Source organism: Hyphococcus sp., assembly GCF_041986965.1.
Classification (GTDB): domain Bacteria; phylum Pseudomonadota; class Alphaproteobacteria; order Caulobacterales; family Parvularculaceae; genus Hyphococcus.
On record NZ_JBHIXB010000002.1, the window covers coordinates 452903 to 914275 of the forward strand.

Here is a 461373-nt window from a genome sequence, read left to right on the forward strand (position 1 = left end):
AATCAGAACCGGGTCAGGGCTGCCACTTCCGCTTGCGCTTGCCGCTGGCGAACCAGCAGGCGAAAATCGCGTCTTAAAGGCCTCAATTCCCGCCATGCTTGCCCCTCTTGGGCTTTGACGCCTAGCGCCCTATAAACAGCTCCATGCAGGACAAGGAACAAATCCGCGAATCCTTCAAGCGCGCATTATTGCACGCGACGCGTGCATTATCGGCCCAGCGCGACGTCGAAGTCGCCTTTGGCGGGGAACATGCCGCCGTTCAGGGGAAATCTGCGCGAATCCCACTCCCGGCGCGTGTGCTTGACCCTGCATCGGCCGCCATCGCCCGCGGCGAAAGCGACGCCGCCGCCCTGCGCCTCGCCCACCATGACAGCGCCGCACATGCCCGCCTTGCACCCAAGGGCGCTGAGGCGCGCGCCGTTTTCGCCGCTCTCGAAAACGCGCGCTGCGAAGCTATTGGCGCTATGGCGCTGAAAGGCGTCGGGGACAATCTTGCCGCATCTTTAGAAAAGATCATCACCGATAAAGGCTATGACCGCCAGTCCGCAACCGACGCCATGCCCATGGCGGATGTGGCGGCGCTTCTCTTACGTGAGCGGCTCACAGGACGGCCTGCGCCAGCCGCCGCGCAAGGGATCATGAACACCTGGCGCGAGGAGCTGGAAAACAAGGCTGGCGCCTCTCTCGACGCCCTTGCCAAGGCAGGCGCCGTTGACGATCAGGAAGCTTTCGCTGCCCTCGCCCGCGAGTTCATCCGCGATCTTGATCTTGACGATGAAGACCAGGGCGATGAGCAAAGCGACGATGAGCAAAGCGGCGACGAGTCCGAAAGCGACTCCGACGACGACAGCAATGATGGCGACGACGAAACCGGCGCTGATGAAATGCCAGACGATCCTGGCAGTGGCGAAGCTGATCCTTCTGATTCTGAAATGTCCGAGCAGGACATGGAAACCTCTATGGAGGAAGATGACGGCGCGACCGAGAACGCGAAAGTCTCTTCCCTTAGAACCCAGTTTGAAGGCGACACCGGCGCCGCCTACACCGCCTATACAACTGAATTCGACGAAATCGCTGACGCCGTCGAACTTTGCGATCCGGAAGAATTGCAGCGCCTGCGCAGATCGCTCGACCGCCAGCTTGAGAATCTTCACGCGGTTGTGGCCCGCCTCGCCAACAAGCTTCAACGAAAACTGATGGCGCAACAAAACCGCAGCTGGATGTTCGATCTCGATGAAGGGGTGCTCGACGCTGCCCGCCTCGCGCGGATCATTGTCGACCCCATGCAGCCGCTTTCTTATAAAATGGAACAGGAGCAGGATTTCAGGGACACTGTCGTCACGCTCCTCATCGACAATTCCGGCTCCATGCGCGGACGGCCTATCACCATTGCCGCTATCTGCGCGGACATTCTCGCGCGCACGCTTGAACGCTGCGGCGTCAAAGTGGAGATCCTCGGCTTTACAACTCGCGCATGGAAAGGCGGACAGTCCCGCGAGAAATGGGTCGCTGACGGAAGACCGCCGAAACCCGGACGGCTGAATGATCTCCGCCATGTTATCTACAAATCGGCGGACGCTCCCTGGCGGCGCGCGCGCACGTCGCTCGGCCTGATGATGAAAGAAGGGCTTCTCAAAGAGAATATCGACGGCGAAGCGCTGATGTGGGCGCATCAACGTCTGCTTGGAAGGCCTGAGTCCCGGCGTATTCTCATGGTGATTTCAGACGGGGCGCCCGTTGATGACACGACGTCGTCGGCCAATGGCGGCGCCTATCTTGAACGCCATCTGCGCGAGGTCATCGGCTATATCGAAAACCGCTCACCGGTTGAGCTTCTCGCTATCGGCATCGGCCATGACGTAACACGCTATTACCGGCGGGCGCTTACGATTGTCGATGTTGACCAGCTCGGCGGCGCGATCATCGATAAGCTCGCTGAACTTTTTGACGAGGACGCGCCCGAACGGAAAAAACGCGGACGCGCAGCCTAATCTTTGCGTACGGCATGGATATCAAATTCGACACGCACACTGACGGCCACCCCTTCATCATCGAGCCATGAAGCGTTTTCACCGAGACTGAAGTCGGTGCGCATAAGATCGGCATGGCCGCGGGCGAGCGCGTTATCTTCCTCAATATCGAGTTCAAACTGAAGCGTTACAGGCCGCTCAATATCCTTGATGATTAGTGTTCCGTCAGCGGTATAGTTCCCGCCCCCAAGCGCTTTTACCTCTGAGGTTTCAAACGTCGCTTGAGGATGGTTTTTGACATCGAACCATTCCGAACCGGGAAGATTGGAGTCGCGCAGAGAATCGCCCGTGGACGCCGACGCCGTTGACACAACAACGCGGATCTCAGCGTTCTCCAGATCGTCTGGATTAAACTCGATGTCCGCCTGAAAATTCTCGAACGCGCCTCTGAACTCTTTGCCGTTTTCAGATCCCACGAACGACAGCTCGCTCTGGCCGTAGTCAACAATCCAATTGCCCCCTCTAGCATTTGAGCTATGGGAACGCGCTCCGCTCGTCGGCGTCTTCGTCGGCGCAGGCCCGGAGGATAGATAGAGCAGAGAAGCTGCGCCAAGCATCGCGAAGACGCTGGCGATCCCCAGCCAGGGGCCCTTGCCCGCCGGGACCATACTCGTAAACACGCCGTCCTTGTCGACAAAGGCGTGTTTCAATGCAGCGCCCACATGCAGGACCAACAGCCCAAGGATAAGATAGGCGAGCAGTTCATGGCGTTCTTCCATAATGTGCTCGGCCGCTTCGCGGTCTGTGACGCCGTTAAAGAAAGGCAAATGCGGAACGGGGAAAAGGCCAAACCACTTGGTGGGAATATCCGTAGGCGAGACCGAAACAATCGCCCAACCTGCAAGCGGCGTCAAAATCATCAACGCATAGAACGCCCAGTGGGTTCCGCGCGCCAAAAGCTTTTGCCAATTCGGCATGGCGGCCGGGAGCGCCGGTGTTTGGTGGGTTAGCCGCCAGCCCAGCCGAACAAGCGACAGCAAAAGGATCGTCAGTCCAAAGGATTTATGAAGTTGATAAAGATCGAATTTTAGCGGCGAGGCGTTCGGCAGGCCATGCATGTATTTGCCGCCGATAATCTGCCCGATGATGAGCGCCGCAATCGTCCAGTGGAAGATTGCGGCGACCGGATTATAGCGCGCGCCGCCCAAAGGCCTACTCGCTCGCAGGAGCAGGCATCACCCACTCAGTTTCAATGACAATCTCAACTTCATCACTGACAATCGGAACGGCGAAATCAAGGCCGAATTCGGAGCGATTCACCGTCGTTTTGCCGGAGAATCCGAGCTTGTAAACATTACCCCGCTCATCATAAGCGCCCTTATGGAATACGACCTCAAGCGTCGCCGGTTTCGTCACGCCCTTGATGGTGAGATCGCCAGTAATGGTCCCGGTATTGGCGCCGGTTTTCTCCACAGAGGTGCTGGCGAAGGTGATTTCCGGATTATTCGCCGTATCGAAGAAACGCTCACCGTTCAAATGCCCGTCAAATTCATCGACGCCGCTATTTATCGATGTGGCGTCAATGGTGACTGAAACTGACGAATTCTCTGGCGCGTCAGCATCCCAGTTCAGTGTGCCGGTCCAATCGTCCCAGCGCAGCCAGGGACGTGAATATCCCTGATGGAAATACGAAAAAGTTATGTAGCGATGCTTATAGTCCGGTTCATAGGCGCCGGAGGGGGCTTCGAATTCCATTACATCAGCAGTCTGCTGCGCGCTGGCTGCTTCGCCGACGGAGGCGCCATTCGCGCTCTGACCGTCAGCGGATTGCCCACAAGCCGCCAGGGTCAGGGCGGCGGCGCCTGCTAATGCAAAATCTCTCAACGTCATGAAGTCTGTCCTTCTCATTTCACAGTCGTTCCGAAGATTGATTATAGTGTGTTCACTCATTTTCCGCAGGGCGCTCACTCAAGCGTGAACATATTCACATCATTTCTTTTCGCCCCAGTGGCTGATGATCGCCGGCATATCGGGGCGGCCTCGTTCCTTAGGGCCTTCCTTCGCTGTACCGATATAAACGTACCCCGCAACCTTTTCTCCAGGCTCAAGGCCGAGCGACGCCAGCGCCTTGTCGTCATAAGCGTACCATTCGGTCAGCCATTGGGCGGCAAAGCCGTAAGCCGATGCGGCAAGCAGCATATTCTGACAGACGGCGCCGGAGGTGAGCACCTGTTCCCATTCCGGGGTGCGATGATCTGGATTGGTCTTCGAAATGACCGCAACGACAACCGGCGCACGCAGGAACCGGTTTGCTTCACACGTCGCTCTGGCCTCGCCAGCCTCCGGCTCATTCGCCAGATAAGCCTCTTTCAACACGGCGCCGAAACGGGCCCGCGCATCGCCTTCGAAGACGATAAATCGAAACGGGACCACCCGCCGGTGATCGGGCACACGGGCGGCGATTGTCAAAATATCCTGAAGCTGCGCCGCATCAGGCCCCGGCCCGGTCAGCAAATCAGCCGGCGTTGACCGGCGCATCCGCAGCATTTGCCGTGTCGCCTCGCTTGGATAGGCCGAGGGCACAACTCTCCCCAATTCCGGATATTTTGGGCTGTCAGCCATGACGCAGCTTCTCTCCTACTTGGCAAAATCAATGCGCCTGATAAGGAGTAGACGCATCCCCCGCCGCACCACAAGGGACCAATGGAAGCGGGGGCGAAGTGACTGATATTTAAGGCGGGAAACGGCATTCATGGCAGGGGCGATCGCCGCATCGGCGGACGGATTTTTAACGCGGCTTCAGGCCGGGCGGCTCCCGGCGGCGCTGACGGAGACAACGCTGGCGGATGCGCGGATGACCGTCCGCGATCTCGCCGCCCTGTTCGAAAGTCAGCTCACGAGCCGCCGTCTCGACCTTGAGGCGCGCCGTCTCGGCGCAGAAAAGCGGGGCTTTTATTCAATCGGCTCTTCCGGCCATGAAGGAAACGCCGCCGTTGCGCGCGCCTTCCGCATCGATGACCTGGCCTTTCTCCATTATCGTTCCGGCGCGTTTTACGTGGAACGGGCTTCAAAGCTTCCGGGCGAGACTCCGATCTGGAACATGGCGCTTTCCTTCGTTGCGGCTGCGGAAGATCCGATCTCCGGCGGCCGGCACAAGGTCATTGGATCCAAGTCGCTCTTTATCCCACCCCAGACCTCGACCATCGCCTCGCACCTGCCCAAGGCGATGGGCGCGGCGTTTTCTATCGCCTTATCGCGCACGCATAAACGGCCAAATCCCGAACTGCCTCGCGACAGCGTTGTTCTCTGCTCCTTCGGCGACGCCTCGGCCAACCACTCGACAGCGGTCGGCGCGATCAACGCCGCCGCACATACTGGCTATCGCGGTCTACCGCTTCCACTCGTTTTTGTTTGCGAGGATAACGGCATCGGCATTTCGGTAAGGACGCCGGAAGGCTGGATCGCCGCCAATTACGGCGCGCGGGCAGGACTACGCTACATTTCCGGCGATGGGCGCGACGCAGTCGACGCCATGCGCGCTGCAAGGGCGGCTGAACGCTGCGCCCGCGGCGCAAGAGCGCCTGTCTTTTTACATTTGCGCACTGTGCGTCTAATGGGGCATGCCGGTTCCGACGTTGAGAGCACCTATCGCGAACGCGCCGAGATCGAAAAAGAAGCGGATCAGGACCCACTGCTGCATACGGCGCGACGCCTTATCGAAGAAGGCGCCATGTCGATTGAGGACATAGAAGCTCTTTATGCAGATATTGGCGCCCGGGTTTTCCGCGCGATGGAGCAGGCGACGACCCGTCCCAAATTGACAAGCGCTTCAGAAGTGACCGCCTCACTCCTTCCACCGTCACGTCCGCGCCGCGCCATGCGGCCTGGGAGATTAACGGCAAATGCTCCGGACGACGCCCGCGCCAAGTCGGAACCGCAGCATATGTCGCGGCTCATTTCTCTCGCCCTCGCGGAACAATTGGAGCGTGATCAGAATGTGGTTGTTTTTGGCGAGGACGTCGCCAAGAAAGGGGGCGTCTATGGCGCCACCACGCGGCTACAGCCGAAATTCGGGCCGTCCCGGGTTTTCGATACAATTCTTGATGAACAATCCATTCTCGGTATGGCGATTGGCCTTGGCCATAATGGTTACATCCCCGTCCCTGAAATCCAGTTCCTCGCTTATGTCCATAACGCCGAGGATCAGTTGCGCGGCGAAGCGGCCTCTCTCGCTTTCTTCTCCAAAGGGCAATATGCCAACCCCATGGTCGTGCGTATTGCAGGCCTCGCTTATCAGAAAGGCTTCGGCGGCCACTTCCACAACGACAATTCAGTCGCGATTTTCCGCGACATTCCCGGCGTCATTCTCGCTTGCCCGTCTTCGGGCTCAGAGGCGGTGAAAATGATGCGCGAAGCCTTTCGCCTCGCTCGCGAAGAAGGACGCGTTGTTATCTTCCTCGAACCGATTGCGCTTTACCCCATCAAGGACCTTCACACCGAGGGAGACGGGCTGATGACGGCGGTCTTCAACGAAATTGACGGTAAAGCGGATTTTGAAACCGTCAATCAGATTGGCGAAGGAAAAGACCTCGCCATTATCACCTATGGCAATGGCGCTTATCTTTCGCAGCGGGCGGCACAGGCGCTTAAGGAACAAGGCGTATCAACACGCATCATTGACTTGCGCTGGCTTACTCCGCTGCCCATAGACGCCATGATAGACGCCATTGGCCAGTGCAAGAATGTGCTGATTGTGGATGAGTGCCGTAAATCAGGCTCGTTGAGCGAAGAAATCATCGCCCAGATCATTGATCGCGGCGTTTCCTACAATCTCTCACGAGTCACCGGCGTCGATACCTACATTCCTTTGGGACCTGCCGCCGATACAGTGCTTGTTAGTGAAACAGACATTATAGATGCGGCGCTGACCTTGATGGGAAAAACAAAAAAGCGGGCAGCGGAATGAAAAAGTCAGCCGTTGTTATCTTCCCGGGCCGCGGCACATACGGCAAGGACGAGCTCGGATATCTCGCCCGCCATCATGGTGACAAGGCGGCCTTTATCAAAGGCGTCGATGACTGGCGCGAAGGCCAGGGCCGCGACACAGTTTCCGCGCTCGATAACGCCAAAAGCTATTCGGCCGCGAAACACGCTTCGTCCATCAACGCCTCGGCGCTGATCTATGCCTGCGCCCTTGCCGATTTCGCATCGATCAATCGCAATGAATTCGATATCGTCGCGGTCTGCGGCAACTCGCTCGGCTGGTATCTGACGCTTGCGGGCGCGGGCGCGGTCAACGAAGCAAACGCCATCCGCCTCGTCGACACCATGGGGGCTCTCATGGAGGCCGAGGGCAAGGGCGGTCAGCTCATCTATCCGTTTGTCGGCGAAGACTGGCGCGACAGCAAAGCCAACCTCAAAGCCATCAGCGACGCACTGCACGCTGGACGCACCGAAGGTGAGGCCTATCTGTCAATCCGGCTCGGCGGCATGGCGGTGCTTGCGGGGGATGAGCCCGGCATGGCAGCCATGGAGCGGGTGCTTCCCAAGGCGGAAGGCCGCTATCCATTCCGGCTGGCGCGTCACGCAGCCTTCCACACGCCTTTGCTCAATCATGTCTCAGATGCGGCGTTCAATGAGCTTCCAGCCGACATTTTTCAGGCGCCGAAGTTGCCCATGATTGATGGGCGGGGCGCCGTCTGGTCGCCTTATGCGACAGATCTGGCGGCGCTTTACGATTACACCTTCGGCCATCAAATCGTTGAGACCTACGACTTTTCAAAATCCGTTGAAGTCGCCATCAAGGAATTCGCGCCGGACAAACTGATCCTAGCAGGCCCCGGCGCAACGCTTGGCGCACCAATCGCGCAGGAGCTTATTCGCTGGAACTGGCTCGGGCTTTCGTCAAAGGCGGATTTCTCGGCGATGCAAAAAGAAGAACCATTCCTCATCGCCATGGGACGTGACGACCAACGCAAGCTGGCGGTTTAGCAAACCCTTTACAATCATGCTTATTGCGGCGCCGGCGCTTCCATGCTGTCCGGATCGACGCCAATCGCCTCCATGCGTTCCCGCCACTTTTGATAGGCGAAGGCCCGCATGTCCTCCACCTTATCATGTTCGTCGGTAATTTCGAGGCCGATCAGGGTTTCAACGACGTCTTCAAGCGTAACCAGGCCCTGCACCGATCCATATTCGTCAACCAGCACAGCGATGTGACTTTTGTCATGCATTAACTTGTCAAAAACTTCAGACGCGGACAGAAGATCAAGGAGAATGAGAACATCCCTCCTAAAGTCGGAGAGCTGTGCGTCAAAGTCGTCATTCGCCTGAGCGACCAGAAGGTCTGACTTCAACACGAAACCGATTACCGAATCTGTATTTCCATCATAAAGCGGAATGCGGGAAAACGGCTTGTCGGCGTGCCTTGAAAAGAATTCTCCGACAGTCATCTTTGCAGGTGCTGAAAAGATGACGGAGCGGGGCGTCATGATGTCTCGCACAGACAGAAGCTTGAGCCGCATCAGATTCTGGACAATCTTGAGCTCTTTCCTCTCGAGCTGCCCCTCCTTTTCCCCGATCTCCGCCATCGCCTCCATTTCATCCCGGCTGAACGACGAAACGCCTGCTTTTCCCTGTGAAAGAAGCCGCGTCAGCTTTTCCGAAAGCCAGACGAACGGAAATAATGCGATCGTCAGCCATGAAATCAGCCGCCCGAAAACCGGCGCCAGCGATTGCCAATAAGTCGCGCCAAGGGTTTTTGGAATAATTTCGGAAAAGACGAGAATCAGTAATGTCAGCACACCAGACGTAACGCCAAGATAGGCGCTGCCAAAGACTTTCGTCGCCTGCGCGCCAACCCCGGCGGCGCCAACCGTATGGGCGATGGTGTTCGCTGTCAGAATCGCCGCCAGCGGTCGGTCGAGATTATTTTTCAGGCGCTGAAGAGCTTTGGCGCCGCTTGCGCCGCGACGCTCCAGCATTTTGATATAAGAAGGCCGCACAGACAGAAGCACCGCTTCTGCGATGGAACAAAAAAACGACACAAGGATCGCAAGAAGAAGATAGAAGATAAGCAGTGTCATTCGAACAGTTCACCGATGCTTCGCGTGCAAAAGATTCCAGGCGGGTCAAGTTTTTTAACGAACACGCGCTGCGCCTATTCCTCGCCAATTTTTGCGAAAGCTTCCGGATCGATGATGACGATGACGCCGCCTTCCTGGCGCACTAGGCCTTCAGCCTCCCAGAGCTTCAACTGGCGATTGACGTTTTCGCGCATGAGCCCCGCATGAGCGCCGAGATTGCCCTGCGAGAGCTTCATGTCGATATGAAGCGCATCGTCATCATCGTGATGGCCATAATGCTCGCCAATGCGCATGAGCGCACGGGCCAGCCGCGGCCCCGCCGGTAACGTGGCGATGTCTTCAAGCAGGAAATTGGTGTGCCGCAATCTCAGACACAGGGCGGAAATGATCTGTAACGCGACGCCGGGATTGCGGTCGAGAAAATCAAGCACATCGCGCCGGTACAACCGAAGCGCTCTTGTTTCCTGAAGCGCCGTCGCCGTCGCCGACCGCTGGCCGCCGTCAAACACCCCAAGCTCACCCAACACTTCGTTTTCGCCCATAAAGGCGAGCACGGTTTCTTTACCAGCGTCAGAATAGGAAGAGATTTTAACCCGGCCCGACAGGATGATGTACATGCAGTCGCTGTCATCGCCTTGAGCGAAAATCTGCTTGCGCGCGCCGAAGACGACAGGCTGCGCATGGTCGAGCAGCCCTTTCAGCTTGTCCTCTGAAATGGCTTCGAAAAAGGGATGCCTCTTCAGCTCCCAGATCAATCCTGTAGCGGCGCCGCGCATAACACTCGCGCTTGTCTAGTTCCCGTCGCCGTTAGTCTAGTGAAAATTTGGAGAAATGTCGCGCCAATGCTTTTCTCGAGCAGGGAAAGCTGGCGCGCCCTCTCCCCCAGGCGAGGGCGCGCCGCTCTCAGGTAGAGCCGGTGCGGGGCAAGCGCCGGCTCTTGGGGCTCCGTCTTAGCGGTTCGCCGTAAAAAGGCTGGAAAGCCCAAGCGCCGCATTCGTGCCGATAAAGCCGATCAGGATGATTTCAACGACGCCCATGATGTTCTCCTGCTTCCTTCCGGCCGCTTCCTTGCCGCCGATGATTGAAAGGTAGAACCGTCCTTGCCTGGGCGCTGTGATGGCCGTCACAGCTTGTATTCCTTTTTCCTATCCCATTGAATTTCTTATACTTTGGAGAGTTTCGGCGCGCCCTCTCCCCCGATCGGGCGCGCCGCTCTCTCCCTGCTGCGTGGTGCAGGATTAGCGGCCAACCGTAACAAGGCTCGACAGGCCGAGCGTCGCGTTGATGCCGATGAAACCGATCAGGATGATTTCCACGATACCCATGATGCTCTCTCCTATTTCCCTCATTCCGGCCTCTCCCGGCCGCCGATGAGGAAAAGATATGAGAAGCCCCGGTTTGCCGCTGTGATGGCCGTCACAGCTTGAACCGTTTCCCGGAAAATTTATTTTTTGCCGAAATTACAGCAGGTTAGCTGGAAACCTGACCCGCACGGGCGAGAAAGACCTCAATGGCGCCCGAAAGACCATAACTCTCGCCCTGCTTCAGCGCGCCGAAATAACGCCGCGCCGCCGCCCCGTCGCCAGCTTCAAGCGCCGCCAGTCCTGCACTGAAGGTCTCTGCAAAGGTCTGGAACGCCGGGCGGCGGGCGAGCTCCTCATCGCCAGCGAGGGCGAATATTTCCGTCGCCTCGCTGCGCCCGGCGGCGGTGAACCGGCCCAAGGGCACAACAGCAAAGGCTGGAATGCGCGCCTGCATCGCTCCCGAAATGATAATCGGTGCAGCATATTCCTTGTTCAGCGCCTCAATTCGGGAGGTGAGATTCACCATGTCGCCAAGCATGGAATATTCGAGATGGTCCTCGGAACCGAAATTCCCGACCTGCGCTTCATCTGTATGAAGACCAATGCCAATGCGAATTTCCGGCAGGCCCTGTTTCACATCCGAGCGCCATTCAGCGTTAAGCTTGTCTACGGCTTTCAACATCGCAAGGGATGCGCGCGCCGCCTGCGCCGGATGATCGGCGACATCAATCGGCGCGTTCCACATGGCCGCCATGCCGTCGCCCATATATTTATCCACAAGGCCATTATGGTCCGTGACGATTTTCGTCATCTCGGTGAAATACTGGTTGAGCAGCGACGTCACCTGCGTCGCTGACAAGCTATGAGAAATTGTCGTGAAACCGCGTATATCGGAGAAGAAAGCCGTGATTTCCCGCGTTTCACCTTCGAGCTTCAACAATCCCGGATCGCGCTCAAGCCGCTCCAGAATAAGCGGCGACAAAAACTTGCCGAAAGCGCCGCGAATGAAGCGCCGCGCAATCTGTTCCTGCTGGAAAAGAACAACAAAAGCGCCCAGGAATGAGAGCGTCAAAACCAGTCCCGGCGCCACCGGATCAATCAACAGGCGAGATGTTTTAAAGGCGGCGAAAGCCCCGCCGAACAGCGCCGCGGCAAGCGCCAGCCACACGGCGAATCCCGCGGCTGCTGTCATGCGCGGCAAGAACAAGAGCAACAGCAAAACGGCGAGACCGGCCACTGCAAGCTCAACAGGTCGCATGAGGTCCCAGGCGCGGAACAATGTCTTGCCGCCCAGAACCTGTTCGATGATCTCGGCATGGACATGAACGCCGGGGCGTTCATCGCCCAGGGGCGTGACCATCACATCGCGCAGCCCCTCCGCGGAGGCGCCGATCAGGACGATGCGCCCTTTTACAGCCTCTTCAATCGCACGCTCGTCGCCTTCAATAATATCGACGACCGAGATGCGCCGCGCCGCCATGGCGTCCGGGGCGGCGTAATGCACCCAGATTTCACCATCTTCCGTCGTCGGGATATGAAGACCGCAGAGTGAGACTTCCGACACGGACTGCCCGGCGATCCCCTTCACATGGGCGCGGCAGGGACGGTTTGCGTCAACTTTGAATCCCGGCGGCGCAAATTGCGGGTCAAGACGCGGCGCCGATACGCGCAACGCTTCAAGCGCAAGGCTCGGATAGATTTCCTTACCTTCACAAGCCAATGCAATGAGCGGAGCGCTACGGACAACGGCGTCATTTGAAAGACCAGTTCGCGCAAAGCCCTCGCCGCTCGCCGCCGCCCGGAAGACGGGGAGCGACGGCACCACGCTGCGAAAACTCGGGGCGATGCGCGCCAGACCGCCGGCGGTCATGCCGCCGATCCTGGCCCCGTCAAGCGGCGCCGGACACACACCTCCCGTTTCACCGGCGCGCGCCGTCAGATGAAGGACGGACGGCGCCGCGGCAATCGCCGCCGCAAGCCTGGCATCATGATCGACAGCAGAAAGATCGCTTGACGCAAGCTCAGCCGCCACCGGGGCAAGAACCGGCGCCGTGAGCCAGTTCGCGGTGACATTGGCCGGACTTGTCCGGTCCGGTTCGGCAAGAATGATATCAAGCACCACAGAAGCAGCGCCCGCTGCGTTGAGGCGATCAACGATTGTTGCAAGACGATGCCGCGGCCAAGGCCACTGCCCGTATGTCTCCAGAGCGGCATCGTCTATTTCTACGACGCGCACAGGCGCGGAGTCATACGAACGCGGCCCAATACGTTGATACTGATCGAAAAGGCGGTCGCGAGCAGAATCAATAAGCGCAGGTTCAAAAAAAATCGTCACCAGTGCGAGACCGGCGCCGACAATCCCGGCAAGACGCGGTCCGAAAATCCGCCGCTTCATCGCTGTCCGCCTTCCAGCCTATGTCTAGTAATCGGTCGCGCCCGGTTGTCTCGTCATTTGTTCAATGGCGCCGACACCCTCGCCGCCCATTCCATCCTGGAAATTGAAATAGAGATCAGCCGTTTCGCCTGCGGCGCCGCTGTCGTCACGAATTAGGAACAAGGCGTTCTGAATATTCGAGCCGGAAAACTCGTCTGCGCCGAAACCGAAAACGCCCGCGCCATTCGCCGCATCATCAAAGCTGACCGCACTGATGAATTCGACACTGTTAAAGGCATAGCTGTTTGCGGAGTCATTGATGTTGATTTCAAGGAATGAATCACCGCCGCCAACGGTCCGGCTTCCGAAATCAATATCAATGCCTGCAAAGGCGTCGCCGAATGAAAAGCCGCCATCGGCGCGTTGCACCTCTGCGAAATCAAACCCGCCGTCAAAATTAAAGACGCCGCCGCCCAGGGTTACGCCAACCGCATCGATATCCGCGATTGTGGATATCTGCTCCACATTAAATGACGTCTGGTATAGCGGCGTCTCCGTATAGAGATGATTGCCCGCCCCATCTGCGAGAATGGCGGCGATATTTCCAAGAAAATTGTCGCCTGGTCCCACCATCGCTTCACCCGCAACGACCGACGAGTCACTGCTAAGCGACGCCAGAGTATAAAAGGCCAGGCCAAACAAGCCGGAGTCGAATGGCGCCGCCTGATCCAGCGCCACATATTGCGCAGTATTGTCACCGCCGATCGCCGGATCGGCTGCCGCCGAAATGGCTATAAAAGAGGACCCGCCGCCGATCGTGCGATTAGCAAAGTTAACCTCCAATTGTGCGACGGACCATCCTGTCAATCGCGCAGGATCGCCAAGCGTGGATATAATATTCGTGGACTCGTTAGCGAGCATGACCGGCGCACGCGTTCCCACATTTTCCAGCTCCGTTTGGGAATAAACATCGGCCAGATCAGCCGTAAAAAAGGCAAGCTCGCCATTACCCGGCGACAGCAGCAGATCATTGGCGCCGCCGGCGAGAATGTAGTTGTTATTGTTCGGATCGCTTGCGGAAAATTCCGAGCTGACATCCACCGTCACTGTGCCGCCTTCGCCTTGACGCACTGTCAGCGTGTAGCCGGGCGTATTAAAAAGCGAGACGCCGCCCTCGCCCGTCGTGAACGGAACGCCGGAACTTGCCAATTGCGCTTCAAGAAACGCCTCTATCACCTCGGGCGCGGGCTCAATGCCTGTCCCGCTGCGTTGCGTAAGATCGTCCGGATCAGTCACGGTGAAATCGAACTTCACGAATGACGCCAGCGCTTCAGGAGCAATTGTGCGGTTCGCCCAGTCGATGGCGATCTGGAACATCACGATCCCGTCCTGCGTGATCGGCGTCCCCCCGTTTTCGATGCTCAACTCCGCCGGGGCGATAACAAAAAGATGACCGTTGGGACTCATTTGAGTCGCCGCAAAATCGTCCAGCACATCGAGCGGCAGTATTTCGCCCACGGGCACGCCGAAACCGCTATAGGGGTCTTCCGGCAGATATTCAGTGTTCCAGTTGTCCTGCCCGCCTTTGTTGCCGGCATATTGCTGACCATCGTCGCCTTCCTGTGCGCCCTGACCCGAGCGGTTCAGAGGATCGCCAGCATAATCCTGTTCCTCGCCATCGCCCTCGGGAATAACAGGCAAGAAGGCGTCATAAATTTTCTTCAGGAGTTCTTCGTCTGCGCGATAAGGTTCTGAAATTCCGTCAGGACCAATCCGCACAACCCAGCCGGGCCGCTTCAGCCTTGCGGCGATATCGTCCTCATTATCGGTCCAGAATTCGACGAGCCCCTTGGGCGTCAGGCCGCTATTATCGCGCAACGGCCCTTCGAGCAGCGCATACACATAGCCGTCAATCTCAACGATAATGACATTGGTGCCGCGCACGCCCATGGTGACGCCGCTATCCTGGATTTCGACTTCCGTATCACCGGGCTCTGTATCGCGGCCAGACGAATAACGGACGCCGCCCCGTACAAAATTGACTACGCGCCGTCTCCCGGCGCCGCTCGCATCGTAAAATTCATTGATCGCCGATTCCGAATTCGGCGAGAAAGTGTAGGTGCTCCAGTCACAAAGCTTTAGCTGCAACAGGGACTCATCGCCTGTGCGCACATAATCTTCGGAAAACATATCGTCGCCGGATTCCGGCCGGAAAATCTGGCTTGCCGTACTGCGCGAGACATCGACTTCCGGACCGACAACCGCTGTTGCGTTACCCGCCTTCGGATCATTCGTGTCCTCATCGAAGCATTCGGCAGCCATCACAGGCGCGGCGAAAATCGACAGCGCCGCAGCGGCGGCAGTTGCTTTGAGCATGGAGGCGATGTGAGTCTGTTTCATGCCGTCCCCCTAAAACGCAATACGCTTCGAAATCAGGAACGCCGCTTTGTGCGTCTTGTAATCGAAGTTCAAAATGTTGGAGTCCACCGTCTCATATTCATATTGCGCAATAAGATTGATGTCCTTCACCGCCTCCGGCAGGCCCGGCGCAAAGAACGAGATTGGCGCGCCAATCGTGAAACGGCCGCGATAGAGCCATTCATCACGCGTTATCAGCGGCGTGATGAAATTATCGGGACCGTCATAAGACGAGTTTTCCGCCCAGACGCCAATCAGCGAGAATGCGCCGCGGCCAAGCAGCCAGCTGTGCTGGGCGTATGCGCCATACCGATTATAAGATTCATAGTCCGTTTCGCCATTTTTATCGGCGTAAAGCCCTTCCACCGTCAGCTTCTGGTTGGTCGTAAGGCGCCATACGGCACCCAACCGACCGCTCATGCGCCGGCCCGTGCGTTCGTCCGCAGCGGCGAAATTGCTGGTTCCGCGGAAGTCTTCATGTTCGCCCCGCACATTCCCATAGGTCGTGAAGCGCGGGTTCCAGCGATAGGCGACCTCAACCTCGCCGCCATAGGTCGCAAGGTAATCTTCACCGTCGAGCCAGTAAAACCCTCCGCGCGCGCGCGGCGTCACCGACCAGTTTCCAGAAAACCATGTGCCGCCAAGCGCCAGTGTCGCGGCGTCGAGATCGAGCGTGTCGACCTCCATCTTGTCTGAATGATAATAGCCGACATCAGCATGAAGGAGGCTTCCTTCCTGTGTTCCGAGATCATGCTGTAAGCGTCCCTGCGCCGACAAGACAAAAGCAAAGTCATCGACCTTCGGATTGGCGTTCAGGTTTGTCGTGACGAACTGTCCTGGAACGAACGGATTGGGCAAGGTGAAAAGAACCTGACCGCTTGACGGCGACTGGTTGCGGTTAGTTTCATAATCAACACCCGTCGTAATGGTCAGCGCGCCGCGGGTCGGCCGCTGTTCGTAACGGATGCGTTTGAGATATGTTTCCGCCTCCGCCGCGAGAGGCCCCGGCAGCTCTCCGCTTTCAAGCGCCAGCTCAAGCTCATAACGCGCACGGTCATAAAGCCCCAAACGGTAAAGGACGAGCCCGTATAAAACACGCACGTCGTAAAGCGTCGGATTGAGAAGCAGGATCCGCTCCAGCGTCGCCCCGGCTTCTTTGAGATCGCCGCCCGCAATCTGCTGGCGCGCATAGTCGATATTCAACTGGATATCATCCGGCGCTGACAGAATTTGTCCGAAAGGAATGCGAGCATCTCGGTAACGCTCACCAGTCGTTTCCCGCTGCACATTATAGAGATCGCGGTCAACGGCTTCACGCGCCGCTTCTTCCGGCTCCTGCGCCATCACAGCGCCGGACACAGCAAACGCCGTCAGCACAAGCACTGCGCGTTCGAATGATCGTCTTCGGGATTTCTCTCCCATAAACTCCCCCTTGCCCGGTGCGGCGAGCCTGCTCGCGCCGGGAAAGTCGCCATACCCGCAACAGCGCCGGCGCGTATTCAGCGCGCCTGGCGATGTCTCTCACATCAGACTATGCGATGCGGCAAATCCCCCCGCAACCGTTTTCTCGCCGCCATTAACCATGAAACTGCGGCGAAAACAGGGCTTTTTCAGCATCTTACCGGTTCGTCACCAGCTGCCAGATGATAAAATAATGAGTTAGATGGTGAACCATCTGATCAAAGCCGAACGAAATCCAGAAGGATTGTTTCTGGGGATTTCCAAACCGGCCAAGCAGAGAACGCGCCGACTTGATCCGGTCCATGGTGAAATGCGCTGCGAAATCGACCAGCGCCAGCCACCACAAAGATGGATTAACGACCAGCACAATCGTCAGGGTCAGGAGCGCGTGGATAAGCACATGCAATGTCAGCGGATACAAAAACCCCCAGCCCGGCTTCATCTTGCCGTTCGCCATCCAGGTCGTTTGCAGAAGATAATCGCTGATGAAATGCTTGGCCTGATAGGTAAGTAGCAGCGCAAACACGAATGCGACGTCGTTCATTCCAATAATCCTGCCCTAATCCCCTCTTGCGCGCCGGGACAATCAGCGCGACAGGAAACCCTAAGCCGGGTCGCCGCGGCGAAGCAAGGCAAGGAAAGGCCTTTCCAGCCTCCTGGGTGACGCACATCACACTTATTGCAGCGCAACGATAACCAGGGCCATCAGAGTGCGTTGATCATCTCGACAATGCGAGCGCGTTCCGGGGCGTCTTCAGGCATCATGGCCACCAATCGTGACCAGTAATCGCGCGCAGCATCCGCGTCACCACGCTGACTGGCCGCCACTCCCTGAAAATAGAGGGCGAAAGGGTGATCCTGATCCAGCGCCGCCAGCATCGCAATGGCTTCTTCCGTTTGCTGATCAAACGGTTCGCCCTTCACGACATTTGCAGAGACCAGCGCCTGCACTCTGCCCATATGAAGGGCCGGGTCTTCCGGAGACAGCATGATTGCGCGCGCATACGCATCAGCGCTTTTCTCGTAGTCTTCCATGACGGTGTAAGACCGCGCCAGCATGGTCCAGCCTTCAAGATCATCCGGATTTTCTTCAAGGCGCGCGGCGAGCCCCTGCACCATTCCCGAAATCATCTGAGCGCGATCATCTGTCGACATGTCGGCCGCCATCTGCGCACGGGCGCGTACCGCGAGTTCCTGTCCCGCCGCCGTCTCTTCACGAGCAGGATTGCCAAGCACACCGTAAAGAACAAACGCCGCCAAGGGCGCCAGCGCGGTGAGCGCCATCGCCGCATAGAGCGCAGGTTTACCGCCCGTTTTTGTTGTCGCCTTTTCCGCCGCCCGATGAGCGGCGAGAAGACGCCGCCGCGCTTCTTTTTCCGCGGTCGCCGCCTCATCCGCACTGATTAGCCCAGCCTCACGGTCGCAGGCGATATCGGCGATCTGGGCGGCGAGATAGTCTTCTTCGTCCAGCGGCTCCGCCACATGCCGGGCGCGCAGAAACGGCTCTATCAAGAGGCCGAGCGACGCAACAGCCAAAACAAACATCAAAACCCAAATCATCATCCGCGCTCTTCCAGAAGACGGTCGATTTCCTTTTCGTCTTCATCGCTTATGGGCGCGGCGGGCGCAGCCTTCGGGCGGCGCAGGAAGACATAGGCGCCAATCCCGCCCGCCGCCAGCGCCAATGCCGGAAACGCCCACAAGAACAACGTATTGCCCTGCACCGGCGGCTTCAGGAGAACGTAATCGCCGTAACGCTCGACAACATAGGCGATGACTTCCTTGTCCGTATCGCCGGCGACAAGCCGTTCGCGCACAAGCAAACGCAAATCCTTCGCCAGAGGCGCATTCGATTCTGCGATCGACTGGCTTTGACAGACGACGCAGCGCAATTGCGCGTCGATCTTTTCGGCGCGTTCTTCCAGCACCGGGTCGTCGAGCAACTCGTCCGGCTCCGCGGCGAAAACATTGCCAGCCAGCAAAAGGGTAAAAATCAAAAGCAGATATTTCATTGGCGACGCAAATCCTCAATCAAGGGGCCAAGCGTCGTATTCCAGTACTGCTCGGTAATCGGCATAGCGACGCGGAATCTTACGTCGCCGTTTTTGTCGATGACGAATGTCTCCGGCGCGCCGGTAACGCCGAGATCAAGCGCTACGCGGCCTGAATAATCATCGCCCACCTTGGCGTAGGGATTGCCGAGCCGGTCGAGCCATTCCTTGCCTTTGCCGGGCTCATCTTTCCAGTTAAGGCCATAGATTTCGATGACGTCATTTTGCGCAAGCTGCATCAGGAATGGGTGTTCAATATGGCAACTCACGCACCACGAGGCGAATACGTTAAGAAGAACGACGTCCCCGTTTTTTAATTCATCGGATGAAAAGCCTTCATCCATTCCCTCAATGGCGGCCATGTCAAAATCCGGCAGCGGTTTGTCGATGAGCTGCGACGGTATCGCGGTCGGGTCGCGCGTCAGCCCCCAGGCGAAAAAAGCGCCGACAACGACAAACAGAAGAACAGGGACGATCAGGAGAAGCCGGTTCATGCGGTCGCCGCCTCCATTGCTGCGGAAGACGACGTCGCTTTCCGGAGTTTCGCCGGTTTGCGCCCGCGGTCGCCAAAGGCGACAAGCCCGCCAACAGCAGTGACGGCGGCGCCAAGCCAGAGAAAGCCGACAAGAGGATTGAAGAATAACCGCACCGGCCAGCCATTGCCTGAACTATTGGCGCCGAATGAAATGTAAAGGTCGTTGAACCCGCGCGCGCGTATCGCCGCCTCACTCGTTTCCATGCCGCGCACCGGATAGAACCTGCGTTCGCCCGCCAACGTGACACTCTCGCCGTTTTTAGTGGCGACAAAGGTCGCGCGTTCCGCTTCATAGTTCGGCCCGCTTATGCGCTCCACAGATTTTAACGTAACGGCGTAACCGGCGATCTCCGCTGCATCTCCTTCCGCCATCAATTGCACTACTTCGGTCTTCCAAAGGCTCATGCTGGCTGCGCCCAGTGCAAAAAGCGCAATGCCGCCATGCGCGATAGCCGCGCCCCAGGCGGCGCCGGGAAGGCCTTTGGCGCGGCTGAGGCTTTGCGAGAAAGGCGCGCGGAAAAGCTTGATCCGTTCAGCGATATCCGTGATCGCGCCGCCAGCCAGCCAGACCACCAGCGCCATGCCAAAAGCGCCGCTGATGCGCGCCCGATCGGCGATGACGGCGACAATGACAGCGACAACCACCGCAGCGGCTGCGGCGGGCCAGAGTCTGTTGAGCGTGGCGCCGAGGTCACCCTTCTTCCAGGCCAGCAAGGTTCCGATGGCGGCAAGCATCAGCGTGAGTGACGCCAGCGGCGCGAAGATGAAATTGAAATAGGGCGCCCCGACTGAAATTTTCTCTCCGGACAGCACATCAATAAACAGCGGATAAAAAGTGCCTACAAAAACGACAGCGCAGGCGACAAGCATCAGCACATTGTTGACCACAAGCGCCCCCTCCCGGCTGACCGCAGCAAAGGCGCCCGTCGCCGAGAGTGAATTCGCCCGCATGGCGAATAAAGTCAGCGCCCCGCCAATCGCCGCCATCAGGATCATGAGAATGAAAACGCCTCGCGTCGGGTCAACAGCGAAAGCGTGAACCGATGTAATCACGCCCGACCGGACAAGGAACGTGCCCACAAGGCTCAGGGAGAAGGCCGTAATCGCGAGCAGCACAGCCCATCCCTTCATGGCGTCGCGACGCTCGACAACGCGAATGGAATGGATCAGCGCCGTGCCGGCGAGCCAAGGCATGAAGGACGCGTTCTCCACCGGGTCCCACGCCCACCAGCCGCCCCAACCAAGCTCGTAATAGGCCCACCAGCTGCCAAGCGCGATGCCGATCGTCAGGAACACCCAGGCGATCAGCGCCCATGGCCGCACCAGCCGCGCCCAGACCGTATCCGCTTTGCCTCTGATCAAGGCAGCGACCGCAAAGGAAAACGGGATCGAAAAACCCACATAGCCGAGATAAAGAAACGGCGGATGAATCGCGAGGCCGGGGTCCTGCAACAACGGGTTCAATCCTGTTCCGTCCGCCGGCGCCGGAAAAAGCCGCAAAAACGGATTGGAAGTAAACAGAATAAAAGCCAGGAACGCGGAGACGATCAGCGCCTGAACGCCCAGCGTCAGCAACAAAAGATCGCGCGGCGCCGCGCGTCCCTGCATCGCCAGCACCGCGCTGAACAAAGTGAGGATCAGCGCCCATAGCAGCATGGAGCCTTCATGGTTCCCCCATGTGCCCGTCAGCTTATAGATGAACGGCTTCGCCGAGTGCGAGTTCTGGAACACATTTTCGACGGAAAAATCCGACACCGCATAGGCGTGCATCAGGCTAAAAAAAGACAGGGCCACCAGCGCGAAAATCAGGATCGCCGCGCGCTGGCCGAAGACCGCGAAGCGCGCATCCTTTCCTCTTGCTCTCATAAACAGGGCCGGCCCCTGAGCCAGCGCCAGCATGAAGGCGAGGATAAGCGCAAAATGTCCGATTTCAGGGGTCATGATTCCTCTGGTTTGCCGCTCTACATAATGAATTCGCCCTCCCGGCGCGAGGGTGAGACCCCGCGATATATGGGCGCTGGACCCGGCCGCCCGGAATCCATGGCCCCTATCCGCATGAAGCGCCAAGCCGGTCTATTCGCGTCCCCCGATATGCGCGGCGGCATTCCTTGCTGCAACGCGTCCGGGATGACGGACAAGAGGGAGTATAAGGCGGCGGCGAACCCGGGGGATAACTATTCACCAACACTAAGCAAAAGTGCTGTTTTTCAACAGAAGTGATGAATTTTCGACGCAGCGGCTCGTCCTATGCGGGCGGAACCGTCAGCGCAGCAAATCCACAATTTCCGTCATGACCGTGAGATGCTCCCGAGCGAAATTGCGGCAGCGCTCCGGCGACCAGCCGTGAACCTTGTCCGGGTTCACATTCGCGTCCTTGAAAGGCATTTCGAGGGTCATGGAAAGACAGTTCCAGGTCTCGGCCACATAGGAATTGGCGATGTCGAGATTAGCCTTGCCGGGCGCGGCCGGCGGATAGCCTTGCTTGGTCTGGAAATCTTTCGAGATGTCCAGCAAACGGGACGAATAGCGGGTGAACAGCTTCTCATGACGCTCATCCCATGACGGAATGCCAAAAGTGTTATCGAGGAAGTTGTTGGGAATCGCTTCGTCCCCATGGACATCGAGAAAGAAATCGACCCCTGTCTCGCGCATTTTTTCACGCGTGAGAAAGACTTCCGGGCTTTCCTCCATGGTCGTATTCCGCCAGGCGCGATTGAGGTCTTTTCCCGCGGCGTTGGTGCGCAAATGTCCGCGCTTGGCGCCGTCGAGATTCATGCAAGGCACGATATGAAGCGTCGCCTTTTCGAGGAGGGTCTTTGCTCCGGCATCGTCTTCATCCGTAAGACGCTCCAGAAAGCCTTCCATCCACCAGGAGCCCATGGTCTCGCCCGGATGCTGGCGCGCGATCACCCAGAGGTGCCGCGGCCCCTCACCGGCCTTGAAATAGTGAATCTCCTGACCGTCCAGCGTCTCGCCGAGGACTTCATGTGAAAGCGCCGGCGATTCCTTGATGTTCTCGATATAGGTGCGATAGCGGCTCGTCGGATAGGGCGCAAAATAGGCGTACCAGATCTTGTCCGCTTCCGGCGCGTGGCGGATCGCCAGCTCGCGCCCGTCAAAAGACGTATTCACCCGGAACCATTCATCCTGATCATAGGACGCGACGGCGCGATAGTCTTTCCAGCCGCCCTGATAGGATGCGCCATGAGCGTTGGTGAGGCGCATGACAAGGTTTTCCCCCTCGCCGCCTTCAACGCAATAATAAAACCACTGAAAGAAATTGGCTTTGCCGTCGGGGCGGATCTCAAGCTCTATGTTCGACGGATTTTCGGCGTTCTTGCAGATGATATTGCCGCTGTCGAAATCGCTTGAGATCTTGACCATTTCTTCCCTTCAGGGCAGCGCCCGTTAGTCTTTCTTTTCCGTGATCGGCATGACCACGCGGATGTGGACATCTTTCAACTGCTGATCCGTCGCCTCGATCGGCGCATGCAACAAGAGGTCTTCCGCCTGCTGCGTCATGGGGAACATCGTGACTTCGCGGATGTTCGCCTGATCGCAGAGCAGCATGACAATCCGTTCGATGCCCATGGCGCAACCGCCGTGAGGGGGGGCGCCATATTTGAACGCGTTCAACATGCCGCCGAACTTGTCTTCAACCACTTCCTTGCCGTAACCGGCGATGTCGAAGGCTTTATACATGATATCGGGGCGATGGTTCCGGATCGCGCCGGAGCCAAGCTCATAGCCGTTGCAGACAAGGTCATACTGATAGGCTTTGATGGCGAGCTTTTCTTCATCACTCGCCGCCGCTTCCAGCACCTGAAGCCCGCCCTGGGGCATCGAGAACGGGTTGTGACCGAACTCGACCTTCTGGTTCTCCTCATCCCATTCATACATGGGGAAATCGACAATCCAGGCGAGTTCGAACCGGTCTTTGTTTGTAAGCTCAAGTTCTTCGCCGATAACAACGCGTGCTTTCGCCGCGACCGGGAGGAAGTCCTCCGGCTTGCCCGCAAGAAAGAACGCCGCGTCGCCGGCTTTCATGCCAAGCTGCGCGCGCACGGCTTCAGCGCGCTCAGGCCCGATATTTTTTGCGAGCGGGCCTTTCACTTCGTTTTCGTCGAAGATCATGTAGCCCATGCCCGGCAGGCCTTCCTTTTGCGCAAAGGAATTCATGCGGTCACAGAACGCGCGGCTGCCGCCGCCCGGCGCCGGGATGGCCCGGATTTCGTTTTTCGGATCGGCGTCGAGGATTTGGGCGAAAATCTTGAAGCCCGATCCGCGGAAATGATCGGACACAACATGCATTTCGATGGGACATCTGAGGTCCGGCTTGTCCGTGCCGTATTTCAGCATCGCCACATCGAATGGGATCAGCGGGAACGGATATTTCGTCACGCTGCGCTCGCCGGCGAAGGCTTTGAACGTGTTCTCCATCACCGGTCCGACCGCATCGAAGACGTCTTCACGCTCGACGAAGCTCATTTCGAGGTCGAGCTGATAGAACTCGCCTGCCGACCGGTCAGCGCGCGCATCCTCATCGCGGAAACAGGGCGCGATCTGGAAGTAGCGATCGAAGCCCGAGACCATGATGAGCTGTTTGAAAATCTGCGGCGCCTGGGGCAGCGCGTAAAACTTGCCGGGATGAAGACGCGATGGCACGAGGAAATCGCGCGCGCCTTCCGGTGACGACGCTGTCAGGATCGGGGTCTGGAACTCGGTAAAGCCCGCCTTCTCCATGCCGCCGCGGATTTCACTAATGATCTGTGACCTGACCATGATGTTCCGGTGCAGGGTCTCGCGGCGCAGATCGAGATAACGGTGGGTCATCCGGATGTCTTCCGGATAGTCCGGCTCGCCAAAGACCGGCAGCGGCAGCTCATCCGCACTGGACAGCACCTCAAACGAGTCAAGGCGGACTTCGACCTCCCCCGTGGGCAGGTTCGGATTCACCACTTCGGCGTCCCGGGCGACCACCCGGCCGTCGATCATGATGACGCTTTCCTGGCGGACGCGCTCCACTTCAGCGAAGAAAGACGCCTCAGGCTCCACAACAAGCTGGGTCAGCCCGTAATGGTCGCGCAGATCGATAAAGAGGAGCCCCCCATGGTCGCGCTTGCGATGGACCCACCCCGAGAGGCGAACCGTCTCGCCGACTTCGGTTTTGCGCAATTGTCCACAGGTGTGGCTACGATAGGCGTGCATTCTATTCCCCACTGAATTTGGTCGCGCCGGAGTGGCGAACGCGTCATGCAATGTCAAGGCCGCTCGGGGCCCGAACTGGACAGCCACGGGGCGTCGGCGGGTCTCAGGGCCGGGGCAACGGAGATGCGTCAAGCACACTGGACATTATGCACTTGAGATACCAAAGGGCATTAATTTAATCGGAGGACCTACGGTTGACGAATCGTTAAAACTCGGCCAAAGAGCGAAATGAGCGGGAATAATTCCCTTATTCGTTGAAAGGCCGAGTCTCGGAAATGTCTGGCGCCGACCAAAATCGAGATCCAAGGGAGATTGCGGCGGCAGTTTTGAGGACTGACCGCGAAAAGCTCCTTGAGGATATGGCCGTCTCGCCCTCCGAGGAAACGCGCAAGGAGCTATTGGCAAGCGTACGCGCATATGACCGCGTGATTTCCTACACGACTAGCGGCACTGTTTCAGTTGTTCTCCCGCCATCCTCGAACACTCCATCGATACCGCCTGTGCGCTATGGCGGCGGCGTCGAAGAAGAAAATCCAACCGATGCGGAAGTGATAGCCTCCCTTCCACTTCAAGATGCCTGCGTTCAGGTTCTCGAAAAGGAGCAGGAGAAAGCGAAATACGCCGTGAGGCGCACGACCAAGGAGGTTTTGGCCTACCTTCGGGCGCTAGACTACGAATTTACACAGAAAAACGAACTCAATGCGGTTCAACACGCCCTTACCCGTGTTGAAAAGCGCACCGGCGAAGTTGTCAAAGTAAGCTCCGCCAAGTGGACGCTGGCGCGCATGTATAGCGCCGAGGAACTGGAAAAAATTCGGCGCAATTCCAGCGGTTACTATCCACACGACAAAAAAAAACACAGTGACGCTGTGAAAGCGAGCATTGAACGCATGCGTTCGGAGGGGCGCTTGGTTGGCGGGCGGCCCGTGATTTCTCCAGAAGTTTGGGCTTATGTCGCAGACCTTTGGAAGGAACAACCTAAACTCTCGCCGACTAAGATCGCCAAAGAGGTCGAAAAGAAATTCGGTCAGTCAATTTCGTACGGTACGTTCTACAAATGGCGCGATGGCCTCAAGGCCGGAAAACCCTATCCGCCAGAATGGGCGCAGCACTTCGGAGTCGAGGTTGAAACGGCGCCTCCGGATCAGCCCGAAGAGCGTCTGCGGCTGGTGAAGTCGTGACAGGTATTGTTTCAACAGTTTCCGCCAGCGGTCCTCCGCTGAACGGAAAAGGGGCCCCATCGGGGACCCCTTCCACCGGCGAGGGTGCCACCTCGCCAGATATTCACACCAACCAGGGCCTGCGCGCCTAGAAAGTGAGAAACCCTATGTGGCAAGCGATCAGATTAAATAAACAGGGCCAAGGCTCTGCATAGCATCCGAAGCTCGATTGCCCGTGGCGGAATTTATCCGCCACGGCTTTCCTGCTTGGAATCGCCGAAAATGTCAAGGAATCCGCGCCTTATGCCCCGGAAGGCTAAGAAAAAGAGCCAAAGACAAGACGATGAGGTCGCCTTAAGACGCGATGCTGTCATTAAGCGGATGTTGAATACGCCTCCAAAAGAACAACCAAAGCCCAAGCCCGGCAGGAAGCCGGGGCGCCCCGTTGCGGGCTCCCCTTCCAATAACGGAGAGAGCAATGCCTGATTTTGTGCAGTGGAAGAAAGATATTGAAGACTTGCGAGATGCCATCAAAGTTGAATGGGCGCGCGTCGATGAACCAATGTCCACAGCAGAGCGGGCCGATTACAAAAAGGCCCTACTCGATGACATGAGCAAACTTGGCAACATGATGCGCGAGTATAACGACGCAAAACAAATAGCCAGCAAGTAAACTTTATTTTGTCCGCCACCGGGCCTTTTTGTTTGACCCCTTAAGCTTGCGCGGCTTCCCGTCCAGAAGTTGCTTCATATAAAAGACGCTTGCCGACTGTGGCCTTGATGGCCTTCTCCGTGCGCTGCGTGTCATCAATGCCGAGCGCCGCGCGATTGGAATAGCGGAAATCAAATTCCGAAAGATAGCGATGAAGGTGCTTTTTATCGCAGTGCTGATAAACGCCACGCATTCCGCGTTTGAAAATTCCGAAATAACCTTCGATGGTCTGCGTATGAATGGTGTTGTCCTCGCGGTTTACATATTCGTCTTGCGCGTGACGAACGGATGAATGCTTGGCGTAGCCTTTGCCGAGCGGCATGTAGTGGCGCGCCTCGTCCGTCATAAGATGGGCTTCGCGCGCAAGGTTTTCTTCTAGGATCGGCTTAATGGTCTTTGCGCTGATGTTATCGACAACGTAGCTGCGGGCACGGCCTGAATTGCGGTCAACCAGAGCAACGATCTTGCACATGTTGTGCATCGGCGTCCGGCTCTTTGGCGCATCGGGATCGCGCCCCAGAAACGTTTCGTCCGCCTCGACCATGCCGCCGCCGGAGCCCATGGAAGGCTCGAAGTCTTCCGGGCGCATGGCCTCGCGAATACGGTGCGCCATGAACCATGCCGTCCGGTAGGAGCCAAAGCCAAGGTTGCGGTGAAGCTGGGCGGCGCTGATGCCTTTTTTCGAGGAGCACATCAGGTGCGTGGCCAGTAACCACTTATGGAGCGGGATATGGGACCGCTCGTAGATCGTGCCGATGGTCACGGAAAAGGGCTTCCGGCATTCCTTGACCTTGCACTTGTAGAGGCCGGGGCGCGTGGATTTGCCTTTCAGAAGGGTCGAAAATTCATCGCCTACCACGCCACAATGGGGGCAGACCCGGCCATCCGGCCAGCGCAGCGCCTCATAGTGAGCCCGGGCGGCTTCTTCATCGTGGAAAATCGCGTCTGTGAGTTTCTTGGCCATTGTTTCTCTCCAATGACCAAAATATGGGGTTTCAGGTGTGGTATGTCAAGTGAATAATGTCCAGCACACTTGACATTAAAGGTTAACAATCCTGGCCGGATCGGCTCATTTTCCACAGACGGCCCCGCTCGCCGCAATCAACGCCAGCCGCGCCTTTTTGCAGCGCCGAAGGGCGCTTGCAGGGGCCCTCGCGCGCCGATAGAAGCGCCCTTCATGCAAGTTATCTCCACCACAGACGAATTGGCCCGGTTTTCTAAAGCGCTGCGCGAGCGGCCCTTTGTGGCGGTCGACACCGAATTCATGCGGGAAAAGACCTATTGGCCGATCCTGTGTCTTATTCAGGCGGCGGCCGAAGGCGAAGAGGCGATTATCGACCCCCTCGCCGACAAGCTCGACCTGTCGCCTTTTCTTGAATTGATGACCGACAAAAAGGTGGTGAAGGTCTTTCACGCCGCTCGCCAGGATCTCGAGATCTTTTACCGGCTCATCGGCGATGTGCCGGCGCCCCTTTTTGATACGCAGATCGCCGCCATGGCCTGCGGCTTTGGTGATCAGATTGGTTACGAGCCGCTGATGCGCACGCTTTTGAAAGCAAAGATCGACAAGGGCTCGCGCTTTACCGACTGGGCGCGCCGTCCCCTGACCGACGCGCAGCTCGCCTATGCGCTCTCTGACGTCACCCATCTGCGCGACGCTTTCCCGCTTCTGACTGAAACTCTTGAGAAGCGGGAGCGCCGGCACTGGGTTGAAGAAGAAATGAAGGCGCTCAATGACGGGAACCTTTATCATGTACAGCCCGAGAACGCCTGGAAACGGCTGAAGTTGAGAGGCGTGCGCCCCAAGGAAATCGGCGCCGTCATGAAACTCGCTGAATGGCGTGAGCGCGAAGCGCAAACCAAAGACACACCGCGCAGCCGCGTGCTGAAAGATGAATCCATTTTCGAACTCGCCCGTCTTCAGCCGAAGGACCCAAAATCCCTCGCCCGCGCGCGGTCAATTCCCTCCGGCTTTGAGCGTTCAAGGTCTGGCGCGGCCATCGTCAAAGCGATCACGGAAGGGGTGGAGATACCGCGCGACAACTTGCCTGCGATCGAAAAAGTGGAAAAGGAAAAAGCGCCGGCCGATGTGGTGGAGCTGTTGAAAGTGCTCCTCAAACGCCAATGCGAGGCGTTTCATGTCGCGCCGAAGCTGATCGCATCGAGCGCTGATATTGAGGCTATAGCCCTTGACGATGACGCCGACGTGCCCGCGCTGCACGGCTGGCGCCGTGACGTCTATGGCGAAGCAGCGCTGCGTCTCAAGCGCGGCGAAATCGCCTTGAAACTCAAAAAAGGCGCGGTGGAAATTATCGAGTCTCAGGGCTGATGCGTCACCCTCGCTCTTGCGCGTCTTCAAAACACACGCATGAATAGGACCATGAGCAATTTTGAATTAGCCCATCTTGAAAAATTCGGCGCGGCGCCGATTTTCGTCTTCTGCGACCATGCCTCAAACGCCATGCCGGCCGCGCTCAATTGTCTGGGCTTGCCGGAGGACATCCTCAAAACGCATATCGCGTGGGATATCGGCGCCGGCGCCCTCGCCGCCGGCCTCGCCCAAAGGCTTCAGGGAACGCTCTTTCGCTGCGAATTCTCACGCCTCATCATCGATCCCAACCGCGCCATTGGCACACAAGACATTATTCCATCCACAAGCGATCAGATTCCGATTCCCGGCAATCAGATGTTGAGCGACGAGGACTGCAAGGCCCGCATCGATACATTTCATATTCCGTATCATGACCTTCTGGACGCTGCGCTTGATGACATCATAGCCTCTTCCGGCGAGCCTTTTGTCATATCGGTTCACAGTTTCACCAATCGCCTGATGGGCGCCGCCGAAGACCGTCCGTGGTCCGTAGGGCTTCTCTGGCGGGAAGACGAACCATCCGCTCGGCAAATGATTAACCATCTGGAACGGGAAACCGACTGGCGTATCGGGGACAATGAGCCATATGACGCGCGCCAGTTTAATTATTCCGTTGACCGCCATATCGGACCCCGGTCACTATCCCATATCACTCTGGAGGCGCGCCAGGATTTGATCTCGGACAATGAGGGCGTCGCCGAGATGGCGGATCTTCTCGCCGCAGGAGTGCGCAAGATCGTCTCTTAGGCTGAGACGACAGGAATAAACGGGAGGCCGGCTCATGCTGCCTGCGCTGACGTTAGGGGTTGAGGAGGAATATCTTCTCATCGATCCAAAGACCCGCGACCTTGTCCCGGAGCCTTCTCCCGATTTCATGAAAGACTGTCACGACCGTCTGGGCGAGCGGGTGACACCGGAATTCCTGAAATGCCAGGTCGAGATCGGCACGCCTGTCTGCGCCGATATTTCCGAAGCGCGTCACCACCTGACCGCGCTGCGTTCCGCGATCATCAACACCGCCGAAAAACACGGAATGAAACTGATGGCGGCCTCAACCCACCCCTTTGCGCAATGGGGGCGGCAGAAACACACATCGGCGCCGCGTTATGACCTTCTCGATGCGGATATGGGCGGCGCCATCCGGCGTATGCTGATCTGCGGCATGCATGTGCATGCCGGCGTCGAAGACAAGGAACTGCGCATCGATCTCCTCAATCAGACGCGCTATTTCCTGCCGCATCTTCTCGCGCTGTCCACGTCCTCGCCGTTCTGGGGCGGCCATGACATGCAAATGCGCTGCTCACGCCTCGGCATCTTCGACTCCATGCCGCGCACGGGCATTCCCGACCGCTATGAAAGCTGGTCGGAATATGAACGCATGATCGAGCGTCTGGTGCATGCCGGCGTCATGGAGGATTCGACAAAACTCTGGTGGGACATGCGCCCAAGCGCGCGCTTCCCGACGCTGGAAATGCGCATCACCGATGTCTGCACGCGCCTTGAAGACGCCCTTTGCATCGCGGCGTTTTATCAGTCGATCCTGCGCATGCTGGCGCGCATCAAACAGAAAAACATGCGCTGGCGCATTTACCCGCGCATCATGCTGGAGGAAAACCGCTGGCGCGCCCAGCGCTATGGCTGCAGCAAAAGCATGATCGATCTCGGGCGCGGGGAATGCCTGCCTTTCGGATCGCTGATCGAAGAGATTATCGAAATCATCACCGAAGACGCCGTTGCGCTCGGCTGTCTTAAAGAGATTCAACATGCGCGAACGATCCTGAAGCGGGGCACCAGCGCCTGTCGTCAGGTCGAGTTATTCGCCAAGGCGCGGGCGCATGGCGCAGACGACGCCGAAGCCTTGATCAAGGTCGTGGATATGCTCGTCGAGGAAACCGCGGCGGATCTGCCGGAAGCCACCTGAAACGCTCGAAAACCTCAAAAAAACTGAAGAAAAATAATCGGGTGGCGGCCCTTGCGGGGCCCGCCCGGCTTCGCTATACCCCGCTTTCCCGTTCGCGGGGCGCGCCGGACGCGCCCATCCAAACGCAGCGGGCCCGTCAGATCATCCTATCCGGAGCCGATCTGCGAAGTTGGCGCGGGGTGGAGCAGCCCGCCCGTCCGCGAAGGCGGACAAGTCAAAATCTGCTCCTCGGTGATTGTCGTTTTGGCGATGGTCGCAACAGTTGGCGCGGGGTGGAGCAGCCCGGTAGCTCGTCAGGCTCATAACCTGAAGGTCAGAGGTTCAAATCCTCTCCCCGCACCCAATTTTTTTTATCATCGCCTTCGTGACGACTTCGCTTGCCTGGCGAGATCGGCGAAGAAGCACGCAGTCTTTGGTCTGCAACATGCACCCTATGGGTTTGCTGTCTAATTTGGCTAAGCATCTACTTGTCTTCATTGTTCCGCTTGTTGAGAACTGCAAACATTGAGATAATTATAGTTAGCCCTGTTAATACAAATCCACCAACGATTGCAGTGAACCAAGTCACGCCTTCTAGAATACGACCGATGAAAGCCACAACCGGCCACCCAACTAGAAAATGAACTATCAATCGGACAGCCAAGGCAGAATCAAAGTTCTTGAACACTGAGTCTATCTCCTCCGCATGTACATATGCGAGAGCTTATATCATCAAATCCGTTCCCGCTTCGGGAATACCGGATTGAGCGTTGATCGAATTTTCGATCGTTGGCTCCTAACCTCATTTTACCGCACCCAATTACATTCACCTTTTTCCAGATTTGCGCGCCTGCCTGGCTAGATCGGCAAGAACGCCTTCGCGCAAACCTCGATCAGCGACACGGATGCGGCGCGCCGGCCATTCGGCCTGCAACGCTTCAAGAATGGCGCAACCTGAAACGACAAGATCAGCGCGTTCTTCGCCGATACAAGGCTCGGCTGCACGCTCCGGGAAACTCATGGCGCATAATTTCGACGTCACCGCTTTTGCGTCATCGATGGTCAACCAGAGCCCATCAACCCTGTCACGGCGATAGCGTGCGAGCTCCAGATGCACGCCAGCGATAGACGTGACGGTGCCTGATGTGCCCAAAAGATGCGCTTTGTCATTTTCAAAAACATCTTTCAGACTGGCGGGATCGCCGATTTCCGCCACAGACTTGCGCACATCCTCAACCACCGCAGCATAGGTTTCGGCGCTCATCTCATGGCCGCCCCATTTTTCGGCGATAGAGACGACGCCGAATGGCAGCGATGTCCAGGCGGTGATCTCCGTTCCGCCAGCTCTGCGCCGCACCCAGGAAAGCTCTGTCGAGCCGCCGCCAATATCGAAAACAAGGCCCGCTTCAACATCCTCATCGAGCAGGTCAGCGCAGCCGGCGACGGCGAGCCGCGCCTCTTCTTCCGTCGTGATGATGTCGAATTTCAGCCCGGTTTCCTGCGTCACTCTGTTGAGAAATTCAGCCCCGTTATCGGCGCCGCGGCAAGCTTGTGTGGCGATGCAGCGCATATGCGTCACGCCGCGCCGATCTATTTTATCCGCACAGACCTTAAGAGCCGCGATCGTTCGATCCATCGCCGCATCGGAGAGGACGCCGCTTTGCGACAGCCCTTCTCCGAGGCGGACAATCCGTGAAAAAGCGTCGACGATCCGGAATCCGCGACGGTGCGGCGAGGCAATCAGCAAACGGCAATTATTCGTGCCAAGATCAAGCGCTGCGAGCCGCACCGAATGTCGACGCCGGCCGCGATGCGATCCAGAATTCTTTTCCCTGGATTTGGAAGACGGCTTGTGATTAGGCCTTTTTTCTTCACGCTTTTGACGGTCTTCACCGCCAGCGCTTCCCCCGCGCTTACCGTCACTCATCATTCGCGTCCTCGCTGGAGCCGTCATCCGGCTCTGATGTTGACGGGAATGTTAGTCGGCGCCGGTCGCTGCGGCAAGTATCAGGCCGGCGCAGGCTTTTAGCCTCGCAACCGGCTGGCGACGCTACAGAATCATGAACAGGCAGGCAGGCGCCGGTTTCGTCTCACACTGCGCCGCCGATTTCGCCGCCGCCGGCTCATAGCCAATGGCGATGGCGAGCGCGATAAACGCCGCCGCCGCTAACGCAATCATTACGATCCCTTTCGCCATCATCGCAAACATCGTCATGTCTCTCTCCTTGTCCGTGCAATGAAGATGCACGTTCCCCGTCTCCGCCCGCATGACGGGCATCCCTCTTTAAAGTCGTTCAGGTTGCTTTTTTGGTTCAGGCGCCGCGTTCGAGGTCGTTGAACGCTTTTCTTAATCCGTATTCGCTTGAGGTCACCGCATATTCGAGATCTGCGATGCGCGCATCAAGCGCCCGGAACCGGTGCTTCAATTCCGAAAACGTCGCCTTTGGACGTTCTGAAAAGGTGCGCCAGAACCGTTCCGTTTCTTCATCGCGAAAGTCCGTTTGCGGCGGCAGGTCTGTGTCCGCTTTCATGAACACCGCCGCAGCGAGATAGGCGATCGCCGGCATCGGAAAGAACATGATGGTTGCGAGGATCGAAATGATCCGGACCCATTTCAGGTTCCAGCCGAAATACTCCGCAAAGCCTGCGCACACGCCCGCAATCTTGCCCCGCCTCGTATTGCGGCGCAGCCGATGAAAATTCGGCCCCGGTCCAGGCTGGCCCGCGCGATACGCATAGCTGTCGCGATCACGCCAATGATGATGGTGATGGTGGTGATGCTCAGGCATGGGGGCGCTCCGGATAGTCTTTGCGCCAGTCCGGCGCTTCCTTGTCGAGAATGGTCTCCAGGGCGTCCACACGGCGTTCCAGGCGCTGCGCGGTTTTCCAGAGATCGTCCACCAGCCGCTCATCATCTGTTGAGATGGACTTGGTCTTCCTCAGCTCGGTCCGGTAGTGCAGGAACACCGCCGGACAGGCCACGAAGATGATCGCAACAATGGCGACTGGCCCCAGTAATTCCTCCATGGCGTAAGCCCCTTCCTGTTCTCTTAGTTTTGCCCACCGCTAGAGGTGCGGTTCGCAACGCGTTGTTTCAAGGCTTCAAGTTCCGCGTTAACCGCATCTTCCGCCTCAAGCTCGGCGAATTCGTGCTCGAGCGTGCGGGGGCGGCCCAACGCCCAGCTTTCCGCTTCGGCCTCCAGCTCGTCAATCCGGCGCTCATAGCGGTCGAACTTGGCAAGCGCCTCTTCAATACGGCCGTCATTGACCTGCCGGTTGATGCGAACGCTGTCCGATGCGGCGTGGCGGCGGATTTCGAGAGAGCGCTGTTTGGCGCGCGCCTCTTTCAGTTTCGCCTGGAGCCGCGAAAGATCATCATTGGTCTTGTCGACGGTGCCGTCGATGGCTTTCAGCTCGCCCTCAAGCAGACCGATCATCTCTTCGGCCTTGCGCTTGGCGGCCACTGCGCCGCGAGCAAGATCGTCACGGCCTTTGGCGATGGCCAATTCCGCCTTTGATTCCCACTCTTTGGCGCGGCGGTCGAATTCATCCTTCTTGCGGGTGACTTCCTTGCGATCCGCCAGCGCCCGGGCCGCGTTGGAGCGGACCTCGACAAGGGTGTCTTCCATCTCCTGAATGATCAGGCGTACGACCTTCTCCGGATCTTCCGCCTTGTCGAGCATGGAATTGATGTTGGAATTGATGATGTCGCTCAGTCGGGAAAAAACGCCCATGGGTCGAACTCCTAAAAAATGATGCCGCCGAGAATGAAACCGAGGAAGAACGCGCCCCAGGCAAAGCCGGCGCGGCCGCGAAGCGCTGTATGCATGCGCTGCTCCCAATCGCGGTCTTCATATCTTTAATATCGGCTCATCGTCTCAGTCTCCTCAGCGTTTGGGTTGTTGATTAACCCCGTCTGCTTCACCTATTGCGAAAGCCGTGCCAACTTTGGACAACATCTATAACTAATTGTTTTTACTGTAATAATTATTTTACCGACAAGACTGCGCTTGCATTTTAAGGCAATAATTACCAGTATTTTGGTATTATTTCCCCTTACATAGTGGTAATTTTCACCTATGAATTTGCAACCAAGCCCCCCTGAACTGATCGGCCAGTCCCGCGCCTTTCTGGACGCCCTGGACCATGCCTCACGCATCGCAGGCGTCGAACGCCCTGTTCTGGTGATCGGCGAGCGCGGCTCCGGCAAGGAACTCCTGGCCGCGCGCATTCACTTCCTCTCCGGGCGCTGGGGCGGACCGCTGGTGAAGGTGAATTGCGCCGCCATGAATGAAACGCTGCTCGAGAGCGAGCTGTTCGGTCATGAGGCCGGCGCCTTCACCGGGGCAACCAAACGTCATCAAGGGCGTTTCGAACGGGCGGAAGGCGGCACGCTGTTTCTCGACGAGATCGCCTCAGCCTCTTTGCGTGTTCAGGAAAAGCTGCTTCGCGTCATCGAATATGGCGAATATGAACGCATCGGCGGCGAAGAAACGCGCACCACCGATGTTCGGGTCATCGCCGCCGCCAATACGGATCTGCGGGTGAAAGCCGAACATGGCGAGTTCCGCGCTGACCTGCTCGACCGCCTCGCTTTCGATGTTGTCGCTGCGCCGCCTTTGCGCAAGCGTCAGGACGACATCATGCTTCTGGCCGCGCATTTCGCCAGTGCGGCGGCCGGCGAGTTAGACATCGCCTTCCCCGGCTTTTCGCCCGAAGCCGCATCCGCCCTGAAAAACCACGCTTGGCCGGGGAATGTCCGTGAGCTGAAGAATGCGGTGGAGCGCGCCGTCTTTCACTGGGCCGACCTTGACGGCGAAGGTCCCGTTGAAAATGTCGTGCTCGATCCGTTCGAGGCCGCCTTCGGACCGCTGGCGGAAGCGGTGCCCGAGACGCCGGCGCCGGAACCGCCGGTAGCCGCATCAGCGCCCGGCGCCCGCTACGATTTGCGCGCGCATCTGAACGGGATCGAAAAAATGCTGGTTTCTGAAGCACTGGCCGCTCATGGCGAAAGCCAGAAACGCGCCGCCGATGCGCTCTCCCTCACCTATGACCAGATGCGCGGCCTCGTGCGCAAACACGATCTGACCTGAAGCCGGGCGGACTTAGCCTTTCACCGGCGGGTCATCCCGGAACCATCCGGTCACGGCGCGGCGCACGCCGCCGGCGAAACTCGACACCTGCGTAACCGTATGCAGATATTTGATGTCGAAAATGGTGAGCACATTATAACGCGGCAGATATCCTTCAGTGATGTCCTGCTTTTCATTCAGGAACAACAACAGCCCGCCCCAGTCAGGCTGCCAGTCTTTCGTCATCCCGAGAACATAAGCCGCGCGTCGTTCGCGATCGTCGCCAAGATCAAGGTGACGCGTCAAAAAATGCGACGGGCTATAGGCGGTCGCATGCGCATCCGCCTTGGTGATCCGTTCAACGCCGGTGACGCGCCGACCGAGACCGAGCCAGTCCGGACTATTCACAAACTCTGTAATTGTATGGATCGGATGGCCCGGATCCCAGCCATTGAGATAGGCCTCAATCAGCGGATAGGTATGATAGAAAAAGCCGCGATTTTTCCGTGCACGCAACATGATATCCTGAAACATGGCGTCACGCTGCTGCTTCGGCATCGCGGAAAGCTGGGCTTGCGTAAAATGCACCGGCTTGTCATTGGCGTCCGTCGCCAGAACACGCCAGGGCAAATTGCCGGAAAGAATTGAGTTGAGCGTTTCCGCTGACGGAGGCGTCAGTACGTCCGGAATTTGAACGATGCCGCGCCTGGCGTAGATCTCGGCATATTTCGCCAGATCGAGCGCCGGATTAAGCCGCCATGTATCGACTGTGATCGCCATAGGCGATGCCTATCTGAAAAATGGATTGTCGCCTAGCCGCCCTGGCGCCGCAATTTATCGCGGCGGCGGTTAGAACTGCCCTTTGGTGATGACCGTATCGGTCGCCAACAGCGTTTCCGGATTGATCGGCGCCTTGCCGGCGGCGCGCTGGTAGTATGGAGTGAAATCGCAGTCGCAAATCTCGAAAAGCTGCTCGAAACTATCGATCACAAAATAGGTCTTCTGAAAATCATCGACCATGTAAGCCGTATTCAAAACGCGCTCGAGATCGAAAGCGACGCGGTTCGGCTTTGAACTTTGCACTGAATAAATAGTCTCGTCCTTCGATGACAGCATGCCAGCGCCAAAGGCGCGCAAGCCGTCTTTTGTTTTGATCAGGCCGAATTCGACAATATACCAATAAAGCCGCGCCAGCATTTTCTGCGCGCCGTGTTCAATCGCCTTGGGCCCGCCGAGGCCGTATTTGCGCATATATTCCGCAAAAACCGGATTTGACAAAAGCGGCACATGTCCGAAGAAATCGTGGAAAATGTCAGGCTCGACCAGATAATCGAGTTCATGCTCTTCGCGCATCCACCAAGCGACAGGGAAACGGCGATTAGCCAGATGATTGAAGAAGACATCGTCGGGAATAAGGCCCGGCACGGCGATCAACTGCCAGCCCGTAGCGTCGCCCAAAACCTTGTTGGCGTCTTCCAGCCGCGGGATCGCGTCGCCGGCGTTCAGCTTTTCAAGACCGTCAAAATATTCCTGCGCCGCAAAACCCGGCAGCAGCTTTTTCTGGCGGTCATAGAGGAAACGCCAACGCGCCTGCTCCGCCTCCGTGTAGCGCTCATAAGGCTGCTCCACGGTGTAATCCGCGCGCATATGCTCGTAATCGCCGCGCAGCGCGTGGCTGGTGTTCGCGGCGAAAGGATTCTTCGGGGCTGTGGCGGTGGAATTGGTCATTTCGTTCATAGGTTGTAATTTAGGCATTAAGATCGGGATTTCTTGCCAGATTTATTGAAAAATAAGAGAATTTTGATATATTTTCCTGTAATTACTGAATAAACAGGAATTTTTCCCGTGATTGACGATATCGACAAGAAAATCCTCGCTCTGCTTCAACGTGACGGCCGCCTGACCAACGCCGAGATCGCGGAAAAGGTTGGCCTTTCCGTCTCCGCCGCCCACCGCCGGGTGAAACAGCTTGAGGCCTCAGGCGTTATCAAGGGCTATGGCGCCAAGGTCGACCGTTCAGCCGCGGGGCTCTCCCTTCTCGCCTATGTTTTTGTAAAGCTCGACTCGCATGCGGAGGATCATCTCGCTGCATTCGAAAAACAGGTGAACCTGATGGACGAGGTGGTGTCCTGCTCCGCCGTTTCCGGCGGCGGCGATTACATCCTGCAGGTCGTGGCGAAAGACATGGATAGTTTCGCGGAGGTGGCGCTTAAAAAACTGGTGCGCCTGCCCGGCGTGAAGGACTCCTCGTCCCACTTTGTTTTGTCGAACATGAAGGAAGCCGCCGGCTGGCCGCTATCCGTCTAGGGCGAAACGGACAGCGGCCGCCGGAAACATCAGGCTTTGGGGCGTAAAAAAGCCTGACGCTGTGCAAAAAGCGACAGTTCGGCGCTTGTCAGCGCACCATTCGCATTGAGGTCTGAAGACGCGAAAATCGCGTTCTGCAAACCCAAATACTCCCCCTGCTGCATTTTGCCGTCTTCGCCTGCGAAGGCGTAGAAGGTGTGGCGGGCGACGGCGTCAATGCGCGTCTGCTCTGCATCGCCGAGCGCCAGCGGCGCCGAGATCGGCAGGGCGACGGTTTTAACGCTTTCACCGTCCTCCACCGAAATAAACCCATTGAGATTGGCGAGCTCCGCCGTGACAACGGTCATCGCCGCAAATTCGTTTACGTCGAGGACGTCATCGCCATTGCGGTCTGCGCGAGCGAACACAGCTTGTGCATGAGCTGCCGCTTCAGACCGTGACAGGGCGGTCAGCGCGCCATCGTCATAAGCGCCGCCCGGCTTCAACCCTGCATAAGAAGCAGCGGCGACAGCGACGGTCGCAAAAGCGGCGGTGACGGCGTTCATCAAGATGGTGGCGGGCATAGCGTCCTCTCCTCGTCTCTCGCATGCTAGGAGTAAGCGCCGATCTGGACCGATTGACGGTTTAAAGATGATTTCTCTGTGGTCGCGCCGCCTTAATCCGGCCTTGTGTTAAGCTTTTGGCCGTAATTGCGCCCCAAAGATCGCTTTCGCCTTGTAACGACAGCCGTTCCCGCAACCAAAGGATGAAACCCGCTTTGATGGTCCCGTCTTTCCTCAAAATGACTTACGGCAGGGATGGCGGCGCGGTCTTTCTTACAGCCCGCGCAGGGAGAACGACGATCAACGGGATTCGCTGTCTCGATAAACGCGGCGTTATAGGAGTGATCGATTATCCGCGCTTCGTCATCAGTTCCGTGTTCCGCGCGTCGGCGGTCATCATTTGCGATGTCGAGCGCATGACGCCCGACTATGAGGCTCGCGTCATCAAGGCCCTCAGAGGGTGGCGCAGCATGGCTCAGCCGCCCGTCATCCTCAATGCGCCGCCGAAGCCGTTGCGGCGCTACGAGCTTTTGAAAAGGCTCTGCAAGCTGGGCTTAAACCGGAAGGATGTTCACCGGCTTGACGATCCGTACACAATCGAAAAAGCACGCTTCCCCTGCTTCATTCGCGACGAGACCGGACATCACCTGACGCCGGATTCGCCCCGTCTTTTGCATTCGCGTGACGAACTCGCCGATGAAATCTCCAAATTGGAGCAAAACGGCGTCCCGGCTTATGGAAAAATCGTGGTCGAATTCGAAGACACCCGCGACGACACCGGCATGTATTGCAAGATGGCGTATTACAGGGTTGCTGATGCGCTAATCCCTGCGCACCTGTTCTGGAATCCGGAATGGTTCGTGAAATATCCAAAGCCCGGCCTCGTAGCCGAGCGTCCCGACCTGGTTGAACGCGAGCGCAATTTTGTCCAGTCGAGCCCGCATGAAGCCGACATCGCCAAGCTGTTCGACATCGCGGGAATTGAATATGGACGCATCGACTACGGGGTCCGCAAGGATGGCGGGATCCATGTATTTGAAGTCAATACGAATCCCAACAGCGCCGTTCCAAGCCTCGTCGCGCCGGAGAGACAACCCTATATCAATCCCGTTCAGCAGCGAATTGTCAGCGCGCTTGAACGGCTTGCAGACGAAAACCCTTGCATGCGCCTTGCATGGCCACGCGACGAGTTACTCTACCGGCTAAAACGTCAATTATGATCGAGAAAACCATGGCTGCACGAAACAGCGGTGAAAAACGCGTGATTGAATGGTTGAAGGCGTGGGCGAAGGCGATCCGAGACAATGATTTGGCCTCGGGCCGCGCGCTGTTCGCCGAGGACGCCTCCGGTTTCGGCACGATTACGTTGAGGACAGACGGCCTGGACGATCTGGTCGAAGGCCAATGGTCCCGCGTGTGGGCAAACACGACGGGTTTCGATTTCGATTGGAAGGGGCTTTCCATCCGCCTCTCGCCAGACGGATTGCAGGCGGGCGTTCAGACCTTGTGGACATCGACGGGAAAAGAGAAAACCGGCGAAGACAGAGATCGCGAGGGACGCGCGACTATTATTCTCACGCGTAATTCGAAAGAGGCCGACTGGAAATGCGTCCACACGCATTTTTCCATGTGGCCGAACTGCGCCGATCACGAATTGCTGAAGTAAAGCGCCGCAACGTTTACTCGGCGGGCTGGGCGGCGGTATCCGGCCGAGGCTCCGATGCAGACGGCGCCGCCTCGCCATGCACCCGCGCCCACCGCTCCTTGATCATTTTTGACGTCAGGCGCGAGCCGTCAGGCGACCATCCCGGCGGCCCGAATGTATAGCCGGCGACTTCCTTCAGCGACGTCGCCTTCGAGATATCCTTGGCGATGCCGATCCACTCATGGAACGAGATCACCAGCGGATTATAGGTGCCGAGATTCTTGATGATGCCGTAGCGGGGCTTTTCCGCGTCGTCTTCGGGAATGAAGGTTCCGAACATCCGGTCCCAGATGATCAGGATGCCCGCATAATTGGCGTCGAGATATTTCGGATTGGTGGCGTGATGCACACGATGATGGCTGGGCGTGTTGAAGATCCATTCGAAAGGACCCATCCGCCCGATCAGCTCCGTATGAATCCAGAACTGATAGAGCAGGCTAATGGCGCCCACAAAGGCGACCATTGCCGGGTGGAACCCCATAAACACCAGCGGCGTCTTGAACAGCAGCGAACCGAGGATATTGCCGGTCCAGGTCTGCCGCAGCGCCGTTGTCAGATTGTAGTGCTGGGAGGAGTGATGAATCACATGGCTCGCCCAGAACCATCGCCGTTCGTGACTGATGCGATGCCACCAGTAATAGCGCAGATCGTCCAGCGTGAGGCAGAGCAGCACCGCCCACCATGTGTTGGGAATTTTGAACGGGGTCAGTTCATAAGCGGCGACAAAAACCACGCCGATGACAAAGATGCCGCCAAAAAGAGGGGCAATCTGGCTGCCGAACCCCATAAGGAGGCTCGCCGCTGAATCCTTCGCCTCATAGCGCCCGCGCCCCGTCAGGCGCGCCGCCACGATCTCAATCAGCACAAGGACGAGAAACGCGGGAACCGCGTAGCCGACGATATCCGGAAACTCAAACTCCATGGCCCTTATGTACCCTCGTCCGGGCCCAGTTTGCGAGCCCATTCTGCAGCGCCCTCCGCCGCAATCACGAGCGTTCTGGAGCCCGGATCGTTAGGCCGGATCACCAGCGCATCCTCTTCGGCTTTGGCTCTTAAGGCGACGGCAGGCAACCGCCGGGTGACAAGATCCAGCCCCAGACGGGACACGAGGGCGATGTCCCCGCCCGCCCCTTCAGCGATCGCAGCGCGCCCTTCCCGGTCTATGAGCCAGCGTTGCGGACGGAAATCCGGCTCATCGAAGGCGAGCCGCTCGGATGCGGATTCTCGCGTCACCGCCGCCGGCGGCGATCTGAAAACAATCCAGGCTACAGCCACCATGAACGCAATGGCGCCAAGCGAGATCAAAGAGTCGATGAGGAGATTTCCCGTCATATGCCGATTTAATCGCTCTGGCTTTCAAGCTGCGCCGTCCCGGTTTCGTGAGCCGCGTGATCGGCAAAATGCACTCCAAAGAAATAAGGCCAGATGAACAGCGCCAAAAGCCCCTTCCAGAAGCCCATTTTCAAAAACCCGACGGAAAAGAGCCAGCCGATAAACCACAACACGCCCAGACCGCCATGTTGCTCGATTTTCACCGGTTTGTTCATCAGCCCGCCTCCAGTTTTCGGAATGTAGAATACGCTCTCAAAACAGGTCCAATTTGATTTCAATCAACCGCTGTATCAATAGCGCGCCAGCCCTATTGCGTTGCAGCAAGCAGTTCCTCGAGATACGGCGCCCAGATTTTCGCAATTGTGTGCGTGCCGTGACCGCGCGTTTCGTCCGTAATCGGTAGAACCACCGCCTTGCCATTCGGGACTTTCGCGGTCTCGGTTTCGAGGATGTTCAGTTCCGGCGGATTGACTTGGTCGTCTGCCGAATTGATCGCAAGAAGCGTTGTCGTGATCTCGCGTAGATGCGGCGCCGGATTGTAATTGCGCGAGGCGTCGAAAGCATAAATCGTATCGTTGGGGTCAAGCGCGCTCGTGTAGCGTTCCACGAGCTGGTCCAGAAACGCCTCGGCGTCTTCGCGCGTCGGCGCATCTTTCTGATATTGCAGCGGGCTCGACACCATGAAGATCAGCGGATACATCGCCGCTTTCATGCCTCTCATGGGTTTCTTCTTGTAGTTTCCGCCCTTCCATTCGGGATCGTCCATGATCGCGTCGATGACCATCTTGCGCTGCATCCGGTTGCGCCCTGCGATCTCCACCGGCAGGCTTGCAAGCGGCATCGCGGCGTCCATGAAATCCGGATACATATAAGCCCAAACCCATGAGTGCATACCGCCCATGGAGGTTCCCATGACGAGGCGCAGATGATCGACTTCAAGCCCATCCGTCAGAAGCGCATGCTGGGCGCGCACCATGTCGTCATAATCATATTTCGGGAACTGCATCCGCATGCCGTCTGACGGCTTGGATGAATCCCCGTGGCCAATCCCGTCCGGCAGGATGATAAAATATTCCTCCGCATCGAGAAGCCCACCTTTTTTGAAAAGATAGTCCGCAAACACCGGCCGCAGCAGTGAACCGCCCGATCCTGTCGTGCCGTGCATGATGAGAATGGCGTTCGACGCGCGGCCCGATTCATCCCGGCGTAAGGTTCCGATGGTGCGATAATGGATGCTAAGGTCCATCGTCTCGCCGGTTCCGAACTCGAAATCGTCGATGACGAAATCACCCTCACGCGGCTGCGGATAGACATCCTGCGCCTGCGCGGATGAGAGTGGCCAGAACAGAACGGCGAACACGACGGCGAACAGGCCGAAAATAAAAGAACGATGCCGCATAAGACCTCCATATCTGGAAGAAATCTTACCGCACTCCGCCCGGAGCGTCACGACGAGAGCTGCATAAAGAAAAACGGCGCGCCCGGTGGGCGCGCCGTTCAATTCAATAATCGTAGCGCAGCTTAGCCGACGATTTCGTCTTTGGAGAAGAAGAACTCGATTTCCTGCGCCGCGGTGTCCGGGCCATCAGAACCGTGGACGGAGTTTTCGCCGATGGAAAGCGCGAATTCCTTGCGGATCGTGCCTTCGGCAGCTTCCGCCGGATTGGTCGCGCCCATGATCTCGCGATTGCGCGCGATGGCGTTTTCACCTTCAAGAACCTGAACGACGACGGGCTCCGACATCATGAACTCGACCAGCTCACCGAAGAACGGCCGCTCTTTGTGGACGCCGTAAAAGCCTTCCGCCTGATCCTTCGACATGCGGATCCGCTTGGAGGCGACGACGCGAAGGCCGCCTTCTTCAAGCTTGGCGATGATTTTGCCAGTGATGTTCCGGCGCGTCGCGTCCGGCTTGATGATGGAGAAGGTGCGTTCGAGCGCCATGGGTCAGTCCTCAACTTGTTGTGGAAAATCCGATTTGGCGGGTTCCTAGCAATGCTTTTGCATTGCGGCAAGCCTTAAACGAAAAGGGCGGCCTTGGGGCCGCCCTTCCCGTGAAATTAAAGGTTTTATGACGGATTACGCCGCCTTGCCGTAGAGCTTGTCGCCGGCTTTCGCCATGTCGCGGAATTTCTCCGGCGGATTGAAGCGTGCGCCGTATTTCTGGGCGAGGCTTTCCGCCTTGCGGACAAAAGCGTCGACGCCGATGGTGTCGATATGGCTCATGGGCCCGCCGGTCCAGGGCGCAAAGCCCCAGCCGAAAATCGCGCCAAGATCGGCCGATTGCGGATCGTGAACGATCCCTTCAGCGTAACATTGCGACGCCGGGATCAGCTGGGCGTAGAGAAGGCGCTCTTTGGCCTCTTCCAGTGAAGGCTGGTCCTTGGAAACAGGGAAATATTCGGACAGCCCCTGCCAAAGATGTTTTTTGCCGCCTTCCGGATATTCATAGAAACCGCCGCCGGATTTGCGGCCTTTGCGGCCCAGATCCTCAACCATTTTAACGAGCAGGTCTTCAACGCCTGACGGCTTGTAGTCCTTGCCCAACTCTTTCTTGGTGGAGTTCATAATGCGCAGGCCTAGCTCAAGCGAGGTTTCGTCTGTGAGCGCCAGCGGCCCCACAGGCATACCCAGAGACTTCGCTGCATTTTCAATGAGCGCCGGTTTGATCCCTTCCGCGACCATCAGCATCGCTTCATTGAGGTAAGGCGGCACGACCCGGTTGGTGTAAAAGCCGCGCGTATCTTTGACGACAATCGGCGTTTTCTTGATGAGCCGCACATAATCGAGCGCCGTCGCCAGCGCCTTGTCGCCGGATTTTTCGCCCGGAATGATTTCGACGAGCGGCATCTTGTCCACCGGCGAGAAGAAGTGAATGCCGATGAACTGGTCCGGGCGCTCCGAATGTATCGCAAGGCCCGTAATCGGCAAAGTCGACGTGTTGGACGCAAAAATAACATCCTTGCCGATCACGGCTTCGGTGCGTTTGATAACATCGGCCTTCACGTCCGGGTCTTCAAACACGGCTTCGATAATCAGGTCGACATCTTTGAGGTCATCGTAATCGGTCGTTGGCGTGATGCGGGCGAGCAGCTCGTCGCCTTTTTCTTTCGTCACCTTGCCGCGGGAGACGCCTTTTTCGACGATCTTTTCTGAATAGCCTTTACCTTTTTGGGCGTATTCAAGATCGCGGTCGAGCAGCACGACTTCGGCGCCGCCTTTCGCCGTGACGTAAGCAATGCCGGCGCCCATCATCCCGGCGCCGAGAACGCCGACCTTTTTCAGTTCAGAAGCAGGCACGTCTTTCGGCCGCTGTTCGCCTTTTTCCGCCGCCTGTTTGTTGATGAACAGCGTGCGGATCATATTGCGGGTTTGCGCAGAGGACAGGAGCTTCAGGAAATATTTGGACTCAATCCGGATCGCCGTATCCATGGGCACGATCGAGCCTTCATAGAGGCATGACAGAATGTACTGGATCGCGGGGTAATTGTGGTTTGTCTCTTTTTGCGCCATCGCATTGGCGCCGATGAAGAACTGAACCGCGCGCGGATCCATGGCCCCGCCGCCGCCCGGAAATTTGAAGCCTTTCTTGTCCCAGGGCTGCACTGCTTTCGGGTTGGCCTTCACCCATTCCTTGGCTTTCGCGACAACCTGATCGGCGGGAACGACGTCCTGAACAATACCTTGCGCCTTCGCCGTCGCCGGATCGATCGGCTTGCCTTGCGTCGCCAGCATCGCCGCATTTTGAAGCCCTGCAAGACGCGGCAAGCGCTGTGTGCCGCCGGCGCCGGGAAGAAGCCCGACCTGCACTTCCGGCACACCGAGCTGGATCTTCGGGTTGTCGGCGACGACGCGATGATGACAGGCGAGAACGATCTCAAGGCCGCCGCCAAGCGCCAAGCCGTTTACCGCCGCAGCCACCGGCTTGGCGAAAGCCTCGCCCTTTTGCAGCGCCTTGACCGGCTGACCGCCGGTTTCAAGCTTGCGGAAGACACTATTCAGCGTGAACGCGCTTTCGAATTGTTCCTTTTTTGATGTTGGCGCGCCGCCCGCGCCGCCGCTGCCGAGCATGTTGAGATCAGCGCCGGCGAGGAAGCCAGACGCTTTTCCTGACGTGATGACGGCGCCTTTGACATTCTCATCCGCCAGAAATGCATCGACCCAGTTTGCAAAATCCTGCATCAGGTCGGCGTCCCATACATTCATGGACTTGCCGGGGACATCAATCGTAACGAGCGCAATGCCGTCGCTGTCGACGTCAACATTCAGTGTTTTGTAAGTCATGTTTTTCTACCCGTCCGAATTGTTTAATTTACGCGCTCAATAATCGTCGCGGTGCCCATGCCGGCGCCGATGCAAAGTGTAATCAGCGCTGTTTCCTTCCCTGAGCGTTCAAGCTCGTCGACCATGGTGCCCATAATCATGGCGCCGGTGGCGCCGAGCGGGTGGCCCATGGCGATCGCGCCGCCATTCACATTGATATCGGCATGATCGATGTCGAGCGCTTGCATGAAACGCAGAACGACAGACGCAAAAGCTTCGTTGAGCTCCCAGAGATCAATGTCTTTCTTGTCCATGCCAGCGCGTTTCAAAGCCTTCGCCGCGGCGAATTCCGGCCCGGTGAGCATGATGGTCGGTTCAGAGCCGATAGACGCCATGGACCTGATCCGGGCGCGCGGCTTGATGCCGAGTTTCTTGCCAATTTCTTCATTGCCGATCAGCACCGCCGCAGCGCCGTCAACGATCCCTGAGGAATTGCCGGCGTGATGGACGTGATTGATCTTTTCAAACTCGGCGTATTTCTGAAGCGCCACGGCGTCGAAGCCGGGGAATTCACCGAGCATGGCGAAGGACGGGTTGAGCGCGCCGAGGGACTGCATGTCGGTATTCGCCCGAACGGTTTCGTCATGGTCAAGGAGGACGTCGCCGATGACATCTTTCACCGGCATGATGGATTTTGAGAACCGGTTTTCTTTCCAGCTTTGCGCCGCGCGTTTCTGGCTCTCCACCGCATAGGCATCCACATCGTCGCGGGAAAGACCGTATTTGGTGGCGATGAGGTCCGCGGAAATGCCCTGCGGCACGAAATAGGTTTTGAAGGCCGTGGTCGGGTCCGTCGGCCAGGCGCCGCCATCCGAGCCCATGGGCACGCGCGACATGGATTCGACGCCGCCGCCAATGGTGAGATCCGCCTCGCCCGCCTTCACCTTGGCCGCCGCGATATTGATCGCTTCGAGCCCTGAAGCGCAGAACCGGTTCACCTGAATGCCCGACGTTGTTTCCGGATAGCCGGCATTGAGGATCGCCGTGCGGGTGACGACCGCGCCCTGCTCTCCCACGGGAGAGACGCAGCCAAAAGCCACATCCTCGATTTCGCCGGCGTCGATCTCGCTGCGGTCGCGAATGGCTTCCAGAACCTGCGTCGCGAGGCCGACTGGCGTCACCTCGTGGAGGGAGCCGTCCGGCTTGCCTTTGCCGCGCGGGGTGCGGACTGCGTCATAAATATAGGCTTCCGTCATGGGAGCGTCCTTTCGACCTGAGGGTCTTCGCAAAATGAAACTCTTCTTGAGCGCTGGGGGTGCGCTCCAGTTCTTCCAGGCCAGTAGTTAGAACCCGAGCGGGCGGGAGGCAATGGCGCGATGCAGCAAGACAAAAGCCCGAACTCACATTTTCAACGGCCCCGGCATCGGCTAAGGCGGACGTGAAAAGCCCTTGGAGCCGCCCGGAACCGCTATGCCTCACACCGCCCCGCTCGACGCCCTCCGCAGCAGCATCAGAGAGCATTATCTCGCGCCGGAAGATGTGATCGGCCCCGAGCTCATCACCATGGCGGGCCTAGATCAAACAACGCGGGACGCCGCTCAGCGCCGCGCCGCGGATTTTGTCAGGACCGCCCGGGCCCATGCAGAGCGCTCCGGCCTCATTGATAAATTTTTACAGGAATATGGCCTGTCGACGGCCGAGGGCGTCACCCTCATGCGCCTCGCCGAAGCGCTCCTCAGAACGCCGGACGCAACAACCGCCGACGCCCTGATCGAAGACAAGATCGAGGCCGGCGACTGGTCCGCCCATAAGGGTAAAAGCCCCTTCCCCCTGGTCAATTTCTCAACCCGCGCGCTGATGCTGACCGCCGCCTGGCTGGACGATGTCGAAGCCCAGGACCCGCTCCGCCGGATGGTGCGCGCCACCAAGGAAACGCTCGACCGGCTGGGCGAGCCGGTGATCCGCGCGTCGGTGGGCCAGGCCATGCGCATCATGGGGGAACATTTCGTTCTCGGCGAAACCATCGCCGCCGCCATGAAGCGCGCCCGCAAATTCGAAGACAAGGGCTATGTCTTTTCCTTCGATATGCTCGGCGAGGCGGCGCATACAGAACAGGACGCGCAGCGATATTTCGACGAATACAAAGCCGCCATCGCTGCAATTTCAAAACATTCACGACATGAGTATGCGCCGGTAAATCCGGGAATCTCCGTAAAGCTTTCGGCGCTTCACCCGCGCTATGAATACGCCAAGAAGGCGCGCGTGCTCGCAGAACTTGGCGGGCGTGTCTGCGAGCTCGCCATTCAGGCGAAAGCCGCCAATATGGGCTTTAATATCGACGCGGAAGAGGCGGATCGCCTCGACCTTTCCCTGGACATCATCGAAATGCTGATGCGCGACCCGGCCCTTGCCGGATGGGACGGGTTTGGCGTCGTAGTGCAGGCTTACCAGCGCCGGGCGCCGCATGTGCTCGACTGGCTGGCGGCGCTTTCCCGCGAGACCGGGCGGCGGATCATGGTGCGCCTCGTGAAGGGCGCCTATTGGGATTCTGAAATCAAACGCGCCCAGGTGATGGGGCTCGAAAGCTATCCCGTCTTCACCCGCAAGGTGCTGACCGATGTGAGTTATCTCGCCTGCGCGCGGAAGCTTTTCGACAATATCGACGTCTTCTTCCCACAATTCGCCACCCACAACGCCCTCTCCGCCGCCATGGTTCAGGCGATGGCCGGCGACCACAAGGATTACGAGCTCCAACGCCTCCACGGCATGGGCGAGGCGCTCCATGACAGCCTTTTGGAAACTGGCGCGCGCTCACGCATTTACGCCCCGGTCGGCGGCCACAAGGAACTCTTGCCTTATCTCGTGCGGCGTCTTTTGGAAAACGGCGCCAACTCCTCTTTCGTCAACCAGCTGATCGATCCGGATTTATCGGTCGATGACGTGGTCGCCGATCCGCTCGACGAGATCGCGGACATTACATCCTACCCAAATCCGCATATCCCGGCGCCGCGCGATTGCCTGAACGGTGAACGCCTTTCCGCAAAAGGGTGGGACGAGACTCACCCGCCAACTGCGGCAAAGATGTCGCCTGCGGTTCGCAGCGCTCTCGTTCCTGTCGATGCCCGTCCGATCGTCAACGGCAAGTTGCTTTCCGGCGCAAAAGAACCCGTCATCAACCCGGCCTTCACCAACGATCCGGTGGGTTCAGCGCAACCCGCAAATGAAGACGCCGTCGACAAGGCGTGCGCCGCCGCATCCGCCTTCGCGGGTGAATGGGCTGGGACGCCAGCCAAACAGCGCGCCGATGCCTTGCGCCGCGCTGCAGACATGCTGGAGAACCGCGGGGAGCAGTTCATGGCGCTCGCGGTTTACGAGGCTGGCAAGACCTGGCCTGACGCTATCGCCGAACTGCGCGAGGCCGTGGACTTCCTGCGCTATTACGCTGACCGCAGCGAAGAGCTGCAAACACCTCCCCTGGGCGTGATCGCCTGTATTTCCCCCTGGAATTTCCCTCTCGCGATTTTCCTCGGACAGGTCAGCGCGGGGCTTGCCGCCGGTAATTGCGTCATCGCCAAACCCGCTGAACAGACCCCGCTGATCGCGTTCGAGGCGGTCAAGCTTCTCCTTGAAGCCGGCGTTCCCCCGGCGGCGCTTCACTATCTGCCCGGTGACGGCCCAACCGTCGGCGCGCCCTTAACGGCGCATCCCGCTATAGGCGGCGTTGTTTTCACCGGCTCCACAGAAGTCGCACAGATCATCAAGAAAAGCCTTGTCGCCGCGGGCAAGCATGATGCGGCGCTTATCGCCGAAACCGGCGGTATCAACGCCATGATCATCGATTCCACCGCGCTGCTGGAGCAGGCGGTGAAAGACGTTGTCGATTCAGCATTCCAGAGCGCTGGCCAGCGCTGCTCCGCGTGCCGGCTTGTTTGCATTCAGGAAGACGTCGCTGACCGGTTTAATGAAATGCTCGCCGGCGCCATGAGAGAGCTCGCTGTCGGCGATCCTTCGGAATTATACACCGATGTGGGACCCGTCATCGACGAGGAAGCGCGATCCAATATTCAAAACTATGCGGATCACATCAAATTCGAAGCAAAGCTGATCGCGACAGCGCCGGAAACAGAACATGGCGTCAACGGAACATTCATCAGCCCGGCCGCCTTCGAAATTCATAAACTGTCCGAACTGAAACGAGAAATCTTCGGCCCCGTCCTCCATGTATTGCGCTACAGCGCCGACAAACTCGACATGCTCGTTAACGAGATCAACGGCCTTGGCTACGGTCTCACCATGGGCATCCACACACGCATCGACGAAACCATGGAGCGTATCGCCCGGCGTGCGCGCATCGGCAATATCTATGTGAACCGGAACCAGATCGGCGCGGTTGTCGGTGTCCAGCCCTTTGGCGGCGAAGGCCTGTCCGGCACCGGCCCCAAAGCGGGCGGACCGCACTATCTCACGGCGCTGACCCAGCGGCCGCGCCCCGAGGGCGCCGCGCTGGCGCCCGTCATGGATAGCGATGAGATGTCTTTAGAAAAAGCCGCTTTCGAAAACGCAATCGACGCTTTGCGGCCATGGGCCAATTGTGACCGCAAGCCGATCCTTGACAAAGCCATGAGCGCGCTGAGCGGTCTCAACGCCAATATCAAACAGGCCGTCGATGAAGCGCTTGCTCAATTTACATCGACTACGGAACTTCCCGGTCCTACAGGCGAGTCGAACACGTTAAGGCTTAGACCGCGGGGCATCGCCCTCTGTCTTGGCGGAGATAATCCGGACGGCGGCGACGTCGTGAAACAGATACTTCTTTGCCTCGCTGCAGGCGGCCCCGTGATCACCCTCCAAAGCGATATCGCAAAAACAGTAGCAGCGGCCATGAACGCCGCCGGGGCGCCGAAAGGCGTTATCAGCTTTATCGGCCCCCATGCTTCCCACGCCCTATTGCGAGACCGGCGCCTGCGTCTCGTCGTCTTCGATGGCGGTCCCGCCGCTCGCGCCGACATCGAAACAGTGCTCGCCGAACGGCAGGGGGCGATTATTCCGCTCCTCTCGAGCCTCGACGCGCCCTGGCGCTTTGCCGCAGAACGCACTTTAACCATAAACACCACGGCGGCCGGCGGCGACGTTCGATTGTTGTCACTGGGCGAATAAGGCTACACTGCCGGGGTAAAACGCCATTTGACCGCCTGGACTGCTACACTCATCGCAGCAGAAGGGCGCTTCGCCGCAGCGCGCTTGGCCCGCGCCGAAGGACACGCCATTTTTTCATGAACAAACCCGAGACCATAAAAATGAGCACTATTCCAGTTGACGCGCCGAAGACGGGGCCGTTCATCGCCGCGCCGGGAAGCTCGCGCGAGTGGATGAACTGGATCTTCGCCGACAAGGCGCGCATGTTCTGGATTCTCCAGATTGCGGGCTGGCTCGGCTTTTTTGCGCTTCACATCCTCAGCGTCTCGACCTTCGTCGCAGGCCGGTCTTCGGACTCGCTGCTCTATTCCGTCGCCTCTTCGCTGATCGGCTTTTTGACGACGAGCATTCTCGCACGGCCGATTTACCGTTTTGCGCGCCGTCAAGGACCCGCGCTGCTCCTTACCATTGTGCTGACCTCCACAATATTGATGGCGGTCGCCATGTCGGCCATGAAGGCGCAAACCTTTGGCTTTCTTTTTGGCAATGGCTGGATGGATTTGCGCGGGGCAAGCCTTGGCACCACCAATTATCTTCTACTCATTGTGCCGGACCTGCCCGTGAACCTTTTCCTTCTCGGCTCCTGGGCGGGCTTTTATTTCGGCATCAATTATTATCTGAAACTTCGCAGCGAAATGGAGCGCGCAATCTTTTCTGCGAGACTGGCTGACCAGGCGCAGCTCAAAATGCTGCGCTATCAGCTTAACCCGCATTTTCTTTTCAACACCCTCAATGCGATTTCAACGCTTGTCCTTGAGCAAGACGGCAAGCAAGCGAATTCCATGCTGACGCAATTGTCGGCGTTTCTGCGCTATTCCCTCGACAATGATCCATTGCAGAAAACAACGCTCGCAGAGGAAGTACGCGCGCTGGAGCTTTATCTTACCATTGAAAAAACCCGTTTCGCCGACCGGCTGACCGTCAAATTCGATGTCGATGAAGACACGCTCGGGGCTTATGTGCCCTCCCTCATCCTTCAGCCGGCGATTGAAAACGCCATCAAATACGCCATCGCCCAGATGGAATCGGGCGGTGAAATCCGCATCACCGCCAAACGCGAAGGTGGCATGCTCGCCATGACCGTCTGTGACAATGGGCCAAACGCGCCGGAAGATCCGAATGCGCTTCTCGATAATGTCAAAACCGGGGTTGGCCTCGTTAATATGCGTGACCGCCTAGGCTATCTTTATCAGGAAAGAGCGCAGTTCCAACTGCGCCATGTGGAGCCGCAGGGGATGTGCGTATCCTTGCGCATTCCATTTGAAACACGGGGATAAGAACAAATGAGCGACGAAAAAATCCGCGTCATTCTGGTTGATGACGAACCACTGGCCCTGAGGGGATTGAAACTTCGCCTGCAAGCTTTTCCGGAAATCGAAATTGTAGGTGAATGCGCCAATGGCCGCGAGGCTGTAAAAGAGATCAAGGCGCTGACGCCTGATCTTGTTTTTCTGGATATACAGATGCCGGGCCTTGACGGATTCGGAGTCGTTCGCGCCATGATTGGCGCGCCGGCGCCGCTCTTTATTTTCGTCACCGCCTACGACAAATACGCCATTGACGCCTTCGAGGCGAACGCGCTCGATTACATCGTCAAACCGGTGGAGGAAGAACGCCTCAGCGACGCCCTGCACCGCGCGCGCGAAGCGCTGAAAAGCAAAGCGGCGGCGAGCCGTGAATCAAAGCTCATTGAAATGCTCGCCTCCCTTTCCGACGATGACCGTGACCGAATTAAAGAGCTCATCGCCGATCCCGAATGGACCGACAAACAGCGTTATCCGGAACGCCTTTCCTTCAAGGACGGCTCAAAAGTCGTCATGCTCGACGCCGATGAAATCGAATGGATCGACGCCGCCGGCGACTATATGTGCATCCATGCCGGCGGAAAGACCCATATCATCCGCGAAACCATGAAAGCGCTGCAAACACGCCTCGATCCGGAGCGGTTTCAACGCGTTCACCGGTCGGCCATCGTCAATGTGAAACGGGTCAAGGAACTGCACCCGCATTCCAATGGCGAGTATTTTCTTATTCTCGATAATGGCGCCGAACTGAAACTCTCACGTTCCTATAAGGATGTGGTCGCCCGCTTTCTCTAGCCGAGCAGGATCTTTTCGGCGCGCGCGAGGTCTTCCGGCGAATTGATGTTGAGAAACGCATTCTCTTCCTCAAACATCACTTGTTCGGCGTGAACACTGTCAGCAAGCTCCTTTAGGGGAAAACCGTAAGCGTCCGGCGCCGTTGAAAGCGCAGCATGCAAAGCATCGCAGCGCCAGTAAGCAAAGGTCGGATGAACGCCCGCCGCATCGCAAGCAATGGCCGAACCAATGCCGCCGGACAAGCGCTCATAGAGGTCGGCGGGAAGGAACGGCCCGTCTATAGGCACGGACAAAAATCCTTCCGCCTCCGGCGCATGGTCTGCGATCCACGACAGCGCCGCCCAAAGGCCTGCGGCGGGGCCGAGCGGTCCATCGGCCCGATCAGAAACAACAGTCACGCCGGCGCCGTAATCATGGGCTCCGGACATCAATATGCGGTCTGACTGCGGCGCCAGCCGCGCCAGCACATGATCGGCAAGCCGCCGCCCGGCGAGCATGAGCGCGCCTTTATCGGCGCCGCCCATGCGCCGCCCTCCACCTCCTGCAAGGATGACGGCAATCCTCTCCGTGTTCTTGTCGGGCGTTCCATTTACTTGTGGCATCGTCTACAACACGCGTCGAAAAAGCTTCAAAATCATGCCCTTATATCTGATTTTCTTATTCTTTGTCACAGCTGTGCTTTACGCCTCGGTCGGGTTCGGCGGCGGCTCCACCTATAACGCGCTGCTGGTCCTGTCCGGCGCCGATTACCGCATCCTTCCTGCGATCGCGCTGAGCTGCAACATCATTGTCGTCGCCGGGGGAACCTTCGCCTTCGCCCGCAGAGGCAATCTGCAGTTTCGCCGGATCGCGCCTTTTCTGATCACTTCCATCCCGGCCGCCTGGGCGGGCGGTCGCATCCCTGTTTCGGAAACGCTGTTTATCGGCGTCCTGGGCTTTTCGTTACTGGCCGCCGGGTTGCATCTGGCGCTCGACCGCAAACGCGATGCGGATGCGGATGTGCAGCCTGCTTCTTCGATGCTTGCCTGGATCGTCGGCGGCCTGATCGGATTTCTTTCCGGCCTTGTCGGCATTGGCGGCGGCATTTTCCTGGCGCCGGTGCTCTATCTCATTCGCTGGGGCAAGCCGAAGGAAATCGCCGGCGCCTGTAGCGTCTTCATTCTCATGAATTCGCTTTCAGGGCTGACCGGCCAACTCATGAAACTTGGCGACATGGGCGCGCTCTCCATGATCGGGGATTACTGGATGCTGTTTCCGGCGGTGCTGATTGGCGGGCAAGTCGGCTCACGCCTCGCGAATGTGGGCCTATCGAGCCTGGCCATCAAACGCCTGACCGCTGTGCTCATTCTTTATGTCAGCGTGCGTCTCCTGCTGCGCTGGTATGGCATGGTCTTTTAACGCAGGCGCACGAACTCGACTTTATCGCCGGCTTCAAGCGCCGGCGCATGCGCCAAACGGCGAAGGAGCGCGTTGGCTGTCCCAAAAGGAAAGAGCAGCGAGCTATCCTGGTTCGGCGCCAGCGTAATGACCCCGTCTTTTTCCTGCGCCCGCATATAAGCCTCACGACCGCCATTCGCGCTAACCGGGGCCGCCAGAGCCGCCGTCCAAAACGGCGCCGACCAATCCTCTCCAGCCAGACGGCGCACCAGCGGCTGAACGAATAACGCCGCCGTAACAATCGCCGATGCGGGATTTCCGGGAAGGCCGATAACCCGCGTTTCACCAATCCTTCCACACCAGACAGGCTTGCCCGGCCGCACGGCGACTTTTGAAAATTTCGTTTCGCCGCCTTCTTTGGCGAAAGCCGATTTCACAAAATCATAATCACCGACGGAGGCGCCGCCCACCGGAATAATAATGTCGGTCTCGGCCCCGCGCTTGAAATAGTCGCGAATGGCGTCTTCGCTGTCGCTCGCACAGCCAAGATAGATCGCCTCCCCGCCCCACTTCCGGATCATGGCGCAAAGCGCATAGTGATTTGAATTGATGATCTCGCCAGGCTTCAACTCGGACCCCGGCTCCTTCAGTTCATCGCCATTGGAAAAGACCGCGACCTTTGGGCGGCGATAAACGCAAATCTCCGCTATATTCGCCGCCGCAAAAAGCGCGCTATGGATTTCATGAAGGCGCGCGCCTTTTTCGGCCAACATGTCGCCTTTTTTGAAATCGATTCCCGCAGCACGAATATTGCGCGGCTGTTCCTGATCCTCATTGACGGTGATGCGCTCGCCCTCGCGGGTCACATCTTCCTGTATCACAACATGATCGGCGCCCGCCGGAACTGCGCCGCCGGTGAAAATCCGCACCGCCTCGCCTTCGCCGACTTTGCCGTCAAAGGGCGCGCCGGCCGGAGCTTCGCCAATGACCGTGAGAACGGCCGTTTCTTTCATGTCAACGAAACGCACCGCATACCCATCCATCGCAGACGCCGGGAAAGGCGGCTGGGTCATGCGCGCCTTGACGTCTTCCGCAGCGATGCGATCAACGATCTCGCTCAGGCCTGTTTTTTCAGCGCCAAGTGGCGCAGCGCCATCCATTATGGCGGCGATAGCTTCATCAACGCTCAACATCAGCTAAGCACCGCGCCTGAAATCGCCGGACGCGCCGCCGGATTTTTCGACCAGCTTCACGTCTTCAATGATCATGGATTTATCGACGGCCTTCGCCATGTCGTAGATTGTCAGACATGCAGTCATGACCGCCGTAAGCGCCTCCATCTCGACACCGGTCTTGCCGGCGGTCTTGACCTCCGCCGTCACGATAAAAGCATGCGCGGCGTCATCGGGCTCAATCCGCACATTCAGTCCCGTAAGCGGCAAAGGGTGGCAAAGCGGAATAAGATCGCTGGTGCGTTTAGCCCCCATGATTCCGGCGAGTTCAGCGACGCTCGCCACATCGCCCTTTTTGACGCCGCCCGACCGCACGGTCTTATAGCTCTCAGCGGTAAAGACAACGCGGCCTTGCGCGACCGCGCGGCGCTCAGTCTCGGCCTTGGCCGAAACATCGACCATGCGCGCCCGGCCTTTTTCGTCAAAATGGGTAAGGTCCTTGGTCACTTACTTTTCCATCAGCTATTTTTCAGTAAGTCGGGGCATTAGCTCTACAAGATTACAGGGCTTGTGCCGGGAATCGAGCTGAAACGAGATCACCTTGTCCCAGCCGTCTTTGACGGCGCCGTTAGAACCAGGCAGGCAGAAAATGAATTTTCCCCTCACCACGCCCCCGCACGCCCGTGATTGCAGGGTCGAAAGACCTACGCTTTGAAAACTCACCTGATGAAAAATCACCGAAAAGCCTTCAATCTCTTTTTCGAATAGCGGACGAACGGCTTCTACGGTTACGTCCCTGCCCGTCAGCCCGGTTCCGCCGGTGGAAATGATGACGTCCACTTCCGGATCGTCGATCCATCTGGTCACGACATTCTGAATTGTTTCGATATCGTCGCGGACGAGATCACGCGCGGCAAGCTGATGCCCGGCCGCCTCAATCCTCTGAGCGAGAATATCGCCGGAGGTGTCATTGGCGCTTGTGCGCGTATCGCTGACCGTCAGCACCGCCACGCGCACAGGCCTGAACTCAAGCTCTTCATTGATGCCGTGCATTATTCTTCCTCGTCATTCCGCGCAGGCTGTCTCCAGCGGGCGGCGTCCTTATAGTCTTCTTTACGGGGTTCGATCCACGCCTCACCGCTTTTACGGATTTCCTTTTTCCAGAACATGGCCTCTGTCTTGAGGTAATCCATGAGAAAATCCGCCGCTTCAAAGGCTTCACGGCGATGCGCGCTGGCGACGCAGACCATGACGATCGGCTCGCCAGGCTCTAACGCGCCCACGCGGTGAATGATGAGCGCATCCTCAATTTCCCAGCGCTGGCGCGCTTTTGCTTCGATCTCTCCAATGGAGCGCTCGGTCACGCCAGGATAATGTTCGAGATAAAGCGCCTTGACGGGATCCCCGCCAGCGATGGCTCGCACCTTGCCAACAAAACTGACGACGGCGCCGGCGCCAGACGCTTTTTTCTCGAAGGCGGAAAGCTCCGCCCCCGGGTCGAAAGGCTCTGAGGCGACATTGATCATGGCTAGCCGCCGCTGACAGGCGGCAGGAAGGCGATTTCGTCTTCATCGCTGATCGCGGCGTCGCGGGGCGCAATCATTTCATTGATGATGAACCGCACGGACTTTTCGCCAAGCGCAGAAGCGAGAGCATCTTCTTTTGCGCAGAGGGCGGACACAAGGTCGTCAATCGTCTTCGTCGCTTCGCCGAGGGGCCAGTCGCGCGATCGTCCGCCGGCGGCGTCTGCAAGCTTTCCGAAAAAAAGGATGCGCGCCATCTCTACCCTCCCGTTACCGACATATGCCGGGAGACTGCCGGCGCGGCGCCGCGTTCAGAAATGTCGAATGTATGGCGCTCCGGTTTTTTCAGCATGGCCCGGTCGAGCGCAGCATCAAGCGCCTCTTGCGGGTTGTCTCCCCGCATGGCCGCGCGCAGGTCGACTTTTTCACCAGACCCCAGACACATATAGATCTCGCCGGTGCACGTAACGCGCACCCGGTTGCAGCCCGCGCAGAAATTATTGGTCAGCGGCGTGATCAGGCCAAGCACGCCGCCTGTCTCCTCAACCTTCAGATAACGCGCAGGTCCGCCGGTTTTCATCTCCAGCGGCGTCAGGGTCCATTGCGTCTGTAATTTATCCTGCATGACCGTGAGCGGCAGATATTGGTCAGTGCGGTCTTCCTCAATCTCGCCCAGCGGCATCACCTCGATTAGCGTCAGGTCCATGTCGCGGCCATGAGCCCATTCAATCATCGCCGGAATTTCATCCTCGTTGACGCCCTTCAGCGCCACCGTATTGATCTTGACCTTGAGACCGGCGGCTTGCGCAGCGTCAAGGCCGCGCAACACGTCCGACAAACGATCGCGCCGGGTAAGCGTCGCGAATTTGACGTCGTCAAGCGTATCAAGCGACACGTTGATACGTTTGACGCCGAGCGAGGCCAGCACATCGGCATGATGGAAAAGCTGCGTGCCGTTGGTGGTCAGCGTGAGTTCGTCAAGATCGCCCTTGTCGAGCCGCCGCCCAAGCCGCGCCATCAAGGTCATGATGTCCCGCCGGACCAATGGCTCGCCGCCCGTGATGCGGATTTTTCTGACGCCACGATCGATAAAGGCGCCGGCAAGCTGCTCCAGCTCTTCAAGCGACAACACATCGCGCTTGGGGAGGAACTTCATCTCCTCCGCCATGCAATAGGTGCAGCGCAGATCGCATCTGTCTGTCACGGAAAGGCGCAGATAGGTAATCTGGCGGCCGAATGTATCGCGAAGCGCTGTCATGGGTACTGATCTACCATGTGGGGCGCTTCGCGAGCAATTCCAGTCCTGAAAGCTAGGCCAGCCCGACGATCTGGCCGTCTTTATCGAGGCCAATTTCGAGCGCCGCCGGTTTTTTCGGCAGGCCCGGCATCGTCATGATATCGCCGCAGACCGCCACGACGAACCCTGCGCCGGCGGAAAGCCGCGCCTCACGCACCTCCAGCGTATGGCCCGACGGGGCGCCCAGATTGGTCGGGTCCGTCGAGAAGCTGTATTGCGTCTTGGCGATGCACACGGGAACGTGACCGAAGCCGAGCTTTTCAAACTCTTTCAGGCTGTTCGCCGCCGCGGAAGAAAGGGAGATCCCTTCTGCGCCGTAAATCTCCTTCGCCACCGTTTCGATCTTTTTGGCCAGCGGCGTGTCATCCGGGTACAGCAACTTGCCTTCAGACTTGCCCTTGTCGAGTTCTTCTTTGACCGCCGTTGCAAGCTCAACAGCGCCTTTGCCGCCTTCGGCCCAATGTTTGGACAGCGCGACTTTAACACCGAGCTCTTCACCAAGCTTCTTGATGACCGCAACTTCCTCATCCGTGTCATGAATGAAATGGTTGATGGCGACGACTGGATTGAGACCGTATTTCTTGAGATTGGTGATGTGGCGCTTGAGATTGACAGCGCCTTTTTCAACGGCGCCGGCGTTGGGCGCGCCAAGATCGCCTTTGGCGACGCCGCCCTGCATTTTAAGCGCGCGCACCGTCGCAACCAGAACAACCGCATCCGGCCACAAGCCCGACTGACGGCATTTGATGTCGAGAAACTTCTCCGCGCCAAGATCGGCGCCGAAGCCGGCCTCGGTGACGACAACGTCAGCGAGTTTCATCGCCGTCTTGGTCGCCATCACCGAGTTACAGCCATGAGCGATGTTCGCAAACGGGCCGCCATGAATGAACGCCGGATTGTGCTCAATCGTCTGCACCAGGTTCGGCTGTAACGCATCCTTCAAGAGCACCGCCATGGCGCCGTCGGCGCCGATATCACCAGCCGTCACCGGCGACTTGTCGCGGCGGCGCGCAACGATGATCCTGCTCAGGCGCTCGCGCAAATCTTCAATGTCATTGGCAAGACACAGGATCGCCATGACTTCCGAGGCAACCGTAATGTCGAACCCGTTCTCGCGCGGCACGCCATTGGCGGGCCCGCCAAGACCGATGACGATATTGCGCAGGGCGCGGTCATTCATGTCGACGACACGGCGGAAGACGACGCGGCGCGGATCGATCTCCTGTTCGTTGCCCCAATAAATATGATTGTCGATCATGGCGGCGAGCAACGAGTGCGCGGACGTGATCGCATGGAAGTCGCCGTTAAAGTGAAGGTTGATATCCTCCATGGGAATGACTTGCGCACGCCCGCCGCCGGCGGCGCCGCCTTTCATGCCGAAGCAAGGACCGAGCGATGGCTCACGGAGACAGACCATGGCGTTGACGCCGATCTGGTTCAGACCATCCGTCACGCCCACGCTGGTCGTCGTCTTGCCCTCGCCCGCCGGTGTCGGGGTAATGGCGGTGACAAGAACCAGCTTGGCGTCTTTACGGTCTTTCACGGAATTGATGTAGTCGAGAGAAACCTTCGCCTTGTGATGCCCGAATGGCACCAGCGCTTCCGGCGGCACGCCGAGGCGCTTTTCCGCGAGCGGCAGGATAGGGTCCATTTTCGCCGCGCGGGCGATTTCAATGTCAGGAGCGCCCGGCGCGGGCAAATTATCTTGCGTCATGCGATCTTAGCCGGTCGTGCCGGCCCTCCCTTTTTTTGAGATTGTATGTATAGCATACATTTATGGGGCCGCGCGAACAAAAGTCTTTCCATCACGGCAATACAAACTCACATTCGCCTCCCGCGCTTTTGCAATTGCGAAAGAAGTCGGGCCGGATACGCTGGCGACGGCCTGAACGCCAACTCTCGCGCATTTTTCAATGATTTCATAGGAACAACGGCTCGACATCAACACAAAGCCGGCAGTCAAATCGGCGCCTTCACGGGCCAGAGCGCCAATCAGCTTGTCGAGCGCGTTATGGCGGCCGACATCCTCACGCACGGTCAGGATCGCCCCATCCCGCATCGCCCATGCCGCGCCATGAACGGTCCTTGTCGCCTCATTCAAAGGTTGATGTGCGCGCAAATCTTCGAGCGCCCGCTCCAGCGCCTCTCTGGCGATTTCAACGGGCGCATCTGCAACTTTGGGAAGCGTTTCAAAAAACGTCTCGGCGTTTTCAAGACCGCAGACACCGCAGCCTGCGCGCCCAACGAGATTGCGCCGCTGCTGACGAATATCGAGCCGCTCAAGCTTTTCCGGCGCAATCGACAAATGAAGCTCAATCCCCCGCGCACTCTGATGAATGTCGACCGAGGCGATGTCATCCAGCTTGTCGACGACCCGTTCCGTCAGAGAAAAGCCGACGGCGAAATCCTCCATGTCAGCGGGCGTCGCCAGCATGACCGCATAATTGCGCTTGTTGTAAACAAACGCGACCGGCGTTTCCGTCGGAACGCGCCACGCGCCGCCGGTCACCGGCGTTACCCGTTCAAGGGGCGGCGCGTCGCCGAACCTTTTGAAGGTCGTCACGCTATTCCGCAGGCTCTACGACACCGTCGGTCAGGATACGGCGAAGCTCCGGCGTCGTCGCTTGATATTCTTCCTGCCACTGCGATTTATGGTTCGCCGGCGCAACCTCCACGGCTGTCACCTTGTATTCGGGGCAGCTTGTCGCCCAGTCGGAATTTTCCGTCGTCACGACATTGGCGCCCGTCTCCGGATGGTGGAAGGTTGTGTAGACAACTCCCGGCGCCATGCGGTCGGAAACCAGCGCCTTCAGCGTGATCTCACCCTTGCGGCTGCGGATGGAGACCCAATGTCCATCACGGATGCCGCGCGCCTGTGCGTCAGAAGGATGGATTTCAAGCACATCTTCGGCGTGCCAGTCGCTATTATGGGTGCGCCGGGTTTGCGCGCCAACATTATATTGCGACAGGATCCGGCCCGTGGTGAGGATCAGCGGGAATTTACGGTTCGTTTTTTCCGTCGTGGGCACATATTCGGTAACGACAAACAACCCCTTGCCGCGCACGAAGCCGTCCACATGCATGATCGGCGTGCCGTCCGGCGCATCGTCATTGCACGGCCATTGCACGCTGCCGCGCTCATCCAGCATTTTGTGCGAGACATGAGCGAAGGTTGGCGTCAACTCAGCGATTTCATCCATGATTTCGGCCGAGCTTTCGTAATTCATCTCAGCATAGCCGAGGGCGTTGCAAAGCATCTGCGTTGCTTCCCATTCCTGAATGCCGGTCTGGGTGCGCAAGGCCGGGCGCACGCGATTGATGCGCCGTTCGGCGTTGATGAAACAGCCGTCTTTTTCGAGGAAGGATGTGCCCGGGAAGAAGACATGGGCGAAGCGCGCCGTCTCGTTCAGGAAAAGATCCTGCACGATGATGCACTCCATGGACCTCAGCGCCGCCTCGACATGCAGTGTGTTCGGATCGGACTGGGCGATGTCCTCGCCCTGGACATAAAGCCCCTTGAACGTGCCGTTACAGGCTTCATCGAACATGTTGGGAATACGATATCCCGGCTCAGCGTCCTGTTCGCGGCCCCATGCCTTCGAAAACAGCTCTCGCGCCGCATCGTTCTTCACCGAACGATAGGCTGAGAACTCATGGGGGAACGACCCCATATCGCAAGAGCCCTGCACATTATTCTGGCCGCGCAGCGGGTTCACGCCAACGCCGCGGCGGCCGATATTCCCTGTCGCCATGGCGAGGTTCGCCATGCCCATGACCATGGTCGAGCCCTGGCTATGCTCCGTGACGCCAAGACCGTAATAGATCGCCGCATTGCCGCCGGTCGCATAAAGTCTTGCCGCGGCGCGAATGTCTTCGGCGGGAACGCCGGTGGATTTGGACACTTCCTCCGGTGAATTTTCCTCGCCCTTCACGAAGTCGAGCCACTCCTTGAATGACGGCAGATCGCACCGTTCCTTGATGAACCCTTCATCAAGAAGGCCTTCCGTCGCCGCCACATGGGCGAAGGCGTTGACCATGGCGACATTGGTGCCCGGCTGTAACGGAAGGTGATGCGCCGCTGCGATATGCGGTGTTTTGACAAGGTCAATGGCGCGCGGATCGATGATGATCAGTTTGGCGCCGTCGCGCAGGCGGCGCTTCATCTGCGAAGCGAACACAGGATGCGCATCCGTCGGGTTCGCGCCGATGATCAAAACAACATCCGCTTCCTCGACGCTGTCAAAATCCTGCGTGCCGGCCGACGTGCCAAAGGTTTGATTCAGACCGTATCCTGTGGGGGAATGGCAGACCCGCGCGCAGGTGTCGATATTGTTGTTGCCAAAGGCGGTGCGCACCATTTTGACGACCGCCCAGACTTCCTCGATCGTGCAGCGCGAAGATGAGATCGCGCCGATGGATTTCCGGCCGTATTTCTCCTGCGTCGCTTTCAGTTTGGCCGCGGCGAAATCGACCGCTTCCTGCCAACTGACTTCGCGCCAGGGGTCGGTGATCTTGTCGCGGACCATGGGGCTCGTGATGCGGTCCTTGTGGGTCGCATACCCCCAGGCGAAGCGCCCCTTGACGCAGGAATGGCCATGATTGGCCTTGCCGTCTTTATGAGGCGTCATGCGGATCACCTGATCGCCTTTGAGCTCGGCCTTGAAGGAACAGCCGACGCCGCAATAAGCGCAGGTCGTCAATACCGTGCGATCCGGCACGCCATGCTCGACGACAGATTTTTCCTGCAAGGTCGCCGTCGGACATGCTTCAACGCAGGCGCCGCAGGAAACGCATTCAGAATCGAAGAAATTGGCGCCGCCCACAGCAACGCGGGAGTTGAAGCCGCGCCCTTCAATGGTCAGCGCCAGCGTGCCCTGCACCTCGTCGCAGGCGCGTACGCAGCGCGAGCAAACAATGCATTTTGAAGGATCATATTCGAAATAAGGGTTTGACACGTCCTTAGCGAGCTTGGTGTGGTTTTCGCCTTCATAACCATACCGCACTTCGCGAAGCCCGACGGCGCCGGCCATATCCTGAAGCTCGCAATCGCCATTATCCGAACAGGTGAGGCAATCGAGCGGGTGATCGGAGATATACAGCTCCATCACGCCGCGGCGCAGCTTTGCAAGCCTATCCGTCTGGGTGCGGATTTTCATGCCTTCGCGCACGGGCGTCGTGCAGGACGCCGGCGTTCCTTTCGCGCCCTCAATCTCGACAAGACAAAGCCGGCAGGATCCGAACGACTTCACCATATCCGTCGCGCACAGCTTTGGAATGGAAATCCCGATCTCCTGGGCGGCGCGCATGACGCTGGCGCCCTCTTCCACCTCGACGTTAAAGCCGTCGATTTCGACGGTGACCTTTTTGCCGGCGCCGTTCTTTGGCTTCGGTTTCGGGGTGCCGTAATCAGTTTCTTTCAAGAGGGCCATGATCGCCTTCTCCATTCTGCCGCTTGTCGCGGCGGGGTCCTACTCAGCCGCCTTGACGGCGGGCTTGATCCCGAAATCCTCCGGGAAATATTTTACCGCGCTTTGCACGGGGATCGGCGTCATGCCGCCCATGGCGCAAAGCGAGCCATCCACCATCAACTCACAAAGATCGTTGAGGACTGTTAAATTCTTGTCGCGGTCAACGCCCGCCTTGATGCGGTCCACTGTTTCAACGCCGCGCACCGAGCCTACGCGGCATGGCGTGCACTTGCCGCAGGATTCCTCAACGCAGAATTCAAACGCGTATCGCGCCTGATCCGCCAGGTTGATGCTGTCATCATACACCACAAGGCCGCCATGACCAACGCCGGCGCCATGCTCAATCATGGTTTCGTAATCCATTTTGAGATCGAAAAGACGCGGCGGCAGATAGGCCCCGAGCGGCCCGCCGATCTGAACCGTGCGGATGGGACGACCGGAAAACGTTCCGCCGCCGACCTCTTCCACAAGTTCGCGCAGCGTCACACCGAATGCAGTCTCATAAAGACCGCCATGCTTAACATTACCGGCGATCTGGAAAGGCATCGTTCCCGTCGACTTGCCCATGCCGTAATCGCGATAGAAGGCGGCGCCCTTTTCGAAAATCGCCGGAACCGAGCAAAGGGAAATGACATTGTGAACCAATGTCGGCTTGCCGAACAAACCCTCCAGCGCCGGCAGCGGCGGCTTGGCGCGCACTTCGCCCCGCTTTCCTTCAAGGCTGTTCAAGAGCGATGTCTCTTCGCCGCAAATATAAGCGCCGGCGCCCATGAAGACTTCGATATCAAACGCCTTGCCGGAGCCGCGCACATCAGCGCCGAGCAGACCGGCCTGACGTGCATTGGCGATCGCTTCATTGAGGACCCGCGCGGCGATCGGATATTCCGAACGCAGATAGATATAGCCCTGCGTCGCGCCGACACCGACGCCCGCAATGGTCATTCCCTCAATCAGCGTGAAGGGATCGCCCTCCATAATCATACGGTCGGCGAAGGTGCCGCTGTCGCCCTCATCGGCGTTGACAACGATGTATTTCTGATCTGCTTCTGCGCCCGCAACGGTTTTCCATTTAATGCCCGCAGGAAAGCCGGCGCCGCCGCGCCCGCGTAAGCCTGACTGCATGACTTCTTCGCAGAGGGCGGCGCTATCCATTTTGAGCGCCTTGTCGAGGCCTGCATAACCGCCATGCGCTTCATAATCGGAAACAGACACCGGATCGACAACGCCGCAACGGGCGAAGATCAGGCGCGTCTGGTTTTTGAAAAATGGAATGTCTTCAACCGGGCCGACGCATTTTTCATGATCGCCGCCGCCTGTCGCCGCATCGAGGATCGCAGCTGCATCATCTTCGCCAACAGGACCGTAACCGATGCGCTTGCCGTCTTTTTCAATTTCGACAAGCGGCTCCAGCCAGTGCATGCCGCGCGACCCCGTGCGAACAAGCGTCAACGCGATCTTGCGCTTCGCCGCCTCTGCGGAGAGCGCATCGGCGACATCATCGGCGCCCATGGCGGCGGCGGCGGAATCGAGGGGCAGGTAAATCGTCAGTCCGCTCATGACGCCGATTCCTTTTTGGCGCGCTCAAAAGCTTTCTCAATCTTGTCCGCATCCGCCATGCCCACGAGACGATCCGCCACCATCGCCGCTGGCGCTGTTGAGCAAAGACCGAGACAATAAACAGGCTCAAGCGTCACGTCTTTTGACGCGCTCGTCTCACCCATTTTTACAGCCAGTTTTTTTTCTACCGCCGCGATGAAATCGCGTCCGCCCGCCGCCTGACAAGCCTCCGCCGCACAAACCCGCACAACTGTTTTGCCTTGCGGCGCGCGTTTGAAGTCATGATAAAAACTGATGACCCCTTTCACCTCCGCCCGCGTCAGATTAAAGGCCTGCGCGGCTTCGGCTTCGGTCTCTTCCGGCAAAAAACCGTGCACGCGTTGCACTTCATGCAACGCCGAAATCAAGCCGCCTGTGCGGCCAACAAAAGGTTCAATCAGGCTTGAAAGGGTCACGCGCAGTTTCGTCTCTTAGCTACGGGTTTGAGATGTAACATAAAATCCCAAAACCCCCATATCAATTCGGGCACAAGGGATGTCTGATTTGCGAAGCCTCAGACTGCCTTCAGTTCAGCCTGCCGTTTGATCTCCGCCAGCAAAGCAGCCTGGGCCGCCGTCGGCCGCCAATTGCGCCGCATGGTTAACCCGATGCTGCGCGAGACTTCCCTGACAGGGTGCGGCCGCGAGATAAGCATATTCGCAGCTTTTTCATATCGAATCTGTTCGTCGGAAAGCAGCATCAGCCGATCGGAATTCATCAACAGCACGCGCGCAGCGCCAAGGGAGTTACATTCAATAACATCTTCCGGCGCAGGCAGATTGAGCGCTTCAAACAATGCATCGAAATGCCGGCGCAGCGGCGATGTTGCACGCGGCGCGACCCAGGAAAAAGAAGAAAGCGTTTCACGATCGAGTTGCGCATTTGCGGCAGGATGCCCCGCCCGCATGACGATCGACAGCGGGTCGTTGAATAATGGCTCTTCCACGACGTCTTTGAGCGCCGCATTTTCACGCAGTGCGCCTACCAGGATGTCCGCTTCCCCCCGCCGTAACGCGATTAGCAAATCTTCATAGGCGCCTTCGACAATGGAAACCTTGTGATCGGGCAGCGCTGCCGAAAAGGCGGCGACGGCCGCCGGCGCCAGATGCGCGCGCGCCAACGGCATGGCGCCGATGACCGTGCCGCCCGCTTCATGTCCCGTTGCTTCAGCGATCTCGGCGGCGGCCTGTTTCAGCTCCGCAAAGGCAAGCCCCGCTTTCAACGCCAGAATGTGCGCCTGTTTTGTCGGTCTCACGCCGTGGCTTGTGCTTTCGAACAACGTAACGCCAAGCGCTTTTTCAAGATCTTTTGCAGCGCGGTGCACCGTCGGGGCGGCGTATCCTTCCGCCCGGGCGGCGCCCGAAAAACCCCCATGGCGCACGATGCTAACGAGGGTTTCAAGCCGTCGCGCCGACATGGCGCGCAACATCTGCGCCGGATTGGCTTTCGGGCCCGCCGCCTCCCTCACGCCCTCGGCCAGCAGGTTAAGCGCGGCCGCGGCCCGAGCCAAAAGGATCTCGCCTTCTTTGGTCGCCGCTATGCGATCTTTGCGGCGCGCCGTTAGCGCCGTAGAATAATGATCATTAAGCCCTTTCAGCGCCTGGCTCGCCGCTGGCTGAGTCAGACCCAGCGCCGCCGCGGCCCCGGTCACAGAGCCGCGCTGAATAATTTCGCGAAAGACATGAAGGTGCCAGAGATTGGGCGGATGGGTCATTGCGAAGAGCTTGATCCTTGTTCATTAGCATTTTCTTATAATACGGCCTGATTTTCAATTGGATTTCAGCGGCTTCAGGGCGCATCTCAAAAACCATAAGGAATCAAGCTTTTAGGGAGCCGTCCATGAGCGTCGTGGTCACCAATATTGAGCGTGCGGACAAGGCGGTCGTGGAAGCCTTCGCCAGTGAACGGATCGGCGTCGCCACAGTGCATGAGGCGCAAGGGCGCAAAGGGCTGCTCGCACCGGACATCAACCCTATCTATAAAGGCGCCCATGTGGCGGGAACCGCGGTCACAATTTCCGCCCCGCCCTGTGACAACTGGATGATCCATGTCGCTGTCGAGCAATGCGAGCCGGGCGATGTGCTGGTGCTGGCGCCGACCTCTTATTCAGACGCCGGTTATTTCGGCGACCTTCTCGCCACTTCGCTGAAGGCGCGCGGCGTCAAGGCGTTGATTATCAACGCCGGCGTACGCGACACCAAAGACCTCCAGGAAATGGGCTTTCCGGTCTGGTCGAAATGCGTTTTCAGCCAGGGCACGGTGAAAGAGACATTAGGCGACGTAAACATACCCGTTGTCTGCGCCGGCGCTCATGTAAATCCGGGCGACATCATCATCGCCGATGATGACGGCGTCGTTGTTGTCGCAAAAGAAGAGGCGGCCGAAGTTTTGAAAAAATCCCAGGAGCGCGAGGCGAACGAGGAATCGAAACGCCAGCGTCTCGCCGCGGGCGAACTCGGTCTCGACATCTACAAGATGCGCGAGCGTCTCGCTGAACGCGGTCTTAAATATATCGACCAGAAAGACTGGCTTAAATCATGATGACGGCCATCCCTTCGACTCTCATGCGTGGGGGAACGTCAAAGGGACTTTATTTTAACGCGAAAGACTTGCCTGCAGACGAGGCGCTGCGGGACAGCGTGTTGCTCGCCGCCATGGGGTCGCCGGATGTGCGCCAGATCGACGGCGTCGGCGGCGCCCACCCCTTGACCAGCAAGGTCGCGGTCATGTCGCCGCCATCGCGCGACGATGCGGATATCGATTATCTTTTCCTTCAGGTCGTCGTGGACAAAGCGGAAGTCTCCACCAGCCAGAATTGCGGCAACATTCTCGCCGCCGTAGGGCCCTGGGCCATCGAAAACGGTTTCGTGCAGGCGCAGGACGGCGTCACGCCGGTTCGCATTCGAATGGTGAATTCTGACTCAATCGCCGTCGCGCATGTGCCGACGCCAGGAAAGCAAGTCGAATATGAAGGCGGCGCCCGTATTGACGGCGTTCCCGGAACCGCCGCCGCAATTCCTATCGACTTCCTCGATGTCGCCGGCTCCAACTGCGGCGCGCTTTTGCCGACCGGAAACATTATCGACGAAGTCGACGGCGTTGAGATGACCTGCATCGACAACGGCATGCCTGTTGTCGTGATGCGCGCCTCCGATTTCGGACTTTCCGGCGCCGAAAGCCCGGCCGAGCTCGAAGCCAATGAAGACCTCAAGAAACGGATCGAAAGCACCCGCCTTCAAATTGGCCCCAAGATGAATCTAGGCGATGTCGAGAAAAAGACAGTTCCGAAAATGACGCTCATATCGCCGCCGCAATCAGGCGGCGTCGTCAATACGCGTAGTTTTATCCCCCATCGCGTTCATGAAGCGATTGGCGTTCTTGGCGCCGTCAGCGTCGCGACAGCCTGTATGCTGCCGGGATCGGTTGCAGAGGGCGTCGCGAAGGTTTCCGCCGGCGATGGCGAGCAGCGCCTCGAAATCGAACATCCGACCGGCTTTTTCACCGTCGATATGGATGTAGAAGTCAACAACGGCGAGGTCAGCGTTCAGCGCTCGGCGCTGCTGCGGACCGCGCGCAAGCTCATGCGCGGAGACGTCTATATTCCCTCCAAAGTCTGGGATGGAACATGAGCGGCGCGCCGAACATATGCCTGATCGGCTTCGGCGAAGTGGGGCAAATCCTCGCCGAGGATCTTTCAGCGAAAAGCGGCGCGCTCTCAGCATGGGACAGCCTGTTCTGCGAAACAGACAGCGCCCCTTCGCGGGCAGCCGGCGCAGTGCGCAAGGGCGATACCGCCGAGGACGCAGCGCGCGACGCCGATATCATCATCTCCGCCGTGACCGCCGCCCAGACCTTGCACGCCGCCGAAGACGTCGTGACGGCGATCAAGAAAAACGCGGTCTATCTCGATCTCAATTCTGCATCGCCAAACGTTAAATCCAAAGCCGCCGACCTCATCAACAAGGCCGGCGGCAAATATGTCGAAGCGTCGGTCATGTCGCCTATCGGGCCGAAACGCATCGCCTGCCCCATGCTCTTTGGCGGCCCCTATGCAAAAGACTTTCTGCCTGCCGCCTACAGTCTCGGATTTAACGGCGCGCAGTTTTTCTCCAGTGATTACGGCAAAGCCGCCGCCGCCAAGATGTGTCGCAGCATCGTCGTCAAAGGCGTCGAAGCGCTGTTAACGGAATCGCTTCTATCCGCCCGCCATTACGGCGTTGACGAAACCGTCGTCGCCTCGCTTTCCGATCTCTTCCCTGGGCCTGACTGGGAAAAGCTTTCGGCTTACATGATTTCCCGCGCCCTGGAGCATGGGGGCCGGCGCGCCGAAGAAATGCGTGAAGTTGCAAAAACCGTAAAAGAAGCGGGGCTTTCGCCTCTCATGAGTTCAGCCTGCGCAGAGCGGCAAGACCTTTCCGCCGCTCATCGCTATGCTTTGGATAACAAAGACCTCCCCGACATGTTGGATGCAATATTGAACGGACGAGGCCCGGAGAGACCCTTATGATTATCGATTGTCACGGCCACCAGACCATTGTTCCGAAAGCGCATACGGATTTTCGCGCTGCGCAGAAGGCGCGACTCAAAGACCCGTCCCTTCCAAAACCCATGCAACCCGAAATGAGCGACGATGAAATCGCCGAGGGCATCGAGCAGAATCAATTGCGGCTTTTGAAAGAACGCGGCGGCGACATGACGATCTTTTCGCCGCGCGCCTCCGCGATGGAGCCGCATGTGGGCGACGCCGACACCGCACTTGAATGGTCCATCGCCTGCAACAACATGATCCACCGGGTCACGCAAATCTTTCCGGAAAATTTCATCGGCGTATGCATGTTGCCGCAAACACCCGGCGGGACGCTCGACAATTCCATCGCCGAGGTGGAGCGCTGCGTTAAAGAGCTTGGCTTCATCGGCTGCAATCTCAATCCCGACCCGTCAGGCGGTCACTGGAATGCGCCGCCGCTGACGGACAAATACTGGTATCCGATCTATGAAAAACTGGTCGAGCTTGAAGTCCCCGCGATGATCCACGTCTCCGGGTCGTGCAATCCGACCTTTCATGCGACCGGCTCCTACTATATCGCGGCGGACACCAACGCCTTCATGCAGTTCATTCAGGGTGATCTCTTCAAGGACTTCCCGGATTTGAAACTCGTCATCCCCCATGGCGGCGGCGCGGTTCCCTATCACTGGGGGCGCTATCGCGGGCTCGCTGACATGTTGAAACAGCCCCCTGTCGAAACTCATGTGATGAAGAATGTCTATTTCGACACCTGCGTCTATCACCAACCGGGGATCGATCTGTTGTTCGAAGTGATCGAGATCGAAAATATTCTCTTCGGCTCGGAAATGGTCGGCGCCGTGCGCGGCATTGACCCGCAAACGGGTCAGTATTTTGACGACACCAAACGTTATGTAGACAATTTGGGTTTGTCGGCAGACGACCTATATAAAGTTTATGAAGGCAATGCGCGGCGCGTTTATCCGCGCCTCGACAAATTCCTGAAAGCAAAAGGCAAGTAACGCTTCATGAGTGCGGCGAGCGAAACATTTGAGAAAACGCCTGGCTGGCTCGACTGGTTTGACGGCCCGTCAAAGCCAAAATTCACACCGCCGCCAGGCGCGGTCGACGCTCATTGCCATGTCTTCGGGCCGGGTCATAAATTCCCCTTCGCGCCGGAGCGCAAATACACCCCATGCGACGCTTCGAAACACCAGCTTTACGCCCTGCGCGATCATCTCGGCTTTTCCCGCAATGTGCTTGTGCAGGCGACCTGTCACGGCGCCGACAATCGCGCCACGATGGACGCGGTGATGAGCGCCAAAGGCAAAGCGAAAGGCATCGCCTCCGTCAAGCCGTCGGTGACGGATGAAGAGCTCGAACTCCTGAACGCCAACGGCATTAAAGGCGTTCGCTTCAACTTCGTGAAGCGCCTTGTCGATCCGCTGCCGCCCGCAGTGCTCGCAAAACTCGTTGAGCGCATCAACAAATTCGGCTGGCACATTGTCATCTATTTTGAAGCGCCAGACCTGCCCGAACTTTACGACTTCATCTCGGATATTTCGACGACCGTTGTCATCGATCACATGGGCCGCCCGGATGTGACCAAGGATGTAGACGGTGCGGAGTTTTCCCTCTTCCAGAAATTGATGGAAGAAAATGAACATATCTGGTCGAAAGTCACTTGCCCCGAACGGCTTTCTAAATCGGGTCCGCCGGCTTATGACGACTTTGTTCCTTTTGGCCGCCGGATTGTCGAACGCTTTCCCGATCGGGTGTTGTGGGGCACCGACTGGCCGCACCCGAATTTGAAATCCCACATGCCTGATGACGCCTGGCTTGTGGACATGATCCCGCGCATCGCGCCTACCGAAGCGCTTCAGCAAAAATTACTCGTAGACAATCCCATGCGGCTCTACTGGCCGGAGGAAGGTAAGTAATGAAACAGAACATCCACGAATATCTGGCCGAGTTTGACGATATTCCCGGCACACGCGTTTATACGACGGCCCGCGCGCGCAAAGGCTATTGGGTGAACCAGTTCGCCATGAGCCTGATGAAAGATGAGAATCGCAAGCGCTGGCTCGCCGACGAGAAGGCCTATCTCGATGAATGGCCAAAAATGACCCAGGAGCAGAAAGACGCCCTGCTCGCCCGCGATTACGACAAACTGCTCGATCTCGGCGGGAACATTTATTTTCTGGCGAAAGTGTTTTCGACCGACGGAAAATCCTACCTCCAGGCGGTGTCGACGATGACCGGCATGAGCGTTGACGAATACAGAGACATGATGCTGTCCGGCGGACGTTCACCCGAAGGCCTGCGTTCAAAGAAGAAAGGTTATTAAGTTCATGGCCCATATTACTGCAGGCATAACATCAAGCCATGTGCCGGCCATCGGCGCGGCCGTGGATCTCGGCAAGACAGAAGAAGATTACTGGAAGCCCGCCTTCGCCGGTTTTGACTGGACCAAAGAATGGATCATGAAACCGGAAAACAAGCCGGATGTCGTCATTCTCGTCTATAATTATCACGCCAGCGCTTTCGACATGAATCTCATTCCGACATTCGCGATTGGCTGCGCGGATGAGTTCCAGCCCGCTGACGAAGGCTGGGGGCCGCGCCCGGTGCCCGTCGTGAAAAACCACGCGGATCTCGCCTGGCACATCGCACAGAGCTGCATACTCGATGAATTCGATATGACCATCATCAACAAGATGGATGTCGACCACGGGCTTACGGTGCCGTTGTCCCTTATGTTCGGACAGCCCGAGGCGTGGCCCTGCAAAATCATTCCGCTCGCGGTGAATGTCGTCACCTATCCGCCCCCGTCGGGCAATCGCTGCTACAATCTCGGAAAGGCGATCCGTGACGCGGTTGAAAGTTTCCCCGAGGATCTTAAAGTTCAGGTCTGGGGCACAGGCGGCATGAGCCACCAGCTTCAAGGCACGCGCGCGGGCCTCATCAACGCCGAATGGGATAAAAAATTCCTCGATGACCTGACCGCCAACCCAGAGCGCCTTCGCAAGATGCCCCACATCGAATATCTGCGCGAAGCGGGATCGGAAGGCATTGAACTCGTGATGTGGCTGATCATGCGCGGCGCACTTGGCGATAAGGTCAAGGAACTACATCGCCATTACCATGTTGCTGCATCGAACACTGCGCTTGGGCACATTGTTCTCGAGCCCGCAGAATAAAGTGAAAGAAAGGACCGTAACGATGAAAGTTGTGCTCGCCGGCGCCGGCGCCTTCGGCCTTAAACATCTCGACGGCATCAAGAAGATCGATGGCGTGGAGGTTGTCTCCGTTGTCGGCCGAAGACTTGAGCCCACACAGAAAGTCGCCGATGAATACGGCATCCCTCATGCGACGACAGAACTCGCCGAGGCGCTCGCCCAACCGGGGGTCGACGCGGCCATCCTGTGCACGCCGACACAGATGCACGCCGAACAGGCGATCCAGTGCATGGACGCCGGAAGGCATGTTCAAGTTGAGATCCCGCTCGCCGACACCTGGGCCGACGCCGAAGCCGTAATGAAAAAACAGCAGGAAACCGGCCTTGTCTGCATGGTCGGCCACACGCGGCGATTTAATCCTTCACATCAATGGGTCCACAACAAGATTACGGCAGGCGATCTTGCGATCCAGCAGATGGACGTTCAGACCTATTTTTTCCGTCGCAAGAACATGAACGCCAAAGGCGAACCGCGGTCCTGGACGGATCACCTCTTATGGCACCATGCGGCCCACACGGTTGACCTCTTCCAGTATCAAACTGGAGAGAAGGTTGTGGTCGCTAACGCCATTCAAGGTCCTATCCATCCCGAGCTTGGCATCGCCATGGATATGTCGATCCAGCTAAAAACGGAAAAAGGGAAAATCCTGACGCTCTCGCTGTCCTTCAACAATGACGGTCCGCTGGGCACATTCTTCCGTTACATCTGCGACAACGGCACTTACATCGCTCGTTACGACGACCTCGTGAACGGCAAGGAAGAGCCCATCGACGTTTCCAAGGTCGATGTTTCCATGAACGGCATCGAATTGCAGGATCGTGAATTCTTTGCAGCAATCAAGGAAGGCCGCGAGCCAAATTCAAGCGTCGGCAAGGTCCTTCCCTGTTACAAAACGCTTTACGATCTGGAAGAGAAACTGAAAGCGCAGGGCTGATCGTGACAACCAGAAAACGCCGGCTAGCAGGTCGCGCAGTCAATCCTGTCGGACTTGGCTGTATGAATTTGAGCCATGCCTATGGCCACCCCCCCTCGCCTGAGGAGGGCGTGAAGCTTTTGCACAAAGCTGTCGATCTGGGTGTAGACCACTTTGATTCTGCAGCGCTTTACGGCTTCGGGCGCAATGAAGAGCTCGTCGGCCCCGCGCTCAAACATGTGCGCGACGATATTCTTCTGGTCAGCAAATGCGGCATGCAAGGCGTTGACGGCAAACGCGTCATCGATGGCCGCCCGGAAGCAATCCGTAAAACGCTCGATGACTCGCTGCAGCGTCTTCAGACTGACAGGATCGATCTGTGGTATCTACATCGCTACGACAAGCTGAATAATATTCCCATCGAAGACAGCGTAGGTGAAATGGCGCGGCTCGTCGAAACTGGAAAAGTCGGCGCCATCGGCCTCTCGGAAGTCTCCGCAGAGACTTTGCGCAAGGCTCACCAAGTTCACCCGATCGCAGCTGTTCAGTCTGAGTATTCTTTGTGGTCGCGTAACGCGGAAATCGCTGTTATCGACGCCTGCGCTGACCTTGGCGCCGCCTTTGTGGCGTTTTCGCCGGTCGCTCGCGGCTTTCTGACGGACGCAGATCTCGATCCTGACAACTTTGCGGAAAAGGATATCCGCCGGGGGATGCCGCGCTTTCAACCGCCGCATTTTGAAGCCAACGCAAAACTCCTCCCCGCGTTCCGCCAGATCGCTAAAGAAGCCGACTGCACGCCGGCGCAATTGGCCATCGCGTGGACACTTCACAAAGCGCCCCATATTCACGCAATCCCCGGGACGACCTCCATTGACCACCTTGAAGATAATATGGCCGCTGGCGCGATTGCACTCACGCCCGAAACCATCGCCAAAGTGGAAACCCTGATCAATCAGAATACGGTTGCCGGCCCACGCTATCCTGCGGGAACGCAAGCTGAAATCGATACTGAGGAATTCGATCAAGTCGCCTGAACATAGGCGAGAACTCAGCCGGTTTTTTTTCAAACCAAAGATTTCGGCTCCTGCCGCGAGCCCCTTCCCTGCCAGTGGCGCGGAAAAGCAGCGCATTGACGTTTGCTGATCCGGAGTTGAATGGCCGGGCATAGCCACAACATGACATCCAGAACCGGGCGCTGACGATATTGCCAGGAGAAGGACGACGATGCGCAACTACATGAAGTTCTATATTGGCGGCGAGTGGATTGAGCCTAAAGGGGCAAAGGCTCTCGACGTTATCAACCCGGCGACCGAAAAAGTCGTGGGCAAGATTAGCCTCGGCTCGGCCGCAGACGTGGACGCCGCCGTCAAGGCGGCGCGCACGGCGTTTGACAGCTGGAGCCAGACCAGTGTTGACGTGCGCATCGCGATGACCCTGAAAATCGCGGAGATCTATCAAAAACGGGCCGGCGAAATCGGCGAGGCGATCTCCGAAGAAATGGGAGCTCCCGCATGGCTTGCGGGCGGCCCGCAGGCCATGTCCGCTGTCGGTCACCTGATGACCGCAGTAGAAGCCATGAAAAACTTCAAGTTCGAAGAAGACAAAGGCGGCAGCCACATTGTCAAAGAACCGATTGGTGTTTGCGGATTCATTACGCCATGGAACTGGCCCATGAACCAACTCGCCGCGAAATTCGCGCCAGCGATTTTGACGGGATGCACCATCGTTCATAAACCGTCGGAGATTGCGCCGTTCTCTGCTTATCTCTTCGCTGAAATTCTCGACGAAGCGGGCCTTCCCGCCGGCGTCTACAATCTCGTCAATGGCGACGGCCCGACTGTGGGCGCGGCTATCTCGTCACATTCTGATATTGATATGGTCTCGTTCACCGGCTCAACCCGCGCCGGCGTCGAGGTCGCCAAAGCCGCGGCGCCGAGCGTCAAGCGCGTCCATCAGGAACTTGGCGGCAAATCTCCGAACATCATTCTGGAAGACGCCGATCTCGGTCCGGCCGTCGCCGGCTCCCTCGCCACCCTGATGATGAATTCGGGCCAGTCCTGCCTCGCGCCGACCCGCATGATCGCGCCGAACTCTAAAATGAAGGAAATTCTGGAGATCGCCAAAAAAGCAGTTGAAGACTGGACGCCAGGTGATCCGGCGACGGCGAAAATGGGACCGGTTGTGTCAGAAGCGCAATGGAACAAAATCCAGGGGCTCATAGAAAAAGGCGTCGCCGAAGGCGCAACAGTTGTCGCCGGCGGCCCGGGCAAACCCGAAGGCCTTGAAACCGGTTATTATGTTAAGCCGACGATCTTCGCCGATGTCACCAACGATATGACAATCGCCCGTGAGGAAATCTTCGGCCCGGTGCTCGTCATCATTGGTTACGATACGGAAGAAGAAGCGATCAAAATCGCTAATGACACTGAATATGGTCTGGCCGGATATGTGCAGAGCGGTGACATCGACCATGCCCGTCATGTCGCCTCAAAGATCCGCGCCGGATACATCAATATCAATAACTCGCAGATGGATTTCTCGGTACCCTTTGGCGGCTACAAGCGCTCCGGCAATGGCCGCGAGTTCGGCGAACATGCGTTTGAGGAATTCCTCGAATTGAAATCCGTCCTCGGCTACAACCCGGCCGCCGCGGCATAAATTGAATTCACTCTCCAGGGCGCGCAAAAGTCCGCTCCGATAATACTACAGGATAAAAAAATGGACGGGGCGCCGACACCAAAAGTTAAGGAGCGGGCGCCGCTCTCCAAAATCGAATTGATCGGCCTTGTCGCTTCCGTCATGGCGATGACAGCGCTGAGCATAGACATGATGCTTGCAGCGCTCGGCGATATCGGCGCCGATTTCAACCTCACGAATGAAAATGACCGTCAACTCGTCATTGCGGTTTTCATGTTCGCCTCAGGCGCCTCGCAGCTATTCTATGGCCCTCTTTCCGATCGCTTTGGACGGCGCGCTGTCTTTATCTGGTCGCTTTTGGGCTTCATCGCCGCGACGCTCCTCTGCGTCGTCGCGACCGCCTATTCCCTCTTCATCGCCGGACGCATTCTTCAGGGCGTTGCTGCGGCCGCAGGCCGGGTCGTCGCCATCGCGCTTGTACGCGATCTTTTCAGGGGCCGCGAAATGGCGAGCATCATGTCCATGGCCATGACCGTCTCGATCGTGTCGCCGATTATAGCGCCCAGTATCGGGCAGCTCATTTTATTTGTCGCGCCATGGCGTTTTGTTTTTGTTGTACTGCTCATTTTCGCAGGGCTCATGCTGGCATGGGTGTTCTGGCGTTTGCCTGAAACCCTAAAAGCCGAAGACCGCCGGCCGCTTCGCTTCAGCGCAATTGCAAACATGCTGAGCCACTACGCGTCCTATCGCACCGCAATCGGCTACACCATCGGCACCATGTGCATCATGGCTTCGCTGATGGCGTATCTGACATCCTCGCAGCAAATTTACGTCGACACTTACGGGCTTGGAGCCAAATTTCCGTTGGCGCTTGGCAGCGTCGCGTTCTCCGTCGGCATCGCCGCTATTGCCAACGCAAATCTTGTCCGCCGCTTCGGCACGCGCCGCCTTTCCCATAGCGCCATTATCGCTTTTGCTTTGATCAACACAGGGAATGCGATTTACCTGTCGCTGACCGATGGCGGCACCTTGGCAGGGTATCTGGCTTTTCTGATCGCCGCCTATTTCATGATGGGGCTCATCAACTCCAATTTCAGCGCAATCGTGATGGAGCCGATGGGCAAGATGGCGGGAACGGCGTCGGCCGTTTACGGCTTCGCCACCATGACAGGGTCAGCGCTGCTGGGCGGACTTGCGGGACGGCTCTATGACGGAACGGCGATTCCGATCGTCACGTCGTTCGCCGTTTTTGGCTTTATCGGCGTGTTTTCTGTTTTGGTGACAGAGCGCGGGCGGCTGTTTACCGAGCCGCCCGGTGAGCCTGCGCACGAGGCCGCCTAAAAATCACCCCAGACATCTTGCACCACATCGATAATGAAGCGCATTTTCGCCGCCTGATGTTCAACCATGATGTCATTGCCGTGCTCCGTCGAGGAGAAACCGCATTGCGGCGACAAGGCCATCTGGTCGAGCGGCATGAACTCGGCCGCTTCATTGATCCGGCGCTTGATGTCGTCTTTCGACTCAAGCTCTCCGAGCTTTGAGGAAACAAGACCGAGCACGACCGTCTTGTCTTTCGGCACGAAACGCAATGGACGGAAATCGCCGGACCGGTCGTCATCATATTCGAGGAAGTAACCGTCCACGTCGAGCTCATTGAAGAGCACCTCAGCGACCGGTTCATAGCCGCCTTCCGCCGCCCAGGAGCTTTTGAAGTTGCCGCGGCACAGATGGATCGCCACCCGCATATTGTCCGGCCGGGTCTTGATGCTTTCATTGATCCAGCGTGCATACATGCGCGGCAGCTCGTCAGGGTCTTCACCTCGCTCTTGTGCAGCCGCGCGGTGTTGCGGATCGCAAAGATAGGCGAGATTTGTATCGTCAAGCTGAAGATAGGTGCATCCCGCCTCGCCAAGCGCCTCGATTTCCTGCTGATAAGCTTTCGCGACATCCCCATAAAATTCATCCATATCCGGATAGGCTTTTTCATCCACAGCGTTCCTGCCGCCGCGGAAATGCAGCATGGTCGGAGACGGGATCGTGACCTTTGGCGTCTCACTCGTCACGGACCGCAGGAATTTGAAATTTTCCAGCTCTATCGGGCGCGCGTGCCGAATCTTGTCGTTGATCTTCATAGCCGGCGGCGCGAAGTCGAGCTCGCCTTTGGCGCTCTTGAATTTCTTCGACATGCCGCCTTCTTCAACAACGCCGTCGAGTTGTACGAGGAAATCCACATGGAAATAACGGCGGCGGAACTCACCGTCCGTGATGCCTTTCAGACCGAGATCTTCCTGAAACTTCGCAACGCCCTTGATCGCCTCATCCTCAACCGCGCGCAGCTCAGCCGCCGATATGTCGCCATCCCGGAATTTAGTCCGCGCTTCCATAAGCTCCTTCGGCCGTAGGAAGCTGCCCACATGATCGGCGCGAAATGGCGGTGTCTTCATAACAAGGCGTCCTTTCAAATCTCTTTTAAATCAACGGATTATGCCAAGGCACAGAACCCGCGGAGAATGGGCTCAAATATGAGATCAGGTGAATCCCACTTTTTTCCCACTGCGGGGGTTTCAACGCAGATCGCAGACGAACACAAGGGGTAGCAAAACTACCACTCACATTTCTTTATATGTTTATATTGTGAGAAACGTGCTCTGGCGCGGCGCTTCGACGAGCAACTGCATCGTATTCACGAATCCGCCTGGAGCCGCTCGGCGTGCCAGCGCAGATGGTCTTCAATAAAGCTTGCTATGAAATAATAGGAGTGGTCATAGCCTTCCTGCATACGCAAAGCATAAGGCTGGCCTGACTCCGCCGCAGCATTGGCGAAAAGCTCCGGCTTTAATTGCTCGGCGAGAAAATTATCCGCGGTCCCCTGATCGATAAGAATTTCCGCCTTGCTGGGCTGTCTGGCGACCAACGCCGTCGCGTCATAGTCAGACCATGTTGTTTCATCCGGACCAAGATAATTTGAAAATGCTTTCTTACCCCACGGGACCTGCGAAGGCGCGACAATCGGCGAAAAAGCCGAACAGGTTTTGAACTTGTCGGGATTCTTCAAATGGATCGTTATGGCGCCGTGCCCGCCCATGGAATGGCCGAAGATGCCTGTACGGGGTCCATCGACCGGAAACTCCATGTCGACCAGCAACACAGGCAATTCCTTGGTGATGTAGTCATACATCTTGTAATGCTTGGACCACGGCTCCTGCGTTGCATTGAGATAAAACCCGGCGCCGAGACCGAAGTCGTAAGCGCCCTCCGGATCGTCCGGCACGCCCTCCCCGCGCGGCGACGTGTCCGGCGCAACAATGATAAGCCCAAGCTCCGCCGCAACCCGTTGCGCGCCGGCCTTGGTGATGAAGTTTTCTTCTGTGCAGGTGAGGCCGGACAGCCAATAAAGAACCGGAAACGGGCCATTCCCTTCGGGCGTATAGACGGCGAATTTCATCTCGCAGGAAAGAACGTCGGACTTATGGCTGTAAACGCCTTGCGTCCCGCCAAAGGACTTCACTGCCGAAATTTTTTCCATCACACGCCTCTTTCATGAAAACGCCGCACATCCTGGCACGGATGAGCGGCGCCGATGTAAAGATTATACTATTCCGCCGTCATGCTATAGGCGCAAAGCTTGTTGCCATCGGGATCGCGCAAATAAGCTCCATAGGCGTTGGGCATAACATCGCGCGGACCGGGCTCTCCCTCGCATGTGCCGCCATTGGCGAGACCCGCTTCATGAAAACCGTCAACTGCTTTGCGCGACGACGCCATAAAACCAATCGTGCCGCCATTGGCGTGCGTCGCGGCTTTACCGTCTCTCGGTTTCAGCACAAGAAACTCAGGCATCTGGTCGCCGTAAGCAACAGCGCTGTCGCTGAATGCGCCAAGGTTTTTAAGACCAAGGGCGCCAAAGACTGCGTCATAGAATTTTGTCGACTTCTCAAGATCGTTTGCGCCGACCGTCACATGCGTAAATATCGCCATCTTTCATTCTCCAATATGCTTGCGAGCGGAAACCCTCGCAAATCTTCCTTTGTTATTGGCGCCTCTGTGCGTCATCAGAAAATAACAACAGAACTGCCAAAACTATTGTCGTTGCTAGTCCTTTTAGGTTTCATACCCCCTCACAGCTTGAGAGAACGCATCCGCGGACGCAGTTGAAAGCCTATAGATTCCTTGAAATGGCAAGGACATCTTGATCTTCCCATCTTCGACACCTTTAGGCTTTCTCATGCTACGCCTATTTTGAAACGTCAATTTATCAGTGGCTTGTTCGCTTAGATATAGCGCGTCAAAAGGACCATCGTGAGTTAAGGCCAATAGCGCTTCGTCAACGCATGTCACACAAAGAACTTTATAAAAAAACTCTTCTGGCCACCCTGAATCTAAAATCCACTGCTCATTGTTATTTTGCACATGCAATCCAAACTGGCTCGGCATAACATCAGCAGCATCCACTATAGTGTTCACGCTGACCATACCAAGGATTTGCAGTCGGCCGTGCGAGATACTTATTGGATAGACTAAATCACCTGCCTTAACACCAGCTCTGCGAAAACTTGGCTGCGACTGATGAGGCCCGCCATATAGCACCTTAGACATGCCCGCAGTTTTAGGCAGGCTTTTCAGAGCCTCTGCGCGATCACGCGCCCAATAAATCGTAAAGCTGTCAGCCATTGCAAACTAATTAAGATCGCCTCTTAGAAAATCACCACGCTCCTGATCGATTTGCCCTCATGCATCAAATCGAAAGCCTTGTTGATGTCTTCGAGCGGCATGGTGTGCGTAATCAGGGGATCGATTTCGATCTTCTTGTCCATATACCAGTCGACGATTTTCGGCGTATCGGTGCGCCCGCGCGCGCCGCCAAAGGCCGTGCCTTTCCAGACGCGGCCCGTAACGAGCTGGAACGGACGGGTCGAGATTTCCTTGCCCGCCTCGGCGACGCCGATGATGATCGACTCGCCCCAGCCGCGATGACAGGATTCAAGCGCCTGGCGCATCACATCAGTGTTGCCGGTGCAATCGAAGGTGTAATCTGCGCCGCCGTCAGTGAGTTCGACCACCTTGTCGACAACATTCCCGGCGCCGATTTCCTTGACGTTGACGAAATCGGTCATCCCGAATTCGCGGGCGATCCCTTCACGCGACGGATTGATATCCACGCCGATGATCTTGTTGGCGCCGACAAGCTGCGCGCCTTGAATGACATTGAGGCCGATGCCGCCAAGACCGAACACCGCCACATTGGCGCCGGGCTCAACGCCTGCGGTCCAGACAACGGCGCCGACGCCGGTCGTCACGCCGCAGCCGATGTAACAGGCCTTGTCAAAAGGCGCGTCCTTGCGGATTTTTGCGACGGAATATTCAGAAAGCACTGTGAAGTTCGAAAAAGTCGAGCAACCCATATAGTGAAAAAGCGGCTTGCCCTTCCATGAGAAGCGGCTCGTGCCGTCAGGCATGACGCCTTTGCCTTGCGTTGCGCGCACCGACGTGCAGAGGTTCGACTTCTGGGACAAACAGGTTTTGCACTGGCGGCATTCAGCGGTGTAGAGCGGAATCACATGATCGCCCGGCTCAACCGACGTGACGCCCGCCCCCACTTCGCGCACGATCCCGGCGCCTTCATGTCCGAGAATGGAAGGGAAGATGCCTTCTGAGTCCTTGCCTTCCAGCGTATAAGCGTCGGTGTGGCAAATGCCGGTCGCCATGATCTCCACGAGAACTTCGCCGGCTTTCGGCCCTTCAAGATCGACTTCCTCGATCACCAGCGGTTTGTTGGGTTCAACGGCGATGGCGGCTCTGGTCTTCATCTCTTCCCTCTTTCGGTTTCCGCGTGTGGCGGCTCAGATGCCCGCCTCATAGCATATTTCCCCAGCTTTTCGCGCTTTTTACGGAAAAAACAAAGAGCCTATTGCCTGAAGCGCTCCGGTGAGTTTTCCACAAGTTGAGGCCGCCGTTCTTTCTCAAGACGGCGCGCAGATCTCGTCCCAGATAAGTTATATTAGAGCGCAGCAGCGATGTCCGCGCCCTCGCGCAGGACTTTGAGCTTCTTCCAGGTAACATCCGGGTCGATCTTGCCGTAGCCGGCGAAGGTGCCGAAGCCGCAATCGGTGGATGCGATGACGCGATCCTTGCCGACAATATCGATGAAATGTTCAAGGCGCTGGGCGACAAGTTTCGGGTGCTCAACATAGTTCGAGCAGGTGTCGATCAACCCCGGGGCCAACACCTTATCCTCGGGCAGTTTCGCATCGCGCCAGACCGTCCACTCATGTTCGTGGCGCGGATTGGCCGCCTCAAACAGGATGGTGGCCGGACGCGCCTTCAAGATCACGTCGATGACCTTTTCAAGATCGATGTCGCAATCATGGGGCCCTTCATAATTGCCCCAGCAAACATGCATGCGCATGCGGTCGGCGGGAATGCCTTCCGTGGCGGCGTTTAACCCTCTACATTCGCCTCAGCGATTTTCAGAAACTCTTCATCGCTGGCGTTTTGAAAGCCCGTATGGCGCGACATGGCGAGATCAGGACAGTCAAACTGAATGTCAAAGCCGGCCTCAATGATCGCGTCATATTCAGGGCGCATTGCGGCGCCAAGATCGGCCAGATACGCCTCATGCGTCGGATAATAACGGTTCGTCTGAAACGCCGAGATAAGCCCCGGTGACGCAGAGTTCATGAAGGCTTTTACGCCCTTGCCGTTTTTCTCAAGCGCTTTTTTGAACCGGCGAATATCTTCATGGGCGGGCTCGAGGTTCACCAGCTTGACCGGTCCAATGCAGGACGCGCGCGTAAACTCCTGCGAGCCCATGATCGCGGAAAGTTTTTTAACAAGGTCCGGATGCGCCGCAAGGTCTTTCGCAGGCAGCCGGTCTACGTGACCGCCAAAACCTTCGAGGCGCTCAGTCATATAAGTAGAATAGCCGACCTTGCCGAGCTCGCCGTCGCTGACGATAGTAACGCCCGCCTCGACCTGCTTCGCAACGGCGTCGTCTATCGCCGCCTGCACAAGCCGGTCGAATTCCTCAACATCATACTCCTCGCCGTGATCGCGGGCGAGCAACGGTTTTACGAGTTCGGGCCCACGGGGCAGACTCCCCACATGGGTCGTATCAATATGGTTCACGAAGTTTTCTCTTTCTTCTGGAAATAAGCAACGCCGCGCACTTCGTAACTGATGCGAGTAATGGGGTCCACCTGACTTGAGTCATGAAACGCCGTATGCGGCGTGCGCCAGGCGCGGGAATGATCGGAATCGTGGAATTTGATAAAGACCACTTCGTCGCGCGTCATATCCGGAAAATACCACCAGCGATGATCGGGATTATGGAAAAAGATCGTGGCGGCGACCATTTCCTCCTCCCCCGGGATCGGATCGAACCGTCGCTCATAGGGCGGGATTTCATCCACATCCACCTTGGTGTTTGACACGCCTTCCTCGTCATTGACGCTTGACGCCTCGCATAAAGCCAGCGGCCAGTCCTGGGGTGGATCGCTCAAGACTCGCCACAAACTGAAAATGATAAAACGGTCATAGCCAGGGCCATCCGGCGCTGACTTTTCATAAAGCATTTCCGCAATTCTTTTCGACGTGAAATTATTGAAGTCGACATGAGCTTCAGCGGCGGGTGGTTGTACGATCTCGCTTGTCTGACCGCTGGTGCGTAATTGTCCGCCCATCAGCGTTACATGATCGGCGCCCGTCATCTCCATAACCGCGCGTTTGACCTCATCGTCATAGATCGCCGCGATCTTCGCCTTGTCTTCGAAGTCATCAAGCTTCGTCGGATAGGATGCGATGGCGAATCCATGCTCATCGAGCGTGAATGGCTTTGTTGCTTCGCGCGCATTCCTGATGACAACCGGATAAGGTTCGTATTCACCGGTGTTCACCTCTTCCCCCGGCGCCCAGAACCGCCGGTTAATGAGAGAAGTAGGCTTCAAATAAGAAATCTGCGCATCAACGCTTTCACTCATGACGATCTCCTGCCAATTAGTCCTTGTAGCCTTCCCGGGCGCGGCTGTTGTCAATCTCAACCGGCTTTCCGGTGACGGGATGCGGATAATGGAACGGCACGATATCTGTCGCCGGCCAGAGCCGCGGCGCAGGATCAATCAAGGCGTCAGGGCCGAGCGAGTCTTCAGGATAGGTAACCGTCGCCATGGGAATAAAATCGATAGGCGTCTTGCCCCAGCCATCCTGAAACGTCCCATGCCAGTGCGGGAAATAGGCGAGCCGCGAGATTTTCCAGACGCCGTCTTCGCGGACATACTGGTTTTCATAAACGCCGCCTTCCCACCATTGGCGCTGGTCGCCGCTGGCGCTTTCATGAGTGCCCGCCTGCATCATGGAGCGGCCGCGCACTTTTGCGGTTTTGCGATCCGGGGCCACATCTACAATCATTTGTAACTGCGGATGATCAAGCAGCCAGCCATAGCGCGGACCGTTATGGTCATCAGTAAATTGCTTGCGGAAACGTTCGATATAAAGCCGGCGAACGCCTTCTTTGCCTTTATAGATGCCGCCAAGAAACCAAACCTCGCCGTCATCTGCGAACAGATCGACGACTTCATTATATTGCGACTTGTCGATGAAATAACCATAAGCGTATTGCAGCTTGCGGACATCGTGAATGTCCTGCTGCACACCAAGCTCATACTCCAGCGTTTCAATTCGTTTTTCCAGCTTCGCCAACTTGTCGCTATCCGTCATTCGATCCTCCCAAACGCGATCCCGGAATTATAGGACCATCCCTATCCAATTCCAGTTCCTGAACCGTCATCCAACAGCTCGCAGCAAAGCCGGAACGCCTTTAAGCGCAGCATCATGCGCCATTCCGCGAAGCGTCCCGAACAGGGTGGTGAGATCGCTTCGCTGATGCTTATGATTGCGCAAATTTTACGAATTTGATCTCAAGACAGGGAGTATGACGCAATGCGGGATTTCAAGGGCAAGACGGCTTTCATCACCGGCGGCGCTTCGGGCGCAGGCTTCGGCCAAGCCTGCGTCTTCGGCGATGCAGGCTGCAAGATCGTCATCGCTGATATTCGTCGCCCAGCAATAGACGAGGCGCTCGGCAAGCTGAAGGCGCGCGATATTGAAGCCTATGGCGTCGAACTCGATATCACGGATCGCGCCGCTTACGCCGAAGCCGCCGACGAAGCCGAAAAGGCGATGGGGCCTGTCGAGCTTCTCTTCAACACAGCGGGGGTGTCAATTTTCGGGCCGCTCGAGAAAGCCACCTATGATGACTATGACTGGATCATGAATGTTAATTTCAACGGCGTCGTCAACGGCATGCAGACCTTCGTTCCGCGCATGATTGAACGCGGCAATGGCGGCTATATCACCAACACCGCATCGCTCGGTTGCTTTGTCGCCGCAAGCGTCGCCGGCATTTATTCAGCTTCAAAATTCGCCGTGCATGGCATCACCATGGCCATGCGCGACGCGCTTACGCCTTACGGCATCGGCGTTTCAGTCCTGTGCCCCGCCAATATCAAATCCAATATTGCGGAGTCTGTGGATACGAGACCGGCAAGCCTGTCGAATTCCGGTTACGAGGTCGATGAAGACGAGCTGCAGGCGCTGCGCCAGATTTATGCTGAAGGGATGGAGCCTGAAGAACTTGCTCAACATACCAAAGCGGCGATGGAGAAAGACCAGTTCTATATCATTCCTTATCCTGAATCCCGCCCAATGCTGGAAATGGTTTTCAAGCAGGTTATCGACGCCCTGCCGCCTATAGACAGCGATAAAGAGGGACAGGAAAAACGTTACAAGGCGATGATGCGCTATCAGCAAGCGCGCGCCGACATGGACGCAAAACGCTACGGCAAAAAATAAACTCTACAATCCGGGCGTGGGCGCAGGTGTCTGGGCCTGCGCCCGTTTGATCGGCGCCGTCTCCGTCAGTCCCATGGCGCATATCCCGGCTGCGATTGCGAAGCCGAAAATGATCCAGAGCGGCGCCGAAAGGCCCCACGCATCCGCAGCTATGCCGGCGAAGAATGGCGACAGAACGCCGCCGAAAACTTCGCCTGTCGCCATCACAAGGGCGAGCGCAGTGGCGATATGAGTGGACTGAATAGTTTCCGACGGCACTGTCGCCATGAAGAGCGGAAAACATCCGTTCAGCGCCCAGCCGAAGAAAAAGATGACGGCGAGCACCCAGGGCGAACCGTCGAAGAACATGGCGCCGAGCGGCAGGATGATTCCGAGAAAGGGAATCGTCACGAGCACCGGCTTGCGCCCGATGCGATCAGAAAGGCCCGCCACCACGAAACTACCGATGGTCGCTGAGATGCCCAGCGTCCCCATGAGCCAGCTCATCACGCCGGGATCAACGCCTTTCACCTGAGTGAGATAGAGCGGCATGAACGCCCAGGTGATGACGAGATAGGAGACAAGCAGCACTGAAACGACCGAACAGACAACGATGTTCTTGTAGGAAAACGCCTCCTTCAAGGTCAGCCGATCCGAGACGCCTTCGGGCTTTGGCTCCTCCGGGGGTTCGTCAATAAATTTCCAGATCAGGAGCGCCGTAATGATGCCCGGAATGCCGGCGAGGAAAAAGGCGTTGCGCCAGCCCCATGCGGCGGCGATCGCAACCAGCGCAACCGGCGCGACGAAAGACCCGAAAAAGTTCGAGCCGAAATTCTGCATCACGCCCATAGCGAGACCGCGATGGCGCGGATCCACTTCCCGCACAACTAGTGTTTGCGAAATCGGATTGATCGGGCCTTCCGCGGCGCCCATCAAAAGCCGCGCGCCGAAGAGCAAAAGAAAGGATGTGGCGAGGCCCGACAACACAGAGCACAAGGAAAACACGACAATCGCGACCAGAAGAAAACCCTTGCGGTTCGCAGCCTTGTCAGACGCCGAACTGATCAGGAAGCCGCCGATCGCCCAGGTCAGCGATAACGCCGAAGCCAGGATGCCCACATGCGTATTGGTGAGATTAAGATCCGGCTGCACATAGGGCATGAGGAAGTTGAGCGCATTTCGGTCAAAAAAGACGATGCCGAAATTGAGGCTTAAGAGCGCCACCAGAACGACCTGATAGGCCGCGCCTCGCTTTACCGTCCGAAGCGGCGCAGTCCCCGCTTCTTCCGGCGCTGTTTGTTCTGTCGTCACTTGTTCCTCGCCCATCATTAGTATTGAGAATGTCTTTTTCAGACACGCTAGCGGCGCTCACAAGACTTGGCAATCAAGGCTGTAGAGCGCCCAAACCCGGTTATTCCTTGTTGGGATAAACTGAGTTCACAAATTATTCAGCTTGGAGATTAACCGGTCCAGGCATCACGCAGTTTGTGCTTTTGCACCTTGCCTGACGGCGTGCGCGGAAGGTCATCGACAAACCGCACATGCTTCGGCGCCTTAAAGCTCGCAAGACGCGTCTTGACAAAATCGATTACGGCATCCGAGGTCATGCTGTCATTGCCTTCTTTCAGCAAAATAATGGCGGCGCCGACCTCTCCCCATTTTTCATCGGGAACGCCAATAACAGCACAGTCTAGAATTTCCGGCATTTCGGCCAGCACCGCTTCGATTTCGACCGGGTAGACATTTTCACCACCGGAAATGAACATGTCTTTGGTGCGATCGACAATGTAGTAAAAGCCGTCCTCATCCTTGCGCGCAGAATCTCCTGACTTCAGCCACTCACCGTGAAAAGTCGCCGCAGTTTCCACTGGCTTGTTCCAGTAGCCGGGCGTCACATTCGGCCCGCGCACCCAAAGCTCGCCAATTTCATTGGGCCCGGCTTCCCTGCCTTCCGGCGTCATGATTTTGCCTTCTGTAAAAGGCGACGGCATCCCGACCGATCCCGCCTTTTCTTTAATGATGGAAACATCATGGGGCGGCATGCTGAACGCAGAACCGATCTCGGTCATGCCGAAGCCGTCGACCTGGGCGACCCCATCTTCGGCCCAGGCGCGCACCGACGCAGGGGGATTCGGCGCGCCGCCGGTCTGCAATACATCGAGATGCGCGAGCCTTTTCATGGCGCCGGCGGGATTTTTCTCGCGCATCAGCGTCGCCATCTGTGTCACACAGAAATAATAGGTAATGCCAAGTTTCGGGTCTGTCAGATTTTCAAAGGTTTTGATCGGATCGAATTTCTGCGAAACCACAACCGAGCCGCCAAAGAAAAGCGGCGTACGCGCAACAGCGAGAAGCCCCGCAACGTGAAAGAGCGGCATGTCGCAAAGCGAAACAGAATTCTGGTTTACGCCAGCGGACAATGCGAAGTTCAGCGTGGAATACAAAAGCGACTTGCGTGTGAACATCACTCCTTTTGATTTTCCAGATGTTCCAGACGTGTACAGCAACAATGATGTCTCATTCTCGTCGATGCCGACCGGCGCCTTAAAATTGGTGACCTCGTCCACGGCCAAGTCTTCGCCGGCGCCATTCAAGCAAATACGGCAATTCTCTTTTGCATAGGCAAAAGCGGGTTCAGCATGGGCTTCAAATTCTTTCTGCCAGATCACAATCGATGGCTGCGCATCCTCAATCAGGGCGGCGACTTCCGGCGTGGCGAGGCGCCAGTTCAGCGGAACAAAGATCAGCCCCGCCCGCTCACAGGCATGGTGCAGCAACAGCATCAGCGCGCTATTGCGCGAGATGACGACAACCCGTTCACCGCGTTTTCCCGCAACCGCCTTGGACAACAAGGACGCTATCTGCGAGATGCGACGATCCGCATGCGCATAGTCGTAAGATTCACCGGTGTGAAGATCGATGATCGCTTTGTTCTTCGGCGTCGCCAAAGCGTGAAAGTGAACCAAGTCATACATCGACGGCGTCTCCAATTATCGCAATTGCTCTGGCGCTTAGCATAAATCACCCCCTATTTCAGCGTGTATTTTCTCTAATAGCTTCCCGGCTTGCGCCTCACCGATAGGAATGAATAGCAGCCGCTCACGGAAATGGCGCAAAGGCCGGCTCGGCCAAGCTTGAAGCCAGGCGCAGGCCTGCATTACTCTTCGCAAAAAGCTGATGAAGGGCGGGAATCCCATGAGCACAGTCCGGGACAGTGTAATCGATTTTCTCAGACGGACCAGGATGACCGTGATGTTCGGCAATCCCGGGTCGACGGAGCTGCCGCTCTACCGCGACTGGCCAGAGGATTTCCGCTACATCCTCGGACTGCAGGAATCGGCCGTTCTTTCCATGGCGGACGGTTACGCCCAGGCGACAGGCAAGGCCGCGATTGTAAATTTGCACTCCGCCGCCGGTCTCGGGCACGCCATGGGCTCGCTTGTCTCAGCCTTTAAAAATCAGACCCCAATCATTGTCACCGCCGGACAACAGGCCCGCAGCCTCCTCCTCTCCGAGCCTTTTCTGGGCGCTATAGATCCAACGACGATGCCGAAACCTTACGTGAAATGGGCTTGTGAGCCGGCTAGCGCCGCCGAAACGCCGCAAGCGATCGCCCGCGCTTACGCGATCGCCATGACCCCGCCGCGGGGACCAGTCTTCGTCTCCATTCCCGTCGACGACTGGGACCAGCCGGCCAGCCCGACGCCGCCGCTCGAGTTCCTTGGAGATCCGTCTCCTTCAAGAGACTCTATCGAGGCCGCGGTTCAGCGAATCTCACAAAGCAAGTCGCCTGTCATGGTTGCCGGTCCCGAAATTGACCGAGCTGGCGGCTGGAACGCCGCCATAGCCCTTACGGAAAAGCTCGGCTGTCCGGTCTGGGCGAGCGCCATGTCGAGCCGCTGCTCCTTTCCGGAAACCCATCCGCAATTCGCCGGTTTTTTGCGCTCCAATGAAGCGGATGTTTACGAAACGCTGTCGCCCCATGACCTTGTTCTCGTGTTTGGGGCGCCAGCCTTTACCTTTCACTTCGAAAACCCCGCTTCTCAACCAGAGGCGATGGACGTTTTGCAATTCATCAACGACGCCAACATCGCGTCCTATACGAAACAGGGCGCGGTCGTTCTGGGAGATGTCGCCAGCGCCATGAAAGCACTGTTGCCTGACATTGACCAAAGGCCGCAATTTGAAGGCGCAGCCCGCGCGGCCCCTGAACCCGCGCCGACATCAACGTTTTCCACGAACGCCATTATGGATTTATTGCAGGCGCTCCGCCCCAAAGATGCGCTGATTGTGGAAGAAGCGCCGAGCGCACGGCCCGCAATTCAACAACGCCTGCGCATCGATGCGCCGGGCAGTTTTTTTGCCACCGCTTCAGGAGGGTTAGGTTTTTCGGGAAGCGCTGCTGTCGGGATCGCCCTGGCCCATCCGGACAAACGCACAATCGCCCTCTTGGGAGACGGGTCCGCGCTTTACACCATTCAGGCGCTTTGGACCGCTGCGAAGGAAAACCTGCCGGTCACTTACATTATCCTCAATAATGGCGGCTATGAAGCGCTGATCGGCATTGCGCGGCTTTGGCAAACACCTTCCGTCGGCACCGATCTTTCAGGGCTGGACTTCGTCAGCCTCGCGAATGGATTCGGCATGACGGCGCAACGCGTAACGACCATTGCCGAAATGGAAAAGGCCCTTGGAGCGGCGTTCGCTACCCAAGGGCCTTCCTTAATCGACGCCGTCGTCGAGGACTAAATCCGAGGCGTTTGGCTAGTGCAATGCTTGCGGCTCTCTGTCGGCGATGCTGGCGTTGCGGTATTCGCGCGGAGAAACGCCATAACGCTCGCGGAAAACGCGCGCAAAATGCGTCGTATTGTTAAAGCCCCATGCATAGGCAAGTTCCGTAATGGAACGATGGCGCCACATAGGATCAGCAAGACGCTTCTTGCATTCTTCAAGGCGGCGGCGGCGGATAAAGCCGGAGATGGTTTCATCCTCTTCCGCAAATAGCATGTGCAGATAACGCGGAGAGATGCGGAACGCCGCAGCTATGGAGGCGACGGTCAGTTCAGGATCTTTCAGATTGGACTCAATGTAACACCGGATATGACTGCGGCGCGCAGAGGCGACGGCTGAATCAGCGATGCGCGATCCGAATGCTTCCATACAGGAGGTCGCGAACATATCGAGCATGTTGTTGCCGACGCGCTCGCCAATCTCGGCGTCCATGCCATTTTTTACATGGTGCCAGATCCCCGACAGCATGCCGGACAATGTCGCGGAAAGCCCTTCCGATCCGCTAAGGCGTTGGCCGAGCGCAATCTCCGGCGCCGGCAAACGGCGTTTGATATCGTTCGGCGTGGCAATCATCACCAGCGTCGACGCGTTGGTTTCATATTCCAGCGTATAGGGAAGCGCGCTATCGCAAAGAACCATGTCCCCGCGTTTCAGGAAAGCCTCGCGTCCGTCCTGCGCAACACGCATGTCCCCTTCGAGCTGAAGATGGAAAAAGTAATGACGCTCGCGGCTGGAGGCGGCGTGACTGGCGGTGCGCGACACCACCGCCGGGCTCGCCATCACATTGGCGAGGTATATATCGCCAAGCTCGACGCTATCCACGGCGCCTTCAAATTCTTCAGGACAAAACGGTCTTGTTTCAAGCGGGGTGAAAACCTCGGCAACAATATCATTCCACCGCGTGACTTTCGAAGCGCCGGCGAAATCCTTGGTCGACAGGTGCAGCATCCTCCAACTCCTCCCGAATGATCTTGTTATTTTGTTATGTCCTATCACAAATTTTTATGACGGGCAATTTTGTATGCAAGACAAACATAATTTTGAGCGCCGCGCGAGCGAAATCGTTGCTGCAACGCAACGTGATGTTGCAGCGCAACATCCTCGCAGAAGGCAGGTTTCTTCGGCCTAGGTGGCGCTTGCAAACAGCGGTGAAGGCGATATCCCTCAGGTCGCACCGCCTTCCCTGTTAAGGAGCTTTCACAATGTTTCAGTGTGTCTTTCCGCCTTCGGCGCGGAGGTTTTCCCTCGCCCTTACGGCCCTGACCGCCGGCCTCAGTCTGGCCGGGTGCGGCGCGCCGCAAGAGACGGACACAACGACAACACCGGCCGCAGATGTAGCGACGACACATTCAGCTCAACAGCCGCCGGCCGAACACGCAAATGTTACCGCGACGCGCCTTCTGGCGGCGGACGCTGAGCCGGGCCAGTGGATGTCCCATGGGCGCACTTACAGCGAGCAGCGTTTCAGCCCTCTGAACGACATCAACCGCGACACCGTCGGCCGCCTTTCCCTGGCCTGGTATCAGGACCTGGACACCAACCGCGGGCAGGAAGCGACGCCCCTCATCATCGATGGCGCGATCTACATCACGACCGCCTGGTCCAAGGTGAAGGCCTATGACGCACAGTCCGGCGAAGAATTGTGGGCCTATGACCCGCAAGTTCCCGGTGAAGCGGCGGTGAACGCCTGCTGCGATGTCGTCAACCGCGGCCTCGCCGCCTGGAACGGCAAACTTTTTCTCGGCACGCTCGACGGCCGGCTGATCGCTTTGGACGCCGGCACTGGCGAAGAAGTCTGGAGCAAAGTCACCGTCGACCAATCCAAGCCCTATACGATCACCGGCGCGCCGCGCATCGTCAAAGGCAAGGTCATCATCGGCAATGGCGGCGCCGAATTTGGCGTCCGCGGTTATGTGACCGCTTATGACGCTGAAACCGGCGATATCGACTGGCGGTTTTACACGGTGCCCGGCGATCCGGCCAAAGGGTTTGAAAATGACGCCATGGCGATGGCCGCCAACACCTGGAACGGCGAATGGTGGAAGCTGGGCGGCGGCGGCACGGTCTGGGATTCCATGGCCTACGACCCGGAACTCGACCTCCTCTATATCGGCGTCGGCAATGGCTCGCCCTGGAACCAGGCCTACAGAAGCCCCGGCGGCGGCGACAATCTGTTCCTGTCGTCCATTGTCGCGCTCAATCCCGACAACGGCGAATATGTCTGGCACTATCAGACAACGCCTGGCGAAACCTGGGACTTCACGGCAACCCAACAGATCATCGTCGCCACGCTCGACATTGACGGCGCGCCGCGCAAGGTCGTCATGCAGGCGCCGAAAAACGGCTTCTTCTACGTGATCGACGCCGAAACCGGAGAATTCATATCCGCGAATAATTTTGCCCACGTCAACTGGGCCACGGGCATCGATCCGGAAACCGGACGGCCGATCGAAAACCCGCAAGCACGCTTCGACAAGACCGGCGAGCCCTTCGTCGTCAGTCCGGGCCCCGGCGGCGCCCATAGCTGGCACCCCATGAGCTATAACCCGGAAACGGGTCTTGTTTACATTCCCGTCAATATCAGCGGCTTCCCTTACGCGCCTGATCCCAACTACGAGCCAGAGCCGCGCGGCTTCAATAACGGCATCGACTTCTCTGCCGCCGAGTTGCCGTCGGACCCCGCGATCAAGGCGGCGGTGAAGGCGACGGTAGGAGGACGTCTCGTCGCCTGGGATCCGGTTGCACAAAAAGAAGTCTGGGGCGTTCCCTATCCAGGCGCCGGCAATGGCGGCACGGTGACCACCGCAGGCGGTCTTGTTTTTCAGGGCACGAAATACGGCGAATTCGCCGCCTATGACGCCGCAACCGGCGACAAATTATGGTCCATGGACGCGCAGACCGGCATCATGGCGGCGCCGGTGACATATGAAATCGACGGCGAACAATATGTGGCGGTGCTCGCAGGATGGGGCGGCGTTGAAGCACTGGCGCCCGGCGAACTCGCTTCTATCGGCGCGGTCATGCCGAATTACAGCCGCATTCTCGTTTTCAAGATAGACGGCGCGGACAGCCTGCCGCCCAAGCCGCAGATCGCGGAAAGGCATCTCGCCCCGCCGCCGCTCACCGCCTCCGCAGAAGCGGTCGAGGAAGGCAAATATCTCTATGGGCGCTACTGCGGGGTCTGTCATGGGGACGCTGTCCATAGCGCTGGCGTGCTGCCGGATCTTCGCTATTCGACCATTCCTCATGATGAGGAGCAGTTCGCAGATGTCGTTCTTGGCGGCGCGCTCACGGAAAACGGCATGGTCTCCTTCGCCAGCGTGCTCGATGAAGAAAGCCTTGCGACACTGCGCGCTTACATCATCGCACGGGCGAATGAAGACCTGGAGATTTACGGAGAATAACGCTTTTTATGTGCATAGCTGGCGCGCCTCGTTAAAAGACTGGCTGCAATGAGGCCGCCCATCTATGCGTCATTGATCTCATCAAAAATCGGATTTCGCAGGAGAAAGGCGATGGCCTTCGCGCGCTCCTCGTTGATGGGCTCGTCGGGGAAGGACTTCAAGATCGCGTTGAACTTCTCTTCAGCGCCCTTTTTGAACTCCGGATGCGTAAGAATATAAAGATCATTGTTGAGAACGCCCTTTAGAACGCGCTCCCCGCACTCTTCCGCGCTCATCCACAGATCCGAAACCGGACGTTCGGAAAGTTGCTGTTCTGTTTCCAGAAGGCCTGTGTTCTTTTTAAATTTTTCCGGCCGGATTTTTCCCGTTTCGCCGATATTTGACTGAACGGGTCCCGGACAAAAGGCTGACACGCCGATATTGTCGGGCGCCAGCTCACCCCGAATGGACTCAGAAAGGCCCAGCATGGCGGCTTTGGCCGTGCCGTATATCGAAAAAGCGGTCACCGGCACCAGCGCCGCCTTGGAGGCGGTGTTGACGATATGGCCGCCTTCGCCATGCTTGCGAATATAAGGCAGCACGATCTGAAGTCCGTTGATGACCCCGCCGATCATGACGCCAAGCCCCCAGTCCCAGTCGTCAAAGCCGAGCTTTGCGAGCGGGCCGCCAACCCCCATGCCGGCGTTGTTAAAGAGCATGTGGATCTTACCGAATTTCTCTTCGGCCTGGCTTGCCGCCGCGGCATAGGCTTCACGGTCAGTGACGTCGAGCTTCAGACATAACACGCGATCGGGATCATCGAAAAACGCCGCAGCGCTCTTCAAATGATCGTCGCGAATATCGGCGAGAACCAGATTGGCGCCGGCTTCATAAAACGCCTTTGCGATGCCAAGTCCGATGCCGCTGGCGCCGCCGGTGATGAACGCCGTCTTTCCCTCTACATCTTTCATGAACGTCCCTGTCCTTTTAGGTCTTACTACTGTGAAGCATTTGCAATTATTGCGATGTCGCGTCGCTTTTTTACGCCAGCGAAAGTACGGTTGTTGGCGTTTGGACCTGACTGTCATTTGAGCCAAACAGCCAATCGCCACCCATGGCGAAACGCGTCCCAACGAACGGTGAAAACGCGGGGCTGACGGCGTTTCGCCCCCTTTTCAATCGCCGCCGGTAAAGTCAGACTATCCCAATGAGCAACAATGTGCGGGCCGAGATAAACTATGCTGCGCCGATGGCGGGGAAGCCGCGGTTTCACGCCAACGATCAGTCTCGCGATGTTCTAAATCTCGACCCGCAGACGGTGGAGTTCGTGGATGGTCGTGCGTCGCCGCCGGCGCTTGATCGTGAAGGATTTGCGCTTGTTTCGCATCGCAGCAAAGTGAAGGATTTTCGCGACCCGGCTTTTCACGATCTGCACAAAAAAGAGATTGAAGAACTGATCGTCGAACTGACGGGCGCAGACATGGCGATTGTCAATTCACCGGGCGTCCTGCGGTTTGGCGAAAAATCCGCCGACAGCGGAAGGCTCAACAATTCCCGGCCGGCGCGTTTTATTCATATCGACATCAATGACGAGACTGCGGCGCAGTTTGCAAAAGCCTCCGCGCCGGAAGGCGCAAAAATAAAACGCACCGCACAGTACAATGTCTGGCGCGTACTCACCCCGCCGCCGCAGGATGTGCCGCTCGCTGTTTGCGATGCGCGCACCTTGTCGGCTGAAGACCTGATCGAAGCGGATGCCATTTTCGATCAGGAAGGGCAGCCCGACTGGACATTCACAGCGCTCCTGATCAAAGCGTCGCCACGCCATCGCTGGATCTGGTTCCCGGAGATGACGCCGGATGAGGCGCTGGTTTTTATTACCAATGACAGCGATCCGGCGCAGCCTCATCACGCCCCGCACAGCGCCTTCAACAATCCTCTTTGCCCGCCGGATGCGCCGCCCCGCGCCAGCATCGAGATGCGCGCCATCGCCTACTGGTTCGAGTAGTCATCGCACGAAGGAGCTTCGACATGGGAGAGTTTCCCAAAACCGTGGACTTCATGTTCCTCAACACGCCGATCGGCGAGGAATATTCTCTCAAAGGGCTCGAGGTGGAGGGCGATATTCCCGATGATATTCGGGGGGCGTTCTTTCGCGCCGTCCCCGACCCTGCTTTCCCGCCTCTCTTCATTGACGACACGGCGATCTCCGGTGACGGTATGGTCTCCCGCCTATGGTTCAAAGAGGACGGCTCGGTTGATTTCGACATTCGCTATGTGCAAACCGCCCGCCACAAAGCTGAAATTGAGGCAGGCAAGGCGCTGTTCGGACGCTACAGAAATCCCTATACCGACGATCCCTCCGTAAAAGGCGTCGACCGCACGGTCTCCAACACAACGCCGATCTGGCATGGCGGAAAACTGTTGATGGCGAAGGAAGACGGCCGCGCCTATCGCGTCGATCCGATCACGCTTGAGACAGTCGGGTCTTATGATTTCGGCGGCAAGCTGAAATCGGAAACCATGACCGCTCATGCCCGTGTCGACCCGGAGACTGGCGAGCTTTTCTTTTTTGGATATGAAGCCGACGGCCTCGCCTCCACCAAAGTCGCCTACTGCATCGCCGATAAAAATGGTGAGCTAATTAAAGAACAGTGGTTTGACGCGCCCTATTGCGGCTTGATGCACGATTTCGTCATCACCAAAAACTATGCGGTCTTTCCTGTCTTTCCGACGACAGCTGATCTCGCCCGGTTAAAGGACGGCGGCGTTCACTGGGTTCATGAGCAGGACCGGGAAAGCTGGATAGGCATCATGCCGCGCTATGGCGACGTCAAGGAAATGCACTGGATCAAAGGACCGAAAGGCGTTTCCGTCTTCCACTTCATGAACTGCTTCGAGGACGACGATGGCCGCATTCACCTCGATCAGCATCTGACGGAAACAAACGCGTTTGAATTTATCCGCCGCCCGTCGGGGATTGACATCCCGCAATCTGAAATCAAGGGCGGTCTGGTGCGCTGGTCGTTCGATCCCAAAGGCGATGAAATCACCGAAACGCCGCTCGGGCCTCCGGGCGATCTCTGCCGTATTCGCGACGCCGATCAGGGCCGCCCTTACACAGTCGGCTGGTATCTCAGCATGGACCCTGAAATGAAGGGCCCGCCCATGCTTGGCGGCCCGGTCGGCGTCGCCTTCAACGCTCTCATTGCCATCAATCCGCAAAGCGGGGCGATGAAAATGCTCGGACTGCCGCCGGGACACGCGATCAGCGAACCGGCGCATATCGTATCATCACAAGCGGATCATCCCGGCTGGCTTTTGTTCATTATCGACCGGCAAACCGGCGAAGATCAGTTCGAACACGAAGCATGGATCGTGAATGCGGGCGAAATTCAAGAAGCGCCCGTCGCGAAAGTCAAAATCCCGCATCGCTTGCGCCCGCAGGTGCATGGCTGGTGGGCGTCCCAAGAAACGCTCGACAAGGCCGCCGCCTAAGTTAGAACATCACGTCAGATCATCGAGGCTGATCTTGCGGCCCGCCGCTGCAGCCTTGTTGCCTTCGCGTCTCAGGCGCTCAATCTCCAGACGGCCTTCCGGCGCTTGTTCCTGTGGCAGCGCCGCCATGGTCGTTTCGTAGATTTCCTGAATGTCAGGCCCATGTTCCGGATGCGTAAGGATCAGCCCGTGATTTTCCGTCATGCCCTTGAGGATCTTCTCACCGACTTCCAGCGGATCCATGCCCAAGTCGAACGCGCCGCCGAATTTTTCAAGCTCCGCCTTGTCCACCTCGCCAAGCCCGCTGTCCTTGAAATTGTCCGGACGTTTGAGGGCGGAATCCCAGGCGTTCGTTTTCGTCAGGCCGGGACAGCAGAGCGACACGCCAATATTGTAAGGCGCCAGATTGTAGCGCAGGCATTCGGTGAGGCCGCGAACGGCAAACTTGCTCGCCGTATAAATGCCCGCCTGCGGCCCCGCAATAAACGCCGCCATGCTCGCCACATTGACGATATGCCCGCCCTCGCCATGGGACTTGATCTTCGGAATGAAGCTGACGATCCCGTTGACGTTGCCGCCGAAATTGACGCCCATGATCCAGTCAAAGTCATCATAGGTCGCCTCGTCCGTGGGGCCGAACACGCTGACGCCGGCATTGTTGACGAGCACATGCACCCTGCCGAAATGCGCCTCAACTTCATCCGCTGCCTCGGCGAAGCGCGCGCGGTCCTGCACATCTAGCTTTACAAATAGCGGCGCCTCCCGGCCCTGGCTTTCAAACCACTTCGCAGCCTCAGCCTTATAGGCTTCGTTGCGATAGCTGAGCGCCAGACGCATCCCCGCATTGGAGAAGGCCCGCGCGACGCCGAACCCAATGCCGGAGACTCCGCCGGTGATGAACGCCGTTTTTCCCTGCCAGTCCATGAATGCCTCCCGCCGATAGTGGTTTGCCGCCCCCCTCATGCTATCCATCGGGGGTAGCGGGAATGATAACCGGGAGGACGCCGTGAGTGAACTTGATGATATGAAGTCAGAGCTTGCTGAACTGAAAAATCGCGTCGGCAAGATCGAGGATCTGCACGCCATCCGGAAGCTTCATTATGCTTACGGTTACTATATCGACTTCTGCCAGTATGACGAAGTCGTCCAGCTCTTCGCCAAGGATGGCGAAGTCATTTTCCTTTCCGGCATCTATAAAGGCCATGAGGGCGTCGCGCGTCTTTACAAAACCTGGTTCCAGAATTTCTTCACGCAAGGCAAGCCGGGACCGGAATATGGCTTTCTGCTCGATCACTTCCAGATGCAGGACATCATCACCGTCGCAGACGACCGCAAGACGGCGAAAGGCCGGTTTCGCGCCGTCCTCATGGGCGGCAACCATGAAACCCGTGACTACAAGCCCGAAGGCCTGCCGGAACAGTTCTATGAAGCCGGCATCTATGAAAATGACTATGTGCAAGAAGACGGCGTTTGGAAAATCAAACGTCTTGATTACATGGTCCAATGGCAAGCGGAATATGAAAAGGGCTGGGCGCATACGGAAGCCCATTTGCAGCCTGCTGTCGAAACCTATCCGAAAAACCCGCTTGGTCCTGACGAGCTTCTGCCGACACCGCGCCAGACATGGCCGCACCGTCACGACGTCCCCTATCACTACGCCCACCCGGTGATGGGAGCGAAGCTCAATGGCAAATGAGCTTTTGCCCGACGGCAGCGAAAAAGGCCTGCGCGGTTATATGGTCGAACGCGGCGTCAGGCGCCGCATCGGCATGGCGCCGCCCGCTGGCGAGATAGACCGCAACGCGCCGTATAAGCGCATCGCCACGGAAGAAGCCTGGACATTTCCGGAACTGGTCGAGGCTCAGGTTAAATTTCTAAAAAGCGCTAATGCGCCAAACGATCCTGCGCTACGCATGGGCGGCATGTTCGCCTCCATGCCGGAATTACAGAAAATGCTGTGTGATCTCGGCGATCTCAGGATCGCGCATATGGATGAATACGGCATCGACCGCCAACTGCTGTTGCTAACTGCGCCAGGTCCGCAAGTGCTGGAGCCCGAAGAGGGAACACGCCTCGCCGCAAAATCGAACGATATCGCGGCAGAGGCTTGCGCGAAACGGCCCGACCGCTTCTCCGCCCTCGCCGCTTTTCAGCCGCAGGACCCGGACAAAGCCGCGCGGGAAATCGAACGCGCCATGAAAGAGCTGAAGCTCAACGGCGCTGTGTTGAATTCACATTTTCGGGGACATTTTCTCGACGAGCCGCAATGCGATCCCATTCTGGCCGCGCTCGAGGAAAATGACGCGGCCCTTTATATTCACCCAACGGCGCCATTTGACGACCGGGTTTATTCAGCCCGCGCAACGACGGGCGCTCTTGGCGGTTTCCCGCACGATGTGTGGAATCACACTATGGGGCTGATCCTTTCGGGCGCCTTCGACAAATACCCGAAGCTCCGGCTTGTGATCGGCCATCTCGGCGAATGTATGCCGTTGCATCTTTATCGCTTCGACTGGATGCAATCGAACGCCGACGGCGTGCCCGGACTTCGCGGCGGCCAGCCCGCGGTGACGTTGAAACATCCCATGAGCCATTACTTCCACAACAATATCTGGATCACCACAAGCGGCGTCGGCTGGGAGCCGGGAATCAAATTTTGCATGGACGTGATGGGGCCGGAGCGCGTCCTCTACGCCATGGACTATCCCTATCAGCAGTCATCGGACGAAGTCGCCGCTTATGACCGGATGGATATTCCGCCGGCTCACAAGAAAATGTTGATGCAGGAAAACGCCGAGCACGTCTTCCGGCTGCCCAAAGATTAAGCCTTCGCGGTCACGATCCAGGCGGCGGCGTCGAGGCGGATTGAACCGTTTTTGTGAAACGGCGTTAACGCCTCGATGACGTCGGCGCGCGCCTTGTCCTTGACGCCTGGCCCGGCTTCTTCAAGCGGCTCACCAATGGCGAGCGCATCCATGACAAAATCCGCTGCGCTTTCCGGTGTCGCCCCCTCGCCGCCAAGCAATTGCTCACCCTGCCAGAGCTTGCATTCGACATCCTTCCAGCCCGCGCGTTCAAGCAAGGCCTTGGTGGCGTCCGGATCCGCCATCCGGAACGGTCCCGGTCCATCCGGTTCACGCTCCGGCATCTCCACATATTTACCGGCGATGGCGCCGACCATTCCGATCCAGGGATTTTTCTCTGGCGGGCCCCAACAGGAGAAGGTGAAATCGCCGCCGGGCTTCACCCAGCTTCTGATATTGGCGAAAGCCTTGTCGGGGTCTTCGAAGAACATAATCCCGAAGCTGGAAAAGGCGCGATCGCGCAGTGCATCAAGGCTCGCCGTCTGAGCGTCGGCGCATTTGAAATCGACATTGTCAACGCCCGCATCCGCCGCCCGCTTTTTCGAATGCTCGATCAGGATTTCCGCAATATCAACGCCAAGAACGCCCCCCGAAGGTGCAACCGCCCGCGCGATCTCGATGACGTTTTTGCCGCCGCCAGAACCGATCTCCACCACCTGCTCACCCGGCTTGAACGCCGCAGCCTTCATAAGCGAGGCATTGATCGGCGAAATCATGGATTCAAATGGAACGAGATATTTGAGCCAGCGTTCGCCGACTTCGCCATTCCAGTCTTCAACGGCCTGATCCGTCATATTCTTCTTCTCCCTTTCACATCACCGCATTGTTGCTCAGGAACTATGCTTTTGCGACGCCAAATGGGAAGGCGCAATCGCAGGAAATGCGAGAGCGGTTAAGGTGCAGCGCACAATGTGAACAGCGCTTCACCGAACGAGTTCTGGGTCTGATTTTGTTTCCTTTTGCGGCATCCGGCGCCTGACGGCGTCGGCTACGATCAAAATTAAAGGCCGGACCGGTTGCTCGCGCCGGTCATGAGGATAACGATGAGAAGCGCAATATGAGCAATGTCACGCTTTATCACTGGGAGCCGAACGCCAATTCCGGCAAACCGATGCTGGCGTTGATGGAAAAAGGCGTTGAGTTCGAAAGTCACTATCTCGACCTGTTGAATTTCGACCAGCACCAGCCCGATTATCTCGCGATCAATCCCCAGGGGACAATCCCCGCCATGACGCATGGCGATCGGGTGCTGACAGAATCGACAGCGATCATGGAATATGTGGACGCCGCTTTTCCGGGTCCGAACTTGATGCCCGAAGATCCAAGGGATCAGTGGCGCGTCAGATGGTGGATGAAGTTCATGGATCAATGGCTGGCGCCCTCCTTCTCCATGATCGGCTGGAGCGTCTTTGTGGGACCTATGGTGCGCAGCAAAGACCCGGAAGAATTGAAAGCCGCTATTGACCGTATTCCTCTGCCGGAACGCCGTGTCGCCTGGCGTAAGGCGATTTACGGAACCTTCGGCGAGGAAGAAATGAAAGAATCGCAGCGACGCGTGGCGCTCGGCATTCGCATGCTTGAAGAGGAGCTTTCCAAACGGGAATGGCTCGCCAGCGACCAATACAGTCTCGCCGACGTAAACGGTTTCAACATCGCTTACGCTCTGCCCCTGTCGCAGCCGGATCTGTCCAACGACGAAAAGACGCCGCATATTCTCGAATGGCTGCGCAAAATCTACGAACGCCCGGCGGCTAAAAAGACCTGGGCCATGGGAAAAACCGATATGGTCAAACGCGTGCAAATTCTGGAGCGTTCATAATGGCTTTGACGCTCTATCACGGCGACCCTAACGGCCCTTCATTTACCGTCCTGGCGGCGCTTTTTGAAACCGGTCATGACGCGGCGCTGCATCCCATAGACCTGACCATGGGCGAACGTCACAGCGATAAGGTTCCACGCAGTGTGGAAGTTGAAATGAGCATTGAAGGCGAAGGGCCGGTCCTTGTGGCCGATGGTGAGCCGATGGCGGATTCGGTGTTTCTCGCCTGCTACCTCAACGATTTGGCGGCTGACTCTCCCATCGCACCCACCGATCCTTTCGCCCGTTGGGAGATGATGACCTGGTGTCGCCAGATTATCGAACGCGCGGCGCCGGCAGCCGCCTATCTCGGCGTAAAAACCCATCTGGCTGACAAACTGTCAGCGCTGAACGATGCGGCGTTCGAAAAGCTGACGGCGCCAATCAAAAGCGAGGATTTAAAAGCGCGCTGGCGTGATACTCGCGCCAACTCCTTCCCTGAAGATAAAATCGAGGACTCCAGGGCTAAAATCGCAACAGCCGTCCAAAAAGTTGAAACTCAACTCAGTGACGGGCGCGACTGGCTGCTTGGCGACTTTTCTATCGCCGATCTCGAAACCTATGCCTGGCTTTCAGGAATGCGTGACCTCGAACCTGCGGCGTTTGAAGGCGCAAAACAAACAAGCGCGTGGATCGATCGCATAGAGGCCCGCCCCTCCGTTATCCGCACGCTTTCGCTGGCGAAAACACCTACGCCACACCAGGTCTGGGCGCCGGGCCCGGAAATCAATCGCTGGGGCTGATTTCCTGCGTTTGCTTATTTTCCACGGGCGGCGGCGCGAGCCTTGCGATAATTCTCGCGCCGTCCCCGCTCAAAAGCGAGCCGTTCCACCGGGGCGTCTCCTTTCGGATAATCCGCAATGATTTCGTCAAAGACTTCGCGAAGCTCGTCCCTGAATTCCGGATGCGGAAAGATATAAAACTTGTTCTCGCGAATCGCCTCGATCGTCTTCGCCGCTACTTCTTCAGGCTCCATGCCTGCTTCATGCACTTTCGCCAATTGCGCGTTAAAGGCCGCGTCTACAGGTTTGCCGCGCGACGCCAGGGCTTCCGGCCGGACATCGTCGCTCGCGTAGATATGGCTCTTTACAAGGCCGGGACATAGCGCTGAAACGCCGATCCGGTGCGGTGCCAGGGAATAACGCAAGGATTCCGACAAGCCCCGAACGGCGAATTTCGAACAATTATAGATACCCGGCACGGGGCCCGCGAGAAAGCTCGCCATCGAGGCGGTGTTCACAACATGCCCGCCCTTGCCGCGCTCCTTCATCCGGGGAACGAAGGTCTGAACGCCGTTAATGACGCCATGAAGATTGACGCCCAGCACCCAGTCCCAGTCGTCATAGCTGCTCTCATCTATAGTCTGGAACAGATTGATGCCGGCATTGTTGAAGACAAGGGAAACGGGCCCCAGACGGCGCTCAGCCTCGTCCGCCGCCTCTGCAAACTCCGTTCTGGAGGAGACATCCATGCAAAGGCCTGTCGCCTCATGACTGTCAAGCGCGTCCAGCGCGGCGTCGATAGCATCCTGACGGATGTCGGCGATCGCGACCTTGACGCCCTCAGCGAGCAAGGCCCGCGCAAGCCCCAGCCCAATGCCATTGGCGCCGCCCGTGATAAACGCGGTTCGCCCGGCGAAATCCTTCATTGTTCCTCCCAGACCCGTGAAGGCAGGTTCTTTTCATCCCGGCGCGCGTTATCCTGCATAGGCATCTTTTCGCAACGCTTCTCGATTGATGTTATATTCACTACCATATCAGCGCGAATTGCCTATCGGCATTCGGCTACATTTCGCCTGCGGAAACGATTTACCGCCCACTAGCAATAGAGAGTTCCGGAGGACGAATGACCGACGCCGACCGCATTGCACAACTTGAAGCGCAAGTCGCTGCGCTGACCGACCGCATAACGCGCACCGAGGATGAACAGGCGGTCCGCAAGCTTCACCATCTATACGGCTATTTTATCGATAAATGTTTATATAGAGAGGTCGTTGATCTGTTCACCGACGATTGCGAAGTGCATTTCTTCGGCGGCATCTTCAAAGGAAAGGCCGGGGCGGCGCGACTCTATATTGAACGTTTTCAAAAACAGTTCGTGCATGGCAATAATGGCCCGGTGGACGGCTTTCTGCTCGACCACCCCCAGCATCAGGATGTAGTTGATATCCTCGATGACGGCGTCACCGGGCTCGCCCGCTTCCGGTGCACCATGCAGGCCGGGCGGCACAAATCCTTTGGCGAGATCCGGCAATGGTGGGAAGGCGGCCTATACGAGAACACCTACAAGAAAGTGGACGGCGTATGGCGCATTCACATTCTGAACTATGTGCCCCAATGGCATGCTGATTTTGAAACCGGTTGGGGGCATACGCGTCCCAATTATGTACCGTTTTTGAATACACCATATCCGGAAGACCCGGTGGGCCCAGACGAAATCAATGAAGATGTATGGCTCTGGCCGACCCACAAGGTTGTGCCGTTTCACAACAAGCACCCGGTCACCGGCAAGGACATCAAGCCAGAGCGCTGGCAGGGCGACATCGACCGTGAAAAGGAAGCGAAACAGAAATGACAGCTTATCCTGAACTTTACATGATCATTGATGGCGAGCGCATCCACAAAGGAAGCCGCCGCACCCATCGTGTCGTCAATCCAGCGACGGAGGAAACGCTGGGCGAGTTGCCGCTTGCCGACGCGGCGGATCTCGACCGGGCGCTGGAGACAGCTGAGAAAGGCTTCAAAATCTGGCGCAATTCAACGCCACAGGAGCGCGCCGCCGTCTTGCAGGGCGCGGCGCGACTAATGATGGAGCGCGCTGACGACATGGCGCGCATCGCCACCATGGAAGAAGGAAAGCCCTTTCCCGAAGCCCGCATCGAAGTGATGATGAATGTGGGGCTTTTCAATTTCTACGCCGGCGAATGCCAACGTCTTTATGGCCGCACACTGGTGCGGCCGGCGGGCATGCGCTCAACCGTAACCAAAGAACCTGTCGGCCCCGTCGCCGCTTTTTCGCCCTGGAACTTCCCGATCGGCAATCCCGGCCGCAAACTCGGCGCGCCCATCGCCGCCGGCTGTTCCGTCATCATGAAATCGGCGGAGGAAACGCCCGCTTCGGCGCTCGCTGTTCTGCAGGCGCTGCTTGATGCAGGACTTCCCAAAGAAGTGGCGCAAGCCGTGTTCGGCGTGCCCGATGAGGTCTCGCGCCACCTCCTCGCCTCGCCGATTATCCGCAAGCTCTCCTTTACCGGGTCCACCGTCGTCGGCAAGCATCTGGCGAAACTCGCCGCCGAAGATATGAAACGCACAACGATGGAGCTTGGCGGGCACGGACCGGTGCTGGTCTTCAAGGATGTCGACCTCGACAAGGTGCTCGACACCGTCGTGCCGCAGAAATTCCGCAATGCCGGACAGGTCTGCGTCTCGCCGACCCGCTTCATGATTCAGGAAGAGATCTATGACGATTTCGTCGCCGGTTACACGAAACGCGCCAAGACCTTGAAAGTCGGCAATGGCCTCGACGATGGCGTACAGATGGGGCCCATGGCCAATCCGCGCCGCCCCGACGCCATGGAACAGCTTATTGGCGACGCTGTGTCGAAAGGCGCGAAGCTTCATACCGGCGGCGAACGCATCGGCAATCAGGGCTTCTATTACGCCCCGACCGTTCTCTCCGACGTCCCGCAAGCCAGCGAGATCATGAATACTGAACCTTTCGGGCCTGTAGCCTTGTGCAATCCGTTCAAGTTAGAGGAAGACGCCATCGTCGAAGCGAACCGCCTGCCCTATGGCCTCGCCGCTTATGCCTGGACGCAGGATGCGGCACGTCAGAAGCGCCTCGCCCATGAAGTCGAAACCGGCATGCTGGGCATCAACACGGTGATGATCGGCGGCGCGGACTCGCCTTTCGGCGGCGTCAAATGGTCAGGACACGGCGCTGAAGACGGGCCGGAAGGCGTCGAAGCCTGCCTCGTCACCAAAGTCGTTCACGAAGGATAATCCATGACCCATGAGTTAAAGATCGGCGGCGATCGCGGATATTTGCGCATCGCGACCGAAGAAGCCTTCGCCACGCAGGAGCAGATCGACGCCTATCTGAGCATGGTGAAGGACGGAACCGCCGACAAGGGTATGGTTTCGCTCTGGGGTTTTTACGCGACCTCGCCTTCTGAGCGCGCGACCCACATTATGGAGTGTCTTCTCGATCTCGATGATCTGCGTCTGAAACACATGAATGAGACGGGGATCGACATCGCAATCCTGTCGCTCACTTCGCCCGGCGTGCAACCGCTGCCGACGGAAGAAGCCAAAGGCATGGTCTCCCGCGCCAATGATTATCTGGAAGCCGCCGTCGCGCGCCATCCGACACGGTTTGTCGGCATGACCTCGATCGCGCCCCAGGACCCCGAATGGAGCGCAAAAGAAATCCATCGCGGCGCAGAAATGGGGTTCAAGGGCGTGATGGTGAACAGCCACACGCAAGGCGAATATCTCGACGATCCTAAATACGATCCCATCTTCAAAGCGCTCGAGGCGACCGGACAGCCGCTCTACATCCACCCGCAGACGCCGCCGGATGCGATGATCGACCCCATGCTGGAAGCGGGCCTCGACGGCGCCATTTTCGGCTTCGGCGTCGAGACGGGGATGCATCTCTTACGTCTCCTCACCATCGGCATCTTCGACCGATACCCGAACTTGCAGATCATTGTCGGCCATATGGGCGAAGCTCTTCCCTATTGGCTTTATCGTCTCGACTACATGCACCAGGCCGGCGTGCGCGCGAAGCGTTACGAGCGCATGAAGCCGCTGAAAAAGACGATCACCGACTATATGCGCTCAAACGTCTATATCACATCGAGCGGCATGGCCTGGGAGCCGGCGATCAAGTTCGCGCAATCCGTTCTCGGCGAGGATCGCGTCATGTATGCGATGGACTATCCTTATCAGTTTGTCGCTGACGAGGTGCGCACCCATGACCTTCTCGACATATCGCCCGAAACCAAGAAAAAACTAATGCAAACAAACGCCGAACGAGCGTTCAAGCTAATATAACCGGGACGAGGAACAGCACATCATGGCCGCCAAAGATGTAGAGAACGCCGGCGCGACAAAGCTTGGCGGCCGCGCCGCCTGGTATGCGCTATTTCTGGTGACGCTGACGACCGCCATGTCCATGGTGGACCGGCAAATTCTTGCTATTCTGGCCCCGCAGATCAAAGCCGATCTCAATATTGGCGACGCCGAGATGGGCGTTCTTTACGGCGCCGTATTCGGATTATTTTACTCTGTTTTCTCTCTTCCCCTGGGACGCCTCGCTGACGGCTGGGTGCGCACCAGACTTTTGAGCATTTCCATTTTCGGCTGGTCGATCATGACCGGTCTCGCCGGGTTTGCGAATGGCTTCGGCATGCTTGCCCTCTCGCGACTGGGCGTTGGCATTGGCGAGGCGAGTTCTCAACCCGCGGGCATGTCGCTATTGTCCGATCTCTTCCCAAAGAGCCAGCGCGGCACTATCACGGCGGCCATGTCGATCGCCGTTGCGCTCGGCGTCGGCGGCGCCCTGATGCTTGGCGGGGCGGTCGCCGACGGATGGGATGGCGCCTACGCCAATGGCGGGGCGCCGCTCGGGCTCAAGGGCTGGCAAGCGGCTTTCCTTGTCGCCGCCGCGCCCGGAATTGTTTTAAGCCTGCTGCTGTTGCGCCTGCCAGAGCCTGTACGCGGCGCAGCTGACGGCGTGCTCGCCAAGCCCGACCCGGCGCCGTTCCGTGCGAGTTTCGATACATTGATCGGCATGCTTCCAGGCTTTGCCTGGCTTGAATTCGTGCGACGCAAAGCAACGCCGAAATTATGGGCTATCAACATCACAGCCGCGGTCGTAATCATCACCCTCAGCATCTTCATGACGCAGTGGACAAACGGCCTGCGCCCCGTAAATCCCGTCGCACTGAGACTCGGCGCCCTGGAGCTGACCGGCAACGCCTTACAATGGGCGATAACCGGCGTCGGCGCCTATATTGTCATCTGCTGGATGCAGTCGCTTTATTTACGCGACAAACCTGCCTTCGCCGTTATCGTCAAACAGCCGTCGCTGGCGCTCCTCATCGGCATCGCTTCGCTCCAGTCCGTGTTGAATTATGGCGTCATGTCATGGGCGGCCGTTTACGGCATCCAGCACTTCAATCGTTCCGCAGCGGAGATCGGCGCCACTTTTGGCCCCATCATCACGGTTTTAGGCATTATCGGCCCCCTGATCGCCGGCCCTGTGTCCGACTGGGCGCATCAACGCATCAAGGGCGGACGCATTTATGTCACACTTCTCGCTCTCGGCGTTTCGCCATTCCTCGCCATCGGGGTTTTCAATGCGCAAACCCTTGGCGGTTACTATGCCTGGTTTGTCATCTATTCACTCGTATTGACCATGTGGCTGCCGCCTGTCTACGCCTCGCTGATCGATCTCGTCTTACCGCGCATGCGCGGCATGGTGATGAGTTATTATATTCTGATGATGACGATCACCGGGATGGGGCTTGGCCCCTATGCCGTCGGGATGATGAGCGACATCAATGGCGGCAATCTTGGCGAGGCGATCCTGACCCTTTACTGGGTGGCGCCAATCATTGTGGTGCTGATTGTGCTTCTCATCCGTCGCATGCCGAAGGATGAAGTTATTCTGTTAGAACGCGCAAAGGCCGCCGGCGAACCGGTTTAAACGACCCGCCAGACCCAAAGCTTGATGCCGAGCTTGTAGCGCGCCCCAGCGCACACAAAGACCGATTTGTTGAGCCAGTCATACTTTCCGGTCGGTGCGATAAATTCGGGGATCGTGCGGAAGTAATATTCTGCAGGATCGACGTCATCACCCGCCATCAGGCGCTTCATCACGTCCGGCGGCCCATGGCGCAAACCGCGATTGCGGATTTGAATAACAACCCCGTCATCAGTGCGCATGGCGTAAATCGCATCGGCAACCGTGACGCCGTCATGACGGGTCAACTGCCAGTCGGCAGCATTGCCCAAAAGCTCGCCTTTGATTTTTGGTCCTTCGACGGGCCCGGAGAAAATGGGAATGATCCGGCGCGTTCCATCCGGCGTATCACCGATAGAAATCGGCTCGCCAAGATCACCACCCGCTTCGTAGACGAATTCAAGTTCCGGTTTGATCATTTTTTCAAGCCGCCATACCAATGTCGCCAGCATTCGCCCAATTGCCATGAAGGCCGAACCGCAAGCGCACAGGTATCTTCGCAGTGGCGATGGGACCCTTGGCGATGTCGAGCGCATCGAACACCAGCAAGTCGCTGCGATGCTCTTCAAGACGATTGCAGACCATTACGATCCAACCATCGCCTTCCGGCGCATCTTTGGAACGCGGGACAAAACAAGGCTCCTGTAAGGTCGATACAGGCCCGCACCACCATTTTTGCTCCTCGCCTGTTTCATGATCGACCTTGCCCAGCGTGTTCATCAGGAATCCGCCGGCGCTGCCGCCTTTCAGCTCGCAGGGCCGCTCCATATCCACCACCAGCATCCAGCCATGACGGTATTTCTTACCTGTAAAGCGGTCATCGATGCGCGGGAATTCACCGAACATGTCGGTGAGCTTCGTCTGGCTTTCGAACGCTTCAGAGTTCGACGCCATATTGACGGTCCAGCGGGTCAGATAGCTCGACGCCTCCATGGGATTGAACGGCGCGCCGTGAACATCAGGGAAGAAGGGGAACATATTGTTCTTCGCTTGCGGCGTGTCGAAATGGATGCGGTCTCCTTCCTGATAGGCGTTCATCACATGGCTGGCGAAGCAATTGTCGGTCTTGAACCAGCGGACATCGTCCTTGGTCGCGCCTTTGCGCCGGGGCAAAACGCCGAAATAAACCGGCATGGTGGTGTCGAAGCCGAAATGCGGCATGCCTTTTTCAAGACGCTCCCAGTTTGACGTCGAGGGAACCACATGGAAGAGCGCGTAATCATCCGTAATCGCGAAATCATGCATCATCGCGTAATAGGGATTTTCAAACCACACTTCGTAGAGAAGCTTCCCGTCAGGCCCGATCTCGTAATAGGTCATGTCCAGCGTCAGAATGCCTTTTGAGGCATAGCCAAAGGCCGCCATATTGCCCGTATTCGGATCAATCTTCGGATGCGCCGTGAATGTCTGGCCCGTCATGCCGTCAAACTTGGTGTAGCCCACGGTCTCAAGCGTCACCGGATCCATGACAAGCGCCGGTGAATCCTCCTTCAGCGCATAGAGCTTGCCGCCATAGATCCAGGCGTTTGTATTGGCTGTGCCGCGAATCTGTCCTTTCACGGACGGATCGTCAAAAAGCGGATTGCGGTAGGCGCCGAAAAGAGCCTTTTCAGCCTTGTTTTCAAGCTTCCATTTATCGGTCTTGGCCCAGCGCTGGCGGAAGCTGATCTTGCCGTCCTCAAAGCGGAACTGCGTGATCATGCCGTCGCCGTTAAATGCAATATCGTCGCCTAAAAGCGGCGGAAACTGGGGATCGGGCTGCACCCGATAAAAAGCCCCATGCATCTCCTTGGGGACCTCCCCCTCAACGTCAAGATCGTATATATCGGCCTCGATCCGCGAGGGAGTGTTGAAGCCCGTGAAACTCACCGTATCAGGGAAATGAACCATGGCTTCCTCCTTTGTAAGAATTGTATATGGTAGGCCCAAGGGAGCCAAGGGACAGGGGCGTGACAAAACGCAATCAGAATAAGAGAAAAACGCAGTCCGGAATTGACCAACATCAAGACGCCGAATTGGATGACATCGGGGAAATCGACGACATCGTCGGCTTCCATATCCGCCTCGCCTATACGGCCGTGTACCGGCATTTTATGGACACGTTTTCCGAGTTGGACATGACCCAGAAACAGGTCTCGGTCTTGTGGCTCGTGGACGACCATCCGGGCATTGCGCAGACTGATCTCGCCAAGCGGCTGCGCATGGATCGCGCGACGGTGATGGCGATTATCAATCGGCTCGAAGGCCGGCGCCTCCTGCGACGCGGCCAGTCAACCAGTGACGGCCGCAAGCAGACGCTAAAATTGACGCCGACAGGACAGAAGATCCTCATCGACGCCAAGAAAGCGGTCCTCGAACATGAAGAATGGCTGAAAAGCCGCTTCACCAAACAGGAAGTGCGCACATTGATTGATTTCCTGCGGCGCATTCACGACTAGGACGTCACGCTGCAAAAGCACCAATCTCTGGTTATTTGTCGACAGGCGGCATCTTCTCTGCGCCAATCGTCAAGGCGCGCTGAACCGCCGAGCGCGCCTCAATGCGGGCATACCACGCTTTGACATTGGGATAGTCGTCAATGTCGACCCCTTGCCACGCATAACGGCGCACCCAGGGAAAAGCTGCGATGTCCGCAATGGAATAATCGCCTGCAAGAAAATCCCTGTCGGCAAGACGCTTGTTCATAACGCCGTAAAGCCGGTTGGTCTCCTTTGAAAACCGCTCAACTGCGTAAGGGATTTTGTTTTCCGCATAATGGACGAAGTGATGCGCCTGACCGGCCATAGGGCCGAGGCCGCCGACCTGCCAGAATAACCATTGCTCCACTTCAACGCGGTCCCGTTCTTCCGAGGGATAAAATTTTCCGCTCTTGCGTCCAAGATATTGCAGGATGGCGCCTGATTCAAAAACGGAAAGAGGGCCGCCCTCCCCCGGATCCTGATCGACGATGGCGGGCATCTTGTTGTTGGGCGAGATTTTCAGGAATTCTTCCTTGAACTGATCGCCTTCGAATATGTTCACCCATTTGATGTCGTAATCGAGCCCGCACTCTTCCAGCATGATAAGGATTTTGTAGCCGTTTCCCGTCGGCCACATATGCAGGTCGATTGCCATCTACCGCTTAACCTCAGGCAGCTTGCGCGGCCGATTTCCTGGGGTTCCCTAAAAGCACAAGCGCAAGCGCTGCGCAGATCGAGCCGGCGGCCATAATCACCGCTACGATTTCCAGGCCATAGCCGCTCTTGAAGAGGAAACCGGCGATGATCGGCCCCAGCGCCGCGCCGCCGCGGCCGACCCCAATGACAAAACCTGTGCCGCCTGCACGCACCTCTGTGGGGAAGGCGTGCGCGAAAATGGCGTAGAGGCCGACAATGGCTGCATTGGTGAAGAACCCCGCAACACAGGCGATCATGGACAGTTTCGCAAGATCCGCCGGCGCCTGGCCGAAAAGCGTCACCATCACGCCGCCGAATAGCATTGCGCCAATCACGAGACCCCTGATGCCGAACTTCATAGCGAGAAGGCCCAGAAGAATAGCGCCGCTGGCGCCGCCGACATTCGCCCAGACAAGCACACTGCCGGCAAGCGACGGCTCGAAACCAAGGTCAACAACGATCTTCGGAATCCATTTCAGGTAGAAATAGAACGTCATGATATGCGCGAAATAAGCGAAGGTAAGGATCGCCGTGGTGCGGGCGAGATCCGGCCCAAAGAGGCGGCCGACGCCAATCTTCTTTGGCGCCTCTTTCACAGGCGGCAATTCCGCCACCGTCTCGTGGCCCATACGTTTCAGCGTTGAATTGATTTTCTCAAGCGCTCCCGGCACGCGCTTTTGCGCAAGAAACTCGATCGATTCCGGCAGGAAGTACCAGATGAGCGGAATGAAAACTGTTGTCATCACGGCGCCAAAGATAAACACCGAACGCCAGTCATAATGGGCCAGCAACATGGAGGCGATTGTGCCCCCCACAATGGCGCCGATAGGATAGCCGGCAGCCATCGTCGTCACGGCAAGACTCTTGCGTTTTACGTTGGCGTATTCGGCGACCATCGCATTTGTGGCGGCGAGAACCCCGCCAATGCCAAGACCGGTGGCGAAACGGTAAGCGGAAAGAATTTCCACGCCGTTCGCTGTCGCGGCAAGCCCCATGCCCACGGCCATCACAATGAGACAGGAAAGAATTGTCGGACGACGCCCAATCACGTCTGCAATGCTGCCGATGACGACGGAGCCGATCGCCATGCCAATAAGCTCCATTGAAAGAACGATGCCGAGCGCAGCGCGGTCGACCCCCCATTCATTGGCGATGCCCGGCGCGGCGAAACTGATGGAAAGAACATCAAAACCATCCAGCGCGTTGAGCAAAACGCACATGCCCACGGCGATTATCTGAAAGGTCCCCATGGGCGCTTGCGCGAGAATCTCGCGAGGGTCTTTTGAGCTCATTTCTGATTTTTCCCTGTCAGGCTTTTTTGTAGTTATATCTTGTTCAGCAAACGCAGCAATGTTTTGCGCTCGCTATCGGTCAGCCTCTCCAGAGCCCGGCGCTCATGGGCCATGATACGAGCCTTGCAGTTTTTTAGCGTCGCCTGGCCGTTTTTGGTCAAGTAAACGGAAACAGCCCGCCGGTCCGCCTCATCGGGAATACGTTCCAGAAGTCTTGCCGCTTCGAGCTCTGCCATCAATGGGGCCATATTCGCCCGGGCCACGCCTAGCGCCCGCCCGATTTCTCCTTGCCGGATGCCCGGATTCTCATCGGCGACAGATAAAATGGATATCTGAACGGGCCGCATGCCCGTGCCCACCATTGCGGCTGCGAAATCCGACATAAAGGCGTTTGAAATCTGTCTCAGACGATAGCCGGCGAGATTGTTCAAAAATTCTGTTCGAACATTCGGGGATTGATCATCGAGAAATTGCAGAACGGGCTTGTTCTCTAGACTCGTCACAGACATGACGCCATCCCCCGGCTCGCATACCAGCACCGAAAAATTAGCATTTTCAGCCAATTCCCTCAATCACGGCTTGTCCCAACCGGCTCTGAAAACCATTCCGCAAGTGCAGCATTAACAGACTCCGGCGCTTCATAAGGGGCCATGTGACCAGCATCCTCAAAGATCACTAGCTTCCCGCGCCCGCCGAGCCGCGCTAGAATATCTTCGTGCTGATCAATGGGGCTCCATTCATCCTGCCTGCCGACGCCGATCAAAATCGGCGATTTGATCGCCGCGAGCGCTGGAGCTGTATCGGGCCGGGTCAGGAGGGCGTGGATCTGCGCTGCAAAATGCGCAGGCGTCAAACGCTCAACCATCTCGCGCAGCGGCTTCATGAAAGCCTTATCAGTGCGTAAATCCGGATGCACCATTGGCGGCAACCACGCATCGCATAGCGCGCCCATGCCGTCTTCTTCCGCAAGCTTTACAAGGCGCATGCGCTTGCCTTGCTCGTCCGGTTTCACGTCGTGCACGCCTGTGTCGAGCATGGCGATGCGCTCAACTTTCTCCGGCGCCATGCGCACGACTTCGAGCGCAACGCGCGCGCCCATGGAGTGACCAACAAGCGAGAACCGCTCCGGCGCCTTGCTCAAGGCGATCTTCGCCATCTCGGTGATGCTGTCCGCATCGCCGTAATCGGGAACGATGACGTCAGCAATTGGCGAGAAGCGATCAAGCTGCGCACGCCAAACCGTCTCGTCGCACAGAAGCCCGGGCAACAATAACAGCGCAGGCTTTGCAGCGCTCATCGCTTTACTCCCGGTTACTTCTTCTGTTTGCTGAGGTCATAAGAGCCAAGACCCGGCTTATAGGTCTTGTCATCAAGGAACTGGCGCATGCCTTCCTTGCGCGCTTCGCCATCGAAGAAGTTCAAGGCCTCCTGCGCGCGGATCAGATAGTCTTCCGCATTCTCATAGGTCATTTCGCCGACCCGGCGCATGGCGTCTTTCGTCGCCTTGAGAGTCCACTGGTTTTTCTCAAGCAGTTTCTTGGCGACTTCGGTGACGCGGGCTTTCAGCTTGTCCGCCGGCAAGGCTTCGTTGACGAGGCCCGCCTCCGCCGCCTCTTTGCCGTCGAGATTTTCGCCCAGCATTGCGTGATACATAGCCTTACGGAACGGCATCAGTTCAAATGCAACTTTTGTGGCGCCGCCGCCTGGCAGGATCCCCCAATTGACTTCAGACAAACCGAACTGCGCATCTTCCGCGGCATAAGCAAGGTCACAAGCGTAAAGCGGACCGTAGCCGCCGCCGAAACACCAGCCATTGACCATGGCGATGGTCGGTTTTTGATACCAGCGAAGGCGCTTCCACCAGGCATAGGCTTCGCGCTGCGCCTCTCTTGTTCCCCGGAGACCGAGCGCCTCGGTTTCACGGAAATATTCCTTGAGGTCCATCCCGGCCGACCATGCCGTCCCCTCACCTGTCAGGATGAGGACACCCACATTGTCATCGAACTCCAGCTCTTCAAGAACGCGCAACATCTGCCGGTTGAGCTTGGGGCTCATGCAGTTGCGCTTTTCCGGGCGGTTGAATTTCACCCACGCGATACGGTCCACAATCTCGTAGGAAACGGTGTCTTCTTCTTTGCGTTCTTCCGCCATGTCAGATCCCCAAATTCTTCGGACCCGGCTCCCGGGCGCCGTTTTAAGGCCAAAATTGAAGCGCAGGCGGTTTTTCCGCCGGACGCTGATAGTTATGTGGCATTACTATCTCTGGTTATCACCGTAGCAAACCCCCTTTCGCGCGCTACCGGCGCGAAAATTTGCGCTTTTTTGCGAACTCGAAAGAAAAAAGGCGCGCCATTTCAGGCGCGCCTCCGGATTGTCGATGATCGGGCCCGATCAGAGCGCGATGATGACCGATTTCGTTTCCATATAGGCTTCAACGCCTGTGCTCGATTGTTCGCGCCCAATACCCGATTGCTTGTAGCCGCCAAAGGGCAGTGCCGGGTCAATCATGGAATGGCAATTGCCCCAGACCGAACCTGACTTAATCTTGGCCGCGAGCTGGTGCATCTTCGAAAGATCCTTTGTCCAGATGCTGGCGCCAAGACCATAAAGCGTGTCGTTCGCAGCCTTCGCCACTTCGTCAAGATCGTCATAGCGCTGAGCGACGAGAACCGGGCCGAAGATCTCTTCGCGAACCACCTGCATATTCGGATTAACGTCAACCAGAATGGTTGGATTGACGAAATACCCGAGATCGGACGGCGAGTCGCCGCCCTTGACGACAGAGGCGCCTTCTTTTTTGCCGGACTCAATGAAGCCCATCACACGTTTTTGCTGCTCGTCGGAAACAAGCGGGCCCATGCGATATTCCGGGCAAAGCGATGGGCCGGGCGCCCAGTCATCGGCGTGCTTCGCAACACCCTCGACCACTTTGTCGAAAACGGACTTATGCGCGAAAAGACGGGACCCTGCGACACAGATCTGTCCGGCGTTAAAGAAAATCGCGCCGGCGGCGCCGGCGGAAACCTCTTCCACATCCACATCAGGCAACACCACTACAGGCGACTTGCCGCCAAGTTCGAGCGTGACGCGCTTCAAGGAGTCAGTTGCAGCGCGGTTGATAATCTTGCCCACTTCGGTGGAGCCAGTGAACGCAACCTTATCCACATCCGGATGCGTCGTCAGACGCGAACCGGCGGTTTCGCCAAGACCGGTGACGACATTGATGACGCCCGGCGGGAACCCCGCCATGGCCACAAAATCAGCAAGGCGCAGCGCCGTCAGCGAGGTCTGCTCCGCCGGCTTCAGGACAATGGTGCAGCCCGCCGCAAGCGCCGGAGCGATCTTGCCGGTCGCCATGATGAGCGGAAAGTTCCATGGCACGATCTGCGCCGCAACGCCGATCGGCTCCTTGCGCACATAGGCATGGAAGGCGCCCGAAGGAGCGGCCATGGGATCGATGTGGGAGCCGCTGACTTTTGTCGCCCAGCCCGCCATATAATGAAGCATGCCTGCCGACGCCGGAATATCCATCCCAGCTGCGACGCCCGCATTCTTGCCGTTGTCGATGGCTTCAAGCTCGGCCAGCTCCTCGGCGTGTTCGGTAATAAGATCAGCAAGCTTGTGGATCATCTGCTCGCGCGCAATGGGTGGTAACCCGGTCCAACGACCGTCATCAAAGGCCTGGCGTGCGGCGGCGACGGCGCGGTCGATCTCTTCATTGGTCGCATCGGCGAGCTGGCTGACGACCTTGCAGGTGGAAGGGTCGATCACGTCAATGGTCTTGCCGGATTTCGACTCGATCCATTCATTGTTGATGAAATGCGCCGGCGGCCGCGCCAGGGCCTTTTTCGCGGCGTTTGAATATTCAGGCTGAACCATCGAGTTTTTTGGCATGACGTTCATGGGAGCGGCTCTTTCCTTTTGCTCAATTTCCACACAGGCTCAGACCCAAAAGGGGCCGGCAGTCAGCATGTAGCGCCTGCAGGACAGAATTTCAGCGACAAAATCACCGGCTTAATATCACAAGCGCAAGTACGTATGAAAGGCGCAGGGGCCGATTGCCTTTCTGGAGCGAAATCGGCGCCCTTACGGTGGAACGGGCCTGCCCCTTGCGCCGCTCGAAATTTGTGCAACGCAAAAAGGCCGGCCGTAAAATTTTAGCCATTTCTGCCGCGTTCAAGCAATAAAGCTTATTTTCAATTGCAAAATTAGGTCCTCGCAGTTCGGTTTCAGAGCCTGGCGGGGCATGATTCTCAAAACAGGTAAGAATGGCTCCGGCTCCTGCGCCGGTGACACGGAGCGATGAAACCAAAACAAAGATCGTGTATAATAGCACGGGCACCGATACGCTTTGCGCGCTGACGACGGAATGGACCACTCAACAATGGCGCATCAAATCGAACATTTCGCAACGAACGAAGTCATCCAGCAAGAACGGCTGGAGTTCTGGAACAGGATTGCAAGCGAGACATTCTGCGGACTTAGCATCGATTCCGAAAGAGAGATTTTCGACGCCGAAATGTGGCGCTGGTCCATGGGCGACATTACGATGATCCGCCCAAGATCGCCGAACGCCGTCGTGCAGCGAAATGCACGCATCGCGCGCGCCGGCGGCGACCGCGTGATGCTTCATTTTCAGCATGCTGGCAGTTGCCTCCACACCCAGGCCAACAAAATTTACCATCTGCGCGCCGGCGACGCGATCCTCACTGACAGCAACGAGGATTATCGCGTCGATCTGTCCAGCGACAATGTCATGCTTGTGGTTGAGATGCCGCGCGACGCCATATCCGAACGCATGCAGGGTCTCAATGACGCATTGTCACACAAGATCGCCGGCGAAACGCCGTCGAGCCGCCTGCTCCACGATTTTGTCCTGTCGCTATGGCGCCAGGGCGACCAGAGTCATGCAGATCCGGAGCGTGCCAAAGGCGTCGCCGACATTTTCTACAATCTTCTGGCGATGGCGCTCACCGACAAGAATGTCAGCGTTCAAAATGACTCGCTTTTAATCAATCGCCTCACTGCACTCGTCAACGCCCGCATTTGCGACCCTGACTTTCGGCCATCCGATCTGGCGGACGAACTCGGCGTATCCATTCGCACCGTACAGAACGCATTTGCTGCAATCGGTGAAACGCCGTCAGCCTACATCCTGAACAAAAGGCTGGCCCATGCAGCAGATCGCCTTATCGCAGCGCCGCAGCTGAGCGTCACCAGCATCGCATATGAATCCGGATTCAATGATTGCAGCTATTTCACCCGCTGCTTCAAACACAAATACGGTGCGGCGCCGACAGCCTACCGCGCCGCACACTAAGATTGTCTCCGCCTCTGCGCCTATTATTATGGGGCAAGACCAAAATTATTATGGGGCAAGACCAAAACATTTTTGGGGATTGCGCAAATCTCCACCCTGCTTTCGTAATTGTCCAAGACGCCGCACGCAAATAGAGCGACGCTCTCATCAAACAAGAAACTCAAATCCGCTGACAATTATAACAAGGCGGAAATGGGAGGGAGTGTCCGACGGCCGCACGATTGATGCGCCGGCGGTAGGACGTTGCGTGCCTTTACGAACCCAGTGCATTCGAGAAAACGCCGCGTCAACATCTCCTGATAATACGCATCGGCGCCTATTCGCGCACCATCTCTGACGGTGATGCGAACTGCGCCAAACGGTGATTGCCGGTGCGTAGAGACCAAGCGAAATCCCCGCCAGCAGGCGGGAATTAGGCAACGCATGCCGGGAGGTAAATCAAGATGAACTACAAATTATCTGTGAGTATCGGAGCTATGGCGATCGCCCTGACGGGAATCGCGCAGGCTCAGGTCGACACCATTACGGTGACGGCGCAAAAGCGCGAAGAAAACGTTCAGGACGTTCCTATCGCCGTTTCGGCCTTTGACGGCCAGTCGCTTCAGGAGCGCGCGGTGACGAGCGTCGCCGGCTTGTCGAATATTACGCCGAACGTTTCGCTCGACGCCGGCACGCCCTTTTCTGGAGATACAGCGGTCATCTCCGCTTACATCCGCGGCATCGGCGCCAATGACTTCGCCTTCAATATCGACCCGGGCGTCGGCGTTTATCTCGACGGCGTCTATCTCGCCCGCTCCATCGGCGCAAACCAGGACCTTCTCGATGTTGAACGCATTGAAGTCTTGAAAGGCCCGCAAGGAACGCTTTTTGGCCGGAACACGATCGGCGGCGCGATCTCTATCGTCACGCATACGCCGGGCGATGAATTTTCGTTTTCCGGAGATGTCACCACAGGCAGTTTCGAACTGCTTCAAGTTCGCGGCACTGTCGATGTTCCGCTGACCGACTCGCTGAAATCTTCGGTCAGCTTCTCGCTCAAGGATCGCCGCGGCTACATGAAGCGCATGCCATATCCGGGCTTCGAAAATTACAATGTCGAGCCCATCCAGACGATGCGCGCCGCGATATACGGCAATGAAGGCGATTATGAAGGCGGCACCGACGCCAAGAACGCCCGCATCAAACTGCTTTACGATAATGGCGGGCCTTTCAGGGCAACACTTTCTGGCGACTACGCCTATTCCAAGCAAAGCCAGCTCGCGAACAAGGTGATCGCAACGAATGGCGCCGTCTTCGCCGGCACCTATAATTGCGCCATCGAAGGCGTCCAGCCGCCGGCGGGCGACATGTCCTGCGGCGGCGGCCCACCGCCGATCGCTTATGCAGGCGGCATTGGCGGTCTTAATTGGGTGGCCGACAATCCTCCGATCTTCGGGGTCAATGTGGACGCCGATCCCTATAATGACCGGTTGCCATATGATGACAGGTTCGTGACGGACGATATCGACACCACCTACGCCAACGGCAACAATGTTGCACGGCTTGAAAACTACGGCGTTCACCTGACGCTCGACTTCGATATTACTGAAAGCGCCGTCCTGAAGTTCATTTCCGCCTATCGTCATCTCGATTGGGATGTCGGCATGGACATCGACGGATCGCCGCTGAATTTCCTTCACACCAGCTTCACGACTGACCAGTGGCAGTTCAGCCAGGAAGTTCAGTTGACGGGCTCGGCGCTTGACGATCGCATCAACTATGTCATCGGCGGCTATTACTTTGTCGAAGAAGGCGATCTGCATGACTACGTCACCTTCGCCGAAGGCCTCTTGCAGGTCGACGGGCCGAACTATCTGAAGACGAAGAACTATGCAGGCTTCGGGCAGATCGACTTTGATGTGACGGAGTGGCTGACGATTTCGGCCGGCGGCCGCTACACCCACGAAAAGAAACAGTTTGAGGGCGCGCAGTCTGACCGCAACGGCCTCAACTATAAAATCGCCCAGCAATTCGGCGATCCGGATTGCATGACGCTCGTCCCAACCATCTCCGAGGCTTGCCGTATTGCGCAAGGCTTCCCGGTTCCGGGCGAGCCGCTGCGTTACTATATCGCCGGCATTCAGGAGAAGAGCTTCAACAACTTCTCGCCGAAAGTCAGCCTTCAGGTGAAACCGGCCGACGGCATCATGGTCTATGGCAGCTACTCCGAAGGCTATCGCACCGGCGGCTGGACAACGCGTCTGTCGAACCCGCTGCCCACGGCGCCGGATTTCGACGAGGAAGAAGCGACAAGTTGGGAGGTCGGCTACAAGTCGACGCTCTTTGACAATCGCGTCCTGTTCAATGTGGCCGCCTTCACGACCAAATATGAAGGCATCCAGCTGAACTTCCAGCAAGGCGTTTCGCCGACCGTGCAGAACGCCGGCGACGCGCGCATCAAGGGGCTTGAAGTCGAAACCGTCTTCGCGCCCGGCAACGGCTTGTCGGTCAACGCCTCGGTCGGTCTGATCGATGCGGAATATATCGACGTTCTCGGCCCCGCGCAGGTGCCCGCCAACCCGCTTCAGGGCGGCATCTTCCCGGGCGCAGACCTGCCGAAAACGCCGGACTTCAAGTTCAATGTCAGCCCGCGTTTCGAGTTCGATCCCGGCAATGGCGCCACGATCGTGCTGCTCGCGGATTACACACACACGTCGTCCATGTGGAACGACACCGAACGGACCTTCCTGCTTGAGCGTCCGTCTACGGATATTCTCAACCTCAGCGCCTCTTACGAGGAGCCGAACGGCCGCTGGAACATCACGGTCGGCGGCACAAATATTACCGACGAACGCTACCTGACTACCGGTCAGGCGCAAATCGCCGGCGGCCAGATCTACGGCACCTACAGCCGTCCGGCCGAATGGTATGCGCGTTTGGGCGTTAATTTCTAAACTTCCCATGACGCCCCTGGCGGGACCTTCGGGTCCCGCCTCTTTTTTTTGCTTTGTCAAACAGTGAGGTCCAACAGGTGATCAAACGGCGCGACACAATCAAGACCCTGTCTCTGGCGCCCTTCGCGGCCGCCTTTCCCGCTACCGTGCTGGCTGAAGAATTTCCGGCCGCGCCGCCAGCGCTTTTTATCTATGACAAGCGCCTTCCGGCGGCCCGCGATCTGGCGCTTATGGCCATGAAAGCCGGCCATGCGCCGCACCCTGCTGACTTTGACGAGACCGGTTTCTGGCGCAGCGGCGAAAAGCCCGATTTGCGCGCCTACAGCACGGTCTTCGGCGCCACCACTCGCCGCGCCTATTTTGTATTCGAACAATTGTCCCGGCTCCACCGGAGCCGTAGACTGAGCGACGCCGCTATCCTTCATGACGATCGCGCCTTCAGTTTCTGGACCCTTCGCTTCCAACCCGTGCATTAGGAGAAGACTATGCCTGAAGCCGCCACCACCGAATTCTGGAAAGACATCAAGCCGATCAAGGATGTCTTCAAACCGGAATCCCTGGGCGACGCCTATGCGTCGAAAATCGCCGAGGGCGATGAGCGCTATTTCGTTCCGATTTCGGAAACCGTTTCGTCGAAACCCGTCTGGATTTCGCCGCAACGGAACATGTGGGCCGATGTTTTGATGTCGAAATCGGCCGGTCTTGTGAACCGGCATTATCACCCGCATCAAATTTTCGCCTATACGATCTCCGGAAAATGGGGCTATCTCGAACATGACTGGACCGCGACCGCAGGCGATTTCGTCTATGAATCGCCCGGCGAAGGCCATACGCTGATCGCCTATGACAGCCCCGAGCCCATGAAAGTCTTTTTTGTCGTCACCGGTCCCCTGATCTGGCTCGATGATGACGGCAATGGCGTCGGCCATTACGATGTTCACGATTACATCGCCGCTGCGCGCGAGCATTACGAGAAAGTCGGCATCGGCGCGGACTATGTGAAAACCCTGTTCCGGTAGATTATGCGCGTCAACGCTCTCGATCATGTCAACATCCAGACGCTCGACATTGCGGCAACGGTAAAGTTTTACGCCGAGGTTCTCGATCTCGAAGCGCGCGACCCGCCGCCGCCGCTCGATCCAAAACTGGTGCAGTGGATGTATGACGCGGATGAGCGCGCGATCTTTCACCTGACGACGCCGGGCTCCATCATGGGGGATGGCGGAAAAAGGCACCTGCCGCGCGACACAGGCCCCGTACATCATGTGGCGCTGAACTGTTCCGGCCATGACGCCATGGTGGACCGCCTCACCTCGCTGGGGCTCGACCACAAGCTCAATCATGTGACGGCGATCGATCTGAAGCAGATCTTTGTTCGCGATCCGAACGGCGTGCTTCTGGAACTCAACTATTTTTCGGGAAACCATTAGGGAGGACCGCCAATGTCCGGGATGAAAGCGCCGCCCTCCGGCGCGTATAAAATTGTCGAGGTCGAGGAGCTTTACGGCGACCTCATCAAACAGCGAGGCCTTGAGGGCACCTATGTCGGCAAATCGGAGGAAGAGAGCCCCTGGGTTCCCTTTGGCGACAACGCCGCCATCCGTCACCTCGCCTTTGACGTTCGCCAGAATGTTTATTGCAATATTCTCTGGATCAAATCGCCGGGCGTGATCGGCACCCACAAACATCGCGGGCCCGTCTGGGCGGTCGGTCTTGAGGGGACGTTCCGCTATCTCGAATATGACTGGGTCTGCGGGCCGGGCGAGTTCATCACCGAAATGCCCGGCACGGCGCACACGCTCGTCACCGATGATCCGAACGGCATGAAGGCGCTCTTCTGGATGCAGGGCGCCAATGAATTTTACAATGAACAGGGCGAGTTTGTCGAAACGCTCGACGTGTGGTGGTTCATGAATCACTATGAGAGCTACTGCAAAGAAAAAGGCCTTCCCATCAATAAGCAACTGTATCTGTGAGCCATGAAAGCACTTGAACAATTTGACATTAAAGGCCGTTCCGCGATTGTCACCGGCGCCGCCTCGGGCATTGGCCTCTGCTATGCGGAAGCCATGGCGGAAGCCGGCGCCGGCGTTACGCTGACGGATGTTGATCTCGAAGGCGCTGAGCGCGAGGCCAAGCGACTGCGCGAGGAAGGCTATGACGCGCGCGCGGCGCATCTCGACGTCGTCGACCGCGCCGAAACGACGAAAGTCTTCGATGAACATGTCAAACATTATGGCGGGCTCGACATCGCCTTCGCCAATGCCGGGATTGATCCTGGCGACGGCTTCGCCGCGCCGGAAGGCGGGCGCAACCCGAAAGGACAGGTCGACGCGTATAACCCGGAAGCCTGGGACCGCTGCATCGCCATCAATCTCACCGGCATTTACAACACCATGCGCGAGGCGGCGCGGGTGATGAAGGCCGGCGGCAAGCCGGGCTCCATCATTGCCACGTCTTCCAACGCCGGGCTTGTCGTCGAGCCGATTGTCGGCATGCCCTATCACCCGGCGAAGGCGGGCGTTACGCATATGGTTCATTATCTCGCCATGGAGCTCGCCGAATACAAGATCCGTGTGAACGCCATCGCGCCCGGCCCCTTCGTCACCAATATCGGCGGCGGCTGGCTGCAGGATCCGGTTGTGCGCGAAGCGTGGGACCATGTGGTGCCGCTGGGACGCATCGCGGAGACCTATCAGATGAAACCGCTGGCGCATTACCTTGCTTCTGACGCGTCGAATTACGTTACCGGCTCGCAGATGCTGATCGACGGCGGCATGGCGCTCGGAGGCTTCAAGCAGTAAATGTCCGTACACGCGAAAGCCGCCATCTGCCGCGGGTCCGACGAGCCTTTCACTATTGAGGACGTCACACTTGACGCGTTGCGGCCCGATGAGTTGCAAGTGCGCATCATCGCCTGCGGCGTGTGTCATACGGATATGGCGGTGCGCGATCAGCAGGTGCCGGTGCCCCTTCCCGCCGTGCTCGGTCATGAAGGCGCCGGCATTGTCGAAGCGGTCGGCTCGGCGGTGACGGCGGCGAAACCGGGCGACCGGGTGATCCTCAGCTTCAACAGCTGCGGCGATTGCCCGAGCTGCGAAATCGATGCGCCGACCTATTGCTACAATTTCTTTCCCTATAACTGGACCGGCATGCGCGCAGACGGCTCGCCGACGCTGATGCAGGACGGGGAGAAACTGAACGCCAACTTCTTCGGACAGTCGAGCTTTGCGACGCAGGTGATTTCTCATGAACGCAATACGGTCCGCGTGCCGGACGAGGCGGCAGATTTGCCCTTGGAACGACTTTGCCCGCTTGGCTGCGGCCTGATGACCGGGGCCGGCGCCGTTCTTCGTAGCATGGACGTGCGCGCCGGGCTGCCCATTGCGGTATTCGGCGCCGGCACGGTCGGCATGGCGGCGATCATGGCGGCGAAGATCGCCGGCGCCGATCCGATCATCGCCGTCGATGTCAATGACGACCGCCTCGCGATGGCCAAAGATCTGGGCGCGACCCACATTTTCAATGCGAAAGATGATGCGGTCGCCAAAATCCAGACGTTGTGTCCCACAGGACTCGGCTACGCCTTCGATACAACCGGTATCAACAAGGTGATCGAGGATGCGTGGAGCCTTCTTGCACCCAAAGGGATATGTGGGATCGTCGGCGCCTCCGATCCGGAGGACAACCTCACCTTTAACGAAGCGGCCTTTATGGGCGGCGGGCGCCGTGTCATGGGCATTCTCGGCGGAGACAGCGATTTGAAAACCTTTCTGCCGGAGCTGATCGGCTATCACTTGAAAGGACAATTCCCGTTCGAAAAACTGATCGGCTATTTCGACTTCGATCAAATCAATGACGCCATCGCAGCCAGTGAAAACGGATCGGTCGTAAAACCGGTGCTGCGGATCGGCGCGGAAGGCTGACACAAATGCGCGCAGTTGTTCATCAGGGGCTTCACGAAAAGCTCGCCGTCGAAACCCTCGCTGATCCGACCCCCGGCCTGGGCGAAGTTGTCCTGTCGGTCGAACGCTGCGGCATTTGCGGCTCCGATCTGCACATGACCGAGGACCCGGCCTTTGGCGCGGACAAAGGCTCCATCCTTGGTCATGAATTCGCCGGCGAAGTGATCGGCCTCGGCAAAGGCGTTGAACGCCTGAAAAAAGGCGATCTCGTCTCTGTCGTGCCCATCGCCAGTTGCGGCCAATGCCCGACTTGTCTCGCAGGCGAACCGGCCTGGTGCGAAAAGATGCAGCTTCAGGGCGGCGGCTATGGCGAATTCGCCGTCACCAATGAAAACCAGTGCGTCGCGCTGCCGAAATCGGCGAGCATGGAAGACGGCGCCATTATTGAACCCCTCGCCGTCGCCCTTCATGGCGTGATGACCGGCGAGCAAAAGCCTGGCGACAAGGTGTTGATCCTCGGCGCCGGCCCTATCGGTCTCGGCGTCGCCTTCTGGGCCCGCCGGTTCGGCGCATCGAAAGTCGTGGTGCAGGACATCAACCGTTTTCAGGAACAACGCGCGCGGGAAATGGGCGCAACGGATTTCATTGTCGATCTCGAAGACCCTGTCGGCGCCGCCGAACGCGCCCTCGGCGGCAAAGCCGACATTGTTTATGAATGCGTCGGCGTGCCGGGCCTTATACCGCAGGCCGTCGACCAGGTGCGCATCAAGGGGACGGTGCTGATCCTCGGCCTTTGCACAAGGCCCGAGACTTTCGTTCCTTTCGTGGCGCTCTCGAAAGAGGTGCGGCTTCAAACCTCGGCCTTTTTCAAGCGCCAGGAATATGAGGCGGCGCTTGATGCTCTTGACGCCGGCGCGGCGGAGCCGCGCGCGCTCATCACCGACACAATCAGCCTCGATGCTGTGCCGGAGGTTTTTGAATCGCTTAAAAAACGCACGCATCAGTGCAAAGTGCTGATTAACCCGAAAGGCTGATCCATGCGGTATGAAAACAAATCCGTTCTTGTCACCGGCGCGGCCACCGGCATCGGCCGCGCGACAGCGATCGCTTTCGCCCGGGAAGGCGCGAAAGTGATGATCGGCGATTACAATGACGCCGCCGAAGACACCGTCGCTGAGATCAAGGGCGGAGGCGGAACGGCGGCGTTCCTTCATTGTGACGTTTCCAAACGCGATCAGGTCGACGCTCTGGTCGCCGCTGCTGTCAAAGCCCATGGCGGCCTTGACGCCGCCTTCAATAACGCCGGCGTCTTTCCGCCGGAACAAATGTTCGCCGATTTCGATGAAGAGACGTTCGACCGCACGATTGCAATCAACCTCAAGGGCGTTTTTCTGTGCATGAAGGCGCAGCTTCCCGTCATGGTGAAACAGGGAAAAGGCGCCATCGTCAACACGTCTTCCGTCGGCGGCGTCATCGCCAATCCCGGCATGGCGCCCTATATCGCATCGAAGCATGGCGTTCTGGGACTGACAAAAACTGCGGCGATTGAATATGTGAAACTCGGCGTGCGGATTAACGCCATCTGCCCGGGCTTCGTTCGCACGCCCATGACAGAGCCCTGGTTCCAGCGCGAAGGCTTTCTCGAAGCGTTTCTGCCCACCTCGCCCATTGGCCGCCATGCGCAGCCCGAAGAGATGGCCGGAACGGTTCTGCATCTTTGCTCCGACGAGGCAAGCTTCACTAACGGCGCCGTCATTCTCGTCGACGGCGGGCAAACCGCAATCTGATTGGCTGCGATCTAAACGACCGCGGATATAACCGCAGACAGGGAGGACATGATGAAACTTTTCACCCGCGCGCTCGCCGCGCTGCTCTTTTTCACGTCGCCGGCATTCGCGGCAGACGCGCCGCTGGAGGTCGAAGTCCTCCAGACCAGCGCAGGTTCGCTCTACTCCAATGTGGTTCTGATCAAGGGCGAAGAAAAAGCCGTGCTTGTCGATCCGCCCTTCACCATGGCGGACGCGCACCGCGCCGCCGCCATGGTGCTCGACAGCGGCAAGGAGCTCGAAACCATCTTCGTCACCCACGATCATCCTGACCATTTCTTCGCCATGGAAGTGCTCACCGACGCCTTCCCAAATGCAAAAGTCGTTGCGCATCCGACCGTCGTCGCTGACATCTGGCGCTCCATGCCCTTCAAGGTGAAACGCTGGGGCCCGATGCTCGGCGCGAACGGCCCCAAAACACCCACGGCGCCCGCCGCGCTCGACGGTGATGTCATCATGCTCGAAGGCCATGAGTTGAAAGTGCTGGGGCCCATGCAGGGCGATCATCATCATGCGACGGCGCTTTACGCTCCTTCTATCGACGCCCTTTTTGCGGGCGATCTTCTTTTCAACGAGATGTATCTCTGGCTCGGCGAGCACGGCCGCAAGGAAACACGCGAATGGGGCGAGGCCGTTGACGATCTCGCCGCCCTGGAGCCGGAGATTGTCGTTCCGGGACACGCAAAGCCCGGCATGCCCAACGACGCCTCTAGCCTCGCCTATACCGGCGGCTTTATCGAGTTCTGGCTCGACGCGACGCGCAAGGCAAAGAACAGCGAAGAATTGCGCGCCATGGTGATCGAACAATATCCGAACTCGATCGATGTGCTCGGCGATTTCCTGCTCGGCAATTCATCCAAGGTCGCCATGGGCGAAGAACCGCGCTGGGAGGAATAAACTCCTTGTGGCTTCAACATCGCGAAGCATAAGGCAGGTTGAGAGGTGGTGGATAACTCTTCACCAAACCTCAAAAAACCGGCCTTTTTCATCTGATTTGAGGTGTTTTTCGCCTTTTGCGGGCGCTAGCGCACATGCCCCGAAAAAGTCCGCAGGCGCGGGTCGGTTTTGTCCGGCCCCGCAAGCGCCTTCGCCATGCCCGGCAATTCCGTGACGCGGTCGCGCCATTTAATCATATGCGGCGCGCGGTTGGCGACATCCATATCCGGGAACATACGCTCCACCATGGCGCCGCAGTGAGAATAGAAATTGATATCTGCGAGCGAGAACATATCGCTCACGAACCACTCATTCTCTGATAAGTGCTTCTCGATCTTATCGACGGCGTATTCGATCTTTTCGGTAGCGTAGGCCAACTGCTCTTCAGAGAACCCGGAACGCGCCGTCATCCATTTTTTGCGCTGATCGGGCAGCGGAATATTTTCCATCAGTTTTTCAAAATCGCCGCTTTCTATGTTGCGCGCGATAACGCCAACCATGCGGTGCCAGCCATGCATGGAGACATAGTTCATGACATGCTCATCAACGAACTTGTTCCAGTAGCGCATCCGCGCCTTGCCCTCCGGGTCGGCGGGCCGCAGCGAAGGGTAATCGGGAAACGCGTCTTCGAGATATTCGTTGATCACCGTCGAATGCGTGATGATGACGCCGTCATGATCAAGAACCGGCACCTGGCCTTCCGGGTTGATGGCGACGAACCATGGCTGATGTTGTTCGAACTTATGAAGATCGACATAAATCCCTTCGAAAGGGATGCCCCGGCAATGCAAAGGCGCAAGCGACTTCAGTGAATTGGCGAGCGGTTCAGCGTGATAGAGTTTGAGCGTCATTGTCACCTCAGCTTCGCATGATCCCCAGCATCCCGCCGTCCACGGCGATGGACTGCGCATTGATATATTGCCCGGCGTCCGACAACAGGAAGGCGGCGAGCCAGCCCGCCTCCTCCGGCGTTCCGACACGTCCCTGCGGCACCATGCCGTTCAGGATTTTGAGCGTCGCATCCATGTCGCCGCCCGCAAGATGATCGGCCAGCGGCTCCAGCAGCGGCGTCTTGATCAGGCCGGGGATCAGGCAGTTGATACGGATATTGTGTTTGGCGACCTCAGCCGCCGTCGCGCGCACGAGCCCCAGCACCGCATGTTTCGACATGACGTAAGCGGGCGTCATGGGCGCGCCAAGTTTCGACGTCAACGAGCCGGTGCAGACGATCGACCCGCCGCCTTGTTCGATCATGCCGGGCAGGACTTGCTGAATAAGGATGAACATCGATTTCAGATTGACGTTCATCACTTCATCATAGGCGCCGAGCGAATAATCCGGGATCGGCGCCGCAGGACCGGACATGCCGGCATTAGCGAAAACGCCGTCAACACCGCCCCACAATTCCTTCGCCTTGTCCGCAAGCGCCGTAATATCCGTTTCGGCGCCCATATCGGCGGCGAGATAGCGTCCTTCCCCGCCTGCTTTCGTGACGGCGTCGGCGACTTTTTTCAGTTTGTCTTCGGACCGCGCAGCGACAAGAACTTTCGCGCCGAGCGAGCCCATGATTTCCGCCGACGCTGCGCCGATGCCGGTCGAGGCGCCGGTGACGATAATGCGCTTTCCGGCAAGCGAAATGGCGTTCTTCATTTCAGGCCCAAAAGCTTCGCCGCATTGTCTTTCATGATCATGGGCATCACTTCTTCACGGAAACCGGCGTTCTGCGCAGCGGCCATCCATTTGTCCGGCTTGATCAGCGGGAAGTCGGAGCCGAACAGCATTTTGTGTTTCAGTTGCGTGTTGGCGTAGTGAATGACCTGTTTCGGAAAATATTTCGGCGACCAGCCCGACAGGTCGATGTAAACATTCTCCTTGTGGAGCGCCATCGACAGCGATTCATCCGTCCATGGCCATGACGGGTGCGCGAGAATGATTTTCATGTCGGGGAAGTCGACCGCCACATCATCCACCATCATCGGCTGACCGTATTTGAGGCGAATGCCGCCGCCGCCTCTCATGCCGGTGCCCATGCCCGAATGGCCCGTATGGAAGATCGCCGGAAGACCATATTCGGCGATCACTTCATAGATCGGCCAGGCCATGGGGTCGTTGGGGTGAAAATTCTGGATCGGCGGATGGAACTTGAAGCCCTTGACGCCATAGTCCTCGATCATCCGCCGCGCTTCGATGGCGCCGAATTTCGACTTGTGCGGGTCGATGGAGGCGAACGCCATCATGATGTCGTCATTGTCGTTGGCGAACTGGGCGATTTCTTCATTCCGGATGCGTTTGATGCCCGTGCCGGATTCCATGTCCACCGTGAACATGACAAACGCGATCTGCTGTTCGCGGTAATATTCAATCGTCTCGGGAATGGTCGGGCGCTTGCGGTCCGCCTTGAAATAGATCGACGCCGCGTCGAGAAACTTGCCCATGATCGGGTCTTCCGGGTCGTTGCACGACACCTCCGCATGGGTGTGAATATCGATGGCTTTGATCTTGTTGAGGTCGATCACGAGAGACTCCTTTGACGCACGCCGCCGTTTTAAGCCAATTCCGGCCCCAAAGGACAGCCTAGCGGGAAAGGTTTCACGCCCCTTCGCGAAGCATCGTGGCCAGCTTGTCGATCCCTGAAAGCAGGAGTTCCGGGCGCTCCACCGGATCTTCACGCGATTTGAACGCCGCTTCGTCATAGATGCCGGTCGTCACGCCCACCGAATAGGCGCCGCCGAGATTGGCCATTTTCGGCTCCAGCTGCGGATCGTCGCCGACAACGACAACGGATGCGTCCGGGGAAAGCCCCATGCGGGACTTTGCAACCGCGAGCGCATCCAGCGAAGGTTTACCGAGGACATGCGCCTCGGCGCCGGTCAGCGCTTTCAGCATGGCGTTGATCGCGAAACTCGTGCCGATGCCGCGTTTATCGGCGCCGGCGGCCGCGAAGAACGGCACATCCGACGCCGTGGTCAGATGCGCGCCCGCCCAGATCGCATGCACCGCCGCTTCGAGGTCCGGAAAGGTGAACTCCCGGAACCAGCCCACATAGATCGCATCATAAGGCCCGCCGTCGCCCGGCGCCTCGACGACATTGAGGCCGAGATCGGCGAGCGGCTTCCACACCGGCTCCTTGCCGAGCACGAGAATGCGCTCCGCGCCTTTTTCTTTCAGATAATGCGCCGCCGCGGTCGAAGGCGTCATGAACTCCTCGTCGCGCACATCAAGGCCGGTCGCGCGCATGGCGTTCGCATACCATTCGGGCGTTCGCGCCGTGCCGTTCGTGAAGACCTGATAAGGAACGCCGCGCTCACGTAGAATGCTGAGTGTTTCAACGGCGCCCGGCAACGCTTTCTGGCCGGCGCTCGCCTTGTCGCCAAGGACGAGCGTGCCGTCCATGTCGAAGATGAACCCTTCGGCTTTGTGTAATCGTTCAGGTCCACTCATCAGGACAGTCCCGCTCCTTTGTAAAGCGCCATGCGGAAGCCGGGACGCTCCACGGCGATGTCCGGCGCGTCAGGCCGCGCGGCCAGTTGTTTCAGCAAGTTGAAAATCGGCGCCGCCTCGGGCGTATAGGTCGCGCGGCTGCGCCCAGAGGCTAACATCGCCTCCACCTGATCTTCCGGCATGACGGCGCGGAAAAGAAATTCTTCATCGTCCATGTCTTCGCCGAACTGCTTGCGCAGGTCTTTGTACGCCGGGAACATGGGTTCGTTCTGGATTTCCTTCATTCGCGGGCGGTCGAGAATGGTCTCCTTGACCGCTGCGTCGATGGGGCTTGTGGGTCGCCCGAACTTGCCCATGACATAACGCAGGATCTGATCGGAAACCTGCGCATAGCGCTTCGTCCCGATAACGTTAAAGAGCGCCTGGCTCATCACCATTTGCGGGAACGGCGTCACCATGATCGGATGGCCGAGTTCGGCGCGCACGCGCTCGGTCTCTTCGATCACTGCATCGAACTTATGACCAAGATTGAGCTCATCGAGCTGGCGCCGGGTCGTGGTCATGACGCCGCCGGCGATCTGATGTCGGAGAAAGCTGGCGTCAAAACTTTGCGGGCGGCCGGGCGGCAATCCTTCAGCTTGCGCCAGCCGCGTCCAGTAATTCTTGACAGTCGACAACGCCGCATCATTGACGTTCACCGTATGACCGGCCTCGCGCAAATTCGCCACCATGCGCGTCGCTTCCGGCAGGGACGAGCCGTCGCCAAGCGGCCCGACACCCACATGCACCGCGTCGATAATCCCGAGATCGGCGGCGGCGAGCGAGGTGAGCGGTCCGTAGCCGATGGTGCAATGCGCGTGGATTTCAAGAGGCTTGGCGCCGATGGCGGCCTTTACCGCCGGCGCCAGCGTCTTCACGCGATCAGGCGACATCAGCCCGCCCGGATCTTTCAGATAAAAAAGATCGACGTGATTGCTCTTGGCCAGCTTGGCCGCAAAGTCCGCGTAAAACTCGTCGGTGTGAATATCCGAGAGCGTAAAGGTCAGCGCGCCCATGACGTCGGCGTCGCCCTCTTCCTTGATAATGCGCGCCGCTTCGATCACCGCGTCGACGTCATGCATGGGATCGAGGACGATGAAGCGGCGAATGCCCGCCATCTGCAGCCGGCGATAGGCGAGCCGCATGAATTCCGGGTCCGCCTGTTGCCATGCCACAAAGCGAAGCCCGGTTGTAATGAATTGCAAGGGCACACTCGGCATCGCCGCGCGCATACGCTTGATGCGCTCCCAGGGGTTGTTCTGGAAATAGCGGATCGCGACCGCCATGGTCGTCGACGAGGTGAAATCGCAGGCGTGAAAGCCGACGCGCTCCATCGCCCCGGCGATTTCCAAAATCTGCGCGGTGTTGAGGCCCGTAGCGCCCCAAAGCGACTGGTTGCCGTCGCGGATCGACACATCGACGAGCTTGATCTCAGCCATGTTTGAGCCCCTCAAAGAAGCGCGTATCGACGCCGCCCTTTTGAAAGCGCGCATCGTCCATGATCCGCGCATGGAGCGGCGCCGTTGTTTTGACGCCTTCTACATTGAGCGTGGCGAGCGCCGCAGCGGTCCGTGCGATCGCCTCCTCGCGCGTCGCGCCATGAACGATCAGCTTGCCCATCAGCGAGTCGTAAGTCGGCGGAATGGAATCGCCTGAGCGGATATGCGTGTCGACGCGCACGCCCTCGCCCGCCGGCCACTCCGCTTTTTGCACCAATCCCGGCGACGGCCGGAAATCGGCGTCCGGGTCTTCGGCGTTGATCCTGACTTCGATGGCGGCCCCGAGAAATCCGATATCGCGTTGTTCGTAACCAAGGGCCGCGCCGCTGGCGATCAGCAATTGCTGCTCGACAATATCGACGCCGGTGACCTCTTCCGTCACCGGATGTTCGACCTGAATGCGGGCGTTCATTTCAAGGAAATAGAAATCGAACGTCTCGGCGTCGACGAGAAATTCAACGGTGCCTGCGCCTTTGTAATGTAGATGTTCGGCGATCTTCACCGCCGCATTTTCGATGGCGCGGTGTTTGTCATCAGGGATGTTCGGCGCCGGCGCTTCTTCAACGAGTTTCTGGAACCGCCGCTGGATGGAACAGTCGCGCGTGCCCAAATGAATGGCGCGCTTGCCGTCGCCGATCACCTGCACTTCGACATGGCGCCCCGAGGCGATGAACCGCTCCACATAAATGCGTGGATCGCCAAAGGCGGCTTCGGCTTCCGACATGGCGAGGCCGATCTGGGATTTCAGGTCCTCCGGCTTGTCCACGCGCTTCATGCCGCGCCCGCCGCCGCCAGAGACAGCTTTGATGAGCAGCGGATAACCGGTCTTTTTGGCGATTTTCGCGGCGTCTTCAGCGGCTTGCGCCTCACCGCCCGGCACGACGGGCAGCCCCGCTTCAATCGCGACAGCGCGCGCTTTCAGCTTGTCGCCCATGGCGTCGAGGGCTTTCGGATCGGGGCCGACAAAGACCATTCCGGCGTCGGCGATGGCGCGCGCGAACCGGATATTCTCCGACAAAAAGCCGTAGCCCGGATGCACCGCATCAGCGCCGGCTTCCTTTGCCGCGGCCACCACCTTTTCGATATTGAGATAGGATTGTGACGACGGCGCGGGCCCAAGGCGCACAACCTCATCCGCTTCCGCCGCGCCACGCGATGTCGCGTCCGCATCCGAAACGCCTAACACAGTCTTCATACCCAATCGCCGCGCCGTCCTGATAACGCGCAGCGCGATCTCGCCGCGATTGGCGATGAAGAGCGTGTTGATAGGATTGCGCATGCCTGTTCGCCTACTCCGGCTTCACCTTCATCAGGATCGATGTCGCCTCGATAGGTTCGGCATTCTCCGGAACAATCTCGACGATCTCGCCTTCGACGCCCGCATGAACAGGGTTCATCAACTTCATGGTTTCGATGATCGCAACCACGGTGTCAGGCTTCACCTTGTGGCCAACCTCTACAAAGGGCGGGGCGCCCGGCTGCGGCGCGCGATAGAAGGTGCCCGGCAGCGGCGGTTTGATAATGAGCAGACCGTCCTCTTCCGGGACAACATCCGGTTCGACGGCGGACGCGACGGTCTTCGCGGCCTCGCCGCCAATCGGCGTCCATTCCTGCGTAAACCCGTCGCCGGAGCGTTTCACGCGCAGGCGAAAACGCGCGGTTTCAATATCGAGCACGTCATAAGATGACTTCGCAAGAATTGAGGCGATTTCCTCAACATCTTCGGGGCTTAGCGGTAGATCATGGCTCATGACTTAGGATCGCTTTCCGCCGAAAATGTTCATGACGTGCTTCATGGGATTGTCCTGCGCTGCGGCAACCGGCGCAGCGTCTTTGGCGGACCAGACCGTTTCCGGCCGGCTTTGAAGCAAGAGGATTTTGCCCGTGCCGCTTTCGACCGCCCATTCGATATCCTGCGGTTTGCCGTAGTGTTTTTCGGTCTTGCGCGCGATGTCTTTCAATTGAATGAGCTCTTCATCGCTGAGGCAGGGCGCCGTGCGTTCCGCCTCAGGCAATTCCACATCCTCGATGCCGCCGCCCGGTTTCGGCGATTGCCGGATATGCTTGTCGGAAATATCGCGCGTCGTGATTTCACCGGTGAGCTTGCCGACCACCCAGCGGTCGGGCGTCACCTCGCCGGAGACAACGGAGGACCCAAGCCCCCAGGCGCCTTCGATAGTGATGACCGAGCGGTCGCCGGTTAAGGGGCTGCGCGTGAACATGACGCCCGCCGTCCTCGCATCGACCATCTTTTGAACGACGACGCCCATGGCGACGCCGCTTTCAGGAAAGTTCTGCCGACGGCGATAGCAAACCGACTCGACGGAATAGAGCGACGCCCAACAGGAGCGCACCATCTTCATGGTTTCTTCCGCGCCAAGCACCCAGAGATAGGTGTCCTGCAATCCGGCGAAGGAGGCGTCATCGGCGTCTTCCGTCGTCGCCGATGACCGCACGGCGACCGGCGATTGTGCATCGTCGCCGCACAGCGTTGCGTAAGCCGACTTGATTTCATTTTCGACGTCGGCGGGCATAGGTTCTTTTACAATGCGCGCGCGGATCGCCTTTGTGACGTCAGCGACCTTGTCGAGATCATCCGGATCGAGGGCTTCCACGGGCGCGCGCAGAGGCTCTTCCCTGTCGAGTTTCTGAACGAACTCTTCAAACGCTTCGGTGCGCACGACAAAGCCCGGCGGCACCTCGATGCCCGCTTTTGTCAGCTCGCCGAGACTGCCGCCCTTGCCGCCGACGCTCGGACGATCTTCCAGTCCAATATCGGCGAACCATGAAATGTTTTTCGTCGTCATCTCGTAAACCTAAAGCAGTGTGACGACGCCCCGGGCGCCGTCGACGCGAATGCGCTGGCCGTCCTCGATGCGCGCCGTCGCCTGGCCGGTGCCCACCACAGCAGGAAGGCCATATTCGCGCGCCACAATGGCCGCGTGGCTCATAGAACCGCCAATGTCGGAAACAGCGGCGGAGATTTTCTGGAAAACCGGCGCCCAGGTAGGGTTCGTGACCTGACAGACGAGAATGTCGCCCTCTTCGAGCCGGTTGATTTCCTGCACCGACTTGATGACGCGCGCCGTGCCTTCTGCAATGCCTGATGACGCCGCGAACCCACGGATCTCTTTTGAGTCCGCATCGGCGGGACCGGAAAGCCAGATATCGAGATTTTCTCGCGTGATGCCCCAGAGCATGACAATCGCCGGATCGTCGATCATATCGGGCACCGGACCCAGCGCCGGCGCGGAGTCCATCTCGGCCCAGATCTTTATCGCTTTTTTGCGCTCGGCGATCATCGCGCGAAAACGTTTTCCGCCTCGCGTCGGCGAACCGTTGGACCAGCTGGTCATCACATCGATGATGCCCTGCTCCACTTCATAGCGCGTGAGATGGAAGATGTCTTCGGCGTCGTCGATCAGGCCATGTTCGACAAAGAGCCCGCCATAATCGCGAATCTTGTTGAAGAAGAGATTAGTGTACCAGTGCTCGCAGTAAAATTTGTGACCCTCCACATAGGGAAAGACGCGGCAGGCGAGCTCGATCATCTGGTCATAGGCGGCGCGTTCTTCATCCGTGCCCAGAAGGTCGCGATAGCCGTCAATCAGCTCCTGGCGTTCCTCTTTGAGTTTCTCCATAGGCCGGTCGAGATTTTCACCCGCCTTGATTTTCGCCGCATAGCCGGGAATGGCTGAGAGCGGCAAAGACAAATCGTCATTCCAGGAACGGTGATAGTGATAGAAACCGTCGCCGACATTGACGTTGAACCAGGGGTTGCGCGAGGCCTCCAGCTCTTTCAGCCATTCCTTGCCGGGCTCGCCCATCTGTTCCAGCGACGCCAGCACATCCTCCGCCGAAACATCGCCGGCGAACTTGCCCTCAAGGCCCAGTTCCACGGCCTTGCGCGCCAGACGCTTCACCTCATCATCGGGTTTGAAAATCTCCGCCTCGAAACCGGCGACCATGCGCGCAATCGTCTGGTCGGTGATTTCCGGAAACGCTTTCTTGCAGAAATCGAAGAACACCATATAGGCGCCGTATCCGAGCAGCAAAAACTCGAAATGGTGGTGCCACATGCGGAAATAGCCTTCGAGCGTCTTGTGATAGGTCTCGAGAAGGTAATGGTTCGATGCAACGCCCTTGCCCGCATGAACATTTTCCAGCGGCTCGAATTCAGGCAAGTCCAGTGACGGCAATTCCTGCGCATCGGCGATGAGCTTGCGCATCTTGTCTTTCCACTGGTCGTAAAGCCGCTCCCAGTGTTCGTAATAATAAAATGCGCGTTTTTGAAACTCTTCCGTACGCCGCTCAATCTCGGCGGGATCCGTCACCGCATTGCCGCCAATATAAACCCGGCCGTTGATCACGCGGTAATCAATGCCAAGGGTCGTCGGCAAGGAGTGAACCCGGGTGTTGGAAGACCCAAGCGCGCAATAGGCCGCTTCCGCCGTCACCATGTCGAAATGATGCATGGGCTCCGGGAAGTGCATGGAGTTATAAAACCAGAACCGTTCATCATCCTCCGGCGCAAATTGCATGTAATAGGGATAGGCCGCTTGCGCGGCTTCCGTGCCTTTGGCGACGTCGATGGAGCTTGGGTTGGGAAAGCCGGCTGGCTTGTCTGACATGGGCGTCCTCTTTTCCTCCCGAGACGCCCGCCTCTTTCGGGTCTTAGCGCCTCAAAGCGCGGAAATAAGCCGTTTTCCGCCCTGCCGCGCGCTCTATGGACAGGATCATAAGGCGCCCGTATCTTCTCGAAAAGCGGAATATTCGGATCACATCATTCGATTTTTATTATGAACCTCGGAACGCGGGATTTCAGACTTCTGACCGTGCTGGCGAACGAACTTCACTTCGGGCGCGCGGCCGACGCGCTTGGCATGCGCCAGCCCCAGCTCTCGACCCGCCTCGCCCAGATTGAACGCACCCTCGGCGTTACGTTGTTTGTGCGCCGGCCGCGCGTCGCCATGACGCCCGCAGGCCGCACCATTATCGATGCGGCGCGGCGCGCCTTCAGTGACTTTGAAACCGCCGTCGAGCAGGCGCGGCTGGTGGAGCGCGGCCAGATCGGCGCCATCGTGACGGCGATCGGGTCCAGCGTCATGCTCACCGACATTCCAAACTCGATACAACGCTTTCGCGGTCAATATCCGGATGTGGGCCTGACCTTGCGCGACATGCACTCACGCCAGCAATGGGAAGCCTTGAGCGCGGGACAGATCGATGTCGCCATCACGCGGGAAATCGGCGTCGGGCGGTCGCTGAAAAGCGAAATCATTGGCCGCCAGCGTTTCGTGGTGCTGATGCCGTCGGACCACCCTTTGTCGAACCGCAAAAAGATCGCGCTTGAGGAACTGAAGGATGAGTCATTCGTCCTCTTTCAACCCGTCATTGCGCCCGGCCTCCATCATCAGATCAATGCGCTGTGTATCCGGGCCGGGTTTTCGCCGAAAATCGTTCAGGAAGCGGAGGAATGGTACACAGTGCTGGGCTTCGTGCGGGCGGGCTTCGGGATCACCATCACGCTCGATATGCCCGGCGCGCCGGTGCTGGCGGATGTCACCTCCTGCCCGCTTGAAGGCCTTGAGACGCACTCGCCGATTTTCCTGTGCTGGGACGAGGATCGCGATTCTGCATCGCGCGACCTCTTTCTCGACTGGTTGCGCCACGATTCCGAAATGGCGGGCGATAAGAAGCGCCGGAAAACACAAACACAATAGCGCCGTCAGACTGAATGAAAGTCTTACTGAAAGCGAACTCGCGCCTCTTTGATCGATTTCATCGAAACTTATCGCTATGATGCCGCAAAACCCGGATCGTCAGGGCGCAAAGCCAACGCAATATAAACGGACCTCTCCTCATGAAAAAATATGTTTTGAAAGCCGGCTCCACGTCGCTTGAAAGTCTCGTCATCATCGAAGAGGACGAACCGAAAGTTAAACCAGGCGAAGTCCTGATCCGCGTTCATGCCTGTTCCCTCAACTTCCGCGATCAGGCCGTCGTTACCGGCAATTATTTTGGCGGCGTCCTGACCGAAGACACGGTGCCCTTGTCCGACGGCGCTGGCGAAGTCGTGGCGGTTGGCGACGGCGTCACGAAGTTCAAGGCGGGCGACCGCGTCGCGGGGCTCTTTTTTCAGAACTGGCATGACGGCCCGCCGAACCCAAACGCGGGGATGGCCCTCGGCGCCTCAGGGTGCAACGGCATGCTCGCGGAATATGTGGCGTTGCCCGAACGCGGCGTCGTTAAAATCGCAGACAGTCTATCTTTTGAAGAAGCCGCGACGCTCCCTTGCGCCGGCGTCACCGCGTGGAATGCGCTGATGTGCGGTCGCAATCCGATCAAGGTTGGCGATTGCGTTTGCGTTCTCGGGACTGGCGGCGTTTCCATGATCGCGCTCGGCATCGCCCATGCGGCGGGCGCCCATGTGGTCGTCACCTCGTCATCGGATGAAAAACTCGACCGCGCCAAAAAGCTCGGCGCGTCAGGTTTTGTGAATTACCGCAACACGCCGGAATGGGGCCCGGCGGCGGCGGCGGCAAGCAACAAAGGCGGCGCCGATGTGGTCGTCGAAGTCGGCGGCGCGGGCACGCTCGCCCAATCCATGCAGGCCGTGAATTTCAACGGAGAGATCGCCCTGATCGGCGTCTTGACGCGCGACGGCGATACGACGCCCCATCCCCTGATGATGAAAGGCTCCAGCATTCGCGGCATCTTTGTCGGCAACAAAACGATGGCCCGCGATCTCGCCGCCGCGATCGACGTCAACGGCATGAAACCGGCCATCGACAAGGTGTTTGACTTCAAGGACGCCGCCGAAGCCTATCGCTATCAAACGCGCGGCGCATTCGGCAAGGTGGTGATCAAACTCTAGCGCAAAGCAGCGTTAGTCCTTCGCCGCTGCGGCCGCTTTTTCATCCATGGCGCGAACCGGATTGATAGGACCTGATTTGCGGCCGTCGAGAAACTCATTGCGGATCGACCGCCGCGAAAACAGCCATTCGCCGTCCACGCGTTGAAGCTCATCCTCATAGTGCCCGAACGTGCCGATCTTCGGCGCGCCGTCCGGCCCGTCATTGGCCATCTCATACCAGAAGGACGTCGCCCAGGCGCGATCGCCCTCAACCCGGATCACCTTGTGCGCGATGACATGGCGCAAGGCCGCCGGATCGCCGTTTTGATCCGTATAGATCTTCCCGATGCTTTCCTTGAACGCCTTGACCGTCTCCCCGATCTTCTCGCGCCCCACCGCCGAGCCGCGCGCGAATTCAAGCTCGCCATCTTCCGTAAACATCGCGGCATAGGCGTCGAAATCGTTCCAGTCCATGGCGAAGAGATACCGCGCCATCAAATCCTCAATGGCGGCGCGGTCATCAGCATAGCCCGGTTTTCTGGCGTCGGCGGCGGAAACGGACATGAACACGAGAAAGCAGGCTAAAAACAGGTTTCTCATGACATTTCTTTCCGCTGCTTTTTTCTACTGGCCTTTCAGCGGCGCCTAATTCACGCTCCGCCCGGCGCCGCCCCAGAAAGGTTCGCGCAGTTTCTTCTTGTCCATCTTGCCTACAGCGGTGCGAGGAATTGCATCAATGAAATGCACATCCTTCGGCGCTTTGACGGAGCCAATCCGCGCCTTGGCGTGAGCGATGATCTTTTCCGCGTCGATATCGGCGCCCCTGGCCTTCACCACCATGGCCGTCACCTGCTCGCCCCATTTGTCATGGGGCACGCCGATCACGGCGCATTCGGCGACTTCGGCAAGCTCCATCACCGCGTCTTCGACTTCCGCGGAAAAGACGTTGAAGCCGCCGGAGACGATCATGTCCTTCTTGCGATCGACGATGTAATAAAAGCCGTGCTCGTCGCGTTTGCCCACATCGCCCGTGTGGTGCCAGCCATGGGCGATGGCTTCGGCGCTCGCTTCCGGCAATTCGAAATAGCCGCCGCCGACAATGCCGCCGCGCCCGACGATTTCCCCGACCTCACCTGTCGGCACGATATTGCCGTCATCATCCATCAACTCGACGCGCACGGAATAAGTCGCCTCGCCGCAGCTTGTTAGGCGTTCGGGATGTTCGCCGCGCGCGGCGGCCGCAACGACTTCGGGCGACAGCCATGTGGCGACAAGGTGAAACTCGGTCTGACCGTAGCTCTGACACATGCAGGGACCAAAAATATCGACCGCCTGTTTCAGCTTCTCCCCCGCCACCGGCGACCCGGCGAGCAGGAAATATTTGAGGCTTGAATAATCATGCTCGCGCACTTTCGGATGGCCGAGCATTGAATAAAGGGCCGTCGGCGGCAGGAACATGTGGGTGACTTTATGCTCTTCAATCGCCGCCATCACCGCATCGGCGTCAAAGCCCGGCAGCACCACAACCGTGGCGCCCATGGCGAGCGCCGCCATGGTCACCGGCCCCGCCGCATGGGTTAAAGGCGCGGTCGCGAGGGAAACCGGCTTCCCCTCCACCGGCATGATGTTGCAGATCGTCTCCAGCATCGCGCCCCATGAGCGGTTCATGACGCGCACGCCCTTGGCGGGGCCCGTCGTGCCGCCCGTGGCGATCAGCGCCGTCAGTTCTTCCGGATTGCCGATCGGATCGCCGAGATCTGGGAAATGATCGGACGGGGCCGTCGCCATAAACTCGTCGAGCGAGGGATGCCCGCCCTCCGGCCTGTCGAGACACACCATCTGGCGCACCGTCGGCGCCTTGTCCTTGATTTCCCGAGCTTCCTTTGCGTAGCTCGAATGATAGAGGATCATGCTGACGCGCACATAGTTGAGATAGGCGATATTCGCGTCTAGGGCGTTGCGCGTGTTCACGGGCACCCAGATCGCGCCCGCGCGCCAGCAGCCCAGCATCGCCGACAGCACCGGCCCGTCATTGGGCGACATGATCGCAATCGGCTCCTGGTTTTCCATGCCCGAAGCCCGGAGGGCGCCAGCGACCTTGTGGGTCAGCGCCTCCATCTCGCCATAGGTGTAGCGGGTATCGCCGGAGATCAGCACATCCCGGTCGCGATGCAGTTTCGCCATTTTGTCAAAGTAATCGATTGTTCGCATGTTTTCTCACACCACCCGGCTGTTACGAGCCTGTCGCAGCTGTTCAACTCGCCGACAACCGAACACCGGTCCGTGCGGCAATGCAAGTTGCTGTTTCAGGCGGATTATTCTTTACGCAATTCGAAGACGAACGATCCTTCAGGAGTGAAATCACACTTTCCGGAGTCACGACGGCCCCTTTTCGGAACCGGTTTTGAACGCAGGTGCAGCAAAATGATGCGCGAAGCCTCGCGCGAAACAGCGCAGTCCACCGCGTCCACCCTGTTCGCTTTTTTCACATTTTTTGTGCGCTGGGGCAGGGTTTTGGGGCCCCTTTCGGGCCTAGTTTTCGCGCCCTGACAGTAGACACCGCACGACCAAAGATTGTATGCAACATATACAATTTTGGCCGCCCGCCTGACGCGGGCGACAAACTTTTTTGACAAAACAAGACCAGGAGGATCACGCCCATGACGGCCAAGAATCTGGAAGAGGTGCTCAAAAACGCCGGCAATACGGTGCAGATGCTCCGTAATTCAAAAATCGGCGCCTATGTTTATCCGGTCGTCCCGACCGAATTTCACAACTGGCGCGACGAACAGAAAGCCTGGCGCGACACCGCCGTCCTGTTCGACCAGACGCACCACATGGTCGATCTGTTCCTGAAAGGCCCGGACGCGATCAAGGTCTGCTCCGACACGGCGATCAACACCTTCAAGAACTTTCCGATCAACCGCGCCAAGCAGTATGTTCCCGTCAGCCATGACGGCTATGTCATCGGCGACGGCATTCTCTTCAACCTCGAAGAAAACCACGTCGTTTTCGTCGGCCGCGCCCCGTCCGCCAACTGGCTTCAGTATCATGCGGAAACCGGCGGCTATGACGTCGAAGTTGTCTATGACGACCGCTCGCCCTCCATGCCCATGGGCAAGGCCGTCACCCGCAAATTCTACCGCTTCCAGATTCAGGGCCCGAACGCCCAGAAAGTCATTGAAAAATTGAATGGCGGGCCGTTCGAAGACATCAAGTTCTTCCATATGGGCTACATCAATATCGGCGGCAAACAGGTCCGCGCCCTGCGTCACGGCATGGCCGGCGCGCCGGGTCTCGAAATCTGGGGCCCTTACGAGGAATATCTCGATATCCGCGCGAAAATCCTCGAAGCGGGCGCCGAATTCGGCATCGTGCCGGTGGGTTGCCGCGCTTACGCGACCAACACGCTTGAATCTGGCTGGATCCCCTCGCCGCTGCCGGCCGTCTACACCGGCGAAGAGATGAAGAAATACCGCGAATGGCTCCCGGCCAAGTCTTACGAGGCCATGGGCGGCATCGGCGGTTCTTATGTCTCCGACAATATCGAAGACTATTATGTGTCGCCTTACGACATCGGCTATGGCCCGTTCGTGAAATTCGACCATGACTTCATCGGCGCCGACGCCCTGAAGAAAATGGAAAAAGAACAGACCCGCCGTAAAGTGACGCTCGCCTGGAATGATGACGACGTGCGCAAGATCATGGGCTCTGTCATCGGTGAAGGCACGCCTTACAAATATTTCGAACAGCCGCTCGCGAACTACGCGTCTTCGAACTACGACGCGGTCCTCGCAAACGGCAAGAACGCCGGCTTCTCCATGTTCACCGGCATCTCCTATAACGAACGCAAGGCGCTGTCGCTCGCGACCGTCGACAACGATGTGGAGATCGGCAACGAAGTCACCGTCGTCTGGGGCGAAGCCGATGGCGGCACCGAGAAGACAACGGTCGAGCGTCACCAGCAGATGGAAGTCCGCGCGATCGTCAGCCCGGTTCCTTATTCGGAAACGGCGCGCAAGGAATACGCTTCCGGCTGGCGCACGGGCAAAGCGTAATTCATTTGCGAAAATCATCCTGAAAAAGACCGGCGTTTTCGCCGGTCTTTTTTTGTTTAGAAAGCCGCCGCCAAATTCTGCAACCCAGAACAGAAAAGGACCCGCGCGCTTGTCGCTGCGTGGGTCCTTTCCTCTCTCCCCCGGCCCGTGCCGGGATCAGGGGTCTGCAAAACTAGCAGCGATCATATTAATCCCTCGCCGTCAGCTGCGCAAACACTTCGCGCATGATCTGAGCTCACGGAAAAATATGAGTGATTTTAAGGGGAAAGAGCCATTCTCTCGGCCAAAAACAAAACGCTTTTAGCTGAGCGCCTAGCAGCCCAGCTCCTCCGGATCGCTTGTTAAAACCCCGGCGGCCGCGCCGTTGAAACGCCCAGCGCCCGCTCCAAGGCAGCGCCCAGCGCGATAAGTTTGCGCTCTTCAAAAAGATCGCCCCACAGGCTGATCCCCCGCGGCGCCCGGAAGGTGGCGCGGCCCGGCGCATTGTCATCACCAGAATTTGTCTTCGCCGCACGCTGGTTGAAACCGGCGCGCAAAATAAGTTGCGGATGTCCGGTGGCGTTGGTCGTCAGCAAGGCGCCGCCCGCGAAGTTGGGACCGATCAACGCGTCAAATCCATCGAAGGCGGCGCCGACCTCTTCCATGGCGCGGCGGCGCAGACGGTCGATCTGCACATAATCAACGGCGGAAACAAATCGCGCCGCCCGCCATGTGTTGGGCCAGGTATTGCGGCCTTGCCGGACAAGCTCGTCATCGCGGTTCGACAATGTGAGATCGCTGAACGCCGCCGCCGCTTCAACGTCCACAATCTCTCCCAGCGATGTGTAATCGGTTTCGGGCCACGGAAATTCTTTCACCGCAACGCCAAGATCGCGCAGCGCCTGCAGCGCATTTCTGTCCGTCTCATCGCCGTCTTCAAACCACTGCGGCACATAGCCGACCGTCATGTCCGACACATCTCGCATGGCTTCATAGGTAAACCCCATTCGCGCCGCGCCCGCGTCGTCTGCGTCATAGCCATTGATCTGGGACAGCACCGCCGCCGTGTCCTCAACCGAACGGCAAATGGGGCCGACCTTATCGAGTGACCAGCAGAGCGCCATGAACCCGGCGCGCGAAACCCGCCCGAAAGTGGGGCGCAAGCCCGTCGTCCCGCACCGTTCCGAAGGGGAAATAATGGAGCCATAAGTCTCGGTGCCGATGGCGAAGGCGCACAGCCCACCCGCCACGGCCGAGGCCGAGCCGGCGCTGGAGCCGGACGAGCCTTCTTGCCGGTTCCACGGATTGCGCGTCTGGGCGCCGAACCACTGATCGCCCCAAGCGATGGCCCCACAGGAGGTTTTGCCTAACAGCACCGCGCCGGCGAGCCTCAGCTTTCGGACAACATCAGCATCCTCATCGGGCACGCGGTCCTTGAACGGCGTTGCGCCCCATGTGGTTTTGATCCCTTTTGTATCGGCAAGATCCTTCATCGCATAAGGAATGCCGTGCAAGGGGCCGCGGTCGCGCCCGTCGCGTAAATCGCTGTCGGCTTTCACCGCCTGTTCGCGCGCAAGGTCAGCCGTAACGGTGATGAACGCATTCAGTTTCTTGTCATGCTCGGCGATACGCTTCAGATAGTGCTCCGTAAGCTGAATGCTGGTGATGTCACCGTTGCGCAGCCACGCGCCCAGTTCGACCACACTTGCAAAGGCAATATCTTCTTCTGACGCAGGCGCGGCCCGCGTGACCGGCGACAGCGTGAGACTGTTTTTCTGCGAGGAAATTTTCTTACGCGGCAGTTTTGGATCAAAGACCAGCGCCGGGGGCAGACTGTTCGGCATCTCCATGGCGCGCAACGCCGCCATGGTTTCAAGGCGGAACTCAAGGTCTTCGACCATCATCGCGCGTTCGTCGGGCGTATAAGATATCCCCTGAACCTTTTCAGCCTCGGCAATAACGCGCGGCGTCACGCCGTCTTCACCCGCCTCCTCGGCTGCGCTGGCGTCCGCCTCGCGCGCGCAGCCCGCCCCCGCAATGCTTCCCGCGCCGGTCAAGGCTGCAATACGCAGCAAATCGCGCCTACTGGTCGTCATATCCATTCACCCCTTTTCTTCCACGGCAACCCTGCCGTGTTCAGCAAAGAAGAACAAGATTTCACCTTTTGAGCGTTGACCCCCGCCAGCCACGGCGCCACACCATGCCAAAAACGGAGCAAGATCGCCCATGCGCCAGGATTTTTACGACCGCATCGCCAGCACCCTTGAAGAGATAAGGGGCCAGGGCCTTGAGAAAATCGAACGACAGATCACCTCGCCGCAAGGCCCGGTGATTGAAGTCAATCACAATGGCCAGAAGAAAAAGGTCCTCAATTTCTGCGCCAACAATTATCTTGGTCTCGCCAATCATCCCGAAATCATCAAAGCCGCGCAGGACACCATGACCGAATACGGCTTCGGCATGGCCTCTGTGCGCTTCATCTGCGGCACAACAGATCTTCACCGCCGCGTTGAAAAGGAAATCGCCGACTATCTCGGCTATGAGGACTCCATTCTCTTTGCGGCGTGCTTCGACGCCAATGGCGGGGTTTTCGAACCGCTTCTTGAAGCGGAAGACGCAATCATCTCCGACGCCCTCAATCACGCTTCGATTATTGACGGCGTGCGGCTGTGCAAGGCCAAGCGCTACCGCTTCGCGAATTCGGACATGAAAGATCTGCGCAAGCAGCTTGAGCAAGCAGATCTTGACGGCGCGCGCACCAAACTGATCGTGACCGACGGCGTTTTCTCCATGGACGGCTACATCGCCAAACTTAAGGAGATCGCCGCGCTCGCCGAGGAATTCGGCGCCCTTGTCATGGTCGATGACTGTCACGCGACAGGCTTTATGGGGCCCCATGGCGAAGGCACGCCCGCTCATTGCGGCGTCGCCAAACATGTGGACATTCTGACCGGCACACTCGGCAAAGCGCTCGGCGGCGGCATGGGCGGTTATATCTGCGCCACAAAAGAGGTGGTCCATCTCCTGCGCAATCGCGCACGGCCCTATCTCTTTTCCAATGCGCTGACGCCGGCGCTGCTTGGCGCGACCCTGAAGACGCTCGATCTTGTCCGCCATGGCGGTCATCTGCGCGAGCAGCTTTTCCGGAACGCAACCCGCTTTCGCCAGCAAATGACCGAAGCCGGTTTCGACCTTCTCCCCGGCGAACATCCGATCATCCCGATCATGATCTATGACGCCAAGAAAGCCGGTGAAATGGCCGCCGCGCTCATGGAGGAAGGCGTTTACGTCACCGCCTTCTCTTTCCCGGTTGTTCCGCGTGAAAAGGCGCGCATCAGAACGCAGATGTGCGCCGGACATACCGATGAGCAGGTCGATCAGGCGGTGACGGCGTTCATCAAGGTCGGAAAATCTATCGGCGTCATTTAGAACGCCCCCGAAAAATTCCGGGGGCGCTTAAAGTTATCGGCGCAAGCCGCGTTTAAATGCCGGCTTTGTGCTCGTTATGGATTTTTTCGATCCGCGGATCGTTCACCTTGTGGACAAGCTGATCCACAACATCCGACACGCAACGGTCGCGCACTTTGCGGGACTTGATGACGCTGTCATGGTTCAACCGGCTGTCACAGGTGTTTACAGCCGTCGCCTGAATACGCTCATAAACATCCATTGCGCCATGCTCCGTCGAAAGCTCGGCGGGAGCATACGCCATGTCGGCAAACGCCGGAGCGCTAAAGGCGATGCTTAATGCTACTGCGCCAATCGTAGCCGTCGTCAGCTTTTTTGTCATAATTAGACTTCCTTGTTCTTGGACGCCCACCCTATAAATTGCGCATCTTTTGTCGTGCGCATGAAACCGTGCATGTCGCGTAAAACGAAAAATCGCAACACAATTTTTCTAATCAAATTTTTGTCATAGACGCTTAAGAAAAACTCGGGTGAAGCGACAAATTATTGCGCCGCGAAAAGATGCGCGCTTTTCCGCAAGGACCGTCCAATTTCTGGCGGCTTTCACTCCGGAAAGGTCTAGCCTTGGAGAAAAATTTCACTCTGTTGCACTGCAGCCAAGTTGGGCGTCACTTTTCGACAACGAAACCATCATCAAAAATTATTTGTGACAGAAGGCGGAGGCTGTTGAAGCGCCTGCCGGAACAAACGGGCCGCGCCAGGCGTTAGCTCCATGCGCACAGGTAAAAAGGAGCTCCCCCGAGATGACAGCCGCCCAGAAAACGCAAAACCAGAAACCCACAAAAGAAGACCAGAAAGAACTCGACGAGGCGCTAGAGGAATCGTTCCCGGCCAGCGATCCGCCGGCGCCGGCCAGCCCCCCGACCAAAAGTGAAGACCTGGAAGACGACGACAAGTCATAACAGGCTGGCGGCCACTCCCGTAGGGCCTTGCCATAACCGGATAATCAGGAGCGCCGTCCATAGTGACGGCGCTCTTTTCGCTTGGTAGAACGCCACTGGAAATAGCCCCCTATATATCAAGGACGCCCATGAAAGCCCTGATGAAAGCAAAGCCCGAAGAAGGCATCTGGATGGTCGATACGTCGCGGCCGGAAGTCGGCGTCAATGATGTCCTGATCAAGGTCAAACGCTCGGCGATCTGCGGCACCGACGTCCACATCTACAATTGGGACGACTGGGCGAAAAAAACTATTCCCGTCCCCATGACCGTCGGCCATGAATTCTCCGGCGAGATCGTCGAGATCGGCGCTGAAGTGCATCTCGAACATTTCAATATGAAGATCGGCGACCGCGTCTCGGCGGAAGGCCATGTCACCTGCGGCTATTGCCGCAACTGCCGCGCCGGCAAACGCCACCTCTGCCGCAATACGGTCGGCGTCGGCGTCAACCGCCCGGGATCGTTTGCCGAATATGTCGCCGTGCCGGCCTTCAATGTCTACAAACTGCCCGAAGCCGTCTCCGATGACATGGGCGCGATCTTCGATCCTTACGGCAACGCGACCCACACCGCCCTCGCCTTTGATCTCGTCGGCGAAGATGTCTTGATTACCGGCGCCGGGCCTATCGGCGTCATGGCGGTCGCCATCGCAAAATTTGTCGGCGCCCGTCATGTGGTTATCACCGACGTGAATGCGTACCGCCTCGACCTTGCGCGCAAGATGGGCGCAACCCGCGCTGTCGATGTAACGAAAGAAAATCTTCGCGATGTGATGGAAGATTTGAAGATGACGGAAGGCTTCGATATCGGGCTTGAAATGTCCGGCGTGCCTTCGGCGTTTCAGTCGATGCTCGACACCATGAATCACGGCGGCAAGATCGCCATGCTCGGCATCATGCCCAACGGCGCCGGCGCCGACTGGGAGAAGGTCATTTTCAAGGGGCTCGACATCAAGGGCATTTATGGCCGGCGGATGTTCGAGACATGGTACAAGATGGGCGCCATGCTGCAGGCGGGGCTCGACCTCTCACCGATCATCACGCACCGGTTTCCCATCGAGGAATACCAGACCGGATTTGACATCATGCGCTCCGGCCAGTCGGGCAAAGTAATTCTGGACTGGTGACAGACAGGCCGGATAAGCCCAAAACGCTGATCATGAATCCGATCCTGAAATTTCTCATCGGGCTTTTGGCCGTCGCAGCCATCGGGGTTGCGGCCATGACGATCAAAGGCGCGCCAGGCTCTTCCGGCGCCGCTCGGGGAAAGCTTCAGGAAAAAGCCGAACAAGCGCTTGCCGCAAACGAAGGCGCACACGCGTCAGTCATCATGGACGGACAAAAAGCCATCCTCACGGGCGCCGCCGACAACGCCGAGGCGCGTCAAACGCTGATCGACAGCGTCAGCGCATCCGCCGGCCCCGGCGGGCTGTTTGCAGGCGGTGTCACTGCAGTCGATGCAAGCCGGCTTGTTGTGTCGGCGCCTGTTCCCCGCGCCGCGCCTTTCACCTTCATCGCCGAGCGTGAAGGGGACGTCGTTTCCTTTTCCGGCAACGTCCCCAATCAGGAAACGCGCGACTCCATTTTCCGACTGGCGGAAAACCTGTTTCCGGACTCCGAGATTTCCGGCGTTCTTGAAATCGCCGAGGGAGCGCCGGTGACAGCGGAAAGCTGGTTGAACGCAGCGGCGGCGTCCCTGCGCGCGCTCTCTCATTTGCGCAAGGGCGTCGCACAGGCCCATGACGACGATTTTTTCGTGAGTGGTGAAGCCGAAGACGAAACCCGCGCCGCCGCAGCGCGCACCCTACTCACCGATTTGCCGGACGGATTAAACGGCGCCGTCGAGATCGCCATTCGTAAGCCGCCGGCCAGCATCGAGGAAATCATCTCTCTTGCAGAGGAAGAAGCCGCCCCGGCGGCGCCGGCGTTCCGCGCCGAGGAAGCAGCACAGCCCGAAGCGATAGAAACACAGCCGGAAACGGAAGAAGCCACGGAAGACGACTGCGCCGAGCGTCTTCAAAACGCCATCAATGAACGGCGCATCGGATTCACCAGCGCCCGGGCGGACATAGACAATCGCTCCCGCGATCAATTACGCATCATTGCCGGCATCTTCTCGGAATGTCCCGCCTCTATCCGCCTCGCCATTACCGGCCACACCGATTCCAGCGGCAACGCGGCGCGCAATCGCCAGCTTTCAGGCTATCGCGCCGATGCGGTGCGCGCCTTTCTTGTTTCCGTCGGCGCGCCCGCGAGCCGCATCACCGCCCGCGGCGTCGGTTCGTCCGAGCCTCTGGTTAGCAACCGGACGCCCGAGGGACGCGAACGCAACCGGCGGATCGAAATTGAGGTCGTCGCCGAACAATAATCAGCGCAGACGAACAGCGCGAATTATCGCGCCCCCGCCTGTTGGCAAAGACGAAAAAAGAAATCACACTGACAAAGGAAAAGGAGCCCTTCATGTCCCGTATCGACACGCGCCTCGCCGAACTCGGAATCGTTCTCCCCGATCCGGTCGCGCCAGTGGCGAACTATGTGCCCTATGTCGTTTCGGGCAATCAGGTTTTTATCTCCGGACAAGTTTCAATCGGCGCCAACGGCCTCATTACCGGCAAGCTCGGCGCCGATATGTCTGTGGAGCAAGGCATCGAGGCCGCCCATGCCTGCGGCGTCAATCTGATCGCGCAATTGCGCGCGGCCTGCGGCGGCGATCTCGATCGGGTCAAGCGCGTCGTCAAGCTTGGCGGGTTCGTCAATTGCACGCCCGATTTTGTCGACCAGCCAAAAGTCGTGAACGGGACGTCCGATCTGATGGTCGCGGTTTTCGGCGATGCCGGCCGTCACGCCAGAGCCGCTGTCGGAACGCCGTCCCTGCCGCTTGGCGCCGCGGTTGAAGTCGACGGCGTTTTCGAAATCGCCTGATGGCTGACGGCGCGGACAAACTTGTCGGCCGCACCCTTTCCGCCATCAGTGAGATTGATGCGGACCAGTGGAACCGCCTCGCCAACCCGTCCCCTGAAACCTACAATCCGTTCGTCTCCCACGAATTTCTGAGTGCGCTTGAAACCTCGAAATCGGTTGCGCCCGAAACAGGGTGGGCGCCCATGCATCTTATCGTTGAAGAAGCGGGCGATATCATCGGCGCGGCGCCGCTCTACGCCAAAGGCCACAGCCAGGGCGAATATGTGTTCGACCATCACTGGGCTGACGCCCTTCACCGCGCTGGCGGGCGGTATTATCCAAAGCTCCTTTCCGCCGCGCCGTTCACGCCCGTGCCGGGACCGCGCCTCCTCGCCAAAACCCACGCCGCCAAAGCCACCATCGCCGCCCTGCTTCGGGAGGCCGCAGCGCAAACCGGCGCATCCTCGGCGCATGTGAATTTCATCACCGATGACGACCGCTCGATATTGGAGGCGGCCGGCTTTCTGCCGCGCATGGGCGAACAATATCACTGGTTCAATCGCGGCTATGAAACATTCGAGGACTTCCTCGGCGAACTCGCATCGCGAAAAAGGAAACAGATCCGGCGCGAACGGCGCGAGGCGGCGGATGGACTGACAATCCGCAGGCTCATCGGCGCGGAGATCACCGAGCGCCACTGGGACGCCTTTTGGTTGTTCTATCAGGACACCGGCGCGCGCAAATGGGGCCACCCTTATCTCACGCGCACATTCTTCCGGCTTGTCGCTGACAGCATGAGCGACCGCCTTCTCTTCATCGTCGCTGAGAGAGACGGCGAACCGGTCGCCGGCGCCCTCAACTTCATCGGCGGTGATGCGCTATACGGCCGCTACTGGGGGTGTACGGAGGATCTGCCGTTCCTCCATTTCGAGCTTTGCTATCATCAGGCTGTGGACTTCGCCATCGAACATGGACTTAATCGCGTCGAGGCGGGCGCTCAGGGCCAGCACAAGATCGCCCGCGGTTATGAGCCTGTTTCCACCTGGTCGGCGCACTGGATCGAGAATGACAGTTTCCGGGACGCCATTGATCGCTATCTGCAATCGGAAAGAGAGCAAACAGGCATGGAAATTGACACATTGAAAGACTATACACCATTCCGGAAATCTTAAGCGCGAGAAACAGGACGGACCCATGTCGCTCGAAAACCAGTATGATTCCGACAATATTTTCGCCAAAATCATTCGCGGCGAGATGCCAAGCGTGAAAATTCTGGAGACGGACAAAATTCTCGCTTTCATGGATGTGTTCCCGCAAAGCAAGGGGCATTGCCTTATCATCCACAAGAAAAGCGAGGCCGTAAATTTTCTCGATGTGGAGCCTGAAGCGCTGTCGGAATTGATGGAGGCGACACAAAAAATCGCCCGCGCCGTCAATGATGGTCTCAAGCCTGACGGCATTCGTATCCTGCAATTTTCAGGCGCGCGCGCAGGCCAGACCGTCTTTCACCTGCATTTTCATGTGCTGCCGGTATATGAGGGCGTCGTTGTCGCTGCACACGCCAGCGGCAAACCCGCCGACGCCGAAAGCCTTGAACCAATCGCTGCAGATATTCGGGCGGCGCTCAGCTAATTACGCATCACATTAGAGTGTGATTTTATCTCGTCACTTTTGCTCGCGCAGACGTGTCTTGCGTGACGTTTCGCCAAAATATTATCTTGAAATCTGTAAGGGCGTTGCGCCGCCAATCGTCCCCACATTGCATGGCGGCATAACCAGCGCCTTTGCAAGTTACGATCTCTTGTAGCGTCTTAACATCATGCGTTCACGCAAGAGACCCGCAGAAGCGCGCCGGATCCCCCTTGCCGCATGGCGCGCTCAAAGAAAGGCCGCCGCGAACCCCTTCCCTCGCGGCGGTCTTTTATTGTTGCGAAACTGTTTCCGGAAATTTGAAATCTCCCATGGGCGGAAATTGCTGGCGGTCGAACGCCCACTCCTTGAAGGGGCCGTCAAGATCGACCCAATGCAAAAAGAGATGCGCGGACCAGCGGTTCGGATTGGGGATCGTGCGGCCGTGGCGATAATTACATCCCTGATAGAGAATCGCGTCGCCCGGATTGAGCATGACTTCTTTTGACGACTCATCGCCAAAATCATCCGCCTTTTGTAACTCACAGGCGTCTTCAAACTCATAGCGCCGTTCGCCAATTTCAAACGGCCAGACAATATCGTCGCAATAGCCAAGCGGCATGGAGAGCGAATGCTCACAAGATTCGCGATCCGAATGCACCGTGCAGACATCGCCCTTCTGGTAGACGCGGAAAAACGCGTAGCTCGGCGCGAGACGCTTGCCCGTCAGATCGACCATTCTGGAGGTCAAACCCCAGTGCAGCCCCATGGTCGTGTGATGGCGGTAGCTGTAATACTCATAGGCCGGCTTGGCGTTGACCCGCGGCGCCGACATATAGGCGTCCGGCCGCTGATTGAGCTGCGCGCAGACGATAGCCAGGAAGTGCTGCACCATCGGGGCCGGCGCAACGCCCGGAACCACGGCGTAACCGTTTGATTCGTAGGATGTTCTGAAATCTTCGCTCATGGGGCTAAATTCCCCCATCGCCGCGGCGGGGTCAATCGCGACCAAACGCCCCTGAGAAGCGATAAACCGAGCTGTGCCGCCCCCGCGGCGGCTGCGACACTGGTCGTCAGGGATGAAATTTCAAAGGACCGGACATGAAAAAATTCATCAGTGCCCTTGCGGCTGCGGCTTTTGTGGGGGCGCCGGTCCTGGCGCCCGCCTCAGCCGAAAACGGTCTTTCCGGCTATCGCGCTGGAATGGAGCGCGCCGCGGCGGCGTTTGAGGCGGAAGACTGGCCAGCCCTCGACACCGCGCTGGAGGACGCCCAGGCGGCGGCCCCCGGCTCTTTATATGTCTACCGCAACCGGATCCTTTCCCGGATGCTGACCGGGCGGCCCGGCGAAGCGCTCGCCCTCGCCGCCGCCGCCGCCAGGCGCGGATTGACGCTGAACCTGTCTGGCCACCCGGCCTTTGAGGCGCTCACCGCCATGCCGGATTTCGTTCCCGTCGCCGCGCAGATGGAGGCCAATGCAGCTTCGCTTGGCGCCCCATCGCAGACGAGAGAGTTCGAGGACACCGGCCTCCTGCCCGAAGCCATCGCCTATGACGGCAAGAACAAACTCTACATCGGATCGGTGCGCACTGGTGCGATCCTGAAAGCGAAACAAATGGATGAAGCGTTGACGCTAATCTCCCAAGCATCCGGCGGTGTTTTCGATCTTGAAGTGCGCAACGGAACCCTTTGGGCGGCCGTCAACAATCAGCTCGCTTATGAAAAGACCGGAGAAGAAGACGCCTTCGCCGCTGTCATGGCGTTTAATGCAAAAACGGGCGCCCCCATCCGCGAAATCCGGGTGACGCAGGAAGACGCCATGCTGGGCGATCTTGAAGTCGCCAAAGACGGAACCGTTTACGCCAGCGATTCCATTACGCCGCGCCTCTTTCGCATGGCGCCGGACGGCCAAACGCTTGAGATTTTTTCCGCTGATCCGAGATTTGCAAATCCCCAAGGGATCGCGCTCGATGAAAAAGCAGGCAAGCTCTATATGGCCGATTACCTCGCCGGGCTTTTCGTTATTGACGTTGAAACCGGCGAAGCGACGCTGTTGACAAATGAGGCGGACGCCTGGCTGGGCGGGATTGACGGGCTGTATCTCTATGAGGACGGCCTCATCGGCATTCAAAACGGTTCGACCCCGCAGCGCGTTGTCTATATCGGCCTCAATGACGACAAGACCGCCATCACCAGCTTTGTCACCATGCATCGCAGCCTCGCAGGCTGGAATGAACCGACCCACGGCGCTGTCATCGGCAAGGACTTCCACTATATCGCCACGTCCAACTGGCCATCCTATAATGACGATGGGACGGTGAAGGATAAACCGGCGCTTCAGCCTCTCCGCATCATGACCTTGCCGCTTGAATCGAAGTAGCATCAGCGGCGCAGCAACAAGGCGCGCCCGTGACCGCCATATCCGCAGGAAAGATAAAAGCCGTTCTGGCGCCGGATCTGGGCGGCGCCGTCATGTCGCTGTCTTTTGAGGGCAAGAACATCTTTCGTCCGGCCAGCTCACGCGACGCTGTCGCCGTCGACCCGCGCGAAGCGGCCTGTTACCCTTGCGTCCCCTGGTTTAGCCGGCTTTTCGGCGGCCTCGATTTCGGCGGGCGGCATTACGAGCTGGCGCCGACCTTGCCCGCCTGCGATCCCGATCACGCGCTTCATGGGCATGGCTGGGTCAATCCCTGGACGATAACGGATCAACGCGAAGACCATCTCACCTGCCGTTTCGATCATGCGCCCGCGCCCGGTCTGTTTCCCTTTCGTTTTTTCGCGACGCAGGAATTTTCCGTCTCGCAAGACGCCTTTCAGATCGTTTTGTCGCTTACCAACGATAGCAGCGCCGGCATGCCCGCCGGGCTGGGGCTTCACCCCTTCTTTCCCAACACAAAAACAACCGAGCTCAATTTCACGGAATATTTTGGCCAGCCAAAGCTTCCTTCAGCCCTGACGCCACCGGAAAAAATCGACCACCGCGGACCGGTGACCGATGATCCTGTCGACTACACCGTCAAGCGCTGGGACGGAACGGCTGAAATCGTTCATGACGGCATGAAGATAGCCATGCGCAGCAACGCCCGTATCCTTCACCTCTATTCGCCGGAAGACGCCGATTTCTATTGCGCCGAACCGGTCAGCCATTGGCCCGGCCATTTCGGCCAGGACATCCTTGCGCCGCAGGAAACCATGGACCTTGTGCTGTCGCTGAAGATTATTAAGCAGGCAAGTTGAACAAGGATAATCCGGATTAACCCTGTTTGCATTTGAAAAAGCTCGCTGACTGCTTTTCTTGCGGCGCAGGCGCGGCTCCAACTTTGTCGTTCAGCGCTTCAAACAGAGGCGTGAGTTAAGATTCCATACACACTTATCTGTAAAATTTGAACTTTATGAGGGAGGCCGCGTTTCCGGCCTGAGTAAGCATGTGTGTACATAGTCTTTATACAGACCGTTCCGGTTCAACGGCGGTCGAATACGCCCTGATTGCCGCCCTGATTGCGGTCGCCATCTTCGCGGCGCTCGAAGTGACGGGCGAAAGCACAAAGTCAAAATTCCTCAGTGTGGAGTCCTCGCTTCTCAACGATGATGACAACGCGGGCAATGCAGGCGGCAGCAGCGGTTCCGGCGGCGGAGGCGGCTCTCCGTCCAGCAATGGCGGCGCATCCGCTGGCGGCGGAGGCGGCGGCTCGCCGTCTTCATCCGGCGGCGGTCTCGGTGGAAGCGCAGGCGCGCCATCGGCGCCCGCTGACCCGTCAAACGGACAAGCAAATGGCCAAGGCAGCGGTCAGGGTAACGGTCAATCAGGCAATGCAGGCGCATCAGGCTCTGCCGGCGCCTCCGGGTCCGCCAGTGGCGGCGGCTCCTCTTCCGGAGGCGGCTCATCAGGCGGCGGATCGTTTTCTGTCGGCGGCGGCGTCAGCGCCCCGGGATCAGGCGCAGGCGGGACCACACCGGGGCCGACAACGCCCGCAACGCCGGCGCCCGGCGCCTCTAATCCTGTTGTTACAGATCCGGCGACTGACCCCACCGCCAATCCGGCGACGCCCGGCAATAACAATGGAAACAGCAACGGCAATAACGGCAACAACGGAAATAAGAAAAACAAAAAGAAGAAAAAGAAGAAGAAATAACGTCGCTGAAACCAACCCAATAAAAAACGCCGGGCTCAACACCCGGCGTTTTCTTTGTGAATCTGTTGACGTCTATTCCATCAAGGCCGGAACGCTGGAGCCGTCACCGCCGTCTTTCGGTTTGTCGACTTTGTCCGGATCGGGAAGATATTCAAAGGCGAGCTTGGTGGTGTCGTCGGCGTCCAGTAACACGCGAACGATGCCGCCCTCTTTGAGACTGCCGAACAGGATTTCATCCGCGATCGGCTTTTTGACATATTCCTGAATGACACGCGAAAGCGGACGGGCGCCCATCTCATCATCAAAGCCGCGCTCCGCAAGCCATTGCGTCGCCTCTTCGCTAAGCTCGAAGGTGACGCCGCGATCGGCGAGCTGGGCTTCCAGTTGCAGAACGAATTTCTCAACGATGCGGTTGATGATCGCTTGCGACAGACCCGCAAACTGAATGACCGCATCGAGACGATTGCGAAACTCCGGCGTGAACATCTTCTTGATGGCCGCTTCGGTCTCGTCGGTCTTCTTGCCGCCCGCAAAGCCGATGGCGAATTTCGCGGCGTCGGAGGCGCCCGCATTGGTCGTCATGATGATGATGACATTGCGGAAATCGACCTTGCGGCCATTGGCGTCAGTGAGCTGGCCGTTATCCATCACCTGAAGGAGAATATTGAAGATCTCCGGATGCGCTTTCTCGATCTCGTCGAGCAGAAGCACGCAATGGGGGTGCTGGTCGATGGCGTCGGTCAGAAGACCGCCCTGATCGAACCCGACATAGCCCGGCGGCGCGCCGATAAGACGCGACACCGTATGGCGCTCCATATATTCCGACATATCGAAACGGATGAGCTCAACGCCCATGACCATGCCAAGCTGTTTGGCGACTTCGGTTTTGCCGACGCCAGTCGGCCCGGCGAAGAGATAGGAGCCGATCGGCTTGTTCGGCTCGCGCAGACCCGCACGGCTCAGCTTGATCGCGGCCGCGAGCTGATCGATCGCCTCATCCTGACCGAACACGACGCGGCGAAGATCCTCGCCCAGTTTCTGGAGCCGTTCAGTGTCGGACTTCGACACGGATTTCGGCGGGATGCGCGCCATCTTGGCGACAACTTCCTCGATCTCCGGTTCGCCGATCACGCTGACGCGCTTATCCGCAGGAAACAGCATCTGCCGAGCGCCCGCCTCATCGATCACGTCGATGGCTTTGTCGGGCAGCTTGCGGTCGGTCATGTATTTGGACGAAAGCTCCGCCGCAGCGACGATGGCTTCGTCCGTATATTTCAACTTGTGATGCTCTTCGAAATAAGGCTTAAGCCCCATCAAAATCTTGATGGTGTCATCCTTCGACGGTTCGACAACATCGATCTTCTGGAACCGGCGGGCGAGCGCGCGATCCTTTTCGAAATGCTGGCGGTATTCCTTGTAGGTTGTCGAGCCCATGCAGCGAAGCGCGCCAGACTGCAGCGCCGGCTTCAACAGGTTCGAGGCGTCCATGGCCCCGCCGGAGGTCGCGCCGGCGCCGATCACCGTATGGATTTCATCGATGAACAGGACGGCGTCCTCATGGTCTTCCAGCTCTTTCAGGACCGCCTTGATGCGTTCTTCAAAATCGCCGCGATAACGCGTGCCCGCGAGCAAGGCGCCCATATCGAGGGAGTAGATTGTCGATTTCGCCAGAACCTCCGGCACGTCTTCATCGACGATCTTGAGCGCAAGGCCCTCGGCGATGGCGGTCTTGCCGACGCCGGGATCGCCCACCAGAAGCGGATTGTTCTTGCGCCGGCGGCACAGGACCTGGATCGAGCGTTCAACTTCGGCGTCGCGGCCGATCAACGGATCGATCTTGCCGGAACGCGCCTTGGCGTTGAGATCGACGCAATAGGCCTCGAGCGCGCTTTCTTTCTGGTTCTGCCCCGCCTCGGCTTCTTCGCTGGCGCCGCGCGGCGGTTTCGGCTGGCTTTCGCCAGGGCGCTTGGCGATGCCGTGGGAAATGTAATTCACCGCATCGAAGCGGCTCATATCCTGCGCCTGCAGGAAATGCGCAGCGTGGGATTCCCGCTCGGCGAAGAGCGCAACGAGCACATTGGCGCCGGTCACTTCCTCGCGGCCTGACGATTGAACGTGAATGACGGCGCGCTGGATCACCCGCTGGAAGCTTGCCGTGGGCTTGGCCTGCTCGCCATTTTCGAGTTTCAGATTGGCGAGCTCGTTTTCAATAAATTCGTAAAGCTGACGGCGCAGGAGATCCACATCCACATTGCAGGCCCGCATCACCGCCGCCGCGTCACGGTCGTCGGTGAGCGCAAGCAGGAGATGCTCAAGCGTCGCAAGCTCGTGGTCGCGCTCCGTCGCCAGCGCAATCGCGCTGTGCAGACATTCATCAAGGCTCCGGCTGAACGACGCCATAAGGCTTACTCCCGTTCCATAGTACATTGCAGCGGATGCTGGTTGCGGCGCGACAGCTCCATCACCTGCGCCACTTTGGTCTCCGCTATTTCATAAGTATATACGCCGCAGACGCCGATGCCTGACTGGTGCACATGCATCATGATGCGCACCGCCTCCTCCGCGTCTTTCTTGAAAACAGCCTGAAGCAGCCAGACGACAAATTCCTGAGGAGTGTAGTCGTCATTGAGAAGAAGGACCTTATAGAGCGACGGGCGCTTGGTCTTCGGCGCGGTCTTGGCGACAACGCCCACCCCTTGCCCGGGACCGCCATTGTCGCCGTTCTCGTTTTCCTGATCGTTTTCGTTCTCTTCGGCCATAGTCGTCGTAGTTTCCTCGCGTCTGCGGTCATTGGCAACAGCCATCGCCGCACCGCACTATTAGATAAGTAATCCCTTCCAGTTGAAAAGAAGCAAATTTTTCTGCGGACGAGAAAGTTAATGAGAGAAAAACAGGCAAAAAAAAGAGCCCGACGGTACGCACCGGGCTCTTTCACGCAACAGTGATACGCTGAACTGTTACTGATACCTTACGGACGGAAGGACTGAATTTTCTCAACGAGCGCAGAATAACGCTCGGTGAGCGGTTCAACCGTGTCTTTCGCGGTAGACGCCCAGATGTCAGCCACCTTGTTGATTTGGCCGAGATTTTTCTCAACGGACGTCTTCATGAAGTCGCTGTTGAGCTCCATCGCTTCCTGAAGGGTTTTCGCTGCAGACGCGGCTTTGGCGGTCGCAACGGTCTCTTCGAAAGCCGATTTGGAGAAGGCAGCGCTTTCCGAGGTCAGCTTTTCCATGCCTTTGGTGAAAGCGCCGGCCGACGCCATCATGGCGTTCAGCGACTCTTTCTGGAAATCGGCGAAAGACGACATGCCTTCCGCAAACTTGTCATAGCCTTCCTTGAAGGAATCCGGGCCGAAAGCCTTCATATCGAAAGCATCAGCAGCTGTCTTGGCAGTAGCCATAATAGTCTCCCTGGCGAATCATTGCTAAACGCTTGATTCCATTGAAAGTCGGGCGAATACCGCCCTCTTGTGCAGTGCAACATAGTGATGGCCGGCATTCTGGTCAAGATATTTTTGTTGCATTGCACAATTTATTTCGGCCAGATTCGTAAAACTTTCGTTAACGCTCCGTTTACCGCGTTGCGCAATCATCCGTCTCGCCGCGACACAGGCGGCACGACGTTTGCTCCACGAAAGGGACGACCAGGGCGTTCCAGGATCGGGGAGATTTTCGGGCGAAAAAACGCTGAATTTTCGGGGGCGGCGTCTTCCGTATATTGAAAAGCGTGTTGATATGGGCGAGGCTCGTTTCATGTTTAAGGGGTTGCGTAGCGTATCGATTTGGGGCGCAGCGCTGTTTTTGGCGCTGATGGGAATTTCGCCGGCTGCGGCGAATTCGAAATATGCCGCTTACGTTGTTCACGCAGATTCCGGCGATGTCCTGTTCGACCGGTATTCAACCGCTTATCGCTATCCCGCCTCCTTAACCAAGATGATGACCCTCTACCTCCTGTTCGACGAACTGGAGGCCGGACGGCTCACCCTCGACTCCAAGATCAAGATTTCCGCCCACGCCGCCGGCCAGCCGCCCTCAAAGCTCGGCATCACCAGCGGCTCCAGCATCGATGTCGAAACCGCCATCAAAGCCCTCGTGGTGAAATCCGCCAATGATGTCGCCGCCGCCGTCGGGGAAGAAATATCCGGTTCGGAATGGCGCTTCGCCAAGAAAATGACGGCGAAGGCGCGCGAACTCGGCATGAGACAGACCACCTTCCGCAACGCTTCAGGCCTGCCGAACTCCAAGCAGGTGACGACGGCCCGCGATATGGCGACCCTCGGCCAGCGCCTGATGCAGGATCACGAAAAATATTTCCATTATTTCTCGATCCAGAGTTTCGTCTGGAGCGATCGCACCTACCGCACCCATAATGCGCTGGTGAAAACCTTCGACGGCGCGGACGGGCTCAAAACCGGCTATACGCGCCGTTCAGGCTTCAACTTGGCCACCTCGGCGACCCGCGACGGGAACCGCCTCATCGGCGTGGTGCTCGGCGGGCGCTCCTCGCGCACCCGCGATGCGCATATGCGCGTCATTCTCGACAATGCTTTCGCGCAGATCGACAAGCGCCCCACGCTCATCGCCGCCCTCCACCGCCATAAGCCGTCGCCGCGCCTCAAGCCGACGCTCGCTGCCGCCATGGCGGCGAAAGAAGCCGCCCCCACCATCGCCGCCAATGAAGAGATGCGTGCGGAAATCATGACCGCCGCTGCAACGCTTGGTGAAAACGCGGCGCCGGCCGACAGCATTGGCGCATTGATCGCGCAAGCCGACCCTCAGGCCGATCCCGACGATTTCAACGAATTTGAGCTGACCCGCCTCGCTTCCCTTTCCACGGAAGGCGGCATGCTCGGTCAGGGCGACTTTGACGACAATCCGGCCGGGGTTTCCTGGGGCGTGCAGATCGGCGCCTATTCCACCAAGGAGATGGCGCAGAAAGAACTGGAAGCGGCGGTCGCCAAGTCCGGCATCAAGTCGCCGCAGCGCGTTGTCCTGCCGACGCCGATGGATAGCGGGAAAACGCTCTTCCGCGCGCGCATCGTCAAACTGACGGAAATCGAAGCCGCCGCAACTTGCGAAACGCTGAAAGACAAAAAGCTGACTTGCTTTGTGGTTTCCGAAGGCGGCGCAATCGCAGCAAACTAGTCTGCTGCGCTTTGCGTCTGCGCAGCCTCGATTAACGCCTCAATCCCGCGCCAATCGACAATCTTGAAATTCTGCGTTGAGCCTTTCGGCGCGTTAAATCCGTCTTGTGCGATAAACACGCCCGCCGGAAACTCTTCACCGAGACTGGTCGAGACCGCCTCGATGCCGTCAGTTTCTTCAGAGCCGTCGATCGCCTCGCCCGCCCCCACGGAAAACCGCGTCACGAACGCATTGCCGCCTTCGCGCCGATAAACCGCGTAGCTGTTATTGCCTTGCGAGGACGCCAGAAGATAGCCCGTCTGCGTCCCGGTCTTGTAAAGCGCCAGCCCTTCGACATCCGCCTTGACGCCGCTGGCGCCGGCCACTTCGTCGATCAGCGCCGGCGCGGTGAACCCAGCGCCGTCAAAGCCCGATTTCCAGATTCCGCGTTTTTCCTCGCCAATATAAAGAACGCCCGCATCGTCATCGTACACACAGCCCTCAAGCTGGCTTTCCAGCTTCAGCCGCGCGGCTTCTTCTCCGCCGCCAGGTCCGGCAAGGCGATAGGCGATAAGATCGCCGGTCTTGTAGGCGACGAACGCAAACACGTCGCCGCCCCACGCCCCCATGCAAAGCCCGTAAGGCTCATCGAGCAAGGATGGGAAAGAACCGGTTTCTGCGACCGCGCCATTCTCGATCACGAAAAGCGTCACCGAATTGTCGGTGCGATTTGAGGCGGCGGCGATATCGCCGGCCCAGCCATCGATCGTCACGTTCTGGCGCAGATCCACATTATTAAGTTCGCCCGCAGGGAGGAACTGCTGCACGGCGCCGGCAAGATCATAAACATAAAGCCCGGCCCGCTTGTCGGTGCCAAGAATGCGGCTCGCCGACGCTTCATCGGCGTTCACCCAGATCGCCGGATCGTCCGCCGCATCGTCAGAAGATTCCACCGGCGCAGTCTCATGGACAGCAAAAACCAGCGGCGTTTGCGGAGCCGAAGCGCAGGCGGCGGCGAAAACAGCGAAGGGCAGGCAAGCGGCGGTTCTCATCAGTGACCTTTCAAAAAAGAAACGGCGGCGGACCTTATACGCGGCCGCCGCCGCTACTCAACACTTCCTCTTTCGCGGGGACTAAAGCGAAACGCAGAGGAATCTTTAATGCTGACTCTAATACTTGAACGACACGCCGAACTTCGCCGACCAGCCATACTCTTCATACTGGGAATTGAGCTTGCCAAAGGCAGGGCTGCGTACGAAAGCAACGAACGGCTCGTTGTTGACGTTCTTGAACTCGGTGAAGAACTGGAACTGGTCCGTCACACGGTATTTCGCCGAAATATCTATCTGCAGATGGTCGTCGACGATCCGGTCGATGTCATCGCCGTTCTCGTCTTCCTGAAGAGACAGCTCATCGAGATATTGATCGCGATAGGTCGCGGCGAAGCGAATATCGATGGGGCCTTTTTCGTAACCGAGAATACCCGTCGCCACATGGTCCGATTGACCCGGAATGCTGATCTTGCGCCCGTCGATAAGCGTCGCTTCACTATCTACAAAGGTATAGTTGGCCCCGATGATGAAGCCGTCGAGAAGGCCCGGCAGGAAGTCGAGCGGCTGTTGGTAGTTCAGTTCCACACCGAAAATCGACGCGTCCGGTACGTTAATGAAGGTTTCCACCTCCGTAAACGTAACTCCGCTGATAACGATGTTTTCGTCATCTCCATTCGGGAGAATGACCGACGTGATCAGATCGGAGATATCCTTATAGAACACGCCGGCGGACAGGACCGATTTGTTTCCAGGATACCACTCCAGCGACGCATCAAAATTGTGTGCTTTCTGCCGGTTTAGCAGAGGGTTGCCCGCCTCACCTTCCGCCTCGTCATCAACCAAAATACGCGGCGCAGCAGCCTCGAGATTCGGGCGAACGATTGTTTTGTAATAACCAAGACGGAACACGACTTCATCGGTCACGTCATAGCGGACATTCACGCTCGGCAGCCAGTCCGTGTAGGATCGGCTCACCTCTACGCTCTGCGCGTAAACTTCGTCGCCGTCATCTTCGGCGATCAGCTCAGCGTCTGCCGGGATATCAGCGGCGCCGGGCTCAAAAGCTGTAAAGCCGGAAGCATCATATTCCGTATGCTCCATACGAACGCCAGTAACGACGCTCACATCGCCGAACTGGCGCTGCGCCATGACGTAAGCGGCGTAGACATCCTCATCAGCGCTGTAATTGGCGCCAGTGGATTCAAGCGCCGTGTCGATGACGTTAAGCTCGAAACTGCTCAGATTGTTGAAGAAGAAATTCCGGAACAGGTCGGGGTCAATGACCCGGTTGATGCGATCGAGCGCATAGTCAACATCGGTCATGAAGTCCGTGAGCACGAGATCGTCCGCTTCGAGAATTTGAAGATCGAGATCGTAGGATTTTTCGCGCAGGCGGACCTTGCCGCCGGTCTTCAAATAGCCGGGCGCGCCGAAGAGGTCGACATCGACGCGGAGATTGGCCTGAAAGGCAAATTCTTCGTCCTTGGAGATGCCATTGGTGAGCTCGACTTCATCGAATTCGTAATTATCGGGATCGAAATAAGCCGCTTCTGCGTCTGCATCAGGGAAAGCAAGCACGGGGAGAAGAGTATCGCTTACATCAACCCCGAAAAGACCCTCTTCGAATTCGCCGCGGAAGCCGCCGTCCAGACGCTCCGGCTCGCTCTCTTCCGCATAGGAATAAGAACCGGAAATGTCGAAGGTAATTGCGTCTTTGGAAAACTCTGCGCCGCCGACAACCGAGTAAATCAACTGGTCTTCAAAACGATCCTTGATGTCGCGGTCGACTTCGTAAGGGTCGTCATCGGCTGCATCGACCACGGCGATATTGCCGCTGCTATTGGCGCCATCAAAAGACGGATCGCCGAATTTGTTTTCGACGCGGCTGCGATATTCCTGATCGGAGAAATCGGAATAAAGTCCATGCGCAAACAACAGAAGGTTGTCCGTCGCCTGGAAGTCGAGATTGAGGCCTGCGGAAAAGCGTTCGCGCGTGACCTGATAGTCGCGTAGTTCAAGTTCTTCCGGATAGATGACGGCTTCGTCGAGAATCCATTCGCCGTCATTTTCAATATTTTCCGATCCGAATTTGCGCTTCTGCCAGGCGGCTGTCGCGGCGACGCCAAGGCGTCCGTCGAGGAAGTTGCTGGCGAAGGCGCCCGAATAGCGCTGGCCGAATTCATCCACCTGATTGGTGTAGATGCCCGCCGCTTTCAGCTTCAGGAACAGGTCTTTCTGATCGAGGCCCGAAAGCGTCGAAATTTCAACATTGCCGCCGATGGAGTCGCCGTCCACATCCGGCGTTAGCGACTTCGTAATCGTGATGCTGGAAAGAATGTCGCTGTCGATAACATCAAGCGGCACCTGACGCTGGTCAGAGTCTGGCGACGGCAGGCGCACGCCATTGACCGTCGTCGTCACGAAGTTCGGATTGGCGCCGCGGATCGAAACGTAACGTCCCTCGCCCTGGTCATTCTGGATGTTGACGCCAACGGCGCGACGGGCGGCTTCGGCGACGTTCTCGTCGGGAAGCTGTCCGATCGCGTCGGCGGAAAGAACCGTGATAACCTTATCGGACGATTTCTGCTGGCTGAGCGCAGAGTTCAGCGCGCCGCGCTGGCCGACCACAAGCACGTTGTCGATGACGTCTACATCTTCACCAAGGGCGATATTCTGGCGAACGACTGCATCTTCGCTCGGCACGGATACGCTGACGGTTTCCGACGGCGCTCCCACATAAGTGATGACGAGCGTATAGTCCCCTGCCGGCACATTGCCTAAACGATATTGACCGGCGCGGTCCGTGGCCGTTGAGACACCGGTTTCTGCAATACGCACAACTGCGCCTTCGAGCGATACGGCCTGGCTCTGGTCGCTGACGCGCCCTTCAATAACGCCGGCGAATGCGGGAAGCGGCGCAGCCGCAGCCACAACAAGAACAGAGACCGCCGAGGCGGACAGGAGAGAACGGTTCATAGATAGCCCCACCAAAAAATGAACGCCAAAACTGACGCAGAAACATCAGGCGGGGCCATGCATCCGGTTTGTAACGCCGTCGTGACAGCGCAGTGACGGAAATGTAAAACTGGCCTTTGAAACGGCGACAGTTTTACACAGAGAGAAAAATGAAGCGCGACAATGCGCACCGTTTGCGCATAACGCGCGCTTCAACTAGCATCCGCGCCACCAGTCCGGGAGAAACGCATGTCGCACGAAGAAATCATCAAGGTCAGTAAGGCCGCCGCCGAAAACACGCTTACCGACGCTGCGGAAGCAAGCGCAATTCGTGCGCAGGCCAAGGATAATCCTGAAGCGTTCTGGACGGACGTGGCGAAACGCCTCGACTGGTCGAAACCGTTCACCAAAGTCAAAGATGTTTCGTTTGACGCTGACGACCTGCACATCAAATGGTTCTATGACGGCGAGTTAAACGCCTGTGTGAATTGTCTCGACCGGCATTTGCCGAACCGCGCCAATGACGTCGCCATCATCTGGGAAAGCGACGACCCCGCCTCCGCTAAAAACATCACCTACGCCGAAGCGTTTGAAGAAACCTGCCGCATGGCGAATGTTCTCAAGGCGCGCGGCGTCAAAAAAGGCGACCGTGTCGTCATCTATATGCCCATGATCCCGGAAGCGGCCTACGCCATGCTCGCCTGTGCGCGCATCGGCGCTGTGCATTCCGTTGTCTTCGGCGGGTTTTCGCCGGAAGCGCTCGCCAGCCGCATTGAAGATTGCGGCGCCGTCGCCGTCATCACCGCCGATGAAGGATTACGCGGCGGAAAAGCCGTTCCCTTGAAAGCCAATGTGGACAAGGCGCTCGAAAAGACGCCGGATGTCAGGCTTGTTCTCGTTGTGGAGCGCACCAATGGCGACATCACGATGAAGCCGGGACGCGATCTCTATTACTATGGCGAAGCGCGCAATGATGTGGCTCCAGAATGCCCGGCGGAAGCGATGAACGCCGAGGACACGCTCTTTATTCTGTATACGTCAGGATCGACCGGAAAACCGAAAGGCGTGCTCCACACCACAGGCGGGTATCTCACCTATGTCTCCTATACTCATGAAAAAGTGTTCGACTACCGGCCGGGAGAAATCTTCTGGTGCACGGCCGATGTCGGTTGGGTCACCGGACACAGTTATATCGTCTATGGCCCTCTCGCCAATGGCGCGACGACGCTCATCTTTGAAGGCGTGCCAACCTATCCCGACGCCTCGCGTTTCTGGCAGGTGATCGAAAAGCATAAGGTGAATATCTTCTACACCGCGCCGACCGCGATCCGCGCGCTCATGCGCGAAGGCGATGACATGGTGAAGAAAGCGGACCGGTCATCGCTGCGCCTGCTTGGATCGGTGGGAGAGCCCATCAATCCTGAAGCCTGGCTCTGGTATTACAATATCGTCGGCGACGGGAAACACCCGATTGTCGATACATGGTGGCAGACCGAAACAGGCGGTATTTTAATTTCACCCCTGCCCGGCGCCACCGATCTAAAACCCGGCTCCGCGACCAAGCCCCTGCCCGGCGTCTTTCCGGCGATTGTCGACGCCAATGGAAATTTCCTTGACGGCGCCTGCGAGGGCAATCTCGTCATCACCGATTCCTGGCCCGGCCAGATGCGCACCGTCTATGGCGATCACCAGCGCTTTATCGACACCTATTTCAAAACCTATCCGGGCATGTATTTCACCGGCGACGGCGCCAAGCGCGACGCCGACGGGTATTACTGGATCACCGGCCGTGTCGACGATGTCATCAATGTCTCCGGACACCGCATGGGCACCGCCGAAGTGGAGGCCGCCATCGATGAACATGACGCCGTCGTCGAAGCCGCGGTTGTCGGCTTTCCCCATGACGTTAAGGGTCAGGGCATTTACGCTTACGTAACACTTCTCGCCGGCGTCGAGCCCACGCAAGCCATGGAACAGGAAATAATCGACGTGGTGCGCAAGGAAATCGGGCCTATCGCCAAGCCCGACCATATCCATTTCACCCCGGCCCTGCCCAAGACCCGTTCCGGCAAGATCATGCGCCGAATCTTGCGGAAAATCGCCGAAAACGAGTTCGGCGCGCTCGGCGACACCTCGACCCTCGCCGATCCGAGCGTCGTCGATTCCCTCATTGAGGGGCGTAAAAACAGGTAAGGTTTGCGGAAAGCCGGTTTATTCTTAACAAACCGGAAACGCCGCCAATCTAGGGTTCCGGGAACTGCAAGCGGGGACCCTTATGGCCATGCTCGCCGCCGACTTTTCATCAGCGCGCCGCAGCGACTGGAGCCTTCCGGTCGCGACGTTCGGCGTCTATCTGGCGGTCTGCGTCTTTGCCCTCCATCCGACGGCGCTCTCCATGGCGCAAACCTGGCTGTCGTCATCAAGCTATCACCATGGCGTCGCCGTTGCGCCGCTCGCGCTGTTGATGATCCTGACGCGCCCGCGCATCGACCCGGCGACAGGTCCCTTGAGCCTTGTGGCGATCACTGGCGCCGCCGCGCTCTGGCTTGCCGGGCGCGCCGCCGGCGTCGCGCTGGTCGAACAATTCGCGTTTGTCACCCTTTTGATCGCCGGCGCATGGGCGATGTTCGGCTCCGGCGCGGCGAAACTCTGGGCGTTGCCGCTTCTGTTTCTTTATTTCATGGTTCCCTTTGGCGAGGTGCTGATCCCGTTTTTGCAGGCGCTTACCGCCAATGCGGTGACAGGGCTTCTCAATCTTTTCGGCGTGAGCGCCGTCATCGACGGAACGCTGATCCGCACCGACGCCGGCTTGTTCGAAATCGCCGAAGCGTGCGCTGGGCTCAACTTCCTGTTGGCGGCGCTGATGGTCGCCTGCGTTTACGCCAGCCAGACATTGCACCGCTTCAAAACGCGCATCGCCTTTATCGTGATCGCCGCAGCCGTCGCGCTGGTAGCCAATTTCCTCCGTGCGTTCCTCATGATCCTGATCGCAACATTGAGTAATATGCGCTACGCAGTCGGGCCGGATCACCTTCTGCTGGGTCTTCTGCTCTACGCCGCCGTGTTTGGCGTCCTCTTCTGGATTGGCGCCAAAATGCGCAGGCCCCAGGGGCTGGGGCTGGAACAGGCCCCCGTTCATGCGCGCCGCGCCTGGCGGTTTTCCATCGCGCTGGCGGCGCTTCTTCCCGTCGTCGCCGCTTCCGCCTATGCCGCCTATGTCATCGACAGCGGCGCGACCGTCTCTCCTCCACCGAAACTTTCTTCGTTGAGCGCAACGGGCTGGCGCATGCTCCCTGCGCCGCAGAACTGGACGCCGGCCATCAATGCTGACCGGACCGAGACCGTCACCTATGACCGCAACGGGGACAGGGTTTATGTCTCCACTGCGCTGTTCAACAAAGATCGCACCGGACGGGAAATTATCAACAGCAGGAACACGGCCGCGGATGGCGATGACTGGCGCAAAATCGCAGACAGGCAGGAAGTGGTTTACCTCTTCGGCGATTCAAAAGAGATTCCGATGGAAATTCTGGCGGGGCCAGATCGGCGTCGACTTCTTGTCGCGATGGCTTATTGGCGCGGTGATGACGTCTACACGAGCAAACTCGCTTTCAAATGGGCGCAGATGAAAGACAAACTCAACGGCGTCAATCCACCGGGCGGGATCATCATAGTCGCCGCGGATTATGCTGGCGATCCGGCGGATGCGCTGGCGCGCATTCGCGCGTTTACGAACGATGTTGAACGCTTCGCCGACTGGCGCGCGCGAATGAGGCGCGCGTCCTGATTCATGTGTGGCATTGCAGGCATTTTTGATCTCGGCGGCGTTCGCGACATCGACCGTGCGGCGCTGAAGCGAATGACGGACGCCCTCGCCCATCGCGGGCCCGACGGCGAAGGATTTTACTTCGCGCCGGGCGTCGGATTGGGGCATCGCCGCCTCGCCATTATCGACCGCGAAGGCGGCGCACAGCCCTTTCACGCACAAACGGGCGGCATCCTCACCTACAATGGCGAAATCTATAATTACGAAAAACTGTCGCGCAGGCTTCAAGAGAATGTCCGGCTCAAAACCCGCTCCGACACCGAGGTGCTTGCTGAAGGCCTGTCGCGCGACGGCCCGGAATTCCTGCACAAGCTTCGCGGCATGTTCGCCTTCGGGTTTTACGAACCGGACACCCACCGGCTGATCCTTGCGCGCGACCGTCTGGGCGAGCGGCCGCTTTACTACGCTGAAACAAATGATGGCTTTTTGCTGTTCGCCTCGGAGATCAGCGCCATCGCAGCGTCAGGCCTTTTGGATATCAGCCTCGATCCGCGCGCCATCGCCGATTATTTCTATTATGGTTATGTGCCGGACCCGAAAGCGATCTATCGCGGCGTATATAAAGTCCCGCCTGGCGGCTGGATTGCTTTCGAACGCGGAAAAAGCCCCCGTCACGAATGCTATTGGCGGCCGGTGTTCACGAATGGACCCGCGCTCGCTTATGATGAAGCCGCGGAAATGTTGCGGGCCGAATTGGATGACGCCGTCAAGGCGCAGATGATGTCGGACGTGCCGCTCGGCGTCTTTTTGTCCGGCGGCGTTGACTCCGCCTCCGTCGTTTCTTCAATGGCCGAGGCGAAAGGCGCAATCACCGCCTGCACTATCGGTTTCGATGAGACCGCGCATGATGAACGGGCCGCCGCGCGCGAAATCGCGGTGAAATTCGGCGCCGTTCATTACGAAGACGAGGCGCGCGCCGATTCAACAGCGCTGATTGACCGCGTCGCCGCCGCCATGGGCGAGCCTTTCGCAGACGCCTCTGCTTTGCCGTCTTTTCAGGTGGCGGAAATCGCCCGGCGCCACGTTACGGTGGCGCTCACGGGCGATGGCGGGGATGAAATCTTCGCCGGCTATCGCCGGTATCCGTTCTTTCTTGGTGAGGAAAAGCTTCGCCGCCTGGCGCCGGCGCCATTGCGCGCCGCTCTTTTCGGCCCGCTCGGCGCGCTCTATCCGAAACTTGACTGGGCGCCGCAATTTTTACGCGCCAAGACAACTTTTCAAGCGCTCGCCCAATCATCAGCGCAAGCCTATGCTGATGCGGTCGCGATCAACCTGCCGTCGCGTATCGATCTGCTGCTTAACGCCGATTTCAAAAGAACCCTCGGGGGGTATCGCCCGGCCTCATTGATCGAGGAAGCGATGGAGCGCTCCGGCGCTGAAGACCCGTTATCGCGCGCACAATATGCCGACCTCATGACCTGGCTGCCGGGACGAATGCTGGTCAAGGTTGACCGCACCTCCATGGCGCATGGTCTTGAAGCGCGCCCACCGCTGCTCGATCACCGGATCGTCGAATGGGCCGGCGCCATCCCGCCTGAATATAAACTTCAATACGGACAGGGAAAACGCGTGTTAAAGGACGCTTTTGTCTCGCGGCTCGGCGCGGATTATATCGCCCGGAAAAAGCAGGGCTTTGCGCCGCCTCTGCGCCAATGGATGCGCCAGGCGCAGGACAATCCGGCTTTGCGGCTCAACGCCTCGCAACATTGGCGCGAGAGCGGGCTTTTCAATGAAAGCGGCGTGGACGCCATGATCCGCGATCACCGGTCAGGCCGCGCCGACTGCGCACAGGAATTGTGGAGCGTCATCATGTTCGACGCGTTTTTGCGCACCACGCGCCGCTAGCGCTTCAAGAACGACCGCAGCTTGTTGCGCCAGGTCGGCCGCTCCAGAACGAGCGATGTCAAAATGGCGTGGGGTTCGCCAAGCCGAGATTTGTAATTCGCCTCACCCGCGAGCAGGTCGTAGATCTCAAATCCCGCTTTCTGATAGTACTGTGCGGCGAGCGCATGGGCGACAAAGCCAGGCGCCAGGCGATTGTCTTCCTCGAATTTGAAACCGCTCTGGTAATTCATCACTTCTTTGCCATGCACGAAGTTATAAAGAACTGCGATCACGTCATCGCCGGCCTTCACCTCAAACAGATGACAATCGGCGGGTGCGATTTCCTGAAGACGCTCATGAAACGCCGTTAAGTGAGGATTATCGAAGACGCTTGGTTTGCCGCGCGCCGCCCATCCGGATTTATGCAAGGTTTTAAGACGATCCCATGCCGCCGCCTTTTCCTCCGGCGTCGCCGCAATATGCGCCGCCAGGGGACCTCGTTCTTCGTAAAGGCGGATAGCGCGTCGTATCTTCGATTGCAGGGATGCGCTCAACCCGTCCATGAAATCATCGCCGGAAAGGTCGCAGCCATAGACGGGCTGTTCATTCAGAACCCGCCCCGACATTTCACAAATGGCGGCGGCGGAAAAAACAGCCGACATCATATCGTCAGTGAGATTGCGAAACACGAAACCGTCCGTATTTCCATTCTCCTCAATAATGGCGCAAACCGCGTCGCGGCGCAGTTCATGGGATGCTTCATCCGCGGCGAGGAAGTCCACATATTCCGCATAGACGGCGTCACGCTGAGCGTCGCCGAATTCATGAAACCAGCTCTCACGCAAGCCGAGCAGCGGCGGCTTGCGCGGCGCCACGGAAAAAGCGCCCATCAATTTGGGCGCCCCCCCGTTACCAGCGCTAATCCGGCTCAGCTTGGCGTCATCGGGCGCGCCTTCAAGCCAGGATTTCATCCATGCCGGCGATTGAAAAAAACTGGGATCGGCCGCTTGCGCATAAAGCGCCTCCCATTCCGTGAGGAATTCGGCGCGATTGGTTAGCGGCGCTATAACAACTTCAGCCATGGCGCTCCATTGCCGAAAGATACAGTGTTCGGTGAGCCTCGGCCATACGTTCCAGTGAAAATGTGACCTTCGCCTTGCGTTTGTTTGCAGCGCCGATTTCAGCCCGCGCGGTCGGATTCTGAAGAAGCTGCGCCAGCGCATCAGCATAGGCGTCATCGTCGCCGGCGGGTGTGATGAAGGCTCGGTTTTCTTCGGCGACCATGTCTTCGATGTCGCCGACATTGGTGGCGACGACCGGCAGTCCAGCCGCCATCGCTTCCATCAGGCTTACCGGCGCCTGCTCGGTGTCTGATGACAGTGCGAACACATCAAAGCGCGCATAGGCGTCCGCCGCGGCGGCGGTGGGACCGGGCAAGGAGATGCGCTGATTGTCACCCGCCAGGGCGCGCAACCTGTCATGCTCCGGGCCGCCGCCGAAAATTTCCAGCCGCGCCTTGCCCTCACGATCGGCAACCGTGAAAGCGGAAATTAGCTGTGCGTAATTCTTCTCAGGCCGCAAGGCGCCGAGGGAGCCCACAACGAGACCGTCATTATGTCCGCGTGTTCCGCTTTGCATCTTTTCGAAATCAATTCCGTTTTCGATACGATGAACACGTTTCAGTTTCCAGAGTTCACGCGCGCCCTTTTCCAGACCATGGGAAGGGACGACAACATCGCTCCCCGACAGGATCAGACGCCGCGCCCGAACCCGCTTCGGCGATTGCCGGTCGATCCGTTCATCAGGCCCGAAACCGTCTTCAAAATGAATATGCGGCGCCTGTCGCCCGAGCCGATTGGCGATCACCGCTTCGATCGATCCCCAATTATAGGTGCACAATAAATCCGGCGCCGCCTCCGCAATCAGGCGTCGCAGACGCATAATATTGGAGAGGCTGAAACCCGACGACTTTTTCATCTTGAACGGCGTAAATGTCGCATCAACCGCCTTGTCAAAAAGGCTGCGCGCCGCAAGGTCGCCGTCAAGCGCGACGATATAGTGCCGGAAACCGGCCCCCAACTCGCGGGTGAGCGTCGCCAGCCGCGCCTGCTGGCCGCCATAGGAAAAACTGGGAAAGACGTGAAGGAGCCGTCTTGCCTGCCCCTGCGGCGTATTTTCTGCGCCAATGTCGCGTCTATCCTGCATTGATGACATGTGACAGGATTTGCTTTCCAGGCAAAGACGCTGAACATCCGGGTCATGAGCGACAAAACAAGCATCAGATGTGATTTACGCCCGGGCGATCTCGGCCGGATTGCTGCGCTGCATGGTGAAGTCTATGCGTGCGAGCCGGGTTTTCCGGGCGACCTCACCTTTGAGGCCTATGTCTGCCGGACGTTGTCCGATTTTATGCTCGAAGACGGCGGCAAGGGGCGGATATGGCTCGCCGAACAGGGCGATAAGCTGGTTGCCTGCGCCGCCATGATCGACCGCAGCGGGCGCGGACAGCTGCGCTGGGTGCTGGCGGCGCCCGAAGCGCGAGGACATGGCCTCGGACGCGATCTCGTTCTTCACGCGATGGACTATGCGCGCGAACAGGGCTGGTCCGAGGTTTTTCTTGAAACCACCACGGGCTTGCCGGCCTCCATGGCCATCTATGAAAAGCTTGGCTTCAGGATCGAAAAAGAACAACCGCTCGAACACTGGAACGCTGGCGGACACGTACAGCTGACCATGGTCAAAAGCCTCCCATGAGCGTGAAAGTCGCCGTGATCGGCGCAGGCGTTATGGGCGCATCGGCGGCCTATGCGCTGGCCCGCCGCGGCGCCGATGTGACTATATTTGAGCAATTCACGGCGGACCATGACCGCGGCTCCTCCCATGGAGCGACAAGGCTCTTCCGGACAGCCTATTTCGAACATCCCGATTACGTGCCGCTTTTAAAACGCGCCGCCGCCGGCTGGCGAGATCTCGAAAAAACATCCGGCGAAACGCTGCTTGAAATGTGCGGCGTCTTCATGGCCGGACGCGCAGATGCAACTATCATTGCCGGCACAAGGCTCGCCGCGAAAGAGCACAGCCTTTCTCTGCATAACCTGTCCCGAGCTGAAGCGAAAAAACGCTTCTTCTGGTTCGACCTTGATCCGGACATGGAAACGCTGATTGAGCCTGAAGCAGGTTTCATATACGCCGACCGCGCAAGAGCGGCCTTGATCAAAGGTGCGAGAACACATGGCGCGAAGCTGTGCGAAAACTGCCCCATCATGGAATGGCCGGAAAGAAACGCTCAGATTGAAATCGCCACCAAGGGAGAAAAGCTTCGTTTCGACAGGCTTGTCGTTACAACCGGCGCCTTTTCAGAAGGACCTGAAAGCATTGGGCGTCACTATGTCAAACCGCTGCGCAAGACAGTCTTCTGGACGTCGCCTGGAAACGCGCAGCTGACGCTCGTCAATGGCTTTCTGCCTTTCGGCGTTCAAGAAGCGGACGGACGGTTCCGCTACGGTTTTCCGGCGGTCGACGGCGACGGCGTCAAGATCGGCGAACATACGGGCGGCGCGCCCCTCGCCTCAGCACATGACGATGCGCCGGAAGCCGCCGAAGAAGCCCGCGCGGACATGGAAGCCTATTTGAAACGGCGCACCCCCGGGCTTTCAAATACGATCACGAAACAACAAAGCTGCCTTTATGCGATGTCTCCCGACGGCCACTTCATCATTGATCGTCATCCCGACGATCCGCGCAAGATCATCGCCATGGGCTTTTCCGGACATGGTTTCAAATTCGCGCCCGTCGTCGGCGAAGCGCTCGCTGATCTCGCCCTCGAAGGTAAGACGCTCCGCGAATTTAAATTTTTGAAACTCTCTCGCCTCGTTTGAAGAACGAAAGCCGTCATCCCGGACGCGCTACAGCATCAAAGATGATGCTGCGCTGATCCGGGATCTCCCGGCAACTTCATGGAGATCCCGTGTCTGCAACGCAGCGATAAATCGCTGCATTGCGCACGGGATGACAACGGAGGGTGCTTAACTCAGGCGTAAATATCCGTGAACAGCTCTTCGGCTGCGGGCTCCGGGCTCTCCAGCGCAAAGTCCGCTGCGTCCTTGACGATCGCCTTAAGCTCCTTGTCGATCTCTTTGAGCTTGTCCTCATCCTTGAAGCCATTCTCGGAAAGCCGCACCTCGCAACGCTTGATCGGATCGTTGTGCTCGCGCACGTCGTCCACTTCCTCGCGGGTGCGGTATTTGGCCGGATCGGACATGGAGTGACCGCGATAGCGGTACGTCTTCATTTCAAGAACATATGGCCCTTCGCCCGTGCGGGCGTGCTCGACCGCTTGCCGGCCCGCCTCGCGCACGGCGAGCACGTCCATGCCATCGACTTCCATCCCCGGAATGCCGAAGGCCGCGCCGCGGCGATAAAGATGCGTGTCGGAGTGAGAGCGTTTGACGCTCGTGCCCATGGCGTACTGGTTGTTCTCGATGATGAAGACGACCGGCAGCTTCCAGAGCTGGGCCATATTCATGGCTTCAAAAACCTGACCCTGGTTCGACGCGCCGTCGCCGAAATAGGTGAAGCTGACGGCGTTTGAGTCGCGATAGCGATTAGCGAAACCGAGACCGACGCCGAGCGGGATCTGCGCCCCGACAATGCCGTGGCCGCCATAGAACTCCTTGTCCTTGGAGAACATGTGCATGGACCCGCCCTTGCCCTTGGAATAGCCGCCTTCCCGGCCGGTGAGCTCGGCCATGACGCCCTTGGCGTCCATGCCGCAAGCGAGCATATGGCCGTGGTCGCGATAGCCGGTGATGGTCTGGTCGCCGTCCTGCTTCACCGCCTCCATGCCGACGACCACTGCTTCCTGGCCGATATAGAGATGGCAGAAGCCGCCGATGTGACCCATGCCGTAAAGCTGGCCCGCACGCTCCTCAAACCGTCGGATGAGCAGCATGTCGCGATAATAAGCGAGGAGCTCTTCAGTACTTGCGGTCAGGTTGGACTTAGGGGGGGCTTGTTCGGCTTCGGGGGCCATCAACGGTTCTCCGGATTTGTTCGGGGCCTGTCATAAACGGGCCGCCGCTCCGGAACAAGTTGAGACGCGAAAGAAGGCTTAAAGATCAAGGAAATGAGCCGAAGAGCCCGTTATTCGGCGAGGAGCCGGTCGAGCTCGCGGCGCGAGATGACGACATCTCCCTCCCGGGAATAGCCCAGAACGGCCCGGATCCGCTCGTCCAGGAGGTCGGGATCGAGCGATTTGGAATTGAGGAGATCGGCCCGCTTTTCGAGCTCAATGCGCCGGGCGTGCAGCTCGTCAAGCTGCGCCTGCTTCTCGGCGGCCTCCTTTTCGAGGGAGGAGAGCGCGCGATAGCCAGTGTCGCTCACCACGGCGCTGTAGAGCAGTATGGCGGTCAGACACATGACAAGAGCGGGAAAAGCGATGTCGAAGAGGAAACGAAGACGCAACATGGGCCTGTTCTTTTTTTGTTGCGTTTCAAAAGAATCAAAGTTGGTTAATGATTCGTTAAAATCCGAATCACCGATTCGGTTTTTGAAAATTTCCGCTCTTTATTTCAGAGATCGAGCGCCAGCGCCTGATCGCAACGCCGCTCGAGAGCCGCTTCCGAAGATGGCGAGAAACCGTATTTGGCGTAAAGGCCCAGCGCCTCTTCCAGAACACGCGCCGTCTGAAGTTCAATCCGGCGGAAGCCGAGTTCTTTCGCCCGCTTGATCGCGTGCGCCAGCATCCGCTTGCCGTGGCCCCGGCCTCGGGCCGACTGTTTCAGATACATTTTGCGGAGTTCGACAACGCCGCCCTCCCCAACACCTTGCATCGGCCACAAACCGACCGTGCCGATAATGTCGCCTTCGGGCGTTTCCAGGACGTCGAACAGGCCGCCGGCGTAATAGCCTTCAAGATCGTCCAGATCCTTGTCCGTTGTCTTCGGCGCAGGCTCCAGACCATATTCATCAAGCACGGCAAAAATCAGCGCCCGGACCTTATCGCTGTCCGCATTGGTCGCCGGACGTATGACGGGCGCACTCAAAATCTACCGCCCGAACGCCGCAGCGCCAGCATATCGCGCCATGTCGTCAAGCTCCTGTTCGATCCGGAGAAGCTGATTATATTTGGCGAGCCGGTCGGAACGGGCCAGCGAACCAGTTTTGATCTGGCCGCAATTGGTGGCGACGGCGAGATCAGCGATCGTCGCGTCTTCGGTTTCTCCAGAGCGGTGCGACATCACGGCGGTGTAGCTTGCGCGATGCGCAACATCGACGGCCGCCAGCGTTTCAGTGAGCGTGCCGATCTGGTTGACCTTGACGAGGATTGAATTGGCGCAGCCCTTTTGAATGCCGTCACGGAGGCGTTTTTCATTGGTGACAAAAAGATCGTCGCCGACAAGCTGGCATTTGGCGCCGACCATGTCGGTCAGTTCCTTCCAGCCAGCCCAGTCGTCTTCGGCCATGCCGTCTTCAATCGAAACGATGGGGTAGCGCGCGACGAGATCGGCGAGATATTTCGCCATCCCCTCGCCGTCGAGTGACTTGCCCTCGCCCGCAAGTTCATACTTGCCATTCTTGTAAAACTCCGTGGACGCCGCATCGAGCGCGATGAAAACATCCTCCGCCGGACGGTAGCCCGCCTTTTCAATCGCCTTCATGATGAAGCCGAGCGCATCATCGGTGGATTTAAGGTTCGGCGCGAAACCGCCCTCGTCGCCCACATTGGTGTTGTGTCCGGCGTCTTTCAGACCTTTCTTCAGCGCGTGAAAAACTTCCGCGCCCATGCGCAAGGCTTCAGAAAAACTGTCGGCGCCCAGCGGCATAATCATGAATTCCTGAATGTCGATGGGATTGTCGGCATGCTCGCCGCCATTGATGATGTTCATCATCGGCGCCGGCAGGACGCGCGCCGATACGCCGCCCACATACCGATAGAGCGGCAGCGCAGACGCATCCGCCGCCGCCTTCGCCACAGCCAATGAGACCCCAAGAATGGCATTGGCGCCGAGGCGCGATTTATTCTCCGTGCCATCGAGCTCGATCATGGTCTCGTCGATCAGCGTCTGCTCTTCGGCTTCGAACCCGGAGAGCGCGTCAAAAATCTCGCCATTCACCGCGTCGACGGCTTCAAGGACGCCCTTGCCGCCATAGCGATCGCCGCCGTCGCGAAGCTCATGCGCTTCATGTGCGCCGGTTGAAGCGCCCGACGGCACGCCCGCCCGACCCATGGAGCCATCTTCCAGCGTTACATCCACTTCGACGGTCGGGTTGCCCCGGCTGTCGAGGATTTCACGGGCGAAAATGTCGGCGATAGCGGTCATGAGAAAAGGCTCCGGTTGTAATTCCGGAGCCTCTATAGCCTGCCCTCAATGCAACGCAATGGCGGGAGGCGAAAGGGCCGGCGCATAGCCGCCCTGGCGCCTAGTAGTCCCGCGGCCGCTCCTTGCTCCTCGGCGTTCCGCTTTTGTGGCGCGACTTGCTGGAGGGCTTTGTCCGCACGGGCTGTTGCTGGCGCGGCGCGGCCGCAGGCGGCGGCGTGGACTGCGTGGGCGCTGACTGGACCGGCGCACTGGGCGTGGGGGTCACCCCCCGGTTTTTGGGCATCTGGCGCGGGCGATTCGGATTGTTCGCGGCCGGAGAGCCCGGCGGAGGCGCGTAGGCCCCGCCGCGGTCGCCATCCTTGCGCCGGCGGTCCTTCTTTTTGCGGCGGTCGCGATCGCCGTAATAATAGCGGTCACCGTAATAGGGGTGACGATAGTTGCCGTAGCCGCTCGAATAGCTAAATCCGAAATAATAGCCGCTCGACGGGCCCCATGCGCCATAGCGCCCATACCAGGGCCAGGATGGCGCGTAGTAACTCCCGCTATATGCGCTGCGATTATACGAATACCGGTCATAGGCGTCAGCGAAACACCGGTTGGCGCCAACCTCGCAATCGGCGTGGCAGGACGCATACTCGCCCTCGCTCAACCCCGCCTCCTCGCAATAGCGGTAACAGGCGCCCGCTTCGGCGTCACAGGCGTCAAACGCCGTCTGATACGGATAGGTGGTGACGCACCCGGAAAGAAACAGCGCGCCGAACACCCCGATCGCGCCAAGAAGAGCAGCTTTGATGACCTTCATCCCGATTTCCCTGGCTGGGCCCCACACCCGATGAAAGCATAAGCGCCGGGCGCATAAATGCAAACGCCGCCCCGGACGGCTGTCAGGGGCGGCGTTTAAACCAGTCAACCTGGTGCGTTCGCTTAGTCGTCCTGTGGCTCAAGCACCTGACGGCCGCGATATTTGCCGGTTTTGAGATCGATATGATGCGGACGGCGCAGCTCGCCCGAATCCTTGTCTTCGATGTAGCTCGCCTGTCCGAGCTTGTCGTGGCTGCGGCGCATGCCCCGTTTGGCGGGCGTGACTTTTCTCTTCGGGACGGCCATGGAAAACCTCTAAATCTTATGTCTCTGTCGCGCCGGACGACCGGGGCCCTCGAGCCCGCTAAGGACATCCTGCGCTTGAATAGGAAGCCCGGTCGTCTAAGCTAGGACCGGGCGGTTTGCAAGGCCGTCTGGGGCCTTCAGGCGGTTTTTTTCCCCAATATGGGAGAATCCGCCAATTTGCATGTATCTCCTTCAGCCGCTGGCAAGTCCAGGCGCTTATACTTCTTGTCTAACGCGCATTTTGTCCGAAAACCGGTTTCCACTTTTCGGAATGCGCTCTAGGCTGGAAAGCGGTGGGGGATCAGAATTTTGCGCAGACAAGTCCTGTTTTCAGCGGCGATCGCCATGACGCTCGGCAGCGCCCTTCAGGCGTGGGCCGGCGAGCCGGAGCCCCTGCCCGTAAACGCGCAGAAAACAGATATTTTCGTAGAACTTGTGGCGGCCGATTTCTTTGAATCGAGCCTGCGCCTCGCCCAGTCGCGCCAGATCGAGGCCGCGACGGCCAAACGCTATCTCTCCCTTAACGAGGCTGACAGGGCGGCGTTTCGCGAAAGGCGCAAAAATATGTGGCGGCAAATGAGCGAGCAGGAAAAGGCGGCGCTGCGCGGCGCCAAACGGCCGCGTTTCGCCAATCTCGACGAAACGCAAAAACAGACTTTTCGCCGGATCGCCTCAGAAGAACTCGGCGCCAGCGGCGAACATGGCGTTCACCCCGGCGACATCTGACAGCGCTTGATAACGCCGTCCCTCACCCGGCGGCGCCGGGCTGTCTCCAAGTCTTAGGCGCTGGCTTTTGCGCGATGCGTCGCGAGATATTCGCGGGCGAGCTTTTGCGCTTCGGCAATCTCTTCTGCAGTCATTTCATTGGCGAGCTCGGCGCGATAAGCGCGCGCTTCGAGATTGCCTTGCATGGCCGCGAGGTTAAACCATTTATGCGCCGTGATGAGATCGAACACCCCATCATCTCCACCTGTCGACGCTTCCAGCCCCAACCGGTACATTTCCATATCACTCAAAACCGGCTCCGCCGTCTCAAGCGCTTCCACACCCATTGCAATTGTCATTCTTTCGGCCCCTTGAATTACACCCCGTCCGCAACCGTCGCGAACGGATTAACCATGGCAAGGATGATCGGGCCGGAACTAAAATCCCGTTAACACCGAATTATGGGATTTTTTACTTTTGAAAAAGGTTTTGTTAACCAACGAAACTATTCCGCATACAAATAAAAACGCCCGCACATTAGCTGTGCGGGCGCAATAATCTTTCAAGGATCGTTTATTCGGGCGCGCCTTCGTCCTGCGAAATCTCCGAAAGCGCCTCAAACGCGCCAAGGCTGCATGATCCCCTGGTGTTTCCAAAACTGTCGATGACGCGGATGATGTCGCCCTTGCACATATTTGTTGAGGACGAACGGCGCACATAGCGTCTTTCGCGGCCCAGCCCTGTGCAGCGCCCGTTAAGCTCATTGAGGTAAACGGCGCCGCCTGACGCCTCGACCAGAAGCGTGTAATCGTCGAGCGGATCAGTGTCGCGAACCGATGACAGCATCAGGCAATTCCGGCTTTCACCCGTCTTCTCATATTTGGACAGCGTTGCTTGCGCCTTCTCACTTGCCGACATTACGGCAAGGGCGCCGCTCGCCATCATGGCGCACACGAGACCGGCGGCGACGGGAATGAATTTTTTACGCATGGATAATCGAATCCTTACTTTGCCCAGCCAGTTTCTATTCTTCCTCGACGGGCTTTTTCACAAGCTCCTGAAATGACCCGAGGCCACAGGAGCCGACAGTAAAGCCTGAGGTGTTGTCCACCACTTGAATGATTTCGTTGCGGCAAAGCTGGCCCGTGGAAATCGTATATTGAAGCCGGTTGCCCGCGCGCGAAGCGCCGCTGCACCGGCCTGATATCTCATTCAGGTAATAACCATTGCCGTTGGTGCGAACCAGAAAGCGCTTATCGTCAAGCGCATCAATCGACCGAATGCGCGTGGTGTTGAGGCATGTCGTCGTCTCACCTGTCGGTTCGAACTCGGCGAGTTTTGCCGCAACCTTCTCCGACATTTCATCGCTGGCGCCAGCCGTAGCGCATGCACCGACCGGTAAGGCGATCAACGCCGCCAAAAACAGTTTCTTTGCAATCATCATCATTCTCCCGTGCGCCCCTGCCCGGAACCGGCCGGTTTGGCCGACTGGCCACTTATAGGCGAATTCCGGGCGTGCGGGACGCAGCTGATCATCAATTTCACGCGAGCCCGATTAAGCAGGCAGCTGATAACCCGGCGTCGACTGGGAAATTTCCACTTCTTCGGCGCTCATTTCCGCCTCGACATCGGCGAAAAGCGGGGTTGAGAGATAACGCTCACCAGTGTCAGGCAACATGGCGAGAATGGTTGTCCCCTTGGGCGCGTTCTTGGCGATCTCCATGGCGCCGGCGAAAGTCGATCCGCCGGAAATGCCGGTGAAAATCCCTTCCCGCTGCGCCAGCGCCCGCGACCATTTCATGCCTTCAGCCGCCGGGGTTTTCACGATCTGGCTGATGACGTCCGCCTCAACCGCCTCGGACGTGATTTTCGGAATGAAATCCGGCGACCAGCCCTGGATCGGATGCGGCGTCCAGGCCGGGTGCGACGATTTCGGGCTGCCGTCGGGATTGCGCTCCTGCGGCGCGCCGCTCGACAGCATGGCCGAGTCCGGCGGCTCGCACACGACGATTTTGGTGTTGGGGCTTTCTTTCTTCAACACGCGGGAAACGCCGGTCAGCGTGCCGCCGGTGCCAAAGCCCGTCACCCAGTAATCGAGTTTTTGATCCTTGAAGTCTTCGACGATTTCGCGGCCCGTGGTGCGCTCATGCATGGCGGGGTTGGCGTCATTTTCAAACTGACGGGTCAGGAACCAGCCATTCTTGGCGGCGAGCTCTTTCGCTTTCTCCACCATGCCGGTGCCTTTTTGGGCGGCTGGCGTCAGCACCACCTTTGCGCCGAGAAACCGCATCAGCTTGCGCCGTTCCACGGAAAAGCTTTCCGCCATAGTGACGACCAGCGGGTATCCCTTCGCGGCGCAAACCATGGCGAGGCCGATGCCGGTATTGCCGCTTGTCGCCTCGACGACAGTCTGTCCGGGTTTGAGGTCGCCGGATTTTTCCGCCGCCTCGATAACGCCGAGCGCCAGGCGGTCTTTCACGGACCCCAGCGGATTGAACGCCTCGAATTTGACGTAGAGATTGACGCCTTCCGGCGCCAGGCGGTTGATTTTGATGACGGGCGTGTTTCCGACCGTTCCTAGAATATTATCGTGTTTCATGGGTATTCTCCTTTGCGAGGCGGCGTCTTTAGGCTCCCATCCTGCGAAGGCAGTGACGCCCGTCACATCCCCTGACACTTATAGGAGCGCCGACCCTGCGCCGTCCAGTTAGGCGCTCACAAGCCGACGCAGCGGAGGATCATTCCTCACTATCCGGAAGCCTGGCCAAAATCTCCTCTGCTTCACGTTTTAAATTGGCAATAACGAAGTGATTCAAGATGGAAACATTGTAAAGCGCACGCAAAGAGGCGGTGAATTCCGGATCTTCCAGCAGCGCGGTTACGACAAGATCATATGAGTTTTCGCCAAAAGGATTGAAGCCGTGACCCCTGGCGACCGCTGTCGTCGCATCGCGCGCATGGCGCGCAGTGCCGCCTTCAAAATAAACCAAATCCTCGATATTGGCGTAGTAATCCGAAATATCGAGAGCAAGGGTCTCATCCCTTAAAATTGTGATGTCTCCGGTCGATTGCAGGGTGCGAAACGTGGAGTTCTTTTCATTGAATGTCCGCGCAAGGATACCGTAAGTCAGAAAATAGTCGCGCTCATCCTCAGCGATGGGAAGAAACTCCGGCGCCGGAATCGTTCTGGCGACATCAACCGTATTGGAGGGCGCTGACATTTTGCTCTCCCGCCGGGGCGGGGCGCCGCCCGCATCGGTCAACATCCTGTCAATCACCGTTATGCGCACGCGATGAGCAAGCATCATCTCATCCAACGCAACAACTTCTTCTCTGATTTCGACAGCAAGGTTGTTAAGATATCGACCTTCGCGCACATGATCCGCCCGAGCTGCGTTCCAGTTACTTACCTGAATACCGATAAAGACGCCGACAACCACAATGACAAAGTCGAGCGCCACGGCGGTCCAGTTCTGCGCTTTTACGTGTTCGATGACGCGGCGCAGGATCATAATTTCTCCTCTGGCTGACCGAGCGAGGCCAGCACCCGTTCAATAAGAACAACGTTGCCAGTGCTGTTGTTTATGACCGAAGCAACGCGCGTGTACTGATATCGCAACTCGTCGCGGATCTCCGGGTCGGACCTCAACTTCTCGGCTGTCGCAGTCAAAACAGACGGATCCACCTGCAGCCGGCATTCGTTCGTGAATCCCGCGATGACGCCGAACTCGTTCATCACATCGCTGCATCCTTCCCTGATCGCGATCTGGACGTCGAGCGGTATGATCGATCTGACGGCGTGTCGGTAACTCGAGCCTTCAACGCGACTGATGGTAACGGCGTTGGATTCATCGAATGTATAGTACTCTGACAGATCGCTGCTGACTGCACCGTCCGGCAACAGACCGAGATGACCCGATGAAACAATCTGATCCCATGTCGCGCGATTAGGCGGCGTCGATGCAAATTCACTTGCGCGATAGGCGGCGATAATGAGCTGGCGCGCGTCCCCATCATCAGTAGACAAAAGGCGGTCCGCCTCAACAACGCTGTCACGAACTGCGCGGTAATAGTTGAGGATATCGCTTGTGGTGACAAAGTCTCTTTGAAGGTCCGCCGTCAGGCGCTGTACGTAATCCTCGCCCAGCGCCTTATCCCCGCGCGCCTCATTCCAGTTGGCCACCTGGATGCCGATAAAAACGCCGACGACGACGATCAGGAAATCGAGCGCGATGGCGGTCCATTCCTGTTTGCGGAAATGTGCGATGACGCGGCGAAGGATCATGGCGTGGTCTCATTCTTTCGCGCCGCCCCCTCGACGTGATCGCCAGCATAGGCGGACAAAACCGCGGCGTATTCATCGAGCTTGTCGGAGACCTGGCCGATATACTGGGTATAAATATGTTGGGTGAGAGCCGCATTGGACGCGTAGGCGATCATGACCGGTTGTCCGCAAACGCCTTCAGGGGTTTGCAGGCGAAACTGTTCAAGGCCGCTGAATTCGTTTCCCGGAAGGACTTTGAGCGCCTGATCGCCAGTGAGACTAAGCCCGGCGGCCGAATAAACTCTCTGTTCGGTGTCCTGCTTAATTCGGATGTAGCGTTGCCATTGGCGGTCCATGAAATTCATCTCGTCGGCGATTTTTCGAACACTGTCGCGGATCTCCTCCGCGTCGAGCGCGGACAAGGTTCCCGACTCAAGCGCTTCGCGCGCCGTCGCCAGCGAAAAGCGCGGCGGGGGGAAGTCGCCGACACGAAGGACAAGCTCCTTCATATTGTCATCCATATGAAGGCATGCGTCGGCCTCGTTAAGGCGGGCCGCCAGCTTCAAAGCGTCGTTCAGGATGACTTGGTTATCAGCCCGGTATCCGGCCATATCGGTGCGCGCATCTTCCGCTTCCGCGATCATGCGCTGAAGCAGGTCTCCGGCTTGAACCTCAGCGATCCGCGCGGCATTCCAGTTCGACACCTGAATACCGATGAAGACGCCGACAACGACAATGACGAAGTCGAGCGCCACCGCCGTCCAGTTCTGGTGTTTCACATGGTCGATGACGCGGCGTAGGAGCATTGTTATTCTGCGCCCCAAGGCGGCGGCGGCGGGCTAACGGGTATTGTGGTATCGAATTCCACACGAAAGTGGCGATTTTCGCGGTTGAGTTCGTAGGCAAACATCGCATCGGTAAGTTCAAGCGCCCAGACATTCGTCACTGATGCGCTGAGCCCCTCCCGGTTAAACAATTCGATGGAGTCTTCATCAACTGGAAACTCTATGCGCGTCGAATTTTCGATAACTGCGCCATCGCCGCCATATAGCGTAATCGCGTCTTCTTCGCCGTCTTCGTGACGATGGTCGTGTTTCAGGCGCAAACCATGCTCAGTGCGCGTGATGACCCATGTGCGTGAGCGATCATCGCCAACATGAAACGGTATGCGGATAGTGTCGTCTTGACACGTTCGTACATGCATCACGAGTTTTTGCGCGGCGATATCTGCATCGACACCGTCTGTTGAAACCAGCTTGCCCTCGTAGGCTTTTCCGCAATGTGCTGCGAGATTCGCCATGAATTCGTCTGCATGTTCGCGTTCAGGCGGGGCGCCGACCGAACAGGCGCTCGCGAAAACCATCGCTGAAAAATAAAACAAAGTTCGGATCATATATCGCACCTTGATTGTCATCAGTGACCCCAGCCCTTCAAGAAGTTCACGCGCTATGCGGAGGTCACGTTGAAGGCGGATAAAATAGTCGAGCGCCACCGCCGTCCGGTTCCGGGTCTCCACATGCTCGATGACGCGGCGCAGGAGCATAAGCCTCCCGTCTTCACGGCGCCTACTCGCCGCCCGCCAGCTCTTTCAGGATCACAACCCAATGGTCGAGGCCGCCATAAAATGCGTCAACGGAAAGCCGTTCGTTCAGACCATGGGCGTACATGTCGCTCGGTCGCGACCAGGCGCCGGAAATGGCGACAGTGTCATAGCCTTTGGTGCGGTAATGCATCCCGTCCGTGCCGCCCGATTCCATATAGGGAATGACCGGCGCTTCGACGCCGCGCGCCTCTAGCGATTTCTGGATCGCAGCCAACACATCGGGGCGCAGTTGTGACTCAGGGCTTTCGGTGACATCCGTTATGAGTTCGAATTGAACGGCGTCATTATCGATAACCTCTTTGAGCTTGGCTTCTGTCGCCGCCGCGCCGACGCCCGGGAAGATCCGGCAGTTCACGGTCGCCGTCGCCGATTGCGGCAAGGCGTTTTCCGCATGCCCGGCCCGCAGCATGGTCGCGATGCAGGTTGTGCCGGTCGTCCCCACCGTTTCCGGATTGTCGCGCAGGGTTTTGATGGCCTTCTTGTTTTTCGGGTTGTCCGCGAAGGCGATCATCGCCTCCCCCAGCTCGCCCGGCGTCACCGCGCCGGACGCCTTGAACGAGGCCAGCGTCAAATCGGAATAGCGAACCGGGAATTTATACGCCTCAATCTTTTTGAGCGCATCGGCAAGTTCGTAGATCGCGTTGTCCGCGCGCGGACGCGACGAATGCCCGCCCGGATTGGTGATGGTCAGTTCAAACGTCGCAAATGTTTTTTCCGCGCCCTGCACCGCATAGAAAATGGGCGTATGGTCCGGCGCCAGAACGCCGCCGCCCGCATCACTGTTCAGCACGAATTCGGGATCGATATTCTCGGCGACATACTCCGCCTGCGCGCGCGTTGAAACCATCCCGGTCTCTTCATCGCCCGAAAACACCAGCACCAGATCGCGGTTCGGCGCCCATCCTTCTTTCTTCAACCGAATAAAGGTCGAGACTAGATTGGTGATCCCGTATTTGTTGTCCGTCGTGCCGCGTCCGAAGAAATAGCCGTCTTCTTCTGTCAGCGTAAACGGCGCGCGCTCCCAATCCTTGGCCAGCGCATCGACGACATCCATGTGCCCGAGCAGGACGATAGGCTTGTGCGCAGCTTCGCCTTCCGCACGGTAAAACACCATCAAGCCCTGGGTGTGTTCGCCGTCGCTGTCGTAATCCGTGATTTGAATATCGCTGTCCGTAAACCCGGCGGCCTTCAACTGGCCCACCAGATACTCGACCATGACAGGCACCTGCTCCTGCCCTTTCGCAGTGCGGATAGAGATCACCTTCTCATAGATGTCTCGCGCCAATTGTTCGTGCTCGGTGAGATCGGCGGCGGACGCTGATGAGATAGATGCAAGACACGCGGCGGCGGAGGCCGCGACGAGAAAACGTGAAATCATGGATTGCCCCTCTTGAACCTTGCAGCCAATGCTGCCTGGGACCAACCATAACGGGTTTCGCGGGAATGTCAGCGGCAGGCGGGCGGAGAAAGCTGCTTTAGGACACGCCGAACCGAATCAGCGGAACCGCCCTTTTTCAGCAATCAGAACATTGTATTGTCGTTTGCGGACTGCTCGGGGACTGGCTGCACCACATCCCAATGCTCCACCATCAGGCAATCTTCCACCCGAAAAATATCGACGACCGCAAAACCAAGGTCTTCCGGGCTCGATTGACTATGATAGTGGACGGCGACCAGATCACTAGACGCTATGACCCGGTGAATTGTAAAAACTCGATCCGGATAGCGTTCCAAAAGTTTTTCAAGGAAACTGACAACGGGCTCACGACCATCAGGAAGGGTCGGCTTATGCTGGATGTAGTCCGGGTGAACCCACTGCTCGAAAGCCTGCCGAACTTTCTTTTGCTGGTAAAACAATTCAGAGAACTGATTAACAACTTCCAGTGGCGTCAGTTGGCACTGACCTTCGACTGACGACAGCGGCGAACGCTGATCCGTGGTTGCGCAGGAGCTTAACATCGCAGCCGCCATTGAAAGCAGCGGTGCCGCCAACTGTGTGTTTGTGATCCTCATTTCACCCCATCATGAGTAGCCGTCATGCCGGGTCGATGACTAGTCGCAATCTTCTAACCCACGCACAATTCGTAACACGCCAGAACCGTGGCGGTCTGCATCCGGTAACCTGATGCAAGCCCCGCCCTTGCCGTACCGACAGGTCTACTCAACGCCAAGTTTCTTCTTCAGGATCTCGTTCACGGCCTGCGGGTTCGCCTTGCCATGCATCTCTTTCATCACCTGACCGACAAACCAGCCCATGGTCTTGGGTTTTTCCTTGACCTGCTCAACCTGTTTCGGATTGGCGGCGATGATGTCGTCAATGACCTTCTCAATCGCGCCGGTGTCCGTGACCTGCTTCAGGCCGCGTTTCTCGACGATCTCTTTCGGCGAGCCTGTTTCCTCGCCCTCAAACATCAGGGCGAAAACATCCTTGGCGATTTTGCCGGAGATGGTGTTGTCCTTGATAAGGCCGATCAACTCGCCGAGCTGTGCGGCCGACACGGGGCTATCCTCGATTTCCTTGCCCGCCTTGTTAAGCGCGCCGAAGAGATCGCCGGTCACCCAGTTCGACGCCAGCTTGCCGTCGCCGCATTTGGCGACTTCCTCGAAGTAAGCGGCGCTCGCCTGATCGGAAGCAAGCACCGAAGCGTCATAAGAAGAAAGACCGTAGTCGTTCATAAAGCGGTGTTTCTTGGCGTCGGGAAGCTCCGGCAGGCTCGCCTTGATCTCGTCGACCCAGGCCTGCTCGAATTCGAGCGGCAACAAGTCCGGGTCCGGAAAATAACGGTAGTCATGCGCGTCTTCTTTCGAGCGCATGGTGCGGGTCGTACCGGATTTCACATCGAACAGGCGTGTTTCCTGATCGATCTCGCCGCCGCCTTCGAGCACCTCGATCTGGCGGCGCGCTTCATAATCGATCACCTGACGCACATAGCGCAGGGAGTTGACGTTCTTCGTTTCCGTCCGCGTGCCGAGATAGTTGAAATCGCCGGTTTCACGGAACTTGTCGTAATTGCCCGCGCGGCAGACCGAGACGTTCACGTCGGCGCGCATGGAGCCTTCCTCCATATTGCCGTCGCAGGTTCCCAGATAGCGAACGATGGAGCGCAGCTTGGAGAAATAGGCGGCGCCCTCTTCCGCGGTGCGCATGTCAGGCTTGGAGACAATTTCCATCAGCGCGACGCCGGACCGGTTCAAATCCACATAGGATTCCTTCGGCGCGAGGTCGTGGATCGACTTGCCGGCGTCCTGTTCAAGATGCAGGCGCTCGATCCCGACATTGATGGTCTCTCCGCCTTCGAGCTCCACCTCGATCTCGCCTTCACCGACGATCGGATCTTTATATTGGGAGATCTGATAGCCCTGCGGCAGGTCGGGATAGAAATAGTTCTTCCGGTCGAAACGCGACCAGGTGTTGATCTTGGCGTTGAGCCCGAGCCCGGTGCGGATCGCCTGTTCAACGCAATATTTATTGATGACCGGCAGCATGCCCGGCATGGCGGCGTCGACCAGCGAGACATTCTCGTTCGGGCCCGCGCCATATTCGGCCGAGGACCCGGAAAAGAGCTTCGACTTCGACGACACCTGCGCATGGACCTCAAGCCCGATGACAACCTCCCAGTCGCCGGTTGACCCTTGCAGCAGTTTTCTCGGCTCCGCGCCCATTGTCGTCCTCGTCTAAATCCAGATTCAGCTGGTTTTGCCCGCGCTTTGCGCTGGTTGCAACCCGCCGTTTTCAGCCCGCTCAATCACCCGGCTGATCGCCCGATGGACGCGCCGCGGATATTGCAGTTCCAGATAGTGCGTCCCCCCCGGAACGATCTCGAGGCCGGCGCGCTCACGCGGCAGAACCCGCATCAGCTTTTCGGCGTTGGACTTCGGCACGATGGCGTCGAAGTCCCCATGGATGACTTCCACCGGCGCTTCAATTCGTGACGCCTGTTCCAGCAAGGGGCCGATCTGGGCGCGCCGCGCGGTAATCTCCTTCCTGACCTTCATCCAGCGGTTCGGCACATAAGGCTCGATCCCGTTAACGCTGCCGATCTTTTCCAGCTGAAGCGCATAGTCATGGGGCTCGTCAATGAGCGCCGCCACCGTGACGACGCCTTTCACAACGTCCGGAAAATCGAGCGCGGTTTTGAGCGCCAGTTCGCCGCCATAGGAAACGCCCAGCGTAACGATCTTCTTGTCGCCGAACTCCCCGCCCCCGGATGATTTGGGCAGGAAGGGTTTCGCCGCCGCCACCTGCTCCTCAAAATCCGTATAGACGCTGCGGTGTCCGCGTCCGAAGCCCGGCCGCGAGAGCACAACCATGTCGAGCCCCGCCGGGGCCGTGCGCAACAGCCGGGTGAAAAGCAGCTTGTTGCAGGGGCTGCCCGGGAAAACGATCACCCGCCAATCGCCTTCGCCCGGCTGGTGAAACGCGTCCGTCTCCAGCGGCTCCGGCAAGGGCGCGGTGTAAGTGATTTCGCGAAATGACGATCCGAACACGGGTTCAGCCCCCTTCATCTGTGACAGTCTAACAGCCTCCTGCGACTGCAGGAAACGCCCTATCGCCTTGAGACGGGTCAAACTTTCAGGCAATGTCCCATGCTATATGGGGGAGTGCATTGGAGATACCAGATGACCAGCGCAGTCCAGACCGCCGACATGTCCAGCGCCGCCGAAGAGCCGCAGGCCGCGAGCCTCGCGGAGTTGAAGGCCTATGCGCTTGAACAGCGCAAGGGCGTGTGCTGGCGCACCCTCCTGTTCGGCACGCTGGCGCAGGTGATTATTTTCACCACGACCTATTTCGCGATTATCGGCGTCGTGCCGCTGTGGGCCGGCTTCCTCATCAACTCCTTCTGGATGGTTCAGGGCTACACCCCCGCCCATGAAGGCGTGCACATGAATATCCACGGGAAGGACACGCGCTTTCACTGGCTCAACTATCTCTATGGCGTGGTGAATGTCGGCTATGGTTTTCATTCCTATACGATGCACGCCCATAACCACCGCCTCCATCACCAGCACGCAAACGACCCCGAGCGCGATCCGGAACATTTCGTCGCCCGCGCGAAGACGTTCCCTGGGGGCGTCTTGCGCTGTTACCTTTATTATTTCACCGCGACGATCCACGGCTTTCGCAACACGAAATACCATCCGCGCCCGAAGCGTTATCTGACGCGGATCGCGATTGAGCTGGGCGTCGTCTTCAGCGTGCTCGCGATCATCGTCGCCGCTGGCTATGGCTGGCTGGCGCTATGGCTGTGGGTTCTGCCTGCGCTCAACGCCTGGGCGTTCAACGCCTATCGTTTCATCTGGCTGCCGCATTATGTGGTCGCCGACGAACGCGACGACATCAAGGTCTCGCGAGTGATGGTGACGGATAAGAGCCTTGGCGGGCGCATCCTCGCCTGGGTCTTCAACTTTCACAATTATCACGAGATCCATCATCTTTATCCGTACGTGCCGTGGCACGCGCTGGAAAAGATTTACGATCGCGGACGAGACGTACTGGCGCGCGAAGGCATGCGCGCCGACCCGGTGAATTTCCGCTAGACGTCTTCCGACAAGTCTGAATCAAAAACGCCGGCTCTGTGAGCCGGCGTTTTGTAAAACCTTTCGGGCAAATCAGTTCTGCGCGTAGCGCGTCTCTTCAGATTGCTCGACTTTGCGAACAACAATCTTCGCGTGGCCGCCATGATTGATATGGGTAACGCGTTCGGCAAGGTCACCGGCGTTCGATGCACTTGCTGCGCAGCCATGGCGTCGCGGGAAACTTGCATGAGATTTGTTGAAACCGCGCATAGCCGGAGTCACAAGTCTGGGTTGATCGCACGCCTCGTCATATGAAGAGACGGTCCTTTCGTCATCGGCTTTCGCGGCGCCTGCATCGGCATAGGCGGCAGTGGCGCCCATAACCGTCATGGCGGCAACAAGAGCTGAGCGGGCGAAAAGCATTTGGGCCTCCTTTCAAGAGTTGAATAGGAGGCCACCTAAGCGCTAATCGGCCACATTCAAGCGATGATCATGCTAAAATGCGCGATATTGCATCGCAAAAAAGGATCAGGACCACCATTCTTTAGGACGTTTGTTGGCCCCTGCCGCCTGCTCGAGCGCGAACATGCCTTTGAACATGGTCTCTTCGTCAAACGGCTTGGCGAGAAGCTGCAAGCCCAGCGGCAGGCCCTGCTTATCATAGCCCGCCGGCACAGAAGCGCCCGGAAGCCCGGCGAGGTTCGCCGTCACCGTGAAGACGTCATTCAGATACATCTGCACAGGGTCGGCGGTTTTCTCGCCAAGGCCAAAGGCGGCTGACGGCGATGACGGCGTCAGGATCAAATCCACTTTCGAAAAGGCGTCGGTGAATTCGTCGAAGATTTTCTTCCGCACTTTCTGCGCGCGCAGATAATAGGCGTCATAGTAGCCGGCGGAGAGAACATAAGTGCCGATAAGAATGCGGCGCTTCACTTCATCACCGAAACCTTCGGCGCGGGTGTTTTCATACATCGACGTGATGTCGGTGAAGTCTTTCGCGCGAAGGCCGTATTTGACGCCATCATAGCGCGCGAGGTTGGACGAGGCTTCCGCCGGCGCGACAATGTAATAAACGGGCAGCGCATATTTCGTCAGCGGCAGGGAGATGTCGACAATCTCGCAGCCTGCGTCTTTCATCCACGCGATGCCCTGGCGCCAGAGCTTTTCGATTTCCTCGGGCATGCCGTCGATGCGGTATTCTTTCGGCACGCCGATCTTGAGGCCCTTCAGGGACTGGCCAAGCACCGCTTCATAATCCGGCACCGGACGATCGATGCAGGTTGAATCTTTCGGGTCGTGGCCCGCCATCGACTTCAACATGATCGCCGCGTCGCGCACATCCTGCGTGATCGGTCCCGCCTGATCGAGCGAGGACGCAAAAGCGACGACGCCCCAGCGCGACACGCGCCCGTAAGTCGGCTTGACGCCGACGGTGTTCGTCAACGAGGCCGGTTGGCGGATCGACCCGCCCGTATCCGTCGCCGTCGCCGCCGCGCAAAGCCGCGCCGCCACCGACGCCGACGACCCGCCCGACGACCCGCCCGGCGTCAGATCGGCATTGCCGCCATCTTCGCGCCGCCACGGGTTGATGACATTGCCGTAAAAGCTCGTCTCATTGGAGGAGCCCATGGCGAACTCATCCATATTGAGCTTGCCGAGCATCACCGCGCCGTCGCGCCAGAGATGGCTCGTCACGGTCGATTCATAGCGCGGATGAAAGCCGTCAAGGATGTGCGAGGCGGCCGTCGTCAACACGCCTTCGACGCAGAACAGATCCTTGATGCCAAGCGGCACGCCTTCAAGGTCGCCGCCCGCCCCCTTGGCGAGTTGCGCGTCGGAAGCTTTGGCCATGTCGCGGGCCTTGTCCGGCGTCACGGTGATGAAGGCGTTCAGCGCCTTCGCTTTTTCGATGCGCGACAGATAAGCGTCGGTCGCTTCAAGCGAGGTCACTTCTTTTTTCTTCAGCGCATCGCGAAGCTGCGCGAGGGTGAGATCGGCTGGGTTCGACATTATTCAACCACCCTCGGCACGACGAAGAAGTGGTCTTCGGTCTTCGGCGCATTGGCGACGACGTTCTCGGGTTGATGGCCGCCCGTGGGCCCGTCCTGCAACACGTCCTCACGCATGGGCAGCTGGACGTCGACGGTCGACGCCATGGCGTCGACGCCTTCGACATCGACCTCATTCAATTGCTCAATCCAGCCGAGAATGCCGGAGAGCTCCTTTGCCAGCGGCTCTAGACGCTGCTCTGGCTCGGCGATGCGTGCGAGCTTCGCCACCTTGCGCACGGTGTCCTTATCGATCGACATGAGGTCTCTCTTGAAATTCTGAAACGACGCCTGTGCCTATCAACGCCCCCGCTCGCGCGCAAGGCTTCCGGCGGAGGCGAAAAGCCCTTCGATGGCTCGGGCGGGCTCGGCGAGCGGCGTCCGGGCGAAATCCTCGATCCGGTCGGCGAAATCCCTGTCGCCCGTCCGGTCGGCGACGAGGTCATAGAACATCTCCTCCGAATAGCCGTCCTCCCCGGCCCGGTCGATGAAGGCGCGCCAGAAATCCGCCGTCGTTTCTCCCTCCGCCCGGGAGACCGCGAGGGCGATCACATGGCCGCAAACATAAAGGGCCCGGAAATCGCCCCGGGTCTTGGCGCCGTTGAGCGAGCCGGTCTCTAGCTCACTGGCGCATTCACGCCGCACCGACTGCTCAGTGGCGGCGAAAAGGTCGGCGTCCCATTTGCCGAGGCCCACCATCACTTCAGCGGCGATAGCGTCAGCGGCGCCTTCATGGATCCATTCGGGCGCATCCTCCACGCCCGGCCGCGCCGCCGCCTGCCACAGATGAACGGCTTCATGGATTGTCGCCGTGACGAAAATCCGCCGCGCCTTGTCAGACGGCGCCTTCCAGGCGCCGCCTTCGAGCGTGATCTGGAACTGCGCCGGCAAGGCGTCGCCCGCATAGCTGAGCCGCCCTTCATCCCGGCCCAGCGGGGCGGCGAGAAAGAGGTTGGGCTTCGTTTCCGGCGAAAAGCCGAACAACGCCGCAAGCTTGTCAAAGCTCGCCGGCACCAGCGTGTTGAATTGCTCAACGATCCAGCGCGGCGCATCCGGATCAATGAGCGCCATCACATGATCGGTTTCCACCGGATCGAGCGGCCCGAGATAGACAAATGCCGGGTGCGCCATGGGACTGCGCCAGTCGGCGAGCGACGGTTCATTTGCGCCGAACGTGACCGCATGGCCGCCATCCGCCGGGGTGAAATCGAAAGTCGCGTTGACGCGGCCCCCCTTCCCGGTCATGGGCCAGAAATGGCCTGTATAGATCAGCGCACCGCCGGCGCCGTAGCGCGCCAGCGGCTGATATTCTTTCTGGATGCGCACAAGGTCCGGTTTCGCGGCGATCTCTACGCGCGAAAATTTTTTGCCGTCGCTGCGGACGATCCTGTCTTCATCCTCAAGGCGGATCAGCTTGAAACCGGGCGTCGCAACTTCCCAGCGCCGTTCGCGATAGCCGCCCGCAACGCTTTGGAAGATGATCTCCCGGCGGGGCTTTCGCCACTCATAGGCGACGGCGACATCCGCATCCGAGACCTGCCGGACGGAAACGCGCATATCCGGCGCCGACTTGCCGAAGGGCGCGGCGAAAGCGGCGAACGAAAGCCCCGCAAGCACCGCAAAAAGAACAATCCAACGCATTATCGACCCAACTTGACCAAGCCTGTTACTATGGGCCCATGAGCCAGGAATTTGAACAGGCCGCCAGCGCCTTTGGCCCGCGGGGCGCGCTTTTCGGCCTCGATCTCGGGGAAAAGACCATCGGCGTTGCAATCTGCGACCCCGACCGCATGGTGGCGACGCCGGTGGAGACCATCCGCCGCAAGAAATTCACCATGGATGCGGAACGCCTTGCGGCCCTCGCCGCAGAGCGCAAAATCGCCGGAATCGTGATCGGCCTGCCGCTCAATATGGATGGGACCGAGGGGCCCAGCGCCCAGCGCGCCCGCGCCTTCGCCCGCAACCTGCCGAGAGTCCTCGACCTGCCGCTCGCCTTCTGGGACGAGCGTCTCTCCACCGCCGCCATGGAACGCGATCTGATCGCCATGGACACCAGCCGGGCCAAGCGCGCAGACAAGATCGACGAAATGGCGGCGACCTTTATACTCCAGGGCGCCATCGACCGCCTGAGGGGACTCGCCAAATGAAACTGAGAACCATGCGCCATCTGATCGTCGGTCTTCTGACCGGCACGGGCGTCTTTCATCTTCTCGTCGCTTTCCTGAACGCGGCGCCGGGGCTGGGCCTGCCGCTTGCCGGCTTCGGCCTGCTTTTTGTCATTATCGGATTTTTTGTACGCAACGACACCAATGACGGTTCGAAATCCCACAGCCGCAACGCGGTTCTCGCGGCCATCGCAGCCTGTTCAGCGGGGCTCATTCTCGGCGGACGCGCCTATCTCACCAATGGCCACCCGCCGGCGCTGATCCTGATGTTCGCCATCGATATTGCTGTTATCGTCCTTGGCGTGATGTGGCTGATGAAACTGACGGTGAAACACCGCCGCTAAGGCCATTGCCGAACCCCCGCCAACGGGGTAATGCTCCCGCTTTAATGACAACAGCTGAACGCCCCCAGCCGCCGAAAGGCGGGTTTTCCGCGCGCCGCCTGATCGCCATTGACGATCTGACGGACGCCGACATCCGTTATCTGTTGAAACTCGCGGAATATTACGCCGGTTATCTGCGCCGGGCCGCGCCGCCGCCAAGGCGGCTCGCGGGCAAAACCCAGATCAATCTGTTTTTCGAAGACTCAACCCGCACCAATCTGTCCTTCGAGCTCGCCGGAAAAAAACTCGGCGCCGACGTCATCAACGTGCCGGTCGCCGCATCCTCGGTCCACAAGGGCGAGACCATGATCGATACGGCGCAGACCATGGCCGCCATGGGCGCCCATGTGATGATCGTGCGCGCGAAAGAGGAAGACCTTCACTACGCCCTCGACGAGGCGCTCTCCTGCGCCATCGTCAATGGCGGCGCCGGCAAGCTTGAGCATCCGACTCAGGCGCTCCTTGATGCGGTGGCGATCCGGTCGGAGTTCGGCACGCTCGAGGGCCTTACCATCGCGATCTGCGGCGACATCAGACATTCGCGCGTCGCCGGTTCCGACGCCCGCCTGTTCCAGCGCCTTAACGCCAATATCCGTTTTGTCGGCCCGAAACACCTGATGCCGCCGGACGATCAGTTTGCGGACATTCCCCGTTTTGACACGCTGAAAGACGGTCTCGACGGCGCCGATGTCGCCATGGCGCTGCGCATGCAGTTCGAACGCATGGAAGGTGACGGCAAGGCGCTGGCTCAGGGCTTTTTCGAGGAATATGGGCTAACGCATGAAACCCTGAAACTCGCCAAGCCCGGCGCGCGCATCATGCATCCGGGCCCGATGAATCGCGGCGTCGAAATCTGTGGGGCGCTTGCCGATGATGAGGAACATTCACTCATTCTCCGGCAAGTCTTTTATGGCGTCGCCATGCGCATGGCGTGTTTGGATGCGTTGCTAACAAGGGGTGAATAGGATGGGGAACCATCCGAAAAAATATTACTTAGAAGACGAATTCCCTCAATTTTTTAGCCTTCTTCGCGAAGGCAAAGTCAATATTAGTTATTCGCAGCACTTTCGAGAATTTTCGATTACGCTGGCCGACGGTGTAGCAACGCAAAAAATGGAATATTGCCCATGGAGTGGCCGAAAATTTCCAGATAGTTTAAGGCAGCAATATTTTGACACATTGAAAAATGAGCATAGTTTTGATGAGCCTACTATGGACGATGTTTTTGAAAAGTGCGTCCCCTTGGAAATGCTTTCAGAAGCATGGTGGGTAAAACGGGGTTTATAGATTTTTATGACAATCCTCCTCCCTCTCGTGCTCGGCTATCTCCTCGGCTCAATTCCGTTCGGTCTTGTGATCACCAAAGCGGCGGGGCTTGGCGATATTCGCGCCATCGGGTCGGGCAATATCGGCGCGACGAATGTCTTGCGCACAGGCCGGAAAGATCTGGCGCTGGCGACCTTGCTGCTCGATGGCGGCAAAGGTGCCATTGCGGTCGGCGTTGCTTATCTGATGGGCTGGCGGCCGGAGGTCGCGGGCGCCGCGGCGTTTCTCGGCCACTGCTTTCCGGTGTGGCTCGGCTTCAAGGGCGGCAAGGGCGTCGCCACCTTCATGGGCACATTGTTCGCCCTGCATTTTCCGGCAGGGATTTTCGCGGGCGCCACATGGCTCGGCGTCGCCTATGTCCTGAAATATTCATCCCTCTCCGCGCTGGTCGCCGCAGCAGCGACGCCGGTCGTTCTCTACACCATGGGAAAACCGTTCTACGCCATTGCGGCGCTTGTAATGACGCTGCTGATCTTCATCCGCCACAAATCGAATATTGTGAGACTGCTTTCCGGCGAAGAGCCAAAGATCGGCGCGAAGAAAGAAGCGGAAACCGCTGGTGCTTGAGGAACGGGATCGCCTTGACTGGCTGCAACTCATTCGCACCCAGAATATCGGCCCGGTTACTTTTCATCGCCTCATCGCCAAATACGAAACCGCGGCGAAAGCGCTCGCAGCACTGCCCGATTTATCGCGTAAGGCCGGTCGCGCCCGGCCCTTGAAAGCCGCAGACCGCAGCGCATGTGAGCGCGAGTTGAAAGAAGGGCAAAAACACGGCGCCGAGCTTATTGCGTCTTGCGACGACAATTACCCACGAGCGCTGAAAGCCATTCCCGATCATCCGCCGCTTTTATATGTCCGCGGCCATGCAAGCCTGTTTGACAAACCCGCTGTCGCCATTATCGGCGCCCGCAACGCGTCAGGCGTTGGACGCAAGATTGCGCGCAGTCTCGCCGCAGATCTCGGCGAAGCTGGTTACGTCATTACGTCGGGACTGGCGCGCGGCGTTGATGGCGCAGCCCATGACGCCGCCCTGAAAACCGGCACCATCGCCGTCGTCGCCGGCGGCGTCGATGTCGTCTATCCGCCGGAACATGACGAACTGACGGACCGCATCGCGCGCGAAGGCGCTGTTATTTCTGAATGCCCCATGGGTGCGCAACCGACCGCGCGGGACTTTCCTAAACGCAACCGGCTTATCTCCGGTCTGTCGCGGGGGGTTGTCGTCGTCGAAGCCGCCGCAAAATCCGGCACGTTGCTCACCGCCAATTTCGCCCTCGACCAGGGCCGCGAGGTTTTCGCCGTGCCGGGCTCGCCTCTGGATCCGCGCTGTCAGGGCGCCAACCGCCTCATTCGCGACGGCGCAACACTGGTTGAAACCGCGCAGGATATTATCGACGTCCTGTCCCAGCAAAGCGGCGTCGCCTCGTCCGGCCGCGACCTCTTTGACTGGGCCGGCGGAATGAGCGAGCGCGAGCCCGATCCGGCGGCGATGGCGTCGCTCAGGCGCCAAATTCTGGAGCTTCTCAGCTTCACGCCCCTGCACCGCGATGAAATCCTGCGGGAGGCTGATGCGCCGCCCGGCCTGATCGCTGACGCCCTCCTCGATCTTGTCCTGGCGGGCGAAGCTCAAGAGCATGACGGCGGGCGCTTTTCCTTGAATGCAGGTTAGACTTTTCCCCCATCCCGCTGATTTTTCGAGAATTTATCTCTTTTCCACAGGCCGGGGTTTAACCTATATTCAGCAACGCCGATACAATCTCCGGTGGAAATTCGCCGCAAAACCATTATCACCCTCTTCCCGGCCCGTAACCTTACTGTAGTTGACAGGGGCCATGGGCCCGCCCCATAGGGCGCGCCACGCCAATTTACCCGCTGTTCGTCTGGGGGACGCCTCACCACATGCAAGTCGTCATTGTTGAATCGCCCTCAAAAGCCAAAACCATCAATAAATATCTGGGCTCCGGCTTCACGGTGCTCGCCTCTTACGGGCATATCCGCGATCTGCCCTCGAAAGACGGGTCGGTAAAGCCCGACGAGGATTTCGAGATGGTCTGGGAGCTCGATTCCAAATCGAAAACCCGGGTGAACGATATCGCCGCCGCCCTTAAAGGCGCGGACCGGCTCGTGCTCGCGACTGACCCCGATCGCGAGGGGGAAGCGATTTCCTGGCACCTTTTGGAAACGCTGGCCGCGAAGAAGGCGCTCAAGGGCGTTCGGATCGACCGGGTGGCGTTCAACGCGATCACGAAAAAATCCGTTCAAGACGCCATGGCGCATCCGCGCGAGATCGATGCAGATCTCGTCGACGCTTATCTCGCCCGGCGCGCTCTTGATTATCTGGTGGGTTTCACACTCTCGCCGGTGCTGTGGCGCAAGCTGCCCGGCTCACGCTCGGCGGGCCGCGTTCAGTCCGTGGCGCTGCGCATTATCTGCGACCGCGAACTCGAAATCGAAACCTTCATTCCGCAGGAATACTGGACCGTCAAAGCACAGGCCGTCTCCGGCGATACGGCGCCGTTCGAAGCGCGGCTTGTTCTTCATGAAGGCGAAAAGGTTCAAAAATTCACGCTTGGCGACGAAGCGGCCGCCATGGGCGCCAAACGCGCCGTTGAGAGCGCCAGCTTCACCGTCGAGTCCGTCGAAGCCAAACCCGGCAAGCGCAACCCGCCGCCGCCCTTCACCACTTCGACCCTGCAACAGGAAGCGGCGAGGAAGCTCGGCTTCAACGCCCAGCGCACCATGCGTACGGCGCAAAGCCTTTATGAGGGCATCGACATCGGCGGCGAGACGACCGGCCTCATCACCTATATGCGGACAGACGGGATCGATATGGCGCCGGAAGCCATCAGCGACGCCCGCAAATCCGTGGGCGCGCAATTCGGCGAGAAATATGTGCCGGATAGCCCGCGTGTTTATAAATCGAAGGCGAAAAACGCGCAGGAAGCCCACGAATGTATTCGCCCGACGGCGTTCTCCCGGGCGCCGGACAAGGTGCGGGGCTTGAGCGAAGACGAATTCAAGCTCTATTCGCTGATCTGGAAGCGCGCCATCGCCAGCCAGATGGAATCGGCGCGGCTTGAAAATACAACTATCGATCTTTTGTCAGGCGACAAGAAAACCGGCCTTCGCGCCACCGGCTCGGTCATTCTCTTCGACGGCTTTCTGGCGCTTTATGAAGAAGGCCAGGACGATCCGGAATCCGAAGACGGCGGTGGCGTTCTGCCGAAACTTTCTGCAGGCGCCAAAGCGAATGTTTCCGATGTCGCTGCAGACCAGCATTTCACTCAGCCGCCGCCGCGCTTTTCCGAAGCGAGCCTCGTGAAGCGGCTTGAAGAGCTCGGCATCGGCCGGCCTTCGACCTATGCGTCCATTCTCTCCACGCTCCGCGACCGCGGCTATGTGACCATGGAGAAGAACCGCTTCATTCCGGATTCAAAAGGCCGGATCGTCACGGCGTTTCTTGAAAACTATTTCAAGAAATATGTCGAATATGACTTCACAGCGGATCTCGAAGAAACGCTCGACGAAATCTCCGCCGGTGAAGCGGACTGGAAAACCTTTCTCAGAAATTTCTGGTCGGAGTTTCACGCCGCAGTCGAAGACATCGGCGAACTCAGGATCTCTGAAGTGCTCGACGCGCTCAATGAATCCCTCGGGCCGCTGATCTTTCCCAAAAAAGAAGACGGTTCGGACCCGCGCGCCTGCCCCTCCTGCGACGACGGAAAATTGTCTTTGAAGACCGGCAAGTTCGGCGCCTTTATCGGCTGCTCGAACTATCCCGACTGTAACTACACCCGCCAGCTTGCGGCCATGACCGACGGCGCAGACGCCGCAGACACAAGCGACCGCGAACTCGGGCTCGATCCTGAAAGCGGCCTCGACGTGACGCTGAAATTTGGCCGTTTCGGCCCTTATGTTCAGCTTGGCGAACAGGAAAAAGGGTCGAAAGAAAAGCCCAAGCGCGCCGGCATTCCGAAAACCTGGAATGTTGACGATATCGACCTTGAAAAAGCGCTGATGCTTCTCTCTCTGCCGCGCGAAGTGGGCCCGCACCCCGAAGACGGCGAAATGATCGAAGCCGGGCTCGGCCGCTATGGCCCCTTCGTCAAGCACGACAAGCTTTACGCGAACCTACCGACAATCGATGAGGTTTTCGAAATTGGCCTCAACCGCGCCGTCACCCTGATCGAAGAGAAGCGGGCCAATCCGCGCGCCGGCCGCGGCCAGGCGGCGAAACCGCTGAAGGAACTGGGCGCGCATCCGGAAACCGGCGATCCCGTCAATGTCATGAACGGGCGCTATGGGCCTTATGTGAAACACCAGAAGACAAACGCCACCCTGCCCAACGGAACCGAACCGGAAAAGGTGACGCTGGAAAGAGCGCTGGAACTGATCGCGGCGAAAGAAAAAAAACCGGCGAAGAAAAAAGCGACAAAGAAGAAGGCCGCCAAAAAGAAAGCGACCAAGAAAGCAGCGACAAAAAAAGCGGCCAAGAAGACAACGAAAAAGGCCGCGACTAAAAAGGCGCCTGCGAAAAAGACCGCCGCCAAGAAAAAGACGACGAAGAAAAAAACCGCGACTTAAGCGCATCGCTTGCGCATTTTAAATCGGCGTTAACGCTGCGATTCCCAAAATTGTGCAGCGCAAAATAATTTCATCGTCTGTTCGCGAAACCATCGTCGAACTGTCACCAATGCTCCCTATCTCGCGCGGCGAGCCGGCAAGCCCGGCTGGCTCTCATGACAACCCCGAGAAGGAGTTTGCAAATGACCCGCGCCCTCGCCGCCGCCGCTAGCGTCGCTCTTTTAAACATCAGCCTTGCCTCGGCGAATACCGACATCGCTATTGACGACGTGCCGGAAAAAGTTCTCGACACGGCCATCCGCACCGCCCCCGGCGTGACCTTCGATCGCGTCAGCATCGAGACCGAAAACGGGGTCTCCATTTACGAATTCGAAGCAACCGACCATGCCGGACGACATATTGAAATCGACGTGACTGAAAACGGCGATCTCGAAGAAATCGAAATGGAGCATGACTTTGACGACCTTCCGGATGTCGTCGCTGCAACGCTCAACGATACGGTCCCGGGCTTTGAACCGGACTATGTGGAGTTCTCCGTTCGCCAGACGGCGCCGATCTATGTCTATGAATTCGATGGCTCCTATGAAGGCCGCCCCGTGGATATCGAAATCGCGGAAGACGGCGAACTGCTCGTCTTCACGCACGGATTATCCAGTTAAATCATGGCGTTCCGGCGGCGGCGCCAGACGCCGCCGGAAACCTTCTGAATTTTCGGCCGTTTCTTAACCCGCTCGTATCTTTCATGTCTTTAACGTTCGGGCGGCGCATCTTGCGCCTGTCCCCGGATATGAAAGACTATGCGAATGTATCGGGCCGCCGCAGTTTTGGTTCTTTTAAATTTCATCGGCGCATGCGCTTCGGCGCCGTCCTCGCCATCCAGCGGCCCGGCGTTTTCCTCTCTCGCCCTGTGTTCCGGCGTCTCCATTTCGAATGCGCCCGCAACTGACGGCGCAAGGCGTATCGTTGGTTACGACCCGCAAGCGACGGTGAAAGGCGCAACGCTCTGGCGGGCGCCCGTGGAGGCGTGCGTATCATCCGGTTACGGGCCGCGACGCGGCGGCGCGGGCTCCTTTCATCATGGGGTCGATCTCTATACGGGGCGGCCTGCGCCAATCTTCGCCGGCGGTGACGGCGTTGTTGCAGCCGTCGAAAGCCTGCGCGGCTATGGCAAAACGGTGCTGATCCGCCATGGGCGCGGCGTCGAAACACGCTATGCGCATCTGTCCGCCTATGCGCCGGGACTGAAACGCGGCAAACGTATCTCCATGGGTGAGTACATTGGCCGAACCGGCGACACCGGCAATGCGACGGCGGTTCATCTCCACTACGAAATATTAGTGGACGGACGGCACCATAACCCCCTGACGGTGGGCCAGCGTTAGCGTTCGCGCTTTGAGGCGAAGCGTGCTAACCGATGTCTACAACTTCAAATTGAAAGCAGACATTTGGCCAAGCGCGTAAAATCCAAATCCGGACCGAAAAAGACCGGCCTTCCCTCTAAAAAAGACATTATCGCCTATCTGAAAGACGCCGATAGCGAAGTCGCGCGGCGCGACATTGCGCGTGCCTTTGGCGTGAAAGGCGAAGCGCGCGCCGATTTACGCAGGCTTTTGAAGGAACTCGACGAAGAAGGCGCCATCAACTTGAAGGGCGGCAAGCGCATCGAACGCGCCGACGCCCTGCCGCCTGTAGCGCCGATCGACGTCATGTCGGTGGATGATGACGGCGACCTTCTGTGCATGCCGGCGAACTGGCGCGGCGAGACCGAGCCGCCCCTGATCCGCCTTTCGGCGCGGCGCGCCGCCAAAGTGAAACCGTCGCCCGGCGTTGGCGACCGCCTCCTGGCACGGCTCTTTCCCGCAGGCGATGACGGCTATGACGCCGATGTCATCAAGGCCATCGGCAAAGGCGCACACCGGTTCCTCGCCGTCTTTCACAAAAAACGGCGCGGCGGCGTCGCCGAGCCGGTGGAGCGGCGGGCGCGCGACAACTTCACCATCGACGATGGCGACGAAGGCGGCGCCAAGGACGGCGATCTCGTCTGGATCGAAACCAAAAACGCCCGCGGCTATGGTCCAAAGAAAGGGCGCGTGCGCTCTATCGCAGGGCATATTGACGACAAGCACGCCTTTTCCACCATCGCGCTGGCCAATCACGGCATCCCGACGGACTTTCCCGCCGCAGTCCTCGCTGAGGCGGAAAAGGCGAAACTGCCGCCTCTGGGCGAGCGCACCGATCTGCGTGAGACGCCGCTCATCACCATCGACCCGGCGGACGCCAAGGATCACGACGACGCCGTCTTCGCCGAGGCTGATGACGATCCGGAAAATCCGGGCGGCTTCCGCGTCATCGTCGCCATCGCCGATGTGAGCTGGTTCGTGAAACCGGACTCCGACCTCGACAAGGAAGCCTTGAAACGCGGCAACTCAACTTATCTGCCGGACCGTGTCGTTCCCATGCTGCCGGAGCGTTTGTCGAACGACTTGTGTTCGCTCCGCGCCGATGAGGACCGGCCCTGCCTCGCTGTAGAGATGACCATCACCTCGGGCGGCGTAAAGAAGCGTCATCATTTTATGCGCGCTCTTATGCGCTCACACGCGAAACTCGCTTATGAAGAAGCCCAGGAGATCAGCGACGGGGGGCCTGCCTCGGCGCAGATCCAGAGCGTTGTCAAAACGCTTTACGACGCCTTTCACGCGCGCATGAAGGAACGCACCAAACGCGCGCCATTGGACCTCGATCTCCCTGAACGCAAAATTATTCTCGATGACAATGGCGACGTTGAAAAAGTCATCAAGCGCGAACGTTTCGACGCCCATCGCGTGATCGAAGAGTTCATGATCCTTGCAAATGTGGCGGCGGCCGAGGCGCTAGAGCGCGCAAAAACGCCGCTGATCTATCGCGTCCATGACGAGCCCGACCCGGAAAAACTTGATTCCGTGCGCGATTATCTGGACACGCTCGATTATTCACTATCCAAGGGCGCAATCCGGCCCGCGAATTTCAACCAGCTTTTAAAAATTGCAGGCGAGCGCGACCAGAAGGAAATGGTCTCCGAAGTGGTCCTGCGCTCGCAGCGCCAGGCGATTTACGACACCGAGAATGTGGGCCATTTCGGTCTTAATCTCGGCCGCTATGCGCATTTCACTTCGCCCATCCGCCGCTATGCCGACCTCACCGTCCATCGCGCGCTCGTCAAGGCGTTCAAACTCGGCGCCAACGGACAGACCGAAGCGGAAGCAAAAGCGCTTCCCAAGATTGCCGAAACCATATCCGATCTCGAGCGCCGCTCCATTGCCGCAGAGCGTGAGTCCAATGACCGCTATCTCGCCGGCTATCTGGAAGAAAAAGTCGGCGCCGAGTTCGAGGCGCGCATTCGCGGCGTCACCAAATTCGGTCTCTTCGTCATGCTCGACGAAAGCGGCGCCGATGGTTTCGTGCCCATGCGCTCCATCGGCTTCGAACGCTTCCGGTTTGAGGAAAAGGAACACGCGGTGATCGGCGAAACCACGGGCGGGATTTATCGCCTCGGCCAGCCGGTCAAGGTGAAACTTGCGGAGGCGGCGCCGTTAACGGGCGGGCTTCGCTTCGAAATGCTGTCCGATCCCCTGCCCGGATCGCCGAAACGCAAGGGCCGTTCAGGAAAGCCATCCAAGCCGGGCTATGGCAAAAAGTCCAAAGCCAAAAAACGCTCGCCGTCAAAAGGCAAGCGCGAGAAACCGGCAAAGAAAAAGCGCGGCAAGGCAAACGCCAAGCCGCGCCGGGGCTAGACTTATCTACGCCTTGTGCTTGACAGGCTCAGCGTTCTCTAGCCCCCAAACCTTTAACGCGAAGGCGTAAAGATGCGCGCGCTCATCAAGGCGCTCAAAGCGCGCCGCCGAACCGCCATGCCCTGCGCCCATATTCATCCGCAACACAAATGGCCCGCCCGTCGCCTCATCGCGCAGACGCGCGATCCATTTCGCAGGCTCCCAATAAGTGACGCGATAATCGGCGAGCCCCCCAGTCGCCATGATTGGCGGATAGGTCGCATCTTGAATATTATCATAAGGGGAATAGGCGGCGATCCAGTTATACTCTTCCTTGCTGGTGATCGGATTGCCCCACTCCTCCCATTCCGGCGGCGTCAGCGGCAGGTCGGCGTCAGAAATGGTGTTGATCACATCCACAAACGGCACCGCGGCGATAACGCCGCCATAAAGATCCGGCCGCAGGTTCAGTGACGCGCCGACAAGCAATCCGCCGGCGCTGCCGCCATAGCTGACGATGCGGCCCGCCGACGTATAGCCGTCTTTGACCAGCGCCTCCGCCGCCGCATTGAAGTCGGTGAAGGTGTTCATCTTTTTGTCGAGCTTGCCATCGAGATACCATTGCCGGCCCTTGTCGGCGCCGCCGCGGATATGAGCGATGGCGTAAACGGCGCCGCGGTCGACGAGCGGCAAAATATTCGTCGAGAAGGACGCCGCTGTCGCGTAGCCATAGGAGCCATAGCCGTAAATCAGCGCCGGGGCCGAGCCGTCCCTTGGCGTTGTCTTGAGACGCAGGATGGTCACCGGCACTTTGGCGCCGCCTTCGCCTTCCGCCTCGATCCGCTCGACAGCATACAGGGATGCGTCGTGCCCGCTCGGCACTTCCTGTGTTTTCAAGAGCGTGCGTTTACGCGACGCCATGTCATAGTCGAAGGTCTGTTCCGGCGTTGAGGGCGATTCATAAGTGAAACGAATGACGCTGGTGTCGTATTCAAATCCTTCATCCATGCCGAGGGCGTAAGCCGCCTCATCGAAGGACACTTCGTGAGCGTCGCCTTCATAAGTAGAAATCACGATGCGCGGCAGGGCGTTCTCCCGCTCCATCCGGACGATGTAATCCTTGAAGGTTGTGAAAGTGACGATTTGACTGCCCGGCCTATGCGGCAGCCAGTCTTTCCAGTTCTCCCTGCCCGGCGCCGTGACCGGCGCCGTGATGATCTTGTAATCGACAGCATCGTCGGCGTTGGTCTTGATGAAAAAATGATCGCCATGGTGCTCCGGCGCATATTCCACGTTCGCTTCGCGCGCGGCGATCAGCGTGGGCGCCGTTTGAGGCGCATCGGCGGGAATAAACCGGGCCTCGCTGGTGACGTGATTGCCGGAATAAATGAAAATATAGGCGCCGCTCTGGCTTTTTGAAACATCGAGAAAAAAGGCGTCATCCGGCTCTTCATAGACAGTTGCGTCATTTGCCGGATCATCGCCAAGTCGATGCAGCTTCACCCATTTCGAACGTTGATTGTCATCGCGCTCCACATAGAAGAAGCTCCCGGAGTCGGCCGCCCAGACGGCGCCGCCCGCATCAGCGCTTTCGATGGTTTCGGGATATTCCTCTCCGGTCGCCATATTGCGGATGCGGATTGAATAATATTCAGATCCCAGCCGGTCGGTGGCGACAGCCGCAAGCTTGTGATCGGGGCTATGAGCCACATCGCCAATGGAGAAAAACTCGGAATCACCCCGCTCGGCGTCGCCATCATAGATGACCTGTTCATCCCCGCCCGTCACTGACTTGCGCATGAACACGGGATATTCCCCGCCTTCGCGGAACTTCGTCCAGTATTTCCAGTCACCGTCTTTGGCCGGAACCGAGCTGTCATCCTCCTTGATGCGCCCGCGCATCTCCTCAAAGAGTTTCTTGCGCAAGGGCTCAAGATCTTCGGTTACCGACCCATAATAGGCGTTCTCCGCCTCCAGCATTTTACGGATGTCGGCGGTCAGTTTTGACGGATCGCGCAACACATCCTGCCAGGCGTCGTCGCGCAGCCAGGCGTAATTGTCGACGCGCGTTACGCCATGCTGCGTAATGTCGACAGGGCGCTTTTCAGTAGCGGGCGCAGCGATCTTGCGCGCTTCTTCGAAGGGGTCGCGCTGAGGCATGATGTTCTCTTTTTTTACCGGCTTGGTCCATGAGGACAGGCTTTCCTATCGGCCAGACTTAGTATGCTTGCAGGGGTTGAAGCAATCTATTCAGGTCATTGTTTTTCATAGATTTTCCTTACCGTCTTCAGACAGCGAAAGAGGCGGCGCCCATAACAATCCGGTGAGACCCGGCAATCCTCTCTGGCCTATCCCTCCATGCGCCCGCATATGGGGTTCAATAAGAAGGAGACAGCCCATGAAGACGTTCTTTTCCGCCCTCGCCGCCTGCGCCTTTGTCGGCGCCGCCGCCTGCGCCGAGGACGCATCGGACAAGAACCAGTCGATTGAGACAACCGCCAGCGCCGTCTTCGCCGGCGGCTGTTTCTGGTGCATGGAATCGGACTTTGAAAAACTCGACGGCGTTGGCGATGTGGTTTCCGGCTATGCTGGCGGGCTGAAACAGAACCCCACCTACAAAGACCATGAAGGCCACCGTGAAGTGGTGCGCGTGCCCTACGATCCGTCCGTCATCACCTATCGCGAGCTTGTCGATTATTTCTTCCGCCATGTGGACCCGCTGGATGACGGCGGACAGTTTTGTGATCGCGGCCATGCCTATACAACCGCAGTCTTCTACGCCAACGCTGATGAATATGACGCCGCCCTCGCTTCCAAAGAAGAAGCGTCAGCAGAACTTGGCCAGGACGTGGTGACGCCCCTTGTTGAGTTCACTCAGTTCTGGGATGCGGAAGATTATCATCAGGATTATTACAAGAAAAATCCTGTGCGCTATCGCTTTTACCGCACCAGTTGCGGGCGCGACCGCCGTGTGAAAAAGGTCTGGGGAGACCACTAGCCCAAACAAAAACGCCGCTGCAAAGCAGCGGCGTTTTCAAATGTGACGCAAGCCGATTTTTATTCGATCGTCTGCTTTTCGTTGTCGGCGCCCGGGATCGGGAAGCCGCGATCGCGCATCAAAGCCTCGATATTGGCGTCGCGCCCGCGGAATGCGCGATAGGCGTCCGCAGGATCGACGGCGTTACGTGGTGCGAAAAGGTTGTCGACGAGCTTTTTGGCGACTTCCTCATCATAAAAACCGCCCGGCGCTTCGGCGAAGGCTTCAGCAGCATCCGATGTCAGGACGTCCGCCCACATATAGCCGTAATAACCGGCGGAGTAGCCTTCGCCTGAGAAGATGTGCCCGAAATGCGGGGACCGGTGGCGCATGGGCAGCTCATCCGGCATGCCGAGCTCTGCAAGCGTGTCACGCTCAAACTGGTCCGGGTCGATGCCCGTCGGATCGACCATGTGATACTTCATGTCAACGAGCGCCGACGCCAGATACTCTGTCGTATCGAACCCCTGCTTGAAGGTCGACGCCGCCTTGATCTTGTTCACAAGCTCTTCCGGCATAGGCTCGCCGGTTTCCGCATGCACAAGGTAGTTGTCGATCACCTTGTCGGTGGACAGCCAGCGCTCAAGCAATTGCGACTGGAACTCGGTGTAGTCGCGCACGCCGCCATTGAGCGTCGGATAGTCCACATTGGATGAAAGATAATGAAGCGCATGACCGAACTCGTGGAAGAACGTTTCCGCGTCGTCCCATGAAACGAGGACAGGCTGTCCCGGCGCAGGCTCGACAAAGTTGGAATTGTTCGTCGCCAACACCGTTTTCTCAATCCCGTCCAATGTCTCATGCCCTCGGAAACCGGAAGCCCAGGCGCCGGAGCGTTTGCCCTGACGGGCGAACGGATCGAGATACCACAGGCCAACGAGTTTGCCCGAGGTCTTGTCGGTCACTTCCCAGACGTGAACGTCTTCCTGCCACACCGGCACAACGCCGTCTTCAATCGGCGTGAACTCGAAATTGAACAACTCGCCGGCGACCATGAACATCGCCTCACGCAGCTTATCGAGCTGGAGATATTGCTTCACCTCATCGGAATTAAGGTCGTATTTCGCCTTGCGGACCTTTTCCATGTAATAGCGGTAGTCCCAGGGCGCGATCTCAAAATCGCCGCCTTCGGCGTCAACGATCGCCTGCATTTCAGCGACTTCTTCCTCAACGCGCGCGACCGCCGCCGGCCACACCGCCTCCATCAAACCGAAGGCCGCTTCCGGGGTCTTCGCCATGCGGTTCTGCAACCGCCACGAGGCGTAATTGTCATAACCGAGGAGCTTAACCCGCTCGTCGCGAAGCTGAAGGATCTCCGCGATGATGGCGTTGTTGTCATAGTCGTCGCCATGGTCGCCGCGGCTGTAATACATCTCCCAAACCTTCTGGCGCAGTTCACGATTGTCCGCGAACGTCAGGAACGGGTCCATGGAAGAGCGCGTGTTGGTGACGGCGTAGGCGCCGTCGCCGGGCTTTGCTTCCGCAGCCGACTTCGCCGCCGCCATGAAATCGGCCGGCAGCCCGCCCGCTTCGTCCTCATCGAAATAGACCGCATATTCTTCCTCGTCGTGAAGAACATTGTTGGCGAACTTGGTGTGAAGCTCTGCAAGACGCTTGTTGATGTCCGCATAACGCTCTTTCGCTTCGCCTTCGAGGGTGGCGCCATTGGAAGCGAACCCGTCATAAGTCAGCCAGACAAGGCGCTGCTGATCAGGACGGAGGCTCTTATACTCATCGCCCTCATAAACCGCCTTCACCCGCGCGAAGAGCTCCTGGTTCTGGCTGATTTTCGAGAAAAACTCCGAAAGCTTCGGCGCCATCTCGCTCTGGATTTCCCGGAACTCCGGCGATGACATATTGGACGACCAGATGCCCCAATAGGAAAAAACACGGCCAATCTCATCGCCGGTTTTTTCAAGCGCGATGATCGTGTTCGCAAAGGTCGGTTCTTCCGGATTGTTTACAATCGCGTCGACCTCGGCGAGGTTCTTTTCCATGCCCGCTTCGAGCGCCGGTTTGACGCCGGAAATGTCCCACTGATCGAAATGCGGCACGCCGTTATAGGGGCCGTCAAACGGCGAAAGAAGAATGTTCGCCGCATCGCTGTCCGCCGTCGCCGGCTCCAGCCCGGCGAAAAGATCGCCAATGTCTTCGTTTACGTCTTGGGTCATCGTCGCCTGTTCTGTTTCTGACGGCGCCGCCGCATCATTGGTCGCGCCCTCACGCCCGCAGCCATAAAGAGCGACTGACAGCGCTCCCATGGCCGTCATTGTCGATACAAGAGTTTTCATCCGCATAGGTGCGGCTCCTTCCTTATCTGATATTCAGCTATGCCCAAACCCGCCTTCACGCCCAGCAAAAGCGGCCCCTAAGTTGGGCGGTATCCTGATCGGCTGCGGCGGCCCTTGCAAGCCTGAAGGGGTGGGCTCTAAACGGTTCACCGCAAAATCCCCTCGCTTCATCGGCGGCTCGCGCCCTCACAAAGAAGGCTGCTGCTGGGAAATACAGTGGAAAGACCCGCCGCCGGTGAGAATGTGAGAAGAATCGACCGCGCAAAAATAAGGCCGCTCGATCACCGCCTTCAGAACTTCCGCCGCTTCAAGCCCGGCCGCAGCGCTTCCGGTCAGCTTTTCATAAGACGGCATGATCACCGAATGATTGGCGATATAAAAATTCATGTGGCTGGCCGCGACAGGCTCGCCATCGAATTCCGCCCGCCCTGGCGACGGAACAGTGATGACTTCAAGTTTACGCCCTGACGCGTCGGTCGACGAGGAAAGCGTTTTCTCAATCGCTGCCAGTACAGCCGCATTCGGGTCGTCGCCTGCCGGACGCATACAGACAACTTTTCCGGGCGCAACAAAACGCGCGAGATTGTCCACATGGCCGTCTGTATGATCGCCCAAAAGCCCTTCATCGAGCCAGATCACTTTTTGCGCGCCGAGCGCGGCGGTCAACACCGCCTCCACGTCCCGCTCGCTCATACCGGGATTTCGATTCTTGTTGAGCAGGCATTGGCGGGTCGTGATGAATGTCCCTTCGCCGTCTGTTTCGAGGGCGCCGCCCTCCCCGATAAAATCGTCGAACCGGCGCAACCGCACATCCGCGCGCTCGGCAATGATGTCCGCAATATGGTCATCTTCAGGAAGCTGGTATTTCCCGCCCCAGCCATTAAAGCAAAATGCGCTGGCGACCAGCGCGCCGCCTTCATCCTTCACAAAGACGGGTCCCGTGTCGCGCAGCCAGATATCGCCGATCGGCGCCTCATGGATCGTCAGCATGTCCGGCTCCGGCAGGCGCGAGCGCATGATCTCCGCGGCGGCAATGGCGTCGGTCCCACGCGCCAGCAGGCGCACCGGCTCACCATAAAGACCGCCGCCGGGGAACAGGATCGCCCGGATGAAATCCTCCACTTCGGCGCGAGCGGGCCCAAGGTCGTCCTCCCACAGATCGGCGGCGCTGGGCCATCCAATCCAGACAGCCTCATGAGGAGCCCATTCGGCAGGCTGGCGGCGGGAGGAAAGCATAAGCGGTCCTTAAAACTGTCTCATTCGATTGCCGCTCCGCGGCTTTCGCCCTATATAGGCGTCTGCGGAGCGATCCGCGACATAGAAATCTTCGGGGCGGGGTGAAAGTCCCCACCGGCGGTAATGCGAAAGATTTACGCTTTCGACGAGCCCGCGAGCCGAGGCGAAACGGCCTTCCAAGGCCGCTAACCAAAGCAGGATTCCGGTGAGAGCCCGGAGCCGACGGTCACAGTCCGGATGAGAGAAGATTGACGCAGGAAGGAGGATGCATCATTGCGTCCGCCTTTCAGGCACGCATGCAGGCGGATTCCGTCCTGCTGCGCGCATATGGCGTTAATGCGAACCTTGTTCGCCTTCCCTCCTCATCCCCGATCTCGAAACGGCGCGTTTGCGCCAAGGCTCGAAACGGCGCCTTCGCGCCAGGGCTCGAAACGGCGCCTTCGCGCCAGGGCTCGAAACGGCGCGTTTGCGCCAGGGGATAATGTGATGCGTAAGGCTGGTTTGAGTTTTGCCCTTTGTTTCGCTGCGGGAACGGCGTGGGGGCAGGAAGCCTCCACCCGCGATGAAATCATTGTGGTGGCGGACCCGCTGGAACTGGTCGAACTCAACGCCAGCCGCGCGGTAACGGGGCTGGACCTTTCCTACGCCGAAGCGCCGCGAACCGTGAATGTCATCTCCGATGCGCTGATTGACCGCTTCTCCATCGAAACCGTCGACGATCTCGCCGCCTTCGCGCCCGGAACCTTTACCGGCAGTTTCTTCGGCGTGCCGGGTGCGGTGTCCTTACGCGGCAATCGCGCCGACACTTATTTTCGCGGCTTCAAGCGCATCGAAAATCCCGGAACTTTCCCGACGCCGCTTGGCGCCAGCGAACGCATCGAGATCGTTAAAGGCCCGACGCCGGCGATCTATGGCGCGGGCCGCGTCGGCGGTTTCCTCAATATCACGCCTCTGACGGCGCGCACGGCGAAAGACGTGAACGCTGAAGGTCATCTCCTGGCGCTTGAAGGAACGGTTGGCTCTTATGACAAGCGCATCATTCGCGGCGACGCAGGCCTCGCCTTCGATCTGGGCGGGCGCGACGGCGGGCTTTACGCGCACGGCGAATACGAAAATTCAGACAGCTTCTATCGCGGCATATCGCCGGAAAGAACGCTCGTGCAATCGGCCTTCACCTTGGCCGACGACAATTTCGAGGCGGAGATTGGCGGCGCGTATTTCAACTCCAGCGGCTACAAACAAACGATCGGCTGGAACCGCGTCACACAGGACCTCATAGACAACGGAACATATATCACCGGCCGCGACACCGACCTCGCGGACCTCAATAGCGACGGCAAGTTGACGCCGGATGAGGTCGACGCCGCGGTCGGGTCGTTTTTTGGCACGTCCAATATCCGTCAGCTGGTCGATTTCGGCGTCTTCCCCTCACCTGCATTTGCGCTCGATCAGGGCGTTGGCGAGACGACCCTCTCCCCGCGCAATGTTTATATCGCCGGCGAAGACATCGCCGACGCTGAGACCCTCACCGCCTATGCCGATGTCGCCTGGACGTTGGGGGACGACACGCTGCGCCTGCAAGCCTTTTACGATTCTATGGATAGCGATCTCTATGTGAGCTACGGCTTCGCAGCGGAATATGTCGCCGACGTTTACGAACTGCGCGGCAGCTACGCGTTCGATATCGGCTCAGGCCCGCTGACCCTCGACGCACTGATTGGCGCATCCTATCGTTCCTATGACAATGAAACCCGACAGACATTTCTTTCCGGCTATCTCGCCGTCGACCGGCGCGACCTGAGTGTCGGGCCGACCGGAAGCGATATTTTCGACGATCCGTTTTCACAAGACGTAAACGGCATTGGTTGCGACACCGATCTCGATTCAAAAACAACTGACCTTGCTTTCTTCGCCGTCACCGACCTCGCTTTTTACGAACGCCTGCACCTTCTGGCGAGCTTGAGGCTTGACCGTTTCACCGCCTCCTCGATCAACACCGGGAACACGATCTTCAATCCGGCTCTGGGATTCACACGCTTCAAGGACAGTGACTTTCAGCCAAGTTATGAGCTGTCCTTACGTTACGACGCGTTTGACGCCCTGTCGTTTTACGCCACTTACGCAGAGAACAACGCGCTCGAAACCAATGACGGCGGCGGTATCGAGGTGGATCGCATTGACCAGGAAAATTTTGTCGCCGATTCCGAACTCTATGAAGCCGGCCTGAAACTCTCACGCCGTGACCTTGCAGGCTCTCTCGCTTTTTATCGCCAGACCCGCCAGCGCTCAGACCCGTTCGGCAATCTCGATGAGGAAACGTCGAAAGGCGTTGAGGCGGAACTTAAGTACCTTCTGTCCGACAGTTTTTCTGTCAACGGCGCCGTCACCTGGCAGGAAACGCGCATCGGCGCGCCCGGCGCCTGTGGCTCCGGCAATGGCGAGTTCGTGGTCATCCCGCCCGCTCGCGCCGGCCTCGCGCCCACCGATGGCTATGGCGGCCTCTTTGCGGCGCTTAACGCCTCCTGCCTGATGGAACTTCAGGATGGGTATGCGCGCAACACTGCGCCGGAATGGCTCGCCTCCGGTTTCGTCACCTATACCGGCCCGCAAACGCGCTTCGGCGCCTTTGGCGCGTCGCTTGGCGCGGTTTATGTGGGCGAGACCGGCGGCAAGATTGAAAACGCCATCACCCTTCCCGACTATGTACTGGCGAAAGCGGCGCTCTTTTACGAAATGGGCAATGTTTCTGTGATCGCCAATGTCGACAATCTCTTCGACAAGCGTCATTTCATTCCCGTCCAGAATGTCTATGAAGAAGTCGGCGTCCTGCCCGGGCGCGGACGCGAATTCACCATCACCTTACAAGCGAAGTTCTAGGAGCCGTCATGTTTGTTTCAAAACGGGCGGCCGGACTGTTCCTCGTCCTCAGCCTGATCTTCTTTCACATCACCGCGTCGACTTTCGCGTCGCTTGGCGTTGTCCTGCCTGCGATGATCGCGGAGCTGCAGTGGAGCTGGACGGAAGCAGGCTTCGGTTTTACCGCGCTGGCGCTCTTCACCGGGTTATTCAGCCCTGTCGCAGCGGAGAGCCTGAAACGGCTTGGCCTGCGCGGCAATTATGCAGCCGGTGGCATGAGCATGGCGGCCGGATTTGCGTTGCTCGCCGCTGCTCATAGCCTTTTGCCTTATCTTGTTGCGACGTCGTTGCTCGGCGCCGGCTTCGCCCTCCTCGCCAATGTGCCGAGCACCTATGTCATTGCACAGACCGTGTTGGTGAAAAGGCGCAATTTCATGATCGGCGCCTATCTCGCCGCCGGCGGCGCTGGCGGCGTTGCAGGACCGCTCCTCGCCCACGCCCTCATTGAGGGGGGCGGAGACTGGCGCCAATATTGGCGCCTCGCCATGGGACTCATGCTGGCGCTGACGGCTGCGTTCTTTATCTTCGCCGACAGCCGATTTCTGTCTCGCGCCCCGGAGCGAACAGAAGAGGCCGCGCCCGAAGCCGACAAAACGGCGCCTCGCGACTGGACCTTGAAAGAAACACTGCGCGCGCCTGCCTTTTATCTCATCGGCGGCGCTTTGATGGCTGCTTATTTCTGCGGCGTTTCCGTTTCAAGCTGGGCGGTGACGCATCTAACGGGCCTCGGTTTGTCCGCAGGCTTCGCCAGCGGCATGCTCAGTCTACACGCAGCGTCCAACGCCGTCGCGCGCGCCGCCGGCGGCGTCGCCGTCAAACAGTTGCGGGCGCGCCATCTGCTGATCGCAGGTCTTGGCGCTGAAGCCGTCGGCATGCTCGCGCTTTCTTTCGCCTCGAACACCGCCATCGCTGTAGTCTTTGCGGTCTTTGAAGGCTTCGCCTTCGGCATGATCCTGTTCGCGACGACCGTGCTGACCATCGAATATTTCGGGCTTAAACACTCGCCCGCCATTCTCGGCGCCATGAATCTCTTCGCGACTGTCGCCATGCTCGGCCCGACATTGACAGGGCTGACTGGCGATCTCTTCGGCGGGTTTTCGCCGATCTTCATTATTTACGGTGCAGGCGCAGCGACCCTCGCCTGCGCAGCCTTCTTCATTCACAACCCGAACGAAAACTGATCAAGGCTCATCGCGTTTTACACATGTCAATTGCCGTCGCGGCGCTTCGTCCGGCGCGAATTTGCGCCTGAAAACAGCTCACGGTCGTCTGGTGATTAAGCGTTCCCGCACATAAGGCGACTGCTTCAGACCACGGCCATATGGACCCGTCGCCGCGGCTCACATTGTTCGAGATAATATTTTCAAAGCAACGCCCCGGCTCAAGCGAATTCTCGGCGCCGGCGCAAAGGCGATTGAGATTTGCCTCCGCCCAATGCTTTTCGCCGCTCGGACCCCAGACGATGCGATCCTGAATGCTGTTGCGACAAATCTTGCGATCAGCCGCCGGCGGCGGCTTCCGATCAAGCGGTTCAACGGGTTCTATCGGACCGCCAAGCCGCCGGTCAGGAACCTGCGTTGCGCCGCCGCGCGTAGCCGCATCATCAAGCGTCGCGAAACCGTAAAAGCACTCGCCGTCAGCCGGCTTTGCAATAGAAGTTTTTGCAGTTGTCGGGTCGAGCAGCGCCGGCGTTTTGATGTCGTCGGTTTTCGACGCCATCTCGCTAACGCCGATCGCCGTCCCATGTTTTGACATCACGGCGCCCTGGACTGCGATGCCTGGCGCAATGATGATATCATATTGTAGCTGGAAGTCTTTTTGCCCTGCGGCGGAATAACGAACCGACACCGTTTCATCGCCAGAGCGGTTTCCCGAAATGACTGTTCCGCCCGGCGCCTTCACCGAGCCGGCGCAGAGAATATGGCCCGACTCAAAATTATCGACATAGCGAAAAGCGTTATCCACCGCCTTCGTTTTGTAACGCCCGGCATGTCCAGCCAAAGCGAGCGCGCCTGACGCTGTGACGCGAGCCGTATCGCCATAGGAAAGCATGCGGTTGCCGTCCCGGTCGCCGACAAGAGAAAGCGCCAGTGCAGCGCGCGCATTTCTCAAGACCGGAACGGTGACGGTGAAGCCAGACTCAACGACCACGTCAAGCGATCCGGCCGCAATGCGCTCGCCTTTTTCATTCAGCAAATTAACGGTCGCAAGATAATTTTCATGATCCGGATCAACGCTCGCATCCCATAAACGGGCGCTCCAATATCCGCTATCCAGACGCTCCATGGCGTAAACGCCGCCTGTCGTCGCCGGACGATGGCCGACATAGCGTTCGCCTGTAGGCCTTCCGTCGCTAAACGTTTTTTCGATAACCATCTCCGCGGCGATAAACTCTTTCCCGGGAACGAAATCTGTCAGAAGAGCAATACTGAGACGGCGGTCTTCAGCGCCTGCAGGGCCGGTCAAAAGCACGATGGAGACAATAAGGACGAAGAGCATTCGCATGGCTTTTGCTCCCAAAGTTCACAGAGCCAAAAGGATTACCGCTCCAAGGATCGCATAAAGCGCTCCGAATAACCACGGGTCGAGATTTGTCCCTGTAATACAAAAAAAAAGGCGGCCCGAAGGCCGCCTTTCCCCACCATATCTCTTGCGAGATTAGAATTCGTACTTCACGCCGACGCGGATCTGCCAGACAGAAGCACGCGTCACCGGCGACTGGATCGATTCCGGCGTCACGGTTTCGAAGTCCGTGAAGATATATTCGCCGTTCGGGCCTAAACCGGACTCGTCAAGTTCAACCAGCTCAACGCTTCCAGGGAAGCCAGCCTGATTAATGACACCCCATTCGTCATTGATGAGGTTGCCAATGTTGTCGAGGACAACAAACGCTTTGGTTTTGTGACCGCCAAGAACGCCCGGCAGTTCCTGCTCAATGCGCAGATCCCACTGGGAGAACCAGTCAGACTGGAACCCGTTACGCGGTGCGATCTGACCGGCATATTCGTCAAGACCAAGATCGTTAATCATGGCGAAGAATGCCGTTGTGTCGAATCCGGCGTCGAAGATCACATTCGGATCCATCGGACCGGTCGGTACATAGAAGAGGTGACGGTCATCAAGACCATCGCCGAAGAGATCGCCGCCGCCCACAAAGTTAAAGCTGTAGGGACGAGACTGCGAAATTACACCGAACAGATCGATGCTGGTGTAGTAGTCGCTGAAGATCGGGAAATCGACGCCAGCGCGAACGGTGAAGCGATGCGGCACTTCATAGTTCGAATTGGCCAGACCCGGATTATTCGGATCGGATGTCGAGAAGTTCACGAAGTTCGAGAACGCGACCGAAGACGTCATCGGGTTGCGGTCTTTTGCATCCGTGTAGGCGTAAGCAAGCGTCCAGTTGGCGCGAGCGGCGCCGAACTCATAGTCTTTCGACAGAGCCGCAGAGAACACTTTCTGCTTGCCGCCGTCATTGTTGGTTAGGATGAAGTCCTGATTGAACGCGCGATCATCACACATGGCGGAAAGCGGATCGACACAATCCGGGTCCGAACGGTCGATGCTGGTGTAGATCGGACGGCCATCCGGCGCCGTGCCAACCGGCTCAAGCGTTGCATCGACAATGCCTGCGGCGTCCTTGTCATCCGTATAGATGAAATCGACCATCAGGTTATAGTTATCGCCGAAGACATAGGTTGCGCCGAGAGCAGCTTTCCACTGCGACGGAACCTTGAAGTTCGGGTCAATGGCGTTCACGCCCACATTCGCCGTACCGCCCGCAACGTCGTTGTAGAAGCTTTCAGGCACGCCCCAGAACGGACGCCCCATGCCGCCTTCGTCTTCAATAAAGGTGAAGGCGCCAAGCGTCGTGTCGCGGTCACTGACCTGAATGGTGGTGATGCCATCATTTTGATAGCTGTTGGACAGCCAGACATTCGGGTTGCCGCCGGAGAAGAGACCTCCGCCGCCGCGAATGGTCAAGTTGTCGGTGGCTTCCCAGTTAAAGCCGAAACGCGGCTGGAGAAGCCCCTTGCCGTCAAAGGTCTCCGTGTTCGCATAGCCGTTACGCGCAACGAAATTGTTGTTCAGCGCCGGGAAATCTTTTGAGCCATAGAAATCCCAACGGAAGCCGGCCGTGAAAGAAAGGCCGATTTCATCGAAATCAACTTCGTCCTGAACATACAGCGTATTGGTCGCGAACTTGAAGCTCGCAGCGCCGTCGTCCGGATTGTTGGTGCCGCCGGCGTTGCCGTAATAGATGTCGTCAACCAGGCCCATTTCAAAGGCGTCGATATTCTCATCCATCGTCGGGAAAAATTCGCTGTCGAAGCGATATTCGCCTTCCGTATGCTGGATGAAGAGGTTGAAAATATCGACCGTTTCACGCTCAAAACCAACGGTGAACAGGTTGTTGCCCATCTGGTAATCGGCCTTGAACTTCATGTTCAGGGTTTTGGTGTCGAGCTTATTCGAATGACGGGAGTCATCAGCGCCAAGATAAACGTTTGCGCCTTCGCCATTGTTGAACGTGCGAATACGCACCTCGCCGAAATCTGTACCGCCAACTGATTCCTGACGGGTGTCGTTTGTGGTGTAGGAAACGCGCGCTTCCGTCGAGAAATTGTCTGACCAGCTTGAGAAAATTTGACCGGAATAAGACGTCAGCTTGGTGCTGCGGTTATAATAATGGTCAAAAAATTCGTACTCATCCGGATCGTCGTCGGACGCCGTCAGGTTGTTGCCAGTGTTCCGGTTGAAGGTGAAAGAAGCACGGTGGAAGTCATTGATGTTCCAGTCGAGCTTGGCGAGAATTTTCTCATCATCTTCGCCCACAGAACTCGGCAACGGCGTCGGCGTGTAACCGTAAAGCGTCTGTGCGATGTCCACGATACGGTCAAGCTGCGCCTGAGAAACCCCCTGAACGCCAATCGCGCCGGCTTCCGCCGGTCCGCGACCGATAATGTTTGTTTCGTTGATCTTCTCGTAAGCGGCAAAGAAGAACAGCTTGTCCTTGATGATCGGGCCGGACAGCGTCGCGCCGAAGCGGAAGTTGCTGAAGTCACCCTTATCGAAGGAAGAACCTTCGATGGAACCGCCATTGAGCGAGTCATTGGTGTAGTCGAACCAGCCCGTGCCGTGGAATTCGTTAGAGCCGGACCGGGTGACGGCGTTGATGTTACAGCCGGTAAAGCCGCCATATTCAACGTCGAACGGTGCGAGCTCGACGGCGACCTGGTTGATGGCGTCGAACGGGAACGGAAGGCGTTCGGTCGGATAGCCGTTGGCGTTGAGGCCGAAATTGTCGTTCAGCTTGATGCCGTCGACGGTCAGGCTGTTGAAGCGGGGGCTCGCGCCGGCGCACTGCAGACCGTTGCCGTTGGATTCTTCGATGAAGAGGCGCGGGTCAGCGCGGATGATATCCTTGATGTCGCGGCTGACGGCCGGCGTGGACTGGAGATCATCGAAATCAAAAGTTGCGTTCGGGCCGAGCGCCACTTCGCCGACAGCGGAGCGCGTGGCGACAACGACGATTTCATCGCTGCCAGCGCTGGCGCGTGCAAGGCTGAAGGAAAGCGTTGTCGTGTCGCCGAGCGACAGGCGAACGCCTTCTACCGCTTCACCCTGAAAGCCAGCGCCGGTCGCGGTAACGGAGTAATTGCCGGTCGCGGACAGGTTTTGCAGGGCAAAACGGCCCTGCCCGTCGGTGGAGGTCCGGCGCGTCGTGCCGGTCAGCGTGTCGACAACCGTGATCGAAGCGCCGCTGATTGGCGAGCCGGCTTCGTCGGTGACAACGCCGCGAACGTCAGATGTCGTTTGCTGCGCATGGACAGGCGTCGGCGCGACCACCGTCGAGAAGGCGGTCGTGATTGCTACCGCCGCCACACCGGCGGAGAGCGTTTTCATTAGCTTCATGTTGATATTCCCCAAGCTGGAACTGATATGCCGCAACCCCGTCTGTGCGGCGCGAAATACGCGACTGGGCCTAGTCACATTAGATGACAAACTTGTGACAGGAAGGCTTGGTTTTGCTGAAACTTCTGCGACGTTTTTGGGGAAACTTCGAAGGCGCGATATTGTGGAAAAATATTGGTGGATTCACGCGAGGTTAGCGCGCGGCTGATATAGCATCACAGCAGCTTCCACTCCCGGGTTTATGAAATAGGCAACGAGTGTGTGCGCAATGCAACAGGGTCGGCGCGTTACATCCGCTCCGGCGCCGAGAAACCCAGTAATGAAAGAATGAGATCGAGCTGACCGCCGGCCGCCGTCGCCAGCGTCAGCCGCGAGGCGCGCAAATCCGCGTCCGCCTCATCCACGATCCGGCAGGCGGCGTAGAATTTCGAAAAGGCCTGCGCCAGCGCAAAGGCATGGTCACAGAGAAGATGCGGCAGACGCCGGCCATAGGCGTCGCGAACAGCGTCAGCAAAAGCCAGCAGCGTCAGCGCGAGATCAGCCTCTTCCGGCGCCGAGATCTTCACCGGCCCCGCCTCGCCCGCTCCGGCTGCCCTGGCCTTGGCCACCATGGAGCGCACCCGCACGCTGGCGTAGAGCAGATACGGGCCCGTCTTGCCCTCAAAAGCCATGAAGCGGTCGAGATCGAAAATGTAATCGCTGGTGCGCGGATTGGAGAGATCGGCGAATTTGAGCGCCGCGATCCCGACCTGGCGGGCGACCTTTTCCGTCTCCTCCGGGCTGTATCCTTCGGCGAAGCCGCTTTCGGTCAAGCGTTCCCGCGCCCGGTCCGTCACCATGTCGATGAAGTCCCTCAGCTTCAGCGTGCCGCCCTCACGGGTCTTGAACGGCTTGCCGTCCTTGCCGTTCATGGTCCCGAACCAGAGATGTTCCAGCCGCGTCTCGTCGAAATAGCCGGCCCTGTCGACCGCCCGGAACACCTGTTCGAAGTGAAGCCGCTGGCGCGCATCCACCACATAGAGAATGCGGTCTGGATCGAGCTCCCGCTTGCGGTCGACAATCGTCGCGACATCCGTTGCGTGATAGCCTACCGCCCCTTCGGAATTGACGAAGATGATGGGCGGCATCTCTTTCTTGTCGTCGTCCCGCGCGACGCGGATGATTTGCGCGCCGTCAGATTCTTCGACAATGCCGCGCGATTTCAGGTCTTCCGTCAGCTCGGGGATCAAGGGATCGGCGTCCGCCTCGCCTTTCCAGAGATCGAACTCCACATCGAGGTCGGCATAATCGCGCTTCATGGCGTTGACCGAAAGATCCACGAAATGCCGCCACAGCGCGCGATAGCCGGGCCGCCCGGCCTGCAGCTCTTTAGTCGCCTTGCGCGCGAGGTCGGTGCGCGCCTTGTCGGCCTTACATGCGGCCGAAGCGGCCGGGTACATTTCCTCAAGATCTGAAAGACTTATGGGCGACTCTTTGGGGAAAGGCCCCTTGGCGTCCGCATTGAAATACACAAGGTCCGGCTGGCGAATGCACAGTTCCGAGATGAGCTGGCCCATCTGCAAGCCCCAGTCGCCGAGATGCACATCCCCGATGACGTCGTCGCCGGCGAACCGCATGATCCGTTTCAGGCTTTCGCCGATAATCGCGGCCCGCAAATGCCCGACATGAAGAGGTTTGGCCACATTCGGCCCGCCATAATCGACGACGATCTTTTCCGGCGACGCGTTGGACCAGCCGCCGAGCCGGGCGTCCGCCGCCAGCGCATCGAGGCGCGCAGACAGAAAGTCCTTAGTCAGTTTTAGATTGATGAAGCCCGGGCCCGCGACCGTGACATCAGCGAATTCGGCGCGGGCGGAAAGCTGGTCCGCGATGGCGCCTGCAATCTCGCGCGGATTTTTTTTGGCGGCCTTCGCCGCAGCGAGCGCGCCATTACACTGGAATTGTGCAAGGTCCGGGCGGTCCGCCACTTTGACAGCGCCCAGCGCATGATCCAGCCCCTCGGCGGCGAAAGCTTCGCCGACGATTTCGGACAATTCATCTTTCAGGGTCATTTCAGATTCGGAAATTTCAGACTCTTGCCGGAACGGTTAAAGATCGCCTGCTGCGGCGTCACCGAAAAGCCGATAATGATTTCGAAGTTGATGCCGGAGATCGTTTCGTTAGCGCGCGGGATGATGATCTTGTCGATATCAACGCGCGCCGTCTCCACCGGGCGATCGCCGAAATTCACTTCAATCGGAAATTCCGACTTGGCGATGACTTCCGAATTTTTCCGGGTCACCGCCACGAAATAGGTGAAGGTTTTTTTGCCTTCCACGCCCTTCGCGCCTTTGCCAAAGGCGAGGTCGATGGTGAGACCGGCGTCGATCGGTTCATCCTCGAAATACCGGCAGGTCGAGGTCACATCCAGCACCTCGCCGGAATAGGCCACATTTTCAAGCGTTTGGTCGCCATCGAACTCGATAAAACGGGAGGCTTCGTTCAAAACCACGATATTTGGGCATGGCGCCGGGTTGGCCTCGCGGGCCGCACGCCGCTCACGGGCCTCATCACTCGCGCATCCGGTGGCGGCGAGTGCGGCGAAAAGCGCTGCGGCGGAGAGTTTCTTCATTAGCCAGAACCCTTATATCAAAGCACAATTCCGCCTTGAGACGGCCTTGGGAGAACCCCATATCCGCCGCAAGGAGGCCCCGCTTGCGGGGCATCATCTCGTAGCCTCTCACCGCTGACGGCGCAATGTCCCAAATGGCGGCGGATGAGGCTGACGCGACGAAACGCCCCCGAACGCCCATGAATAAGGACCGGCGATCCCAGTGCCCAGATCAGCACCCAAAAAAGCTGAAACCGTCAAACCGCCGCTGGCCGTGCGCCTCGCGGCGCCGCGGGGATTCTGCGCCGGCGTTGAGCGGGCGATTCGCACCGTTGAAGAGGCGCTCGCGCTGCATGGGGCGCCGGTCTATGTGCGCCACGAAATCGTCCACAACACGCATGTAGTGGCGCGTCTTTCAGCCATGGGCGCCGTCTTTGTCGATGACCTTGAGGCTGTGCCGACGGACCGCCCGGTGGTCTTCTCCGCCCATGGCGCGCCGAAATCAGCCCATCAGGACGCGGCGGCGCGCAATCTGATCAAGATCGACGCCACCTGCCCGCTGGTCCTCAAAGTCCACACGCAGATCCGCCGTCATCACACCGCAGGCCGCACAGTTATTCTGGTCGGTCATCGCAACCACCCGGAAGTCGTCGGCTCCATGGGACAGGCCCCAGACGGCGCGGTCATCCTGGTGGAAACGCTGGACGACATCGCGGCGCTGCCCGACCTACCCGGCCCGCTCGCTTATTCAACCCAGACAACGTTGTCCGTTGATGAAACCAAGGACATGATCGCAGCCTTGAAGGCGCGCTTTCCGGATATTGCCGGCCCCGCCAAAGAAGACATCTGCTACGCCACCTCGAACCGCCAGGAAGCGGTCAAGGCCGCCGCCATCGGCTGCGATCTTTTTGTCGTGATTGGCTCCGCCACCTCCTCCAATTCGACCCGGCTAGTGGAGACGGCGAAAATCGCCGGCGCCGCAGAGGCGGTTCTCGCCGAAGATGCGGACGGATTTGACTGGCCGCAGCTTGACGGCGTGACGACGATCGGGCTCAGCGCCGGCGCTTCGGCGCCGGAAAGCCTTGTCGAGGCGTTCTTGACCGCGCTGGCGGCGCGCCGCACCTTGCGCATCGATCACATCGAAACCGCACGCGAGCAGGTCGTCTTCAACACGCCGTTTCGTCTTGCAAGCTAAGGTCTCGCCAGCAAGGAAACAGCATGATTGAAGTCTACACGGACGGCGCCTGTCTCGGTAATCCGGGCCCCGGCGGCTGGGGCGTTCTTATCATTGAAGACGGCGACCGCCGCGAGCTCGATGGCGGCGAGTCGGACACGACCAATAACCGCATGGAAATGCTGGCGGCGATCCGCGCCCTCGAGGCGACGCCAAAAGGCGCGCGGATCGTCCTGCACACCGACAGCCAGTATGTGAAGAACGGCATTACCGGCTGGATCAAGGACTGGAAGCGCAATGGCTGGAAGAACGCGTCAAAGCAGCCAGTGAAAAACAAAGACCTCTGGGAAGAACTTGATGCGCTCGCCGCCGAACGCAATGTCGACTGGCGCTGGGTCAAGGGTCACGCCGGTCACGTAGAAAACGAACGCGTCGACGAACTCGCCAGAAAAGCGGCGCAGACTTTCGTTTAAGCCATCTGCCGTCTGGGTGCCGTCTAAGCTTTGAAATAAATCACAGCAGAAATTTTATGTTTGTCATCCCGGGGCTGACGAAGTCAGAACCCGGGATCTCCATCCACCAGACAAAGCCTGAAGATCCCGGATAAACGCCTCACGGCGTTTTCCGGGATGACATTGGGATATTACTCGAAAGAGTCGACTAAAGCTGGCCCAGCATGTGCTCGGCGCTGGAGACGTCGAATGCGCCCGGCGCTTCGACATTGAGATGCTTCACGACGCCATTCTCAAGAACTGCGGAAAAGCGTTGTGAACGCTCACCCATGCCGAACCCCTTGCCGTCCATGGTCAGGCCGAGCGCCCGGGCGAAATCGCCATTGCCGTCGGCCAGCATAACAACCTTGTCGCCGGCGTTCTGGTTCTTGCCCCATGCATCCATCACAAAGGCGTCATTGACCGACATGCAGACAACCTTGTCGACGCCTTTGGATTTAAAATCGCCGGCCTTCTCCACAAAGCCCGGCAGGTGCTTGGCCGAACAGGTCGGCGTGAATGCTCCGGGTACGGAGAAGAGCGCAACCTTGCCCGATCCCAGTAACTCGCCGGTCTGCGCCGCCTGAGGGCCCTCGCTCGTGGCCACCATTACTTTTACATCAGGAATTTTATCGCCAACTGAAATGCTCACTTTTATGTCTCCTTTTCCTAGGGTTGGCGGGTTTTAGGCTCCGCGAGCCCTTACGTCCACCGGAACACGCCTCTTGCATCGGGCTCGTACGAGCCTTACCCTTACAGGTCATGGGTAAGAAACCATCCGCGCCCGAAGATACAGTCCGGGATTTTCTCGGCGGCCAGATTCTGATCGCCATGCCCAATATGGGCGACCCGCGTTTTGAGCGATCAGTTGTCTTCTTGTGCGCCCATGACGAGGAGCACGCCATGGGCGTGATCGTCAACAAACCGCTCGACGATATCGGTCTTTCGGAACTTCTGGAACAGCTGGAAATTGCACCGCAGGTCGACGCCGATGAAACGCCGGTGTTTTTCGGCGGACCGGTGCAAACCGAGCGCGGCCTGGTGCTGCACACGCTTGATTACAAGCTTGATACGACGCTGGCCCTGGATGAACAGCTCGGCCTCACCGCAAGCCGTGACATTCTCATCGATATTGCGGGAGAAAAGCCCGAGCGCCCGGCGCCGCGCCGGTTCCTGCTCGCTATCGGTCACGCCGGCTGGGGCGCCGGACAGCTTGAAAAAGAAATCGCCATGAACGCCTGGGCTCATTGCGAACCCGATGAAGAAATGATTTTCTCCGGCGCTCATGAACCCTTGTGGAATAAAGCCCTGGCGAAACTTGGCGTAACGAGCGCCATGCTGTCGCCTGAATGGGCTTCGGTGCGCGACGAAAATCAGCCTCTGAACTGAGACAGCGCTATTCGTTGATCACTTCCGTATCGGGATTAGCGCAAATCGCGCTCACCACCCCATAGACGCCAGCGGCGCGGTTTGGGATCATCCTCATCATCAGCGCCGGCGTAAGACGGTTGAAAGGCCTGATTGTCGGCACGCGCATCCGCGTCTCCCGCAGCGGCCTCTGATGAGGCCTCCTCTTCCGCCGTCTGAGCGGATATCTCAGTTTCGGAGGACGCCTCGACCTCCTCTGCCGGTTCACCTGCGAATTTGGTTTCGGGCTCGTCCTCAGCCGGCGTTTCATTGGCTTCCGGCGCTTCTTCCGGCTCAACGGAAACCGGCTTGCCGAAAGCATAGCCCTGACCATAGGCGCAGCCGATCTGGCGGGCCTTGGACGAAGCGGCTTTGGATTCAACGCCTTCGAGGATCACTTTCAGGCCGAGATCCTTGCCCAGCCCCGCCAGTGAAGCGACGATCTTGGCGCCGTCGCCGCCGGATTCAATGTCGCTGGCGAAGGACTTGTCGATCTTGAGATAGTCGAAATCATATTTGCGCAAATTCGAAAGACAGGTGAAGCCTGCGCCGAAATCATCGAAGGCGAGCGCCACGCCGGAAGCTTTCAACTTGCGGAAAACTTCGCCTGCGAGCTTGGCGTCCGTCACTGCGTCGGCTTCCGTCAGCTCCAGCACCAGCGCTTTCTTGGGCAGGTCATAAGTCGACACCGCCTCACGCACCGCTTCAAGGAAGGACGGCTCACGCATCTGTCCCCAGGAAACATTCATGGCGACAAAAAGATCTTTGCGCTTTTCTTTTTTCAAAGCGTCAGAAAGGAAGGCCGCCGCCTGATTGAGCATGGTCGCGGCGAGCGCGCCGCCCTCGCCGATGCGTTCGGCCGCGCGCACGAAACGTTCCGGGCCTTCTTCTGCGCCCGCTTCCTGACCGCGCCAACGCGCCAGCGCTTCATAGCCGGCGATCTTTTCATTATCGAGCGATACGATCGGCTGGAAGGCGGCGACGATATCGCCATTGGCAAGCGCTGCGGAAAGCCTGGCGGTGATCGGATCAGTAGCCGCAGGCACCACCGCGGCCGTCGTCGCCGACCGAAGACGTTCTTCATTGACGCCATTGCCGCCCGTCGAAACGCTTTCCACAAAAGCGACGATGCGCTCGATGGCGCCGGACTGCTCATCCGCCGCGCGCGCGCCGCGCACCCGCATAATGCGCCCGTCATAGAGTTTCAGGGACACATCAAAAGGCCCGTCCACGGGCGCGAGAAGTTCGGAGTCAAAACGCTCGGCGTCTTCGGGATGCACGAAATTGCGCAAAGCCTCGGGCGTGAACGGGGCGTCCGAATCGGCGCCGAGAAGCGACGGCAGGGATTGGGTCTGATCGACGGCGTCCGGGCTCCAGTCCCAGATGCCCACGCCGGAATAATCGAGAACCCGGGCGATCTGGCTGTCGAGCACAATCTCTGCGCGCTCGCGCTGGGAACGCACTTCGCGCTGCCGCGACGGCGCGTCATGAGAAGTTCGGATGCCGAAATCCATCGCCTGCGCCGGCGCAGCCATTTGCGAGGCGCCGGTTTCCGTAAGGGCGACGATGCTGGCGGCGAGGATGCCGAGGGTGAAAAGACCGTGGGACGCAAAGGTGGCGAGCGCCGAGCCTTCAGCGGCAAAGACACCGAGAAGCGGCGCCGCAGCGGCCATGAGCACGCCCGGAAGAATAAGGCGTGCACCGGAATCGCCGCGCAGCGCCTGGGTAAGAGAAAGGACAACCGCGAGACCGCCAACACCGATCAGCGCCCAGCGCATCATTGGCGCAAGGTCGATGCGGTCGAAGAAATTGATGACGCCCATGCCGCCGATCACCAGCGCAACCGTGAACATAACGCCGCCAAGCAGCGGGTTATATCGCGCCGCGCCGATCGAAGCGGAAAGGAAAACGATAGCGGCGGCTGCGAAAAGCGCCTGCATCATCACGCCAGCCTCGGCCGGCAGGGCAGCTGTAAAACCAAGCCAGGAGAATTCCAGCGCTGCGGCGCCGGCGACCATCAGAAGCGCACAAACCGCAAGGCCGCTTCGGCGGATCGCCGCATAGCCTGCCAGAAAAGCCATGGCGACAATAAAAGCGCCCGCCACTGCGCCGCGCATCAATTCGGCCTGCGCCAGCCCTGTAAAACCTTCTGACAACCCGAAAACACCCACTGTTAGCATCGTTACGCCCCGAACCCCTCGACTCTAAAGCAACGGCGCCGCGAACGCGGCCAGGATGAACGTCTCCCCACAAGAAACGGGCCAAAACGCCTCGACCGCCCCAGAATTGGTCGCGTTTTTTACAGCCCGCTTCCCGCACTGCGGATAACAGCGCGTATCGCCCTTAAGCATCTTCACGCGGGCGTGACTTTATCGCAAGGGGCCGCCGCCGCCTTAGGGATAATTTTTCGCTCGGTTCGCCGCAAAAACCCTGATTAGGACGGGCTCGGCCCGGTCTTTCCATAATCAGCGGCAGTGAGTGCGTAGATAAAATGATCCCGCCAACCGCCATTGATCTTCAGATAATCGCGCGCAAGCCCCTCGCGGGCGAATCCGCTGCCTTCAAGCAGTTTTTGCGATGCAATATTCTCCGGTTGGCACGCCGCGACGAGGCGATTGAGGCCAAGCCGTTCAAATGCGTGGATTTTCATGGCCGCAACGGCTGCAGCGCCATAACCCCGGCGCGTGTAAGGCGCGCCGATCCAGTAGCCGAGAATACCAGAACGGGACGCGCCATAGCGGATATTGGTTAGCGTCGCGCCGCCCGCCAGCGCATTGTCCTTAAGCCGGAAGACAAGCAGGGACAGCCCGCCGCCGCGGCGCGCATCACGCTCATAGGTTCTCAGCCGGCGCTTGAACGCCGAGAGCGTGGCCTGCTCCGTCGTCCAGCTTTCCTCCCACGCCGTCAGGTGCGCCCGGCTCTCTTCGCGCAACGCCAGCCAGGCGGGATAGTCAGTGATGGTCCCCCGGCGCAGCATCACGGAATCGTGGACAAGCACTGGGTTGAAGGCGGGATTGGGCGGCTCAGTGGCAAACAGCATCCACGCTTTATAGCGTGTAGCGCCATTTTGGGGAGAGCCGGGATCGCAAACGGGACTATCCTGGTCCTAGGCTTGCTTCAGTTCGGCCTCGATCTCTTCGACCATCTTGTGCGGCTCGGGACGCTCGTCAGCGATCTCTTCGACTTTCGGCATGCGGTTGAACGCGTCGAGCGCAGCAACCTTGTAGGCTTCCGCAAGCGTCGGATAGTTGAAGGCGTTCTCGACAAAATAGTCGAGACCGCCGCCAAGATTGAGCACCGCCTGTCCGATATGGATGAGTTCGGTCGCCCCTTCCCCGACAATGTGACAACCGAGGAGCTTGCGCGTCTTCAGACTGAACAGCATTTTCAGCATGCCGTTATTGAGGCCCATAATGTGACCGCGCGAGGTCTCGCGAAAACGAGCCACGCCGCATTCATAGGGAATGCCTTTCTCAAGCACTTCCTCTTCAGTCAGGCCCACCGTTGAAATTTCCGGCACAGCGTAGATGCCGTAAGGGAAAAACTCAGGCGGCTTGTGCGCTTTTTCATTAAAGGCGTGACAGGCCGCTATGCGCCCCTGCTCCATCGAGGTCGAAGCAAGGCTCGGAAATCCGATGACATCGCCAGCGGCGTAAATGTGAGGAACTTCCGTCTGGAATGTTTTCGGATTGACCTTGAGACGTCCGCGGTGATCGACACCGAGACCACAGGCGTCAAGATTGAGACTTTTGGTGGCGCCCATGCGGCCGGCCGCAAACAAGACGATATGCGAGCGCACGACGCGTCCATTTTCGAGTGTGATTTGGCAACGCTCCGGCCCAACGCGCTTGATCTCTTCGGCCTGCGACCCAAAACGCAACTGCACCCCGCGATCGCGAAGCTGATGGGTGAGATCGGCGACCAGTTCCCGATCGATGAAATCGAGCATCTTGTGACGAGGCTCGATCAGCGTCACCGGCACATCGAGCGCAGAGAAAATCGTGGCGTATTCAATGCCGATAACGCCGGCGCCAATAACGGCGAGTGACTTCGGCATGGCGGTGAGATCGAGAATCTCATCGCTGTCCAGCACATGTTTACCGTCAAACGGCACGTAGTCCGGGCGGAAGGGAATGGTCCCGACGCAAATCAGAAACCGGTCGGCGGTGATTTCAGAAATTTCGCCATTTTCCTTGTGAACCGTGACGGTGTTCGGATCTTTAAACCGCGCCTCACCTTTCAGAGTGTAAACCTGGTTACGCGCGAACTGATGTTCGAGAACTTCAACTTCGTGCGTCAGCGTCATGCGTAAACGCGCGCTCAGATCATCCGCAGTGATATCCTGCTTGACGCGATAGGACCGTCCGTAAAATCCGCGCTCACGCCAGCCGGACAGGTTCAACGCCGTTTCGCGCAATGTTTTTGACGGGATCGTGCCGGTATGCACCGAAACGCCGCCTACGCGACGTCCACGCTCGATAACCAGCACCGACTTTCCGAATTTTGCAGCCTGAATGGCGGCGCGGCGACCCGCAGGTCCGCTGCCGATTACGATCAGATCGTAGTCACTCATCTTTACTCTACCCGCAGTTGCCCCCCGGCTCTCACGGATGAGAAGTAACAGTTATTACCTAAAAATGAGTGACCAGATGGTCGGAAAGCTTTACGAAAGCTTAAAGACGTCTTCCACCGCCGAAGCCTTACAGGGCCCGACAATAGACAGGGCGCAAGGTCCGGCGAGCGCGCGTTTCGCACAGCGCTGCATGTCGGCAATCGTAACGGCGTCAATCCGTGCAAGGATTTCATCGGCGGTCATCAGTGCGCCGAAAGTGAAAAACTGGCCCGCCGCAGCCTCGATCCGGTTGGCGGGGCTTTCTAGACCCATCATCAGCGACGACCGCAACAGCGCCTTGCCCCGCGCCACTTCTTCATCGGTCATGGCCTTGGCGGTCGCTTCCAGCTCATCACGAATAATTTTCGCCGCTTCGGGAATATGTTTGGCTTCTGCATTTACATAGGCGCCGAGAAGGCCGGCCTCCTCGAACCCATCAGCAAACGCATAGACGGAATAGGCCAGCCCCCGCTCCTCCCGGATTTTCTGAAAGAGACGCGAAGACATGCCGCCGCCCAGAACATCCGCATAAAGACGGGTTGCGAAAAAGTCCTCATCGCTTGAGGCGACGCCCGGAAACGCAATGGCGAGATGGGTCTGTTCGATCTTGCGCGGATCATGGAGAAGGCCGCCCTCGAACCGGGGCGGCGTTCGAGATACGCCTGCATCACCTGCAGAAAAGCCGGAGAAGTGCTGTTCAACGATTTTTAGGAGCAGGTCGTCGTCAACGGCGCCGGAGGCGGCTACAACCATGTCTTCGGGACGATAACAGCGCGCCATGAACCCGCGAAGGCTCGCCGGTTTTTGCGCGCGGACGCTGTCCGGCGTCCCCAATATGGGGCGTCCCAAAGGATGCGCCCCCCAGGCCGCTTCCGTCAGGCGTTCGAACACAACATCATCAGGCGTATCGGCCGCCTCGCCGATTTCCTGTACGACAACCTCGTGCTCCTTTGTGAGTTCAGCCTCATCGAAAAGCGGATTGGCGAGAATGTCCGAAAGTATGTCGGCGCCCAACGCAAGATCGTCTTTGAGGATGCGCGCATAATAGCCGGTGCGCTGATGGCTTGTGGCGGCGTTCAGATAGCCGCCGACGCCTTCGATCTCTTCGGCGATGGCGAGCGCCGACCGCGTCTTCGTTCCCTTGAACGCCATATGCTCAAGAAGATGCGCGACGCCGTGTTCTTCAGGCGTTTCATCAACAGAGCCCGCCTTGACCCAGACGCCAAGCGCCACGGTTTTCAATCCCGGCATGGGGTCGGCGATGACGCGCACGCCATTCGCTAAAGTGTGAATGCTTGTCATCAATTCGCAAATGCTTTGGCGACAAGCGACTTCACCGCTTCCGGATCGGCCGGCGCGCGCTCCATCTTTTCCGGCCGGTCAAAAAGATCGGCGTAGAAATCGGGCAGCGCCGGTGTTTCACCCGTCGCCTCTTCCACCGCTTCGGGGAATTTAGCCGGATGCGCCGTTGAGAGCGTCACGATCTTGCCTGACAATGCGCCAGTCTCGCGCAGGCGGATCGCAGCGGCGCGGCCTACCGCCGTATGCGGGTCAATAAGGGCGCCGGTCTCTTTATAGTGTCGGGCGATTTCGCTGAGCGTTTCTTCCATGGAGACCGCGTCGGAGATGAAGTCCTTGCGGATCGCCTCAAGCGTTTGAGTGTCGATCCTCATACCCTTGTTTGTCGCGAAGGCTTCCATCGTTTTGCGCAAGACCGCCGCATCGCGGTTCTTCGCTTCAAATAAAAGCCGCTCGAAATTGCTCGCCACCTGAATATCCATGGAAGGCGACGCCGTCGGTTTCACTGAGGCGGGCGTATAATCCCCTTCGGCAATGGCGCGATGGAGAATGTCGTTTGCGTTGGCGGCGACGCCAAGCCTGGCGATGGGCAGTCCCATGCGCTTGGCCGCATAGCCCGCAAAGACATCGCCGAAATTACCGGTGGGCACGACGAAGTTCACCGCCTCGTCGCCCTCGGCGAGTTGGGCCCAGGCAGTGAAGTAGTAAACCGTCTGCGCCGCCAGCCGCGCCCAGTTGATAGAGTTGACGCCTGACAATCGCACATCGCGCACGAAAGCATCGTCAGCGAAAAGGGTTTTTACAATCGCCTGACAATCGTCGAAGGAGCCTTTGACGGCGATATTCATGACATTGGGCGCCGTCACCGATGTCATCATGCGTTGCTGAACTGCGGAGACACGGCCTTCGGGATGGAGCACAACGACATTCACGCGCGAACAGGATTTCAGCGCCTCAATCGCCGCCGAACCGGTGTCGCCGGAAGTGGCCGCGATAATGGTCAACCGCCGATCGTTTCTCTGAAGCGCCGCATCGAACAGCCGCCCGAGGATTTGCATGGCGAAGTCCTTGAAGGCGAGCGTCGGCCCGTGAAAGAGCTCAAGCATCCAGTCTTCAGGTCCGAGCTTCACCAAAGGCGCAACGCGCTTATCCGTAAACGTTCCATAGGCGTCCGCCGCCATGGCCGAGAGTTCTTCTTTCGTAAAACTCGCTCCGGCGAAGAGCGACAGGATTTCCGCCGCCGCTTCTGCATAGGGCAAACGCCCGATCCGGCGCGCGTCGCCCACGGAAAGCTGCGGCCAGGTCTCAGGCATATAGAGCCCGCCATCGGGCGCGAGTCCGGCGAGCAGCGCGCTCTCAAAATCAACGGCGGGGCAAGCCCCTCTGGTGGAAACGTATTTCATGGGCGGTCTTCTAGAGGGCATTCCGAATAGTGGAAACCGGTTTTCGGATAAAATGCGCGGAAAACAAAAGGCTTATCGCGACGCCCTCGGCAATTCGCAGTAGAGGAATTTTTCCTCGTAAAGGGCGCCAATGAGAAGTTTGTTCTTCACCCGGGCGGCGACCGTAACAGCGGATTGTTCGCCGCCATCATTGCGGTAAACCGTATGGGCGGCGCCGTCGGGGGTCACTCTCAGGACTTCCGAGGGCGCAGTCGCGGCGGCGTCGCGCGCCAGCCGCGGCACGGCAAGGGGCTTTGGCAACGCCCCCACCCAGATCGCGCCCGCAGCGTCAATATTGATATTGTCGGGCGAGGCGCCGAGCAGAATAGTATTGGCGAGGGTCAAGGCGCTGCTTTCGGGATTGCGGTCAAAGACTTTCAGCGCGTTCGCCGCCGTCTCCGCGGCGTAAAGGGTCAATCCGTCTGCGGACAAGGCGAGCCCGTTGGCGAAGCGCAAACCCTCCGCCGCCACGCGCCAGACATCGCCATCCACGTAGAAGATCTCCCCCGAGCCAATATTCATGAGGAAATGCAGGTCTGCGACCGGCGCATTGCGGCCCGGACGCACATCATTAGTCACGTAAAACTGGCGCGGCCCCACCGCGACCACATTATTGGGACTGGTGAGGCGCCGCTCCCGGAACGTCTCCAGATGCTCAAGGTCGCCATTTGCAGCCACCTCATAAAGCTCCACCGCCTTCGCCGCCTCGTTCACGACGAACAAGCGCCGGGTGTCGCCCGCCTCGTAATAGCTGAGCCCGTAGGGACGGAACGCTTCGGGGACGCCGCCGGTGCGGTCGCGCCATCCGGCCGCGGAGAGCGGATCGTCAACATCGAAAACATGGATCGCGCCCCTGACTGTTGTCTTGTCGCCGTCCCCGCGCCGGTCGAGAGAGGAAATGAAGGCGCGGCTGCCCGCCTCGTCGACCTCAATATCTTCAGGGCCGGCGATGCCTGTCACCGGCTCACAGCGGGCGAGCGCCACCGGTTCGAGCGGGGCGAACTGGTTGAACTCATGCAGGCGAAGGCCCGCCGCTGCGCCAAAACCCAGGAGAACAGCAAGCAAAATCAACCAGTAACGCATCAAAACAGGGCCAATTGTGAGAACGGGTACAGGGGGCTTCTGGGGGACTTCCGGGGAACTTCAGGACCAAAAGACCTTACAAAACCATAACATTGCACCTGCGAAGAGGCCAGCACGGCTTTTTACCGCCGAGTTTGCGGTTTCGGGGCTTGCGAAGGGGGCGGACCCCGCGTATATGCCCCGCTCTCATTTCAACAATTCGCCGATTTGCCGCCCAGAGGACCCGCCGTCATGAAAAAAGACATCCATCCGGAGTACCACACGATCAAAGTCGTGATGACCGACGGCACCTCCTATGAGACCCGCTCCACCTATGGCGAGCCGGGCGCAACCTTGAACCTTGATATCGACCCGACCTCGCACCCGGCCTGGACCGGCGGTCCGGCGAAAGTCGGCGAGCGCGGCCGCGTGTCGAAATTCAACCAGAAGTTCGGCTCTTTCGGCCTTAAAAAATAAGCGTCGCCACAGCGCTAAAAGCAAAAGCGGGCTCTGGGGCCCGCTTTTTTTTGTGTCGCCAGTTTTGATGGGCTGAGCCTAGCGCCCGCCAAATGCTTTCATCAGCGCCCGCTGCTGCGCGGCGGCGTCGTTTTTATCGTCAGCGCTGGCGCCTTCGGTGAAAAGCTCCCGGTCGAGGCGGCTGATGCGGCTGTAAAGCTGGTGCGCCGCGTCGATCAGGCCGACAAGCCGTTCCGGCAGCCCCTCAGTCTTGAATTTCACCGACGCCGCTTCCGAGGGCGTCAACCGGTATTTGGCGTCGCTCGCCTCGCCCAGCACCATCTCGCCCTCGCGCACGGCGCGCAGGACCAGAAGCCAGGAGGCGATCTGCATCAATTGCGTGGTTAACCGCATGGAGGCGCCGGCATAGGCGAGCGCCACATCGCGGGACAGATGCTTCGACGCATCACGTCCTTCGCCATCGAGATAATTCGCGGTCTCCTCGACCAGCGCCATCCCCTCACGGAAAGTACGCGCAAACAGTTCCGATTGAACGAAACTCTCCGCGCCGCCCGCCCCGGCTTCTTCAGAGTCTTGAAAGCCCATAATTCTCATTCGTTCCGCTTTCTCTAGGATGCCGCCCCGAAAGGCGGCTGACAAGCGGGACTTCCCGCTTGCCCTTAATTCGTCGCCCCGCCATGACCGAAAGGACACGGGGGAAAGGCTCCTGGAGCAATGTGAGCAATGGCCATGCCAGCAACCATGAAGGGAAAAGGACGCCTTTCTGACGCCAAGAGGTGTGTTCTCGGCGTTGACGGCTGCCGCGCCGGCTGGGCGGTCGTCAGCATTAACCTTTATGACAATTCCGTCAGCGGATGGATCGTCCCCTCCTTTACAGAAGTTTTGAATCTCGAAAAGGCGGCGATGATGATCGTCGACATGCCCATCGGACTTTCTGACGACTCGCCGCGGGCGTGTGAAACAATGGCGCGCAAGCTGCTCAGCCCCTTGCGCCATGCAAGCGTCTTTTCCTCTCCCAAACGGCCCATGCTTTCCTTCACCCAATATGAAGAGGCCAACGCCTGGGGCAAACGTCATTGCGGTAAAGGGCTTTCGAAACAGGCATGGATGATCGCGCCGAAGATCCGTGAAATCGATGAAGTCATCACGGCCGCCGATCAGGCGCGTCTTGGCGAAGGCCATCCCGAAATCGCGTTCACACGGTTGAATGACGCAAAGCCCTGCACCTATCCGAAGCGCAAACCCGAAGGACAGGCGGAGCGGCGCGCGCTTCTAACACGCGCAGGCCTCTCCCAAGCTGAAGACATCTACCAGTCCTTGCGCACAGGCCATGGCGACAAAGCGATCGGCCGCGACGATGTTTACGACGCCGCCGCGCTCGCCCTCACCGCGAAAGCCCGTCTTGAAGGAAAGGCGCTGCGTCTTGGCGATGAGGCGCGCGACGCACGAGGCCTCGTCATGGAAATATGGGGGTGAAACCTATTCGCCGGTCTTGAGGCGGCGATAGATAATTGCTGAGAAGGCGAGCTGCGCGCCGTAGACCACCGCGTAGTAAAACACCGTCACCGCGAAATAGATGAACCCCATCAACGCTGCGATAATGGCGAAGGCGCCGCCGGCGCCGCCAAGCCCCATCAACAGCTCAATCACGGAACTGAAAAGCTCATAGACGATGCTGATAAGAATAATCATCAGGCCCATCAGGAACATGGCGCCGAGCACCGGCCAGAACTTTCCTTCTGTCAGTTTCAGCGAGCCAAACAGGATAAGCCGGTTTTCCGCCGCCGACCCTGCAATGAAGGGCTGTAGACGCACGCCGACGTAAATCAGCGGAATGAACGCAATGGCGAAGGCGTACATAAAGGTGCGCCAATAACTGAACATTCCGGAGGCATGCACCGCAGCGGCGTCCTCCGACCCGCTCTCGACAGCCGCCATCATCCCGGCGAACGCCGCGCCCGCCTCGCTAAGGTAAGACCCGATGCTGTTGCCGGTGATCGGCAGCGCAATCAGGAAGGCGACGCACCAGATCGCCAACGATATGAGGGCGGAAATAATCGACGCCCAGAAGACGCGCCAGGCGGGACCGTCCAACCGGACATGAATAAAGCCGGGACTTTCCTCCCCGAGCGCGACAAGGCGGAAGATCGACGCCATGACGCCGCAATAGATCAATCCGATCAGCACATAAAAAACGACGCCGAGCGCGACAACGGCGGACACCGGCATTTTGAAGATTTCTGAAAACCCCGGAAAGGTCTGGCTCTCATTTGCGCTCGACAGCACCTCGAAATCGAGGATCAGCGCGAAGTAACCGCCGGCAAGGAGAAGGCTGACCACAACCGGCGCCCAGCCAAGCCGCAGAACCGTTCCCCATCGCTTCAGACCAAACTGGAAGGCTTCATTGAGGACGTCCCCAACGGGAATGTTGTGCGACATATGGATACCCTCTCAAAAGCGGTTTTGTTACGCCGCTTCGCCTTCCCGGTACAGGCGGCCATACAGCCCCGCCGCCACGCCGAAAGAAAAGAACGACCAGAAGATATTTATGCCGATTTTCGTCAAGTTCCAGACCCAGACAAAGAATGGGCGCACCCATTCGGCGGCCTCTCCGCTGTTAACCAGTTTCGTTGAAACCGCGGTCGCATTATAAAGCAATGTCAGGACCTTCGGCAGCAACGCGCTTAACAGAAGCTGATTGATAACCAGGATCTGAATGAGCACGAGAAACAGCGTCAGCACCGTAACGATGACCCAAAGCCGGATGATGTTCCAGCCGCGCGTAATCGCCAGCGTATTTCCGAGCGCCAGCGATTTGTGACACACGGCGACGCCCGGATAGGGAAACAGGCGCAGGCTGAAATAGTTGACCACAAAAAACGCCGCCAACCCGAAAAAGATCAGCCGCCCTTCAGGTGAGCGCAGGAGAAAATCGATCGCATCACCCAGCCCGCTGAAATCGAAACTGGTGAATTGCGCCCCCGCCGCCGAAAGGACGCCCAAAAACGTGGCGTTGGTGCGAAACTCGTTCAGGACGACTTCGTCGAACAAGAAATAGGTGACAAGCATCAATCCCGCAGCGACGATGAACGTTGTAAGCGCCCGCAGCACTGTCCTGCCAATGGCTGGCGCCCTTGGACGGTTGTGAGGGGCGAAATGAAAAAACAATAACGCCCAGAATAACAGCGCGACCGGCAAGGCGCCGGAGAGCGGAATCGCGCGGTTATAGATCCACTCACGCCCGGCCGCCGCGATCTGATCGCTCGCCTTGTTGATTTCGATTGTATGAAGGCTGTCGGGATTCGGGAATGTCGCCAGTGTTTGCGACAAGGCTTCAGCGACATATTTCAGCGTATAATAACTCGCCGCCGCCAGCGGACCGAATACAAGAACGCCCACAAAGAAAAGCCCGAACAGGCTTGAAACGACGAAACGCACTTGATCGGGCCCGAATGGCGCGCGGACAAATCCCCGCGCCGGTTTCTCACCAAGCCCGGCGTAACGGATCAGCGGCGCCATGAAAGACGCCGTCAGCAGTGTTTGCGCGGCAAGGTTGGCGCCCATGATCATCCACATGGCGGCCGGATCGTTCTGAAACCCGGCGGCTGTATTCTGAACGACCAGGGTCTGCGCGTTGATAAAAGTCGGAACCTCGGAAAAGGTGATCAGCCGGCCGGCGATAACCGACAGCATCGCGAAAACGGCGGCCATGGTCGCCACCATGCTGAGGACCAACGGCAGCCAGGCGACGCGCGCAATTGTCTCAAGGCGGCGCCCGCCGAAATGAAGCGCCTCGCCCATGACAGAAAAAATACGCAATTCCATCCAGCGCCCGCCCTTTTACCCCGATTGGCCCCATAGCCGTTACGCGCGGCTTTCTCCTTCAGAGGCTAACCGGAAAAGGCCCGGAAATCCAATGGCGCGCGTTGCAGCATGCGCGCCCCGCGCAAATGCTCTTTTTACGCGCATTTTGTCCCAAAACCGGTTTCCACTTTTCCCAATGGGCTCTAGAAGCGCGGGCCATGAGCAATCAAGACATTATCCATATTATCGGCGCCGGCCTCGCCGGATCGGAAGCCGCCTGGCAGGCGGCGAACGCCGGCGCTGAGGTCATTCTCCACGAGATGCGCCCCCTCACCGGCACGGAAGCGCACCAGACCGACGGGTTTGCGGAGCTAGTCTGCTCCAATTCCTTCCGCTCCGACGACGCGGAAAACAACGCCGTCGGCCTTTTGCATGAAGAGATGCGGCGGGCGGGCTCGCTCATCATGCGCGAAGCCGACGCCAACAAAGTGCCCGCCGGCGGCGCCCTCGCCGTCGATCGTGACGCGTTTTCTGTGGGCGTGACGCGCGCCATCGAAGACCACCCGAATATCGAAATCCGCCGCGAGCTGATCGACGGCTTGCCACCTGAAGACTGGACCAATGTCATTATTGCAACGGGTCCGCTGACGGCGGCGCCCCTTGCAGAAGCAATCCTGTCGCTCACCGGCGAGGCCTCCCTCGCCTTCTTCGACGCCATTGCGCCGATTGTCTACAAAGAGAGCATTGATTTCGATGTCGCCTGGATGCAGTCGCGCTATGACAAAAAAGGTCCTGGCGGGGACGGCGCGGATTATGTCAATTGCCCTATGGATGAAGGTCAGTACACAGCGTTTTTGAACGCGCTGATCGCCGGCGAGAAAACCGACTTCAAGGAATGGGAAAAATCGACGCCCTATTTCGAAGGCTGCCTGCCGATCGAAGTGATGGCGGAGCGCGGTCCCGAAACGCTGCGCTACGGCCCCATGAAACCGGTCGGCCTCACCAATCCGCATACGGGCGTCAAGGCCCACGCCATTGTCCAGTTGCGTCAGGACAATGCGCTCGGCACGCTTTACAATATGGTCGGCTTTCAGACGAAACTGAAATATGGCGCACAGGCGGAAATCTTCCGCATGATCCCCGGCCTTGAAAAAGCGGAGTTCGCACGGCTGGGCGGCATTCACCGCAACACCTTTCTTAATTCCCCGCGCCTGCTTGACGGCTCGCTGAAACTCAGCGCCAGGCCGTCGCTGCGCTTTGCAGGTCAGATCACCGGCGTAGAGGGATACCTCGAAAGCGCCGCCATCGGCCTTCTCGCCGGGCGCTTCGCGGCCGCGGATTCGAAACGCATTCCAGTTTCCATGCCGCCGGCCACCACCGCCTTCGGCGCCCTGCTGGGCCACATAACCTGCGATCATATGACCGATGCTGGCAGCAGGACTTTTCAGCCCATGAACGTCAATTTTGGCCTGTTCCCGGAGATCGAGACCCCAAAAACCGACTCGGAAGGCAAACGGCTAAAGGGCAAGCAAAAGGGGTTTGCGCGCAAGCGAGCCCTGTCCGCACGGGCCCTTGCGGACCTGGAAGGCTGGCTCCGAAAAACAGCCTTAGCTGCTGAATAAAAAGAGTTTTTTCTTAATTAGCGTCACGAGTGGGCCGCGACGAGTCGCCCCGCCGCGGCCCCCCCGACGTGCAGCAGGGGGAGAACACCGCACAGCCGGGAAACTGATGAGTACCAGTTAGCCGCGATCTTCACCGACTTGTCTAGTACGCAGAAAACTGATTAGGTCAGGTGACCTAGAAACGGCGATTTAAGGGGGAGTTATGCCGTCGTCAACAGACCACGCCGAGAATCCGGCAAAAACTGGAATGGATTCCGCAAGTAATCACGACGCCGAGACTGAAAAGGCGCTGAATGCAATCCTCACTCATCTTAATGAACTGCGCGGAGCGAGGCCGACGGTTCAGATCGGCGACGGCAAGACCGACCGTACGCGCAACACTATCGGGAAGATCCTGAAGGCCGCCCATACCGTGTTCACGCAGAACGGCCATGCGGGGCTGTCCTTGCGGAAAGTGGCCGATGAAGCCGGCATCGCCGTGGGCAACCTCACCTATCACTTTCCCACCAAAAATTCCCTGATCGACGCCATGATGCGCGAGGCGCTCGCCGATTATGTGGAAGAGCACCTCTCCCAATTCGAGGCCGACCGCGACACGCCGCTCGATATTCTGCTCAATGTCGTCGAGTTTTATGTGCGCAACGCCCGCGAGAGTTATCAGTTTTTCTACCAGCTCTGGGGGTTCGCCGGCTCCGGCGAAGACGCGCGCGATATGGTGCGCGAACTTTACCGGCCCATCGGCCGATTCATTTTTTATCTTGTGCGCGCGGCCAATCCGAAACTGACCGACGCGCAAGTGCGCCAGGCGGTGCTGCAGATCTTCAGCCTCGAAGAAGGCTACAAGCTGTTCATCGGCATGGGGCCTGACTCATCGACGGCTATCCAGTCCGCGGAAAATGACATTCGCGTGATTACAAAACGCATCATTCAGGCCGCTTGATCACCGCGCCGGCAGCGCGCAAACTGACGGACATGACTGTCAGCATCATTATTGAACCGCGCACGCGCGATCTCGGCGGCTTCACGGTCGGACGCGTTCTCCCTTACGCCAAACGCCGCCAGGTTGGCCCGTTCATTTTCTTCGATGAAATGGGGCCGGCGGAATTCAAGCCCGGAACCGGCATCGATGTGCGCCCGCACCCGCATATCGGTCTCGCCACCGTCACCTATCTTTTTGACGGCGAGTTACGCCATCGCGACAACCTTGGCTTCGATCAGGTGATCCGCCCCGGCGACGTCAACTGGATGATCGCCGGCCGGGGCATTGTTCACTCTGAACGCACCGATGACGCGCCGCGTGAAAACGGCCAGACCATGCACGGCATTCAAAGCTGGTTCGCCCTGCCGGAAGAAGATGAGGAAACCGCGCCGGAGTTTCATCACCATCCCAAAGCGAGCCTGCCGGTGATTGAACGCCCGGGCCTGAAAATGCGGCTCATCGCCGGATCGGCCTTTGGCGAAACCTCGCCGGCGAAATGTTTTTCGCCGATGTTTTATCTCGGCGCCGAAGCCGATGCGGATGCGGCGATCCCGTTGCCTGAAGACTATGAAGAACGCGCAGTTTACATTTTAAGCGGCGCTGTTTCCGTTGATGGCGTTCGCCATGACCATGGGCGCATGATCGTGTTTGAACCCGGCGCCGCGCCGGAAATAACGGCGCTGGAAAAGTCACGCCTCATGCTGCTCGGCGGCGCGCCCATGAGCAAACGACATATCTGGTGGAACCTAGTTTCTTCCCGGCCGGAGCGCATCGAACAGGCGAAGGCGGACTGGACGTCTTCGGCGTCGCAAAATTTTCAAGGAACAGTCTTCACCCTGCCGCCGGATGAAACGGAACATATTCCGCTGCCTTCGGAATAAGGCGGCGCATGAACCTGATGCGCCCCTGAGCATCGCGCCCTTGGGCATCGCGCCCTTGGGCATGGCGCACTTGGGCATGGCGCCCTTGCGCAATCGTCCTAGTGCCTTACGCCTGCGGTCATTGACAGTTTTCCAAACCCGCCAATACTGGCAGGCATATAAATCGCGCATAAGAACAAGCGAGAGGGAGGGCGAAAGAAAGCCGCGTCAGCTTCAAAGCGAAGCGGCTTCGCGCAAGCAATGAAACGACGTCTCTTTCTGAAATCGTCCATGTCTTCCGTGCTCGCCGCGCCGACGCTTGCGCGCGCAAGCGCACCGCAAGTCCACATAAACGCCGGCGGGCGGATCTTTTACGACAAGCGCTTTTCACAAGCGCGAACGCTGGCCGGCCGCCTTGCCGCCCAATATTCAGGCGGGGGCGCCTTGACCCCAATCAATGGCGACGTCACCGCATTATGGGTCAATGAACTCAGGATCGCCGCCGCGCGAGGCCCGCTGGCCTTGAGCGGCGTGACAACGGAATCCTTTTATTTCTGCCTGCAAACCCTGCTTCAACCGCACGGCCTCCCGGTCGCGCAAATTGAGCGTGTCGGCCGCGACCTGCACGCCTGGGAAATCAGAACAGGCGTTGCAACTAAAGACGGGATGGTCTGAACATGACGGCACCTTTACCTGAAGGCGTTTCCGCCGAAGCGATGTCGAGCGCCATGGAGCGCTTCCGCCGCATTGTCGGCGATGAATGGGTGTTCATGGATGAAAACCTGGCGCCCTATGACGACCCCTACACGATCTCCAACAATGAAGACGACTATAAAGCCTACGCAGCCGTGGCGCCCCACTCTGTAGAGCAGGTGCAGGAAATCGTCCGTGTGGCGAATGAATATGGCGTGCCGCTCTGGCCTGTCTCGCGCGGCAAGAACTTCGCCTATGGCGGCGCGGCGCCGGTGATGTCGGGAACGATCGTTCTCGACTTGAATCGCATGAACCGCATACTCGAAGTGAATGAGGAGTTTGGCTACGCCCTCGTGGAGCCCGGCGTCAGCTATTTCGATCTTTACAACTACATTCAGGAAAAAGGTCTGAAACTCTGGATCGATGTGCCGGATCCCGGCTGGGGATCGGTCGTCGGCAACGCCCTCGATCACGGCATCGGCTACACGCCCTATGGCGATCACTTCGCCATGCAATGCGGCATGGAAGTCGTGCTTCCGAATGCTGAGGTGATCCGCACCGGCATGGGCGCCATGCCCGGCAACAATACCTGGCAGCTCTTCAAATATGGCTTCGGGCCCTATGTCGATGGCATGTTCTCGCAATCCAACTTCGGCATCGTGACGAAGATGGGCATCTGGTTGATGCCAGAACCTGCGGGCTACCGCCCCTATCTCATCACCTTCGAAAATGAAGACGACATTGAAACCGTCACGGAACGGTTGCGGCCCTTGAAGGTCAGCGGCGTGATCCAGAACGGCGCCACCGTGCGCAATCTCGTGCTCGACGCCGCGATCACCAAAACCAGAAGCGCCTATTATGACGGCGACGGACCGATCCCGCCCAGCGTCGCGAAGACCATCATGGCCGATCTTGATCTCGGCATGTGGAATTTTTGCGGCGCGCTATACGGGCCGCCGCCCTTGATGGACACCTTATGGACGGCGATCCGCGATAGTTTCGCCGATATTCCGGGCGTCAAATTCTATTTCCCCGAAGACCGGCGGCACAAATTCGATCTTCTCTTGCACCGCGCCGAAACCATGAAGGGCGTGCCGAAACTCACCGAGTTCAATTTCCTGAACTGGGCGGGCGGCGGCGGCCATGTGGGTTTCTCGCCGGTCTCGCCCATCACCGGCGCGGACGCCATCAAGCAATATCAGATGGTCTCCTCCCGGGTGCGCGAATATGGCTTTGACTATATGGGCCTTCTCGCGATCGGCTGGCGCGACCTCCATCACGTCACCGTCATCGTCTACGACAAGAAAAACCCGGATGAGCGCAAGAAGCTCGACGATCTCTTCAATGTGCTCGTCGATGAAGCGGCGGCGGAAGGTTACGGCGAATACCGCACCCATATTCGTTACATGGACCGCATCGCCCAGACCTATAACTGGAACAACGGCTCGCTCTGGAAAATGCACGACACGATCAAGGACGCGCTCGACCCCAAAGGCATTCTCGCGCCGGGTAAATCCGGCATCTGGGGCAGCAAGCGGAGGAAAGCCTAATGACCCGCACTCTCTCCTTCGCCGCCCTCGCCGGTCTCGTCTCTCTCGCCGTCTCATGCGGCGGCTCGGATGATGACAACGCCCGTGTCATCACGCCGGCGCCGGCGCCGTCATCTGAAACGGCGTCGCAACCGGCGGCTGACGCTGAGGCCGCAATGTCCGAATCCGAACCGGGGCGGACCGCTTTCGTCGCACCTGACGATCCGGCGCGGCCCGCCCTCACCGGCAAACAGATCTTCGACGCCCAGTGCTCTCACTGTCACATGGCAGGCGTTGAACATCCCGGCACGTTCCAGCTCAACGCAACGCGCGGCGCCGACTACGCCGTTCTCGAAGAGCGCGAGGATTTGACGGCGGATTATGTGAAATACATCGTCCGCAACGGCCTCAACGGCATGCCGCCGTTCAAGCCGACCGCCATCACGGATTCAGAACTCGATGAGCTGGCGGGATATCTCGGGACCGCGGAGTAATCACCGCCCGCTCTTTGGCTTCTAGTCGCCGAACAGCTCGAAGAGCTGCGACTGACGTCCGTCAACGCAGGTCGCCAGCTGTAACCTTGCGCCATCGGCGGTTGAACCGTTCTGCACCTCAAGGCATTTGCCGAGCCGGCCGAAGCGCAATCTGAAACCATTATTGACCGGCTCCAGGCGCCAAAGACGATCCACCTGCACGGTACAGGCCTGATGCAGGATCGCTGTTCCGTCACTGACATCCTGACCGGCGGGAAGCATGCATTTAGGGCCTGCCGGGGCGGCGGTGAAACTATGCGGCGCGATGATCAGGAAACTGTCTGCGCCTGCTGCATTCAACACCCATTTCTGCGCGCCTGTGCGGCAGGTCTGTTGCTCAATGGCGACGCCAAGCGCAACCGATTCCCCGGCAACGCCAACGCATTTTCCTGTCGACGCAACTCTGATCTGAATGCGCGCATTGGGTGCAGGGATCGTTGTCAGCCGCCGCAAGCCAACGGCGCTTTGTGTTTGACGCAAAGACGGTGCGAAATTCGCGTAACGCCGGGGCGCACGCCAGTTCGCCGGGCTCGACGGCCATTCCGGAACGGCAGCCACATAGAGCCGCGCCGGGAAAAGCTGGAACCGCCGCGCTTCATCGCCGCCGATTTCAATCGGACCGCGCACATTCAAGATATTGCCGACATCAACACGGGCGCCGCGGCTGAAGCCATAAGCGTCGATCTCGCCAACCGTCCATGAGGCGGCGAGCGAGCGGCCAAGTTCATCGAGAAATTTGCTGTTCGCTGAATCGGCGGAGTCATCGACGCCGGTCTTGAAGACGTTAAACAAGCTGTCGCGCGAGTCTTTCGATTCTTCATCATGTTCATAAAGCTGGAACGCGAGAACCAGAACGCCCTCAGGCGACAGGTCAAAACTCATCGGCTGCGACGAGAGCGTCACGGATTCGCCCGTATCCACATCCTCCAAAGGCTCCTGACGGTAATACTGGGTCGCATTGCTCGCGCCGTTCAGCGGGCTGGCGGAAAAGAAAAAGAACGGCTCGTCGGAATCGGACGACCTGTCCCATTGCGACTCAGCGTTGCATTTCAGCGTCTGCACATTGAGCGTGAACCGTTTCCAGCCCCTGCTGCGCTGTTCCTCAGTGAGACCGTTTGTGGTGGATGACAGCGAATATTGCAGATCATAGTCGCCGTCTTTCGCCGCATCGATATTCAACTTTTGGACGGCGCCATTCGCCGCTTCACTGAGCTGCGCATAAGACAATCTGACGGTCGTCTCTCCGACATAATCCGCCTCCCCGCTGATCAGCGGCAGGAAAGTTTCTTCCGGATCGGTGAAGATGCTGACGATGCTTTCGTAAATCTGCTCCCCAAGCGCCTCGAGCACTTCACCGCCATCGGCGGCGTCATTGATCAGGGTCAGCCAGGTTGGCCGCTGCGGGAACGGGCCGATCGTATAAACGTCATTATCGCCTTTTTCGAAATCATTATAGACGAGCAGCCGGTTAGAGCGCAGGCCCGCATCCTTGTCGGTCGGCATGTAGTCGAGTTTGAATTCCTTCGATCCGCCCGGATATTCAACACGCGCGCTGATGTCCGCATCCGTCCCGGCGCCCTGACTATCGGCTGTACGCAAACGCAATCGGATATAGTAACCATCCGACTCAGACCCCTGCACCGGATAGTCGCCGGCGGACAGGAACTGGAACGGCAATTTGTCGAAGTCTTCGAATTGTTGTTCGCGCTGAGCGACAGAGGAATTCATTCCCTGTTTGACTTCAGCCCAGAATTTTCCGTGACGCTGTTTCATGATAGCGTCCAGCACCGCCACCCACTGTGTCGTCGATTCAATCGCCAGAAATTTCGACGTTGCAAAGAGCCGGTCGGCATCTGAGCTGCAAGCGCGCGGCTGAATCTTCTGGCATGCTCCTGCTGACGGCGTCTCTTCATTACAGGCAACGCCGAGATTGGCGACAGCATTGCACTGCGCCAGCGACAACCAGCCATCCGTCCGGCCCGGGGCGAAATTACCTTCCGCAGTCGTTAAACCGCGCACATTGCCGCCAACTTTCGCCAGCCAGCTATTGTCCAGCGCGATGCCCGGCGGCGCGAGAACCAGCGCTTCTGCGCTGGCGCCTTCCAGCGAAATCTTTGTCGCCTGTCCGCCCCGGCAATAGCGGCGATAGGACTGACATTGCGGAGCTTCGGCGAAGGGCGTTAGCCCCGTGCAAACCTGCTCCATGACGGGGGCGATTTCCGGACGCCCGAAAAGGCTGCATTCAAACGAGACCTTGCCATGGCTGGCGGGCGCCGTTGTCGCGGGGAGTTCATAGGCGCCGCTGTAAAGCGTATGCTTTGCCCGGTCCGCCGCAAGCATCTCATGCCAGGCGCCTTTGCGTCGTTCAGGGTCATCGACCCAGTTTGAGTGCGAATAGAAATCCTGCACCGCATGAACGCTGACGCCTAAGATATTATACGCCGCCGCATGATCGTTATTGTCAGCCGCCCAGAACAACCCGGCCAGTGTGCCGGAACCATAGCGCACCCAGGTGCTTTCGATGCCCGCGGATGAAAACGTGTCGTCGAAGTGAAGTTTCGCCAGTTCGTCGAACTGCGCCAAACTTGCTTTCAGGCGCTTGTCGTAGCCGTCGGGCACGCCCTGCGCCCAGAAGATGGGGCTGTATAGATAAGCGTCGATAAAATCCGCATGCCAGGCGATGGCGGTCGCCGCTTCGCGGCTAAACCCGAGCCCCGGGAAAACCTGCTGCATCTCGTCTGCAGTGATGGCTCGGTCGCCGGCGAGCGCCCGGTAGGTGATGTCAAAGTGATGAAACGGACGCCCGCTCAACAAGTCTTCGCCGCTATAGGCGAAGGCTTTGCCAATCGTAAGGCTCAAGACAAAAGCAACCCCTGAAAGGGCGATTTTCGACAGTTTCATGCTTGCTCCCCCGCGCAAAAAGCTGAGGCGACGCTAGAGCATCTTCACGTTTTTACAATGCGAAATACCCGCCGCCGGGATGAGTGCTCATAGCGTGGAGACCCGCCCCACTCCGGTCTGCTTCGCCGGCGGCGCCAATAATCGCAAACGAGAGTGCAATCATTTCGACACTGCAACCAGAGGCAGGCCCCTGTTGCAGTCATGACCGAAATCTCAAGACGCTCGTTAAAATCCCTCAGACCATATTCGCGCGGCTTTTATCTTGATGGGCATAATGCAAACGGTCCGGCGCATTCAAAAAATGCGCAGGAAAGCTGTTGTTGCGCTGTAAAATGCGAGCCGATGTATGTCTGAGAGCCAGGCCCTGCCCAACGACGAAGAGATAAGTTGGTTCTGGGAAGAGATGGAAGCCGATGTTCGCGCGACGCTGTCGCCCGAGCAGAGAATCGCCATTGAAAAAGCAATGGCGAAATCCGCTGACGAGTCTCGGCCGGCGGATCTGAGGCTTTATCTCGGAAAATATTTTATCCGGATCATTGCGGGCAAGGAACGCCGCAACAAAAAACGCCTGAGACAGGATTTGAAGAAAAACCCCGTCTTCGCCAAAAGAAACCTTCCAGTGGCGATCCTGTTCTGGACCTTGTGGGTGTTCTCGGTGCTTTATGTGCTGGCGTTTATCTCGACCCTCGTTGAGAGTTTCCTGTTTAAATAAGAGCCAGCCGGGCGCTTCACGATAATTGGCGTGAGATGAACCCGCCTTAAAACTTGAACAGCTTTTCCGCTTCCGACCGGGTGTCCCCGCGATCTTTAAGCGCAGCTTCGCATCGCGCGACCTCCGCCTTCAGGGCGTCAATACGTTCTTCCAGATCGCCAACCGACATCCCGTAGAGATCCTGTTTCGCTAGAAAACCCAGCGTCATGTCGGGTTTTTCATTGAGCGGCTGATCGTCCATGACGGAACCTCCCTTTTGGCGCAGGCATAGGCGCTCTCTGGCGTTGCGGTCCGGCACTTTGCGAAATCATGGCGGTTAAGGCAAGAATGGCGGAAAACAGGGAGCGATTCTGATGGACGACGCCCTTCCCGCGACCATGCAGGCAATTGAAATCACCGAATTCGGCGGACCAGAGGTCCTGAAAATGACAGAGCGTCCGGTTCCGCGCCCGGACGGCAATGAGGTGCTGATCCGTGTTGCGGCGGCCGGCGTCAACCGGCCGGAAGTGCTTCAGCGTAAGGGTATGTATCCGCCGCCGCCGGGCGCCAGCGATTTGCCCGGCCTCGAATGCGCCGGTGAAGTCGCGGCTGTGGGCGCTGATGTCAAAAGCTGGAAACCGGGCGATCGCGTCTGCGCGCTTCTTACCGGTGGCGGCTATGCGCAATACGCCATCGCCGATGCAGGGTCGTGTTTGCCCGTTCCGGACAACATCTCCCTTGAAGACGCCGCCGGCCTTCCCGAAACCGTCTTTACCGTCTGGGCGAATATGTTCGACGACGCCCAACTCAAAAGCGGTGAGACCCTTCTCGTTCATGGCGGGACGAGCGGCATCGGCGTAACGGCAATCCAGCTTGGCAAAGCCTTCGGCGCAAAAGTCATCACCACTTGCGGGACGAAAGAAAAATGCGACGCCGCGCTGAAAATCGGCGCCGACGCCGCCTATCTCTACGATGACGACGATTGGGACGGAGAGATTGCAAAGTCCGGCGGCGCCGACGTAGTGCTCGACATGGCCGGCGGCGATTTCGTCAATCGCAATCTTTCCTGCCTCAATTTCGGCGGACGCCATGTCTCCATCGCCATGCTTCGCGGCGCGGAGGCGACAATCAATATCTTCGTGATCATGCAAAGGCGGCTTCGCCTCACCGGCTCCACCATGAAGTCGCGGCCCTTTGAGGAAAAAGCGCGCCTCGCCGCCGACATCCGGGCCATGGTCTGGCCCAAGCTCGAAAGCGGCGATTTCCGGCCGACAATCGACAGGGTCTTCCCTCTGGCCGACGCGGCGGAGGCGCATAAACGCATGGAATCCGGCGCTCACATGGGGAAAATTCTCCTCAAGGCTCCTTAATTGGAGGAGAGCTCCTTGGCGGAAGCCTCCAAACGGTTTATATGCCCCGCCAATCGCGTTTATCGCGTCGCTTTCCCCGAAAATCCGGCGGTTAGCGCGGCTTCCCCGAAGGGAGGCCGCCGCCGAAGGCTTTTTGGATAACTTTACGGAGACATGACATGGCCGACCGTCCGCTGATGCCGATTGCAACCGCCGTCTGGCTGATCGACAACACGTCCTTGAGCTTTGACCAGATCGCTGACTTCTGCGGCCTGCATTCGTTGCAGGTGAAAGGCATCGCCGACGGCGACGTGGCGGCAGGCGTGCGCGGCATTGACCCCATCACCAACCACCAGCTCACGCGCGAGGAAATCGACAAGGGCGAAGGGGACGACGCCTATCGCCTGAAACTGTCGCGGCCGAAAACCATTGTCGCTGAAAAGCCGCGCAAGGGCCCCCGCTACACTCCGGTGTCGAAGCGCCAGAACCGTCCTGACGCCATCGCCTGGATGGTGCGCAACCACCCGGAAGTTTCCGATGCGCAGATCGCGAAGCTTCTCGGCACGACGAAAACCACAATTACCTCCGTGCGCGACCGCTCGCACTGGAACACCGCCAATCTTGAGCCGCGGGACCCGGTCGGTCTGGGTTTGTGCACACAGATGGATCTTGACGCTGTCGTTCGCAAAGCCGCCGCAAAACGCGCCAAGCTCATGAAAGATCAGCCGCAGCCTGACGCCGGCCCGTCGCTTGAGCCGCTTGCAGAAACCACGCTCGCCGAAGACGAAGCCAACGAGGACAAGGAAAAGAAAGTCGATCTCGCCAATGTCTTCGCCGATTTCACCGGCGGCGGCGATGACGATAACGACGAAGACTAGGTCTTTTTCTTTTTCGACCCGCTTGCGTTCGCCGCAAGCTTGCCGCCGTCCACATAAACGGTCTGGCCGGTGACGTAGGACGCCGCTTCGCTGGCGAGGAAAAAGACGACTTCGGCGACCTCATCGGGGTCGCCGATGCGTTTCAGCGGCGTCGCCTCGCGCTCCCCTTCACGCTCCGCCTCTTCAAGATCGCCTTTGATCGCGCCGACGCCGACGAGATTGGCGCGCACCCCATGAGGCGACATGGCGATCGCGACGGCTTTGGTGAGCTGATGAAGGCCGCCCTGAGAGGTCGCGAAGGCCACATGGTCCGCGGCGGCCGTCACCGCCTCGACCGAACCGATATTGACAATCACTCCCGGCGCCTCGGGGTTGGCGTCTTCGCTGTCGAGGCGTTTCACGAACTGTTTCGCCACCGCCTGATTGATCAGAAAGGCGCCGCGAATATTCGCCGCGACAATGCGGTCGAAATCATCCTCTGTGGTCTTCAGAAATGGCGCGGAAAACTGCGCCATCACCGTATGGGCGAGCACGTCAATGCGCCCGTAATTGTCGATGGCTTCGGCGATGACATTATGGACATCCAGCCGCTTGGTCATGTCGGCGTGAACAAACGCCGCCTCGGCGCCGCCTTCGGTGAGTTGCTTGGCGAACTCCTTGCCCGCTTCTTCTTCGGGGTCGGCCAGCAAAAGCCTGTCGCCGTTCTGCGCAAAACGGCGCGCGCAGGCCGCGCCTACGCCGCGCGCCGCGCCAGTGATGATGACGGTTCTCTGGCCCATAAAAGCGGCTCCTTAAAACACTACGGCGCACATCCTGTGCGCCGCAGCTTATTGCAGAAATTCAGTTTCAAAAATGTGTTTCCAGCCGGCCATTGCCGCTGGCGGGAACTCCGTCAGTTCAATTTGTTCTGTGTTCGGAGTTCTTCAAGCTGGTCCTTGATTTTAAGTTTCTGGCGTTTCAGCTCGACCACGCGCATCTCGTCGTAACCCGGAGATTTCGTTTCGGCGGTAATAGCCGCCTCCAGCTCCTGGTGCCGCCTGTTGAGCGTTTCCATGTGAGCTTTTATCGCCATAATCGGCCTCCTTTGTTGGGAAATGACAAGGGCTATATAAGCATAAAAAGCCCGTCCCTGTCACGGTTTCTTGGATTAACGCCGGTTAGTCGAATTTGTTGGCGGTATGTTCACCAATACGCTATGAAATAACGGTCAAGATATTGAGTTCGCTATGAAAACGACCCGCAGACTGGTTATCGGCGTAACCGGCGCCTCCGGCGCGGTCTACGCCCGCCGGGCGCTTGAGGCGCTCCGGGAAACCGATGTGGAAACTCACCTGATTTTGAGCAAAGCGAGCGAAATGACGATTCGCTATGAGCTCGATCAATCGGCTGCGGATTTCGCAGCGCTTGCAGACTGCCGCTACGCGATCGGCGATGTCGGCGCGCCGGTTTCTTCCGGCTCTTTCAAAACCCTCGGCATGTTGATTGCTCCCTGCTCGGTAAAAACAATGTCGGAGATTGCAACCGGCGTTACAGGAACGCTGTTGTCGCGCGCCGCCGACGTTGTCCTGAAGGAACAACGCAAGCTCGTCCTGATGGTGCGCGAAACGCCGTTTCATCTCGGCCATCTTCGCACCATGACGCAACTTGCGGAAATGGGCGCCGTCATCGCGCCGCCCCTGCCCGCCTTCTATGCGGAACCGCAAAGCGTCGACGATCTTGTCGACCAGTCGGTCGGCCGCGCGCTCGACCTCTTCGGCATCGAAACGCCTCTGGTCAAACGCTGGGGCGAAGACCTCGAAAAAGGGAGGCGCGGATGAGCAAACCGAAAGGGCACCGGTTCTGGCGATGGTCTCTCAACACCTACGAACTGCCGGGAGTGAAAAACCGGCTGATCTATCTTCAGGACGATTTCGGATTTGACGTCAATCTCGCGCTTTGGTGCGTCTGGCGCGCCAGCGAAGGTGAAACCTTAAGCGAGGATGCGCTGCGCGCCGCTATCCGCGCCACAACGGAATGGGCGGATGGCGTCGTCGAGCCCTTGCGCGAGGCGCGCATCAACGCGCATGAAATCGGTCCCGCCGAGTTTTATACATTGCTCAAGGAAATAGAGCTGGCCGGCGAACGTCACGAACAGGATATTCTGTTCAAGCTCTCGCGCCCCGCGACGCCTGTTGAGCGTGAGCCCATGCTGGCGGCGGCGAGAGACAATATCGCGCTTTACGCGAGCCTGATGGACGCGCCGCGACGCGACGGCTTTTCCAGCGCATTGCTTCGCGACCTGATCGACCATATTTTTCCCGATGAAAACCAGCAGGCGGCGGGGCAGGCTTAATGACCGACGGCGAAGACGAAAACGGCGGACCGGAACGGTCGGCTCCGGCGGCGTCGCTGAATGCGGACCTCCTCTCCCGCAAACGGTTCGCGGCGAATGACAGGGACTTTGACGGCGCCAATGACGAAGCCCTGACGATCCGGCTCGCCATGGTCGAACAGGAGCACCGCGATCTCGACGCGGCGATCACTTCGCTTGAGATGAACTCGCCCTATGAGCGGCTCACCATTGCGCGGCTGAAAAAGAAAAAACTGGCGCTGAAAGACCTGATCCAGGAGATCAAGGACGCCATGCTGCCGGATATTATCGCCTAGCCGCTGTTCTTGCGCGCCTTGACCTCATACATCGCCGTATCCGCCCGCTCCATGGCTTCATCTGCCGACAAACCCTTCGCGATTTCAACAACGCCGCAGGAGACATGAGCGACAAAGCCGCCCTCTTTCCACGCCACCGCTTGCGCGGAAACGGCGCTGGTGAGATGCGCGGCTTTCACCTCCGCCGTCTGCTGATCGGCCTGGGTTAAAAGAACGCCAAATTCATCGCCGCCAAGGCGGCCGACCGCATCGGTCTGGCGCACATTCGCCGTCAACACTTCCGCCACATGCGCAAGCGCGGCGTCGCCGGCGCCATGCCCCATCTGGTCGTTGATTTTTTTGAGGTCGTTGAGATCCACAAAAACGAGGCTCGCCTTCATGCCGTAACGATCAATCATCGCGAGCGCCCGGTCGAGCTCCCGCACAAACGCCCGGCGGTTATAGATGTCGAGCATGGGATCGCTGTCGGCGAGACGCTCAAGCTCGTTGATGCGCTCCTGCGACCAGGTCAGTTGATCGCGCAGGCTCTGCACCTCCTGCATCAGCGACGTCAGCGCTTCGCGCACACGCGGCGTTAACTCGGCGTCCGGCACGCCCGCAAGCATGATCTTGTCCGACGGCGCCGCGGAATTGGCCGCCGCAGAAGCCGTCCCAACGCCCGCCGCCCGCTTGCGCTCAATCCGCCCCGCCCCCGGGGTTTTGGGCGCGTCGCCAATCTTCATCAGTCCCTCCCGCATCCGGCGCACACAATGTCAGCTATTGCGCCACTCGTCTCCCCGGGCTTTTGATTAACCTGATTTGACCCGTTCCCGCCAGTGAGCGCGATTCGTGCGGGGCGGCGCAAATTCCTACTCATTAGCCCTGCTATTCCGGGCCTTTAGGACAGCCTGTCGCTTCGGCGCGCGGACCGCTCGCTTCGCCGAATGGCCCTTGTGACAAAGGTCGCGCGCGCCCAGTTTGGGTCTTGCGGAAAGGTCGTGCGAAGTCCCCTTCGAACAACGCGACCAGCTCCCGCGTCCGGTGAGAGGAGGCGCTGGCTCTCGCGCCCCCGTCTATGTGGCTGGCGTCTCCTCCTTCCGGGCCTGTTTTCCTTGCACCCATGCCGACGCCTGCTATAAGCCCCGCTTTTCAGAGGCCGGAGATACTTCATGGCGAGCGCGAAGACAGACCCCAAAGTGGGCATCATCATGGGCTCGCGCTCGGACTGGCCGGTGATGGCCCGCGCCGCTGAAGTGCTGGACGCCCTCGCCGTCGCCTATGAGACCAAAATCGTCTCGGCCCACCGCACGCCCGACCGGCTCTATGACTACGCAAAAGGCGCGAAGACCCGCGGCCTCAAGGTCGTCATCGCCGGCGCCGGCGGCGCGGCGCATTTGCCGGGCATGACAGCGTCCATGACGCCGCTCCCGGTTATCGGCGTGCCGGTGCAGTCGAAAAGCTTGAAGGGCCTCGACAGCCTCCTCTCCATTGTCCAGATGCCGGCGGGCGTTCCCGTCGCCACCGTCGCTATCGGGGAAGCGGGCGCCGCGAATGCCGGCCTGCTCGCCGCGTCAATCCTGGCGACCCATGACGACCAGGTGGCGGAGCGTCTCGACAAATGGCGCGCGGCGCAAACGTCAAGCGTCGCCGAAACTGTGGAAGACTGACCCGGGAAATGATCGTCGAGTCAAATGGAACGATTGGGATACTCGGCGCCCGCGCGCGAACGCGCGCAAAATCAAAGATGCGCCGCCGCGAGATTGTCGCATGAGTAAGACAGACGCAAAAAACTTCGTCGTCGAGCCAAATGGAACGATCGGTGTTCTTGGCGGCGGCCAGCTTGGGCGGATGCTGGCGACAGCGGCGGCCGAGCTCGGTCTGAAAACAATCATCTACTGCCCTGAAGACAAGGCGCCCGCCTTCGACGTCGCATCCGATCATATTGTTGCGTCCTACACAGACGAAACCGCGCTGAAAAAACTCGCGGCCGCCGCGGACGCAATTACTTATGAATTCGAGAATGTGCCGGTCGAGGCGGTGAATTTTCTCACCGCCAATGGCGCCATTGTCCGGCCGGGCGCGAAAGCGCTGTCCATGGCGCAGGACCGGCTTTTTGAGAAAGAATTCGTCAACAAGATTGGCGCGGCGACCGCCGCCTTTCATCCGGTGGACGATCTTGCCGCTTTAAAAACCGGACTTGAAAAAGTCGGCCGTCCCGCAATTTTAAAAACCAGGCGCCTTGGCTATGACGGCAAGGGCCAGACGCGCATCACCGCGGATGACGCCGATCTTTCCACCGCCTTTGAAAAAGCCATCGAGTTCGCCTGGGCCGAAGTCGGCGCGGCGCCCTCCATCCTTGAAGGCTTCGTTCCTTTCACCTGCGAGATTTCCATTATTGGCGCCCGCGGCGCCGATGGCGATGTTAAACTTTACGACCCGGCGGAGAATGTTCACAAGAGCGGGATTCTTGCGACCTCGTCCGTTCCCGCAAAGGTCAGCGATGAAACCGCAGACAAAGCGCGCGCCGTCGCCCGCAAAATGCTCGATGAACTTGATTATGTGGGCGTGATCGGCGTCGAGTTTTTCGTGCTCGAAAGCGGCGATGTCATCGTCAATGAATATGCGCCGCGCGTTCATAATTCCGGCCACTGGACGCAGAACGCCTGCGCGGTCTCGCAATTCGAACAGCACATCCGCGCCGTTGCGGGCTGGCCGCTCGGCGATCCTGCGCGTCATTCAAATGCGGTGATGGAAAATCTTATCGGCGACGACGTGCATCAATGGCGCACCCTCGCCGCAGAGCCGCAAACTTGCGTCCATCTTTACGGCAAACGCGATGCGCGCGCAGGCCGCAAGATGGGTCATGTCACCCGGCTCAAAACCCGGTAACGCAATCCCTCCTCAACCAAACGTGAAGGAACTGTGCGCGGCGTCACAGCACGCCGCCATAGAATGACCATACTTGCGGCAGACCCTTTCAACATCGGGGCGAATGTTAGGCAAAGGACAGACTGAAACACGTAATCTCAGGTCCAGTAGAAAGGTAGCACCGTCATGGCCGCAGCATCGAAAGCCGTTTCATTGCCGTTTTATCCGGCGCCCTCGCCATCGCGTTACAGCGCGCCGCATTCGCATTACACATTCGCCGCCTTGCGAAAATTCATACAGGGCATTGGTTCGGCGCTTCTTGTCTTTAACGGCGCCGGCGCGATCACGAGCCCCGCCACCGCGGCGACGGCGCCGGTGATGGCCGACTTCTCTTCTGTCGAAGGCATCCTCGCGACCTTGATGCAGGGGGAATATGCGGGCCTCGCCCAGATCGGCGCCGCCGTCTTTATCTTTCTCGCCGCCGGACAATGCATCGCCCGCTTTGCAGGCCTCGCCGCCGCCGGTCTCGCGATCTTTCTTTATCATCAAGGCGTCACGGTCGAGGATGTCCTCACTTTTGCGGGACATTTCACAGAGCGCCTCGGCGCCGCCAGCGACGCCTTTTTAACGGCGGATGTGAGCTAACGAAAACGGTCGTATTCTCGACCAAGGACGTCAGCCGTCAAAAACGGCTGACGCCTTTTGTTGCTTCTAGCGCACCAGATTCGGATATTCGACCGTCGCGCCTTCAAACTCCGGCATATAAAACGGCAGCGGCGCATAGATGCCGGTGGGCGCATCCTTTGGGCCGAACACATCGAACCATGACGGCAAGCCGCCTGGCGCGAAGAAGAAATATTCGCCGATGATGCGGGGCTCGCCTACCTCGCATCGCGGTCTTTGAAGGTTGATGTTGCAATTGTCCTCAACCCTCACCGTTTCACCGTCATTGTCGCGGATCGTGACTTCCTGACGGTAATCGAGATCGCCGCTCGCCTCTTCCCAGAACGCATTTGCCGTCGCCGAAGGCTGATAGGCGCCCATGGTGACCGGCCCCTCATCTTCATCGAGCCCGCTATTATAGGCTTCGGCATATTTCATCTGCTGGAACCAGCCTTCCACCAGCCGCTTCATGACGGGATTGGAGCGCTCCGGATAACCAAGCCGGAAACTGTCGGCTTCCTGCAGCGTCAGGCACGCCTGATAGCCGCCATACCATTCATAGCGCCAGGTCCGTTCGACCGGATTGGTTCCGCTATCGGCGACATACTCACAAGTAAACTCGACCGATGTGCCGCCGAAATCCACCAGGAAACCGCCATTTGTCTGGATCCGCACACTCGCCCGGTTGTCGACCCGCGCGCGCGTACAGTCCGCCTCGCGGCCCGTCAGATAGGGTTCAATTTTGGTGTCGCGGATTTTATCCGCCCAGACCTGAAGCCGGCGCTCGCGGAACCGCCATTCCCCGGTAATATCGGGAAAGCCGTCCGCCGCCCGCAGGCCGCCGGTGCAGCAAGGCGGCTCCGGCAGACGTTCAACCTTCACCTTGCCGAATCTGACGCCGCCAACTTCGTTGGCGTCAGTCGCAACAGCCGCAATCACCAGATGCGGCGTGTCTTCATCTTCCGGATCATCCAGCACTTCGAACTCATAGGCGCCGCCGCCCGGGCACTCGCAATTGTCGCCCACGCAGAACGTAAATGTCTTTTCTTCAAGGTAGCTGCGCACAGTTGACGAACCGCCAGCGGCGCCGATTGACCGGCCCTCCGCATTCTCAAACGTCACGCGATAATAATTATTTGGCTGCACCCGCAGTTCGATAAGTTCCGGCTGAAGCGAGGGAAGATCGAACTCATGTTCGTCGTCATCTTCCTCGGCGAAATCATATTTCAGTGTTTCATAGGCGGGCGCCGCCTTCATGCCGAAATAATCGTAATCCCAGTCATCGCCTTCGCCGGAGAAAGGCTCCCGCGCCTGCCAGAGACCCGCCGCCCATGTTTCTTCCAGATGCTCTTTGTCCGACGCCGGCACGAGCGTTCTGTAGATTTGCGAAACGCTCGCCTCGCTTCCCGCCATGAGCGCGAAGACGCGCTGCAACCGCAGCAGCAACTCATTGATGTTTGTCTGCTCGGCAAGATGGTTGAAAAATCCCGTGGCGTCATAGTCGCGCGATTGAAGCGACTTTTTATTATGAACATAGTCCGACAACATGCGCCGCCCCACCTCCGGCACAGCGCCGCCACCGCCGCCTGAAAGGCCATGCACGCCGAAATAGTCGCCGACAAACTGCGCGGCGCCTTCATAGATCCATTGCTCATGCGGCTGCCAATAGGATTTATGGCGTTGCTGAAAACAATGAAACGCCTCATGGGCGATATGCGAAAGGCGTTCATTCTGTGCACTGAGCGCCCAGAAATCATCTGCAAACCGGATCACGCATTGCCGACTCGACATGTAACGATCCGGGATGACTTCTTCGTAGTATAATGACGGACCGCTTCTCACCAGCACCATGGTGACGGTGGCGTCGCGCGGATCGCCCGCAAGCCGCGTCTGGTTTCCGGGGCCCGGCGGGCTGTCGAAACCGGGTTGATAAAGCGTCACCCAGGCTGGCGGCACATAGCCGGGATCGCCCGCGCTGAGATCGCTCATGGCGTTGATGCGGCCGACAACCTGCCGCAACATATCCAGAACGCTGCGCTGCTCCGCCGTCAAACCGGTTTCCGGATGCGGAGACACAACCGTTTGCGCCTGCGCGAGCCCAAACAGCGCATATCCTGCTGCAATTGTGATGATAAAAGCTCGCCGCACGAGCCAATGTATTGAAAACCTTGCCGCCGACATCAGCCCGTCTCCCTCGTCTGATCGCGTCTCTGGATGACATCCAGTTGAGCACAATCATCGCCGAATGGGAATATAAGGCCGCGCGGGAGCTACGCCTTGCCCGGGGTCCATCCCGGCGGATCGCTGGCGGGAAAGGACTCGTCAAGCGCTTCGTCGACTTCCGCTTCGTCCCATGTGTCGTCGTCCTTTGCGGCGGGCGGCGCCGGATACCGCAACCGCGCCAGCCATTCGATGGGCTTTGCCGGATCGATATTCAGTTCGCGGATTTTTCCCTTGAACTTTTCGATCTGCATGACGTTTTCGATGCGCGCCGCAAGGAACGCTTTTGTCGACGCCTCGTCTTCGCTATCGTCGCCAAGCCAGTGCGTCAGGGTCGAAAGCCAGACGCCGGTGAGGATGCCGCGCTTTGAATAGAAATTGAAATCCGTCGATTTGTCGTCGAGGCCGCGCCAGATGGCGTCCGCGGTTTTCCAGGCGAGCTCGGCGCCGAGGGTTCCGTAAATCGGCAGGGCCAGCGCCGCCGCCGCCCGCCGCGCCGCCTCCTTGTGCGGTCTGATCGCCGCAAGCCGCGCCTCGACCGCGAACGCGACCTTTTCGCGGATCTTCAGCCCTTCAAAGTCCGGCCCGGCCATCGCCGCGCTCATGGTCTTATCCGCCTCCATGGACCAGGCCCGAAGCACATCGGCGACGCCGCGGGGGAACGCCGCCACCGCAACGGACCGGTCCAGTCCCGATTCCCGGGCCGCGCCCTCAAGCGCCGAGGCGGTCCAGCCCTCAAACGCCGCGCGTGAGAGCATCGCCTTCAGGATGGCCCGGCCTTCCGTCTCAAACCCGCCGGAATATCCTTGATTTTCAACCACTTCGTCACCATCTATGGACTGCGCGAAAGGGGCGTCCTTTTTTGGGCCGCGCATTAAGGCTCGTGTAGACAATATAGGGCCCTTTTGGTATAGGCCCCAACGCCCCACCCCCTGCAGGAAACAGGCGGGCCGGGACTGGTTAGCAGGATTTGCGTCGCGGCCGCTCCGTGGCGCTTTTATTTTCAAAGGAGGCTCAAGGCCTTGGTTCAAATTTTTGTCCGCGACAACAATGTCGAGCAGGCCCTGAAGGCGCTGAAGAAAAAGATGCAGCGCGAGGGCACGTTCCGGGAAATGAAACGCCGGAAGTTCTACGAAAAACCGTCGGAAAAGAAGGCCCGCCAGAAAGCGGAAGCCGTTCGCCGCGCCCGCAAGCTCGTTCGCAAGCGGTTGCAGCGCGAAGGCGCCCTTTAGGGCTTCTCCTGCCTGCGCGCTTTTCTTCCGGCGCGCGGCGGGGCATAGTGCGGCCGCTGAAACACAATTTCCATCAGGGGTTTATGATGCGCTTCCTTACGCTTCTTCTGGCCTTTGGCCTGTTCCTTACTTCCTGCGAAACCATCAAGGGCGCCGGCCGCGACATCACGAATGCGGGTGAAGCGATCGACGACGCCGTGGACAAAGACTAGGCAGAGCCTCCTGATAACGGGGTCACAAAGCCGGCGGCTGAAAAGCCCCGGCTTTTTTATTTGCCGGGATTGCTGCGCCCGGCCGAACTTTTCCCCAGCAGGGCTGTAAGTGAGGCGAATCGGCCATCGTCACCGAAAAATATGCCTCCTGCCCCATTCTTGCCGGGTTCAGCCCGCAGCTTTGGCTGGCCTTGCGGGTTTGGGCCGCTAAAATGGGGGCGATCATGGCGGCGAGTCGGCTTGGCGCCGGCTGGCGCCGTGATGAGGTGATACGCCCGGTAAGGGACAGGGTTTAACGGGCGGCAAGCGGGTTGGGGATCACATGCGAAAACATGGACGCGGGGACCGGAATATGAGTTTGAGTATGCGCCGCCCAGGACGCGCGATAGCGCTTGCCGCTTTTCTGGCGGGAAGCCTCACCGCCGGCCCGGCGCTGGCGCAGCGTCAGATTGACGATCCCAATCTGAGCCCGATGCTGTTCGGTCCGACCAAAAAAGAAGAGCGCGACAAAATCAGACGGGACCAGCGCGAGCAGGAAGAAGCCGCCATCCTCACCGCCGAGCAGGATCGCGACGCCAACAAACTTGACGATCCGAAAGTCCGCCCGCTGATCTTTGGCGACACCCTGGAAAACGATGACCCCGTCGCGGGCCGCGTCACCCTGGGCGAGGAAGACGACAATCGCGGTTTCTTCGGCGCCCTGAACTTTCTCATCCCCGAAGAGACGAACCTCTCGCTTGGCGTCGGGCCGATTTACAAGCCGGACTATTTCGGCTCGGACGATTATGAGTTCAACGCAGACCCGCAAGTCTATGTGAAGTTCCGCAACTTCGTCTTCCTTGACGATGACGGCGCCGATTTCGGCATTATCGGATTTTCCCGCTTCCGGGCTGGTCCTTCGATTAAAATTCGCGGCCGCCGCGATCAGGATGACAACCCCGCCCTCGCCGGTCTTGGCGACGTCGGAACAACATTTGAAATGGGCGGCTTCATCGCCACCAACTTTCTTGACCGCTTCGCGTTCAAGGCGAAAGCCCGTCACGCCATCAAAACCGGTCACCACGGGACGGTTGTCGACGGATATCTGACGGCCCTCCTGTTCCGCGCGGGGCCGGTCTCCCTCGCCGCCGGCGGACAGGCGACCTGGATCGACGACAATTTCGCCGACGCCTATTTTTCCATCACGCCGGAGCAATCGGCGAACACCGGCGGACGGGTCGGCGTTTATGATGTCGATTCCGGCTTCCGCGATGTCGGCGGCAGCGTCAACGCCTATATCAATATCGGCGATCGCTGGTCCCTGAACCCCTACGCCACGTATCAATATGTATTCCGCGATTACGCCCGCTCACCGATCATCGCCGATTATGGCGACCGCAACCAGTTTACGGTGGGCTTTCACATTATGCGGGAATTCACCTTCGGCGGCACCGGTCAGTAAGACTGCCACAATATAAATATTGTCATCCCGGAAAACGCCACAGGCGTTTATCCGGGATCTTTTGTCAATGGACGGAGATCCCGTGTCTGCGGCGCATCACTTCGTGACGCGACCGCGCACGGGATGACCAGAATAGTATCCTATTCCGGTTTCCTGAACTTTAAGGTCATGCGATCGCTTTCGCCAATTTCCGCATTGTCGGGATTGGACGGCGGCAGGCGCCAGACAACATCCTCCGTGGTCGGACGGTCAGCCGGGTTGGCGTTGATCTCACTGGCTTCAACGAACTCGAAACCGGCGTCCTCAAAAACAGAAATGATGTGCGACTGTTTCACATAGCCGGCGTTTCCGACCGCCCATTCATCGGGCATATCTTCCTGAGCGCGGTGCTGCACCACGCCGACGATGCCGCCGGGTTTCAACACATCATTGAAGTCGGCCAGCGCTTCGGTGAAAAACTTGCCGTCTGCGAGCCGGTTGAAATGGTGTGCGGCGCGCATCATCAACACGACATCCGCCGTGCCTTTAAGGCTGTCCGGCAGCGATCCGATCTGGAAGGCGGCGCCTTCGGCCCCCTCTTCATCACGGACCGCGTCAACGGACGCGATGTAATCCGATACGAAGCTTTCTTTCCCTTGCAGGAACTCTTCGCTCGAATAGCGGCCGCTGAAATTCGACCACATCTCGATGGAATAATCGGCGCCGATCAGAACCCCGTCGGGCCCGAGATAAGGCACCAGAATTTGTCCGTACCAGCCGGGCTCGCCCGGCAGCGTGTCGACAACGGTCATGCCCGGCTCGACGCCGAAGAACTCCAGCGTTTCTTTCGGGTGGCGATATGGATAGCGCGCCTTCACTTCATCGGACTCGGCTGCAAGCACCGCATCGAGTTTTTCGGAGGCGGACATGGCGTCATGCTCCATGCCGTCGCCGGCCATTTCATTGTCCATACCCGGTTCGGCGTCGCCGGCGGCCATTGCATCGGTCGGCGTTTCCGCTGCAGTGTCGGATGATGACTCCTGCGAACATGCAACGAGTGCGAGCGCGGCTGCGCCCAGCATCAAATATTTCATGGTGTTTCCCCTTGGGTTGCCCTGATGTGGCAATCTAGCGGCGCCCGATCGCGCCGCCAATGGACCTCACGCAAATGTGGGCCAGCTCGCAACCTGTCATCACATCCTTGACGATGCGCGCGCCGGGATCTCCGGCATCAAAAAGAAATCCCGGATAGAGACTAAAGCGCCTTGACGATTTCCTCGCACATTTTCTTCGCATCGCCGAACAGCATCATCGTGTTGTCGCGGAAGAAAAGCTCGTTCTGGACGCCCGCATAACCTGACGCCATGGAGCGCTTGACGAACAGCACCGTACCGGCGTTTTCAACGTCGAGCACCGGCATGCCGTAGATCGGCGAGGTCTTGTCGGTCTTCGCCGCAGGGTTGGTGACGTCATTGGCGCCGATGACAAAAGCCACGTCGGCGGTGCGGAATTCGGAGTTGATGTCCTCAAGCTCGAAGACCTCGTCATATGGCACCTGCGCCTCAGCCAGCAGCACGTTCATATGCCCCGGCATCCGGCCCGCCACGGGGTGGATGGCGTATTTCACTTCGACGCCTTCTTCTTTCAGCATCTCGGCCATTTCCCGCAACGCATGCTGGGCCTGCGCCACCGCCATGCCGTAACCGGGGACGATGATCACCTTGTTGGCGTTCTTCATGATGAAGGCGGCGTCGTCCGCTGACCCCTGCTTCACCGGGCGTTCTTCTTCGCCGCCTGCCGCCGCCGCTGCATCATCGCCGCCGAAGCCACCGAGAATGACCGACACGAAAGACCGGTTCATGCCTTTACACATGATGTAGGAAAGGATCGCGCCGGACGAGCCCACCAGGGCGCCGGTGATGATCAGCGCCATATTCTCAAGCGTGAAGCCGATGCCCGCCGCCGCCCAGCCCGAATAGGAGTTCAGCATGGAGACAACCACCGGCATGTCGGCGCCGCCGATGGGAATGATCAGGAGGAAGCCGAGCACGAACGCCGCCAGAGTCAGCAGGAAGAACGTCGTCGATGACTGCTCGCCCGTCATCAGCATGCCGATAAACAACAGCATGAGGAGCCCGAGGCCGAGATTGATCGGATGACGCATGGGCAAGAGGATCGGCTTGCCTGACATGTTGCCGTTCAGTTTGGCGAAAGCGATCAGCGAACCGGAAAAGGTGATGGCGCCGATGGCGACGCCGAGCGACATTTCAAGCACGGAGCCCGTGTGAATATGTCCCGGCTCGCCCACATTGAAGGCGCGCGGCGCGAGAAACGCCGCCCAGGCGATCAGGACGGCGGCAAGACCCACCAGCGAGTGAAACGCCGCCACAAGCTGCGGCATCGCGGTCATGGGGATCTTGCGGGCGATATAAACGCCCGGAACCGCGCCGGCGGCGATCGCAACAAGCACGAAGAACCAGGTGCCGATGCCTTTGTCTTCCAGAACGAACAGCGTCGTCAGGACGGCGATCACCATCCCGATCATGCCGAAGCGGTTGCCCTGACGGGACGTCTCTGGGCTCGACAGCCCGCGCAAGGCGAGGATGAAGAGAATGCCCGAAGCGACGTAAAGGAGCGCTGGTAAGTTATCAGCCATGCGTCGTCCCTACCGTTCTTTTTTCTTGTACATGGCGAGCATTCGTTGCGTCACCATAAAGCCGCCGAAGATGTTCACGCTGGCGAGCGCAACGCCGAGAAACCCGAAGAGCTTGGGCCAGAAGCTGTTGGCCGATTCCGAAAGGTCGGCGCCAAGCGCGATCAGCGCGCCGACAATGACGACCGAAGAGATCGCATTGGTGACGGACATCAGCGGCGTGTGCAGCGCCGGCGTCACCGACCACACGACATAATAGCCGACGAAAATCGCCAGGATGAAAATCGTCAGGAGAAAAACAAAGTCAGAGATCGGGCTCGATGCGGCGATGAGCGCGAGCTGATCGGCGATGTCGCGCGCCTGCGCAGCGGCCTGCGTCGCCGCGTCGGCATTACCGCTGGCGTTCGCCGCCGCGGCTTCAGCGGCTTGCGCGGCCTGTTCGGCGGCCTTGGCGGCTTCTTCAACCTGTTCGCGTTTGTCGGCGGCCATCCGGCTCCTCCAAAGAGTTAAATACAGAACCTAATCTTCGTCTTCGGCGTCTGTTGTGTCTTCCGCGGCTTGCGTCTCTTCCGGTTCAGCCTCGAGCACGGGCTCGGCTTCGGTCGTAATAAAGGCGTCATGGACCACGGCGCCGCCGCGGGTCAGCGTGATCGCCTTGATGATGGCGTCTTCCGGATCGGCGTTGAGGCTCTTGGTATCCTTGTCGAAAAACGCCGCGATGAAATTGTAGATGTTGCGCGCATAAAGGCTCGACGCATCCGCCGCGAGGCGCCCCGGCACATTGTTGAAACCGAGAATGGTAACGCCGCCGGTCTCGATCGCCTCGCCCGCGCGGGACAATTCCACATTGCCGCCCGCCTCAACGGCAAGGTCGACAATCACCGATCCCGGCTTCATGGAGCGGACCATATCGGCGGAAACAAGCTGCGGCGCCGGACGTCCCGGGATCAGCGCGGTCGTGATGACGATATCCTGTTTGGCGATATGGCCGGCGACAAACTCCGCCTGGCGCTTCTGAAAGTCCGCCGACATTTCCTTGGCGTAGCCGCCCTCGGTTTCCGCTTCTTTCATCGCCTCTTCATCGACGGTGACGAAGGTTGCGCCGAGGGAGTTCACCTGTTCTTTCGCCGCGAAGCGCACATCGGTCGCGGAGACGACGGCGCCAAGACGGCGCGCGGTCGCAATCGCCTGAAGCCCCGCGACGCCCGCGCCCATGATAAAGACTTTCGCCGGCGCGATGGTGCCCGCCGCCGTCATCATCATCGGCAGCGCACGGCCGTAATAAGCGGCTGCGTCGATCACCGCTTTATACCCTGCAAGGTTCGACTGGGACGACAGGACATCCATGGATTGCGCGCGGGTGATTCGCGGCATCAGCTCCATGGCCATGGCGTCAACGCCAAGCCGCGCATAAGCGGCGACAGAATCCGGATCTTTATAAGCGGACAGGATCGCAATCAGCTTCGACCCGCGGCCGATGACGCGCAACTCCTCCGTCGAGGGCGCGAGGACTTTCAGAATGATGTCGGCGCCCTGGGCCGCATCGGCGGCGCTGGGGCTGATCGAAGCGCCCGCCGCCTGATAGTCCGCGTCGGCAAAACGCGCCTCGTCCCCGGCGCCGGCCTGAACCGCCACAGAAGCGCCGAGGCTAATGAATTTTTTGACGGTCTCCGGGGTCGCCGCAACCCGGGTCTCTCCGGACCGCGTCTCTTTCAGAACGGCTAGTTTCATCGGGCCTCCGGGGCGCGGAACGCAGTCTTATTCGTGGTGCGAGAAAAACATCTTCACGACGATATGCGCGAACACATAGACAACAACCGCCATAAGGATAGCCATGAGCACACCCGAGCGGGTGACCAGGCCAGTGAAAAACATCGCCAGCGCCATGGAGAACGGGACGCCGACCGCTGTCGCCGCGCCCATAATGGCGTTATAGGATTTTTTGTGTTCTTCGGCGTCATGCGCGCGCTGAGTGGCTTCGTCAGTCATGGTAACCCCGTTTGCGAATTTTCCCGTCTTTTGGCCGAATTCAAAGGCTTGGGCAAGTCTTCTCAGCCCTCATCTTCTCACTGCGAGCGGGACGGCGCTAGACGCCGAACCGCACTGGCCAGGCGGAAAGCAGCGTTCTGAGCGCTGAAACAAAGGCCAGCGGCTGGTCCATCATCAGATGATGATAGGCGTCCGGGATCATCACGAAGGGTGACCGGCCCCGCGCCTGTTCCCGCAAGTGCGACAGCCCGTCTCCCTGGGCGAAAGCCGATTTTTCCCCATAGATGAAAGCCAGGGGACAGCGTGCGGCGCGCAGCAGGTCCCGTTCGAAATGGATTTCAAAAGCGCCCTTGTCGCCGGGATCGAATTTCCAGGTCCAGCCTTCGCCATTCTGCTCCCCGCATTCTGAAGGCTGCGCAGGGCGCAGCCCTTCACGGGCGATATAATCAATTAAATAAAGATGTTCCGCAGGCTGGTTCGGAAGCAGCCTGAAGCGGGCGATCATCTCTTCTTTCGAGGGATATATATGCGCGCTGCGTTTTTTCCCCGCCGCGTCGCCGGAATCGGCGGGCTTGGCCTTCACAACCGTATAGCCCTCATGGGGATCCGGCAGGCCAAGCGGCGAATCCACCACCACCGCCCCGCCGAGCTTTTCGCCCTCGCGCTCCACGGCCGCCAGGGTGACCCAGCCGCCAAAGGAATGGCCGACGATGACTGGCCGTCCCCGGGTCGCCAGCCCGGCCTTGTCGATGACCGCAAAAACCTCGTCCACCAGGAGATCGAGGGAATAAGTCTCCCGCCAGTCGCTGTCGCCCATGCCGGAGAGGTCGAGGGCCGCAACCCGGCGGTTTTCGGAGAAAAATGGGGCGAAGGGCCGCCACCAGTTGCGGTGCGCCCGGCCGCCATGGACGAAAAGAAGCCCCCGGCCGCCCTTTTCGCTGTCCTGCTCGCCCCAGACCGAATAGCGGATGCGCGCGCCCGCGACCTCCACCGCCCCTTCCTCGGACGGCGTCGCGATCGCCTTTTCAAACCAGTCGGGCGCCGGCGGCTTTTGCCCGCCCAGCGCGCTCAAGGGGCGGATCAGGTCTTTCTTGTCGGGTTTGCTGTCGGTTTTTTTGTCAGACATGGGGCGAAGCCTTTGATTTCCTCCATTTCGATAGACGATCCGTCACGGCAGGCAAAGGGTGTGATGTAGCCGCCTTCCCGCTTTCGCCAGGGCCCGGGCGGATATTCGGGGGCCTTCAGGCATCGTAAACAGAATATTAATCCGTAAACAAATCATTACGCGAAAAACGGCTGAAATCGTTTCGTAATGATACGGGTTAAACCGATCTTTACTTGGCGGCGCCATTTTCTCTTCCGCGTGTAATGTTTTTTCAGAAGGGTCCGCCTCCCATGGTGAAAACTATCCTAATCGTCGATGATGATCCGACACAGCGCCGCCTGATGCGCGCCGTGTGCGAGAAAGCGGGATACCCTGTCCTACAGGCGGCGAACGGCGAAAGCGCACTGTCGCTGTTGCAAAGCCAGCAGGGCTCCGAAGTCGCGCTGATGATGCTCGATCTCAGAATGCCGGGCCTTGGGGGGATGGAAACGCTGAAACGCGCGAAATCTTTCCGTGAGGAACTCCCCGTCATCGTGCTGACCGCGCAAGGCGGCATCGACACCGTCGTTGAAGCCATGCAGTCGGGCGCGGCAGACTTTTTCGTCAAGCCTGCTTCACCTGAACGCGTTATCGTTTCGATCCAGAACGCGCTCAATCTCACAACCCTTCAGGGCGAAGTCTCGCGCTTGAAGCGCAAGCGCGAAGGCGCGATGGGCTTTAAAGACCTCGTCGGCGAATCCCAGGCGCTGCGCCATGTGATGAAACTCGGCGAACGCGCCGCCGCGTCGAACATTCCGATCCTGATCACCGGCGAAAGCGGCACCGGCAAGGAAATGGTCGCCCGCGCCATCCAAGGCTCATCCGACCGCGCCGGCCGTCCGTTCATCACCGTCAATTGCGGCGCGATCCCTGAAAACCTCGTCGAAAGCATTCTCTTCGGCCATGAAAAAGGCTCCTTCACCGGCGCCTCGGCGAAGCATATCGGTAAGTTTCAGGAAGCCGACACCGGCACGATTTTCCTCGACGAAGTGGGCGAACTTCCCGCCGACATGCAGGTGAAGCTCTTGCGCGTTCTTCAGGAGGGCGAAGTCGACCCGATCGGATCGAAGCGCCCGGTGAAGGTCGACGTGCGCGTCATCTCCGCAACCAATCGCGATCTTGGCGAGGAAGTCAAAGCCGGCCGGTTCCGCGAAGACCTGTTCTATCGCCTCAACGTGTTTCCGGTGGAAATTCCAGCGCTGCGCGATCGCAGCGAAGACATCCCCGCGCTGATCGATCACTTCATCCACCGCTACAATGCGGAGGAACGCCGCGATGTGCGCGGCGTCCGTCATGAAGTGATGGAAGTGCTGACCTCGTTCAACTGGCCGGGCAATGTGCGCCAGCTTGAAAACACGATCTTCCGCGCCGTTGTGCTTGCGGACAATCCTTATCTTTCGGCGGAAGACTTCCCGCTTCTCGCGGATGAATTCGCGGCGGCCGGGATCGAATCCGGCCCGCCCTTGCTCAGCGATAATGACGCCGAAGACGCCGCGAAAGAAGGCGCCAGCGTCACCTCGCGCCCGGCGCCGTCAAGCAACAGCGGCAGTGAGGTCGTGGCGATCTTCGACCGTGAGGGTCATCTGCGCTCGCTTCAGGAAATCGAAAAAGACCTGATCGAGCTCGCCATCGACACTTATGAAGGTAAAATGTCGGAAGTCGCCCGCCGCCTCGGCATGGGCCGCTCAACGCTTTACCGCAAATTGCGCGAGCACGATCTGGAAATCAAACGGGCGAGCTAAGGCTCGCCCCGCCTTGCCGGCCTAAGCCTCGCCCAGCGCGGCGAGGTAAAGGTCGAGCATGGCTTCCTGCTCCTGGCGGTCGGCGCGATCCATTTTGCGGATTTTCACAACCTGACGCAGCGTCTTGACGTCGTAGCCGTCGCCTTTGGCCTCGGCGTAGACTTCCTTGATGTCGTTCATCACCGCAGCCTTGTCTTCTTCAAGACGCTCGACGCGCTCGATAAAAGACCGCAGGCGATCCGCCGCGATGGTGGTTGCGCCTTCGACGCTTGCTGCTGATCCGTCCGCCACTGGAGTCGCTCCCGAGTTCCTGATGTTGAATTCATCCGGATACGGAGCAAGCGCCCATGTCCGGCCGGACCTCAAGGAATAGAAATGGTCGCGGCAAAGGCCAAGCGCGAACCTTCCACAGGTGGAAAACTAAATGTACCTTCGGCGAAAAGTCCTTCAGTCTCCCCCGGTTATATCCGGGGTCGGCTTCAGTGTACTTTTCACCGATTTCGGAACGAAAAATTTGGCTTGAAGCGGTTCTACACCAAATTTTACATTCTCTTGCCCGCTTCGCGGGCGGAAAAACTTGAAAGACAATCGAAGGGCCGCCCCGAGATTGGCTTTCACATTATATTTTTGTGGAAAAGTACACCGAGCGAAGCGAGGGACTTTTTCGCAAAGATCCTATATCTCTTGACCGTCGATCTCGCGGCGAAGCTCGCGGGCGCGCTGCCGGGCGTTCTCGTCATGGGGATTCCACTCAAGCGCCTTCTGGAACATCTCATAGGCGGCCCGGTCTTCTCCGCCCGACAGGAGGAGTTCAGCGAGGACGACCCGCACCTCAAACTGGCGCGGCTCCAGCTCCAGCACCCTGGAGAAATCCTCGATCGCCCCGGCCCGGTCGTCAGTCGTCAGCCGCACCGTCCCGCGCAGGGCGTAGCCTTGGGCGAAATTGGGCGCGAGCCCCGTGACATGGTCGAGAAGCGCCAGCGAGAGATCGAACGCGCCGTTATTGGCGGCGAGATTGGCCCGCTCGTAAAGGAGGTCCACCGTATCGCTCTGGCTGTCGGACCAGATATCGATGATCCGGGCTGTATTTTCCTCGGACCGCCGGGCGTCGCCCACCCGAAGCTCCTCGAACAGCCCGTCTAGGCGCGGATCGGTCTGATCCGCGGCGGCGGGCGTGGCGGCCGCAAGGCATAGCAGAATCAAGCAAAAAGGCCTTCGCATAAGCGAAAGCCTAATCTTCAAACCCTTAAAAACCAAGGAATTTTCGCGTGAAGACCGGAGCCTGATCGCAAAAACCTGAAAAACCGGAAGAACGCGGAAAATCAGATGCTTGCCGCCTCGACACGATGCGGCTCCGGCTCCATTTTTAAAGAAGAAGAGCCTTAGCCGTATGAATTTTCAGCAAATTAACGTCTGTCCAGCCCCAACAAAATGCGCTGCGAACTGTTGAACAGGGCTCAAGCCTGCTTCGCCTTGAAGCGGCGCTGGGTCTTGTTGATCACATAGACGCGGCCTTTGCGGCGCACCACACGGCAGTCTTTATGACGGTTTTTCAAGGACTTAAGCGACGAACGGACTTTCATGACGGTCTAGCTTTCAACGGGCTTTCGATTGATCCGGAGCGCCGGGAGATAGTCAACCCGGGGCGGACTGTCAACCAGCTGCACGCCCCTAGTTAAGCCCATTCTAGGCCTTTTCATGATTGAGCCATATCATGCCCGGTAATTGCTGCTCTCATAATGATTACAGCTTCCGCAGCAAAGGGAGAACACAATGGACAAGACGCTGAAAAGTGAAATCCTGGACCTCCTTGGCAAGCATCGGATCATGACGATCGCCACACTCCGGCCCGACGGCTGGCCTCAGGCGACGACGGTCGGCTACGCCAATGAGGGGCTGATTCTATATTTCGTGTGCGGGACGGATAGCCAGAAGGCGGCCAATCTCGCGAAGGACAACCGCGTCTCCCTCACCATCGACAGCGATGCGGATCAGTTAATTGACATCAAGGGCCTCTCCATGGCGGCCCATGCGGAACGCCTTACTGACCGGGCGGAAGGCATGATGATGATGGGCCTTATGTTCTCGAACTATCCGGAACAAAAAGGCATCCCCTTTGAGCCGCCGAAATTCGAAGACGTCGCCGTTTTCCGCGTGACGCCGAAAGTGATCTCGATCCTCGATTACTCAAAAGGCTTCGCGCACACGGATCTGGTGACGGTTTAAGTTATGAGTGGTCGCGCCAGTTTTGCGAAAAACCGGATTCCACTTTTTCGCCTGGCGCTCTGGGCGACCCAGCCAGATCGCCGGCCCGCCGTCTCATATTAAAATGTCAAAGAGCCTTACGAGGGAAAGCATAAGGCCGCGCGGGAGGTGGTGGATAACTCTTCACCAAACCTCAAAAAACCGCCCGAATTCATCAGATTTGAGGTGTTTTTCGCGTTTTTGGGGTGATCGTTTTTTATGCGGAATCTCCTCCCCCGTTTACGGGGGAGGTGTCAGCGAAGCTGACGGAGGGGGTGAATGTTGTTTTTTAGAGCACCGCCATCGCCTCGCTGCACTCGGCACTTCCCCCGCAAGCGGGGGAAGAGAAACAGAATCCCTAAGCCCGCGCTTTCGCGGCGCCATAGACATCCGGCGCCAGATTTTCACCAGCGATGGGATAGACGCCCTCCGCCCCCATCACCCAGGCGACCGGCTTTGGCAGGATCGGCGCATAAGCCTCATCCAGGATATTGAGCCCGCCCGTATAGGCGCCCATGGCCGGCATGATCATCCGGTCTCCACCCACAGCGAAACAACGGCGGCGGAGCGCGCGGCCTTCGCTCAGAACGCGCGCGCAAGGGTGAAGGTGTCCGGCGATCTCGCCTTTCGCCTGCCCCGCTTTTGGCTCATGGCGAAACACGAGCGCGCCGATTCGTTTCCTGAAGGTCGTTTCAGCGGCGAAGCGCGCGGGCGGTTCCGGGTCGTGATTGCCGAGAATCCAAACCCACTCGGTCGCGCGCATCAGGCTTTCGAGGCTCGCCGCATCTTCATCATCCATGCGGTTTTCCGCATCGCCGTCATGGAAAGCGTCGCCAAGGGAGATGACGCGCTTCGGTTTGTAGCGGCGCATCAGCGCGGCGAGGCGCATCAGGGTCGTGCGCGTGTCATAAGGCGGCAGCATGACGCCCCGCGCCGCAAAACTCGACCCTTTTTCAAAATGCAGATCCGAAACGATCAGCGTTGCCTCGCGCGCCCAGTAAGTGGCGCCAAGAGGATCGGGGGTCAGGACTTCGTCGTTGAGTCGAATGTGCGGCATGGCGCGAGACTTACCTGCTTCGCCTCAGGGTTGCAATCTAGCCGGCCTTCCCCGTCGCCAGGAGAATCGAACGTCCAGCGCAATTTTTGTCCTCAGGTGTAAAAATAATTTCGTCAAAGCCGGCGAGAGACAACAGCGCGCGATACTCATCCGGTGAAAGACTGGCGTGATAAACCGTCTCGCCGCCGACCGTCCCCGTCACCTCGCCATCGCCCGTCCCCACCGTCATCATCATGGCGCCGCCGGGCCGGATGCGCGCGGCAAGCGCTGGAATAAGCGCGCGTTGTTCATCCTGCGTGAGATGAAAACTGCCATCCCAACTGTAGACGCCATCGAAATCGCCTTCGAGGCGAAGCGCACGCATGTCCTGCACCAGCCATTCGGCGTTCGGGAATCGCGCTTTCGCAAGATCGATCATCGCCTGTGAATAATCAACGCCAAGGATCTCATGGCCCTTGCTGAGGAAATAGCCCGCCAATGGATCACCGGCGCCGCAACCAAGATCAAGCAAGCGTGCGCGTTCCTCCGGCAACCCGTTCAGAAACCGGTCAAGCCAGGGCCGTTCGTAAAGTCTGCGCGGTCGCTGCGTGTCCCATACAGCGGCCTGGCGTTCATAGACTTCCTTCGTCTGCGCTTTCGCAAGATCAAGCATATCAGTTTGCTTCACGGGCCGGTTCATCCCATCGCCGTTGCAATCAAATCATCGGACGCCGCTTTCAACATCTCTTCCGACGCTGAACGCGCAACGCTTTCGCGGCCGATCTCCAGCATGACGGGAACCGCGAGCGGAGACACGCGATCCAAAGGCGAATGCACGACCCTGCCCCTCGCCCGGGTCAGGGTCGCCTGCAAGCGCGCAATATCCATAAAGCCGCCCGCCGCATCGTCCCATGCCGCACGCAAGAGAAGATGATCCGGTTCATGCTCGCGCAACACGTCGTAAATAAGATCTGCGGAAAAAGAGACTTGTCGTCCCGTCTTTTCCTGACCCGGATATTTCTTTTCAATAAGCCCGGCGATGAGCGCGCAATTGCGGAAGGTGCGTTTCATCACCACCGCTTCCGACGTCCACGCTTCGAGATCGTCGCCAAGCATGTCTTCATCAAAGAGCGCCGCCATATCGACATCGCTCATATCCTGACGCGACCAGACGGAAAGCGCATATTCGGTCGGCACAAAACCGATAGGCTGTTTGCCGAGGCGCTCTAACCGGCGCGTCACCAGCATCCCTAATGTCTGATGCGCCAGCCAGCCTTCAAAGGCGTAGGCGACAAGGAAATTGCGCCCCTGATAGGGAAAGGTTTCCACCATCAACTCGTCGGGTTTCGGGACATGGGCGACCTCGCGTTGCTTTTCCAGCCAGTCGCGCACCTGTTCCGGATACGCTTTCCAGTCATCGACATTGTAAAGCATGTGGCGCACGCGGTCCGCGAGATAGGTGGACCAGGGATATTTGTTGCCGCCCCAGCTCGGCAGCTTCGGCGATTCCGCCGCGGTGCGCGTGACGATGGCGTCATTGCCCTCGATGCGCTCAAGTCGCAGGACCTCGCCGGCGAAATAGAACGCGTCGCCCACATTCAGCGTTTCGAAAAACCATTCCTCCGCCGTGCCGAGCTTGCGTCCCGGCCGTTTCGGCCCGCGCGAGGACGCAAGCCGCACATTGATTTCCTCGGCGGCGGTGATCGTCCCCACATTCATCTTGTATTGTTGCACCGCGAGCTTGTCGCGCACCCGCCATTTGCCCTCGGCGTTTTTGACGATGCGGCGATAGCGTTCATAGCGCTTCAAGGCATAGCCGCCGCAGGCGACGAACTCGACGGCATCGTCGAAATCCTTGCGCGGCAGGTCGGCGTAAAGCGACGCCGAGCGGATTTCAGCGAAAAGGTCATCGGCGTCGAACGGTTCGGCGACCGCCATGCCGAGAATATGCTGCGACAAAACATCGAGCGTTCCCTTGCGCGGCGGGTCGCCGTCAAGATGGCCCTCCTCTATCGCCTGTTTGGCGGCGATGCATTCCAGCACCTCCATGCGGTTCGCCGGCGCCAGGAGCGCCCGCGAGGGTTCGTTCATGCGGTGATTGGCGCGGCCGATCCGCTGGGTCAGGCGCGATGCGCCTTTCGGCGCCCCCATCTGGATCACAAGGTCCACATCGCCCCAGTCAATGCCGAGATCGAGAGTCGAGGTGCAGACAACGGCGCGCAACTCGCCCCGCGTCATGGCGGCTTCCACTTTGCGGCGCCGGTCCACTTCGAGAGAACCGTGATGGAGCGCAATCGGCAAATTATCGTCATTGATGCGCCACAGCGCAGCAAAAGTGATCTCGGCCTGGGAGCGCGTATTGACGAAGACGAGCGTCATCTTCGCGTCCCTGATCTTGTCATAGACTTCCTGAAAGGCATGGCGGCCCGTATGGCCCGACCACGGGATGCGCTCCTCGGACATCAAAACATCGACCTGGGGTTTGGCCCCCGCCTTGCCGCGGATGAGTTTCGCGGATTTCACGCCTTCCCGGTTTTGCGGCGTCAGATAATCAATCAGCGGCTTTGCGTCGGGCACCGTCGCGGAAAGACCGCAAAACCGCACTTCCGGCGCCAGTACGCGCAATCTGGCCAGCGCCAGCGACAACAAATGTCCGCGCTTGTTCGCGATCAGCGCATGGAGTTCGTCGAGAATGACCCGCTTCAATCCCTTGAAATAATCGCGCGCGTCCGGCGAGGCGATGAGGATGGAAAGACTTTCCGGCGTCGTCATCAAAATGTCGGGCGGCAGATATTTCTGGCGCTGGCGCCGCGCCGCCGGCGTGTCGCCGGTGCGCGTCTCGATAGAGATGTCGAGGCCCATCTCGGCGACCGGCGTTCCCACATTGCGCGCAACGTCGACAGCGAGCGCTTTCAAAGGCGAGATGTACAGCGTGTGGAGACGCCCCTGTTCCTGGCTGTTCGGCAGCGCCGTTCGTTCACTCAATTCCACCAGGCTTGGCAGGAAGCCGGCCAGCGTCTTGCCGCCGCCGGTGGGTGCGATCAGAAGCCAGGACAGCCCTTCCCGGTCCGCGGCAAGGCAATCGAGCTGATGCGCGCGCGCCGTCCAGCCGCGCGAGGCGAACCAGTCATTGAAGTGAGGCGGCAATCGCCGCGCCGGAGTGGATGCGCTGTCGGCCATGCATCCTTGATAATGCCCAATAGACCGTGCGGAAAGCCGCTAGTGTGAAAACAAAAACCGGCGCCCCGAAGGACGCCGGTTCTGTAAGAATGAAACTGCGCTGGCCTTAAGCCGGCTGCACCGCTCCACCAGCTGCGGGTTCTCCCCCCGCATCTCCTCCTGACGTCACTTCCGCAACCGCGGCGCGCAGCGCCTCGATCCGTGTGTCGTAACAGGTGTTCGCCGGCAGACAGTGATCGGCGTTGAGACCTGCGAGCACCTTTCTGACATTGTCGCACATGCCGGTGACATAGACCGTTTTGCCGGCTTGCTTGGCGTCGCAGGCAATGGTCTCCACCGCGCGCGCGGCGGAAACGTCAAGGAACGGAACGCGGGAGAAATCGAGCACGATCGCGCCCGTATGTTCCTTCACGCGGTCGCGCACATGATGGCCGAGATCAGCGGCGGCGCCGAAGCTCAACGGTCCGCCAAAATCGAACAGCATGACGCGGTTCTTGGCGCGTGCAAGAAGTTCACGCTCCTCATCGCCCGACAGCACCGGATCGCCGGCGCGGAAATGCGCCAGCTGGTCGTCCGCCATTTTTTTCACGAAGGCGAGCGCGGCGAGAACAACGCCAACCGCAACCGCGGTGATAAGGTCGACAAAGACCGTCAGGCCGAGCACCAGCGCCATCAGCGCAAGGTCCCAGCGCGGGCCTTTATGAGCGCGCTTCAGATAGGCGAAGTCGACAATGTCATAACCGACCTTGACGAGAATGCCCGCCAGCACCGCATGGGGGATTTGCGAGGCGAGCGGCGCAAGGCTGACAACAACTGCGAAGAGCAGCACCGCATGGAGCATGCCCGACAGTTTCGTCTGGCCGCCCGTGCGGATATTGACGACCGTGCGCATGGTCGCGCCGGCGCCGGGAATGGCGCCGAACAGACCGGCGACCGTGTTGCCGATCCCCTGGCCGATCAGTTCGCGGTCAGAGTTATGGCGCGTGCGCGTCATATTATCGGCGACGAGCGAGGTCAGAAGCGAGTCGATCGCGCCGAGCACGGCGAGGATGAACGCTGCTTCCAGAACGATCAGGAAGGTATCCTGTGTAAAGGCCGGCATGATGAAGGACGGAAAGCCCGTCGGAATGTCGCCAAGGATCGGCGCGCCCTTAATCACAAGGCTCATCAGCGTGCCGATGACCAGCGCCGCAAGCGCGCCGGGCACAAATTTCGCCCAGGATTTCGGCCAGGCGAAGATGATGGCGAGGGTCGCCGCGCCGATGGTGAGCGCCGACCAGTTCGGGTCCATGACGGCGCCCGGAATGGCGGTGAGCGCCGGGATGGTCCCGCCGCCGTCAGGCTCATGGCCGAACAGCCGCGACAACTGCAACGCGATGATGATACAGCCGATGCCGCTCATAAATCCGGAAATGACCGGGTATGGAACAAGCCGGATATACTGACCCAGCTTGAACACGCCAAACAGGATCTGGATGACGCCGGCGAGCACGACCGCCGCAAACACCAGTGCAGGATTGCCGCTGAGCGACGCGAAGACGCCCGCAAAGACAACAACCATCGGGCCGGTCGGACCGGACACTTGCGCGCCCGTGCCGCCGAACACCGCGGCGAAGAAGCCGACAAAGATCGCGCCCCAAAGGCCGGCGATGGGCCCTGCGCCCGAAGCCTCGCCAAAGGCGAGCGCAAGGGGAAGCGCAACGACGCCGGCGGTCAGGCCGCCGAAAATATCGCCGCGCATATTGGATAAATCAAAGAAAGGCGCCCGCTGTCGCGGGGCGTCTGTAGTAGCCATGAGTGTTCTCCGAAATTCTGTTACGCGTTACGCCGCGCAGCCATTGGTTGCGAGCTTCGCCATCTCCGCTGCGTAGCGCACATCGACGGGCAGGAATTTATCCTGCTTTTCGTCATAGGCGTTCACGCCGCCGGTCTTGATGTCATAGACCCAGCCATGAAGCGACAAATCGCCTTTCGCCAGACGCATGGCGACTTTCGGATGGGTCTTCAAATGTTGAAGCTGAAGGATGACATTCTGCTCCAGCAGCTTGTGCATCCGCTCTTCCTCATTGAGGTTTTCACCCAGCGCCTTGACGATCTCCACCGCCGCCGACGAATAGCCAAGCCATTCCTTGACGTGTGGCAGGCTGTCCAGCGAGTCCGGATTAAGGGCGCCCTTCATGGCGCCGCATTCGGTGTGGCCGCAAATGACGATATGCGGAACTTGCAGCGCCGCCACGGCGAATTCGATCGAGGCGGTGATGCCGCCTGTGTGACTGGTGTGCGGCGGAACGATATTGCCTGCATTGCGAACGATAAAAAGATCACCTGGCTGCGTCTGGGTGATCATCGCTGTTTCAACCCGTGAATCAGAACAGGCGATAAAGAGCGCTTCCGGTTCCTGGCCTTTGCTCAATTGTTCGAACAGGTCTTTTTTTTCCGGATAGACTTCGTTCTGGAAGCGAACGACGCCGGCGGCGAAACGGGGCATTTTGTTTTTCTCCATCATCAGGAATTTGCTGCTTTCGCTGGCGCCGTCCACAGGCGCCGCGCTTGAGTGATGCTGGATTTGGAAACGCCGCTGAGACGGCCCTCCACGAAATCCAGACCGTCTACAATCCAGTCGGCGATTTCCGGCTGGATCAGATGATAGAAATGGTGACGGCCGTCCCGGCGCTCCTCCACCAGGCGGTGCGCGCGCATCAGACTCAAATGCTGTGATACGCGGGCGCCGGGCAGGTCGAGCGTTTCGGCCAGGGTGTTCACGTCTTTCTCACCGGTCCTCAGCTCTTCGATCATCCGGATGCGGTCCGGATGGGCGATGATCTTGAAGATTTCGGCGAGTTCTCTGGCGACGAGATTTCGACCTGGCATTCCATTTCTCTCCATCAGCGCGGCGGATGAGATGCACTCTCTATTCTATCACACCGCCACGCATCTGCATATCTGCATGTTTTTGCAGATATGCAGCCATATGGAGCACCGCATTCCTCTTTCAAGATCCCGCCGAACGAAAAAGCGGCGGGCCTTGGCGCCCGCCGCTCACTTTTCTGTGATCTGGCCTCAACCCTAGAGATTCTGCGCCCCGACCATGCAGTACAGCATGGGGATCGAGAGCACGGTGTTGGTCCGCGAAAACAGCATCGCCGTTCTCGCCGAAGCGGCCTTCGCCTCGGGCGCAAGGTCGGGATGCTGGTTGTTGATGTTCAGCGCTTTTTGCTGGTTCGGCCAGATGATGAACCAGACATTGAACCACATAATCACGCCGAGCCACATGCCGATGCCGATCAGCGTCGTCCTGACCGCGCCGCCGCCGGAAAGCCCGAGCGACAATGCCTGCACGATGTAACCGTTGAGCATGGCGAGGATCAGTCCGGTCACAATGGTCGACATGGCGCCCCAGCGGAACCACCACAGCGCCGCCGGTGCGATATGTTTTCCGATCGCCGGTTTCTGTTCATCGGGGATCGACGGCATCAGCGGGATCTGCACGAAATTGAAATACCAGAGAAGCCCGATCCACATCACGCCGGACAGGACATGCAGCCAGCGGAAGAAGAACCGCCAGTAATTGGCGTCCAGCGCGCCGCCCATTGTCAGATAAAGGCCCGCCACCAGCATGGCGAGCACAACGCCCGTAATCACCGCATTTCTTAAATTCGTCAGCAATATTGTCATCGTCCCTCTCCTCGTCTCGTTGCTTTCTTTTGTTGAGCAACCGTCTTTATGGAAACATTCCGGACGCCGACAAACGTTAATCGCCGGAATTCAAGGCATTAGAGCGCAAGTCGGTGTCTTCGCGCAACATGAGGCTATGTTGCACTGCATACAGACTGTCAGAATAAAAACTTCTTAGTCGTCTTCAACCTTGACGCCGTTGACATAGACCGCACCGCCGCGCCCGTGACGGGTGATGCGGCCATTGACGCTGTCCATGCGCACTTCCGATGAGCCATACATGGTCAGCTCCGGCTGGGTGACGGCGCCGCGGAAGAAAACCCCGCCGGAGCCGTCGATGAAGGCGCGCAGCTTGTCAGTGCGGCCGGCCTTGACCGCGACCGCGCCGGACCCGGCGATCCGCACTGTCATGGGCCCGTCCATGCGCGTCGAGCGCACCAGGCCGGAGCCCGCGATGGAGATATCCAGCATGCCGTCGACATCGCCGAGAACCACATCGCCCGGTCCCGCCACATCCACATCGACGATGGAGGCGTCGCCGGTGCGCACATCGGCGTCGCCCGAAACATCGATTTCCAGACCGCCCTCAATATTGCCGGTGACAAGGCGCGAGCCCTCCACAACGCCAATCACCGCTTCGCCCAGATCGCTGGTCTCGCCATAGACATAACAGGCGTCGAGATTGAGCGATCCGCCAAGGCGTTGCATGGCGAGTTTGATGCGCGCGTCAATAAACTCAACATCGCCTTCAAACGGCATCAGGATTTCAATCGTCGGATAGGCGTCGAACAGCGCCTGATTGACGGGCTCGCCATCGGAAAGCTTGCGGCCTTCGCGCGGCTCGAACTGGCGGGTGATCCGGCGGTCGCAGCAATCGAGGCCGTCAGAATCTTTCCACTTCTCGCCGGTAATGATGAGAACGCCGTCTTTTTCTTCGAGCTTCAACGGAGCGTAGGTTTTGCCCTGACGGATCGTGATGTCGACCTCATCGCCGCTGGTGGTTTTAATGTCCACCGTGCCGGTGACGTCCCGAAATGATACATCGCTGAGATTAAATGTCTCTGCATTGGCCGTTGCGCCAAGAACCGCAATGGCCGCGCCCGCGCCCGCCAAAGCCGATTTCAACTGGATTCCCGCCGTCATAATGCTCACCCTTTACCCGGCGCCCCGCTCATATCTTAACCTTGCGCCGCCCTGAAATCAGCAAAAACCGCGCCGTCATTTCCAAGCGGCGCGGCGGCGCCTATAACCCCGCCCTATGCACGACTTTCTTTTGACCCATGCAACGCTGGCGTCCATGGCCGGACCGGAGCCTTACGGCCTCATTGAAAACGCCGCCATCGCCGTCAAAGACGGCCGGATCGCCTATGCGGGGCCGTTGGCGAAGCTGCCTGACGCCAACGCGACAGAAACGGAAGACCTTGGCGGCGCCCTGGTCACGCCCGGCCTCATCGATTGCCATACGCATCTTGTCTATGCGGGCGACCGCGCAGCTGAGTTCGAAGCGCGCCTTTTAGGCAAATCCTATGAAGACATCGCCCGCGCCGGCGGCGGCATTCTTTCCACGGTCAGGGCGACGCGCGCTGCAAGCGAAGATGGCCTTGTCGAGGCGGCCCTCCCCCGTCTCGATGCGTTGATCGCCGAAGGCCTGACCACGATCGAAATCAAATCCGGTTACGGACTGACGCTTGAAGACGAGATGAAAATGCTGCGCGCCGCGCGCCGTCTCGGTGAGATCAGGCCCGTGCGCATCAAGACGACACTGCTTGCCGCGCACGCCCTGCCGCCGGAATTCAACAATGCGGATGATTACATCGCCTATGTCTGCGACGACATTCTGCCTGCGGTCGTCGCCGAAGGCCTTGCCGATGCGGTTGACGGGTTCTGCGAAGGGATCGGCTTTTCTCCGGCGCAGATCGAACGCGTCTTCGAAAAGGCGGCCGCGCTCGGCCTTCGCGTGAAACTTCATGCGGAGCAATTGTCCGATCTTGGCGGGGCAAAACTTGCGGCGCATTACGGCGCTCTTTCCGCCGATCATCTCGAATATCTGAAACCGGAAGATGCGAACGCCCTCGCCGACGCCAAGACGGTCGCCGTGCTGTTGCCCGGCGCCTTTTATTTTCTACGCGAGACGAAACTCCCGCCAATCGACGCACTGCGCAGCGCCGGCGTTTCCATGGCGCTTGCGACCGACTGCAATCCCGGCACCTCGCCCATGACCTCCCTTCTCCTGGCCATGAATATGGGGTCCACCCTCTTTCGCATGACGCCCGAAGAAGCCCTGGCCGGCGTGACCCGCAACGCGGCCACAGCCCTCGGCCTCGACGACGCCGGGACCGTCACCCCCGGCCGGCGGGCTGACCTCGCGATCTGGCGGGCGCGCCACCCGGCGGAACTGGCCTATGGAATTGGGGCCAATCCCCTTATCCGGCGGGTGTTTGCAGACTGATCCGCCAGCAAACGCGCAGCCTGTGCGCCTATCACAAAGCTTTGAAAAACCGGCGCTGGAGCCGGGACTTCGGGCTTCCTATTTGGCGATTGAAAAGCACAGCCGGCCAGTAGATAAATATGGCCGTTTTGTGACATTATAGGTATCGGTCGCGCCATGCGGGGACAGGCGCCGGCCAGCCGTTTAGCGCGGCGCGAAGGCGGGGCCCGACGCATTTTGTAAATTCCTTCCGGCGGCATTGGCGCTGGAAGCCGTGATGAGTGTCTTTAGATGTCGACTACGTCGATGATCATCAACGCCAAGAGTAGCCGCAACGTCTCGCTTGCGGACGAACTCCTCTATGTCACGAAACGCCATAACGGCATTCGGCCCTATGTGCTTGAGCGCATTGAGGACCTCGTGCCGGCGCTCGAAGATATCGAAAAAGGCGACTCCAGCACGCTCATCCTCGCCGGGGGCGACGGCACGATGCAGGCGGCGATCACCAGCGCCATTAACCGGCGCCGTTTTCAGACCCAGCCGAATTACGTCGCCCTTCCCTGCGGCATGACCAATGTCATCGCCAATGATTGCGGTCTTCACGGCCCGCCCGCCTCATCGCTCGACAATTTTCTCTGGCGGCGCGACCGCGGCGAAGTCTCGCGTCTTGAACGCCCGCTGATCGGCATGCAGCTCTCCGACCGGCAGGACCCGATCTATGGCTTCTTCCTCGGCGCCGGCCTTTTTTACACTGCGGTGCAGTTCAGCCGTCAGAACGTTCAGGCCATCGGCGCAAAGCGCTCTTTCGCCCTCGCCCTGTCGGTTGCCGGCTTCCTGCTGAAATGCGCTTTCGATGACGCAGAAGGCCCGCCGCCGCTGACGGCTGACTTGAAAAATGAGGACGGCGATTTCGAAGCGCGGGACCTTTCCTTCATCGCCATGACGACATTGAACAAGCTCTCTTCCGGCATATTCCCGTTCTGGGGTGAAGGCGGCGAGCCCATGAATGTCACAGCCATCGATTATCCGCGGCACAGACTTTTGCAGGCCGCCTTGCCCCTTCTTCGCGGCAAGTCGAAACCCTGGTTCCCCGACGCCGGCTATCACAGCTGGAAAAGTGAAGAGATCCGCATGCGTTTCGATGGCCCCGTCGTGTTTGACGGCGAGATTTTCCATACAACGCCGGGCGAAGACCTGATCCTCAAGGTCTCCGAAAAAGCAGCCTTCCTGATTTGATGCAGTTCGGCCCGTCAGAAACAGAGGCGCAGGAAACTGCGCTTTCGACATTGCGTGAAAATATCCGCGCCGTGTCGGCCCCGCCGCTCAATGAACCCGCGCAAATCCTTCTTGATGCATTGCTGGCGAAACATCCCGGCGCATCGGCCCTGTTTTACGGCTCCGGCGCGAGCGTGGCGCGCGCAGAGGACCCCGCCAGCATCATTTTCGATTTCTACATCATCGGCGACAGCTATGACGCGCTTTATACGTCAGGGGCGATGAAGCTGGCGAACAGGCTAGTGCCGCCCAATGTCTTTTATTTCGAAACGCCGTCGCCTTTCGGAACCTTGCGCGCAAAATACGCCGTCCTTTCTATCGATCATTTTGAAAAACTGGTCAGCGAGGAAACGTTTCATTCCTATTTCTGGGCGCGCTTCGCCCAGCCCTGCCGCATTCATGGCGGGTCGGCGGAGATGACCGCGCGTATTGAAACCGCGCTCGCGACCGCAATCGCCACCTTCTGCAAGCGCGCCGCCGGCCTCTTTGACGGGCCCTTTACGGCGCGCGAGCTATGGCTTGCGGGGCTTAGCGTTTCCTACAAGGCGGAGCTGCGCGCAGAAGACACAACGCGCGCCGCCAAACTGATCGAAAGTTACGGCGACTGGGCGGCGAGCGTGACGGCGCCCGCCCTTACTTACGCCGGCATTGAGACAGATCTTGAGGGCGCCGTGATCCGGCCGAAACAAACGCCGCCGCAAACGGCGCGCGCCTGGCGCCTGCGCGGCGTTCAGGGCGCATTTCTATCGGTCCTGCGGCTTCTGAAGGGAACGCAAACATTCAAAGGCGGAATTGATTACATCGCCTGGAAGATTAAACGCCATTCCGGCGTCGATCTTCAGATTACCGACTGGGAGCGGCGCCACCCCATGCTCGGCGCGCCTGGCGCCGCGTTCCGCTATTACCGGCTGCGGGCGCAAACAAACCGGAACGCCTGAATGCCCACGCTCACGACGAATGACGCCGACATCCATTATGAAGTCACCGGCGACGGCCCGCCGCTGTTATTGATCGCGGGGCTTGCGAGCGACAGCGCAAGCTGGGGGCCGGTAACGCCGCTCCTGTCAAAGCATTTCACGCTGATCATGCCCGACAATCGCGGGGCCGGACGCACAAGCTCTTCAACGCCTTTGTCCATCGGCGCGATGGCGGCTGACTACGCCAGCCTTCTCGATCATCTGGAAATTGGAAAAGCCCATACGCTCGGCCATTCCATGGGCGGGATCATCGCCATGACCTTGGCTTCGCGCATGCCTGATCGCATCGACAGGCTCGTCCTCGCCGCGTCCTGCGCCAGAACGCCGGCGCGCGCTATTTCGGTCATCGACAACCTGCTCATGTTGCGGGAGGGCGGCGCCAGTCAGGAGCTCTGGCTGCGCTCATTCTTTCACTGGTTGTTCAAACCGCAATTTTTTGAGAACAGGAACGCCGTTGACGCGGCGATTGCGCTGTCCATAGCCTATCCTTACGCACAGTCCGTCGAGGATATGCGCCAGCAAGTGGATGCGCTGCGCAGCTATGACGCGTCGGCGCTGCCCGCCGCATTGAAATCGGAAACCTTGCTGCTTGCAGGCGAATACGACCTCATGTTTTCGCCTGAAGAGATAAAAGCCGCTTTCGCCGCCGCGCCGGCTGCGCGGCTTCACATTCTCACCGACGCGGCTCATTCCCTCCACTGGGATAATCCCGCGGGGTTTTCATCAACTGTGATCGCATTTCTCGACCGTTGATTGCGTTTCATAAAAGCGTTACATGAGGCGCCTTGCGCAACTGTGCGTGGATATCGTCGCCGGGTAAATCGGCGTCCTTACAAAAAGGGGCGATATCCAAATCGGGAGCGTCCGGAAGGCGAGTAAAACGCTGGAGCGCGGACGGATCGGCGCAAGGCATTGGAGACGGCGGGTTCCGAGTAAAACGGCGCGCGCGGTTCTTCGCCAATGTGAGTCATGGAAACGCCCAATGAAAAAACTGATACTGGCAACCGCCCTCTCCGGCGGCGTTATGTCGAGCGCCGCCCTCGCACAAAACGAAGGTGAAGAAATTCTTTTCGCTGATCTGCGCAGAGACGAAGTCTTTGTCACCGCGCAGCGGCGCGAACAATCGCCTCAGGATGTGGGCGTCGCGCTCAATGTCTTTTCCGGCGCGGACCTGATCGCGCAAGGAACGCGAAACGTGAACGCGCTTGAAAACTTCGCGCCGAACCTTGAGATTGAAAGCCAGTTCGGGTCGGGCCAGCCAAGCTTTTCCATCCGCGGCGTCGGCTTCCGCGATTACGCCACCAACAATGCGCCCACTGTCGGCGTCTATGTGGACGATGTCGCCTACCCGATCCCTGTGATGACGCAAGGGGTCCTGTTCGACGTCGAACGCGTGGAAGTCCTGCGCGGTCCCCAGGGCACGCTTTACGGGCGCAACACAACCGGCGGCGCCATCAAGATCATCAGCGCCAGACCGACAGATGAATTCTCCGCGGGCGCCGTGATCGAAGGCGGACGCTTCGGCCGCGTTGACACCGAAGCCTTCGTTTCGGGTCCTGTCGCGGAAAATATCCGCGTGCGCCTTTCCGGCGCCACGGCCCATGGCGGCGGCTGGCAAACAAACCGCGAAACCGGTGAAGAGCTTGGCGATGCAGAGCAATACGCCCTGCGCGGTCTTGTGGCGGTTGATCTGGCGCCGGATGTGGAAGCGATCTTCAACCTGCATGGTTTTATCGACCAGTCTGACGGGCTCGGCCTGCAACTCTTCAATGACTCCGCGTTCGGCCCCCTCGCCCATGCCCGCCGCGAAACAAGCTGGGGCTCTTCTCCTGAATTCTCGGCGCTGACGGGAATATCGCAGACACAAGCGCCGTTCCGCGACAATGAAGGCTGGGGAACGAGCCTGACGGTCAATGCCGGCCTTGGCGGCGCGACCCTCACCTATATCGGCGCCTATGAGGTGTTGAACCGCAAGGAGTTCAACGACTACGACGCGCTTGAGCTCGGCGCCGCGGGCGTTTTCTTCCAGTCGAGCGCTGATGTCATGTCGCACGAACTTCGCCTTTCGGGTGAAACGACGCAGCTCAACTGGGTCGGCGGGGTTTACTATTCTGAAGAAGACCTCGGCGAACTGTACCAGTCCGACTTCGCGGCGAGCTTTGGTCCCGGCTTTGCGGTGACGACGCCCTATAATCAGAATGTACGCACCATGGCCGCCTATCTTCACGGTGAGTATGAGCTGACGCCGCTCCTCTCGGTCGTCGCAGGCCTGCGTTACGAAGACGAGACAAGAAAACTGCGCGATCTCGGCACTTTTGCAATCGCCACGGGACCGGTGAACTTCGCCAATGGAACGGCCGATTTCACGCTGGAAAACCGCGATCTCAATTCCGATAATCTGTCTGGCAAGATCGGTCTTGAACTGACGCCCGCTGACGACGTGCTGCTCTATGCGCATGTCAGCCGCGGCGTAAAATCCGGCGGCTTCACCGCCTACAATACGCTGAACCCCAATGCGCTGACGCCGTTCCAGCCGGAAAAACTCAATGCGTTCGAGGCCGGGTTCAAAACCTCTTTCAATGACAAGCTGCAATTGAATGGCGCGGCGTTCTATTACGACTATAAGGATCAGCAAGTGCAGTCGGCGATTTATGACGCCGGCACCGGCGCTGTTGTCGGCCGCATCGTCAACGCCGACAGCGAAATCTACGGCGCCGAGCTTGAAGCGGTGCTGACGCCGGCGCCATGGCTCACTATCAGTCAGAGCATCGGCTACAAGACCGGCGAGTTCACGGACTTCATGGATCTCGACATCGCCGCCTCGACGCTTGCGGGCATGGAAGTGCTGACCGATCGCTCAGGCCAGGACCTTGGGTTTCCCAACATCAGCTATCAGGGCTTTGTCGAAGCCGAAACATCGGTCGCCGACGGCTGGTCGGCGCGCGCGCGGTTTGATTATTCCTATCGCGACACGCTCGCCCTGCCGCTTCTTGGCGCAACTTATGCGGTTGGCGATTACTGGCTCGCCAATGCGCAAGTGGCGTTCGGTCCCGATGACGGCCGCTGGGAGCTGGCGCTCTGGGGCCGGAACATCTTCAACGCCGATTATGATGAAACCCGCAACTTTTTCATCACCGGCGGCGCAGCGGACATCGCCGCGCCCGGCGCGCCTGCAACCTATGGCGCGCGTGTAAGCGTCAGCTATTAACACCAAGTGTCATCCCGGACGCGCTGCAACATGAAATGTTGCAGCGCGTCCGGGATCTTTTCATTATGATAACGCAGATCCCGTGTCAGCAGCGCGCCATTGCATGCCGCGCCGCGCACGGGATGACAGTTTCTGTCAGTCCAAGTAGTCAGGCAATCTCGGCAGCGCGTCGTAATCCGCCATGACATGCTGGATGATAACGCGCGCGCCGGTCTCTTCCGCAATCTCTTCAAAGCGGTCCATGGACGCCAGCGTGTCCTCAACATCCGTGTTGAATTTCGGCACGAGGCGTTTTTCACGCGACTCCTGCAGATGATAGAGGTCGCCGGACAAGAGCACCGGCCCTTCATCTTTGAGCTGCAACAAGAGCGATGTGTGTCCCGGCGTATGTCCGGGCATGGCGAGAATTTTCACCGTCCCGTCGCCAAAGACGTCATAATCGCCGTCAAACTCGATCGTTTCCGCTTCTTCCAGCGCGCTGTATAACGGAAACACCTGTTCATCAGCCCGCGCTTCCTCGCGGAACATATGTGCGCGCTCATCCTTGTCGATGATCAGTGTTGCGCCGGCAAAGCGGCCCGCATCGCCGATATGATCGAAATGGGAGTGAGACGGCGTGAAATAATCAACGTCATCCACCGTCAATCCGATTTCTGCGAGTTGACCTTCAATTGTTTTCGGCATGGTCATACCGAACGGGCCGGACGTCACGCCCTCTTCACCCGCCTCGTGAATCGCCGCCGGGATGCCCGCATCCCAGAGCAGGTCCCCTTCCGGATGACGAACAAGGAAACACATGACCGAAGCCGCATTGGTGCGCCCGTCATATTCATCGCCTTGCGTAAACAGCGAAAGATCGTTCATCTGAATGCGCCCGCAATCGAAGGTGTAGAGCTTCACATTCGCCTCTTTGGCGCCGGCCGCCGGCGCGTCCCCTTGAGAACAGGCGCCGAGCATCAACGACGTGCCGAGCGCCATTATCGACAAAGCTTTCTTCATTTCGCCCTCCAAAAGATCTGGCTGGCCTCACTATCAGGGTTTTCCCTTTTTGGGAACAATCGGAACCCCGGCATGAGCAGCGGTAAAAGGGTGTTGGGCGAGCGCCAATTCGCGCTAGACTAAAGCAAACAAGCCGGCAGGGAGCGCCAAGAGACATCACATGACGGATTTTGAAACGCCCTTCATTCTCGCCATCGATCAGGGCACGACGTCGAGCCGCGCCATCGTTTTCGATCGCGCAGGACGCATCGTTTCCTCCGCGCAATCGGAGTTCCCGCAACATTATCCCGATGACGGCTGGGTCGAACATGACCCGGAGGACATTTGGTCAACAACGCTGAAGACCGCACAGGACGCCTTCGCTGCGGCGGAAAAAACCGGCGGCGAAATTGTCACCATCGGCCTCACCAATCAGCGTGAGACGACTCTCATCTGGGACCGCAAAACCGGCGCGCCAATCTATAACGCCATTGTCTGGCAGGACCGGCGCACTGCGGATATTTGCGCAACCTTGCGCGACGGCGGCGCGGAAACGCATGTTGCGGCGCGCACAGGGCTCGTGCTTGATCCTTATTTCTCGGCGACCAAAGCCGCCTGGATTCTCGACAATGTCGAAGGCGCGCGGGCGCGGGCGGAAAATGGCGAGCTTGCTTTCGGCACGGTCGATAGCTTTCTGATCTGGCGCCTTACCGGCGGCGAAAGCCATGTCACCGACGCAACGAATGCGAGCCGAACATCGCTTTACAACATTCACGACAATCGCTGGGATGACGCCCTCCTTGAAAAATTCGGCGTGCCGCAAGAAACGCTGCCCGAAGTGCGTGACTGCGCCGACGATTTCGGCATGACCGATCCGGAATTGTTCGGACGCGCCGTGCCTATATGCGGCGTCGCCGGCGACCAGCAGGCGGCGGCGTTCGGTCAGGCGTGTTTCGCGCCCGGCGACATCAAAAGCACTTATGGCACAGGCTGTTTCGTCGTCATCAATACGGGCGACAAACCGCTCACGTCCCACAACAAGCTGTTGTCCACCATCGCCTGGCGCCTTAACGGCAAGACCACCTACGCCCTCGAAGGGTCGATCTTTATCGCAGGCGCGGCCATTCAATGGCTGCGTGATGAATTACAGATCATCAAATCCGCGAAGGAAACCGCCGAACTCGCCGAGAGCATCGAAACGAATAACGGCGTTTATCTCGTGCCGGCCTTCACCGGCCTCGGAGCGCCGCATTGGGCGCCGAACGCGCGCGGCCTGATCGCCGGGCTTACCCGCGGCGCCGGCCGTGCGGAAATCGCCCGCGCCGCCCTTGAAAGCGTTGTTTATCAGACCGCAGACCTGATGACAGCGATCACCCGCGACGGCGCGTCGACAAACACCTTGCGCGTTGACGGCGGCATGGTCGCCAATGACTGGCTGATGCAGTTCCTCGCCGACATTCTGGGCTTGCCCGTGGAACGGCCGAAAGTTCTCGAAACGACAGCGCTGGGCGCCGCCTATCTGGCGGGCCTTAAAGCCGGCGTTTTTCAGGATACGGAAGAGATCGCCGAACGCTGGCGTCTCGACGCCCGCTTCCAGCCCGCCATGGCGCCGGAAGCCCGCAGCCGCAATCTCGCCGGCTGGTCAGACGCCCTCCGCCGTACGCTCGTCTAAGGCCCGCTAACGAATTTTGATCGCCGGCGCGCCTTCGCTGACCGCGCCGATGACGGTGGCGGAAGCGTGACCGTGACAGCGAAAGGCAGCCAGAACTGCGTCAGCCGCCTCAGGCGTGCAGGAGACGAGAAGGCCGCCGGAAGTCTGCGGATCGGTGAGCATGTCGCGCGATTGTTCGGCCCATCCCGACGGCGCTTCCACCCAGCCTTTCACGCTTTCCCAGTTACGCCCGCTCGCGCCGGTTTTGACGCCGTCATAAAGCAGACTGCGCGCAAGATCGAATACGGGCACGGCGCCTTCATCGACCACTGCGGCGACGCCGCCGCCAATGCAGATTTCCGAAAGATGGCCGAGAAGACCGAAGCCCGTGACATCTGTCATGGCATGCACCCCGTCGATCTCGGCAATGTCCGCTCCCGGACGATTGAGCAATGTCGTTGAGGCGATCATCGCTTCATAGCCTTCGGGCGGCAGGATTTCCTTTTTCAGCGCCGCACTGAAAACGCCGACGCCCAGAGGCTTGCCGAGGATCAAAACGTCCCCGGCGCGCGCGCCGTCATTCTTCATCAGCCGGTCAGGATGAACCAGCCCGAGCGCTACAAGCCCGTAAATCGGTTCGGCGGAATCGATGGAATGACCGCCCGCCACCGGCGCCCCCGCCGCTTCGCTCGCCGTGCGGCCGCCATCGAGGATGCGCCGGATCGTTTCCGTCGACATCTTGCCGATGGGCATGCCTGTGATGGCGAGGGAAAAGATCGGGCGCCCGCCCATGGCGTAAACATCGGAAAGCGCGTTGGTCGCGGCGATGCGGCCGAAATCGAAAGGATCGTCAACGATGGGCATGAAAAAGTCCGTCGTGGCGATCACCGCCGCATCGTCCGAAATCCGATAGACCGCCGCATCGTCGCTCTTGGCCGCATCCACCATCAACCCCACATGGGTCGCCGCCACAGGCATGGAGCTCAATATCTCCTGCAGCACATTAGGCGCGATCTTGCACCCGCAGCCGCCCCCATGGGCGAGCGACGTAAGACGGGGTTCTGAGGACATTGCAGACATGGGCTCCTGCTCCCGGGACCGCCTCCTTGCAGCGGACGGCGGACAGTCTAGAACACTCCTTTCAGCGGCGCGCAAGCGCTTTCAGGCGCAGGACATGATCGAGACTGTCAGCAATATCGAGCCGGAGACGCTGGCGCGCTTTGACGCGATCATTGATGTGCGCTCGCCTGCGGAATTCGCCGAAGACCGCCTCCCCGGCGCGATCAACCTGCCGGTGCTGGATGACGCGGAACGGGCGGAAGTCGGAACCGTCTACAAGCAGGAATCCCGGTTCAAGGCGCGCCGCATCGGTGCGGCTTATGTCGCCCGCAATGTCGCCCGCCATCTAGAAAACGCGCTGGCGGACCGGCCGAAAGGATTTCATCCGCTTATATATTGTTGGCGCGGCGGCATGCGGTCGAACGCCATGGCGACAATCCTCGCCCAGGTGGGCTGGCGCTGCGGCGTTCTTGAAGGCGGCTACAAGACCTGGCGGCGCGCCGTGACGGCGGGCTTGCGCAACAGCGAGGAAGCCCTGCCTGTCATTCTCCTCGACGGCCAGACAGGCACAGCGAAATCCGACGTGTTGCGCGCAGCGACGCGCGAAGGCGTTCAGACATTGGACCTTGAAGATTTCGCGCACCATCGCGGCTCCGTCTTCGGTGGCTACATAAATAATCCGCAGCCGGAGCAAAAATATTTCGAAACACGAATTTTCGACCGGTTGCGCGATTTCGATCTTTCAAAGCCAATTCTCGTCGAAGCCGAATCCAACCGCATCGGCCGCTGCGAAATCCCAAAGCGGCTCTGGACCGCCATGCAAAACGCGCCGCGCATCACGCTCACGGCGCCGCTCGCCGCGCGCGCGGCCTATCTCCTCACCGCCTACCCGGACATCACCGGCGACAAATCCGCCGCGTTTGCCGCCATCGACCGGCTGAAGCCGTTTCATTCAAGGGAAACCCTCGCCGACTGGCGCGCGCTCGCAGAAGCCGCCGACTGGCGCGGTCTCGCGGCGGACCTGATGCGCGCCCATTACGATCCGGCGTATGAACGCAGCCGCCAGCGCGGACGCTGCGGCGCGGCGCTGGCGGAATATAACCTTGGCGAGCTTGACAGCGCGACATTTGAACGGGTTGCGAAGGAGATCGCATCCGCCCTATTGAGCGCGCAAAGATAAGGACCCGAACCCCCATGACCCAGCCCGACCTTTCCGGCAAAACCGCGCTCGTCACCGGCGCCTCCCGCGGCATCGGCAAGTCGATTGCGCTTGGCCTCGCGAAGTCCGGCGCGCATGTCCTGGCGCTGGCGCGCACGACCGGCGCGCTCGAAGAGCTCGATGACGAGATCAAGGCCGCCGGCGGCAAGGCGTCGCTCATCCCCATGGACCTTGTCAGCGATGACGGGATTGAACGCCTCGCCGGCGCGCTGACCGAACGCTTTCCCGCGCTTGATATTCTGGTGCTGAACGCAGGCTCGCTCGGAGAACTGGCGCCGCTGCCCGACATCGATCCGAAAATCTGGAAGCACACGCTCGATCTCAACGTCACGGCGAACTGGCGGCTCTTGCGCGCGCTCGATCCCCTGCTCCGGAAATCGGCGGATGCGCGCGTCATCGGCCTGTCCTCGCGGGTCGGCGGCGAAGCCGCGAAAGCGTTCTGGGGAAGCTATGCGGTTACAAAAGCCGCTTTTGACATGCTCTTTAAAACCTACGCCGAAGAGACCGCGAAAACCGCCGTCCATATTTCCCTCATTAGCCCGGGGCCCATGCGCACCGATATGAGGAAACTCGCAATGCCCGGCGAAGACCCGGCGACACTGCCGCACCCCGACGAACTCCTGCCGCTTGTCTATCACCTGCTGACGCGGGAAGAGCGCGAGCCCTTGCGGATTTCCTTCAAAGAGTGGCAAGGCTAAAAGGCATAACCACAGCGTCATCCCGTGCGCATCGCAGCACAAAGTGATGCGTTGCAGACACGGGATCTCCTTATCGCAAATGTCGGGAACTGATCCCGGCTCTGCGCAGCAGCATTATATACTGCAGCGCGTCCGGGATGACGACTAACTTCAAAATTATCGTTTGTCTTTATTGTCGTAGGGATTGGCCGGTTTTTTCAGGATCAGCCTGATCGGCACGGCCTTGATATCGAAGGCGTCGCGAATGCCGTTGATGAGATACCGCCGATAGGACTCCGGCAGTTCATCGGAACGCGTGCATTGCGCCACAAAAGTCGGCGGCCGCGTTTTCGTCTGAGCAATGTAACGCAATTTGATGCGCTGGCCGGAAACCGCGGGCGGCGCGTGGCGATGCACCGCCTCCTGCAGCCAGTCATTCAGTTCCGGCGTTTTCACACGCGCATTCCAGTCAATATAAACCTGCACCACCGCCGGCATCAGGCGATTGACGCCTGCGCCTGTCAGGGCTGAGAAAGGCGTGATCGGAACATTGGGCGCCTGAGGGAGAAGACGGCCCGCCGTCTCCTTCAGCTCACGCATTTTCTGATCCTTGTCTTCGATCAAATCCCATTTGTTGACGGCGATCACGAGCGCACGTCCCTCACGCAGGGCCAGATCGGCGAGCTGCAAATCCTGTTTGTCGAAAGGATGCTCCGCATCCAGAAGAAGCACCGCAACCTCGGTGAACTTGATTGCGCGCAACGCATCGGCGACGGACAGCTTTTCAAGCTTGGACTGAACTTTCGACTTCTTGCGCATGCCCGCCGTGTCGAACAGCTTCACCGGCCAGTCGCGGTCACGCCCCCGCCATGTCCATTCGACGGAAATGGAGTCGCGGGTGATCCCCGCCTCCGGTCCGGTCAACAAGCGGTTCTCGCCGATCAGGCGATTGACGAGCGTGGACTTGCCTGCATTGGGCCGGCCGATGATAGCGACGCGCAGGGGCTTTAACGGATTATCCCATTCGGTTTCTTCATCGAGCTCCTCTTCGCTGTCGAGCGAAGCCAGAAACGGCTCCAGCGCATTGTAAAGCTCGGCCATGCCTTCGCCATGCTCAGCGGAGATCGCAATGGGATCGCCAACCCCCAGCGCATAGGCGTCATAAAACCCCGCCTCGCCGGCGCTGCCTTCCGCCTTGTTGGCGAGCAGGATCACCGGCTTGCCGCTGGCGCGCAAAAGCGATGCGAATGTCTGGTCGAGCGGCGTGACGCCGGCGCGGGCGTCAATCAGAAAAAGACAGGCCGCGGCTTCGGCGACAGCGGCGTCCGTCTGTTTGCGCATGCGGCCTTCAAGCGCCGCCTCCGGGGCCTCTTCGAGGCCCGGCGTGTCTACAGCGGTGAAGCTCAGATCGCCGAGCCTGGCTTCCCCCTCCCGGCGGTCGCGGGTGACGCCCGGCGTGTCGTCGACAAGCGCAAGGCGCTTGCCCACAAGCCGGTTGAACAAGGTGGACTTGCCTACATTCGGACGGCCGACAAGAGCAATTTTCACCGGCATGTCCTCGCCAAGCGGACGCGCACGCGCCTTAGCGCATGGCGATCAGCTTGCCCTCTTCCGTCAGGATAAAGACTTTTTCTCCCGCGACGACCGGCGAGACGACAGAGCTGCCGCCGATCTTGTCGGTAAGAAGCACTTCGCCCGTTTCCGGCGCGACTTTCACGATCTCGCCTTCGGTGGAGACAAGCAACAGATTGCCGCCGGCGAGAACCGGCCCCGCCCAGGAGATCCGGCCTTTTTTCTTTTTCTCTTTCTTGTAGCGGCGAAGCTGCGTCACCCAGACAATTGCACCGTCATTGCGCGAAACGCAGACCAGCTCGCCCTCAACAGAAACGAGATAAATAAATTCACCCGCAACCCACGGCATTTGCAGGGACGCGATCGACGCCTCCCAGACCGAGCGGCCAGTGCGGATATCGATTGCGGAAAAACGCCCGCCATGGCTGACAACATAAACGAGGCCGCGGTCAATAACCGGGCTGCCGGCAATGTCGTTGAGCGTCGCAAGCGAGGTGAGCCGCGCCTGACGCGCCAGGGTCATGTCCCAGACCGACCGGCCGCTATCGGCGAGAAACGCCACAAGCTCGCCAGAAGAAAACGGGGCCACCACAAGATCGCCCGCCGCCGCAGGGCTGGATGAAGAGAGGAACCGCGCCGCCTCTTCGAAAGACTGGAAGGTCCAGTCCTTGGCGCCGGTTTCCTGGTTCAACGCAAGAAACTCATTGGTGTTGGTCGAAAGATAGACGCGGCCGCGATAGGCGGTCGGCGGCGTGCGCGCCGGGGCCTCTGTTTCAACGCGCCACAATTCATCGCCGGTCTGCGCATCGAGAGCTGCAACAAATCCGAAGCCGGACGTTACGAAGAGACGGCCATTTTCAAAGGCGACGCCGCCGCCAAAGCCGATCTCCGCCGGGTTGGGCCCGCGGAAAAGTTCCCGAAGGCGGAAACGCTGGTCCAGATCCGGCGCAAGCTCCTTGCGCCAGACGAGATCGCCCGTCTCCGTGTCGTATGAAGACACCTTGGTTTCCGCATCGAGCACAAAAACCCTGTTGTCGACGACGATCGGCGGCGAGGTCAGGCGCGCACGCTTTGCAGACGCGTCGCCGACATCGGCTTTCCAGACGGTTTCAAGCTCGAGCGGCGCGCTCAAATGGTGCAGCGTGTGATCGGCTTCGCCGCCAGGCTGGGTCCATGACGCATTCACATAAGACGGGGGAATTTCAATCGTCGTGTCGGCGTAACGCGGATCGGCTGTCAGCGCCGTGTCGAGCGCGAGGATCGAAATACGTTCATCATCTTCTTCCTCGGCTTTTTTATCGTCGTCATCACCGCCGCCGATGCCAAAGGTGCCGCAGGCGGAAATCAGCGCAAAGCCGGACGCTGCAAGGATCGCGCGCCAGAAGGATAGCGAGAGAGATTTCATATTTTACTCTTCGTGATTGTGGCCGTCGTCATGGCCGTCTTCAGCACTTGCGTCCCCGGCAATTTCGTCAACAGCGCCCGTTTCTTCGGTCGCTTCTCCTGCGGTTGCGTCGTCTTCCGTCTCAGTCACACTCTCCTGCGCCGCATCCAGACCAAGCGACTGCACAAGATCGTCAATCCGAAGCTCGCCGGAAATATTGACGCCGGCGCGGCCGGACTCGGCGAGCGCCGCAAATTCTTCCGCGCGGTCGCGTATGCCCGCAGGCGTTTCAAGATCGAGCGACAGGGCGTTGAAGGCCGCCGCAGCGCTCTCATAATCTTTCGCATTCAGGGACGCGACGCCGAGAATTTCGCGCGCATAATAGCTGAACGGTCCGCCTGACTCAGCGAGATCGCTGACATCGCCCATGACAGCGTCGCGGCCATCGGCAAGGGCCAGATACCCGGCGCGAATGCTCGCCAATTCGCGAATGCGCTTTGGCGCGTCGCCCGCAGCGACGCCGCGGTAAATTTCGAGCGCCTTGAGGCGTTCGCCGCCCGCAGCGTAAGAACTCGCCCGGCGCAGAGCGGCAAGCGCCCCGTAGCCGCCCTTTTCCGCCGCCACGGCGTCGAGCGCGGCGCGGCCCGCATCCGCATCCTCGCCCAGAAGGTCGAGCGCGGCGCTATACTCAAGCGACTGTTCTTCTGCGGCCTCGGTTTTCAGATGGCCCCAGATCTGCCAGCCGGCGACGCCGCCGACGATCGCCACAGCGCCCACAATAAGGGCCGTCCCATGCTTACGGAAGAAGTCCCAGGTCCGGTCTTCTTCAAGCGCCTGGTCCACTTCTTTCAATAATACGCTGTCTTCGTTGGCCACTTTTGATTTCCTGCCTTATGCGCGTCAGGACCTTACGCGGCCCCGCCCGGTCGGCCAGTCAGCCCCGGAGAGCGCCGGTTCTAACGGCCTTTGAGGCCATAGGCAACGATGGGGCAACGATGGGACAAGGATCGCTCTACGACGGGTCGGGGCCTCCGCCAGTCGTCCGAAAGTCAGGGACAAAGATGGCGATTTCGAGCCGGAAGACCGGTTTCAGGAGGCGGCCCTGAGCCCCTGCCGAACGGCCTCGATAGTCTGGTCAATCTCGGCCTTGCCCATGGTCAGGATCGGCGCGATGGCGAGATTGTCGCCATTGGCGCGGATCGCCACATCCTTCTCATAGGTTTTGAGAAACACCTCGGTTCCCCGCGCCCCGGGCGCGCCGGGGCGCGCTTCCACGGTCACGCCAGCTGCGAGGCCCATATTGCGGATGTCGATGACATGCGGCTCGCCTTTGAGGGAATGCACCGCGTCCTCAAAATAGACAGCGAGTTCTTTCGCGCGATCATAGACGCCCTCCTCCGCGAACACCTGTTGCGTCGCGAGCGCGGCGGCCGCGGCAAGCGGATGGCCGGAATAGGTATAGCCATGAAAGAACTCGACCCCCGCCGGCATCGCTTCCATGAACATGTCGTAGATTTCCTTGCGCACGATGGCGGCGCCCATGGGCACGGCGCCGTTATTGATGCCCTTCGCCACGGTGACGATGTCGGGTTCAACGCCGAAATAGGTTGCGGCGTTCGGCGCGCCCATGCGTCCGAAGCCCGAAATCACCTCATCGACGATCAGCAGGATGCCGTGTTTCTTCGTCACGTCACGAAGGCGCTTCATGTAATTTTTCGGCGGCACGAAAACGCCGCCCGATCCGGCGAAGGGTTCGACAATCACCGCCGCAATGGTCGAGGCGTCATGAAGCGCGATGATCCCTTCCAGCTCGCGCATGAAGGGCTCGACATCGATCTCCGCTTCGCCGCGGGTGAACGCCTGCGCGCCCATGTCATAGGGAAAGGTCAGATGATCGACGCCGGGCAGAAGACTGCCGAAGAATTTGCGGTTGTTGACCATGCCGCCGACGCTTATGCCGCCGAAGCCGACGCCGTGATAACCATTGACCCGGCCGATCAGACGGGTGCGCGTTCCCTCGCCTTTGAGGCGCTGATAGGCGATGGCGATTTTCAGGGCCGTGTCGGCGGCTTCCGAACCTGAATTGACAAAGAAAACATTGTCGAGATCGCCCGGAAACTGCGCGGAGATCACATTCGCCAGTTCAAAGATTTTCGGATGGCCGAAATTGAACGCGTTCGAATAATCGAGTTCGTCAATCTGCGCCTTCATCGCCTCGGTTATTTTCGGATGGCGGTGACCGAGATTGCAGCACCATAGCCCCGAAAAACTGTCGAGAATTTTCCGTCCGTCGCTGGTGTAATAGTAAAATCCTTCGGCGCGCTCATTGATGCGCGGGGAAGCCTTGAACGCCTTGTTGGGCGTGAACGGCATCCAGTAGGATTGCAGCCAATCATTCTTGCCGGCGTTTTGGCCGGGTTGCGTTTCGCTTGCCATTTTCTATTTCCGCAGTTCGATCCAGATGGTTTTGAGTTCGGTGTATTTGTCGAGCGCATGGAGCGACCGGTCACGCCCGAAGCCTGACTGCTTGAACCCGCCGAAAGGCGTGGTGATGTCGCTGCCGTCCCAGCAATTGACCCAGACATTACCGGCGCGCAGCGTTCTCGCGGCGCGATGCGCCTTGTCGATGTCGGATGTCCACACGCCCGCCGCGAGCCCGTAAATCGTATCATTGCCGATGCGCATCGCATCCTCGAAATCGTCAAAACCAATGGCGGAGACGACCGGCCCGAATATCTCCTCCTGCGCGATGGTCATCTTGTTGTCGACGCCGTCAAAGATCGTCGGCGCCACATAAAAGCCGCCGCTTTGGCCGAGCGCACGCTCGCCGCCGCAGATAAGTTTTGCGCCTTCAGCCTCGCCCTTGTTGATATAGGAAAGGACGGTGTTCATCTGCGCTTCGTCCACCATGGCGCCGAAAGACGTGTCGGGATCGAGCGGATCGCCGGGTTTCAAGTCTTTGGCGATGGCGGCGACCCTTTCGAGAAAGTCTTTCTTGATGGAGTTCTGCACAAGAAGCCGCGTCGCCGCCGTGCAGACCTGACCCTGATCGTAAAAGACGCCCCAGGCCGCCGCCTGCGCCGCCGCCTCGAAATCGGGGCAATCCTCCATCACGATCTGCGGGCTCTTGCCGCCGCATTCGAGCGCAACGCGTTTCAGGTTGCTTTGCGCGCCATAGCCCATGATGAGCTTGCCTACCGCTGTCGAGCCGGTGAAGACAATGGCGTCCACATCCATGTGAAGGGCCAGCGCCTTGCCCGCTTTTTCGCCAAGCCCGGGCACGACATTCAGGACGCCTTCGGGAAGCCCCGCCTCCATCGCGAGCTCCGCCGTGCGCAACATGGTGAGGCTCGCCTGCTCCGCGGGCTTAACGACGATGCTGTTTCCGGTCGCAAGCGCGGGCGCGAATTTCCATGACGCCATCAGTAGGGGAAAATTCCATGGCACAACGGCACCGACAACGCCCATGGGTTCGCGCACGATCATGGAAACAGCGTTGTGGGGCGACGGCCCCAACTCGTCATTCACCTTGTCGATGGCTTCGGCGTAATAACGGATCGCCTGCGCCACCAGGGGAATATCCGCGCGCGTGGTGTTCGCCAGCGGCTTGCCCATATCGAGGGTTTCAAGAAGCGCCAGCTCCTCGGCGTTGTCGTCGATCTTCTGCGCAAAGGCGAGCATGACGTCGCGCTTTGCGCGCGGGGCCATAGTGCGCCAGTGACCGGCTTCGAAACTCGCCCGCGCCGCAGCGACGGCGTCGTCAATGTCCGATGCGTCGCAGGCGCTGAGCTGTCCGAGCTCGCTGCCGTCGATCGGCGTGAGGCAGGCCATGGTTTCGCCGCTCTTCGACGGCCGGAAGGCGCCATTGATAAAAGCGCCGGTTCGAATGGTGACGCGGCCCTTGGCGCGGGCGACGCTTTCGGCAAACGACATAAACTTCTCTCTATGCAATCAACGCAGTTATTTGATGAGACCTGCGGCGCGGCGCTCCGCGTTTTCTTCCTGCCAGGTGAGCATGTTCATTTCGATAAAGAAGAATGCGACCAGCCACAAGAAGGCGTCCCATGCATCCCATGGCTCGCCGAGCATCCCCCAATAGAAGGCGCACACAAAGAGAATGCCGTAAAGGAGAATTTTCGATGACTTGTAGGCGAAGAAGAATTTGGTCCCGAAAAGTTTCGAGGACTGGAGATAAACCTCCGCCTCGAGCACCGCCACGATGATCACCCAGACGCTCGCATTGATGACATCGGTCCAGGCGAGCCTTTTCAAAAGGCTTAGGTTTTCAGGCGTCGCCATAAGGTTGGCTTTGGCGTTAATATAAGCCTCACCCGCGAGAGCGGTGCAATTTTGCGCGTCAATCGGCAGAAACTCGTCGAGATCGACCGCGAAGCTTAACTCTCCGCCAATCAGCGTGCAGGGATCGGGACCAGAATACAGCTCAAAGCCCAGCGGGATCCAGAGCGTCGCCCAGTAGCCGTAAAGCGCGTAGAGAATGATGGCGCCGCAAAGGACGGTAAGGATGTTGATCGTCCATTCTATCCACGCCCTGATGCGATCATCAGGCAGCACGAATGTTTCAAGCTCAAGCAGGAGCAACAAGACAAGCCAGGCCGCCGTATCGATTGAGTCGGTATAGGCGACAATGATGTCGCTTAAGCTGACGCCCCCTTCATAGGTCGTGGCGCTGCTTGTGAAGTTTTCGACAAAAAAATGCCCGGTGTTCACGGCCAGCGCGGCGTAAACGAGATATTTGAATGTCTGGTAGAGCTTGCCGGTTTTTACGATCATGGGTCGTCCAAATAATTACGCCGGCCATCGAGGATGACCGGCGCAACGATTAGTGTCGACTGTCGAACATGTTGATCAACTTCAGTCGCCGAATTCGATATTCAGAAGAACGCCGAAAGTGCGCGGACGGCTCGGCCCGAAATAATGCGCCGGGATAATGCCAGAACCATCCGCGACGCCGTCATAATAAAGCTCGTCGGTGACATTCTCCACATAACCCATAACGCTCCACCCCGCTTCAGAGGCGTAGCCAAGCCGGAGGGAAAGATCGGCGTAGCCGTCATTCACCGCCTCAGCCGTGTGGAGAAGATTGCCGTAGGTCGTCGTCTGTCCGAAAATCTCCGCCGCCGCGCGAATTTCACCGGGCCCGACCGGATAATGGAAACCGAGCCGCGCTGCGCCGGAGAATTTCGGCACATAGCCGAGCGAGGCGCCTTCACAATCGAGCGTGCCGTCACACAAAGGCGCGGCATCCGTCACGTCGGTGTCGGCATAGGCGCCGGCAAGATAAAGTTCGAGATACTCGCCGAGATCGGTCGTCGCCGACCCCTCAAAGCCCCAGCCTTTCACGTCGCCGACATTTTCAACAAGAATGCCGCCGCCTTGTCCGCCAACGGTCACCTGAAGGTCTTTATACTGATAGTAGTAAGCGTTGGCGTCGATGCGCGTCGCTCCGCCGAAAAGCGTGCCCTTGACGCCGGTTTCATAGGACCAGACTTTTTCCGGATCGAACGGGTCCGGCATGGCCTCCGCGTCGGTCAAGTTCAGACAACTGTCGTCAAAGGGGCCGCAATAGGTGATGCTGTCCGGCAGGATGGTGAAGCTGCCATAACCGCCCGATTTGAAACCGCGGGTGGCGCTGGCGAAAATCATCCAGTCGTCGCTCGGGTAATAGCGGGCGATGAAACGCGGCGTAAACGCATCCCAGCTGTCCTTGTCTTCGATAAGCCCGTCTGATGTGAAGCCAAGCGCGAAATAAGGGCCGAGCTGGCTCGCCACCGGCAGCCCCTCAATGCCGAACTTCTTGACGTCCTTGGAGTAGCGCAAGCCGACGCCGATATCGAACTGGTCGGAAAGTTTCAGCGTTGCATCCACATAGGCCGCCCAGCCGTGATAACGCCCGCGCACCCGGTTGCTTTCAACCAGCCCTTCCGGCGTCGGCGTGAAGGCATAAGCGTAATAGGCGAAATATTCCGAACAGGAATAAATCCCGTAATAGGTGAGATAGTAGTCGCACATCACCTCTTCGCTGGAGGCCTGCGTGAAGAGAACGTCGATTTCTTCGTGATAATAGGAGGCGCCCGCATACCAGGAGAGCGGACCCTCGCTGTTGGAAACGACGCGCACTTCCTGTTCGAAGTATTTGCCTTCCTGATCTTGCGCATAGTCGTTGATGCGCAGCGGCGTGCCGTCGAAATCTTCGGCGTAGGTATATTCGTGATCTTTGTAGCCGGTCAGCGATGTCAGCGTGACGGCGCCGAGATCGTAATTCAGCTCAAGGCCGAGGCTGAAGATGTCGCTGTCGTCGCCCTCGCCCAAGCCCTGATCGGAATCAATGTCCCGGCCGTCGCCGCGCAGCGTGGTGATGCCGAAAATATCCTGCAACGTCTCCCAGCTTTCACCGAGTTCCGTAGCGCGGTAGACGGAGCCGCTTTGCTTGCGGGTTTCGTATTCAGCTGTGAAAAGCCCTTCAAAGGGGCCGTCCGAATAAAGCGCCGAGAACCGGCCGGCGTATTTTTCCGGCTCGATTTGCGGGTCCGTTCCCGGCCGCGCGAGATTATCCACAAAACCGTCTTCATGACCGCCATAACCTGCGATCCTGACGGCGAAGACGTCTGACAGGGGAATGTTGACCGCGCCTTCCCCGAAAAAGCGGCTGCGTTCTGCGATGTCGAATTCGGCGTAGCCATTGACGCCGTCGAAATTGGGCTTGGCTGTATGCACGCTGATGGCGCCGCCGATGGCGTTGCGGCCAAACAGGAAGCCTTGCGGCCCGCGCAGGATTTCCGCCCGCTCCATGTCGTAAAGGCTCGTCACCACCGCGCCGTTGCGGCCCTGATAGAGACCGTTTTTGAAGAGCGCGATCGAAGGATCGCCGCCGGCGCCAAAGTCGTTCGTCAGGATGCCGCGCATGGACAGCGTGTCGATGAAGCTGTCCTGCGAATTGCCCGTCGCGCCCGGCGTGAATTTCACGAGGTCCTTCACATCGTCGAGATTGACCTCGCGGGTGAAGTCGCCGGTCACGGCGGTAATGGCCAGCGGCACGTCCTGAATGGACTCTTCGCGCTTCTGGGCCGTGACGATGATCTCATCGCCCTGGGCGTAAGCCGGAAGTGTGAGCATGGCCGCCGCCGAACAGCCGGTGAGGAGAAACCGTTTCTGGAGAGAGAGGCGTTTCATCAAAAGGCCCTTTCGCTGAGCGCCGGAGGAGAGGCGCAAAAAGGCGCTATACGCGCATAAGAATCTCTCAGATTCGTAACGCTAAAGGCAATCTCGAACAACGAGCGACCTCATTTTGCGATCTCAATGCGCACGATTTTTATGGCGGCGCGGCGAAAATACCACGCCGCGCCAGGCTATGGCCCTATTTTATGCTGGAATGTCAGCATTTTACGCCAATTTATCCGGGTGCGCCGCCCACCCCCTCCGGGCTGGCGCCAGACAACCGAAAAAGCCTTTTGTGATCACATTCTTAGCCGGCTGATTCGATTTCCACCCCGGCCGACCGCAGCGCCGCCGCCATGGGATCGAGCGCGGCCCCATAGCGCCGCCAGCGCCCCACGGAGCGGGTGTGGGGCTTTTCGCGGACCTGAACAGCGCTCGCCGTCGCCACAGCCGATTTCTGCTCATGGAAGGACAGGCACTGATCCTCCCAGGGCAGCTCAAGATGGCTGATCAGCGCCCGGGCGTGCGGCTCCAGATCGGCGACCGTCGCCTCATAGGAGATGTCGAAGAACCGGCCCGGAAAGAGCCGGCGCCAATGCTCCATGAGTTTCAGATAGCGCGCGTGATGGCGGCCCATCTCCGCCTGATCGTAGGAGTGAAAATAGGCTTCGGCAAAAAGCTGTTTGTAGCTGGCGAAACAGGAATCCATGGGGTTGCGCGTCAGATGCACGATCCTGGCGTTGGGCAACGCCGCAAGGATCAACGGAATATGAAGGTAGTTGCCGGGCAGCTTGTCCACAAACCGCGGCGCACTCCCCTGCATCACCGCCGAGGCCCGCAAATATTCCTTGCCGAGCGCGGCCGGATCGACCGCCGCCGAGGCGCGGATTGTTTCCGGCGCCCAGCGGTCAGGATTATCGCTTTTTGTCAGCCTGCGGACGGAAAGACCGAACTGCTGAAGCTCGCCGGCCGATTCCACCATGGAATGACTGGCGATAATGCGCTCAATCAGGGTTGTGCCGGTGCGCGGCTGGCCGACGACAAAGATCGGCGACGGATCGTCATGACCTGCGCGGATGCCCGCCGCCCAGCCGGCGTTGAACGTTTCCTGAAGCGCTGCGAACATCGCTTTCTCGGCGGCTTCGTTATAGTCGATGGTCGCGCGTTTCGCCTTCGCGCCAGCCTCGAAAGCGCCGAACGCCTCTTCCCACGCTTCACAGTCCTCATAGTCCTTGCCGGCGGCGTAGGCGAGAAAAGCGCGGGAGGAATTGTCCCGCGCCTTGGCCGCTTTTTCCATGAGCATGTCGGCGCGCGCCGGGCTTTCGGCTTTCTTTAAAGACGAAAACAGCCACTCCGCCTGAGCGATACTGTCATGGCGCGCAAGGAGCGCCGTAAGGGTCTTTTCCGCAGCCTCCCGCTCTCCGAGAAATATCTCGGCGCTGGCGAGATTGACCTGAAAAGCGGGCTGGTCCGGCGCGCGCTGGACGGCGCGCGAATACCATTTTTTCGCCTGCTGCTGATCGCCGAGAGCCGATGACACAACTCCGATGAGATCCGCCGAGGCTGCATCGCCCGGCTTGGCGGCGATCGCTTTTTCGAGCGCCTGTTCGGCGCGCAAAGGCTGGCCCAGCCGGATGAAAATGCGCGCCAGATTGGCCCAGCCGGCGCCGTGACCAGGGGCGAGCTTCACCACCGACCCAAAAGCGCTGGCCGCCGTCTTCAGATCGTTCATGTCGAGCGCCGTCAGCCCGACAAGAAAGTGGATTTCCGGATGGGCGCGGTCGATCATCATCGCCGCCTTGCAACACTCGGCGGCCTTCGCAGCGTCGCCTTTATTCAAGGCGTCGAAGCCGTCGCGCAGAAGCCCTGCAATCCGCTGCTTATTGTCGCTCATCCCTGCATCCTGCTGGGGCGCCCTCTTGTGGAGGAACGCGGCCCGTGATCATCATGGCCCATGATGGAAGATTTCGCCGGGCGATGAAAGAGACGCCGCCGGCGCGGAAAAAATGAGAGAGTTCATGAAAATCAAGACGCTCAGCCTCGCCGCTTTAACGATGCTAACCCTCGCCGCATGTGATTCAAAAGATAAAGCGGCGCCGACGCAAAGCGCCGACACTGTCTTAGTGGCCGATACCATCTTCATGAATGGCCGTATTTATACGGCGAACGATGACCGCGCTTTTGCGGAAGCCTTTGCCATTCGCGGTGACGAGCTTGTCGCCATCGGCGCGAATAGCGACCTTGAGGCGTTCAAAAGCGCTGACACGGAAATCATCGATCTTGAAGGCCGTCTCGTCCTTCCCGGCCTCCATGACGCGCATATTCATCCGATCAGCGCCATGCCGGTTCCCGTCTGCAGCCTTGAAAACGCGCCTGTAACTCTGGCGGAAATCGCCGCTTACGCCAGCGACTGCACGTCCGATCCAAGCATGGTCGAAGGCGAATGGCGGGTCGTGCTGGCCTGGAACTTCGCCGCCGGCAACCAGCCTGGTGAAGAGTATCAAACAATCCGGGAGGCGCTCGACGCCGTTTCAACGGAGGAGCCCGTCATTTTGCGCGGCAGCGACGGGCATCATTACGGCGTCAATTCCGTCGCTCTCGCGCGCGCCAAAAACGCCGATGGCGAAACCGTCGGCTTCACGAAGGAAACGCTGGCGACCGACTTCGCAGAGCTTGCGGCCTATATCGGCGTTGACGAGACCGGCGAACCCAATGGCCGCCTTACCGAGGATTATGCGCTGACGGCCATCGGCGCAGGCAGTCTTCTCGATTCGGGGATTGCGAAATCCCGCGAAGCGCCGGAACTGTTGATGGAAGTCACCTTGCCTAAAGGCATCACCTCTTTTCTCGACGCCGCCGCCAATCCGGCAACGCTCGACATTTACGACGCCTTGCGCGCGAAAGACGGTTTCCATGCGCGGGCCCATCTCGCGCTTTATTTCGATCCGAGCGAGTATGCCGACGAAACCGGCACGGTCGATTACGCAACGCTGATCGGCAAGGCGGAGGCGATCCGGGAGAAATATGCGGACGATCCCCTGATTGAAGCTGACTTTTTAAAACTGTTTGCTGACGGCGTTCTGGAAGGCGACCCCCTCTCCGACCCGCCAATGCTCCCCAACGCCGCTTTTTCCCGGAGTTATTTGCAGCCTATCTATGAGTGGGACGATGAAGCCCAATGGGTGCGCGTCGCCGGTTATGTGGATACCTCAAGCGCGCTTTGCGCGGAAACGCGTGCGGCGATCGCCGCCGGGAACACGCCGGAAGCCATCGTCTTCAAGGCGGCCAACGGGTTTCATCCGCTGCAATGTCTCGAAGGCAACGGCGTTCTTCAGCATCCTGAAGATATGATCATGGATTATGTGCGCGAAGGCGATAAGGCCGGCTTCACCTGGCACATCCACGCTATCGGCGACCGCGCCATTCAACACTCACTGGACGCGATCGAGGCGGCGCGTGAAGCCAATGGCGGCGCCAACAAACATATCCTCACCCACTTGCAGCTTGTGCGGCCCGAAGACTTCGACCGCTTCGCCGCCAATGACGTCTATGCGTCCTTCACCTTCGCCTGGGCGTCACGCGACACACAATATGACGCAACCGTCATCCCCTTTATTGATCGCGCCGACGGGCCGAACGGCATGTACGACCCTGACGGCTATTATTTCCGCAATGTTTACCCGGCCGCGTCCTTACGCGACGCCGGCGCCGTCATCATCGCCGGATCCGATGCGCCGGTGGACACAAAAGACCCCCGCCCCTTCATCAATATCGAAGGCGCCGTTTCCCGTTCCATTTTCAGTCTGGCGCCGCTCAATGAAGATCAGGCGATCTCCATCTATGAGGCCGTTGACGCCTATACGATCAACGCCGCAAAAGCGCTGAAACAGGCCGATGTCGCAGGGTCGCTGGAGCCTGGCAAAAAAGCGGATTTCATTATTCTCGATCAGGACATCTTTGATCTCGCGGAGAACGGAAACGCCGCCGATATCAGCGAAACGAAAGTGCTGGAAACCTGGTTCGCCGGAAAGAAAGTCTATACGTCCGGTGAATAACCGCGAACGATGTTGCTCATGCCCTGCATGATGTCTTCACGCACCGCGACTTCGAGTTTCGCCGCATCGCCGGCGCGCAAGGCGGCGACGATTTCCTTGTGTTTGTCGTCGTCAAGCGAGGATGTGCCAAGCCGGCCGATGACAACGCGCATGAACGGGCCGGTCTGAAGCCAGAGACTTTCCACCAGCCCGAGATAAACCGGCGCCTCGGCCGCTTCATAAAGCGTGAAGTGAAATTCGCTGTTGTATTTCGCATAATCGGCGCTGTCGCCGCGCCCAATCGCCTGATCGAGCGCCTCGTCGATGTCCGTAAGTTTCGCAGCCAACGCCTCACGCGCAGCGGGCGGCGCATTCACGGCGCGGCCCGCAAGCGAAGGCTCCAGCGCCAGGCGCGCATCGCAAAGCTCGTCTAACTTTACCTTGGTCATCCGTGCGACGGCCACGCGTCTTGTCGGCGTAATCTCCAGCGCCCCTTGCGCGGCGAGCTGGCGGATCGCCTCGCGCGCCGGCATGGCGCTCACCCCGAACTCGGCGGCGAGCCCGCGCACGGACAGCGCGCGGCCCGGTTCAAGCTGGCCCGAAATGATCGCCCGCCGAAGACGCTGATAAACTTCCTCATGCACCGCCGCCGGACGGGAGGCGCTATTGTCCTGTGAAGATTTATCCGGGGCCGCAAACGCCGTCATGATCATCGCCTTTGTTAAAGCCATGCCCGCTTCCCCGTCAGCGTGACCGCGCATGTTGGGTGGGGACCTTACGGTCTTTCCGGGCAAAATAAAGTCCGCCCCGGCGCGTCTGCCGTCCCGCTCGCCGAATGGCCCCCGAATGGGCCTTGCGCGGCGTTGCGGCCGGGATTAAACGTGATCACATTCTGACGGCTTGCGCCGGGTTCGCCCTTTGTTAGGCTTCAAAAGGCGAGAATGGAGCCCGTCCCGGCGGCGGGCGCCGTCGGGAACGCCTTCCCGGGTGCAAAGCCCCGGAACAACGAAATGAGTATCAACGGGCGTATCTGCGCAGCCAGTCCGGCGGCGCGGCCGCTCAAGGTGATTTATGGATTTAAGCGATCTGAAGGAATGGATGCGCGAGCGCCGCATCGGCGATGTGTCGTGCCTGACGCCGGATATGAGCGGCGCCGCACGCGGCAAGAACATGACCCCCGGTCTGTTTCTGTCGAGTCTGGAAAACAAGAGCCTCCGCATTCCGGAGGCGACCTACACCATCTCGGTTCACGGCGAGATGAGCTATAATCAACATGTCGCCGGCACCGAGCGCGATCTCGTGCTCGCGCCCGACCTTTCAACGATCCACCTTGCGCCATGGAACACGGACGCAACGGCGGCGGTGATCTGCGACGCCTTCACCGATCAGGGCGCGCCATTCAACCTCGCCCCGCGCCAGGTGCTGCGCAATGTGGTCGATCTTTACCGCCAGAAAGGATGGACGCCGATTGTCGGGCCGGAGGTTGAGTTTTATCTCATCGCCCGTTTCACCGATGTGGTGCTGGAGCCGCGCGCGCCCGACGGCGCGTCAGGGCTTCGCGAATTCGGACAGCATGTCTATTCACTCGATGCCATCGATGAATTCGACCAGATGTTCGAAGAGATCTACCAGTTCTGCGATATTCAGCATATCGATCTGGAAACGCTCATCCATGAAGACGGCCCCTGTCAGTTCGAAGTGAATATCCGCCATGGCGAAGCGATGAAAGTCGCCGATCAGCTCTTTCTCTTTAAACGGCTCGCCCGGCATGTGGCGAAACGGCACGGCATGTTCGTCACCTTCATGGCGAAGCCTTACGCCGATGAGAGCGGTTCCTCGATCCACCTTCATCAAAGCGTTGTCGACGCCAAGACCGGCAAGAACATATTCGCCGACGCCAATGCCGAAGACACGGACAAGTTCCGCCACTATATCGGCGGCCTTCAGGCGCATCTGCCGGCGGCGATGCCGCTCTTTGCGCCCTACACCAATTCCTATAACCGTTTCGAAGCGTTCATGAGCGCGCCAACAAACACCCATTGGGGCCGCGAAAACCGCACGGTCGGCTTGCGCGTTCCCTCAAGCGGTCCCGGCGCGCGCCGCGTCGAAAACCGCATTTCCGGCGCCGACATCAATCCCTATCTCGCCATCGCGGCCTCGCTCGTCTGCGGCTATATCGGCATGGTCGACAAGACTGAGCCGCGTGCGGAATATGTGGGCCAGGGCTATGAGGACCGCGAACGCCCCCTGCCCGCGACGCTGACCGAAAGCGTCGAAACATTCGCAAATTCAGAGGTCCTGAAAAACTATCTGGGCGAAGGTTTCGTCGACACCTACACCGCGATCAAGCGTTCCGAATATGAACACCGCTCAAGCGTCCTGAGCCCGTGGGATGTGCGCTACCTTATGGTCAATGTGTAATGATGAAATCGAATCTCGATATCAAGGCTCTCGACAACGCCCATCACCTGCACCCGTTCACGACCCATCATGAGCTGCGTGAAAAGGGTCCGCGCGTGATCACCCATGCCGACGGCGTCTATATTTACGACGCAGACGGCAAGCGCATTCTCGACGGCATGGCCGGGCTGTGGTGCGTTCAGCTCGGCTATGGCCGGCAGGAACTGGTCGACGTCGCCACTGAGGCGATGAAAACGCTGAGTTACTACAATCTCTTTTTCCAGACCACGACGCCTTACGCCGCGAAACTGGCCGACCTCATTTCACAGAAAACGCCGGAAGGTCTCGACCAGATCACCTTCGCCTGTTCCGGCTCCGAAGCCGTCGACAGCGCCATCAAGCTGATCTGGTATTACTGGAACCTCGAAGGCAAACCCGAAAAGAAAGCCATCATCGCGCGCGAACGCGCCTATCACGGCTCCACCGCGGCGGCGGCGAGCCTTTCCGGGCTTCCCTTCATGCAAGGCATATTCGATCTGCCTTTGCCGCGCTTTCATCATATCGCGCCGACGCCCCATTATTATGAATACGGCGAACCCGGCGAAAGCGAGCGCGATTTCGCCATGCGCTGCGCGAAAGCGCTTGAGGATAAAATCCTTGAGCTGGGCCCTGACAATGTCGCGGCCTTCGCCGGGGAGCCGGTAATGGGCGCCGGCGGACTGATGCTTCCGCCTGAAGGGTATTGGCAGGAAATCGAACGCATCTGCCGCAAATATGATGTCCTTCTGTGGTCGGACGAAGTGATCTGCGGTTTCGGCCGCACCGGGGAATGGTTCGGCTGCCAGACCTATGGGTTCACGCCTGACATCATGACCATGGCGAAGGGCGTCACCAGCGGCTATCAGCCGCTTTCGGCCGTCGCGCTCAACAAGCGCATGGCGGAGCCGATCATCAACGCCGATTCCGAAATGGCCCATGGCTTCACCTATTCCGGACACCCGGTCGCCGCCGCCGTCGCCATCCGAAATATCGAGCTGATCGACGAGATGGGGCTTGTCGGCCCGCGCGGCGAAAAAACCGCGCGTTATTTTCAGGAGAAACTAGCGACCCTCGACGATCATCCGCTGGTGGGACAGACGCGCGGCGTCGGCCTTCTCGGCGCGCTCGAGCTTGTCAAAAATAAGGACACGAAGGAGCGGTTTTCGCCCGGCGGACATGCCGGCGTCGTTTGTCGCGGTCATTGTTTTGAAACCGGCGTCGTCATGCGCGCCGTTGGCGACACTATGTTCCTGTGCCCGCCCCTCGTCATCACCGACGCCGAAATCGACGAACTGTTTGACCTCGTGCGCACAGCGCTTGATAAAACAGCGAAAGAACTCAGCGTCTGACAGGCATCATGGCGGGACCGGATCAACAACTGAAAGCGCAGGCGAAAACATTTCTGGAGGAGCATCCGGACATCAAATTCGTCGACGCGTTTCTCGCCGATCTCAATGGCGTGCTTCGCGGCAAACGCCTGCCCGCCAGCCAGGCCCTCAAGATTTTCAAAAGCGGCCTGCGCCTTCCCCGCTCGCTGATCGGCGTCGATGTGTGGGGCTATGACGTCATGGAAAACGGGCTGGTGCTGGAAACCGGCGATGTGGACGGTTTATGTTTTCCCACCAGCACCGGCCTCCTGCCCTGTTCGTGGACCGACGGCGAAGCCGCACAGATCATGCTGATGATGGGCGATGAGGATGGCGGGCCCTTCGCCGCCGACCCGCGCCAGTTGCTGATCGACATGAAAGCGCGTCTCGCCGCCAGCGGCCTTCACCCCGTGGCGGCGATGGAGCTTGAATTCTATCTTCTTTCCATAAACACCGACGAACTTGGCCGCCCCCTGACGCCGGCGCGCAACGCCACAAAGCGGCGCATTGGCGATGCACGCATGTACGCCATGAGCGAGCTCGATAATTTCGGCGGCTTTTTCAGCGATCTTTACGCGGCCTGCGAGGCGCAGGGCCTTCCCCTCGGCGCCGCGATAGTCGAAGGCGGCGCCGGGCAGTTCGAAGTGAATCTCATGCACCAGGCCGATATTGTCGCCGCCGCCGATCAGGCGGTGTTGTTCCGGCGCACGGTCAAGGGCGTCGCCGACAAGCATGGCCTGATCGCGAGTTTCATGGCCAAACCCTTTGGCGACCTCGCCGGCAACGGCCTCCATGTTCACATGAGCATGCTCAATGACAAGGGCGAGAATGTTTTCGCCGGAAATGACGACGCCGGTTCGGACGTGCTGCGCCAGGCGGTCGCAGGCCTTCTCGCCGCTGCGCCGGAAGCGATGATCTTTTTCGCGCCGCATTTAAATTCCTATCGCCGGTTTCAGGATGCGAGCCACGCGCCAACCTCCCTCACCTGGGGATATGAGAACCGCACGGCGGCCATCCGCATTCCCAATGACGCGCCCCAAAACCGCCGCTTTGAATTCCGCATCGCCGGCGCTGACGCAAACCCCTATCTCCTGATGGCGTCTCTGCTCGGCGGCGTCTATCATGGCGTTGAAAACAAGCTGACGCCGCCGCCGGCGACGGAGGGCAACGCCTATGAAGCGGACGCGCTGAAAGTCCCGACGGCGTGGGGCGATGCGACCGATGCTTTCGCGGAGGGAAAAATTCTGGCGCCGCTCTTTGGCGAGCTGTTCGCCCGCGTCTATACGGCGCTAAAGCGTCAGGAGATGCAAAAAGCGAATGAGCGCGTCACCGATTTCGAATATGATTCCTATCTTCAGGCGTTCTGATGCAAGCAAGACAAGCTCATACCCCGTCCTATTACGCCGCGAGCGCCCATGCCGCGCCGGAACGCCCGGCGTTAAACGACCATCTTGAAGCGGATGTCGCGATTGTCGGCGGCGGCTTTACAGGCGTCGCCTCCGCCCTGTCGCTCGCCGAGCGCGGATATTCCGTTGTCCTGCTCGAGGCGAACCGCATCGGCTGGGGAGCGTCTGGCCGTAATGGCGGGCAAGTGCTCGCCGGCTGGTCCGGCGAAAGCGAGCTCGTCAAACAACTCGGCCCGAAGGCGGAGGAATTTTTATGGAAGACGCGCTATCTCGGCAATGAGATCGTCGAGGCGCGCCTTCAGAAATACGACATCAAATGCGACTACACCCATGGCGCGGCGACGGTGGCGTTCAACGCCAAACAGATGAAAGCACTGGAAGAAGAATACGCCAACTGCGTCGAGCATGGCGCCGGCGACGTTCTGGAGCTTGTGGACGGGCCGCATCTCAGGCGCCACGCCGCCACCGACGCCTATATTGGCGGACTGATTGACCGCCGCGGCGCCCATTGCCATCCGCTCAACCTCCTTTTGGGGGAAGCCGCTGCGGCGGAGAAAAACGGCGTCAAAATTTTCGAGGGAACGCAGGTCACAACTATCGATCATGGCCCCTCGCCTGCCGTGCAAACGGAAAATGGAAGCGTAAGAGCAAAGCATGTGATCCTCGCGGGCAACGCCTATCACCTGCTCGAAAAAGACAAACTGCGCGGGCTGATGCTGCCGGCGAAAACCTATGTCATTGCAACAGCGCCGCTTGGCGATGAACTCGCTCATGAATTGCTGCCGGACAATCTCGCGATCTGCGATTCCAACTGGGTGCTCGACTATTTCCGCCTCACCGGCGACAAGCGCCTGCTTTTCGGCGGACGGTGCACCTATTCCAATCGCGACATCGAAGACATTGAGGGCGAACTGGCGCCGCGTATGCGCAAGATTTTCCCGCAGCTTCAAAACACCAAAGTCGACTTCGGCTGGGGCGGCGTCATCGGCATTCCGTTAAACCGCGTGCCGCTGATCGGAAAAGTCAGCGACAATGTCTTCTACGCCCAGGGCTATGCCGGGCACGGCGTCAATTGCAGCCACATTGTCGGGGAGATGTTCGCCGACGCCATTCGCGGCAAGGAAACCGGCGTCGATCTCTTTGACGCCGCGCGCCATTTCCGCATTCCCGCCGCTGATGCGATTGGCGGCCCCATGCTGGCGCTCGGCATGACCTGGTACCGCATGCGCGACGCGCTCGGCGTCTAGTTTATTTCGCTGTCGTCTTCCAGATCGTCATCGAGGAGAATGCGCTCGGCCGCGCCGTCGAGATCCTCATACTGCCCGGACTTCACGGACCAGAAAAATGCGAGGAGCGCGCCTCCGCCCATCAAAAGCGCAATGGGAATGAGATAGAGAAGCGCACTCATGTCTGCCGCCGTTTCGTTTTCATGCGCAGGGCGTTGAGTGTCACAATGACGGATGAGCCTGACATGGCGAGGGCCGCAATCAACGGCGTGACAAATCCGAAAACCGCAAGCGGAATGGCGCAGGCGTTGTAAAGCGCCGCAAAACCGAAATTCTCAAGCACGCGGCGGCGCGCCTGCTTGGCGACATCAAACGCCGTCAGCACCGGCGCGAGGCTGTCACCCTGAAACACGAAATCCGCCGCCGCCTGGCTCGCGTCCGCCGCCGTGCCCGGCGACAAGGAGGCGTGCGCCGCCGCAAGCGCCGGGGCGTCGTTCAGGCCGTCGCCCACCATGGCGGTTTTGACGTCTTTGTCGCTGAGTTCTTTCAGGCGTCCGATTTTATCTGCGGGAGTCATTTCCGAACGCCAGGCGGCAAGGCCCGCCGCCTCGGCGATGCGCGCGGCCGGCGCCATACGGTCGCCGGTCAGCATTTCAGAAGCGACGCCCCTGTGATCGAGCGCCGCAATGGTGTCCGCCGCGTCACCGCGCAATGAGTCTTCGAACAGGAACCGCACTGACGCGCGATCGCCAAGCTTGAACCACGCCTCGCTGACAGCGTTGTCGCCATCGCTTGTCGCGCCAACCCAGTCGGCGCGGCCAAAGCGCGCTTTTTCGCCATTGATGACGCCCTCGACGCCATAGCCGGGCGCATCGTGAACCTCGTCCGCAAGCTTGCCCGCCCCCGCCGCCATCACAACGGCGCGCGCCAGCGGGTGACGGCTGGCGCGCGCGAGTGAGGCGGCTTGCATCAAAGTCTCGTCTGAAATTTCGTTACGGTTCGAAAGGCGCATGCGGCCGAGCGTCAAGGTGCCGGTCTTGTCGAAGACGAAGGCGTCGACTTCCGCCAGCCGCTCCAGCGCGTCGCCGGATTTAACAAGCACGCCTTCCTTGAACAACCGTCCCGTCGCGACGACCTGCACCGCGGGCGCGGCAAGCCCAAGCGCACATGGGCAAGTGATGATCAACACGGCGATGGCGTTCATGGCGGCGACGCGCAAACTGGCGTCGCCGATGACCAGCCAGCCCACAAAAGTCGCGAGCGCCAGCGTGTGCACCACCGGCACGTAAAGCGCCGCCGCACGGTCGGCGAGACGCACATATTTGCTCTTGCCCTGCTCCCCCGCCTCGATGAGACGCGTCAGATCGGCGATGAGCGAGTCTTCGGCCCGCGCCGTTGCGCGCATGACAAGGCGCGATGACATGTTGAGAACGCCGGAATAAAGCGTGTCGCCCGCTTTCATATGCGCTGGTGCGCTTTCGCCCGTAACGAGGGAGACATCGACTTCCGAGGCGCCGTCCTCAACGACGCCGTTCACCGGCGCGCGGTCGCCCGGCGACAGCAGGATGCGATCTTCAGGGTTGATGTCACGCGCGGAGACAGCTTCGAGCGTGCCGTCGGCTTTGAACCGGCTTGCGGTCGTCGCCTGCAAGGCGAGCAGACTTTGCGCCGCTTCGCGTGCGCGGGCGCGCAGACGATGATCGAGAAAACGCCCGATCAGCAGGAAGAAGAGCAGCATCACCGCCGCATCGAAATAGGCTTCCGTCCCGTGATTGAGCGTTTCGTAGATTGAGATGCCGAGCGACAAGAGAACGGCCAGTGAAATCGGCACGTCCATATTCGCGCTTCCCTTTCGAAGCGCGCTCCAGGCGGACCGGAAAAACGGCCGGCCTGCATACATGGCCGCCGGGATCGCGATCATGCCGGAAATCCAGTGCATCATCATCCGCGTCGCCGGCCCCATCTCGCCGCCCGCGCCCGCCCAGACAGCGACCGACAACAACATGATGTTGGCCATGGCGAAACCGGCCACTGCCAGACAGCGCAGCAGGAATTTTCCTTCCGCATCGTTTTCCTGCGCCGCGACATGCGGATCGAACGGCGCAGCGCGATAGCCTAGATCGGAAATCTTTTCGGTAATGTCGCGGGGACGGATCGCCTCCCCGCGCCATGAAACGGCGAGCTTGCCGGTCGACAAATTCAACCGTGCGTTCTCAACCCCGGGCAGCGCATTCAAGCCGCCTTCGATTTTCGAAATGCAGCCGCCGCATTTGGCGCCATAGACGGACAGCTCCAGCGCCTTCGCGCCGTCCTTTGTGCGGCGCACGAAAGGCGCCGGGTCAATCACCCCGGCGTCAGCGGCCGGTTCAAGGCCGCTGGGACAGCCGGGCGCCTGCTCCAGGGTTTCAGTTGCGCTCATGGCGCGATAATCCTCGCTTCCGCGTCAAGGGTCTCGCCAAGGTTATTCTCCGCGCGCAGGACCATGTCCCATGCGCCCGGACCGAAAGCGGCGACCTCCGCCACATATAGTCCCTCACCTAGCGGATTAAAGGCAAGGGCCTGATCCTCGGTGCTGTGGGCCGGGCGTTTGAGAACGCCAGTCAGGACGAGGCTTGTCAGCGCTGTGCCGTCCTTGACCATGCGGATCACGATGCGGCCGGTGTCGCCGTCGCGGGCGACTTCAGCCACTTCCGCCGCCCAGCCGAGCTGGCTCTGCGCAGCGCGCTCAGCCAGCGTGTCGTTATAATGGAGCCCCTGAAAATAGGATTTTTCCTCCGACACGCCCGGAAAAGTGTTCACCGCCGCGCGAATGAAAATCACATTGGCGACAAGCATGACCCCGAAAAAGGCGATCACCATGATGAGGACATGCCGTCCGGTGAGCTTGCCTTTTTCATTGCCGGCTTTGGACATTACTCCCTCCCCGCCATGAAGACGGTGGGGTTGAGCACTTCCTCACCCGTGTCGGGATCGAGAACCCGCACAATGACCGGCACAGACGCGCCTTTGGCCGCGCCCGGCGGCATCGTCGCGAAGATGCGCACAGACCGGACTGTATCGCCCGGGGCATCGAGCGTGACGGTCGCGCCTTCAGCCTCTTCACCGACAGCGCCGACGGTCATGCCGTCAGGCCCCTCGACCGTGATCTTGAGATCGCGCGTATAATTTTCGCGATTGACGATCTTCACCGTATAGGCGTTGCGGATAGAGCCGTCGGACATCAGGATGAAGGGCGGCGCGCGGTCACGCAGCACATTGACCACCATGGTCGCCTGCGTCGACAGGCCGTAAATCATCAAGGCGCAGACAAAAGCCAGCACGGAACCATAAAGAATGGTGCGCGGACGAAACAGCTTAACGGTGGGCGTTTCACCCTTCTGGCGGCGGACAATATTGGCGTCGGTGTCATAGGCGATCAGCCCTGTCGGGCGGCCGACCTTTTTCATGATGTCATCGCAGGCGTCGATACAGAGCGCGCAGTTGATGCATTCAAGTTGCGCCCCTTCGCGAATGTCGATGCCCATGGGACAGGAAATGACGCAGGCGCGGCAGGAAACACAATCACCGCGCCCCTCCCAGGTGTCGCCCTTCTTGTGCGGCCCGCGCGGTTCACCGCGATCAACCTTATAGGTGACCTCCAGCGTCTCCTCATCTGTGAGCGCGGCCTGAATGCGCGGCCATGGACACATATAGGTGCAGACCTGCTCGCGCATGGAGCCGGCGAACAGATAGGTCGTCAGCGTCAAAAGCGCGAAGAAGAAATAGGAGGTGAACGGCGCGTCGCCGCTGAAAAAGTCACGGGCGAGACTCGGCGCATCATGAAAGTAAAGAATCCAGGCGCCGCCGGTCGCCATGCCGATCAGAATCCAGATCGCATGTTTTGTCACACGCTTGCGGATCTTGTCGGCCGTCCATTTCGCCTTGGCGAGTTTCATGCGCGCATTGCGGTCGCCTTCGATCTTGCGCTCAACCCAGACATAAAGATCGGTCCACACGGTCTGCGGACAGGAATAGCCGCACCAGACGCGCCCGAAGAGCGCTGTCGCCAGGAACAAGGACAGAGCAGCGATAATGAGAACGCCGGTGAGAAAGTAGAGCTGGTCCGGCCAGATCTCGATGAAAAAGAAATAAAAGCGGCGTCCCGCAAAATCGACCAGCACCGCCTGATCGGGTTCGCCCGGCCCGCGCGGCCAGCGGATCCACGGCACGAAATAATAGACGCCGAGCGTCAGCGCCATGATGATCCATTTTAGGTTGCGATACGTGCCTTTGACGCGCTTCGGATAGATCGGCTCGCGGGCTTTATAGAGTGTGCGCGTCCCGGCGGCGTTGACCGCCTCGACATTATGGCGCACGACGCCGCCGCTGAGATCAGACGACGGCGCCGGTTCGTTTACTGACATTTTTCTGCCTTCGGGCGGTTACTCGCCGCCGCCAAGTGAGTGGACATAAACCGCGAGCGCGAGGATTTCTTCTTCGCTCAGGCGCCCTTCCCATGTGGGCATGACGCCGCCGCGGCCATTCCAGAGCGTTTCCCGGATCGTCGCCGCATCGCCGCCATAAAGCCATATGGGGTCGGTGAGGTTCGGAGCGCCCTGCGACTGATCGCCTTTTCCGTCAGCCCCATGACATTGCACGCATTGGACCTCGAAGGCTGGCGCGGCGCGCGCAGCAGCTTCCGCATCGTGCTCCTGTCCTGAAAGGCTGCGCACATAATGAACGAGGTCGTCCACCGTATCGCGCGGCAACAGCCCGCCGGACCCGTAAGCCTGCATCAAAGAAATATGGGCGTCTTCATGGCCGGAACGAATCCCGTAGCGGATCGTCTGGCGAATATCTTCTAGCTTGCCGCCCCACAGCCAGTCATCGTCATTGAGGTTGGGATAGCCCTTGAAGCCCTGCCCGCCGGCGCCATGGCAAGTGGCGCAGTTATCGCCGAAAAGCGATTCCCCGGCGGCGAGTGCGAAGGCCTGAAGATCCGGATCGTTCTCGATCGCCTCCATATTGGGGGCTGTCAGGAGCCGGCGCGTCGCATCGGCGCGCTGGGCGTCGAGATCGGCGACCGCCATTTCCACATTGGCGCGCTCGGAATGATTACGCGTGCCTTTGAGATAACCGCTAATGCCCGGCCATGACGGCATGAGCACCCAGTAACCAATTGACCAGGCGACACAGACCCAGAACACAATCAGCCACCAGCGCGGCAACGGATTGTTCAATTCCTTGATGCCGTCCCAGGAATGGCCCGTAGTTTCGATGCCTGAATGCTCGTCGACTTCCTTATCTGACATCGCCATCTTCCTCATCTTCGAGCGGAATTCGCCGCGCATGTTCAAATCGTTCACGATTGCCAGGCGCAAGCGCGTAAATCAGCACCAGCACAAAGGCGATAATGAAAAGAATAAGCCCGCCTGTTTGCGCAAAGGATGAAAGGGTTTCGTACATTGCGCCCTCCCTACCGGTAATTTTCTTCGGCCTTGTAGGTCTCGAAATCGACCATCGTGCCGAGGATCTGCATATAGGCGATGAGCGCATCCATTTCCGTGATTTTGCGCGGATCGCCGTCAAAGTCGCGCACTTGCGCCTTGGGATAACGGGCCATGAAGCCGTCATAGTCATCCGCGAAAGGATCGAGCTGGGTCGCGATATCCGATTTCGCCGCCTCGATCATTTCATCGGTGTAAGGAACGCCGACAGCGCGCAGCGCTTTCAAATCCGCCTCGATATGTTCGAAGTCGAGCCGGTTTTCCGCCAGGAACTTGTAAGGCGGCATGACCGATTCCGGCACAAGGCTGCGCGGGTCGATCATGTGCTGGCGATGCCATTCGTCGGAATATTTGCCGCCGACGCGCGCGAGGTCGGGCCCCGTACGTTTCGATCCCCACTGAAACGGGTGATCATACATGCTCTCGGCCGCGAGCGAGTAATGGCCATAGCGCTCCACCTCGTCGCGCAAGGGGCGCACCTGCTGCGAATGGCAGACATAACAGCCTTCGCGAATATAGATGTTGCGGCCTTTCTGTTCGAGCGGCGAATAGGGTCTGACGCCCTCCACCTTTTCAATCGTCGATTCGAGATAGAACAGCGGCGCGATTTCGACGACGCCGCCGATCGAAACGACGACAAGAATGGCGACAGTCAAAAGCCAGCCGTGCTTTTCGAGAAGTTCGTGACGGTTCAGCATTGAAATCTCCCTATTCCGCCAGCGCCGGCTGCATCGCCATGGCGGGCCGCTTTTCGCCTGCACGCAGATCGCCGCGCGCCGTCCGCCACAAATTGTAGGCCATGATCAGGGCGCCAACGAGGAACAAGGTCCCGCCGGTGCCCCGAATGATATAGTAGGGATGCATCGCCTCCACGGTTTCGACGAACGAAAATTCGAGGAACCCGAAAGCGTTATAGGCGCGCCACATCAGACCCTGCATGATCCCTGAGACCCACATCGACGTGATGTAAAGAACGATGCCGATGGTCGAAATCCAGAAATGCCATTCGACGAGCGCGCGCGAATAAAGATCCTTGCGCTTCCACAGCCACGGCACGAGACAATAAAGCGCGCCGAAGGAAATGTAGCCGACCCAGCCGAGCGCGCCGGAATGAACGTGACCGATGGTCCAGTCGGTGTAATGCGACAGCGAGTTCACCGCGCGCACCGACATCACCGGCCCTTCAAAGGTCGACATGCCGTAGAACGCGACGGAGACCACCATCATTCGCAGGACCGGATCGGTGCGCAGTTTGTCCCAAGCGCCCGACAGCGTCATCAGGCCGTTGATCATCCCGCCCCAGGACGGCATCCACAGCATGATCGAGAAGGTCATGCCGAGCGTCTGCGCCCATTCGGGCAGCGCCGTATAATGAAGGTGGTGCGGGCCCGCCCAGATATAGATGAAAATCAGCGACCAGAAGTGGACGATGGAAAGGCGGTAGGAATAGACCGGCCGCTCCGCCCGCTTCGGAATGAAGTAATACATAATGGCGAGGAAGCCCGTGGTGAGGAAGAAGCCCACCGCGTTATGGCCGTACCACCACTGGGTCAGCGCGTCCTGAACCCCTGCAAAGAGGGAATAGCTTTTCGAGCTGAAGATCGACACAGGCAACGCCAGATTGTTGACGATGTGCAGCATCGCAATGGTGACGATGAAAGACAGATAGAACCAGTTCGCCACATAGATATGCGGTTCTTTCCGCTTCCATATCGTGCCGAGGAAAGTGAGCAGGTAAACGACCCAGACTATCGTCAGCCAGAGATCGGCGTACCATTCCGGCTCGGCGTATTCACGCGACTGCGTGACGCCTGCAAGATAACCGGTCGCCGCAACGACGATAAAAAGATTGTAGCCCCAGAACACAAACCATGGCGCAAGCCCGCCGGCGAGACGCGCGCGGCATGTGCGCTGCACCACGTAAAACGATGTTGCGATGAGAACGTTTCCGCCAAAAGCAAAAATCACCGCGGATGTGTGTAAGGGCCGCAAACGTCCGAAGTTGGTCCAGCCCAGCCCTTCGAAATAAAGAAAGTTCGGAAAGGCCAGCTGAAAGGCGATGATGACGCCCACAAGGAAACCGGCGACGCCCCAGAACATCGAGGCGAATGTTCCGGCTTTAACTACTGCGGTCTGGTACCCTGTTTCATCCCCCGGCTCTTTGGTCGCATACATGACCAGACCGAAAAGTCCCGCCGTGAACGCCATGATAAAAACATAGGCGTGAAATGATATTAACGGATCCATGGCGCGCGCGGCGACCAGGAGCCAGTAGAAAACGCCGATGCCGAGAAAGAGCGCGATCAGCATTCCGTCAGTGCCGAGACCGCGTTGGGCGACGCGAGTGTTAGCCATCTTGTTCCCCGTCGGTTTGCGCCGGAAGCGGCGCCAAAGGTGAGAGCGGGCAGAGCGACGCAACGCGCCCCTAGAGACTCCCGCATGCCTTGAATCTAGATGGAGATTCAATCGTATTTTCGGGTTGATTGAAATCAACCGGCGCTGCTTTTCTTCGCATCTGCGACAAAATGAGTAACCGCACCGGGCGCCGCCCCCGCCTATCCTCTTGCGGCGGCGCGTAGAAAGGCCCATTCGTTAACGATTGAACCAGGGACGGCTCAGCCCATGACGGCAAAAGGCGGCGACAAGATGGACAGCGAGCGATTCCTGCGCTCGGTCATCAACGCCTCGCCCAACGCTGTCATCACGATCAATGAATCAGGAGAAATCCTGATCTTCAGCCGCATGGCGCAGGCGATGTTCGGCTTTGCCGAATCTGAAGTGCTCGGCAAGAATGTAAGGGTTTTAATGCCTGAGCCCGACCACTCGCTTCATGACGGCTATATGCGGCGCTATATCGAAACCGGAAAGGCCAATGTGATCGGACGGGCCCGGCCCGTGACTGCAAGGCGCAAAAACGGCGACGTCTTTCCGGCCGTGCTTCATATTTCCGAATTCGATGAAGAAGAACGGATTTTTGTTGGCTTTATCGAGGATGTAAGCCGTCAGAAAGCGACGGAACGCCGTCTGGAAGACACACAGCTTCAGCTTCAACATGCAGGCCGCATCGGCGCCATGGGCGAGATTGCGACCTCCATCGCGCATGAATTGAACCAGCCCCTCACCGCCGCCGCCAGCCTCGCCGGCGCCGCCTCGCTCACCCTGAAAAAAGCGTCCTTTGACGGCAAGGACGATGCGCTCACGCTGATAGACGATGCGGTCTCGGAAATACGCCGCGCCAGCGGCGTCATCCGGCAAATGCGCGATTTTCTGCGCAATCGCGAAACCGAAAGAGCGCTTCATTCCATCAACCGCATCGTTGAAGAAAGTTGTCTGATCGCTTTGATCGGCGCCGAAACGGACGGCGTCATGGTTGCGAGCGCCCTTGACGATCATGCCGGTTCGGCCATGGTTGACCGCATCCAGCTACAGCAAGTGATTGTGAATCTCATTCGCAACGCTGTAGACGCCATGCAGGAAACGCGGAACAAACAGCTCACAATCGCCACGGCGAGCGCCGGAGACTTCGTGGAGATCCGCATCGCCGACACGGGATCGGGCATCACGGACGAAATGAAAAAACGCCTGTTCGAACCCTTCGCCACCACAAAAGAAGACGGCATGGGCATCGGTCTTTCCATTTCAAAATCCATTGTCGAAGCCCATAAAGGCGAGCTGTTCGCCATGGATAATCACCCGGCGGGCGCAGTTTTCGTTGTGAAATTACCAGCCTCCAAAGACGGGGCGAAGGAAGACGCCTGACATGGCCTCAAAAGGAAAAGTCTTTCTGGTCGACGACGATCCCGCTGTGCAACGCGGCGTCAGCGCGCTTTTGAAAGCCGCTGACTATGCCGTTACGGCCTTCCCGTCCGGCGATGCTTTTCTCGACGCGATTTCAGATCTCGATCTTGGCGGCGCGGTCCTTCTCGTCGATGTCCGCATGCCAGGCATTCAGGGCCTGGAGCTTCAGGAAAAGCTGCGCGCCGACGGCGTGACGCTTCCCGTTGTGGTGATGACCGCACATGGCGACGTACCTATGGCTGTCCGGGCGATGCAGAACGGCGCCGCCAGCTTTCTGGAAAAACCTTTCACCGTCGACGAAGTCACCGCCGCGCTTGACCGGGCCCTTGACCGTTCGCTGGCTGGCGGCGGCGCGGCAGGTCCGGCGCCGGAGGCCCTCACGGCCCGCCTTGAGACCCTCACCCCGCGCGAGCGCGAAGTCATGATCGAAATCGTCAAGGGCGGCGCCAATAAGGAAATCGCCCGCACCCTTGATGTCAGCCCCCGCACGGTCGAAGTCCATCGCCAGAAAGTCATGACGAAAATGGAAGCCGGCTCCGTCGCCGAGTTGGTGCGCATGGGGCTGGCCCTCGGCCTCATCGCCTGAGGCCCCAAGTCACGGCTACGTAGTTCTACGTAGCCCCTCGTTCTCCCCTCGGCGACAATACGCAATCGCCCCGATTCAACCACCTGCCGTTCCAAGGTTAGGTCACACCCGCAACCGGCGAAAAGGAAACGGCGATGGACAAGCTTGACCGCAACGGCCTCGAGGCCCCCATGATCTTCAGGGCGGCGCTCGTCGACGGCATGGGCGCCAGCGTCTGCATCAAACATCTGAAAGCCGGCGAAACCCTCTATGTCGAGGGTGAAAGCGCAGACTATTGCTATGAAACCGTTTCCGGCGTGATGAAGGAATATAACACGCTCGAAGACGGCAAACGTCAGGTTGCGGAATTCTACAAGGCGGGCGACATGTTCGGCTTTTCCGAAAGCGATGACCAGCTCCACACCGCCGAGGCGATCACCGCTTGCGCCGTGCGGTGTTATCCGCGCGAAGCCTTCATGAAAACAGTCGCCGCCTCTCCGGCGCTGTCGGCAAGCTTTCTTGAAACGCTGATGACCCGCCTTCACCGCGCCCGTGAGCGGATGGTGATGATCGGCCGGATGAGCGCCATGCAGCGCGTCGCCACGTTCCTCCTGCGCCTTGCCGACAACGCGGATGCTGAAGACGATGCGCATCTCGCCCAGTTCCACCTGGCGATGAGCCGCCAGGACATCGCCGATCATCTCGGCCTCACTATCGAAACCGTTTGCCGCACGCTGACGGAGCTGAAAAAGCGCCAGATCATCGTGATGGAATCGGCGCGTGTTTTCGCCATCGCCGATCTCGCCAGCCTTGAAACAGTCGCCATGGGAGCGCGCGGCCGCCTCCATTAAGGAGACCTTATGAGCGAGACTATCTGCATTATCGACGGCCATCCGCACCGCGATAAAAACCATCTCTGTCACGCTCTGGCGGAAGCTTACAAAGCCGGCGCAAAAGCCGCTGGGCACAAGGTCAAAACCCTTTGCCTCAGCGAGATGGACATCAACTTTCTGCGCGATCCGGCCGATTTTGAAAAACCGGCGTCGGCTGACATTTTAAAAGCGCAGAAAGCCGTCAGCGCCGCCAGTCATGTGGTGGTCATCTATCCTTTGTGGATGGGCGCGATGCCGGCGCTCGTCAAAGCGTTTTTCGAGCAGCTTGCACGCGGCGGGTTCGCCCTCAAGGAAAGCGAACATGGCTGGCCATTGAAAATGCTCAAGGGCAAATCCGCCCGGGTGATCGTGACTATGGGCATGCCTGCCGCCGCCTATAAAATCTTCTTCGGCGCGCATGGCGTAAAAAGTCTTGAAAACGGCATTCTCGGCATGGCCGGTTTCAAACCGGTCAGGGAAACGCTCATCGGCGGTGTTGGCGAGCTCAGCGACAAGCGCGCAGGCGCCCTTTTCGGCCGCTGCCGCGCGCTTGGCGCCAAGGCTTCATAAGTCTTTATTCCGCAGCCGCCCGCTGTTCGTCACGCAAGGCGCGGAATTCATTGCCCTCATACCAGTTCGGCCAAGCGTCCGAGTAAGCCATTTGCGCGCCGACTTCCATGAGGGTGTTCATGGACTGCGTCATGCCGGTGAGATCCCAGTCTGGCGAGTAATTGTCCGCTGGCTTGTGATACCGGTTCGCTGTGTAATCGTCAGCAAGCGCCTTACCCGCCTCTTCGCCGCCGTCAACAAGATCGAGCCCTGCATCGGCGTAAAGCATCGGCACGCCTTTCTTGGCGAGAGAAATATGGTCGGAGCGATAGAAATAGCCCTTCTCCGGCTCCGCATCGGGACGCAGGTAAACGTCTCGCTTGTCCGCCGCTATCTTGAGCAGGTCTTCGAGCTCGGACGCGCCATAGCCGACAACCATGATGTCTTTCGCAGGCGGCAGCGGCAGAACGCCGTCGATATTGATGCCGCCGACAATTTGCGCGAAAGGCACGATCGGCGCTTCGCCAAGATAAGCCGATCCGAGAAGACCGGATTCCTCCGCCGTTACTGCAACGACCATAATGGAGCGTTTCGGTTTCGGCGTTGAGTTGGCGAAGGCTTCCGCGATGGAAAGGATCGCCGCCGTACCGGTGGCGTTGTCGACCGCGCCATTGGAAATCGTGTCGCCGTTTTCATCCGCCGGACCGACGCCGAGATGGTCCCAGTGGCCCATATAGAGCACATATTCATCGGGATTCTCGGTTCCCGGCAGCACGCCGACAACATTCGCCGAATTCGAGCGGCGGATCTTGTTTTTCAAAGTCGCCGAGGCTTTAAGGCCCTCCATCGGCATCGCCTCGAAACCGGCTTGATGCGCGGACGCAGTCACAGCGTCAAAATCGAGACCGGCGGTGGCGAACAGATCGCGGGCGACCGTTTCCTGCACCCAGCCTTCAAGCGCAACGCGGCCTGCGCCGCCATCGGGACGTTCCAGATCGAGTTGCGGTCCGGACCAGCTGCCTTCGACAACGCCCCAACCATAAGCGGCCGGCGCCGTCTGGTGGATGATGAGCGCGGCGGCTGCGCCCTGACGCGCCGCCTCTTCATATTTGTAGGTCCAGCGGCCGTAATAGGTCATGGCGCGGCCGTTAAAGAGCTCCGGGTCTTCCGTCACATAACCGGGATCGTTGACGAGAATGACAGCGGTCTTGCCCGTCACATCGACGCCTTCGTAATCGTTCCAGCCATATTCCGGCGCCACGACGCCATAGCCGACAAAAACAAGGTCGCTGTCTTCAAACGCGACGTCTTCCTCGACGCGCTTCGTCCAGTACACTGCGTCCGGCCCATAGTCGAGCGGCTCGCCATTGATGGAAAGATCAGACGCGTCAGGCTGCACCGTCAGTTCAACCAGCGGCACTTCCTGTTCATAAGAGTCGCCATTGCCGGGTTCTAGGCCGATCGATTTCATTTCATTGATGAGCCATTCGCGGGTTTTCATCCCGCCCGGCGTCGCCGGCGCTCTTCCCTCAAATTCATCCGATGCAAGGGTCGCAATCCGCGCCCGCAGGTTTTCCTCGCTGACCGGCGCCAGCGTCACCTCGTCCGCCGTGACCGAAACATCAGCCTCGCCCGATTCAGATGAAGCCGCTTCGGGGGCCGATGCGTTCTGGCCGCAGGCGGATAGGAGAATGAAGGCTGCGAGCGCAGCCGGAAGTCGCAATGTCATGAAAAAACCCTCTGATGTGAGATTCCTTGGGCCGGACTTTGCCTGCCCAAAGAGCCACAGTCAAACGGGCGAATTAGTACGCTACAGACTTGATTCTAAGCGCTCTTGCGCCGTCCCGATTGCCCAGCGCCGCACCGATCAACAGCTTCGACTCTGTGGGAAGCGCCGAATAGACGGTAATTTCGTCGATAGTCGCGGTCGAGAGGTTGATCACCTGCCCCGGCGCCAAATTCATGAGCATGCCGAGCGTGATGTCCTCTTCGGTCAAGTCCGCGCGCAGCGCCACGGGCGATCTGGCCGCAAGTTTCAAAAGATCGCTTTTCCATTTCGCTTCAGCGAGCGGCACGGCCTTGTCGTAATAGTCGCGCATGGCGACCGTCAGTTTCTCGGGCGCGATGACGCGGATGGTCCCGAGAACTTCTTCTTCGAGCGTCTTGATTGAATAGGTCGCACAGACAACCCGCTGTTTGTCGTCAGTGAAGTCAAACCGGCGCGGATCGTCGCCGCTGGCCATCAGCTCCACGCCGCCGCGAACAACACCGGCGCTGTCGGCCTTGGAGAAAATCAGTTCGGCTGACCGGATCGCCAGCTTTTTCGCCAGGCGCCGGTCAATGGCGCTTACCGATTCCGGCATGGGCTCCGGCAGGTCCCTCGCCCCCGCCAACGACCAGCCGGCCGCGCGCATGGAGGTTTCAAGGTCGAGAACGATGATAAAGTCCTGTTCGACATTGTAGCGGAAATGATAAATCGCCGCCTTGCCCGCATAGTCGCCGAGCTCATCATCGAGATTGGCGAAATGCGCAGCCTCGGTCTCCGCAAGCTGGCACTTTTCGCCATAGAATTCCGTAAAAGCGCCCGCTGCTTCGGCGCCCAGACGCTGCGGCAAATCGGCGATGAGATGAAGCGGCCCGGGATCTTTTCCCGAGGCGGCCATTTTCTTTTTTATGATTTTTGCATTTTCGCCGCTCATGCGCGCCAGCACCCCGGAACTCTCGTTTACATCTGAGAAACCATATCAACCATCAATAGTTGTAAATTGCGTAAACGCGTAAAACTCGCCGAAAGGAGTTTAGGTTAACCCGTTCATTCGATTGCAATCGGGTGGACTGGATGGCTGGCCGCAGTAAGGGCGAAGCGCCGATCATCATAAAGAAGAAAAAGGTGATCGCCGGCGGCGGGCACCATGGCGGCGCGTGGAAGGTCGCCTATGCCGACTTCGTCACGGCCATGATGGCTTTCTTTCTCCTGATGTGGCTGTTGAACGCCACCACCGAAGACCAGCGCAAGGGTCTCGCCGACTATTTCAATCCCTCCATTCCGGTGAGCCGCGTTTCCGGCGGCGGCAACGGCGCGCTCAATGGCGAAAGCGTTTTTTCCGAAGACAGCGCCGTTTCCAACCGCGCCGGCTCGGATAATGAGTTCCCGAAGTCGAAAGTCCTCGAAAATGACGGGGACAGCGACGAATTCGACCTCAACGGGGCCAAGGAAGGCCGCGGGATGGACGACGATCTCGGCGCGGGCGACGGCGAAGACGAAGGCGCGGAAAAGAACCAGGAACTCAATGAAGGCGCCGCCGCCAACAGCCTAGAAGACGTTCAGGACCAGATTGACGCCCAGTCCGTCCAGGCGCTTGAAGGCGGTCTTTCCGAACATATCCATACGCGCATGACGCCGGACGGTCTTGTCATCGAACTCGTCGACGCTGACGGCGAACCGCTCTTCAATCTTGGCTCATCGACGCCTTCGACATTGTTGCATAATCTTTTGGAAGTCATCGGGCCGGTGCTCGCGACTGTCTCAAACGACATGGCGATTGTTGGTCACACTGATGCGCGCGCTTTTTCTGTTAACGCAAATTACACCAATTGGGAGCTGTCGACTGACCGCGCGCTCGCAGCCCGCCGTGAACTCATAAAAAACGGCATTTCCGGTGAACAGATTGTTCAGGTTACGGGCAAAGCCGCGACCGAACCTTTCTCTAATGATCCCCTAGCGCCGCAAAACCGGCGGATTGCAATTACCCTGCTGACGAAAAAATAACCTAAAAAGTCGCTTGTTCATTAGGGCTTCCTTAAACACAGCAGCGATAAAACTAACGCTAGTAGTAAAATTTTTTCTCGACTGGAGATTGACATGGGGATTTCGTCTGCGCTTAACGCCGGGGTTATGGGGCTTGCTGTGAATGCGGTTAAGCTCAGCACGATTTCAGACAACATCGCGAACTCGCAAACCTACGGCTACAAGCGGGCCGATACAGAGTTCGCCGACATGGTTCTGGCGCAGTCAAACGGCGACTATAACGCCGGCGGTGTGCGCGCTCTCACCTATCGCGACGCCGGCGCGCAAGGCTCCCTCGTCACGACATCCAATGCAACCGACATTTCGATCTCCGGCCGCGGCATGCTCGCCGTTACAGACGGCGCCAGCCTCAATCAGGCCGCCAGCGACCGCACGCTGATGCTCACTTCAACCGGTTCTTTCTATACCGATGAATCCGGTTACCTGCGCACCCAGAGCGGTCTTCACCTGCTGGGCTGGCCGGCTGACGTGAACGGCAATGTCACTGCGCCGGTTCGCGACTCGATCGCAGGCCTTGAGCCGGTTCGCACGAACCTCAACCAGAACGCGGTTTCACCGACCCAGAACATCACGCTCGGCGTCAACCTGCCCGCGACGGAAACGGAAGACGGCGCACCGGCGAACACTTATGATCTGCCGATTGAATATTACGATACGCTCGGCCGTTCGCAGACACTCGACTTTGAATTTATCCCGACCGCTCCGGCCAATCCCGGCGATCCGGCGACAAACGAATGGACTGTGAACATTTATGACCAAGCCGGTAACCCGGCGACCGTCATCGCGACCTTTACTGTTGTCTTCGACGACACGGTTTCCGCCGGCGGTTCAATTGCCTCTGTAACGCCAGGCGCTGGCGCGGCTTACGACCCGGTGACAGGCGACATCTCCATCACCACAGCGAGCCAGGCCGTCGACATTTTCGTCGGCACCTCCTCCGGCACATCGGCGCTCACCCAGCTTTCCGCCAGCTTCTCGCCGCTGACGGTGACGAAAGACGGCGCGCCGATCGGTAATCTGAGCTCGATTGAAATCGATGAACGCGGCATCTTGCAGGCTGTCTATGATACCGGCTTCCGCCGCACGATCTTCCAGATCCCGGTTGCGGACGTTCCGAACTTCGCTGGTCTTGACGCTGTGGGCAACTCCGCCTTCGCCATCACCCAGAATTCCGGCGACGTTTATTTCTGGGACGCCGGCGACGGCCCCACGGGCACGACCGAAGGCTATTCGCTGACGGAATCGACAACGGATATCGCCGCCGAACTGACGGATCTTATCCAAACCCAACGCGCCTATTCATCGAACGCCAAAATCATCCAGACGGTCGATGAGATGTTGCAGGAAACAACTGACATCATCCGCTAGGCGCGCCAGTAACGAGTAGGAACAGGGGACGTCGGTATGACAATCTCCCAGGCGCTGAACAATGCAGCTTCCGGCCTGACCGCGGCTTCGCGGCGGGCCGGCGTCGCCTCAAACAACATTGCGAATGCGCTGACCGAAGGGTACAGCCGCCGCGATGTAAACCTCTCGGAACGCGTCACCGACGGCGCGGGCGCCGGCGTTTCCGTTTCCGGCATCAGCCGCGCGACGAATTCCGCCGTCACTTATGAGCGCCGTATCGCGGACGCCAGCTTTGCGTTCGACAGCGCCAATGCCGACGCGATGACGCGCATTTCCAATTTCCTCGGCGGGCCGGATGATCCCACGTCCCTGTTCCAGAAATACGCCAATCTGGAATCGGCGATGCGCGCCCTCGCCGAAACGCCGAATTCAACGCCGTTACAGCAAAAAGTCGTTGCAACAGCGAACGATCTCGCCTCGACATTTAACCGGATCGCATCGAGCTATCAGCAGATCCGCACCGAAGCGGACAAGGAAATCGGTCTGCGCGTTGATGAAGTGAATGACGCGCTTCAGAAGATCGAAGCGCTCAATGGCTCTATCGGCCGCGGCGCCGCCGCCGGCGCAGACGTGACGGCGCTCGAAGACCAGCGCCAGCAACTGATCAACAAGGTTAACGAAGCCATCCCCGTGCGCGAACTCGTTCGCGAAGGCGGACGGATCGATCTGATGACGCCGGAAGGTGTTTTCCTTCTGTCTGGCACCGCGCGCACGGTCGAATTCTCGCCCGCTGCTCTGGTGACGGCCGGCCAGGAATATCTTGGCGGCGCAGGCTCTCTCTCCGGCATCTCGGTCGACGGAAAAGATATTACGCCAGGCGGCCCCGGCTCGCTGCCGATTACAAACGGCGCCATCGCCGGGCTGTTCAATGTGCGCGACAATACCGTACCGGAAATGTCGCAAGCGCTTGACGCCCTCGCTTTCGATCTCATCGGCCGCTTCGAAGACCCGGCGGTCGATCCAACGCTTAATCCGGGCGATCCGGGCTTATTTACTGACAATGGCGCCGCTTCAGACGTCTTGAACCTGAACGGCTTCGCCGGCCGCATCGAACTCAACGCCGCTGTTGACCCGGCCCAGGGCGGCGAAGTCTGGCGCGTGCGCGACGGCGTTCAGGCCGTGGCGCCGGGCCCCGCCGGCGCCGACGCTTTTGTGCGCGCGCTGATCTCTGCGATGACGGATTCCCGCCCCTCTCACGCCTCGCTTCAATCGCCTGGCGACCTTAACGCCAGTGAAGGCGCAGCCCATCTCGCGGCCCTCGCCGGCGGCGCCCGCGCCAACGCCACGGAACAGCTGACCGCCTCTTCGGCGCTGGCCCAAAGCCTTTATGAAGCCGAGAAATTCGAGACCGGCGTCGACACAGACCGTGAACTTCAGAACCTCATCATTATCGAGCAGTCCTTCGCCGCCAACACGCGCGTCATTCAGACTGTCGACGAAATGATCCGCCGTTTGATGGAAATCTGATATGTCTGGTTACGGTTTTCCCACACTGCTTCAATATAGCCGCCTGACAAACGCAGCGGCCGACCTCAAATCGCGGGCCGAACAGGCGCGCACGGAGATGGTCACCGGCCGTATCGCCGATCTCAAGGCCGAACTCGGCGGCAAGGTCGGCGACGTTCATCTTCTCAGCAAGGCGATCAGCGATGTGACCGCCCGTCAGGACGCGGCGACCCGCGCTCTTGGCCGCGCGCAAGCCTCCCAGACCGCACTGACCCTCTCTGAAGACGGCATTGTGACCATGGGCGCAGACATTTTGAGCGCTGTCGGTCAAAACCATGAACCCAGCATCAATATCGCCGGCACCAAGGCCAAGCTGCAGCTTGATGCTGCGATTTCCGCTTTCAACACCCGTTATGAAGGGCGCAGCCTTTTCTCAGGCGACGCCGCCGATCTTCCGGCCCTTGCCGATGCGGAAACCTTGCTCACCGACATTCGCGCCATTTTCACCGGCGCAGCCGATAACGCGCAATTGCAGACCGATCTCGATTTCTACTTCAACGATCCGGCAGGCGGCTTTGAAACGACCATCTACACCGGTGGAACGGGCGACGCTGCGCGCACGGAAATCGCCGACGGGGAACTGGTCGACTACAGCGCCAAGGCTGACGAACAGGCTGTCCGCGATCTGTTGCGCCATCTGGCCACGGTCGTTGTCGCCGATGAACAAACCGGATTTGTGGACCGCAATGAAGCGCTCTCTACGGCCGCCGGCGGCCTTATTCAGGCGTCCAGCGACATCATCGCCGTTCGCGCACGCATCGGCGCTTCGGAAGAACGCATCGCCGCAGCGCAGACCCGCCTTGAGGCTGAAGAGACGGCTTATAGCCTCACCTATAACGAGCACACCGCGCGCGATCCTTACGAAGCGGCGACCCGCATGCAGCAAATCGAATCGCAGCTGGAAGCGTCCTACATCGTCACGTCACGGATTTCGCTTCTCTCCCTCGCCAATTACCTGAGATAAGAATGTTTGAACGCCTGAAAATTTTCGTCGCCGCCATTCTCGCCGGCTTTGTTTTTGTCGCCGACGCATCGGCAGATGTGCGCCTCAAAGACATCGTCAATATTGAGGGCGTGCGCGGCAACGACCTTGTCGGTTACGGCCTTGTCGTCGGTCTCGACGGTACGGGCGACGGCCTGCGCAACTCGCCTTACACTGAAGAGGCGATGTCGAGCCTTCTGGAGCGTCTCGGCATCAATGTGCAGGGTGAGGATTTCCGCCCGCGCAACGTCGCCGCTGTCGTCGTCACGGCCACCCTGCCGCCATTTGCGCGCGCCGGCTCACAGATCGATATTACGGTGTCAGCCATCGGCGATGCATCGAACCTTCTTGGCGGCACGCTGATCATGACGCCGCTTCACGCCGGCGACGGCCAGATCTACGCTGTTGCGCAAGGCCCGGTCCTCGCCAGCGGCTTTTCCGCCGAAGGCGACGGCGCCTCGGTGACGTTTGGCGCGCCGACCACAGGCTCGATCCCGCAAGGAGCCCGGGTCGAACGCGAAATCGACTTCAATTTCGAAGATATGGAAACGCTGCGCCTCGCCCTGCGCTCGCCTGACTTTACGACGGCGGCGCGTGTCGAAAGCGCGATCAACAACGCCTTTGGCCAGCCGATTGCAAAAATTCTCGACCCCGGCACCATCGAACTCGCCATGGCGGGGGCGCCGTTGAGCCCGGTTCACCTGATCGGCCGCATCGAGAACATTCGCGTCACGCCGGAACAAAAAGCACGCATCGTCATCGACCAGAAATCCGGCACTGTCGTGCTCGGCGCCGATGTGAAGATTTCGCGCTTCGCCGTGACGCAAGGCAACCTGACCATCACGGTGCGCGAAACGCCTTTCGTCTCGCAGCCCAATCCCTTCTCGCGCAATGGTGAAACCATCGTCCTGCCGGACACGTCCATCGAGGTGAACACCAACTCGGAACGGAAAATCGCGGAAGTCGATGAAAATGTCTCGCTGTCAGATCTGATCGAAGGCCTCAACGCCCTCGGCGTCGGCCCGCGCGAGCTGATCGACATCCTGAAATCGGTGAAAGCCGCCGGCGCGCTCCACGCCGAACTGGTGTTGATGTAGCAAGCGGTCGTCAGCCCAACTCAACAGACTTTTCAAGCAGGCGCAGAATACGCCCGGCGTCATCCGCGCTAAGGTCACCGAAAAAGCCTTTGGCCATTTTTTTGCGCAGCTTGCCGATCTCGGCGATGATTTTACGGCCCTTGGCGGTAATCCGCACTATATAGGTCCGCTTGTCGGACTCGCCCTTGCGCCGTTCAATATAACCGGACGCCTCAAGGCTTTTCAGCGCGCGCCCCACATTCGTGCGGTCGATGAAAATCATGCCCGACAAAACATCCTGGGCGACGTCACCGCCTTCCTGATGCACCAGATTCAATAGACGCGCCTCGGTGTGGTTGAGCCCGAGCGTGGCGAACCACTTTTCAGCGTCCTGAAAACGCCGCCGGGCGAGCGTCCCGATCAGGTCATAAAGAACGAGGTGATTGTCCACATCGCGTCCCTTCCCGGTTTTCATATTGACTCTCCCGCTTTCCGGCATATATATGCGTGCGCACGCACTTAATTATCACATTATAGGTACTCGAAAATGGAACACAAAGAAAGAGATGACAGCCTGAAGCCGATCCGCAATGACGCCGCCATCGCCCTGGAGGCGATCTCCCTGCCCAAAGAGGCGTCCATTCTCGACGTCGGCACGGGCGCCGGCAATTTCGCCATCGCACTCGCACTCGAAGGCTATGATGTTTTGACCGGCGAACCTGAAAGTGACGCCACGCACTATGCTCGCCAGAACTGGCAAGAGAATGCAGCGGCCTATGGCGTTCAAGATAAAATCAGGTTTCAGGCGTTCGACGCCAGCAATATGCCGTTTGAAAAAGAGTGCTTCGACGCCGTTTTCTTTTTCGGCGTTCTGCATCATGTCGACGAGGACAAACGCGCTGCGGTTTTCAGCGAGGCGTTGCGGGTGGTCAAACCAAATGGCGCCGCCGTCTTTTTCGAACCACGACACGCCTTGCTGGAAAAAATCTGGGTCGACGACCCCGGTCATCCGCTGGCCGCAGATCCATCGCACTATGTCGACGGGAAAGACATCCGCGAACGCCGGTTTGAAGGCGCCATGATGGATATTTTCATCTATGAAAGAGCAAACGCCAGCGCCTAAAGCCGCGCTGTCAAAAGCTCCACAACGCGCAATCGCGCTTCCGGCAATTGCTTGTCGGAAATATGCAGGATGCGCGTTTCGAGAAAGTGGCCCGTTGTTTTGAGCGCATCGATCGCCTCTGCCAGCGTCGCTTCGCTGGAAGCGCCGCGCAAGAATGGCGGCAACGGCAACATCTTGTCTTTATACGGCTCGCCCGCCTCCGCCGACACGGCGCAGGCGGAGCGCGGCGAGACGTAAATGAGGTTTTCGCGCGCCCCCGTCGCCGCGCAACGGTCAAGCGTCAGGCCGAAACCAAGCTCCGCCAGAAGCCCCAACTCCCAGCGCGCCATGAGCGCCGGCCAGACGTCAATGTCATCGAGATTGGCGAGCAGGATCGACATGGCCATATAAGCGCGTGAATGCGCTTCACGCTCCGGCAAGGTCGCGAGCGCAACGGCGCATGCCGCCGACAACGCCGACAAGGACAACCGCTCACCCATGGCCTCGCCGGCGCGCGCGTGAGACATTTCCAGCGCAAAATGACCGAGGCTGTCGTCGCCGCGGCCTTTCCATTCCAGCGTCACCTCATTGCCGGGCTGCAAGAGCGGGCGCATCTTGCGCCCCTGCCCGCCATAAACGAGTCCCGCCCAGCGCCCATGGCTTTCGGTGAAGACATCGGCAATGGCGTGGGTCTCCCCATGCCCGCGCGCGTCAAGAATAATGCCGGTGTCTGTGAAGTTCATGAGGTGAGGACAATTCTGGAAATTCGTGCTATTAAGCCATGGGGCAACTTAAAATCTATCTTGACTGATACAGAACAAAAGTCACCTGTTTCAACACGACGGGTCCGTCCATGGATCGCCGCGTTGCTCACATTTTTTGGCTGGGGGCTGGGGCTTTTCTATGCGCGGCAAACGCGGGCCGCCATTACCATGTCACTGCTGCAAATCGCTGTAAGCGCATTGTTCGGCGCTGCTTTTGTCGGCTTTTTGTTTTTTTCCGGCGCTGCACCGCTCGCCATTATGAGGCCCGCAGGATTCGCGGTCACCGATCTCATGGGTTTTGGACTCGCAGCGATCACCGCCGTCGGCATATGGCTCTATGTGTCACGTCGCGAAAAGGTCGTGGAGAAAGCCGGTCCCGCCAGACTACTGGGCTATCTCGGCATCTGGTTATTACCGGTCCTGGCCACGGTCGTTCTTGGATTGTTGATGCGCAATTTCCTTTTGCAGCCATACAATATCCCTGCAGCTTCGATGAAACCGACACTGCAGACAGGCGACCACTTCGTCGTTTCAAAATGGACTTACGGATATAGCGGCGCCTCGATAGCCCCATTTGGCAAGGCTCTTCCGCGAGGGCGCATTTTCGCACACGCCCCGCAGCGTGGCGATATAGTCGTTTTTAAAAACCGGAAAGACAGCAATAAGGACTACGTCAAGCGCATCATCGGTCTGCCTGGCGACACGGTTCAGATGCTGAACGGCCGTCTCTATATCAATGACGAGCCGGTGCGAAAGGAACTTGTCGAAGCATATATTCCCGATATATGCGGCCCTGTGTATGGCGCCCCCACCTATCGGGAAACCCTCGACAATGGCGTTTCTTATATTGTGCAGGAATGCGCCGACGACGAAGGCCAACTCGACAATACCGCTGTCTATCACGTTCCGGCCGGTCATTATTTTATGATGGGCGACAATCGCGACCAGTCCATGGACAGCCGCGTCATCTCCCAAGTTGGCTTTATTGCTTTTCACGATCTCGTTGGAAAAGCCCGCGTCGCATCAGAGAAAACTAAATACTGAATCAGCCACCGCGCTGGCCGTCACTCCACGCTATCAAGCCCGATGCTCCTCAGCCGCGCCGCTTCTTCGTCCCAGCCTTCGCGGACTTTGACGTGAAGAAAGAGATGCACGGGAACGCCCAGAATATCGATCAGTTCTTCGCGCGCCGCCTGGCCGATGACTTTTAAAGTCTGACCATTCTTGCCGAGGACGATTGGCTTCTGGCTTTCGCGCGCCACATAGATTGTCTGGTCTATGCGAATGCCGGATTTGGTTTCCTTCCAGCTTTCGGTTTCGACAGTGGAGTCATAAGGCAGCTCTTGATGGAGGCGCAGGAAGACTTTTTCGCGCGTCACCTCAGCCGCCATCAACCGGTCGGTAATATCCGAAAGCTGATCTTCGGGATAAAGCCACGGACCCGCCGGCGCCTTTTCCATCAGGAACGTGCGCAAATCGCCGAGACCGTCGCCATTCTTGGCCGAGATCATAAAGACATCGGTGAAGACGCCGCTATCGTTTAACTCCTGCGCCAGCGCGAGGAGTTTCGGGCGCGCAATGTCGTCGATCTTGTTGAGGATGAGCGCCGCCTTGCGGTTCGAACTCTTCAGCCCTTCGATGATGCGGTCGGCGTCAAGGCGGGACTTGCCCGCCGCGCCCTTTTCGCTTTCTCCGGCAAGATAGCCGGGCGCGTCGATCAGCATCAGCGTGATATCCGCGCCGTCGAGCCCTTCCCAGGCGGCGGCGACCATGGCGCGGTCGAGGCGGCGTTTGGGGATGAAAATCCCCGGCGTATCGATGAACACGAGCTGTGTTTGATCTTCGGTGAGGATGCCGCGCACCCGCGCCCGCGTCGTCTGCACTTTCTGGGTGACGATGGAAATTTTCGCGCCCACAAGCGCGTTGACCAGCGTGGACTTGCCCGCATTTGGCGCGCCGATTACGGCGATCATGGCGCAGTGGGTTTCAGGCTCACTCATCTTCTGTCCAAACTTTTTCGCGCACGAGAAAATTTCTCGCGGCCTCCATCTGCGCTTCCCGCTTGGAGCGCCCCTGGCCCTCAGCCGGTTTCTTGCCTTTCACCTTCACCGCTACGGTGAAGGCGGGCGCATGGGCCGGGCCTTCAGCTTCGAGCACGTCATAATCGGGTGTGCCGAGTTTCTTGTTCTGAGACCATTCCTGCAGCGCGGTTTTCGGGTCCTTGTGCAGCTTCGACAGGTCTTCAAGATTCGGCGTCCAGAACTGATCATAAATATTGCGCGCCGCCTCCAGCCCGCCGTCAATATAAAGGGCGCCCAACAACGCCTCCATCACGTCGCCGAGGATCGCTTTTTTCTTGCGTCCGCCCGACTGCGCCTCCCATTCCGACATGCGGATATATTTATCAACGCCGAAATGAAGCGCCGCCTTGGCGCAAGTCTCCTTACGCACCAAGGCGTTTAACCGCGGCGCCATATCGCCTTCATCATATTGCGGATATTGTCGCCACAGCGTTTCGGCGGTCAGGAGACCGAGAACGCGATCACCCAGAAACTCCAGCCGTTCAAGATCGCGCACCACGCGGTCGCCGCCGGAAAGGCTCGAATGAGTGAGAGCGCGTGTCAGAAGCGACTGGTCGGCGAATATGTGCCCGATGCGTTCCTCGAGCCCCTTCGTATCTTTCGCCGTCATCTGACCGGATCGAAAATGCGGCCGTAACGGATGGCGAAAGGCCAGTTCCAAACGGTCAGGAGGCCGGTCTTCGTTCCGTCTACGGAGAAGAAAAGCCGTTCGGCTTTGCCCACCACCGCATCTTCAGGAATATAGCCCACAAGCGCGATCACGCGGCTGTCCTGCGACTGGTCGCGATTGTCGCCCATCATGAAATAATGGCCCGCGGGCACATGATAGACGGATGTGGTGTCGAGATGGCCTTCATCGCCGGCGCATTCCTGCACCACATAGGAAACGCCGTTATCGAGGGTTTCGCGATAGGCCGGCGCGCCGTAACCGGGACCGCAGACATCCGGCACATTCGCGTTGATGAGTTCCTTCTCCACCGGCTGGCCGTTGATGTGGAGATGCCCGCCCAGCATCTGCACCGTGTCGCCGGGAAGCCCGATCACCCGTTTGATGTAATCCTTATTGCCGTCCTTGCGGTTTTTGAACACGACAATGTCGCCGCGCTGCGGCTTGGCGAAAGAAAGAACGCGGCCATGGGTAGGGATGCGCGTTAACGGATAAACGAGCGACGCGCGCGAATAGCCGAAAGTCGGCTTCGAGACGACAAGAAAATCGCCGACAAGAAGGTTCGGCTTCATGGAGCCGGAAGGAATATTGAACGGCTGGAAGATAAGGATGCGCAAGACCAGAGCGATCGCCACGGCGAAGACAACGGTTTTGGCGAGATCCCACGCCTCTTCGGCCGCGGTCATCGGCGCCTGCTGGGGCTTTTCAGCGCCTTTCCTGGTCGCCGCTTTACCTGCGACCTGGCCGCCTTCTTCGCTTGTTGACATCACGCTACCCTTTTTGCCCGCCCCGACCTTTAAGAGAACCCTATTTAGCCTGCGCATAGATTATGACAATGGCCTGAGCCAGGGGAAAGTCATCCGTGATCGTCAGGTGAATGTCGGGGATATGCCCTTCAGGCGTGATTTCCCTCAGTCTTTCCGCCGCCCCGCCGGTGAGCGCCAGGGTCGGTTTTCCGCCCGGAAGGTTAATCACCCCCATATCGCGCCAGAAAACGCCCCGGGCGATGCCGGTCCCCAGCGCCTTGGCGCAAGCCTCCTTGGCGGCGAATCGCTTGGCGTAGGACGCCGCCCGGTTCAGGCGGCGGTCGGATTTCGCCTGTTCGACGTCCGTGAAGATGCGATTGGTGAAGCGCTCGCCATGGCGCTCCAGCGTCTTTTCCACGCGGCGGATGTCGATGAGATCGTTGCCGAGACCGATGATCATGAGCCGTCCCTTAAAGTTGCGACATCGCCGCACGGCGCGGTGTTTTCAGGCCGAATGTCTCTTCCGTCAGTCTAAGGCCAATTTCCGCAGCGATCCTGCGGCGCTCGAGAATGGGCGCAGTAATCAGCGCGTCGGACCATTCATTCACTTTCGCCATGACCGGCTCCGCTTCCGTGCGCGCAAGCCAGACGCAACATTTCGACCAGCGCTTCGCATCAGGCGTCCACTCCGCATACCGCATGCAGCAGAACATCGCAGCCACGGAAATATCCGCAAGGCCAAACGAGCCAGCCAGAAAACCGTCATCAGGCGCGATGCTTTCCAGATAATCCATCACTTCCACTGCGCCGGTTTGCACATTGTCGTTGAACGCCTGCTCATCGAACGGTTCTTTGAATACGCGCGGACGCACCACCTTCGCCGCAAAACCCTTCCAGATGAACACTTCGCCCATGCGGCTGTCGGAATATTCCTCCAGCCACCGCGCTTTCGCCCGCGCCGCCGGCGTTGAGGGAAGCGCAGACGGCGACGGCCATGTTTCTTCTATATATTGAGCAATAACTGAAGAATCGTTCAGCACGATATCGCCATCGATAAAGATCGGAATTCGCCGCAATGGCGACAATTCGGAAAACCTATCATCGCCGTAGAAGGGTGTGATCGGATCGACTTCAAACTCCAACCCTTTCATCACCAGAAGGGCGAGAATCTTTTTCACATAAGGCGAAATCGGAGATCCGATGATCTGAATCATCAATAAAGCCCGCCGGTGCGCGCATCCTGCATCAGACGCTTCATTTCCTTCACCGCTTCGGCGAGGCCCATGAACACCGCCTCGCCGACGAGGAAATGACCGATATTCAATTCGACAATCTGCGGGATCGCGGCGACCGGCTGCACATTCAAGAATGTGAGACCATGGCCCGCATGAACCTCAAGACCGATGGAATCAGCGAGTTCTGCGGCGGCGCGAATTTTCTCCAGCTCCGCCTTATATAGAGCCGGTTCGGTTTTCATCGTCGCTTCGTAATAGGCGCCGGTATGGATTTCGATCACCGGTGCGCCGGCGGATTTCGCCGCGTGGATTTGCTCCGGCTCCGGATCGACAAACAGCGATACGCGAATGCCGGCGTCCGTCAGCTCACGAACAAAAGGCGCAATGAAATTATGCTGGCCCGCGACATCAAGCCCGCCTTCGGTCGTGCGCTCATTGCGGTTTTCCGGCACGATGCAACAGCCATGAGGCTGCACCTGTGTGCACAATTGCAGCATCTCCGCCGTCGAAGCCATTTCGAAATTGAGCGGCAGGCCGATTTCTTCCTTGAGGCGGCGCATGTCGTCGTCGCGGATATGGCGGCGGTCTTCACGTAGATGCGCGGTGATGCCGTCCGCCCCGGCGCTTTCAACCAGAAGCGCCGCCCGCACGGGGTCGGGATGCGGGCCGCCGCGGGCGTTCCTGATGGTCGCCACATGGTCGATATTGACCCCGAGGCGCAACGGTTTCTTATCCGTCATTGGCTGATCCCGCGGCTGCCGGGCTTCACCGCCGGGGTGCCTTTCAGATGCGGCGGCAGATTGTCGGGCTCCCACGCCTCCACCTTGATTTCCGCAAGCGGGATCACCGGTGCGCCAATATCGGCGGCGCCCGCCGAACGGTCCACAAGACAACCAAGCGCCAGAACATCGCCGCCAGCCTTTTTGACCGCCGTGATCGCCTCGCGCGCGGAAAGCCCGGTGGACACAATGTCCTCAACGACGACAACCCGCGATCCCTTTTCAATGGAAAACCCGCGGCGAAGCTGAAACTCGCCGTCGACGCGCTCTAGAAACATGAAAGGCGTTTTCAGATGCCGCGCGGTTTCATAGCCGTAAATGATCGCGCCCATGGCCGGTGAGATGACGTAATCAATGTCCTTCACTTGGCCCATGATCTTTTCCGCCAGCGCGCGGCAAAGACGTTCGGCGCGGTCGGGATACATGGAGACGATGGACTTGTTCAGATAGGTGTCCGAATGCAGCCCTGACGACAGGATGAAATGGCCTTTCATCAGCGCGCCGGCTTCTTCAAATTCTTTCAGCGCGTCAAAGTTCGTCATTGTCTCCGGCTCCTATGCGTTCTGCGTCAATGACGTGAGGGGAAGCGCGCAGCCCGGCGAGCATTTGCGTCAATTGACGCGCATCCTTCACCTCCACATCCACAATAAAATCCACGAATTCTTTTGAGCGATTCTGTATGCGGATATTCGCAATAGAAACGCCATAACGGGCGATGATCCCGGCGATTTCCGAAAGCACGCCGACGCCGTTCATCACCGTCGTGACCACTCTCGTGAAAGCGGTCGCCCCCTCCTCGCGGTCCCGCCATTTAAGGTCAAGCCAGCGATCCTGGGGCGGGTCTTCCTCGGCGAGGGTTTCGCAATAAATCGCATGCACTCTGACCGAACCGTCATCCTGCCGGATGCCGACAATACGCTCGCCCGGCAACGGCGTGCAGCAGCCCGCCATCTTCACTTTGACGCCGGGTGTCAGGCCCGCAATCGCCATGCGCGGACGGAACGCCTGCAACGAAGCTGCGCGAATTTCGCTGTCACTCTCCACGGACGCGCCCGGATAGACCGCCTCGACAAGATCGGCGACGGGAAGCTCGCCTTTGCCGATCGCAATCAGCACATCTTCAACAGAATTCTTACCGAGACGCTTCAGCCCCTCGCGCACGCCTTTCAATGAAAATTCAAGATGCGCGCCGGTGAAAACGCTTTCCGCAATGGAGCGGCCAAGCGCAACATGATCCTCATGCTCCAATTTCTTGATGCGGCGACGAATGGCGCTCCTGGTCTTGCCCATGACGGCGATGCTTTCCCACTCCGCCGGGACGGGCGCATGATCGGAGCGCAGGATTTCAACGACGTCGCCATTGTTAAGGGGCGTGCGCAGGGGCCGCTGCACGCCGTTGATCTTGGCGCCGATGCACTGGTCGCCCACATCGGTGTGAACGCCATAGGCGAAATCGAGGGGCGTAGCGCCTTTGGGTAGCGCGATGACGCGTCCCTTGGGCGTGAAGCAGAAAACCTGGTCCTGAAACAGCTCAAGCTTGGCGTATTGCAATGCCTCGTCCGGGTCTTCGCCCGACTGGAACATTTCAACGAGACGGCGCGGCGTCTCATAGGGGTCGTACTGACCGCGCGTCACAATCTCGACGGTGGAGCCGCCCGCGCTTGAATCCTTATATTGCCAATGCGCGGCGACGCCGCGTTCTGCGGTTTCATGCATCTCGTAAGTGCGGATCTGGATTTCGATGCGCTGGCGGCGGCCGTCAGGGGACGGCGGTCCGATCACCGCCGTATGGATCGAGCGGTAATTGTTCGGCTTCGGCGCAGAGATGTAATCGTCGAACTCGACCGGAATCATGCGCCAGTTCGAATGGATAACCCCGAGCGCCGCATAACAGTCTTCCGGTTTATCGACGAGCACACGGAAGGCGTAAATATCTGCAAGCTCGTCAAAAGAGACGTTCTTTTGCGTCATCTTGCGCCAGATGGAATAGGGCCGCTTTTCGCGGCTCATCACCTGCGCCTTGATGCCGGCGGCGGCGAGTTTTTCACGCAGCACATTCGCAAGCTCAAGAACGCCGCCGAGAGAATGTTTCTGGAGATCTTCAAGACGGCTTGCAATGGTGGCGTGGGCGTCAGCGCTCAATTCGCGGAAGGAAATATCCTCAAGCTCTTCACGGAAACGCTGAACGCCGATGCGGCCGGCGAGCGGCGCATAGATATCCATCGTTTCGCGCGCAATGCGCTGGCGTTTTTCCGGCTTCGGGATGTAGTGGAGCGTACGCATATTATGGAGCCTGTCGGCGAGCTTCACGAGGAGCACGCGCACATCGTCCGCCATGGCCATCACGAGCTTGCGGAAATTCTCCGCCTGCTTCGAGGCTTCGCTTTTCAGTTCAATCTGGGAAAGCTTGGTGACGCCGTCGACAAGTCGCGCAATCTCACCGCCGAAGAGTTTTCGGATATCGTCGGTCGTTGCATCCGTGTCTTCGACAACATCATGAAGCAGCGCCGTCGCCACCGTCGCGGGGTCGGCGCGCAGGCTCGTCAGGATCGCCGCAACCGCAAGCGGGTGCGAGAAATACGGGTCGCCCGATGCGCGCGTCTGTCCGCCATGAGCCTTCATGGCGTAAACATAAGCTTTGTTGAGAAGGTCTTCATCCGCGTCGGGGTCATACGCCTTGACGCGATCCACCAGCTCTACCTGGCGGATAAACCCGATGGGCTGGCGCGATGGAGCCGGGTCCCCCGCACTTGCATGGTCGATATTTGTGTCGCCCGCCGCCTGATGGTCCGCCATGAGTTCCCGGCTGTCGCCTTTAACGCGCCGGGGAATGGGCCGCTGATCAACAGTACAGTCCGGAACCGCCGGCCAAAATCGATTAGCCTTTCGGCAGGGTCTGCGGCGTCGTCATGCCCGCAGCCTGAATGGCTTTGAGATATTCGTCTTCGCTCATCGTATCGAATTCCGGCGCATCGGCTTTTTCCGGCGCGGCTTCGGAATCTTCGCTTTCGTCAAGCTCAACCTGTTTCTGGAGCGAGGTCACCAGATCTTCTTCAAGTTCATCGGGCACGAGTTCGTCGTCTGCAATTTCGCGCAGCGCGACGACCGGGTTTTTGTCATTGTCGCGGTCAACGAGAAGCGGCGCGCCGGACGACAAAACGCGGGCGCGATGGGCGGCGAGGAGCACGAGATCGAAACGGTTCGTGACTTTATCGACGCAATCTTCAACGGTGACGCGGGCCATAGGATCTCCAGATCGGTAAATTTGATCGTATAGAATTCAGGCGCGCCGGCCTTGCAGACCGGAGCGAGCTCCCTGCCATATCGCCAGACGCCCCCTGAAATCAAGCGTTGCAGCGCAAAAAACCGCTGATTTTACGCGATTTTCCGAACCCCGCCCGCATCCGCCGCCTGAAGAAGGGCAGCCGCCCTCTCACCGCTCACGGGATGGCGCCAATCCGGGGCAATCTCGGCCAGCGGCGCGAGGACAAAGGCGCGCGCGTCAAGCCGGGGATGCGGCAGAACGGGGCCCGGCTCGTCCTCCCCGGAGACAAGCTCGTGATAAGCCAACAGGTCGAGATCAAGGGTCCGCGGCGCATTGCGCTCCGATCGACGGCGGCCGAACCCCGCCTCAATGGCGTGGAGCGCCGCCATCAGCGCCTCGGGGCCCATATCCGTTTCGATCTCTGCGGCGGCGTTCACGAAAGGCGGATCGGCGGGATCCGGCCAGGCGGGCGTTTCGTAAAGCGAGGACACCTTCTTCAGGTGCGACACTCGGCCAAGTGCCTGAAACGCCCTTAAAACAATATCTTGCGAATCAAGGCCGCAAAAATGCAGATTGGAGCCGGCGGCGATTAAAATCATTTATTTCTCAAATGGATATCGCGCAGAAAGCGGCGTTACTAAGAATCCACATTAGGCTGAGGCGATTATGACCAACTTCATGGGCCTGCGCGAGCAGGAAAAGACCGCGTTTTTTATTGACGGCGCAAATCTTTACAAAGCTGCGCGAAATCTGGGTTTCGATATCGATTACAAAAGCTTGCTGGCGAAAGCACAGGAAGCCTGCCAGCTCATTCGCGCCTCCTACTACACCGCCATCCAAGAAGATCGGGATCAGGATTACTCGCCCCTGCGCCCGCTCGTCGACTGGCTCGACTATAATGGCTACACCATGGTCACCAAGACCACCCGCGAGTTCACCGACCCGCAGGGACGCAAGCGCTACAAGGGCTCAACCGATGTGGAGCTTGTGGTCGACATGATGCTCCTCGCCGACCGGCTCGACCATCTGGTCCTGTTTTCAGGCAATGGCGATTTCCGCCGGGTGATCGAAGCCATCCAGGCCAAGGGCGTTCGCGTCACCGTCCTCTCCACCGTCAAATCGTCGCCGCCCATGGCGTCCGATGAGTTGCGCCGTCAGGCCGACTGTTTCATCGATCTCGCCGATCTCGAAAACGTCATTGGGCGCCGCGGCGGAGCGCCCCGGAAACCGAAACCGGCGGAAAGCTATGATGACGATTATGAGGACGACTACGAAGACGACTTCGAGGACGTCGATTAATTTCCGTGGCCAAAGCAAAACGCGCAAAACCGGCTGACGCGGTTCCCGCCGAGCCTCCCGTCGACTGCGCCCTGTGCCCGCGGCTCGTCGCGTTTCGCGAGGAAAATCAGTCCGCCTATCCCGATTATTTCAATGGCGCCGCGCCCTCTTTTGGCGACCCGAAGGCAAAGCTCCTGATCGTCGGCCTTGCGCCCGGCCTTCATGGCGCCAACCGCACGGCGCGGCCCTTCACCGGCGATTACGCCGGCGATCTTCTTTACGCGACGCTCGGCAAGTTCGGCTTTTCCAACAATAAATATGACTCGCGGCCCGATGACGGCCTGAAACTCAAAGGCGCGATGATCACCAACGCCGTCAGATGCGTGCCCCCGCAAAACAAACCGGTCGGCGCGGAAATCAAAACCTGCCGCCAGTTCCTGACGGCGCGCATCGCCGCCCTGCCCGCGCTGGAGGCGATCATGTGTCTCGGCCGCATTTCCCACGACTCGACCCTGGCGGCGCTCGGCGTGAAAGCGAAGGACGCGCCATTCGGTCACGGCGCCGAACATGAGCTTCCAGGCGGGAAAGCGCGGCTGTTCGACAGCTATCACTGCTCGCGATACAATACGAACACCCGGCGGCTGACGCCGGAAATGTTTGAGTCCGTATTCGCGGCGATTCGCGCTAGGCTCGGCTGAAGCCGACGGAACAACATAGCGGAAAACGCCACAGGAAAGCCCTTCGGCCTAGGGAGCTTTGATGACGCGAAACTGGGGACTGCCGCCAAGATCGGGAAAGCGGGCGTTTCTTGACGCGCGGACGGCCAAGCCCGTGATGACGCTATTTGTGAGCGCCGTTTTCGGCGTCATTGGCGCCTCGGTCGCCGCCATCAGCTTCGCCGATGCACGCATCTACGCCGCAAGCCTGTTTCACGGGCCCAGCCTTATCGCGGCCGTGGTCGCCGCGGGCTTCGGCTGCTGGATGTATGTGTGGCTCGCGCGCCCCCGCTTCGCCGCGCAGTTTTCTGGTCGCGGCGATGCTTTTTCAAAGCTTCTGCGGTTTTACGCGAAAGCAGCGCTGGGCCTCGGCGTCATTTTGTTCGCCGGAAAATTTGCTGAAGCGATCGATCCGAAACTGATCAGCATTTTGCTTCTATGTATTTCGGGCGGCGCCGGCGCGGCGGCGGCGTTCCAGACGGTGCTGACTTTCGTTCCCTATTACGACGAAGACGCAGGCGAGAACGGCAACGTCTAGGCGCGTCAGTTACGCCGGCAATTGATAATCCTTGAAAATCTTCCTGAGTTCCGTCTTCAGCACTTTGCCTGTCGCGCCAAGCGGGATTTCCTTCACGAATTCCACCGCATCGGGCCAGGCGATCTTGTCGAGTTTCGGTTTCAAAAACTCCTTGATCTCGTCTTCGGTCGGATCCTGACCTTCTTTTTTCACCACGATCAACAGCGGGCGTTCCTGCCATTTCGGATGATAAACGCCGATGACGCCTGCCTGCGCAACACCCGGATGCAGCATCGCCGCGTTCTCGATATCGATCGACGACACCCATTCTCCGCCGGTCTTGATAACGTCTTTCGAGCGGTCGGTGATTTGCATGAACCCTTCAGGATCAATGATCGCCACATCGCCCGTATCGAACCATCCGTCAGCCGTAAGCGTCGGCTGATCGGTCTTGTAATATTCGCTGATAATCCAGGGCCCGCGCACCTGAAGATGCCCGTCCGCCTCACCGTCATTGGGCAGCACATGTCCTTCGGCGTCGACAATGCGCATATCGACAAAGGGGAGCGCGCGTCCGGCCTTCAGTTTGTAAGGAATTTGTTCGTCGAGCGGCAACGCCTGTATCTCCGGCGGCAGTGCGTTCACCGTTCCAACAGGCGACATTTCCGTCATGCCCCAGCCCTGAATGAGTTCGACATCATATTTTGCAAAGCCGCGAATGAGCGCTTCCGGCAGCGCCGAGCCGCCGCACATGCCGCGCTTCAAATAGGGAAGTTCTTTTCCCGTCTTTTCGAGATACTGCAAAAGCCCGAGCCAGACCGTCGGCACGCCGGCGCTGAAAGTAACCTTCTCACTGTCGAGCATCTCGTAAAGGCCTTCGCCGTCGAGACGCGGTCCCGGAAACACCTGCTTCACGCCAGTCATGAGGCTTGAATAGGGCGTGTTCCACGCATTCACATGGAACATGGGAACAACCGGCAACAAAACGTCGCCTTCACAAAGACCGAGCGCAGACGGCAGACAACAGGCGAAAGACTGCAACACAAGGGCGCGGTGGGAATAAACGACGCCTTTCGGGTCGCCCGTTGTCCCCGAAGTGTAGCACATGGCGACGGCGGTGTTTTCGTCAAATTCCGGCCAGTCGAACGCGTCATCGCCTGTCGCGACAAAATCATCATAGATCAGCGCGCCCTCGCCCGCTTCCCCGGCGTGATCCCTGTCCGTCAGCGCGCAATAATGTTTCACCGATTTCAAATTCGGCTTCAGCGCCGCGACCAGCGGCGCGAAGGTCGTGTCATAGAAAAGAAATGCATCTTCAGCGTGATTGATGACGAAGGCTGCGTTTTCCGGTCCGAGACGCGGGTTGACCGTATGCAAAATAGCGCCAAGTCCTCCGACCGCATAATAAAGCTCGAATTGGCGATAGGTGTTCCAGCCGATGACGCCGACACGGTCGCCTTTTTTCACGCCAAGGCTCGCAAGCGCATTGGCGAGCTTGGCGATACGCTTGGCGGAATCAGCGATGGTGTAACGATGAACGGGCCCTTCCACCGTGCGCGTAACGATTTCCGTTTTTGCGTAATTGCGCACTGCATGTCTGAGGATCTCGGTCGTCAATAACGGCCGGTCCATCATCAATCCCATCATTCTTGTTTCCTCCCTGGGGTCCCTTAAAGACCATAAAATCCGGTCTTGTGCGCCGGGTCAAATGATTGACGCTGTTGATCAGGCGGTTTTGTGTTGTTTTATAACGTCGCCGAGAATTTCACGCTGACGCGCTTCTCCCGGAAAGTCTTCGCTGATCCAGCGCTGTTCAGTCTCGGAAAGGATTTTGGAAACCTCAGGACCCGGCCCTACGCTCGCCTTGACCACATCCTTGCCGGAAACCGTCAGCAACGGAGCGGCGAACCGGTCGATCCGGTCTTTCAGGGACGCATGGTCGTCAGCGGAGATAACACCGCGGGCGGCGGCCAAGAGCGCCGCGTCGGCGAGCCCGTCCTTGCCGAACCGATAGATCAGCTCACGGACCTTATGATCGCTCATTGCCGGCGCAATGGCGCCGAGATTTTTCAGCGCGCTTGACCGCACCGCCTTTTCCGCATTGGAAAGGCGCAACGCCGACCCGATGCCCTGCCCCGATTCGCCGTAAAGCGCCGCCAGCATCACGGGCGCGGACGCGTGAGGGTCAACCTCTTTCATCTTTAACGCGGCGTCGAGGTCCGGCGTTTCCGGCCAAACCTTTGCGAGCACGCCCGATTGCTCCATTGCGTCAAGCGCAAAGGCCGCGCGCGGCAAGGAAAGAATGCCCGTCATCTCTGCACCGATCCGCTCCGCCGAGAGCTGTCCCATGCCGTCTTTCAAGGCGGCGCAGGCGGCGAGACCCGCCTCGTCAAAGCGCTCGCAAAACCGTGCGGAGAACCGGAAGAAACGCAGGATGCGCAAATAGTCTTCGCGAATGCGCGCTTCCGGCGCGCCGATAAACCGGACGCGCTTTTCCGCTGCGTCGGCAACGCCGCCGACCGGATCGTAGAGCTTCCCATCCGGGGTCAGGTAAATGGCGTTGACGGTGAAATCACGCCGCCCGGCGTCCGTCGCCCAGTCGCGCGTAAACGCGACCGTCGCGCGGCGCCCGTCGGTCGAAACATCCGCGCGCAGGGTCGTCACTTCAACGCCTTTATGATCGGCGATCGCCGTCACCGTGCCATGGTCGATCCCTGTCGGCGCAACGCCAAGGCCCGCCTTTTTCAACGCCGCCGTCGAGGCGTCAGGCGTCAATAGCGTCGCCACATCGAAATCTTTTGGCGCAACCCCGAGCAGACTGTCGCGCACGCAGCCGCCCACATAGCGTGCGCCGCCGGGCTCCGCCGCATCGAGCGCTGCAATCACCTGATTCAGGTGCGGCGCATCGAGCCAGGAGAAGCTTTTACGCTCGCCCTCCGTCAAAGGACGAAACATCTCAGGAGCGTCGCCGCTCATGCGGCGTCTTCTGTCTGCAAGGTCTCCGCGAAGGACCGCAAAATTCCCGCCGTCAGGCCCCAGATATGATAGCGGCCATAGGGCGCCGCATACATTTTGTATGGAACGCCTTCGAGCGTGCGCTCTTCGGTGACGTGGTTCGCAAGGTCAGCGACAAAATCGAGCGGAATTTCAAAAATCTCATCGACCTCGCGCGGGCAAGGACGCAGCGGCGCCGATGGGTTCACAAGGCCGACCACCGGCGTCACGGAAAAGCCGAGCCCGCCCTTGTGAATGCCCAGCGAGCCGATCACGTCGACCGCGTCGGGGGGAATATTCACTTCTTCATGGGCTTCACGCAGCGCCGTATGGACCGGCGTTTTGTCTTCCGGGTGGGTCTTGCCGCCCGGAAAGCTGATCTGGCCCGCATGAGACGGCATGGTCGATGAGCGCACGGTCATGACAACGCGCAAACCCTCTTCACGCATGATCAGCGGCACCAGGACGGCGGCGTCTGTGCGCTTCGCGCCCCAGCGCTTTTCAAACAGCTTGTCGCCCACCAGATGCGGATTTATTTCGCTGAACAGCTCACGCACGCGCGCAGCAGTCGCGTTCTTCAGATTGCGCTCAATCCGCGCGCGCCACTCGTCCGGTGCTGTCGCCTTGCTTGTCATCGCCGCTCTATTCGTAAACTTCGCTTGCAGGCCCGAAAGGAAAGAAGACGCCCTCCGAAAAAACGCCGAACATCTCTTCACCGTCTATGTCGCGGGTTTCGCCAAGCGCCACAAGATCATAATAAACGGCGCGCGCAATGCGCGCCTCAAGCCGCGACCGCATATCGATATAGGGCGCGCGCTCGCCGGTTTCAGGGTCTGCGCGGAAGACAAGCTTGTGTTCAGGGCCCGCCGCCGCCTCGTCTCCCACATTCGACGTGAAAATGAGTTTTTGCTGTTCTCCCTCGCCTTCCCGGCGCATCAGGACGGCGACGAAAGGCGTGTCCTCAACCTCGATCGCCATTTTTTCGACCGGCGTCACAAGGAAATAGTCATCGTCCTCACGGCGCAGCACCGTTGAAAAAAGGCGCACCAATCGCGCACGGCCGATGGGCGTTCCTTCATGCACCCAGGTTCCGTCACGCTTGATGGTCAGATCGATCTCGCCGCAAAAGTCCGGATGCCATTTCTCGACAGGCGGCAGGCCTTTTTCCCCTGCGCCCTCAAGTTCCGCGGCGTATCGCATCAGATCGGTCATAAACGAAACCGGCGCTAAATCACTTTAGCGCCGGCCCCTCTTTCTTCTTAGCGCCCGTCCCTGCGTAAGACTCAGGCGAGCCTATTCGCAGGTCAGACAGCGCGCATAGGCGGCGTTCGGATCGTTGAATTCTGCGAAAAACTCGGCCTGCTTTTCGGCCGCACGCACCATCTGCGCAACCGCGCCTTCTGTCTGGCGTTGTTTTTCACCGCCAAATTTCGCAATCATGGTTTCGGACAGATTGCTCATGAACATCTCGAATGTCGTGCGCTTTTGTTTCATGTCGACGACATCATATTTTTCAAGACCGGCGAGTTTCGCCGCCGCCGCCGTGGCGTCGTCAAAATCGCCAAGCTTGTCCACAAGCTTCAGCTCCAGCGCTTTTTCGCCAATCCAGACGCGGCCCTGCCCGATAGAGTCCACATACTCCTTGTCGAGATGGCGGCCCTCGCCAACGATCGTCAGGAAGCGGTCATAGCCGTTTTCCGTCGATTGCTGGATGATGTCCGCCGCATTCGCCGGCAAGGGACCGAGACCCGTCGCGAGGATCGGTGCGAGATCGGTGGTGCCGACGCCGTCAACATAAACGCCGACCTCAGCCGCCGTATTTTCGAACGTGTTGAAATATCCGAAGATCCCGATGGAGCCAGTGATGGTCGTGGGCGCCGCCCAGATTTCATCGGCCGCCGCTGCAATCCAGTATCCGCCCGAGGCCGCAAGCGAGCCCATGGACGCGACCACCGGCTTGCCGTCGGCTTTGAGCGCAAGGATTTCGTCGCGAATGATGTCCGAAGCGAAGGCGGAGCCGCCCGGACTGTCGATCCGCAGCACGACCGCTTTGATCTTGTCATCTTCGCGCGCTTTTCTCAGTTGCGCGGCGATGGTGTCGCCGCCCGCTGCGCGGCCCGTGGGCGCTTCACCGTCGATGATGGCGCCGGCCGCCGTAATGACCACGACATTAGGGTCGCCATCGTCATTATCCTTGTCGAGCGAGGTCAGGTAACGCTTGAAGCTGACTTTCCTGAATGACTTGCCGTCCTTGGCCGCGCCGAAGGTCTCTTTCAGCTTGTCGTTCATTTCAGCGCGTGACAGCAACTCGTCGACCAGGCCGGCCTTCATCGCCGCCTTACCGAGATCGCCGTCAACTTCTTCCAGAAGCGTGTTGAGATTGTTGGCGTAATTTTCAACGGCGCCGGGCTTCATGTCCCGCGCCTTTTCGATCACGGACACATAATCGCGCCACAGCACTGAGAGGTAAGCCGTGTTCGCTTCTTTCGCTTCCGGCGACATGTCGTCCCGGAGGAACGGCTCCACCGCGGACTTGAACGTGCCGACGCGGAAGACGTGACTGGTGATTTTCAGCTTCTCGAGCAAACTCTTCACATAGGTGCCATAGGCGCCGTAGCCGTAAATGAAGATATTGCCGTAATCGTTCATGTAGATTTCGTCGGCGTTCGCCGCGAGGAGATACTGGTCCTGGCTGTAGAAGTCGCCGACAGCGATGACCTTCTTGCCGCTTTCCTTGAACTTGGTGATTTCATCGACAAGGTAATGGAGCTTCGATGCGCTCGACGGTGAGGCGCCCATAGAGCCGAGATCAAGAACAAGCCCCTTAATGCGCTTGTCGTCTTTGGCGGCGCGGATCACGCGAACAACGTCATGGACCTCAATCTGGGTCGGTTCATTGATGCCATAGGCTTCCTCGCGAAGCACCTCGAGCGGGTTCACGTCTTCGGCGATTTCAACGAGCACGCCATTGGGATCGAGCACCAGGGCCGCATCATCGGGGATGGAGACCGAAACCTTTTCACCATTGCCGGCGATGCCATTGGTGACTTCGACCATGACGCCGACAATGAGGATCAACACAACGAGGCCGATAAGCCCCTGCAGCATCAAAAGAACGCCGATGATGAGCTTGGCGAAGCCCTTGATGAATCCCCAGACCGAAAAATGCGACTCGTGTTCCGACACAAAGGTCCCCTTTACACTTCCGGCGCGAACGCCGGCTCAATGGACCCGCCAACCAAGGCGGCTCCTCCGTTTTCAAGGCTCCGGCGCGCAAAAGCGCCAAAACTGACGATCACCCCGCTAAATCCGCCCGCGAAAGCCCGCGGCGCGCGATCAGCGGCATGGTAAAGACATCGGGCGCGAGGCCGCAAGGGGCAAGAGTTTTTCGACAATCCGAGCGGTTTCCTTGCCAAGCAGTTCTTTAACCCCCACCAAGCCATGCTATCTCAATATTTGGCCCCGAATCGCCGGAACCAACTCCCAGATCTTCAACATCACGCGAGCCCTATGACCGACACCCAGCCTGACCCAGATATCCTGCGGAAATTTGATGAGATTTCGGTAAAATTCGGGCGCGCCCGAAGCGCCCTTGGAAAGGTGGTTTTCGGCCAGGACGAGGTGATCGACCTCACCCTTGCTACACTTGCCGCAGGGGGCCATGGGCTGCTGGTGGGGGCTCCTGGCCTCGCCAAGACGCTCCTCGTCACCTCCATCGCCGATTTGATGGGCCTGTCGGCCAAGCGGGTGCAGTTTACGCCCGATCTGATGCCCGGGGATGTGCTGGGGTCCGAAGTTCTGGAGGAAAGCGCCGAGGGCCGCCGGGAATTCCGTTTCATTCCGGGACCCGTTTTCTGCCAGCTTTTGATGGCCGACGAGATCAACCGGGCCTCCCCCCGCACCCAGTCCGCCCTCCTCCAGGCGATGCAGGAACATCATGTGACCGTGGCCGGCGCAAGCCATGACTTGCCGACGCCCTTTCATGTGCTCGCCACCCAGAACCCGATCGAGCAGGAAGGCACCTACCCCCTGCCCGAAGCGCAGCTCGACCGCTTCCTCCTCGAAATCGACGTGAATTATCCCGATCTTGAGGCTGAACGGAAAATGCTGGCGGCCACCACCGGCGCCAACACGGCGCAGGTGGATTCGGTTATGACCGCCGAGGATTTGATTGAAGCGCAAAAGCTCGTTCGCGAAATGCCGATTGGCGAACAGGTGGTGGAGATGATCCTGTCCGTCACCCGCGCCGCCCGCCCGACAGCAGACGCTAAAGACCGCGTCCGGAAATTTGTCGCCTGGGGCCCCGGCCCGCGCGCCAGTCAGGCTTTCTCGCTCGCCGCGCGCGCGCTGGCCCTGATTGACGGGCGCCACGCGCCGTCGCTTGACGATGTCAAACGCCTCGCCGGGCCAGTCCTGCGTCATCGTATGGCGCTCAACTTCGCGGCGCGGTCAGAAGGTCTGACAACGGACGATTTCATCAAGGAACTGGTTGCGGGGGCGTAATTAGATCCCGTGTTCCGATAAAATCGGAACACGGGATCCAGGTTTTTGTTTGTCGCGCTTCTATTGCGGATAACCGCTCACACTTATCCGCGAAGCGCTCTAGAGTTTGGAGAAGCCGCGCCCGATGCCAAACAAGTCATCCGACAAGACAGAAGAAACGCTTGCCGTTCGTCACGAAGCGGAAAGCGCGGCCGCCCTCTTTCCGCCCATGCTGCTCGAGGCCGAACGCATGGCGCAGGCGGTGAGCGCCGGGCTTCATGGCCGGCGGCGCGCCGGCCCCGGCGAGACGTTCTGGCAGCATCGCCCTTATGCGTTTGGCGATCCTGTCTCTGCGATTGACTGGCGCCAGTCCGCGCGCGCGGCCGACCGGCTCTATGTGCGTCAGAATGAATGGGAAGCGGCGGCGGCGGCCTATCTCTGGCGCGATCCTTCCCATTCGCTGGATTACGCGTCGCAGAAAGTCCTGCCGACAAAACGCCGGCGCGCCGACATTTTGCTGGCGGCGCTGACAATCCTTCTTTCTCAAGCCGGCGAACGCATTGGGGTTTTAGGGGAAGACCGCCGGCCGTTTCAGGGCCGCACGGCGCCGGAACGCATGCTTGAAGCGCTGCATATTGGCGAGTTCAACGACAAGACCGGCGCGCCGCCAATCGCATCGGTCCCGGCGGGCGCGCGCGTCGTCATGGCCAGCGATTTTTTCACGGCGCCCGAGACCATCGAACGCGCAGTCGCCGCGCTCGCCGCCAGCGGCGCGCAAGGCGTGCTGTTGCAGGTCTGCGATCCGGCGGAAGAAGATTTTCCCTTCGAAGGGCGCGTCGAGTTCCGCGACCTTGAAAGCAAAGAACGCCTGATCTTCGGTCAGACCGCATCGCTCGCCGATGCTTACAAGACGAAATTCGCCGCCCACCGCAGCGCGCTGGAAGCCATCGCCCAGCAAAGCGGCTGGCGCTTCTTCGTTCATCGCACGGATCACGCGCCGCAAACGGCGCTCCTGTCGCTTTTTACGGCGATCGCCGATATGCGCGCCTGGAAGGCGTAATTCATGGGCGCGCTCAGCTTCACATCACCGTTGCTTCTTCTCGGACTGCTTGCGCTGCCGCTCATCTGGCTCTTGCTGCGCGCGACGCCGCCGTCGCCCAAGCGCGAAAATTTTCCCGCCTTTATCATTCTGAGGCAATTGAAGACCGCGGAAGAAACGCCGGACCGCACCCCATGGTGGCTGCTCTTGATGCGGCTGCTTCTGGCGGGGCTGATTATTATCGGCCTTGCGGGCCCTGTCCTGAACGCGCCGACGCCGGGCGCGCAGACCGGGCCGATGCTGCTTGTCGTCGACAATAGCTGGGCGGCGGCGCAGCATTGGCGCTTGCGGCGGGACGCGTTGCGCGAAGCGGCTGCGGAAGCTGCGCAATCGGACCGTCAGGTTTTCATCCTGACGACAGCGCCGGAGCGGACTTATGCGCCGCTGGAACCGATCACCGGCGAAGCTGGGCGCGCAATGGCTGACGCCATGACGCCGGCGCCTTTCGCCGCCGACCGCGCCGGCGCCGCCGCCCGCCTTGCCGATCTTGACCGCTATTTCACCTCGGGCGCAGAAATCCGCTGGCTGTCCGACGGAATCGCCGGCGACGGCGACGCAGCGCTTGCCGAAGCCTTGGCGTCGCGCGGCGAACTTTCCGTCTTCAACGATGCGCGCGCGCCGAAAGTTTTGCTGCGTCCCTTGCCGGCGGCGGAAAACGCCCTCGCTTTTCGTATTGAACGGCTTGACGCTTCTGCGCCAGCGGAAGGCGCCGTCGCCGCAACCGCGCGCGACGGGCGCGAACTCGCCCGCGCAGAGTTTGAATTCGCACCCGGCGAAGCGACGCGCGACGTTACGCTAAACCTGCCCCTGGCCCTCGCCAACGAGCTCTCCATCACACGCATCGAAGGCGTTTCGTCCGCAGGCGCCGTGCGGCTTTCCGACGCCCGCGACCGGCGCGCGCTGATCGGCCTCGCCCGCAACGCCGACAGCGCCAGCGACAATCTTTTGAAAGGCGATCACTATATCCGTGAAGCGCTGAGCCCCTATGCCTCCTTTCTTGAAGACGATCTTTCAACGCTGTTGCAGTCGGATGTGTCGGTCATCGTGCTCGACGATATTGGCCGCCTGCGCGCGAATGAGCGTGAGGACCTCACCGGCTGGGTTGAGCGCGGCGGCGTGCTGATCCGTTTCGCCGGACCCGTGCTCGCCGAAGTCGCACAGGACCGCTCGCCCGAGCTGATCCCGGCGCCCTTGCGCGGCGGCGGCCGCGCCTTTGGCGGCGCGCTCACCTGGGACACGCCGCAACATCTCGATGTCTTTCCGGCGGAAAGCCCCTTCGCGGGCCTCACCGCCGCGCAGGACGTCTTGATCCGGCGTCAGGTGCTGGCCGAACCGGGCGGCGAAACAACGGAACGCACCTGGGCGCGCTTAAAAGACGGCACTCCCCTTGTCACCGGTGCGCGTCAGGGCAAAGGCGTCATCGCGCTCTTTCATGTGACCGCAACGCCTGACTGGTCGGACCTGCCTCTCTCCGGGCTCTTCATCGATATGCTCCGCAGACTGACCTTCCTGTCGGCGCTCAGCCCCGAAACCGCCGCGGACGGCGCCGAAGCCCGTTACGCGCCGTTGCGCCTGATTACCGGCGAAGGCCGCATGACCCGGCCCGATGACGCCGCACGCGCGCTGACCGCCGCCGAGCTGGCGCTCGCCCCCTCGCCGGAGCGCGCGCCCGGTTTTTACGGCGCGCCGGAAGCGCCGCTCGCCCTAAACGCGGTTCCCGCCAACGCCTCCTTCGACCCGATCTCTATTCCGGGCGTTTCCATACAGTCTTATGAAGTTGCGCCGCCGGTTTCCCTGAGCCCGCCGCTCATCGTCGCGGCGTTCCTCCTCCTTCTCGCCGATGGCGTCATCGCGCTGATGTTGAGCGGCCGCCTCAACTGGCGCCCCGCCGCGGCGGCTGTGTTTGCGCTTGGCGTTATGTCCGCGCCGGTGGACCGCGCTTACGCGCAACCGCTAGACGCGCCCATTGAGGAAAAAACCGCAGAGGCGGCGTTGACAACCCGCCTCGCCTATATCGCCAGTGGCGACAGCGCCGTCGACACGCTGGCGGAACAGGGCCTCGCCGCCTTGAGCCGCGAACTCTACCGCCGCACAGCCATCGAACCGGCGCCGCCCGAACGCATCAATCCCGATATTGATGACCTGTCGGTATATTCCTTTCTCTACTGGCCCATCGCGCCGGGTGCGGAAACGCCGTCAGACGCAGCGCTCGCCAATATCGAAAACTTCATGCGGTTCGGCGGGCTCCTGTTGATCGACACGCGCGACGATGAGCGCGCGGTCGGCGCGGGATCGACGCCGGAAGGCCAGGCCTTGCAGCGCATTCTTGGCGCGCTCGACATACCGCCTTTAAGACCCGTCGATGAAAATCATGTTTTGACACGGTCATTTTATTTGCTGAATTCCCTTTACGGTCGGAACAACAACAATCCGGTCTGGGTAGAGGCGGACTCAAGCGGCTCCAATGACGGCGTCACCGCGCTCATCATTGGCGGGCGCGACTGGGCCGGCGCCTGGGCGGCGGACAGTTTCGGCAGACCCTTGCGGCCTATGGGAACGGGCGGTCCGCGCGGACGCGAATTCGCCTACCGCGCCGGCGTCAACATGGTGATGGTCGCCTTCACCGGGAATTACAAATCCGATCAGGTCCACACGCCCATCCTCCTGGAGCGGCTCGGCAAGTGACAACGCTCCCCTTCAACATCGTGCTCGATCCGATGCTGCCTCAATGGGCGCTGATCATCGCCGTCCTTGCGGGCGCCGGGTTCGCAATCCTGTCGCTGTTGCGCAACTGGAAAAGCGGCATCGCACGCACCGTCGCCGTCGCCGCCTTTCTCGCCCTCCTCGCCGGCCCCATGATCCGCGAAGCGGAGACAACCCCGCTCAATGACATCGCCCTCATCCTCATCGATGAAAGCGCCAGCCAGTCCCTTGATAACCGTGATCGCGTTAGCGAAGACGCCGCCGAAAAACTCGCCGCCCGCATCGACGCGCTGGGCGGCGTCGACAGCGAGATCATCCGCTTCGGCGGCGAGGAAGAAACCCTCGCCGTTAACGCAGCAAGGCAGGCCATCGCCGACACGCCGCGCCAGCGCCTCGGCGCGGTTTTCATGATCACCGACGGTCAGGCCGCAGACTCAGCCGACGCCGCAGACGCGCTTGATACGGAAGCCCCGGTCCACATTCTCACCACCGGGGCGGCGAATGAATCCGACCGCAAGATCACCCTCGTCAACGCGCCGCGCTACGGCATTGTCCGCCAGCCTGTGCGGGTGACCTTCCGCATTGACGATCTTGGCCGCGACGGCGAAACGCTGACCGATGCGCGCGCGCCCATGGTGACCTTGCGCATGGATGGCGAGGAAATCCTGCGCGAGGCCGTCCCCGTCGACGCCGAAGCCGGTTTCGACGTGCCGCTGACCCGGCCGGGGCAAACGATAATCGAACTTGAAGTCGCCGAACGGTCAGGCGAACTGACGACACGCAACAACATCGCCGTCCTGCCCATCACCGCCGTGCGCGACCGGTTGCGCGTGCTCCTCATCTCCGGCGAGCCGCATCCCGGCGAGCGCGTGTGGCGCAATCTGTTGAAATCCGATCCCGCCGTCGATCTCGTTCACTTCACGATCTTGCGGCCCATCGACAAGAATGACGGCACGCCGGTCGATGAACTTGCGCTCATCCCGTTTCCCCAAGACGAACTCTTTATCGACAAGCTCGACGAATTCGACCTTTTGATTTTCGACCGCTACGCCTATCGCGGCGTGTTGTCGTCCTTCCACTTCGACAATATTGCGCGCTTTGTCGACAATGGCGGCGCTGTCCTCATTGCGTCGGGACCGGAATATAATGGGTCCCTCAGCCTCGCGAACCGCCGCAACCTCACCTTCATTCTTCCGGCCCTGCCGGCGGGTAGCGCCATTGAAGAAGCCTTCAGGCCCGAAGTGACGGAACTGGGCCAGCGCCATCCGGTGACGGCTGATCTTCCCGACAGTGATATCTGGGGCCGCTGGCTGCGCGTCATGCCGGTAACCCAGCGGCGCGGCGAAACCCTGATGAACGGTCCGGGCGGCGCGCCGCTGTTGATTCTCGACCGTATCGGCGAAGGCCGCGTCGGGCTTTTCCTGTCCGATCATGTCTGGCTGTGGGCGCGCGGGTTTGACGGCGGCGGCCCTCATGCGGAGCTGCTCCGGCGCATCGCCCACTGGCTGATGAAAGAACCGGAGCTTGAAGAAGAGGCGCTTTCCCTGCGCGAAGAAAATGGCGATCTCATCGTCGAACGGCGCAGCATCGAAGAAGAGGCGCCCGCCGTCGCCCTGACGCAGCCTGACGGTGAGACCGGCAATATCGAGCTCCGTGAAACAGCGCCCGGGCGGTTCACCGCGCGCATCGATCAGCCAGCGCGGGGTCTTTATCGCGCCGCCTCGGGCGATCTCTTCGCCATCGGCGTCATCGGCCTCGAAGCCGCGCCGGAGTTCCAGAACGTGATTTCGACGGGAAGCCTCCTTGCGCCTCTCGCTGAGGAAACCGGCGGCGGCGTTTACGCTGTTCGAAATGGCGGCGGCGCCGCCCTTCCCGAACTGAGACGGGTCCGCGGCGACAACATCGCGCGGTCTGGCGCGTCCTGGGCCGGGATCGCCGAACGGCGGGCGGAGCGGATTGAAACAGTGAAGGATGCGCCCCTTGCGCCGGCTCTTTTCTGGCTGTTCATCATAGCGGCGGCGCTGCTTGCCGCCTGGGGCCTTGAAGGCGGGCGTTTCACCCGAAAAAGCCAACAGGGTTAATGCCAATCAACCCTGTTATCCCTTCCACGCTTCGCAAAATTTACGCAATTGTTTAACGGCGCTGAAAATCAGGGCGCACTACGGTGTCGCATAATCAATCATGCCTGAGGGAGTGTTCTCGTGGCGTTTGCAATGAACAAAAACAATGGCGGGGGCCAGGAAAAACGGCGCAGCCCGCTGGCCGGTTGGCTCGGCAAGAAAAACGATCCGGATGCGGATGAAATGCCGGCCATGGATGTGGCGGGCGGGCTTGACCGTGCGCTCAGAAATCGCCGCGCAGTGGTCGACGAAACGCCGTATGAGGAGCAGGAAAATCCGGTGCGCGAAGCGTTGAGCGCCATCGAGGCCGCTCTCTACGCCATCGACCGGGTTCGCGACATTCTTGAACAGGCTTGCGAAGTCGCGCTGTCTGCAAAAGATGTGGAAGAAGTCGGCGGCCGCGCCCTTCTCGCCGAGAGCTATGACGAGCTTCGGCTTTCGATCAACGAAGCGCTCGACAAAATCGATCCGCGCGCCGCTGTTCTTATCGGCAAGGGACAACGCCATATCGACGTGACGCTGGGCGGGCGGGCCCGCTATTCGGTCTCGCCGATCCGTCTCGATGTGAGCGAAAAGGGCCTCGACCTGCCCCCGCCGGTGGATGCGTTCGCAAGCTATGACGAGATCGACAATGTGCTCGACCAGCTCGACAAGGCGCTGGGACACGCCGACCGCGCCGCCGGGAGCTATTGCCGGGACGCGCAATATCTCATCGCGCGCATGAAAGCCGACCTGACGAACAACGCCGCATAGGCCATCCAAAATCGATTAGGTTTGTCTGTCATCCCGGAAAACGCTGAAAGCGTTTATCCGGGATCTCCAGCTTGGATATTATGGAGATCCCGGCTCTTCCCCCGGATCAAGTCCGGGGTACGGCCGGGATGACTACTGAAGGGCTATAAATCCCGAAAAGACTAAATCGTGTAGACGCAGGACTCGCCGATAGAAGGACGCGACACGCGCACTTCGGCGAGGCCGGGGAACCGTGTCTTCAGCTTTTTCGCCGCCCACTGGCAGATATTTTCAAGCGTCGGCCGCTGAAGCCCCTCGACCTCATTCAACAGGCGATGGTCAAGCGCTTCGTGAAGCTCCTGAAGCGCTTCGCCGACATCGCCGAAATCGACGACCCAGCCGGTCTCGGCATCGGGTTCGCCCTCAATCACGACTTCCAGCGTGAAGGAATGACCGTGGAGACGCGCATAGGGGCGCGCATCCGGATCATGATCCAGATAGTGCGCGGCGTCGAAACTCATCGACTTGACGATGCGCATGACCTTGTCCTCTTCACTCCGTTATTCGCCGCGGCGCCTTAGGGAATCCCCACGAGCTTGTGGGTCTGAAGGCTGAGGCGCCATTGCGGATGGGCCCGGCAATATTCAATCGCGGCGGCGGTTTCGCCTTCGCGCGAGGGCCCGTCCATAGGCTGCAAAAAGAAAAAGTCAAATGCGAGGGTTTCAAAAGCCTCCGGCGGGGCGTCGGCCTGATGGTAAACGAGCTTCAGCTCCTGGCCCGACCGCTGAATGAGAGGCGCGGTCGATTTCGGACTGACGCAGATCCAGTCGATTCCCGCCGGCGCCGCGATGGTGCCGTTAGTCTCCACGGCGATCTCAAATCCGGCCTCATGGAGAGCGTCGATAAGCGCGGCGTCCAGCTGCAATAAAGGCTCGCCGCCGGTGCAGACCACATAGGGCTTGCCGGCTTTAAGGTCAGGCCAGTGCGCCGCCGCCGCCTGCGCAAGGTTTGCCGCATCAGCAAATTTTCCGCCGCCCGGCCCGTCGGTCCCGATAAAATCCGTATCGCAAAAGGTGCAGACCGCTTTTTCACGGTCGCGTTCCAGCCCCGACCACAGATTGCAACCGGCAAAGCGCATGAACACAGCCGGCCGGCCGGCCTGCGCGCCCTCGCCCTGCAGCGTGTAATAGATTTCCTTGACCGCGTAGCTCATAGGCCGGGTTTTAGGCGAAAGCCCGCGCTCAACCTAGCGCGTAGGGTGAAAAAACAGCGCCGCCACACGCAAGCCGTTGACTATATCAGGCAAATGGGGACGATCAGCCGCGGGGGGCGACAAGTGTCAGAGTATTGAACCGATGACCGGACATAAGTCTTGGGCGCGATTTTTGGGGTTGGCCTCCTCTGCTTTTTTTGCGCTTTTGTTCATCGCCGCCTGCGGCGGCAGCGGCGGCGCGCCGGCCAATGTCAATCAACCGGCCCCAACCGGCTCGACCGGGCCAACCTGGACCGCCGGCGTTTATGAAGCCGCAAGCCGGTTCAAGGACCGCTGCGAAGTGGTGCGCACCGGCCTCGACTTTGAAGGCAATCCGTTTCCCGACCGGGCGGGGTCAACGCTTGAAGAAAATTTCTGGCTGCGCTCCTGGACCCACGAAACCTATCTCTGGAATGACGAAGTCGTTGACCGGAACCCCGCAAACTTCTCCGACCCGATTACTTATTTCAATCGTCTGCGCACCACGGCGACCACGCCATCAGGTAAAGACAAGGACGATTTTCATTTCAGCCAGCCAACGGATGAATTTCTGCGCGAACGCAACTCGGCGCCGGTGGCGGAATATGGCGCGAGCCTGATCGCCTATTCGCTGACACCACCGCGCGATTTCCGCGTTCTTTATACTGAGGCCGGAACGCCGGCCTCCGACACCGTCATGGGCGTGCCGAACCTTATCCGCGGGACGCGCATTCTCGAAGTCGACGGCGTTGATCTCGTCAACGCGAACTCTCAGGCTGCAATCGACACCTTAAATGACGGCCTCTTCCCGGCGACCGCGGGCGAGCTTCACACTTTTGTCGTGCAGGACCCGGGCGCAGCATCAACACGCACGATCATGATGATCTCGGAAAACATCTCCACCCCGGCGGTGAACCGCACGGCTGTCATCAACACTGCGTCCGGCGATGTGGGATATGTGTTGATCAATACGTTCAGCCCCTTCGCCTCGGAACAGGACATCGCGGACGCCATCACCGACATGCAAAGCGCCGGCGTCTCCGACATCGTCCTGGACTTGCGGTATAATGGCGGCGGCCTGCTCGCGATTTCAGCGCAGCTTGGCTACATGGTTGCAGGCCCTGCACGCACCAGCGGTAAAACTTTCGAGCGATTGCGCTTCAACGCCGATGCAGGCGGCGTCAATCCGGTGACCGGCGAGACAAATAACTCCACGCCGTTTTACAGCACCGGCCTCGGCTTTTCTCTTGTCAGCGGCAGCGCGCTTCCGAACCTTAATCTCGGCCGCGTCTTCATTCTGTCCACGGACTGGACCTGCAGCGCCAGTGAGGCGGTGATCAATGGTCTGCGCGGCATTGACGTTGAAGTCATTCTCATCGGCCGCACCACTTGCGGCAAACCCTATGGGTTCTACCCGGAAGATAATTGCGGGGAGACCTATTACACGGTCCAGTTCCAGGGCGTGAACCAGAAGAATTTCGGCGACTACGCCGATGGCTTTGTTCCGATGAATTCAAGCGCCAGTTTCGGCGTGAAACTGCCCGGTTGCGTGGTCGATGACGATCTCGATCATGAATTGGGCGACCAAAATGAAGAGATGCTCGCCGCAGCCCTGCAATATCGGGAATTCGGAACTTGCCCGACGCCGCCGCCTTTCTCCATCACGACGAAATCGGTCGAGCCCCCGGTGGATGTCATGCCGGGCCTGCGCATGATGGAGAAAAACCGCGACATGAGGATGCCGGGCGAATGATCCGCTGCAAGACCGTCTCGTTGATCGCCGCCGCAATATTGACTGGCGCCTGTCAGACGGCGGCGCCGAAAACCGAGGCCGTTCTCGCAGCGGCGGATGACCGGACGATTGCACAGGTGAAATCAGTGCTGGCGGAAGCTGTCGGCCGTGCGTCGATCGAGCTTGGCGCGGGCGAACCTGCCAAGGATACGTTCATCACCGTCCTGCCGCCGCCGCTGGCGTCGCGCGAGGACCGCAGCATGGCGACGCCGGTGGTGTTCGACATCGTGCTATCCGGCGGCGACTGCTATGCGGTGAGACGCGACACGGGCGAAGCTTTTCGGCTCAGCGTCGCCTGCCGCGCGGCGGGCTAGATCTAGTCTCTGCGCCCGCCAAGATGCAGCTTGCCGACGACATCGAACAGGAACGCAGCGGAAAGACCGAACAATAAAAGACCGTTCGACGCTGCGGCCCCGGCGAGAAGCCGCCATTCCTGCGGCAACAAGACATCGCCAAAACCCAGCGTCGTGAACGACGCGCCGGCGAAATAAAGCGACGTCTCCCAATTATCGAACATGTCATAGACATGAAACAGGCCGGCCCACATGCCGATCTCGATCATATGCGCCAGCATCAGCCACAAGACGAGCGCCACGAGCACGGCTGTATCGCGCAGAAACCGGACGGCGCCGCGGGTCCTGGTTTTGGCCGCGCGGAACACCGCCGCCGCCGCCGCGACAAAGACGCCGTGAACAAACGTCGTCGCCGAGATGATGACGCTGTTGATCGCTAATTGATGAAAAATGCCGCCGTCTTCCATGCGCCCTCCTGCGTTGTTTTTTAACAGGAGTCGCGCGCGGAAATCTATTTCGCCTGTTTGACGGCCTTGGTGAGAAGCTTCAGCCGGCCATTGGCGCGTTTGATGGCTTCATCGAGATTTTTGAGCGTCTCAGCGACCTCGCCGGCTTCCGCCTCCTCCGCTTCGAGGAGCTCTTTCGCCGCTTTAAGCTCAGCGGCAAGCGCGGAAAGGTTGTCCTCGCCGGGTTTCAGTCTTGGCCGGGCGTTCGCCTCTTCCACGCCTGCGCGCGCCATCAGGCCGCCAACCAGCGCGCCGAGAATAAATCCCGCCAGTCCGAGAGGCCATCCTATGGCGATCATCTGCATCAACGCGTCCATACACCCATCGACATTAAACCTGACGCATGCGCTTCGCACCCGGCAAGGGTCCCGGCGCCGTCATTTCAGGTCACATTGAAGCAAGGGCCGGGCCAAAGCTGTTCCAAAATAGCAAAACCGCCCGCATTTCACATGCGGGCGGCGAAACTTGCTTAACAGGAAGGCCGGCGCTTAGCGCGGCGCCATGACCATCATGATCTGGCGGCCTTCCATTTTGGGATACTGCTCAACCTTGGCGATATCGTCGAAATCGTCCTGCACGCGCTTCAGCAAATCCGCGCCGCGATCCTGGTGCGCCATTTCCCGGCCGCGAAATCTCAAGGTCACCTTGACCTTGTCGCCCTCCTCAAAGAAGCGCTTCATCGCCTTGACCTTCACCTGATAATCATGGTCGTCGATATTCGGCCGCATCTTGATCTCTTTGATCTCAACGACTTTCTGCTTCTTCTTGGCTTCCGCCTTTTTCTTCTGCTGCTGGTATTTGAATTTGCCGTAATCGAGGATCTTGCATACGGGCGGCGTGGTCGTGGGCGACACTTCCACAAGATCAAGGCCGGCTTCAGCGGCGATGGCGATAGCGTCGGGCGTTTTCATGACGCCGCGCTTTTCGCCTTCATGGTCGATCAGGAGAACCTGAGGGACGTCGATTTCATCATTGATGCGTGGGCCCTCTGACTTGGTCGGGGCTGCGGCGAAGGGTCTGCGTGCTATGGACTTCTCTCCATCGGTTGCTAAAGGTCGAATCTCTGCGCCCATTTCGGTGAGAAACGGTTAACCGTAATCCCAAAATGCGACAGAGAGGTGGGTATATAGGGCTTTCGGGCCATCTATCAACGGGCTTGAGCCGATATCGGCTCGCCCTCGGGAAGATTGATCAGACCCATATTGTTGAGGGTGCGCCAGACGAAGACCGGCTCAACCTCGCCGAGGCCGGCGCCCCGGACGCCTTCAGGCGCGGTCATCGTGACCACATGCCGGCCGGTGATCTCAAACGGATCTTTGGGTGAGCGGATCACCACCCCCTCGCAGCCGACACTCAGGGCCAGCTGCATTTCGTCAGCACTGTCACTGACGAAAAAGAGCGCTTCGCGGGCGAGCGCGGCAAGCTGAAGGTGGTCGGTCTTGCCCGTCAGGTCCACGAGCTGAGGCGCGTCATGAGCGATCTCATCGCCGAAATTGTGGAGAGACTTCGCGCCGGCCAGGACCGGCATAATGCCCGCCTGCGACATTTCCCGAGCGACGCCCGCATAGCCGGCGGCGCTCCAGCGCCGATCCGGCGCCTCGCCCGGCAGTAAAAGGCCGAAGGCGCCTGAAATCCCGTACCAGCTCGGCTGCATATTCGCGCTGTCCTTGCGCGCCGTCACCGCCCAGGACAGGTCGGGCAGCCGCTCGCTGATCGACAGCCCCGCCGTCTCCGCAAGTTTGTCGAAGCTCGGCGCAGCGCCCTTTGACGGCTTGCCGGCGAACTCCGCCATATGCCATTTCGGCCCGAAGGGACCGAGCGCGCCTTTCAGGCGCCGTGCGGCGTCGTCGCCGGAAAGATCATAGACTTTCTCAAATTTCGAACTCTTGAGCTGGCGCACAAACTCGCGCCGCGCTTCACCGTCGCGCATATTCGGCATGCCGGCGACCTGGTCGAAATAAGGAGAGGCGCGCGCAATGCGCTGAAGCCCGGGGGTCGTCAGCAGGCTGATTTTTGCGTGGGGATGCGCCTCGCGGATCGCCTCGAAAGCCGCATCCGCCGCCACGAAGCCCGTCAGCCCGTCGGTCTTGATAACAAGAATATTGCTGTTCTTACGCCCTAACATGCCGCCCCGTTACGCCCTTTCCGTCAGCAGCGCGCGATAAGCCCCAAGCGTCGCGTCGCACATCGCCGCTGAAGAAAAAAGACTCGATACCCGCTCCCGCGCTTTTTCCCCCATCACCTGCCGTCCCGTATCACTCATCACCATCAGCGTTTCGATCGCCCGCGCCAGCCCCTTTTCGTCGCCCGGCGTCGTCAAATACCCGGTTTCGCGGTGAATGACGGTTTCCCGCGCACCACCATGATCGGCGGCCACCACCGGTTTTTCCATGGCGCCCGCCTCCACCGCGACCCGGCCGAACGCTTCCGGCTCGATCGACGGCGACAAGACCGCGTCCGCCCAAGCGTATGCGGCCGGCATGTCGGCGCAGTCGCCAACGAGATGGATCATGCTGCTGACCCCAGACTCTTCCACCACCGTGCGCAGGCGCCGCTCATAAGCGTCCTTGCCTTGCGCACCCCCGCAAAAAACTAGCGTCAAAGCGGGGTTTTGGCCAGTAGCCTTGAGCGCTTCACCGCGCTTTGCCAGGCCCGCAACCGCAGCAATCGCCGTTTCATGCCCCTTCCAGGGGGTGAGCCGGGCCGGCAAAAGAAGCTTAAAGCCCTGGTTTTCCCCAAGCCCCCACGCACGCGTGAGGCGAGCCGTCCGTTCAATGGAAACCTTTTTGGGATCAAAGAGATCGATATCGACGCCCCGGGGAATAACGACGATCCGGTCCGCCTCCGCACCGCGCAATCCCGCGATCCGGTCCGCTGTGAAATGGGAGTTTGCGATCACCCGCTCGCCCCGCAACATGGACGAATTGTAAAACCGCTTGGCCGCCCCCGCCGCCTTGTAGGCGCCGTGATAGGTGGTGACGAAGGCGACGCGGGTGCGCCTGGCCGCCCAATAGGCGCTCCAGGCGGGCGCGCGCGAGCGGGCGTGGAGAATATCCACTTTCTCCCGGGCGATGATCTCCGACAGGAGCCCGGCGTTCATCCACATGGTGACGGGATTTTTCGAGGCGGCGCGCCCACGGATAATCTCGCCCCCGACATTGCGGATATCCTCTTCGAGCCGGCCCCCTTCGGTGAAAACCAGCGCCCGGCCTCCATTCCTGACGACCGCATCCGCAATCTCCAGCGTCGTACGCTCGGCGCCGCCCGCATCGAGGCGAGGCACAACTTGCAGAACGGTTTTTTCAAAGCGCGTCATGGACCATGGATCATAGCCCTGTTCTTCTCGCCGGAAAGCCAAATGATGCCCGATTGACGTTCAGCCGCGGCGCGCGTCATCTATTTGCATGAGCCGTAATTTCCAGCACCCACAACCATGGCCTGAAGGCGCGGTCATCTATCAGATTTATCCGCGCAGCTTTCGCGATTCCAATGGCGATGGTGTCGGCGATCTCAAGGGAATAACGCAAAAGCTGGATTATGCGGCCCGCCTCGGCGTCGACGCAATCTGGCTGTCGCCTTTCTTCACCTCGCCCATGCGCGATTTCGGCTATGATGTCGCCGACTATTGCGATGTGGACCCGTTATTCGGAACGCTTTCCGATTTTGACGCATTGATCGAAAAGGCGCACGGCCTCGATCTCAAAATCATCATCGATCAGGTCTATTCCCACACTTCTGACCAGCATCCATGGTTCACAGAAAGCCGTCAGGATAGGAGCAATGCAAAAGCCGACTGGTATGTCTGGGCGGACCCGAAAGCCGACGGCTCGCCGCCCAATAACTGGATGTCGGTTTTCGGCGGCGTTTCCTGGGAGTGGGATGCGCGGCGCGGGCAATATTATCTGCACAATTTTCTGACGAGCCAGCCCGACCTCAACCTGCACAACCGCGAGGTTCAGGACGCGTTGTTACAGGTCACCCGTTTCTGGCTCGATCGCGGCGTTGACGGTTTCCGCCTCGACGCCCTGAACTTCGCCATGCACGATCCGCAATTACGCGACAATCCGCCAGCGAATTACGGCGCCCGTCGTCCGTCGCGGCCATTCGACTTTCAGGAACACCGCTACAACCAGTCACACGCCGACATTCCAAAATTTCTCGAACGCATTCGCGCGGTCACCGACGAGTATCCGAATATCTTCACCGTCGCCGAAGTTGTCGGCGCACATGCGCTTGAAGAAATGAAGGCGTTCACTGCAGGCGAGACACATCTCACCACCGCTTATAATTTCGATTTTCTGTATGCAGACAAGCTGACGCCTGAGCGTGTGGCGAAATCTCTCGCCGGCTGGTCCGGCGCGCCCGGAGAGGCCCTGCCGTCCTGGGCCTTTTCAAACCATGACGCCCCGCGCTGCATCTCCCGCTGGGCGCCAACTTCCGGCAATCGGGGCGCGGACCCACAACAAGCGGCGAAACTCTACCTCCTCCTGCTTCTCAGCCTGCGCGGCCATGTCTTTGTCTATCAGGGCGAGGAGCTGGGCCTGCCGCAGGCGGAGGTGCCTTTCGAAGCGCTGCAGGACCCCGAAGCCATCGCCAACTGGCCGGCGACCCTCGGTCGCGACGGCGCGCGCACGCCCATGCCGTGGGAAAAGATGGGGCAAAGTGGGGGATTTTCCACCGCAACACCATGGCTGCCCATGGATAGGCGCCACCTACCCCTCGCCGCCGGCGCACAGGACACAGACCCCCAATCGGTCCTCAATTTTGCACGAAAAGCGATTGCATCGCGCGGCGCCTCTCCCGCCTTGCGCGCCGGCGACATCACCATCGTGAAAGCGCCGCCAGGCGTCCTCGCTTTTTTCCGCGAGAAGGAAGAAGAGCGACTGCTTTGCGTTTTCAATCTCGGACACAAGGAATGCGCTTTGCCTGATTCCTTGACGCCGGTTGGCGCTTTGCGTCTTGCCGCCGGAATTGCAGGCGACAGCGCGCCGAAAACCCTGCCCGCGCTTTCAGCTTTCATCGCAGGCTGACTCTTCAACCCGTTAACCAACGGAAACAGTTGGCCTTTGCGCCGGATGCCTCCATATAGGCTGAAGGGCAAACAAAGGACATGCGGTGAAAACCGTTCTGATTACCGGGGCGGCCGGATTTATCGGCTTTCATACGGCTGCGCGTCTTGCGCAGGCTGGCTGGCGCGTCATCGGCGCCGACAATTTCAATGACTATTACGATCCGGCGCTAAAACGCGCCCGCGTAAAAGAACTGGATAATGCGGCGAAGATCCACGAGGTCGACATCGCTGACCCCGAGGCGTTTTCGAAACTGGTGCAGGATACGGCGCCGGAGGTGATCATCCACCTCGCGGCGCAGGCCGGCGTGCGCTACTCGATCGACAATCCTTTCGCCTATGCGCATGCAAACCTGACAGGTCATCTTTCCGTTCTCGAAGCCTGCCGCCATGCAAAAGGGCTCTCTCACCTGATTTACGCTTCCTCCAGCTCGGTCTATGGCGGCAACACCAAAACGCCTTTCAGCGAAACCGATCCTGTGGACGCCCCGGTTTCTCTTTACGCTGCAACGAAACGCGCCGATGAGCTGATGAGCGCAACCTATGCGCATCTTTACGGAATCAAGCAGATCGGCCTGCGCTTTTTCACCGTCTATGGCCCCTGGGGGCGGCCCGACATGGCCTATTGGACGTTTACGGACAAAATCCTCAAAGGCGAGCCGATCCCCGTTTATAATCACGGCGAGATGCGGCGGGACTTCACCTATATCGACGATGTGACAGAAGCCATCGAACGCATGGCGGCGAAGGCGCCGGACTTTACCGGCGAAGACCGCCCGCACCGGGTTTACAATATCGGCAATCATACGCCTGTGCCGCTGATGGATTTCATCGCCGCGCTTGAAGCCGCGCTTGGCAAGACGGCGGAGAAAACAATGCTGCCCATGCAGCCCGGCGACGTGAAAGAAACCTATGCGGATGTGACGCGTCTTTCCGCCGATTACGGCTTCAATCCCTCAACGCCGATTACCGAAGGCCTGAAACGCTTCGCCGACTGGCGCCGCACACGCGGCTGAACGCGCGCCCCTTCCCTTTCCGAAAACGCCATAATATACTGAAAAACAAGGGATTTTATTCCCTTTGTGAATAGAGGCATTCCCGGAAAGAACGTCGGCTCATGTCAGCACACTATGACGCTATCATTATTGGCGGCGGCCATAACGGCCTTGTCTGCGGCTTTTACCTCGCCAAAGCGGGACGGCGCGTTCTGATCCTTGAGAAGCGGGATATTGTCGGCGGCGCCGCAGTGACCGAGGAGTTTCATCCCGGCTTTCGCAATTCCGTCGCAAGTTATTCTGTGAGCCTTCTCAATCCGAAAATCATTCGTGAGATGGAACTTGAGCGCCACCGTCTCGAAGTGCTCATCCGCCCGGCGTCCTATTTCGCGCCCACGCCCGACGGCAAGCATCTGCTGCTCGGGCGCGACGACAAGCAGAATATCGAAACCATTCGCCGCCTGTCGCCGAAAGACGCCGACGCTTACCCGCGCTATCATGACCGTCTCGACAAACTCGTTGACCTCTTCCGCTCGACGTTGCTTGAAACGCCGCCCAATCTTGGCGGCGGCGTGCGCCACATGTTCTCGGCGGCGATGCTGGCCAAACGCGCGCATAAGCTCGGTCTTGAAGGCCAGCGCGATCTGATCGACCTGTTTGGCAAAAGCGCCGGCGAAATTCTCGACAACTGGTTCGAGCTCGATGTCATCAAGGGCATTCTCGGCTTCGACGCGATTACGGGCGCTTATTGCAGTCCCTATACGCCGGGCTCGGCCTATGTGCTTTTGCATCACGTTTTCGGCGAAGTGAACGGGATAAAGGGCGCTTGGGGTCATGCCGTCGGCGGCATGGGCGCGATCACCCAGGCCATGGCCGCCGCCGCCAGTGAAGCCGGCGCCGAAATCCGCACCGATGCGCCGGTGAAAGAAGTCATTATTGAAAATGACCGTGCGCAAGGTGTGGTCCTCGAGGATGGAACAACGCTGCGCGCCCGTGTTGTCGCGTCGAATATTCATCCGCAATTGCTATATGGCCATCTGATAGAGGAAAGCGCGCTGCCGGACGAGTTCGCTGAACGTATTCGCAACTGGCGTTCGGGCTCCGGCGTGTTCCGGATGAATGTCGCGCTTTCCGAATTGCCGGACTTTACGACGCTTCCGTCGAACGGCGCCGGGCTGCACCACAAATCGAGCATCATGATCGCGCCGAGCCTCGATTATCTCGACACGGCCTATACGGATGCGCGCCGCCATGGCTGGGCGCGAAAGCCGGTTATCGAAATGCACATCCCCTCAACCATCGACGATTCCCTCGCCCCGCCGGGCCAGCATGTGGCGAGTCTTTTCTGCCAGCATTTCGCGCCGGAACTGGCGGGCGGCAAAAGCTGGGATGATTACCGCGATGATGCCGCCGATTGCATCATCGACACAATCAATGACTACGCGCCGAATTTCAAATCCTCGATCATCGGACGGATGGCGCTGTCGCCTCTTGATCTCGAACGAAAGCTTTCCCTTGTCGGCGGTGACATTTTCCACGGACAACTCGGCGTCGATCAGCTTTTCAGCGCCCGGCCGGTGCTCGGTTACGCCGATTATCGCGGGCCGTTCAAAGGACTTTACATGTGCGGGTCGTCCACCCATCCCGGCGGCGGCGTCACGGGACTTCCCGGCCACAACGCCGCGCGGGAGATCCTGCGCGACATTGGCAAGGGCTCAGGAGGCAAAGGGCGCGGGCCGCAAATGCGCGCGGCCACGCTTTGACGCGGCTTTTACATAGGCTTCTTTTTCTTACGCTGGCGCTCGCGCCATGCGCCGCCAACGCTCTTGATCTGAAAAATGTGCGGGTCACCCATCTCGACAACGGGCTGACGCTGCTCATCCTAGAAGAACGCGCCCTTCCCGTCGTCAGCGTTCAGATGGCCTACAAGACCGGCGGCCGCGACGACCCGGAGGGGCGCATGGGGCTCGCGCATTTTTTCGAACATATGGCTTTCCGGTCATCGAAGAATTTTCCGGGCACATCGCTCGCAGGCGACATATACGCCGTGGGCGGCGAATGGCACGGCTATACCTGGATCGACACCGTCACTTTCTTTGCGACGGCGCCGAAAGGCGATCTTGAGCTTCTTTTGCGCATCGAGGCGGACAGGCTGGGGCGACTGACCCTCGACCCTGATGATGTCGAGGCGGAAACCGGGGCCGTGATCGCCGAAATGAACGGCTACGCCAATGACCCCTCAACTGTTCTTTTTGACGCGACGCTGGCCGCGGCGTTTCAGGTCCATCCCTACCGTAAAAACACCATCGGTTATGCGGCGGATGTTGAAGCGATCACCCATGATGACATTGTCGACTTCTACGACAAGCGCATCGGGCCGAAGACAGCCGTCCTCGCTGTCGCGGGTGACGTAGACGCGGATGCGGTCGAAACACAGGTCAAAAAACTCTTCGGCAAATTCAAAAAATCCGCGACGCCGCGACTGCCGCCCCTGAGCGAGCCGGACTATCAGGGCGAAAAGCGCATCCGCCTTGAAGGCGCAGCGAAAGAAAAACTTTTCCGCATCGCCTATCCGGCGCCGGCGGCGTCGAGCGATGACTATCCGGCGTTTCTGGTGCTACAGGCGCTCGCGGGCGCGTCGAGCGGCGTTTCTTTCCTGCAAAATGACTGGGGCACGCCGGCCGCTGACGGATCGGCGCTTGCCGGCGTTACGGATGACATCAGCACATGGTTCATTCCAACGGCACAGCCCTATGTGTTCCTCATCGCCGGATCCGCAGGCCCCGGCGCCGATGAAACGGCGATAGAGGACGCCATTCAAAATGCGCTGCAAAAACTGACCGCCGAACCTGTCGCCGCAAAACGTCTTGCCGCGGCGAAACAGAACGTGCAGCGCGAACTGATCTTCGATCTCCAGACCATCGAGGACGCAGCCCATCAACTCGCCTTTTTCGAAGCCATCGGCGCGCTCGATGCGTTGCTGTCTCTCAACGAAGACGTTTCCGCCGTCACCGCTGCTGACATTCAGCGCGTCGCAAAAATCTATCTCGACGCTGACCGCCGCACGGTGGGGTGGTTCGTTCCCGACAGCGACGGCGCGCCGGCGCCTGTCGCCGCCGCCGAAGTAATGGCGTCCCCGCCGGCGCGCGCGGGCAAGGCGCCGATCTCGGAAACGGTGGATAACCGCTTTACCGAAACCGGGAGTGACATCATTGTCGTCTCCTCGCCGCTCTCGCCCACACTTTCGCTCCGCGCCATCCTGCCCGGGGTTTATGCGTGCGGTCCTTGCACGGTGAACGATCCCGCGCCCGGAATGACCAGCCTCTCACTCAGCGGATTGCCGGGCGAGTTTGCAGAACTGACGAACACGCTGCGCGACGCCATGACAAAGGCCCACGCCGCGCCGCCTACAGAACCGCAAAGCAGTGATCCCTACACGCGGCTGGAAGAGATTTTCGCCGCGCGTTTTGCCGGCGCCGAAACGCCAGACATCGCGGCGCCCAGCTTTATCGCGGTTTCCGGAAATCTCGCCGCCGACGAAGCGCGAGCGGTCATCGGCGGCTCCCTCACTACCTCTGCGGGCGCGCAAGCGCCGGTGACGCTGACGCCGTCAGAGGGCGATATCTGGATCCACATTCCTGAAGACAAGGTGCAGACCGCGCTCGGCTATATGGCGGATGCGCCGGCGCTGGACGATGAGGCGGCCCTCGCCTGGCGCCTCGCCCTTTACATGTTCGCCCATGATTATGGCGGGCGGCTGGGCGAAGAGGCGATCTCGAACCAAGGTCTCGCCTATTATATCGGCGCCGACTACCGCGGCGGGAAAGGCGCAGGGCTCGTCACGCTTAATATCGGCGTCGATCCTGACAAACAGCAGGCGCTTCTCGAAACCCTGCAAGCCGAGCTTACGCACTTTATCTCGGAACCGCCGGACGAAGCCGAACTCGCCGAGGCCAAGCGTCATCTGATCGGCCGCAAGATCAGCGCCGCGCAAAGCAACGCAGAAATCACTGCGGCGCTGACCCGTGACTGGGCCGGGCCCGGCCTGACCACGATTGACGACTTCACCGCCGCCGTGAACGCCGTCACGCTCGACGAGGTGCGCGGCCTTCTGCCCGATTTCGCCGCCGGCGATTTTGTCGTCATATCGGCAGGCGGCGAAGAACATGATAGCCTAACCACCGCAACCGGTTCGCACGGAGAGTAAGCCATGAGCCAGACAGCAGAACAGCACGCGAAACCAAAACTGGTCGCAGATCAGGACGCCCAGAGCCTGCCCGCCTGGACCTATTATGACCAGGACTTCTTCGAGCTGGAGCGAGAGAAAATCTTTCTGCCTGCCTGGCACCTTGTGGGCCATGAAAATGACCTTCAGGACGTTGGCGATTATCTGACCTTCAAAATGTATAACGAGATCGCCTTTGTCGTGCGCGGCAAGGACGGTGAGATTCGCGGCTTTCACAATGTCTGCCGCCACCGCGCGGCGCGGATGGTCGACGGCGACTATGGCAATTGCGGACGCAATCTTGTGTGCCCCTATCACGCCTGGACCTACCAGCTCGACGGCACGCTGACCGGCGTTCCCTATCTTGAGCAATATGAGAATTTCGACAAAGCCGAACACGGGCTGACGCCGGTCGAGGTCGACAGTTTCGCCGGCTTCGTTTTCCTTCGTTTCATTCCCGGCGGCCCGTCACTGAAAGAGTATCTGGCGCCGGTTGCGGAAGAATTCGCTCTCTACAAGACGAAAGAGATGAAGCCGCTTCGCCAGCCGGGCGGACGCCTGCGCGAAGTAAACTGGAAAAACGCCACGGATAATTATGTGGATGCGCTTCATATTCCGATCGCCCATGACGGGCTCCACGGACTTCTCGGCTCCAGCTACAAGCTGACGATTGATCGCGGCGTTCACAAGATTTTCAGCCAGGTGGAAACCAAGCAAATGTCGCTGCCCTCCAACCGGGCCTATCGCAAAATTCTGCCCTCTGTGGATCACCTGCCCGAAGACCGCCAGCATATGTGGACCTATTACAAACTCTGGCCGAATCTGATGTTCGATTTCTATGCGGACCAGATTGATTTCATGCAGTTCATTCCGCTGACGCCGACCACCTGCATCCTGCGCGAAAGCGCCTATGCGCTGGATGACGACCGGCGCGAAATGAAGCTGGCGCGCTATCTCAACATCCGCATTAATCGCAATGTGAACCGCGAGGACAAGGATCTCATTGAGCGCGTTCAGGACGGCATGGGGTCCTTAAGCTTCGCCCAAGGCCCGCTCGGCACGTCTGAAATCTGTTTGCGCCACTTCGCCAAGGCGATGCGCGAAGCGATCCCGGTCGCAAAGTCGCGCGAGAAACCCTCGGCTGACAAGATACGCGAAGCGTTTAACGCGTAAGCCAAAGCGTGTTGCGCATAAGTGGCCACCGGTTATGCGCAAAAGACACGCGATAAAATAAAAATCTAAAGCATGTCGACTAAGACATGCTTCAAACAGCGGCGCCTTCGGGCGCCGTTTTCTTTTGCCTCACCAGTGCTATGCCGAAAAACCCGTAAAGAATAGCGAGCGTCGGGTTCAAAAGATTCATAAAGGCGTAAGGCAAATAATCGAGCGTCGGCACGCCGAGCGCCCCCGCCATGAAGACGCCGCAAGTTGTCCAGGGCACAAGCGCCGACGTCATGGTGCCGGCGTCTTCCACGGTGCGCGAAAGATTGACCGGCGCCAGTCCGCGCTTTTCATATTCCTTCGCATACATACGCCCCGGAATGATGATCGCCATATATTGCGTGGCGGAGAAAATATTCATGGCGATGGCGCTGAACACCGTCGCCGTCACCAGCGAGCCGATGCCGCGAATGCGTTTCAGGAGGGGCGCGGTCAGCCTCTCAAGCAAGCCCGTCGCTTCCATGGATGCAGCGAAACTCAAGGCCGCAATCACCATCCAGATGATTGTCATCATGCTCGCCATCCCGCCGCGTGTCAGAAGACGGTCGAGTTCAGCGACGCCGAGATTCGACTGAAATCCTGTGGCCAGCGCCTGCCACACGCCTTTCACCATCGCCGCGACATAGGGCAACTCCCCCGCTGGATCGGCGAAAGCACGCACAATCTCCGGCTGGCGAATGATGGCGACAAGCCCGCCAAGCAGCGCGCCAATTGCAATCGTCGGATAAGGCGGAAACTTTCGAATGGCCAGAATGAAGACGGCGGCGAGCGGCAGCATGGTCAGGGGACCGAGATCATAGGACGCTCTCAACGTCTCCCGCGTTTGCTCGATCACTTCCACCGGCGCCGCCTCGCCGCTCTGCGTCAGTGAAAACCCGGCGAAGATCAGCGTCGCGATGAGCAGCGACGGAATCGTTGTCGTGAGCATATGACGCACATGATCGAAGAGATTGACGCCGACAATCGCCGCCGCAAGATTTGTCGAATCCGACAGGGGCGATAGCTTGTCGCCGAAATAAGACCCGCCGATCACGGCGCCCGCTGTGACCTCCGGCGATAATCCCATAATCGTCGCTGCGCCCACAAGCGCGAGCCCCACCGTGCCGGCAGTCGTCCACGAGGAGCCGATGGAAACGGAAACGCAGGCGCAAATGATGGCGGCGGCAGGATAAAACCATTGCGGGCTGATCATGCCGAGCCCGTAATAGATCATTGCCGGAGCCGTGCCCGACATCATCCATGCGCCAATCAGCGCGCCGACGGCAAGAAGGATAAGCGAGGCAGGCACGGCGCGCGAAACGGAGCGCACCACCGCTTCTTCAAGCGTTGACCATTTGATGCCGTGAAAAAGACCAATGATGTTGGCGGCGGCGGCGGCGGCAAGCAGCGCAATCTGCGCCGGACCGGCTGCGGACGCGTCGCCGAACAGCCACACGGCCATTCCCATGAGTGCGATCAGAACAAACGCCGGAATAAGCGCGACAGCGAACGGGATTGGCTTGGGCGTCATGTCGGCTCCTCTCACCCCGCTCAGCGGCGTTTTTCGAATTCCCGGCGCGCTTTCCTGAGATTGGCGAGAACGGCGGCGCGCTCTTCATCCGTGTTGTAGGAGCCTTCCTCCGCAACGCAGGTCAACTTGTCGATCCAGGCGATGAAATGATCGGCCGCCGCGCGTGAGCGCACCGGCTTGCCGCCTACCGTCACATAGATCGGCGACGTCGTCGCGAAAGGGTAATTGTCGAGGACATAAGGCGACGCCGTTTTCGAATAGGCGCGCAAGGTCACCCAGGCGCTTTCCTCCAGCTTCATCTCTCCCTCATAGGAGGCGGACATGCGGTCGCCGGAGAGCGGAATGGATTGGGCGACTTCGCCATTGACGATGAGATCGAGGCTATCGACCGGCGCAATGGAAGACAATGCCGCCTTGAAGTTCAGCGTGTGAACGCCTTTGCCTTTTTTAAGCTCCGCCCCCGGCCCGGCGCCGTCGAGTGTCAGCATGACCAGCGGACCGTTTGTGGCGATGCTGTTTCCGGCTTTAAGACCGGCAAGCCATGTCGTGACTTCTTCTCCGGGGTCTCCAGAATCCACTGCTTTCACCAGCGTTCGATTTTGCCCGAGCGGCCCGCGCAAGGACGAATAATTCGTCATGGCGTCAGTGCCGCCAGCCGCCGGAATACGCAGCCCGGTGTTCAACAGCTTGTGCCAGACGCTTTCCGTCGTCAGCGGATCGGCGAAGCCGACAATTTCGAGATAATCGAGCTTGCCCAATGCGGCGTTCACGGGCAGCGTATGGGAAAGCTTGCGGTCGGAAGCCGGCTCAGGCGCGGGCGGATCAAAAGGGTGCACATAACCAACCAACGCGCCTTGCGCGTGAGCCATATCCGCGACCGCCGCATTGTCGGGATAATAGCTGTGCAGCGCGGTCTTCGGATAGGCGACATAGTCGCCAAGCAGGTAGTGCTGCTTCAGTCCGAGCAGGCCCAGATGCCCCCACAGACTGGTGTGATATTCCTGCGCATGGAGGATCGTCGCATCCGTTCCTTCAGGACTGAACGGTTCCGGCGTGAAATCCTCAACATTGGGAATGCGCTGTTCCTTATTGACGATCAGGTTGAAAACAAGATCGAGGTCTTCGGCGTCCGCCTGTTGCGCCAGCCTCGCAGGCGTCATGCGATAAACCCCGCCATAATTCATATGGACATGAACATCGGCGGAGCGCCAACCATCAAATGCTGTGGCGTTGGGCAAGAGGTCCGGCGTTATCGTGTCAACGCTGGTTTTTCCCTTGGCGACAGCGACGGACGCCTCAACGACTTCATGACGAAAGCCGCGCCAGACCGTAATCTTTGTGTCACCGACAGGCGCGACCACGAATGAGTCACCGTCAGTATGAAAATACATAGTCTCAGCCGACGCTTCAGCGCGGTCATAATAGTCATCCGCATGAATCATGGCGCCGTCCGGTGCGTAATAGCGGTCGTCCGCGCCCATGATGGAAATCCGCGCCGGCGCCGGTTGCCCCTTCTCGTCGAGGATGCGCAATTGCACCGCGCCCATGGGTTGCGCGTAGCGTTTTTCTTCGACCATCAGTTTTTCTCTGGCGCCGCTCGTCATGTCCTGAATGATGATCTCACCGGTCCCGCTCTCATTGGAGACATAGGCAATGCGCTTTCCGTCGGGCGACCAGCGCGCGGTGTCAATGTCATAATCACCGTAGGAAAAAGCGAGCGGATAGCCGCCAGGCTCCGCATGAGTAATCCAGAGCTGATGCCATTGGCGTCGCTCGAAAGATGAAAACGCAATGCGCTTTCCGTCCGGAGACCAGTCGGGCCGCATGCGCCAGGCGGTTTCCTCATTGACCAGCATCTCGGCCGGCGCCGACAGGTCGACCGGCTGACGGTAGAGCGCGCCGGTTCCGTAACCGATTTCCGGATTGGCGATGAACGCAAGCGTCTTCCCGTCCGGCAACCATGTGGGGCTCAACTCATGATCCACTTGCGCATAATAATAGCGCGGCGTTTCGCTGATGCGTTCTTCTCGCCAGCGTTTGCTTTTCCAGACGCCGCCTTCGAGGGATGCAATGGCGATATGGAAATGGCCGGTCTCGTCCGTCGTCACATAGGCGATGCGCTTTCCGTCCGGCGACCAGCGCGGTTCGAGATTGACGGCGCCGTTTTCGGTCAGTTTTGTTTCCCGCCCTGAACGCAGATCGCGGATAACGATCTCATAGGCGTCATTCAGATAGCGCGTGAAAACAATGCGGCGTCCGTCAGGAGATACATCTGGCTGATACTCATATCCGTCGCCGGTCGTCAGTTGATGCGCCGTGTCATCCCCGATCCGCTGGCGCCACAGCCGCCCCTGCATGGAATAGACGAGGCTTTTTCCATCCGCCGTCCAGTCAAGAGACGACGGTCCGCTGGTCAGATGCGGCACATACATTTCACGCCAGTAGTAATTATGGGGAACCTTGACCTGTTTCATCACCGGTTCGCGGACTTCGGCCTGAACCGGCGACGTGAGGGTCAACGCCGACAGAACCGCCAGAACGCCAAGCCGCAAATACCCGATCATGTGTCATCCCCTTTGCCGCGCGAACTCTGGGCCGCACCCTTCCCGAAGGCGTCATCCGTCAGCATGAAGATACGATCGCGATGAGCTTCGGCGAATCCAAGCCGTTCATAAAAGCGCGCAGCGTCATGATTGTCTGAATCAACGGCGAGGCGCAGATAAACAGCGCTCATTTCTTTTGCTTCCCGTGTGAGCGCATCAATAAGCTCTTTACCGACGCCGCGCCCGCGCGCTTCTGGCTTCACGTAAATATCCTGTAGATAAATCCCGCGACGCCCGCGCCAGGTTGAAAATTCGGGAAAGAAAATCGCAAGCCCCATAACGGCCCCGTCGATCTCGGCGACAAGCGCCTGAAAGGCGGGCTCGGCGCCAAAACCATATTTCGTGACGTCTTCAATGGTCAGCACCTGCGCAGGACCATGCGCCTCCAGCGCCAGCGCGGCGATCATCGCCTGTATCTCAGCCGCGTCCCCAAGTTTCGCCGCGCGTATGAAAACGTCCTTCGCCATCCGCTAGAAATTGACCTTGTTCCGGCCCTTCAACGCAAGCATAGAACGCGTTTCATCGGGGCTCGCCGGTTCAAGTCCCAGATCCTCGATGATGCGCCGGATCTTCGCAACCTGCTGGGCGTTCGAATCCGCCAGAACCCCCGGCGCAATGGAAAGATTGTCTTCCAGGCCCACCCGGACATTGCCGCCCATAATGGCGCCCATGGTCGCCATGGCCATCTGCTTTCCACCGGCCGCCAGCACGGAAAAATGATAGTCGCCCGGAATAACCCGGTCGGCGAGAGTTTTCATGGCGACAAGATTTTCAGGGCTCGCTCCGGCGCCGCCAAGGACGCCCAGCACGAATTGAAGATAAAGCGGTCCTTTGATGAGGCCTTTCTTCACATAAAACCCAAGCGTTTCGATCTGGCCAAGGTCGTAGCATTCAAATTCGAATTTGGCGCCGCGCCCTTCCCCAAGATCTTCAATGATCGTCTCAATGTCTTCGAACGTATTTTTGAAAACAGTGCGACGCGTCGCCTCAAGCAACTCCGGCTCCCAATTATGTTTCCACCCGGAATATTTATCGAGCATCGGGAACGTGCCGAAATTCATGGACCCCATATTCAGCGAGCACATCTCCGGCGCCATCTCCCGCGCCGGCGCAAGACGCGCATCAAGCGCCATCACCGAACTTCCGCCGGTCGAAATATTGATGATCGCGTCGGTCTCTTTCGCGATCTTTTCAAGGAATGGACGAAAATGATCGGGCTCGGCGCTGGGCCTGCCCGTCTCCGGGTCGCGGGCGTGAAGATGGATGATGGCCGCGCCCGCCTGCGCCGCCGCGATTGACGCCTCGGCGATCTCCTCGGCCGTCACCGGCAGCGCCCCGCTCATGGTCGGTGTATGGATAGACCCCGTCACGGCGCAGGTGATGACCACCTTGCGGCCGGGAAAACCGCGAGTTTGTGCTGCCGAAACGCCGTTTCCTGAATTTTTCATATTGCCTGAACGCACCCTTTTCAGGCATTCTGTCAATCAATGGAGCGGTTTTCAATTATAGTATAAAGGAATGAAGTTATGACGCCGGGGCACGAAGCGGCCTTCACGCGGGACGAGGAAGACCTCGCCTGGCGGCTCGACTGGAACCTCTTGCGCTCCTTCATGGTAATCATGGATGTGGGCAGCATCACCGAGGCCGCGCGCCGGCTCGATCTGAAGCAACCCACAGTGTCGAACGCGCTGCGCCGCCTTGAGGAAACCCTTGGCCGCCGGCTCATTGAACGCGGCCCCCGCAGTTTTGAGCCGACCGCGCACGGTCAGGCGCTTTACGAGCAGGTGACGCAGATGTTCGGTTCGATCGAACGTCTCACCGCCATTCTCGAAGAAGAGATGGACGATGTCTCGGGCACCGTCTCCATCGCCATGGCGACCCATGTGACGACGCCGCTGGTCGATGAAACCCTGACCGAGTTTCAACAGCGCTATCCCAATACGACCATCTCCATCAACGTCAACTCAAGTCGCAACATCATCGACATGATCCGCGCCAAACGCTGCGGGCTTGGCGTCTGTCTTGTGCGCGAACAGGATGCCGCGCTCGACTATCATCATCTATTCAGTGAATATTTCGGCTTTTTCTGCGGACCGTCGCACCGTCTCTTTGGGCGGTCCGATCTGAGCGTTGAAGATTTGCACGGAGAGCGCAGCGTTTCTTTCGACACTGACAGGCTTGAAGACGTGCTTCGTCCGGTCGCTATCTTGCGTGAAGGCGCAGCCTTCGCTTCGCCGCCCGCGGGCGTTTCCAACAATCTCGAGGAAGTCCGCCGCATGTGCATCGCCGGGCTCGGCGTCGCAGCGCTGCCGGTTCATGTGATGGAGCGCGATGTGCGCGACGGCCTGCTCTGGCGCCTGCCGCCCCATGACGGCGCGCCGGAGGTCGATATTTTCGCGGTCACCAATCCGGAAACCCATCTCAACCGCGCGGAACAGGAATTCGTCAAGATGCTGATCGCACGCATTGAAACGACGCCCCTGACGGAGCGTGTCTATGGCGCCGCCGGAGCGGCGCAAAAAAAATCCGCGCACGCCTGATTTCCAGAAGAGCCCTTATGCGCCCCGCCGCTGAAAACATGTTCAACTGGTCCAGGGAAGACCCATCGCATCTGTTTTATCAGACCGGCGGACGGCGCCCCTTCATCGCCCGCGCAGAAGGCGTTTACATCTGGGATCAACAGGGGCGGCGCTTTCTGGACGGCTCGTCCGGCGCCATGGTTTCCAATATCGGCCATGGCAACGCCCGCGTGCTTGAGGCCATGCGCGCGCAGATGAATGCAACCACCTTCGGCTATCGCCTGCATTTCGAAAATGAACCGGCGGAGCGCCTCGCCTCGGTGTTGTCAAAACTGGCGCCGACAGGGCTCGACCGGGTGTTCTTTGCGTCCGGCGGATCGGAAGCGGTTGAAAGCTGCATCAAGCTGGCGCGGCAATATGCGATCGCGAAAGGCGAGCCGAAACGCACCCAGGTGATCTCGCGTTTTCCCTCCTATCACGGCTCTACTTTCGGCGCCCTCGCCGTCACCGGCTATGCGCCGTTGAACGACCCTTTTGCACCGATGATCCGTGAAATGCCGAAAATCCCGGCGCCCACAGCCTATCTCGACCGGGACAATCTTAGCGACGAAGCGCGCGGCTGCCGCTATGCCGACATGCTGCGCGACAAAATCGAAGAGACCGGCCCTGAAAATGTGCTCGCCTTTATCATGGAGCCTGTGGGCGGCGCCTCCACCGGCGCCCTCGTCGCGCCGGACAGCTATTACCAGCGCATTCGCGACATCTGCGACGACTATGGCGTGCTCCTGATCTATGACGAAGTGATGACCGGCGTCGGGCGCACCGGGACATTTCTCGCCGCTGAACATTGGGGGCAGTCGCCGGACATCATCGCGCTCTCAAAAGGTCTCGGCGCCGGTTATGTTCCGCTCGGCGCCATGATCGCCCGGCGCGATATTGTCGACGCTGTCGTGAGCGGCGGCGGTTTCATGCATGGCTACACCTATGCAGGCAACCCCCTCGCCTGCGCCGCCGGGCTCGCCGTCATACAGGAAATTTTCGACGCGGACCTGATGGCGAACACGGCGCATATCGGCGCGCTTTTGAAGCGGCGGCTCGAAGACCTGATGACGGAATTTCCATTCATTGGCGATGTCCGCGGTAAAGGCCTTCTCCTCGCTTTCGAACTTGTCGCCGACCGCGAAACCATGACGCCGCTGGCGAAAGAGCTGAACGTTTTCGCCAAGCTGGTTGAATACGCTTATGAGGAGCAACTCATCATCTATTCCCGGCGCACGCGCGGCGGTCATGAAGGCGATCACTTTCTCATCTGTCCGCCCATGGTGACAAATGAAACCCATGTGGACGAAATCATGGAGAAACTGACGAAATCGCTTCACCGGCTCGCCGCCGATCTGAAACTCCCCGTCAACGGATAGATCATGAAAGCCGTCCTCGCCGAAAAAGAACAAAAACGACATTATCCGCCGCCTTATCTCGTCAACGGCGTCATGCAGCCGAACCCGGAAACGCCAGAACGTATCGCCATGCTGCGCAGCGGCGCCGAACAAGCGGGCTGCGAGATCGTGCGGCCAGAAAATTATGGCGAAGAACCGATCCTCGCCGCCCACACGCAGCGTTACCTGACCTTTCTCGAGCGCGCCCATGAACGCTGGTCGCGCATCAAGGGCGCGTCGGAAGCTGTGACGCCGAACATTCATCCCATTCACCGGCACGGCTATCCGGCCTCTGTGGTCGCTCAAGCCGGCTGGCACATGATTGACGCCTCCGCGCCGATTTCAACGGAAACATGGGAGAGCGCACAATGGAGCGCCTGGACCGCCGCCCACGCCGCCGAACTGGTTCTCGGCGGAGAGAATGCGGCCTACGCGCTTTGCCGCCCACCCGGCCATCATGCGGGCGCGGAGACCGCCGGTGGCTTTTGTTATCTCAGCAACTCGGCGATCGCCGCCTGCGCCTTGCACAAGTCCTATGATCGTGTGGCGATCCTCGATGTGGATCTTCATCACGGCAACGGCACGCAGGATATTTTTTATGAGCGCGGCGATGTCCTGACCGTTTCCATCCACGCCGATCCGGTGCGGTTCTATCCGTTCTTCTGGGGCTATGGGGACGAGACCGGCGGCGGCGCAGGCGAAGGCTGCAACCTGAACCTTCCTTTGCCGCGCGGGAGCAATGACGCCGCGTTCATGGAAGCGCTGTCACAAGGGCTGAAGAAGGTCCAGTCGTTCAAACCGGACGCCCTCGTCATCGCCCTTGGTCTCGACGCCTTTGAAGGCGACCCGATCGCGGGCCTCGCCGTCACCACCGGCGGGTTCGCCCGCATCGGCGAAGCGATCGGCGCCGCCTTAAAACTTCCGACAGTCCTTGTTCAGGAAGGCGGTTATCCTTGCGACGACCTCGGAACCAATCTGTCCTCATTCCTCGGCGGATATGAAAGCCGGCGCTGATCTATGGAAGCCTTCATGCGCATAATCTATATTGTGATTTTCATTTCCTTCGTCACACCGGCTCTTGCGCAGGAGAAAAAACCGCTTGGCGTCGAGGACATGCACAAAATCGCCGACATCACCGAACCGGTTTTTTCACCGGATGGCGAATTGATCGCTTACACCCTTTCGACTCACAATCTCGATATAGACGCCACCGTCAGCGATATCTGGCGCGTCTCCTGGGACAGCCAGCAGGAACAACTCACCAAAACGCCGGAGATCAGCGAATGGGCGCCCGCTTATGGCGGCGACATCATCGCTTTTTTGAGCGACGGCGCGGAAGAAGAAGAAACGCAAATTTTCGTCATGCCGGCGGCGGGCGGCAAGGCGCGACAGGTGACAAGGATCAAGGGTGGCGTTTCAGAATTCGCCCTCTCCCCTGATGGAACAACGCTGATCGTCGCCGCCGAAGTCGGCGCAACGGTCGGCGCCGACGCCGACAAACCGCTTCCCATCGTCATCAACCGGTTCGGGTTCAAGGATGACGCGCGGGGATATATCGACGACCGGCGCATTCATTTCTTTCGCGTCGATGTTGAAAGTGGCGAGACCCAACAGATCACCGATGGCGGCGCGGATTATTTCTCTCCTGTCTGGGCGCCGGACGGCTCGCAGATCGCTTTCGTCACGAAACGGCGAGAGCGCGAAGACCGCCATTTTGACTTTGACGTCTTTATCATGGCGCCGGTCAAAGGCGCCGAGCCCCGCAAAATATCCACCTATGAAGGGTCGGACGCCGACCCGGACACCTGGGCGCGCCCGCGCTGGTCGCCGGACGGCAAGAAACTTGTCTGGCTGCAAATGGGCGAAGACAAGTGGATCTATTACTCACCCTTCGAACTCACCGTCGCCGATCTCGAGACTGGCGAGGTGAAGCCGCTCGCGCGCATTGATCGCTGGTTCTATTCCCCGCAATGGGGCGAAGATTCAAAAACTGTCTACGCGCTGATCGAACAGGATCGCGACACATGGGCGGCGAAGATCGATGTCGACACCGGGGAGATTACTTATCTGACGCAAGGCGCGCGCTTTGCTTTCGATCTTGCCGTCGCGCGAGACGGCCGCGTTGCGGTGCTCGATGGCGGTGCGAGCGAACCTTATCAACTGGCCGCCATCGACAATGGACGGCGCGCCATGACGACACATAATGACTGGCTGAAAACACGCCGCCTTGCAAAAACCCGCGACGTTTCCTTCAACAGCGGCAAGGAGGAAATTCACGGCATCCTGATGCTGCCGCTCGATTATGAGGAAGGAAAACAATATCCCCTGATCGCTCGTCTTCATGGCGGCCCCGTCTATCAATTCAGCCATGAATTCATGGTCGACTGGCAGCTTTACGCGGCGAACGGATACGCCGTGCTCGCGGTCAACCCGCGCGGATCGTCAGGCCGCGGATTTGATTTCGCCAGAGCGATCTATGGCGATTGGGGCAATGTCGACGTGAAGGATATTTCCGCCGGCATCGATCATGTGATCGAACTCGGGGTCGCAGATCCGGAACGCATCGGCGTCGGCGGCTGGAGTTATGGCGGCATTCTGACCAATTACATGATCGCCAGCGACAAGCGTATCAAGGCGGCGGTCAGCGGCGCGGGCATGTCAAACTTTCTGGGTGGCTATGGCGTCGATCAATATGCGCTCGAATATGAATTCGAAGTGGGCCTGCCCTGGCGCGACCGGAAAGCCTATGAGCGTATCTCCTACCCGTTCTTTCATGCAGACCGGATCACAGCGGCGACGCAGTTCCAGTGCGCCGGCGCAGATGAAAATGTTCCCTGCGTCGGCGCGGAGCAGATGTATCAGGCGCTACGCTCGCTTGAGCGCGAAACTGAGCTTGTCATCTATCCTGGCGAGGATCACGGGCTGACGCGCCCGAGTTTTATCAAGGACAGGATGCAGCGCACTCTCGACTGGTATGACAACTATCTGAAAGCGGAGTGAGGCCTACTCCGCAAGCCTTCCATAGTCTTTCAGCACTTCGCGCAGTTGTTCATGATTGATGGCGACGGCGCGATGCCCCTGATCGCCGGTCAAATCGCGCGCGGCGACCATGGCGTTTACAATGGCCTCCTCTGTCGCGCGGACGGTCGCGAGAAAGAGATCGTCCATCGCCTCGAAGCCAACCGAGGATACATCCGAGACCGGCGTTTCTTTGCGCATCGTCTCTTCTGCTGTCGAAAACGCGATAAAAATATCGCCTGAGCCGTTGCCGGCATAGCTTCCCATGCGTGCAAGGCCGAGCGAGGCGCGTCTCGCCATCCGCTTTAATTGATGCGGCAATAAGGGCGCGTCAGTGGCGACGACGATGATGATCGACCCCGTATCACCCTGGGGTTCGTCATAGGCGAGATTGTCCGTCAGATGTTCGCCCACAGGAACGCCGGCGATCTTGAGTTCGCTGCGCACGCCATAATTCGCCTGCACAAGAACGCCAACCGTGTATTCCCCGCCGCGAATTTCAACCTTGCGCGAGGACGTGCCGATCCCGCATTTGAATTCATGGCAGATCATGCCTGTGCCGCCGCCGACATTGCCCTCGGCGACCGGGCCCGCTTTCGCGCTTTCAATCGCACTGGCGGCATGTTTTGACGTTACGTGAAAGCCGTTAATATCATTCAAATGCCCGTCCCAGGTTTCGGCGACGACCGGCAGCGACCACCAATAGCCCGTGGCATCGGGCCCATCCTGTTTCACCCGCCATCGGATAACGCCTTCATGAACGGCGCCGACGCTGTGGGTGTTGGTGATCATCACCGGACCTTCGAGATAACCAGACTCTTCGACCCAGTGGGACCCGGTCATCTCGCCATTGCCGTTGAGCGCGAAAACACCTGCATAGACGCGGTCATCCAACGTCTTGTCCCCACGCGGCAGGATCGCCGTGACGCCGGTGCGAACCGCACGCCCTCCGCGCAGATCCTTCATGATGGTTTCATGCCCCACCATTACGCCATCAACATCGGTGATGGCGTTCAGGGGACCCGGCGTTCCGTCAAAAGGCACGCCAAGATCGCGCGCGCGCGGCGCGTCATCTGCATGAGCAGTTGCGAGTTGCGCCAACGCCGCGACGAGAAAGAAGAGATGTTTCATAAACCGCCTATTTGCAATGAACTTCCCGGCCGCCTTTGATGACGCCTTTTACGTGAGAAAGGATCGAGATGTCTTCGAGCGGATCGCCTTCAACGGCGATCATATCGGCGTACCGGCCGGCGGATAATGCGCCTGTATCCTTCTCCCAGCCGAGAAGCGCCGCCGAATGCAGCGTCGCGGACTGAATGGCGCGCATGGGTCTCATCCCGTAGCGAACCATATATGGCATTTGCTTCGCATTATCTCCATGCGGATAAACGCCTGAGTCCGTGCCATAGGCGATCTTGACGCCCATCCTGACCGCTTTTCTGAAAACCTCGCGCTGCGTGTCTGTAGTGTCGCGGTTTTTCTGCATGGTTTCTTCGGGCCAGTCTTCCGCCGTTCCGACTTCATTGATGTAATCGCCATTATAGATATCGGCGACGAGAAAGACGCCCCGCGATTTCATCATGCGCAACGCCTCGTCGTCCAGAAGCGATCCGTGTTCGATGGAATCGACCCCTGCGCGCACCGCCATCTTCGCGCCTTCAGCGCCATGAGCATGGGCGGTCACTTTCTTCCCGTATTTTTTCGCCTCACCGACAATAGCCCGCATTTCTTCTTCAGAAAGTTCGGGCAGACCCGGATCGGTCCCCACCGTAAGAACCGCGCCTGTCGCAATCATTTTCAAAAGATCGACCCGATGCTGAAGAAACTCCCGCGCTTTCTGACGCGCATCCTCCGGACCGCGCACGACGCCGCGCGTCATATCCTCCGGCGCCTTGGCGTCATAGGCGAGACCCGTAATCGCGCCGCCGCCGCCGGGAATGGTGAAATAGCCGCCGGCGACCGCCATGCGCGGTCCTTCAACATCGCCGCGATTGATGGCGTCGCGCAGGGCGACATCCGTAAAAGCCCGCCAGGAGCCAACGTCGCGCACGGTCGTAAATCCGGCGCAGAGCGTTTTCTTCGCATTGCCGGCGCCGGCCAGCACATCTTCCGCGCCTGTATATAAGAGCGGATCGATGATGCCGCCCTGAATATCGCCGACAAGATGCGTGTGCATATCCGCAAGCCCCGGCAGCACTGTATAGTGCGACCAATCGATAATCGCGACATCCTGCATCGGCGCGAAGGGCTTTACAGAAACAATTCGCCCGTCTCGCACCTCAATCAACTGGTCAGTGAGGACGGTTTCTTTTTCGACGTCGATAAGGCGTCCGGCCCGGATGAAGGCCGCTTCTTCCGCGTGAACAGTCATAGACGAGGCGAATGCCGCAATAGCGCAGAAGGCGGCGACGCCGCGGCCAATTTTTCTAACCATCATGCAAAAGCTTTCCTTTACCGGCGCATTTCGCGCTATAGTTTTACGATCCTACGCCTGCCCCGCAATACGAGGCAAGCGGCGAGCATCGCAACGCAGACCAACATAAAAGGGTGTTTCATGCGCAAACTTTCTCACGCCACGCTTTCGCTTTTCGTCAGCGCCCTGCCCTTCGCCGCCCATGCCGATGACACGCTCCTCACGCCGCCTGACATGACGGCGCAGGCGGTCGAGATGCTCGGCAAAACAATCTCGATTGAATCCGTCGAAGGCAAAGGCAATGTTCCCGCCGTCGCGGACTATATCGCCGCCGAATTGCGCAAAGGCGGCTTCGCCGCAGAAGATATTGTTATTGAGCGCGACGGCGAAACGGCGACCCTCATTGCAACCTATAAGGGGACCGGCGAGAAAGGACCGATCCTGCTTTCGGCCCATATGGATGTGGTCGGCGCCAACCCGGAAGACTGGACGCGCGATCCTTTCACGATGATTGAAGAGGACGGCTTCCTGTTCGGGCGCGGCGTCACCGATAACAAATTCGGCCTCACCATGATGGTGCAAACCCTTATCCGCCTGAAACAGGAAGGCTTCACGCCGAACCGCGATCTCATTCTTGCGCTTTCCGGCGACGAAGAAACCCAGATGAAAACAACGATGGCGCTCGCGGAAAAGTTGGAAGGCGCGGATATCGTCCTCAACAGCGATGGCGGCGGCGGCAGCCTTAGCGAAGACGGAGAGCCGGTCGCCTATTACCTTCAAGGCGCTGAGAAAACCTATGCCGACTATATGGTGACCTTCACCAATCCCGGCGGCCATTCGAGCCGGCCGCGCAAGGACAATGCGATTTACGATCTCGCCAAGGCGGCGCTCAACATTTCAGAATACGAATTTCCGGTCATGTGGAGCGACATCACGCGGGAAAGCTTCCGCCAGGCTGCGGCCCAGACCGGCGGAGCGCTTGGCGAGGCCATGGTCGATTTTGCAGAGAACCCTAAAAACAAGAAAGCGGTCAAAGTGCTTTCCGCTCAGTCTGAATATGCCGGCCAGTTGCGGACGACATGTGTTGCGACGCAGCTTGACGGCGGCCATGCCCCGAACGCCCTGCCCCAGCGCGCAGTCATGAACGTCAATTGCCGCATCTTCCCGGGCGTCGACCCTGCAGATGTTGAAGCAAGACTTGTGGAACTCATCGACAATCCTGACGCGACCATCGAACTGGCTGATGAGGTGCATTATTCCGACGCCTCACCCTTGCGCGACGATGTTGTGGCCGCCGTCAGGAAAGCCGTCGACCGGCGCTTTCCGGGCCTTCCCATTGTGCCCGAAATGTCGGCCGGCGCCTCCGACAGCCTTCACTTCCGCGCCCACGGGATCGACAGCTATGGCGTTTCCGGCATCTTCATGAAAGCGTCGGATATGTACGCCCATGGCCTGAATGAACGTGTGCCCGTGGCGACGATCGACGGCGCGCTGGACCATTGGCATACGCTCATCACAGAGCTTGCCGGCGGCGATTGATCAGCGGCTGGCCTTGCCGTTCTGCCAGCGGGTGAAGAAATAAACCGGCAGCCCGGCGAATAAGAGCGCCGTTCCCCACGCAACGGCCTCACCGCCGGCGCCGTAAATCGTCCAGATTGCATAGAGAACGGCGGCCGTCGCCGCCGCAAGCAGCAAGGGCGATGATTTCAGCCGTCCGGCGCGCTGAAGCTGAAGGGCGGAAAGCGCGCTGGCGAGGAACATGAACAGCGACGCTGTGGTGGACAGGAGCACAATGAAAGTGAAAAGCTCCGTCATGGACTTCGCGTAGTTCAGCATGACAATACCGGTCAGCAACAGACTCGACGTCACATGAGCGCGCACCGGCAGGCCGCGAGCGGATTCTTTCGCCAGCCAGCGCGGGAACACGCCGCCTTTGGCCATTGCGTAAGGCAATTCCCCCTGCACCATGATCCAGCCATTAAGCGCGCCAAAACCACTGATGGCGGCGAACAGCGCAACCAGCCTGCCGGCGTCAGAACTGAGATAAACGCTGACAAAATCTGCAAAGGGCGCATTGGACGCTGCGACATCATCTGCAGGCAGAAGAAGGATCACCGCCGAGCAGGAGAAAAGATAGATAATCCCGGCGAGGATCATACCGGTCATGGTGGCGCGCGGGATTGTTTTTGACGGATTCTCCACATGCTCTGCGGGCACGGTCGCGGATTCAAGCCCCAACAGCGCCCAGAGCGTCAGTGTCGCCGCCGCCGTCACGCTCGCAAGTTTGAAATCAACAAAACCGTTGAATTCGGGGATTATGGCCGGCTTGTCGCTGAAGCCCGAAAGCGCAAACCCGGCGAGGATAATAACCGCGATAAGCGGCATCAGCTTCAACACCGTCGTTACAAGCTGTACGGAGCCGGCGAGAAACGCCCCCCGGCAGTTGACTGCGGTGAGCGTCCAAATCGCCCCGCACGTAATCACGGCATGAAGACCGGTTGTATCGGCAATTTGCGGGAAGAACACGCTCAAATAGCTGACCGCGCCCGTCGCCACCGCTGCATTGCCGACCCAGATGGAAATCCAGTAGCTCCACGCCACCATAAAAGCTGGCGCCTGGCCAAAGGCCTCGCGCGCATAGGCGTAAGGTCCGCCCGCTTTCGGAAATGTTCGCGCCAGCGCCGCGAACACCGCCGCAAGGCAAACGCCGCCGGCGATCGTCATGACCCAGCCGGCGATCGCGCTCCACCCGAAAGGCGCCAGCGCCGCGGGCAACAGAAATACGCCAGAACCAATCATGTTGCCGACGACGAGCGCCGTCGCCATCCAGAAGCCAAGCGACTTATCCTGTTTGACGGGTTGGACGGCGGTTTGGGTCAAAGGCCCCTCTTCTTTCGACACGCGTCGCTGTGACTAGGTCGCCAAAGAAAAACCGGCGCGCCAGGGCGCGCCGGTTTTCATCACATAGACATTGTTATCCGCCTCAGAAATCTTGGCCAAAGCGGACGCCAACGGTGCGCGGCATGTTGACGCCATATTGAACGCGCGAGCCGCAAACGCCGCAAGCGACGAGGTTCAATTGACGCGCACGCTCATCAGTCGCATTGGCGACATAGACAACCAGCTCCCATCCGGCTTCTTCATTGCGAAGACCCGTGCTGAAGTCGAACACTGCATAGCCGGGCTGCGGCCCAAGCGTCGCGACATCCGCGTCAGTGAGACCCGCCGCAGACTCTGTCTGACCGCTGACCGAGCCCTGAAGGTGGGCCATCAACTCACCCCCCACTGGGAAGTCATAGCGCGCCGTCAACGTGCCCTTGAAGTCCGGCACAACAGGCAGCCGCGTGCCGTCCAACGCCTGCGGCGGGGATGTTTCGTCCGCTGAGGTCATGGGATCATCCACGGCCTGCGGACAAACCGTCGCCGGACCACCGGTCGTGAAGTCGAAGAAGCCGCAATAATCTTCGGTAAGCTTCGCATCAATCACGGAAACGGCGCCGTTGATCGAGAGCCCTTCAAACGGGCGCACATTGAGATCGACTTCAAAACCGTTGATCCGCGCCTGCGCCGCGTTCTGGATTTCCGTCAGACCGTTCTGCCCCAGCAGCGGGAACTGGAAGTCACTCCATTTCTGGGTAAAGACCGCGCCGTTGAGAATAACGCGGTTATCCGCCCAGGCCGTTTTAAAGCCGACTTCAAGATTGCGCAGCGAGTCCGCCAGATATGGCGGCAGCGTGCCTCGGCGGTTGACGCCGCCGGGACGGAAGCCGGTGGAATAGGTGAAATAGACCATCTTGTCGTCATCAAGATCATAGGTCACGCCCAGCTTATGAGTCTCGCCTGTATCTTTCGTGGTCCGGTTAAGGTTTGTACACGGAGAATCCGGAACAATGGACGGCTCAAAACAGGCCGCCTCGCCCGTCCGGCTTGAGAAGTTTGCATTGTAGCCGAAGAAGCCAACAAGCGAGTTGTTGTAACGGTATCCACGAACGCCGCCGATCAGCGTCAGGCTGTCGGTCACGTCGAATTCGACCTCGGTAAACAGCGCAAGGTCGCGGTCCGTCCTTTTCTGTTCGGTGAGCCAGATCGTGTCCGGATGATCCGTCACCTCAAACAGCGAGGTCAGATTTTCCACGACATATTGCTGGTGAATGTAGTGCTTTTGATGGTTCTGGAAGAATCCGGCGACGGCGCGGATGCGCTTGTCCTGCGGCGTCGAGATCCGGATTTCATTCGAATATTTCGAAAAGCTGTCATCGCCCTGATAGGTCTGCGACGGATCTACGAGATTATACATGTCATCGTAGAAATAGGCGCCGTAACCGTAAAGCACGTCGTAATAATAGGCGTAATCGGTATAGTCCGAGAATGAATCGATCTGGCGCTTCAAAAAGGCGCCGGCATAGGTGAGATCGAAATTGCCGATTTTGCCTTCGACCGTCATCGCCGCCTGGAAGAACTTGTCTTCATTGAGCTCATCGTAAAAACGGCCGGCATTGAGATCGCCGAGCTTCGGATCATAGGTTGACCGTCCTTCGAAATTCGATCTTTGACCGAGAAGGGTCGGCGTCACTGTCCAGTTTTCATCAAGGTCGATTTTCAGCGCAATGCGCGCGCCAACGGTTTCACCGTCGTTAAAATCATCCTCAACGAGACCGGCATTTGTCTTGGTGATCCCCGAAGACGGGAAAGCCCGGCTGTCGAGCACATTGTCGATATAACCGCCGTCACGGACATACCATCCCACAAGGCGCACGGCTGCGTTATCGCCGAGCGGCTGGTTATAAACGCCTTCGACCTGAAAGCCGACTTCGCCATCCTTGATCGTGTTGACCTCGGCGTCAAAGCCGCCCTCAACTTCACCGAGCTTTGGTTTATTGGTGATGATGCGAAGCGTGCCGGCCTGAGATGAAGCGCCGAACAGCGTGCCTTGCGGGCCGGCGAGCGCCTCAACCCGTTCGATGTCGTAAATATGGATGGGCAGGAAGCCGAGAATGGTCGTGACGGGCTGTTCGTCGAGATAGACGCCGACGGAAGGCAGCGAGGCCGAGTGGTTGCCGTCGCCGCCGGAAACAACGCCGCGCATGTAAACCGACGTCGCATTCGGCGACGTCGACTGGAACGTCACCGAGGGAAGATATTTAGCGTAGTCGTCAAAGGACGACACTTCGAGTTCTTCCAGCCTCTCCGTGCCGATGGCGATCAGGGAGATCGGCACATCCTGAATGTTCTGTTCGCGCTTTTGCGCGGTCACGACAATCGTGTCGCGTTCGGACTGGGCCATGGCGGCCCCGGTCACGCCGGTCCACATGGAGGACGCCAGAAGCGCCGTTTTCATCATTGGGCGCGACCCCAGAAGGGTCAGTCTTGAATTCGCGTTGTTCATCTTGTCACCACTCAGATTTCGCGACCTGTTCTCAAGATCGCAGCCCTCGTTCGGCGGCATGCCCCGAGCCCTGGCCGCACGAACCCTGATTGTGACGCTAGTATGAATTTACGGAGTCCGGCAATCCACGGCGCGGCGAACCGAGCCAATAACATGGCGAGTGTTGCCAATCCGCGCCTATGGATTAGATGAATATGGCTATTTCATCAGCTTGAAGAATGAAACCATTCCCCTAAGGAGCATCGGGATAGGACGTCAGGACGTCGCCGAGTGCAGCTTCAAGCTCGCTCAACCATGGCTTGTAGTTCACCCACTGGTCTACCCCGCCCTTATAGATTGGCTGACGCACCTGTTCGGAACTGGCGGTCCGGACTGCGCGCTCCGTCTGGTGGAAATTGAGACAAGCTTCCTCAAAAGGCAGCCCGCAATGTTCGAGCATCGCCTTGATGCGCGTTTCCGGATCGGCGACCATCTCCTCATAGATCACGCGATGAACAACGCCCGGCGCGACCTCGTCGAAATGTTTCATCAACAAAACATAGTCGCGATAGTAGCGCCCAATCCGCTCAAGCCCGTAGGAAAACCCCTGCCCTTTCGCAAAGTGCTGTTTGAACCCTGAGAAACAGCAGGCCATGGGGTGGCGGCGCGCATCAATAATTTTTGCGTTGGGCAAGATCAGGTGAATAAGCCCCACATGCATGAAGTTGTTGGGCATCTTGTCAATGAAGAACGGCTTGTCGGTTTTCCGCTGGATGCGCGTGCGCTCCAGATATTCCTCGCCAAGCGCGTTCAGCTGATCATCGGAAAGCTCCGCGATGATTTCAGGATAGCGGGACTCTTCGCTGCGCTTGGCCTTGCCGCCAAGACGTTTAGCGATAGCGATAATATCCGGCAGCTCCATCGTGCCTTCGACCTGACTGTGGCTCGAAAGAATTTGTTCAAGCAAGGTCGACCCGGCCCTCGGCATGCCGACAATGAATATCGGATCGGACTTTTCGCACCCTCTGCCTGCTTTGGCGGCGAGCAACGCCGGGCTCAGCACCGCTTTCGACCGGTCCAGCCGCACCGCCATCTCGTCTTCATCATAGACGATCTGTTTCTGCCGGATCGCATTTCCCTGTTCGTAGTGAAGGAAGGATTCTTCATATTCCTTCGCATCTTCGAGCGCCTTGCCCAGCGCGAAATGAAGATGCAGCCGGTCATCATCGTCGATGTCACCACGCTGGAGCTGCGCCTTCATGGCGGCGATATCGGCGGGCTCAAAGCGGAATATTTTCAGGTTGGCAAGGCTCCAATAAGCCTCGCCGAGACTCGGCTGCAAATCGAGGCTTTTCTTGTACGCGTCAACAGACTCCGGCGTGCGCCCTACTGTTTTGAGCGCATGGCCGTAACTCATCCACGCCTTTGGCTGTTTTGGATATTCCCGCAACAGCGACCCATAGCTTTCGATCGCCTTTTCATATTCGCCGACCCGCACCAGCGCTGAAGAATAGAGCGTGCGGTAATTTGGATTTTTCGGATCCGTCTTGAGGAGGGTCTCGGCCTCGCTATAGGCTTCCTCCGCTTTCCCGAGACGCAGCTCGATAATTGCGAGATTATGCCGTGCGGCGGTAAAGCTTGGCGCCAACTCAAGGCAACGCCACAACAAATGCTCCGCATCCTGATAACGCCCGATCCGCGCCGCCAGCTCGGCAAGCATGCGGATGGCGGCGACATCGGTCGGGTGTTGCTTGAGGTAACTCTTCAACAATCGTTCAGCGACGGGAATATCATTGCCCGCCAGGGCGTCGGCCGCTTCCAGCAAACGCGGATCTTTCGCCGCCGTTTTGATATGGCGCATATAGGCGCGGTCGGCGCCTGCCTCATCTCCCGCCATGGTCAGCTGATCGCCGAGCGCGCGCCAGGCGCTGGCGAGATCAGGATCGAGGCTGAGCGCGCGTTCAAGCGACCGGACCGCCTCCTTGCCCTCGCCCAGCGCGCCAAGCGCCAGACCCATTTCATAATGGGCGCCGGCCCAACCGGCGTCTTCTGCAATCATCTGCTGGAGATGATCCAAAGCGCCCCTGGCGTCGCCTTGCCGCCTTGTCGCCGCGGCGAGAAGCACGCGCGCATCGCGCTGGCCCGGGATCGCCGCGAGGATCGCTTTCGCCTGTTCAGCAGCGTGCCTGGGCGATTGTTCCAGAAGCGCCGCGCCATGGGTGAGCGCATCGGCGAGATTGCCGGTGGCCTTTGCATCCTTTGTGGCGTCAGTGGTGCTCATTGTTTTTCCGATTCCGGAAAAGCTTAGAGGGCGGGCAAAAGTCCCGCAACTCCCGGGGCTTGGTTAAGCTAGGCCGCGAGCGGATTGCGGGCGTCTTTGAGGATTTCCCGCGCGGCGTTGCGACCCGGCAGGCCAGTGACCCCGCCGCCAGGATGCGCGCCCGCGCCGCAATGATAGAGCCGCTTCAGGGCGCCGCGATAATCGCCATGGCCCAGCGCCGGCCGCGCCGCCCACATCTGATCGAGCGACATGGCACCATGCATGATGTCGCCGCCGATCAGTCCGAATTTATCTTCAAGGTCCTGAGGCGTCAGCACCATCCGCCCCAAAACAGACTGTTTGAAATTCGGCGCATAGTCGTTGACGGTCTCAATCGCGAGATCTGCAACTTCCTCACGGAAATCAGCCCATGACTTGCCATCGGGAAGTTCCGGCGCGAATTGCTGGCAAAAGAGACTGGCGACATGCTGGCCCGGCGGCGCCAGGCTGTCGTCGACTGTCGAGGGGATCAGCATTTCAACAATGGGTTTGCGCGACCAGCCAAATTGCTTTGCGTCAGTGAAAGCCCGGTCCATATAATCAAGCGTCGGCGCAATGATGATGCCGGACTGATGATGCTCGCCCGCTTCCGGCAGACAGGTGAATTGCGGCAATTCCGACAGCGCCACATTCATGCGCAAGGTGCCGGAGCCGCAGCGCCACCCCTCCATGCGGCGTTTGAATTCGGGATCGAGCGCATCCGCCGGCGTCAGGCGACCGTAAAGCAGTTTCGGATTGACGTTGGAAACGACGCGGGTCGCTGCGATCTCTTCGCCATTTTCGAGCAAGACGCCAACCGCTTCGCCATCATCGACAAGCAATGATTTCACCGGCGCATCGGTCGTGATTTCAACGCCTGCAGCCTCACACGCCTTGCGCATGGCCTGCGTGATCGCGCCCATCCCGCCAACCGCATGGCCCCAGGCGCCTTTGACGCCGTTCACTTCGCCGAAAACATGGTGCAACAAGACATAGGCCGAGCCCGGCGTGTCGGGGCTGGCGTAGTTGCCCACGACGGCGTCGAAACCGAACACCGCCTTCACCGGATCGGAGTCGAACCAGGCGTTGAGAAAACTGCGGGCGTCCTTGGTGAAAAGATCGAGAATATCCTGATGCAGTTGCAGATCGCCCCGCGCCACGGGAAAAAGCTGTGACGCCGCCGACAAGGCCGCCGACAATTTACGTTTCGGGTTGGGCGGCGTCTGCATGGCGACATGGCGCAATACATCCGCGACGGCCTCAAGCCGCTCATAATATTCGGGCAGCCGCTCAGCATCCGCGTTCGAAAACTTGCGAAACTCGGCTTGTGTTTTTTCTAGACCGCCGCCGGCTTTGAGATAACGCCCGTCTTCTGTCGGCAGAAAATTCGAGATCGGCCGGTTGATGACTTTAAGGCCCAGCGCCTCCAGCCCCATATCGCGAATGACGACGGGGTTCAGAAGGCTGACCGTGTAACTCGCCACGGAATTCCTGAACCCGGGGTGAAACTCTTCCGTCACCGCCGCGCCGCCGACAACGTCGCGCCGCTCACAGATGCGGACCGAAAGCCCCGCCCGCGCGAGATAATAGGCGCAGACGAGCCCATTGTGGCCGCCGCCGACCAGCACCGCATCATATTTGCCCGACATGAAATGAACCTGTGTTGGGAAGAACCGAAGCGCCAAGACCTATCGTCGGTCACGGCGAAAGACAATCGCCCGCAGCCGCAGCGAGCTGCACAGAATGTTGACATTGCTAGGATTTCTGGCTGGAAAGCCTGGAGCGGGTAGCGGGAATCGAACCCGCATCTTCAGCTTGGAAGGCTGCGGCTCTACCACTGAGCTATACCCGCGCCGAGCCGGGAAAATACTCCATCACTCCCGGAATACAATGTATTGTTTCAACTTTTTGCCCGGCTTTCTGACGCCGCCGATTCGCCTTCGGCGCTTACCGTTTACTTTGCGCTTTCGCGATCGAAGCGGGCCTGCGCCTCGTCGATGGCGCCGAGATTTGCCTTCGCCCATTCGCCAAGCGCCAGCACCGGCGCGCTGAGCGACCGGCCCAGATCCGTAAGCGCATATTCAACCTGCGGCGGGCTCGTGGGATAGATCGTCCGGCTCACCAGACCGTCCCGCTCAAGATTGCGCAGGGTTCGCGTCAGCATCTGCTGGGAGATGCCGCTCACCGCACGCTTGATTTCATTGAACCGGAAGGCGCGCTCGCGCAGCAGGACCACAATGAGAACGGTCCATTTATCGCCGAGCCGGGCGAGCACCCGGCTCACCTTCGGGCATTCTTCGTGAAAAAGCTCGTCAGCCTCGGCAGTCATATTAGTGTGACCTGGTCCCATCATTATGCGTTCTTGCTCTTACCAGATACTCACATAATTAGTCCAGGTCACTTTTCCAGACCTAAAATTTCCAGACCTAAAAGGACCAGACCATGAAACTTCTCCATATCGACTCCAGCATCCTCGGTGACAACGCCGCAAGCCGGCCGATCACCACCGCAATCGTCCAGCGCCTCAAAAGCGAGCGTCCTTCGCTCGATGTCGTTTATCGAGACCTCGCCACCCAGCCGCTGCCCCACCTCACCCTCGCCCATATGCCCGGCGACGGGTCCCCCGACCAGGCCGAAAGCCTGAAAGCGCTCGACGAGTTCCTCGCCGCCGACATCGTCGTCATCGGCGCGCCCATGTATAATTTCACCATCCCAAGCCAACTCAAGGCATGGATCGACCGCGTGCTGACAGCCGGCAAGACGTTCCGATACACCGACAAGGGCGCCGAAGGGCTCGCCGGCGGAAAGCGCGTCATCATCGCCGTCTCCCGCGGCGGACTTTACGGCCCCGGATCGCCGTCGGCGGCGGCTGAACATGTGGAAACCTATCTGCGCGCCGCCCTGGCGTTTATCGGGATCGACAACCCGGAATTCATCATCGCCGAAGGACTGAAAATCGGCCCCGAGCAATTCGAGGCCGCGCTTTCGGGCGCCCTCAAACAAGCCAGCGAACTCAAAGCGGCTTAACGCCTAAATTGTATGAAATTGAGCGGCGTCAATTGAAATGACGCCGCTCCTCGCCAAAATAAGCCCAACAAAAAGGAGCCTTGCCGATGACCCATACGCCTCACGAGCTCGCCGAAGAGTTTCCCGAGCATGCAGACCTTATTCACAAGCTGAAAACGGAAGACGCTCATTTCGCCAAACTCGCCGACGCCTATCATGAGGTGAACCGGGACATTCACCGCGTTGAAACGCGGGTCGAGGCGGCAAGCGATGAGCGCGAAGAGGAACTGCGCAAGCAGCGCATGCATCTGAAGGATGAGATCGCGGCCCTCCTCGCCAAGGCCGCGGCCTAATCTCTTAACGCGCGCTTACAGTTCATTCTTTCTGGGGCGCGCGAATTTCGGCGACGGAATATTGAAGATGATCGCCGCAGCGCGGATGGCGAAAGTTGCGAGCGCGGCGATCACCGCCGCCGGACTTCCGCCAAGTCCGAGAGACAATAACCCTATATAGACGGCGGCGCCGATGAGCGCCGCCGTGGCGTAAATATCCTGTTTCAAAATCAATGGCGGTTCATTGAGCAGGACATCGCGCACCACGCCGCCAAACGTCGCCGTCACGGCGCCCATGAAAATCGCAATCACCGCCGGAGCCTCAGCGGCGAGCGCCGCCTGCGCGCCCAACACGGAAAACACCGCAAGGCCCATGGCGTCGGCCCAGATCAGCGCTTTCAGCCGCGAGTCGATCAGGGGCTGCGCAAGGATCGCCGTCACCGCGCCGGCTAGACAGATCAGGACGGCCGAGGGCGCAGCGATCCACCAGACCGGGAATGAGCCCAGCAGGACATCGCGGATCGTGCCGCCGCCGACGCCCGTTACAAAGGCGATCATGGCGACGCCGAAAACATCCATGTCGTTTCGAAGCGCTGTGAGCGCGCCCGAAATCGCAAACACAAACAGGCCGATGATATTCAGCGCGGCGAAGATATGGGCGGTTTCCATAGGATAATCCGATTGTTTCCCGCCTTTTCTTGAAACTGGCGGCAGGGTTTCTATGTCGTGTTTTCCCCCCTGAAGAAAACCCCGACCGAAAATTGGAGAAAAGACAAGGTGAAGACCCCGTTCACAGTATCACTGGCCGCCGCTCTCGCTTTAGCGCCGCTTGATCTCGCGAAAGCGGACGACTTTCAGCTTTGGACGGCGTTTTCAGCCAATGGCCCTCTGGAAGAGGACGGCCGACTTCTCGTCTGGTTTGACGGTCATGCGCGATTTCGCGACGACGCCGGCGATCTCGGCGTCTCCATCCTGCGGCCCGGCCTCGGCTGGCGGATCGATGACGGGCTTTCTCTATGGGCGGGCTATGCGCGCGTCATCTCGCGTCAGGAAGCCGCCGCCGATGTCACTGAAAACCGTCTTTGGCAGCAAGCGACCTACAAGATCGGGCATGCGCTGGGAGGTTCCTTTACCGGGCGCACGCGCCTTGAACAGCGGTTCATCCAAGGCGGCAGTGACACAGGCTGGCGGGTGCGCCAGTCGCTTCGCTACAGCCGGCCCTTCAAGGGCACGCCCTATTCGGCGGTTCTTTCAAACGAAACCTTCATCGCCCTTAATGACACCGACTGGGGCGTGGCGAGCGGTTATGATCAGAGCCGGAACTTTGCCGGGATAAATTACAGGGCGACGGACCATCTGGCGATCGAAGCCGGTTACATGCTGAACCACATTAACCGCGAGAACGCGCCCGACGCACTTAATCACGTCCTGTCGGTGTCGCTTTCCCTTGCGCTTTAGCGTCTCGCCGCCAGCGCTTCATAATCCGCGCGGGAGAGACGATAGACGATGCATTCGTCCTCATCGAATGTCCGGCGTTCGACGAATTTGAAGCCGAGACGTTCATAAAAGCGCCGCGCGTCGACATTCGATTCCAGCGGGTCGATCACCACCGCTTTCACCTTTTCATCAGTAAAGCAGCGATCGAGCGCGGCGCGCATCATCTGCGTGCCGAGCCCGCGGCCGAGATCTTTCTCTTCGCCAATCCAGATGTCGATAGCGCGAAAATTATCTTCAATCTCGCCCCAATAATGGGTGGGCTCTTTCGCCGGATCAGCGATTTCCATAACGCCGACCGGGCGCCCTGCTTCCTCCGCGATCAACAGCTCGCCCCAATCGGCGTTGCGGGGAATTTCGGCGTCCCAGTCATACCAGTCATCGCCGCCGCCCGCAGCGATGACATGCGGCTTCTCATCCCAGCGCTTCAATAGCGGGATGTCGTCTTTCGTCGCCGGGCGTAGCGCGATCACTTACAAGGTGCGAGCGATCAGCAGCTTCATGATTTCGTTGGTGCCGCCATAGATACGCTCCACGCGGCAGTCCGCATAAAGGCGGCTGATCGGATATTCATCCATATAGCCATAGCCGCCATGGAGCTGGAGACATTTGTCGACAATCTCGCCGCAAAGATCGGTGAGCAGCATCTTGCCCATGGACGCGGTCGCCGCATCGAGCGTGCCGTCAAGAAGCTGCTGGGTGCAGCTGTCGACGAACACCCGCGCCATGGTGGCTTTCGCCTTGCACTCGGCGAGGACGAACTGGGTGTTCTGAAACGCCATGACGGGCCTTCCAAACGCCTGACGCTCTTTCACGTATTCGATCGTCAGTTTTAGTGCCCGTTCAATTTGTGCAATTGCGCCGACGGCGATCTGGTGGCGTTCCTGTGGCAATTGCTCCATGAGCTGGAAAAATCCCTGCCCTTCTTCCGTTCCCAGAAGGTTTTCCGTCGGGACTTTCACATCGTTGAAAAACAGCTCCGAAGTGTCCTGCGCCTTGTTGCCGAGTTTCTTGAGATTGCGTCCGCGTTCAAAGCCGTCAACTTCGTCGGTCTCGACCACCATCAGCGACACGCCTTTTGCGCCTTCCGACGGATCGGTTTTAGACACAACAATGATGAGATTTGCGGTCTGCCCATTCGTGATGAAGGTTTTTGACCCGTTCATCACATATTGATTTCCGCTTTTGATCGCTGTCGTCCGCACCGCCTGTAGATCCGAACCGGTGCCGGGCTCTGTCATCGCAATGGCGCCGACCAGTTCGCCTGACGCCATCCGCGGCAACCAGCGCTTTTTCTGTTCTTCCGTGCCGTAATGCAGAATATAGGGCGCAACGATGCAGTTATGGAGACCGGCGCCGAACCCTTCGACCCCCGCATAACATTGCTGCTCGAGAAAGATCTGTTCATGGGCGAAATTACCGCCTGCGCCGCCATATTCCTCCGGCATGGACATACAAAGGAGGCCCGCTTCGCCCGCTTTCTCCCACGCCCAGCGATCAACCTTTCCCTGTTCACGCCACTTCTCCACATGAGGGGCGAGCTCACGCGAGAAAAACTTGCCGACCTCATCTTCGAAAAGCTCGAGATCGTCAGTCTTCCATGCGGGTTTCGGGGTTTGCAGAACAGACATGGGCAGGCTCCGGAATTGACTGAATTTCCAGAGTAAATCGCATATGGGATGGCGCGCGGCAATGGCCCCGCGCAGTCCGTTACGCCGTCATGAGGGAAGTCAGAATCGCCAGTCGACGCCGACCGCCGCGACGAAGCCGGCGATATCCACATCGGCGTTCGCCGAGCCCCGGAAGAGATTTTCCGGATAGGCCGCGGACTCGTTCACCGGCGTCGTATCGGCGAAGGCGTAAGACGCGGCGAGGTGAAGATCGGCGCGGTCGGAAAGCTTGCGCGAATAACCGCCAGCGACCCAGACCCGGCTCGCGCCCGGCACCCTCGGGCTGGAAAAAGCGGGATTCGCCGGATCTTCCTCATACATAACGCCGAGACGGAAGGTCTGGGACGGCCCAAAATCGCGCTCGACCCCGACAGCCCCCGCCCAGGTGTTCTGCCAGTTCTGGGTGGTGGTCTCGGCCGGCTGGAACGGATTTTCGAAATTGAGCGCGAGCTGATCGAAACTTTTCCACCGCGTCTGCGACCCCGAGGCAAGCACGCGCGTCCTGTCATTCACTTCATAGCGCAGGCCAAACTGAATATTCGCAGGCGTCGTGAACTCGCTCGTAACGCCCGTATCCTGAAACAGCCCGGCAAGCCCTGCGAGCGTCTGACCGGAGGTCGATGTCGAGATATCGAATTCAGCGGTTCCGCTCAGCGTGTGTTCAACCTTGGAGGAGAAGCTGGCGCCAACCGTCAGCCGGTCGCCAACCGCGCCCTGAAGGCCAACGACAAAACCGGTTCCCCAGTCATCCGCCGACACATCGACAAATGCATCATCCGTGCCCGGAATAGCAGCGGTCATCAACAGCGCCGATTCAATGCCGGCGGCGTCGATGGCGCCTTCAAGATCGATGTCGACATACTGAAATTTCGGTCCCGCCGCGAGAGACCAGCCGCCCGCCGACACGCCCACCATGGGCTGGATCACACCGGAAACGACTTGAGAGAATGTCCCGTGATAACGCAGGACCGATGTGTCTTCATAATCGGTGTTGAAACCGAAAGGCGCATAAAGCGCGACGCCGGCGAAAAGATGATCGCTCAATTTGGCCGAGATCGCGCCGGTCGGAAAAATTGCGTCGCCAATGACCGCCTCGCCCTCAGCGTCACCCGCCACAGGCGCGACGCCGAACAGGGAGCCGCTCGCATTCTCATAAGACGTGTCATTCAACACGCCGATAAACGACAAGGAGCTTTCAATCCCCTCGACGCCGGTGATCGACGCCGGATTGAAATAGGCGTTGGCGGGCGTGGCGGGCGTTGCTTGCGCGCCGGCGGTCGCCGCGCCCAGCGCTTCGGCGCTTTGCAGGTTAAGCGAAAACCCGGAGGCCATGGCCGGCGTCGCGCTTGCCGCTAAGGCAATCAGCGATAGAGGCGTGATTGTGAGCCGGCCTGAACCTGACATTTTTTGGATTTGCATTTAAACGCCCCTCGAACTTTCTCTTTATTGACGCCCTTCTGGCGAGAGCGGGCGCCCTCATGGGGACGCGCGGCGAAACCTCTGCGAATCGCCTTTCCAATCCGTAAACCGGACGGAAAAAAACGCAGATGTGAGGGGTTCTGGGCGGGTTCGCCGCGCCCGTCTACTTAATCAATCGCCATGATTGAGACGGCGGATCAGGCTAGACGTATCCCACCGGCTGCCGCCCATGGCCTGAACATCGCCGTAAAACTGGTCCACAAGCGCCGTCAGCGGCAGGCGCGCGCCGTTTTCGCGGGCTTCGGTCAGGGCGATGCGAAGGTCCTTGCGCATCCAGTCCACCGCAAACCCGAAATCGAACTCATCCGCCGCCATGGTCTTGGTGCGATTTTCCATCTGCCAGCTCTGGGCGGCGCCGCCGGAAATCGCCTCCAGCACCCGGTCGATATCGATCCCGGCCTGGGAGGCGAAGTGAACGCCTTCCGACAGCCCTTGCAGGACGCCGGCGATACAGATCTGGTTGACCGCCTTGCAGAGCTGGCCATGTCCCGCCGGCCCGATATGAACGATCCGCGCCGCATAAGCCTCCATGGCGGGACGCGCTTTTTCGACATGGCGCTCATCGCCGCCGCACATGACGGAGAGCTTTCCGTTTTCGGCGCCCGCCTGTCCGCCCGACACTGGCGCATCGACAAAACCGACATTCTTCTGCGCCAGGGCTGCATGAAGCTGGCGCGCCAGCGATGGCGACGCGGTTGTATGATCGGTAAAAACGGCGCCGTCTTTCAAACTGTCGAGCGCAGCGCCGACAACAGCGGACACATCCGGATCGTCGCCAAGGCACGCAAAGACGAGATCGGCGTCCTTTACCGCCTCCATCGGCGTCTCCGCTACAACGCCCTTGTGCTGCTTTGCCCATTGATCTGCTTTGGAACGGGTGCGGTTGTAAACGGCGACGTCATATCCCTTCGCGGCAAGGTGACCGGCCATGGGAAATCCCATCACGCCAAGGCCGAGAAAAGCGGTTTTGGTCATGGCGCCGGAACCCCTTGAATGTAATGACTCGCAAAATAGAGAAGCGGCGCGCCTTCCACGCTGTCAAAGCGCACAATTTCTCCCACCAGAATAACGTGATCGCCGGCTTCATGACGTGCAGCGATCTTGCAGTCGAAACCGGCGAGACGCTCTTTGAGGATCGGCGAACCTGTGACCCAGTTTTCGAATTCATCCTCACGCGGGCCGTCAGGCAGGAAATGAGCGAAGCGATCGGACGCCGCCTGCTGGTCGGCTCGCAAAATCGAAACGCCATAGCTGTCGGCGTTCATGAAGGCGCTATAGGTGGAAGCCCGGTTTTCCAGGCACCAGAGCACCAGCGGAGGCTCCAGCGACACAGACGTGAAAGAATTGATGGTGATGGCGGAAATCTCGCCCGTCTCACTGCGGCAGGCGGCGACGCCAATTCCGGTGGCGAAACGGCCAAAGGCGTTCTTGAGCGGCCTGTATTTGTCTGTCATCGCTGGCATCCGCATTGTCGGGTCCGCCTCATGGGGGGCTTCCCACAACATATTGAAACATTTAGGACTTGTGGCGTTAGCACCAAATCGCGAAAATACAAAGTTAACAGGCGCGTCCCGGGATTGCCGGCGGCGCCAGGAGCCTTAATGACAATCGAGCGGTGGAGCAGAATTTAAGATGATCAGACGTCAGCCAGCCCCGGCACGATGCGGCGCCTGGCTCTTATTCATAAGTCTTAGAGCCCGAGACGCATCGTTTTCGGGTAGGCGAACGTCTGAAAGTCCTCGTTTACAGGGCTTTGATAGATATTCGTTCGGGCTCTAGGTTCACATTAGGGCCGGGTCACGACAATCTGACATGATGGAAACTTTACTGGCAGCCCCCTGGCAGATGTGGGCCACCATGGCGGTTATCGCGGTAACGATCGTTTTTTATACGCTCGACCGCTTCCCGCTGGAGCTTGTCTCCGCAGGCGCGATCGTAGCGCTTCTGGTGCTGTTTCTCATCGCGCCGCTTGAAGCCGACGGCGAGAACAGGCTGTCCACGGAAGTCCTGCTTTCCGGATTTGCGAGCCCCGCCCTGTTCGCCATTCTCGGCCTGTTGATCATCGGTCAGGGCATGTTCCAGGCGGGCGCGCTTGAACATCCGACGGAATATCTGCTTCGCGCCTTCGACAAGCGGCCGATGATCGTCACCGGTTCGGTGTTCGTCTTCATCATGCTGATCAGCGCCTTTTTGAACAACACCCCTGTCGTGGTGATGTTTATTCCGATCATGGCGGCGATTGCGCAGCAGAGTAAAATCCGTGTCTCGCGCTTTATGATGCCGCTTTCCTATCTGTCGATCCTCGGCGGCATGACGACGCTGATCGGCTCTTCGACAAACCTTCTCGCAGCCCAGTCCTATCGCGCCACCACCGGCGGCGAGATCGGTTTTTTCGAACTGACGCCCATGGGGCTTATCCTCGCCTCAGCCGGCATCATTTACATGGCCACCGCCGGACGCTGGCTCCTGCCAAAAAGGGACAACCCGAACCAGACGGGCGTCAATGATCGCGAAGGCAAGCATTTCATTGCGCAGATAGAAATCACGCGCGGACACCCGCTCGTCGGCAAAGGGCCAGTGGCCGGGCTCTTCGTCGATCTGCCGGACATCACCGTGCGCATGGTGCAACGGCGCGAGCGCGCAATGCTGCCGCCCTTTGAGAATTTCGCTTTCCGCGCCGGCGACGTCGTCATTGTCGCGGCGACCCGCTCCGCCCTCACCTCGCTGTTGAAATCGAGCCCGGAAATGCTCGAAGGCCTGATGGCCGAAACATCCCTCGCCGACGAGGAAGACGGGTCGGTGCAACGCTCGACCCAGCTCACCCTGGTCGAGGCCATCGTCGCGCCCGGCTCGCGCCTGATTGGCCGGTCAGTGGCGCAGATCAGCTTCCACGCCCAGACCAATTGCGTCATTCTCGGCATCGAACGGCGCAGCCGTATGATCCGCACCCAGATGAATACGATCAGGCTCGAAGCCGGCGATGTGCTCCTGATCCTCGGCGATCTGAAAGACATTCGCGCGCTGCGCTCCGACCGCGACATTCTGCTGCTCGAGTGGTCCATGCAGGGGCTCCCCGACCCGAGAAACGCCAATGTCGCGGCCCTCATCTTCGCCGGCGTCATTGCGCTCACAGCGACCGGACTTGCGCCCATTGCTGTCTCCGCGATTGGGGGCGCCACCGCCATGGTGGCGTTCGGCTGTCTCAATGTGCGTCAGGCGGCGCGCGCCATCGACCGGCGCATCTATCTCCTCATCGGCGCGTCGCTCGCCATGGGCATTGCGCTTGAGCGCACCGGCGGCGCGGCGTTTCTGGGTCACGCCATGGCGACGCTGTCCGACGGCTTCGGGCCTATCGTGCTCATCTCGGCGTTCTTCATCATGTGCGCCGCGTTAACCAATGTGCTCTCCAATAACGCCACCGCCGTTCTCTTCACGCCGGTCGCCGTCGCCGCCGCCCAGCAGGTGGGGATCGACGAGCACATCCTTGTCCTCACCGTCATCTTCGGGTCGAACTGCTCCTTTGCGACCCCGATCGCCTATCAGACCAATTTGCTGGTGATGGGTCCCGGTCATTACAAATTTAGGGATTTCATGGTGGTGGGCGGGCCGCTCATTATTCTCCTGTGGATTGTCTACACAGTGACCGCCGGCTTTTATTTTGGCCTCAATTAATGCCTATTTGACACGGCGCCTGATCCTCGCAATTTTACGAAAATCGGATGGTTGCGGATCAGACGTTAAGGCCAGCGTCACGATGCCGCTTCGGCGCCTCACTTTTATTGCCTCAGAGCCCTGACCGCATGGATTTCTGGCCGATGAACGTCTGTGTATCCCACTCAATGCTTGTTTTAGTATCCGAACAGGGCTCTGGGAAAGAACGGATTCATTGCAGTTGCGATAATGGCCCGCTAAGGTTTAGCCCTTACGTTGGATCACATGAGTAACGAAGATTTCGCGCGACGGTTCGGTCTAGACGGGGGTGAGTTTTTCATCACAGCGCCCGCGCCTTGCCCCTATCTGAAAGGCAAACGCGAAAGGAAAATTTTTTCCTATCTTTCCGGTGAAGGCGCTTCTTCCACAAACGCACTGTTAACGCGCCGCGGTTTCCGCCGGTCGCAAAATCTCATTTATCTGCCGGCTTGCGAAGCGTGCAACGCCTGCGTGCCAGTGCGCATCGTTGTCGACGATTTTGATCTGTCGCGCTCGCGCCGCCGCACCCTTTCGCGCAACGCCGACATCATCCGCCGCATTAAGGGCCCGCGCGCCACGGGCGAGCAATTCTCCATGCTGCGCGCCTATCTCGACGAGCGGCACGGCGATGGCGGCATGGCCGACATGACCGTGCTCGACTACGCCTCCATGGTGGAGGAAACGGCGGTCGACACTGTCATCATCGAATATCGTTTGAAGGATGAAGAAACCGGCGACGAAAGGCTCATCGGCGCGGCATTGACCGACCGCCTCACCGATGGGCTTTCCATGGTCTACAGTTTCTTCGAGCCGGAAGACGACGTGCGCAGCCTCGGCCGCTTCATGATTCTTGATCACGTTTCATTCGCGCGCGAGCTCGGGCTTCCCTATGTCTATCTTGGCTACTGGGTGGATGGTTCGGACAAGATGAACTACAAGAAATCATTTCAGCCGCTGGAAATGCTGGGTCCCAATGGCTGGACCCGGATGGATCGCCAGACGACGCCCGCCGACGCCGCCCTCTGACACCACAGTCTAGCGCGGTTTCTCGCCGGAAACTTCCAAACCGCCCCAAACTGCTTTGACCCTGCGCCGGGTCATTGTACCGTCCCGCCCAGCAAATGGGCGGGGCTTTGTCGCATTTTGGGAGTTGTCATGCGCATCAAGATATTTTCCGGGGCCGTCCTTTTCGCCGTTGTCACCGCAGGCTGTTCTTCTGCGCCGTTCAGCTACGCCAGCGATCGCTGCACCGGCCAGCACAATGCCTGCCAGGCCGGCTGCACGGATCTCGATGATGGAGCCGCGCGCTCGGCCTGCATCCAGCGCTGCTATGCGGTTGAGGATAGATGCCGGAGCAGCGGTTATGACGGAACAGGATCGTCCCTCGCCGTGGACAGCGGCGTCGGCGCGGCGCGCTCGCAAGAAGAAAAAGAAGCAGCCTATGAAGAATGGCGCGCGCAACGTCAGCGCGAGCGTATGGAGTCCGGCGAAAGCGATGTCGATATCGAAGTCGTCGAATAAATAAAAAACCACGACCGAGGGGGCGAAGCGCCTGATGATGAAACGCAGACAATTGCTCACAGGCGGCGCCGTTAGCGCCGCCGGCCTCGTGGCTGGATGTGAATGCGGCGTTCCCGCCGGCGGCGCCGCAATCCCCGGCGCCATCAATTCCCGCGAACTGAAAATGGTGACCACCTGGCCCAAGGATTTCCCCGGCCTCGGCGCCATGCCGGAACGCGTCGCGCAGTTCATTACAGAAATGTCCGGCGGCGCCATGACTGTCCGCGTTTTTGCCGCGGGCGAACTTGTCAGCGCTTTTGAAAGTTTTGACGCCGTCTCCAACGGCGCCGCAGACATGTATCACGGCGCAGAATATTACTGGGTCGGCAAGTCGCCCGGCTTCAATTTTTTCACCGCCGTTCCTTTCGGCATGACCATCTCGGAAATCATGGCGTGGACGGAATTCGGCGGCGGCCAGCCGCTCTGGGATGAACTCTCCGCGCGCTTCAATATTAAGCCAATCGCAGCAGGCAATTCCGGTCATCAACTCGGCGGCTGGTTCAAAAAGGAAATCAACTCGCTCGAAGATTTGCGCGGCCTCAAAATGCGTATGCCGGGTCTCGGCGGCGAAGTCCTGCGCCGCATCGGCGCTTCCGCCGTCGCCATTTCCGGCGGCGAGATCTATCCCGCTCTGCAATCGGGCGCCATCGACGCGACGGAATGGGTTGGCCCGTGGAACGATCTCGCTTTCGGTTTTTATCAGGAAGCGAAATATTATTACTGGCCGGGGTTTCACGAGCCGGGCTCACAGCTCGCCTGCGGCATCAATCTTGATCTCTGGAACACCTTTACGGCGACGGAAAAATCCATCGTCATCGGCGCCTGCCAGCGCGCGAACAATATTTCCATCGCCGAATTCACCCATCACAACGCTATCGCGCTGGAACAATTGCTCAACGAGCACGGCGTCCAACTGCGCCAGATGCCGGAGGATGTCATGGCCGCCCTCGCAGACGCCAGCAAAACCGTGCTTCAGGAAGCCGCCGCCACAGACGACATGACGAACCGAATTTATCAGAGCTTCCGGGAGTCTCTCGTCCGGTCCATGGAATGGAGCCGGATTTCTGACGAAGCTTATATGGCCGCGCGCCGCACAGCGTTCAATCTGTAAGCCATGCTTGATCTCGCTGGGGACATTCTCAACTGGGCGGCTGCGGGAGTTTTCTTTCCGCTGCTGTTTCTGCCGCTGGGGCTTTTGATTTCGGACAAACGGCCCAGCTTGTTTTGGGCGGCGTTCACTGCGCTTATTGTGTGCGCCGGGCTCCTTTTCGTCCGCCTCACGCCGGTGCTGGCGCTAACGCCGTCGCCCGCCAAAATGATGTGGTTCGCGGGACTGTTCGCCGCAACAGTGACGGCGGCCGCCGTCATCGGCTTGAAAAAAACATCCTGGTATCTTTCCGGCGCTTTCGAAGTGATCGCCAAGAGCATCGGCCGCGGCGTTATGTGGCTGCTTCTCGCCATGGCGGTGATCCAGTTCAGCGTCGTCATCCTGCGCTATGTTTTCGGCCTCAACTACATCTTCATGCAGGAATCGATCACCTATATGCACGGGGCCGTGTTCCTGCTTGCAGGCGGTTATGCGCTGCTGACGGATGATCATGTGCGCGTCGATATTTTCTATCGCGAGGCGACGCCGAAGCGAAAAGCGCTTGTCGACCTTCTCGGAACCTACCTCCTGCTCACTCCCGTCTGTCTGCTCCTGATCTGGACGGCCTCGCCTTATGTGGCCCGGTCATGGGCGGTCGGCGAAGGCTCGAATGAATCGTCAGGCATACAGGCCCTCTTCATTATCAAATCCTTCATCCCCGCTTTCGCCGTCCTGATGATGATGGCGGGCTTCGTCATCGCCGCGCGCGCCGTCGCGACCTTGAAGGAGCGCGGCTGATGGAGTTCGAGATCGGCAATGTCGCCTTTTGCGCCTGCGCTATCGCGGGCTGGCTCGACATCTTGATGGTGCTGGTTCTGTGCGTCGTGTTGGTGATGGGATATCCGGTTGCGTTCAGTCTCGCCGGAACGGCCCTCCTCTTCGCCGTTCTCGGCCTGACGTTCGGCGTCTTCGACATTTCTTACCTCATTCCTTTTCCGCAACGCGTCTTCGGCGCCGTCTCCAATACGACGTTGATCGCGGTGCCCATGTTCATTCTCATGGGCGTCATTCTGGAAAAATCGAAGATCGCCGAAGAACTGCTCGACGAAATGGCGAAGCTTTTCGGCTCGCTGCCCGGCGGTCTCGGCTTGTCGGTGACGATCGTCGGCATGCTGCTCGCAGCGTCCACCGGCATTGTCGGCGCCACCGTCGTCACCATGGGATTGCTCAGCCTGCCGACCATGCTCCGGCGCGGCTATGATCCCGCTTTCGCCTCGGGGTCTATCGCAGCGGCCGGAACCCTCGGCCAGATCATTCCGCCGTCGATCGTGTTGATCCTTTTGGGCGACGTCATTTCCAACGCCTATCAGCGCGCGCAGCTGCAGCAAGGCATCATGTCGCCGGACACGGTATCCGTCGGCCATCTCTTCGCCGGCGCTCTCTTGCCTGGCCTTATGCTGGTGGGCTTTTACATCTGCTGGCAGTTATTCGTGGCGCTGACCTCGCCCAAAAAAGCGCCGGCGATCCCTGCGGCGGAACTCGGCAGCCGCAAGGAAGTCTGGGCCGCCGCCATGAAAACCCTGCCGCCGCCGCTCATTCTCATCATTGCCGTCTTGGGCTCGATCCTCGCAGGCGTCGCGACGCCGACAGAAGCCGCCAGCGTCGGCGCCATCGGCGCATTGCTGATCGCCGGCATGCGCCTTGCCCCCAAAGGCTCGCTGCTTGCGGGGCGTTTTGCGGTTCTTGTGTCCGCCATCGCCATCATCGGACTTCTCATCCTGACGTCTGCGCTTGATCTGCGTCTTGGCCGCGACAGTATTTCCATCATGGAAACAGCAGGCATCGCAATCGCGTTTCTTCTATTTGCGCTGACGCCCTGGGGCGTCGTCGCCAGCCTTTTCCAGTTGCACCGGGAAAAAGCGATGGCGCCGATCTTCGACCAGACTGCGCGGGTGACGACCATGGTCTTCACCATTCTCATCGGCGCCGCCCTCTTCTCTCTCGTCTTCCGCGGACTCGGCGGCGACGACACGGTGCACCGCGCCCTCGCCGCAACGCCGGGCGGCGTTGTCGGCGCCGTTCTCACCGTGATGATCGTGATGTTCGTGCTCGGCTTCTTTCTCGATTTCATCGAGATCACGCTGGTCGTCGTGCCGCTGGTTGGTCCGCCGCTGCTCGCCATGGGACTCGATCCGGTCTGGCTCGGCGTGATGATGGCGATCAACCTACAGACGTCATTTCTGACGCCGCCTTTTGGTTTCGCGCTTTTCTATCTGAGGGGTGTGGCGCCGCCGGAAGTCAAAACCGCAGACATTTATCGCGGCGCCATTCCCTATATCGGCGTGCAGCTTCTCGCGCTCGGCGTGCTGGCGCTCTGGCCGCAGATCGCCACCTGGCTGCCAGGCGTATTGTACGATTAGACAAGCGTTTTCAGATCGACGTTCCTGTCGCCGAGCTTTGCAGGATCGAGCGTCACGCCGGCTGTGATCAATTTCTTGCCCATGGCGAATGATATCGCATCGTTAATCGCGTCCACAGCCAACGCCTTGCCGTCTTTCAAATACCAGACAGCGAATTTTTTCTCCGCCGGATCGCCGCGCACCACTAGATCGTCATGACCTTCGCAGAGGCCCACCGTTTGCAGCTTCACATCATACTGGTCCGACCAGAACCATGGCAACGCATCGTAAACAACCTCGCCGCCAAGTATGTTCGCCGCCGCCGCTTTCGCCTGTTCGATGGCGTTCGGCACAGATTCAAGGCGCATGCGCCGGCCATATCGCGGCGACGGAAAATTGGTGCAGTCGCCCGCAGCGAAAATCGCCGGATCGGATGTGCGCGCATATTCATCGACGACAATGCCGTTCTCGATGTCGAGGCCCGCTTCCGTCGCCAGTGAAACTTCCGGCGCGGCGCCGATGCCGACAAGGGCGGTTTCGCATTCAATGATTTCACCATCGGCGAGGCGCGCGCCGTGAATGCGGCCCTCTCCTTCAAAGGCTTCAAAAGCAGCGCCAAGCCGCAGATCGACGCCGGCGGCTTTGTGGAGCTCCTGATAAAAAGCCGAAACGGGTTCGCTGGCAACGCGGGCGAGAACGCGCGGCGCCATCTCAAGGACGCTCACCTCGCGGCCCGCCTGGCGCGCAACGGCGGCGACCTCGAGCCCGATATATCCTGCGCCGACAATGACGACCCGCCCGGGCGCGGCCAGCATCGGCCGCAGCGCATCGGAGTCCGCCAGCGTCCTTAAATAATGAACGCCCGTCAGATCGGCGCCGGGCGCCGTGATCCGCCGCGGCGGGGCGCCCGTTGCGATCAACAGGACGTCATAGGCATGCGCCTCGCCATCGTCGGTCGAGACAGTCTTCGCCTTGCGGTCAATTGCTGTCGCATGCACGCCGAGGTGAAGCGCAATTTCCTGTTTTTCATAAAATTCCGCAGGCCGCAGATAGAGCCGCGCTTCGTCGAGATCGCCTTTGAGATAAGCTTTGGACAAAGGCGGACGTTGATAAGGCGGCGCTTCCTCCGCGCCGATCATGGTGATCGCGCCTTTATGGCCGCCCTGACGCAGGGAAACAGCCGCCTGCGCGCCCGCCTGCCCCGCGCCGATGATCACTATGCGCTCTACCGTCATGATATATCGTCCGTCACCACCGCTTTTTCAAAGACCCTATTAGAAGAAATAACAACAGATTCCACCCCCGCCTATTCCATTTCGCGTCTGGATGCCTATTGGTAGCGCCCCACAACCAGCTTCGTAACCGATGCCGTAGCCGACAGGGAAGTAAGATGACGAACCGTGCGCAACTGACGATTGCACCTGAACTCGCCGCTTTTATCGAGGAAGAGGCCCTGCCCGGAACAGGCGTCAGCGCTGATGATTTCTGGAGCGGCTTTGCAAAGATCATCGCCGATCTCGCCCCCCGGAACCGGGAATTGCTGGCGAAGCGCGACGCCTTACAGGCGAAACTCGACGACTGGCACCGCGCGCATAAAGGCGATTATGACGTCGCGGCCTATACGGCGTTCCTGAAAGAGATCGGCTATCTCGTCCCGGAACCGGCGCCGTTCGAAATCTCTACCGCTCATGTGGATGAGGAGCTGCGCGCCGTCGCGGGACCGCAGCTTGTCGTGCCGGTCTCCAACGCCCGCTACGCGCTGAACGCCGCCAACGCCCGCTGGGGATCGCTCTATGACGCGCTTTACGGAACGGACGCCATCTCCGAAGACGGCGGCGCAGAGAAAGGCAAAGGCTACAATCCCAAACGCGGCGACAAAGTCATCGCGAGAGCCCGTGCGCTGCTCGATCTGGCGGCGCCGCTCGCAAATGGCTCGCATACCGATGCTGCAAATTATTCCGTGAAGGATGGCGCACTGGTAGTTGAAACGGCTAATGGCGCAACGGGCCTTAAAAGTCCTGAGAAATTCGCCGGATTTAAAGGCGACGCCGCCAAGCCCTCCGCGATCCTTCTGAAAAACAACGGATTGCATCTCGAAATTGTCATCGACCCGTCAAGCGCCATCGGCAAGACCGACAAGGCGGGCGTTGCGGATGTGATTATCGAAGCCGCCGTCTCGACGATCATGGATTGCGAGGATTCCGTCGCCGCCGTGGACGCCGAAGACAAGGTCAATGTCTACCGCAACTGGCTTGGCCTGATGAAAGGCGATCTCGAAGACACCTTCGAGAAAAACGGCAAGCCCATGACGCGCAAGCTCAATCCCGACCGCGACTATGTCGCGCCGGACGGCAAGGCTTTCGCGCTCCATGGCCGGTCCATGATGCTGGTCAGGAATGTCGGTCACCACATGTATACAGATGTCATCCGTGACGCGAATGGCGAAGAGATTCCCGAGACCATCATGGACGCGGCGGTGACGTCGCTGATTGCTCTCCACGACATCAAGGGCAAGCGCCTGAATTCGCGCGCCGGGTCGGTTTACATCGTCAAACCGAAGCTGCACGGACCGGAAGAAGCCGCTTTCGCCGCCGAGCTGTTCACCCGCGTCGAAGAGATTCTCGGCATGGAGAAAAACACACTGAAAATCGGCGTGATGGACGAGGAAAAACGCACCTCCGCCAATCTCGGCGCGTGCATCCACGCCGTGCAAGAGCGCCTCGTCTTCATCAACACCGGTTTCCTTGATCGCACTGGCGATGAAATTCACTCCATCATGCAGGGCGGGCCCATCATCCGCAAAAATGCGGTGAAGGATTCCGAATGGATCAAGGCCTATGAGGCGCGCAATGTCGGGATCGGCCTTGCCTGCGGCCTCGCCGGCCGCGCCCAGATCGGTAAAGGCATGTGGGCGGCGCCCGATATGATGGCGGCGATGATGGAACAGAAAATCGGCCACCCGAAAGCCGGCGCCACCACCGCCTGGACGCCGTCGCCAACGGCTGCCGCGCTCCACGCCATGCATTATCACGAGGTTGATGTCTTCGCGCGTCAGGACGAGCTGAAAGGCAAGGCCACCGGCGATCTCGACAAGCTGCTGACGCCGCCTTACGCGGATGGCGTCAATTTTTCCGAAGAGGAAATTCGCGAAGAGCTCGACAATAACGCGCAAGGGATTCTCGGTTACGTGGTGCGCTGGGTCGATCATGGCGTAGGCTGTTCGAAAGTGCCGGACATTCATGATGTGGGCCTGATGGAAGACCGCGCGACCTTGCGCATTTCCTCACAGCACATCGCCAACTGGCTGATGCATGGGCTGTTGAGCGAGGAACAGGTGATGGAGGCGATGAAGCGCATGGCCGCCGTCGTCGACAAACAGAACGAAGCTGACCCCGCCTATACGCCCATGGCGCCGGACTTTAACGGCCCGGCCTTCAAGGCCGCTTGCGATCTTGTTTTCAAAGGCGCGGAACAACCCAACGGCTATACAGAGTTTCTACTGACGCGCTGGCGGAAAAAGGCGAAAGCGGCGAATTAGGCAATCACTCTTTGTCATCCCGGACGCGATGCAGCATGAAATGCTGCTTCGCTGATCCGGGATCTGCCCGATATCTGAATATCGGAGATCCCGTGTCTGCAGCGCGTCATTTCATGCTGCATCGCGTCCGGGATGACAGCAGAGAGTTATTCGCCACACTTCACCGATCCGAAAATCCGAACGGCGCGATCGTTCGGCGATAATCGTCCGGTAAAACCTGCCGTCCGATGGGCGGTTCGGCGCGGGCGGCGCATTCAATGCGGTGACACAAGCGGCAGGCGACGCCGATCGGCGTCGGTTTCACCGATTTCAGATCCTGCCCTTGCGTATAGATTAACCGGTGCGCGTGCTTGGCGGCGCAGCCAAGCGCCACGGCGCGCTCAATGCGCGGCGCGCCCCAGGCGCCGCCGCCCGCCGTCACCGTGCGAACGATGGTGAAGAACTTTTCGCCGTCGGGCAGCTCCACCCATTCCGTGATGATCTCCCGCGGCCGCGTAAAGGCCTGATGCAGCGACCATAGAGGACACGACCCGCCATGGCGGGCGAAGGGAAAGCCCGCGCCGTCGAGCCGCTTCGATACATTGCCAGCGGCATCGACGCGAATGAAGAAAAACGGCACGCCCTCCTGCCCCGCTTTCTGCAAGGTCGTCAGGCGATGGGCGGCCTGTTCGAAGCTGGCGCCGAATTGCCGCGACAAGGCTTCAATATCGTATTTCCGCGACTCCGCCGCTTTGACGAAAGCGCGGTAGGGCATCATCAACGCCCCGGCGGCGTAATTCGCCAAGGCCCGCCGCCCCAGACGCTCGCTGTTTTCCGACGTGAACCCGCCTTCCGCCAGCGCTTCGTCAATCGTCTCACGCATGTCGAGATAGGCGATCTGCAAGGCCAGTTGAAAATTCTGGCTGGCGCGATCGAGCGTTTCGTCAAGCACGATCTCCCTGCGATGGCGGTCGAGACGGCGCACCGCGCCCATCATGATATCGGGCGGCAATCGCCTGACGCCGAGTTTGTGCTTTTCCTTGAAATAATCCGTAAACTGATCAGCGCCGCCAATATGAGTGGCGATCCGCTCCGCATGATCGTCTATCGCCGGAAAGGAATTGCGCCGCGCCGATAAAAACCGCCGCGCCTCGGCGACCGGGTCCGGCGCGCTTTTTTGGTGATCAGGCCCTTCTTCCCCTCCTTGATCGGCCAGCGCAAGCTGTCCGTCGCGATAGGCGGTGTACAGACGGATAACCGCTTCAGCCACCGCCGGATAGGAGCGCGAGACGTCCTCCACATCCATGGGCGACAGTTCGAGATCGGTGAAAAGAGGATCGCGCAACACGCCGTCGAGGCGGGCGGCGAACTCCTCCCCGCGCTCACCCGCAAGCGAGGCGACATCAAGCTGATAAACTTGCGCCAGCTTCAAGAGCATCTCGGCTGTCATGGGCCGCTGGTTACGCTCCATCAGCGCGATGTAGGACGGCGAGACGCCGAGGTCTTCCGCCATGACCGCCTGGGTCAGCCCCATCTCCCGCCGGAGACGGCGCAAGCGGGGGCCCATGAAGGCTGCCCGGTCTTTGCCTTTTGCTGAGGCCATGATGTTTCCTTACAAGTGAAAACTTTACAACATTACAGCAAAATTCTGTAAAGTTTGACAATAAGACTTTTTCGCGCCTGCACAAACCCCGCTGAGCCCTCTATTTTCCGGGCCAATGGCGCGACCGGCCCTCTACGCCCTGACCGCCACAGTGAAATTTTCTAAGCGAATCAAAGGGAAGCCCCATGACCTATCTGGAGAATCTGAACAACGCGGCCAGCACCATCAAGGCCCAAGACGGCTGGAACGGCATCGACGCCGAGTCCGTCGCCCGCATGCGCCTTCAGAACCGCTTCCACACCGGGCTCGATATCGCGAAATACACCGCGAAGATCATGCGCGAAGATATGGCCGCCTATGACGCTGATCCCGCCAACTACACCCAGTCGCTCGGCTGCTGGCACGGCTTCATCGGCCAGCAGAAGATGATCGCCATCAAGAAGCATTTCGGCGAGACCAAAGGCCGTTACCTCTATCTTTCAGGCTGGATGGTCGCGGCGCTGCGTTCCGAATTCGGCCCCCTGCCCGACCAGTCCATGCATGAAAAAACATCCGTGCCCGCCCTCATCGAGGAGCTCTACACCTTCCTGAAACAGGCGGACGCGCGAGAGCTTGGCGGCCTCTTCCGCGATCTCGACGCTGCGCGCGACGCCGGCGACCAGGTTGCGGAAAAGCAGATCCTCAACAAGATCGACAATTTCCAGACCCATGTCGTGCCGATCATCGCCGACATTGACGCGGGCTTCGGCAACGCAGAGGCGACCTACCTCCTCGCCAAGAAAATGATCGAGGCCGGCGCCTGCGCGCTGCAAATCGAAAACCAGGTCTCGGACGAAAAACAATGCGGCCACCAGGACGGCAAGGTCACCGTTCCTCACGAGGATTTCCTCGCCAAAATCCGTGCCTGCCGTTACGCCTTCCTCGAACTCGGCGTCGATGACGGCGTCATCGTTGCACGCACGGACTCACTCGGCGCAGGTCTGACGAAACAGATCGCGTTCAGCGCCAAGGAAGGCGATCTCGGCGACCAGTACAATGCGTTCCTCGATTGCGAGGAAGTCGCCGCGAACGAAATCAACAATGGCGATGTGGTCATCACGCGCGACGGCAAGCTGATGCGCCCGAAACGCCTGCGCTCAAACCTTTTCCAGTTCAAGAAAGGCACCGGCGAAGACCGCTGCGTACTCGACTGCATCACCTCGCTTCAGCATGGCGCCGACCTTTTGTGGATCGAGACCGAAAAACCGCATGTGGAACAGATCGCCGGTATGGTCGACCGCATCCGCGAGGTCATCCCGAACGCCAAGCTCGTTTACAACAACTCGCCGTCCTTCAACTGGACCTTGAACTTCCGCCAACAGGTGTTCGACGCCTGGGAAAAAGACGGCAAGGACGTTTCCGCCTATAACCGCGACAAGCTGATGAGCGTCGATTATGACGACACGGAACTGGCGCTCGAAGCGGACAAGCGCATCCAGTCGTTCCAGCGCGACGGCTCGAAACGCGCCGGCATTTTCCATCACCTCATCACGCTGCCGACCTATCACACGGCGGCGCTGTCGACCGACAATCTCGCCAAGCGCTATTTTGGCGAGGAAGCCATGCTGGGCTATGTCAAAAACGTCCAGCGCGAGGAAATTCGTCAGGGCGTCGCCTGCGTCAAACACCAGAACATGGCGGGCTCCGACATTGGCGACGATCACAAGGAGTATTTCGCGGGCGAGGCCGCGCTGAAAGCGGGCGGTAAAGACAACACAATGAACCAGTTCGCAGCAGCCAGCTAAGTTCTTTTACAGGGAGGGAACGCTCCCGCGATCTGAAGCGCCGCCGGGTTTTCTCCATCCCGGCGGCGCTTTTGCGTTCATGGCGACGCAATTCATAAAACCGAGGGCATTTACTTCTTCTGGCGACGGTTTCGGCGCGGACGGCTGGGATAGGCTCGGGCCAACAAAAATCCAGTAGTTCAGGAGAAACGGCCTTGAAACTCTACAGCTTCGGCCCCGGCGCCAATTCGTTGAAACCACTGCTCGCGCTTTATGAAAAAGAGCTTGAGTTCGAGAGCGTCTTTTTGAATCCCGCGAAATTCGAGCATCACGCCGACTGGTACAAAAAACTTAACCCCAACGGCCAGGTCCCGGCGCTTGAGCACAATGGCAAGATCATCACCGAATCGACGGTGATCTGCGAATATCTCGAAGACGAGTTTTCCGATCAGAACCCGCTGCGCCCCGCCGACAATTTCGAGCGCGCGCAAATGCGCATCTGGACCAAATGGGTCGATGAATATTTCTGCTGGTGCGTTTCGACCATCGGCTGGCACCGCATGGTCGGCAATATGGTGAAACCTCTTTCCGACGAGGAATTTGAAGCCATGGTCGACAAGGTGCCGATCCACGAACAGAAAGTGAAATGGCGCCGGGCGCGCGAAGGCTTTCCGCAGGACCTTCTCGACGAAGAAATGCGCAAGATCGGCCATTCGGTGAAGAAACTCGAAGCGCGCCTCAAGGAGAGCAAATGGCTCGCCTGCGATCAGTACACGCTCGCCGACATCTGCAACTTCGCCATCGCCAACGGGATGCAGAACGGCTTCCCGGAATTTGTAAACGAAAAAGACACGCCGGCGATTCTCGACTGGCTGGGGCGGATCAATGACCGCCCGGCGGCGAAGAAAATGTTCGCCAACCAGCCGTCGGAATTCAACCGCAAGAAAGACTAAAACGCGGGCTTGGCGCTCAACAATTTCAACCTGTCATCCCGGAAGCCGGCTTTACCCAAATCTCTGATTTGGCTGGAAAGCCGAGCTATCCGGGATCTCATACTGCTGAACGTGAGATCCCGGCTCTAACACTCGCGCGCCAAAACCTGACGGTTTTGGGCTCGTGTAACGGCCGGAATGACAAATAACCTACGGCCGGAAGGACAAGGCGCCGCGGCGTTCCGCAAAGCGCCAGCCTTCGGCCGTTTTCCTGAACTTGTCCTGATAGGTCCCGACCAGCGGCGCGCCCTCGCCCTTGACCGGCAGGCCGCCGTCCTCGGCTTGCGCGCCCATGAACAACAGGATGACGCTGAACGCCGTTGCCTCTGTCTCGCTTGTTACATCAACCACCACATTGGCGCAGACATGGCGTGAAATGCGCGGCGGGCGCGCGGTGAACGCCTCCATGAGCGCTTCTCTGCCCACAATCGGCGCATCGGGCGCCGTCGGCCGCGTCATTAGTCCGTCTTCGGTATAGAGCGCGACAATCGCCTCCCAGTCATGGGCGTCGGTGAGATTGGCGTAATGATGGATAAGGCGCGCGCAGTCAGCTTCAATGGCGCGGCGGGTTTCGGGCGTCATGTATCTCTCCCGGACGTTGTTCCAACGGAAGTTTGCGCATCGCTGTCAGCAATTTGCAACCGCCGTGAAGGCAATCACGGTTGAATGTCAGCGCATTATGCGCTCGCCGCAAACGGGTCGCGCGCGGTCGCATAATGCGCCATGGCCATGGTGGTGAGCTGCGCATTGACGCGGATGCAACTCGGGAAAACGCTGGCGTCGGTGACGAGCACATTCTCCGTCCGGTGAACGCGGCAATCGAGATCGACGACGCCCTTCGCCGGATCGGCGTTGCGCCCATTGCCGCCATGAGGATGCGAACTTGAAAGCGTCACATCATCCGCCTCGCGGATGACGCGGTCGAAAAAACCGTCAATATCGTCGCCCGGCTTTAGTGCCAGCCCGCGCGCCACAGCCGGATAAACCTCCTCAGCCCCGGCGGCGAAATGCACTTTTGACAAGGCGCTGAGCGCACGGCGCAGAAGCGGCAACTCCACATCGTCGCGCAATTTGAAACGAAGACGCCCGCCCTTGAGCCGCCCCTGACGGTCTGCAGGAATAAGAACGCCCGCCGAGGCCATACGGTTATAGTTGCGCATGCGCCGCGCATGGTCGCCGAACCAGCCCGGCATCAGCGTCGACATGCTCATGGGCGGCTGGAAATGCGATTCCAGAAGGAAATCGCCGCGGTCCACATAGGTCGTCATCTGGTCTTCGTCCCAGGCGTTGAGCGGCGCGCCTTCAGGCATCAACGCAACAACGGGACAGGCGATGTTCAACGAAATGTCTTCGCCGGTATTTCTGACGCCGCTGTGGCCCAGAATGTTACTGGACGCGAGCGCGCCGGCGGCGACAACCACACCCTTGCGCGCCTTCACGAAACGTCTTGAGCCGTCGCTGAGACAAACCTCCACGCCATCGGCGCGGCGGGGCTCGTTGCCGTCGCGCCAGACAATCTTGCGCACCTCCGCATCCGCCAGAATATTGGCGCCGCGTTTGCGCGCGTCGAGCAGATAGGACTGGGCCATGCCCTGCTTGCGGGCGTAGGGGCAGCCTGTATTGCAATAGCCGCAATAGGCGCAATCGGCGCCGATGGAGCGCGGACCGTAATTCTTGCTGAACCATGTGGCGGGCGACGCGATGTCCTTCTGGTCGCCGGTGGAAGCCGCATAGCCCTGCCAGCCATCCAAAAGATGCGGGCCGTTATTGCGGCCGCTTTTGTGCTCGGCCTGTTCGACGCCGAGGCGATGCTCCACCGCTTCATAGGAGCTGATAAACCGCGCCTCATCCACCGGGGCGCCAAGCGCGGCCCAGTCGGCGAACACGTCATCAGCTTGCGGGTGGGTCAGCCCGGCCTGCTTCACGCGCAGGCAAATGCCATTATTGATGACCGTCGACCCGCCGACGCAGCGTCCCTGAAACACCACGATGTCGTTGTCACGGCTGGTTTGAATGCCGCCATCGATAAACAGCCGTGACGTCATGCGGCGCTCTTCATGGGTGATGCGTGTCGACGGATAATGCGGCCCCGCCTCAACGATCAGCACATCATGTCCATGATCGGCGAGCGTCGCCGCCGCCACCGCCCCGCCCGCGCCGGAGCCGATGACGATGACATCGGCGGCCTCCGGAATTTGATCCGGCTCCAGAATATCGTTGTGCGTCAGGTCGCGGCCCGGAAATAACGTCACCGGCACCTCGCCGCCGCCGCGAGCGCGATGGGCTGGCAAAATATAGCCGATTTGCTGCAAAACCGGGTTGGCGCGATTGTCGTCTTCGCTGACACCCTCCCAATGGCCGTAATAGCCCGCATAGATGATGGAGCGGATGCGCGCGAGATCCTGCATCATGTCATTCTGCGTTCGTTGCAGGCGTTTCTCGATCCTCCGCGCGCGCCATTCCGGTCCGAAGATCAGAAAGAACGGTCCGCCCAGCACCAGACACAGCACATAGAGAATAAGGCCGATCTCACCCGGCTTCTTGCCCTCGATCATGCCGAACTGGCGCTGGATATTGGCGACCACCTGATCCGAGGAGATCGCCATATCGGCGCCATGGAACAAGCCTTCGGTAAAGGCCTTCAGGATCGCCGCCTGAACAACATTGAATGGTTTTCGCATCGCTCTCCCCGTGATGGAAAAGCAATCCTATGGTGATTTGAATCTTCTCATAAGGAAACATGCGGCATTCAAGCGATCCGCCCTTTTGGCGGCCTTTGCCGCGCATGTGGCTGTGCTATCAGTAAAATTTGAGGCGAATAAACCGGAAACGAGCTGATGAGGCGGGAGACCTCGCGGTAAACGCATCAAGCCCGGAGGCCGCGCTCAGGGGAAGAGACAGGCGCACATTACCGAGGCATCCAGATTGATGCTTCCTGCGCCTTTTGATCCACATCAACAACAGACGCCTCTTACGAGCGCAGACTGAACAAGTAGCGTTTCCTGTAACCGGTTTCATACTTCTGAATGGAAAGGGAAGCGTCTATGACCGCCGCCCAAAGAAAACGCACAAGACTCCTCATCTTCATCCTGCTTCTGGCTGCATTGCTTTTCGCAACAGGAGCCTTGTTCGCGCAGATGACGGCCCGCTCCGGCGAACAGCTCGACGCCAGCGACGTCACCGACGATATGGTGTTCCTGGCCGCCGGCGAGCTTTCCGTATCGGCAAAATCGTCGGACGACATTTTCGCAGCCGGCGGAGAGCTTTCAATCAACGGCGCACAAGCCGACCACATGATCGCCGCAGGCGGCGACATAACCGTTACGAAAGCCGCCTTTCACGATTTCGTCGTTGCGGGCGGCGATGTCGACCTGATCGATGCAGTGATCGCTGACGATCTCGTCGCCGCAGCCGGCGACCTTAATGTAAGAGCGGATTTTCGGGTCAACGGCTCCGCGGTTCTTTCAGGCGGCGACCTCACGATCGACGCGCCAATCGGCGGAGAGCTCCGCGCCGCCGGCGCCAGCGTGCGCCTGAACAGCGAGATTGGACAGGACGCCCATATTGTTGGCGAGGAAGTCTTTATCGGACCAGACGCTAGGATTGGGGGTGACTTACGCCACCGGTCCGGCAACATCCACATCGATCCAGCCGCTGTCGTGTCGGGAGAAATCATAGAGCTCGAGCGTCCGGCAAGACCCGACCTTGAAGCATGGGGCATGAAAGCGGCGGCGGCGCTCGCCCTGTTCGCGCTCGCCTTTCTCGTCGGCGTCGCCTTGCTGGTCATGGTCATTGCACTCGCCTTGCCCGCTCTTATGAACAGCGCGAGCGACGTGATCCGGGAAAAGCCGTTCTCCATGATCGGCACCGGCTTTCTTATTTCCATCGCCGCGCCTGTCGTGATCCTGTTTCTTCTCGCCACCATTTTCGGCATTCCACTCGCGCTTCTGATCGTCGTGATTTACGCCGCTGCTTGGCCCCTCGCCATTGCCGCCTTCGCTTATTTCACGGGCATGCAAGCGCGCCGGGCGATGACCAAGAATGTTTCCCCGCCCAGCGCTCCCGCGCGCGTCCTATGGTCGGCGCTGGCCATCATTGTCCTCGCGCTGATCTCGCTCATTCCCATATTGGGGGGACTTGTCTGGCTCATCGCCTCTGTCACCGGACTGGGAGCAGTCATGACAAAGGGTGGGAAAGCGCTTGCGCTTAAAGCGTGAAGAAGAAGCGATATTGGGCGAAGCGCGATCTGTGCGCCCGGCCTTCGTCATGTTCAAGAAAAGGAAATGGATTTTCTACGCTACACAGCTGTCATGAAGACGGTTATTGGGCGGTAAGTATTGGAGGGTTAAATTTTCGCAAGCCTCCTACTGGCCTCGGGCGCTCACAAATCCCTCCAATGAAACAATATCTTCAATCACCACTAATTTATCGTTCTTATTATTCCGACGAAGGAGCATCTCGTTGCCTTTTTTCATTTGCTCAACAATTTTCGGCCCGCCCTCTCGCGTCCAAGGAGTACAGCTATATCCATGACACGCAAGCTTGAACGGCTCATTTCCATCTATTTTAACCTCCATAGATTCACCGAAACGATTGATGCTTCTTAGTTCAAAGGAAAAATCCCAAGACCTTTCATCAACGATTATGACAAACCCAACGTCATATTCCCCCGCACGCTGAAATTGTTTTTGATAAACTGCCCAACACTCCTGCAGTTGCCCATATTTATCGACATTCGTGTGGCAGTGACGTTGCCAAATTTCGAAATCAACATCTGCAAAAAACTGTTCATGGGCAATGGCGTTGCTAGAGGCAACCATGGCCAAAACCGTTATCGCTGAAATTCGAAAGCGCATGGGGGCAAAGCCTTTTAGTTGTCGAGACCTCGCATCATAGCCCAAACCTGCCTTTTCGTGGAGCTTACGCCCTAAATGCCTCAAGCAAGGCGGAATACGCATATTGTCTGCATGAATGCTTCCCCTGGACACAATTTCGTTCAAGCTTCTGTGTACTGGCGTGGTGGGCGGTGACGGGTTCGAACCGCCGACCCTCTCGGTGTAAACGAGATGCTCTACCAGCTGAGCTAACCGCCCTCCCCGGACGCGCGAGGCCATGCTTGCGCGCGGGGCGCTCCTCCTAGCGTGGAGTGTGTCCGGGATCAATCGCCATGACGCAGAAACCACCCAAAACAAAACGCCGGCGGGTTATGACGTCCGCCGACGTTTTGAAATCAGTTATGAAGACGGGCCCTAGTTGAGCGCGTCTTTGAGGCCCTTGCCGGCCGAGAATTTCGGCTGGACCGACGCCGGGATCTGGATTGTCTCACCCGTGCGCGGATTACGGCCTTCGCGGGCCTTACGCTGGGCGGCAGAGAAGGTGCCGAAGCCTACGAGGCGCACATCATCGCCGGCCTTGAGGGCGTTGGTGATGGCGTCAAAGACCGCATCCACCGCTTTTCCGGCTTCCGCTTTGCTCATGTCCGCCATGTCGGCGACACGATCGATAAATTCGTTTTTGTTCATTCCTCCGGCCTTTCCGTTGTTTCGGGAGTTGAAAACTGTCGACCTCGGAGCGTTTTACTCGCCGTCGCGAGGCCAAAGCCAAGGAAAAATGGCGTAAAATAAGGCTTTCCTTTCCCCATAGGGGTTAAGCCTCTGATTTTGCTTGGCTATTCATTTATTGCTTTTTCGTTCGCAAAAGCGAAAAAGCCCGGAAAACAAGGGTTTCCAACGAAAAACCGCCCCCAAAAGGGGGCGGCCGATTCGTTTTGAGGGCGAAAAACGCCGCCTGGAGCGCCGGGCGAAAAAGTGGAAACCGGTTTTTCGCGCAACCGGCGCGACCATAAAATTGCTTTATGGCCGCCGCCGATCAATCCGCCGAGCCTAGTGGGTGACGACAGAGGCGCCGTCGCCGGCCTCTGACCCCGGCGCAGGCTCCACCGGCTCAGCCCATTCAATGGGCGTGAGCTTTTGCGTCAGAGCGTGGCCCAAGACCTCATCAACCGTCGAGACAGGGATGATTTTCAGGCCCTCTTTCACATTATCCGGAATGTCAGCGAGATCTTTTTCGTTCTCTTCCGGAATGAGCACGGTTTTAACCCCGGCCCGGAGCGCCGCAAGGAGCTTTTCCTTCAGGCCGCCAATGGCAAGCACCCGACCGCGCAGCGAGATTTCGCCGGTCATGGCGATATCCTTATGCACCGGCACGCCCGTGAGGACAGAGACGATCGCGGTCGCCATCGCAACGCCCGCGGATGGGCCGTCTTTCGGCGTCGCGCCTTCGGGCACGTGGATGTGAATGTCGGTCTTGTCGAAGACCGGCGGTTCAATGCCAAAGGCGGTCGCCCGGCTGCGCACGTAAGACGACGCCGCAGAGACGGATTCCTTCATCACATCCTTCAAATTGCCCGTCGGGGTCATCTTGCCCTTACCCGGCATTTTGACGCCTTCGATGGTGAGAATCTCACCGCCGACGCTGGTCCAGGCAAGGCCCGTTACGACGCCAACCTGATCTTCGCGGTCGATCTCGCCATGACGGTATTTTTGAACGCCGGCATAGTCGCCGAGATTGTCAGCGGTGACGGCAACTTTTTCCGCCGCGCCGGTTTCAAGATCGCGCACCGCCTTGCGCACGAGCTTGGAGAGTTCACGCTCAAGGTTCCGGACGCCCGCTTCGCGGGTGTAAAGGCGGATCAAGGCCATCAGACCATCATCGTCGATGGACCATTCATCTTCCTTCAACCCATGGTTTTCCAAGAGCTTCGGAATCAAATGCCGGCGTGCAATCTGCAGCTTCTCATCTTCCGTGTACCCCGGAATGCGTATGATCTCCATCCGGTCCAGAAGCGGCTGCGGCATGTTGAGCGAGTTCGCCGTCGTAATGAACATCACGTCGGAGAGGTCGTAATCGACTTCGAGATAGTGATCTGAAAAGGTCGAGTTCTGCTCGGGGTCGAGCACTTCCAGAAGCGCCGACGCAGGGTCGCCGCGGAAGTCCTGACCCATCTTGTCGATCTCATCCAGAAGGAAGAGCGGGTTCGACTTCTTCGCCTTCTTCATGGACTGAATGATCTTGCCCGGCATCGAGCCGATATAGGTGCGGCGGTGACCGCGGATTTCCGCCTCGTCGCGCACGCCCCCGAGGGACACCCGCACGAATTCGCGGCCCGTGGCTTCGGCGATCGATTTGCCGAGCGAGGTCTTGCCGACGCCCGGCGGGCCGACGAGGCAAAGGATCGGACCTTTGAGCTTGTTCATCCGCTTTTGCACAGCGAGATATTCGACAATCCGCTCCTTGACCTTCTCAAGGCCGTAATGATCGGTGTCGAGCACCTCCTCCGCCTTGGCGAGGTCTGTTTTCACCTTCGACCGGTTGTTCCACGGGATCGAGGTCAGCCAGTCGAGATAATTGCGGACGACCGTCGATTCCGCCGACATCGGCGACATCTGGCGCAGCTTTTTCAGCTCCGCCTCGGCCTTGGTCTTGGCTTCTTTCGACAGCTTGGTTTTCTTGATCTTGTCTTCGATCTCGGAAAGCTCGTCGCGGCCGTCATCGGTCTCGCCAAGCTCCTTCTGGATCGCTTTCATCTGTTCGTTGAGATAATATTCGCGTTGCGTCTTCTCCATCTGGCGTTTGACGCGATTGCGGATTTTCTTCTCAACCTGAAGGACGCTCATTTCGCCTTCCATAAAGGCGTAGACGCGCTCCAGCCGCTCGGCGACGCCGGCGATCTCGAGCAGTTCCTGTTTTTCGTTAATCTTGATGTTGAGATGCGACGCAACCGTATCGGCAAGCTTTGCATAATCGTCGATCTGGCTGATCGACACGATGACTTCCGGCGGCACGCGCTTGTTGAGTTTCACATAGGACTCAAACTGCGCAACGACAGAGCGCGACAGCGCTTCAAGCTCCGCCTCATCGCTCTCGCCTTCTTCAAGATAAACGGCTTCCGCCTCGAAATAGTCATCGGTGCGGACATAATTTTGAATAGTGGCGCGCGCTTCGCCCTCAACAAGCACTTTGACCGTGCCGTCGGGCAGTTTCAAAAGCTGCATCACCGAGGCGACAACCCCGACATCGTAAATGTCTTCAATTTCCGGATCGTCGTCGCTGGCGTCTTTTTGCGCCACAAGCAGTATCTTCTTGTCGTTCTGCATGACGTTTTCGAGCGCCGTCACGGATTTCTCGCGCCCCACAAACAGGGGGACGATCATGCCCGGAAACACGACAATGTCGCGTAGCGGCAGCACGGGATATGTTACGGTATCGCTCATTCATCACTCCTTGAAGGCGCGCCTGACATAGTAGCACACGCCGGATTTTCTCGCGCCCGTCTCCACATTGGGCGGCGGTTCGCCTTTTTGCGCAACGCTTGATGAAAGCCGCCGCGCCTGACACCGAAATCGCCTTTTGCATGGAAGAATGCGGATGGCCGGTGAAAAAGGCTCCTCGCCACCATAAGACAACGGCCGCGAATACGCAGTTAATGTGGCGGTCTTTGACGCAATTTCAAGTCGGCGGGAACGCGCTGTTTTTCCTCAAATTCCATGAAAAACGCCGCCCCGGAGCCCGTTCGGGAAACCAACAAACTCTATGAAAGCCAATAGTCAGACGTCTGAGGCCAAAACCCCATGCGTCTCGGGCTCCAATTAAAAAGAATAAGAGCCTGAGCCGCATCGTGTCCGGGCGTACAGACGTCTGATTACCTAAGTGCTGCGTCTGTAGCCGAATTTCCGCTCAGGCTCTTGGGGGGAGCGGCGCTCAAATTTTACCCAAACGGAGCCTTGCGCGTTACGCGCTCGCATCCGCCTCCATCGCTTCCTTGTCGCGGTCGGCGTAGATGTAGAGCGGTGTGGCGTTGCCCTCGACGACTTCGCCGTTGACCACAACTTCCACAACGCCTTCAAGGGTCGGCAGTTCGAACATCGAATCGAGCAGAATGCCTTCCATGATCGAGCGAAGGCCGCGGGCGCCGGTCTTGCGCGCAATCGCTTTGCGGGCGATCGCCGATTTGGCGTCGTCGGTGAAGGTGAGCTTCACATCCTCCATCTCGAACAGACGCTGATACTGCTTGATCAGCGCGTTCTTCGGCGAGGTCAGGATCTGGATCAGCGCGTCCTCGTCGAGATCTTCGAGGGTGGCGATGACCGGCAGACGGCCGACAAATTCAGGGATGAGACCGAATTTAAGGAGATCTTCGGGCTCGACTTCCTGAAGAATGGCGCCGATGCGGCGATCGTCTTCGCTTTTCACTTCCGCGCCGAAGCCAATGGACGACCCCTGGCCGCGGCCGGCGATGACTTTTTCGAGGCCCGCAAAAGCGCCGCCGACGATGAACAGGATGTTCGTCGTGTCGACCTGCAGGAATTCCTGCTGCGGATGCTTGCGCCCGCCCTGGGGCGGCACGGAAGCGACAGTGCCTTCCATGATCTTCAACAGCGCCTGCTGCACGCCCTCGCCCGAAACGTCACGGGTGATCGACGGATTGTCGGATTTACGCGAAATCTTGTCGACCTCGTCGATATAGACGATGCCGCGCTGTGCGCGCTCGACATTGTAGTCCGCAGACTGCAGGAGCTTCAAAATGATGTTTTCGACATCCTCGCCCACATAACCGGCTTCGGTCAGCGTCGTGGCGTCGGCCATGGTGAACGGCACATCAAGAATACGGGCCAGCGTCTGCGCGAGCAGCGTTTTACCCGACCCCGTAGGACCGATCAGGAGAATGTTCGACTTCGCGAGCTCAACGTCATTGTTTTTCGCTGCGTGGTTCAGTCGCTTGAAGTGGTTATGCACCGCCACGGACAGGACGCGTTTCGCCTGTTTCTGGCCGATGACATAATCATCGAGAACCTTGTGAATTTGCTGAGGGCTCGGAACGCCGTCCGTGGCCTTCACCAGCGAGGATTTCGATTCTTCACGGATGATGTCCATACAAAGCTCGACGCATTCATCGCAGATGAACACCGTCGGGCCCGCGATCAGTTTCCTGACCTCGTGCTGGCTCTTGCCGCAGAAAGAGCAGTAAAGGGTGTTTTTCCCGTCACCGCCGCTGCTTTTGCCGCCGATCTTGCTCACTATAACCGCACTCCTTCGTCGGCGCCGCGCCCGAATCCCTTACGAGCCGCACCCTTCATTATCTTACTGGCGCTAGGCGCCGCGAAGATGACGCCTTTCGGTCGCCTCTACCCCGCCTAGCTGCACGATCGGCGCCAAGGTCACTCAGACCACCCGCCATAGGACCATATTCCGCCCGAACCAATCAAGGAACCATTTCCCCTTTGCCTTAACGGATATGGTGAATTTTCCGTTCCTTACGACTCCGCCGGCGCACTGCGTTCGTTCAAAACCTTGTCAATCAAACCGAAGGAAACCGCCTCTTCAGGGTCCATGAAGTGGTCCCGATCAAGGGTTTTCTCAATGGTTTCATAGGATTGGCCAGTGTGATGGACATAAATCTCGTTCAGCCGGCGCTTGATTTTGATAATATCCTGGGCGTGGCGCTCAATATCGGAGGCCTGGCCCTGGAATCCGCCTGAAGGCTGGTGGACCATGATCCGGGAATTGGGCAGCGAGAAGCGCATGTCCTTTTCCCCAGCCGCCAGGAGCAGCGAGCCCATGGAGGCGGCCATGCCGACGCACATGGTCGAGACCGCCGGGCGGATATAGCGCATGGTGTCGTACATCGCGAGGCCGGCCGAGACCGAACCGCCCGGGCTATTGATATAAAAGGCAATTTCCTTCTTGGGGTTTTCCGCCTCAAGAAACAGAAGCTGGGCGATGATGAGCGTCGAAACCTGGTCGTGCACCGGCCCGGAGAGGAAAATAATCCGCTCTTTCAGGAGCCGCGAATAAATGTCGTAGGCGCGCTCGCCCCGGCTCGACTGCTCGACCACCATGGGGACGAGCGTGTTCATGTAAATATCCAGGGGGTCTTTCATCGACATCCTTCCTTAAGCGTCTTTATGCCTGTGCGGCCTGTTTCTCACCAGTTCCGGAAGGCGTGAGGCGGGTCCTTCCGGTTAAAATTCTTCCTTAAGATGGGGGCTCCGGCGCGCGGCGCCAGCCCTCATTTTGCGCAGCCTAGCGCGCGCCGCTTAAGCGAGGGTTATTCTTTTGAAAATGCAAGGAATTGATTGCTCCCGTTCCGAAACCGGAACGATCGGACGCATGTGGCCGGAGCTGAACTGAGCTGAACTGGGCTCAACGGCGAAAAGCGTCCCGCATCGGGCAGCGTAAATGCCGGGTTAATCCGCCGCATCCCGCTTTGGATCCGAGAGCCGGGCCTCATGACGGCGGCGCACCCGCCCGCGCTGGGCGGCGGCGACCTGATCGAGAAAGCCGGGATCGCCCGCCAGCGCCGCCAGCCTCGCCCCCAGCGCCTTCAGCCGTTCGGCCAGCGCCTCGCGCCCGCCGGGCTGGTCGGGACTGGGCAGATCGTCGCGAAACAGGCTGTCGCGGATCGAGGCGGTCTCCATCAGATCGAAGAGCGCCAGCCCGTTCATTGGAAACACCGAGAAAGTGACGTGAAGGCTGAGCCCCGTGCTGGCCAGCGCATCATGATACTGCCCGCGCGGGACATACATCAGATCGCCGGGCCGCATGACTTGTTCAAACAGAACCTTGCCCTTCGCCTGGTTATGCATCTCCTGAAGGTTCGGCCGCGGCGACGGTTGGCCGACAGGATTGTCAATGCGGCCTTCATAAACACGCCAGTTCTTTTCGCCGGCGATGTGAAAGGCGAAAACCTCGTGGTCGTCATAATGGCTGTCGAAAGCCTGATGGCCGCCGCGCGAACAATAAACATTGGCGCTTGCAAAGCCGAGAAGAGAAGCTTCGAGCGCCGTCGCCACCGCGCGCAAGGCGGGCGTCGTGTTTTCGATTTCATTCAACACGATGGAAGCGCCGCGTTCAAACAACGCCTCGACGCGCGCCGGGTCCGGGCGACGCACGACGCCTTCAAGCGACTGCACCGGCGTGAAAATCTGATCTTGCGGAATGGGCGCGCGGTCAGCCCACATTTTCAAAGTTTGCTCATTCCAGAGCGAACCTTGCGACACCAGACGATTGAGGTCGGCGACGGAAAAGATTTCCGCGCGCGCGCCCGCAGCCGGAATATGAAGCGGCTTTTTGCGGTAATATTCTGCGAAAAACCCGTCGCGGCTCACCGGCGCCAGAATGTCGTCAAAGTCGAGAATGCGCGCCTCCCGCCCAATCCTTTAACGAAAAACGGCGGCGGTAATCCGCCGCCGCTTCAGTAATCAGGATAGCAGGCCCTCAAGGCCCGGATCAACGCAAGCGCGTGACCCTTGCTACGCCATTAGAGATCGCCGTCCGGCTCTTCCATCAGCTTTTCCTTGCTGACGGTTTTGTCGGTCACTGTAGCGCGCTCGATAATGTAATCGACGACTTTTTCTTCGAACAAGGGCGCGCGCACCTGCTGAATGGCTTGCGGATTCTTCTGATAGAATTGCAGCACTTCCTGCGGCGAAATGTTCTGCCCCTGCATCTGCATATACTGGGCTTCCTGAATCGCCTGACGCTGGATCGCCTGCTGCAGCTCTTCTGACGGAACCTTCACATCGGCGCGCTTGCCGATTTCCGCGAGGACTAGCCCAAGGCGCACACGGCGCTCGGCGATCTTGCGATACTCTTCTTTCAGTTCATCGTCGGTCTTGTCTTTGTCTTCTTCATCGCGCTCTGTCGATTCCACCTGGCGCCAGATCTGGTCGAACTCGCCGTCGACCATGCCCTGCGGCAGTTCGAAGTCGTGGGCCTCATCGAGCTTGTCGAGAAGCGTGCGCTTCAGATGGCTGCGCGACAACTCTTTGTACTCGTTCTCAATGCGCTCCCTGATGCGCTTTTGCAGATCGTCGAGGCTTTCAAGGCCGACTTTCTTGGCGAGCTCATCGTCGATCGCCGCCTCTTCCGGCGCGCGCACTTCATGAACCTTCACATCAAAGACCGCCTCTTTTCCGGCGAGGTCCTTGGCGTGGTATTCTTCCGGGAACGTGACTTTCACTTCCACGTCGTCATCGGTCTTGGCGCCGATGAGCTGGTCTTCAAATCCGGGGATGAACTGGCCGGAACCCAGCACAAGCTCAAAGCCTTCGCCCTTGCCGCCGTCGAACTCAACGCCGTCGATCTTGCCGACGAAATCAATCAGGACCTGATCTTTTTCCTTGGCCTTGGCGGTCTTGCCGCGCGCCTTGTAGCTCAGCTGCTGTTCGGCAACCTTGGAAAGCGCCTCGTCCACATCGGTGTCGGGAACTTCCGCGACCGGACGGGTCAGCTTCAGGGTTGAAACATCCATGGGATCGAATGACGGCAGGATTTCCGCGTGCAGATCATATTCAAGATCGGCTTTGCCTTCGATCACGTCGTCGATTTTCGAGGTCAGTTCAGGACGCGGCGTTGTCGCCGGCTGAAGATCACGCTCCGAGAACGCTTTCTGCGAGGTTTCCGTGACAATGTCCTGGATGATCTCGCTCATCATCCCTTTGCCATAGAGCTTCTTGAGATGAGAGATCGGCGCCTTGCCTTTACGGAAGCCTTTCAGGTGGACGCGGCCCTTCACTTCCTGAAGCTTGGTGACAAGTTTCTTGTCGAGCTCCTCGGCGGAGACCTTTACCTGAAACTTGCGGTCGAGCCCTTCGGCGCTTTTCTCAATGACTTCCATTTTTGTCTCGTCTCTAAAATGCCGGTCTCGGCCGGCTGATTCCTGTCTTTCGTCTCGCCCGCCGGGCCAGCGGCCGGCGGCGATTGGTGCGGATGAGAGGACTCGAACCTCCACGCCTCACGGCGCCAGAACCTAAATCTGGTGCGTCTACCAGTTCCGCCACATCCGCAACGCTCGGAGCGCCAAATCCACGCGCAAAGCAAAAGCGGGCCGGCGCGGCTGCGGCGGCCCCCTCGCGAGCGCGCTTCTATAGCAGAGAAAACCTTCCTGTCGAGGCGTCGGAACCCGGTTCCCGGGCCAAATTCTGCGAATTTCGCCCGGGTTTACAGTTTACGCGTTTTCTTGCGGCCAACCGGCTTCCACTTGACCGGAAAACGCTAGGAGAGCCGTTTTTCGAACCACATGACGTCATGGTAACGGCCGAATTTCCGCCCGACCTCATGGTAAGTCCCGATCTCCTTGAAGCCGAACCGCTGATGGAAGCGGATCGAGGCGTCATTAGGGAGGGCGATCCCAGCATAGGCCCGGTGGACGTCCTCGGCCGCCAGCTCGGAAAACAGGCGTTCATAGAGCGCCCGGCCGACCCCGCGCCCGGCGAGATCCGGCGCCGCGTAAATCGTCGTCTCGACGGAGGTCGAGTAGGCTTTCTTGGCCTTGAACGCCATCGACCCGGCATAGCCGGCGAACGCCCCTTCGAGTTCAGCGACAAAAAGCCGGTGCGGGCCCTCTTCCGAGAACTGGGCGAACCAGGGCTCGCGCGCCTCGGTGGTGAAGGCGCCCACATCGAAGGTGACGGCCGTCGTCTCCACGAAATGATTATAAAGCGCCGTGATCGCCTCAAGGTCGCGCCGCTCAGCGCGCCTGACGGAAACCTTGCTCATTGTTGCGCGCCGCCGCCGCCGCCGGGCTGGGCCCCGGCCTGTGATCCTTGCTGCGGCTCCTGCTGGGGCGCTTGTTGCTGGGCCTGTTGTTGTGGAGGGGCAAAAAGCTGGCGGAGGACCGCCGGAACCGCGCCCGGCAGGTCCTCGGCGATGAGGCCCGGCCCGGCGACCTGCCCCGCGGCGCCGTGAATCCAGACGCCCGCCCCGGCCGCCGCGAAGCCATCCATGCCCTGCGCCCGCAATCCCGCGATAAAGCCGGCAAGAACATCGCCCGCCCCCGCGGTGGCGAGATCGGGCGGCGCATTGGCGTTGATGAGAACACGGGCGCCGGCTTCATTCGGCGGCGCGGCGATGACGGTGTCGGCCCCTTTAAGAACCACCACGCACCCCGCCCTGGCGCTTGCAGCGCGCACGGCGGCAAGCTTGCCCTCGCCTTCCTGCAACAGCTTGAACTCTTCAGGAAACAATCTGGCGAACTCGCCGGTGTGCGGCGTCAGCACATCCTCGGGCCGTAACGCCGAAAACACCGCCGCCGGATCGTCGGCGAAACTCGTCAGCGCGTCAGCGTCGAGCACGGCGCCCGCCTTGCTGTTCAAAATCGCCAGCACATTTTCTTTCGTTTTCTCGCCAACGCTATTTGCCGGACCGGCGATAACGCACATGGGAATGCGCTCCGCATCTTTCAGATGCGCGGCGAGATGATCGGCGTTATCCGAAACACGCAGCATAATCGCGGTGAGATGCGCCGCGTGAACGGGCGCTGCTTCCTGCGGCGACAACACGGTCACGAGCCCCGCGCCGATGCGCAGCGCCCCCTCCGCGGCAAGCCGGATCGCGCCGGTGTTCAAGGGCCCGCCGGACACCGCCATGACAGAGCCGCGGGTATATTTATGCCCGCCCCATTGCGGCCGCGGAAACAAGGCGCCCCAAAGCGCCGGGTGATTCTCAAAGGTCTCAACGCCCGCCTTCATGGTCGCTTCATCGCTGATTCCGATATCGGCGATGTCGACGGCGCCGGCGAGCGCACGTCCCGGAAACAGAAGATGCCCCGGCTTTCGCGCCTGAAAGGTGATGGTGCGCGCCGCCTGAACCGCCGTTCCCATCACCGCGCCGGTGTCAGCGTTGACGCCCGACGGCAGGTCGATGGCGAAAACCGGCGCGGGGGCCGCGTTCATCGCCTCAATGGCCGCCTTGGGGGCGCCCTCAACCTCACGCGCGAGCCCGGTGCCGAAGATGGCGTCGACGATCAGCCCGGCGCCGTTCAACACATTCGGTGAAAAAGGCGCGATCTCGCCTTCATAAAGATCGGCCATGAGCCTGGCGTCCCCTTTCAGGGCCTCGCGATCGCCGATGAGGCCGAGGCGCACGCTCCATCCGGCACTCGCCAATTCCCGCGCAACCACAAAACCGTCGCCGCCATTATTGCCGGGACCGCAGACCACCGCCACGGGACGGCGCGACCAGGCGCGCTGAATAAGCTCGGCGGCGCGTTCGCCCGCCGTCTCCATCAGCGCGGCCGACGCCGTTCCGGCATCCATCGCGGCCTGTTCAGCGGCGCGCATTTCCTCGGCCGAGAGCACAAGATATGGATTCACGAGGGTTAGCCGCCTTTCGAATTGAACAATCTGGTGTAAAAAGACTTTAGCAAAGTTCCGGGACCAATCCCAAGCTAACAGATCGCGAGCCGTCATGAAGAAAATCGAAGCCATCATCAAGCCGTTCAAACTCGACGACGTCAAAGAGGCGCTTCAGGAACAGGGCCTTCAAGGCATGACCGTGACCGACGTGCGCGGCTTCGGCCGTCAAAAGGGGCATACGGAGCTTTACCGCGGCGCGGAATATGTCGTGGACTTCCTGCCCAAAGTGAAGATCGAACTGGTCGTCGATGACGGACAGGTCGGACGCGCTGTCGAGGCGATCAAGAACGCCGCCCATTCAGGCCGGATCGGCGACGGCAAGATTTTCGTCTCAACGATTGACGACGCCGTGCGCATCAGGACGGGTGAAACGGGCAGCGACGCGATTTAGCGATTTCACTTTCAGTTAAAAACAAAGGGCGCCGATGGCGCCCTTTTTTGTCTTCGGTTCGCATTAAAGCAGAGATCAAGATGCTTTCCGCTTGCGACCGGCAAGGCGGAATAGCCCGAGCCCCGCCAGCATCAATGGAAACGCCGCCGGCAGGGGAACAGCAGAATCGATCTGTTCTACAATGAAGCGATCATATGCGAGGCGTGTGTTGTAAAATTCTCCCGCATTGCTGGCGTTCCCAAACGCCAACGTAATAATAAACTCCGTATATAAAGACGGATTAAACAGATCAGCGCTAAGGTCTCTACTGTTGAGTGCAGCTCCAGACGTATCCTTAAATTGCAGTTCGATGAGAGCAAGATCAAAGTCTTCCGGCGCAGAATTTCTATATTGAACAAAAAGATAGTCATCCCCGTCTGGCGGCGCATTGTTCAAGACGCCCGCGGTAACAGGCACCGTCGGAATCAAATACGACCCAACATAGCCATCAAAAGAACCGCCAGCATAACGGCTTGAATATGAACTCGCCGGTGTTTGATCCGCTGCCTGGTCGTCGATTACGAAGGAAATTTCAAAGGCGTCTCCAACCTCAAATGGTACTATCATAGGGTCAATACTGAGCGCGAATATCTGACTCACCTCACCGGAGACCGTAACCCTGAACAACGCAGCTTGCGCCGACGCAGAACCAAATACGAAAAAGGCAAGACCCAATAGAAAATGACGCATGATGCTCTCAATACTCTCGCTGGTTTGAACGTTTGCTAATCTGCATAGCGCAAGCGCAAAGTCTAGGCATGATCTCTGGAGAGTTTTTAGGAGTAAAACCCGTATAGGGCGAAAGATCCTCGGTGGATTTTACATGATTGAGCGAAGATCTTCTCGACATTGCCGTCACGATCTCAATCTCAGACAACGACCGGCGGCGGGCCGTAGTATAAGGCCAAACCGGAACCCGTGGATAAATTTTCACGACCTTTTTTCCTGCCGTATACTGCCTGGCAGTCCGGACATTGAGAGGCGGTGAGGCCTGCCGTTCCCATCGGTCCGGATTGCGGCGCGCAGGGCGCGAGGGTTGCGAAACGGAAACCGTCGCGCGCTGGCCGGTCGCAGAGCTCGGGCTTTCTGGCGGCTTAACTCTGGCGCGTAGAAAACGTCAGGGGTCGTCATTACGGCCGGGCCCGCCGACGCTGAACAACGCCGCAAATGCGGGGCGTGATGCGCCCTTAACTTAAAAGTGCGATGGACGTTTCACGCCCCGCACCTCTCTATTCTTTACGTTCGGGCTCGCCGGAGCCGCGGCGGAAGTTGGGGTGTGTTTATTGCTCCGACTATCCCGGCGAAGGCCGGGATCCAGCTAAGGAATGTGCCGGGCGAAGCCCGACTTTTTATCTGGACTGGGCCCCGGCCTTCGCCGGGGTGATCGGAAATGAAGGACCCTAAATACGCAGCCAATCCCGTACGAACGCGGCCCTCACGCCGCAAGCGGCTCAATGAGATGCGGACCGTCATGGCGCGGCGAGTTCACCTCCGTCGAAACGGCGTGGGACGACCAGAAACCCGGCGGCGGCGGCGTCAGCAATCCTTCAAGGCTGACCATGTCGCGCTCATCAGCTTCAAGCCAGAGCTTGTAGGATTCCGGCGCGATCACCACCGGCTCGCGGCTATGGAGGCCCGCCATGTCCTTGCCGGCCGCAACGGTGAGGATCGCCAGCGTGTCGATTTCACCGCCATCGGGATCGACCGCCGTCTCCCAGATGCCGGCGAGGCCAATAAGTCCCTCTTTGCGTTTGTGTATGGCGAAAGGCTGTTTGGCTTTGGCGGGCCGCGCCTGCCATTCGTAAAAGCCGTCGGCGGGAACAAGACAGCGGCGGCGGCGAAAAGCGTTTTTGAAACTTGCTTTTTCAAGCACCGTTTCGCTGCGCGCATTGATGAGCGGGCGCTTGGCGAGATTTTCCAGAAACTCGCCCTTCGCCCAGGACGGAACGAAGCCCCAGCGCATCAGGGAATATTCCCGCGCATGGCGCGCGCTCATGCGGATCGCCGCCACGGGTTGGGTCGGACAGATATTGTAGCGCGGCGGAAAATTATCGCGCACGGGAACGCCGAAATGCTCGCCGACTTCCGCCGGGGCCGATTTGAGGTAGAACCGTCCGCACATCCCGCGCCTGTCCCTTCTGCTATCCACGCTATGACGATAATGATGATCAGACGTTCCTCGCCAAATCACGATACGCCGCCGGCGCGATTCTTTAAGAACAAGAGCCTGCACGGCATGAAGATCCGGCCGGCGAGCATCTGTCCATCTTTGCCCCGCGGCGTTGCCTGCCTATGATCAGGGCTCTTGGAGAATACGGACAATTATGAGCAGCCGGGAAAATATTTTCACCAGCGCCATTATCAGTGTCGGGGCTGTGGTGTTTCGCGGCGACGAGGCGCTCGTGATCCGGCGCGGGCGCGAGCCCCTGAAAGGCCAGTGGTCGATCCCCGGCGGCAAGGTGGATTACGGCGAGCGGCTTCATGACGCCGTCGCCCGGGAGGTGCGCGAGGAAACCGGGATCGAGATCAGGGTGCTGGGCCTTCTCGACGTCTTCGAGAGCCTGCCCGCCGTGGAAGGCGCGCCGCATTACGTCATGATCGACTATGTGGCCGAATGGATCTCGGGCGAGCCGGTCGCCGGGGACGATGCAGACGAGGCTGAATTTGTCCGCTTTGAAGAGGCCAAAGCCCGGATTTCCTGGGACACTACGCGCCGGGCCATGGACCGCGCGGCCGCATGGCGCGGCAAATTCGGAAATTCGTCATAATCCGGCTATATTTGCCGTGAATTAGGAGCGCCATGTCCCGTCGCATCATCATCGCTGGTCTCGCTTTGCTGGCCGCGCCTTTCTCCATGGCGTCGGCGCAGGATTTTGAAACCTATCAGCAGCGTCAGCGCGATCTTTCCGCGCTCGCGGAGCTCTTTGGCGAATTGCACCATCTCCGGCGCACTTGCGATCCGCGTTATGAGGCCGATGTCTGGCGCGAGCGCATGAAAAAAATGATCGAGCTCGAAGAACCCCAGGACGCCGAACGCGAACAACTCGTGCAGGGATTTAACAAAGGCTATCGCAACGCGCAGCGGCGTTATCCGGGTTGTGACCGTCGCGCGCGCGATTACGCCGCCGGGCGCGCCGCGCAAGGCGACGCCATCGTCACGCGCCTGACCGAGGCCTTGCGTCAAGAACAGGAAGCCGAGAGCTTTACGGCGTCGCCTTATGTAATAACGCCGGCGACGGAACAATAAGCTGATTTCGTGAGACGGTTTTTAAGAACCGGCCAGCCGCCAGGTCAGTTTTTCTCCGGCGTGAAACGGCGTCAGGCGCGCATCGTCGGGCCCCACCGCATCCGGAACGATTATTTCCGTTCGCTCCAGCGCAACCTCGCCTTCATTGAGCGGGAGTCCATAAAAGCGCGGCCCGTATTCGGAGGCGAAGGCCTCGAACTTGTCGAGGGCGCCCTCCTCTTCGAAGACCGCCGCGTAACTCTCCAGCGCGAAGGGCGCATTGAAGATGCCGGCGCAACCGCAAGCCGATTCCTTCGCCTCAATCGCGTGCGGCGCCGTGTCGGTGCCGAGAAAGAATTTCGGCGACCCGGATATAGCTGCCGCGCGCAAGGCCAGCCGGTGCTGTTCGCGCTTCGCGACCGGAAGACAGTAATGATGCGGCCGGATGCCGCCCTGAAAAATGGCGTTGCGATTGATGTGCAAATGATGAGGCGTAATCGTCGCCGCGATAGTCGGTCCGGCGGCGTTCACAAAATCCACGGCGTCAGAGGTGGTGATATGTTCGAAGACGACTTTGAGTGCGGGGAAATCCGAAACCACTTTTTTCATGACGCGGTCAATGAATACCGCTTCGCGATCGAAAATATCGACATCGCCGTCGGTGACCTCGCCATGCACGAGCAACGGCATGCCGATGTGCTGCATGACGTCCAGAACGGAATAGATGTTTGCGATATCGGTGACGCCGAAACTGGAATTCGTTGTCGCGTTCGCGGGATAAAGTTTACAGGCGGTGAAAACGCCAGAAGCGTGGCCGCGCTCGACCTCTTTGGCGTCAAGACTGTCGGTCAGATAACAGGTCATCAGCGGCGTGAAGTCGAGCCCCTCGTCGACCGCCGCCATAATGCGCTTGCGATAGGCCTCAGCCGCCTGCGCAGTTGTGACCGGCGGAACCAGGTTCGGCATCACGATGGCGCGCGCAAACTGGCGCGCGGTGTAGTTCACAACTGTTTCCAGCATGGCCCCGTCACGCAGATGCACATGCCAGTCATCGGGCCGGCGGATTACAAGACGGTCCGTCACACGGTCTCCTGATCGTTGGTTTTCGCCATGGCCCGCCTTGTAGGCCGGGGGACGACGGCCGCACAAGAGCCCCTTTGATTATTGGCGAAAGCCCCTTACATCCGCGCTTATGACCAACCCTGCCCCGCTTCCCGACCGCGCCGTCATTCGCCTCACCGGCGAAGACCGATTCTCATTCTTGCAGGGGATCATCACCCAGGATGTGGAGCGGCTCAAAACCGCGCCGGCGATCTTCTCGGCCCTACTGACGCCGCAGGGGAAAATCCTGTTTGATTTTTTCATCGCCAGCGATGGCGATGCGCTGTTGATCGACTGTTTTACGGATGCTGCGGCTGCGCTTCTCAAACGTCTCACGCTCTACAAGCTGAGGGCGAAAGTCAGCCTTGATCTTGCGGAAGACCTCAAGGTCGTCGCCAGCGCCGAGAAGATTGAAAACGGCTTTCCTGACCCGCGCCATACAAAGCTTGGCTGGCGCGCTATCGTTAGCGAAACAGCAGAAGGCGCAAACAGAGAGTATGACCGCGCGCGCATCGCGCTCGGCGTCCCCGATTTCGGAAAAGACTTCAGCGCCGATGAGGTCTTTCTTCTCGACGTCAATTACGACCTGCTCAATGGCGTGAACTACAAAAAAGGGTGCTTTGTCGGTCAGGAAGTCACCAGCCGCATGAAGCGCAAGGGCGATGTGCGGCGCCGGACGCTGATCGCTAAGTTTGACGGACCGGCGGCGGAGAAAGGCGCGCCAGTCACCGCAGGCGGCTCAACCCTCGGCGAAACGATGAGCGCCGCAGATGGCGTCGCCCTCGCGATCATCCGTCTCGACCGTTGGGAGAAGGCGAAAGCCAAAGGAACGCCCATAGAATGCGGCGGCAAGCAACTGCTTTTGGAGATTCCAGACTATCTCGAACAGGGCTAGGTTCCTCGGTGGTCTGAAGATCACAACTATAAGGAGGACCCGTCATGACGCCCACCGCAACCGCCCTGCTCGCCTACGCGTCCTGGTTCATATTGCTGCTCCTGTTTCTTGCCATCGTGCGCACATCGCTGGTGATGCAGGGAAAGCGCGCATCGAATTCCTTCGCCCCATCCGGCGACGATATGGAAGGGTTCGCAAAGCGTCTCACCCGCGCGCACGCCAATTGTTATGAAAATATGGGTCTCGTGGCCGCGGTGCTGCTTTATGCGATCGCAACCGGTCAAACAGCGCTGACCGACGGCCTCGCCTATATGTTTCTCGGCGCGCGCGTCGCCCAATCCGTCACCCATCTCATTTCGACAAACCGGCTGTTCGTTTTTCTGCGATTTGCATTTTTCGTGGTGCAAGTCCTTATCCTGATCTTCTGGCTCTTAAAGCTTTTCCACCACATCTGAGCGGGTTCGGGAACCACCAGTCTTTTCTCCTGTTCGCTGAGCAACGCTCGATTGGGCGCTGTTACAGAGGAAAAGGATGAGATACGCGATTTTACTCGCGGCCAGTTCCACGCTGGCCGTCGCCTGTGCGCGGGATGAACCCGTTGAAAACGAACCGAAACCCGGCGAGATCGTCGAGGAAAGCGCTGAGGATGTCGGCGAAGGCGCCGCCCGTGTCGGCGAAGAAATTTCCGCCGCCGCCAGCGAAGCCGCCGATACTGCCGGAGACTTTATCGAAAACGAATTGTCCCAGGCGAACGCCCGGGGCTTTACGGTGCGTAATATCATCGGTGAATCCGTGCGCGGCGAAGACCGTCTGGCGATCGCCGAGATTGACGATCTCCTGTTCAGCCGGGATGGCGCCCTGCGCGCCTTCATACTGAAAGATGGCGCGTTTTTGGGCCTGGGCGGCGATCCGGCGACAATCACCGCGGACCGGTTCGCCTTCGCCATCAGCGGCGATGGCGATATTGCTGTCACGGTCGCTATGACCGATGGAGAACTTCGCCAGATGACTGAATCCCTCGCCTATCATCCCACGGGCGGCCTGATTCAAAACCCGGGCGATATGATGAGCGTCTCGGAATTGATCGGGGCTCCGGTCGTCAACGAAAATGGCGATAAGGTCGCGGACATGTTTGACATTATTCTTGCCGATCCCGGTCGCTTTGAAACGGCTGTTCTCTCCGTGGGCGGGCTCGGCGCGCTCGGCAACCGCCTTGTCTCTGTGGATATGACGTCGCTGCTTGTTGACGACAACACCGGCGTCATCCGCGTGGTTACGGCGCCTGACTTCGGCGCGATGCCGACATTCGAATATTGATCTTGCAATATTGATTTTAAGAGGCTGGCGGCCTTACCTGTCGGAAAACAATGACGAGGTTTTCCGTGGTGAAGTCCGCCGGCTCTAAAGCCCCCAATCTCCAAACCTCTTGCCTTTGGGCGCCGCTCGATGACGCGCTCTATCGTGAATATCACGACACAGAATGGGGTGTGCCGGAATATGATGACCGGGCGCTGTTTGAAAAACTGATCCTGGATGGATTTCAGGCCGGTCTCTCCTGGCGAACGATCCTTTATAAGCGCGACAATTTCCGCAAAGCCTTTGACGGCTTTACCCCGGAAAAGATTGCGCGCTACTCACCGAAAAAAATCGAACGACTGATGAATGATGCGGGCATTATCCGCTCATCGACCAAGATCAACGCAGCCATCGGCAACGCCAAAGCATATCTCGAGATCATGGAGACGAGACCGGATGGCTTTTCCGGCCTTCTATGGGATTTCGTCGATGGCGAGCCTATCGTCAATAAAGTGAAAAACTATCGCGATCATCAGGTCAAATCGCCGGAGAGCGAGGCTATGGCGAAGGAGCTCAAGCGCCTCGGCTTCAAATTCTGCGGGCCGGTGATTGTCTACGCCTTCATGCAGGCGGTGGGCATGGTCAATGACCACGAGACGGCCTGTCCACGCTGGAGAGCCGTACAGAAGCTCGCCCGATAGGCGGGTTGCGCCGGAAGGGCGAAGGGCGCAAATTGCCGGAAACAACATTTCCGGAAACGCCTCATGTCCAATCCTGTCGCCGCTGACGTGCGTATCGTCGCCACCGGCCTTTACACCCCGCCCCATGCGATTTCGAATGAGGAGCTGGTGAGCTCCCTTAACGCCTATGTCGCAGACTTCAACGACAAGAACGCCGCGGCCATCGCGGCGGGCGACATGGAACCGCTGCAACCCTCATCGCCTGAATTCATCGAGAAGGCCTCCGGCATCAAATCGCGCTTCGTCGTGGATAAGGACGGCATCCTCGATATCTCCCGAATGGCGCCGAAAATCGCGCCGCGCCCCAACGAAGACCTGTCCCTGCTCGCCGAAATAGCCGTGAGTGCGGCGCGCGACGCCATGCGCGCGGCGGACCTCAAGCCGCAAGACATCGACGGCGTCATTTGCGCAGCCTCGAACATGCAGCGCGCCTATCCTGCGATCGCCGTTGAAATTCAGGATGCGCTCGGCATTGACGGTTTTGCGTTCGACATGAATGTCGCCTGCGCGTCGGCGACATTTGGGATTGAAACAGGTCTTGGTCTTATTCGGGCTGGCGCACGGCGCATTCTCATGGTCAATCCGGAAATCTGTTCGGCGCATTTGAACTTCCGCAATCGCGACTGTCATTTCATTTTCGGCGATGTGGCGACGGCAGTGATACTGGAAAGCAATGAGGGCGCCGCCGCTGGAGAGTCCTGGGAGATCCTCGGCACACGCCTCAAGACCAAATTCTCCAACAACATCCGAAACAATTTCGGCTTCCTCAATCACTGCGAAAGGGAGACCGGCGCGCCCGCTGACCCGCAAACGGACCCGGCCACAGACAAGCTGTTCATGCAGGAAGGCCGCAAGGTTTTCAAAGAAGTGGTGCCCATGGTCAGCGAACTGATCTCCGGCCATTTGAACGATGTCGGCGTCACACCCGAACAGGTCAAACGCTTCTGGCTGCATCAGGCAAACCTCGCCATGAATGAATTTATTGCGCGGAAGGTCCTTGGGCGCGATGCAACCCGCGAAGAAGCGCCGGTCGTGCTCGACGAATACGCCAACACCTCCTCCGCAGGATCGATTATCGCTTTTCACAAACACAAGGCGGACTTCGTCGCCGGCGATATTGGCGTCATTTGCGGCTTTGGGGCGGGCTATTCCGCCGGGTCAGTCATCATCCGCAAAGTGGCTTAATCGGGCCTTCACTATTCCCGCGACAATGTTAAGACGACTGGAATAACCAGCGTAGAAAGACGCAATGACCAATTATCTGCATAAGGGCGATTTGCCGGAGGGCCTCGATCTTGGCCCCGTCGTCGCAATCGATTCGGAGACCATGGGGCTTATCCCCCATCGTGATCCCTTATGCGTGGTGCAGCTTTCCGCCGGCGACGGCGACGCCCATCTCGTCCAGCTCAATCGCCAGACCTATGACGCGCCGCGGCTGAAAGCGCTGCTCTCCGACCCGAAGGTCTTGAAAATCTTCCACTTCGCCCGGTTCGACGTCGCCGCCTTCAAGCAATGGCTCGGTGTGGAAACGGCGCCTGTCTATTGCACCAAGATCGCCTCCAAGCTCTGCCGCACCTATACGGACCGGCACGGGCTGAAAGATGTCTGCCGGGAGCTTCTGGGCGTCGATATCTCCAAACAGCAGCAATCTTCCGATTGGGGCGCCGATGAGCTCTCCGACGCGCAAGTGGATTACGCCGCCTCGGATGTCCTCCACCTCCATGCGCTGAGGGAAAAACTGGACGCAATGCTGACCCGGGAAGGCCGGATGGCCATGGCTGAGGCTTGCTTCGACTTCCTGCCCACAAGGGCGGCGCTGGACCTCGCGGGCTGGCCTGAGGTCGATATTTTCGCCCATTCCTGAGTTTCTGACCCCAAAAGGCCGGATTTTACGGGGAAATTTACGCCCCTTGCTTCCCTCCCGCGCCCGCGCGACTATATGAAGAGATGCGTTGCGGCGCTTGCCGCAGCGCAGCGAAGCTCTTGGAATTCATAGGAAATCGCACGGGGATATGACGACTCTCGTCACCGATGAGGAAAGGCCGGCAGAACCGACGCCGCTCGCGTCTAGGCGGCGCGTTCTCGACAGCCTGCCTTCCGGCGCGCGCACCACCGGCGATCAGGCCGCCGCCCGTTCGCGCATGGTCCGCCGCCTGCGCATCGCATTGCCAATCCTCGCGCTCGTCCTCGTCGCTGCATTCCTCTTCAATACACAGTCTAATGAAGTCGATGATGCATTTCTTGATGACTTCAAGGATATCGACGCATCGGCCGAAGAGCTGAGCATGGCGAGCCCCCGCTTCGCCGGGGTCGACAATAAGGGCAAGCCTTTTGAGATCACGGCGGCGATGGCCCGCCAGAACACCAATCTGAAAGATATCGTCACGCTGGACCGACCGCACGCAGTGCAAGGCGAGAATAACGGCTCCACGGTTGTGAGCGCTGACAAAGGCGTTTACCGCTCCGAACAGAATATTCTGGAGCTTGAGGATCAGGTGACCCTGCAACACGAAGTGGGTTCGGAGGTGTATGTTTTTCGCGCACCGTCCGCCTCGGTCGCGATCAAGGACGAGATCGTCACCAGCGATACAGGCGTCGACGGCGAAGGCTCCAATGGCCGCGAACTCACCGCAGAACGCATGAAAGCCTATAATGGCGACGGACGCGTCGTTTTCGAAGGCAATGTGCATATGCGCATTTACCCGAAAAACGCTGGACCCAAGCCGGACGAAAACACCGCCAATAGCGACAGACCGGCGCTGAAAGACGTGGATATCGAGAAGCCGCAATGATTCAAAAAATATGCCTTGCCGCCGCCTTTCTCCTCAGCGCCATGACGCCGGCTGCGGCGCAGCTTATCGCCGCCGGCGACAGCACGGAGCCGATCGACATCACCGGCGACACGGCGGAGTTTGAAAACAATCTCGCCGTGTGGACCGGCAATGTTCGTGTAGTCCAGGGCCCGGCCATTCTCATCTCTGACCGGCTAGAGGCGGTGCTGACGGACGAAGGCGACTTTGAAACCATCACCGCCATCGGTTCGGTGCGCTACTCCAACGGCGAGGAAGCCATTACCGGAGAACGGGCGGTTTTCAACAACGATGCCCGCACCATTGTCATGACCGATAATGTCATCGTCACTCAAGGCAAGCAGGTCATGTCCGCGGGCAAGATCACCTACTGGGTCGATAGCGGTAAGGTTTTGTTTACCCCTGAGGCCGGAAAACGCATTCGCGGCCTGTTTTTCACCGGCAAGGACGATGAACAGTCATAAAGAACGGCAATCCTGAATAACGATTAACCAAGATCCGACGCCTTCACCGAACTTTAAAGAGAGACGCGCTTAATGAGCGACCAGATGGAACCGACAAACGACATCTCCCCGGCGGAAACCGCCCGGCCGCAGAAGCTGAAGCCCAAAGTCATTGAGGGCGGCGGCGCGCTGGCGGCTGAGAATCTGGGCAAGTCCTTCAAACGCCGCCCGGTTGTGCGCGGCGTTTCCATGTCGGTGAAACGCGGCGAAGTCGTCGGCCTGCTTGGCCCCAACGGCGCCGGGAAAACCACCTGCTTTTACATGATCACCGGACTGATCCCGGCCGACCGCGGCCGCATCATGATCGACGGTCATGATGTGACCAATCTGCCCATGTATCAGCGTGCGCGCCTCGGCGTCGGCTATCTGCCCCAGGAAGCGTCGATCTTTCGCGGCATGACCGTGGAGCAAAATCTGCGCGCCGTCGTTGAGCTTGTGGAGCGCAACAAGGACAAGCAGCAGACCATCATCGACGATCTCCTGAACGAGTTTCACATCACCTATATTCGCAATGCGCCCGCCATCGCCCTCTCGGGCGGTGAGCGCCGCCGGGTGGAGATCGCCCGCGCCCTTGCGACGGCCCCGTCCTTCATGCTGTTGGACGAACCCTTCGCTGGCATCGACCCGCTCGCCATCGCGGAAATCCGCGAACTGGTGGCGCATCTTAAAGACCGCGGCCTTGGCGTCCTCATTACGGACCACAATGTTCGCGAAACTCTCGACATCATCGACCGCGCCTACATCATTCATGAAGGCGAGGTGCTTCTGGAAGGCGCGCCCGGCGAAATCGTCGGCGACAAAGATGTTCGCCGTGTTTATCTCGGCGACCGGTTCCAGATGTAAAGGAAGGACAAGGGGGCGTTGTGGCGTTAGCTCCGAGACTCGAATTCAGACAATCCCAACAGCTGGTCATGACGCCGCAATTGCAGCAGGCGATCAAGCTGTTGCAACTGTCCAATCTCGAACTTTCGGAATATGTCGCCGAGCAGCTCGAACAGAACCCCTTTCTTGAACGCGATGAAACGCCTGCGGACGGCCCCGCTGAACGCCGCGGCGAGAAACCAGCGGAAACAGGGAACGCATCTCAAAGTTCTGGCGAATTAGATCAGTCGAACGTCAAGGAAGCGCGCGATTCGCTTGATGTCGAATATGATGACGTCGATCCCAACAGCTCCGGCAGCGACGCCGCCTATGGCGACTATAAGCCCAATGACTGGGCGTCCGCCTCTTCGGGCCGCAGTCTTGACGATCAGGAATTCGGCGCGACGCTGAAAAAGGAAATCTCGCTCGCAGATCACCTGACCGAGCAGCTACATGTCGCAACGCGCGATCCGATGCAGCTTTTTATCGGCGCCTATATCATCGACATGATCGACGAGGCTGGGTATCTGCGCGAAGACCTGCCCACCGTTGCAGAACGTCTCGGCGCCGAACTCGCCGATGTTGAAGAAACGCACAAAATGATCACGGCCTTCGATCCTTCCGGCGTGGGCGCCCGCGATCTTAAAGAGTGCCTCAAGCTCCAGCTGATCGACGCCAATCGCTACGATCCGTCGATGCAGGCTTTCGTGGAAAACATTGAGCTTCTCGCCAAAGGCGATCTCAAAGGGCTCATGAAAGCGACAGACGCCGACGAAGAAGACGTGCGCGACATGATCGCCGAAGTGCGCGCCCTGACGCCAAAACCCGGCTACGCCTATGGCGGCGGCGTCGTTCAAGCGATTGCGCCGGACGTTTTCGTCACCAAATCCCAGGATGGCGGCTGGAAGGTCGAGCTCAATAGCGAGACCCTGCCCCGCGTTCTCGTTAATCAGCGCTATTACGCCGAGATTTCTTCCGTGAACGGCGCAGATGAAAAAGACAAAACCTTCATTGCCGAACAATTCGCGAGCGCCAACTGGCTTGCAAAATCGCTGCATCAACGCGCGCAAACCATTCTGAAAGTGGCGAGCGAAATCGTGCGCCAGCAGGACGCGTTTCTCGCCTATGGCGTCAAACATCTGCGCCCGCTCAATCTCAAGATCGTCGCCGACGCCATCGAGATGCACGAATCAACAATTTCGCGCGTCACCTCCAATAAATACATCGCGACGCCGCGCGGCCTTTTCGAATTGAAGTACTTTTTCACGGCCTCTATCGCCTCCTCCTCAGGGGGCGAGGCCCATTCCGCAGAAGCGGTCCGCCACCGCATCCGGGAGATGATCGAGGCCGAGACCAAGGACACTGTCCTGTCGGATGACAAGATCGTTGAGATCCTGTCTGCCGAGGGCGTGGATATCGCTCGCCGAACTGTTGCTAAGTACCGGGAAACATTGAATATTCCATCTTCGGTCCAGCGCCGCCGGGCGATGTTGCAAACCGCGATCTAACCCTTTAATCCGCGCCCCCAAAACCAATATAATAATGGCGGCGCGGTACCTTGGGGGAGAGCCGCCACTTTCAGGAGGTCCAATGGACATTCAGGTCAGCGGTAAAAACATGGATCTGGGCGACGCCCTGCAAAACCATGTTTCTGACAAACTCGAAGACAGCGTTCACAAATATTTTGATCGCGGCGCGGAAGCGACCGTGACCTTCTCTAAAGAGCGTCATCTCATTGACTGTGATTTGATGGCCCATCTCGCCTCTGGCGTGTTTCTGGCCGCCCATGGCGAAGGCGGCGACGCCTACAGCGCCTTTGAGGAAAGCCTTGAAAAGCTCGAGAAACGGATTCGCCGTTACAAGCGACGGCTGAAAAAGCACCATACCAATGGGAAAGAGCCTCTGCCGGCGGAAAACGCCTCCTATTACCTGCTTCAGCCTCTGGGCGAGGAAGAGGAAGGCGATCAGGAAGAGGCCGATCCCAACCCGGTTGTCGTGGCGGAAAGCCAGACCACCTTGCGGGAAATGACAGTGGGCGCAGCCGTCATGCAGCTCGACCTCGCAGAACAACCTGCGGTGGTGTTCAAAAACGCCGCTCATGGCCGAATCAACGTGGTCTACCGCCGACGTGACGGCCATATTGGGTGGGTTGATCCCGGGGCCTCTTAGCGCTAAAGGCGGCCTCGCTGGCGGCACAGCGCGGCTGACGCCTTTAGATCGGATATACCGAACTTAGGGAACTTCTTAACAGCTTGGACTATTCGTAAGGGGCGCGGAGCCAGTGAAAGAGTTTGCGTGAGCGTAATGGGACTTGAAGACCTTCTCAGCCCTCAGGGCGTCATCCATAACCTCCGGGCGAGCTGTAAGCGCGAAGCGCTTCAGGCGATTGCTGACAAGGCAAGCGCGCTGATCGACCGTCCGGCGGCGGATATCATGTCGACGCTCCTGGAACGCGAACAGCTCGGCTCAACAGGCGTCGGTGACGGCGTCGCGCTGCCTCACGGCAAGATCGAGGGCCTCGGCAAGATTGTCGGCGTGCTGGCGCGGCTCGAGACACCTGTCAGTTTCGACGCACTCGACGACCAACCCGTTGATCTCGTCTTCATGCTGTTGGCGCCAGCCAACGCCACGGCGGCGCATTTGAAAGCGCTCGCCAAAGTTTCCCGCCTCCTCCGCGATGAGGATGCGCGGGATGCGCTCCGCGGCGCCGATTCGGCGGAAGCCTTGTTCGCGATCGCCACGTCGGATCAAAAACACCACGCGGCCTGAACGCTACTCAAATGTCCTGAAAAACCGTTAGAGTATTAGTGAACGCTGACAGGGTTCATTTCGTGCTGGCGCGCCGCCGCGAAAGCGAGTTCCCGGTCGCCAACAAGCGCCAATCGTTCACCGCTGGATGAGTGGACCGAATAGAGAATATCGTCATCTTCGATTTCAATCGTCAATTCGCCTTCATCATCGATAAGGTCATCGAGGACATCGCGGGCGGCGACGGTCCGCACATAGACGAGTTTCCGCCCTCCGAGCTCTGCGAAATCACGCGCAGACAGGGACTTTTGCTCTCCGTCATTAAAAATTGCGCCGTTTTTCATCAAAGTCATGGGTCTTTTCCTTTGTCAGATCCCTCTCGTCTGGATCCGGGCGTCTTGCTGATTTTGCAGGGAAACTGGCTAGCAAAGCGTGAACGCCGGACATGAAATCCGATAGTTTTTTTTTACCACTCGGAAATGACGATCCTTTGACCCTTTCGTGGCCAACCCGCCATTTTCCTATGGGCCTCATATGGGGATATATTGTAACAATTCAATAACCGCCCATTTCCCACTCAAATTCGTGAACACGCGGATCGGCCCCAGACCAGACTGGCGGCATCAGGCCGGCAGAGGGCGACCTTCCAGAATGGCGGCGAAAAGCGGCGCATCCACATTGCCGCCAGAAAGCGTCAGCGCAATTGTCTTACCCTTGGCGTCGAATTTTCCGCAAAGGAGCCCGGCAAGGGCCGCCGCGCCGCCAGGCTCTACCACCAGCTTCAACTCCCGCCAGGCGAAGACCATCGCCTTGCGGACATCTTCCTCCGATACCGTCAGCCCGCCGCGCACCAGACGCTCCATAATCGGCAAGGTCAGGCGCCCCGGCGAAGGCGTTGCGATGGCGTCACAAATCGTCCGGTGGCTGACATCGGCCCGATGGCGCACGCCGTCGCGGATGGACGCCCATGTTTCGTCAAACCCCTCCGGCTCGGCGATCCAGACTTCGGTCTGCGGCGAGACTTCTTCGAGAATGGTGGCGCACCCCGCCGTGAGGCCGCCGCCGCCGCAGCAGACAATAAAAGCGTCAAGCGCCAAACCGCGCGCGCCAGCGTCTTCAAAAGTTTCGAGCGCTGTCGTTCCCTGCCCTTCAATGATATGCGGATGGTCGAAAGACGGCGCCAGGATCATGCCTTTTTCGGCGATGATGCGTTCGGCAATCGCCTCCCGGTCTTCGCTATAACGGTCATAGGGGATGATATCGGCCCCGAGCGCTTTCACATTGTCTGTTTTTATAGAAGGGGCGTCAGCCGGCATGATGATTGTCGCATGCGCCTTCGCCATACGCGCGGCAAACGCAACGCCTTGCGCGTGATTTCCTGAGGACCAGGCGAGAATGCCCCTGCGCCGCTCTTCCTCATTAAGTTGCGAAACAAGGTTATAGGCGCCGCGGAACTTGAAAGAGCCAAAGTGCTGAAGGACTTCAGCCTTGAGCAGCACCCTTCCCCCCACAATTTCATTGAGGGTCTGGTTCTCGATCAGGGGCGTTCGCACCGCCTTTCCGGAAAGGCGCGCCGCCGCTGCGCGAACGCCGTCAGCAGTGATGGGAGCGGAGTTCAAAAGAGAGGCGTCCATAAGGGGCTTTCAAAAACTGCGAGTGAGTCATGACCAGAAAACCCGTCAAAGCCAAGACGTTTTTGCGGCCCTCTCAAGGCTTGTCAGCCCGTCATCAGCGAACCAGCCATCGCCAGCAATATGATCCCGAAAATAACCCTGTAAATGACGAAGGGTGTGAAGCTGATGCTACGCGTCAACCGCATCAGGGCGGCGATCGCCGCATAGGCGCAGGCAAAAGAAAGTATGGCGACAATGGCGGCGCTGGACATGGTTGCACCCGCGCCTTCCCGGGCGATTTCAATCGCTGCGAAAAAACCGAGCGCGAGAATGGTCGGGATCGCGAGCAGCATGGAAAACCGGGCCGACTCTGTGCGCGTCATCCCCAAAAAGCGCGCCATGGTCATGGTGATGCCGGAGCGCGAGACGCCCGGGATCAGCGCAATCATTTGCGCCAGACCGATCGCAATCGCATCGCGCCAGGTGATCCGGTCAAGCCCTTCACGTTCACCCCTGGTCCTGTCGGCAAACCATAAAAGCACGCCGAAAATGATGCTCGTCCAGCCAATCACCACCGGCGACCGCAAGGCGTCCGTTATATCCATAAGGACAAACACAGCCGCCAATGCGAGCGTCGGAATGGTGGCGGCCGCAATAAACAAAAACAGCTTGCGGTCATCGCTCGGCTTGAACCGCAACGTATCAACGCCGCCGCGAAACAGCATCGCCGTCTCCCCGCGGAAATACATGAGAACAGCAACGAGCGAACCCACATGAGCGGCAATGTCGATCAAAGGGCCCTGATCGGTCCAGTCCTTTACCGCGAGCGGCGCAAGGATGAGATGCGCCGAAGAGGAGATTGGAAGAAACTCCGTAATCCCCTGAATGACAGCAAGAACGATGAGCTGGATAAGCGACATGCCAAGGAGATAAACCCATTCACCGTGACCGCACTATGACAAATTGCGGCCCGGTGGAATTATTTTGACAGGCGTTTAGCCGTTCGCCGCTTCTGAAACCGGGTCGATCAGGCCGATTTCCGCAAGTTTCGCCGCCACGGCGCCTTTGTCGAAAGGCTTGAGGATGTGGTGCGCAGCGCCTGCCGCCTTAGCGAGCGTGAATTGCTGGTGATCGTTTTCCGTCGCGCACAGGATGATCACCGGCCTGTCCCCTTCGAGCGACGCCGCCTCGCGCAAAAAGTCGAGCGCACCCATGGAGGGCAGATCCCAGTCGAGAAAAACAGCCGCAGGCTTTTCAGCGCGGCAAAACTCGATCGCCGCTGAAGCGTCGCCGGCGCCCTCCGCCTCCAGACCGAGGTCGGTGAGAATACGGCCGGCGATTTCGCGGATGACGTCAGAATCGTCAACGACTAGGCAGGTTTTCGATGCAGTCATGGTCAGAAAATCCGTTCCTGAAAGGTTCGGATCAAGTTTGCCCTGACCGCGTTAGCACAGGATTAACGTCATGGTGAGGAATGCGTTAACCGGCATTAAGAACCGAACGCCGCTCGGAAAATCACTTCCTCTTCCGTACGCTCGACCTTGATGGCGCCGCCCGCCGACTCGACCAGACGCGAGGCGATCAGGGCTGGCGTGTATTTTGGCGTGATGTCAGCGTCGTCGCCGTCAAGCGCGCGGACAAGGTCGTCGTTCAGGAGCAGTTTTTTGCCGGTCGCCGTGATGGTGAAATTCTCAATATCCCCCTCAATGGAGACATCACCGCCGCGCGGCACGCAATCTGCGGCCGCATAGGCAAGCACCATCAGCACTTTGACGTTCTCCTTCGCCGCCAGCCCGGTGCCGATATGCCAGTGAAGCTCAGCCTTGGTGATCGCGAAGAGATCTGTAAGCGCCTTTTGGGCGTCTTCAAGGCTGATTTGCGCCCCAAACCCGCCAGCTGCGCCATAAGCGAGACGGGCGTAAGAGAGGAGCGCGATGGCCTTCTGGGCGCCTGAGCGAATGAGGTCCATCGCCGCATCGCGCATCGCCCCTTCCATGGAAGGATCATCGAGCACTTCAAGCCCTGAGCTGAGCGCGCCCACAGGGTTGATCAGATCGTGGCAGACACGGGAGGAAAGCAAGGCCGACAGCGCAAGCGCGTCAGGCCCCTCATCATCTGGCGGGTTTAAGTCAAAAGCTTCGGACATGGGCGAGAACTCTCACAATGCTGAAAGTTCTCTTATCCCTGATTCGGCCGGAGCTGGCTTGTTCTTATCGCTTAATCCAGGCGCCGGAAGTATCACGGATGCATTGCCCCCGCGTCGCCTGATTCATCAGCTTTTCAGCCGTCAGCGCCGCCGCCACCTCAACGGTGACGCCGTTTCTGCGGGCGATATCGGCATAAACGGCCTTGCGCTGCTGATTGATGTCGCGAATCTCGCGGCGCAGATCGGCCCCCGCATTAGCGCCGGAGACGACGCCAATATAACCGTCAGCCTGCTCGCCGATAACGCAATTATTCTTGGCGTTTTCCACGAGCGCACTCGCAGCTATAGCCGACGGCGCAAGCGCCGAAAACGCCAGCCCGACAGCAGCAGCGGCCATAATGAACGTTTTTTTCATCGAGTGTTCCATGTTGCGTCCCCCTTAGAAAATGTCCGGGTTCTGTGCGATGGCGTCCTCGATCTCGCGTTCGAGTTTAACCCGCACCTCGCCGGTGACATTGACGTTGAGATTGACCTCAATCGGCTTCTCTCCGCCTTCAAGTTTGACGGTGTTGCAGGCGGAAAGCCCAATCGCAACCGGAGCCAATACCGCAAACAACAAATTCCGCGTTTTCATCATGAAGGTTTGCCCTCCGCCTTCCAAGTGATATCCGTCACACGCAACGCCATGAAATTAGCTGATCTCTGCGGCGAAAAATAGGCTTATTCTCGTCGCCGGCGGCTGGTTTTCGCCGCATTTCCGGCTCATTCCTCATCTGAGAGCTCCATTTGTATCCTCGATTTGATAACTTCCGAGATATTGGCCTGACGGATGAGATCGATGTTTTCCACCGCAAGATTGATGCGATAGAGCACAGGCACATCCTTTACATTCCGGTTACGGACCGTAACGTCGCCTACTCCCTCAAACCGCATCCCAAACTTGATCTCGCCATCCAACGCGCCATTGATGGTGACTTCCATCTCTGAAAAGCGAAGGTCACGCAAAAAGTCGAATGCGACCTTGGCGTTTTCTCCCGCCGCTGACGCCTGCTCCGCCGCCTGCCCCACATAACGGATGACACCGGGCCCTTGAGACCGGATAAAGCCGTTTTCGATGCGCGCCCGCCCGCCTTCAAAGATCAATGGCAGGTCGCCGCTCAATATGCCTTCACCGGAAAGCCCCTCAACATCGAAAAACTCGAACACTTGCTCAAGATCAACATTGTGCGCCTGTAGCGGGATGAGCGCTTCGCCGGAAAATCCTGCCGTTGCGTCAGAGACCACTAGCTCACCGCCGAACCAGGGAAACGCCGCGTTTGAAATGCCGAGAGTCTCGTCGCCCGGCAACTCAAATGTGATGTCGCCGGCGCCGAGCTGCAGCGCGTCCATGTCGACACTGGCGACATTGATGGTTTGGAAGCCGTTTGTCGTAACCGGGAAAAGATCCGTAAGCTGAACGGTGCCGCTAACGCCATGGGTCCGGGTGACAGCCTGCGTAGGGCCTGCAAAAGATATATTATCGAGAGACAGCTCCGCCGTTGAAATAAACTCCGACGGCGCCCAGGAAAGGCGAACCTCCCCGTCGAGGCTTCCATCGGCCGCATTCACAATCCCTTTTAGCGCCGGAGATATCCGGTTCGGCTGCAGGCCGACCGGGGAAAAGGCCAGATTTTCCAGAGTCAGCACGGTTTCACCGCTCGCCGTTTTCATGTGATGGACGCCTTCGCCGGCGCCGAGCCGGTAGCCTTCAGGGGTCGTCAGCGCGTAGGAAAAGCGCGTCTCAGCGCCTTCAAGCTTTGCTTCACCCGACGCCATCACTGGCGCAATCATTAACAGGCGGTTTTCCGGCCCCTGATGCTGGGCGATGCGCAGCCGGTTGACAGCGGCGTCCGCCTGCATGCCTTGCGCGTCAAGTTCGAAATCGAATTCGCCGATCACTCCCGACATTTCGACTGCATCATTGATTGTCATCGCCCCATTGACGACACCGCCCTTG

The 461373-nt window shown here is 59.0% G+C and carries 421 protein-coding genes, 4 tRNA genes, 1 pseudogene and 1 riboswitch (2 of these 427 only partly in view); of the genes and pseudogenes, 185 read left to right on the top strand and 241 right to left on the bottom strand.

Translation table 11 applies throughout. The annotated features are described in order from the left end of the window. A protein-coding gene (locus ACFC5L_RS11155) for a sensor histidine kinase (RefSeq protein ID WP_375202862.1) crosses the window boundary here: on the top strand, positions 1–77 show its 3' portion. It extends 1633 nt beyond the left edge of the window; only the last 77 of its 1710 coding nucleotides appear in the window; its start codon lies off the left edge, out of view; it ends in the stop codon at positions 75–77. A gap of 66 nt (positions 78–143) precedes the next feature. Next, a complete protein-coding gene (cobT, locus tag ACFC5L_RS11160; protein WP_375202861.1) occupies positions 144–1991 on the top strand; it encodes a cobaltochelatase subunit CobT in 1848 nt (615 codons plus the stop codon). Here the strand turns inward: cobT and ACFC5L_RS11165 are convergent. From ACFC5L_RS11165 to ACFC5L_RS11175, 3 genes are all read right to left on the bottom strand, one after another. Then, on the bottom strand, positions 1988–3178 hold the full coding sequence (locus tag ACFC5L_RS11165; protein WP_375202860.1) for a cytochrome b/b6 domain-containing protein: 1191 nt from the start codon (positions 3176–3178) through the stop codon (positions 1988–1990). The two genes, cobT and ACFC5L_RS11165, sit on opposite strands and share 4 nt — an antisense overlap. 4 nt (positions 3179–3182) lie before the next feature. Then, a complete protein-coding gene (locus ACFC5L_RS11170) occupies positions 3183–3860 on the bottom strand; it encodes a YceI family protein (protein ID WP_375202859.1) in 678 nt (225 codons plus the stop codon). 99 nt (positions 3861–3959) lie between these two features. Continuing rightward, on the bottom strand, positions 3960–4517 hold the full coding sequence (locus tag ACFC5L_RS11175; RefSeq protein WP_375203285.1) for a nitroreductase family protein: 558 nt from the start codon (positions 4515–4517) through the stop codon (positions 3960–3962). Between the two features lie 205 nt (positions 4518–4722). Between ACFC5L_RS11175 and ACFC5L_RS11180 the strand changes: the two genes are divergently transcribed. Together ACFC5L_RS11180 and ACFC5L_RS11185 are read left to right on the top strand one after the other, a co-directional pair. Next, positions 4723–6936 carry a thiamine pyrophosphate-dependent enzyme gene (locus ACFC5L_RS11180; protein ID WP_375202858.1) on the top strand — a complete coding sequence of 738 codons (2214 nt, stop codon included), beginning with the start codon at positions 4723–4725 and terminating at the stop codon, positions 6934–6936. Further along, a complete protein-coding gene (locus ACFC5L_RS11185; RefSeq protein WP_375202857.1) occupies positions 6933–7961 on the top strand; it encodes an ACP S-malonyltransferase in 1029 nt (342 codons plus the stop codon). Before ACFC5L_RS11180 ends, ACFC5L_RS11185 begins: the two co-directional genes overlap by 4 nt. 20 nt (positions 7962–7981) lie before the next feature. Here the strand turns inward: ACFC5L_RS11185 and ACFC5L_RS11190 are convergent, their stop codons facing one another. The 13 genes from ACFC5L_RS11190 to aspS all read right to left on the bottom strand — a co-directional run bounded on the left by ACFC5L_RS11190 (position 7982) and on the right by aspS (position 24406). Beyond that, positions 7982–9055, bottom strand: a complete 1074-nt coding sequence (locus tag ACFC5L_RS11190) for a hemolysin family protein (protein WP_375202856.1) — start codon at positions 9053–9055, stop codon at positions 7982–7984. A 74-nt stretch (positions 9056–9129) separates the two neighbouring features. Next, a complete protein-coding gene (locus tag ACFC5L_RS11195; protein WP_375202855.1) occupies positions 9130–9831 on the bottom strand; it encodes a Crp/Fnr family transcriptional regulator in 702 nt (233 codons plus the stop codon). A gap of 174 nt (positions 9832–10005) precedes the next feature. Beyond that, positions 10006–10182, bottom strand: a complete 177-nt coding sequence (locus tag ACFC5L_RS11200) for a hypothetical protein (protein WP_375202854.1) — start codon at positions 10180–10182, stop codon at positions 10006–10008. 343 nt (positions 10183–10525) lie between these two features. Then, the gene (locus ACFC5L_RS11205; protein WP_375202853.1) at positions 10526–12754 is read right to left on the bottom strand and encodes a CHASE2 domain-containing protein; all 2229 of its coding nucleotides are present in this window, start codon (positions 12752–12754) and stop codon (positions 10526–10528) included. A gap of 24 nt (positions 12755–12778) precedes the next feature. After that, entirely contained in the window at positions 12779–15133 is a 2355-nt protein-coding gene (locus ACFC5L_RS11210; protein ID WP_375202852.1) for a hypothetical protein, read from the bottom strand. A gap of 9 nt (positions 15134–15142) precedes the next feature. Next, entirely contained in the window at positions 15143–16573 is a 1431-nt protein-coding gene (locus ACFC5L_RS11215; protein ID WP_375202851.1) for a hypothetical protein, read from the bottom strand. 196 nt (positions 16574–16769) lie between these two features. Next, the gene (locus tag ACFC5L_RS11220; protein ID WP_375202850.1) at positions 16770–17156 is read right to left on the bottom strand and encodes a DUF3307 domain-containing protein; all 387 of its coding nucleotides are present in this window, start codon (positions 17154–17156) and stop codon (positions 16770–16772) included. A 161-nt stretch (positions 17157–17317) separates the two neighbouring features. After that, positions 17318–18175 carry a c-type cytochrome biogenesis protein CcmI gene (gene ccmI, locus ACFC5L_RS11225; protein WP_375202849.1) on the bottom strand — a complete coding sequence of 286 codons (858 nt, stop codon included), beginning with the start codon at positions 18173–18175 and terminating at the stop codon, positions 17318–17320. Then, positions 18172–18624, bottom strand: coding sequence for a cytochrome c-type biogenesis protein (locus tag ACFC5L_RS11230; RefSeq protein WP_375202848.1), 453 nt, complete (start codon positions 18622–18624; stop codon positions 18172–18174). The genes ccmI and ACFC5L_RS11230 overlap by 4 nt, the downstream gene beginning before the upstream one ends. Further along, positions 18621–19157 carry a DsbE family thiol:disulfide interchange protein gene (locus ACFC5L_RS11235; RefSeq protein ID WP_375202847.1) on the bottom strand — a complete coding sequence of 179 codons (537 nt, stop codon included), beginning with the start codon at positions 19155–19157 and terminating at the stop codon, positions 18621–18623. The genes ACFC5L_RS11230 and ACFC5L_RS11235 overlap by 4 nt, the downstream gene beginning before the upstream one ends. Continuing rightward, the gene (locus tag ACFC5L_RS11240) at positions 19154–21139 is read right to left on the bottom strand and encodes a heme lyase CcmF/NrfE family subunit (protein ID WP_375202846.1); all 1986 of its coding nucleotides are present in this window, start codon (positions 21137–21139) and stop codon (positions 19154–19156) included. The genes ACFC5L_RS11235 and ACFC5L_RS11240 overlap by 4 nt, the downstream gene beginning before the upstream one ends. A 321-nt stretch (positions 21140–21460) precedes the next feature. After that, the gene (locus ACFC5L_RS11245) at positions 21461–22582 is read right to left on the bottom strand and encodes a M14 family metallopeptidase (RefSeq protein WP_375202845.1); all 1122 of its coding nucleotides are present in this window, start codon (positions 22580–22582) and stop codon (positions 21461–21463) included. Positions 22583–22606: 24 nt separating this feature from the next. Then, complete coding sequence (gene aspS, locus ACFC5L_RS11250; protein WP_375202844.1) at positions 22607–24406, bottom strand: aspartate--tRNA ligase; 1800 nt, start codon at positions 24404–24406, stop codon at positions 22607–22609. Positions 24407–24681: 275 nt separating this feature from the next. Between aspS and ACFC5L_RS11255 the strand changes: the two genes are divergently transcribed. Both ACFC5L_RS11255 and ACFC5L_RS11260 read left to right on the top strand, forming a co-directional pair. Beyond that, positions 24682–25587 (top strand): helix-turn-helix domain-containing protein, encoded by a 906-nt coding sequence (locus ACFC5L_RS11255; RefSeq protein WP_375202843.1) that lies wholly within the window; start codon positions 24682–24684, stop codon positions 25585–25587. Positions 25588–26044: 457 nt separating this feature from the next. Continuing rightward, positions 26045–26239: a hypothetical protein gene (locus ACFC5L_RS11260; protein WP_375202842.1), complete on the top strand. Its 195-nt coding sequence runs from the start codon at positions 26045–26047 to the stop codon at positions 26237–26239. Positions 26240–26279: 40 nt separating this feature from the next. Here the strand turns inward: ACFC5L_RS11260 and ACFC5L_RS11265 are convergent, their stop codons facing one another. Then, positions 26280–27242, bottom strand: a complete 963-nt coding sequence (locus tag ACFC5L_RS11265; RefSeq protein ID WP_375202841.1) for an IS1595 family transposase — start codon at positions 27240–27242, stop codon at positions 26280–26282. A gap of 213 nt (positions 27243–27455) precedes the next feature. Here ACFC5L_RS11265 and rnd point away from each other — a divergent pair, with 213 nt between their 5' ends. The 4 genes from rnd (at position 27456) to ACFC5L_RS11285 (ending at position 30913) form a co-directional block, all read left to right on the top strand. Continuing rightward, entirely contained in the window at positions 27456–28607 is a 1152-nt protein-coding gene (gene rnd, locus ACFC5L_RS11270) for a ribonuclease D (RefSeq protein ID WP_375202840.1), read from the top strand. Between the two features lie 51 nt (positions 28608–28658). Further along, complete coding sequence (locus ACFC5L_RS11275; RefSeq protein ID WP_375202839.1) at positions 28659–29396, top strand: N-formylglutamate amidohydrolase; 738 nt, start codon at positions 28659–28661, stop codon at positions 29394–29396. A 34-nt stretch (positions 29397–29430) separates the two neighbouring features. After that, the gene (locus ACFC5L_RS11280; protein WP_375202838.1) at positions 29431–30570 is read left to right on the top strand and encodes a carboxylate-amine ligase; all 1140 of its coding nucleotides are present in this window, start codon (positions 29431–29433) and stop codon (positions 30568–30570) included. Between the two features lie 266 nt (positions 30571–30836). Further along, a tRNA-Met gene (locus tag ACFC5L_RS11285) sits at positions 30837–30913 on the top strand. A gap of 462 nt (positions 30914–31375) precedes the next feature. Here the strand turns inward: ACFC5L_RS11285 and ACFC5L_RS11290 are convergent. From ACFC5L_RS11290 to pspA, 5 genes are all read right to left on the bottom strand, one after another. Then, positions 31376–32479 (bottom strand): Ppx/GppA phosphatase family protein, encoded by a 1104-nt coding sequence (locus tag ACFC5L_RS11290; RefSeq protein ID WP_375202837.1) that lies wholly within the window; start codon positions 32477–32479, stop codon positions 31376–31378. Between the two features lie 120 nt (positions 32480–32599). After that, positions 32600–32764 carry a hypothetical protein gene (locus tag ACFC5L_RS11295; RefSeq protein ID WP_375202836.1) on the bottom strand — a complete coding sequence of 55 codons (165 nt, stop codon included), beginning with the start codon at positions 32762–32764 and terminating at the stop codon, positions 32600–32602. A 97-nt stretch (positions 32765–32861) separates the two neighbouring features. Continuing rightward, a complete protein-coding gene (gene pspC / locus ACFC5L_RS11300; protein WP_375202835.1) occupies positions 32862–33338 on the bottom strand; it encodes an envelope stress response membrane protein PspC in 477 nt (158 codons plus the stop codon). Next, the gene (pspB, locus tag ACFC5L_RS11305; RefSeq protein ID WP_375202834.1) at positions 33331–33576 is read right to left on the bottom strand and encodes an envelope stress response membrane protein PspB; all 246 of its coding nucleotides are present in this window, start codon (positions 33574–33576) and stop codon (positions 33331–33333) included. Before pspB ends, pspC begins: the two co-directional genes overlap by 8 nt. Before the next feature lie 23 nt (positions 33577–33599). Continuing rightward, positions 33600–34283, bottom strand: coding sequence for a phage shock protein PspA (gene pspA, locus ACFC5L_RS11310; protein WP_375202833.1), 684 nt, complete (start codon positions 34281–34283; stop codon positions 33600–33602). A gap of 345 nt (positions 34284–34628) precedes the next feature. On the opposite strand from pspA, the gene pspF reads away from it, so the two are divergent. Continuing rightward, complete coding sequence (gene pspF, locus ACFC5L_RS11315) at positions 34629–35642, top strand: phage shock protein operon transcriptional activator (RefSeq protein WP_375202832.1); 1014 nt, start codon at positions 34629–34631, stop codon at positions 35640–35642. Between the two features lie 12 nt (positions 35643–35654). On the opposite strand, the gene ACFC5L_RS11320 is transcribed toward pspF, so the two are convergent. Further along, positions 35655–36401, bottom strand: coding sequence for a 2OG-Fe(II) oxygenase (locus tag ACFC5L_RS11320; protein WP_375202831.1), 747 nt, complete (start codon positions 36399–36401; stop codon positions 35655–35657). A 69-nt stretch (positions 36402–36470) separates the two neighbouring features. Beyond that, the gene (phhA, locus tag ACFC5L_RS11325; protein ID WP_375202830.1) at positions 36471–37349 is read right to left on the bottom strand and encodes a phenylalanine 4-monooxygenase; all 879 of its coding nucleotides are present in this window, start codon (positions 37347–37349) and stop codon (positions 36471–36473) included. Between the two features lie 117 nt (positions 37350–37466). Between phhA and ACFC5L_RS11330 the strand changes: the two genes are divergently transcribed. Then, positions 37467–37928: an Lrp/AsnC family transcriptional regulator gene (locus ACFC5L_RS11330; protein ID WP_375202829.1), complete on the top strand. Its 462-nt coding sequence runs from the start codon at positions 37467–37469 to the stop codon at positions 37926–37928. Positions 37929–37957: 29 nt separating this feature from the next. Here the strand turns inward: ACFC5L_RS11330 and ACFC5L_RS11335 are convergent, their stop codons facing one another. Next, entirely contained in the window at positions 37958–38491 is a 534-nt protein-coding gene (locus tag ACFC5L_RS11335; RefSeq protein ID WP_375202828.1) for a hypothetical protein, read from the bottom strand. Positions 38492–38688: 197 nt separating this feature from the next. Here ACFC5L_RS11335 and ACFC5L_RS11340 point away from each other — a divergent pair, with 197 nt between their 5' ends. Together ACFC5L_RS11340 and ACFC5L_RS11345 are read left to right on the top strand one after the other, a co-directional pair. Further along, positions 38689–39690 carry a hypothetical protein gene (locus ACFC5L_RS11340; protein ID WP_375202827.1) on the top strand — a complete coding sequence of 334 codons (1002 nt, stop codon included), beginning with the start codon at positions 38689–38691 and terminating at the stop codon, positions 39688–39690. Next, positions 39687–40136: a YybH family protein gene (locus tag ACFC5L_RS11345; RefSeq protein WP_375202826.1), complete on the top strand. Its 450-nt coding sequence runs from the start codon at positions 39687–39689 to the stop codon at positions 40134–40136. Before ACFC5L_RS11340 ends, ACFC5L_RS11345 begins: the two co-directional genes overlap by 4 nt. 13 nt (positions 40137–40149) lie before the next feature. Here ACFC5L_RS11345 and ACFC5L_RS11350 read toward each other — a convergent pair whose 3' ends face one another. The 7 genes from ACFC5L_RS11350 to ACFC5L_RS11380 form a co-directional block, all read right to left on the bottom strand. Beyond that, positions 40150–41097 (bottom strand): sterol desaturase family protein, encoded by a 948-nt coding sequence (locus ACFC5L_RS11350; protein WP_375202825.1) that lies wholly within the window; start codon positions 41095–41097, stop codon positions 40150–40152. 5 nt (positions 41098–41102) lie between these two features. After that, positions 41103–41507, bottom strand: coding sequence for a hypothetical protein (locus tag ACFC5L_RS11355; protein WP_375202824.1), 405 nt, complete (start codon positions 41505–41507; stop codon positions 41103–41105). Between the two features lie 8 nt (positions 41508–41515). Further along, the gene (locus ACFC5L_RS11360) at positions 41516–41722 is read right to left on the bottom strand and encodes a hypothetical protein (protein WP_375202823.1); all 207 of its coding nucleotides are present in this window, start codon (positions 41720–41722) and stop codon (positions 41516–41518) included. 92 nt (positions 41723–41814) lie between these two features. Further along, positions 41815–42906 (bottom strand): alpha/beta fold hydrolase, encoded by a 1092-nt coding sequence (locus ACFC5L_RS11365; RefSeq protein ID WP_375202822.1) that lies wholly within the window; start codon positions 42904–42906, stop codon positions 41815–41817. A 122-nt stretch (positions 42907–43028) separates the two neighbouring features. After that, positions 43029–43451, bottom strand: a complete 423-nt coding sequence (gene ndk, locus ACFC5L_RS11370; protein ID WP_375202821.1) for a nucleoside-diphosphate kinase — start codon at positions 43449–43451, stop codon at positions 43029–43031. A gap of 135 nt (positions 43452–43586) precedes the next feature. After that, a complete protein-coding gene (locus ACFC5L_RS11375) occupies positions 43587–45791 on the bottom strand; it encodes a 3-hydroxyacyl-CoA dehydrogenase NAD-binding domain-containing protein (RefSeq protein WP_375202820.1) in 2205 nt (734 codons plus the stop codon). A gap of 23 nt (positions 45792–45814) precedes the next feature. Further along, complete coding sequence (locus ACFC5L_RS11380; RefSeq protein WP_375202819.1) at positions 45815–47026, bottom strand: acetyl-CoA C-acetyltransferase; 1212 nt, start codon at positions 47024–47026, stop codon at positions 45815–45817. 214 nt (positions 47027–47240) lie between these two features. Between ACFC5L_RS11380 and putA the strand changes: the two genes are divergently transcribed. The 3 genes from putA to ACFC5L_RS11395 all read left to right on the top strand — a co-directional run bounded on the left by putA (position 47241) and on the right by ACFC5L_RS11395 (position 53065). Further along, complete coding sequence (gene putA, locus ACFC5L_RS11385; RefSeq protein WP_375202818.1) at positions 47241–50927, top strand: bifunctional proline dehydrogenase/L-glutamate gamma-semialdehyde dehydrogenase PutA; 3687 nt, start codon at positions 47241–47243, stop codon at positions 50925–50927. Between the two features lie 140 nt (positions 50928–51067). Beyond that, complete coding sequence (locus ACFC5L_RS11390) at positions 51068–52243, top strand: sensor histidine kinase (RefSeq protein WP_375202817.1); 1176 nt, start codon at positions 51068–51070, stop codon at positions 52241–52243. Positions 52244–52249: 6 nt separating this feature from the next. Beyond that, positions 52250–53065: a LytR/AlgR family response regulator transcription factor gene (locus ACFC5L_RS11395; protein WP_375202816.1), complete on the top strand. Its 816-nt coding sequence runs from the start codon at positions 52250–52252 to the stop codon at positions 53063–53065. On the opposite strand, the gene mobA is transcribed toward ACFC5L_RS11395, so the two are convergent. Beyond that, the gene (mobA, locus tag ACFC5L_RS11400; RefSeq protein WP_375202815.1) at positions 53062–53667 is read right to left on the bottom strand and encodes a molybdenum cofactor guanylyltransferase; all 606 of its coding nucleotides are present in this window, start codon (positions 53665–53667) and stop codon (positions 53062–53064) included. The two genes, ACFC5L_RS11395 and mobA, sit on opposite strands and share 4 nt — an antisense overlap. Before the next feature lie 34 nt (positions 53668–53701). Between mobA and ACFC5L_RS11405 the strand changes: the two genes are divergently transcribed. Next, positions 53702–54463 carry a sulfite exporter TauE/SafE family protein gene (locus ACFC5L_RS11405; protein ID WP_375202814.1) on the top strand — a complete coding sequence of 254 codons (762 nt, stop codon included), beginning with the start codon at positions 53702–53704 and terminating at the stop codon, positions 54461–54463. Here ACFC5L_RS11405 and ACFC5L_RS11410 read toward each other — a convergent pair. The 12 genes from ACFC5L_RS11410 to ACFC5L_RS11465 all read right to left on the bottom strand — a co-directional run bounded on the left by ACFC5L_RS11410 (position 54460) and on the right by ACFC5L_RS11465 (position 67212). Beyond that, positions 54460–55635, bottom strand: a complete 1176-nt coding sequence (locus ACFC5L_RS11410) for a molybdopterin molybdotransferase MoeA (protein ID WP_375202813.1) — start codon at positions 55633–55635, stop codon at positions 54460–54462. The two genes, ACFC5L_RS11405 and ACFC5L_RS11410, sit on opposite strands and share 4 nt — an antisense overlap. Before the next feature lie 3 nt (positions 55636–55638). Continuing rightward, a complete protein-coding gene (gene moaC / locus ACFC5L_RS11415; RefSeq protein ID WP_375203284.1) occupies positions 55639–56076 on the bottom strand; it encodes a cyclic pyranopterin monophosphate synthase MoaC in 438 nt (145 codons plus the stop codon). Positions 56077–56136: 60 nt separating this feature from the next. Then, complete coding sequence (gene moaB / locus ACFC5L_RS11420) at positions 56137–56667, bottom strand: molybdenum cofactor biosynthesis protein B (RefSeq protein WP_375202812.1); 531 nt, start codon at positions 56665–56667, stop codon at positions 56137–56139. Next, complete coding sequence (locus ACFC5L_RS11425) at positions 56667–57140, bottom strand: molybdenum cofactor biosynthesis protein MoaE (protein ID WP_375202811.1); 474 nt, start codon at positions 57138–57140, stop codon at positions 56667–56669. The genes moaB and ACFC5L_RS11425 overlap by 1 nt, the downstream gene beginning before the upstream one ends. Before the next feature lie 2 nt (positions 57141–57142). Next, positions 57143–57394: a MoaD/ThiS family protein gene (locus ACFC5L_RS11430; protein WP_375202810.1), complete on the bottom strand. Its 252-nt coding sequence runs from the start codon at positions 57392–57394 to the stop codon at positions 57143–57145. A 2-nt stretch (positions 57395–57396) separates the two neighbouring features. Beyond that, on the bottom strand, positions 57397–58395 hold the full coding sequence (gene moaA / locus ACFC5L_RS11435; RefSeq protein WP_375202809.1) for a GTP 3',8-cyclase MoaA: 999 nt from the start codon (positions 58393–58395) through the stop codon (positions 57397–57399). Positions 58396–58447: 52 nt separating this feature from the next. Further along, the gene (locus ACFC5L_RS11440; protein WP_375202808.1) at positions 58448–60148 is read right to left on the bottom strand and encodes a formate--tetrahydrofolate ligase; all 1701 of its coding nucleotides are present in this window, start codon (positions 60146–60148) and stop codon (positions 58448–58450) included. A gap of 60 nt (positions 60149–60208) precedes the next feature. Beyond that, a complete protein-coding gene (fdhD, locus tag ACFC5L_RS11445) occupies positions 60209–60997 on the bottom strand; it encodes a formate dehydrogenase accessory sulfurtransferase FdhD (protein WP_375202807.1) in 789 nt (262 codons plus the stop codon). Position 60998: 1 nt separating this feature from the next. Further along, complete coding sequence (gene fdhF / locus ACFC5L_RS11450) at positions 60999–63863, bottom strand: formate dehydrogenase subunit alpha (protein ID WP_375202806.1); 2865 nt, start codon at positions 63861–63863, stop codon at positions 60999–61001. Between the two features lie 39 nt (positions 63864–63902). Beyond that, positions 63903–65459, bottom strand: coding sequence for a formate dehydrogenase beta subunit (locus tag ACFC5L_RS11455; RefSeq protein WP_375202805.1), 1557 nt, complete (start codon positions 65457–65459; stop codon positions 63903–63905). Then, complete coding sequence (locus tag ACFC5L_RS11460) at positions 65456–65914, bottom strand: NADH-quinone oxidoreductase subunit NuoE family protein (RefSeq protein WP_375202804.1); 459 nt, start codon at positions 65912–65914, stop codon at positions 65456–65458. Before ACFC5L_RS11460 ends, ACFC5L_RS11455 begins: the two co-directional genes overlap by 4 nt. Positions 65915–66012: 98 nt before the next feature. Continuing rightward, positions 66013–67212, bottom strand: coding sequence for a LysR family transcriptional regulator (locus ACFC5L_RS11465; RefSeq protein ID WP_375202803.1), 1200 nt, complete (start codon positions 67210–67212; stop codon positions 66013–66015). 125 nt (positions 67213–67337) lie between these two features. Between ACFC5L_RS11465 and ACFC5L_RS11470 the strand changes: the two genes are divergently transcribed. The 11 genes from ACFC5L_RS11470 to ACFC5L_RS11520 all read left to right on the top strand — a co-directional run bounded on the left by ACFC5L_RS11470 (position 67338) and on the right by ACFC5L_RS11520 (position 78132). Beyond that, positions 67338–68039, top strand: a complete 702-nt coding sequence (locus ACFC5L_RS11470) for a 4-carboxy-4-hydroxy-2-oxoadipate aldolase/oxaloacetate decarboxylase (protein ID WP_375202802.1) — start codon at positions 67338–67340, stop codon at positions 68037–68039. Continuing rightward, a complete protein-coding gene (locus ACFC5L_RS11475; protein ID WP_375202801.1) occupies positions 68036–69127 on the top strand; it encodes a 4-oxalomesaconate tautomerase in 1092 nt (363 codons plus the stop codon). Before ACFC5L_RS11470 ends, ACFC5L_RS11475 begins: the two co-directional genes overlap by 4 nt. Continuing rightward, positions 69124–70005 (top strand): NAD(P)-dependent oxidoreductase, encoded by an 882-nt coding sequence (locus tag ACFC5L_RS11480; RefSeq protein ID WP_375202800.1) that lies wholly within the window; start codon positions 69124–69126, stop codon positions 70003–70005. Before ACFC5L_RS11475 ends, ACFC5L_RS11480 begins: the two co-directional genes overlap by 4 nt. Then, positions 70002–71024, top strand: coding sequence for an amidohydrolase family protein (locus ACFC5L_RS11485; RefSeq protein WP_375202799.1), 1023 nt, complete (start codon positions 70002–70004; stop codon positions 71022–71024). The genes ACFC5L_RS11480 and ACFC5L_RS11485 overlap by 4 nt, the downstream gene beginning before the upstream one ends. 6 nt (positions 71025–71030) lie before the next feature. Further along, the gene (locus tag ACFC5L_RS11490) at positions 71031–71942 is read left to right on the top strand and encodes an amidohydrolase family protein (protein WP_375202798.1); all 912 of its coding nucleotides are present in this window, start codon (positions 71031–71033) and stop codon (positions 71940–71942) included. Further along, entirely contained in the window at positions 71942–72349 is a 408-nt protein-coding gene (gene ligA / locus ACFC5L_RS11495; protein WP_375202797.1) for a protocatechuate 4,5-dioxygenase subunit alpha, read from the top strand. The genes ACFC5L_RS11490 and ligA overlap by 1 nt, the downstream gene beginning before the upstream one ends. A gap of 4 nt (positions 72350–72353) precedes the next feature. Continuing rightward, on the top strand, positions 72354–73202 hold the full coding sequence (locus ACFC5L_RS11500) for a class III extradiol dioxygenase subunit beta (protein WP_375202796.1): 849 nt from the start codon (positions 72354–72356) through the stop codon (positions 73200–73202). 22 nt (positions 73203–73224) lie between these two features. Beyond that, a complete protein-coding gene (locus tag ACFC5L_RS11505) occupies positions 73225–74175 on the top strand; it encodes a Gfo/Idh/MocA family oxidoreductase (protein ID WP_375202795.1) in 951 nt (316 codons plus the stop codon). A gap of 2 nt (positions 74176–74177) precedes the next feature. Further along, a complete protein-coding gene (locus tag ACFC5L_RS11510) occupies positions 74178–75188 on the top strand; it encodes an aldo/keto reductase (protein ID WP_375202794.1) in 1011 nt (336 codons plus the stop codon). 190 nt (positions 75189–75378) lie between these two features. Beyond that, on the top strand, positions 75379–76812 hold the full coding sequence (locus ACFC5L_RS11515) for an aldehyde dehydrogenase family protein (protein WP_375202793.1): 1434 nt from the start codon (positions 75379–75381) through the stop codon (positions 76810–76812). A gap of 60 nt (positions 76813–76872) precedes the next feature. After that, the gene (locus ACFC5L_RS11520) at positions 76873–78132 is read left to right on the top strand and encodes a multidrug effflux MFS transporter (RefSeq protein WP_375202792.1); all 1260 of its coding nucleotides are present in this window, start codon (positions 76873–76875) and stop codon (positions 78130–78132) included. Here the strand turns inward: ACFC5L_RS11520 and ACFC5L_RS11525 are convergent. The 8 genes and pseudogenes from ACFC5L_RS11525 to ACFC5L_RS11560 form a co-directional block, all read right to left on the bottom strand. Beyond that, positions 78129–79238, bottom strand: coding sequence for a 5-methyltetrahydropteroyltriglutamate--homocysteine S-methyltransferase (locus ACFC5L_RS11525; protein WP_375202791.1), 1110 nt, complete (start codon positions 79236–79238; stop codon positions 78129–78131). The two genes, ACFC5L_RS11520 and ACFC5L_RS11525, sit on opposite strands and share 4 nt — an antisense overlap. Positions 79239–79477: 239 nt before the next feature. After that, positions 79478–80320: an S-formylglutathione hydrolase gene (gene fghA, locus ACFC5L_RS11530; RefSeq protein ID WP_375202790.1), complete on the bottom strand. Its 843-nt coding sequence runs from the start codon at positions 80318–80320 to the stop codon at positions 79478–79480. Between the two features lie 68 nt (positions 80321–80388). After that, the gene (locus ACFC5L_RS11535; RefSeq protein ID WP_375202789.1) at positions 80389–80772 is read right to left on the bottom strand and encodes a VOC family protein; all 384 of its coding nucleotides are present in this window, start codon (positions 80770–80772) and stop codon (positions 80389–80391) included. Between the two features lie 123 nt (positions 80773–80895). Beyond that, complete coding sequence (locus ACFC5L_RS11540) at positions 80896–81465, bottom strand: hypothetical protein (protein ID WP_375202788.1); 570 nt, start codon at positions 81463–81465, stop codon at positions 80896–80898. Positions 81466–81488: 23 nt separating this feature from the next. Continuing rightward, positions 81489–82601, bottom strand: coding sequence for an S-(hydroxymethyl)glutathione dehydrogenase/class III alcohol dehydrogenase (locus ACFC5L_RS11545; RefSeq protein WP_375202787.1), 1113 nt, complete (start codon positions 82599–82601; stop codon positions 81489–81491). 191 nt (positions 82602–82792) lie between these two features. Continuing rightward, a pseudogene (locus ACFC5L_RS11550) lies at positions 82793–83919 on the bottom strand (cobalamin-independent methionine synthase II family protein). Next, the gene (locus tag ACFC5L_RS11555) at positions 83916–84770 is read right to left on the bottom strand and encodes a CmcJ/NvfI family oxidoreductase (RefSeq protein WP_375202786.1); all 855 of its coding nucleotides are present in this window, start codon (positions 84768–84770) and stop codon (positions 83916–83918) included. The pseudogene ACFC5L_RS11550 and the gene ACFC5L_RS11555 overlap by 4 nt, the downstream one beginning before the upstream one ends. 16 nt (positions 84771–84786) lie before the next feature. Then, entirely contained in the window at positions 84787–85506 is a 720-nt protein-coding gene (locus ACFC5L_RS11560) for a nuclear transport factor 2 family protein (protein WP_375202785.1), read from the bottom strand. 222 nt (positions 85507–85728) lie between these two features. Between ACFC5L_RS11560 and ACFC5L_RS11565 the strand changes: the two genes are divergently transcribed. After that, the gene (locus ACFC5L_RS11565; protein WP_375202784.1) at positions 85729–86640 is read left to right on the top strand and encodes an SDR family NAD(P)-dependent oxidoreductase; all 912 of its coding nucleotides are present in this window, start codon (positions 85729–85731) and stop codon (positions 86638–86640) included. Between the two features lie 3 nt (positions 86641–86643). On the opposite strand, the gene ACFC5L_RS11570 is transcribed toward ACFC5L_RS11565, so the two are convergent. Continuing rightward, on the bottom strand, positions 86644–87930 hold the full coding sequence (locus ACFC5L_RS11570; RefSeq protein ID WP_375202783.1) for an MFS transporter: 1287 nt from the start codon (positions 87928–87930) through the stop codon (positions 86644–86646). A 149-nt stretch (positions 87931–88079) separates the two neighbouring features. Beyond that, positions 88080–89594 carry an AMP-binding protein gene (locus tag ACFC5L_RS11575; protein WP_375202782.1) on the bottom strand — a complete coding sequence of 505 codons (1515 nt, stop codon included), beginning with the start codon at positions 89592–89594 and terminating at the stop codon, positions 88080–88082. A gap of 220 nt (positions 89595–89814) precedes the next feature. Here ACFC5L_RS11575 and mdlC point away from each other — a divergent pair, with 220 nt between their 5' ends. Next, a complete protein-coding gene (gene mdlC / locus ACFC5L_RS11580) occupies positions 89815–91368 on the top strand; it encodes a benzoylformate decarboxylase (protein ID WP_375202781.1) in 1554 nt (517 codons plus the stop codon). 15 nt (positions 91369–91383) lie between these two features. Here the strand turns inward: mdlC and ACFC5L_RS11585 are convergent, their stop codons facing one another. Continuing rightward, positions 91384–92358, bottom strand: a complete 975-nt coding sequence (locus ACFC5L_RS11585) for a helix-turn-helix domain-containing protein (RefSeq protein WP_375202780.1) — start codon at positions 92356–92358, stop codon at positions 91384–91386. Positions 92359–92612: 254 nt separating this feature from the next. On the opposite strand from ACFC5L_RS11585, the gene ACFC5L_RS11590 reads away from it, so the two are divergent. Then, positions 92613–94814 carry a PQQ-dependent dehydrogenase, methanol/ethanol family gene (locus ACFC5L_RS11590; protein ID WP_375202779.1) on the top strand — a complete coding sequence of 734 codons (2202 nt, stop codon included), beginning with the start codon at positions 92613–92615 and terminating at the stop codon, positions 94812–94814. A gap of 62 nt (positions 94815–94876) precedes the next feature. Here ACFC5L_RS11590 and ACFC5L_RS11595 read toward each other — a convergent pair whose 3' ends face one another. Then, positions 94877–95764 carry an SDR family NAD(P)-dependent oxidoreductase gene (locus ACFC5L_RS11595; RefSeq protein WP_375202778.1) on the bottom strand — a complete coding sequence of 296 codons (888 nt, stop codon included), beginning with the start codon at positions 95762–95764 and terminating at the stop codon, positions 94877–94879. A gap of 236 nt (positions 95765–96000) precedes the next feature. Between ACFC5L_RS11595 and ACFC5L_RS11600 the strand changes: the two genes are divergently transcribed. Both ACFC5L_RS11600 and ACFC5L_RS11605 read left to right on the top strand, forming a co-directional pair. Next, complete coding sequence (locus ACFC5L_RS11600; RefSeq protein ID WP_375202777.1) at positions 96001–96801, top strand: CmcJ/NvfI family oxidoreductase; 801 nt, start codon at positions 96001–96003, stop codon at positions 96799–96801. A gap of 23 nt (positions 96802–96824) precedes the next feature. Then, positions 96825–98291: a carotenoid oxygenase family protein gene (locus ACFC5L_RS11605; protein WP_375202776.1), complete on the top strand. Its 1467-nt coding sequence runs from the start codon at positions 96825–96827 to the stop codon at positions 98289–98291. Positions 98292–98300: 9 nt separating this feature from the next. Here ACFC5L_RS11605 and ACFC5L_RS11610 read toward each other — a convergent pair whose 3' ends face one another. Beyond that, positions 98301–99215 carry an SDR family NAD(P)-dependent oxidoreductase gene (locus tag ACFC5L_RS11610; RefSeq protein ID WP_375202775.1) on the bottom strand — a complete coding sequence of 305 codons (915 nt, stop codon included), beginning with the start codon at positions 99213–99215 and terminating at the stop codon, positions 98301–98303. A gap of 82 nt (positions 99216–99297) precedes the next feature. Between ACFC5L_RS11610 and ACFC5L_RS11615 the strand changes: the two genes are divergently transcribed. Continuing rightward, positions 99298–99987, top strand: coding sequence for a nuclear transport factor 2 family protein (locus ACFC5L_RS11615; RefSeq protein WP_375202774.1), 690 nt, complete (start codon positions 99298–99300; stop codon positions 99985–99987). After that, positions 99977–101116: an amidohydrolase family protein gene (locus ACFC5L_RS11620; RefSeq protein ID WP_375202773.1), complete on the top strand. Its 1140-nt coding sequence runs from the start codon at positions 99977–99979 to the stop codon at positions 101114–101116. Before ACFC5L_RS11615 ends, ACFC5L_RS11620 begins: the two co-directional genes overlap by 11 nt. On the opposite strand, the gene ACFC5L_RS11625 is transcribed toward ACFC5L_RS11620, so the two are convergent. Further along, on the bottom strand, positions 101113–101949 hold the full coding sequence (locus tag ACFC5L_RS11625) for a class I SAM-dependent methyltransferase (RefSeq protein ID WP_375202772.1): 837 nt from the start codon (positions 101947–101949) through the stop codon (positions 101113–101115). The genes ACFC5L_RS11620 and ACFC5L_RS11625 overlap by 4 nt on opposite strands. Positions 101950–102212: 263 nt before the next feature. Here ACFC5L_RS11625 and ACFC5L_RS11630 point away from each other — a divergent pair, with 263 nt between their 5' ends. Both ACFC5L_RS11630 and ACFC5L_RS11635 read left to right on the top strand, forming a co-directional pair. After that, complete coding sequence (locus ACFC5L_RS11630) at positions 102213–102974, top strand: glutathione S-transferase family protein (RefSeq protein WP_375202771.1); 762 nt, start codon at positions 102213–102215, stop codon at positions 102972–102974. Further along, entirely contained in the window at positions 102974–103756 is a 783-nt protein-coding gene (locus tag ACFC5L_RS11635; protein WP_375202770.1) for a glutathione S-transferase family protein, read from the top strand. Before ACFC5L_RS11630 ends, ACFC5L_RS11635 begins: the two co-directional genes overlap by 1 nt. A 14-nt stretch (positions 103757–103770) precedes the next feature. Here the strand turns inward: ACFC5L_RS11635 and ACFC5L_RS11640 are convergent, their stop codons facing one another. After that, complete coding sequence (locus ACFC5L_RS11640; RefSeq protein ID WP_375202769.1) at positions 103771–104661, bottom strand: SDR family NAD(P)-dependent oxidoreductase; 891 nt, start codon at positions 104659–104661, stop codon at positions 103771–103773. 197 nt (positions 104662–104858) lie between these two features. Between ACFC5L_RS11640 and ACFC5L_RS11645 the strand changes: the two genes are divergently transcribed. The 4 genes from ACFC5L_RS11645 to ACFC5L_RS11660 are packed head-to-tail and all read left to right on the top strand — an operon-like array spanning position 104859 to position 109727. Beyond that, positions 104859–105587, top strand: a complete 729-nt coding sequence (locus ACFC5L_RS11645) for a nuclear transport factor 2 family protein (protein ID WP_375202768.1) — start codon at positions 104859–104861, stop codon at positions 105585–105587. After that, positions 105584–107014 (top strand): NAD-dependent succinate-semialdehyde dehydrogenase, encoded by a 1431-nt coding sequence (locus tag ACFC5L_RS11650; protein WP_375202767.1) that lies wholly within the window; start codon positions 105584–105586, stop codon positions 107012–107014. Before ACFC5L_RS11645 ends, ACFC5L_RS11650 begins: the two co-directional genes overlap by 4 nt. A 3-nt stretch (positions 107015–107017) precedes the next feature. Next, positions 107018–108070 (top strand): amidohydrolase family protein, encoded by a 1053-nt coding sequence (locus ACFC5L_RS11655; protein WP_375202766.1) that lies wholly within the window; start codon positions 107018–107020, stop codon positions 108068–108070. A 22-nt stretch (positions 108071–108092) separates the two neighbouring features. After that, a complete protein-coding gene (locus ACFC5L_RS11660; RefSeq protein WP_375202765.1) occupies positions 108093–109727 on the top strand; it encodes an MFS transporter in 1635 nt (544 codons plus the stop codon). On the opposite strand, the gene ACFC5L_RS11665 is transcribed toward ACFC5L_RS11660, so the two are convergent. After that, entirely contained in the window at positions 109724–110182 is a 459-nt protein-coding gene (locus ACFC5L_RS11665; protein WP_375202764.1) for a DUF3237 domain-containing protein, read from the bottom strand. The two genes, ACFC5L_RS11660 and ACFC5L_RS11665, sit on opposite strands and share 4 nt — an antisense overlap. A gap of 4 nt (positions 110183–110186) precedes the next feature. Continuing rightward, the gene (locus tag ACFC5L_RS11670) at positions 110187–111653 is read right to left on the bottom strand and encodes a carotenoid oxygenase family protein (protein WP_375202763.1); all 1467 of its coding nucleotides are present in this window, start codon (positions 111651–111653) and stop codon (positions 110187–110189) included. A 125-nt stretch (positions 111654–111778) separates the two neighbouring features. On the opposite strand from ACFC5L_RS11670, the gene ACFC5L_RS11675 reads away from it, so the two are divergent. Then, positions 111779–112201, top strand: coding sequence for a MarR family winged helix-turn-helix transcriptional regulator (locus tag ACFC5L_RS11675; protein ID WP_375202762.1), 423 nt, complete (start codon positions 111779–111781; stop codon positions 112199–112201). Between the two features lie 31 nt (positions 112202–112232). On the opposite strand, the gene ACFC5L_RS11680 is transcribed toward ACFC5L_RS11675, so the two are convergent. From ACFC5L_RS11680 to ACFC5L_RS11705, 6 genes are all read right to left on the bottom strand, one after another. Further along, positions 112233–112877, bottom strand: coding sequence for a glutathione binding-like protein (locus tag ACFC5L_RS11680; protein WP_375202761.1), 645 nt, complete (start codon positions 112875–112877; stop codon positions 112233–112235). Positions 112878–112890: 13 nt separating this feature from the next. Beyond that, the gene (locus ACFC5L_RS11685; RefSeq protein WP_375202760.1) at positions 112891–114210 is read right to left on the bottom strand and encodes an MFS transporter; all 1320 of its coding nucleotides are present in this window, start codon (positions 114208–114210) and stop codon (positions 112891–112893) included. A 32-nt stretch (positions 114211–114242) separates the two neighbouring features. Continuing rightward, on the bottom strand, positions 114243–114719 hold the full coding sequence (locus tag ACFC5L_RS11690; protein ID WP_375202759.1) for a MarR family winged helix-turn-helix transcriptional regulator: 477 nt from the start codon (positions 114717–114719) through the stop codon (positions 114243–114245). A 59-nt stretch (positions 114720–114778) separates the two neighbouring features. Continuing rightward, entirely contained in the window at positions 114779–115507 is a 729-nt protein-coding gene (locus tag ACFC5L_RS11695) for an alpha/beta fold hydrolase (RefSeq protein WP_375202758.1), read from the bottom strand. A gap of 14 nt (positions 115508–115521) precedes the next feature. After that, positions 115522–116361 (bottom strand): p-hydroxycinnamoyl CoA hydratase/lyase, encoded by an 840-nt coding sequence (locus ACFC5L_RS11700; RefSeq protein ID WP_375202757.1) that lies wholly within the window; start codon positions 116359–116361, stop codon positions 115522–115524. 240 nt (positions 116362–116601) lie between these two features. Next, the gene (locus ACFC5L_RS11705; protein ID WP_375202756.1) at positions 116602–118113 is read right to left on the bottom strand and encodes an aldehyde dehydrogenase family protein; all 1512 of its coding nucleotides are present in this window, start codon (positions 118111–118113) and stop codon (positions 116602–116604) included. 481 nt (positions 118114–118594) lie between these two features. Here ACFC5L_RS11705 and ACFC5L_RS11710 point away from each other — a divergent pair, with 481 nt between their 5' ends. The 11 genes from ACFC5L_RS11710 to ACFC5L_RS11760 all read left to right on the top strand — a co-directional run bounded on the left by ACFC5L_RS11710 (position 118595) and on the right by ACFC5L_RS11760 (position 129091). Beyond that, positions 118595–119530, top strand: a complete 936-nt coding sequence (locus tag ACFC5L_RS11710) for a helix-turn-helix domain-containing protein (protein WP_375202755.1) — start codon at positions 118595–118597, stop codon at positions 119528–119530. A gap of 443 nt (positions 119531–119973) precedes the next feature. Next, complete coding sequence (locus tag ACFC5L_RS11715; RefSeq protein ID WP_375202754.1) at positions 119974–122463, top strand: TonB-dependent receptor; 2490 nt, start codon at positions 119974–119976, stop codon at positions 122461–122463. A 77-nt stretch (positions 122464–122540) separates the two neighbouring features. Next, a complete protein-coding gene (locus tag ACFC5L_RS11720; protein WP_375202753.1) occupies positions 122541–122939 on the top strand; it encodes a hypothetical protein in 399 nt (132 codons plus the stop codon). 9 nt (positions 122940–122948) lie between these two features. Then, positions 122949–123482 (top strand): 2,4'-dihydroxyacetophenone dioxygenase family protein, encoded by a 534-nt coding sequence (locus ACFC5L_RS11725; RefSeq protein ID WP_375202752.1) that lies wholly within the window; start codon positions 122949–122951, stop codon positions 123480–123482. Positions 123483–123485: 3 nt separating this feature from the next. Continuing rightward, on the top strand, positions 123486–123893 hold the full coding sequence (locus ACFC5L_RS11730; RefSeq protein ID WP_375202751.1) for a VOC family protein: 408 nt from the start codon (positions 123486–123488) through the stop codon (positions 123891–123893). Positions 123894–123905: 12 nt separating this feature from the next. Next, positions 123906–124439: a 2,4'-dihydroxyacetophenone dioxygenase family protein gene (locus ACFC5L_RS11735; protein WP_375202750.1), complete on the top strand. Its 534-nt coding sequence runs from the start codon at positions 123906–123908 to the stop codon at positions 124437–124439. Between the two features lie 3 nt (positions 124440–124442). Beyond that, the gene (locus ACFC5L_RS11740) at positions 124443–125267 is read left to right on the top strand and encodes an SDR family NAD(P)-dependent oxidoreductase (protein ID WP_375202749.1); all 825 of its coding nucleotides are present in this window, start codon (positions 124443–124445) and stop codon (positions 125265–125267) included. Next, a complete protein-coding gene (locus ACFC5L_RS11745; RefSeq protein WP_375202748.1) occupies positions 125268–126389 on the top strand; it encodes an NAD(P)-dependent alcohol dehydrogenase in 1122 nt (373 codons plus the stop codon). It begins immediately after the preceding gene. A 5-nt stretch (positions 126390–126394) separates the two neighbouring features. After that, positions 126395–127402 carry an alcohol dehydrogenase catalytic domain-containing protein gene (locus ACFC5L_RS11750; RefSeq protein WP_375202747.1) on the top strand — a complete coding sequence of 336 codons (1008 nt, stop codon included), beginning with the start codon at positions 126395–126397 and terminating at the stop codon, positions 127400–127402. Between the two features lie 3 nt (positions 127403–127405). Further along, the gene (locus ACFC5L_RS11755; protein ID WP_375202746.1) at positions 127406–128155 is read left to right on the top strand and encodes an SDR family NAD(P)-dependent oxidoreductase; all 750 of its coding nucleotides are present in this window, start codon (positions 127406–127408) and stop codon (positions 128153–128155) included. Positions 128156–128203: 48 nt separating this feature from the next. Next, the gene (locus ACFC5L_RS11760) at positions 128204–129091 is read left to right on the top strand and encodes an MBL fold metallo-hydrolase (RefSeq protein WP_375202745.1); all 888 of its coding nucleotides are present in this window, start codon (positions 128204–128206) and stop codon (positions 129089–129091) included. A 125-nt stretch (positions 129092–129216) separates the two neighbouring features. Here ACFC5L_RS11760 and ACFC5L_RS11765 read toward each other — a convergent pair whose 3' ends face one another. From ACFC5L_RS11765 to ACFC5L_RS11805, 9 genes are all read right to left on the bottom strand, one after another. Beyond that, on the bottom strand, positions 129217–129981 hold the full coding sequence (locus ACFC5L_RS11765) for a glutathione S-transferase family protein (RefSeq protein ID WP_375202744.1): 765 nt from the start codon (positions 129979–129981) through the stop codon (positions 129217–129219). Between the two features lie 7 nt (positions 129982–129988). Beyond that, a complete protein-coding gene (locus ACFC5L_RS11770) occupies positions 129989–130780 on the bottom strand; it encodes an SDR family NAD(P)-dependent oxidoreductase (RefSeq protein WP_375202743.1) in 792 nt (263 codons plus the stop codon). Then, positions 130777–131643 carry an amidohydrolase family protein gene (locus tag ACFC5L_RS11775; RefSeq protein ID WP_375203283.1) on the bottom strand — a complete coding sequence of 289 codons (867 nt, stop codon included), beginning with the start codon at positions 131641–131643 and terminating at the stop codon, positions 130777–130779. Before ACFC5L_RS11775 ends, ACFC5L_RS11770 begins: the two co-directional genes overlap by 4 nt. A 76-nt stretch (positions 131644–131719) precedes the next feature. Then, positions 131720–132571 (bottom strand): HAD-IIA family hydrolase, encoded by an 852-nt coding sequence (locus ACFC5L_RS11780; protein WP_375202742.1) that lies wholly within the window; start codon positions 132569–132571, stop codon positions 131720–131722. Next, positions 132571–134049 (bottom strand): biotin carboxyl carrier protein, encoded by a 1479-nt coding sequence (locus ACFC5L_RS11785; protein ID WP_375202741.1) that lies wholly within the window; start codon positions 134047–134049, stop codon positions 132571–132573. The genes ACFC5L_RS11780 and ACFC5L_RS11785 overlap by 1 nt, the downstream gene beginning before the upstream one ends. After that, on the bottom strand, positions 134042–135388 hold the full coding sequence (locus ACFC5L_RS11790; RefSeq protein WP_375202740.1) for an acetyl-CoA carboxylase biotin carboxylase subunit: 1347 nt from the start codon (positions 135386–135388) through the stop codon (positions 134042–134044). The genes ACFC5L_RS11785 and ACFC5L_RS11790 overlap by 8 nt, the downstream gene beginning before the upstream one ends. 10 nt (positions 135389–135398) lie before the next feature. Next, positions 135399–135860, bottom strand: a complete 462-nt coding sequence (locus ACFC5L_RS11795) for an acetyl-CoA carboxylase biotin carboxyl carrier protein (protein ID WP_375202739.1) — start codon at positions 135858–135860, stop codon at positions 135399–135401. Between the two features lie 3 nt (positions 135861–135863). Continuing rightward, entirely contained in the window at positions 135864–136916 is a 1053-nt protein-coding gene (locus ACFC5L_RS11800) for a PEP/pyruvate-binding domain-containing protein (RefSeq protein WP_375202738.1), read from the bottom strand. Between the two features lie 9 nt (positions 136917–136925). Then, on the bottom strand, positions 136926–138740 hold the full coding sequence (locus ACFC5L_RS11805) for a PEP-utilizing enzyme (protein ID WP_375202737.1): 1815 nt from the start codon (positions 138738–138740) through the stop codon (positions 136926–136928). A gap of 168 nt (positions 138741–138908) precedes the next feature. Here ACFC5L_RS11805 and ACFC5L_RS11810 point away from each other — a divergent pair, with 168 nt between their 5' ends. Next, positions 138909–139832 (top strand): LysR family transcriptional regulator, encoded by a 924-nt coding sequence (locus ACFC5L_RS11810; protein WP_375202736.1) that lies wholly within the window; start codon positions 138909–138911, stop codon positions 139830–139832. Between the two features lie 140 nt (positions 139833–139972). Then, positions 139973–140986 (top strand): zinc-dependent alcohol dehydrogenase family protein, encoded by a 1014-nt coding sequence (locus ACFC5L_RS11815; protein ID WP_375202735.1) that lies wholly within the window; start codon positions 139973–139975, stop codon positions 140984–140986. Positions 140987–140998: 12 nt separating this feature from the next. On the opposite strand, the gene ACFC5L_RS11820 is transcribed toward ACFC5L_RS11815, so the two are convergent. Beyond that, positions 140999–141565, bottom strand: coding sequence for a nuclear transport factor 2 family protein (locus ACFC5L_RS11820; RefSeq protein WP_375202734.1), 567 nt, complete (start codon positions 141563–141565; stop codon positions 140999–141001). A 45-nt stretch (positions 141566–141610) separates the two neighbouring features. Beyond that, entirely contained in the window at positions 141611–143176 is a 1566-nt protein-coding gene (locus ACFC5L_RS11825) for an AMP-binding protein (protein WP_375202733.1), read from the bottom strand. 449 nt (positions 143177–143625) lie between these two features. On the opposite strand from ACFC5L_RS11825, the gene ligM reads away from it, so the two are divergent. Continuing rightward, positions 143626–145023, top strand: coding sequence for a vanillate/3-O-methylgallate O-demethylase (gene ligM / locus ACFC5L_RS11830; protein ID WP_375202732.1), 1398 nt, complete (start codon positions 143626–143628; stop codon positions 145021–145023). Between the two features lie 341 nt (positions 145024–145364). Here ligM and ACFC5L_RS11835 read toward each other — a convergent pair whose 3' ends face one another. Then, entirely contained in the window at positions 145365–147098 is a 1734-nt protein-coding gene (locus ACFC5L_RS11835; protein ID WP_375202731.1) for an amidase, read from the bottom strand. Between the two features lie 130 nt (positions 147099–147228). On the opposite strand from ACFC5L_RS11835, the gene ACFC5L_RS11840 reads away from it, so the two are divergent. After that, positions 147229–148431: a glycine C-acetyltransferase gene (locus ACFC5L_RS11840; RefSeq protein ID WP_375202730.1), complete on the top strand. Its 1203-nt coding sequence runs from the start codon at positions 147229–147231 to the stop codon at positions 148429–148431. A gap of 52 nt (positions 148432–148483) precedes the next feature. Here ACFC5L_RS11840 and ACFC5L_RS11845 read toward each other — a convergent pair whose 3' ends face one another. Continuing rightward, positions 148484–148792, bottom strand: a complete 309-nt coding sequence (locus ACFC5L_RS11845; RefSeq protein WP_375202729.1) for a UrcA family protein — start codon at positions 148790–148792, stop codon at positions 148484–148486. A 421-nt stretch (positions 148793–149213) separates the two neighbouring features. Between ACFC5L_RS11845 and ACFC5L_RS11850 the strand changes: the two genes are divergently transcribed. The 6 genes from ACFC5L_RS11850 (at position 149214) to ACFC5L_RS11875 (ending at position 153941) form a co-directional block, all read left to right on the top strand. Then, positions 149214–149372: a hypothetical protein gene (locus ACFC5L_RS11850; protein ID WP_375202728.1), complete on the top strand. Its 159-nt coding sequence runs from the start codon at positions 149214–149216 to the stop codon at positions 149370–149372. 128 nt (positions 149373–149500) lie between these two features. After that, a complete protein-coding gene (tdh, locus tag ACFC5L_RS11855) occupies positions 149501–150535 on the top strand; it encodes an L-threonine 3-dehydrogenase (RefSeq protein WP_375202727.1) in 1035 nt (344 codons plus the stop codon). A 32-nt stretch (positions 150536–150567) separates the two neighbouring features. After that, positions 150568–151776, top strand: coding sequence for an OmpA family protein (locus tag ACFC5L_RS11860; RefSeq protein ID WP_375202726.1), 1209 nt, complete (start codon positions 150568–150570; stop codon positions 151774–151776). A gap of 92 nt (positions 151777–151868) precedes the next feature. Further along, positions 151869–152330, top strand: coding sequence for a RidA family protein (locus ACFC5L_RS11865; RefSeq protein ID WP_375202725.1), 462 nt, complete (start codon positions 151869–151871; stop codon positions 152328–152330). After that, positions 152330–153481 (top strand): GNAT family N-acetyltransferase, encoded by a 1152-nt coding sequence (locus ACFC5L_RS11870; RefSeq protein ID WP_375202724.1) that lies wholly within the window; start codon positions 152330–152332, stop codon positions 153479–153481. Before ACFC5L_RS11865 ends, ACFC5L_RS11870 begins: the two co-directional genes overlap by 1 nt. Positions 153482–153503: 22 nt before the next feature. Next, complete coding sequence (locus ACFC5L_RS11875; protein ID WP_375202723.1) at positions 153504–153941, top strand: HIT family protein; 438 nt, start codon at positions 153504–153506, stop codon at positions 153939–153941. A gap of 289 nt (positions 153942–154230) precedes the next feature. On the opposite strand, the gene ACFC5L_RS11880 is transcribed toward ACFC5L_RS11875, so the two are convergent. Then, positions 154231–154905: a hypothetical protein gene (locus tag ACFC5L_RS11880; RefSeq protein WP_375202722.1), complete on the bottom strand. Its 675-nt coding sequence runs from the start codon at positions 154903–154905 to the stop codon at positions 154231–154233. Between the two features lie 134 nt (positions 154906–155039). Here ACFC5L_RS11880 and ACFC5L_RS11885 point away from each other — a divergent pair, with 134 nt between their 5' ends. The 3 genes from ACFC5L_RS11885 to ACFC5L_RS11895 all read left to right on the top strand — a co-directional run bounded on the left by ACFC5L_RS11885 (position 155040) and on the right by ACFC5L_RS11895 (position 158070). Continuing rightward, on the top strand, positions 155040–156317 hold the full coding sequence (locus ACFC5L_RS11885) for a hypothetical protein (RefSeq protein WP_375202721.1): 1278 nt from the start codon (positions 155040–155042) through the stop codon (positions 156315–156317). Between the two features lie 29 nt (positions 156318–156346). After that, positions 156347–157174 carry an aldose epimerase family protein gene (locus ACFC5L_RS11890; RefSeq protein ID WP_375202720.1) on the top strand — a complete coding sequence of 276 codons (828 nt, stop codon included), beginning with the start codon at positions 156347–156349 and terminating at the stop codon, positions 157172–157174. A 188-nt stretch (positions 157175–157362) separates the two neighbouring features. Beyond that, a complete protein-coding gene (locus ACFC5L_RS11895; RefSeq protein ID WP_375202719.1) occupies positions 157363–158070 on the top strand; it encodes a Flp family type IVb pilin in 708 nt (235 codons plus the stop codon). A 72-nt stretch (positions 158071–158142) separates the two neighbouring features. On the opposite strand, the gene clpA is transcribed toward ACFC5L_RS11895, so the two are convergent. From clpA to ACFC5L_RS11910, 3 genes are all read right to left on the bottom strand, one after another. Further along, positions 158143–160470, bottom strand: a complete 2328-nt coding sequence (gene clpA / locus ACFC5L_RS11900) for an ATP-dependent Clp protease ATP-binding subunit ClpA (RefSeq protein ID WP_375202718.1) — start codon at positions 160468–160470, stop codon at positions 158143–158145. A gap of 5 nt (positions 160471–160475) precedes the next feature. After that, a complete protein-coding gene (gene clpS / locus ACFC5L_RS11905) occupies positions 160476–160829 on the bottom strand; it encodes an ATP-dependent Clp protease adapter ClpS (RefSeq protein WP_375202717.1) in 354 nt (117 codons plus the stop codon). 209 nt (positions 160830–161038) lie between these two features. Next, entirely contained in the window at positions 161039–161473 is a 435-nt protein-coding gene (locus ACFC5L_RS11910; RefSeq protein ID WP_375202716.1) for a phasin family protein, read from the bottom strand. A 352-nt stretch (positions 161474–161825) separates the two neighbouring features. Between ACFC5L_RS11910 and ACFC5L_RS11915 the strand changes: the two genes are divergently transcribed. Continuing rightward, the gene (locus ACFC5L_RS11915; RefSeq protein WP_375202715.1) at positions 161826–163217 is read left to right on the top strand and encodes a serine hydrolase; all 1392 of its coding nucleotides are present in this window, start codon (positions 161826–161828) and stop codon (positions 163215–163217) included. On the opposite strand, the gene ACFC5L_RS11920 is transcribed toward ACFC5L_RS11915, so the two are convergent. Then, positions 163214–164248: a phytase gene (locus ACFC5L_RS11920; RefSeq protein ID WP_375202714.1), complete on the bottom strand. Its 1035-nt coding sequence runs from the start codon at positions 164246–164248 to the stop codon at positions 163214–163216. The two genes, ACFC5L_RS11915 and ACFC5L_RS11920, sit on opposite strands and share 4 nt — an antisense overlap. Positions 164249–164365: 117 nt before the next feature. Further along, positions 164366–167224: a TonB-dependent receptor gene (locus ACFC5L_RS11925; RefSeq protein WP_375202713.1), complete on the bottom strand. Its 2859-nt coding sequence runs from the start codon at positions 167222–167224 to the stop codon at positions 164366–164368. A 228-nt stretch (positions 167225–167452) separates the two neighbouring features. On the opposite strand from ACFC5L_RS11925, the gene acs reads away from it, so the two are divergent. The 3 genes from acs to asnB all read left to right on the top strand — a co-directional run bounded on the left by acs (position 167453) and on the right by asnB (position 172874). Further along, positions 167453–169396, top strand: coding sequence for an acetate--CoA ligase (gene acs / locus ACFC5L_RS11930; RefSeq protein ID WP_375202712.1), 1944 nt, complete (start codon positions 167453–167455; stop codon positions 169394–169396). 82 nt (positions 169397–169478) lie between these two features. After that, entirely contained in the window at positions 169479–170990 is a 1512-nt protein-coding gene (gene xrtA / locus ACFC5L_RS11935) for an exosortase A (RefSeq protein WP_375202711.1), read from the top strand. Positions 170991–170993: 3 nt separating this feature from the next. Then, entirely contained in the window at positions 170994–172874 is a 1881-nt protein-coding gene (gene asnB, locus ACFC5L_RS11940; RefSeq protein WP_375202710.1) for an asparagine synthase (glutamine-hydrolyzing), read from the top strand. Here the strand turns inward: asnB and ACFC5L_RS11945 are convergent. Continuing rightward, complete coding sequence (locus ACFC5L_RS11945) at positions 172871–173935, bottom strand: GNAT family N-acetyltransferase (RefSeq protein WP_375202709.1); 1065 nt, start codon at positions 173933–173935, stop codon at positions 172871–172873. The two genes, asnB and ACFC5L_RS11945, sit on opposite strands and share 4 nt — an antisense overlap. Beyond that, positions 173928–175067, bottom strand: coding sequence for a glycosyltransferase family 4 protein (locus tag ACFC5L_RS11950; protein ID WP_375202708.1), 1140 nt, complete (start codon positions 175065–175067; stop codon positions 173928–173930). Before ACFC5L_RS11950 ends, ACFC5L_RS11945 begins: the two co-directional genes overlap by 8 nt. A gap of 45 nt (positions 175068–175112) precedes the next feature. Between ACFC5L_RS11950 and ACFC5L_RS11955 the strand changes: the two genes are divergently transcribed. Next, positions 175113–175607 carry a GNAT family N-acetyltransferase gene (locus tag ACFC5L_RS11955; RefSeq protein WP_375202707.1) on the top strand — a complete coding sequence of 165 codons (495 nt, stop codon included), beginning with the start codon at positions 175113–175115 and terminating at the stop codon, positions 175605–175607. Beyond that, positions 175604–176731, top strand: coding sequence for an N-methyl-L-tryptophan oxidase (gene solA, locus ACFC5L_RS11960; RefSeq protein ID WP_375202706.1), 1128 nt, complete (start codon positions 175604–175606; stop codon positions 176729–176731). The genes ACFC5L_RS11955 and solA overlap by 4 nt, the downstream gene beginning before the upstream one ends. A gap of 152 nt (positions 176732–176883) precedes the next feature. Here the strand turns inward: solA and pdhA are convergent, their stop codons facing one another. The 6 genes from pdhA to rpmF all read right to left on the bottom strand — a co-directional run bounded on the left by pdhA (position 176884) and on the right by rpmF (position 181282). Next, positions 176884–177885, bottom strand: a complete 1002-nt coding sequence (gene pdhA, locus ACFC5L_RS11965) for a pyruvate dehydrogenase (acetyl-transferring) E1 component subunit alpha (RefSeq protein ID WP_375202705.1) — start codon at positions 177883–177885, stop codon at positions 176884–176886. A 110-nt stretch (positions 177886–177995) separates the two neighbouring features. Beyond that, on the bottom strand, positions 177996–178319 hold the full coding sequence (locus ACFC5L_RS11970; protein WP_375202704.1) for an FtsB family cell division protein: 324 nt from the start codon (positions 178317–178319) through the stop codon (positions 177996–177998). A gap of 104 nt (positions 178320–178423) precedes the next feature. Beyond that, positions 178424–178897, bottom strand: coding sequence for a GNAT family N-acetyltransferase (locus tag ACFC5L_RS11975; protein ID WP_375202703.1), 474 nt, complete (start codon positions 178895–178897; stop codon positions 178424–178426). A gap of 3 nt (positions 178898–178900) precedes the next feature. Beyond that, positions 178901–180175: a phosphopyruvate hydratase gene (eno, locus tag ACFC5L_RS11980; RefSeq protein WP_375202702.1), complete on the bottom strand. Its 1275-nt coding sequence runs from the start codon at positions 180173–180175 to the stop codon at positions 178901–178903. Positions 180176–180275: 100 nt separating this feature from the next. Continuing rightward, on the bottom strand, positions 180276–180977 hold the full coding sequence (locus ACFC5L_RS11985) for a hypothetical protein (protein ID WP_375202701.1): 702 nt from the start codon (positions 180975–180977) through the stop codon (positions 180276–180278). Between the two features lie 122 nt (positions 180978–181099). After that, positions 181100–181282 (bottom strand): 50S ribosomal protein L32, encoded by a 183-nt coding sequence (gene rpmF, locus ACFC5L_RS11990; RefSeq protein ID WP_375202700.1) that lies wholly within the window; start codon positions 181280–181282, stop codon positions 181100–181102. 309 nt (positions 181283–181591) lie between these two features. On the opposite strand from rpmF, the gene ACFC5L_RS11995 reads away from it, so the two are divergent. Continuing rightward, complete coding sequence (locus ACFC5L_RS11995; protein WP_375202699.1) at positions 181592–182008, top strand: hypothetical protein; 417 nt, start codon at positions 181592–181594, stop codon at positions 182006–182008. 53 nt (positions 182009–182061) lie between these two features. Here ACFC5L_RS11995 and ACFC5L_RS12000 read toward each other — a convergent pair whose 3' ends face one another. From ACFC5L_RS12000 to ACFC5L_RS12055, 12 genes are all read right to left on the bottom strand, one after another. Continuing rightward, positions 182062–182346 carry a sel1 repeat family protein gene (locus ACFC5L_RS12000; protein ID WP_375202698.1) on the bottom strand — a complete coding sequence of 95 codons (285 nt, stop codon included), beginning with the start codon at positions 182344–182346 and terminating at the stop codon, positions 182062–182064. Positions 182347–182560: 214 nt separating this feature from the next. Further along, entirely contained in the window at positions 182561–182977 is a 417-nt protein-coding gene (locus tag ACFC5L_RS12005) for a DUF6491 family protein (protein ID WP_375202697.1), read from the bottom strand. Between the two features lie 34 nt (positions 182978–183011). Then, positions 183012–183434, bottom strand: a complete 423-nt coding sequence (locus ACFC5L_RS12010; RefSeq protein WP_375202696.1) for a DUF6491 family protein — start codon at positions 183432–183434, stop codon at positions 183012–183014. A gap of 108 nt (positions 183435–183542) precedes the next feature. After that, positions 183543–184586: a cysteine synthase A gene (gene cysK / locus ACFC5L_RS12015; protein WP_375202695.1), complete on the bottom strand. Its 1044-nt coding sequence runs from the start codon at positions 184584–184586 to the stop codon at positions 183543–183545. A 139-nt stretch (positions 184587–184725) separates the two neighbouring features. After that, positions 184726–185499, bottom strand: coding sequence for a DUF6090 family protein (locus tag ACFC5L_RS12020; RefSeq protein WP_375202694.1), 774 nt, complete (start codon positions 185497–185499; stop codon positions 184726–184728). Further along, complete coding sequence (locus ACFC5L_RS12025) at positions 185496–186272, bottom strand: DUF6090 family protein (protein WP_375202693.1); 777 nt, start codon at positions 186270–186272, stop codon at positions 185496–185498. Before ACFC5L_RS12025 ends, ACFC5L_RS12020 begins: the two co-directional genes overlap by 4 nt. Further along, a complete protein-coding gene (locus ACFC5L_RS12030; protein WP_375202692.1) occupies positions 186269–187057 on the bottom strand; it encodes a hypothetical protein in 789 nt (262 codons plus the stop codon). Before ACFC5L_RS12030 ends, ACFC5L_RS12025 begins: the two co-directional genes overlap by 4 nt. Positions 187058–187059: 2 nt before the next feature. Beyond that, on the bottom strand, positions 187060–187794 hold the full coding sequence (locus tag ACFC5L_RS12035) for a hypothetical protein (RefSeq protein ID WP_375202691.1): 735 nt from the start codon (positions 187792–187794) through the stop codon (positions 187060–187062). Between the two features lie 22 nt (positions 187795–187816). Next, positions 187817–189232 carry a M20/M25/M40 family metallo-hydrolase gene (locus ACFC5L_RS12040; protein ID WP_375202690.1) on the bottom strand — a complete coding sequence of 472 codons (1416 nt, stop codon included), beginning with the start codon at positions 189230–189232 and terminating at the stop codon, positions 187817–187819. A 143-nt stretch (positions 189233–189375) separates the two neighbouring features. Further along, entirely contained in the window at positions 189376–189846 is a 471-nt protein-coding gene (locus ACFC5L_RS12045; RefSeq protein ID WP_375202689.1) for a nuclear transport factor 2 family protein, read from the bottom strand. Positions 189847–190011: 165 nt separating this feature from the next. Next, on the bottom strand, positions 190012–191517 hold the full coding sequence (gene gatB / locus ACFC5L_RS12050; protein ID WP_375202688.1) for an Asp-tRNA(Asn)/Glu-tRNA(Gln) amidotransferase subunit GatB: 1506 nt from the start codon (positions 191515–191517) through the stop codon (positions 190012–190014). A gap of 24 nt (positions 191518–191541) precedes the next feature. Then, positions 191542–192342, bottom strand: a complete 801-nt coding sequence (locus tag ACFC5L_RS12055; protein WP_375202687.1) for an alpha/beta fold hydrolase — start codon at positions 192340–192342, stop codon at positions 191542–191544. Between the two features lie 132 nt (positions 192343–192474). On the opposite strand from ACFC5L_RS12055, the gene ACFC5L_RS12060 reads away from it, so the two are divergent. After that, on the top strand, positions 192475–193392 hold the full coding sequence (locus tag ACFC5L_RS12060) for a fatty acid desaturase (protein WP_375202686.1): 918 nt from the start codon (positions 192475–192477) through the stop codon (positions 193390–193392). Positions 193393–193464: 72 nt separating this feature from the next. Here ACFC5L_RS12060 and ACFC5L_RS12065 read toward each other — a convergent pair whose 3' ends face one another. From ACFC5L_RS12065 to ACFC5L_RS12080, 4 genes are all read right to left on the bottom strand, one after another. Further along, positions 193465–193794 (bottom strand): hypothetical protein, encoded by a 330-nt coding sequence (locus ACFC5L_RS12065; RefSeq protein WP_375202685.1) that lies wholly within the window; start codon positions 193792–193794, stop codon positions 193465–193467. A 105-nt stretch (positions 193795–193899) separates the two neighbouring features. Further along, positions 193900–195381, bottom strand: coding sequence for an Asp-tRNA(Asn)/Glu-tRNA(Gln) amidotransferase subunit GatA (gene gatA, locus ACFC5L_RS12070; protein ID WP_375202684.1), 1482 nt, complete (start codon positions 195379–195381; stop codon positions 193900–193902). After that, entirely contained in the window at positions 195381–195680 is a 300-nt protein-coding gene (gene gatC, locus ACFC5L_RS12075; RefSeq protein WP_375202683.1) for an Asp-tRNA(Asn)/Glu-tRNA(Gln) amidotransferase subunit GatC, read from the bottom strand. The genes gatA and gatC overlap by 1 nt, the downstream gene beginning before the upstream one ends. Before the next feature lie 39 nt (positions 195681–195719). Continuing rightward, entirely contained in the window at positions 195720–197060 is a 1341-nt protein-coding gene (locus ACFC5L_RS12080; protein ID WP_375202682.1) for a hypothetical protein, read from the bottom strand. A 38-nt stretch (positions 197061–197098) separates the two neighbouring features. Here ACFC5L_RS12080 and ruvX point away from each other — a divergent pair, with 38 nt between their 5' ends. The 10 genes from ruvX (at position 197099) to rnr (ending at position 207650) form a co-directional block, all read left to right on the top strand. Then, positions 197099–197566, top strand: coding sequence for a Holliday junction resolvase RuvX (ruvX, locus tag ACFC5L_RS12085; RefSeq protein ID WP_375202681.1), 468 nt, complete (start codon positions 197099–197101; stop codon positions 197564–197566). Continuing rightward, entirely contained in the window at positions 197563–197928 is a 366-nt protein-coding gene (locus ACFC5L_RS12090; RefSeq protein WP_375202680.1) for a hypothetical protein, read from the top strand. Before ruvX ends, ACFC5L_RS12090 begins: the two co-directional genes overlap by 4 nt. A 44-nt stretch (positions 197929–197972) precedes the next feature. After that, positions 197973–198932: an aspartate carbamoyltransferase catalytic subunit gene (locus ACFC5L_RS12095; RefSeq protein ID WP_375202679.1), complete on the top strand. Its 960-nt coding sequence runs from the start codon at positions 197973–197975 to the stop codon at positions 198930–198932. A gap of 1 nt (position 198933) precedes the next feature. Further along, positions 198934–199254, top strand: coding sequence for a DUF6980 family protein (locus ACFC5L_RS12100; protein ID WP_375202678.1), 321 nt, complete (start codon positions 198934–198936; stop codon positions 199252–199254). Positions 199255–199260: 6 nt separating this feature from the next. Further along, complete coding sequence (plsY, locus tag ACFC5L_RS12105; protein ID WP_375202677.1) at positions 199261–199860, top strand: glycerol-3-phosphate 1-O-acyltransferase PlsY; 600 nt, start codon at positions 199261–199263, stop codon at positions 199858–199860. Beyond that, positions 199853–200965 (top strand): DNA-processing protein DprA, encoded by a 1113-nt coding sequence (gene dprA, locus ACFC5L_RS12110; protein ID WP_375202676.1) that lies wholly within the window; start codon positions 199853–199855, stop codon positions 200963–200965. The genes plsY and dprA overlap by 8 nt, the downstream gene beginning before the upstream one ends. Positions 200966–201195: 230 nt before the next feature. Continuing rightward, positions 201196–203880, top strand: coding sequence for a type I DNA topoisomerase (gene topA, locus ACFC5L_RS12115; protein ID WP_375202675.1), 2685 nt, complete (start codon positions 201196–201198; stop codon positions 203878–203880). Between the two features lie 182 nt (positions 203881–204062). After that, positions 204063–204539: a PepSY domain-containing protein gene (locus ACFC5L_RS12120; protein WP_375202674.1), complete on the top strand. Its 477-nt coding sequence runs from the start codon at positions 204063–204065 to the stop codon at positions 204537–204539. A gap of 144 nt (positions 204540–204683) precedes the next feature. Then, the gene (locus ACFC5L_RS12125) at positions 204684–205262 is read left to right on the top strand and encodes a M23 family metallopeptidase (protein WP_375202673.1); all 579 of its coding nucleotides are present in this window, start codon (positions 204684–204686) and stop codon (positions 205260–205262) included. A gap of 63 nt (positions 205263–205325) precedes the next feature. Then, entirely contained in the window at positions 205326–207650 is a 2325-nt protein-coding gene (gene rnr, locus ACFC5L_RS12130) for a ribonuclease R (RefSeq protein WP_375202672.1), read from the top strand. A 6-nt stretch (positions 207651–207656) separates the two neighbouring features. On the opposite strand, the gene ACFC5L_RS12135 is transcribed toward rnr, so the two are convergent. Then, positions 207657–209789 (bottom strand): S9 family peptidase, encoded by a 2133-nt coding sequence (locus tag ACFC5L_RS12135; protein WP_375202671.1) that lies wholly within the window; start codon positions 209787–209789, stop codon positions 207657–207659. 238 nt (positions 209790–210027) lie between these two features. Between ACFC5L_RS12135 and msrA the strand changes: the two genes are divergently transcribed. Next, positions 210028–210627, top strand: a complete 600-nt coding sequence (msrA, locus tag ACFC5L_RS12140) for a peptide-methionine (S)-S-oxide reductase MsrA (protein WP_375202670.1) — start codon at positions 210028–210030, stop codon at positions 210625–210627. 59 nt (positions 210628–210686) lie between these two features. Here msrA and ACFC5L_RS12145 read toward each other — a convergent pair whose 3' ends face one another. Both ACFC5L_RS12145 and ACFC5L_RS12150 read right to left on the bottom strand, forming a co-directional pair. Then, positions 210687–212957 (bottom strand): M3 family metallopeptidase, encoded by a 2271-nt coding sequence (locus ACFC5L_RS12145; protein ID WP_375202669.1) that lies wholly within the window; start codon positions 212955–212957, stop codon positions 210687–210689. Positions 212958–213143: 186 nt separating this feature from the next. Next, a complete protein-coding gene (locus ACFC5L_RS12150) occupies positions 213144–214193 on the bottom strand; it encodes an agmatine deiminase family protein (protein ID WP_375202668.1) in 1050 nt (349 codons plus the stop codon). A gap of 83 nt (positions 214194–214276) precedes the next feature. Further along, positions 214277–214446: riboswitch (FMN riboswitch) on the top strand. Positions 214447–214679: 233 nt separating this feature from the next. On the opposite strand from ACFC5L_RS12150, the gene ACFC5L_RS12155 reads away from it, so the two are divergent. Beyond that, complete coding sequence (locus tag ACFC5L_RS12155) at positions 214680–217070, top strand: TonB-dependent siderophore receptor (protein WP_375202667.1); 2391 nt, start codon at positions 214680–214682, stop codon at positions 217068–217070. Between the two features lie 8 nt (positions 217071–217078). Then, positions 217079–218290 carry an MFS transporter gene (locus ACFC5L_RS12160; RefSeq protein WP_375202666.1) on the top strand — a complete coding sequence of 404 codons (1212 nt, stop codon included), beginning with the start codon at positions 217079–217081 and terminating at the stop codon, positions 218288–218290. Between the two features lie 7 nt (positions 218291–218297). Here ACFC5L_RS12160 and ACFC5L_RS12165 read toward each other — a convergent pair whose 3' ends face one another. The 4 genes from ACFC5L_RS12165 to ACFC5L_RS12180 all read right to left on the bottom strand — a co-directional run bounded on the left by ACFC5L_RS12165 (position 218298) and on the right by ACFC5L_RS12180 (position 225636). Next, positions 218298–219614: a hypothetical protein gene (locus ACFC5L_RS12165; RefSeq protein ID WP_375202665.1), complete on the bottom strand. Its 1317-nt coding sequence runs from the start codon at positions 219612–219614 to the stop codon at positions 218298–218300. A 153-nt stretch (positions 219615–219767) separates the two neighbouring features. Continuing rightward, positions 219768–223025 carry a TonB-dependent receptor gene (locus ACFC5L_RS12170; RefSeq protein WP_375202664.1) on the bottom strand — a complete coding sequence of 1086 codons (3258 nt, stop codon included), beginning with the start codon at positions 223023–223025 and terminating at the stop codon, positions 219768–219770. 287 nt (positions 223026–223312) lie between these two features. After that, a complete protein-coding gene (argS, locus tag ACFC5L_RS12175; protein WP_375202663.1) occupies positions 223313–225076 on the bottom strand; it encodes an arginine--tRNA ligase in 1764 nt (587 codons plus the stop codon). Next, positions 225073–225636: a hypothetical protein gene (locus tag ACFC5L_RS12180; protein ID WP_375202662.1), complete on the bottom strand. Its 564-nt coding sequence runs from the start codon at positions 225634–225636 to the stop codon at positions 225073–225075. The genes argS and ACFC5L_RS12180 overlap by 4 nt, the downstream gene beginning before the upstream one ends. A 202-nt stretch (positions 225637–225838) precedes the next feature. Here ACFC5L_RS12180 and ispH point away from each other — a divergent pair, with 202 nt between their 5' ends. Further along, complete coding sequence (ispH, locus tag ACFC5L_RS12185) at positions 225839–226810, top strand: 4-hydroxy-3-methylbut-2-enyl diphosphate reductase (protein ID WP_375202661.1); 972 nt, start codon at positions 225839–225841, stop codon at positions 226808–226810. Positions 226811–226833: 23 nt separating this feature from the next. After that, the gene (gene rnhA / locus ACFC5L_RS12190; protein ID WP_375202660.1) at positions 226834–227262 is read left to right on the top strand and encodes a ribonuclease HI; all 429 of its coding nucleotides are present in this window, start codon (positions 226834–226836) and stop codon (positions 227260–227262) included. 187 nt (positions 227263–227449) lie between these two features. On the opposite strand, the gene ACFC5L_RS12195 is transcribed toward rnhA, so the two are convergent. After that, positions 227450–227932: a peroxiredoxin gene (locus ACFC5L_RS12195; protein ID WP_375202659.1), complete on the bottom strand. Its 483-nt coding sequence runs from the start codon at positions 227930–227932 to the stop codon at positions 227450–227452. Positions 227933–228042: 110 nt separating this feature from the next. Here ACFC5L_RS12195 and ACFC5L_RS12200 point away from each other — a divergent pair, with 110 nt between their 5' ends. Then, positions 228043–228669, top strand: coding sequence for a YqgE/AlgH family protein (locus ACFC5L_RS12200; protein WP_375202658.1), 627 nt, complete (start codon positions 228043–228045; stop codon positions 228667–228669). Positions 228670–228704: 35 nt separating this feature from the next. On the opposite strand, the gene ACFC5L_RS12205 is transcribed toward ACFC5L_RS12200, so the two are convergent. From ACFC5L_RS12205 to ACFC5L_RS12230, 6 genes are all read right to left on the bottom strand, one after another. Continuing rightward, positions 228705–230867 carry an EAL domain-containing protein gene (locus ACFC5L_RS12205; RefSeq protein ID WP_375202657.1) on the bottom strand — a complete coding sequence of 721 codons (2163 nt, stop codon included), beginning with the start codon at positions 230865–230867 and terminating at the stop codon, positions 228705–228707. Between the two features lie 254 nt (positions 230868–231121). Beyond that, positions 231122–231727 carry a GNAT family N-acetyltransferase gene (locus ACFC5L_RS12210; protein ID WP_375202656.1) on the bottom strand — a complete coding sequence of 202 codons (606 nt, stop codon included), beginning with the start codon at positions 231725–231727 and terminating at the stop codon, positions 231122–231124. Positions 231728–231793: 66 nt separating this feature from the next. Continuing rightward, on the bottom strand, positions 231794–233260 hold the full coding sequence (sthA, locus tag ACFC5L_RS12215; protein WP_375202655.1) for a Si-specific NAD(P)(+) transhydrogenase: 1467 nt from the start codon (positions 233258–233260) through the stop codon (positions 231794–231796). A 90-nt stretch (positions 233261–233350) separates the two neighbouring features. Continuing rightward, positions 233351–234601 carry a M16 family metallopeptidase gene (locus ACFC5L_RS12220; protein ID WP_375202654.1) on the bottom strand — a complete coding sequence of 417 codons (1251 nt, stop codon included), beginning with the start codon at positions 234599–234601 and terminating at the stop codon, positions 233351–233353. Further along, positions 234601–236001, bottom strand: coding sequence for a threonine synthase (thrC, locus tag ACFC5L_RS12225; RefSeq protein ID WP_375202653.1), 1401 nt, complete (start codon positions 235999–236001; stop codon positions 234601–234603). The genes ACFC5L_RS12220 and thrC overlap by 1 nt, the downstream gene beginning before the upstream one ends. Before the next feature lie 72 nt (positions 236002–236073). Further along, positions 236074–237123 (bottom strand): SMP-30/gluconolactonase/LRE family protein, encoded by a 1050-nt coding sequence (locus tag ACFC5L_RS12230; protein WP_375202652.1) that lies wholly within the window; start codon positions 237121–237123, stop codon positions 236074–236076. A gap of 231 nt (positions 237124–237354) precedes the next feature. Here ACFC5L_RS12230 and rpmE point away from each other — a divergent pair, with 231 nt between their 5' ends. Beyond that, on the top strand, positions 237355–237579 hold the full coding sequence (gene rpmE, locus ACFC5L_RS12235) for a 50S ribosomal protein L31 (RefSeq protein WP_375202651.1): 225 nt from the start codon (positions 237355–237357) through the stop codon (positions 237577–237579). A gap of 78 nt (positions 237580–237657) precedes the next feature. Here rpmE and rcdA read toward each other — a convergent pair whose 3' ends face one another. Next, on the bottom strand, positions 237658–238173 hold the full coding sequence (gene rcdA, locus ACFC5L_RS12240; RefSeq protein ID WP_375202650.1) for a protease adaptor protein RcdA: 516 nt from the start codon (positions 238171–238173) through the stop codon (positions 237658–237660). A 129-nt stretch (positions 238174–238302) separates the two neighbouring features. On the opposite strand from rcdA, the gene ACFC5L_RS12245 reads away from it, so the two are divergent. Next, positions 238303–239055, top strand: a complete 753-nt coding sequence (locus tag ACFC5L_RS12245; RefSeq protein ID WP_375202649.1) for a DUF429 domain-containing protein — start codon at positions 238303–238305, stop codon at positions 239053–239055. A gap of 3 nt (positions 239056–239058) precedes the next feature. Here ACFC5L_RS12245 and ACFC5L_RS12250 read toward each other — a convergent pair whose 3' ends face one another. Continuing rightward, positions 239059–240018, bottom strand: coding sequence for a hypothetical protein (locus ACFC5L_RS12250; RefSeq protein ID WP_375202648.1), 960 nt, complete (start codon positions 240016–240018; stop codon positions 239059–239061). 27 nt (positions 240019–240045) lie between these two features. Then, the gene (locus ACFC5L_RS12255) at positions 240046–241404 is read right to left on the bottom strand and encodes a hypothetical protein (RefSeq protein ID WP_375202647.1); all 1359 of its coding nucleotides are present in this window, start codon (positions 241402–241404) and stop codon (positions 240046–240048) included. A 197-nt stretch (positions 241405–241601) separates the two neighbouring features. On the opposite strand from ACFC5L_RS12255, the gene trmFO reads away from it, so the two are divergent. From trmFO to ACFC5L_RS12285, 6 genes are all read left to right on the top strand, one after another. Beyond that, positions 241602–243005 (top strand): methylenetetrahydrofolate--tRNA-(uracil(54)-C(5))-methyltransferase (FADH(2)-oxidizing) TrmFO, encoded by a 1404-nt coding sequence (gene trmFO, locus ACFC5L_RS12260; RefSeq protein WP_375202646.1) that lies wholly within the window; start codon positions 241602–241604, stop codon positions 243003–243005. A 247-nt stretch (positions 243006–243252) separates the two neighbouring features. Continuing rightward, positions 243253–243945, top strand: coding sequence for a TetR/AcrR family transcriptional regulator (locus ACFC5L_RS12265; protein WP_375202645.1), 693 nt, complete (start codon positions 243253–243255; stop codon positions 243943–243945). A 32-nt stretch (positions 243946–243977) separates the two neighbouring features. Then, positions 243978–244865: a pirin family protein gene (locus ACFC5L_RS12270; protein ID WP_375202644.1), complete on the top strand. Its 888-nt coding sequence runs from the start codon at positions 243978–243980 to the stop codon at positions 244863–244865. Positions 244866–245105: 240 nt separating this feature from the next. Then, on the top strand, positions 245106–245519 hold the full coding sequence (locus ACFC5L_RS12275; RefSeq protein ID WP_375202643.1) for a hypothetical protein: 414 nt from the start codon (positions 245106–245108) through the stop codon (positions 245517–245519). A 2-nt stretch (positions 245520–245521) separates the two neighbouring features. Beyond that, positions 245522–247087 (top strand): FAD-binding oxidoreductase, encoded by a 1566-nt coding sequence (locus ACFC5L_RS12280; protein ID WP_375202642.1) that lies wholly within the window; start codon positions 245522–245524, stop codon positions 247085–247087. Continuing rightward, positions 247087–247560, top strand: coding sequence for a c-type cytochrome (locus ACFC5L_RS12285; RefSeq protein ID WP_375202641.1), 474 nt, complete (start codon positions 247087–247089; stop codon positions 247558–247560). Before ACFC5L_RS12280 ends, ACFC5L_RS12285 begins: the two co-directional genes overlap by 1 nt. A 21-nt stretch (positions 247561–247581) precedes the next feature. On the opposite strand, the gene ACFC5L_RS12290 is transcribed toward ACFC5L_RS12285, so the two are convergent. Then, positions 247582–250500: an RICIN domain-containing protein gene (locus ACFC5L_RS12290; protein ID WP_375202640.1), complete on the bottom strand. Its 2919-nt coding sequence runs from the start codon at positions 250498–250500 to the stop codon at positions 247582–247584. A gap of 346 nt (positions 250501–250846) precedes the next feature. On the opposite strand from ACFC5L_RS12290, the gene ACFC5L_RS12295 reads away from it, so the two are divergent. Further along, on the top strand, positions 250847–251212 hold the full coding sequence (locus ACFC5L_RS12295; protein WP_375202639.1) for a hypothetical protein: 366 nt from the start codon (positions 250847–250849) through the stop codon (positions 251210–251212). A 46-nt stretch (positions 251213–251258) separates the two neighbouring features. Here the strand turns inward: ACFC5L_RS12295 and ACFC5L_RS12300 are convergent, their stop codons facing one another. Further along, positions 251259–251453 carry a DUF1192 family protein gene (locus ACFC5L_RS12300; protein WP_375202638.1) on the bottom strand — a complete coding sequence of 65 codons (195 nt, stop codon included), beginning with the start codon at positions 251451–251453 and terminating at the stop codon, positions 251259–251261. Between the two features lie 112 nt (positions 251454–251565). Between ACFC5L_RS12300 and ACFC5L_RS12305 the strand changes: the two genes are divergently transcribed. Continuing rightward, on the top strand, positions 251566–252561 hold the full coding sequence (locus tag ACFC5L_RS12305; RefSeq protein WP_375202637.1) for an NAD(P)H-quinone oxidoreductase: 996 nt from the start codon (positions 251566–251568) through the stop codon (positions 252559–252561). Positions 252562–252719: 158 nt separating this feature from the next. Beyond that, positions 252720–253418, top strand: coding sequence for a DUF1013 domain-containing protein (locus ACFC5L_RS12310; protein ID WP_375202636.1), 699 nt, complete (start codon positions 252720–252722; stop codon positions 253416–253418). Here the strand turns inward: ACFC5L_RS12310 and ACFC5L_RS12315 are convergent. Next, entirely contained in the window at positions 253415–254197 is a 783-nt protein-coding gene (locus ACFC5L_RS12315) for an SDR family NAD(P)-dependent oxidoreductase (protein WP_375202635.1), read from the bottom strand. The two genes, ACFC5L_RS12310 and ACFC5L_RS12315, sit on opposite strands and share 4 nt — an antisense overlap. A 113-nt stretch (positions 254198–254310) precedes the next feature. Beyond that, the gene (locus ACFC5L_RS12320) at positions 254311–254490 is read right to left on the bottom strand and encodes a YdcH family protein (RefSeq protein ID WP_375202634.1); all 180 of its coding nucleotides are present in this window, start codon (positions 254488–254490) and stop codon (positions 254311–254313) included. 154 nt (positions 254491–254644) lie between these two features. Between ACFC5L_RS12320 and ACFC5L_RS12325 the strand changes: the two genes are divergently transcribed. From ACFC5L_RS12325 to ACFC5L_RS12335, 3 genes are read left to right on the top strand one after another with little or no spacing between them, the layout of a single operon-like run. Next, positions 254645–255235, top strand: a complete 591-nt coding sequence (locus ACFC5L_RS12325) for a UbiX family flavin prenyltransferase (RefSeq protein WP_375202633.1) — start codon at positions 254645–254647, stop codon at positions 255233–255235. After that, entirely contained in the window at positions 255232–255750 is a 519-nt protein-coding gene (locus ACFC5L_RS12330; protein WP_375202632.1) for a TIGR02444 family protein, read from the top strand. Before ACFC5L_RS12325 ends, ACFC5L_RS12330 begins: the two co-directional genes overlap by 4 nt. Continuing rightward, complete coding sequence (locus tag ACFC5L_RS12335; protein WP_375202631.1) at positions 255750–256064, top strand: YdcH family protein; 315 nt, start codon at positions 255750–255752, stop codon at positions 256062–256064. Before ACFC5L_RS12330 ends, ACFC5L_RS12335 begins: the two co-directional genes overlap by 1 nt. On the opposite strand, the gene ACFC5L_RS12340 is transcribed toward ACFC5L_RS12335, so the two are convergent. Continuing rightward, positions 256061–256786, bottom strand: coding sequence for a GGDEF domain-containing protein (locus ACFC5L_RS12340; protein ID WP_375202630.1), 726 nt, complete (start codon positions 256784–256786; stop codon positions 256061–256063). The genes ACFC5L_RS12335 and ACFC5L_RS12340 overlap by 4 nt on opposite strands. 426 nt (positions 256787–257212) lie before the next feature. Here ACFC5L_RS12340 and purE point away from each other — a divergent pair, with 426 nt between their 5' ends. The 3 genes from purE (at position 257213) to ACFC5L_RS12355 (ending at position 259556) form a co-directional block, all read left to right on the top strand. Beyond that, positions 257213–257710: a 5-(carboxyamino)imidazole ribonucleotide mutase gene (gene purE, locus ACFC5L_RS12345; RefSeq protein ID WP_375202629.1), complete on the top strand. Its 498-nt coding sequence runs from the start codon at positions 257213–257215 to the stop codon at positions 257708–257710. 100 nt (positions 257711–257810) lie between these two features. Then, entirely contained in the window at positions 257811–258932 is a 1122-nt protein-coding gene (locus ACFC5L_RS12350; protein ID WP_375202628.1) for a 5-(carboxyamino)imidazole ribonucleotide synthase, read from the top strand. A gap of 165 nt (positions 258933–259097) precedes the next feature. Then, the gene (locus ACFC5L_RS12355) at positions 259098–259556 is read left to right on the top strand and encodes a hypothetical protein (RefSeq protein WP_375202627.1); all 459 of its coding nucleotides are present in this window, start codon (positions 259098–259100) and stop codon (positions 259554–259556) included. A 66-nt stretch (positions 259557–259622) separates the two neighbouring features. Here the strand turns inward: ACFC5L_RS12355 and ACFC5L_RS12360 are convergent, their stop codons facing one another. Together ACFC5L_RS12360 and ACFC5L_RS12365 are read right to left on the bottom strand one after the other, a co-directional pair. Next, complete coding sequence (locus ACFC5L_RS12360; protein ID WP_375202626.1) at positions 259623–261755, bottom strand: hypothetical protein; 2133 nt, start codon at positions 261753–261755, stop codon at positions 259623–259625. An 89-nt stretch (positions 261756–261844) separates the two neighbouring features. Beyond that, positions 261845–262669 carry a COQ9 family protein gene (locus ACFC5L_RS12365; RefSeq protein WP_375202625.1) on the bottom strand — a complete coding sequence of 275 codons (825 nt, stop codon included), beginning with the start codon at positions 262667–262669 and terminating at the stop codon, positions 261845–261847. A gap of 147 nt (positions 262670–262816) precedes the next feature. Here ACFC5L_RS12365 and rpsU point away from each other — a divergent pair, with 147 nt between their 5' ends. From rpsU to ACFC5L_RS12380, 3 genes are all read left to right on the top strand, one after another. Beyond that, positions 262817–263026, top strand: coding sequence for a 30S ribosomal protein S21 (rpsU, locus tag ACFC5L_RS12370; protein WP_104830329.1), 210 nt, complete (start codon positions 262817–262819; stop codon positions 263024–263026). 83 nt (positions 263027–263109) lie between these two features. Then, positions 263110–263238, top strand: a complete 129-nt coding sequence (locus tag ACFC5L_RS12375; RefSeq protein ID WP_375202624.1) for an entericidin A/B family lipoprotein — start codon at positions 263110–263112, stop codon at positions 263236–263238. A 364-nt stretch (positions 263239–263602) separates the two neighbouring features. Beyond that, positions 263603–264679: a MipA/OmpV family protein gene (locus tag ACFC5L_RS12380; RefSeq protein ID WP_375202623.1), complete on the top strand. Its 1077-nt coding sequence runs from the start codon at positions 263603–263605 to the stop codon at positions 264677–264679. A gap of 140 nt (positions 264680–264819) precedes the next feature. Here the strand turns inward: ACFC5L_RS12380 and ACFC5L_RS12385 are convergent, their stop codons facing one another. The 6 genes from ACFC5L_RS12385 to ACFC5L_RS12410 form a co-directional block, all read right to left on the bottom strand. After that, positions 264820–265752 (bottom strand): class I SAM-dependent methyltransferase, encoded by a 933-nt coding sequence (locus ACFC5L_RS12385; RefSeq protein ID WP_375202622.1) that lies wholly within the window; start codon positions 265750–265752, stop codon positions 264820–264822. A gap of 161 nt (positions 265753–265913) precedes the next feature. Beyond that, positions 265914–267314 (bottom strand): NAD(P)(+) transhydrogenase (Re/Si-specific) subunit beta, encoded by a 1401-nt coding sequence (locus tag ACFC5L_RS12390; protein ID WP_375202621.1) that lies wholly within the window; start codon positions 267312–267314, stop codon positions 265914–265916. Positions 267315–267323: 9 nt separating this feature from the next. Next, positions 267324–267800, bottom strand: coding sequence for a proton-translocating transhydrogenase family protein (locus ACFC5L_RS12395; RefSeq protein WP_375202620.1), 477 nt, complete (start codon positions 267798–267800; stop codon positions 267324–267326). Positions 267801–267830: 30 nt separating this feature from the next. Beyond that, complete coding sequence (locus ACFC5L_RS12400) at positions 267831–269042, bottom strand: Re/Si-specific NAD(P)(+) transhydrogenase subunit alpha (RefSeq protein WP_375202619.1); 1212 nt, start codon at positions 269040–269042, stop codon at positions 267831–267833. A 27-nt stretch (positions 269043–269069) separates the two neighbouring features. Next, the gene (locus ACFC5L_RS12405) at positions 269070–269300 is read right to left on the bottom strand and encodes a hypothetical protein (RefSeq protein WP_375202618.1); all 231 of its coding nucleotides are present in this window, start codon (positions 269298–269300) and stop codon (positions 269070–269072) included. Between the two features lie 97 nt (positions 269301–269397). Beyond that, a complete protein-coding gene (locus ACFC5L_RS12410) occupies positions 269398–270426 on the bottom strand; it encodes an alpha/beta fold hydrolase (RefSeq protein ID WP_375202617.1) in 1029 nt (342 codons plus the stop codon). Between the two features lie 269 nt (positions 270427–270695). Between ACFC5L_RS12410 and ACFC5L_RS12415 the strand changes: the two genes are divergently transcribed. Further along, positions 270696–272186: a sigma-54-dependent transcriptional regulator gene (locus ACFC5L_RS12415; protein WP_375202616.1), complete on the top strand. Its 1491-nt coding sequence runs from the start codon at positions 270696–270698 to the stop codon at positions 272184–272186. Positions 272187–272207: 21 nt separating this feature from the next. Here the strand turns inward: ACFC5L_RS12415 and ACFC5L_RS12420 are convergent, their stop codons facing one another. From ACFC5L_RS12420 to ykgO, 3 genes are all read right to left on the bottom strand, one after another. Continuing rightward, positions 272208–272477 carry a DUF2312 domain-containing protein gene (locus ACFC5L_RS12420; protein ID WP_375202615.1) on the bottom strand — a complete coding sequence of 90 codons (270 nt, stop codon included), beginning with the start codon at positions 272475–272477 and terminating at the stop codon, positions 272208–272210. Between the two features lie 384 nt (positions 272478–272861). Beyond that, a complete protein-coding gene (locus ACFC5L_RS12425) occupies positions 272862–273389 on the bottom strand; it encodes a tetratricopeptide repeat protein (RefSeq protein ID WP_375202614.1) in 528 nt (175 codons plus the stop codon). A gap of 254 nt (positions 273390–273643) precedes the next feature. After that, on the bottom strand, positions 273644–273769 hold the full coding sequence (gene ykgO / locus ACFC5L_RS12430) for a type B 50S ribosomal protein L36 (RefSeq protein WP_104830315.1): 126 nt from the start codon (positions 273767–273769) through the stop codon (positions 273644–273646). Between the two features lie 190 nt (positions 273770–273959). Between ykgO and ACFC5L_RS12435 the strand changes: the two genes are divergently transcribed. Further along, positions 273960–274412 carry a pyridoxamine 5'-phosphate oxidase family protein gene (locus tag ACFC5L_RS12435; protein WP_375202613.1) on the top strand — a complete coding sequence of 151 codons (453 nt, stop codon included), beginning with the start codon at positions 273960–273962 and terminating at the stop codon, positions 274410–274412. Between the two features lie 376 nt (positions 274413–274788). Here ACFC5L_RS12435 and pdeM read toward each other — a convergent pair whose 3' ends face one another. The 8 genes from pdeM to ACFC5L_RS12475 all read right to left on the bottom strand — a co-directional run bounded on the left by pdeM (position 274789) and on the right by ACFC5L_RS12475 (position 283464). After that, the gene (gene pdeM, locus ACFC5L_RS12440; RefSeq protein ID WP_375202612.1) at positions 274789–275487 is read right to left on the bottom strand and encodes a ligase-associated DNA damage response endonuclease PdeM; all 699 of its coding nucleotides are present in this window, start codon (positions 275485–275487) and stop codon (positions 274789–274791) included. Between the two features lie 37 nt (positions 275488–275524). Next, the gene (locus ACFC5L_RS12445) at positions 275525–276154 is read right to left on the bottom strand and encodes a class I SAM-dependent DNA methyltransferase (RefSeq protein WP_375202611.1); all 630 of its coding nucleotides are present in this window, start codon (positions 276152–276154) and stop codon (positions 275525–275527) included. An 8-nt stretch (positions 276155–276162) separates the two neighbouring features. Further along, positions 276163–278646, bottom strand: coding sequence for a ligase-associated DNA damage response DEXH box helicase (locus ACFC5L_RS12450; protein ID WP_375202610.1), 2484 nt, complete (start codon positions 278644–278646; stop codon positions 276163–276165). A 106-nt stretch (positions 278647–278752) separates the two neighbouring features. Continuing rightward, positions 278753–280441, bottom strand: coding sequence for a SulP family inorganic anion transporter (locus ACFC5L_RS12455; RefSeq protein ID WP_375202609.1), 1689 nt, complete (start codon positions 280439–280441; stop codon positions 278753–278755). Between the two features lie 27 nt (positions 280442–280468). Continuing rightward, positions 280469–281134 carry a carbonic anhydrase gene (locus tag ACFC5L_RS12460; protein WP_375202608.1) on the bottom strand — a complete coding sequence of 222 codons (666 nt, stop codon included), beginning with the start codon at positions 281132–281134 and terminating at the stop codon, positions 280469–280471. 17 nt (positions 281135–281151) lie between these two features. Next, positions 281152–281517, bottom strand: coding sequence for an ArsR/SmtB family transcription factor (locus ACFC5L_RS12465; protein WP_375202607.1), 366 nt, complete (start codon positions 281515–281517; stop codon positions 281152–281154). Positions 281518–281712: 195 nt separating this feature from the next. Then, the gene (locus tag ACFC5L_RS12470) at positions 281713–282321 is read right to left on the bottom strand and encodes a urate hydroxylase PuuD (RefSeq protein ID WP_375202606.1); all 609 of its coding nucleotides are present in this window, start codon (positions 282319–282321) and stop codon (positions 281713–281715) included. Positions 282322–282495: 174 nt separating this feature from the next. Further along, on the bottom strand, positions 282496–283464 hold the full coding sequence (locus ACFC5L_RS12475; RefSeq protein WP_375202605.1) for a hypothetical protein: 969 nt from the start codon (positions 283462–283464) through the stop codon (positions 282496–282498). A 115-nt stretch (positions 283465–283579) separates the two neighbouring features. Here ACFC5L_RS12475 and hutI point away from each other — a divergent pair, with 115 nt between their 5' ends. The 5 genes from hutI to ACFC5L_RS12500 all read left to right on the top strand — a co-directional run bounded on the left by hutI (position 283580) and on the right by ACFC5L_RS12500 (position 290209). Further along, positions 283580–284770 (top strand): imidazolonepropionase, encoded by a 1191-nt coding sequence (gene hutI, locus ACFC5L_RS12480; protein ID WP_375202604.1) that lies wholly within the window; start codon positions 283580–283582, stop codon positions 284768–284770. A 270-nt stretch (positions 284771–285040) separates the two neighbouring features. Then, the gene (locus ACFC5L_RS12485; protein WP_375202603.1) at positions 285041–285985 is read left to right on the top strand and encodes a diacylglycerol kinase family protein; all 945 of its coding nucleotides are present in this window, start codon (positions 285041–285043) and stop codon (positions 285983–285985) included. Continuing rightward, entirely contained in the window at positions 285985–286962 is a 978-nt protein-coding gene (locus ACFC5L_RS12490) for a hypothetical protein (protein ID WP_375202602.1), read from the top strand. The genes ACFC5L_RS12485 and ACFC5L_RS12490 overlap by 1 nt, the downstream gene beginning before the upstream one ends. Beyond that, a complete protein-coding gene (locus ACFC5L_RS12495) occupies positions 286963–287754 on the top strand; it encodes an alpha/beta fold hydrolase (protein ID WP_375202601.1) in 792 nt (263 codons plus the stop codon). Positions 287755–287983: 229 nt separating this feature from the next. Further along, complete coding sequence (locus ACFC5L_RS12500; protein WP_375202600.1) at positions 287984–290209, top strand: TonB-dependent receptor; 2226 nt, start codon at positions 287984–287986, stop codon at positions 290207–290209. 135 nt (positions 290210–290344) lie between these two features. Here ACFC5L_RS12500 and ACFC5L_RS12505 read toward each other — a convergent pair whose 3' ends face one another. Beyond that, entirely contained in the window at positions 290345–291208 is an 864-nt protein-coding gene (locus tag ACFC5L_RS12505) for an N-acyl homoserine lactonase family protein (RefSeq protein ID WP_375202599.1), read from the bottom strand. Between the two features lie 160 nt (positions 291209–291368). Between ACFC5L_RS12505 and glpK the strand changes: the two genes are divergently transcribed. Then, on the top strand, positions 291369–292859 hold the full coding sequence (gene glpK / locus ACFC5L_RS12510) for a glycerol kinase GlpK (RefSeq protein ID WP_375202598.1): 1491 nt from the start codon (positions 291369–291371) through the stop codon (positions 292857–292859). Positions 292860–292865: 6 nt separating this feature from the next. On the opposite strand, the gene selD is transcribed toward glpK, so the two are convergent. Then, a complete protein-coding gene (gene selD, locus ACFC5L_RS12515; RefSeq protein WP_375202597.1) occupies positions 292866–293909 on the bottom strand; it encodes a selenide, water dikinase SelD in 1044 nt (347 codons plus the stop codon). A gap of 7 nt (positions 293910–293916) precedes the next feature. Between selD and mnmH the strand changes: the two genes are divergently transcribed. Then, a complete protein-coding gene (mnmH, locus tag ACFC5L_RS12520) occupies positions 293917–295077 on the top strand; it encodes a tRNA 2-selenouridine(34) synthase MnmH (RefSeq protein WP_375202596.1) in 1161 nt (386 codons plus the stop codon). A gap of 14 nt (positions 295078–295091) precedes the next feature. Further along, entirely contained in the window at positions 295092–295814 is a 723-nt protein-coding gene (locus ACFC5L_RS12525; RefSeq protein WP_375202595.1) for an SDR family NAD(P)-dependent oxidoreductase, read from the top strand. A 156-nt stretch (positions 295815–295970) separates the two neighbouring features. Here the strand turns inward: ACFC5L_RS12525 and der are convergent, their stop codons facing one another. From der to ACFC5L_RS12565, 8 genes are all read right to left on the bottom strand, one after another. Then, positions 295971–297347, bottom strand: a complete 1377-nt coding sequence (der, locus tag ACFC5L_RS12530) for a ribosome biogenesis GTPase Der (RefSeq protein ID WP_375202594.1) — start codon at positions 297345–297347, stop codon at positions 295971–295973. A gap of 28 nt (positions 297348–297375) precedes the next feature. Further along, positions 297376–298770 carry a PQQ-like beta-propeller repeat protein gene (locus ACFC5L_RS12535; RefSeq protein WP_375202593.1) on the bottom strand — a complete coding sequence of 465 codons (1395 nt, stop codon included), beginning with the start codon at positions 298768–298770 and terminating at the stop codon, positions 297376–297378. A gap of 3 nt (positions 298771–298773) precedes the next feature. After that, positions 298774–299625, bottom strand: a complete 852-nt coding sequence (locus ACFC5L_RS12540; protein ID WP_375202592.1) for a tetratricopeptide repeat protein — start codon at positions 299623–299625, stop codon at positions 298774–298776. A 213-nt stretch (positions 299626–299838) separates the two neighbouring features. After that, a complete protein-coding gene (locus ACFC5L_RS12545; RefSeq protein ID WP_375202591.1) occupies positions 299839–301185 on the bottom strand; it encodes an aminotransferase class III-fold pyridoxal phosphate-dependent enzyme in 1347 nt (448 codons plus the stop codon). 3 nt (positions 301186–301188) lie between these two features. Beyond that, positions 301189–302682: an aldehyde dehydrogenase gene (locus ACFC5L_RS12550; protein WP_375202590.1), complete on the bottom strand. Its 1494-nt coding sequence runs from the start codon at positions 302680–302682 to the stop codon at positions 301189–301191. 27 nt (positions 302683–302709) lie between these two features. Beyond that, the gene (locus tag ACFC5L_RS12555) at positions 302710–303540 is read right to left on the bottom strand and encodes a hypothetical protein (protein WP_375202589.1); all 831 of its coding nucleotides are present in this window, start codon (positions 303538–303540) and stop codon (positions 302710–302712) included. A gap of 81 nt (positions 303541–303621) precedes the next feature. Continuing rightward, entirely contained in the window at positions 303622–305940 is a 2319-nt protein-coding gene (locus ACFC5L_RS12560) for a TonB-dependent receptor (RefSeq protein WP_375202588.1), read from the bottom strand. Between the two features lie 292 nt (positions 305941–306232). Next, positions 306233–307819, bottom strand: coding sequence for a tetratricopeptide repeat-containing sulfotransferase family protein (locus tag ACFC5L_RS12565; RefSeq protein WP_375202587.1), 1587 nt, complete (start codon positions 307817–307819; stop codon positions 306233–306235). 124 nt (positions 307820–307943) lie between these two features. Here ACFC5L_RS12565 and ACFC5L_RS12570 point away from each other — a divergent pair, with 124 nt between their 5' ends. Further along, positions 307944–309980 carry an amidohydrolase gene (locus tag ACFC5L_RS12570; RefSeq protein ID WP_375202586.1) on the top strand — a complete coding sequence of 679 codons (2037 nt, stop codon included), beginning with the start codon at positions 307944–307946 and terminating at the stop codon, positions 309978–309980. Here the strand turns inward: ACFC5L_RS12570 and ACFC5L_RS12575 are convergent. After that, positions 309962–310690: a GntR family transcriptional regulator gene (locus tag ACFC5L_RS12575; RefSeq protein ID WP_375202585.1), complete on the bottom strand. Its 729-nt coding sequence runs from the start codon at positions 310688–310690 to the stop codon at positions 309962–309964. The genes ACFC5L_RS12570 and ACFC5L_RS12575 overlap by 19 nt on opposite strands. Before the next feature lie 340 nt (positions 310691–311030). Between ACFC5L_RS12575 and ACFC5L_RS12580 the strand changes: the two genes are divergently transcribed. The 4 genes from ACFC5L_RS12580 to ACFC5L_RS12595 are packed head-to-tail and all read left to right on the top strand — an operon-like array spanning position 311031 to position 316418. Beyond that, positions 311031–312380, top strand: coding sequence for a glutamine synthetase family protein (locus tag ACFC5L_RS12580; RefSeq protein ID WP_375202584.1), 1350 nt, complete (start codon positions 311031–311033; stop codon positions 312378–312380). Beyond that, positions 312380–313747: an aminotransferase gene (locus ACFC5L_RS12585; protein WP_375202583.1), complete on the top strand. Its 1368-nt coding sequence runs from the start codon at positions 312380–312382 to the stop codon at positions 313745–313747. The genes ACFC5L_RS12580 and ACFC5L_RS12585 overlap by 1 nt, the downstream gene beginning before the upstream one ends. Before the next feature lie 8 nt (positions 313748–313755). Then, a complete protein-coding gene (locus ACFC5L_RS12590) occupies positions 313756–315132 on the top strand; it encodes a glutamine synthetase family protein (protein ID WP_375202582.1) in 1377 nt (458 codons plus the stop codon). Further along, positions 315132–316418 carry an NAD(P)/FAD-dependent oxidoreductase gene (locus tag ACFC5L_RS12595; RefSeq protein WP_375202581.1) on the top strand — a complete coding sequence of 429 codons (1287 nt, stop codon included), beginning with the start codon at positions 315132–315134 and terminating at the stop codon, positions 316416–316418. The genes ACFC5L_RS12590 and ACFC5L_RS12595 overlap by 1 nt, the downstream gene beginning before the upstream one ends. Here the strand turns inward: ACFC5L_RS12595 and ccoS are convergent. The 8 genes from ccoS to ccoN are packed head-to-tail and all read right to left on the bottom strand — an operon-like array spanning position 316415 to position 324238. Beyond that, positions 316415–316579: a cbb3-type cytochrome oxidase assembly protein CcoS gene (gene ccoS / locus ACFC5L_RS12600; protein WP_375202580.1), complete on the bottom strand. Its 165-nt coding sequence runs from the start codon at positions 316577–316579 to the stop codon at positions 316415–316417. The two genes, ACFC5L_RS12595 and ccoS, sit on opposite strands and share 4 nt — an antisense overlap. Further along, complete coding sequence (locus ACFC5L_RS12605) at positions 316576–318816, bottom strand: heavy metal translocating P-type ATPase (protein WP_375202579.1); 2241 nt, start codon at positions 318814–318816, stop codon at positions 316576–316578. The genes ccoS and ACFC5L_RS12605 overlap by 4 nt, the downstream gene beginning before the upstream one ends. Beyond that, entirely contained in the window at positions 318813–319310 is a 498-nt protein-coding gene (locus tag ACFC5L_RS12610) for a FixH family protein (RefSeq protein ID WP_375202578.1), read from the bottom strand. Before ACFC5L_RS12610 ends, ACFC5L_RS12605 begins: the two co-directional genes overlap by 4 nt. Continuing rightward, the gene (ccoG, locus tag ACFC5L_RS12615) at positions 319310–320800 is read right to left on the bottom strand and encodes a cytochrome c oxidase accessory protein CcoG (RefSeq protein WP_375202577.1); all 1491 of its coding nucleotides are present in this window, start codon (positions 320798–320800) and stop codon (positions 319310–319312) included. The genes ACFC5L_RS12610 and ccoG overlap by 1 nt, the downstream gene beginning before the upstream one ends. Before the next feature lie 18 nt (positions 320801–320818). Beyond that, a complete protein-coding gene (gene ccoP / locus ACFC5L_RS12620; protein WP_375203282.1) occupies positions 320819–321688 on the bottom strand; it encodes a cytochrome-c oxidase, cbb3-type subunit III in 870 nt (289 codons plus the stop codon). Next, positions 321678–321842: a cbb3-type cytochrome c oxidase subunit 3 gene (locus ACFC5L_RS12625; RefSeq protein WP_375202576.1), complete on the bottom strand. Its 165-nt coding sequence runs from the start codon at positions 321840–321842 to the stop codon at positions 321678–321680. The genes ccoP and ACFC5L_RS12625 overlap by 11 nt, the downstream gene beginning before the upstream one ends. 10 nt (positions 321843–321852) lie before the next feature. Further along, positions 321853–322587 (bottom strand): cytochrome-c oxidase, cbb3-type subunit II, encoded by a 735-nt coding sequence (ccoO, locus tag ACFC5L_RS12630; RefSeq protein ID WP_375203281.1) that lies wholly within the window; start codon positions 322585–322587, stop codon positions 321853–321855. A 4-nt stretch (positions 322588–322591) separates the two neighbouring features. Continuing rightward, positions 322592–324238: a cytochrome-c oxidase, cbb3-type subunit I gene (gene ccoN / locus ACFC5L_RS12635; RefSeq protein WP_375202575.1), complete on the bottom strand. Its 1647-nt coding sequence runs from the start codon at positions 324236–324238 to the stop codon at positions 322592–322594. A gap of 267 nt (positions 324239–324505) precedes the next feature. Between ccoN and ACFC5L_RS12640 the strand changes: the two genes are divergently transcribed. The 4 genes from ACFC5L_RS12640 to ACFC5L_RS12655 all read left to right on the top strand — a co-directional run bounded on the left by ACFC5L_RS12640 (position 324506) and on the right by ACFC5L_RS12655 (position 327688). After that, positions 324506–325642, top strand: a complete 1137-nt coding sequence (locus tag ACFC5L_RS12640) for a sensor histidine kinase (protein WP_375202574.1) — start codon at positions 324506–324508, stop codon at positions 325640–325642. Between the two features lies 1 nt (position 325643). Beyond that, positions 325644–326267: a response regulator transcription factor gene (locus ACFC5L_RS12645; RefSeq protein WP_375202573.1), complete on the top strand. Its 624-nt coding sequence runs from the start codon at positions 325644–325646 to the stop codon at positions 326265–326267. A 134-nt stretch (positions 326268–326401) separates the two neighbouring features. Continuing rightward, positions 326402–327097, top strand: coding sequence for a helix-turn-helix domain-containing protein (locus ACFC5L_RS12650; protein ID WP_375202572.1), 696 nt, complete (start codon positions 326402–326404; stop codon positions 327095–327097). A gap of 9 nt (positions 327098–327106) precedes the next feature. After that, positions 327107–327688: an NAD(P)H-dependent oxidoreductase gene (locus tag ACFC5L_RS12655; RefSeq protein WP_375202571.1), complete on the top strand. Its 582-nt coding sequence runs from the start codon at positions 327107–327109 to the stop codon at positions 327686–327688. 4 nt (positions 327689–327692) lie between these two features. On the opposite strand, the gene ACFC5L_RS12660 is transcribed toward ACFC5L_RS12655, so the two are convergent. Together ACFC5L_RS12660 and ACFC5L_RS12665 are read right to left on the bottom strand one after the other, a co-directional pair. Beyond that, complete coding sequence (locus tag ACFC5L_RS12660) at positions 327693–329396, bottom strand: M28 family metallopeptidase (RefSeq protein ID WP_375202570.1); 1704 nt, start codon at positions 329394–329396, stop codon at positions 327693–327695. A 73-nt stretch (positions 329397–329469) separates the two neighbouring features. Continuing rightward, a complete protein-coding gene (locus ACFC5L_RS12665) occupies positions 329470–330366 on the bottom strand; it encodes a FliM/FliN family flagellar motor switch protein (protein WP_375202569.1) in 897 nt (298 codons plus the stop codon). 140 nt (positions 330367–330506) lie between these two features. Between ACFC5L_RS12665 and ACFC5L_RS12670 the strand changes: the two genes are divergently transcribed. From ACFC5L_RS12670 to ACFC5L_RS12690, 5 genes are all read left to right on the top strand, one after another. Continuing rightward, positions 330507–331436, top strand: a complete 930-nt coding sequence (locus ACFC5L_RS12670; RefSeq protein WP_375202568.1) for a flagellar motor protein MotB — start codon at positions 330507–330509, stop codon at positions 331434–331436. 93 nt (positions 331437–331529) lie between these two features. Next, a complete protein-coding gene (locus ACFC5L_RS12675; protein ID WP_375202567.1) occupies positions 331530–332843 on the top strand; it encodes a flagellar hook protein FlgE in 1314 nt (437 codons plus the stop codon). 36 nt (positions 332844–332879) lie between these two features. After that, a complete protein-coding gene (flgK, locus tag ACFC5L_RS12680) occupies positions 332880–334349 on the top strand; it encodes a flagellar hook-associated protein FlgK (RefSeq protein WP_375202566.1) in 1470 nt (489 codons plus the stop codon). Position 334350: 1 nt separating this feature from the next. Then, the gene (locus tag ACFC5L_RS12685) at positions 334351–335352 is read left to right on the top strand and encodes a flagellin (protein WP_375202565.1); all 1002 of its coding nucleotides are present in this window, start codon (positions 334351–334353) and stop codon (positions 335350–335352) included. Between the two features lie 2 nt (positions 335353–335354). Further along, entirely contained in the window at positions 335355–336467 is a 1113-nt protein-coding gene (locus tag ACFC5L_RS12690) for a flagellar basal body P-ring protein FlgI (protein WP_375202564.1), read from the top strand. A 10-nt stretch (positions 336468–336477) separates the two neighbouring features. On the opposite strand, the gene ACFC5L_RS12695 is transcribed toward ACFC5L_RS12690, so the two are convergent. Then, positions 336478–336921, bottom strand: coding sequence for a MarR family winged helix-turn-helix transcriptional regulator (locus ACFC5L_RS12695; RefSeq protein WP_375202563.1), 444 nt, complete (start codon positions 336919–336921; stop codon positions 336478–336480). Between the two features lie 72 nt (positions 336922–336993). Between ACFC5L_RS12695 and ACFC5L_RS12700 the strand changes: the two genes are divergently transcribed. After that, positions 336994–337569: a class I SAM-dependent methyltransferase gene (locus ACFC5L_RS12700; protein ID WP_375202562.1), complete on the top strand. Its 576-nt coding sequence runs from the start codon at positions 336994–336996 to the stop codon at positions 337567–337569. Here ACFC5L_RS12700 and recO read toward each other — a convergent pair. Then, positions 337566–338291 carry a DNA repair protein RecO gene (recO, locus tag ACFC5L_RS12705; protein WP_375202561.1) on the bottom strand — a complete coding sequence of 242 codons (726 nt, stop codon included), beginning with the start codon at positions 338289–338291 and terminating at the stop codon, positions 337566–337568. The genes ACFC5L_RS12700 and recO overlap by 4 nt on opposite strands. Here recO and lepB (ACFC5L_RS12710) point away from each other — a divergent pair. Then, positions 338247–339356 carry a signal peptidase I gene (gene lepB / locus ACFC5L_RS12710; RefSeq protein WP_375202560.1) on the top strand — a complete coding sequence of 370 codons (1110 nt, stop codon included), beginning with the start codon at positions 338247–338249 and terminating at the stop codon, positions 339354–339356. The two genes, recO and lepB (ACFC5L_RS12710), sit on opposite strands and share 45 nt — an antisense overlap. 20 nt (positions 339357–339376) lie before the next feature. Here the strand turns inward: lepB (ACFC5L_RS12710) and era are convergent, their stop codons facing one another. The 10 genes from era to folK form a co-directional block, all read right to left on the bottom strand. Further along, positions 339377–340312, bottom strand: coding sequence for a GTPase Era (era, locus tag ACFC5L_RS12715; protein WP_375202559.1), 936 nt, complete (start codon positions 340310–340312; stop codon positions 339377–339379). Continuing rightward, positions 340305–341003: a ribonuclease III gene (rnc, locus tag ACFC5L_RS12720; protein ID WP_375202558.1), complete on the bottom strand. Its 699-nt coding sequence runs from the start codon at positions 341001–341003 to the stop codon at positions 340305–340307. The genes era and rnc overlap by 8 nt, the downstream gene beginning before the upstream one ends. Beyond that, the gene (gene lepB, locus ACFC5L_RS12725; RefSeq protein ID WP_375202557.1) at positions 341000–341827 is read right to left on the bottom strand and encodes a signal peptidase I; all 828 of its coding nucleotides are present in this window, start codon (positions 341825–341827) and stop codon (positions 341000–341002) included. Before lepB (ACFC5L_RS12725) ends, rnc begins: the two co-directional genes overlap by 4 nt. Before the next feature lie 40 nt (positions 341828–341867). Continuing rightward, positions 341868–342266: a holo-ACP synthase gene (acpS, locus tag ACFC5L_RS12730; protein WP_375202556.1), complete on the bottom strand. Its 399-nt coding sequence runs from the start codon at positions 342264–342266 to the stop codon at positions 341868–341870. A gap of 10 nt (positions 342267–342276) precedes the next feature. Next, complete coding sequence (locus ACFC5L_RS12735; protein WP_375202555.1) at positions 342277–343020, bottom strand: glutathione S-transferase family protein; 744 nt, start codon at positions 343018–343020, stop codon at positions 342277–342279. After that, a complete protein-coding gene (locus ACFC5L_RS12740; RefSeq protein ID WP_375202554.1) occupies positions 343020–343781 on the bottom strand; it encodes a pyridoxine 5'-phosphate synthase in 762 nt (253 codons plus the stop codon). The genes ACFC5L_RS12735 and ACFC5L_RS12740 overlap by 1 nt, the downstream gene beginning before the upstream one ends. After that, the gene (gene pyrE, locus ACFC5L_RS12745) at positions 343778–344362 is read right to left on the bottom strand and encodes an orotate phosphoribosyltransferase (protein WP_375202553.1); all 585 of its coding nucleotides are present in this window, start codon (positions 344360–344362) and stop codon (positions 343778–343780) included. Before pyrE ends, ACFC5L_RS12740 begins: the two co-directional genes overlap by 4 nt. After that, complete coding sequence (locus ACFC5L_RS12750; protein ID WP_375202552.1) at positions 344349–346616, bottom strand: RelA/SpoT family protein; 2268 nt, start codon at positions 346614–346616, stop codon at positions 344349–344351. Before ACFC5L_RS12750 ends, pyrE begins: the two co-directional genes overlap by 14 nt. An 82-nt stretch (positions 346617–346698) precedes the next feature. Next, the gene (rpoZ, locus tag ACFC5L_RS12755; protein ID WP_375202551.1) at positions 346699–347064 is read right to left on the bottom strand and encodes a DNA-directed RNA polymerase subunit omega; all 366 of its coding nucleotides are present in this window, start codon (positions 347062–347064) and stop codon (positions 346699–346701) included. Positions 347065–347195: 131 nt separating this feature from the next. Continuing rightward, the gene (gene folK / locus ACFC5L_RS12760) at positions 347196–347684 is read right to left on the bottom strand and encodes a 2-amino-4-hydroxy-6-hydroxymethyldihydropteridine diphosphokinase (protein WP_375202550.1); all 489 of its coding nucleotides are present in this window, start codon (positions 347682–347684) and stop codon (positions 347196–347198) included. Between the two features lie 67 nt (positions 347685–347751). Between folK and ACFC5L_RS12765 the strand changes: the two genes are divergently transcribed. From ACFC5L_RS12765 to ACFC5L_RS12775, 3 genes are all read left to right on the top strand, one after another. Next, the gene (locus tag ACFC5L_RS12765; RefSeq protein ID WP_375202549.1) at positions 347752–348384 is read left to right on the top strand and encodes a LabA-like NYN domain-containing protein; all 633 of its coding nucleotides are present in this window, start codon (positions 347752–347754) and stop codon (positions 348382–348384) included. Then, positions 348384–349061, top strand: a complete 678-nt coding sequence (locus ACFC5L_RS12770; protein WP_375203280.1) for a uracil-DNA glycosylase — start codon at positions 348384–348386, stop codon at positions 349059–349061. Before ACFC5L_RS12765 ends, ACFC5L_RS12770 begins: the two co-directional genes overlap by 1 nt. Positions 349062–349122: 61 nt before the next feature. Continuing rightward, positions 349123–349617, top strand: coding sequence for a hypothetical protein (locus tag ACFC5L_RS12775; RefSeq protein ID WP_375202548.1), 495 nt, complete (start codon positions 349123–349125; stop codon positions 349615–349617). A gap of 9 nt (positions 349618–349626) precedes the next feature. On the opposite strand, the gene ACFC5L_RS12780 is transcribed toward ACFC5L_RS12775, so the two are convergent. The 5 genes from ACFC5L_RS12780 to sppA all read right to left on the bottom strand — a co-directional run bounded on the left by ACFC5L_RS12780 (position 349627) and on the right by sppA (position 355776). Further along, entirely contained in the window at positions 349627–351243 is a 1617-nt protein-coding gene (locus ACFC5L_RS12780) for a long-chain fatty acid--CoA ligase (RefSeq protein ID WP_375202547.1), read from the bottom strand. A gap of 78 nt (positions 351244–351321) precedes the next feature. After that, entirely contained in the window at positions 351322–352572 is a 1251-nt protein-coding gene (locus tag ACFC5L_RS12785; protein WP_375202546.1) for a CCA tRNA nucleotidyltransferase, read from the bottom strand. After that, positions 352569–353225, bottom strand: a complete 657-nt coding sequence (locus ACFC5L_RS12790) for a CoA pyrophosphatase (RefSeq protein WP_375202545.1) — start codon at positions 353223–353225, stop codon at positions 352569–352571. Before ACFC5L_RS12790 ends, ACFC5L_RS12785 begins: the two co-directional genes overlap by 4 nt. A gap of 7 nt (positions 353226–353232) precedes the next feature. Next, positions 353233–353802: a DUF1285 domain-containing protein gene (locus tag ACFC5L_RS12795; protein WP_375202544.1), complete on the bottom strand. Its 570-nt coding sequence runs from the start codon at positions 353800–353802 to the stop codon at positions 353233–353235. Between the two features lie 81 nt (positions 353803–353883). Then, positions 353884–355776 (bottom strand): signal peptide peptidase SppA, encoded by a 1893-nt coding sequence (sppA, locus tag ACFC5L_RS12800; protein ID WP_375202543.1) that lies wholly within the window; start codon positions 355774–355776, stop codon positions 353884–353886. Between the two features lie 324 nt (positions 355777–356100). On the opposite strand from sppA, the gene ACFC5L_RS12805 reads away from it, so the two are divergent. From ACFC5L_RS12805 to ACFC5L_RS12825, 5 genes are all read left to right on the top strand, one after another. Continuing rightward, positions 356101–357093 carry an AAA family ATPase gene (locus ACFC5L_RS12805; protein WP_375202542.1) on the top strand — a complete coding sequence of 331 codons (993 nt, stop codon included), beginning with the start codon at positions 356101–356103 and terminating at the stop codon, positions 357091–357093. 124 nt (positions 357094–357217) lie between these two features. Continuing rightward, a complete protein-coding gene (locus ACFC5L_RS12810) occupies positions 357218–358132 on the top strand; it encodes a DUF58 domain-containing protein (protein WP_375202541.1) in 915 nt (304 codons plus the stop codon). Positions 358133–358135: 3 nt separating this feature from the next. Next, positions 358136–360856 carry a DUF4159 domain-containing protein gene (locus ACFC5L_RS12815; protein ID WP_375202540.1) on the top strand — a complete coding sequence of 907 codons (2721 nt, stop codon included), beginning with the start codon at positions 358136–358138 and terminating at the stop codon, positions 360854–360856. Then, positions 360853–362955 carry a hypothetical protein gene (locus ACFC5L_RS12820; RefSeq protein WP_375202539.1) on the top strand — a complete coding sequence of 701 codons (2103 nt, stop codon included), beginning with the start codon at positions 360853–360855 and terminating at the stop codon, positions 362953–362955. Before ACFC5L_RS12815 ends, ACFC5L_RS12820 begins: the two co-directional genes overlap by 4 nt. Before the next feature lie 120 nt (positions 362956–363075). Further along, positions 363076–363747, top strand: a complete 672-nt coding sequence (locus tag ACFC5L_RS12825) for a hypothetical protein (protein ID WP_375202538.1) — start codon at positions 363076–363078, stop codon at positions 363745–363747. A 161-nt stretch (positions 363748–363908) separates the two neighbouring features. Here ACFC5L_RS12825 and queD read toward each other — a convergent pair whose 3' ends face one another. Together queD and queE are read right to left on the bottom strand one after the other, a co-directional pair. Then, positions 363909–364265: a 6-carboxytetrahydropterin synthase QueD gene (gene queD / locus ACFC5L_RS12830; protein WP_375202537.1), complete on the bottom strand. Its 357-nt coding sequence runs from the start codon at positions 364263–364265 to the stop codon at positions 363909–363911. 38 nt (positions 364266–364303) lie between these two features. Then, the gene (gene queE / locus ACFC5L_RS12835) at positions 364304–364939 is read right to left on the bottom strand and encodes a 7-carboxy-7-deazaguanine synthase (RefSeq protein WP_375202536.1); all 636 of its coding nucleotides are present in this window, start codon (positions 364937–364939) and stop codon (positions 364304–364306) included. 142 nt (positions 364940–365081) lie between these two features. Here queE and ACFC5L_RS12840 point away from each other — a divergent pair, with 142 nt between their 5' ends. Then, positions 365082–366710 (top strand): S41 family peptidase, encoded by a 1629-nt coding sequence (locus tag ACFC5L_RS12840; RefSeq protein ID WP_375210748.1) that lies wholly within the window; start codon positions 365082–365084, stop codon positions 366708–366710. Then, positions 366707–367063 (top strand): hypothetical protein, encoded by a 357-nt coding sequence (locus ACFC5L_RS12845; protein ID WP_375202534.1) that lies wholly within the window; start codon positions 366707–366709, stop codon positions 367061–367063. Before ACFC5L_RS12840 ends, ACFC5L_RS12845 begins: the two co-directional genes overlap by 4 nt. Before the next feature lie 2 nt (positions 367064–367065). Here ACFC5L_RS12845 and ACFC5L_RS12850 read toward each other — a convergent pair whose 3' ends face one another. The 5 genes from ACFC5L_RS12850 to ACFC5L_RS12870 form a co-directional block, all read right to left on the bottom strand. Further along, entirely contained in the window at positions 367066–367509 is a 444-nt protein-coding gene (locus ACFC5L_RS12850; RefSeq protein WP_375202533.1) for an ion channel, read from the bottom strand. A gap of 44 nt (positions 367510–367553) precedes the next feature. After that, complete coding sequence (locus ACFC5L_RS12855; RefSeq protein ID WP_375202532.1) at positions 367554–367853, bottom strand: hypothetical protein; 300 nt, start codon at positions 367851–367853, stop codon at positions 367554–367556. 183 nt (positions 367854–368036) lie between these two features. Continuing rightward, on the bottom strand, positions 368037–368621 hold the full coding sequence (gene infC / locus ACFC5L_RS12860) for a translation initiation factor IF-3 (RefSeq protein WP_375202531.1): 585 nt from the start codon (positions 368619–368621) through the stop codon (positions 368037–368039). 74 nt (positions 368622–368695) lie between these two features. Further along, positions 368696–369673, bottom strand: coding sequence for a glycosyltransferase family 9 protein (locus tag ACFC5L_RS12865; RefSeq protein WP_375202530.1), 978 nt, complete (start codon positions 369671–369673; stop codon positions 368696–368698). A 9-nt stretch (positions 369674–369682) separates the two neighbouring features. After that, positions 369683–370864, bottom strand: a complete 1182-nt coding sequence (locus ACFC5L_RS12870; protein ID WP_375202529.1) for a glycosyltransferase family 4 protein — start codon at positions 370862–370864, stop codon at positions 369683–369685. Positions 370865–370952: 88 nt separating this feature from the next. On the opposite strand from ACFC5L_RS12870, the gene ACFC5L_RS12875 reads away from it, so the two are divergent. The 5 genes from ACFC5L_RS12875 to ACFC5L_RS12895 all read left to right on the top strand — a co-directional run bounded on the left by ACFC5L_RS12875 (position 370953) and on the right by ACFC5L_RS12895 (position 379009). Then, positions 370953–372578 carry an alpha-glucosidase family protein gene (locus ACFC5L_RS12875; protein ID WP_375202528.1) on the top strand — a complete coding sequence of 542 codons (1626 nt, stop codon included), beginning with the start codon at positions 370953–370955 and terminating at the stop codon, positions 372576–372578. Positions 372579–372663: 85 nt separating this feature from the next. Further along, the gene (locus ACFC5L_RS12880; RefSeq protein WP_375202527.1) at positions 372664–373632 is read left to right on the top strand and encodes an SDR family NAD(P)-dependent oxidoreductase; all 969 of its coding nucleotides are present in this window, start codon (positions 372664–372666) and stop codon (positions 373630–373632) included. 101 nt (positions 373633–373733) lie between these two features. Further along, a complete protein-coding gene (locus ACFC5L_RS12885) occupies positions 373734–375374 on the top strand; it encodes a phytoene desaturase family protein (RefSeq protein WP_375202526.1) in 1641 nt (546 codons plus the stop codon). Further along, positions 375371–377818 (top strand): M16 family metallopeptidase, encoded by a 2448-nt coding sequence (locus tag ACFC5L_RS12890; protein WP_375202525.1) that lies wholly within the window; start codon positions 375371–375373, stop codon positions 377816–377818. Before ACFC5L_RS12885 ends, ACFC5L_RS12890 begins: the two co-directional genes overlap by 4 nt. 3 nt (positions 377819–377821) lie before the next feature. Further along, the gene (locus ACFC5L_RS12895; RefSeq protein WP_375202524.1) at positions 377822–379009 is read left to right on the top strand and encodes an aromatic ring-hydroxylating oxygenase subunit alpha; all 1188 of its coding nucleotides are present in this window, start codon (positions 377822–377824) and stop codon (positions 379007–379009) included. A gap of 91 nt (positions 379010–379100) precedes the next feature. On the opposite strand, the gene nhaC is transcribed toward ACFC5L_RS12895, so the two are convergent. From nhaC to ACFC5L_RS12915, 4 genes are read right to left on the bottom strand one after another with little or no spacing between them, the layout of a single operon-like run. Further along, positions 379101–380567, bottom strand: a complete 1467-nt coding sequence (gene nhaC / locus ACFC5L_RS12900; protein WP_375202523.1) for a Na+/H+ antiporter NhaC — start codon at positions 380565–380567, stop codon at positions 379101–379103. A gap of 20 nt (positions 380568–380587) precedes the next feature. Continuing rightward, on the bottom strand, positions 380588–383131 hold the full coding sequence (locus tag ACFC5L_RS12905; RefSeq protein WP_375202522.1) for a CehA/McbA family metallohydrolase: 2544 nt from the start codon (positions 383129–383131) through the stop codon (positions 380588–380590). Then, positions 383128–383637 (bottom strand): GNAT family N-acetyltransferase, encoded by a 510-nt coding sequence (locus ACFC5L_RS12910; protein WP_375202521.1) that lies wholly within the window; start codon positions 383635–383637, stop codon positions 383128–383130. The genes ACFC5L_RS12905 and ACFC5L_RS12910 overlap by 4 nt, the downstream gene beginning before the upstream one ends. A gap of 3 nt (positions 383638–383640) precedes the next feature. Then, on the bottom strand, positions 383641–384618 hold the full coding sequence (locus tag ACFC5L_RS12915) for a BKACE family enzyme (RefSeq protein ID WP_375202520.1): 978 nt from the start codon (positions 384616–384618) through the stop codon (positions 383641–383643). Between the two features lie 78 nt (positions 384619–384696). On the opposite strand from ACFC5L_RS12915, the gene ACFC5L_RS12920 reads away from it, so the two are divergent. From ACFC5L_RS12920 to ACFC5L_RS12935, 4 genes are read left to right on the top strand one after another with little or no spacing between them, the layout of a single operon-like run. After that, positions 384697–385710 (top strand): LysR family transcriptional regulator, encoded by a 1014-nt coding sequence (locus tag ACFC5L_RS12920; protein WP_375202519.1) that lies wholly within the window; start codon positions 384697–384699, stop codon positions 385708–385710. A 17-nt stretch (positions 385711–385727) separates the two neighbouring features. Beyond that, positions 385728–387107, top strand: coding sequence for an aminotransferase family protein (locus ACFC5L_RS12925; RefSeq protein ID WP_375202518.1), 1380 nt, complete (start codon positions 385728–385730; stop codon positions 387105–387107). Positions 387108–387110: 3 nt separating this feature from the next. Then, a complete protein-coding gene (locus tag ACFC5L_RS12930; protein ID WP_375202517.1) occupies positions 387111–388139 on the top strand; it encodes a histone deacetylase family protein in 1029 nt (342 codons plus the stop codon). A 15-nt stretch (positions 388140–388154) separates the two neighbouring features. Beyond that, positions 388155–390125 (top strand): S9 family peptidase, encoded by a 1971-nt coding sequence (locus ACFC5L_RS12935; protein WP_375202516.1) that lies wholly within the window; start codon positions 388155–388157, stop codon positions 390123–390125. Between the two features lie 3 nt (positions 390126–390128). Here the strand turns inward: ACFC5L_RS12935 and ACFC5L_RS12940 are convergent, their stop codons facing one another. Together ACFC5L_RS12940 and ACFC5L_RS12945 are read right to left on the bottom strand one after the other, a co-directional pair. Further along, a complete protein-coding gene (locus ACFC5L_RS12940) occupies positions 390129–391274 on the bottom strand; it encodes a DmpA family aminopeptidase (protein WP_375202515.1) in 1146 nt (381 codons plus the stop codon). Between the two features lie 7 nt (positions 391275–391281). Then, entirely contained in the window at positions 391282–392580 is a 1299-nt protein-coding gene (locus ACFC5L_RS12945; RefSeq protein WP_375202514.1) for a Xaa-Pro dipeptidase, read from the bottom strand. A 117-nt stretch (positions 392581–392697) separates the two neighbouring features. On the opposite strand from ACFC5L_RS12945, the gene ACFC5L_RS12950 reads away from it, so the two are divergent. Then, positions 392698–394095: a M20/M25/M40 family metallo-hydrolase gene (locus tag ACFC5L_RS12950; RefSeq protein WP_375202513.1), complete on the top strand. Its 1398-nt coding sequence runs from the start codon at positions 392698–392700 to the stop codon at positions 394093–394095. On the opposite strand, the gene ACFC5L_RS12955 is transcribed toward ACFC5L_RS12950, so the two are convergent. The 6 genes from ACFC5L_RS12955 to ACFC5L_RS12980 all read right to left on the bottom strand — a co-directional run bounded on the left by ACFC5L_RS12955 (position 394096) and on the right by ACFC5L_RS12980 (position 402570). Next, positions 394096–395382, bottom strand: a complete 1287-nt coding sequence (locus tag ACFC5L_RS12955) for an amino acid permease (protein WP_375203279.1) — start codon at positions 395380–395382, stop codon at positions 394096–394098. Positions 395383–395539: 157 nt separating this feature from the next. Next, a complete protein-coding gene (locus ACFC5L_RS12960; RefSeq protein ID WP_375202512.1) occupies positions 395540–397897 on the bottom strand; it encodes a TonB-dependent receptor in 2358 nt (785 codons plus the stop codon). A gap of 277 nt (positions 397898–398174) precedes the next feature. After that, positions 398175–400202, bottom strand: coding sequence for a tetratricopeptide repeat-containing sulfotransferase family protein (locus ACFC5L_RS12965; protein ID WP_375202511.1), 2028 nt, complete (start codon positions 400200–400202; stop codon positions 398175–398177). Between the two features lie 68 nt (positions 400203–400270). Further along, positions 400271–401869, bottom strand: coding sequence for a phytoene desaturase family protein (locus tag ACFC5L_RS12970; RefSeq protein WP_375202510.1), 1599 nt, complete (start codon positions 401867–401869; stop codon positions 400271–400273). A 129-nt stretch (positions 401870–401998) separates the two neighbouring features. After that, positions 401999–402072 (bottom strand) — tRNA-Gly (locus tag ACFC5L_RS12975). A 102-nt stretch (positions 402073–402174) separates the two neighbouring features. Then, on the bottom strand, positions 402175–402570 hold the full coding sequence (locus ACFC5L_RS12980; protein WP_375203278.1) for a winged helix-turn-helix transcriptional regulator: 396 nt from the start codon (positions 402568–402570) through the stop codon (positions 402175–402177). A gap of 92 nt (positions 402571–402662) precedes the next feature. Here ACFC5L_RS12980 and ACFC5L_RS12985 point away from each other — a divergent pair, with 92 nt between their 5' ends. Both ACFC5L_RS12985 and ACFC5L_RS12990 read left to right on the top strand, forming a co-directional pair. Next, positions 402663–403247, top strand: a complete 585-nt coding sequence (locus ACFC5L_RS12985) for an FMN-dependent NADH-azoreductase (RefSeq protein ID WP_375202509.1) — start codon at positions 402663–402665, stop codon at positions 403245–403247. 86 nt (positions 403248–403333) lie between these two features. Further along, a complete protein-coding gene (locus ACFC5L_RS12990; RefSeq protein ID WP_375202508.1) occupies positions 403334–403579 on the top strand; it encodes a YdcH family protein in 246 nt (81 codons plus the stop codon). Positions 403580–403594: 15 nt separating this feature from the next. On the opposite strand, the gene ACFC5L_RS12995 is transcribed toward ACFC5L_RS12990, so the two are convergent. Then, positions 403595–404227: a trimeric intracellular cation channel family protein gene (locus tag ACFC5L_RS12995; protein ID WP_375202507.1), complete on the bottom strand. Its 633-nt coding sequence runs from the start codon at positions 404225–404227 to the stop codon at positions 403595–403597. A 108-nt stretch (positions 404228–404335) separates the two neighbouring features. Here ACFC5L_RS12995 and ACFC5L_RS13000 point away from each other — a divergent pair, with 108 nt between their 5' ends. After that, on the top strand, positions 404336–405016 hold the full coding sequence (locus ACFC5L_RS13000) for a DUF2490 domain-containing protein (RefSeq protein ID WP_375202506.1): 681 nt from the start codon (positions 404336–404338) through the stop codon (positions 405014–405016). Here the strand turns inward: ACFC5L_RS13000 and ACFC5L_RS13005 are convergent. The 5 genes from ACFC5L_RS13005 to ACFC5L_RS13025 all read right to left on the bottom strand — a co-directional run bounded on the left by ACFC5L_RS13005 (position 405013) and on the right by ACFC5L_RS13025 (position 409655). After that, on the bottom strand, positions 405013–405525 hold the full coding sequence (locus tag ACFC5L_RS13005; RefSeq protein WP_375202505.1) for a GNAT family N-acetyltransferase: 513 nt from the start codon (positions 405523–405525) through the stop codon (positions 405013–405015). The genes ACFC5L_RS13000 and ACFC5L_RS13005 overlap by 4 nt on opposite strands. Beyond that, positions 405526–406683: an acyl-CoA dehydrogenase family protein gene (locus ACFC5L_RS13010; protein ID WP_375202504.1), complete on the bottom strand. Its 1158-nt coding sequence runs from the start codon at positions 406681–406683 to the stop codon at positions 405526–405528. It lies immediately after the preceding gene. A gap of 99 nt (positions 406684–406782) precedes the next feature. Continuing rightward, positions 406783–408141 carry an OmpP1/FadL family transporter gene (locus tag ACFC5L_RS13015; RefSeq protein WP_375202503.1) on the bottom strand — a complete coding sequence of 453 codons (1359 nt, stop codon included), beginning with the start codon at positions 408139–408141 and terminating at the stop codon, positions 406783–406785. Positions 408142–408312: 171 nt separating this feature from the next. Continuing rightward, positions 408313–409176 carry an NAD(P)-dependent oxidoreductase gene (locus tag ACFC5L_RS13020; RefSeq protein WP_375202502.1) on the bottom strand — a complete coding sequence of 288 codons (864 nt, stop codon included), beginning with the start codon at positions 409174–409176 and terminating at the stop codon, positions 408313–408315. Further along, a complete protein-coding gene (locus ACFC5L_RS13025) occupies positions 409173–409655 on the bottom strand; it encodes a flavin reductase family protein (protein WP_375202501.1) in 483 nt (160 codons plus the stop codon). The genes ACFC5L_RS13020 and ACFC5L_RS13025 overlap by 4 nt, the downstream gene beginning before the upstream one ends. Before the next feature lie 358 nt (positions 409656–410013). Here ACFC5L_RS13025 and ACFC5L_RS13030 point away from each other — a divergent pair, with 358 nt between their 5' ends. The 6 genes from ACFC5L_RS13030 (at position 410014) to ACFC5L_RS13055 (ending at position 416958) form a co-directional block, all read left to right on the top strand. After that, positions 410014–411873, top strand: coding sequence for an SLC13 family permease (locus ACFC5L_RS13030; RefSeq protein WP_375210749.1), 1860 nt, complete (start codon positions 410014–410016; stop codon positions 411871–411873). Positions 411874–412137: 264 nt separating this feature from the next. Continuing rightward, complete coding sequence (locus ACFC5L_RS13035; protein ID WP_375202499.1) at positions 412138–412917, top strand: arginyltransferase; 780 nt, start codon at positions 412138–412140, stop codon at positions 412915–412917. Between the two features lie 129 nt (positions 412918–413046). Continuing rightward, the gene (locus ACFC5L_RS13040; protein ID WP_375202498.1) at positions 413047–413412 is read left to right on the top strand and encodes a hypothetical protein; all 366 of its coding nucleotides are present in this window, start codon (positions 413047–413049) and stop codon (positions 413410–413412) included. Between the two features lie 37 nt (positions 413413–413449). Next, entirely contained in the window at positions 413450–414562 is a 1113-nt protein-coding gene (locus ACFC5L_RS13045; RefSeq protein ID WP_375203277.1) for a TRAP transporter substrate-binding protein, read from the top strand. A 3-nt stretch (positions 414563–414565) separates the two neighbouring features. Beyond that, entirely contained in the window at positions 414566–415336 is a 771-nt protein-coding gene (locus tag ACFC5L_RS13050; RefSeq protein WP_375202497.1) for a TRAP transporter small permease subunit, read from the top strand. Continuing rightward, a complete protein-coding gene (locus tag ACFC5L_RS13055; RefSeq protein ID WP_375202496.1) occupies positions 415336–416958 on the top strand; it encodes a TRAP transporter large permease in 1623 nt (540 codons plus the stop codon). Before ACFC5L_RS13050 ends, ACFC5L_RS13055 begins: the two co-directional genes overlap by 1 nt. On the opposite strand, the gene ACFC5L_RS13060 is transcribed toward ACFC5L_RS13055, so the two are convergent. Next, positions 416955–418172, bottom strand: coding sequence for an NAD(P)/FAD-dependent oxidoreductase (locus ACFC5L_RS13060; RefSeq protein ID WP_375202495.1), 1218 nt, complete (start codon positions 418170–418172; stop codon positions 416955–416957). The two genes, ACFC5L_RS13055 and ACFC5L_RS13060, sit on opposite strands and share 4 nt — an antisense overlap. Positions 418173–418327: 155 nt before the next feature. On the opposite strand from ACFC5L_RS13060, the gene ACFC5L_RS13065 reads away from it, so the two are divergent. Continuing rightward, a complete protein-coding gene (locus tag ACFC5L_RS13065; protein WP_375202494.1) occupies positions 418328–420475 on the top strand; it encodes a malate synthase G in 2148 nt (715 codons plus the stop codon). A gap of 160 nt (positions 420476–420635) precedes the next feature. Here the strand turns inward: ACFC5L_RS13065 and ACFC5L_RS13070 are convergent, their stop codons facing one another. Next, positions 420636–422057 (bottom strand): helix-turn-helix domain-containing protein, encoded by a 1422-nt coding sequence (locus ACFC5L_RS13070; RefSeq protein WP_375202493.1) that lies wholly within the window; start codon positions 422055–422057, stop codon positions 420636–420638. Positions 422058–422242: 185 nt separating this feature from the next. Here ACFC5L_RS13070 and ACFC5L_RS13075 point away from each other — a divergent pair, with 185 nt between their 5' ends. Together ACFC5L_RS13075 and ACFC5L_RS13080 are read left to right on the top strand one after the other, a co-directional pair. Beyond that, positions 422243–423841 carry an isocitrate lyase gene (locus tag ACFC5L_RS13075; RefSeq protein WP_375202492.1) on the top strand — a complete coding sequence of 533 codons (1599 nt, stop codon included), beginning with the start codon at positions 422243–422245 and terminating at the stop codon, positions 423839–423841. A gap of 194 nt (positions 423842–424035) precedes the next feature. Continuing rightward, positions 424036–424773: a glutathione S-transferase family protein gene (locus tag ACFC5L_RS13080; RefSeq protein ID WP_375202491.1), complete on the top strand. Its 738-nt coding sequence runs from the start codon at positions 424036–424038 to the stop codon at positions 424771–424773. Positions 424774–424962: 189 nt separating this feature from the next. Here the strand turns inward: ACFC5L_RS13080 and ACFC5L_RS13085 are convergent, their stop codons facing one another. Beyond that, positions 424963–425394 carry a nuclear transport factor 2 family protein gene (locus ACFC5L_RS13085; protein ID WP_375202490.1) on the bottom strand — a complete coding sequence of 144 codons (432 nt, stop codon included), beginning with the start codon at positions 425392–425394 and terminating at the stop codon, positions 424963–424965. Positions 425395–425489: 95 nt separating this feature from the next. Beyond that, the gene (locus ACFC5L_RS13090; RefSeq protein WP_375202489.1) at positions 425490–427493 is read right to left on the bottom strand and encodes a GMC family oxidoreductase N-terminal domain-containing protein; all 2004 of its coding nucleotides are present in this window, start codon (positions 427491–427493) and stop codon (positions 425490–425492) included. Between the two features lie 363 nt (positions 427494–427856). Between ACFC5L_RS13090 and ACFC5L_RS13095 the strand changes: the two genes are divergently transcribed. Then, a complete protein-coding gene (locus ACFC5L_RS13095; RefSeq protein ID WP_375202488.1) occupies positions 427857–429029 on the top strand; it encodes a hypothetical protein in 1173 nt (390 codons plus the stop codon). A gap of 147 nt (positions 429030–429176) precedes the next feature. Here the strand turns inward: ACFC5L_RS13095 and ACFC5L_RS13100 are convergent, their stop codons facing one another. The 11 genes from ACFC5L_RS13100 to ACFC5L_RS13150 all read right to left on the bottom strand — a co-directional run bounded on the left by ACFC5L_RS13100 (position 429177) and on the right by ACFC5L_RS13150 (position 440966). Then, the gene (locus ACFC5L_RS13100) at positions 429177–429812 is read right to left on the bottom strand and encodes a hypothetical protein (RefSeq protein ID WP_375202487.1); all 636 of its coding nucleotides are present in this window, start codon (positions 429810–429812) and stop codon (positions 429177–429179) included. A gap of 17 nt (positions 429813–429829) precedes the next feature. Beyond that, positions 429830–429905: transfer RNA gene (locus ACFC5L_RS13105), tRNA-Val, on the bottom strand. Between the two features lie 156 nt (positions 429906–430061). Further along, a complete protein-coding gene (locus ACFC5L_RS13110; RefSeq protein WP_375202486.1) occupies positions 430062–430334 on the bottom strand; it encodes an HU family DNA-binding protein in 273 nt (90 codons plus the stop codon). A gap of 360 nt (positions 430335–430694) precedes the next feature. Continuing rightward, positions 430695–433085 (bottom strand): endopeptidase La, encoded by a 2391-nt coding sequence (lon, locus tag ACFC5L_RS13115; RefSeq protein WP_375202485.1) that lies wholly within the window; start codon positions 433083–433085, stop codon positions 430695–430697. Positions 433086–433602: 517 nt separating this feature from the next. After that, a complete protein-coding gene (gene clpX, locus ACFC5L_RS13120; protein WP_375202484.1) occupies positions 433603–434889 on the bottom strand; it encodes an ATP-dependent Clp protease ATP-binding subunit ClpX in 1287 nt (428 codons plus the stop codon). A 236-nt stretch (positions 434890–435125) separates the two neighbouring features. After that, positions 435126–435752: an ATP-dependent Clp protease proteolytic subunit gene (locus ACFC5L_RS13125; RefSeq protein ID WP_375202483.1), complete on the bottom strand. Its 627-nt coding sequence runs from the start codon at positions 435750–435752 to the stop codon at positions 435126–435128. Positions 435753–436058: 306 nt separating this feature from the next. After that, the gene (locus ACFC5L_RS13130) at positions 436059–436979 is read right to left on the bottom strand and encodes a JmjC domain-containing protein (protein ID WP_375202482.1); all 921 of its coding nucleotides are present in this window, start codon (positions 436977–436979) and stop codon (positions 436059–436061) included. A gap of 152 nt (positions 436980–437131) precedes the next feature. Then, positions 437132–438490, bottom strand: a complete 1359-nt coding sequence (gene tig / locus ACFC5L_RS13135) for a trigger factor (RefSeq protein ID WP_375202481.1) — start codon at positions 438488–438490, stop codon at positions 437132–437134. An 84-nt stretch (positions 438491–438574) separates the two neighbouring features. Then, positions 438575–438659: transfer RNA gene (locus ACFC5L_RS13140), tRNA-Leu, on the bottom strand. A 208-nt stretch (positions 438660–438867) separates the two neighbouring features. Further along, on the bottom strand, positions 438868–439371 hold the full coding sequence (locus ACFC5L_RS13145; RefSeq protein ID WP_375202480.1) for a GNAT family N-acetyltransferase: 504 nt from the start codon (positions 439369–439371) through the stop codon (positions 438868–438870). Beyond that, complete coding sequence (locus tag ACFC5L_RS13150) at positions 439368–440966, bottom strand: NAD(P)H-hydrate dehydratase (RefSeq protein ID WP_375202479.1); 1599 nt, start codon at positions 440964–440966, stop codon at positions 439368–439370. Before ACFC5L_RS13150 ends, ACFC5L_RS13145 begins: the two co-directional genes overlap by 4 nt. Before the next feature lie 94 nt (positions 440967–441060). Between ACFC5L_RS13150 and ACFC5L_RS13155 the strand changes: the two genes are divergently transcribed. Beyond that, a complete protein-coding gene (locus tag ACFC5L_RS13155) occupies positions 441061–441399 on the top strand; it encodes a P-II family nitrogen regulator (RefSeq protein WP_375202478.1) in 339 nt (112 codons plus the stop codon). A 75-nt stretch (positions 441400–441474) separates the two neighbouring features. On the opposite strand, the gene ACFC5L_RS13160 is transcribed toward ACFC5L_RS13155, so the two are convergent. Then, positions 441475–442128, bottom strand: coding sequence for a VPLPA-CTERM sorting domain-containing protein (locus ACFC5L_RS13160; protein ID WP_375202477.1), 654 nt, complete (start codon positions 442126–442128; stop codon positions 441475–441477). A gap of 745 nt (positions 442129–442873) precedes the next feature. Beyond that, positions 442874–443560, bottom strand: coding sequence for an SOS response-associated peptidase (locus ACFC5L_RS13165; protein ID WP_375202476.1), 687 nt, complete (start codon positions 443558–443560; stop codon positions 442874–442876). A 202-nt stretch (positions 443561–443762) separates the two neighbouring features. On the opposite strand from ACFC5L_RS13165, the gene ACFC5L_RS13170 reads away from it, so the two are divergent. Both ACFC5L_RS13170 and ACFC5L_RS13175 read left to right on the top strand, forming a co-directional pair. Continuing rightward, positions 443763–444206, top strand: coding sequence for an NUDIX hydrolase (locus tag ACFC5L_RS13170; protein ID WP_375202475.1), 444 nt, complete (start codon positions 443763–443765; stop codon positions 444204–444206). 32 nt (positions 444207–444238) lie between these two features. Further along, entirely contained in the window at positions 444239–444685 is a 447-nt protein-coding gene (locus ACFC5L_RS13175; RefSeq protein ID WP_375202474.1) for a TIGR02301 family protein, read from the top strand. Positions 444686–444706: 21 nt separating this feature from the next. On the opposite strand, the gene pyrC is transcribed toward ACFC5L_RS13175, so the two are convergent. Beyond that, a complete protein-coding gene (gene pyrC / locus ACFC5L_RS13180) occupies positions 444707–445747 on the bottom strand; it encodes a dihydroorotase (protein WP_375202473.1) in 1041 nt (346 codons plus the stop codon). 109 nt (positions 445748–445856) lie between these two features. On the opposite strand from pyrC, the gene ygfZ reads away from it, so the two are divergent. From ygfZ to ptsN, 12 genes are all read left to right on the top strand, one after another. Then, positions 445857–446660, top strand: coding sequence for a CAF17-like 4Fe-4S cluster assembly/insertion protein YgfZ (gene ygfZ, locus ACFC5L_RS13185; protein WP_375202472.1), 804 nt, complete (start codon positions 445857–445859; stop codon positions 446658–446660). Between the two features lie 44 nt (positions 446661–446704). Then, positions 446705–447115, top strand: coding sequence for an MAPEG family protein (locus ACFC5L_RS13190; protein ID WP_375202471.1), 411 nt, complete (start codon positions 446705–446707; stop codon positions 447113–447115). Positions 447116–447191: 76 nt separating this feature from the next. Next, positions 447192–447977, top strand: coding sequence for a PRC-barrel domain-containing protein (locus ACFC5L_RS13195; RefSeq protein ID WP_375202470.1), 786 nt, complete (start codon positions 447192–447194; stop codon positions 447975–447977). Between the two features lie 50 nt (positions 447978–448027). Beyond that, a complete protein-coding gene (locus ACFC5L_RS13200) occupies positions 448028–448657 on the top strand; it encodes a DNA-3-methyladenine glycosylase I (RefSeq protein WP_375202469.1) in 630 nt (209 codons plus the stop codon). 63 nt (positions 448658–448720) lie between these two features. Then, positions 448721–449881 carry a beta-ketoacyl-ACP synthase III gene (locus ACFC5L_RS13205; protein ID WP_375202468.1) on the top strand — a complete coding sequence of 387 codons (1161 nt, stop codon included), beginning with the start codon at positions 448721–448723 and terminating at the stop codon, positions 449879–449881. 64 nt (positions 449882–449945) lie between these two features. Further along, on the top strand, positions 449946–450560 hold the full coding sequence (locus tag ACFC5L_RS13210; protein WP_375202467.1) for a ribonuclease D: 615 nt from the start codon (positions 449946–449948) through the stop codon (positions 450558–450560). Positions 450561–450708: 148 nt separating this feature from the next. Continuing rightward, positions 450709–451488: an LPS export ABC transporter periplasmic protein LptC gene (gene lptC, locus ACFC5L_RS13215; RefSeq protein WP_375202466.1), complete on the top strand. Its 780-nt coding sequence runs from the start codon at positions 450709–450711 to the stop codon at positions 451486–451488. After that, entirely contained in the window at positions 451485–451970 is a 486-nt protein-coding gene (locus ACFC5L_RS13220) for an LptA/OstA family protein (RefSeq protein WP_375202465.1), read from the top strand. Before lptC ends, ACFC5L_RS13220 begins: the two co-directional genes overlap by 4 nt. Before the next feature lie 72 nt (positions 451971–452042). Next, a complete protein-coding gene (gene lptB / locus ACFC5L_RS13225) occupies positions 452043–452852 on the top strand; it encodes an LPS export ABC transporter ATP-binding protein (RefSeq protein WP_375202464.1) in 810 nt (269 codons plus the stop codon). A gap of 20 nt (positions 452853–452872) precedes the next feature. Next, a complete protein-coding gene (rpoN, locus tag ACFC5L_RS13230; protein ID WP_375202463.1) occupies positions 452873–454378 on the top strand; it encodes an RNA polymerase factor sigma-54 in 1506 nt (501 codons plus the stop codon). An 82-nt stretch (positions 454379–454460) separates the two neighbouring features. Continuing rightward, positions 454461–455039, top strand: coding sequence for a ribosome hibernation-promoting factor, HPF/YfiA family (hpf, locus tag ACFC5L_RS13235; RefSeq protein ID WP_375202462.1), 579 nt, complete (start codon positions 454461–454463; stop codon positions 455037–455039). Between the two features lie 135 nt (positions 455040–455174). After that, entirely contained in the window at positions 455175–455639 is a 465-nt protein-coding gene (ptsN, locus tag ACFC5L_RS13240) for a PTS IIA-like nitrogen regulatory protein PtsN (RefSeq protein WP_375203276.1), read from the top strand. 35 nt (positions 455640–455674) lie between these two features. Here ptsN and ACFC5L_RS13245 read toward each other — a convergent pair whose 3' ends face one another. From ACFC5L_RS13245 to ACFC5L_RS13280, 8 genes are all read right to left on the bottom strand, one after another. Further along, positions 455675–455971 carry a DUF1150 family protein gene (locus ACFC5L_RS13245; RefSeq protein ID WP_375202461.1) on the bottom strand — a complete coding sequence of 99 codons (297 nt, stop codon included), beginning with the start codon at positions 455969–455971 and terminating at the stop codon, positions 455675–455677. 270 nt (positions 455972–456241) lie between these two features. Further along, the gene (locus tag ACFC5L_RS13250; protein ID WP_375202460.1) at positions 456242–457252 is read right to left on the bottom strand and encodes a threonine ammonia-lyase; all 1011 of its coding nucleotides are present in this window, start codon (positions 457250–457252) and stop codon (positions 456242–456244) included. A gap of 83 nt (positions 457253–457335) precedes the next feature. Next, on the bottom strand, positions 457336–458151 hold the full coding sequence (locus ACFC5L_RS13255; RefSeq protein ID WP_375202459.1) for an undecaprenyl-diphosphate phosphatase: 816 nt from the start codon (positions 458149–458151) through the stop codon (positions 457336–457338). A 75-nt stretch (positions 458152–458226) separates the two neighbouring features. Continuing rightward, entirely contained in the window at positions 458227–458625 is a 399-nt protein-coding gene (locus ACFC5L_RS13260; protein WP_375202458.1) for a response regulator, read from the bottom strand. Positions 458626–458720: 95 nt separating this feature from the next. Continuing rightward, on the bottom strand, positions 458721–459377 hold the full coding sequence (locus tag ACFC5L_RS13265; RefSeq protein ID WP_375202457.1) for a histidine phosphotransferase family protein: 657 nt from the start codon (positions 459375–459377) through the stop codon (positions 458721–458723). Positions 459378–459441: 64 nt separating this feature from the next. Further along, a complete protein-coding gene (locus tag ACFC5L_RS13270) occupies positions 459442–459792 on the bottom strand; it encodes a YdbL family protein (protein WP_375202456.1) in 351 nt (116 codons plus the stop codon). 24 nt (positions 459793–459816) lie between these two features. After that, positions 459817–460014, bottom strand: a complete 198-nt coding sequence (locus tag ACFC5L_RS13275) for a YnbE family lipoprotein (RefSeq protein WP_375202455.1) — start codon at positions 460012–460014, stop codon at positions 459817–459819. A 125-nt stretch (positions 460015–460139) separates the two neighbouring features. Continuing rightward, positions 460140–461373 carry the 3' portion of an intermembrane phospholipid transport protein YdbH family protein gene (locus ACFC5L_RS13280; protein ID WP_375202454.1) on the bottom strand. Its footprint extends 1586 nt past the window's final position, so the window shows 1234 of its 2820 coding nt (coding positions 1587–2820); the start codon falls outside the window, past its right edge — the gene reads right to left on this strand; it ends in the stop codon at positions 460140–460142.

Excerpts from the sequence above, each read along its gene's own strand:
- cobT (WP_375202861.1), top strand. The coding sequence starts at position 144 with ATGCAGGACAAGGAACAAATCCGCGAATCCTTCAAGCGCGCATTATTG.
- ACFC5L_RS11170 (WP_375202859.1), bottom strand. The coding sequence starts at position 3,860 with ATGACGTTGAGAGATTTTGCATTAGCAGGCGCCGCCGCCCTGACCCTG.
- ACFC5L_RS11175 (WP_375203285.1), bottom strand. The coding sequence starts at position 4,517 with ATGCTGCGGATGCGCCGGTCAACGCCGGCTGATTTGCTGACCGGGCCG.
- ACFC5L_RS11180 (WP_375202858.1), top strand. The coding sequence starts at position 4,723 with ATGGCAGGGGCGATCGCCGCATCGGCGGACGGATTTTTAACGCGGCTT.
- ACFC5L_RS11185 (WP_375202857.1), top strand. The coding sequence starts at position 6,933 with ATGAAAAAGTCAGCCGTTGTTATCTTCCCGGGCCGCGGCACATACGGC.
- ACFC5L_RS11190 (WP_375202856.1), bottom strand. The coding sequence starts at position 9,055 with ATGACACTGCTTATCTTCTATCTTCTTCTTGCGATCCTTGTGTCGTTT.
- ACFC5L_RS11195 (WP_375202855.1), bottom strand. The coding sequence starts at position 9,831 with ATGCGCGGCGCCGCTACAGGATTGATCTGGGAGCTGAAGAGGCATCCC.
- ACFC5L_RS11205 (WP_375202853.1), bottom strand. The coding sequence starts at position 12,754 with ATGAAGCGGCGGATTTTCGGACCGCGTCTTGCCGGGATTGTCGGCGCC.
- ACFC5L_RS11210 (WP_375202852.1), bottom strand. The coding sequence starts at position 15,133 with ATGAAACAGACTCACATCGCCTCCATGCTCAAAGCAACTGCCGCCGCT.
- ACFC5L_RS11215 (WP_375202851.1), bottom strand. The coding sequence starts at position 16,573 with ATGGGAGAGAAATCCCGAAGACGATCATTCGAACGCGCAGTGCTTGTG.
- ACFC5L_RS11220 (WP_375202850.1), bottom strand. The coding sequence starts at position 17,156 with ATGAACGACGTCGCATTCGTGTTTGCGCTGCTACTTACCTATCAGGCC.
- ccmI (WP_375202849.1), bottom strand. The coding sequence starts at position 18,175 with ATGATGATTTGGGTTTTGATGTTTGTTTTGGCTGTTGCGTCGCTCGGC.
- ACFC5L_RS11230 (WP_375202848.1), bottom strand. The coding sequence starts at position 18,624 with ATGAAATATCTGCTTTTGATTTTTACCCTTTTGCTGGCTGGCAATGTT.
- ACFC5L_RS11235 (WP_375202847.1), bottom strand. The coding sequence starts at position 19,157 with ATGAACCGGCTTCTCCTGATCGTCCCTGTTCTTCTGTTTGTCGTTGTC.
- ACFC5L_RS11240 (WP_375202846.1), bottom strand. The coding sequence starts at position 21,139 with ATGACCCCTGAAATCGGACATTTTGCGCTTATCCTCGCCTTCATGCTG.
- ACFC5L_RS11245 (WP_375202845.1), bottom strand. The coding sequence starts at position 22,582 with ATGGTCAAGATCTCAAGCGATTTCGACAGCGGCAATATCATCTGCAAG.
- aspS (WP_375202844.1), bottom strand. The coding sequence starts at position 24,406 with ATGCACGCCTATCGTAGCCACACCTGTGGACAATTGCGCAAAACCGAA.
- ACFC5L_RS11255 (WP_375202843.1), top strand. The coding sequence starts at position 24,682 with ATGTCTGGCGCCGACCAAAATCGAGATCCAAGGGAGATTGCGGCGGCA.
- ACFC5L_RS11260 (WP_375202842.1), top strand. The coding sequence starts at position 26,045 with ATGCCTGATTTTGTGCAGTGGAAGAAAGATATTGAAGACTTGCGAGAT.
- ACFC5L_RS11265 (WP_375202841.1), bottom strand. The coding sequence starts at position 27,242 with ATGGCCAAGAAACTCACAGACGCGATTTTCCACGATGAAGAAGCCGCC.
- rnd (WP_375202840.1), top strand. The coding sequence starts at position 27,456 with ATGCAAGTTATCTCCACCACAGACGAATTGGCCCGGTTTTCTAAAGCG.
- ACFC5L_RS11275 (WP_375202839.1), top strand. The coding sequence starts at position 28,659 with ATGAGCAATTTTGAATTAGCCCATCTTGAAAAATTCGGCGCGGCGCCG.
- ACFC5L_RS11280 (WP_375202838.1), top strand. The coding sequence starts at position 29,431 with ATGCTGCCTGCGCTGACGTTAGGGGTTGAGGAGGAATATCTTCTCATC.
- ACFC5L_RS11290 (WP_375202837.1), bottom strand. The coding sequence starts at position 32,479 with ATGATGAGTGACGGTAAGCGCGGGGGAAGCGCTGGCGGTGAAGACCGT.
- ACFC5L_RS11295 (WP_375202836.1), bottom strand. The coding sequence starts at position 32,764 with ATGACGATGTTTGCGATGATGGCGAAAGGGATCGTAATGATTGCGTTA.
- pspC (WP_375202835.1), bottom strand. The coding sequence starts at position 33,338 with ATGCCTGAGCATCACCACCATCACCATCATCATTGGCGTGATCGCGAC.
- pspB (WP_375202834.1), bottom strand. The coding sequence starts at position 33,576 with ATGGAGGAATTACTGGGGCCAGTCGCCATTGTTGCGATCATCTTCGTG.
- pspA (WP_375202833.1), bottom strand. The coding sequence starts at position 34,283 with ATGGGCGTTTTTTCCCGACTGAGCGACATCATCAATTCCAACATCAAT.
- pspF (WP_375202832.1), top strand. The coding sequence starts at position 34,629 with ATGAATTTGCAACCAAGCCCCCCTGAACTGATCGGCCAGTCCCGCGCC.
- ACFC5L_RS11320 (WP_375202831.1), bottom strand. The coding sequence starts at position 36,401 with ATGGCGATCACAGTCGATACATGGCGGCTTAATCCGGCGCTCGATCTG.
- phhA (WP_375202830.1), bottom strand. The coding sequence starts at position 37,349 with ATGACCAATTCCACCGCCACAGCCCCGAAGAATCCTTTCGCCGCGAAC.
- ACFC5L_RS11335 (WP_375202828.1), bottom strand. The coding sequence starts at position 38,491 with ATGCCCGCCACCATCTTGATGAACGCCGTCACCGCCGCTTTTGCGACC.
- ACFC5L_RS11340 (WP_375202827.1), top strand. The coding sequence starts at position 38,689 with ATGGTCCCGTCTTTCCTCAAAATGACTTACGGCAGGGATGGCGGCGCG.
- ACFC5L_RS11345 (WP_375202826.1), top strand. The coding sequence starts at position 39,687 with ATGATCGAGAAAACCATGGCTGCACGAAACAGCGGTGAAAAACGCGTG.
- ACFC5L_RS11350 (WP_375202825.1), bottom strand. The coding sequence starts at position 41,097 with ATGGAGTTTGAGTTTCCGGATATCGTCGGCTACGCGGTTCCCGCGTTT.
- ACFC5L_RS11355 (WP_375202824.1), bottom strand. The coding sequence starts at position 41,507 with ATGACGGGAAATCTCCTCATCGACTCTTTGATCTCGCTTGGCGCCATT.
- ACFC5L_RS11360 (WP_375202823.1), bottom strand. The coding sequence starts at position 41,722 with ATGAACAAACCGGTGAAAATCGAGCAACATGGCGGTCTGGGCGTGTTG.
- ACFC5L_RS11365 (WP_375202822.1), bottom strand. The coding sequence starts at position 42,906 with ATGCGGCATCGTTCTTTTATTTTCGGCCTGTTCGCCGTCGTGTTCGCC.
- ndk (WP_375202821.1), bottom strand. The coding sequence starts at position 43,451 with ATGGCGCTCGAACGCACCTTCTCCATCATCAAGCCGGACGCGACGCGC.
- ACFC5L_RS11375 (WP_375202820.1), bottom strand. The coding sequence starts at position 45,791 with ATGACTTACAAAACACTGAATGTTGACGTCGACAGCGACGGCATTGCG.
- ACFC5L_RS11380 (WP_375202819.1), bottom strand. The coding sequence starts at position 47,026 with ATGACGGAAGCCTATATTTATGACGCAGTCCGCACCCCGCGCGGCAAA.
- putA (WP_375202818.1), top strand. The coding sequence starts at position 47,241 with ATGCCTCACACCGCCCCGCTCGACGCCCTCCGCAGCAGCATCAGAGAG.
- ACFC5L_RS11390 (WP_375202817.1), top strand. The coding sequence starts at position 51,068 with ATGAGCACTATTCCAGTTGACGCGCCGAAGACGGGGCCGTTCATCGCC.
- ACFC5L_RS11395 (WP_375202816.1), top strand. The coding sequence starts at position 52,250 with ATGAGCGACGAAAAAATCCGCGTCATTCTGGTTGATGACGAACCACTG.
- mobA (WP_375202815.1), bottom strand. The coding sequence starts at position 53,667 with ATGCCACAAGTAAATGGAACGCCCGACAAGAACACGGAGAGGATTGCC.
- ACFC5L_RS11405 (WP_375202814.1), top strand. The coding sequence starts at position 53,702 with ATGCCCTTATATCTGATTTTCTTATTCTTTGTCACAGCTGTGCTTTAC.
- ACFC5L_RS11410 (WP_375202813.1), bottom strand. The coding sequence starts at position 55,635 with ATGTTGAGCGTTGATGAAGCTATCGCCGCCATAATGGATGGCGCTGCG.
- moaC (WP_375203284.1), bottom strand. The coding sequence starts at position 56,076 with ATGGTCGATGTTTCGGCCAAGGCCGAGACTGAGCGCCGCGCGGTCGCG.
- moaB (WP_375202812.1), bottom strand. The coding sequence starts at position 56,667 with ATGCACGGCATCAATGAAGAGCTTGAGTTCAGGCCTGTGCGCGTGGCG.
- ACFC5L_RS11425 (WP_375202811.1), bottom strand. The coding sequence starts at position 57,140 with ATGATCAATGTCGCCTCAGAGCCTTTCGACCCGGGGGCGGAGCTTTCC.
- ACFC5L_RS11430 (WP_375202810.1), bottom strand. The coding sequence starts at position 57,394 with ATGGCGCGCATCCTTTTTTTCGGAAAGCTTGCAGACGCCGCCGGCGGA.
- moaA (WP_375202809.1), bottom strand. The coding sequence starts at position 58,395 with ATGACAGCGCTTCGCGATACATTCGGCCGCCAGATTACCTATCTGCGC.
- ACFC5L_RS11440 (WP_375202808.1), bottom strand. The coding sequence starts at position 60,148 with ATGACGCAAGATAATTTGCCCGCGCCGGGCGCTCCTGACATTGAAATC.
- fdhF (WP_375202806.1), bottom strand. The coding sequence starts at position 63,863 with ATGGCCCTCTTGAAAGAAACTGATTACGGCACCCCGAAACCGAAGCCA.
- ACFC5L_RS11455 (WP_375202805.1), bottom strand. The coding sequence starts at position 65,459 with ATGAGCGGACTGACGATTTACCTGCCCCTCGATTCCGCCGCCGCCGCC.
- ACFC5L_RS11465 (WP_375202803.1), bottom strand. The coding sequence starts at position 67,212 with ATGACCCATCCGCCCAATCTCTGGCACCTTCATGTCTTTCGCGAAATT.
- ACFC5L_RS11470 (WP_375202802.1), top strand. The coding sequence starts at position 67,338 with ATGAGCGTCGTGGTCACCAATATTGAGCGTGCGGACAAGGCGGTCGTG.
- ACFC5L_RS11475 (WP_375202801.1), top strand. The coding sequence starts at position 68,036 with ATGATGACGGCCATCCCTTCGACTCTCATGCGTGGGGGAACGTCAAAG.
- ACFC5L_RS11480 (WP_375202800.1), top strand. The coding sequence starts at position 69,124 with ATGAGCGGCGCGCCGAACATATGCCTGATCGGCTTCGGCGAAGTGGGG.
- ACFC5L_RS11485 (WP_375202799.1), top strand. The coding sequence starts at position 70,002 with ATGATTATCGATTGTCACGGCCACCAGACCATTGTTCCGAAAGCGCAT.
- ACFC5L_RS11490 (WP_375202798.1), top strand. The coding sequence starts at position 71,031 with ATGAGTGCGGCGAGCGAAACATTTGAGAAAACGCCTGGCTGGCTCGAC.
- ligA (WP_375202797.1), top strand. The coding sequence starts at position 71,942 with ATGAAACAGAACATCCACGAATATCTGGCCGAGTTTGACGATATTCCC.
- ACFC5L_RS11500 (WP_375202796.1), top strand. The coding sequence starts at position 72,354 with ATGGCCCATATTACTGCAGGCATAACATCAAGCCATGTGCCGGCCATC.
- ACFC5L_RS11505 (WP_375202795.1), top strand. The coding sequence starts at position 73,225 with ATGAAAGTTGTGCTCGCCGGCGCCGGCGCCTTCGGCCTTAAACATCTC.
- ACFC5L_RS11515 (WP_375202793.1), top strand. The coding sequence starts at position 75,379 with ATGCGCAACTACATGAAGTTCTATATTGGCGGCGAGTGGATTGAGCCT.
- ACFC5L_RS11520 (WP_375202792.1), top strand. The coding sequence starts at position 76,873 with ATGGACGGGGCGCCGACACCAAAAGTTAAGGAGCGGGCGCCGCTCTCC.
- ACFC5L_RS11525 (WP_375202791.1), bottom strand. The coding sequence starts at position 79,238 with ATGAAGACACCGCCATTTCGCGCCGATCATGTGGGCAGCTTCCTACGG.
- fghA (WP_375202790.1), bottom strand. The coding sequence starts at position 80,320 with ATGGAAAAAATTTCGGCAGTGAAGTCCTTTGGCGGGACGCAAGGCGTT.
- ACFC5L_RS11535 (WP_375202789.1), bottom strand. The coding sequence starts at position 80,772 with ATGGCGATATTTACGCATGTGACGGTCGGCGCAAACGATCTTGAGAAG.
- ACFC5L_RS11540 (WP_375202788.1), bottom strand. The coding sequence starts at position 81,465 with ATGGCTGACAGCTTTACGATTTATTGGGCGCGTGATCGCGCAGAGGCT.
- ACFC5L_RS11545 (WP_375202787.1), bottom strand. The coding sequence starts at position 82,601 with ATGAAGACCAGAGCCGCCATCGCCGTTGAACCCAACAAACCGCTGGTG.
- ACFC5L_RS11555 (WP_375202786.1), bottom strand. The coding sequence starts at position 84,770 with ATGAGTGAAAGCGTTGATGCGCAGATTTCTTATTTGAAGCCTACTTCT.
- ACFC5L_RS11560 (WP_375202785.1), bottom strand. The coding sequence starts at position 85,506 with ATGACGGATAGCGACAAGTTGGCGAAGCTGGAAAAACGAATTGAAACG.
- ACFC5L_RS11565 (WP_375202784.1), top strand. The coding sequence starts at position 85,729 with ATGCGGGATTTCAAGGGCAAGACGGCTTTCATCACCGGCGGCGCTTCG.
- ACFC5L_RS11575 (WP_375202782.1), bottom strand. The coding sequence starts at position 89,594 with ATGTATGACTTGGTTCACTTTCACGCTTTGGCGACGCCGAAGAACAAA.
- mdlC (WP_375202781.1), top strand. The coding sequence starts at position 89,815 with ATGAGCACAGTCCGGGACAGTGTAATCGATTTTCTCAGACGGACCAGG.
- ACFC5L_RS11585 (WP_375202780.1), bottom strand. The coding sequence starts at position 92,358 with ATGCTGCACCTGTCGACCAAGGATTTCGCCGGCGCTTCGAAAGTCACG.
- ACFC5L_RS11590 (WP_375202779.1), top strand. The coding sequence starts at position 92,613 with ATGTTTCAGTGTGTCTTTCCGCCTTCGGCGCGGAGGTTTTCCCTCGCC.
- ACFC5L_RS11595 (WP_375202778.1), bottom strand. The coding sequence starts at position 95,764 with ATGAAAGATGTAGAGGGAAAGACGGCGTTCATCACCGGCGGCGCCAGC.
- ACFC5L_RS11600 (WP_375202777.1), top strand. The coding sequence starts at position 96,001 with ATGAGCAACAATGTGCGGGCCGAGATAAACTATGCTGCGCCGATGGCG.
- ACFC5L_RS11605 (WP_375202776.1), top strand. The coding sequence starts at position 96,825 with ATGGGAGAGTTTCCCAAAACCGTGGACTTCATGTTCCTCAACACGCCG.
- ACFC5L_RS11610 (WP_375202775.1), bottom strand. The coding sequence starts at position 99,215 with ATGGACTGGCAGGGAAAAACGGCGTTCATCACCGGCGGAGTCTCCGGC.
- ACFC5L_RS11620 (WP_375202773.1), top strand. The coding sequence starts at position 99,977 with ATGGCAAATGAGCTTTTGCCCGACGGCAGCGAAAAAGGCCTGCGCGGT.
- ACFC5L_RS11625 (WP_375202772.1), bottom strand. The coding sequence starts at position 101,949 with ATGACGGATCAGGCCGTTGAAGACTGGAATGGCGAAGTCGGCGAACGC.
- ACFC5L_RS11630 (WP_375202771.1), top strand. The coding sequence starts at position 102,213 with ATGAGCAATGTCACGCTTTATCACTGGGAGCCGAACGCCAATTCCGGC.
- ACFC5L_RS11635 (WP_375202770.1), top strand. The coding sequence starts at position 102,974 with ATGGCTTTGACGCTCTATCACGGCGACCCTAACGGCCCTTCATTTACC.
- ACFC5L_RS11640 (WP_375202769.1), bottom strand. The coding sequence starts at position 104,661 with ATGAAGGATTTCGCCGGGCGAACCGCGTTTATCACGGGCGGCGCCAAT.
- ACFC5L_RS11645 (WP_375202768.1), top strand. The coding sequence starts at position 104,859 with ATGACCGACGCCGACCGCATTGCACAACTTGAAGCGCAAGTCGCTGCG.
- ACFC5L_RS11650 (WP_375202767.1), top strand. The coding sequence starts at position 105,584 with ATGACAGCTTATCCTGAACTTTACATGATCATTGATGGCGAGCGCATC.
- ACFC5L_RS11655 (WP_375202766.1), top strand. The coding sequence starts at position 107,018 with ATGACCCATGAGTTAAAGATCGGCGGCGATCGCGGATATTTGCGCATC.
- ACFC5L_RS11660 (WP_375202765.1), top strand. The coding sequence starts at position 108,093 with ATGGCCGCCAAAGATGTAGAGAACGCCGGCGCGACAAAGCTTGGCGGC.
- ACFC5L_RS11665 (WP_375202764.1), bottom strand. The coding sequence starts at position 110,182 with ATGATCAAACCGGAACTTGAATTCGTCTACGAAGCGGGTGGTGATCTT.
- ACFC5L_RS11670 (WP_375202763.1), bottom strand. The coding sequence starts at position 111,653 with ATGGTTCATTTCCCTGATACGGTGAGTTTCACGGGCTTCAACACTCCC.
- ACFC5L_RS11680 (WP_375202761.1), bottom strand. The coding sequence starts at position 112,877 with ATGGCAATCGACCTGCATATGTGGCCGACGGGAAACGGCTACAAAATC.
- ACFC5L_RS11685 (WP_375202760.1), bottom strand. The coding sequence starts at position 114,210 with ATGAGCTCAAAAGACCCTCGCGAGATTCTCGCGCAAGCGCCCATGGGG.
- ACFC5L_RS11690 (WP_375202759.1), bottom strand. The coding sequence starts at position 114,719 with ATGTCTGTGACGAGTCTAGAGAACAAGCCCGTTCTGCAATTTCTCGAT.
- ACFC5L_RS11695 (WP_375202758.1), bottom strand. The coding sequence starts at position 115,507 with ATGAGCGCTGCAAAGCCTGCGCTGTTATTGTTGCCCGGGCTTCTGTGC.
- ACFC5L_RS11700 (WP_375202757.1), bottom strand. The coding sequence starts at position 116,361 with ATGGCGGAAGAACGCAAAGAAGAAGACACCGTTTCCTACGAGATTGTG.
- ACFC5L_RS11705 (WP_375202756.1), bottom strand. The coding sequence starts at position 118,113 with ATGAACGTCATGCCAAAAAACTCGATGGTTCAGCCTGAATATTCAAAC.
- ACFC5L_RS11710 (WP_375202755.1), top strand. The coding sequence starts at position 118,595 with ATGGCGCATCAAATCGAACATTTCGCAACGAACGAAGTCATCCAGCAA.
- ACFC5L_RS11715 (WP_375202754.1), top strand. The coding sequence starts at position 119,974 with ATGAACTACAAATTATCTGTGAGTATCGGAGCTATGGCGATCGCCCTG.
- ACFC5L_RS11725 (WP_375202752.1), top strand. The coding sequence starts at position 122,949 with ATGCCTGAAGCCGCCACCACCGAATTCTGGAAAGACATCAAGCCGATC.
- ACFC5L_RS11730 (WP_375202751.1), top strand. The coding sequence starts at position 123,486 with ATGCGCGTCAACGCTCTCGATCATGTCAACATCCAGACGCTCGACATT.
- ACFC5L_RS11735 (WP_375202750.1), top strand. The coding sequence starts at position 123,906 with ATGTCCGGGATGAAAGCGCCGCCCTCCGGCGCGTATAAAATTGTCGAG.
- ACFC5L_RS11740 (WP_375202749.1), top strand. The coding sequence starts at position 124,443 with ATGAAAGCACTTGAACAATTTGACATTAAAGGCCGTTCCGCGATTGTC.
- ACFC5L_RS11745 (WP_375202748.1), top strand. The coding sequence starts at position 125,268 with ATGTCCGTACACGCGAAAGCCGCCATCTGCCGCGGGTCCGACGAGCCT.
- ACFC5L_RS11750 (WP_375202747.1), top strand. The coding sequence starts at position 126,395 with ATGCGCGCAGTTGTTCATCAGGGGCTTCACGAAAAGCTCGCCGTCGAA.
- ACFC5L_RS11755 (WP_375202746.1), top strand. The coding sequence starts at position 127,406 with ATGCGGTATGAAAACAAATCCGTTCTTGTCACCGGCGCGGCCACCGGC.
- ACFC5L_RS11760 (WP_375202745.1), top strand. The coding sequence starts at position 128,204 with ATGATGAAACTTTTCACCCGCGCGCTCGCCGCGCTGCTCTTTTTCACG.
- ACFC5L_RS11765 (WP_375202744.1), bottom strand. The coding sequence starts at position 129,981 with ATGACGCTCAAACTCTATCACGCTGAACCGCTCGCCAATTCACTGAAG.
- ACFC5L_RS11770 (WP_375202743.1), bottom strand. The coding sequence starts at position 130,780 with ATGAAGAACGCCATTTCGCTTGCCGGAAAGCGCATTATCGTCACCGGC.
- ACFC5L_RS11780 (WP_375202742.1), bottom strand. The coding sequence starts at position 132,571 with ATGAGTGGACCTGAACGATTACACAAAGCCGAAGGGTTCATCTTCGAC.
- ACFC5L_RS11785 (WP_375202741.1), bottom strand. The coding sequence starts at position 134,049 with ATGGCTGAGATCAAGCTCGTCGATGTGTCGATCCGCGACGGCAACCAG.
- ACFC5L_RS11790 (WP_375202740.1), bottom strand. The coding sequence starts at position 135,388 with ATGCGCAATCCTATCAACACGCTCTTCATCGCCAATCGCGGCGAGATC.
- ACFC5L_RS11795 (WP_375202739.1), bottom strand. The coding sequence starts at position 135,860 with ATGAGCCATGATCTACCGCTAAGCCCCGAAGATGTTGAGGAAATCGCC.
- ACFC5L_RS11800 (WP_375202738.1), bottom strand. The coding sequence starts at position 136,916 with ATGACGACGAAAAACATTTCATGGTTCGCCGATATTGGACTGGAAGAT.
- ACFC5L_RS11805 (WP_375202737.1), bottom strand. The coding sequence starts at position 138,740 with ATGTCAGACAAGCCAGCCGGCTTTCCCAACCCAAGCTCCATCGACGTC.
- ACFC5L_RS11810 (WP_375202736.1), top strand. The coding sequence starts at position 138,909 with ATGAACCTCGGAACGCGGGATTTCAGACTTCTGACCGTGCTGGCGAAC.
- ACFC5L_RS11815 (WP_375202735.1), top strand. The coding sequence starts at position 139,973 with ATGAAAAAATATGTTTTGAAAGCCGGCTCCACGTCGCTTGAAAGTCTC.
- ACFC5L_RS11820 (WP_375202734.1), bottom strand. The coding sequence starts at position 141,565 with ATGAGAAACCTGTTTTTAGCCTGCTTTCTCGTGTTCATGTCCGTTTCC.
- ACFC5L_RS11825 (WP_375202733.1), bottom strand. The coding sequence starts at position 143,176 with ATGCGAACAATCGATTACTTTGACAAAATGGCGAAACTGCATCGCGAC.
- ligM (WP_375202732.1), top strand. The coding sequence starts at position 143,626 with ATGACGGCCAAGAATCTGGAAGAGGTGCTCAAAAACGCCGGCAATACG.
- ACFC5L_RS11835 (WP_375202731.1), bottom strand. The coding sequence starts at position 147,098 with ATGACGACCAGTAGGCGCGATTTGCTGCGTATTGCAGCCTTGACCGGC.
- ACFC5L_RS11840 (WP_375202730.1), top strand. The coding sequence starts at position 147,229 with ATGCGCCAGGATTTTTACGACCGCATCGCCAGCACCCTTGAAGAGATA.
- ACFC5L_RS11845 (WP_375202729.1), bottom strand. The coding sequence starts at position 148,792 with ATGACAAAAAAGCTGACGACGGCTACGATTGGCGCAGTAGCATTAAGC.
- ACFC5L_RS11850 (WP_375202728.1), top strand. The coding sequence starts at position 149,214 with ATGACAGCCGCCCAGAAAACGCAAAACCAGAAACCCACAAAAGAAGAC.
- tdh (WP_375202727.1), top strand. The coding sequence starts at position 149,501 with ATGAAAGCCCTGATGAAAGCAAAGCCCGAAGAAGGCATCTGGATGGTC.
- ACFC5L_RS11860 (WP_375202726.1), top strand. The coding sequence starts at position 150,568 with ATGAATCCGATCCTGAAATTTCTCATCGGGCTTTTGGCCGTCGCAGCC.
- ACFC5L_RS11865 (WP_375202725.1), top strand. The coding sequence starts at position 151,869 with ATGTCCCGTATCGACACGCGCCTCGCCGAACTCGGAATCGTTCTCCCC.
- ACFC5L_RS11870 (WP_375202724.1), top strand. The coding sequence starts at position 152,330 with ATGGCTGACGGCGCGGACAAACTTGTCGGCCGCACCCTTTCCGCCATC.
- ACFC5L_RS11875 (WP_375202723.1), top strand. The coding sequence starts at position 153,504 with ATGTCGCTCGAAAACCAGTATGATTCCGACAATATTTTCGCCAAAATC.
- ACFC5L_RS11880 (WP_375202722.1), bottom strand. The coding sequence starts at position 154,905 with ATGAGCGAAGATTTCAGAACATCCTACGAATCAAACGGTTACGCCGTG.
- ACFC5L_RS11885 (WP_375202721.1), top strand. The coding sequence starts at position 155,040 with ATGAAAAAATTCATCAGTGCCCTTGCGGCTGCGGCTTTTGTGGGGGCG.
- ACFC5L_RS11895 (WP_375202719.1), top strand. The coding sequence starts at position 157,363 with ATGTGTGTACATAGTCTTTATACAGACCGTTCCGGTTCAACGGCGGTC.
- clpA (WP_375202718.1), bottom strand. The coding sequence starts at position 160,470 with ATGGCGTCGTTCAGCCGGAGCCTTGATGAATGTCTGCACAGCGCGATT.
- clpS (WP_375202717.1), bottom strand. The coding sequence starts at position 160,829 with ATGGCCGAAGAGAACGAAAACGATCAGGAAAACGAGAACGGCGACAAT.
- ACFC5L_RS11910 (WP_375202716.1), bottom strand. The coding sequence starts at position 161,473 with ATGGCTACTGCCAAGACAGCTGCTGATGCTTTCGATATGAAGGCTTTC.
- ACFC5L_RS11915 (WP_375202715.1), top strand. The coding sequence starts at position 161,826 with ATGTTTAAGGGGTTGCGTAGCGTATCGATTTGGGGCGCAGCGCTGTTT.
- ACFC5L_RS11920 (WP_375202714.1), bottom strand. The coding sequence starts at position 164,248 with ATGAGAACCGCCGCTTGCCTGCCCTTCGCTGTTTTCGCCGCCGCCTGC.
- ACFC5L_RS11925 (WP_375202713.1), bottom strand. The coding sequence starts at position 167,224 with ATGAACCGTTCTCTCCTGTCCGCCTCGGCGGTCTCTGTTCTTGTTGTG.
- acs (WP_375202712.1), top strand. The coding sequence starts at position 167,453 with ATGTCGCACGAAGAAATCATCAAGGTCAGTAAGGCCGCCGCCGAAAAC.
- xrtA (WP_375202711.1), top strand. The coding sequence starts at position 169,479 with ATGGCCATGCTCGCCGCCGACTTTTCATCAGCGCGCCGCAGCGACTGG.
- asnB (WP_375202710.1), top strand. The coding sequence starts at position 170,994 with ATGTGTGGCATTGCAGGCATTTTTGATCTCGGCGGCGTTCGCGACATC.
- ACFC5L_RS11945 (WP_375202709.1), bottom strand. The coding sequence starts at position 173,935 with ATGGCTGAAGTTGTTATAGCGCCGCTAACCAATCGCGCCGAATTCCTC.
- ACFC5L_RS11950 (WP_375202708.1), bottom strand. The coding sequence starts at position 175,067 with ATGTCATCAATGCAGGATAGACGCGACATTGGCGCAGAAAATACGCCG.
- ACFC5L_RS11955 (WP_375202707.1), top strand. The coding sequence starts at position 175,113 with ATGAGCGACAAAACAAGCATCAGATGTGATTTACGCCCGGGCGATCTC.
- solA (WP_375202706.1), top strand. The coding sequence starts at position 175,604 with ATGAGCGTGAAAGTCGCCGTGATCGGCGCAGGCGTTATGGGCGCATCG.
- pdhA (WP_375202705.1), bottom strand. The coding sequence starts at position 177,885 with ATGGCCCCCGAAGCCGAACAAGCCCCCCCTAAGTCCAACCTGACCGCA.
- ACFC5L_RS11970 (WP_375202704.1), bottom strand. The coding sequence starts at position 178,319 with ATGTTGCGTCTTCGTTTCCTCTTCGACATCGCTTTTCCCGCTCTTGTC.
- eno (WP_375202702.1), bottom strand. The coding sequence starts at position 180,175 with ATGACCGCTATCGCCGACATTTTCGCCCGTGAAATCCTCGACAGCCGG.
- ACFC5L_RS11985 (WP_375202701.1), bottom strand. The coding sequence starts at position 180,977 with ATGAAGGTCATCAAAGCTGCTCTTCTTGGCGCGATCGGGGTGTTCGGC.
- rpmF (WP_375202700.1), bottom strand. The coding sequence starts at position 181,282 with ATGGCCGTCCCGAAGAGAAAAGTCACGCCCGCCAAACGGGGCATGCGC.
- ACFC5L_RS12000 (WP_375202698.1), bottom strand. The coding sequence starts at position 182,346 with ATGACAATTGCAATGGGTGTGGAAGCGCTTGAGACGGCGGAGCCGGTT.
- ACFC5L_RS12005 (WP_375202697.1), bottom strand. The coding sequence starts at position 182,977 with ATGCGTAAAAAATTCATTCCCGTCGCCGCCGGTCTCGTGTGCGCCATG.
- ACFC5L_RS12010 (WP_375202696.1), bottom strand. The coding sequence starts at position 183,434 with ATGATGATGATTGCAAAGAAACTGTTTTTGGCGGCGTTGATCGCCTTA.
- cysK (WP_375202695.1), bottom strand. The coding sequence starts at position 184,586 with ATGAAACACGATAATATTCTAGGAACGGTCGGAAACACGCCCGTCATC.
- ACFC5L_RS12020 (WP_375202694.1), bottom strand. The coding sequence starts at position 185,499 with ATGATCCTGCGCCGCGTCATCGAACACGTAAAAGCGCAGAACTGGACC.
- ACFC5L_RS12025 (WP_375202693.1), bottom strand. The coding sequence starts at position 186,272 with ATGATCCTTCGCCGCGTCATCGCACATTTCCGCAAACAGGAATGGACC.
- ACFC5L_RS12030 (WP_375202692.1), bottom strand. The coding sequence starts at position 187,057 with ATGCTCCTACGCCGCGTCATCGACCATGTGAAACACCAGAACTGGACG.
- ACFC5L_RS12035 (WP_375202691.1), bottom strand. The coding sequence starts at position 187,794 with ATGCTCCTGCGCCGCGTCATCGAGCATGTGGAGACCCGGAACCGGACG.
- ACFC5L_RS12040 (WP_375202690.1), bottom strand. The coding sequence starts at position 189,232 with ATGATTTCACGTTTTCTCGTCGCGGCCTCCGCCGCCGCGTGTCTTGCA.
- gatB (WP_375202688.1), bottom strand. The coding sequence starts at position 191,517 with ATGGGCGCGGAGCCGAGAAAACTGCTGCAAGGGTCAACCGGCGACTGG.
- ACFC5L_RS12060 (WP_375202686.1), top strand. The coding sequence starts at position 192,475 with ATGACCAGCGCAGTCCAGACCGCCGACATGTCCAGCGCCGCCGAAGAG.
- ACFC5L_RS12065 (WP_375202685.1), bottom strand. The coding sequence starts at position 193,794 with ATGCTTTTCGCCCGCTCAGCTCTTGTTGCCGCCATGACGGTTATGGGC.
- gatA (WP_375202684.1), bottom strand. The coding sequence starts at position 195,381 with ATGTCGAACCCAGCCGATCTCACCCTCGCGCAGCTTCGCGATGCGCTG.
- gatC (WP_375202683.1), bottom strand. The coding sequence starts at position 195,680 with ATGTCGATCGATAAGGACACCGTGCGCAAGGTGGCGAAGCTCGCACGC.
- ACFC5L_RS12080 (WP_375202682.1), bottom strand. The coding sequence starts at position 197,060 with ATGCGTTGGATTGTTCTTTTTGCGGTGCTTGCGGGGCTTTCGTTCGCC.
- ruvX (WP_375202681.1), top strand. The coding sequence starts at position 197,099 with ATGAGCCAGGAATTTGAACAGGCCGCCAGCGCCTTTGGCCCGCGGGGC.
- ACFC5L_RS12090 (WP_375202680.1), top strand. The coding sequence starts at position 197,563 with ATGAAACTGAGAACCATGCGCCATCTGATCGTCGGTCTTCTGACCGGC.
- ACFC5L_RS12095 (WP_375202679.1), top strand. The coding sequence starts at position 197,973 with ATGACAACAGCTGAACGCCCCCAGCCGCCGAAAGGCGGGTTTTCCGCG.
- ACFC5L_RS12100 (WP_375202678.1), top strand. The coding sequence starts at position 198,934 with ATGGGGAACCATCCGAAAAAATATTACTTAGAAGACGAATTCCCTCAA.
- plsY (WP_375202677.1), top strand. The coding sequence starts at position 199,261 with ATGACAATCCTCCTCCCTCTCGTGCTCGGCTATCTCCTCGGCTCAATT.
- topA (WP_375202675.1), top strand. The coding sequence starts at position 201,196 with ATGCAAGTCGTCATTGTTGAATCGCCCTCAAAAGCCAAAACCATCAAT.
- ACFC5L_RS12120 (WP_375202674.1), top strand. The coding sequence starts at position 204,063 with ATGACCCGCGCCCTCGCCGCCGCCGCTAGCGTCGCTCTTTTAAACATC.
- ACFC5L_RS12125 (WP_375202673.1), top strand. The coding sequence starts at position 204,684 with ATGTATCGGGCCGCCGCAGTTTTGGTTCTTTTAAATTTCATCGGCGCA.
- ACFC5L_RS12135 (WP_375202671.1), bottom strand. The coding sequence starts at position 209,789 with ATGCCTCAGCGCGACCCCTTCGAAGAAGCGCGCAAGATCGCTGCGCCC.
- msrA (WP_375202670.1), top strand. The coding sequence starts at position 210,028 with ATGAAGACGTTCTTTTCCGCCCTCGCCGCCTGCGCCTTTGTCGGCGCC.
- ACFC5L_RS12145 (WP_375202669.1), bottom strand. The coding sequence starts at position 212,957 with ATGAAAACTCTTGTATCGACAATGACGGCCATGGGAGCGCTGTCAGTC.
- ACFC5L_RS12150 (WP_375202668.1), bottom strand. The coding sequence starts at position 214,193 with ATGCTTTCCTCCCGCCGCCAGCCTGCCGAATGGGCTCCTCATGAGGCT.
- ACFC5L_RS12155 (WP_375202667.1), top strand. The coding sequence starts at position 214,680 with ATGCGTAAGGCTGGTTTGAGTTTTGCCCTTTGTTTCGCTGCGGGAACG.
- ACFC5L_RS12160 (WP_375202666.1), top strand. The coding sequence starts at position 217,079 with ATGTTTGTTTCAAAACGGGCGGCCGGACTGTTCCTCGTCCTCAGCCTG.
- ACFC5L_RS12165 (WP_375202665.1), bottom strand. The coding sequence starts at position 219,614 with ATGCGAATGCTCTTCGTCCTTATTGTCTCCATCGTGCTTTTGACCGGC.
- ACFC5L_RS12170 (WP_375202664.1), bottom strand. The coding sequence starts at position 223,025 with ATGAAGCTAATGAAAACGCTCTCCGCCGGTGTGGCGGCGGTAGCAATC.
- argS (WP_375202663.1), bottom strand. The coding sequence starts at position 225,076 with ATGACCCTGAAAGATGAATTGTCCGAAATCGTCGGCGAAGCTTTCGCC.
- ACFC5L_RS12180 (WP_375202662.1), bottom strand. The coding sequence starts at position 225,636 with ATGAAGAAACTCTCCGCCGCAGCGCTTTTCGCCGCACTCGCCGCCACC.
- rnhA (WP_375202660.1), top strand. The coding sequence starts at position 226,834 with ATGATTGAAGTCTACACGGACGGCGCCTGTCTCGGTAATCCGGGCCCC.
- ACFC5L_RS12200 (WP_375202658.1), top strand. The coding sequence starts at position 228,043 with ATGGGTAAGAAACCATCCGCGCCCGAAGATACAGTCCGGGATTTTCTC.
- ACFC5L_RS12205 (WP_375202657.1), bottom strand. The coding sequence starts at position 230,867 with ATGCTAACAGTGGGTGTTTTCGGGTTGTCAGAAGGTTTTACAGGGCTG.
- ACFC5L_RS12210 (WP_375202656.1), bottom strand. The coding sequence starts at position 231,727 with ATGCTGTTTGCCACTGAGCCGCCCAATCCCGCCTTCAACCCAGTGCTT.
- sthA (WP_375202655.1), bottom strand. The coding sequence starts at position 233,260 with ATGAGTGACTACGATCTGATCGTAATCGGCAGCGGACCTGCGGGTCGC.
- ACFC5L_RS12220 (WP_375202654.1), bottom strand. The coding sequence starts at position 234,601 with ATGACAAGCATTCACACTTTAGCGAATGGCGTGCGCGTCATCGCCGAC.
- thrC (WP_375202653.1), bottom strand. The coding sequence starts at position 236,001 with ATGAAATACGTTTCCACCAGAGGGGCTTGCCCCGCCGTTGATTTTGAG.
- ACFC5L_RS12230 (WP_375202652.1), bottom strand. The coding sequence starts at position 237,123 with ATGCGTTACTGGTTGATTTTGCTTGCTGTTCTCCTGGGTTTTGGCGCA.
- rpmE (WP_375202651.1), top strand. The coding sequence starts at position 237,355 with ATGAAAAAAGACATCCATCCGGAGTACCACACGATCAAAGTCGTGATG.
- rcdA (WP_375202650.1), bottom strand. The coding sequence starts at position 238,173 with ATGAGAATTATGGGCTTTCAAGACTCTGAAGAAGCCGGGGCGGGCGGC.
- ACFC5L_RS12245 (WP_375202649.1), top strand. The coding sequence starts at position 238,303 with ATGGCCATGCCAGCAACCATGAAGGGAAAAGGACGCCTTTCTGACGCC.
- ACFC5L_RS12250 (WP_375202648.1), bottom strand. The coding sequence starts at position 240,018 with ATGTCGCACAACATTCCCGTTGGGGACGTCCTCAATGAAGCCTTCCAG.
- ACFC5L_RS12255 (WP_375202647.1), bottom strand. The coding sequence starts at position 241,404 with ATGGAATTGCGTATTTTTTCTGTCATGGGCGAGGCGCTTCATTTCGGC.
- trmFO (WP_375202646.1), top strand. The coding sequence starts at position 241,602 with ATGAGCAATCAAGACATTATCCATATTATCGGCGCCGGCCTCGCCGGA.
- ACFC5L_RS12265 (WP_375202645.1), top strand. The coding sequence starts at position 243,253 with ATGGATTCCGCAAGTAATCACGACGCCGAGACTGAAAAGGCGCTGAAT.
- ACFC5L_RS12270 (WP_375202644.1), top strand. The coding sequence starts at position 243,978 with ATGACTGTCAGCATCATTATTGAACCGCGCACGCGCGATCTCGGCGGC.
- ACFC5L_RS12275 (WP_375202643.1), top strand. The coding sequence starts at position 245,106 with ATGAAACGACGTCTCTTTCTGAAATCGTCCATGTCTTCCGTGCTCGCC.
- ACFC5L_RS12280 (WP_375202642.1), top strand. The coding sequence starts at position 245,522 with ATGACGGCACCTTTACCTGAAGGCGTTTCCGCCGAAGCGATGTCGAGC.
- ACFC5L_RS12285 (WP_375202641.1), top strand. The coding sequence starts at position 247,087 with ATGACCCGCACTCTCTCCTTCGCCGCCCTCGCCGGTCTCGTCTCTCTC.
- ACFC5L_RS12290 (WP_375202640.1), bottom strand. The coding sequence starts at position 250,500 with ATGAAACTGTCGAAAATCGCCCTTTCAGGGGTTGCTTTTGTCTTGAGC.
- ACFC5L_RS12295 (WP_375202639.1), top strand. The coding sequence starts at position 250,847 with ATGTCTGAGAGCCAGGCCCTGCCCAACGACGAAGAGATAAGTTGGTTC.
- ACFC5L_RS12300 (WP_375202638.1), bottom strand. The coding sequence starts at position 251,453 with ATGGACGATCAGCCGCTCAATGAAAAACCCGACATGACGCTGGGTTTT.
- ACFC5L_RS12305 (WP_375202637.1), top strand. The coding sequence starts at position 251,566 with ATGGACGACGCCCTTCCCGCGACCATGCAGGCAATTGAAATCACCGAA.
- ACFC5L_RS12310 (WP_375202636.1), top strand. The coding sequence starts at position 252,720 with ATGGCCGACCGTCCGCTGATGCCGATTGCAACCGCCGTCTGGCTGATC.
- ACFC5L_RS12315 (WP_375202635.1), bottom strand. The coding sequence starts at position 254,197 with ATGGGCCAGAGAACCGTCATCATCACTGGCGCGGCGCGCGGCGTAGGC.
- ACFC5L_RS12320 (WP_375202634.1), bottom strand. The coding sequence starts at position 254,490 with ATGGCGATAAAAGCTCACATGGAAACGCTCAACAGGCGGCACCAGGAG.
- ACFC5L_RS12325 (WP_375202633.1), top strand. The coding sequence starts at position 254,645 with ATGAAAACGACCCGCAGACTGGTTATCGGCGTAACCGGCGCCTCCGGC.
- ACFC5L_RS12330 (WP_375202632.1), top strand. The coding sequence starts at position 255,232 with ATGAGCAAACCGAAAGGGCACCGGTTCTGGCGATGGTCTCTCAACACC.
- ACFC5L_RS12335 (WP_375202631.1), top strand. The coding sequence starts at position 255,750 with ATGACCGACGGCGAAGACGAAAACGGCGGACCGGAACGGTCGGCTCCG.
- ACFC5L_RS12340 (WP_375202630.1), bottom strand. The coding sequence starts at position 256,786 with ATGAAGATTGGCGACGCGCCCAAAACCCCGGGGGCGGGGCGGATTGAG.
- purE (WP_375202629.1), top strand. The coding sequence starts at position 257,213 with ATGGCGAGCGCGAAGACAGACCCCAAAGTGGGCATCATCATGGGCTCG.
- ACFC5L_RS12350 (WP_375202628.1), top strand. The coding sequence starts at position 257,811 with ATGAGTAAGACAGACGCAAAAAACTTCGTCGTCGAGCCAAATGGAACG.
- ACFC5L_RS12355 (WP_375202627.1), top strand. The coding sequence starts at position 259,098 with ATGGCCGCAGCATCGAAAGCCGTTTCATTGCCGTTTTATCCGGCGCCC.
- ACFC5L_RS12360 (WP_375202626.1), bottom strand. The coding sequence starts at position 261,755 with ATGTCGGCGGCAAGGTTTTCAATACATTGGCTCGTGCGGCGAGCTTTT.
- ACFC5L_RS12365 (WP_375202625.1), bottom strand. The coding sequence starts at position 262,669 with ATGCGCGGCCCAAAAAAGGACGCCCCTTTCGCGCAGTCCATAGATGGT.
- ACFC5L_RS12375 (WP_375202624.1), top strand. The coding sequence starts at position 263,110 with ATGATGCGCTTCCTTACGCTTCTTCTGGCCTTTGGCCTGTTCCTTACT.
- ACFC5L_RS12380 (WP_375202623.1), top strand. The coding sequence starts at position 263,603 with ATGCGCCGCCCAGGACGCGCGATAGCGCTTGCCGCTTTTCTGGCGGGA.
- ACFC5L_RS12385 (WP_375202622.1), bottom strand. The coding sequence starts at position 265,752 with ATGAAATATTTGATGCTGGGCGCAGCCGCGCTCGCACTCGTTGCATGT.
- ACFC5L_RS12390 (WP_375202621.1), bottom strand. The coding sequence starts at position 267,314 with ATGGCTGATAACTTACCAGCGCTCCTTTACGTCGCTTCGGGCATTCTC.
- ACFC5L_RS12395 (WP_375202620.1), bottom strand. The coding sequence starts at position 267,800 with ATGGCCGCCGACAAACGCGAACAGGTTGAAGAAGCCGCCAAGGCCGCC.
- ACFC5L_RS12400 (WP_375202619.1), bottom strand. The coding sequence starts at position 269,042 with ATGAAACTAGCCGTTCTGAAAGAGACGCGGTCCGGAGAGACCCGGGTT.
- ACFC5L_RS12405 (WP_375202618.1), bottom strand. The coding sequence starts at position 269,300 with ATGACTGACGAAGCCACTCAGCGCGCGCATGACGCCGAAGAACACAAA.
- ACFC5L_RS12410 (WP_375202617.1), bottom strand. The coding sequence starts at position 270,426 with ATGTCTGACAAAAAAACCGACAGCAAACCCGACAAGAAAGACCTGATC.
- ACFC5L_RS12415 (WP_375202616.1), top strand. The coding sequence starts at position 270,696 with ATGGTGAAAACTATCCTAATCGTCGATGATGATCCGACACAGCGCCGC.
- ykgO (WP_104830315.1), bottom strand. The coding sequence starts at position 273,769 with ATGAAAGTCCGTTCGTCGCTTAAGTCCTTGAAAAACCGTCATAAAGAC.
- ACFC5L_RS12435 (WP_375202613.1), top strand. The coding sequence starts at position 273,960 with ATGGACAAGACGCTGAAAAGTGAAATCCTGGACCTCCTTGGCAAGCAT.
- pdeM (WP_375202612.1), bottom strand. The coding sequence starts at position 275,487 with ATGCCGCACATTCGACTCAACGACGAAGTCCTGACCCCCGATCCTCTT.
- ACFC5L_RS12450 (WP_375202610.1), bottom strand. The coding sequence starts at position 278,646 with ATGGCCGACAGCGCATCCACTCCGGCGCGGCGATTGCCGCCTCACTTC.
- ACFC5L_RS12455 (WP_375202609.1), bottom strand. The coding sequence starts at position 280,441 with ATGGCTACTACAGACGCCCCGCGACAGCGGGCGCCTTTCTTTGATTTA.
- ACFC5L_RS12460 (WP_375202608.1), bottom strand. The coding sequence starts at position 281,134 with ATGCCCCGTTTCGCCGCCGGCGTCGTTCGCTTCCAGAACGAAGTCTAT.
- ACFC5L_RS12465 (WP_375202607.1), bottom strand. The coding sequence starts at position 281,517 with ATGCCAGGTCGAAATCTCGTCGCCAGAGAACTCGCCGAAATCTTCAAG.
- ACFC5L_RS12470 (WP_375202606.1), bottom strand. The coding sequence starts at position 282,321 with ATGACAATATTGCTGACGAATTTAAGAAATGCGGTGATTACGGGCGTT.
- ACFC5L_RS12475 (WP_375202605.1), bottom strand. The coding sequence starts at position 283,464 with ATGACGGCGGGAATCCAGTTGAAATCGGCTTTGGCGGGCGCGGGCGCG.
- hutI (WP_375202604.1), top strand. The coding sequence starts at position 283,580 with ATGCACGACTTTCTTTTGACCCATGCAACGCTGGCGTCCATGGCCGGA.
- ACFC5L_RS12485 (WP_375202603.1), top strand. The coding sequence starts at position 285,041 with ATGTCGACTACGTCGATGATCATCAACGCCAAGAGTAGCCGCAACGTC.
- ACFC5L_RS12490 (WP_375202602.1), top strand. The coding sequence starts at position 285,985 with ATGCAGTTCGGCCCGTCAGAAACAGAGGCGCAGGAAACTGCGCTTTCG.
- ACFC5L_RS12495 (WP_375202601.1), top strand. The coding sequence starts at position 286,963 with ATGCCCACGCTCACGACGAATGACGCCGACATCCATTATGAAGTCACC.
- ACFC5L_RS12500 (WP_375202600.1), top strand. The coding sequence starts at position 287,984 with ATGAAAAAACTGATACTGGCAACCGCCCTCTCCGGCGGCGTTATGTCG.
- ACFC5L_RS12505 (WP_375202599.1), bottom strand. The coding sequence starts at position 291,208 with ATGAAGAAAGCTTTGTCGATAATGGCGCTCGGCACGTCGTTGATGCTC.
- glpK (WP_375202598.1), top strand. The coding sequence starts at position 291,369 with ATGACGGATTTTGAAACGCCCTTCATTCTCGCCATCGATCAGGGCACG.
- selD (WP_375202597.1), bottom strand. The coding sequence starts at position 293,909 with ATGTCCTCAGAACCCCGTCTTACGTCGCTCGCCCATGGGGGCGGCTGC.
- mnmH (WP_375202596.1), top strand. The coding sequence starts at position 293,917 with ATGGGCTCCTGCTCCCGGGACCGCCTCCTTGCAGCGGACGGCGGACAG.
- ACFC5L_RS12525 (WP_375202595.1), top strand. The coding sequence starts at position 295,092 with ATGACCCAGCCCGACCTTTCCGGCAAAACCGCGCTCGTCACCGGCGCC.
- der (WP_375202594.1), bottom strand. The coding sequence starts at position 297,347 with ATGCCGGTGAAAATTGCTCTTGTCGGCCGTCCGAATGTAGGCAAGTCC.
- ACFC5L_RS12535 (WP_375202593.1), bottom strand. The coding sequence starts at position 298,770 with ATGAAATCTCTCTCGCTATCCTTCTGGCGCGCGATCCTTGCAGCGTCC.
- ACFC5L_RS12545 (WP_375202591.1), bottom strand. The coding sequence starts at position 301,185 with ATGGCAAGCGAAACGCAACCCGGCCAAAACGCCGGCAAGAATGATTGG.
- ACFC5L_RS12550 (WP_375202590.1), bottom strand. The coding sequence starts at position 302,682 with ATGTCGTTTGCCGAAAGCGTCGCCCGCGCCAAGGGCCGCGTCACCATT.
- ACFC5L_RS12555 (WP_375202589.1), bottom strand. The coding sequence starts at position 303,540 with ATGATCGTAAAAACCGGCAAGCTCTACCAGACATTCAAATATCTCGTT.
- ACFC5L_RS12560 (WP_375202588.1), bottom strand. The coding sequence starts at position 305,940 with ATGAAACGCCTCTCTCTCCAGAAACGGTTTCTCCTCACCGGCTGTTCG.
- ACFC5L_RS12565 (WP_375202587.1), bottom strand. The coding sequence starts at position 307,819 with ATGAGCGACAATAAGCAGCGGATTGCAGGGCTTCTGCGCGACGGCTTC.
- ACFC5L_RS12570 (WP_375202586.1), top strand. The coding sequence starts at position 307,944 with ATGAAAATCAAGACGCTCAGCCTCGCCGCTTTAACGATGCTAACCCTC.
- ACFC5L_RS12575 (WP_375202585.1), bottom strand. The coding sequence starts at position 310,690 with ATGGCTTTAACAAAGGCGATGATCATGACGGCGTTTGCGGCCCCGGAT.
- ACFC5L_RS12580 (WP_375202584.1), top strand. The coding sequence starts at position 311,031 with ATGGATTTAAGCGATCTGAAGGAATGGATGCGCGAGCGCCGCATCGGC.
- ACFC5L_RS12585 (WP_375202583.1), top strand. The coding sequence starts at position 312,380 with ATGATGAAATCGAATCTCGATATCAAGGCTCTCGACAACGCCCATCAC.
- ACFC5L_RS12590 (WP_375202582.1), top strand. The coding sequence starts at position 313,756 with ATGGCGGGACCGGATCAACAACTGAAAGCGCAGGCGAAAACATTTCTG.
- ACFC5L_RS12595 (WP_375202581.1), top strand. The coding sequence starts at position 315,132 with ATGCAAGCAAGACAAGCTCATACCCCGTCCTATTACGCCGCGAGCGCC.
- ccoS (WP_375202580.1), bottom strand. The coding sequence starts at position 316,579 with ATGAGTGCGCTTCTCTATCTCATTCCCATTGCGCTTTTGATGGGCGGA.
- ACFC5L_RS12605 (WP_375202579.1), bottom strand. The coding sequence starts at position 318,816 with ATGAGCGCAACTGAAACCCTGGAGCAGGCGCCCGGCTGTCCCAGCGGC.
- ACFC5L_RS12610 (WP_375202578.1), bottom strand. The coding sequence starts at position 319,310 with ATGTCCAAAGCCGGCAATGAAAAAGGCAAGCTCACCGGACGGCATGTC.
- ccoG (WP_375202577.1), bottom strand. The coding sequence starts at position 320,800 with ATGTCAGTAAACGAACCGGCGCCGTCGTCTGATCTCAGCGGCGGCGTC.
- ccoP (WP_375203282.1), bottom strand. The coding sequence starts at position 321,688 with ATGTCAGATAAGGAAGTCGACGAGCATTCAGGCATCGAAACTACGGGC.
- ACFC5L_RS12625 (WP_375202576.1), bottom strand. The coding sequence starts at position 321,842 with ATGTACGAAACCCTTTCATCCTTTGCGCAAACAGGCGGGCTTATTCTT.
- ccoN (WP_375202575.1), bottom strand. The coding sequence starts at position 324,238 with ATGGCTAACACTCGCGTCGCCCAACGCGGTCTCGGCACTGACGGAATG.
- ACFC5L_RS12640 (WP_375202574.1), top strand. The coding sequence starts at position 324,506 with ATGACGGCAAAAGGCGGCGACAAGATGGACAGCGAGCGATTCCTGCGC.
- ACFC5L_RS12645 (WP_375202573.1), top strand. The coding sequence starts at position 325,644 with ATGGCCTCAAAAGGAAAAGTCTTTCTGGTCGACGACGATCCCGCTGTG.
- ACFC5L_RS12650 (WP_375202572.1), top strand. The coding sequence starts at position 326,402 with ATGGACAAGCTTGACCGCAACGGCCTCGAGGCCCCCATGATCTTCAGG.
- ACFC5L_RS12655 (WP_375202571.1), top strand. The coding sequence starts at position 327,107 with ATGAGCGAGACTATCTGCATTATCGACGGCCATCCGCACCGCGATAAA.
- ACFC5L_RS12660 (WP_375202570.1), bottom strand. The coding sequence starts at position 329,396 with ATGACATTGCGACTTCCGGCTGCGCTCGCAGCCTTCATTCTCCTATCC.
- ACFC5L_RS12665 (WP_375202569.1), bottom strand. The coding sequence starts at position 330,366 with ATGAGCGGCGAAAATGCAAAAATCATAAAAAAGAAAATGGCCGCCTCG.
- ACFC5L_RS12670 (WP_375202568.1), top strand. The coding sequence starts at position 330,507 with ATGGCTGGCCGCAGTAAGGGCGAAGCGCCGATCATCATAAAGAAGAAA.
- ACFC5L_RS12675 (WP_375202567.1), top strand. The coding sequence starts at position 331,530 with ATGGGGATTTCGTCTGCGCTTAACGCCGGGGTTATGGGGCTTGCTGTG.
- flgK (WP_375202566.1), top strand. The coding sequence starts at position 332,880 with ATGACAATCTCCCAGGCGCTGAACAATGCAGCTTCCGGCCTGACCGCG.
- ACFC5L_RS12685 (WP_375202565.1), top strand. The coding sequence starts at position 334,351 with ATGTCTGGTTACGGTTTTCCCACACTGCTTCAATATAGCCGCCTGACA.
- ACFC5L_RS12690 (WP_375202564.1), top strand. The coding sequence starts at position 335,355 with ATGTTTGAACGCCTGAAAATTTTCGTCGCCGCCATTCTCGCCGGCTTT.
- ACFC5L_RS12695 (WP_375202563.1), bottom strand. The coding sequence starts at position 336,921 with ATGAAAACCGGGAAGGGACGCGATGTGGACAATCACCTCGTTCTTTAT.
- ACFC5L_RS12700 (WP_375202562.1), top strand. The coding sequence starts at position 336,994 with ATGGAACACAAAGAAAGAGATGACAGCCTGAAGCCGATCCGCAATGAC.
- lepB (WP_375202560.1), top strand. The coding sequence starts at position 338,247 with ATGCCCGCGCGCGTCAAGAATAATGCCGGTGTCTGTGAAGTTCATGAG.
- recO (WP_375202561.1), bottom strand. The coding sequence starts at position 338,291 with ATGAACTTCACAGACACCGGCATTATTCTTGACGCGCGCGGGCATGGG.
- era (WP_375202559.1), bottom strand. The coding sequence starts at position 340,312 with ATGAGTGAGCCTGAAACCCACTGCGCCATGATCGCCGTAATCGGCGCG.
- rnc (WP_375202558.1), bottom strand. The coding sequence starts at position 341,003 with ATGACGGCGAAAGATACGAAGGGGCTCGAGGAACGCATCGGGCACATA.
- lepB (WP_375202557.1), bottom strand. The coding sequence starts at position 341,827 with ATGTCAACAAGCGAAGAAGGCGGCCAGGTCGCAGGTAAAGCGGCGACC.
- acpS (WP_375202556.1), bottom strand. The coding sequence starts at position 342,266 with ATGATCATCGGTCTCGGCAACGATCTCATCGACATCCGCCGCGTGGAA.
- ACFC5L_RS12735 (WP_375202555.1), bottom strand. The coding sequence starts at position 343,020 with ATGATTCAGATCATCGGATCTCCGATTTCGCCTTATGTGAAAAAGATT.
- ACFC5L_RS12740 (WP_375202554.1), bottom strand. The coding sequence starts at position 343,781 with ATGACGGATAAGAAACCGTTGCGCCTCGGGGTCAATATCGACCATGTG.
- pyrE (WP_375202553.1), bottom strand. The coding sequence starts at position 344,362 with ATGACGAACTTTGACGCGCTGAAAGAATTTGAAGAAGCCGGCGCGCTG.
- ACFC5L_RS12750 (WP_375202552.1), bottom strand. The coding sequence starts at position 346,616 with ATGGCGGACCATCAGGCGGCGGGCGACACAAATATCGACCATGCAAGT.
- rpoZ (WP_375202551.1), bottom strand. The coding sequence starts at position 347,064 with ATGGCCCGCGTCACCGTTGAAGATTGCGTCGATAAAGTCACGAACCGT.
- folK (WP_375202550.1), bottom strand. The coding sequence starts at position 347,684 with ATGATTTTAATCGCCGCCGGCTCCAATCTGCATTTTTGCGGCCTTGAT.
- ACFC5L_RS12765 (WP_375202549.1), top strand. The coding sequence starts at position 347,752 with ATGACCAACTTCATGGGCCTGCGCGAGCAGGAAAAGACCGCGTTTTTT.
- ACFC5L_RS12775 (WP_375202548.1), top strand. The coding sequence starts at position 349,123 with ATGACGCGAAACTGGGGACTGCCGCCAAGATCGGGAAAGCGGGCGTTT.
- ACFC5L_RS12780 (WP_375202547.1), bottom strand. The coding sequence starts at position 351,243 with ATGATGGGATTGATGATGGACCGGCCGTTATTGACGACCGAGATCCTC.
- ACFC5L_RS12785 (WP_375202546.1), bottom strand. The coding sequence starts at position 352,572 with ATGAGCGGCGACGCTCCTGAGATGTTTCGTCCTTTGACGGAGGGCGAG.
- ACFC5L_RS12790 (WP_375202545.1), bottom strand. The coding sequence starts at position 353,225 with ATGACAAGCAAGGCGACAGCACCGGACGAGTGGCGCGCGCGGATTGAG.
- ACFC5L_RS12795 (WP_375202544.1), bottom strand. The coding sequence starts at position 353,802 with ATGACCGATCTGATGCGATACGCCGCGGAACTTGAGGGCGCAGGGGAA.
- ACFC5L_RS12805 (WP_375202542.1), top strand. The coding sequence starts at position 356,101 with ATGACCGACACCCAGCCTGACCCAGATATCCTGCGGAAATTTGATGAG.
- ACFC5L_RS12810 (WP_375202541.1), top strand. The coding sequence starts at position 357,218 with ATGCCAAACAAGTCATCCGACAAGACAGAAGAAACGCTTGCCGTTCGT.
- ACFC5L_RS12815 (WP_375202540.1), top strand. The coding sequence starts at position 358,136 with ATGGGCGCGCTCAGCTTCACATCACCGTTGCTTCTTCTCGGACTGCTT.
- queD (WP_375202537.1), bottom strand. The coding sequence starts at position 364,265 with ATGCGCATCGTCAAGTCGATGAGTTTCGACGCCGCGCACTATCTGGAT.
- queE (WP_375202536.1), bottom strand. The coding sequence starts at position 364,939 with ATGAGCTACGCGGTCAAGGAAATCTATTACACGCTGCAGGGCGAGGGC.
- ACFC5L_RS12840 (WP_375210748.1), top strand. The coding sequence starts at position 365,082 with ATGACCGGACATAAGTCTTGGGCGCGATTTTTGGGGTTGGCCTCCTCT.
- ACFC5L_RS12845 (WP_375202534.1), top strand. The coding sequence starts at position 366,707 with ATGATCCGCTGCAAGACCGTCTCGTTGATCGCCGCCGCAATATTGACT.
- ACFC5L_RS12850 (WP_375202533.1), bottom strand. The coding sequence starts at position 367,509 with ATGGAAGACGGCGGCATTTTTCATCAATTAGCGATCAACAGCGTCATC.
- ACFC5L_RS12855 (WP_375202532.1), bottom strand. The coding sequence starts at position 367,853 with ATGCAGATGATCGCCATAGGATGGCCTCTCGGACTGGCGGGATTTATT.
- infC (WP_375202531.1), bottom strand. The coding sequence starts at position 368,621 with ATGGGCGCAGAGATTCGACCTTTAGCAACCGATGGAGAGAAGTCCATA.
- ACFC5L_RS12865 (WP_375202530.1), bottom strand. The coding sequence starts at position 369,673 with ATGTTAGGGCGTAAGAACAGCAATATTCTTGTTATCAAGACCGACGGG.
- ACFC5L_RS12870 (WP_375202529.1), bottom strand. The coding sequence starts at position 370,864 with ATGACGCGCTTTGAAAAAACCGTTCTGCAAGTTGTGCCTCGCCTCGAT.
- ACFC5L_RS12875 (WP_375202528.1), top strand. The coding sequence starts at position 370,953 with ATGAGCCGTAATTTCCAGCACCCACAACCATGGCCTGAAGGCGCGGTC.
- ACFC5L_RS12885 (WP_375202526.1), top strand. The coding sequence starts at position 373,734 with ATGTCAGCACACTATGACGCTATCATTATTGGCGGCGGCCATAACGGC.
- ACFC5L_RS12895 (WP_375202524.1), top strand. The coding sequence starts at position 377,822 with ATGAGCCAGACAGCAGAACAGCACGCGAAACCAAAACTGGTCGCAGAT.
- nhaC (WP_375202523.1), bottom strand. The coding sequence starts at position 380,567 with ATGACGCCCAAGCCAATCCCGTTCGCTGTCGCGCTTATTCCGGCGTTT.
- ACFC5L_RS12905 (WP_375202522.1), bottom strand. The coding sequence starts at position 383,131 with ATGATCGGGTATTTGCGGCTTGGCGTTCTGGCGGTTCTGTCGGCGTTG.
- ACFC5L_RS12910 (WP_375202521.1), bottom strand. The coding sequence starts at position 383,637 with ATGGCGAAGGACGTTTTCATACGCGCGGCGAAACTTGGGGACGCGGCT.
- ACFC5L_RS12915 (WP_375202520.1), bottom strand. The coding sequence starts at position 384,618 with ATGAAAAATTCAGGAAACGGCGTTTCGGCAGCACAAACTCGCGGTTTT.
- ACFC5L_RS12920 (WP_375202519.1), top strand. The coding sequence starts at position 384,697 with ATGACGCCGGGGCACGAAGCGGCCTTCACGCGGGACGAGGAAGACCTC.
- ACFC5L_RS12925 (WP_375202518.1), top strand. The coding sequence starts at position 385,728 with ATGCGCCCCGCCGCTGAAAACATGTTCAACTGGTCCAGGGAAGACCCA.
- ACFC5L_RS12930 (WP_375202517.1), top strand. The coding sequence starts at position 387,111 with ATGAAAGCCGTCCTCGCCGAAAAAGAACAAAAACGACATTATCCGCCG.
- ACFC5L_RS12935 (WP_375202516.1), top strand. The coding sequence starts at position 388,155 with ATGCGCATAATCTATATTGTGATTTTCATTTCCTTCGTCACACCGGCT.
- ACFC5L_RS12940 (WP_375202515.1), bottom strand. The coding sequence starts at position 391,274 with ATGAAACATCTCTTCTTTCTCGTCGCGGCGTTGGCGCAACTCGCAACT.
- ACFC5L_RS12945 (WP_375202514.1), bottom strand. The coding sequence starts at position 392,580 with ATGATGGTTAGAAAAATTGGCCGCGGCGTCGCCGCCTTCTGCGCTATT.
- ACFC5L_RS12950 (WP_375202513.1), top strand. The coding sequence starts at position 392,698 with ATGCGCAAACTTTCTCACGCCACGCTTTCGCTTTTCGTCAGCGCCCTG.
- ACFC5L_RS12955 (WP_375203279.1), bottom strand. The coding sequence starts at position 395,382 with ATGGCGACGGCGCTCGTCGTCGGCAACATGATTGGTTCTGGCGTATTT.
- ACFC5L_RS12960 (WP_375202512.1), bottom strand. The coding sequence starts at position 397,897 with ATGATGAAAACGGCGCTTCTGGCGTCCTCCATGTGGACCGGCGTGACC.
- ACFC5L_RS12965 (WP_375202511.1), bottom strand. The coding sequence starts at position 400,202 with ATGAGCACCACTGACGCCACAAAGGATGCAAAGGCCACCGGCAATCTC.
- ACFC5L_RS12970 (WP_375202510.1), bottom strand. The coding sequence starts at position 401,869 with ATGTCGGGCAAATATGATGCGGTGCTGGTCGGCGGCGGCCACAATGGG.
- ACFC5L_RS12980 (WP_375203278.1), bottom strand. The coding sequence starts at position 402,570 with ATGGGACCAGGTCACACTAATATGACTGCCGAGGCTGACGAGCTTTTT.
- ACFC5L_RS12985 (WP_375202509.1), top strand. The coding sequence starts at position 402,663 with ATGAAACTTCTCCATATCGACTCCAGCATCCTCGGTGACAACGCCGCA.
- ACFC5L_RS12990 (WP_375202508.1), top strand. The coding sequence starts at position 403,334 with ATGACCCATACGCCTCACGAGCTCGCCGAAGAGTTTCCCGAGCATGCA.
- ACFC5L_RS12995 (WP_375202507.1), bottom strand. The coding sequence starts at position 404,227 with ATGGAAACCGCCCATATCTTCGCCGCGCTGAATATCATCGGCCTGTTT.
- ACFC5L_RS13010 (WP_375202504.1), bottom strand. The coding sequence starts at position 406,683 with ATGTCTGTTCTGCAAACCCCGAAACCCGCATGGAAGACTGACGATCTC.
- ACFC5L_RS13015 (WP_375202503.1), bottom strand. The coding sequence starts at position 408,141 with ATGCAAATCCAAAAAATGTCAGGTTCAGGCCGGCTCACAATCACGCCT.
- ACFC5L_RS13020 (WP_375202502.1), bottom strand. The coding sequence starts at position 409,176 with ATGACCAAAACCGCTTTTCTCGGCCTTGGCGTGATGGGATTTCCCATG.
- ACFC5L_RS13025 (WP_375202501.1), bottom strand. The coding sequence starts at position 409,655 with ATGACAGACAAATACAGGCCGCTCAAGAACGCCTTTGGCCGTTTCGCC.
- ACFC5L_RS13030 (WP_375210749.1), top strand. The coding sequence starts at position 410,014 with ATGATGGAAACTTTACTGGCAGCCCCCTGGCAGATGTGGGCCACCATG.
- ACFC5L_RS13035 (WP_375202499.1), top strand. The coding sequence starts at position 412,138 with ATGAGTAACGAAGATTTCGCGCGACGGTTCGGTCTAGACGGGGGTGAG.
- ACFC5L_RS13040 (WP_375202498.1), top strand. The coding sequence starts at position 413,047 with ATGCGCATCAAGATATTTTCCGGGGCCGTCCTTTTCGCCGTTGTCACC.
- ACFC5L_RS13045 (WP_375203277.1), top strand. The coding sequence starts at position 413,450 with ATGAAACGCAGACAATTGCTCACAGGCGGCGCCGTTAGCGCCGCCGGC.
- ACFC5L_RS13050 (WP_375202497.1), top strand. The coding sequence starts at position 414,566 with ATGCTTGATCTCGCTGGGGACATTCTCAACTGGGCGGCTGCGGGAGTT.
- ACFC5L_RS13055 (WP_375202496.1), top strand. The coding sequence starts at position 415,336 with ATGGAGTTCGAGATCGGCAATGTCGCCTTTTGCGCCTGCGCTATCGCG.
- ACFC5L_RS13060 (WP_375202495.1), bottom strand. The coding sequence starts at position 418,172 with ATGACGGTAGAGCGCATAGTGATCATCGGCGCGGGGCAGGCGGGCGCG.
- ACFC5L_RS13065 (WP_375202494.1), top strand. The coding sequence starts at position 418,328 with ATGACGAACCGTGCGCAACTGACGATTGCACCTGAACTCGCCGCTTTT.
- ACFC5L_RS13070 (WP_375202493.1), bottom strand. The coding sequence starts at position 422,057 with ATGGCCTCAGCAAAAGGCAAAGACCGGGCAGCCTTCATGGGCCCCCGC.
- ACFC5L_RS13075 (WP_375202492.1), top strand. The coding sequence starts at position 422,243 with ATGACCTATCTGGAGAATCTGAACAACGCGGCCAGCACCATCAAGGCC.
- ACFC5L_RS13085 (WP_375202490.1), bottom strand. The coding sequence starts at position 425,394 with ATGACGCCCGAAACCCGCCGCGCCATTGAAGCTGACTGCGCGCGCCTT.
- ACFC5L_RS13090 (WP_375202489.1), bottom strand. The coding sequence starts at position 427,493 with ATGCGAAAACCATTCAATGTTGTTCAGGCGGCGATCCTGAAGGCCTTT.
- ACFC5L_RS13095 (WP_375202488.1), top strand. The coding sequence starts at position 427,857 with ATGACCGCCGCCCAAAGAAAACGCACAAGACTCCTCATCTTCATCCTG.
- ACFC5L_RS13110 (WP_375202486.1), bottom strand. The coding sequence starts at position 430,334 with ATGAACAAAAACGAATTTATCGATCGTGTCGCCGACATGGCGGACATG.
- lon (WP_375202485.1), bottom strand. The coding sequence starts at position 433,085 with ATGAGCGATACCGTAACATATCCCGTGCTGCCGCTACGCGACATTGTC.
- ACFC5L_RS13125 (WP_375202483.1), bottom strand. The coding sequence starts at position 435,752 with ATGAAAGACCCCCTGGATATTTACATGAACACGCTCGTCCCCATGGTG.
- tig (WP_375202481.1), bottom strand. The coding sequence starts at position 438,490 with ATGGAAGTCATTGAGAAAAGCGCCGAAGGGCTCGACCGCAAGTTTCAG.
- ACFC5L_RS13145 (WP_375202480.1), bottom strand. The coding sequence starts at position 439,371 with ATGAGCAAGGTTTCCGTCAGGCGCGCTGAGCGGCGCGACCTTGAGGCG.
- ACFC5L_RS13155 (WP_375202478.1), top strand. The coding sequence starts at position 441,061 with ATGAAGAAAATCGAAGCCATCATCAAGCCGTTCAAACTCGACGACGTC.
- ACFC5L_RS13160 (WP_375202477.1), bottom strand. The coding sequence starts at position 442,128 with ATGCGTCATTTTCTATTGGGTCTTGCCTTTTTCGTATTTGGTTCTGCG.
- ACFC5L_RS13165 (WP_375202476.1), bottom strand. The coding sequence starts at position 443,560 with ATGTGCGGACGGTTCTACCTCAAATCGGCCCCGGCGGAAGTCGGCGAG.
- ACFC5L_RS13170 (WP_375202475.1), top strand. The coding sequence starts at position 443,763 with ATGAGCAGCCGGGAAAATATTTTCACCAGCGCCATTATCAGTGTCGGG.
- ACFC5L_RS13175 (WP_375202474.1), top strand. The coding sequence starts at position 444,239 with ATGTCCCGTCGCATCATCATCGCTGGTCTCGCTTTGCTGGCCGCGCCT.
- ygfZ (WP_375202472.1), top strand. The coding sequence starts at position 445,857 with ATGACCAACCCTGCCCCGCTTCCCGACCGCGCCGTCATTCGCCTCACC.
- ACFC5L_RS13190 (WP_375202471.1), top strand. The coding sequence starts at position 446,705 with ATGACGCCCACCGCAACCGCCCTGCTCGCCTACGCGTCCTGGTTCATA.
- ACFC5L_RS13195 (WP_375202470.1), top strand. The coding sequence starts at position 447,192 with ATGAGATACGCGATTTTACTCGCGGCCAGTTCCACGCTGGCCGTCGCC.
- ACFC5L_RS13200 (WP_375202469.1), top strand. The coding sequence starts at position 448,028 with ATGACGAGGTTTTCCGTGGTGAAGTCCGCCGGCTCTAAAGCCCCCAAT.
- ACFC5L_RS13205 (WP_375202468.1), top strand. The coding sequence starts at position 448,721 with ATGTCCAATCCTGTCGCCGCTGACGTGCGTATCGTCGCCACCGGCCTT.
- ACFC5L_RS13210 (WP_375202467.1), top strand. The coding sequence starts at position 449,946 with ATGACCAATTATCTGCATAAGGGCGATTTGCCGGAGGGCCTCGATCTT.
- lptC (WP_375202466.1), top strand. The coding sequence starts at position 450,709 with ATGACGACTCTCGTCACCGATGAGGAAAGGCCGGCAGAACCGACGCCG.
- ACFC5L_RS13220 (WP_375202465.1), top strand. The coding sequence starts at position 451,485 with ATGATTCAAAAAATATGCCTTGCCGCCGCCTTTCTCCTCAGCGCCATG.
- lptB (WP_375202464.1), top strand. The coding sequence starts at position 452,043 with ATGAGCGACCAGATGGAACCGACAAACGACATCTCCCCGGCGGAAACC.
- hpf (WP_375202462.1), top strand. The coding sequence starts at position 454,461 with ATGGACATTCAGGTCAGCGGTAAAAACATGGATCTGGGCGACGCCCTG.
- ptsN (WP_375203276.1), top strand. The coding sequence starts at position 455,175 with ATGGGACTTGAAGACCTTCTCAGCCCTCAGGGCGTCATCCATAACCTC.
- ACFC5L_RS13245 (WP_375202461.1), bottom strand. The coding sequence starts at position 455,971 with ATGACTTTGATGAAAAACGGCGCAATTTTTAATGACGGAGAGCAAAAG.
- ACFC5L_RS13250 (WP_375202460.1), bottom strand. The coding sequence starts at position 457,252 with ATGGACGCCTCTCTTTTGAACTCCGCTCCCATCACTGCTGACGGCGTT.
- ACFC5L_RS13255 (WP_375202459.1), bottom strand. The coding sequence starts at position 458,151 with ATGTCGCTTATCCAGCTCATCGTTCTTGCTGTCATTCAGGGGATTACG.
- ACFC5L_RS13260 (WP_375202458.1), bottom strand. The coding sequence starts at position 458,625 with ATGACTGCATCGAAAACCTGCCTAGTCGTTGACGATTCTGACGTCATC.
- ACFC5L_RS13265 (WP_375202457.1), bottom strand. The coding sequence starts at position 459,377 with ATGTCCGAAGCTTTTGACTTAAACCCGCCAGATGATGAGGGGCCTGAC.
- ACFC5L_RS13270 (WP_375202456.1), bottom strand. The coding sequence starts at position 459,792 with ATGAAAAAAACGTTCATTATGGCCGCTGCTGCTGTCGGGCTGGCGTTT.
- ACFC5L_RS13275 (WP_375202455.1), bottom strand. The coding sequence starts at position 460,014 with ATGATGAAAACGCGGAATTTGTTGTTTGCGGTATTGGCTCCGGTTGCG.